We start from the raw sequence: 337,339 nt of genomic DNA, 5'->3' as shown, positions 1-337,339 counted from the left end.
GTAGCTCGCACAAACACCTCGATCAGTTCCCTCTCCCTCCGGGAGAGGGGGAAAGGGAGCAGATCTTCATGCTTTTCAAAGTCTGAGTTCGACTCGGAATTTCAGGTCGGCGTACCTCGCACAAACACCTCGATCAGTTCCCTCTCCCTCCGGGAGAGGGTTAGGGTGAGGGCAGCAATCGCCCGCCGAACACAAAACCTGATGCCACACTGAAAAACCTTTTTGACAGCATCACATTTCAACAGGTTAGAATCGCTGGCACGCAGACTGCATGGTCAGTTTGTGCCCGTCTTTACGCTTCTGGAGTACTGCCTTTGAATGCGACGACCATCAACAGCCTGTTCTTGATCGGCGCGTTGCTGGTAGGCGCAAGCATTCTCGTCAGCTCCCTCTCCTCCCGTCTCGGCATCCCGATTCTGGTCATTATTCTTGCAGTCGGCATGGCCGCCGGGGTCGATGGCGGCGGGATCATTTTCGATAACTACCCGACGGCCTATCTGGTCGGCAACCTCGCACTGGCGGTGATCCTCCTCGACGGAGGTTTGCGCACGAGGGTGTCGAGTTTCCGCGTGGCGCTATGGCCGGCGTTATCGCTGGCCACGGTCGGGGTGTTGATTACCACTGGCCTGACCGGCATGGCAGCGGCATGGCTGTTCGACCTCAATCTGATTCAAGGCCTGCTGATCGGCGCCATCGTTGGCTCAACCGACGCCGCAGCGGTGTTCTCGTTGCTTGGTGGCAAAGGCCTGAACGAACGGGTGACGGCCAGCCTGGAAATCGAATCCGGCAGCAACGACCCGATGGCGGTGTTTCTCACCGTGACCTTGATCGACATGCTCGCCAGCGGCCAGACCGGCCTGCACTGGAGCCTGTTGACCCATCTGATCCGCGAGTTCGGCATCGGCGGCGTGATCGGTCTCGGTGGCGGCTGGCTGATGCTGCAACTGGTCAACCGGATCAATCTGGCCGCCGGCCTGTATCCGATTCTGGTGATCGCTGGCGGTCTGGTGGTGTTCGCCCTGACCAACGCCCTGCACGGCAGCGGCTTCCTCGCCGTTTATCTGTGCGGTCTGGTCATCGGCAACCGCCCGGTGCGCAGCCGCCACGGCATTCTGCATATGCTCGACGGCATGGCCTGGCTGGCGCAAATCGGCATGTTCCTGGTGCTCGGCCTGCTGGTGACGCCGCACGATTTGCTGCCGATCGCCCTGCCCGCTCTCGGTCTGGCGCTGTGGATGATTCTGTTTGCGCGGCCGCTGTCGGTGATGGTCGGCCTGCTACCGTTCAAGGCCTTCCACGGTCGCGAAAAAGCCTTTATTTCCTGGGTTGGCCTGCGCGGCGCGGTACCGATCATTCTCGCGGTGTTCCCGCTGATGGCCGGGCTGCCGAATGCGCAGCTGTACTTCAACCTCGCGTTCTTTATCGTGCTGGTGTCGCTGCTGGTGCAGGGCACGAGCCTGCCGTGGGTCGCCAAGCTGCTGAAAGTCACGGTACCGCCGGAGCCTGCGCCGATTTCCCGGGCGGCGCTGGAAGTCCACGTCACCAGCGAATGGGAGCTGTTCGTTTACAAGCTCGGTGCGGAGAAATGGTGCATCGGTTCGCCCCTGCGCGAACTGAAAATGCCCGAAGGCACACGTATCGCCGCCCTGTTTCGTGGCCAGCAACTGCTCCATCCGTCGGGTAGTACGGTGTTGGAAGTCGATGATTTACTGTGTGTTATCGGCCATGAACACAACCTCGGCGCGCTCGGAAAACTGTTCAGCCAAGCGCCGCAGCGCGGTCTCGATCTGCGCTTCTTCGGTGATTTCGTGCTTGAAGGAGACGCCCAGCTTAAAGCGGTTGCCGCACTCTATGGCCTGCCGGCCGAGGGTATTGATCCGGACATGACCCTGGGCGCCTTCATCGCCCACAAAGTCGGTGGCGCACCCATCGTCGGCGACCAGGTGGAGTGGAACAACACCCACTGGACGGTTGCGGTCATGGACGGGAACAAGATCGGCAAAGTGGGCGTCAGATTCCCCGAAGGAAGTCGCCCGGGCCCCGGGCTCTTCCTCTAAACTGCGTCCACTCTCACTTGCTTGACCGGTCTCTATGCCTACCCTGCGCTCCTTTTTCGCCGCGGCCCTGCTGGGCCTGAGTCTCACTGTCGGCCCGCTGTACGCCGCCGAACCACCGTCCAGCGACGCCGTGCAGGCCAGTCTCGACAAGCTGGCCGACAGCAAACTGCCAGATGCCGATAAAAAGGCCCTGCAAACCACCTTGCAGAGCACGCTGACTCAACTGAACAATCAGCGTGATTACGCACAAAAGCTGATCGACCTCAAACAGCAGCTAGCCACGGCGCCGAAGCAGACGATCGAAAACACTCGCGAACTGACGCGCCTAAAGGCCACGGCGGTCGTGCCGGTGGCACAGCGTTTTCCCAAGGAGTCGATCCAACAGCTGGAGCAGATCCTGACGGATCGCTCGACCCAGCAAAGCGATCTGCAAAAAGCGCTGGCCGACGCCAACAGTCTGATCATCACTGCCCAGACCCGTCCCGAGCGCGCCCAGGCGGAAATTTCCGCCAGCCAGACGCGCATCCAGCAGATCAACAACATCCTCAAGTCCGGCAAGGACGCCGGCAAGACCGTCAGCAGCGAGCAACGTGATCAGTTGAACGCGGAACTCGCAGCGCTGAACGCGCTGATCCCTTTACGCCGCCAGGAGCTGGCCGGCAACAGCCAGTTGCAGGATCTGGGCAACGCCCAGCATGACCTGCTCTCGGAGAAATCCGACCGCCTCGACCGCGAGATCCAGGAACTGCAGACGCTGATCAATCAGAAACGTCTGGCGCAGTCGCAGGAAACCGTGACCCAGCAGTCGATCGAAGCGCAAAAGGCCGGCAGCAGCAGCTTGCTCGCCACTGAGAGCTCAGCCAACCTCAAGCTCTCCGACTATCTGCTCAAAAGCACCGACCGCCTCAACGAAGTCACCCAGCAGAACCTGCAGACCAAGCAGCAACTCGACTCCCTGACCCAGAGCGATGCGGCCCTCGATGAGCAGATCAACGTGCTCAAGGGCAGCCTGTTGCTGTCGAAGATTCTCTACAAACAGAAACAAGCCCTGCCACGACTCAAGGTCGATCGTGATCTGGCGGATCAGATCGCCGACATTCGCCTGTATCAGTTCGACGTCAGCCAGCAGCGTGAACTGTTGAGCAATCCGGCGTCCTATGTCGACAGCCTGCTGGCCACTCAGCCGCCGGAACAAGTCACCCCGCAGTTGCGTAAAAGCCTGCTGGATCTGGCCAACACCCGCGTCGATCTGCTGGAGCGCCTGAACCGCGAATTGAGCTCGATGCTCAACGAATCGATCACCCTGCAACTCAACCAGAAACAACTGCTGAGCACCGCGCAGAGCCTGCGTGCGACCCTCGATGAGCAAATGTTCTGGATTCCCAGCAACAAGCCGCTGGATCTGGAGTGGATGCGGGGTGTACCGGAGCGGTTGAAACGTCAGGTTGACACACTGCCGTGGGCCTCCAGCCTGAGCGAGCTGACCGACGGCCTGACCCAGCGACCACTGCTGTTTCTGCCTCTGGCATTGCTGATCGGCGCACTGCTGTGGCGCCGCAAAAGTCTCTACGGTCGCCTGAACAAGGTTCACCAGGACATCGGCCATTTCAAACGCGACAGCCAGTGGCACACACCGCAGGCCATTCTGATCAATATTCTGCTGGCGATGCCGGTGGCGCTGGGCCTCGCCTTGTGCGGACTGGCCTTGCAGATCGACGCGCGCGGCCAGAACGCCAACATGGGCGCAGCGCTCCTGCAGATGGGTCAGGCGTGGCTGGTGTTCTACACCGCCTATCGAATCCTTGCGCCCGGCGGTGTGGCCGAATTGCACTTTCGCTGGGAAAAACCCCAGGTCGAATTCCTTCAGGGCTGGGTACGCCGGCTCGGGCTGGTGGTCATGGCGCTGGTGGCCGTAGTGGCGGTCGCCGAATTGCAACCGGCGGCGCTCGCCGACGATGTACTCGGCATGCCAGTGGTGCTGACCTGCTACGCGTTGATGGCATGGCTGCTCAGTCGCTTGCTGATCAGCAGCCCGGCCCACGAAAACGCCTCGCTGTTCCGCAAAGCCGTCGGCGTGATGTTCACCCTGCTGCCGATCGCGCTTTTTGTCGCTGTATGTTTCGGCTACTACTACACCGCCCTGAAACTCAGTGACCGACTGATCAACACCCTGTACCTGCTGATGTTCTGGCTGGTGATCGAAGCCACCTTCGTCCGTGGCCTGAGCGTTGCAGCGCGGCGCCTGGCCTACCAGCGCGCCCTGGCTAAACGTCAGGCGGCGAAAGAAGCCGGCGATGGCGAAGCGGTGATCGAAGAGCCAACGCTGGATATCGAAAAGGTCAACGAACAGTCCTTGCGCCTGATCCGCCTGGCCCTGCTCGGCGGCTTCATCGCCGCGCTGTACTGGGTCTGGTCGGACCTGATCTCGGTGTTCTCGTACCTCGACAACATCACCCTCTACGAATACACCAGCGGCACCGGCGCCAACATGAGCATGGTGCCGATCAGCATCGGCGACATGCTTGGTGCGCTGATCATCATCGGCATCACCTTTGCTCTGGCGCGCAACTTGCCGGGCCTGCTCGAAGTGTTCGTGCTGTCCAAGCTCAATCTCGCGCAGGGCAGTGCTTATGCGACCACGACGCTGCTATCGTATGTGATTGCCGGCGTTGGCTTCGTCTCGACCCTGTCGACGCTGGGCGTGAGTTGGGACAAGTTGCAATGGCTGGTGGCGGCGCTGTCGGTCGGCCTCGGTTTCGGCATGCAGGAGATTTTTGCAAACTTCATCTCCGGCATCATGATCCTCTTCGAACGCCCGGTGCGGATCGGTGACACCATCACCATCGGCAACCTCTCAGGCACGGTAAGCAAGATCCGCATCCGCGCCACGACCATCACCGACTTCGACCGCAAGGACATCATTGTCCCGAACAAGACGTTCATCACCGGGCAACTGATCAACTGGTCGCTGACCGACACCATCACCCGCGTCACGCTGAAACTCGGCGTCGACTACGGCTCCGATCTCGATCTGGTCAAGGAACTGCTGCTCAAGGCTGCCCGCGAGAACCCGCGCGTGCTCAAGGAACCCGAGCCGCATGTGTACTTCCTCAACTTCGGTGAAAGCACTCTCGACCACGAGTTGCGCATGCACGTGCGCGACCTCGGTGACCGCAACCCGGTGCTCGATGAGGTCAACCGCTTTATCAACCGCGAGTTCAAGAAGCAGCACATCAACATCTCATTCCGCCAGATGGAGGTTTATCTGAAGAACCTGCACGGACAGGAATACAAGATGGTGCCGATCGAGCCGGAAACGAAAACCATCGTGCCGATTGCCGACGATCAGAAACCGTTGCAAGAGCCGCCGCCGGCCAAACTCGACTAACCGGTCTAATCCCAGCAGAATGCTCGGACATTCTGCTGGAGCCGGCCCTTGAAAGCCCTCGACGAACTGACCTTCGACAATCGCTTCGCCCGCCTGGGCGATGCGTTCTCCGCCCACGTGCTGCCCGAGCCGATCGACAATCCGCGTCTGGTCGTGGCGAGCCCGGCGGCCCTGGCATTGCTCGATCTCGATCCGACGACCGCCGAAACCAACGAATTTGCCGAACTGTTTGGCGGCCACAAGCTATGGGCCGATGCCGAGCCGCGGGCGATGATCTATTCCGGGCATCAGTTCGGCGGTTACACGCCACAACTCGGCGATGGTCGCGGGCTGCTGCTCGGGGAGGTCTACAACACTGCCGGCGAGCATTGGGATTTGCACCTGAAGGGTGCCGGGCAGACGCCGTTTTCGCGCATGGGCGATGGCCGTGCGGTGCTGCGTTCGTCGATCCGCGAGTTCCTTGCCTCCGAAGCCTTGTTCGCGTTGAACATTCCTTCGTCGCGCGCGGCTTGTGTGATCGGCTCCGACACCCCTGTCTGGCGTGAAAAGCAGGAACGCGCAGCGATGGTCCTGCGTCTGGCGCCGAGCCACATCCGCTTCGGCCACTTCGAATACTTCTATTACACCAAGCGCCCCGAGCAGCAGAAGCAGCTCGGCGAACACGTGTTGGCGATGCACTTCCCCGAATGCCGGGAACAACCTGAACCGTATCTGGCGATGTTCCGCGAAATCGTCGAACGCAACGCCGAACTGATTGCCAAATGGCAGGCCTACGGTTTCTGCCACGGCGTGATGAACACCGACAACATGTCGATCCTCGGCATCACTTTCGACTTCGGGCCGTTCGCCTTCCTCGACGATTTCGACGCCAACTTCATCTGCAACCATTCCGATGATCAGGGCCGCTACTCGTTCAGCAATCAGGTGCCGGTAGGCCAGTGGAACCTAAGTGCATTGGCTCAAGCGTTGACGCCGTTCATCAGCGTCGAAGCCCTGCGTGAAACCCTCGGCTTGTATTTGCCACTGTTTCAGGCGCACTACCTCGACCTGATGCGCCGCCGCTTCGGATTCACCACCGCCGAGGAAGACGACCAGAAGTTGCTGGAAGACCTGCTGCAACTGATGCAGAACAGCGGCGTCGACTACACGCTGTTCTTCCGCCGACTCGGTGAAGAATCCGCCGAACAGGCCGTTTCCCGCCTACGTGATGACTTCGTCGACATCAAGGGTTTCGACGCCTGGGGCGAGCGCTACGCCGCCCGGGTTGCCCGCGATGGCAATGCTGATCAGGAACAGCGCCGCGCGCGGATGCATGCAGTCAATCCGCTGTACATTCTGCGCAATTATCTGGCGCAAAAGGCTATCGATGCGGCTGAGCAAGGGGATTACTCAGAAGTACGCCGGCTGCATGGGGTGCTGAGCAAGCCGTTTGAAGAGCAGCCGGGGATGGAGGGTTATGCCGAGCGACCGCCGGAGTGGGGCAAGCATTTGGAGATCAGTTGTTCTTCCTGAACCAACATCAGGTAAACACATCGATTGGCACATTGAAGCGCTCTGCCAACCAACGAATCTGGCGCAAGTTAAGCTTGCGCTTGCCGTTCAAAATCTCCGACACAACCGACTGAGTACCAACACCCGGCAAGTCGCTCTGAGTCAGGCCGTGTTCACGCATCATGTAACCGAGAACCTCTTCGCCACTTGCCTGGGCCATGGGGTGATGGGTGTGATCCAATTCTTCGATCCAGTCACCGATGATGTCGACCAGCCTCATCAACGGGTGCGACTCATCATCGCCGGTAATTTCCAGCAGTTCGTCGACTGCCAATACCAAGGCATCGTAGTCGTCTTCGTTTTCTGGCCGATGCAGCGAGCGAGGAAAGAGACCCGAATTTTGGTCCGCGCCGGAATCAATCCAAACATTCTCAAATCCAACAGAGCCCCCGGCGAGAGAAAAAACCGTTTGGGCATTTAAGAATTTTAGATATTCAGAGCCCTTCAAAAGCTCCGAGAGTGGAAGGCGTTTAACTGTCTTGGCGGTCATAGGAATGGTATTTCGCTCAGGTCTGCACAAGATGACCGATTAGATAAAATACAGATAGTCAGCCTCCGCGCAGACGTGCGTAGGCCCTTTCCTCAACTGAGGAAGGTAATGACCTACAGATCAATTCCTTGATAATCGCGACTTTGCCTCCAGATCAGTCTCATAGACTTCCTGCCTGAGAGCCCATCATGTCCGAACCACTCCTCATCCCCTGCCCCTCCTGCAACGGCCTCAACCGCATCCCCGCCGAGCGCCTTGCGGACCAGCCCAAGTGCGGACGCTGCAAATCCGCTGTGCTGCTGAACAAACCCTTCGATCTCAAGCAAGGCGATTACGCCAGTCAGATCAAGGGTGATCTGCCGTTGCTGGTGGATGTCTGGGCGGAATGGTGTGGGCCGTGCAAGTCGTTTGCGCCGGTGTTCGAGCAGGCGGCAGCGCAGTTGGCGGGCAAGTGCCGCTTGGCCAAGCTTGATAGCGAGGCCCATCAGCAGTTGTCGGCGCAGTTGGGGATTCGCTCGATTCCGAGTTTGATTCTGTTCAAGAACGGCAAGGAAGTGGCGCGGCAGAGTGGCGCATTTCCGTTGCCGCAGTTGATGGCGTGGCTGCGTAGCCAAGGGATCTGACACACCGTCAAACAATGTAGGAGTGAGCCTGCTCGCGATAGCGTCCTGTCAGCCAACACTTGAGTGACTGAAAGGAAGCTATCGCGAGCAGGCTCACTCCTACAGGGGATCTGCGTAGCTCAAGAGATCAGTGATCTTCGAGCAGATTGTGCAGTTCGACGAATTGCTGGGTCAGCTTGTGCCGGGGATCGAGGTGGATCAGCGGCATGCTGGCCTGGTGTGATTCGCGCATGCGCACCGAACTGGTCAGATACACCGGCAGTACCGGCAAACCTTCGGCAATCAGCTCATCGAGAATCTGCTGCGGCAGGCTGGCCCGGGCCTGGAACTGGTTGACCACGATGCCTTCGACTTCCAGACCTTCGTTGTGGTCGTCCTTCAACTCTTCGATTTCCGCGATCAGGCCGTACAGGGCCTGACGGGAGAAGCTGTCGCAATCAAAAGGAATCAACACGCGATCAGCGGCAATCAGCGCCGATACCGCGTAGAAATTCAGCGCTGGCGGCGTATCGAGGTAAATCCGGTCGTAATCCTCGGACAACTCGTCGAGCAACTTACGCAGCTTGTTGATCTTGTGCTTGGCCTCAAGCTTGGGCTGCAGGTCGGCCAATTCGGCAGTCGCAGTGATGATGTGCAGGTTGTCGAACGGGGTTTCGTAGATGTCCGCCTGATTCTTCTTCGAGAACGGGCCGGAAGACAGGGTCTGTTTGAAGAAGTCGGCAATACCCATCGGGATGTCGTCGCCGGTGAGCCCGGTCAGATACTGAGTGGAGTTGGCCTGGGCATCGAGATCGACCAACAGCGTGCGATAACCCTCGCTGGCGCTGACCGCCGCCAGATTGCAGGCAATGCTCGACTTGCCTACGCCACCTTTCTGATTGAACACCACGCGCCGCATGACCAAACCTCCGTGTATCAAAGAATGACCGAGTGTAGATGTGCGCGACGTTGCTTCGCTACCTTCATGGACGCGGACTACAGAGTCAGGAGCAAAAATCCACGGACAGCTAGGATAAAAACCGCCATTGATCGCCGAGATACCCGACAGACAAGCCGCCGACAACCTGGATAATGGCCAAGTGACAGTTTTCTTGCGAACCATTCGGTACATTTCATTGCGCAAAATGTAACCAGCATTTGCTACACACTCCTCTCACCGGGATAATGCGCGCCACTCGGCGCCCTGCGCCACGTCAAGCCTGCCGCGGCTTGGGCGACTCAATGCGTCAACAAAAGCCCGCAGGGGCGGGATGAATGTCCGTGATCAACTTCAACATCGCCCAATGGCGCGCGTGGGCCCCAGGCCTCGACGGCGTGGACGCCTGGCAGGCCTGGAGCCGACAATCGGTCGTGCTCCAGCGCAGTGATGCCGCGCCCGATGTGTCGTTTTTGCCGGCCATGCAGCGCCGTCGCCTCAGCCGACTGGCACGCATGGCGTTCAGCGTTGGCTGGCCCCTCGCCGACGGACGGGAGAATCTGCCGCTGGTGTTTGTTTCGCGTCACGGCGAAACCCCGCGTACCTACGAGATCCTCAGCGATCTGGCCAACGAACAGCCGCTGTCACCGACGCAGTTCAGCCTGTCGGTGCACAACGCGATCATCGGCCTGTGGTCGATCATGCGCGGTGAAACCAGCGAAATGACCGCCCTCGCCGCTGCTGGCGACGGCCTTGAGCACGGCATGCTGGAAGCCGCTGCCCTGCTCAACGAAGGCGCTCCGGCAGTGCTGCTGGTGATCACCGAAGAACAACCGCCCGAAGCCTATTCGGCGTGGATCGATGATGTGCCGTTTCCCTACGCACTCGGTCTTTTGCTCACCCCCGGTACCGACTGGCGGCTGACCCTGAACAGCGCCACAGAAACACGGTCAAAAGCGCACTGGCCTCACGCGCTTAATCTGTTGCGCACCCTGCTCGGCCAGCAACCCCTTTGCCAACATGCCTGGAAAAATCGTGTATGGACCTGGCAACGCAACCCGTGACCGAAAAAAACCGCGATGCCTATTACTGGCGCCTGCTGGCCACCGCCGCAAGCTTTGCCCTGTTCGGGCTAGGCGGGCTGTGCCTGCGTGTGCTGGTGTTTCCGTTGTTGGGTTGCCTGCCCGGTGACGCCGTCTCGCATCGCCAACGCGCGAGGGAGACCGTCAGTCGGCTGTTCTGGTTCTTCGTGCGGTTCATGGCCCGGACCGGCGTGCTGACCTATGACATTCAGGGCGCCGAACGTCTCGGCCGACCCGGGCAGATGATCATTGCCAACCATCCTTCGCTGATCGACGTGGTGTTCCTGATCGGTCTGGTGCGCCAGGCCAATTGCGTGGTGAAGAAAAGCCTGTGGGAAAACCCTTTCACCCGTGGCCCGTTGCGCAGCACTGAATACATCAGCAACGACGGCAGCATGGACATGCTCGATGCGGCCGCCCAATCCTTGCAAAACGGCCAGACCCTGATCATTTTCCCGGAAGGCACGCGCACCCAGCCGGGGCAGGCGCCAGCCTTCCATCGGGGCGCTGCGGCAATTGCCCTGCGCGGTGCGAAAATCCTCACGCCGGTGGTCATCAAGGTCAGCCCGACCACACTGACCAAAGCCGAACCCTGGTATCGGATCCCCCGCCGCCGCGTGCACTTCAGTTTTCGCGTCGGGGCCGATATAGACCCACAGACTTTCGCCGCGCAGGGACCCGCACCGCAAGCCTCGCGCAAGCTCAACGATTATTTGCACACCTATTTCATTAAGGAGCTCGCCGAAGATGAGCGATCTGCACCGTGACATCAAACTGCTGATCATCGATGCCCTCGGCCTCGAAGACATCAGCGTCGACGACATTGGCGACGAGCAGACGCTGTTCGGCGAAGGCCTCGGCCTGGATTCCGTCGACGCGCTGGAACTGGGCCTGGCCATCCAGAAGAAATACGGCATCAAGATCGACGCCGACGCCAAAGACACCCGTAACCATTTCACCAACGTGGCCAGCCTTGCGGCGTTCGTCACGGCAAAACAGGCAGCTTGAGACCGGACCATGCAAACTCGTGACGATATTTTCAACACCCTGCGCGATGCCTTGGTCGAGCTGTTCGAACTGGATCCTGCCCGTGTGAGCCTGGAGTCCAATCTGTATCAGGATCTGGAAATCGACAGCATCGACGCGGTCGATCTGATCGATCACATCAAGCGCCAGACCGGCAAGAAAATTGCCGCCGAAGAATTCAAATCGGTACGCACGGTCGGTGACGTGGTCGAGGCGGTCTACCGTCTGGTTCAACCGGCCGCATGAGCCGACTGATCGGCCTCGGCCTGCTGCTGGCCGGTCTGCTGTATCCCTTTGCGGTGTATTTCGGCATGGAGCATTTTGCTCCGTGGCAGTTCGGCCTGCTGTTGGGCAGTCTCTGGCTGGCACGGGCGCTGACCGGCGAGCGCAAGCCCGGCAGCCTGTGGATGGCTGGCGTGGCCATTGTGTTCTGCCTGCTGCTGGCGCTGTTCGACAGCCCGCTGTTGCTGCGCTGGTATCCGGTGCTGATCAGCGGTTTCATGCTGGTGCTGTTCAGCCTGAGCCTGAAATTCGGTCCGCCGATGGTCGAGCGCCTGGCGCGCTTGCGTGAGCCAGAGTTGCCGGACATTGCGATTCGCTATACGAGAAAGGTCACGGTGGCCTGGAGCGTGTTTTTCTTCTGCAACGGTTTGTGCGCCGCCCTCCTGACCCTGTGGGCGCCGCTGAATTGGTGGATGTTGTACACCGGCCTGATCTCCTATGGATTGATCGGCCTGATGTTTGCCATTGAATGGCTGATACGACAACGGGTAAGAGGCCGCACATGAATTGGATAAAACTTGAGCAGCTGTTGCTCAAGCCTGTGCCGGCGCGGGCCATCAGCCACGCACCGGCCCTCGATCACGCGCACCTGTGCGAACAGGCGCTGAGCATTGCCGCCGGTCTGCAAGCGCAGGGCGTGAAGCGCCTGGCTGTGCATCTTGAGGACGCCGCCGAACTGGCCATCGCTTTGCTGGGCGCATGGCGTGCCGGCGTCAGTGTGCTGCTGCCCTCGGACCTGCAAGCGCAAACCCGCCAGCGTTGGTCCGCTGACGTCGATCTGTGGCTGACGGATCATGCCGATGACGCGCAACTGAGCGACTTTAATCAGCCGCCATTGCCCGGCGCCGAACTGGATCTCGACCAGTGCCGTCTGAGCCTTTGCACGTCCGGCTCCAGCGGCGAGCCCAAGCGCATCGACAAGACCCTGTGCCAACTGGCCAACGAAGTTGAGGCGTTGGAGCAACTGTGGGGCACGGACCTCGGTGAGGCCTGCATCATCGGCAGCGTCGCCACCCAACACATCTACGGTTTGCTGTTTCGCGTGCTGTGGCCGCTGTGCGCCGGGCGCGCTTTTGTGCGACAGCAACTGGCCTTCCCGGAAGATATGCAGCGCGCCAGCCGCGAATACCCGGCCTTCGCCTGGGTCGCCAGCCCGGCGCTGCTCAAACGCATGGGCGACAACCTCGACTGGCCAGCCCTCAGCGCCGTGCGTCGGGTGTTTTCCTCCGGTGGGGCGTTGCCGCTTGAGGCCGCGCAGAGTCTGCAACAGCGCTTGCAGCAGTGGCCGACGGAAATTCTCGGCAGCTCGGAAACCGGCGGCATTGCCTGGCGTCAGGGTGAACAACTGTGGCAACCGTTCGCCGGTGTCGAACTGAGCCAGGATAACGACGGCGCTCTACTGATCGCTTCACCTTACCTGCCTGCCGGACACGTCGAGCACACCGCTGATGCAGCGCGCATCGCCGCCGATGGTCGTTTCGAACTGTTGGGGCGGTTGGACCGGATCGTCAAACTCGAAGAAAAACGCATTTCTCTGCCCATGCTCGAACAAGCGCTGGTGACCCATGACTGGGTCGCAGAAGCACGTCTCGGCGTGGTGCAGGAAAATCGCGCCTCCCTCGGTGCACTGCTGGTGCTTAGCGAGGCCGGCCTGTTTGCCTTGCGGGAACACGGCCGCCGCAACCTGACCGAAACCCTGCGCCAGCATTTGCGCCAACACTGCGAAGCGCTGGCTTTGCCGCGACGCTGGCGGCTGGTGCGGCAATTGCCGTTGAACAGCCAAGGCAAGCTGCCGCAGGTCGATATCGAAGCGCTGTTGATGGCGCCGCGACCGAAAGCGCCCGAGGTGCTGGAACAAGTCGAAAGCGCTGGCGAGTGGAGCCTGCAACTGAGCGTGCCACCGGACCTTGCCTACTTCAGCGGCCACTTCCCCAAGGCGCCGGTATTGCCCGGCGTGGTGCAGGTGGAATGGGCGTTGAACCTGGGTCGCCAATTGCTCAACCTGACCGGCCCGTTTGCCGGTATGGAAGTGCTGAAATTCCAGCAATTGGTGCGGCCCGGAGATGAAATTCAGCTGCATCTGCGGTTTGATCTGGAGCGCGGCAAGTTGTATTTCGCTTATCGCAATGACACGGCGACCTGCTCCAGTGGGCGGATCCTTTTGGGTGCAGAGCATGGTTGACCTTCGTGAGTGCTGCGCACTCAATCGCGAGCAGGCTCGCTCCCACAGGAATTACCGGCATGCATAATCCTTGTGCAGTGATCCCGGTTTATAACCACGAAACCGCGATCGGCACCGTGGTCGACGCCCTGCTCGCGCAAGGCTTGCCGTGCATTCTGGTGGATGACGCCAGCACCCAGTCCTGTGCCAAGGTGCTCGACGGTTTGGCGGAACGCGACAACGTGCACCTGGTGCGCCTGACCGCCAATCAGGGCAAGGGTGGCGCGGTCATGACCGGTTTGCGCGAAGCCTCGCTATTGGGTTTCAGCCATGCGCTGCAGGTCGATGCCGACGGTCAGCACGACTTGCACGATGTTGCCCGTTTCGTCGACGAGTCCCGCGCACATCCCGAGGCGATGATCTGCGGTTATCCGCTGTTCGACGAGAGTGTGCCGAAAGGCCGTTTGTATGCGCGCTATCTGACCCACGTGATGGTCTGGATCAACACGCTGTCGCTGCAGATCCGCGATTCGATGTGCGGTTTTCGCGTCTATCCGCTGGCCCCGACGCTGGCGGTGATCGACTCGGCAAAAGTCGGTAAGCGCATGGATTTCGACTCAGACATTCTCGTGCGCCTGTCGTGGCGCAATCAGCCGATGCGCTGGCTGCAAACCAGCGTGCACTACCCGCTGGACGGTGTGTCGCACTTCCGCTTGTTCCACGACAACGCGCTGATTTCCAGCATGCACACACGGCTGTTTCTCGGCATGTTGCTGCGCTTCCCGGTGATCCTCTGGCGGCGGTGGCGAACATGACCGGCGAAGCCGACAAAAAGCACTGGGCTGACCGCGAAGAGCGCGGCAGCTTCCTGCTGATGAAATTCACCGCGTTCGCCGCCAAGGTCTTGGGACGACGCCTGCTCAGCCCGTTGCTGTACGGCATCGTCCTGTACTTTTTCCTGTTTGGCCGCACCGCGCGACACAGCGCCTGGCAATACCAGCGGCGCCTGGCCGCATGGAGTCAGCGCGACGCGTTGCGCCCTACTCATTGGCGGGTGTTCGGTCAGTTCATGGCGTTCGCCGATTCGATGCTCGACAAGCTCGACGTATGGAACGGCAAACTGCGTATCGAACAAATCGAAATCATCGACCCGGCGCTACTGCGCAATCAGTTGCGCGGCAGTCGCGGGCAACTGCTGGTCGGCGCGCACCTGGGCAATCTGGAAGTGTGCCGCGCACTGGCGGAGATCGGCGAAAAGGTCACCATGAACGTGCTGGTACACACCAAGCACGCCGAGCAATTCAACCGCCTGCTCGGTGAAGCCGGGGCGACCAATCTGCGCCTGATTCAGGTCAGCGAACTCGACCCGGTAATCATGCTGCAACTGCACGAACGGCTGGAGCGCGGCGAGTGGCTGGCGATTGCCGGCGACCGCGTACCGCTGCATGGCGGGCGCAGCGTCACCGTGGACTTTCTCGGCCATCCGGCGCCGTTCCCGCAAGGGCCGTGGCTGCTCGCCGGTCTGCTGAAATGCCCGGTCAACCTGCTGATGTGCCTCAAGCAACCGGACGGTCACTATCGCCTGACCCTCGAGCCCTTCGCCGACGCCGTGGTATGGAAGCGCAGCGAGCGCGAGCAGGTCATTCATCAGTGGGCCACCCGCTATGCGCAGCGCCTGAGTCACTATTGCCTCGAAGCGCCGCAACAATGGTTCAACTTTTACCCTTTCTGGAAGACCGATGACCACGCCAACCCATGAGCCGGTAACCTTCGGCGAACGCCCTTTGCGCATCGAAGACGTGCTGGCCTTGGCCAACCGTCAGGCACCCGTGCAGTTGCAGAGCGACGCCGACTATCGCGAACGCATCGCCAAGGGCGCGCGGTTCCTCGATTCGCTGCTGGACAAGGAAGGCGTGATCTACGGCGTCACCACCGGTTACGGCGACTCCTGCGTGGTCGCGGTGCCGTTGCATCACGTCGAAGCGTTGCCGCGTCACCTCTACACCTTCCACGGCTGCGGGTTGGGCAAGCTGCTTGATGCGCAAGCCACACGCGCGGTGCTCGCGGCACGGTTGCAGTCGCTGTGCCACGGCGTCTCCGGGGTGCGTGTGGAACTGCTGGAGCGTCTGCACGCGTTTCTCGAATACGACATCCTCCCACTGATTCCCGAAGAAGGTTCGGTCGGCGCCAGCGGCGATCTGACGCCGCTGTCCTACGTTGCCGCAACACTGTCCGGCGAGCGTGAAGTGATGTTCCGTGGCGAGCGCCGTCAGGCGGCCGATGTGCATCGCGAACTGGGCTGGACACCTTTGGTGCTGCGCCCGAAAGAAGCACTGGCACTGATGAACGGCACTGCGGTGATGACCGGTCTTGCCTGCCTCGCTTTCGCCCGCGCCGACTATCTGCTGCAACTGGCCACGCGCATCACCGCGCTCAACGTGGTCGCGCTGCAAGGCAACCCAGAACACTTCGACGAGCGCCTGTTCGCCGCCAAACCGCATCCGGGGCAAATGCAGGTCGCCGCATGGCTGCGCAAGGATCTGGCGATCGACGCACCGACCGCGCCGCTGCATCGATTGCAGGATCGCTATTCGCTGCGCTGCGCCCCGCATGTGCTCGGGGTGTTGGCCGACAGCCTGAACTGGCTGCGTTCGTTCATCGAAACAGAACTGAACAGCGCCAACGATAACCCGATCATCGACGCCGAAGCCGAGCGCGTGTTGCACGGTGGGCACTTCTACGGCGGACATATCGCGTTCGCCATGGACAGCCTGAAAAACCTCGTGGCCAACGTTGCTGACCTGCTGGACCGGCAACTCGCCTTGCTGGTCGACGAGCGCTACAACCACGGTCTGCCGAGCAACCTCTCCGGCGCCCCGGCGGATCGCGCGATGATCAACCATGGCTTCAAAGCCGTGCAGATCGGCACCAGCGCCTGGACCGCCGAAGCGCTGAAAAATACCATGCCCGCCAGCGTCTTCTCGCGCTCCACCGAGTGTCACAACCAAGACAAAGTGAGCATGGGCACCATCGCCGCCCGCGATGCGATCCGCGTGCTGGAGCTGACCGAACAGGTCGCCGCCGCCACCCTTCTCGCCGCCAATCAAGGCGTGTGGCTGCGCGCTCAGGCCGAAGACGCGCGACCGTTGCCGCCGTCGCTGGCGGCGATGCACGAGGAACTGGCCAAGGACTTCCCGCCAGTCATCGAAGACCGCGCACTGGAAGGCGAATTGCGCCTGTGCCTGCAACGCATTGCCGCGCAACACTGGAGGCTGCATGCGTAGCGCCGGAGTGCTTCACGCCGATACTGAAATCCTCGTGCCGTTTTTCGACGTCGACACCATGCAGGTGGTTTGGCATGGCCATTACGTCAAATACCTCGAAGTGGCGCGTTGCGCGCTGCTGGACAAGATCGGCCACAACTACACGCAGATGGTCGAGTCGGGTTACGCCTGGCCAATCATCGACCTGCAACTGCGCTATGTGCGCGGCGCAGTGTTTGGTCAGCGCCTGAATGTACGCGCCAGCCTGGTTGAGTGGGAAAACCGTCTGAAGATCAATTATCTGATCACTGACCTGCACAGCGGCGAACGCCTGACCCGCGCCAGCTCGGTGCAAGTCGCCGTCGAAGTCAGCAGTCGCGAGATGCAGCTGGCCTCACCGAAGGTCTTCACCGACGCCGTAGAAAGGATGCTGCGATGAATGTTTGGGTTAAAAGCCTGAGCGTATTGGCGCTGCTGACGCTGTCAGCGCTGGCCAATGCTTTCGACCTGCAACAACTGAGCGAACAACTGGCGAAGCCGGACGTGATCCACGGCCAGTTCATTCAGGAAAAACACCTGCGCGCCCTGCCGCAGCCGCTGATCAGCAAGGGCAGTTTCGTTCTGGCGAAGAATCACGGTCTGCTCTGGATGCTGAAAACCCCGCTGAAACAGGATTACCGCATCACCGGCAAAGGCATTGCCCGCCGCGACGATAATGGCTGGCAACTGCTGCCGAACAAGAGCGCCGGGGCTGAGCAAAACCGTTTGTTCCTCGCTGTGCTGCAAGGTGACAGCAGCGGCCTGCAACGCGACTTCGAACTGGCGCTGAGCGGCGATGCACAACAGTGGAAACTCACCCTGACCCCGCGCTCGCTGCTGCTCAAGCAAGTGTTCAACCAGATCAACATCGACGGCGGCGCGCTGGTGCAGACCATCGAACTGCTGGAAACCCAGGGCGACAGCACCGTGCTGCGCATGCAGGACAGCACCGCTGGCCAACCGCTGAGCGACGCGGAGCAACATGACTTTGCCGAGTGAACGCAGGCTGCCCTGGCTGTTTCTGATCCTGCTGCTGGCCGTTGTCGCGCTGGCCGGTTGGCAATGGCGCGACGGCGCGCCGCTGTCGGCCAATCTGATGGAGCTGGTGCCCGGCACCCACCCCGACGCCCTCGAACAGCGCGCCGAGCAGCGCATGCAGGAACCGCTAAACCGAGAAATGCTGGTGCTGGTCGGCCATGCCGATCGTCAACAAGCCGTGACTATGGCGCAGACGTTGGGCGAGCAATGGCAGGCCAGCGGGTTGTTCGAAAAGGTGCAGTGGAACCTGCAAGCAGACCTGCCAGCGCTGCGCACACAACTGCTGCAAGGGCGACTGGCGATGCTCTCGGCGGATGACCGGCAATTGCTGATCGAACACCCCGACGCCTTCATTCAGCAACGCGTACAAGCCCTGTTCGACCCGTTCAGCGGTTTCAGTCTGGTGCCGAGTCAGGATGACTGGCTTGGCCTGACCGGGCGCATTCAGAACAGCCAGCCGCAGCACGGTGCAGTGCAACTGGACATCGGCAGCGGCGCGCTGATCGCCGATGCCGACGGCAAGAGCTGGGTGCTGCTGCGGGCACGCACCACCGGCAACGCGTTCGACATGAACCTGCCGCTGCAAGTAGCCGCGCTGCTGCAACATAGCCGTGAACAGGCGGCGAAATCCGACGTGCAACTGCTCGCCGCCAGCGGTTTGCTGTACGCGGCCAACGGTCAGCAGCAAGCCACTCGCGAAATGACCTGGGTCGGCGGCGGTGCCACGATCGGTATTCTGTTGCTGCTGTTGCTCGCTTTCCGTCGCTGGCGCGTGCTGCTGGCGTTCGTGCCGGTGCTGGTCGGCATGTTGTTCGGGGCGGTGGCTTGTGTCGCGCTGTTCGGCCATATGCATGTGATGACATTGGTGCTCGGCTCCAGCCTGATCGGCGTGGCCGTGGATTATCCGCTGCACTATCTGTCGAAGAGCTGGAGCCTGAAGCCGTGGCGCAGTTGGCCGGCGTTGCGCCTGACGCTGTCCGGGCTGACCCTGAGCCTGATCACCAGCGCCATCGGCTATCTCGCGCTGGCGTGGACGCCGTTCCCGGCGCTGACGCAAATCGCGGTGTTCTCCGCCGCCGGCTTGCTCGGTGCCTATCTGTCGGCGGTGTGCCTGTTGCCGGCGTTGCTGAAAAACGTCGAACTGCGCCCCGCGCAATGGCCGCTGCATCTGGCCGAGCGCATGGTTGCGCTGCGCGAAAAACTCCTCGAACGCGTACGCACGCCGGTGTTGCTGGCATTGCTGCTCGCCTTCTGTGTGGGCGGTCTGGTGCAGTTGCAAAGCAAGAATGACATTCGCCAGTGGGTCGGCGCGCCGCAACGCCTGACCGACGAAGCGCAGACCATCGCGCGCATCACCGGCTATCAGCCGACCAGCCAGTTTTTCCTCGTGCGCGCCGACAATCAGCAGCAATTGCTCGAACGTCAGGCCGCGTTGAGCGAACGTCTGGAGCAACTGGTCAACCTCGACAAGCTGCAAGGCTATCTGGCCCTCGATCAACTGGTGAGCCCGCCGAACCAGCAAGAGCAAGTGCGCCAGGCGCTGAACAAACTGCCGCAATACTGGCAGCCACTGCTCGACCTCGGCGTGCCGCTCGCCGCGTTGCAAACCGAACTACAGCAATTGCAGACCGTGCCTGCCGAGGACATCGACGCGGCATTGGCCGGCCCGCTCGGCGAGCCTTATCGCACGCTCTGGCTCGGTCCGACGGAAGACGGCGTAGCGGCAATGACCAGCCTGCAAGGCTTGAATAACCCGGCGCTGCTGCGGGTACAGGCACTCGATTTGCCAGGGGTGGTGTTGGTCGATCGCCTCGGGGAATTGAACGAAGTTTTTGCCGCGACGCAAATCAGCGCTGCCGAACTGAAACTCGCCTCCTGCGCGCTGATCGTGCTGGTGCTGATGCTGCCGTTCGGTCTCGGCGGCGCGCTGCGCATCGTCGCTCTGCCGTTGCTCGCCGCTTTATGCAGTCTGGCCAGCCTTGGCTGGCTCGGTCAGCCGCTGACCCTGTTCAGCCTGTTCGGCCTGTTGCTGGTGACGGCCATCAGCGTCGACTACGCGATTCTTATGCGCGAGCAAGTCGGTGGTGCGGCGGTGAGTTTGCTCGGCACCTTGCTGGCGGCTGTGACGACGTGGCTGTCGTTTGGTTTGCTGGCGGTTTCCAGCACGCCGGCGGTGAGCAACTTCGGTCTGTCGGTGAGCCTCGGTCTGGCGTTCAGCTTCATGCTGGCACCGTGGGCCGGGCGCCACGAACACACGGCAGCCGTCGCGGAGCCAGCGGCATGATGGTCGTCGTTTTCTGGCTGCTGGCCATGGCGCTGTTCGCCGTGGCCACTCGTATTGGCCGCCATTTCGGCCTGATCCCGATTGTCAGCCAGTTGCTGCTGGCGAGCTTCGGCTTGCCGCTGCTGATGTACTTCTGGATCGAACCGGTCTGGCAGCTCAGTGGCGCCGAACTGATCGCGCCAGACTGGCTGAAAAACCTCTACAGCCTGAGTTTTGCCCTGCTGCTCGGACACATTCTCAGTGATGTGATCGATCTGAAACTGGATCGGCAGAGCGTGAAAATCGCCGTGCCGAGTTTCCTCGTGCCGTTCGCCTGTGGTCTTGCCGCTGCGTATTGGCTGCTGCCGACGCAACCGTGGCTCAACTCGCTGGCCATCGGTCTGGTGTTCGCGATTACCGCGATCCCGGTGCTGTACCTGTATCTGCGCCACATCGAATATCCGCCGGCCGCCACTCGCCGATTGGTGCAGACCGCGATCCTCATTGATCTGACCTGCTGGACATTGTTCGGGCTCGCCCAAGGCAGTCTGCACCTGAGCAGTCTGTTGTTGCCGCTGGGCCTGGCCTGTGTGCCGTTGTTGTTGCGCGTCATCGGCGTACGCCGACCACTGACCTACAGCATCGGTTTCTTCGCGTTGCTGGTGATGGCCGAGCATTACAAACTCAACGCGCTGATCTTCGGCATTGGCTATTTGCTGTGCATGGCCGCGCTGAAAGTGCCGCTGGTGCTGCCGTTGCCGGCGCGCTGGATGAACCGTTTGCAGACGTGGCTGGCGATCCCGCTGATTCTGACGTTCGGCATCGTCCAGATCGACGTGCACAGTGCCCTCGCCAGCCTTGGTCCGCTGCAATGGGCGGCGCTGCTGCTGTTGCCGATTGCCAGTAAACTGCTTGGCAACTGGCTCGGCCTCGGCTGGGCCGGCGCTTCGTTCGAAGGCGCCAGCCGTTGGCGCGAAAGCGTGCTGCTGAACATTCGCGGCCTGAGCGAAATCGTCTTTCTCAATTTGCTCTTGCAACAACAACTCATCACCCCGGCGCTGTACTTCGCGCTGATGCTGATGGGCCTGATCGCGACGCTGCTACCGGCCCTTATCGGCCTGCATCGCGCGCCGCTGGATATCAAATCCCACCTGCCCCGGAGTTCACGTGCCAATCGTTGAAATGGAATCCCGTCAGGTCGTGATCATCGGTGCCGGCCCGTCCGGCGCCATCGCCGCTGCGCTGCTCAAGCGCAAGGGCCACGATGTACTGGTGATCGAGCGCCAGCATTTTCCGCGCTTTTCGATCGGCGAAAGCCTGCTCAGCCATTGCCTGGATTTCGTCGAAGAGGCGGGCATGCTCGACGCCGTCAACGCCGCCGGATTCCAGCGCAAGACCGGCGCCGCATTCGCCTGGGGCGAGCGTTACAGCGCCTTTGATTTCGGTGACACCTTTACCGGCGGCAAACCGACCACGTTTCAGGTGCAACGCGCCGATTTCGACAAACTGCTGGCCGATCAAGCGGCGCTGCAAGGCGCGGAAATCCGCTACGGCGATGCCATCGTCAGCGTCGATTTCGACCGGACAAAACCGTTGCTCGAGGTGCGCCGCGAGGACGGCAGCGAGTATCGCGTCGAAGCGGATTTCGTCCTCGATGCCAGCGGCTACGGTCGCGTGTTATCGCGACTGCTGGACCTCGAAGCACCGTCGAATTTCCCGGTGCGTCAGGCGGTGTTCACCCACGTCGAAGATCACATCGACAACCCGTCGTTCGACCGCGAAAAGATCCTCGTCACCACCCATCCTGAGCATCGCGATATCTGGTTCTGGACGATCCCGTTCAGCAACGGACGCTGCTCGGTGGGTGTGGTCGCGGCGCAAGAGCATTTCAAGGGCCGCGACAGCGATCTGGATGCCTGCCTGCGCAGCTTCATCGCCGAAACCCCAAGCCTTGCCGGCGTACTCGACAAGGCTGTGTGGGACACCCCGGCGCGCACCCTCGGCGGTTACGCCGCCAATGTGAAAACCCTGCACGGGGCGGGCTTCGCCCTGCTCGGCAACGCGGCAGAATTTCTCGACCCGGTGTTCTCCTCCGGCGTGACCATCGCCATGCGCTCGGCGAGCATGGCCGCCGCCGTGCTGCACCGTCAGTTACAAGGTGAAACGGTCGACTGGCAAAGCGAATTCGCCGAGCCGCTCAAGCGCGGCGTCGACACCTTCCGCTGCTACGTCGAGGGCTGGTATGCCGGCACGTTTCAAGACGTGATTTTTTATGAAGACAGTCAGGCGGAAATCCGTCGGATGATTTGCTCGATCCTCGCCGGCTACGCCTGGGATGAGCGCAACCCGTTCGTCAGCGAAGCGCGCCGTCGCTTGAAGATGATTTCCGAACTTTGTGCAAAGGACGCCACATGAACTACTTGAGCGATAGCTACGTTGAGGAGACCCGCTTCGGTGTCTGGTTCCTGCGCAGCCACACCTGGCAGCACCATGTGTTGCGGGTGGCGATCAATGATTTGCGTGGTTTGTTCAGTGAAGCGCTGCCGGAACATCCGGTGTTGCTGGACGCTGGTTGCGGACAGGGCAAGTCGTTCGGTCATCTGCGCCAGACCTTCGCGCCACAGCGTTTGATCGGTGTTGACGCCGATCCGCACAGCCTGGAGTTGAGCGCTGAAGAAGCGACGCGTCTGGGCCTCGATGTAGAGCTGATCGGCAGTGACTGCGCGACGCTCAATGTGCCGGACGCCAGCGTTGATCTGCTGTTCTGCCACCAGACCTTTCATCATCTGGTCGAGCAGGAAAAGGCTTTGGCCGAGTTTTACCGGGTGCTGAAACCGGGTGGCTATCTGCTGTTCGCCGAGTCCACCGAGGCTTACATTGATACTTGGGTGATCCGCTGGTTGTTCCGCCATCCGATGCACGTGCAAAAGAGTGCGGCGCAGTACCTGCAGATGATTCGCGGGCAGGGTTTCGAGTTTGCCGAGAAGAATGTCTCGTACCCGTATCTGTGGTGGAGCCGGTCGAAGGATTTTGGTTTGCTGGAGCGGTTCGGGGTGCGCAAGCCGAAACCGTTTGGGCAGCGTGAGGAAACGCTGGTAAACGTGGTAGCGCGCAAGCCGCTGCAAGGTACTTTCTGATGCACAGCTATCGACCTGCACACCCGAAACCCTGTGGGAGCTGGCTTGCCAGCGATAGCGGTGTGTCAGTCAACAAAAATGCTCGATGTGCCGGCGCCATCGCTGGCAAGCCAGCTCCCACAAGGTTTGTGGTGTGGCTAATGTTGGTGGTATTTGTCCTCCTGAGTGCCTGCGCCAGCCAGGCGCCGTTGCCGGCGGGCAATCCGACACTCCCGCTGCCGCTGCAATTGCACATTGAACGCAATCAAGCCGAACAACGCCAGGACTGGCTGCTGGTGATCCAGCGCGAAGGCCCGGGCATCCGCTGGTCGATGATGGATCCGCTGGGTATTCCGCAAGCGCGTCAGCAACTGATCGACGGCCACTGGCAGGCCGATGGGCTGTTGCCGCCGAACCCGGAAGCCCGCGAATTGTTTGCTGCGCTGTTATTCGCCCTGACCCCGTCCGGCGAACTGCTGCGAAATTACCCCGCCGCGCAACAACAGGGACAGCAACGCGCTCTGCCGGCGCGCTGGGATATCCGTTATTCACAACCGTTGAGCTTCGAATTGAACCTGCCCCAAGGCCCGCACTACCGCGTTTCTCCGCTGGGTGAACCGACACCATGACCGCTTACCTGAATGCCCTCGGCGTGATTTGCGCACTGGGCCGCGACAAACATGCCGTCGCGCGCAACCTGTTCGCCGGCGACTGCTCAGGCATGCGCCGCGAGTCCGGCTGGGTGGCGGAGCGTGAGTTGCCGGTCGCTGCCGTCCAGGGTGAACTGGCGCCGATCCCGGCAGAACTCGCCGATCAGCGCAGCCGCAATAACCAGCTGTTGCTGGAAGCGGCATTGCAGATTCGCAATGAGATCAACCAGGCGATCCAGACTTATGGCCGCGAGCGCATCGGCGTGGTCCTCGGCACCAGCACTTCGGGCATCGACGAGGCCAGCCGTGGTCTGGCGCACTACATCCGCGAGCAGCGTTTCCCGGCGGAATACGACTACCGCCAACAGGAGCTCGGCGCCCCGGCCAATTTCCTCGCCGACTGGCTGCAACTGAGCGGCCCGGCCTATGTGATTTCCACGGCGTGCACCTCCAGCGCCCGCGCATTGATGAGCGCTCAGCGTCTGCTCGATCTGGGCCTGTGCGACGCGGTGCTGTGTGGCGGCGTCGACAGCCTGTGCAAACTGACCCTCAACGGTTTCTCGTCACTTGAAGCGATATCCGACGAGCGCTGCAATCCGTTCTCGGCCAACCGCAGCGGCATCAATATCGGCGAAGCAGCTGTGCTGTTCGTCATGAGCAAACAACAGGGCGAAGGCCCGGCCATTGCCTTGCTCGGCGCCGGTGCCAGTTCCGACGCCCATCACATTTCCGCCCCCGAGCCGACCGGGCGCGGTGCCCTGCAAGCAATGCAGAAAGCCTTGAGCCGCGCTCATCTGCAAGCAGCGCAGATCAGCTACCTGAACCTGCACGGCACCGCCACCCAACACAACGACGCGATGGAAAGTCTGGCGGTTGCGACGCTGTTCCCTGAGGGCGTCGCCTGCTCCTCGACCAAACCGATGACCGGCCATACCCTCGGCGCGGCCGGTGCGCTGGAAGCGGCGTTCTGCTGGCTGAGCCTGAGCGCCGACAACCCCGCTCACGCCTTGCCGCCGCACGTCTGGGATGCGCAGGCCGATCCCGCGCTGCCGTCGCTGCAGTGGGTGACCGCGAGCGAGCGCCTGACGTCCATTGCACCCCGCTACCTGATGAGCAACTCGTTTGCCTTCGGCGGCAATAACGTCAGCCTGATTATCGGAGACGCCCCATGACGGCCTGGCCGCTCGCCGAACTGCTGCCCCATGCGGGTGACATGATTCTGATCGACAGCATCTCAAGCTTTGACGATGAGCAGATTTTCACCCGCCTCACGGTCAAGCCCGATGGCTTGTTCAATCTGCCCGACGGCAGCCTGCCAGCCTGGGTCGGCATCGAGCTGATGGCGCAAAGCGTCGCCGCTTTTGCCGGTTGCCACGCAAAGCAGAAAGGCAATCCGGTGGAGCTGGGCTTTCTGCTCGGCACACGCAAGTTCGAGTGCAACGTCGAAGCGTTTCCCGCCGGCACCGATCTGACCATTCATGGTCTGCGCTCGCTGGAAGACGACAACGGCATGGGTGTCTTCGAATGCCATATCAATGGCGATGGCATTCATGCCAGCGCGCGCCTGAATGTGTTCCGTCCGCCTCAGGTCAATCAATATCTGCAACAGACACAGGAGTCGAACGATGACTGAATCCGTACTGGTCACCGGCTCCAGCCGTGGCATCGGCCGGGCCATTGCCTTGCGTCTGGCGCAGGCCGGGCACGATATCGTCCTGCATTGCCGCAGCGGCGTGACTGAGGCGCAAGGCGTTCAGGCGCAAATCGAAGCGCTGGGGCGCAAGGCGCGGATTCTGCAATTCGACGTTGCCGACCGGGAAACCTGCAAGGCCATCCTTGAAGCTGACGTGGAAACTCACGGCGCCTATTACGGCGTGGTGTTGAACGCCGGGCTGACCCGCGACGGCGCGTTTCCAGCGCTGAGCGACGACGATTGGGACGTGGTCCTGCGCACTAACCTCGACGGTTTCTACAACGTTCTGCACCCGGTGATGATGCCGATGATCCGCCGCCGCGCCGCCGGGCGCATTGTCTGCATCACCTCAGTGTCGGGGCTGATCGGCAACCGTGGCCAGGTCAACTACAGCGCCTCCAAGGCCGGCGTGATCGGCGCGGCAAAGGCGTTGGCGATCGAGCTGGGCAAGCGCAAAATCACCGTTAACTGCGTCGCACCGGGCCTGATCGACACGGCGATGCTCGACGAAAACGTGCCGGTGGAAGAATTGATGAAAATGATCCCCGCGCAACGCATGGGCACCCCGGAAGAGGTCGCCAGTGCAGTGAATTTCCTGATGTCGGCGGAAGCCTCGTACATCACCCGCCAGGTGCTGGCGGTCAACGGAGGCTTGTGCTGATGAAGCGCGTCGTCGTCACCGGCATGGCCGGCATCACCTCGCTGGGCAGCGACTGGGAGACCATCGCTGGCAACTTCGCGGCCAATCGCAGCGGCATTCGCCGCATGGACGAGTGGGATCGCTTCAGCGAACTCAACACGCGCCTGGCCGGCCCGATCGATGACTTCGAAGTACCTGCGCACTGGACCCGCAAGCAATTGCGCAGCATGGGCCGGGTGTCGCGACTGGCAGTCGGCGCGGCGGAAAAAGCCCTGGCTGACGCCGGTTTGCTCGGTGACGAATCGATCAAGGATGGGCGCATGGGCGTGGCTTGTGGTTCGTCCACTGGCAGCACCGACGAGATCAAAGCGTTCGGCAACATGCTGCTCAACTCGGTGGCCGAAGGCCTCAACGCCAACTCCTATGTGCGGATGATGCCGCACACCACCGCCGCCAATATCAGCATTTTCTTTGGCCTCACCGGGCGTTTGATCCCGACGTCCAGCGCCTGCACCAGCGGCAGCCAGGGCATCGGTTACGCCTACGAGGCGATCAAGTTCGGCCGCCTGCCCCTGATGCTCGCCGGCGGCGCCGAAGAGCTGTGCCCGACCGAAGCCATGGTCTTCGACGCACTCTACGCCACCAGCCTGAAAAACGATGCGCCGCAAACCAGCCCACGCCCGTACGACAAGGGCCGCGATGGCTTGGTGATCGGTGAAGGTGGCGGCATGCTGGTGCTTGAAGAGCTGGAACATGCTTTGGCGCGCGGTGCGCACATCCACGCCGAGATTGTCGGTTTCGGCAGCAACGCCGACGGCCAGCACACCACGCGCCCGGAGCAAGTGACCATGCGCCGCGCCATGGAACTGGCGCTGGAAGACGCCGGACTCGCGCCGGATGCCATCGGTTATGTAAATGGTCACGGCACCGCTACAGAACAGGGCGACATTGCCGAAACACTGGCGACCAGCAGTTTGTTCGGTGAACGCATGCCGATCAGCTCGCAGAAGAGCTTCCTCGGCCACACCCTCGGCGCCTGCGGTGCGCTGGAGTCATGGTTCAGCATCGAGATGATGAACCGCGATCTGTACGTGCACACGTTCAACCTCGACGAGGTCGATCCGCACTGCGGCAAGCTCGATTACCTGCGCGGTGAATTCCGCCAGATGCATCACGACTACGTGATGAACAACAATTTCGCTTTTGGTGGGGTCAACACCTCGTTGATTTTCCGCCGCTGGCACTGACCGCAACACCTTTTGGAGTGAAGGGAATGACTCAGTTTCACCGCATCGCCGCTCTGTTGGCACTGTTTTTTGTGCTCGGCGGTTGCACCAGCAAACCGGTTTACAACGCCAGGGAAGAGTTCTCGCCCAATCTCGGCTTCACCCAGCAACAGATGAGCCGCGCGATCGTCACCGCGCTCAATGACCGCCAGTGGGTCGTGCAGTCGGTGCGTCCGGGCATGATCAAAGCGGCAATCACTGTACGCGGTCGCCATCACGCCGAAGTCGACATCCCGTTCACCCCGACTTCGTTCGAAATCGACTACCGCAGCAGCTACGGCCTCGACGCCAAGGACGGCAAGATCCACGGCAACTACAACCGCTGGGTCAACCGCCTGCGCGACAACGTGCTCAAGGAGCTGTCGATCAACCCCGACATCGAGTTCGTCAACGATCTGGGCATCGTTAAACAGGGCGCCGACGAGCCGACCTACCTGAGCTTCCGCGAAGGCGTCAAACGCGCTACCGACGCCGGCCTGCTCGACGGCAGCGTAAAGTTCTACCTGGCCGGCGAAACGCTGCCCAAGCAAGTGCGCAAACTCGACACCGTGAGCAGCAGCCGCAAGACCAACGGCTCGAACAAATCCGACGAAGACGCCTGCTTCTGGGCTCTGCAATCGGCGCTGGCCACCCTGCAGAACGCTGCGAAAAAAGCCGACGCCAATGCGGTGATCAACATCGCCAGCGTCGACCAGCGCGATCTGTACAAAGACACCGAGAAATTCCAGTGCCGTGCCGGGCTGGTGGTGTCGAGCGTGGCATTGCGCGGGGACTTGGCGCACGTGGATTGATGGGATTGTAGAAACGACAAAGGGCGCCATTCGGCGCCCTTTCACAAACAGGTTGGCTTGTCATCGCCGATCACCTGTCCGGCTCTGCGATGGCTGGTCGCCCAGGATCCTCAGAGTCTCACAAGCCCCTTGCGGGAACGCTCGCAGTATTGCCCGAATCATCAATCAGGACAACGGCTGGCGTTTGGCCTCACTGCGCCACTTCTGTTGCCATTACAGCCCAAGCGCCCGCCTGACTGCGGCTTTAACGGCGCAGAACTCTTCTGTTTCAAGGTGTGAGATCAAATAGACGCGCCGTCCTTCACGATCTCTGCTTTTGATCCGGTCCAGTCGGGAAAGGCTGACAGTGGCCACCATATCGCACTTCGCCCAACAGATCGGGCTGGCGCCTTGAAGATGGCTGGAGAGTTCGAAATGGTGATCAAGTAAACAATCCGGTGCAGTGGTACTGAGCGGTACGACCGTCACCAACATACTGTTGGTTCTGTGTTTTCGTATCACGACAACGGGTCTGACCTTGACCATCTCAGGTACTTCATAACCTCTGAAGTCGCAGATCAGAACACTACCTTCCTTGGGCTGGTATCGAAGTGGCATCCATGGCACTCACTTAAAGAAATCGATTCTGCGCAAGAAAACAAACGCTCGCTAAAACAGTTCGTAACCGCAAATGTGGTGAACACGGCTCCACAAGCTGAACACTCGCCACACAGCATCTACACTCGCTCATGCAGGCCATCGATACGCCTGTCAGAACGGCGGGCCCGGTCGGTCGAGCACTCGCGGTTCTCTTTCACCGTCAAGGAGATGACCATGCAAGTGAAAGCCCTGATAGCCGCTGCGCTTTTCGCGCTACTGCCCAGCGCCAGCCACGCCACCAACCTGATGTACATGCCCTTCGAAACCGTGCTGTCGGACGCGATTCGCGCCGGGCGGCTGGATGGCAGTGTGAAGTTCTATCTGCTCGGCAATGGGCCGCAGGGCACGCAGCAGTTGTTGCGGCGTGGGGTGGTCAGTGATCTGAAAACCAACGGTTTCAACAAGAGTGACCACGATTCCTGCGAGTGGGTGTTGCAGTCAAATCTGATTAAGTTACAGGCTGATGCCAAGCGGGTCGGGGCGAATGCGGTGGTGAATATCGTCAGTTACTACGACCAGTATGTGCGCAAGGATTTGAATACGTACGAGTGCCGGGCGGGGATATTTGTCACGCGGGTGGCGCTGAAGGGGGATTTGGTGCGGTTGCCCTAACGGCAAGATCAAAAGATCGCAGCCTTCGGCTACTCCTACAATGGAATTCGCGTTTCCCTGTAGGAGTTGCCGAAGGCTGCGATCTTTTAAGCGGACTCGACCTTGCGCGTAAGCAGGTCGACAAACGCCTTGGCCATCGGTGACTTCTGATCCTTGCGCTGCACCAGCCACACCGCAGACACCGCTTCCGGATCGAGCAACGGTCGGTAGACCACGCCGTCGATGCGCATCCGCTGATAGGACGCCGGCAGCACCGAAACCCCCAGCCCCGCTGCGACCAGACCGATAATAGTCATCGCCTCGCCCGCCTCTTGGGCGAAGTGCGGGCTGAACCCGGCATCACGCGCCAGACTCAGCAATTGCGCATACAGCCCGCTGCCGTAGCTGCGCGGAAAGAACACGAACGGCTCCAGCGCCAGCGCCGAGAGGAACAGCCCTTCTTCACTGCCCTGCGCCAGTGGATGCTTGGAACCAAGCACCGCGACCAGCGGCTCACGCATCAACTCCACCACGCTGAGCGAATCCGGCAAACCCAGCGGGCGCATGATACCGACCTCGATCGACTCATCCATCAAACCCTCGGCGACTTGCGTGCTACTCATCTCGCGAAGGTTGAGATGCACCGCCGGAAAACGCTGACGGAAGGAAAAGATCGCCTGTGGAATCGTCGAGTTGAACGGCGCCGACGAGGTGAAACCAATCTTCAACTCGCCCAGTTCACCGAGTTGCGCACGCCGGGCGACATCCGCCGCCTTATCGACCTGCGCCAGCACCAGCCGCGCCTCCTCCAGAAACAATCGCCCGGCCTCACTCAGCTCGACCCGGCGATTGGTGCGTTCGAACAGCCGCGCGCCAACCTCTTGCTCCAGCGCCTGAATCTGCTGGCTCAGCGGCGGCTGCGAGATGCCAAGCACCTGTGCGGCGCGGCCGAAATGCAGTTCTTCGGCAACGGCGATGAAGTAGCGCAGATGACGCAATTCCATGGAAACCCCATTAGGTCGTTAAAACTATCAAACAGGTCGAACAATATATTGGATAGAAACATTAGCCAGCTATATGATTTTTTCATTGCCTGCCTGGCCGTGCCCTCCGAGGTCTGAAGTGAAAACTGCTGTCGCGCCCCTAGCCCATGAAGTCCCGCCTGCTGCGGCCGACGATGTCGACGCCGAGCTGCAAGAGATCTACATCGAAAAAGGCACGCCGATGTTCATGCGCACGGTGCTGGCGCTGTTCAGCGGCGGCTTCGCGACGTTTGCCCTGCTCTATTGCGTGCAGCCGATGATGCCGCTGCTGTCCCACGAGTACGGAATCAACGCCGCGCAGAGCAGCCTGATCCTCTCGGTGGCCACCGGCATGCTCGCCATCGGCCTGCTGATCACCGGGCCGATCTCTGATCGGATCGGGCGCAAACCGGTGATGGTGACTGCGCTGTTCGCAGCGGCGCTGTGCACCATGGCCAGCGCAATGATGCCGAGCTGGGAAGGCGTGCTGATCATGCGTGCGCTGATCGGGCTGTCGTTGAGCGGTCTGGCAGCGGTGGCGATGACCTATCTGAGTGAAGAAATTCACCCGCAACACATTGGCCTGGCGATGGGTTTGTACATCGGCGGCAACGCGATTGGCGGGATGAGCGGGCGCTTGATCACCGGCGTGTTGATCGACTTTGTCAGCTGGCACACGGCGATGCTGGTGATCGGCGGTCTGGCGATGATTGCCGCAGCGGTGTTCTGGAAGATCCTCCCCGAATCGCGCAACTTCCGCTCACGCTCACTGCACCCGCGCAGTCTGCTCGATGGTTTCACCATGCATTTTCGCGATGCCGGTCTGCCGTTGCTGTTTCTTGAAGCGTTCCTGTTGATGGGCGCGTTTGTCACGCTGTTCAACTACATCGGTTATCGCTTGCTGGCCGCGCCGTACAACCTCGATCAGGTGTTCGTTGGCTTGCTGTCGGTGGTGTACCTGTCGGGGATCTACAGCTCGGCGAAGATTGGCTCATTGGCGGACAAACTGGGGCGACGCAAGGTGCTGTGGGCGACCATTGCACTGATGTTTGCGGGTCTTGCGTTGACGATGTTTACGCCGCTGCCGCTGGTTATTGTCGGCATGTTGATTTTCACCTTTGGCTTCTTTGGCGCGCATTCGGTGGCGAGCAGTTGGATCGGTCGACGCGCGACGAAGGCCAAGGGGCAGGCCTCATCGTTGTATCTGTTCAGTTATTACGCCGGGTCGAGCATTGCCGGGACGGCGGGCGGGGTGTTCTGGCATCTCGGCGGGTGGAACGGGATTGGCCTGTTTATCGGCTCGTTGTTGCTGATCGCGCTGCTGGTAGCGTTGAAACTGGCGAAGTTGCCGCCGTTGCAGGGTGTTAAGGCCTGACACAAAACCCCTGTAGGAGTGAGCCTGCTCGCGATAGCGGTGTGTCAGCCAACACATCGGTCGACTGACTCACCGCTATCGCGAGCAGGCTCACTCCTACAAATGATCTGTGTCCGACGTTGGATCGCGGAAACAAAAACGCCCGGCATTTAGCCGGGCGTTTTTTATGGTGTGGCGATCACTCGTGATACTGCGCCGACAGTTCATGCACCGCACGCAGGAACGCACCCGCATGCTCCGGATCAACCTCAGGGGTGATGCCATGGCCGAGGTTGAACACGTGGCCGCTGCCCTTGCCATAGCTGGCCAGAATGCGCCCGACTTCAGTGCGGATCGCTTCCGGTTTGGCGTAAAGCACGGTCGGGTCCATGTTGCCTTGCAGCGCAACTTTGTCGCCAACGCGGGCGCGGGCGTTGCCGATGTCGCAGGTCCAGTCCAGACCCAAGGCGTCGGCGCCGGCGTCGGCGATGCTTTCCAGCCACAGGCCGCCGTTTTTGGTGAAGAGGATCACCGGCACTTGGCGACCGTCGTGCTCGCGGATAAGGCCGCTGACGATTTTCTTCATGTAAGCCAGCGAGAACTCCTGATACGCCGCTGCCGACAGGTTGCCGCCCCAAGTATCGAATATCTGCACCGCTTGCGCGCCGGCCATGATCTGGCCGTTGAGGTACGAAGTCACCGACTGCGCCAGTTTATCCAGCAGCAGGTGCATGGCTTGCGGGTTGTCGTAGAGCATCGCCTTGGTCTTGCGGAAGTCCTTCGACGAGCCGCCTTCAACCATGTAGGTGGCCAGTGTCCACGGGCTGCCGGAGAAACCGATCAGCGGCACGCGACCGTTCAGTTCGCGACGGATGGTGCTGACCGCGTCCATCACGTAGCCGAGGTCTTTGTGCGGATCAGGGATCGGCAACGCTTCGATATCAGCGAGGGTGCTGACGACTTTTTTGAAGCGCGGACCTTCACCGGTCTCGAAGTACAGGCCCTGGCCCATGGCATCGGGGATGGTGAGGATGTCGGAAAACAGGATCGCCGCGTCCAGTTGTGGATAGCGGTCGAGCGGTTGCATGGTGACTTCGCAGGCGAATTCCGGATTCATGCACAGGCTCATGAAATCACCGGCGTGGGCACGGCTGGCGCGGTATTCCGGCAGGTAGCGACCGGCCTGACGCATCATCCACACCGGGGTGACGTCAACGGGTTGCTTGAGCAGGGCGCGGAGGAAACGGTCGTTCTTCAGGGCAGTCATGTCGGCATCCGGAAAAAAAGTGCGGGCATTTTCTCAGAGCGCGACGCAAAAGGCACGGATGCAGGTCAGCCTTTTGTCTATCGGGTCAATTTATTGCGTTGGAATGCAGATTTTTGCAGCAACACAAAGCACTGTGGGAGCCGGCTTGCGAGCGATGCAGACACCTCGTTTTGTCAGATTGAGCGAGGTGATGCTATCGCTGGCAAGCCAGCTCCCACAGGTATTGCATTGCGGTCAGCTAGAAGGGTTTAGACGCCCAAGTAATCGAGGATCCCTTCGGCAGCATTGCGGCCTTCGAAGATCGCCGTCACCACCAGGTCGGAACCGCGCACCATGTCGCCACCGGCAAAGATTTTCGGATTGCTGGTCTGGTGCTTGTACTGACCTTGCTCAGGCGCAACAACGCGGCCCTGGCTGTCGGTCTGGATCTCGAACTGCTCGAACCACGGCGCCGGGCTCGGGCGGAAGCCGAAAGCGATAACCACGGCATCGGCCGGGATAATCTCTTCGGAACCCGGGATCGGCTCGGGGCTGCGACGGCCACGGGCGTCCGGTTCGCCGAGACGGGTCTCGACCACTTTGACGCCTTCGACCTTGTCCTCACCGACGATAGCGATCGGCTGGCGGTTGTAGAGGAATTTCACGCCTTCTTCCTTGGCGTTCTTCACCTCTTTGCGCGAGCCGGGCATGTTCGCTTCGTCACGACGATAAGCGCAGGTCACCGACTTGGCGCCCTGACGGATCGACGTGCGGTTGCAGTCCATCGCCGTGTCACCGCCGCCCAGCACCACAACCTTCTTGCCTTTCATGTCGACGAAATCTTCCGGCGACTTTTCAAAGCCCAGGTTGCGATTGACGTTGGCAATGAGGAAGTCCAGCGCGTCATACACGCCCGGCAGATCCTCACCGGCAAAACCGCCCTTCATGTAGGTGTAGGTGCCCATGCCCATGAACACCGCATCGTATTCGGCGAGCAGTTGTTCCATGGTCACGTCTTTGCCGACTTCGGTATTCAGACGGAACTCGATGCCCATGCCAGTGAAGACTTCGCGACGATTGCTCAGCACGGTCTTTTCCAGCTTGAACTCGGGGATGCCGAAGGTCAGCAGACCGCCGATTTCCGGGTTCTTGTCGAACACCACCGGGGTCACGCCGCCGCGTACCAACACGTCGGCACAACCCAGGCCCGCCGGGCCCGCACCGATGATCGCGACACGTTTGCCGGTCGGTTTGACCTTGGACATGTCCGGGCGCCAGCCCATGGCGAACGCGGTGTCGGTGATGTACTTCTCGACCGATCCGATGGTCACCGCGCCGAAGCCGTCGTTAAGGGTGCAGGCACCCTCGCACAGACGATCCTGCGGGCACACCCGGCCGCAGACTTCCGGCAGGGTGTTGGTCTGGTGCGACAGCTCGGCGGCCTGAAGGATGTTGCCCTCGGCCACCAGCTTCAACCAGTTGGGAATGAAGTTGTGTACCGGGCACTTCCATTCGCAATACGGGTTGCCGCAACCCAGGCAGCGGTGAGCCTGATCGGCCGACTGCTGGGGTTTGAACGGTTCGTAGATTTCGACGAACTCTTTCTTGCGTTGACGCAACAGTTTCTTCTTCGGATCTTTGCGCCCGACATCGATGAACTGGAAGTCGTTATTCAGACGTTCAGCCATTGTTAAAACCTCATCAAACTCTTCAGGCGCATATCACTGCGGGTTGGCACGAGTGCTGGAAAGCAACGATTTCAGGTTGGCAGCCTTGGGCTTGACCAGCCAGAAACGGCGCAGGTAGTCATCGAGGTTTTCGGCGAGTTCACGACCCCACTCGCTGTCGGTTTCCGCGACGTACTCGTTCAGCACGTTTTGCAGGTGGCTGCGATAGGCTTCCATCGCCTCGCCGCTGATCCGCTGGATTTCCACCAGTTCGTGGTTGACCCGGTCAACGAAGGTGTTGTCCTGATCGAGCACGTAGGCGAAACCACCGGTCATGCCAGAGCCGAAGTTGTAACCGGTCTTGCCCAGCACGCAGACAAAACCACCGGTCATGTACTCACAGCAGTGATCGCCAGTGCCTTCCACAACCGTGTGGGCACCGGAGTTGCGCACGGCGAAACGCTCGCCTGCGGTGCCGGCGGCGAACAGCTTGCCGCCGGTGGCGCCGTACAGGCAGGTGTTGCCGATGATGGCGCTTTCCTGAGTTTTGTAAACGCTGCCCTTCGGCGGCACGATGGTCAGCTTGCCACCGGTCATGCCTTTGCCGACGTAGTCGTTGGCATCGCCTTCGAGGTACATGTTCAGACCGCCGGCGTTCCACACGCCGAAGCTCTGACCGGCAGTGCCTTTGAAGCGGAAGGTGATCGGCGCTTTCGCCATCCCTTGGTTGCCATGCTTGCGGGCGATTTCGCCGGAGATCCGCGCGCCGATCGAACGGTCGCAGTTGCAGATATCCAGATCGAACTCGGCGCCGCTCATGTCGTTGATCGCCGACGAAGCCATCTCGACCATTTTCTCGGCCAGCAGGCCTTGGTCGAATGGTGGGTTGCGCTCAACGCCGCAGAACTGCGGTTTGTCCGCCGGGATGTGATCGCTGCCCAACAGCGGCGTCAGGTCCAGGTGGTTTTGCTTGGCGGTCTGGCCTTCGAGGATTTCCAGCAGATCGGTGCGACCGATCAGCTCTTCGAGGGAGCGCACGCCGAGCTTGGCCAGCCACTCACGGGTTTCTTCGGCGACGTAGGTGAAGAAATTCACCACCATGTCGACGGTACCGATGTAGTGATCCTTGCGCAGCTTCTCGTTCTGAGTGGCGACGCCGGTGGCGCAGTTGTTCAGGTGGCAGATACGCAGGTATTTGCAGCCCAGCGCGATCATTGGCGCGGTACCGAAGCCGAAGCTTTCGGCGCCGAGGATCGCAGCCTTGATCACGTCGAGGCCGGTTTTCAAGCCGCCGTCGGTCTGCACCCGGACTTTGCCGCGCAGGTCGTTGCCACGCAGGGTCTGGTGAGTTTCGGCGAGGCCGAGTTCCCACGGTGCGCCGGCGTATTTGATCGAAGTCAGCGGCGAAGCACCGGTGCCACCGTCGTAGCCGGAGATGGTGATCAAGTCCGCATAGGCCTTGGCCACACCGGCGGCGATAGTGCCGACGCCTGCTTCCGCAACCAATTTGACCGAAACCAGCGCCTTCGGGTTGACCTGTTTCAAGTCGAAAATCAGCTGCGACAAGTCTTCGATCGAGTAGATGTCGTGGTGCGGCGGTGGCGAAATCAGGGTTACGCCCGGCACTGCGTAACGCAGCTTGGCGATCAGCCCGTTGACCTTGCCGCCCGGCAGTTGCCCGCCCTCGCCCGGCTTGGCGCCTTGCGCGACCTTGATCTGCAGCACTTCGGCGTTGACCAGGTATTCCGGGGTTACCCCGAAACGGCCAGTCGCAACTTGCTTGATTTTCGAGCTCTTGATGGTGCCGTAACGCGCCGGATCTTCACCACCTTCGCCGGAGTTCGAACGCGCGCCGAGGCGGTTCATGGCTTCGGCCAGGGCTTCGTGAGCTTCCGGCGACAAAGCGCCCAGCGAGATACCGGCGGAGTCGAAGCGCTTGAGCACCGATTCCAGCGGTTCGATTTCACTGATGTCCAGCGGCGTGTCGAGGGTCTTGACCTTGAACAGGTCGCGGATCATCGACACCGGACGGTTGTCCACCAGCGAGGTGTATTCCTTGAACTTGGCGTAGTCGCCCTGCTGCACGGCGGCTTGCAGGGTGTTGACCACGTCCGGGTTGTAAGCGTGATATTCGCCACCATGGACGAACTTCAGCAGACCGCCCTGCTGGATCGGCTTGCGCGGACTCCAGGCTTCGGTAGCCAGTGCTTTCTGCTCGGCTTCGATGTCGACGAAACGCGCACCCTTGATGCGGCTCGGCACGCCACGGAAGCTCAGGTCGCAGACTTCTTCGGACAGGCCGATGGCTTCGAACAGCTGCGCGCCACGGTACGAAGCGATGGTCGAAATACCCATCTTCGACAGGATTTTCAGCAGACCTTTGGTGATGCCTTTGCGGTAGTTCTTGAACACCTCGTAGAGGTCGCCCAGCACTTCACCGGTACGGATCAGGTCGCCCAGCACTTCGTACGCCAGGAACGGATAGACCGCGGAGGCGCCGAAACCGATCAGCACCGCGAAGTGATGCGGGTCACGGGCGGTAGCAGTTTCAACAAGGATGTTGGAATCGCAGCGCAGGCCTTTTTCGGTCAGCCGGTGGTGCACGGCACCGGTCGCCAGCGAGGCGTGGATCGGCAGCTTGCCTGGGGCGATATGACGGTCGCTCAGAACGATCTGGGTACGACCGGCGCGCACGGCTTCTTCAGCCTGATCGGCAACGTTGCGAATGGCCGCTTCGAGGCCAACGCTTTCGTCGTAGTTGAGGTCGATGATCTGCCGTTCGAAACCCGGGCGGTCGAGGTTCATCAGCGAGCGCCACTTGGCCGGCGAGATCACTGGCGAGCTGAGGATCACGCGCGAGGCGTGTTCCGGCGACTCCTGGAAAATGTTGCGCTCGGCACCGAGGCAGATTTCCAGCGACATCACGATCGCTTCACGCAGCGGGTCGATCGGCGGGTTGGTGACCTGCGCGAACTGCTGACGGAAATAGTCGTACGGCGTGCGCACACGCTGGGACAGCACGGCCATCGGCGTGTCGTCGCCCATCGAGCCAACGGCTTCGTAGCCTTGCTCGCCAAGCGGACGCAGGACCTGATCGCGCTCTTCGAACGTGACCTGATACATCTTCATGTATTGCTTGAGCTGATCGACGTCGTAAAACGCCGAACCGTGGTCGTTGTCTTCCATGGTCGCCTGAATGCGCAGGGCATTCTTGCGCAGCCATTGCTTGTACGGATGACGGGATTTCAGACGGTTGTCGATCGCATCGGTGTCGAGGATCTGCCCGGTTTCGGTGTCCACCGCGAAGATCTGCCCAGGGCCGACACGGCCTTTGGCAATCACGTCTTCCGGCTTGTAATCCCACACGCCGATTTCCGACGCGAGGGTAATGAAACCGTTGGTGGTGGTGACCCAACGCGCCGGGCGCAGACCGTTACGGTCAAGCAGGCACACCGCGTAGCGACCGTCGGTCATGACCACGCCGGCCGGGCCGTCCCACGGTTCCATGTGCATCGAGTTGTACTCGTAGAACGCACGCAGATCCGGGTCCATGGTTTCGACGTTCTGCCACGCCGGCGGAATGATCATCCGCACGCCACGGAACAGGTCGATACCACCGGTGACCATCAGCTCGAGCATGTTGTCCATGCTCGAGGAGTCGGAACCGACACGGTTGACCAGCGGGCCGAGCTCTTCCAGATCCATCAGATCGTTGCTGAACTTGGTCCGACGGGCCTGCGCCCAGTTACGGTTACCGGTAATGGTGTTGATCTCGCCGTTGTGGGCGAGAAAGCGGAATGGCTGCGCCAGCGGCCATTTCGGCAGGGTGTTGGTGGAGAAGCGCTGGTGGAACACGCAGATCGCGGTTTGCAGGCGCTCGTCACTCAGGTCCGGATAAAACGCGGCCAGATCGGCCGGCATCATCAGGCCTTTATAGATGATGGTTTTGTGCGAAAAGCTGCAGATGTAGTGGTCGGAGTCGACGGCGTTGGATACCGACGAACGGCGACGGGCACTGAACAGCTTCACGGCCATGTCCTGATCGCTCAGGCCTTCGCCGCCGATGTACACCTGCTCGATCTGCGGCAGGCGCTCGAGAGCGAGGCGGCCGAGGACGCTGGTGTCGATTGGCACTTTACGCCAGCCGATCAGTTGCAGGCCTTCAGCGAGGATCTCGCGGTTCATGTTCTCGCGAGCGGCTTCGGCCTTGACCGGATCCTGGTTGAAGAAAACCATGCCCACCGCGTATTGCTTGGGCAACTCGACGCTGAAGGTTTCCTGGGCAATGGCTCGCAGGAACGCGTCAGGTTTTTGAATCAGCAGACCGCAACCGTCACCGGTCTTGCCGTCGGCATTAATCCCACCGCGGTGGGTCATGCAGGTCAGGGCCTCGATGGCCGTTTGCAAAAGGGTATGACTGGGCTCGCCCTGCATATGGGCTATCAGGCCGAAACCGCAGTTATCCTTGAATTCATCTGGTTGGTACAGACCTGCTTTCATAGACACTTTCTCACCAGGCTGCCTCTTTTCGAGGCAAATTTCTTTTCAATTCAACCACTTGCGTCCTGCGCCGAACGTACGCCGGCTTGGCGGGGGCAAAAGGGTGGTCATTGTACACAGCGACACAGAGGCTCACAAATTTGACGACGAAATGTCGCAAATTCATGTCGCATTTGTGAAAGGTTTAAAGCGATCTGCTGTGCTAGTCAAAACTTTTTTAATTTTGACCGCAACGACTCAAAGACTACTGTAACGCAGACACCACAAGGCACGCGGTCTGTAGAGACGGCGCGCACTTGCAGAAATTTTGAGGTGCTTGGAGAGGCGGCCTGGGTAAGGCCGCCGAATCTTCAGCGAGTTGTTGCCAGTTCCTGTTGGACGCTGGCGACAGTGCGAGGCCAAGGTTTACCAGCCTGAACCTTCGCTGGCAAGGCCTTGATGGCAGAAACGGCTGCATCACGATTGGCGAAGTTGCCGTAGGTGATCACATAGAGAGGCTTGCCGTTGAGCACTTTCTTGAAATAACGGTACTCGCCGCCCTGCTCTTTGACGAAGTTTTGCGCCGCCGCTTCAGAGCTGGTGCCGAGGATCTGCACCACGTAGTTGCCGGTCGGCTGACCGGCGTACCAGCTGCCACCGGCGGCTTTGGCAACGGTCACCGGCTTCTCGGCCGGTTTGGCAGCGGCGACTGGCTTGGCTGGCGCTGGAGCCGGTTTGGCGACTGGCGCGGCTGGAGCAGGCTTGGCGGTGGCAACTTGCGTCGGCGCCGGGGTGGGCTTGGCGGCTGGCAACGGAACCGGTGTCGGCGCGGGACCGGCCGGAACGCCCGCAGGCGGTGCGGAAGTGGTTACGGTCGGCGGGGTATTGCTGGAACCTTCCAGTGGCACACCATCGTCGCCTTCGGTAATACCGCCGGCCGCTTCGGCCAACGGGCCGCGCATGACCGGTTGCGAGTTGCCGACCAGCGGCAACGGCATCGGCTGTGTATTACCGGCGAACTCGACGTTCGGCGCGCCGCCATTGGCTGCGCCCTGGCCCAATGGCAACTGTGCCTGCTCATTGGCCGGTGCACCGGTGGTCGGCGCCTTGTTGCGACCCGGCATCAGCCAGGCGGCAGCGACCGCGACCACAACGACGGCGGAAATGGCCAATACGTGTTTCTTCGGCATGTTGAACCCCATACTTGGACGCTTGACCGCTGAGCGGCTGGCAATCATGACTTCGATCAGAGCATCGCGAGCGACCTGGTTGATGTTGCCCGGCCAACCCTCGGCACTTTCGTGAATATCAGAGATCTGATCTGCGGTGAAAAGTTCGACACCCCGGCCGGCACCTTCGAGCCGTTGGTCGAGATATTCGCGAGTCTCTTCTTCGGTGTAAGGCTGCAACTCGATGACGTGAAAGCGCTCTTCCTCAAGATGCAAAGCCTCAAGCTGAGCGATCAGCGACGACTCACCGAACAAGAACACGTGCGGGCGACCTTCCGGTGCGCCGGCACCCAGCGCCATCAGCGCTTCGAGGGCGGATTCATCGAGCTGCTCGGCGTCATCCACCAACAGATAGACTTCCTGACCGGTCAACGCGAGTTGCACCACTTGTTCCAGAATCGCGCCAACATCGGCCTGAGCGACGTTCAGTGCCTGCGCCACTTGGCGCAGCACGCCAGCGGCATCACCGGCGCCACGGGCGGAAACCACCACGCTCTGCACCGACTGCTTGTTGGTGCTGGCGACCAGCGCCTGGCGCAGCAGCGTCTTGCCGCTGCCTTGCGGGCCAGTGACCACCAGTAGCAACTGGCTGTAACGCGCCAGATGATGCAACTGCCCCAGCACCGGTTTGCGCTGGGCCGGGAAGAACTTGAAGCCCGGCACGCGTGGCGCGAACGGGTCGTGACTTAACTGGAAATGGCCGAGGAACGCCTCGTCGGCATGCAAACTAGTCATCGGAATCTTATTAACCTTTAAGCTGAGCCAGGGCGCGGTAATCCGCTCCCAGCGTGGCCTGTAGAACCTCTTTCGGATAATCGTCGGTCACTACCGCTTCGCCCATCCGGCGCAGCAGCACCAGGCGCAGACGACCGTCGATCACTTTTTTGTCGATTGCCATGTGTTGAAGAAAATCGGCCTCGGTCATTTCAGTCGGTGGCACCACCGGCAGACCGGCGCGCTGGAACAGGCGGATACCGCGATCGCGTTCCTCATCACTGATCCAGCCCAGACGCGCAGACATCTCCAGCGCCATCACCGTGCCAGCTGCGACCGCTTCCCCATGCAACCAGACACCATAGCCCATGTGGGTCTCGATGGCGTGACCAAAGGTGTGGCCAAGGTTGAGCGTGGCGCGCACACCGGTTTCCTTCTCATCGGCGCCGACCACCGCAGCCTTGGCTGCGCAGGAGCGCTCGATGGCGTAAGTCAGGGCTTTCTGGTCCAGCGCGCGCAGGGCGTCGACGTTGTCTTCGAGCCAGGTCAGGAACGGCTCGTCGCAGATCAGCCCGTATTTGATGACTTCCGCCAGGCCGGCAGACAGTTCGCGCTCTGGCAGGGTTTTCAGGGACGCCGTATCGATCAGCACCACGTTCGGCTGATAGAACGCGCCGACCATGTTCTTGCCCAGCGGATGGTTGATACCGGTCTTGCCGCCCACCGATGAATCGACCTGAGAAAGCAAAGTGGTTGGAATCTGGATGAAGTCGACGCCGCGCTGATAGCAGGATGCGGCGAAACCGGCCATGTCGCCGATCACACCGCCGCCCAAGGCGATCACGGTGGTGCGGCGATCATGACGGGCGGTCAGCAGACCGTCGAAGATCAGTTGCAGGGTTTCCCAGTTCTTGAAGGCTTCGCCGTCCGGCAGCACCACGGAGATCACCGAGAACTGCGCGAGGCTGCGGGTCAGACGTTCAAGATAGAGCGGCGCAACGGTCTCGTTGGAGATGATTGCCACTTGCCGCCCATGGATGTGCGGAGCCAGCAACTCGGGCTGATCCAACAAACCTTCGCCAATATGAATCGGGTAGCTGCGCTCGCCTAGATCGACCTTGAGTGTCTGCATGTGTCCCCACAGTGAAGATGGAAGCAGGCGTCCTGCCCTGAATTATTGGTTGTCTGCGGCCTACAGCGGGTATGACGCCGCTCGCACGCCATCCGCCACAACCTCGACGGGCTGTGACAGGACGCCGAGGATAGCGCATTTCGAACGATGCTTTAACGGGGTGGAAGCTGCGCCAGACGATCAAGAATGTCGAGCACCACCATGCGTGGCGGCCGTTCGTCGGTTTCCACCACCAGATCGGCGATTTCCCGATAGAGCGGATCGCGGATCGCCAGCAGGTCGCGCAGGGTTTTCTCCGGATTGGCGGTGCGCAGCAACGGCCGATTGCGGTCGCGCGCCGTGCGGCCGACTTGCTGTTCGACGGAGGCGTGCAGATACACCACTCGCCCACCCTCATGCAGGGCCTTGCGATTGGCATCGCGCATGACGGCGCCACCGCCGGTCGCCAAGACCACGCCGTCGAACGCGCACAGCTCGGCAATCATCGCCTGCTCACGGTCACGAAAGCCGGGCTCGCCTTCCTTGTCGAAGATCCACGGGATATTGGCGCCCGTGCGCAGTTCAATTTCCTTGTCGGAATCTTTGAACGGCAGGCGCAGCTCTTTGGCCAGCAACCGGCCGATGGTGCTTTTGCCAGCGCCCATCGGTCCTACAAGAATCAAATTTCGCACAGAATCAACGACTCACAGCAATCGCCTGGTTATTCATGATACGTGGTGTGAGAAATACCAGCAGCTCGGATTTTTTCTCCGAAACCACATCACGCCTGAAAAGGCGGCCAAGATACGGCACATCGCCAAGAAATGGCACCTTATCTACAACCTTGCTTTGAGTATTTGAGAAAACACCGCCAATCACGATGGTTTCGCCGTCGTTGACCAGCACCTTGGCGTTGACCTCGTTTTTCTTGATTGGCGGCACATCCTGCACTTTGTTCAGGTAGTCCGGTTCGTCCTTGGTGACCTTGACCTCCATGATAATGCGGTTGTCGGGGGTGATCTGCGGCGTCACTTCCAGCGATAGCGAGGCTTCCTTGAACGACACCGAAGTCGCACCACTGGAGCTGGCTTCCTGATACGGAATTTCAGTGCCTTTGAGGATTTTGGCGGTTTCCTTGTCGGAGGTGACCACTTTCGGTTGCGAGACGATTTCACCGTTGCCGGTCTTCTCCATCGCTGTCAGCTCAAGATCGAGCAGGACATTGTCAGTGATGAAGGCAATGCCAATCCCTGAAGTATTGCCCACGGTACCCATGTCGACGAACGGTGAGTTGGTGCTGGTGCTGCCGGGTGTACCAATGGTGGTCGACGAACCGTTGACTCCGGAGGCGTTCCAGTTGCCCTTGTTCTGAATCGACCCGCCCCAGCGCACACCCAGACTTTTATCGTAATCGACGTTGGCCTCGACAATTCGCGCCTCGATCATTACCTGACGCACCGGGATATCCAGCTGTGCCACGATTCGCCGCAGTTCGTCGAGGCGATCCTGGGTCTGGTAGGCGATGATGTTGTTGGTCCGTTCATCGACGGTAATCGAACCGCGTTCATCGATTTTCGCTTCGGCACTGGTCACCGACTGGAACAACTTGGCGATGTCTGCTGCCTTGGCGTAGTTCACTTGCAGCAGCTCACGGCGCAACGGCGCCAGTTCGGCGATCTGTTTCTGCGACTCCAGTTCCTGGCGCTCGCGTGCTGCGATTTCATCGGCTGGAGCGACCAGCAGCACGTTACCGATCTTGCGTTTATCCAGGCCTTTGGTTTTCAACACCAGATCCAGCGCCTGATCCCACGGCACGTTTTGCAGGCGCAAGGTGATGCCACCCTGCACCGTGTCGCTGGCGACCAGATTGAGATTGGTGAAGTCGGCGATCAGTTGCAGCACCGAGCGCACATCAATGTCCTGGAAGTTCAGCGAAAGCTTTTCGCCCACGTACGCCTGACGGTCAGCGTTGCGTTTTTGCAGGTCATCGACCGTCATTGGGCGGATGCTGACGGTCAGTTTGTTGTCGGTCTGGAAGGTGGAGTACTCGTAGGTGCCGCTGGGCTCGACGGTAATAACCGTGCGATCAGCGGTCACTGCGGCATTGACGAACTGCACCGGGGTGGCGAAATCCTTGACGTCGAGGCGCACCCGCAGCTTCTCCGGCAACTGCGTGCGGGCGAAACTGAGAATGATCTTGCCGTCATGCTCTTGGATATCCGGGGCCATGGTCGGATCGGAAAGGTCGATGACGACATTGCCTTCGCCTGCTGTTCCACGCTGGAAATCCACACCGCGAATCGCCCGGCTTTTCGGTACAAATGCCTTGGTGGGCGCAGTAGCTTTTGCAGTAGCACGAGGCGCAACGACAGCAGGACGCGGCGCAGCTGCCGGTGCGCCCTGACCGACGACCACGAACAGGTTATTGCCCTCGACCCGCGTGGTGTAAGGCGCCAGCTGCGTCAGGCTGACAATCAGCCGCGTGCGCTCCTTCGCTTCGACCACCGTGGCCGTTCGCGCATTGCCACTACCCAGATCGAGGTTCTTGCTGGCCAACTGACTGACAACACCGGGCAGATCCAACGCAATCCGCGCCGGTGATTCAGTGGTGTAGCCCTTGGGCTGCGGCGGCGGGCCGTCGAACGACAACTTCAGCTCGACGCGATCACCCGGCAACGCCGCGACATCCAGCGTCTTCAGATTGGCCGCGAGTACCATCGGCGACATCAGCGCTATCCATAGCGAAAAACCGAGGGTGGAGAAAATCCTGTTCATTGTTCGACTTCCACTATGAGTGCTCTTTCAAAGGAATGGTGCGCGGACGCTCCAGCCAGGCGCCTTCGCCGTCGGGCACGATCTCGACCACATCGACCTGGGTGGCGCTGATGGCGACGATGCGACCGTCGTTGCGCCCCAGGTAATCGCCGACTTTCAGCCGGTGCACCGCGCCCGCTCCGCGCAACAACGCGAAGGAGCCGGAAGCATTGGCAATCGTGCCGACCATCTCGAACTGCTCGATGTTGAAACCTTCGAGGTATTGCTTGACCCGGTTGGGGTCGGGTTTGACGTTGCGTGAGCCATGTTTCTGCCCGGCCAGATCGACCCGCACCTGGCGCGAGAACGGACTGCGCAGGTTGGCCGCGCTGTAAGTGAATGTGGGGTAAGACCGGAATGTCGGGGTTGGTTCAATCTTGCCTGCCGGGCGCAGGCGCACTTCGTTCAGGTAGGCATCGAGATCGCTGAAGTCATCGCTGCCACCACAACCGTTCAGCGCGAGCAGCGTCATCGACAACGCGATGTAACGAATCGGGCTCATTTCTGCAGCCCCTTGTCGTTATAGCGATAGGTCTTGGCAAGGATGCTCATGCGCAGCTTCGGCCCGCCCTCTTTATCGGCAGGAGCGAGTTCGAAATCATGCAAGGTGACAATGCGCGGCAGCCCGGCCACGCCACTGACGAAAGTGGCCAGGTCGTGATAGGCGCCGGTGACGGTGATCTGGATCGGTAGCTCGATGTAAAACTGCTGAGTGACCTCCGGCAGCAGTTTGATCTCTTCGAACTCCAGGCCACTGCCCAGGCCAGTACGGGTGATGTCTTCGAGCAGGCCCGGCACTTCGGTGTCACTGGGCAATTGCCGCAGCAGCACGCCGAAGGTATTTTCCATTTCCTTCATTTGCTGGGTGTACAGCTCGAGATTGGCTGACAGGCGCGCCTTGCTGGCGAACTGTTCCTTGAGCGCGACTTCTTCTTCGCGCTTGGCCTCCAGCTGGTTTTCCATATCGCTGATGAAAAAGTTATAGCCAAGCGCCAACACCAGCACCATCAACAGCGCTCCGGCCATGGCTTTCACGGCGGCCGGCCAGGAACCGATGTTGCTGGTGTCGAGATCGTTGAAATCAATGTCGCGCAGACTTTCCAGCCATTCGGACGGCTTCATTGCTCGTCCTCCACGGTGCGGGGTTGGGTCTGCCGTACCGTCAGTTCAAAGGTGTTGGCCTGATCCACCTGGCCTGCAGTCGTTGCCTTCACCTCATTGAGGCTCGGTGCGTCGAACCAGTCGGAGGCCTCCAGATTGCGCATCAGGTCTGAGACCCGATTGTTCGATTCGGCAGCACCACTGATCGACAGGGTTTTGCCGACCATCTTCACATCGGTGAAATACACGCCGTCCGGCAGCGTACGCGCCAGCTGATCGAAGATTCGCCCGCTGATCTGCCGGTTGCCCTGCAAATCCTGAATGATGCGCATGCGTTCGACCAATTGCTGACGGCGCGCCTTGAGTTCGCTGATCTGCTTGATTCGTTCGTCGACCACGGCGATCTGCTTGCCGATGTAGTCGTTGCGCGCCACTTGCCGCTCAATGGCCGCGCTGATCACCTGATCGGCAATCAGCACCGCTCCGACCGAGCCGACCACCACTCCGATCAAGGCCAGCAGAAAGCGTTTGCGCCGTTCTTCGCGACGCTCTTCGCGCCACGGCAGGAGGTTGATCCGCGCCATCAGTCGAAACTCCTGAGCGCGAGCCCGCAGGCGATCATCAGCGCCGGCGCATCGCTGGCCAATGCTCCAGCGTTGACCTTGCTGCTCAAGGCCATGCTGGCAAAGGGATTGGCTACTTGCGTCGGCGTATTCAGGCGCTGCTCGATCAAACGGTCCAGCCCTGGCACCGACGCCGTGCCGCCGGCCAACAGAATGTGATCGACCGCGTTGTATTGGCCGGAGGCGAAGAAGAATTGCAGCGAGCGCGACACTTGTTGCACCAGCGCCTCGCGAAACGGCTGCAAGACCTCGCTGATGTAATCATCGGGCAGACCACCCTGTTTTTTCGCCAGCCCGGCCTGCTCGAGGGTCAGGCCATAGCGGCGCTGGATTTCCTCGGTCAGTTGCCGGCCACCGAACAATTGCTCGCGGGTATAGATGATCTTGCCGTTGTGCAGGACGCTGAGGGTGGTCATGGTCGCGCCGATGTCGACCACCGCGACGGTCAGACGCTCCTGCGAGGCCGCCAGTTGCGTCGCAAGCAGGCCGAATGAACGCTCCAGCGCATAGGCCTCGACATCGACCACCCGCGCCGTCAGGCCGGCGAGGGCAAGCGCCGCTTCACGGACTTCGACGTTTTCCTTGCGACAGGCGGCGAGCAACACGTTGACCCGCTCGGGATTGCGCGGCGATACACCCTGGACTTCAAAATCGATGGCGACTTCGTCCAGCGGGTAGGGAATATATTGGTCGGCTTCGATCTTGAGCTGGTTTTCCAGCTCGTCGTCGGACAGCCCGGCGTCCATTTCGATGACTTTGGTGATCACCGCAGAACCGGCCACCGCGACCGCCACGCTCTTGAGCCCGGTGCGCGCCTTGACCAGCACACGGCTCAGGGCCTGACCGACGCCTTCAAGTTCGGCGATGTTTTTTTCGACCACGGCGTTGACCGGCAACGGCTCTACCGCATACGCCTCGACCCGGTAGCGATCACCCTGACGGCTCAGTTCCAGCAGCTTCACTGACGTGGAACTGATGTCGATCCCCAGTAACGTATTGGCCTTTTTATTGAAGAGTCCCAGCACTACCAATTCCCTATGACTTTCCGTGAGTTACGGACTCTGTAATACGCATTGCGTTCCTTCACCCCGTCTTGACAGAAGCGCAAATGACGCCCCCAGCAGAAAAGTGCTTATAATGCCCAGCGTTTTTTTCCGCTTTTTACTGCAAGCGCGGATGGTTCTGTGTGTAGCCGGAGCCCCGTCGCCAAATTCATTCTTTGCCCTGGATGTCCAAAAGCCTTGATTCGTCTGCTGAAATTTTTCGGTTGGTCCATCGTCGCCGTTTTCTGCGGACTGCTTTTAGGTCTCAGCGGCGCGTTTCTTTACCTTAGTCCGGGTTTGCCGTCTGTGGAGGCTCTGCGAAGCATTCAGTTGCAGATTCCGTTGCGGGTCTACAGCAGCGACAACAAGTTGATCGCAGAATTTGGCGAAATGCGCCGTACACCGATCCGTTTCGCCGACATTCCCCCCAATTTCATTAATGCGTTACTAAGTGCTGAAGACGACAATTTCGCCAACCACTATGGCGTCGATCCGAGCAGCCTGATGCGCGCCGCGACCCAACTGGTCAAAAGCGGACACATTCAGTCCGGCGGCAGCACCATCACCATGCAGGTGGCGAAGAACTTCTTCCTGACCAGCGAACGCAGTTTTTCGCGCAAAACCACCGAAATCCTTCTGGCCCTGCAGATCGAGCGGCAGCTGACCAAGGATGAAATCCTTGAGCTGTACGTGAACAAGATCTATCTGGGCAACCGCGCCTATGGCATCGAAGCGGCGGCGCAGGTGTATTACGGCAAGTCGATCCGTGATGTCAGCCTGGCGCAGATGGCGATGATCGCCGGCCTGCCGAAAGCGCCTTCGCGCTTCAACCCGCTGGCCAACCCGGCACGCAGCAAAGAACGCCGCGACTGGATCCTCGGGCGCATGTACAAGCTCGGCAAGATCAGCGAAGCGGACTACACCGCCGCGATCAACGAGCCGCTGAACGCCAGCTATCACGTGCCAACCCCGGAAGTGAACGCGCCGTACATCGCCGAGATGGCCCGCGCCGAAATGGTCGGCCGCTATGGCAGCGACGCTTACACCGAAGGTTTCCGCGTCACCACCACGGTGCCGAGCAACCTGCAGGAAATGGCTAACACCGCGCTGCACGAAGGCCTGATGACCTACGACCAGCGTCACGGCTACCGTGGCCCCGAGTCGCGCCTGCCGGGCAAGACCCGTGAGGCCTGGGCCAGCGAACTGACCAAACAACGCACGATCAGCAGCCTCGAACCGGCCATCGTCACCCAGGTCGACAAGAACGGCCTGCAAGTGCTGACGCGCACCGGCGAAGAGCACGTCGCCTGGGACACCATGAAATGGGCACGACCGTTCCTCAACACCAACAGCATGGGCGCCAATCCGCGTCAGCCGTCGGATGTTGCACAGGTCGGCGATCTGGTTCGCGTGCAGCGCCAGAAAGACAATTCGCTGAAATTCAGCCAGATCCCGCAGGCACAAGGTGCACTGGTGTCGCTGGACCCGCAGAACGGTGCGATTCGCTCGCTGGTCGGCGGTTTCGCCTTCGAGCAGAGCAACTACAACCGTGCCATGCAGGCCAAGCGTCAGCCGGGTTCGAGCTTCAAACCGTTCGTCTACAGCGCCGCGCTGGATAGCGGCTATACCGCTGCCACGCTGGTCAACGACGCGCCGATCGTGTTCGTCGACGAGTACCTGGACAAGGTCTGGCGTCCGAAGAACGACACCAACACCTTCCTCGGCCCGATCCGTTTGCGTGAGGCGCTGTACAAGTCGCGCAACCTCGTGTCGATCCGCCTGCTGCAGGCGATGGGCGTGGGCAAAACCATCGACTACATCACTCGTTTCGGCTTCAACAAGCAGGATCTGCCGCCAAACCTGTCGCTGGCGCTGGGCACTGCAACGCTGACGCCGATGGAGATTGCCACCGGTTGGAGTACGTTCGCCAACGGCGGCTACAAGATCACTCCGTACATCATCGACAAGATTGAAAGCCGCAACGGCGACACGCTGTTCGTCGCCAACCCGCCGACCGTGCCTCAGGGTAGTTCGGCGACGGACGGTATCGCAGCGCCGCACACCGATTCGTTTACGGTCAACGCCACACCGGTTGCGGGCGAAGTGCCGGGCAGCGCGGCCGTGCCGCAAGCACCGGCAGTGGCTGAGCGAATTGTCGATGGTCGCACTACGTACATCCTCAACAGCATGTTGCAGGACGTGATCAAGCTTGGCACCGGCCGTCGCGCACTGGCCATGGGCCGCAGCGATATCGCCGGGAAAACCGGTACCACCAACGAATCGAAAGACGCGTGGTTCTCCGGGTATAACGCCGACTACGTGACCACGGTGTGGACCGGCTTCGATCAGCCGGAAAGCCTCGGACGCCGTGAGTTCGGCGGTACTGTGGCGCTACCGATCTGGATGAACTACATGTCGGCTGCGCTCAAGGACAAGCCGCCGCACGTGCAGCCTGAGCCGGAAGGTTTGCTGAGCTTGCGTGTGGACCCGGTCAGTGGCCGTGCGGCGACGCCGAGCACACCCGGCGCGTACTTCGAGCTGTTCAAGTCTGAAGACACGCCACCGTCGGTGAATGAACTGGGCAATGGCGCCGTACCGGGCAGCCCGCTGCCAGCAGATGAGCAGGCGCCGATCGACTTGTTCTGATCTGCTGCTAATGAAAAGCCCCGCCTTCGGTTGAAGTGCGGGGCTTTTTATTGCCTGAGGATCAAGAGCCCCTCACCCTAGCCCTCTCCCGGAGGGAGAGGGGACTGATTGGGGGATGCTGGTGAGTGATGCCGACCTGAACGTGCTGTGCTGAATCCATAGGCGCTAACGCACTTTCAGATCGGTGTATCTCGCGAATCTTCCACGGTCAGTCCCCTCTCCCTCAGGGTTAGGGTGAGGGGGCTCTTGATCTTCGGGCAATAAAAAACCCCGACTCTCACGAGCCGGGGCTTCTGTTTGAAGTGCTACAACGAATTAACCGTTGAACACGTCATCCACGCTTTTCAGCGGGTAGTTCTTCGGATACGGCAGGGTCGCCACACCGGTCTCGATCGCAGCTTTGGCCACAGCGTCGGAGATCAGGGTGATCAGGCGCTTGTCCATTGGCTTCGGAATGATGTACTCACGGCCGAATTCCAGCGGAGCACCGCCGTAGGCATCGCACACGTCCTGTGGAACCGGCAGCTTGGCCAGTTCACGCAGGGCGTTGGCCGCAGCCACTTTCATTTCTTCGTTGATGCGCTTGGCGCGAACGTCCAGGGCACCACGGAAGATGAACGGGAAGCCCAGTACATTGTTGACCTGGTTCGGGTAGTCCGAACGGCCGGTGGCCATGATCACGTCGCTACGGGTGGCGTGCGCCAGCTCCGGGGAGATTTCCGGATCCGGGTTCGAGCAGGCGAACACGATCGGGTTGGCCGCCATCGACAGCAGGCCTTCAGCGCTCAGCAGGTTCGGGCCGGACAGACCGACGAACACGTCAGCGCCTGCCAGTGCGTCAGCCAGGGTGCGCTTGTCGGTGGCGTGAGCGAACACGGCTTTGTACTGGTTCAGGTCGTCACGGCCGGAGTGGATCACGCCGGTACGGTCAACCATGAAGATGTTTTCGATGCGTGCGCCCATGCTCACCAGCAGTTTCATGCAGGAGATGGCGGCAGCACCGGCGCCCAGGCAGACGATTTTCGCGTCCGGCAGGGTTTTGCCAGCGATTTCCAGAGCGTTGATCATGCCCGCAGCGGTCACGATCGCGGTGCCGTGCTGGTCATCGTGGAATACCGGAATGTCGCACTGCTCGATCAGAGCACGTTCGATCTCAAAGCACTCTGGCGCCTTGATGTCTTCCAGGTTGATGCCACCGAAGGTGATGGAGATACGCTTGACGGTGTCGATGAAGGCTTGCGGGCTTTCGGAGTCGACTTCGATGTCGAAAACGTCGATACCGGCGAAGCGCTTGAACAGTACGCCTTTACCTTCCATCACTGGCTTGGAAGCCAATGGGCCGAGGTTGCCCAGGCCGAGAATCGCGGTGCCATCGGAAATGACTGCAACCAGGTTGCCCTTGCCGGTGTATTTGTAGGCCAGTTCAGGATCGCGAGCGATCTCACGCACTGGTTCAGCTACGCCGGGGCTGTAGGCCAGCGACAAGTCGCGAGCGGTAGCAGTGGCCTTGGTGAGCTCGACACTCAGCTTCCCTGGACGAGGATTGGCATGATATTCGAGAGCGGCAGTTTTCAGATCAGACATTTTGGCATTCCGCTTTTTACTGTTGGACAGACTGGTCAGCGAGGATACGCGCCTCGCAAAGTCCCCACAAGACTGAGCGGTCACCCCTGTCAAGCGCCCTGCCCTACGACTTTGGGCCAAGAGCCACGGCGCACAAGGGCTGGACTGTTCACAATCGACAGAAAAAATGTCTACAATTTTTCTTCAGTGCGGCGTTTGCAACATTGATGGATCCGTCAGCGGAAGCAACCAACGTGACTGACCGGATTGCAGCCCAGCGCGCCGCGAACGATCGACGATCCAGCCACGAGCCTCGATCTGCTTGCCTTTCAGCGCTTGCAAATGGGCATTGTCGAATTGTCCGACCAGATTGGGTGCAACGCGCAACACAAGCGCGTCCTGCAACTCGATCCAAATTCCACCGCGATTGCGCTGAACCTTGCTCACACGCCCACTGATCACGGCGAAACCCGAGCGTTGAATCTGCGCCGCTTTCAGTACAGGTGACTGCCGCCAGAGGCCCAGCCCGGCCTTTCGCGCACTGCGTTCGGCGGCTTGCTGACAGGCAACAAGATCGACATTCGGCGCAACGGCGACCTGATAACCGAGGCCATCGGCGAGCATTTGCGCTTCGAGATTGGCGCCGCTGGCACTGTAAATATGCGCGAGCGTACGCCCATAGTGGTCTTTGGCTTGCGTGCCGGGGAGCAAGCCGACACGTCCGCCGCTGGCATCGACCAGCGCTTGCAGGCGCTTGCGTGCCGCCACCGCGAAAGGTTCATCGCTGCGGCCCTGCTTGCCCAGCTCAGGCGTGTTGAGGCCGATCATCCGCACGCTGCGGCCGTCGCTCAAACGCAAGGTGTCGCCATCGACCACGCGCTGCACCGTAACGCTGGTCAATCCAGTCGGCGCCGGGCAATAGGCTTGCGCGCCGGACAGCCAAATCGCGGACACAAAAAAGGCGCCCGCGAGGGACGCCTTTTTCAGCAACGAGGAAAAGCCCACCGGGCCCTTCAACCTTACTCTGCAGCAGCAGGTTTCTTGCCGAAAGCACCGAAACGGTCTGCGAACTTCTGAACGCGACCACCGGTGTCCAGAGTCTTCTGCTTACCGGTGTAGAACGGGTGGCATTCGTTGCACACGTCGATTGGCAGAGCTTTGCCGAAAGTCGAACGGGTTTCGAACTTGTTGCCACAGCTGCAGGTAACAGCGATGACTGGGTAATTCGGGTGAATATCAGCTTTCATGGTGTCTTCCTCAGCTAGCGTGCCGCCACCCAACACTATTGTTGAATACCGCACGTAATTAGGCCGCGGATTCTACCAGACCTTTTCAAACACGCAAGCTGTCACCGAGACCGACCGTCTGCTAGGCTCCCGGCCCATTGCACTACCGCTGTGGGAGCGAGCCTGCTCGCGAAGACGATCTATCTGCCAGCATCTTCGTCGCCTGACACACTGCTTTCGCGAGCAGGCTCGCTCCCACAGGTTATGTAAGCAGTCCTTTTAATCGCCTGTTGATCGAGATCCCCCCGCGTGCCCGATGCCATTCTGCGCCTCGCCCTGCCTTCGCCCTTGCGCCGCCTGTTCGATTACCGGGCGCCGGCCGGCGTGCTGCGCGAGCAATTGCAGCCGGGCATGCGCTTGCGGGTGCCGTTCGGTCGGCGCGAGATGATCGGGATTCTGGTCGAGGTCACCGACACCAGCGAAGTGCCGGTGGAGAAACTCAAACCGGCGCTGGCCCTGCTCGATGCCACCGCGCCGCTACCACCGGCGCTGTTCAAGCTGTGCCTGTGGACATCACAGTATTATCAGCACAGCCTCGGCGACACCCTGAGCTGGGCACTGCCGGTACTGCTGCGCCAGGGTGAGCTGGCCGAGGCCCGGCAGGAACGTTTCTGGTCGATCGTGCCTGGCGCCAGCCTTGATGATCCGCGCATCGCCCGCGCACCGCGCCAGCGTGAAGCACTGGCGACGCTGGCCCAGCACCCCCACGGAGTCGCCCATCAGTTGCTGAGCAAACTGATGCTGAGCAAGGACAGCCTTGATCTGCTGCTGGCGAAAAACCTGGCGCAAGTGGAAATTCGCCGCCATGCACCCGGCGTGCGCCATGAGCATTGGCTGGCGCAACCGGAATTGCCGCTGAACACCGAGCAGCGCGCCGCGTATGAAGCAATTCGCGCCGGTTTCGACAGTTATCACGCCTTTCTGCTGGCCGGGGTCACCGGCAGCGGCAAGACCGAAGTCTATTTGCAACTGATCCGTGAAACCCTCGAAGCCGGCAAACAGGCACTGGTGCTGATCCCGGAGATCAACCTCGGCCCGCAGACCCTGGCGCGCTTCGAGCAGCGTTTCAATGCGCGCATCGCCCTGCTGCACTCGGCAGTCAATGACCGCGAGCGCCTCGAAGCCTGGCTCGCAGCGCGCGATGGCGAGGCCGACATTATTATCGGCACGCGTTCGGCGCTGTTCACGCCGATGAAAAACCCCGGGCTGATCATCATCGACGAAGAGCACGACGGCTCTTATAAACAGCAGGAAGGTTTGCGTTACCACGCCCGCGATCTGGCGCTGGTGCGTGCGCGGCAGGAAAACATCCCGATCGTGCTCGGTTCTGCGACGCCATCGCTGGAAAGTCTGCACAACGCCTACACCGGCCGTTACGGCCTCCTACGCCTGAATGAACGTGCAGGCGGTGCCAAGCAGCCGCGGTTCCTGCGTCTGGATGTAAAAAGCCGCCCACTGGACAGCGGTATTTCCGGGCCGATGCAGCAAGCCATCGGTCAGACGCTGGCGAATGGGCAACAGGTGCTGGTGTTCCTCAACCGTCGCGGCTTTGCGCCGACGCTGTTGTGCCACGACTGCGGCTGGATGTCCGAGTGTTCGCGCTGCGATGCGCGGATGACCGTGCACCAACGCTACGGCGAACTGCGCTGCCACCACTGTGGCTACGTCGAACGCACCCCGCGCCAGTGCCCGAAGTGCAACAAGGTCGATCTGCGCCCGGTCGGCGCCGGCACCGAGCGTGCCGAGGAACGTCTGGCGATTCTGTTTCCCGATTACCCGGTACTGCGCGTCGACCGTGACAGCACGTCGCGCAAGGACGCGATGAATCAACTGTTCGCGACGATTCAGAAAGGTCAGCCGTGCATCCTGGTCGGTACGCAGATGTTGGCCAAGGGGCACCATTTTCCACGGGTGACGCTGGTGTCGATTCTGGATGCTGACGGCGGCCTGTTCTCCGGCGACTTCCGCGCCAGCGAACGGATGGCGCAGTTGATCGTGCAAGTCGCCGGCCGTGCCGGGCGAGCCGAAGAGCCGGGCAAGGTGATCATCCAGACCCACCTCGCCGACCATCCTTTATTAGTACAACTTACCGAACAGGGTTATTTCGCCTTCGCCGAACAGGCTCTGAGCGAGCGTCGCGCCGCCGGCCTGCCGCCGTTTGCGCATCTGGCGTTGTTGCGTGCCGAAGCGCACAAGCCGGGACAGGCGGAAGGCTTTCTCGATGAGGCGTGCAGCGAGGCCGAGCGCTTGCTGGCCGAGCAGAATCTGAGCGGGATTGAACTGCTCGGGCCAGTGCCGGCGCCGATGGAACGCCGCGCCGGACGTTATCGCGCGCAGTTGTTGTTGCAGGCGACAGCGCGGGCACCGTTGCATCGGTTGCTGGCCAGTTGGCTGCTGGTGCTGGAGCAGATGCCGAGCGGGCGCGCGGTGCGCTGGTCGCTGGATGTCGACCCCGTCGATTTGTATTGAAGATCAAAAGATCGCAGCCTGCGCAGCTCCTACAGGAAAATGCCTATCGCCGTGTAGGAGCTGCCGCAGGCTGCGATCTTTTGATCTGAATGTCACCACATATCCATAAGCTGCCTGCTAAGGTTGGCAAGCCCGTCTTCGCAACGGATAATGCCCAGTTTTTCCACCCGCGCATCGATGCGCCCGCCGCGCTTGCGGTCGAAAGAGAAGACCATGAAAGACACCATTCGCCAGCTGATCCAACAAGCCCTCACCCAACTCGTCAACGAAGGTGTGTTGCCTGAAGGCCTGTCGCCGGCGATCCAGGTGGAGAACGCCCGCGACAAGACCCACGGCGACTTCGCCAGCAACATCGCGATGATGCTGGCCAAGCCTGCGGGCATGAAGCCGCGCGATCTGGCGGAAAAAATCATCGCCGCACTGCCGGCTGACGAGAACGTCACCAAGGCCGAAATCGCCGGCCCGGGCTTCATCAATTTCTTCCAGAACACTCAGGCCCTGGCCTCGCGTCTCGACGCTGCCTTGGCTGATGCCCATGTTGGCGTGCGCAAGGCTGGCCCGGCGCAGCGCACTGTAGTCGACCTGTCGGCACCGAACCTGGCCAAAGAGATGCACGTCGGCCATTTGCGTTCGACCATCATTGGCGACGGCGTGGCCCGCGTCCTCGAATTCCTCGGCGACGAAGTGATCCGTCAGAACCACGTTGGTGACTGGGGCACCCAGTTCGGCATGCTGATGGCGTATCTGCAGGAAAACCCGATCACCAGCGACGAGCTGTCTGACCTGGAAAACTTCTACCGCGCGGCCAAGCAGCGTTTCGACGAGTCCGCAGAATTCGCCGACCGCGCCCGTGGTCTGGTGGTCAAGTTGCAGGCCGGCGACGCCGAGTGCCTGGCCCTGTGGACCAAGTTCAAGGACATCTCGCTGTCGCACTGCCAGAAGATCTACGAACTGCTCAACGTCAAACTGACCATGGCCGACGTGATGGGCGAAAGTGCCTATAACGACGACCTGATCAACGTGGTCAACGACCTGAAAGCCGCTGGCATGCTGGTCGAGAGCAACGGCGCCCAGTGCGTGTTCCTCGACGAGTTCAAGAACGCCGACGGCGACCCGCTGCCGGTGATCATCGTCAAGGCTGACGGCGGCTACCTCTATGCCACCACTGACCTGGCAGCCGTGCGCTACCGCAGCGGCAAGCTGAAAGCCGATCGCGCGCTGTACTTCGTCGACCAGCGTCAGGCCCTGCACTTCCAGCAAGTGTTCGCCGTGGCGCGCAAGGCCGGTTTCGTCACCCATCCGATGGAAATGGAACACATGGGCTTCGGCACCATGAATGGCGCCGATGGCCGTCCGTTCAAGACCCGTGACGGCGGCACCGTGAAGCTGATCGACCTGCTGACCGAAGCACAGGAACGTGCCTACAGCCTGGTGAAAGAGAAGAACCCGGAGCTGGCCGAAGACGAACTGCGCAACATCGCCAAAGTCGTCGGCATCGGCGCGGTGAAGTACGCCGACCTGTCGAAGCACCGCACCAGCGACTACAGCTTCAACTTCGACCTGATGCTCAACTTCGAAGGCAACACCGCGCCGTATCTGCTCTATGCCTACACCCGCGTCGCCGGCGTGTTCCGCAAACTGGGCAAGGACTTCAGCGAAGTCGATGGCCAGATCGTGCTGGAAGCCGCACATGAGCAAGAGCTGGCGGCGAAACTGGCGCAGTTCGGCGAAGTGCTGAACAACGTGTCCGAGAAAGGCACGCCGCACATTCTCTGCACTTACCTATACGACGTTGCCGGTCTGTTCTCCAGCTTCTACGAGAACTGCCCGATCCTCGCCGCCGAAACCCCGGCCCAGATGCAGAGCCGTCTGCGCTTGGCCGCGCTGACCGGTCGCACCCTCAAGCAAGGCCTGGAGCTGCTGGGTCTGGAAACTCTGGAGCGTATGTAAGTTGGCTGCCAAGAAAAAACCTGCACCCAAGCGTGGCGCCAGCCGTTACCAAGCTCCTGCGAAGCAACCGATTCCGGGCTGGCTGTGGATGGCCATCGGCCTCACGGTCGGCGCGTTCATCGTGTTCCTGATGAAGCTCGAGCCGGGCAAGGGTAGCGACACGGTCAAGCGTGAGAAGGTCGAACAGGCGCAACAGCAGAAAGCGTCGAAGATCGCCGAGGCCAACAAGACTCCGCCGAGTCCGACTCAGCCAGTGAAGCCGAAGTACGACTTCTACACCCTGTTGCCGGAATCGGAAGTGATCGTGCCGCCGGACGCGGTGCCGGAGAAGACTCTACCGACGCCACAAGTGCCGGCCATCCCGACCACGCCAGTGACCCCGGCGGAAGCGGCGAAGATCGACACCGCGCGCGCTCAGGCAGCGTTGGCCGGGATTACCCCGCCGCCCGCGCCACCGGTGAGCAAAGCGGCGCCGGTGACCAAGTTCTTCCTGCAGGCCGGTTCGTTCCGCAAGGAAACCGATGCCGACAAGGTTCGCGCGCAGATCATTCTGCTCGGTCAGGCGGTGGCGGTTGAGTCCGGCACGGTGAAAGATGAAACCTGGTATCGCGTGTTGGTCGGCCCGTTCAGCAACCGTGAACAGCTGACCACCGCACAGAAACAACTGGCCGGCGCCGGCTTCAGCAACCTGTTGTTACAACAACGCCAAAGCCGCTGACCCTCGGCCGATCATTCCCACGCTCTGCGTGGGAATGCCTCAAGGGACGCTCCGCGTCCCAGCGGTGAAGGGACGCAGAGCGTCCCGGGCTGCTTTCCCACGCAGAGCGTGGGAACGATCAAATACAAGACACCGCTCGTCCCCTCTCCTGCGCTACGGTTGAAATCCTCTCCAGCACCCCCATATGAATGGGCATAAGGCACTTTCGCCCCGCTGTGTGGAGACTCTTCCCTTGACCACCATCGTTTCAGTCCGCCGTCACGGCAAAGTCGTCATGGGCGGCGACGGCCAGGTTTCTCTCGGCAATACCGTGATGAAAGGCAACGCGAAAAAAGTTCGTCGCCTGTACCACGGTCAGGTCATCGCCGGTTTTGCCGGTGCCACCGCTGACGCCTTTACCCTCTTCGAACGTTTCGAAGGCCAGCTTGAGAAACATCAGGGCCACCTGGTACGCGCCGCTGTCGAACTCGCCAAAGAATGGCGCACCGACCGCTCCCTGAGCCGCCTCGAAGCCATGCTCGCGGTGGCCAACAAAGACGCTTCGCTGATCATCACCGGCAACGGTGACGTGGTTGAACCCGAAGATGGCCTGATCGCCATGGGTTCCGGCGGCGCCTACGCGCAAGCCGCCGCCAGCGCGCTGCTGAAAAAGACCGACCTGTCGGCCCGTGAAATCGTCGAAACCGCCCTCGGCATCGCCGGCGACATCTGTGTATTCACCAACCACACTCAGACCATTGAGGAGCAGGATCTCGCTGAATAAGCCTGACGCGGCCCTGTGCCACGGCTTGTTTCTGCTTGAGGACCGTCAATTATTATGTCCATGACTCCCCGCGAAATCGTCCACGAACTCAACCGCCACATCATCGGCCAGGACGATGCCAAGCGCGCCGTCGCGATTGCCCTGCGCAACCGCTGGCGCCGCATGCAGCTGCCTGAAGAGCTGCGTGTTGAAGTGACCCCGAAGAACATCCTGATGATCGGCCCGACCGGCGTCGGTAAAACCGAGATCGCCCGTCGTCTGGCGAAACTGGCCAACGCGCCGTTCATCAAGGTCGAAGCGACCAAGTTCACCGAAGTCGGCTACGTTGGCCGTGACGTCGAATCGATCATCCGTGATCTGGCCGACGCCGCGATCAAGATGCTCCGCGAGCAGGAAATGACCCGCGTGCGCCATCGCGCCGAAGACGCTGCCGAGGATCGTATCCTCGACGCACTGCTGCCGCCGGCACGCATGGGCTTCAGCAATGAAGAAACCCCAAGCAGCGATTCCAACACCCGTCAGCTGTTCCGCAAGCGTCTGCGCGAAGGTCAGTTGGATGACAAGGAAATCGAAATCGAAGTCGCCGAAGTGGCCGGCATCGAGATCGCCACGCCGCCAGGCATGGAAGAGATGACCAACCAGTTGCAGTCCTTGTTTGCCAACATGGGCAAGGGCAAAAAGAAAGCGCGCAAGCTCAAGGTCAAAGAAGCGCTGAAGCTGGTGCGCGACGAAGAAGCCGGGCGTCTGGTCAATGAAGAAGAGCTGAAAGCCAAAGCGCTGGAAGCGGTTGAACAGCACGGTATCGTGTTCATCGACGAGATCGACAAAGTCGCCAAGCGTGGCAACGTTGGCGGCGCCGATGTGTCCCGTGAAGGCGTGCAGCGCGACCTGCTGCCGCTGATCGAAGGCTGCACCGTCAACACCAAACTGGGCATGGTCAAAACCGACCACATCCTGTTCATCGCCTCTGGTGCTTTCCACCTGAGCAAGCCGAGCGATCTGGTGCCTGAGCTGCAAGGTCGTCTGCCGATCCGCGTCGAACTCAAGGCCCTGAGCCCGTCGGACTTCGAACGTATCCTCAGCGAACCGCATGCCTCGCTCACCGAGCAATATTGCGCACTGCTGAAAACCGAAGGCCTGAACATTCAGTTCGAGCCCGAAGGCATCAAGCGTCTGGCGGAGATCGCCTGGCAGGTCAACGAGAAGACCGAGAACATCGGTGCCCGTCGTCTGCACACACTGCTTGAGCGTCTGCTTGAAGAGGTGTCGTTCAGCGCCGGCGATCTGGCCAGCACGCACGATGAGAAGCCGATTCTGATCGACGCCGAATACGTCAACAGCCACCTCGGCGAATTGGCGCAGAACGAAGACCTGTCCCGTTATATCCTGTAGGTCACCGTCCCTGTAGGAGCTGCCGCAGGCTGCGATCTTTTGATCTTTGATTTTTAAAAGACAAGATCAAAAGATCGCAGCCTGCGGCAGCTCCTACAGGGTGTTCCTCTAGTCGGATGACCTGCAATGACTACTATCCCCACCGACATCAAACTGCACAAAGCCTCGAAAACCCTGACGCTCACCTACGCGTCCGGCGAGGAATACACCCTGCCCGCCGAATTCCTGCGCGTGCATTCCCCCTCCGCCGAGGTCCAGGGCCACGGCAAACCGATCCTGCAATTCGGCAAGCTCAACGTCGGCCTGAGCAAACTGGAACCGGCCGGTCACTACGCACTGAAACTGACCTTCGACGACGGTCACGACAGCGGCTTGTTCACCTGGGATTATCTATACGAGCTGGGGCGACGTTATGACGCACTCTGGGCCGATTATCTGGCCGAGCTCAAAGCGGCGGGCAAGACCCGCGATCCGAACGAGTCAGTCGTCAAGCTGATGCTCTAGCTCGTGCCTTGCGCTCATTAGAGGGCATTTTCTAAATTCATCTGTTTGAATGCTCTGCTGTGTGGCCGAGGATCGGCCCGCTTGCGAAAAAAATTAAACTCGGGTAACCAATGGAGCTGGCAAGTTCCCTGCAGTGCTCTACGACTGTAAAGCAGCTATGCAGAATTAACGGTCACCCGAGCAGTAGTACCTGGCATTGGCTGTGGAACTGCACAGCAGAAAACCGGGTACTCGTCTCAGGACAATGGAGCGTCGTAGATGAGTAACAAGAATAACGATGACCTGAAGTACCAAGCCTCGGAAAACACCCTGGGGCTTAATCCCGTCGTTGGGCTACGCGGAAAGGATCTGCTGGCCTCTGCTCGTATGGTGCTGAAACAGGCCATCAGACAACCGATCCATAGCGTCAGGCACGTTACCCATTTCGGCCTCGAACTGAAGAACGTGCTGTTTGGTAAATCCGAACTGCAACCGGCTGGCGATGACCGTCGCTTCGCCGATCCTGCGTGGAGCCAGAACCCGCTCTACAAACGTTATCTGCAAACTTACCTGGCGTGGCGCAAGGAACTCCATGCCTGGATCGATGACAGCAGCCTGTCACCCAAAGACATCGCCCGCGGCCACTTCGTCATCAATCTGATGACCGAAGCCATGGCCCCGACCAACACCGCGGCCAACCCGGCCGCCGTCAAACGCTTCTTCGAAACCGGTGGCAAGAGCCTGCTCGATGGCCTCTCGCATCTGGCCAAGGATCTGGTCCACAACGGCGGCATGCCGAGCCAGGTCAACATGGGCGCGTTCGAGGTCGGCAAGAGCCTCGGCGTCACCGAAGGCGCGGTGGTGTTTCGCAACGACGTGCTGGAGCTGATCCAGTACAAGCCGATCACCGAGCAGGTCCACGAGCGTCCACTGCTGGTGGTGCCGCCACAGATCAACAAGTTCTACGTATTCGATTTGAGCCCGGACAAGAGTCTGGCGCGCTTCTGCCTGCGCAATAACGTGCAGACGTTTATCGTCAGCTGGCGCAACCCGACCAAGGCGCAGCGCGAGTGGGGCCTCTCGACGTATATCGATGCGCTGAAAGAAGCGGTCGACGTGGTCACCGCGATCACCGGCAGCAAAGACGTAAACATGCTCGGCGCCTGCTCCGGCGGCATCACCTGCACCGCCCTGCTCGGCCACTACGCGGCGATCGGCGAGAAGAAGGTCAATGCCCTCACGCTGCTGGTCAGCGTGCTCGACACGACACTGGACAGCGACGTCGCCCTGTTCGTCGACGAGCAGACCCTGGAGACCGCCAAGCGCCACTCGTACCAGGCCGGCGTGCTCGAAGGCAAAGACATGGCCAAGGTCTTCGCGTGGATGCGTCCCAACGACCTGATCTGGAACTACTGGGTCAACAACTACCTGCTCGGCAACGAGCCGCCGGTGTTCGACATCCTGTTCTGGAACAACGACACCACACGGTTGCCCGCCGCATTCCATGGCGACCTGATCGAGATGTTCAAAAACAATCCACTGATTCGCCCGAATGCACTGGAAGTGTGCGGCACGCCGATTGACCTCAAGCAGGTCACCGCTGACATCTTCTCGCTGGCCGGCACCAACGACCACATCACACCGTGGAAGTCCTGCTACAAGTCGGCGCAGTTGTTTGGTGGCAAGGTCGAATTCGTGCTGTCGAGCAGCGGGCATATCCAGAGCATTCTCAACCCGCCGGGCAACCCGAAATCGCGTTACATGACCGGCGAAGAGATGGCGGCCAATGCCGATGAGTGGCAAGAGAACTCGACCAAGCACACTGATTCCTGGTGGCTGTACTGGCAAGCGTGGCAGGCCGAGCGCTCGGGCAACCTGAAAAAGGCCCCGTTGAAACTGGGCAACAAAGCGTATCCGGCGGGTGAAGCATCGCCGGGCACTTACGTTCACGAGCGGTAACTGACACCACCACACCCCGTGTAGGAGCAGCCTTCGGCAGCTCCTACACGGGGTGTGGTGAATTTAAATCCACAGGGCCTGACGCATGCCGCAACCGTTCATATTCCGTACCGTCGATCTGGATGGCCAGACCCTCCGCACGGCGGTACGCCCCGGCAAGCCTCACTTGACGCCCTTGCTGATTTTCAACGGCATCGGCGCCAACCTGGAGCTGGTTTTTCCGTTTGTCGCGGCGCTGGACCCGGATCTGGAAGTGATCGCCTTCGACGTGCCCGGTGTCGGCGGTTCCTCGACGCCGAACCGACCGTATCGCTTTCCCGGGCTGGCCAAGCTGACGGCGCGGATGCTCGATTACCTCGACTACGGCCAGGTCAACGTCATCGGCGTGTCGTGGGGCGGTGCGCTCGCGCAGCAGTTCGCCTACGACTACCCCGAGCGTTGCAAGAAACTGGTGCTGGCGGCGACCGCGGCCGGTGCGGTGATGGTGCCGGGCAAACCGAAAGTGCTGTGGATGATGGCCAGTCCGCGGCGCTACATTCAGCCTTCCCATGTGATCCGCATCGCCCCGCTGATCTACGGCGGCTCGTTCCGTCGTGACCCGACGCTGGCGGCCAGCCACGCCGCGAAAGTGCGTTCGGCGGGCAAGCTCGGTTATTACTGGCAACTGTTCGCAGGCCTCGGCTGGACCAGCATCCACTGGCTGCACAAGATCCACCAGCCGACGCTGGTGCTGGCCGGCGATGACGATCCGCTGATCCCGCTGATCAACATGCGCATGCTCGCCTGGCGCATTCCCAACGCCCAACTGCACATCATCGACGACGGTCATCTGTTCCTGATTACCCGTGCTGAAGCGGTGGCGCCAATCATCATGAAATTCCTCCAGGAGGAACGTCAGCGCGCGGTGATGCACCCGCATCCGACACCGCTGGGCGGTTAACCCCGGCGGCAGGCTTTATGCAGGCCTTTGGCAAAGAGTGCGCGGCAGGACGCCGCGCAGGCAGCAACCCGCAACAGCGTCTATGGTGTTCTGGTTCGGTGAGTTTGTTTTTGGCCTGAAGACGAAGGAGTGTTGAGTCATGCGCGACAAACCAGCGACGGGCGGAGTGCCCAGCCCCGCCGTGTTCATCAACGCACAAAGTGCGATCACCGGCCTGCGTGGCCGGGACCTGATCTCGACCTTGCGCAGCGTCGCCGCCCATGGCCTGCGCAATCCGATTCACAGTGCGAAGCACGCGTTGAAACTCGGCGGTCAATTGGGCCGCGTGCTGCTCGGCGAAACCCTGCACCCGACCAATCCGAACGACAGCCGCTTCGCTGATCCGGCGTGGAGCCTCAACCCGTTTTACCGGCGCAGCCTGCAGGCCTATCTGGCCTGGCAAAAACAGGTCAAAAGCTGGATCGATGAAAGCAACATGAGCCCGGACGATCGCGCTCGTGCGCACTTCGCCTTCACCCTGCTCAACGACGCCGTGGCGCCGTCGAACACCTTGCTCAATCCGCTGGCGGTCAAGGAGCTTTTCAACTCCGGCGGGCACAGTCTGGTGCGCGGCCTCAGTCACCTGTTCGATGACTTGCTGCACAACGACGGCCTGCCACGTCAGGTGACCAAACAAGCCTTTGAGGTCGGCAAGACCGTCGCCACTACCACCGGCTCGGTGGTGTTTCGCAACGAAATGCTGGAGCTGATCCAGTACAAACCGATGAGCGAAAAGCAGTACGCCAAGCCGCTGCTGGTGGTGCCGCCGCAAATCAACAAGTACTACATTTTCGACCTGAGCCCACACAACAGCTTCGTCCAGTACGCACTGAAGAATGGCCTGCAAACGTTCATGATCAGTTGGCGCAATCCGGATGTACGTCATCGCGAATGGGGCCTGTCGACCTACGTCGAAGCGGTGGAAGAAGCGATGAACATCTGTCGGGCGATCACCGGCGCCCGCGAGGTCAACCTGATGGGCGCCTGCGCCGGCGGGCTGACCATCGCCGCCCTGCAAGGCCATTTGCAGGCCAAGCGGCAACTGCGACGGGTCTCCAGCGCGACCTATCTGGTCAGTTTGCTCGACAGTGAAATCGAAACCTCAGCCACGCTGTTTGCCGATGAACAAACCCTCGAAGCCGCCAAGCGCCGCTCCTACCAGAAAGGTGTACTCGACGGTCGCGACATGGCCAAGGTCTTCGCCTGGATGCGCCCCAACGATTTGATCTGGAGCTACTTCGTCAACAACTACCTGTTGGGCAAAGAACCGCCGGCCTTCGACATCCTCTACTGGAACAACGACAACACGCGCTTGCCCGCCGCGTTCCACGGTGACTTGCTGGACTTCTTCAAGCACAACCCGTTGACCCATCCGGGCGGTCTCGAGGTGTGCGGCACACCGATCGATTTGCAGAAAGTCACCGTCGACAGCTTCAGCGTAGCTGGCATGAACGACCACATCACCCCGTGGGACGCGGTGTATCGCTCGACCCTGTTGCTCGGCGGCGAGCGACGTTTCGTGCTGTCCAACAGCGGTCATGTGCAGAGCATCCTCAACCCGCCGAGCAACCCGAAAGCCGCCTATGTCGAGAACGCCAAGATGAGCAGCGACCCGCGTGCCTGGTACTACGACGGCAAGCACGTCGACGGCAGTTGGTGGCCGCAGTGGCTGGAATGGATTCAACAGCGCTCCGGGGCGCAGCACGAAACCTCGTTCACCCTTGGCAACCCGAACTATCCACCGATGGAGGCAGCGCCCGGTACTTACGTGCGTGTGCGCTGACGCTTAACCGAACTTTTCTAAGAAGACTGGATGAAAACCCGCGACCGGATTCTCGAATGTGCTTTGCAACTGTTCAACGAAAAGGGCGAGCCGAATGTCTCCACCATGGAGGTGGCCAATGAAATGGGGATCAGCCCGGGCAACCTCTACTACCACTTCCACGGCAAGGAACCGCTGATTCTCGGGTTGTTCGAACGCTTCCAGAATGAACTGGCGCCACTGCTCGATCCGCCATCGGATGTGGAACTGGCACCGGAGGATTACTGGCTGTTTTTGCATTTGATCGTCGAGCGGTTGGCGCAATATCGGTTTTTGTTTCAGGACCTGTCGAACTTGGCCGGACGCTTGCCGAAGCTGGCCAAGGGCATTCGTCATCTGCTCAATGCGTTGAAGCGCACGCTGGCGTCGTTGTTGGCGCGGTTGAAGGCTTCGGGGCAGTTGGTCAGTGATACGCAGGCGTTGGGGCAACTGGTGGAGCAGATCACCATGACGTTGCTGTTCTCGCTGGATTATCAGCGGATTCTGGATCGTGAGGGGGAAGTGAGGCTGGTGGTTTATCAGATCATGATGCTGGTGGCGCCGCATTTGCTGCCGCCGGTTAAGGTCGCCACGGAGCGGATGGCCCTGCAATACCTTGAAGATCACGACTGAAATCAAAAGCCCCTCACCCTAGCCCTCCCGAAACGTCGGACCGCCCGGAGGGAGAGGGGACTGATTGGGGGATGCTGATGAGCTACACCGACCTGAAAGGGTTTTGTTGAATCCATAATCGACTCGATCGTTCAGGTCGACGTACGACGCAAGACACCTCGGTCGGTCCCCTCTCCCTCTGGGAGAGGGCTAGGGTGAGGGGCTGTTGGAATTCAGATACAAAAACGCCCGACCTTCACAGGCCGGGCGTTTTGTTTTGCCCTGAAGAATCAGGACTGACTGGTTGGCGTCGACGGCGTCGATGCAACAGTCGGGGTAGCCACCGGAGTCGGTGCTGCGGCGGAGTTCGACGCACTTACCGGAGCTGCCGGAGTGGCCGGTTTGGCTGCAGCAGGTGCGGCCGGTTTCGGTGCGGCGGCTTTCGCTGCGGCCGGTTTTTTCACGGCAGGCTTCTTCGCCGCAGCGGGTTTGGCCGCAGGCTTGGCAGCCGGTTTGGCGGCAGCGGTTTTCGCGGCTGGCTTGGCGGCTGGTTTCGCTGCCGTTTTGGCCGCAGGTTTTGCTGCCGGTTTGGCGGCGGCTTTGGCAGCAACCGGTTTGGCTGCAGCTTTAGCAGCTGGCTTGGCCGCTGCGGTTTTTGCTGCAGGCTTGGCCGCTGCTTTAGCTGCGGGTTTAGCCGCTGCTTTTGCCAGTGGCTTGGCAGCGGATTTTGCCGCTGGTTTGGCCGCCGCAGTTTTCGCTGCCGGTTTTGCCGCAGCGGTTTTCGCCGCCACAGGTTGAGCCTTCAGACCAGTGAGTTTTTCGATCTGTTTGGTCAGTGTGTCGACCTTGCTGTTAAGTGCCTTGACCTCATTGCGGCTCGGTACACCCAGGCGCGAAATCGCGCTGTTCAGGCGCTTGTCGAAAGCCCCTTCCAGCTCGTCCCACTTGCCCAGTGCGCGATCTTTCACGCCGCTGATGCGCGACTTGGCCGAAGAAGCAGAGTCCTTGGCGGCATCGACTTTTTTGCCGACTGCGGACTTGGTGAGCTTCTCGGCTTTCTCGCCGTCTTTGACCAATGTATCGAAGAGCTTGCTGCCGTCAGTGTCGATCTTCGAGTACACGCCTAAACCAGCCAGCCAGATTTTGCGGGAGTAGTCTTCAACTTTCCCGATCCACGAGCTGCCTTCTTTATCGGTGTTCTTTTTACCAGCCATCCCGTTCTCCTTAAGATTTACGCGCGACGCGTTCGAGCAATGCCGTCAGCTCATCGAGCTTAGCAGAGAGTGTCTCAACGTCATGTTTAGACGGAATGCCGATACGATTCAAGGCGCTTGCTACGCGGGAGTCGAACGCCTTCTCGACCTTGTCGAGCTGAACTTCGACGCGACCTTTGAAAGAGCTCACTTCACTCTTGGCTTCATCGATCTCGGCGTTGGCCGCTTCGAGTTTTTCAGTGACGGCTTTTTTGCCTTTCTTTTCAACAGTTTGACCAGCCTTGATCAACTCTTGAAAGTAGTCGCTGCCCTCTTGGCCGACCTTGGCGTAGGCACCCAGGCCTGCCAGCCAGATCTTGCGGGCATAGGATTTGACGTCGCTCAGAGCAGAAGTCGAAACGTCGATTTTTTTCTTCAAAATAACTTTGGCCATGGTGCACCTCACGCGCAGAAGGTTTGAGGAACTGCCCGGGAAAGTGTCGGGCTCAGGCACAAAGTAGGCAGAAAAATTAGAAACGGCACCCTAACAACTGACATGAATCGGTGGTGCCTGAATGAAAAGATCGCAGCCTTCGGCAGCTCCTACAGGGGAATGTGTAAGTCTGTAGGAGCTGCCGAAGGCTGCGATCTTTTGATGTTCAAACCAAAGCTTTGTCGAGGGCTTTTTCGATTTCGGCTTTGATCATGCCACTCATGGCCGACATCATCAGGCCCAGCTCAACGTCGACCTTGATCGAATCGTCCGCCACATGCACCGCGCCTTTCACGCCCGAGCGCTTGAGGTTCAGGGTGTCGCCGGACCATTGCGGCTCCAGGCCGTATTGCTCGGAGAGTTTTTGCGCCAGTTTGTCGGCCTTCTCGCGGGCGGCTTCCTTACCCAGGTTGTGGGCACGCTCAACAGTGATTTTGGCCATTGATTGACTCCTGTTTTTTGAATGGGGCGAAAAAGATGTGTCGGTAAATCTTGACCGCCGCTGCGGCAAATCGTCCCGAGGGTTGCCCATCTTACCTTTAGCCATTCCAAGACAAAGCATGGCTTGGGGATTAGAATGTCGCGCATTCTCTTTTGGTGACAGCGATATGACTGATCAGCGCAAAGGCAGCGATGCCGAACCCACCACTCACTTCGGCTTCAAAAACGTTCCGGAAAGCCAGAAAGCGGAAAAAGTCGCTGAGGTTTTCCACTCGGTAGCCGCCAAGTACGACCTGATGAACGACCTTCTGTCGGGCGGCATGCACCGTCTGTGGAAGCGTTTCGCGATCGAACTGTCGGGCGTGCGCAGCGGTAACCGCGTGCTGGACATCGCCGGCGGTACCGGTGACCTGACCAAAAAGTTCTCGCACCTGGTCGGCCCGACCGGTCAAGTGGTGTTGGCCGATATCAACGAATCGATGCTCAAGGTCGGTCGTGACCGCCTGCTCGATCTGGGTGTCGCCGGCAACGTCGAATTCGTTCAGGCGGACGCGGAAAAACTGCCGTTCCCGGACAACCACTTCGACTGCGTGACCATCGCTTTCGGCCTGCGCAACGTAACGCATAAGGAAGACGCCCTGCGTTCGATGCTGCGCGTACTCAAGCCGGGCGGTCGTCTGCTGGTGCTGGAGTTCTCCAAGCCGACCAATGCGCTGATGTCGAAAGCCTACGACGCCTATTCGTTCGCCTTCATGCCACTGATGGGCAAGCTGATCACCAACGACTCGGAAAGCTATCGCTACCTGGCCGAATCGATCCGCATGCACCCGAATCAGGAAACCCTGAAGTCGATGATGGTCGACGCCGGTTTCGACCGCGTGACCTATCACAACATGACCGCAGGCATCGTCGCCCTGCACCGCGGCATCAAGCCCTGATGTTGCTCACCGGGCTGCTCGCCAGCGTTGAACTCGGCCTCAACCGGGTGCTGCGTCTCGACAGCACGGCGCTGCCGCGGCTGGCGCATTTGACCGGCAAGGTGATTGCCGTCGACTGCCGCAGCCCGGCGCTGCAACTGTTCATTCTGCCGAGCGACGAAGGTTTGATGCTGGCCTCGCACTGGGAAACCGGTGTCGACTGCACCCTGCGCGCGCCGGCCTCCAGCCTGATCAAACTGGCCGTGAGCAAAGACAAGACCGCGGTGTTGCACGCCCCGGAAGTCGAGCTCGATGGCGACAGCGGCGTGCTGCTGGAGCTGGCCGGTGTCCTGCAAGATCTTGAGCTGGACTGGGAGTACGAACTCTCGCGCTGGCTCGGCCCGGTCGCCACGCAACTGGTCGGTGGCCATCTGCGCAGCCGCGCGCGCTGGTATCAACAAGGATTTGCCAGCCTCAACCAGAACCTCGCCGAATACCTCGCCGAAGAATCGCGCACCCTAGTCGGGCAGCGCGAAGCCGAAGCGCGGTTCAGCGAACTGGACCGGATCAAACTTGATCTGGAACGTCTCGAGGCGCGTTTCGAGCGCCTTTCCCGATCCCTCGACCCAAGCGATAACGCATGAAGCTGCTCGCCGTCCGCCGTCTGTTGCGCATCCAGTCTGTCGTGATCCGCTACCGCCTCGATGACCTGCTGTTCGATCTGCCGCTGCCCTGGTTCCTCCTGGCGCTGCGCTATGTGCTGCCGTGGCGCTGGTTCCCGCGCAAGCCGCTGGACCTGAGCCGTGGCGCGCGTCTGCGTCTGGCGTTGCAGGATCTGGGGCCGATTTTCATCAAGTTCGGGCAGATTCTCTCGACCCGCCGCGACCTGCTGCCGGAAGACATCGCCGATGAGCTGATGCTGTTGCAGGACCGCGTGCCGCCGTTTGACTCGCAACTGTCGATCAAGCTGATCGAAGAACAACTGGGCAAGAAAATCAGCGACGTGTTCAGCCGTTTCGACGTCGAGCCGCTGGCCTCAGCCTCGGTTGCGCAGGTGCATGCCGCGCAGCTGAAAACCGGCGAAGAAGTCGTGGTCAAAGTGATCCGCCCGGGCCTGAAGCCGATCATCGCGCAGGATCTGGCGTGGCTGTTCATCCTCGCCCGCGCCGCCGAAAAACTCTCGGCCGACGCGCGTCTGCTGCACCCGGTCGACGTGGTCCAGGACTACGAAAAAACCATCTACGACGAACTCGACCTGCTGCGCGAGGCGGCCAACGCCAGCCAGTTGAAGCGCAACTTCGAAGGTTCGCCGCTGCTCTATGTACCGCAAGTGTATTGGGACTGGTGCCGGCCGAAAGTGCTGGTGATGGAGCGCATCTACGGCATTCAGGTCACCGATCTGGCGACCCTCGCCGATCAGCGCACCGACATGAAAATGCTCGCCGAACGCGGAGTGGAGATTTTCTTCACCCAAGTGTTCCGCGACAGTTTCTTCCACGCCGACATGCACCCGGGCAACATCTTCGTCAGCACCGTCAACCCGTGGAGCCCGCAGTACATCGCGATCGACTGCGGCATCGTCGGCAGCCTGACCCCGGAAGACCAGGACTATCTGGCGCGCAACCTGTTCGCCTTCTTCAAGCGTGACTACCGTCGTGTGGCGCAACTGCACATCGACTCGGGCTGGGTGCCGGCGGAAACCAAACTCAACGAATTCGAAGCGGCGATCCGCACCGTGTGCGAACCGATCTTCGAAAAACCGTTAAAAGATATTTCATTTGGCCAAGTGCTGATGCGCCTGTTCCAGACTGCACGGCGCTTCAATATGGAAGTGCAACCGCAACTGGTGCTGCTGCAAAAGACCCTGCTGAACATCGAAGGCCTCGGCCGTCAGTTGTATCCGGATCTGGATCTGTGGAACACCGCGCAGCCATTCCTCGAACGCTGGATGCGCGAGCGCGTCAGCCCCAAAGCCTTGCTGGGCAACGTGCAGAGCCAGTTCGAACAACTGCCGCATCTGGCCAACATGGCCCGCGACCTGCTCGAACGCATGTCGCAACCGCACGCCTACGACCCACCGCCGCCATGGCATAAACGCAAGGACGACTGGTTCCTGCGCTTGCTCGGTTGCGCGCATCTGGCAGGCGGGGTGATCCTCGCTATCGGTGGCCCGCTTAACGAGTTGGGGCATTGGCCTGCGGGAATCATGGTGGCAGTCGGCTTGTATCTGGTCGTTCGCCGATAGCCAGTTTCGTGATCGGCTGGCACACTGTTTCAATGCCTGAACCCGACTATTGAAGTGTGGGGTTCGCTGTCGGAGTCGAAGATGAAAAACTGGCTGGACGAGATCAAGTGGGACGCTGATGGCCTGGTGCCGGCGATTGCCCAGGATCACAAGACCGGACGCGTGCTGATGATGGCCTGGATGAACCGCGAAGCGCTGGAACTGACCGCCGCGGAAAACCGTGCAATCTACTGGTCACGTTCCCGTGGCAAGCTGTGGCGCAAGGGCGAGGAGTCAGGGCATGTGCAGACGCTGCATGAGATGCGTCTGGACTGTGACGCCGACGTGATCATCATGATGGTTGAACAGATCGGCGACATCGCTTGCCATACCGGCCGTCAAAGCTGCTTTTACCGTGTCTTCGAGAACGGCGACTGGAAAACCGTCGACCCGGTCCTGAAAGACCCGCACGCTATCTATTCCGCAGGACACAAACATGAGTGACACCCTGACCCGCCTGGCCGAAGTGCTCGAAGAGCGCAAAGGCGCAGCCGCCGACAGCTCCTATGTGGCCAGTCTGTATCACAAGGGTTTGAACAAGATTCTGGAGAAAGTCGGCGAAGAGTCGGTCGAAACCATTATTGCCGCCAAGGACGCCGCGATCAGTGGCGACTGCAGCGACGTGATCTACGAGACCGCCGACCTGTGGTTCCACAGCATGGTCATGCTCGCCCAACTGGGGCAGCATCCGCAGGCCGTGCTGGATGAACTGGACCGTCGCTTCGGCCTGTCCGGACACGTCGAGAAAGCCTCGCGTCCGTCCGCCTGAACAACTTTTAGAGAGGAACAGCAACATGGGCATTTTTGACTGGAAACACTGGATCGTCATTCTGGTTGTCGTGGTGCTGGTGTTCGGCACCAAGAAACTGAAAAACCTCGGCACCGACGTTGGCGAGTCGATCAAGGGCTTCCGCAAAGCCATGAACGACGATGAAAAACCGGCTGCCGATCCAACCGTGACACCTGCGCAGCCAGTGCCACCGGTGCAGCCGCAAGCCACCGCTCAGGCCAACCCGCCGCACACCATCGACGTGCAGGCGCAGAAAGTCGAAGAGCCGATCCGCAAAGACGTGTGAGCACTGACTAATGTTTGGTATCAGCTTCTCTGAACTGCTGCTCGTCGGCCTCGTCGCCCTGCTGGTGCTGGGCCCCGAGCGTCTGCCGGGCGCTGCACGCACCGCCGGCCTGTGGGTCGGTCGGCTGAAGCGCAGCTTCAACGCGATCAAACAGGAAGTTGAACGTGAAATCGGTGCCGACGAGATTCGTCGGCAACTGCACAACGAGCACATTCTGTCGCTGGAGCAGGAGGCGCGGAAGATTTTCTCGCCGGTTCAGCAGGAGCCGACGCCGGTTGAGCATGTGGGTCAGCAGACGATTCATGCGCCGACTGCACCCGTCGCGCCTGCTCCGACACCTGCACCTGCTGCCGTTGTAGCGCCGGCAGAACCAGCGCCTGCACAAACCTCGGTTGAACACGTAGCCCCAACCGCCGCGCCGATTACACCCGCGCCTCACGACCCAACATTGCCGCCGCGAGCCCCATGAGCGATCTCCCCGAAAACGACCAGCACATGCCGCTGGTTTCGCACCTCACCGAGTTGCGCACCCGCCTGCTGCGTTGTGTGGCGGCGATCTTCATCATCTTCGCCGGGCTGTTTGCGTTCACCCAGCAGATCTACACCTTCGTCTCGACGCCGCTGCGCCAATACCTGCCGGTCGGCGCGACGATGATCGCCACCGATGTGTCGTCGCCGTTCCTGACGCCGCTGAAGCTGACGATGATGGTCTCGCTGTTTCTCGCGATCCCGGTAATCCTGCATCAGATCTGGGGCTTTATCGCGCCGGGCCTGTACAAGCATGAAAAGCGCATCGCGGTGCCGCTGCTGGTTTCCAGCATCTTGCTGTTCTATACCGGCATGGCGTTCGCCTATTACTTCGTGTTCCCGCTGATCTTCAAATTCTTCGCTGCGGCCACCCCGGCCGGCGTGGAAATGATGACCGACATCGCCAGTTACCTCGATTTCGTCATGACGCTGTTCTTCGCCTTCGGCGTGGCGTTCGAGATTCCGGTGGCCGTGGTGCTGCTGGTGTGGATCGGCGTGGTCGACGTGGCCTACCTGAAGAAGATCCGCCCGTACGTGATCATCGGCTGCTTCGTGGTCGGCATGATCCTGACGCCGCCGGACATCTTCTCGCAAACCCTGCTGGCCGTGCCGATGTGGATGCTGTTTGAAATCGGCATTCTGTTCGGTGGCCTGATCAGCAAGCGCGAACGCCCGGACGAGAACCCGGCCGACGACCACAACGACCAGCCACCAGCGACCCAGGCATGAACCTGCTGTTGCTCGAAGAGGCCGATTTCATTGCAGCCGACCGCGTGGTGCTGCGTGATCGCCGTTTGACGCACATGCAGGAAGTCCACCGTTCGGAAGTCGGTGACAGCCTGCGCGTCGGGCGCATCAACGGGCTGATGGGTTCGGCTGAACTGCTGCGTCTGGAACCGGGTGAAGCGGAGCTGCGTGTCAGCCTCGATCAGCCGCCACCGGCCAAGCTACCGCTGACGCTGGTGCTGGCCCTTCCGCGCCCGAAGATGCTCCGCCGGGTGTTTCAGACCGTGGCGACCATGGGCGTGTCGAAGGTGATCCTGGTCAACAGCTACCGGGTCGAGAAGAGTTTCTGGCAGACGCCGTTTCTTGAGCCGGAAGCGATTCGCGAAAATTTGATCCTCGGCCTCGAACAGGCCCGCGACACCGTGCTGCCGGAAATCATCATCGAGAAGCGCTTCAAGCCATTCGTTGAAGACCGGCTGCCGGCGATTACCGAAGGCACCCTCGGGCTGGTCGGCCATCCCGGCAACTACCCACCGTGCCCGCGCGCGCTCAACGAACCGGTGACGCTGGCCATCGGCCCTGAAGGCGGCTGGATCCCCTACGAAATCGATCTGCTGGCCAAGTCCGGCCTGCAACCGGTGCAACTCGGCGAGCGCATCCTGCGCGTCGAAACCGCCGTCACCGCCCTGCTCGCCCGTCTCTTCTAACCAAACACAGCTCCCCTGTAGGAGCTGCCGCAGGCTGCGATCTTTTGATGTTGTTTTTAGAAGCGAGATCAAAAGATCGCAGCCTACGGCAGCTCCTACATTGATACCGTGCGGCTCCGGTGGATAAATGGCGTTACAGATTGCCATCATTCGGCCGATACCCTCTCCATAAGTCCAATTAGTGGTCCGAAGGGAGTGGTCGCATGTACCGTTGGTTAGCCGAGAGTCTTGGAAACGTCAGCGTCAAACGCAAGCTGGGCATCGGTTTCGGCCTGGTGCTGTTGCTGACACTGTTGATCACCTTCACCGGCTGGACCGGCATGAGCGGCATCATCAGCCGTGGTGACAAACTCGGCTTTATCTCCAGCCTCAATGAGCTGACCAAGGACCTGCGCCTGGCACGTCTGGACTACGAAGCACGCCGTGGCGAACAAGGTCCGGGGGCAGTCACCGATCTGCTCAACAAACTCGACAGCGGCCTGCAAACCGCACGCAGCCTGATTGAACAGCCGTCCGACGCGGCGATGGTCGATCAACAACTGGCCGCCGTCGCCGAGTACAAACGCGCCTTTGCCGACATGACCCAAGCCACGGTGCAGCGCGAAGATGCCCGTAGCAAGCTTGGCGCGAGTGCCGACAACGCCGTGGCCAAGGTCGCGGAAGTGGAAAAATCCATGCTGGCGGGTGACAGCGTCGCGCAATTCAACAGCGTGATCGAGCTGAGCAAACTGCTACAGCAAGCACGCTACCAAGTGCGCGGTTACACCTACAGCGGCAAGGCCGAAGCCGAACAACCAGCGCTGGATGCCATCGACAATGCGCTGAAGAATCTCGACAGCCTGCCGGCCAAACTGCCGGAACAGCACATCGCCAACCTGCAACAGGCCACCGATTCGATCAAAGCCTATCGCGCCGCGGTAGCTCAGTTCCGCGACTCGCAGGTCAACAACGCCAAGGCCGCCGCGCGCATGTCGACTCAGGGCGACATCCTCATCGACGTCAGCAAGAAACTCACTGAATCGCAAACCGTGGTGCGCGATACCGATGCCGCGCACGCCAAAAACATGCTGATCATCGCCACCCTGCTCGCCGTGGCCTTCGGCCTGCTGGCCGCCTGGGCGATCACCCGCCAGATCATCATCCCGCTGAACCAGACCCTGAAAGTTGCCGAGCGCGTGGCCGCTGGCGACCTGACCCACAACCTGGTGTCCCTGCGCCGTGACGAACTCGGCCAACTGCAACGCTCGATGCAGAGCATGACCCAAGGCCTGCGTGAACTGGTGGGCGGCATCAGCGATGGCGTCACTCAGATTGCCAGCGCTGCCGAAGAACTCTCAGCGGTGACCGAGCAAACCAGCGCCGGGGTCAATAATCAGAAAATCGAGACCGATCAGGTCGCCACCGCCATGAATGAAATGGCCGCCACCGTGCAGGAAGTCGCGCGTAACGCCGAGGAAGCCTCCGAAGCCGCCGTGGCTGCTGACCAGCAGGCCCGCGAAGGGGACAAGGTCGTCGGCGAAGCGATCGCGCAGATCGAGCGTCTGGCGGTTGAGGTTGGTCATTCCACCGAAGCCATGGGTGAACTCAAGCGCGAAAGCGACAAGATCGGCAGCGTCCTCGACGTGATCAAGTCGGTGGCGCAGCAAACCAACCTGCTGGCCCTCAACGCGGCCATCGAGGCGGCGCGTGCCGGTGAAGCCGGACGCGGTTTCGCTGTGGTGGCCGATGAAGTGCGCAGCCTCGCGCAGCGCACGCAGAAGTCCACCGAAGAGATCGAGGAGCTGATCGTCGGCCTGCAAAACGGCACTCAGCAAGTGGCAACGATCATGGACAACAGCCGCACCCTGACCGACAGCAGCGTCGAGCTGACCCGTCGCGCCGGTGGCTCGCTGGAAAGCATCACCCGCACCGTGTCGGCGATTCAGGCGATGAACCAGCAGATTGCCGCAGCGGCCGAGCAGCAGAGCGCGGTGGCGGAAGAGATCAACCGTAGCGTGCTGAATGTGCGGGATGTGTCGGATCAGACGTCGGCGGCGAGTGAAGAGACCGCGGCGTCCAGCGTTGAGCTGGCGCGCCTGGGTACTCACTTGCAGATGCTGGTGGGGCGCTTCAAGGTTTGAGGTGATTCATCCACCTCGGTTCGCTCTGAACCGAGGTGATGCTATCGCTGGCAAGCCAGCTCCCACAGTGAATGGGTTGAACACAAACTTTGTGATCGACTACAAACCCTGTGGGAGCTGGCTTGCCAGCGATGGCGGCCGAGAGAACGCCGCAGTTACAGAACCTGACGCAGGAAGGCCTGCGCACGCGGATCCTTCGGTGTATCAAAGAATTCGGCAGGCGCGGCATCTTCCAACAGCTTGCCGTGATCGAAGAACAACACCCGATCCGCCACTTCCCGGGCAAAGCCCATTTCGTGGGTCACGCAAACCATGGTCATGCCTTCCACGGCCAGGTTCTTCATCACGTCCAGCACCTCACCGACCATCTCCGGGTCGAGGGCTGAGGTCGGCTCATCGAACAACATCACCTTCGGCTCCATCGCCAGCGCCCGGGCGATCGCCACGCGCTGTTGCTGACCGCCGGACAGACGTGACGGAAACTCGTTGGCCTTCTGTGCAATCCCGACCTTTTTCAGCAACTCCATGGCCTTGGCTTCGCGCTCTTTCTTGCCGCGCTTGCGCACGACTTTCTGCGCCAGACAGAGGTTTTCCAGCACGGTCATGTGCGGGAACAGGTTGAAATGCTGAAAGACCATGCCGACTTCGCGGCGATAGGCGTTGACGTCGGTTTTCGGGTCGGCCAGTTGCAGGCCGTCGATGCTCACCGAACCGGAATCGAACTCTTCCAGGCCATTGAGGCAACGCAGGAAGGTCGACTTGCCGGAACCCGACGGACCGATCACCACCAGCACTTCGCCCTTGGCCACCGTGGTGCTGACGTTATCCACCGCGCGCACCACCTGGCCACGGGTGTCGAAGACTTTTACCAGATCGCGGACTTCAATCACTTTGCGCGAGCCTCCGCTCAAGCCGGCTGGCGATTTTCGACAGCGGCAGGTTGATCAACAGGTACAGACCGGCGACGCAGAACAGAATCTCGAACGGCGAGAACGAGGTGGTGATGACTTCACGGCCGCTTTTCAGCAGCTCGGTGATGGCAATCACCGACACCAGCGAGGTGTCCTTGACCAGACTGATGAACTGCCCGGCCAGCGGCGGCAGCACGCGTTTGAATGCTTGCGGCAGCACCACGTGACGCATCGATTGACCGGCACTCAGACCGAGCGAACGCGCCGCTTCGTTCTGGCCACGGGCAATCGATTGCACGCCGGAACGGATGATCTCCGCCACGTAGGCACCGGTGAACAGCGACAGCGCGGCGATCCCGGCAAATTCGCGGGACAGGTTCATCACCGTGCCGATGAAGAAATAGAAAATGAAAATCTGCACCAGCAGCGGCGTACCGCGCACCAGTTCGACGTAAATGGTCGAGAGGTCGCGCAGGGTCGGGTTGCTCGACAGACGGCACAGGCCGGTAACCAGACCAATCAACAGACCGAGTACCCCAGAGACCACTGACAGCCAAAGCGTCGTCCACAGGCCCCACAACAGCGGTCCTGCCGCCCAATGCCGGGTCACGCCCACGACGTCGCCTTCGGCCACATCGTCGCCCTGAGCGAATTGCAGGCTGTTCTCGTCGACGGTCAGGTGCTGCTCGTCACCGGCGTCATTGCGCAGGGTGACTTGCGCGCTGCTGCCCTTGCGCACCAGTTCGGTGACGGTGGAAATGTCAGTGGCACGCTGGGTTTCTTCGGCCTGATAGGCGAAGTACTGCGGCACACGGTTCCAGCGCCATTCGTAGGACATCAGCGACGTCGCGTAATACAACGCGCCGGCCAGGCCGACCAGCACCAGCACGGTGAGGACGTGCCAGGGCCATTGGGCTTTTTTCTGTTTCATTGCAGGTTCTCGGATGATCGTTCCCACGCTCTGCGTGGGAATGCCGCTCGGGACGCTCTGCGTCCCTGCCTGTTCGTGACGCGGAGCGTCACAGGATGCGTTCCCACGCGGACGGTTCGACGCCTCGACGTGGAAACGATCAGCGGATGCGCGTTATTCCATGTCCTTGAGCCACTCGGTGCTCTTGAACCACTTGTCATGGATGCGATCGTAGGTGCCGTCTTCGTGGATCTGGTGCAGGAAGTTGTTGATGAAATTGATGCTGTCGTAATCACCCTTCTTCAGTCCGAAGGCCAAAGGCTCGTAGGTGAACGGCTTGTCGAGGAACACCAGTTTGCCGGCACCAACCTTGGTCACCGCGACGACGTTGTACGGCGCGTCATAGATGAAGGCATCAGCCTTGCCGTTGACCACGTCGAGCACCGCTTCCTGCTCATTGTCGTAGCCGTGGTACTTGGCCTTGGAGATGAGCTTCTTGGCGACCATTTCGCCGGTGGTGCCGAGCTTGGAGGTGATGCGGTAGTCGGCGGTGTTCAGGTCTTTGTACGACTTGATAGTGCCTTCCAGCTCCTTGCGGATCAGCAGGGTCTGGCCGACCACGATGAACGGTTCGCTGAAATTCAGGCGCAGGTTGCGCTCCTGAGTCAAGGTCATGCCGCTGCCGATCATGTCGAACTTGTCGGTCATCAGCGCCGGGATGATGCCGTCGTAACCGGTCGAAACCAGCTCCAGTTTGACGCCCATGGCCTTGGACATGGCTTTGAGGATGTCGACTTCGAAACCGATGATTTCGCCGCGCTTGTTAGTCATTTCGAACGGCATGTAGGTCGGATCCATACCGACTTTCAACGTGCCGCGCTTGACCGCGTCATCGATTGCGCCAGCCTGCGCCGCATTGACTGCAACCAGTGCCGTGACGCCGACCAGCAGCATCGACAGATACTTCTTCATCTTCAAGTCCCCAAAACCATTGCGTGTGCGGCGCGAAAACCAACAGTGACGGGCAAAAAAGCCCGGGTGCGCCAATTCGGGGACGGATGCTAACGCACTCGTTTTTTTGCACAAGGTTTAATGGACGATTTGTTTAACAATCAAGAGCTAACCCCTCACCCCAACCCTCTCCCCCAAGGGGGCGAGGGGGAAAGGGAGCAGATCTTCATGCTGTTCAAATCCGAGCTCGACTGGATATTTCAGGTCGGTGTAACTCGAATATTCAACGCGGTCGGTCCCCTCTCCCTCTGGGAGAGGGGTAGGCGGGCGGCGTTCCGATGAGGGGCTTTTCAGCAGACCAAAAAAAACCCCGCAACATCGCGGGGTTTCTTTATCAGGCCGGTTGCGCCTGCATACTCACCGGTCGCAGCGGCAGCAACGGCGCATGGGGATCGGCTTTCACCGAAGCCCGCCATGCATCCAGCCACTCAGCGTGACCTTCGGCCCAGACCTGCTCATGCAAACGCGCCAAGGCAACAGGGTCGCTCAGCAGTTGCAAGCGATCATGATTATTCAGCCCGGCCGGGCCAACCTTGATCGCGTGACGCACACGCTCCTGACGCAGCCATTCGATCGGCTCGGCCTGACCGTGACGCGAGGTCGCCAGCGAACACGCCAAAGCGTTCTGCTGCGGATCGACCACCGCGCGGACAAAGCCGTCGTTGAGGGCGTGGTAACGGTTTTCGTGGGTGTACTGGTCGGTCGCCAGCAGCGCCTGTGGCGGATTGTATTCCTCAGGAATGAGGAACAGGCTCTCGTCACGGGACTTCAGGCCCAGACCAACGCGGCTGGAAATCACCGACACCGGGATCGACAGCATCAGCGAACCGACGATCGGCACCAGCCACCAGAGGAAGCTCGGGTTCAGCCAGATCACCAGCAGCGCCCAGCAGAAGCCCAACAGGGTCTGCGGACCGTGGCGTTTGACCGCTTCGCTCCAAGGCGTCGAGTCGTCGTCACGCTGCGGCGAGTTCCAGGTCGCGGCCCAGCCGAGGAACGCGGCGAGGACGAAACGCGTGTGGAAAATCATCCGCACCGGCGCCAGCAGCATGGAGAACAGCATCTCCAGCAGCATCGACAGGGTCACCTTGAACTTGCCGCCGAACTCTTTCGCGCCCTTGGCCCAGATCAGGATGATGCTCAACAGTTTCGGCAGGAACAGCAGCACGATGGTCGTCGAGAACAGCGCGATCGCCTTGTCCGGGTGCCATTGTGGCCACAGCGGATAGAGCTGGCGCGGCTCGAGGAAGTACTGCGGCTCCATCAGCGTGTTCACCGCCAGCAGCGCGGTCGACAGCACCAGGAAGAAGAACCACAACGGCGCCGACAGGTACGACATCACGCCGGTGAGGAACACCGCGCGGTGCACCGGGTGCATGCCTTTGACCAGGAACAAACGGAAGTTCATCAGGTTGCCGTGGCACCAGCGACGGTCACGCTTGAGTTCGTCGAGCAGGTTCGGCGGCAGTTCTTCGTAGCTGCCCGGCAAGTCGTAGGCAATCCACACGCCCCAACCGGCACGGCGCATCAACGCGGCTTCAACGAAGTCGTGGGACAGAATCGCACCCGAGAACGCGCCTTTACCCGGCAACGGCGCCAAGGCGCAGTGGTCGATAAACGGCTTCATGCGGATGATCGCGTTGTGACCCCAGTAGTGGGATTCACCCAACTGCCAGAAGTGCAGACCGGCGGTAAACAGCGGGCCGTACACGCGGGTCGCAAACTGCTGCATACGCGCATAGAGAGTGTCCATGCCCGACGCACGCGGCGCGGTCTGGATGATCCCGGCGTCCGGCGTGGCTTCCATCAAGCGCACCAGACTGGTCAGGCACTCACCGCTCATCACCGAGTCGGCGTCGAGAACGACCATATATTTATAGTCACCGCCCCAACGACGGCAGAAGTCGTCGAGGTTGCCGCTCTTGCGCTTCACACGACGGCGACGGCGACGGTAGAAGATCTTGCCGAAACCTTTGGCTTCGCGGCAGACATCCAGCCAGGCCTGTTGTTCGGCGACGCAGATGTCCGTGTCATTACTGTCGCTGAGCACGAAGAAGTCAAAGCGGTCCAGATCACCAGTGGCAGCAACCGATTCGAACGTTGCCCGCAAACCGGCAAACACACGCGGTACGTCTTCGTTGCAGATCGGCATCACCAGCGCGGTACGCGCGTCTTTGGCAATCGGCTCGTTGCCGGCGCTTTTGCCGGAGATACGATATTTATCGTGGCCGGTGAGCAACTCGAGGAAGCCCATCAGCGCCGTCCAGAAACCAGCCGACACCCAGCAGAACAGAATCCCGAACAGAATCAGAATGCTGGTTTGCAGCGCATACGGCAGCACTTGCGTGGCGGTTTGCAGCAGCGGTTGATGCAGGACTTCTTCCAGATCGACGAACGACCAGCCCTGGTACGGCATGATGCCTTTCATGTACCAGCCGGCGACGATGGTCTGACCGAGCATCAGCAGCAACAGAATGTAGCGGCGGATCGAGCCGACGGTGCGCCAGCGCGCGGCCGGCAAGACGTTTTCGTCCTTCGGCGGCTGCGGCGGGTTGGTACGACCGGTCATACGGCGCCAGCCACGCACCAGAATATTGGTGCGCCACGGCTCCGGCACGACCTTGGTCCGACGGATCGGCGGCGTCGCCTTCATGCTGACGCGACCGCTGGCGTCGAGCACCAGCATCTCCGCGTCTTCAAGTTCTTCGGCGGTGCTCAGGGTCAGGCGCTTGCCCACCGAAGCCTGGGCGGCCTCGGCAGGAGCGTCGAACGTTGAAGACGACAGGCGTTCATGCAGCTCGCTGAACGACTGGCAGCCCGCGAGTTCCGCGCGCTGCTCGTCGGTCATCGGCAGATGCGCCAGATACTCGGAAAGAGTCTCTGGCTGTACTTGAGAGTTACTCATCGGCAGGCAACTGATAGCTCCAGGTCTCGGTCAGGACTTCTTCAGTCGGTGCCGATTCCGGTGTGGCTGGGGCCGCGTCGGCAGCAACAGGCTGCTTGGCGTCTTTGTTGGCCTTGTCCTTGGCATCTGCAGCTGGCTTGGCGTCGGCCTGTTTGGCCTCGGCGGCCTTGGCTTCCTTGTCGAGTTTCTCTTGTTGCTTGGCGGCAACCTTGTCGGCCTTGGCAACGGACGAGTTGGACGCCGGCACCGATTTCGCCAGATCAGCAGTCACGACTGGCTGAACCAGGGCGGCACGCATCTCGGTCGACTTGCTCGCGTCCTTGATCTTCATGCGCAGGGTCAAGCGCCAGCCTTTGGTTTCCGGGTTGTAGCGCACGCTGTTTTCAACCAGCTCGGCGTTGTCACCAACACTGACCTGACTGCGCACGTCGGCATCCGGGGTCAGCGCGGCCAGCGATGGACCTTCGAAGTCGACCAGGTAGGCAACGCTGCCATCCGGCTGACGGATCAGGTTCGATTGCTTGACGTCACCGGTCGAACGCAGAGTCTGCGAAACCCAGGCGCTGTCCGGCGCATGAATCGCCGCTTCGTCCATGGTCCAGTGCATGCGGTAGGCGAATTCCAGCGGCTGACCCGGCTCCGGCATTTTTTCCGGGCTCCAGAACGCAACGATGTTGTCGTTGGTTTCGTCGGCGGTCGGAATTTCTACCAGATCAACGGTGCCCTTGCCCCACTCGCCCTTCGGCTCGATCCAGGCGCTTGGGCGCTTGTCGTAGCGGTCGTCGAGGTCTTCGTAGTGGCTGAAGTCGCGGCCACGTTGCAGCAGACCGAAACCACGCGGGTTCTCGATGCTGAAGTTGCTCACGGCCAGGTGTTTCGGGTTGTTCAGTGGACGCCAGATCCACTCGCCGTTACCGGCATGGATCGACAGACCGCTGGAGTCGTGCAGTTCACGACGGTAGTTGAGGACTTTCGACGGCTGGTTGGCGCCGAACAGGAACATGCTGGTCAGTGGCGCGATGCCCAGTTTGCCGACCTTGTCACGCAGGAACATCTGCGCTTTGACGTCGACAATGGTGTCGCTGCCCGGACGCAGGATCAGACGGTAGGCACCGGTGGCACGCGGCGAATCCAGCAGGGCGAAGATCACCAGATGCTTGTCGCCCGGCTTCGGCTGTTGAATCCAGAACTCGCGGAAACGCGGGAATTCCTCACCCGACGGCAGCGCGGTATCAATCGCCAGACCACGCGCCGAGAGGCCGTAGGTGTGGCCCTTGCCGACAACGCGGAAGTAACTCGCGCCGAGCATGGTCATGATTTCGTCTTGCTTGTCGGCCTTGTTGATCGGGTACAGCACACGGAAACCGGCATAACCCAGTTGTTCGGTGGCTTTCGGATCGAATTTCAGGTCGCCGAAATCGAAGCGCGTCGGATCGTATTTGATCTCTTCGACGGTGTTCGCTGTGATTTCGTTGATTTTCACCGGTGTATCGAAGTGCATACCCTGGTGATAGAAGGACAGTTTGAACGGGGTTTTCTGATCAGCCCACTCAGCCTTTTCGGTGAGGAAGCGGATTTTCTGATAGTCCGCGAACTTCATGTCGCGGAATTCGTTCGGCAGATTGCTGCGCGGGGCTTCGAACTTCTGCCCGGCCAGTTCTTTAGCCTTCGCCGATACATCGTCAAGATTGAACGCCCAAAGCTGGCCGGCGCTGAGCAGGCACAGGAGCGCCGAACCCGCTACCAGGGCACTTCGCATGCGTTTGGCAGACATTTTTGCTGCATTACAGGGACTAACAATCACGAGCAACCCTCGCCGAAAACAGATCAAAAAACCAACGGCCAGCTATCTATATGCCAGGTTGGCGAGCATTGTTCCGACTCCGCTGGGGCAAAATGATTCCCCAATCGGATCCGGACAAGTCTCTACCTAAGTGAAAATGGATCAGCGAACGCTGATCCCAGTGCGCGCGATTATCTAGTAGCCCGCATGACAACGCATCAGGGGTAACAAAGTATTTATCGCGAAAACACCCTAAAAACGGTCGAAATTTCCCAAAAAGGTGTTTCAAGCGCTTTCAGGTCTGTAACAAAAAGGTAACCGGGCCATCGTTGACCAAATGCACCTGCATATCGGCGCCGAATCTACCTGATGCCACAGTGCCATGCACCTGTTTCGCACTGCTTAATAGATAGTCGAACAATTCCTCGCCCAACGCCGGTGGCGCGGCTGTCGAAAAGCTCGGGCGCAACCCGCTTTTGGTGTCGGCCGCAAGGGTGAACTGCGAGACCAGCAGCAACCCGCCACCGACATCGGCGAGGGACAAGTTCATCTTGCCCTCCGCATCACTGAATACCCGATAGTTAAGCAGCTTATGCAGAAGTTTGTCGGCGCTGGTACGCGTGTCGTCGGGTTCGACCGCCACCAGCACCAGCAAACCGTGATCGACCGCCCCGACTACCTCACCCGCGACTTCAACCCGCGCACCGCGTACCCGCTGTAAAAGCCCCTTCATGCTTCTTCGGGCGGCAGGTCGAGCAGGCGCCGAGCCATATTGCCCGCGGCGCGCACCAGTGCATCGGTGATGCCCGGTTCGGATGCGGCGTGGCCGGCATCACGGATCACCTGCAGTTCGCTGTTCGGCCAGGCTTGATGCAGTTCCCAGGCGTTGTCGAGCGGGCAGATCACGTCATAGCGACCGTGAATGATCACGCCGGGCAGATGGGCGATCTTGCCCATGTCGCGAATCAGCTGGTTCGGCTCAAGGAAGGCGTTGTTGGTGAAGTAATGGCATTCGATCCGCGCAATCGACAGCGCGCGCTGCGGCTCGGAGAAGCGATCGACCACCAGCGGGTTCGGCCGCAGGGTCGCGGTGCGCCCTTCCCACGTCGACCAAGCCTTGGCCGCGTGCATCTGGGCGATCTGGTCGTTGCCGGTCAGGCGCTTGTGGAATGCGCTAAGCAGATCGTCGCGCTCGTCCAGCGGGATTGGCGCAATGTAATCCTGCCAATAATCGGGGAACAGACGACTGGCACCGGCCTGATAGAACCACTCGATTTCCTGCGGACGGCAGAGAAAGATCCCACGCAGGATCAGACCGTGAACACGCTCAGGGTGGGTTTGCGCATAGGCCAGCGCCAGGGTCGAGCCCCACGAGCCGCCGAACAGCACCCATTTGTCGATGCCCAGGTGTTTGCGGATGCGCTCAAGGTCGGCAACCAGATCCCAGGTGGTGTTGTTTTCCAGGCTGGCGTGCGGCGTGGAGCGCCCGCAACCGCGCTGGTCGAAGGTTACAATGCGATACAGGTTCGGATCGAAATAGCGACGGCTCTGCGCGTCGCAACCGGCGCCGGGGCCGCCATGAATGAACACAACCGGCAAACCCTCCGGTGAACCGCTTTCGTCGACGTACAGCGTATGGGTGTCATCGACAGCCAGATCGTGCCGGGCGTGAGGTTTGATCTGCGGAAACAAAGTCTGCATTGCGCGCTCCGTAAGGGGTCGAGGTCATCCCTGGGGGGACTTCTATTATTCTGCCGTTGGGCATCATAAACCCGATTTACGTCAATGAGCATGCTCCGGGGCCTGATCGTTCTCACGCTCTGCGTGGGAACGATCAAGATCGCAGCCTTCGGCAGCTCCTACAGGGGTGAGTCAGCCGCGGTAGTGTTTTTCGCCCCAGGCCAGATAGCCCTGCAGCAATTCCTTTAGTACCACCCGCGTTGGCTCGGCGAGGTCAGGGCGATAGCGGAACGGTTCGAACTCTTCCATGTAGGTGCTCTGGCACAACTCCAGTTGCACCGCGTGGATGTTCTCGGCCGGGTTGCCGTAATGACGGGTGATGTGGCCGCCCTTGAAGCGTCCGTTCAGAACATGACTGTAGTTGCTATGACCAGCGCAGATCGCTTCCAGTTGCGCGGCCAATTGTGGATCACAACTGGCGCCATTGAAGGTGCCGAGGTTGAAGTCCGGTAGTTTGCCGTCGAACAGGTGCGGGATGATTGAGCGGATCGAGTGCGCGTCGAACAGCAGCGCGTAACCGAATTCGGCCTTCAGCCGTGCCAGCTCTTCCTGAAGCGTACGGTGATACGGCGTCCAGATCTGCTCCAGATAAGTCGCGCGTTCTTCTTTCGACGGCTCGTGGCCTTCGCGGAACAACGGAATGCCGTCGAACAGCGTCGCCGGGTAGAGCCCGGTGGTAGCGCCCGCATACAACGGTTTGTCGTCGGACGGCCGGTTCAAATCGATGACGAATCGCGAGTACTCGGCAGCCAACGTACTGGCGCCGAGTTGTTCAGCAAAATCGTAAAGCTGCGGGATGTGCCAGTCAGTGTCCGGCAGGCTTTTCGCATCGGCGATCAACCCGGCTTCCACCGCTGGGGTCAGGCGCACACCGGCGTGAGGCATGCTGATCAGCAGCGGCACGCGTCCTTGTTTGAAGTTCAGAACCTTATCCACAACCGCCCTCCTACAGATTTGATTCGACGCCGTGACGCACGACGCGTTTGTCCAGATCACCGCCGAGCCAATAGGCCAGATCCGCCGGACGATCAATGTGCCAGGCAACGAAATCCGCGACCTTGCCGACTTCCAGCGAACCGTGGGTGTCGGCCATGCCCAGCGCTTGCGCGGCATGAATCGTCGCACCGGCCAGGGCTTCCTCCGGAGTCATGCGGAAGCAGGTGCAGGCCATGTTCAGCATCAGCCGCAACGACAGCGCGGGCGAAGTGCCGGGGTTGAGGTCGCTGGCGATGGCGATTTTCACCTTATGCTTGCGCAGGGCGTCCATTGGCGGCAATAGGGTTTCACGCAGGAAGTAGAACGCGCCCGGCAGCAGCACCGCGACGGTGTCGGACTCGGCCATGGCGATGGCGTCGGCTTCGTCCATGAATTCCAGGTGATCGGCGGACAACGCCTTGTAACGCGCGGCGAGGCTGGAGCCATGCAGCGACGACAATTGTTCGGCGTGCAGTTTCACCGGCAGACCGAGTTTTTGCGCGGCGATGAACACGCGCTCGACTTGCTCTGGCGAGAACGCCAGGTGTTCGCAGAACGCATCCACGGCATCGACCAGTCCTTCGGCAGCCAGAGCGGGCAGCATCTCGCTGCAGATCAGATCGATGTAGTCGTCGGCACGATCTTTGTATTCCGGTGGCAACGCGTGGGCGGCCAGGCAGGTGCTGCGTACGCTGATCGGCAGCTCTTTTTCCAGGCGACGGATGACACGAAGGATTTTGCGTTCGTTGACCAGATCGAGGCCGTAACCGGACTTCATTTCAACCGTGGTCACGCCGTCACGCATAAGGCTTTTCAGGCGCTTGGCGGCGCTGGCGAACAGCTCGTCTTCAGTGGCCTCGCGAGTCGCGCGCACGGTGCTGGCGATGCCTCCGCCGGAAGCCGCGATTTCGGCGTAGCTGACACCTTGCAGGCGCTTTTCGAATTCGCCGCTGCGGTTGCCGCCGAACACCGTGTGGGTGTGGCAGTCGATCAGGCCGGGCGTGACCCACGCGCCTTGCAGGTCATTGACCGCCGGGTATTCGCCGGATGGCAGTTGATTACGCGGGCCGATCCACTCGATGAGCGCACCGGACGTCACGATGGCCGCATCCTCGATGATCGAGTAGACGCCCTGCGCCATGGTTGCGACGTGGCAGTGTTGCCAGAGGGTTTTCACTGTTGGCCTCCGTTGTGTTTGGTTTGGTGGGTAGCCTCTGAAAAGCCCCTCACCCTAGCCCTCTCCCGGAGGGAGAGGGGACTGACCGGGTTGTTCTGTCGAGGTACACCGACCTGAAAGTCTTGAGCCGAACTCAGGTTCTGAAAACCATGAAGATCGGCTCCCTGCTCTCGCCAGGAAGAAGCAGGACTGACCGGGTTGCTCTGTCGAGGTACATCGACCTGGAAATCTTGAGCCGAACTCAGGCTTTGAAAACCACGAAGATCGGCTCCCTTCCCCCTCTCCCCCTTGGGGGAGAGGGCTGGGGTGAGGGGGATCGATGTCAGTAACAACAAAGCTCTCCCTGAAAAAACACTTACAAACTAGGCAAAAGTTTCGCTGGAATCAGCTCGGTCAGGCACCGCGAAGCCAACAATTCAGTCGCCGCATTGATATCCGGCGCAAAGAACCGATCTTTCTCATAGAACGGCACTTCCTTACGCAGAATCGCCCGGGCCTGCTCCAGCTTCGCCGAGGTCTTCAGACCGTTACGCAGGTCCAGTCCTTGCACCGCCGCGAGCCATTCCACCGCGAGAATCCCGCGGGTGTTTTCAGCCATTTCCCACAGCCGCTTGCCAGCCGCCGGGGCCATCGATACGTGGTCTTCCTGGTTAGCCGAGGTCGGCAGACTGTCCACCGAATGCGGATGCGACAAGGCCTTGTTCTCGCTGGCCAGCGCCGCTGCTGTCACCTGAGCGATCATGAAACCGGAATTCACGCCGCCATTGGCGACGAGGAACGGCGGCAGCTGCGACATGTGCTTGTCCATCATCAGCGAGATGCGGCGTTCGCTCAGCGAGCCGATCTCGGCGATGGCCAGGGCCATGTTGTCAGCAGCCATGGCCACCGGTTCGGCGTGGAAGTTGCCGCCGGAAATCACATCGCCTTCAGCGGCGAAGACCAGCGGGTTATCCGATACGGCGTTGGCTTCGACCGCCAGTACTTCAGCGGCCTGACGGAACTGGGTCAGGCAGGCGCCCATGACTTGTGGCTGGCAGCGCAGCGAGTACGGATCCTGCACCTTCTCGCAGTTCTGGTGCGAGTCGGAGACTTCGCTGCGCTCGCCGAGCAGATCACGGTACGCAGCGGCAGCATCGATCTGACCTTTCTGGCCACGAGCCGCATGGATACGCACGTCGAACGGCGAACGCGAACCCAATACCGCTTCAACCGTCAGACCACCCAGCGCCAGCGCGCCCGCGAACAAATCTTCACCTTCAAACAGACCACGCAGCGCGAACGCCGTGGAAACCTGAGTACCGTTAAGCAGCGCCAGACCTTCTTTCGCCGCCAGCGTCAGCGGCGTCAGGCCAGCCACTTTCAGCGCTTCGGTGGCTTCCATCCACTCACCCTTGTAGCGCGCCTTGCCCTCGCCCAGCAGCACTAGCGACATGTGCGCCAACGGTGCCAGATCGCCCGAAGCGCCCACCGAACCTTTCAGCGGAATATGCGGATAAACCTCGGCATTGATCAGCGCGATCAGCGCATCGATCACCACGCGGCGAATACCGGAGAAACCACGGCTGAGGCTGTTGACCTTAAGCACCATGATCAGCCGCACCAGTTCATCGCTAATCGGCTGGCCAACACCGGCGGCGTGGGACAACACCAGCGAGCGCTGGAGGTTTTCCAGGTCTTCGCTGGCAATGCGCGTCGAGGCCAGCAGGCCAAAACCGGTGTTGATGCCGTAGGCAGTGCGATTCTCGGCGAGGATCTGTTCAACGCAGGCGACGCTGGCTTCGATCTGCGCCGAGGCGCTGTTGTCGAGGCTCAGCTTGACCGGGTTCTGGTAGACATCACGCAGTTGGGCCAGGCTCAGTTGGCCGGGAATCAGGTTCAGCGCAGTCATTTTGTGCTCCTTTTGAGAGTTTGTTATTAACTCGCCAGACGCTCCGGAGATGTCCGTTGTCCGTCGCGTCTCGCCTTTTGGGGAGTCGCGCCTTGGCACGCTGGCGTGGGTATTTTTCAGTGCAAATTTGGTAAAACGTTGCCCAGCACATTCGGGGCTTTCAACACGCTCGCGGCGGCGGCGATATCCGGCGCCAGCCAGCGATCCTGATCGTAGGCCGGAACCGTTTCGCGCAGCAGTCGCCACGCGCGGTCAGTGCCCGCGCCGAAGCGCTGTTCCTTGAGAAATTCAAAGGCCTGCGCCGCCAGCAGATATTCGATGGCGAGAATCTGCGTGCAGTTTTCCAGCGCACGATGCAGCTTGAGCGCAGCGTTGGTGCCCATGCTCAAATGGTCTTCCTGCAGGCCCGAAGTGATGTAGTTGTCGAGCACCGCCGGTTGCGCCAATTGGCGGTTTTCCGCACACAGTGACGCAGCGACGTACTGGACGATCATCATCCCGGAGTTCACCCCCGGATTGGCCACCAGAAATGCCGGCAGACCGCTGACGTGCGGATTCACCAGACGATCCAGACGACGTTCGGCAATCGAGCCGATTTCGGCCATGGCAATCGCCAGCAAATCCGCCGCCATAGCTACCGATTGGCCGTGCGGGTTGGCTTGCGACATCACCCGGAAGTTGTCCGGCGTGCCTAGCAACAATGGGTTATCAGTGCAGCCGTTGAGTTCGGCCTCGACCTGCTTGATTGCATGATCGAGCTGATCGCGCGCGGCGCCGTGAACTTGCGGGATCGAACGGATGCTCAGCGCATCCTGAGTGCGAATGCCTTTGCTCGACGCGATCACTTCACTGCCATCGAGCAAGGCGCGCAGATTGACGCCAACCTGCTGCATGCCCGGATGCGGTTTCAGCGCGATGATTTCAGCGTCGAACGCATCGATCTGGCCGCGCTGGGCTTCAAAACTCATCGCGCCGATGACGTCGGCCCATTGCACCAGACGCGTCGCGTCGGCAATCGCCAGACAGCTGAGGCCGGTCATGCACGGCGTGCCGTTGACCAGGCACAAACCGTCTTTTGCGCCGAGCTGAACCGGTTGTAACCCCTCTTCGGCCAGCGCTTGTTGCGCCGAAATGATCTGCCCGCGATAGCTGACATTGCCGACGCCGAGCAACGCGATGCCGATGTGCGCCATGTGCGTCAGGTAGCCCACCGAACCTTGCGACGGCACTTGCGGGGTGATGCCGCGATTGAGCAGCGCCAGCAGCGCTTCGACGACTCGGCGATGCAGGCCGGATTTGCCGTGGCTGTAGTTGTGAATGGCGGCGCAGATGATCGCGCGAGTCTGCTCGTCGGCGAGCACCGGGCCGACGCCACAGGCGTGGCTGAGCAAGGTGTTGCGCGAGAGCTGGCTGAGTTGTTCGTCCTGCAGCGAGACGTTGGACAAACCGCCCAGACCGGTATTGACGCCATAGGCGCGCTCGCCGCTGGCGACGATGCGCTGGACGATGCCTTGGGCGTTTTCGATGCGCGCCCAGGTGTCGCTGGACAGCTCCAGAAGCGCGCCATGACGGGCAACGGCGACCAAGTCCTGCCAGCGCAGAGGGGCGCCGGTGATAACGATTTTTTCAGCCTGAGACATCTAAAACCTCAACCGTAATATTGATGCAGCTTTACCGGCCTCATCGCTGGCAAGCCAGCTCCCACAGGATCTCCAGTGTTCACACAATCTCTGTAGGAACTGGGCCTGCGAGCCCTCATTGTTCACACAACCCCTGTGGGAGCTGGCTTGCCAGCGATAGGGCCAGTCAGTGCACTGCATAATTCAGATCAAACCACCGCCGCCCGCCGCTGCACGAACCGGTCAACATACTCATCCGCCGGCGAATGCAGAATCTCGCGCGGCGTACCGACCTGAATCAGGCGACCATCCTTGAGAATCGCAATGCGGTTGCCGATACGCACCGCCTCGTCGAGGTCATGGGTGATGAAGACGATGGTCTTGTGCAGGGTCTTTTGCAGCTCCAGCAACTGGTCCTGCATCTCGGCGCGGATCAGCGGATCCAGCGCACTGAACGCTTCGTCCATGAGGATGATGTCGGTGTCCGCCGCCAAGGCGCGCGCCAGGCCGACACGCTGGCGCATGCCGCCGGAGAGCTGGTGCGGGTATTTGTTTTCGTAGCCTTTGAGGCCGACGGTGTTGATCCAGTGCAGCGCGCGTTCCGAGCACATTTGCTTGCTCTCGCCACGGACTTTCAGACCGTAGGCGACGTTGTCGAGCACAGTCTTGTGCGGCAACAGGCCGAAGCTCTGGAACACCATGCTGATCTTGTGCCGGCGAAATTCGCGCAGGGCATCCATGTCGTATTGCAGGATGTCGACGCCGTCGACGAGGATCGCGCCGCTGGTCGGGTCGATCAACCGGTTGAAGTGGCGCACCAGTGTCGATTTTCCGGAACCGGACAGGCCCATGATCACAAAGATCTCGCCAGTGCCGATGCTCAGCGACAGGTCGTTAACGCCGACCACGCAACCGGTTTCACTCAGCACCTGATCCTTGGTCTTGCCCTGACCGACCATGGCCAGCGCATCCTTGGCGCGGTTGCCGAAAATCTTGAAGACGTTTTTGACTTCGATCTTGCTCACGGTTGCGTTGCTCATTTGCTCACCTCATGCCGTGGCCGACCGTACGCCTGAGTAATGCGGTCGATGACCACTGCGAGAATCACGATCGCCAGACCGGCCTCGAGGCCACGTCCGACGTTGAGGGTCTGAATCCCCACCAGCACATCTTCACCCAGACCACGGGCACCGATCATCGAGGCGATCACCACCATCGACAGGGCCATCATGGTGGTCTGGTTGATCCCGGCCATGATGCTTGGCAGGGCCAGCGGCAGTTGCACGCCGAACAGTTGCTGCCAGCGGTTGGCGCCGAACGCATTGATCGCTTCCATCACTTCGCCGTCGACCTGGCGAATGCCCAGATCAGTCAGGCGAATCAGCGGCGGCGCGGCGTAGATCACCGTGGCGAAAATCGCCGGGACCTTGCCCAGACCGAACAGCATCAGCACCGGGATCAGGTACACGAAACTCGGCATGGTTTGCATGATGTCGAGCAGCGGCATCAGCACCGAACGCAAGCGATTGCTGCGCGCCGAGAGAATCCCCAGCGGAATGCCGATCAGCACCGAAATGATCGTCGCGACCATCATCAACGCCAGGGTCTGCATGAGCTTGTCCCACAAGCCAACGGCGCCGACGAGGAACAGCAGACCGACGATGACTGCTGTGGTCACGACTTTACGCGTGGCATGCCAGGCAACCACACCAACGATCGCCAGCATCAACCACCACGGCGCTGCGCGCAGCAAGCCTTCGAGGTTGACGATGGCCCAGAGCAGGGTGTCGGAGATGTGGCGGAACACATCACCGTAGTTGGTGACCAGCGAATCGACCCAACCGTTGACCCAGTCGGCGATGGAAAAGGTAAAGCTTTCGGGAAACATAAGCGGCTCTCAATCAGAAATCTCAATCAAGCGTTTACGGCATATCCCCCGGCCAGCCTCACGGTTGACCGGGAGGTATCGACCTACAGCGCCGCGTCGATTTTCTTGGCTGCGTCTTCACTGACCCACGCATGCCAGACTTCAGGATGTTCCTTGAGGAAGATTTTCGCCAGTTTTGGCGACTCGATACGTTCCTTGGCCATGCGGCCCAGGTTCTGGTTCAGCAGATCGATCGGCAGGTTGACCTTTTCCAGCACGGCGACCAGTTCCGGGGCCTCGTCGTGGAAGGTTTTCGACAGACCGACCTTGATGCTCACGGTCTTGTCGACGCCCGGTTTTTCTTCGAGTTTGACCAGATCCACCTGGCCCATCAGCGGGGTTGGCGACCAGTAGTAGAACAGGATCGGCTCGCCACGCTTGTAGCTCGACAGCACCGCCGCATCCAGCGCCGGGCCAGTGCCCGGACGGAAGTTGGTGTAGCTGCTTTCGAGGCCGTAGCTTTTCAGCATTTCGCTGTTGTCGAGTTCGCAGGTCCAGCCGGCCGGGCAGTTGTAGAAACGGCCCTTGGACGGCTCTTCAGCGTCCTTGAACACGGCGGCGTATTTGCCCAGGTCAGCGATGTTTTTCAGGTCTGGAGCTTTCGGCTCAAGCTTGCGCTTGGCGTCGCCTTCGATCACATAGCGCGGCACGTACCAGCCTTCCACCGCGCCCACTACCGGAGCGCCGACACCGACGACCTTGCCGGCCTTCTCGGCCTTGTTCCAGACCTCGCTGCGGCCGACCCATTCTTCGGCGAACACTTGAATATCGTTGCTGCTCAGGGCGTTTTCCATGGTGATGGAGTTGCCCGGCAGGCTGTCGGTCTTGCAGTCGTAACCTTTCTCCAGCACCACTTGCAGGACGTCGGTCAGCAGCATGCCGCTTTCCCAGTTCAGCCCGGCGAACTTCACCGGTTTGCCCGATTCGCACCAGCCCGCGGCTTGGGACGCACCGGCACTGGCCAGCAGGCCCATGGACAGCAATGTGGTCAGCAGGGTCTTGTTCGATTTCATTGTTGTGACGCTCCTAATCATGAATTGGCTTACGGCAGTCAAGAGGCATCCAGCCCTGTCCACGTCCAAATCAGGCCTGCGCCGCAGCGCGACCGGCCCCGCTTGTTTTAGGTTGTACAACGCTGTTCTGCTCGACCGGCAGAATCAGTTGATCGGGCACCGCGCTGTGCCATTTTTTTGCACACACGTAGTAGACGACGGCCGGCAGCACCAGGCCGATGATCCAGGAGATATCGACGTCACCGAGGGCGGCCACCAGCGGACCGGTATAGAACTTGGTGGAGATGAACGGCAACTGCACCAGCACACCGAACACATAGACGCTGATGCCGAGCAGGTTCCAGCGACCGTAGCGGCCATTCGGGTCGGCCAGCGCCGGCACGTCGTAGCGCTCACGGGTGATGCAGTAGTAGTCGACCAGGTTGATCGCGCTCCACGGGGTGAAGAAGGCGAGCAGGAACAGGATGAAAGACTTGAACGCACCGAGGAACGAGTGCTGACCGAGCAGCGCAATCAGAGTAGCGGCGCCGACGATCACCAGCACGAACACCAGACGCTGCATCCGGGTCACCGTCAGATGGCCTTTGAAACCACTGATGATGGTCGCGATGCACATGAAGCTGCCGTAGGAGTTCAGCGTCGAGATGGTCACCTTGCCGAACGCGATGCTGAAGTACAGCAGCGCCGCGGTGGCACCGGTGCCGCCCAGGCCGACGATGTAGGCGACTTCGTGACCGGCGAACTGACCGTTGGAGGAAGCCGCGGCGAACACGCCGAGGATCATCGCCACTTGTGCGCCAACCACAGAGCCGGCACCGGCGGCGAAGAATGTTTTGACCGCCGAGGTATTGCTCGGCAGGTAACGGGAATAGTCAGCCACGTACGGGCCGAAAGCGATCTGCCAGGAGGCCGCGAGCGACACCGCGAGGAGGAAACTGCTCCAGCTGAAATGACGGATTTGCAGAAGTGCGCCGACGTCGGTCTGGCTCATCAAACGCCAGAACAGGAACACGAAAGCGATCACGCCAATGACGCTGGCAACACGGCCGATCCAGTGGATCACCCGATAACCGAGCACCGTCACCAGCACGATGACGCTGGCAAAAATCAGGATGCCGACACTGTCGCTGACGTTAAACAACTGCCCCAGCGCCTGGCCGGAAAGCACGGTGCCCGTCGCGGTGAAACCCAGGTACATCAGGCACACCAGCACGATCGGGATCGCCGCGCCGTAAACGCCAAACTGCACGCGGCTGGAGATCATCTGCGGCAGGCCCAGCTTCGGGCCTTGCGCGGCATGCAGCGCCATCACTCCACCGCCCAGCAATTGACCGATCAACAGACCGATCAACGACCAGAACACATCACCGCCGAGCACCACGGCCAAGGCCCCGGTGACAATCGCGGTGATTTGCAGGTTGGCGCCCATCCACAGGGTGAACTGGCTAAACAGACGACCGTGTCTTTCCGCTTCCGGGATGTAGTCGATCGAACGCCTTTCGATCAACGGTTTGTTGCCTGCACGATCGGTGTTGACAGCCATGATTCAACCTCTGTGGATTGTTAGATTCTCTGTGGGAGCTGCCGCAGGCTGCGATCTTTTGATCTTGAAAAACCAACATCAAAAGATCGCAGCCTGCGGCAGCTCCTACAGGGGTTTTGCATTTATTTGCCGGTAATCATCGGCAGGTTCAGGCCCTGTTCCTTGGCGCAGTCGATGGCGATCTGGTAACCGGCATCGGCGTGGCGCATGACGCCGGTAGCCGGGTCGTTGTGCAGCACGCGCGCGATGCGCTCGGCCGCTTCGTCAGTACCGTCGCAGACAATCACCATGCCCGAGTGCTGCGAGAAGCCCATGCCAACGCCGCCGCCGTGGTGCAGGGAAACCCAGGTCGCGCCGCTCGCGGTGTTGAGCAAAGCGTTGAGCAGTGGCCAGTCGGACACAGCGTCGGAACCGTCCTGCATCGATTCGGTTTCGCGGTTCGGGCTAGCGACCGAGCCGGAGTCAAGGTGGTCGCGACCGATCACGATTGGCGCCGACAACTCGCCGCTGCGAACCATCTCGTTGAAGGCCAGACCGAGCTTGGCGCGCAGGCCCAGGCCAACCCAGCAGATACGTGCCGGCAGACCCTGGAAGCTGATGCGCTCGCGGGCCATGTCCAGCCAGTTGTGCAGGTGCGCGTCATCCGGGATCAGCTCTTTGACCTTGGCGTCGGTTTTGTAGATGTCTTGCGGATCACCCGACAGTGCCGCCCAGCGGAACGGGCCGATGCCACGGCAAAACAGCGGACGGATGTAGGCCGGTACGAAGCCCGGGAAATCGAACGCGTTTTCGACGCCTTCTTCCCGTGCCATCTGACGGATGTTGTTGCCGTAGTCGAAGGTCGGGATGCCTTGCTTCTGGAATTCCAGCATGGCTTTGACGTGCACAGCCATCGACTGCTTGGCGGCTTTGATCACAGCGGCCGGTTCGGTCTTGGCGCGGGCGCGGTACTCGTCCCAGGTCCAGCCGGCAGGCAGGTAACCGTTGAGCGGATCGTGGGCACTGGTCTGGTCGGTGACCATGTCCGGGCGCACGCCGCGCTTTACCAGTTCCGGGAGAATTTCTGCGGCGTTACCCAACAGGGCGATGGAGATCGCTTTGCCTTCCTTGGTGTATTTATCGATGCGCGCCAGAGCGTCGTCGAGGTCTTTGGCTTGCTCGTCGACGTAACGGCTTTTCAGACGGAAATCGATGCTGACCTGCTGGCATTCGATGTTCAGCGAGCACGCGCCGGCCAAAGTTGCCGCCAGAGGTTGTGCGCCGCCCATGCCACCGAGGCCAGCGGTGAGAACCCACTTGCCGGTGAGGTTGTCGTTGTAGTGCTGGCGACCGGCCTCAACGAAGGTTTCATAGGTGCCTTGGACGATGCCCTGGCTGCCGATGTAGATCCAGCTGCCGGCGGTCATCTGGCCGTACATGGCCAGGCCTTTGGCGTCGAGTTCGTTGAAGTGTTCCCAGCTCGCCCAGTGTGGGACGAGGTTGGAGTTGGCGATCAGTACACGCGGGGCATTGCTGTGAGTCTTGAACACGCCGACCGGCTTGCCGGATTGCACCAGCAGGGTCTCGTCGTCATTCAGGTTGGTCAGGCTTTCAACGATCTTGTCGTAGCACTCCCAGTTACGCGCGGCGCGACCGATACCACCGTAGACCACCAGCTCTTTCGGGTTCTCGGCAACTTCCGGGTCGAGATTGTTCATCAGCATGCGCAGCGGCGCTTCGGTCAGCCAGCTCTTGGCGGTCAGCTTGTTGCCGCGGGCGGCGCGGATCTCAACGTTGCGAAACTTTGTAGGCTTATTGTCAGTCACGAAAAAGACTCCTCAGCGATCAATTCAAACCAACCCTGGCAGTGGGCAAGCAGCCTGTGCGCTTCGATGCGCGACAAGCGAATCAGTGGACGCTGCGGAGAGTCTCGAGCGACTCATACGCATACGTCTTTACTTGTACATACAAGCATATGCAATCAAGCGGCCAACTTGTTGGAGGGGCGTTCAAGAAAAATTGCGCGCAGTGCTGGAGAGCGCCTGAATCAAGGGTTCGGGCGTGGATGAAATTTTTCGTGGGGATGATTTAGGGCGATGGGACTTTGTTACGTGAGCGTGGTTTTGCGCCACGCTGGGGCGTTCGGTAACAAGTTGGTGCGTGGTTGGAAACACCCCAAAAGCAAAAGATCGCAGCCTTCGGCAGCTCCTACACTGGGTTTGATGTACACCCTGTAGGAGCTGCCGAAGGCTGCGATCTTTTAAGATTTCTGAATCAGCGTCCAGTCAGTTCAATGACGCAGCAACCCGCATTGGTGGAGACTTCGGCCAGACCGCTGTTGCCGTCCAGTTGCAGGCAATCATGTCGCCCCAACTGCGAAACACTGTCACCGATCCGGACTTCCAGCAACTCACTGACACTGAACACCAACACCGTCCCCGCCGAGCTGAAGAAACGCTGCTCACCGTCCAGCCACTGCAACCGCGCGCTGTAACGCTGCGGCATATAGATCAGGTTGAAATCGCGAATCGCACCGCCGAGCAGCGTGCACAACACCTGGCTTTCACCGCTAAAGGCAAACGGGTCGAGCGGTAACAGCGGCCGCGTATCGTCGCCGTCAACGCACAAGGTCATGCCGTCACCCTGCAACACGGTGATCACCCGCTGATAACCGGCGAATGTTGAAAAACCACCGGATTCGGCGATGTCGGCAATCGACAGACGCCAGCCAAAACCGTCCAGCCCGGCACCCGCGTCACGGGTGATTTCTTCAGTGCTGCCGCCGCCGTTTTTCCACGGCATGCGCGGGTAGCCTTCGGCGCGTAAAACCTTCAAACCATTCATTTATGCTCTCTATTTATGGAACCGCCCTTCCAGACGATGACGGGAACCCGGGTGAATCAATCGTGCAGCGGTAACCGGCTGACGCCCCGACCACGTGCGGCGACGAATCAACAAGCACGGCTCACCCTTTTCAATCTGCAGCAACTTGCACTCTGAGGATTCGGCGAGGATCGCTTCAACCACGTGCTCGCCCTCGGTCAGCGGCGCCACCTGGTTCAGATAGGCGTACGGCGTTTGCAGAGTGAAATCCTGTTTGAGGTATTCCGGAGCGACCAGCGCGTTGACGAAACGGTCTTCGATTTGCACCGGAATGTCGTTTTCGTAATGCACGATCAGCGAGTGGAAGACCTTCTGCCCTTCGCGCATGTCCAGCGCCAGCGCACGCTCGGAACCGGCGGCCTCTTCTTCGAGGGTGATCACCTGGCAGGTGTGGCGATGGCCACGGGAGGCAATTTCGTCGGCGATGTTGTGCACTTCGAACAGCGCGGACTGGCTCTTCGGTTCGGCGACGAACGTGCCGACGCCTTGCATGCGCACCAGCAGACCGTCGGCGGTCATCTCGCGCAGGGCACGGTTGATGGTCATGCGGCTGAAACCGAGTTGATTGACCAGCTCGCTCTCGGACGGCACGCGGTAGTGCGGCGGCCAGTTTCCGCTGTCGATCTGCTGGGTGATCATCTGTTTGACGCGGGCGTACAAGGGCGCCGGACTGTCGCCCATGTTCGCGGCCAACGGGGAGACTGGAGGCGGAGTCGGCACGGTTGATCCCTGTTCATTGGATGAAAGTGGCTAGCTTGCCGGAGTTTACCGGGCAGGCAAACGTCTGTATATGTATATACAAATAACACACGATGGGGTGCTGAACCATGTCCGCCTTCTTTGCCGAACGCGCGCTGCTGCCTAACGGATGGGCCAACAATGTACGTCTTGAGGTCAGCGCCGAGGGCTTGCTGACCCGAATCCAGGCCGATTCCACCGCAGATGGCGCTGAACGGCTGAGCGGCCCGCTGCTGCCGGGCATGCCGAATTTGCACTCCCATGCCTTCCAGCGAGCGATGGCGGGTCTGGCCGAAGTGGCCGGCAACCCCAACGACAGTTTCTGGACATGGCGCGATCTGATGTATCGCCTCGTCGGAAAAATCAGCCCGGATCAGCTCGGCGTGATTGCCCGTCAGCTGTACATCGAAATGCTCAAGGCCGGTTACACTTCGGTCGCTGAATTTCACTATGTGCACCACGACAGCAATGGTCAGCCGTATGCCGATCCGGCTGAATTGGCGTTGCGCATCAGTCAGGCCGCAAGCGAAAGCGGCATTGGTCTGACCCTGTTGCCGGTGCTCTACAGCCACTCCGGTTTTGGCGGCCAGACGCCGAATGACGGCCAGCGCCGCTTCATCAACAGCACCGAAAATTACCTGAATCTGCAATCGCGTTTGCAGCCGTTACTGGCGCAGCAAAAGGCGCAGTCGCTGGGCCTGTGCTTCCACTCGTTGCGCGCGGTGACCCCGCAGCAGATCAGCGAAGTCTTGGCGGCCAGCGACAAGCAATGCCCCGTGCACATTCACATCGCCGAACAGCAGAAAGAGGTCGATGACTGCTTGAGTTGGAGCGGTCGGCGTCCGCTGCAATGGCTCTACGAAAATACCGAAGTCGATCAACGCTGGTGTCTGGTGCACGCCACCCACGCCAACCCGGAAGAAGTCACGCTGATGGCCAAAAGTCGCGCCATCGCCGGGCTGTGCCTGACCACCGAAGCGAATCTCGGCGACGGAATTTTCCCGGCGGTGGATTTCCTCGCCCAGGGTGGGCGCATGGGTATCGGTTCCGACAGCCATGTCTCGCTCAGTGTGGTCGAGGAATTGCGTTGGCTGGAATACGGCCAGCGCCTGCGTGATCAGCGGCGTAATCGCTTGTATGGCGCGGATCAGCCGATGGTTGGACGTACGTTGTATGACGCGGCGCTGGACGGTGGTGCGCAGGCGATGGGGCAGCCGGTTGGTGCGCTGGAGGTGGGCAAGCGTGCGGACTGGATTGTGCTCGATGGCAGCGATCCGTATCTGGCGACGGCCACGGGTGACGGGATTTTGAATCGCTGGTTGTTTGCCGGCGGCGATCGGCAGGTGCGCGATGTGCTGGTCAACGGCCAGTGGGTTGTACGTGATGGCCGGCATGCTGGCGAAGAAGACAGTGCTCGCGCGTTCACCCAAGTCCTGCGCGACCTTTTAGGCTGACACACATAACCCAATGTAGGAGTGAGCCTGCTCGCGATAGCGGTGTATCAGTCACATATTTATGGCTGACACACCGCTATCGCGAGCAGGCTCACTCCTACAGGGGGTTGGCGGTGTTCTTTAGTTTGAAGTCTTGGCCATCTGTCGATCAGTCGCACGCCAGATCAGTCGCGTCGTGTCATAACCCTGCTGACGCGCCTTGCTCAGCAGCTCTTCACGCACCACACCGTTGACGGTCGGCGTGCGTGACAGCAACCACATGTACTTGCGACTCGGGTCGCCGACGATGGCGGTCTTGTAGTCATCGCTGACGTACAACACCCAGTATTCGCCTTTTGCCACACCCGGAATCAGGCGTGAGAACCAGGTATCGAATTCGACCCAGAGTTTATCGGTCTTGCCCGGCACCTGTGGATAAGCCGTGCCCTTGGCCTCTTCCCACTGCCATTGCGGCGTCAGGCAGCGATTGAGCACCGCGACATTGCCGTCAGGTTTGAGGGTGTAATGGGCTTCGGACTGCGCGCAATTGCGCTGGAAGTACATCGGCAAGCGCGCCAGCTCATACCAGGTGCCCTGATAACGCTTGAGATTGACGCTGTTGACGGTTTTCGGCGCCAACGGGTCTACGCCGGAAGTGGCGCAGCCGGCCAGTACCAGGCCGGCAAAAAGGATCAGCAATAACCGCTTCATTTTTCTTCTCCGTGGGCGCGAAGCCCCGGTTTACTTCAGGCCTTGGCCGGAAAACATCAGCACTTTGTCACCGGCATACTGCACGCTGATAAAGCTGTTCTTGTCGCCCCAGGTGCAACTGGACATGCCGAGCGCGCCCGAGCAATCGGTGGGCTTGCCGAGCAGAGTCTCGACTTCGGCCTTGGCCATACCGGCCGAAAGCTTCGAATAGTTTTCCTGATTGACCTTGCTGCATGCGGCCAACAGCACGCAAAACGTCAGAAGGGCGATAGATCGCAGCGACATGGTGTAACTCCTGGAACGAGGGGGGATGGCATGGTGCCAACCAGAAGCTTAGAAGAGAAAACCCTCATCTGGTTCCGTGGGCGGACGGCTATTTATTAGCCCGCCTGTCTGGCATTTGCCGATAAATCAGACACTTTGTAGGGCTATTGAGCATTTCGTCGCCTTTCGCCAAAGACGCCTAATCTTTGGCGCGTCGCGGTCGAAATAAGAGCAGCGCAAAGCCCCCGAGTGTGGCAAATTGCCGCCCTTTCTTGACCAGCCCCTTCGCGGTAGTTCATTCGATGACCAGAAACATGAAATTCAGCCACAAGATCTTGTTGGCTGCCGCCCTCGTGGTGGCCGTTGCGTTCGCCTGTTTCATTTTCTTCAACGACTATCGACAGCGCGAAGCCTTGGGCAGCAGCACCGAAGCCTCGATGCAGGAACTGGGCAGCCTGACCACCAGCAACATCCAGACCTGGCTGGAAAGCCGCATTCAATTGCTGCAATCGCTGTCGCAGCAAGTGGCTGTCGACGGCAACGCCCCCGCCAGCCTGAAACGCATCATCGACCTGCCCGCCTACACCGGCAATTTCCAGCTCAGCTATTTTGGCGGCGCCGACGGCGTGATGTTCTCGGTGCCGGCCGGCAATCGCGCGCCGGATTACGATCCACGCGCACGCGGCTGGTACAAAGCGGCCAACAGCGCGCAACAGACCATCGTCACCGAACCGTACATCGCCGCGTCCTCGGGCAAACTGGTAATCACTGTCGCCACCCCGGTGCAGCGCCAGGGCCAGATGCTCGGCGTCGCCGGTGCCGACATCGACCTGACCAGCGTCAGCGCGATCATCAACTCGCTGAACTTCGGTGGCCACGGCCACGCGTTCATCGTCAGTGCCGATGGCAAGATCCTGATCCACCCGGACAGCAAACTGGTGCTCAAGACCCTCGCCGAGGCCTACCCGAATGGCGCGCCAAAAGTCAGCCCGGGCCTGAAAGAAGTCGAGTTCGACGGCAAGACGCAGTTGATCTCCTTCACCCGCGTCAACGGCGTGCCGTCGGCCGACTGGTACGTGGCGCTGGTGCTCGATAAAGACACCGCGTTCGCCATGCTCAGCGAATTCCGCACCTCGGCGCTGATCGCCATGGTTATTGCCGTGGTAATCATCATCGCCCTGCTCGGCATGCTCATTCGCGTGTTGATGCAACCGCTGCTGACCATGGGCCGCGCGATGCACGACATCGCCGAAGGTGAAGGCGACCTGACCAAACGTCTGGTGATTCACGGCAACGATGAGTTCGGCGCACTGGGCACCTCATTCAACCGTTTTGTTGAGCGCATTCACACTTCGATTCGTGAAGTGTCCTCGGCCACCGGCCAGGTCAACGAAGTCGCCCTGCGCGTGGTCGCAGCGTCGAACTCGTCGATGTACAACTCCGATCAGCAAGCCTCGCGCACCAACAGCGTGGCCGCGGCGATCAACCAACTCGGCGCCGCCGCGCAGGAAATCGCCCAGAACGCCGCCCTCGCCTCGCAGCACTCCAGCGATGCGCGCAGCCTCGCGGTCGACGGCCAGCAGGTTGTCGATAAAACCATCCACGCCATGCAGCAGCTGTCGGCGAAGATCAGCGATTCGTGCGGCAACATCGAAACCCTGAACAGCAACACGGTGAACATCGGCCAGATTCTCGAAGTGATCACCAGTATTTCCCAGCAGACCAACCTGCTCGCGCTCAACGCCGCGATCGAAGCGGCGCGTGCCGGTGAAGCCGGTCGTGGTTTCGCCGTGGTTGCCGACGAAGTGCGCAACCTCGCGCACCGCACCCAGGATTCGGCGCAGCAAGTGCAGAAGATGATCGAAGAGCTGCAAGTCGGCGCGCGCCAGGCGGTCAGCATCATGACCGAGAGCCAGCGCGAGAGTGAAAGCAGCGTCGGCATCGCCAACCAGGCCGGTGAGCGGTTGGGCAGCGTGACTCAGCGTATCGGTGAGATCGACGGGATGAACCAGTCGGTGGCCACCGCGACTGAAGAGCAGACCGCTGTGGTCGAGTCGATCAACGTCGATATCAACGAGATCAACACGCTGAATCAGGAAGGTGTGGAGAACTTGCAGGCAACGTTGCGGGCGTGTTCGGATCTGGAGCAGCAGGCGGCGCGGTTGAAGCAGTTGGTGGGTAGTTTCAGGATTTAAAGATCAAGGGCTTTACCCCCTCACCCCAGCCCTCCCGAAACGTCGGACCGCCCCCAGGGGGGCGAGGGGGGAAAGGGAGCAGATCTTCAAGCCTTTCAAAACCTGAGTTCGACTCAGGTCTCTCAAGTCGATGTACCTCCAACATCCACCTCGGTCAGTCCCCTCTCCCCCTGGGAGAGGGCTAGGGTGAGGGTAAGCCCTTAAAACCTTGACCCAGGCTCAGAAAGAAACACCAACTCTTCAGCCGTAGACTCCCGCCCCAACACCGCATTGCGATGCGGAAACCGGCCAAACCGCGCAATCACCTTTTGATGCCGCTCGGCATAATCCAGATTATCCGCAAACACCGCCCGCTCCGACTCCGGCTGTTCAGCCACCAGCTCGATAAATCTGGAAACCGCCTCATTCTGCACCGCGAGGTTTTCGCAGTGTTCGAACACCAGATAAATGAATACACGCTGAATCGGTTTCAACTGCCGATCGAAATCCGCCGCAATGCCTTGGGCAACGAGTTTCTGCGCGCGCAGATCACCGGAAAACGCTTTGGGAGTGTCGCGAAAGATCATTCGCGGCAATTGATCGAGCAACAGCACCAGCGCCAGCCAACCTTCGGGACGTTGCGTCCACTCGGTCAATTCGCCGGCCAGGGCCTGATCGACAAAGACCCCGAAACGCGTCTGCGCTTCGAGGTCTTGGCTGTCTCGCTTACCGAACCACAACTTGCCCTTGTCAGCCGCTATCTCGTCGGGGGATTCGGCGTGTCCGAACCACCAATCGAGCAACGGCTGCCAGGGCGCGGTCATGGTTTATTCCTTGTGGTAAGCCGTAGCGCGAGCGACTTCTTCTTTCGAGCCGAGGAAGACTGCTACGCGCTGGTGCAGGCCTTCAGGCTGGATGTCGAGAATACGCTGATGACCGTCGGTGGACGCGCCGCCCGCTTGTTCAACGAGGAACGACATCGGGTTGGCTTCGTACATCAGACGCAGTTTGCCTGGCTTGGACGGCTCACGGCTGTCGCGCGGGTACATGAACAGACCGCCACGGGTCAGGATGCGGTGTACGTCGGCAACCATCGCCGCGACCCAACGCATGTTGTAGTTCTTTTTCAGCGGACCTTCTTCACCGGCCAGCAGCTCGCCCACGTAGCGTTGTACCGGGGCTTCCCAGTGACGCTGGTTGGACATGTTGATCGCAAATTCCTGGGTCGATTCAGGAATGGTGATGTCTTCGTGGGTCAGCACGAAGCTGCCCATTTCGCGGTCCAGGGTGAAACCTTTGACGCCGTCACCGAGGGTCAGTACCAGCATGGTTTGCGGGCCGTAGATCGCGTAACCGGCGGCAACCTGCTGGGTGCCTGGCTGCAGGAACGCTTTTTCGTTCAGCGGCTCGTTCTGGCTCAGGTATTCGTTCGGGCAACGCAGTACCGAGAAGATGGTGCCGACCGGGGCGTTGATGTCGATGTTCGACGAACCGTCCAGTGGGTCGAATACCAGCAGGTAGGCGCCTTTCGGGTATTTGCCCGGGATCTGGTAGGCATTGTCCATTTCTTCGGACGCCATGCCGGCCAGGTGACCGCCCCATTCGTTGGCTTCGAGCAGGATCTCGTTGGAGATCACGTCGAGTTTCTTCTGCACTTCGCCTTGGACGTTTTCAGTGCCCATGCTGCCCAGAACACCACCCAGGGCGCCTTTGGACACGGCGTGGCTGATTTCTTTGCAAGCACGCGCCACCACTTCGATCAGGAAACGCAGATCGGCAGGAGTGTTATTGCTGCGGGTCTGCTCAATCAAATAGCGACTCAGGGTAACGCGGGACATGGACGGCTCCGGTGGAATGGGGGGCTAAAAACCCGCGCAGTTTACAGGGAGTCTGAAAACGTAGCGAGCGAAGACGCCCGGTAACGTGCGTTGGGGTGTAATTGCCTGCATGAGACGTGAATGTGGGTGGAGAGTTCAGGTAGCGGGTTTAGCGTAGACCGGTTCGGGACGGATGGTGGTTGAGTGATAGCGGCGGTTTGAGGATTTTTGTTGATTGATCGGCCGTCATCGCTGGCAAGCCAGCTCCCACAAGGACTTCGGTCGTTCATCTATTTTGTGTACACCAAATAACCTGTGGGAGCTGGCTTGCCAGCGATTGGCGCGCAGCGCCAGCCATTCTCAGGTGTTGGTTGGAGGCTTGCGCAACAAGCTAAACGCCATAGCCCCCAAAAACACCACACTCAACAACAACACTGCCCACAACCCAATCTTCTTCCAATTGGTCTCCGCCACCGCCGCTGTGGTCGCCGTCGATGTCTGCGTACCAACCGCTTCACCCTGTACCGACGCCTTGCCCAACGACGCCAGCTTCTGCGGCTTGAAATCCGGAATCAGCGTCGCCAGCGGCAAGTTCGCCGTTTTCACCGTCGGATTACCCAGCGCCAGACTGTACGGCCCCTCTCCGCGTGCAAGGAAGATCACCTGAGTCGCCCGCACCGCGTACTTCACGCTGGGCGCCTGCGCGCCCAGACCACCGCCGCGCTCATCGACCGTCAGCTTCAACTGCTGCACGGTCTGCCCGTAGAGCTGCAATTCGTTCTGCACTACATCCTGATTATTCTGGCTCAGGCGATAGAGCAAGCCGCTGCTCAGTTCCTGCCACGGCAGGCTGCTTTCACGTCGCCCCGCCAATATCACCGGCGCCAGACTGTTCGGTTGTTTGAGTTCAACCTGCACGCGTTCGACATTCAGCCCCATCGGCAACTGCCAGGTGTATTCCCCGGCCTTGGTGCTGCTGCCGGCCAATGCCTGCGACCAGACCAACGGCAGCGGCAAATCGCGCGGATCACTGCTTTTCAATTGTGCCGCCGTCAAAATCGGCGCCGAGTTCGGCGACTCCCACAATAGCCGCACATAACGCGCCGATTGCCCCGGCAACGTCACTTCGTGCTGCTCGATGCGCTCATCGGAAAAAGTCAGTCGTGCGACCTGACCTTCGCCCCACGGCTGCCAGTGCTGCAAATCATCGCTGGCCTCAATGCTGAAACGCTGAAAGCCGTCGCGCTCACTGGTCCAGTCGAGGATCAATTGCTGCAACGGCGCCTTGATCGCGCTGGCATCCAGCAGCCAGCCACGCAGCACTTCTTCACCCGCCTCCAACTGGCTGGATGGCTGCACTTCGACCAACGTGCCGTTGGTGGTCGATTGCACGCGCACATTCGGCGCGCGCTCACTGGCGTCGGCGGCGTTGTACAGCGGGAACCATTTCACCTCGTGCAACTGGCCGTCATCGCGGGTCTGCGCCGACTCGCGCGCCAAGGCGTAGGCCTGCGCTTCGCCAGCGGCGTTGAATACCCGCAAGTCACTGAGATCAGTCTGGCGCGCCTGCAATTGCACGCTCAACGGTAAGTCGAGGCGATACCACGGGCCGTTGCCGCTCACAGACAGCGGCACCTGCGTGGCGAAGTCCGCCGGTTTTTCCTGAGCACCGGCCACCATCACCACGCCCAACGCCAACCAACCCAGATTTCGCATGCGACTCAAGATGAAACTCCTTCGGTGTCCGGGGCCGGTTTGGCCGCCGCCGGGTCAGCGTCGACGCGTTTGGGCGGCAGCGGCGCGAAATAGCCAACCACCAGCAGCAACACGCCGACGCCGATAAACGAGACGATCCGGGCAAGGCCGCCACGGTTGCTCAGTTCGACAAAAATCAGTTTGGCCACCACCAGCGCAATCAGCGCCGCGCCGATCAACCACACTTCGCGACGATGACGCAGATGCCCGCCGATCATCAGCCCGAGCGCCATCAACGTCCAGACGATGGACAATCCGGCCTGCACCAGCATCGAGCCGAGCAGTTGATCGAGCTCGAACGGAATCCCGGCCCAATGGTGTGCCGCGCGGGTGACCAGCGCGGTGCAGAAAGCGAACAGCGATACCCCGGCGATCAGTTGCGTCGCGTATTCGGCGTAGTCCTGACGAATCGACAGCTGCGAAACTGCACTGCGCGACCAGACATAAACGCCGAACAAAGCAAACAACAGACCCAGCTCCAGCGGGTTCAGCAGCGGCACATACGGCAACGGTTCGGCGTTGCCATCGCTGACGCCATTCGCCAACCAAAACCACGCGAGCATCAGTACCGCCAGCGGCGCGGCGGCGTACAAGAGGTACTCGCGGGCAAACGCTGCGACCGGCCACGGCCAAGAGCGCGGGGCCGCTGCCAGCAGCAGATAAACGCTCGGCAGAATCGCCCAACCCAACCAACGCCAGGCGTTGTATTGCTCGGACAACAGCAGTAGCCCGTAACGCAATTCCAGCGCCAGCACGCCAATCAGCAACCAACAGCCCAATACATGCGCCGTACTCAAGGCGCGCGCCGGCAACATCGGCGCCAGGCGCCGCAGACTGAAGAAGTGCACGGCGAACACCGCCGCCCACGCCAGCCAGCCGAAATCCGTCGCCGGGTGATAACGCGAATGCCAAGCAGCGAGCAACACCAGACCTGCCGCCGGAATCAGCAAGGTGCAGAGCAAGCCCAGCGCCGGCCATTTCAAACGTAGCGACAACACAGTCCACACCGCCACGCTTACGGCTGCAACCAACAGCAGCAACGTGCCTTGCAAATTCGGAGCAGCAAAACGCAGCACCTCGCTAACCCACGCCAGCGCCCACCAACCCGCGCCCCACACCAGCAATACTTCGGACAAGCGCTGCAAACTCAACGCATCGAATGCCGAGGCGTGATTGCCCAGTTGCAGGCGCCACGCACCGATCATCGCCGCCAGCCCCAGTACCAGCGGCGTCCAGAATCCGCCATGGGCCAGCGGTTTCAAACCTTCGCTGGACAGTGGCCCGAGCAACTCCGGACCGGCCAGCAAAAACGCCGCGCCACCGATCACTTGCAACAACAAACCGAAAACAAAACTCACGCGCTGCTTGAGGTACAGGCTCAACCAGATAATCAGCAAACCACTGGCCGCCCACACCGCGCTCGCGGTCTGCCATGGCAGGACAAACAGCACCGCCAGATTGATCAGCACCAGACCAGCCAACAGCACCACCGACAATCCGCGCAGCAGACGTACATCACCGCGCACCATTTCATCACGGGCCGCCAACAGCATGCCGGCGATCAACGCCAGACCGATCAGCGAAGCACTGAGCAAGCCACTCCAGCCGGCGCTGAACACCGCTGCCGAATCCTCGCCCGCGCCTTGCAGACGCAACAGGAACAACGCACCGCCAAGCAACTGCACGGCAAACGCGGTGAACAGGAAGGTGCGCGATTGAATCCGCAGACCGACAAACAACGTCACCAGACCGGCCAGCGCCCAACTGATGGCCGTGGCCTGAACGAAGAAGAACAGCGGCGCCAGCAGATAGAGGAAGGTCAGGCCCAGGCACGCCAACACCGGCAAGCCTTGACGCTCCCAAAGTGATGCCTGTTGCGGCGAGGCCTTGCGCAATTGATAGAAGCTGAACAGCAAGGCAATCCCGAGCATCAAAGCGCCCAGCGGCGCACCGTCGAGCAGACTGCTTTCGCCGACCCGCAACTGACTGAGGAAGGCTAACCCGGAACCCAGTTGCAGCAGCAAGGCAAACGCGCGGGCGAACGGTCGATGCTGGCGCAAACCGAGCCAGAAAATCCCCGCGCCTTCCACCGCCCACGCCGCCGAGGTCCAACGCGCATCGAGCCCCAGCGGGATCGCCAGACTGGCAAAAATCACTCCGAGCGCCAGACAGGTTTCGCCCAGCAGCACCGCGCGCCCGTCCATCAACACCTTGGCCAGCGCCATGTAGATCATGCCCAACGCCAGCGCACTGAAAGCGGCAGCAAACTCCAGATGCTGCACCAGCGCAAACTGCAGACCGAAGCCAATGATCGGCGGGCCGAACAGCATCGTGCCGTCGACGTAATCGCCCTTGCGCGCAGACCAGTGCAGCAACGCCTCGCGGTCGTCCGCCGTCGGCGCGTCCGGCATGTCGAGCAATTTGCGCCGGGCGAACAGCAGGCCGATGGCGAGGTACATCAGGAAAAACAGAATCAGGAACGGCTCGGTGCTCCACAACAGCTCCGGCGTATACGAACGCAAACCCCAGGCGAAACCGATACCAAAGGTGCCGACGAAGCCGATCAGGTTGAGCAGACGCCAGGCCTTGAACCAGGCGATGGCGAGAATGCCGGCGTTGAGCAGCGCGAAATAACTGAACAGCGCGACGTGGTTGCCGGCGCCGGTCGAAGTCAGGATCGGCGCGGCAAAACCGCCCAGCGCCGCCGCTGCGGCAAGCCCCAAGGCGTCTTGGGTAATGGCGAGAATCGCCGAGAAAATCGTCACCGCCACCAGCAGTCCCAGCGCGGCCGACGGATCGAGCAACGGGTGCAGGCGCATCGCCGCAAACACCGTCAGGTACAGCACCGCAATCCCGGTGCCTTGCAGCATCAACGCGTAATTGCTGTTGCGCCGCCGCAGCCACCAACCCAGCGCGAGCAAGCCCAACGCGGCCGCCGCGACACCGGCGTAACGCAACTCGATCGGCACGATCATGCCTTCGGTGGCGTAGCGCAGCAGGAACGCCAGACCGAAAAACAACAACACCACGCCAACGCGCAGCACGGTGTTGCCGCCGAACAGCCAGTTACGCGCAGCATTGATGCCGCGCTCGATGAGGTTCGGGCCACGGGGTTCGGCGGGTTTTGACGGTTCGGGCGTGACGGCATCGAGGCGCCACACATCAGCAGGCAGCGGTTGACTGGTTTCGCTGGCGACGGCGGAAATCGGTTCGAGTTCGGGCGGCAGTTCCCAGACCAGTTCGGGGGCCGGGGCTTCTTCGACTGCTTTGAGCGGTTCGACGACAGGTTCGGCGGCCGGCGCCGAAGTCGGTGGCGGCGCAGCATGAAGGGGCACGCCTTCGAGCAGAAACAGGCGCTGTTCGACGCCCTGCAAAGCAACCTTCGCCTGCTCAAGTTGCTGCTGTTGCGCCGCCGCCAGCGAGCCAAGCCGAGCGATGCGGATCGTCTGCCCGATTGCCAGCCCCAACAACGCGCCCAACAGCGCGTCACTGAACGACTCGTCGAGCAGCCAGCCGAGCACCAGCCCGATCAACATGAACATCCATTGCATGGTCGATATCCCTAAGCGCAAAGGCCAATCCGGGAAGATTAGCGCAGCCTGACCCAAAAAGATCGCAGCCTTCGGCAGCTCCTACAGGGTTATGCGAACACCTGTGTAGAAGCTGCCGAAGGCTGCGATCTTTTCCGGCACGCGATTATATCGAGCCGAACGGAAAGTTACTCCAGCGCTTTCCAGATATCCGTGGCGTACTCGCGAATCGTCCGATCCGAGGAGAACCAGCCCATCCGCGCCGTGTTGAGCACCGCTGAACGCCACCAGTTGTTGGAATCGTGCCAATGCGCTTCAACGCGTTTCTGCGCTTCCCAGTAGGAGTCGAAGTCAGCGCAGACCAGAAAGCGGTCGTAATCCACCAGCGAATCGATCAGCCCGGTATAACGCGAGGTGTCATCCGGCGAGAACACCCCGCCGCGAATCGCTTGCAGCACATCGTTCAGACGATGGGACGCGGCGATGTCCGGCACTGCGCTGAACTCGTGGTTCTGTTTGCGCGCTTCGACCTGCTGGGCGCTGAGGCCGAAGATGAACATGTGCTCGGCGCCGATGCGTTCGCACATTTCCACGTTTGCACCGTCCAGCGTGCCGATGGTCAGCGCGCCGTTGAGGCCGAACTTCATGTTACTGGTGCCCGACGCCTCGAACCCGGCGGTGGATATCTGCTCGGACAAGTCCGCTGCGGGAATGATGCTTTCCGCCAGGCTGACGTTGTAGTTGGGCAGGAACACCACTTTCAGCAAGCCGCGCACGGTCGGATCGTTGTTCACCACCCGGGCGATGTCGTTGGTCAGCTTGATGATCAGTTTGGCCTGGTGATAACTCGCCGCAGCCTTGCCGGCGAAGATTTTCACCCGTGGCACCCAGTCGACTTCCGGCTCGGCGCGAATCGCCTGATACAGCGCCACGGTGTGCATCAGGTTGAGCAACTGGCGTTTGTATTCGTGGATCCGTTTGACCTGCACGTCGAACATCGCCGCCGGATTGACCGCAATACCCAGCCGTTCGTGAATCAGATAGGCCAAGGCTTTTTTGCTGTGCAGCCGTTGCTCGGCAAAAGCTTTGCGGAACGCGGTTTTTTCGGCGAACGGCTCAAGATCGAGCAGACGCTCTTCGGGGTTATCCAATAGATCCGGGCCGAGCGCATCGACCAGCATCGAAGTCAGTTCCGAGTTGGCCTGATACAGCCAGCGGCGGAAGGTAATGCCGTTGGTTTTGTTGTTGATCCGCTCCGGGTAGAGCTTGTGCAGTTCGGCGAATACGGTTTTGCGCATCAGTTGCGTGTGCAAGCCAGACACGCCATTGACGCTGTGCGAACCGAGGAAAGCGAGGTTGCCCATGCGTACCCGGCGACCGTTGTCTTCTTCGATCAGCGACACCGCGCGCAGCACGTCGAAATCGTGAATGCCTTTGGCCCGCAGCGCGTCGATGTGCTGCGCGTTGATCAGGTAAATGATCTGCATGTGCCGTGGCAGCATGCGTTCCATCAAGCCCACTGGCCAGGTTTCCAGCGCTTCCGGCAGCAGCGTGTGGTTGGTGTATGACAGCGTGTCGACGGTCACTTGCCACGCGGCATCCCACGCCACGTCGTAGACGTCGACCAGTTGGCGCATCAGTTCGGCAACGGCAATCGAAGGGTGCGTATCGTTGAGCTGGATCGCCGCATGATCGCCCAAGGTCAGCACCGAGGTGTGCATGTTGCGGTGACGGCGCAGCAAATCCTGCAAGGAAGCAGCGACAAAGAAGTATTCCTGGCGCAAGCGCAGCTCCTGCCCTGCTTCAGTGCTGTCCGCCGGGTAGAGCACGCGGGAGATACTTTCCGCGCGGGCAACCTCGGCGACGGCACCCAAGTGGTCACCGGCGTTGAAACGCTCCAGGTGCAAATCTTCCATGGCGCGCGCACGCCACAGCCGCAAAGTGTTGACGCTCGCCCCGCGCCAGCCCACCACTGGCGTGTCGTAAGCAATGGCGCGGACGGTTTCCGCCGGCGACCAGACTTGTTTGGACTTGCCGGAAATGTCGGTGACGGTTTCAACGCTGCCGCCGAAGCCGATGGAGTACACGACTTCTGGCCGTTCGAACTCCCACGGGTTACCGAAATCCAGCCAGTGCTCGGTCTGCTCCTGCTGCCAGCCATCGACAATCGCCTGGCGGAACAAGCCGTGCTCATAACGAATGCCGTAGCCGTGACCGGCGATGCCGAGGGTCGACATACTTTCCATGAAGCACGCCGCCAGACGCCCGAGGCCGCCATTGCCGAGCGCTGCATCGGGCTCCAGCAAACGGATGCGCTCCAGATCGACACCGAGTTCGGTCAATGCTTCACGGGCGACGTCGAGCAGACCAAGGTTGCTCAGGCTGTCATAGAGCAAGCGGCCGATAAGAAATTCCAGCGAGAGGTAATACACCCGTTTCTGACCTTTGCGGTAGATCTGCCGGGTGTGGTCCATCCAGTGTTCGACCATGTGATCCCGCGCCGCCAACGCAATGGCTTCGAACCAGTCATGGTCGAAGGCGTGATCGGGGTCTTTGCCCACCGCGTAGGTGAGCTTGGTCAGGACGGCGTCGCGGAATGCGGCCACCTCTGCTTCGCGAACTAGTGGTTCTTGAGTCATCAATAGGACCTCGAGCGAGCGGGAATTGTCTGAGCCTAGACGGTCTGACCGACGGTGAGGGCTCTGGTTCGGCAGTATTTCCTGAGACTGTGAGATAGCCCGGCATTACCTTGGCGAGTGAGCTAATGAATGCAGGGGCCGTGCCGAATTGTCCGGCAATGTGCCTGTATGCAGAAAAAATCTGGCGAAAGGTTGTTCAAAAATCCACCAGTCCCGGTATGATCGCGCGCCCTGATGCACACACGCCTGGTAACTCCCGATGATGAAGCCCAACCTGATTGCCGCCGCCGAGATCGACCGTCTCGATACGTGGGCGAAATACTCAGCCCCAATGTGCGGTTCCTGCGTGTCCAGCTGCTGCACGCTGCCGGTCGAGGTGAAGATCAAGGATCTGGTGCGCATCGGTGTGGTCGACGAGTTCGAACTGGGCGATCCGCCGAAGAACATCGCCAAGCGCCTGCAAAAGGAAGGCCTGGTCGAACGCTTCAACCAGAAGTCCGGCATCTTCACCTTGCAGCGCATGAGCAACAACGATTGCTACTACCTGGATCGTAAGAGCCGCCTGTGCACCATTTATGACAAGCGCCCGGATACCTGCCGCAATCACCCGAAGATCGGGCCGCGGCCGGGGTATTGCGCGTACAAGCCAAAGGAAGTGGTGCGCGAACAGAATTTCCGCGCGATTGAGAAGTTCTAAAAGCCAACCCTCACCCCAGCCCTCTCCCAGAGGGAGAGGGGGCCGACCGAGGTGTCTGGCGCCATACATCGACCTGAAACACCCAGTCGATTATGGATTCGGTTGAGCCCCACCAGGTCGACGCATTTCTAAAACATCCCCCAATCAGTCCCCTCTCCCTCCGGGAGAGGGCTAGGGTGAGGGGCTCTTGATCCTCAAGACTCAACCTGCTTTCCCCCAGACAAACAAAAACGCCCCCGGTCTCGCGACCGGGGGCGTTTTTTCAAGCGCGGGCTAAATTACGCCTTGGCTTTCTTGGCAGCGCGGGTACGCTCGCTTTCGTCCAGGATCTTCTTGCGAAGACGGATGGACTTAGGAGTAACTTCGCACAGCTCGTCTTCCTGGATGTATTCCAGAGCCTGTTCCAGGGTGAAGCGAACAGGTGGTACCAGAGCGATGGTTTCGTCTTTACCCGAAGCACGCATGTTGTCGAGCTTCTTGCCTTTGGTTGGGTTTACACCCAGGTCGTTGTCGCGGCTGTTCTGACCAACGATTTGACCGTTGTAGATCTCCTGGCCGTGTTCTACGAACAGCTTGCCACGAGCCTGCAGGGTTTCCAGCGAGTAGGTCAGTGCCTTACCGGTTTCAACCGAAACCAGAACGCCGTTCTGACGGCCGGACATGTGGCCCGACTTCACTGGAGCGTAACGGTCGAAGATCGAGGTCAGGATGCCAGCACCGTTGGTCAGGGTCAGGAACTGATTACGGAAACCGATCAGACCGCGAGCAGGGATGTTGTATTCCAGACGAACACGGCCCTTGCCATCCGGCACCATGTTGCTCAGGTCGCCCTTACGCAGACCCATCTCTTCCATGACCTTGCCCTGCGATTCTTCAGGGATGTCGATGGTTACGTTTTCGAACGGTTCCTGCTTCACGCCGTCAACTTCACGGATGATCACTTCAGGACGGCCCAGGGCCAGCTCGAAGCCTTCGCGACGCATGGTTTCGATCAGTACCGAGAGGTGCAGCTCACCACGGCCGGAAACCTTGAACTTGTCAGCCGAGTCGCCTTCTTCAACGCGCAGTGCAACGTTGTACAGCAGCTCTTTGTCCAGACGATCCTTGATGTTACGGGAGGTCACGAACTTGCCTTCTTTACCGCAGAATGGCGAGTCGTTTACCTGGAAGGTCATGGAAACGGTTGGCTCGTCAACGGTCAGCGGCTTCATCGCCTCGACGGTGTTGATATCGCACAGAGTGTCGGAGATGAACAGCTCGTCGAAGCCGCTGATGCAGACGATGTCGCCGGCTGCTGCTTCTTCAACGTCAATGCGGTGCAGACCGTGGTGACCCATCAGCTTCAGAATACGACCGTTGCGGCGCTTGCCGTCGGCGCTGATAGCGACAACCGGGGTGTTCGGCTTGACGCGACCACGAGCGATACGGCCAACACCGATAACACCCAGGAAGCTGTTGTAGTCCAGAGCGGAGATCTGCATCTGGAACGGACCGTCACGGTCAACGGCCGGAGGCGGAACGTGGTCGACTACCGCTTGGTACAGCGGGGTCATGTCTTCCGCCATGGCGGTGTGATCCAGACCGGCAATACCGTTCAGGGCCGAAGCGTAAACAACCTGGAAGTCCAGTTGTTCTTCGGTAGCACCGAGGTTGTCGAACAGATCGAAGATCTGATCCAGAACCCAGTCCGGACGCGCGCCTGGACGGTCAACCTTGTTGATTACCACGATTGGACGCAGGCCGGCTTCGAAAGCCTTCTTGGTCACGAAACGGGTTTGCGGCATAGGGCCGTCTTGAGCGTCAACCAGCAGCAGAACGGAGTCAACCATCGACATTACGCGTTCAACTTCGCCGCCGAAGTCGGCGTGGCCCGGGGTGTCCACGATGTTGATGTGGTAGCCGTTCCAGTTGATGGCGGTGTTTTTCGCCAGAATGGTAATACCGCGCTCTTTTTCCTGGTCGTTGGAGTCCATCACGCGCTCGTCGTTGAGCTCGTTGCGCTCCAGGGTGCCGGATTGACGCAGGAGTTTGTCTACCAGGGTGGTTTTACCATGGTCAACGTGGGCGATGATGGCGATGTTGCGTAGATTTTCGATCACTTGTGTATCTCGATCAGAGGATTCGGTTTGCTGACAAGTCTTGGCAGCGATTAGCAGTAGTGTCCGGCATGGCCGTTACAGCTTGACGGCGGTGTCGGGGGGCCGGTGACGCAGGCCACAGGCAAACAGCCCCGGGCACTTAGCTCGGTCGATAAACGCGCACATTGGCATGCCCCTCACTGAGCAAATGGTGGGCATGCAGGCGACTCATCACGCCTTTGTCGCAATACAGCAGGTACTGGCGAGTCGGATCCAGCTCCTTGAAACGAGCGTTCACTGCGTAGAACGGCATCGTCTGTACTTCTACGCCAGCGAGTTCCAGCGGCTCATCCTCGGCGGCATCCGGGTGACGGATGTCGATCACGATCTGGCCGGCCAGTGCTTCGCTGACTTCTTCAATCTGTACGTCCTGGCCCAATTCGTCGATCACCCGATCGATCGGCACCAGTTTGGCGTTTTCGAGCGCACGCTCGAGGACTGCCATGTCGAATTCTTTCTCTTCGTGTTCAACACGACCGCGTTTGGCGGCGGTTTTCGGATTGACCGAAATGACCCCGCAGTATTCCGGCATGTGCCGGGCGAAATCGGCAGTGCCGATCTCGTTGGCCGTGTCGATGATGTCCTGCTTGTGCGCCACGATCAGCGGACGCAGGACCAGTTTGTCGGTCACGCAGTCGATCACCGACAGGTTCGGCAGCGTCTGGCTCGACACCTGGGAGATCGCCTCGCCGGTGACCAGCGCCTCGATCTGCAGGCGGTCGGCGATATTGGAGGCCGCGCGCAACATCATACGCTTCAATACGACGCCCATATGACTGTTATCGACTTTGCCGAGAATTTCGCCCAGCACTTCTTCGAACGGAACACTGACAAATAGCACGCGTTGCGAGCTGCCGTACTTCTTCCAGATGAAATGCGCGACTTCCATCACGCCCAATTCATGGGCACGCCCGCCCAGATTGAAGAAGCAGAAGTGCGTCATCAGGCCGCGACGAATGATCTGGTAGGCCGCAACGGTCGAATCAAAGCCGCCGGACATCAATACCAGCGTCTGCTCCAACGCACCGAGCGGGTAACCGCCGATGCCGTTGTGCTGGCTGTGGATCACAAACAACCGTTTGTCGCGAACTTCGATGCGGACTTCGATTTCCGGCGCTTTCAGGTCGATCCCGGCGGCACCGCACTCACGGCGCAGCTTGCTGCCGACGTATTTTTCGACATCCATCGAGCTGAATGCGTGCTTGCCGGCACGCTTGCAACGCACCGAGAAAATCTTCCCGGCCAGTGCATCGCCGTAGTGCTGTTTGCACTTCTCGGTGATGTCGTCGAAGTCGCCCAGCGGGTACTCGTCGATCTGCAGAAAGTGCGCGATGCCCGGCATGCAGGTCAGGCGCTCGCCCATCTCTTTCAAGGCTTTGGGATCGGTAACGCGGGTTTCCAGTTCGAGATTGTCCCACACACCATTCACCACCACGGCCGGGTCCAGGTCGCGGAGCACGGTGCGGATGTTCTTGGCCAGCTGGCGGATGAATTTCGTCCGGACAGGTCGGCTTTTGATGGTGATCTCGGGGAAGACTTTTACGATTAGTTTCATGAAAACAGCGCGCGAACGGCCAGCCGAAAAAGGGGGGCGCGGATTATAGCGGAAATTGCTCAAGGTTTAACCAGTTAATGTGCAGAAGGTTTTGCATGCACCAAAACGGGTCACTTTCGATTTGTGGCGCTACATTAGGGGGCGAGATTTTCCGCATTCAGGCGCTTTGCACCTTTATAAGCGTGAATTTGGGGCAAAAAACCCATGCTGGGGCACTGGCATGCAATTTGCTCCCTTGTGAGGCAGGTTGCCTTGGCAGAGTATTCGCGCCGGCATCACCCAAATTCTAAGGGCATCCACTACTAAGCCCGAAGCCACCCGGAGGACATATGTCGAAGACGGTTCAACTCATCAAAGATCATGACGTCAAGTGGATTGATCTGCGCTTCACGGACACCAAAGGCACTCAGCACCACGTGACCATGCCGGCTCGCGATGCGCTGGATGAAGACTTCTTCGAAGTCGGCAAAATGTTCGACGGTTCCTCCATCGCTGGCTGGAAAGGCATCGAAGCCTCCGACATGATCCTGATGCCGGTTGACGAAACTGCCGTACTCGACCCGTTCACCGAAGACGCCACCCTGATCCTGGTGTGCGACATCATCGAACCTTCGAGCATGCAAGGCTACGACCGCGACCCACGTGCGATCGCCAAGCGTGCCGAAGAACACCTGAAAGCCACCGGTATCGGTGACACCGTGTTCGCCGGTCCTGAGCCTGAGTTCTTCATCTTTGACTCGGTGAAATTCAAGTCGGACATCTCCGGCTCGATGTTCAAGATCTACTCCGAGCAAGGTTCGTGGATGTCCGACCAGGACATCGAAGGCGGCAACAAGGGTCACCGTCCAGGCGTCAAAGGTGGCTACTTCCCGGTTCCGCCGTTCGACCACGACCACGAAATCCGTACCTCCATGTGCAACGCACTGGAAGAAATGGGCCTGACCGTCGAAGTTCACCACCACGAAGTGGCGACTGCCGGCCAGAACGAAATCGGCGTCAAGTTCAACACCCTGGTGAAGAAAGCCGACGAAACCCAAACCCTGAAGTATGTTGTGCACAACGTTGCTGACGCTTACGGCCGCACCGCGACCTTCATGCCGAAGCCACTGTACGGCGACAACGGTTCGGGCATGCACGTGCACATGTCGATCTGGAAAGACGGCAAGAACACCTTCGCAGGTGAAGGTTATGCCGGCCTGTCCGATACCGCTCTGTACTTCATCGGCGGCATCATCAAGCACGGTAAGGCCCTGAACGGCTTCACCAACCCGGCGACCAACTCCTACAAGCGTCTGGTACCAGGCTTCGAAGCTCCGGTGATGCTGGCCTACTCGGCTCGCAACCGTTCCGCTTCGATCCGTATTCCTTACGTGTCGAGCCCGAAAGCCCGCCGTATCGAAGCACGCTTCCCGGATCCGGCTGCCAACCCTTACCTGGCCTTCGCAGCACTGCTGATGGCCGGTCTGGACGGTATCCAGAACAAGATCCACCCAGGCGACGCTGCTGACAAAAACCTGTACGACCTGCCGCCTGAAGAGGCGAAAGAGATCCCGCAAGTTTGCGGCAGCTTGAAAGAAGCCCTGGAAGAGCTGGACAAGGGCCGCGCGTTCCTGACCAAGGGCGGCGTATTCTCCGACGACTTCATCGACGCTTACATCGCGCTGAAATCGGAAGAAGAAATCAAGGTTCGCACCTTCGTACACCCACTGGAATATGAGCTGTACTACAGCTGCTGATCCGGTAGCGCCGCGTTTTTCGGCGTGACAAAAAGAGGCCTCCTTCGGGAGGCCTTTTTTCTTGCCTGCCATTTATGACGTGATGCTGATCGTTCCCACGCTCCGCGTGGGAATGCAGCCCGTGACGCTCCGCGTCACTGGACGCGGAGCGTCCCTTGAGGCGTACCCACGCAGAGCGTGGGAACGATCAATTGTGGTGTATGAATGATCTCTGGATGTGTGCAGGGTTGGGCCAACCGCCACACCTGTCCTATGCTGCACCCCATCGCTTTCAATCCCGGTCGATTTCATGGGTCGCACCTTTCTCTACATTCTATTGCTGATGATCGCCCTGCCCGCCGCCGCGCAGATCTACAAATACACCGATGCCAACGGCCACACGGTGTACAGCGATCACTCGCCGGACGGCGTGCAGGCACAACCGGTGGAATTGCCGCCGCTCAATCGGGTCGAGCCTCAGGCGCCCAGCGCACCACCCGCGCCCGAAACCGACAACCGTGAACCTGCGCCCAACGCCTACGACATTCTTGAACTCGCCGGCCTGCCCACCGAAGAAGCATTGCGCGCCAACAACGGCACCTTCACCGTCAATGTGCTGATCAAGCCGCGCCTTCGACCGCCCCATCAATTAAGGCTGGTATTGGACGATGAGCCTTACGGTCAGCCGAGCAACGTGCCGATCCTGCAACTGGTAAACGTAGATCGCGGCGAACATCGTTTAGCGGTGCAGGTGATTGACGGGCAAACGGTCATACAGCAGAGCCCGCCAGTTCTCCTCAGCGTACAGCGGGTGCACAAGCCATGATCCGCGCATGTTTGTTCGTCGTGCTGGCGCTGCTGACCCTGCAGGCTTCAGCAGAGGTCTTCACCTACACCGACGCACAAGGCAACCGCGTCTACACCGACCAACCGCGCGGCAATGCCAAGCGTGTGCCCATCGCGACCAGCAATCGCATGTCCGCAACCCCAACGACCACCACGCCAATCACCACGGCAACAAAATCCCCGGAACAACCGCCGTTCCATTACGACATGCTACGCATCCTGGTGCCCGAGCCCGATGCAACGATTCGCAGCAGCGCCGGTGAAATCATCGTCAGCGTCACCAGCGAACCGGGCCTGCAAAAAGGTCATCGCTATCGGCTGTTGCTGGATGGGCAGGCCACTGGCGAACCCGGCCTGACGCCGGTTTTTCCTCTGAGTAACATCGACCGTGGCAGCCACAACCTTTCGGTGGAAATCCTCGACGCCGAAGGGCGAACGGTCGAACGCACCGCCAACCAGCCGTTCCACATGCTGCGCATCTCCCTCGCGCAGAAACGCCAGGTCAAACCCTGCGTCGCCGACGACTACGGCGTACGTCCGGAATGCCCGTTGAAAGACAAACCCGAAGAGCCGAAAAATCCCTTCCTGCGTTTCTTCTAACGCCGCTCAGCTTTGCGCACTATATTGGTGCAACAGATTGCACCGTACCCACAATCCAACCCATTTTGGTTCGAAACTTCCCGTTCGAGCTGGCACCCTGCCACTCAAACGAGCGTCAAACGCCTGTTTCAGGCGTTGAACGCTTCTTTTCAGAGCCTTGGTTTGGTTTTTGCATTTTCCGTTCACCGACGCTTGTTATTTGCGCACGCTCCGCCCCCAAAAGAGGCTCCGATGACTATTAGCGACGCAATCCACCGTTTGCTGCTCGACAACCTGACCACCGCCACCATCCTGCTCGACGCCGAATTGCGCCTTGAGTACATGAATCCGGCGGCGGAGATGCTGCTCGCCATCAGCGGGCAGCGTAGCCATGGGCAATTCATCAGCGAGCTGTTCACCGAATCCACCGAGGCGCTGAATTCGTTGCGCCAAGCGGTAGAGCAGGCGCACCCGTTTACCAAACGCGAAGCGATGCTCACCGCCCTCACCGGCCAGACCTTGACCGTGGATTACGCGGTGACGCCGATCCTCAGCAACGGCGCGACCATGCTCCTGCTGGAGGTTCATCCGCGTGACCGCTTGCTGCGGATCACCAAGGAAGAGGCGCAGCTGTCCAAGCAGGAAACCAGCAAGATGCTGGTGCGCGGTCTCGCCCATGAAATCAAGAATCCGCTCGGCGGTATCCGTGGCGCCGCGCAACTGCTGGCCCGCGAGCTACCGGAAGACAGCCTGCGCGATTACACCAACGTGATCATTGAAGAGGCCGACCGCCTGCGCAATCTGGTCGACCGCATGCTCGGCTCGAACAAGCTGCCGTCGCTGGCCATGTGCAACGTCCACGAAGTGCTGGAGCGCGTTTGCCAACTGGTTGAAGCCGAAAGTCAGGGCTGCATCACCTTGGTGCGCGATTACGACCCAAGCATTCCCGACGTATTGATCGACCGCGAGCAAATGATTCAGGCGGTGTTGAACATCGTGCGCAACGCGATGCAGGCGATCAGCAGCCAGAACGAACTGCGTCTGGGCCGCATCAGTCTGCGCACCCGAACCATGCGCCAGTTCACCATCGGCCACGTCCGCCATCGTCTGGTGACCAAGATCGAGATCATCGACAACGGTCCGGGGATCCCGGCGGAACTTCAGGAAACCATTTTCTTTCCCATGGTCAGCGGTCGCCCGGACGGTACCGGGCTGGGCCTGGCCATTACCCAGAACATCATCAGCCAGCACCAGGGCCTGATCGAGTGTGACAGCCATCCAGGCCACACCACCTTCTCGATCTTTCTGCCACTGGAACAAGGAGCCACATCGACATGAGCCGTAGTGAAACCGTGTGGATCGTCGATGACGACCGTTCTATCCGTTGGGTGCTGGAAAAGGCCTTGCAGCAGGAAGGCATGACCACCCAGAGCTTCGACAGCGCCGATGGCGTGATGAGTCGCTTGGCCCGTCAGCAGCCGGACGTGATCATTTCCGACATTCGCATGCCCGGTGCCAGCGGTCTGGATCTGCTGGCGCGGATTCGCGAACAGCACCCACGGTTGCCGGTCATCATCATGACCGCTCACTCCGATCTGGACAGCGCTGTCGCCTCGTATCAGGGCGGCGCGTTCGAGTATCTGCCAAAGCCGTTCGACGTTGATGAGGCCGTGTCGCTGGTCAAGCGTGCCAATCAGCATGCGCAAGAACAGCAAGGCCTGGAAGTCGTTCCGGCGCTGACGCGCACCCCGGAAATCATCGGTGAAGCGCCGGCGATGCAGGAAGTGTTTCGCGCCATCGGGCGCTTGAGCCACTCCAACATCACCGTGCTGATCAATGGCGAATCCGGCACCGGCAAAGAACTGGTCGCCCACGCCCTGCACCGCCACAGCCCGCGCGCGGCCTCGCCGTTCATTGCGCTGAACATGGCGGCGATCCCCAAGGATCTGATGGAGTCCGAACTGTTCGGCCATGAAAAAGGCGCGTTCACCGGCGCGGCGAATCTGCGTCGCGGGCGCTTCGAACAGGCTGACGGCGGCACGCTGTTCCTCGATGAAATCGGCGACATGCCGGCGGATACCCAGACCCGTCTGCTACGGGTTCTGGCGGATGGCGAGTTCTATCGCGTGGGCGGGCATGTGCCGGTCAAGGTCGACGTGCGCATCATCGCCGCGACACACCAGAATCTGGAAACCCTGGTACACGCCGGGAAATTCCGTGAGGACTTGTTCCATCGCCTCAACGTGATCCGTATCCACATCCCGCGCCTGTCGGACCGTCGTGAAGACATCCCGACCCTGGCCAAGCATTTTCTCAGCCGTGCCGCGCAGGAATTGGCGGTCGAGCCGAAGCTGCTGAAGAGCGAGACTGAGGAATACCTGAAAAACCTGCCGTGGGGCGGCAACGTGCGGCAGTTGGAAAACACCTGCCGCTGGATCACCGTGATGGCCTCCGGGCGCGAAGTACACATCAGCGACCTGCCGCCGGAGCTACTGAACCTGCCGCAGGACTCGGCGCCAGTGACCAATTGGGAGCAGGCGTTGCGTCAGTGGGCCGATCAGGCGCTGGCGCGCGGTCAGTCGAGCCTGCTCGACAGTGCGGTGCCGGCGTTTGAGCGAATCATGATCGAGACGGCCCTGAAGCACACCGCCGGGCGCCGGCGTGATGCCGCGGTTTTGCTCGGTTGGGGGCGCAATACCCTGACGCGCAAAATCAAGGAATTGGGCATGAAGGTCGATGGTGGCGATGATGATGAGGGGGATGAGGGTTAACGGTTTGTTCGCTTGAGGGCTTTTGTGAATTCAAAATCCAGCCCCTCATCGGAACGCCGTGCACCGCATCAATGCACAATGACCCGCGATCGCGCACAGCCGCATCGCCACATTCGCTTCTGAAACCACTGAAAAATCAACTACCCAAATGCACGAAAGCCCCGAATCCCGGGGCTTTCGTGTTTCTGATCAGATTTTTTTGTTTCAACACATTAAAACCTGGCACGCCCCCTGCAATAACCCTTACAGGTGATTCGATTCACCACCCGTTTCGGGGACCTTGGTACAGGCAGGCCGGGGATTCCCCTCTTTACACCGGGCTCATACCGCAACGCGACGAGCCCACCCTTTTGGGATCCTTGGTACAGGCAGGCCGGGGGTTCCCTCTTTACACCGGACCGACGCTCACAGCGAAGTCCACCCGTTTTGGGAACCCTGATACAGGCAGGTCAGGGATTCCCGCTTTTACACCAATCGCCGAGGTGTTCAGCCCGGCGTTAATTAAGCTTCGGACGTTTGGGTAAATGATGCAGGGGCTGATTTTGCCGCCCCGAGTCATATTCCCGTATTTGTGCTTCAAGCCTGTCGAGCATTTTTCCGGGGCTGGGTTCATTGAGCAGAATGTCCCTCATCCTTGCCTGTTCGCTTGGCTCAGCCTTCGTATAGGCATCCAGAAACCACCACACCCGCCGCTGCAAAAGCGGATGCTCGACGTGAAATTCAGGCGTACGACTCAGCTTCCGAATCCCATTGATCACGTCACTTGCTGCACCGCCGAAGCTGTCCCAGAGCTTCAGTTTTTCAGGTAATTCCAATGGCGGCACATTTCGCAGCCACAGGTTTGCCGACCGATCAGCACTTTCCTCTCCCAGCCAGATGTCGGCGCCTGTTTTTATACGCGCATGTATCAGACGCCGCAGGGAAGCCGGATCCGTGATGGGATTGCCGCTGAGACTGAAGCCCGCTCTGAGTTCGATGGATTCCGGGATCGCGGCAATTCGATTGTTCGCCAGATTCAACACTTTCCCGGGAATCTTATCGGTGATGCCGTCCGGAAACTTGTCCAACCTCATGTTGGAAAGATCCAGCTCCTGCAACGCAGTCATTGCTTTAAGTGAAGGTGCAACAGAAAACGCGTTGTCGCCCAGTCGCAATACCTCCAGCCTTGACGGCCCGTTGTCGGCATCAAGCCCGATAGGGATTCGGTGTATTCCGGAGCCTGTCAGGTCCAACACGCGCAACTCGGTCATCCCGGAGATGTCAGGATCCGTTAGCAAAACGACGCTCGGGTGTTGAAGAGACAACCGAGCGCGCAAGTCGTCAGGATAATGATTCAGCCTCACCGCCTGTATTTTACCTAGCCTCAACACCTGCAGCCTGGTCATGCCCCTCAGCGAAAAGTCATCCTGAAAATCACAATCCTGCAGGTTCAACTCTCGTAAACGGGGGAGCCTCGCTAATTGCTCGGCAAAGCGCGAACCCAGATCGAATCTTGAGTAAGCATGCTCATACATAGAGGCATCGGAGGTACTTCTGGTGATCATCTGGCTTGTGACCGTCAGACTTTCAATGTTGGGAAATTGCGCAAAAAACACCTCAGGGTTCAGCGGCGCATGACCTCTTAACGTGAGAGAAACAACTGAGTTGAATTTCAATGAAAGCAGCTTATCGACTGGCCATAGCGTGAGATTGATATCCAGCTTGAAACCCGATAGCCGCCCATCGCTGTAGACCCGCTGATCAGGCTTACTTTTCCACTTGTACAATTTGCGCAGCGTACTCCACATGGCAAACGCCTCATCTACGCCATGTTTCCCTAGAATGCGATTTTGGTGGTCCGGGATGCTGACGTGTTCGTAGTCCAGTTGCAGTAGCCCAAGCTGAATCCGCTTGAGTTCCACATCTGCCACATCCTTGTCACCAAACCGGGCGATAAAGTCATCCGCGTGTTGATCGGTCGCTTTCGGAAGGTAGCTTCGAACCTGCGCTCGGGTAGTTGGCTCAACGACCGTACGCGGGTACCAAAAACCGCTATCGGCGTCACGCAGCATCACCGGCCCCAAAAGCAACTCACTTGGCCGTCGGGCCCGATGCAGTCCCGTCTCGGGGTCCACGGCGACATGGACAAAATCGCCATCGGCCACTTCAGCGTAGGTGCGCTTGTTAAAAACCCTCAAGCCTTCGCCGTTGGCTTCTGGAAGTAACGCCCGGGCATTGATTACGTAATGGTCCAGCGTCGGTTGAGGCGCGAGCAAACGTGCGTCAACGGGGGTCGCGTGAGTAATAACCGCCGGAGTCGCACCAGTGGCATCTGCGTCAACAGCCCTGGACGACCCGGCCCGCGGCTGCCAATCATCGGCGGAGAGTCCTGAACCGGAACCTCTGCGGCCCGATGGGCCGGGGAGCGGAATGTCCACGTCGGCCGGTCGGGTTGGACTGGTCGAAGCATCCACTTTCACGTGGGTGCTGCCCCCGACAGGTGGTTTTATTGGCATTTTTTTCATCCTTGAAAAAATCGCCCCTGGCAGTCGTGCAAGGGGCGAAGACTTTCGGCATCCTGCCGGCTTAAAAGAGGAACGCACGATAGCGTGCGCAAGCATTCAAGGAGAGTGGAAAGGCAGACAAGCGTAGTGGGAAACGACGTCAATAAGCGTAGGAGTACGTCGAGAAGGACAGCAGTACTCCGATCAGTTCGTTTGCAAGCGTATCTCCAGCCGCCAGCGGTCATCGACCTCACTGCCGACCCAATTACCCTGCAGCGGCCGCGCTGCCAATACGGTCAACAACAACCCGCCATCGCTCATTCGCGTGCGCCAGTTCACGTCCCTGCCGTTGAGCTTGAGTTGCCCCTTCTGCGCCTGGCCATCCGCCTGAAACAATAGCGCCACCGTGCCATCGATGATTTCACCGTGCAGCTTGGGTTCGTTGTTGAACCACACCACCAACCCCTGCTCTGACACCTCGACTTGTTGCAGCACAGTCGGATCCGGCGTGGTCAGGCGGCCGATCATCAAACCGATCATCACGCCGACAATCGCCAGCGAACCGATGACTCGCGGCAATAGTTTCGAACGGTTGTCCACAGGCGGCGTAGAATGCCGCTCATCTTTACCTTCGGAGCCGTGCATGTTTCACGTCATCCTTTTTCAACCAGAAATTCCGCCGAATACCGGCAACGTTATCAGGCTGTGCGCCAATAGCGGCTGCCACCTGCATTTGATCGAACCGCTGGGCTTCGAGATGGACGACAAGCGCTTGCGCCGCGCCGGTCTCGACTATCACGAATATGCCACGCTGCAACGTCACGCAGACTTGGCCAGTTGCCTGGAAAGCCTTGGCAACCCGCGGCTTTTCGCGTTCACCACCAAAGGCTCGCGGCCGTTTCATGATGCCGCGTTTGTTCCTGGCGATGCGTTCATCTTCGGCCCGGAAAGCCGTGGCCTGCCGCCGGAAGTGCTCGACGCGCTGCCGCCGGAACAGCGCCTGCGCCTGCCGATGCGCGAAGGCTGCCGCAGCCTGAACCTGTCCAACACCGTTGCGGTCGCAGTGTACGAAGCCTGGCGCCAGAACGACTTCAAGTAACATCACAAAACAAATGTGGGAGCGAGCCTGCTCGCGAAAGCGGTGTATCAGTCGACAAAACTGTCATCTGACACGCCTCTTCGCGAGCAGGCTCGCTCCCACATGGGGTGTTGCTGAACCGTCTTACTGAACGGTTGGCGTCTCGCCGCTTTCCTGCATGCGCTGCAGCTCTTGCGCGTACAGGGCGTCGAAGTTCACCGGGGCCAGCATCAGCGCCGGGAACGAACCACGGGTCACCAGGCTGTCCAGAGTTTCGCGCGCGTACGGGAACAGAATGTTCGGGCAGAACGCACCCAGGGTGTGGCTCATCGAGGCCGCGTCCAGGTTCTTGATCAGGAAGATACCGGCCTGTTGCACTTCAGCGATGAAGGCGACTTCTTCACCGTTTTTCACGGTAACGGACAGGGTCAGCACCACTTCGTAGAAATCACCTTCCAGTGCTTTCTGGCGAGTGTTCAGATCCAGTGCGACCGCCGGATCCCACTGCTGGCGGAAGATCGCCGGGCTTTTCGGGGCTTCAAAGGACAGGTCGCGTACGTAGATGCGCTGCAAGGAGAATTGCGGTGCGGTTTCTTCTTCGCTGGCTGCAGTGTTCTGTTGGTCAGTCATCTCAGATCCTTTCTGATCTCGGGTCTTTAAGGGATTGCTGTACGTGGGTGCAGCCGTTAGGCCTTGAGCAGCGCGTCGAGCTTGCCGGCGCGCTCCAGGGCATACAAATCGTCACAACCGCCGATGTGCTTGCTGCCGATCCAGATCTGCGGCACGGACGTGCGTCCGGCTTTCTGGGCCATTTCGGCACGCACCTGCGGCTTGCCATCGACCTTGATCTCTTTGAAGGCCACGCCTTTGTTCTCGAGCAAATACTTGGCTCGGGAGCAATAAGGGCAGTAGTCGCTGGAGTAGACGATGACTTCGCTCATATCACTTCACCAGCGGCAGGTTGTCGCCTTTCCAGCTGGAGATCCCGCCGGACAGCTTGGCGGCGGTGAAGCCGGATTTCATCAGTTCGCGGGCGTGGGTGCCAGCGGTCTGGCCCAGGGCGTCGACCAGGATGATGGTCTTGGCCTTGTGTTTTTCCAGCTCGCCAATGCGCGCAGCCAGTTTGTCCTGGGGAATATTGATCGCGCCAACAATGTGGCCGGCTGCGAAATCCTTGGCCGGACGGATGTCCACAACCACGCCTGCATCTTTATTGACCAGCGCGGTCAGCTCGCCGGTGCTCAGGCTTTTACCGCCGCCCTGCATCGTGTGCGCCAGCAGCAGAGCCAGCAGTACGACGAAGATACCGACAAGAATGTAGTGGTTAGTGGCAAATTCAATCAGGTGAGCAACCATCGAAGGAGGTTCCAGGGCGTTAAAATGTCGGCCAGTATACACAGCCACTATGGTCGGCCAAACCCCGTCCGGCGGTGACGCGGTCGGAACTTAGCTTTAAACTCCAACTCCCTTTTCCATCGCCCTCTTCTTTATTAGCCACGAGTGGATTCCATGACGACTACGCCTAAACCTTTGGTCCTGATGATTCTCGACGGCTTCGGTCATAGCGACAGCCCCGAATCCAATGCCGTTTTTGCGGCGAAGAAGCCTGTTCTCGATCGCCTCTGGGCCAGCGTGCCGAACGGCTTGATCTCGGGCAGCGGCATGGACGTCGGCCTGCCGGACGGCCAGATGGGCAACTCCGAAGTCGGCCACATGAATCTTGGCGCCGGTCGCGTGGTGTATCAGGACTTCACGCGTGTGACCAAATCGATCCGCGACGGCGAGTTCTTCGAGAACCCGACCATCTGCGCCGCTGTGGATAAAGCCGTGGCCGCTGGCAAAGCCGTGCACTTCATGGGTCTGCTGTCCGATGGCGGCGTACACAGCCATCAGGATCACCTGATCGCCATGGCTGAACTGGCGTTCAAGCGCGGCGCCGAAAAAATCTACCTGCACGCCTTCCTCGATGGCCGCGACACACCGCCGAAAAGCGCGGCATCGTCGATCGAGCTGCTTGATGCGACCTTCCAGGCGCTCGGCAAGGGCCGCATCGCCAGCATCATCGGCCGTTACTTCGCCATGGACCGTGACAACCGTTGGGATCGCGTCGCTCAGGCGTACAACCTGATCGTCGATGGTAACAGCGAATTCAACGCTGCCACGGCGCAGGAAGGCCTTGAAGCCGCTTATGCCCGTGGCGAGAGCGACGAATTCGTCAAAGCCACGTCCATCGGTGAGCCAGTGAAAGTCGAAGACGGCGACGCCGTGGTGTTCATGAACTTCCGCGCCGACCGTGCCCGTGAGCTGACCCGCGTATTCGTCGAAGACGACTTCAAGGATTTCGAACGCGCACGCCAGCCGAAACTGGCCGGTTTCGTCATGCTGACCCAATACGCCGCCAGCATTCCGGCTCCGTCGGCATTCGCCGCAGGCAGCCTGGACAACGTGCTGGGCGACTATCTGGCGAAGAACGGCAAAACCCAGCTGCGCATCGCTGAAACCGAAAAATACGCCCACGTGACCTTCTTCTTCTCCGGCGGTCGTGAAGAACCGTTCCCGGGCGAAGAGCGCATCCTGATCCCGTCGCCGAAAGTCGCCACCTACGACTTGCAGCCGGAAATGAGCGCGCCGGAAGTCACCGACCGTATCGTTGAGGCCATCGAAAACCAGCGTTTCGATGTAATCGTGGTCAACTACGCCAACGGCGACATGGTCGGCCACAGCGGCGTGTTTGACGCGGCAGTGAAGGCTGTTGAATGCCTCGACACCTGCGTCGGTCGCATTGTCGATGCGCTGGAAAAGGTTGGCGGTGAAGCACTGATCACGGCTGACCACGGCAACGTCGAAAAAATGGCCGATGAAGAAACCCACCAGGCTCACACTGCGCACACCACCGAGCCGGTGCCGTTCATTTATGTCGGCAAGCGCGACCTGAAAGTACGTGAAGGCGGCGTGCTGGCGGACGTTGCACCGACCATGCTGAAGCTGCTGGGCCTGGAAAAACCAGCGGAAATGACCGGCACTTCTATCCTGGTCTGACCTCGATTGCCAAAACACCGCAAAACCCTGTGGGAGCTGGCTTGCCAGCGATAGCAATCTGACAGCCAACATCTATGTTGAATGTGCAGACGCCATCGCTGGCAAGTCGAATCGTCGCACCGCAGCTCCCACAGTGGTTTATGGAGTTTTCGAAATGGAATTCGGTGTATTGCTTGGTCCAGTTATCACACAGCCCCAATTGGGCGTTTTTTTTGCAGCCTCGGGCGGGCATACTAGGCCGTCCCTTACCCTGGTGCCGCCCGCCTCTATGCTCCGCGTCCTGATCGCCCTCGCTCTGACCTGCCTGCTCCAACCGGCCTTCGCTGACGAGCGCGCGCAAACCCAACAGCAGTTGGACGCCACGCGTCAGGACATTGCCGAGCTGAAAAAGCTGCTGAGCAAAGTCCAGGAAGAAAAGTCCGGCGTACAGAAAGAGCTCAAGGGCACTGAAACCGAGTTGGGCAAGCTGCAGAAACAGGTCGATGCGCTGCAGAAAGAACTGCAGAAAAGCGAATCCGAGCTGCAGCGGCTCGATGCAGAGAAAAAAAAACTCCAGAGCGCGCGCACTGAACAGCAGCGACTGATCGCCATTCAGGCCCGAGCGGCCTATCAGAACGGTCGGCAGGAATACCTCAAGCTGCTGCTCAACCAGCAGAATCCCGAGAAATTCGCCCGTACCCTCACCTATTACGATTACCTGAGCCAGGCCCGCCTGGAGCAGTTGAAGAACTTCAACGAAACCCTGCGCCAACTGGCCAATGTCGAAAAAGACATTGCCGCCCAGCAGGCGCAATTGCTGGTGCAGAAAAGCAGCCTCGATACCCAGCGCGACGAACTGGAAAATGTTCGCAAGGAACGTCAGCAAGTCCTCGCCAAGCTCAACGACGACGTGAAGGCCCGCGATCAGAAACTCGCCGCCCGCGAGCAAGATCAGGCAGACCTGTCTAAAGTCCTTAAAACCATTGAAGAAACCCTGGCGCGCCAGGCCCGTGAGGCAGAAGAAGCGCGGCAGAAAGCGCTGATCGCCCAGCAGGAAGCGGAAAAAAAGCGTTTGCGTGAGGCGCAGGCTGAAAACAGCGACGCCCCACGAAAACCAGTCAGATCCACTCCCGGCGCGCTGGTTTCCAGCAGCGGCGAGACCTTCGGTGGCCCTTTTGCTGCAACCCGGGGAAAACTTCCTTGGCCGGTTGATGGTCGACTGCTGGCACGCTTCGGCGAAAGCCGTGGCGACGACGCCCGGACCAAGTGGGACGGCGTGATGATCAGCGCCTCCGCCGGCAGCCAGGTGCATGCCGTGCATGGCGGTCGCGTGGTCTTCGCCGACTGGTTGCGCGGTGCCGGGCTGCTGGTGATCCTTGATCACGGCAATGGGTTTCTGAGTCTTTACGGTCACAACCAGACGCTGCTCAAGTCGGCTGGGGACGTGGTTAAAGCCGGTGAGTCGATCTCCACTGTCGGTAACAGTGGCGGTCAGGACACACCAGCGCTGTATTTCGCAATTCGTCAGCAGGGTCACCCGAGTGATCCAGCACAATGGTGCCGCGCGCAAGGATAAGCGTGCCGCCTAATTCAGGAGTTCGTTCGACATGCTGCATTTGTCCCGCCTTACCTCGCTGGCCCTGACGATCGCTCTGGTGATCGGCGCGCCTCTGGCGTTTGCCGCTCAACCAGCCCCGGCCGTCGCTCCGGCAGGCACTGCCGCGACCTCCAAGGCGCCGCTGCCGCTGGAAGAGTTGCGCACCTTTGCCGAGGTCATGGACCGGATCAAAGCCGCTTACGTCGAGCCGGTGGACGACAAGACCCTGCTGGAAAACGCGATCAAGGGCATGCTCAGCAACCTTGATCCGCATTCGGCCTATCTGGGCCCGGAAGATTTCACCGAGCTGCAGGAAAGCACCAGCGGTGAATTCGGCGGTTTGGGCATTGAAGTCGGCGCCGAAGACGGTTTCATCAAAGTCGTCTCGCCAATCGACGACACCCCGGCGTCGAAGGCCGGCATTCAGGCCGGCGACTTCATCGTCAAGATCAACGGCCAGCCAACGCGCGGCCAGACCATGACCGAAGCCGTCGACAAGATGCGCGGCAAGATCGGCCAGAAAATCACTCTGACGCTGGTACGCGATGGCGGCACGCCGTTCGACGTGACCCTCGCCCGCGCAGTGATTCAGGTGAAGAGCGTCAAGGCGCAATTGCTGGAAACCGGCTATGCGTATATCCGCATCACCCAGTTCCAGGTCAAGACCGGCGAAGAGGTCTCCAAGGCTCTGGCCAAGCTGCGCAAGGACAACGGCAAGAAGCTCAACGGCATCATTCTCGACTTGCGCAACAACCCGGGCGGCGTGTTGCAGGCGGCGGTCGAAGTGGTCGACCACTTCATCACCAAAGGCCTGATCGTCTACACCAAAGGCCGCATCGCCAACTCCGAGCTGCGCTTCTCGGCCACCGGTAAAGACGAAAGCGAAGCGGTGCCGATGGTCGTGTTGATTAACGGTGGCAGCGCCTCGGCCTCGGAAATCGTCGCCGGCGCCCTGCAGGATCAGAAACGTGCCGTGGTCATGGGCACCACCAGTTTCGGCAAAGGCTCGGTGCAAACCGTGCTGCCGCTGAACAACGACCGCGCACTGAAGATCACCACGGCGCTGTACTTCACGCCAAATGGTCGCTCGATCCAGGCGCAGGGCATCGTTCCGGACATCGAAGTGCGCAAGGCCAAGATCACCAGCGAGGCCGATGGCGACTACTTCAAGGAAGCCGACCTGCAAGGTCACTTGGGCAACGGCAACGGCGGTGCGGACAAACCGAGCGGTTCCGGCGGCAAGGCCAAAGCGATGCCGCAGGATGACGATTACCAACTGGCCCAGGCCCTGAGCCTGCTCAAAGGCCTGAGCATTACGTCCGGCCGTTGAGGATGTCACTGCGTTTCGTCTTCGTTCTGTTGTGCTGTCTGGCGGGTGCTGCTCACGCAGAGCCCGCCAGCCCAAAGCCACACAAAGCCTTCCTGACACTGATCATTGACGACCTGGGGCAAAACCTGCCCCGGGATCGCCGCGTGCTGGCCCTGCCCGGCCCGGTGACCACGGCGATCATGCCCGACACCCCACACGCCACCGAGTTTGCCCGCGAAGCCCATCGCGCTGGCAAAATCGTCATCCTGCACATGCCTATGGACCCGGCCACTGGGCCATATGCCTGGCACCCCGAACTCCCGCTCGAAGAACTCGAAAAACGCCTGAACGCCGCGTTCAAAATGGTCCCCTATACCGCTGGCATCAACAATCACATGGGCAGCCGCATGACCGCGCAGCCAGTGGCGATGGCATGGTTGATGGGCGAATTGCAGCGCCGTCACAAGTTTTTCGTCGACAGCCGCACCAGCGCACAGACCGTCGCCGCGCAGCAGGCGCAGAAGATCGATCTGGCGAGCGTGTCACGGGACGTGTTTCTCGATGACGAACGCACTGAAGCGGCGATCTACACGCAACTGCAAACTGCGATCAACCTGGCGCGCAAACAGGGTTCGGCGGTGATGATCGGCCATCCGTATCCGCAGACGCTGGCGGTGCTGGAGCGCGAATTGCCGAAGTTGAAGGCTCAGGGCATCGAATGGATCGATATCAAACAGATGATCAGCGTACGCAGCAATCGCGCCATGGCTGGCCATGGCAAGGACGGCGTGTATCGGTAGCACTTTGTGACGCTGACACATACATAGTTACCACCCGACAACCATCCCCTTTCCCGATAGTGCGACCTGCAACAGGTCGTGGCGCCCTCGCGTCGCTTTCAACTATCAGGAATCATCATGACTATCGAAGACAACACCGCAGCGCATCCCAAGCAGATGGAACCGATCATGCAGGACAATCTGCTGATCAACTTCACCACGGAGTTTCACCGGATCTGGAGCACCAACGGTTCAAAAGCAAAACCCGCCACGTTCTGGCGCCCCACCCCTGCTCCGGATGCATTGCCAGGCTACTTTCCGCTGGGCGATGTGCTCATTCCCGGCGACACCAGTATCAATGGCGAAATGGTCGCCGCCGTGGTCTGCGAGAAAGATATGAAAGGGGCCGTAAGCCCTAACGGAAAGGCACTGGCCCGCCCTGTCGATTTTGAACTGGTCTGGAAGGAAACCGGAGCGCCCAGTGTCACGCGCATGTCGATCTGGCGACCTTTGGCCCCTGTCGGTTACGTCGCATTGGGGCTGGTGTGCTCCAACGATCACTACAAACCTTCGTTGAACTCGGTACGCTGCGTCAGGCTCGACCTGGTTATCGCAGCGAACGTCGGCGAGCTGATCTGGAATGACAAGGGCAGCGGTGCCAAGCTCAGTTTCAGCGCCTTTGGCATCGAACCGTCGACTGCCGCCGCAGGCGACATCCATTTTGCACCCGGCACCTTCGTGGGCGTCCAGGGCTACAGCAAGCCTGCTGCGCCTTCAACGGCTTACGGCTTGCGCATGCAAATCCCGCTGCAAGTCAGCGCATCGCCGCAAATTCCAACCCTCACCGGCTACGCGAAGCCCGCCGCACGCGAACCCGCCACAGTCACCCAGATTGCCCGGCTGCCATGGTTTGCAGTGCGAGATCATGTTCATTCCGGCGAACAATTTCGCAATTCGCCCTACTACGAACTGAAAAGAACTGACGAATACGTGCTCATTGGTCACGAGCACAATGAATCGGACAAGTATCGGGCCGTCAAATGGACCGCGCCACGTTCGCAAAACGCGGTGACGATGCGTATGTTCCATCGTTTTACCGCCATTGAAATCGTCAAAGCCTGGCCGACCGTGCCTCTCAGTGATATCCGCATTACAAAATTCTCAGCCTGCCTGCCGAAGACTTTGACCCACACCGAAACGTCTTCCAGCGGCTGGAACGAGCTACGACCTCAAGTGGTGATTGTCATGGCGCCGGAGCAAACCGCCGTCGCGGTTTATCAGCTGCAAAGCCATTACGAGTTGGTACGGGAAGACGGCACTCAAGTGGCGGTCGACTTTGGTTACACCGATGATTCCAGCGTTCTGTTGACGCAATATCCGCCGGAATCCGTCGAGGTCGTCAGTGGGTGCCCGCCACTGACGACAGACACCCCGGCAGCACCGCACATCGATGACGCCAACGCTAGCGCGCAGCAATCACCGGACCTGGCTGTCGCTATAGATAGCGCGCCATGATTTCGTCGACCACACCTTCCTTGCGCAACTGATCCAGCGCAGCCTGAAGCCTGGCGACGACTTCGTCGGAGACATCTTTGTTCAGCGCCAGGTACAACTCGGCACTGTTGAAGCGCAGCACGGTCTTCAGGCCGGTGACCCCATCCTGCCGAGCCAGATAGCGCCCGGCAGGATCACCGGTAGCCCACAGATCAATCTGTCCATTGACCAGTTTCTTCGCGTTGTCCTGATCGCGCAGCACCACAATCGGCTTCAGGCCTTGTTTGGTCAGTGTCTCGGCAATTGCGTCGCCCTTGTAGGCACCGACCTTGTACTTGCGCGCGTCATTGAGGGTTTCCAGGGTGATCTTGCTGTCAGCCTTGGCCAGCATGATCCAGTCATCAGGACCGATGGGGCCAACCCATTTGAAGAGTTTTTCGCGGTCCGGCAAGCGCGCCATCACAAAGGCGCCATAACCGGGATTTTCCAGCGCGAGCTTATAGACACGCTCCCATGGAAAACGCAGGGTCAGGCTATAGGTGACGTCGGCACGCTTGAACATCTCGCGCACGATATCGGCGGCGATGCCATTGATGTTCTCGCCTTTGGCGAAGTTCTTGCCATCTTTCGCCATGTTGTACGGCGGGAAATTTTCGGTGAGGAGCACCAGATCGGTGTCGGGACTGGTTTCGGCGCGGGCTGTGTTGATGAACAACATCGAGGCGCTGGCGAGAACAAGAAGCAGGCGTTTGATCATGTCGGGCTACCGGAATCCATGGCGTGCCCAAGAGTGCCTTGGGTGCGCCATGGTGTCCACTGGCCTGTATCGATTTTGAGCTTAGCGCATCACGATGCCGCGTTTGGCCATGTAGGCCTTGGCTTCCTGAACGGTGTATTCGCCGAAGTGGAAAATACTCGCCGCCAAGACTGCGCTGGCGTGGCCTTCGAGGATGCCGTCGGCCAGATGCTGCAAGTTACCGACACCGCCGGAAGCGATCACCGGAATGCCCAGCGCATCGCTGATCGCGCGGGTGACACCGAGGTCGAAGCCGTTTTTCATGCCGTCCTGATCCATGCTGGTCAGCAGGATCTCGCCAGCGCCGAGGCCTTCCATTTTCTTCGCCCACTCGACCGCGTCGAGGCCGGTTGGCTTGCGCCCGCCATGGGTGAAGATTTCCCAGCGCGGGGTTTCGCCCGGGCCGGAGACCTTCTTCGCATCGATGGCGACAACGATGCATTGCGAGCCGAAATGCTGCGCGGCTTCGCCGACGAACTCAGGGTTGAACACCGCCGCGGTGTTGATCGACACCTTGTCCGCGCCGGCATTCAGCAGATTGCGAATGTCTTGCACGGTACGCACGCCACCGCCGACAGTCAGCGGGATAAACACCTGGCTGGCCATGCGCTCGACGGTATGCAGCGTGGTGTCGCGGCCATCGACGCTGGCGGTGATGTCGAGAAAAGTAATCTCGTCGGCACCCTGCTCGTCATAACGACGGGCAATTTCCACCGGGTCACCGGCGTCGCGGATGTTTTCGAACTTCACACCTTTGACGACCCGGCCGTTGTCCACGTCCAGGCAAGGGATGATGCGTTTGGCCAGCGCCATGGTCAGTCCTCAGCCTTGGTACGAATCGCAGAAAGCTTGCGCTTCGGCGACGTCGAGGGTGCCTTCGTAGATCGCCCGGCCAGTGATGGCGCCGATGATGCCTGGCGCCTTGGCGTCGAGCAGCGACTTGATGTCACCCAGATTGTGGATACCGCCGGAAGCGATCACCGGGATCTTCGTGGCAGCGGCCAGCGCAGCGGTAAACGGCACGTTGCAACCCTGCATCATGCCGTCTTTGGCGATGTCGGTATAAACGATCGAGGAGACGCCGTCGGCTTCAAACTGCTTGGCCAGATCAATGACCTGCACGGTGCTGATTTCAGCCCAGCCATCGGTGGCGACAAAACCGTCTTTGGCATCCAGACCGACGATGATCTTGCCCGGGAACGCGCGGCAGGCCTCAGCGACGAAGGCCGGATCTTTAACGGCTTTGGTACCGATGATCACGTAGCTCACGCCAGCCTTGACGTAGTGCTCGATGGTTTCCAGCGAACGGATGCCGCCGCCGATCTGGATCGGCAAAGTCGGATAGCGCTTGGCGATCGCGGTGACCACTTCGCCGTTGACTGGCTGGCCTTCGAACGCGCCATTCAGATCGACCAGATGCAGACGGCGGCAACCGCCCTCCACCCACTTGGCAGCCATGCTCACCGGGTCATCGGAGAACACTGTGGAATCTTCCATGCGGCCCTGGCGCAGACGTACGCAGGCACCGTCTTTAAGATCGATAGCGGGAATAATCAGCATCTGGCAAACCTTCAAATTTGAATGTTCAGCTTGGCTCGGAAATCAGTTTTTCTCGAGCGCCCACAGGTCGCTTTCGATGCTTTCAAACCGCTCTTTGAGGTGGGTCTGCACATCGAAAATCGCCCTGTTGTAATAGTGCGGAGCAATTTCGCGGGTAAACAGCTCAAGAATTTCCGCCGCTTCGAACGAACCCAGATCGAGTTCGAAACGGTCTTCCATGAACCGCTGAATCTTGCGATTGGCCTCGTTCTCCTGTTCGGGAGTGAGGGTCAGAATCGGCGGTTTGGACTTCTTGGCAGCCATTTACCAGCGACCGTCCCACGCGGCGAAGTTCTGCAGCAATTGCAGGCCATGGGTATGGCTTTTCTCCGGGTGGAACTGCACGGCGAAACGCGAGCCATCGGCTAGCGCCGCAGCGAAATCGACACCGTAGTGACCGCCGCCAACCACCTGCCGCGCGTTAGCGGCAGCGATGTAGTAGCTGTGCACAAAGTAGAAACGCGCCATGTCGGGAATGTCATGCCACAGCGGGTGGCTGACCTTCTGCTTAACTTCGTTCCAGCCCATGTGCGGGACTTTCAGGTGCTCGCCGTCTTCATGCAGGTCTTTGCCGAAGAACTTCACCGCGCCCGGGAACAGGCCGATGCAGTCGACGCCGTCGTTCTCTTCGCTGGTGTCGAGCAAGGCTTGCATGCCGACACAGATGCCGAGAAACGGACGATCCTGACTGACTTCGCGCACCAGCGAGTCGAAGCCGAGGCGACGGATCTCTGCCATGCAATCGCGAATTGCGCCAACACCGGGGAACACCACGCGGTCAGCTTCACGAATCACCGCCGCATCGCTGGTGATCAGCACTTTACCGGCACCGACGTGCTCGAGGGCTTTGGCCACCGAGTGCAGGTTGCCCATGCCGTAATCGATAACTGCAACCGTCTGCATTACAGAACGCCTTTGGTCGATGGCATTTGCCCGGCCATGCGCTCATCCAGCTCGACGGCCATGCGCAGTGCGCGGCCGAAAGCCTTGAACACGGTTTCGATCTGGTGGTGAGTGTTGGTGCCACGCAGGTTGTCGATGTGCAGGCTGACCAGCGCGTGGTTGACGAAGCCCTGGAAGAATTCCTGGAACAAGTCAACGTCGAAACCGCCGACGGTGGCGCGGGTGTACGGCACGTGCATCTGCAGGCCTGGACGACCGGAGAAGTCGATGACCACGCGCGACAGCGCTTCATCGAGCGGCACGTAGGCATGACCGTAGCGACGGATGCCTTTTTTATCGCCAATGGCTTTGGCAAATGCCTGGCCGAGGGTGATACCGACGTCTTCCACCGTATGGTGGTCGTCGATATGCAGATCGCCCTTGCATTCGATATCCAGGTCGATCAACCCGTGACGGGCAATCTGATCCAGCATGTGCTCAAGAAAAGGAACACCGATATCAAATCGGGCCTTTCCGGTGCCATCAAGGTTGATCGAGGCTTTGATCTGGGTTTCCAGAGTGTCGCGCTCGACAGACGCCTTACGTTCGGCCATCACCAGCTCCGCAAAATCATTGGGCGAAAAAGGCAGCCATTATAGGCACGCGGGGCCGAAACAGAAACACGAGAGGTGAGATGGCTGACGGATAGAACGCCCGGCTGTCGCGGGTAGACATGTCCATACAAGCCATTACAGGTACCCCAAAAACGACTGTAGGAGTGAGCCTGCTCGCGATGAGGGCCTGACTATCAACATTTCTGTGACTGTCAGACGGCTATCGCGAGCAGGCTCACTCCTACAGGGGTACTGCGTTTTTACTTAGTGAAACAGTACCGCCGTTTTCTGCAGGGTCACCCACACCCCCCATGCCAACGGAATACCCACCACCAACCACGCAGCGATTGCCAGAGGCTTGCTGCCCGGCGCGGCTTTCCACTCCAGAACCGTGCTGGCATCAGCACCCTTGTCATGGCCCAGCGCCTGTTCGGCCGCCAGCTCAGCGTCGGTCATGAAGTACTTGTCGGCCACCGGACGCACCATCAGGTTGCACAGGAAACCCAGCACCAGCAGGCCGGCAAGGATGTACAAGGTGATGTCGTAAGCGGCAGCGCGTTCAACGCCGATGCTCAGCTGATATTCACGCAGGTAGTTCACCAATACCGGACCCAGCACGCCAGCCGCCGCCCAGGCGGTCAACAGACGACCGTGGATCGCACCCACCATCTGCGTACCGAACAAGTCGGCCAGATACGCCGGAACGGTGGCAAAACCACCGCCGTACATCGACAGAATGATGCAGAACGCCGCCACGAACAGCGCAACGTTGCCCAGATGGCCCATGTTCGGAATCAGCGCATACAGGGCAAAACCCAGCGCAAAGAATACGAAGTAGGTGTTTTTACGACCCAGGTAGTCCGAGAACGAAGCCCAGAAGAAGCGACCACCGATGTTGAACAGGCTCAGCAGACCGGTGAAGCCGGCAGCAATCGCCGCGATCGAAGCCAACTGGCCGGCATCGAGCTGGCCAAACGGCACATCAACACCCAGCAGTTTGCCGCCGAACACTTCCTGCAACAGTGGCGAAGCCATGCCGAGGATGCCGATACCGGCCGATACGTTCAGGCACAGCACCAGCCACACCAGACGGAATTGCGGGGTTTTCCACGCCACATTCACGTGCACGTGACGGTGGGTGATCATCGAGTTCGAGGCTTTCTTCGCCGGAGCGGTCCAGCCTTCAGGCTTCCAGCCGGTTGGCGGCACGCGGTAAGCCAGAGCGCCACCAATCATGAACACGAAGTAGATCGCGGCCATGGCCACAAAGCTTTGCCAGACACCGACACCGGTCGGCGAAGCGAAGTGGCTCATCAGCGCAGTCGCCAGCGGTGCACCGACCATCGCGCCGCCACCGAAGCCCATGATTGCCATACCGGTGGCCATGCCGCGCTTGTCCGGGAACCACTTGATCAGGGTCGAGACCGGTGAGATATAGCCCAGGCCGAGACCGATACCACCGATCACGCCGGAACCGATCCACATCAGCCAGATCTGGTGTGTATAAATACCCAGCGCCGAGATCAGCAGACCGCCACACCAGCACAGTGCCGATACCACGCCAGCCTTGCGTGGCCCTGCGTGTTCCAGCCAGCCACCCCAGATCGCTGCCGAGCAGCCGAGGAAGATGAAGAACAGCGTGTAGATCCAGCCGAGCATGGAGATCGGCCAGTCGCATTGCGACGAGAACACTTGTGCGATGAAGCTCATGTCCGGTGCGCAAGCCACCGGAGCGGTAACGCCCAGCGCCTTGGACAGCGGCAACCAGAACACCGAGAAGCCGTAGGCCATGCCGATGCACAGGTGGATGGCCAGAGCGGCCGGTGGAACCAGCCAACGGTTGAAACCGGGCTTGGCGATGATGCGTTCCTTGGACAGGAACGCGGGCTGACCGGCTTTGAAGCCGTCCGCCGTGATGCTCGTGCTCATTGTGTATCCCCCAATTATTAGTATGGTTCGCCAGCCACTGTTCACCCCCGGCCTTTATGCACGCAGGCATGACCGTTTTTTTGGGTGAAGCTCCTTGAAGGCGCGACGTTAAGTCGCAGAAGGACGGACGAACGGGCGAAGGTTACCATTTGCACGTGACAGAAAAACCAAACTGATATCACCTTTTTTATGTCATCTGTTCTCGTACCACTCAGGAAAGCGCCATGCCGATCATTGTCCAAGCCCTGAAAGACGCCAGTTATCAGGATCAGCAGGATTTGCAGAAGATTTATCGCGATGCGCCAGAATGGCTGTTCGCGCCATTTTCTGCGGAGGCTGACCTGATCGAAGGTGCCCTCGCGGACGGTTCTTTTATCGCTGGCCGCTTCAACGACCGCTTGCTGGGCGCCGGCATTCTGCAAAGGCATCAAGACGTCTGGTACTTGTCCCATTTATGCGTGCGAAAAGTTACCCGTCGCCGTGGGGTCGCCGAGAGACTGGTGAACCAAGCGCAGAAAATGGCGTCGCAAGCGGGGGCCGAACTGCGCTTGCTGGCCCCTGTGGAACATCCCGAGGCGCAAGCACTCGCCGCCAGGTTGCAGATACCGCTGGACGTCCTGGCAACATGACGTCACAACGAACCGGGCAATTGCAGCGCTATACTCCCCGGCTAAATTACGAATTCGACTAACTACAAGGACTCGCCCATGAAAGCGTTCGGCAAAATCCTGGGTCTGGTACTTCTCGGGTTGTTGCTGATCATTGTGGCGGCAGGTTTTGCCCTGACCCACCTCTTCGATCCCAACGATTACAAAGACGAGATCCGCCAGATAGCCCGTGACAAGGCCCACATCGAGCTGACGCTCAATGGCGATATCGGCTGGAGCCTGTTCCCGTGGCTTGGCCTGGAATTGCACGAGGCCAGCGTCGCCACCCTGGTCAAACCTGCCGAACCGTTTGCCGATTTGCAGATGCTCGGTCTGTCAGTGCGGGTGCTGCCGCTGCTGCGCCGCGAAGTGCAGATGAGCGATGTGCGCGTCGAAGGCCTGAACCTGCGCCTCAACCGCGACAAGGACGGCCACGGCAACTGGGAAGACATCGGCAAGGTGCCGGCCCCGGCCGGAGCAACGCCGCCAGCCGCTACTGCAGGCCAACCGGCCAGCGAAACCCCTGTTGCGGTGGAAAAGCCACCGCAGCCGATCCGCCTCGACATCGATAGCCTGACCGTCAACAACGCCCGCGTTGAGTACAACGACGAGAAGACCGGCAAGCAGTTCAGTGCCGAGAGTATCCAGCTGAGCACCGGTCCGGTTCACGACTCGACCAATATTCCGGTGAAAGCCACCGCCTTCCTCGGCACCAACCAGCCGGTTCTGCGCGTGCGCACCGAACTCACCGGCGAGTTGCGCATCGAGCGCGCTCTGCAACGCTACAAGTTCGAGGATATGAAGCTCTCTGGCGAACTGGCTGGCGATCCGCTGCAAGGCAAGACCATGACCTTCGCTGCCCAAGGTCAATTGTTACTGGATAAAGCCGCGAACGTCGCCGAATGGACCGGCATCAAGATTTCCGCCAACCAGTTGCGCGCGCTGGGCGAACTGAAAGCCAACGACCTCGACAAGACTCCGCAGATCACCGGCGGTATCTCCATCGCCCAGTTCGATCTGGCGAAGTTCGTCGACAGCATCGGTCAGAAACTCCCGGCCATGGCCGAAGGCAGTCTGAGCAAGGTCGAACTGGTCAGCCGCGTGGCGGCCACGCCAAGCAGCGTCGCCTTCGACAACATCAACCTGAAACTCGACGACAGCAGCTTCAGCGGCCGCATCGCTGTCGAAGACTTCGCCAAGCAATCGCTGCGCGCCGTGCTCAAGGCTGACACGTTCAACGTCGACCGCTACCTGCCGCCGAAATCGGCGCAAGCCAACAGCGCCACACAAGTGCGTCAGGCCGAAGTCGCCAGCACCGAGGCCGATGCCATGGCCGGTGCCGGTTCCACACCGTTGCCGGACAAACCGAGCAAAACCGCCTGGAGCACTGAGCGTCTGTTGCCGGTTGAACGCCTGGCCAAACTCGACGTAGACGCCGACCTGACCTTCGGCCAGTTGACCCTCGACAAATTGCCGATTGAAAACGCCGCACTGAAAGCCACCGGCCAGGGTGGCCTGCTGACCCTGACCAACCTGAGCGGTGAACTGTACAACGGCGGCTTTGCAGCCAACGGCACCCTCGATGTACGCCCAAGCGCACCAGTACTGAATCTGCAGACCAGACTCAATCGCGTTCCTGTAGAAAAAATCCTCGAAAGCCAAGGCAAGAACCCGCCCGTCAAAGGTCTGGTGACCCTCACCAGCAACGTGACCGGCAGCGGCAATAGTCAGCAGGCATTGATCGATACGCTCAACGGCAACGCCAGTTTCGTGATCAACAACGGCGTGCTGCTCAACGCCAACCTTGAGCAGCAACTGTGCAAAGGTATCGCCACGCTCAACCGCAAAACCCTCAGCGGCGAGCCACGCGGCAAAGACACGCCATTCCAGGAACTCAAGGGCAACCTGACCTTCCGCAACGGCGTCGCCAGCAATCCGGACCTGAAAGTGCGCATCCCCGGCATGACCGTCAACGGTGATGGCGACATCGACCTGCGCGTGCTCGGCATGGACTATCGCGTCGGCATCATCGTCGAAGGCGACACCAGCGCCATGCCGGATCCAGCGTGTCAGGTCGGCGAAAAATTCGTCGGTGTCGAATGGCCGCTGCGCTGCCGTGGCCCACTGGAATTGGGCGCCAAGGCTTGCCGCGTCGACAATGATCGCCTCGGTCAGGTCGCGACCAAACTGGCCGGCGACAAGCTCAGTGAAAAGATCGACGAAAAACTGGGTGACAAAGTCAGCCCGGAACTGAAAAACGCATTGAAGGGGCTGTTCAAGCGATGAGAGCGGAGCAGTTTTCCACGGCGGTGCTGGATTGGTTCGACCGCCACGGCCGCCACGATTTGCCTTGGCAGCAAGACATCAACCCGTATCGGGTGTGGGTGTCAGAGATCATGTTGCAGCAAACCCAGGTCAGCACCGTGCTCAATTACTTCGACCGCTTCATGGCCGCGCTGCCGACGGTTGAAGCGCTGGCCGAAGCGCCGGAAGACGAAGTGCTGCACCTGTGGACCGGCCTCGGTTATTACACCCGAGCGCGCAATTTGCAGAAGACCGCGAAGATCATCGTCAGCCAGTACGGCGGCGAGTTTCCGCGTGACGTCGAAAAGCTCACCGATCTGCCAGGCATTGGCCTGTCCACCGCTGGCGCCATTGCGAGCATCAGCATGGGCCTGCGCGCGCCGATTCTCGACGGCAACGTCAAACGCGTGCTGGCGCGCTTTACTGCGCAAGAGGGTTATCCCGGCGAGCCGAAGGTCGCCAAACAGCTGTGGGCCAACGCTGAGCGCTTTACGCCGCACGATCGGGTCAACGCCTACACCCAGGCGATGATGGATCTCGGCGCCACACTCTGCACGCGCAGCAAGCCGAGTTGCCTGCTGTGCCCGCTGGAGCGTGGTTGCGAAGCGCACATGCTCGGCCTCGAGACCCGCTACCCGATTCCCAAGCCGCGCAAAACCATCCCGCAGAAGCGCACGCTGATGCCGATGCTCGCCAACGGCGAAGGTGCAATTCTGCTTTATCGTCGCCCTTCGAGCGGTTTGTGGGGCGGCCTGTGGAGCCTGCCGGAACTCGATGACCTCGACGACCTGCAACATCTTGCCGATCAGCACTCGCTGACCATGGGCGAGCAGCAGGCGCTGCCAAGCCTTGTCCACACGTTCAGCCATTTCCAGCTGGCCATCGAACCCTGGCTGGTTCAGGTGCAGGAGGCCGCCCATCACGTGGCCGAGGCCGACTGGCTCTGGTATAACCTCGCCACCCCGCCGCGCCTGGGCCTCGCCGCCCCGGTCAAAACCTTGCTCGAACGCGCGGCCGCCGTCTTGAATGCAGGAGAGTCGCCATGACCCGCACCGTAATGTGCCGCAAGTACAAAGAAGAACTGCCCGCGCTGGACCGCGCTCCTTTCCCGGGCGCCAAAGGTCAGGATATTTTCGACCACGTCTCGGCCAAGGCCTGGGCTGACTGGCAGAAACACCAGACCCTGCTGATCAACGAAAAGCGTCTGAACATGATGAACGCCGAAGACCGCAAATATCTTCAGGGCGAAATGGACAAGTACTTCTCCGGCGAGGAATACGCCAAGGCCGAAGGCTACGTTCCGCCTGCTGAGTAAACCCCGCAAAATCGGGGGTCGGATCGTAAGCGACGGAATTAATTTAAGAAATTTTAAAAAAGTCGTTGACGTAAATCCGAAAAACCCTTTTAATGCGCCCCGTTGCCCAGATAGCTCAGTCGGTAGAGCAGGGGATTGAAAATCCCCGTGTCGGCGGTTCGATTCCGTCTCTGGGCACCAAATACCGAAAACCCTGAATCGCAAGATTCAGGGTTTTTTTATGCCTGCGATTTGCTGAGCCACACCTCACCCCTCTCCCAGTGCTTTTGCTGGCCATTATTTTGATGTTAGGCTCCGTCAGCTTTTTACGGCAGGTCATTGCTGACTGTCGAAAATAATCGCCGCGTACTTCAGTCCTGATGACCGGCATTTAACGCATTACTCAAATAACGCACTCCGCGCCCCGGAACCCTCGGAACCTACTGAGGTTATTGCTGGCAGCAGGAGAGTTGCGTCTGCGAGCAGGATCGCTCGCAGAACCAAGCCCCCTCAGAAAGTTGTCATGGAGGACAAGACCTCAGCGCAGGTCATCTGCTGTTGTTTCAACTGTCAGGCAAGCGACAGCAAACACTGACCCGGCATTCAACACTTGTTTGAACTGTCGCGTCACAGCGCCCTGTGCCCTCGCGAAAAAATCAAACCTGTATCAACTCGCCCACGTCCGGATCTGTGCGTGCGCTCGGCACGCATTGCATCATCGAAACAGCCAACAGCTCCCACAAAAAAATACAAAGGGAGCCGATACGACAGGGATGTAAACAATGACCGAAGTCCTACAACACACTTATAAAACCGCTGAGTCTTTAGTTGAACAGGAAGTCAGAACTTTCAGTTTTGATACGCAACAAGCAACGCTGCTGCACACCTTCTCTGAAGAACTGGCAGCCATGGGCGGGCCACAAGCCGCAGGCGCAAAGTCCAAAGCCTCGCTGGCAGCGACTGAGTTGAAGTTTTCGTTTTCCAAGGATCAATGCGAACTGCTTGGCGCTTATTCCGACGGCCTGGTTTCCCTGCTGATTTTTGAGGGGATGCAAAAAGTCACCGACACCAGCCCTCCGGATGAACTGCCCGACCTGGCCGCTCTGGAGAATCGTCACGACGTCCTGTGTCTGGCGGCACGTAATCAGATTCTGTTGAAACTGGTGGATAACAGCTCCTTTGCCTACGACATGGACAACGAAGGCAAACTGGTCCGTCTCGTCGCCAACTTCAAGGGCGGTGGACTGACCAAAATCAATGACGAACCGGAAATCAAAGAACTCAGCTCCCATTCCGGTCTCGCCCTCGGCCCGCACACCGAAGCGCCGTACTGGTGCGCTGTGAACGCGCAAGACGGGCATTCGCCCTCGCCATCGTCGTTGATCCTGTCGGCGCTGTGGAATCCAGGCCTGGAGCCCACCTCGGTGATTCCGCTGCCGCCCCTGCTGGACGAAATCGGCGTCACCGGATGCCTCGCACTCACAACGGGCAGCTTCCAGTTCACCCGCAGCGACTCTTTCGTCAACGGCAAGGGCGAAGACGGTCGTAATGTTTCGATTCTGGAGTTCGATGACAACGTCGGATTCGCCGCGCGATTCAACTCGTACCGTTTTTCCGTCAACGACAACGCCTCGGACTTTGTCAAAGAGGCTTATTCCGCACTTTGCCAAAGCGTGGGTAGAGCAACACCGGTTCAATACACACTGACGCAAGAGTCGGCCATGGTGATCAATAACGTCCGGGCCCTGCATTGTCGCGATGTCATCAAAGACAATCGACGTGTATTGGTGCGCATCTTCGGTCTGTCGAAGTACTCGTCCCCGATTGTCATTTCAGACGATCCGCTGCTGATACAGGGCTGAAACTCGCTGTACGCAAAGCTGTTGAATGGCCAGTCATGTAAATGGCTGGCCAATAACTATAAAAGGGAAAATGTAATGGCTTGGGATGTAATTGGCATGTTGGCGCTCGTGGCTTTTTGCGCCGGTTTTTTTGATGCGATTGCCGGGGGCGGCGGTTTGATTACTTTGCCTGCCTTGTTTCTGGCCGGCGTCGACCCGATCAGTGCGATTGCCACAAACAAGTTTCAGGCCGCGTCGGCGACTATTTCGGCCACGGTCACTTTTGCCCGCAAGGGCATGATTGAATGGCGAGAGGGGCGCTTTCTGGTTATCTGCGCATTCCTGGGGGGCGCCAGCGGGGCACTGTTGGTCAGTTCAATTGATAAGCGCTATCTGGAAGTGTGCGTGCCCGTGATGCTTATTCTGGTGGCGATCTACTTTGCGCTCTCGCCGAAACTGGCCAATGAGGATCGACGCAAACGAATCGGCATTCTGCTGTTCTCGTTCACCGTGGCACCGATCCTGGGCTTCTACGACGGTATCTTCGGTCCGGGTGTAGGTTCATTCTTCATCGTTGGTTTCGTGCTGCTTTGCGGGCTAGGCATGATGCGGGCCATGAGCTTCACCAAACTGGCCAACGCGTCGTGCAACCTGGGTTCGCTGTCAGTCTTCATCACCAAAGGCGTGATCATCTGGCCGATCGCGATTGCCATGGCGCTGGCAGCCTTCCTCGGCGCACAACTGGGCGCAAGAGCGGCGGTCCGGGTCGGCCCACGCTTGATCAAACCCATGTTGATCGTGGTCTGCTGCGCCTTGGCGATCAAACTGTTGAGCGTGGAGACCAATCCATTGCGTGTTGCAGTCCTGCACACCCTGGCGGCCCTGTGATCAATCGGTTGGCGCTGACCGGCGCGTCTCGACCTCAGTCTCGATTGCAGTTCGACGAGGCGCCAACCGGCCCTGAGTTTTTCTTTGCGCAAACCTTCGCCGGCTACCAACTGGAGGGTCGCGTATTGGCCGGCTCCGCCGCAGAAGCGTCAACGCCAAAGGTGCTGGCCATTCACGGCGCCCGCTCTGACTATTCGCGACTCAACGCCATCCTGTATCCCTTGCAGGCGCAGGGAATAGCCAGCCTGAGCTTCAATCTTTCCGGCCACGGTCCCGACACCGACGTTGCCCTTGAAGACACTTCACTGACGCACAACCTTCAGGAGGCTTTGCAGTTTGCCGGTCATCTTGGCGGCGAACTCAACACCGTGATCGGTCACAGTCTGGGCGGTGCACTGGCGCTCAAGGTGGCGCAAGCGCATCGAGCTTCAGTCAGGCGCATCGTGTTGGTCTGTCCCGCCCTGTACGCGGAGGCAGCCTGGCAGCAACCGTTTGGATCACCCTTTAAAAACGCCATTTCGGTGCCTCACCGTTTTCTCGATTCGCCATCGCTGGATTTCCTGCGTACGTTCGACGGGAAGGTCTTGCTGGTGATCGGCGAATACGATGGCCTTCGATCAACCGCGTTTGGCGGGATTCCCGGTACGTCTGCCGGGACGCAGCAAATGGGCGCGCGCGTGATCAATAGCGCCATTCCCTATGAGGTCATCGAGGCCATTGAAAAGAGTCTGGATCCCCATCAGTTCAGAAAAATCGTACTGCCGGGGTGCGACCACGCTGTATCAACGTGGCTCAGGGAAAACCCGCCGCGCGCAGCGGAATTGGCGAGCGAGATAGCGCAGTTCATCAATACCGGAAACAGGTCCCAAGCGTCATGAATCAAAGGAAAACCCGCATCCCCCTGCCCCACCCGCCGCCCTATCGCCCAAGTCGTGTGACTTACTGGCTGACTGTTCTCGTTGCTCTGCTGATTACTTTCGCCATCGGGTTGTCGATCTGGATGCTGGTCGACAGTTGGATCAGCGGCTCTATCACCACCAATAACCGCGGCCCGCGCAGCACTTTCACCCTGGCCCAGCAACCGCAGCAGTTCTGGTTCGAGTTTGTCTGGCAGAGCGTTGGCACAGTGTTTCTGCTGGCAGTGGGTGTGTTCGGCGTGTGGATCTATCGCAAGGCTCAAGAGCCCGTGCACACGCCGAAGAGCAAGCGCCGCGCAAAGAAAACCTAAAGCGTATTGATGTAATCGATCGGCAGCAGAACCGTATCCACCGCGGCATCCACTGGCAGAGATACGACGGTGATGACCGGGCAGACAATCATCATGTAACAGACGATCGCCGCCGGCATGCCATCGCTACCACCGCCACGCACACCCAGCAGGTGAAGGTTGCCATCAACCCCTCGGTAATACTGGGCATCGGACAAACCGTCATTCAAACGCCCGATAAACGTTCCACAGCCGGTCAACTGCAATACCAGGCCGATGACACAAACAACACGCAAAATCCCTTTCAAACCAGCGCTTCCTTACATCACAAAACAGGAGGCGCGGGATTGTACCTGCGCCTCGACTTTGCAATCACACCCATCGCTATCCAGCGTCATTCCAGTGGAACACCAGATTGCGCGCCGTGCCGCTGCCAACGTCGGTCACATCATGCCGCGTTTCGCCTTTGCGCGTGGCTACCACCGTGTACTTGCCGGGTGGTAGTTGCACGTATACCAACGGGCCCGTCTGGTTAAGCGTCAGTATGGTTTGCCCTGGTGACTTTTGAATCATCACATCGACATCAGCGGTGTACTCGTCTTGCGCGCCCACAGCGAACGTCATGTGCAGGTTGTAACCGCCGGTTTGTTGAATGGCCTTCGCCTCATCCTCACCAATCCCGCCGGCCAGATAAGCGATGCCGTTCTGTTGTTGCTGCTGAACTTGCACCCCGGCACTGTCGATGGGTTCAAGACTGGCTGCCTGCAACATCACCGGGAACAGCAATGCGGCGACGGCGGCGATGGGCAGCATGAATGAAAGAACGCGTTTCATGATCACGACTCCCGGGTTCTTGTAGAACCCAACCATTACTCCTTTTAGATTTTGCGTATCGGGGCGGGTTTTAGATTGTTTGGAACTTGGCGCGTGTACGAAATGGACTACAGACCATGACTCTCTGACGCCTCTTTCAGCGGCAACGTCCTGCAACATCAATCCCTTCTTCCGTCCCAGTTAACCGGCTCGCCCGACATACCCACGCGGCGACTCTTGGCATGCTTTGACGCCTGTATCCAACGATGTGGAAGAGCCGATGAGCCCGCTAAAACCTGCTGACACGCAAGACCCGAAAATCGATTCGTTGCTGGGGGAGCTGGGCGAACTGATTCGCCAGGCGCGGCAAAAAGTGCTGCGTGCGGTGGACACGATTCAAGTGCAGACCTGCTGGCAGATCGGCAGGCATATTGTCGAGTTTGAACAAGAGGGAGCTCAGCGTGCGGGCTATGGAAAACAGCTGATTGGCCTACTGGCGAAGGATCTGACTGGGCAGTTCGGAAAAGGCTTTGATGAAACCAATTTGTGGAAGATGCGCCTGTTTTATCAAAAATTTCCGATTCGAGACGCACTGCGTCCCGAATTGAGCTGGACCCACTACCGCCGTCTACTGCGGGTTGAAAGCGAGAAAGCCCGCCATTGGTACATGGACGAATGCGCCAACCTGAACTGGTCAAGCCGCGCCCTCGACCGCCAGATCCTCACGCTCTACTACGAGCGGCTTCTCATGAGTCGCGACAAAGCCGATGTGATCGAAGAAGCCACCACCAACATCGAAGCGCTGAAATGCAACCCGCGTGAATTCATTCGCGACCCCGTCATGCTCGAATTTCTCGGTCTGCCCTCGGCAGGCAAGGTCAGGGAAAGCGGTCTCGAACAAGCTCTGATCGACCATCTGCAGGGCTTTCTGCTTGAGCTGGGCAAAGGCTTTTCCTTTGTCGCCCGCCAACAACGCATCAGTACCGACGGCGTCGATCTGTACATCGATCTGGTGTTCTACAACTACCTGCTCAAATGCTTTGTGATCATTGATCTCAAACGCGGCAAGCTCAGCGCCCGCGATGTCGGGCAGATGGACATGTATGTGCGCATGTACGACGAACTCATGCGCAGCGAGGGCGACAAGCCGACAGTCGGGATTATTCTGTCTGCCGAGAGCAACGACTCGGTGGCGCGCTACTCAATGCTCAAGGGCAATGAGCAACTGTTTGCCAGCAGTTACAAGACGATCCTGCCGAGTGAAGACGAGTTACGCGCGGAGCTCAATCGCGAGCAGGCGTTGATCGAAGAGCGCAGGCTCACTCAATCCACCGAGTAAAACTTGCGGATTGTTGCCGGGCGGCGCTGAGACTATCGTTGTCAGCTTACTCTTCAAGGTCGAGCGTCATGAGCTGTCAGGACACGCCCGCAAGGCAAGCCATGCAGTCAAGGTCGCCAACCTTGCCTGCTGAGCAAGGTGAGCCTTTCAAAGAAGCTGCCGCCGACGGTTTTGCACTTGGCGGTTTCACCTGGCGTCAGTTCTTGCCTGATAGCCAACGCCCGGTAGTGATCATCAGCGCCGCCACGTCGGTACGTTGCAGCCACTACTCGCGTTTCGCGGCTTATCTGTTCGCCAACGATTTCGACGTGATGACCTACGACTACCGCGGCATCGGCGAATCACGATCCGCGTCGATCAAAGGCTTGAACGCCTCGTGGACAGATTGGGGCGCACTGGATTTCGAAGCGATGCTCAAACGCGCGCAACGAGAGTTTCCCGGTCAGCCGATTGATGTGGTCGGCCACAGCTTCGGCGGTTGCGCGGCAGGTCTGGGCGAATCCGGGCGGGTTATCCGACGGCTGGTCATCGTCGGTGCGCAGTTCGCCTACTGGCGCGATTACGCGCCCGAACATCGCTGGCGCATGTTCGGCAAATGGCATGTGGTGATGCCGTTGCTGACGCTGTTCTGCGGCTTCTTCCCCGGCAAGCGACTCGGCTGGCTGGAAGATACGCCGACCGGCGTTGTACGCGACTGGAGCACGCCTGCCGCGCGTTACGAACAGCGCCCAAGTGGTCGCGCGCTGATGAAAAAGACCGGCGCCCTGCCCTTCGCCAATGTCCGCGCGCAGACTCTGGCCATCAGCATCAGCGACGATCCCTACGGCACCATTCCAGCCATCGAACGCCTGCTCGGCTACTTCAGCAACGCGACAAAAACCCACCTGCGCATCGAACCGCAGGACATCGGCGAACAACAAGTCGGACATTTCGCCTTTTTTCGCAGCGCATACCAAGCCACACTATGGCCCATCGCTCTGACCTGGCTGCAAACCGGCGCACTGGCCCCCGACACACCCGGGCGGCAAGTCCCGCGCAGCTGAGCCCTCTCAACGCACGACGGAACACATCATGGCCTCCGCCAACAAGCAGCAGAAACGCGCCACCCGGGCCAAAGCCAAGGCCAAGCAAAACCGCACCAAACGCGCTGAAACGCCGGTCGAACTGGACCCGAACGACGACCGCATCGACTTCGAATCGGTGGACCTGACCGAGCTGTTCAAGAAAATGATCGACGCCGAGAAGATCAGCCAGCAAGCGCTGTGCAGCGCATTCCTCGAAGACCCGCTGCTGGAGCTGGTCTACGAACAGGAAGGCGAAGAAGGCGCGATGGATTTCATCCTCGCCGCACTGATCGAGTATCGCCAGTGGTCGCAGGAAACCGACGAAGCCGGCGCGCTGGCGTGGATCGAATCCCCGGCCTTCCAGGCCGACTATGTAGCGGCGTCCGACGCGATCGCCGCGCAAACCCAACAGAAGAACTGAGTTCCCATGGCATCCCTGAACAAGCAACAGAAACGCGCCAAACGCGCCAAGGCCAAAGCCAAGCAAATCCGTATGGTCGGCCGCAAGCCGCTGGAGCAGGACGAAGACCTCGACCACCTCGCCGAGCCGATCCCGGAATACACCCTGGCGATGTTCAGCAAAATGCGCGACGCCGAAGCCATCAGCCGCAACGAGATGCTGCTGACCCTGCTGCGCGAACTGGCGTTCGTCATCGTTGACCATCCAGAGTTGCTGGACATGGAAAACGCCGACAACGAAGGCATGGCCGCCACTCACCTGGCCGCCGACATGCTGATCGACTACCGCATGTGGTCCGAAGGCGTAACCATCGAAGAGGCCCAGGCCTGGCTGAGCGAACCGCAGTTCATCACCGATTTCGGGGTTGCGCTGGATGCTTATGGCAAGTCGGTGGAAGCACAGGAAGACAAGAGCGAATAAACATCGCTCACAAACAAAAACGGCCGCTTGTCATCACTGACAGCGGCCGTTTTGCATTACGCGTAACGGATCAGTTCAACACCACCGCGCCACGTTTTTCCAGCTTGCGACGGCGTGCTACCAACAAACCGGCTGCCACCACCATCAGACTCAGCAAACCAGTCGCGAGGATCTCTACGCGATGCGCTTCCTGGAACAGCATGATGGTCAGGGCCGCGACGATGAAGATGATCACCGCGTAGGTCAGGCCTGGGAACAGCCACATGCTGAAAACGATTTTCTCGCCGCGCGCCATGCGTTGTTTACGCATACGCAGTTGCGAGAACGCGATCACCAGGTACACCAACAGGGCGATCGCACCGGAGCTGGCCAACAGGAATTCGAATACCGCCGCCGGGGCCACGTAGTTGGCGAAGGTGCACAGGAATGCCGCGCCGGTGGACAGCATTACGGCCCAGTAAGGCGTACCGCTTTTGTTCACCCGCGTCGCCATGGCCGGTGCATCGCCACGCTTGCCGAGGGAGAAGAGCATGCGCGACGAGGTGTACAGCGCCGAGTTCAGGCAGCTGGTCACCGCGACCAGTACCACGATGTCGACGATCATCTTGGCGTTCGGGATGCCCATGCGCTCAAGCACGGTCTGGTAGGAGCCGAGGTTGGCCAGCGTAGGATCGTTCCATGGCACCAGGGCCACAACGATGAAAATCGATACGAGGTAGAACAAACCGATCCGCCAGATCACCGAATTGGTGGCCTTGGAGATTTGTTTGCCCGGGTTCTTCGATTCCGCGGCCGCGATGGTCACGATTTCGGTACCCATAAAGGAGAACATCGTGGTCAGAATCGCGCCCAGTACCGCGCCCATGCCGTTTGGCAGGAAGCCGCCGCTGTCGAACAGGTGCGAAACGCCGCTGACCTGACTGTTCGGCAGGAAGCCGAAGATCGCCGCCAGACCGAGGATGATGAAGCCGATGATCGCCAGCACTTTGATCAGCGCGAACCAGAATTCGAACTCGCCGTAATTCTTTACGCTGAACAGGTTGGTGACAGTCAACAACAGGGTGATGACCAGCGCGAACGCCCAGATGCCGACATCAGGGAACCATGCGTGCAGGATGGTTGCGGCGGCGTTGGCTTCCAGTGGAATCACCAAGACCCAGAACCACCAGTACAACCAGCCGATGGTGAAACCGGCCCAGTGCCCGATGGCACGGTCGGCGTACGTCGAGAACGAACCGGTGTCCGGCGAGGCAACAGCCATTTCGCCGAGCATGCGCATCACCAACACCACCAGGGTACCGGCGGCGGCATAAGCCAGCAGCACGGCAGGGCCGGCGGCAGCGATGGCGTGGCCGGAGCCAACGAACAGACCGGCGCCGATTACACCGGCGATCGACAACATGGTCACATGACGCGGTTTGAGCCCCTGTTCGAGGCCATTGGAGCTTGGGGTACTGCTCATCGAAACTACCTTTGCGAGGAAAGCGATTCAGTCCGTCCTGCCTGGTGTGTTCTTTTTCGTAAAAAGAAACCAACAGGGCGTTCCGGATTCTGCACGCAATAAATGCGCCAAAATGTTTCAAAGTCTTCTGGCTCGGGGCTTTGCGCACGACCGGACGGTCATCGCAAGTCCTTGAGATTAATGGCTATTCGCCAGAGCGTTACCCTGCGACTCACTTTCAAGACGAATTGGCGCACCAGAAACACACTGAAAAAGTGTGTGATGCACAATAAAAGGGCGAATCAGGAACGTTCGGCCGGATAGCGCTTCCAACACCCCGCCAAAGCTGGCAACATCGCGCCTTTTTTTACGCGACACCCACGGGTTTGCACGATCAAACACCCGTTCGGTTGTTGATGGGGCGACAGTCTGCTGTGCCGATGCGACAACCTGCCACATGCCACCCGTTAACCGCTCGTAGCGCTGTTGGCTGCCATTGAAACGCTATGCTAGCTTGGCCGCCTCGCCAGGAAGGCCATCCAACAGCTGGAGCGCAACATATATGAGGAACGCACATGGCTGAGGCCACGCCCGCGCTTGAAATCCGCAACTTGCACAAACGCTACGGACAGCTTGAGGTGCTCAAAGGCATCTCGCTGACCGCCCGCGACGGCGATGTGATCTCGATCCTCGGTTCCTCCGGTTCCGGCAAGTCCACGTTCCTGCGTTGCATCAACCTGTTGGAGAACCCGCACCAGGGCCAGATTCTGGTGGCCGGTGAAGAACTCAAGCTCAAGGCCGCCAAGAATGGCGAACTGGTTGCCGCCGATGGCAAACAGATCAACCGCCTGCGCTCCGAGATTGGTTTTGTGTTTCAAAACTTTAATCTGTGGCCGCACATGAGCATCCTCGACAACATCATCGAGGCACCGCGTCGCGTGCTCGGCCAGAGCAAAGCCGAGGCGATCGAAGTCGCCGAAGCGCTGCTGGCCAAGGTCGGCATCGCCGACAAGCGCCACGCCTACCCGGCGCAATTGTCCGGCGGTCAGCAACAGCGCGCGGCGATTGCCCGCACGCTGGCAATGCAACCGAAGGTGATCCTGTTCGACGAACCCACCTCGGCGCTTGACCCGGAAATGGTTCAGGAAGTACTTAGTGTCATCCGCGCATTGGCCGAAGAAGGCCGCACCATGCTGCTCGTGACCCACGAAATGGGCTTCGCCCGTCAGGTCTCCAGCGAAGTGGTGTTCCTTCACCAAGGCCTTATAGAAGAGCAAGGATCGCCTCAGCAGGTGTTCGAAAACCCGCTTTCGGCGCGCTGCAAACAATTCATGTCCAGCAACCGCTAACGGAGCAACATGCATGCAGAATTTCAAGAAGGTCTTCCTGGCCGCCGCTGCCACCCTCGCGTTCAGCGCCGGTGCCATGGCTGAAACCCTGAAGATGGGCATCGAAGCGGCTTACCCGCCGTTCAACAATAAAGATGCCAGCGGTAACGTGGTCGGCTTCGACAAAGACATCGGCGACGCGCTGTGCGCGAAGATGAAAGTCGAATGCACTGTGGTCACTTCCGACTGGGACGGCATCATCCCGGCCCTGAACGCGAAGAAGTTCGACTTCCTGATCTCCTCGCTGTCGATCACCGACGAGCGCAAAGGCGCGGTCGACTTCACCAACCCGTACTACTCGAACAAGCTGCAGTTCATCGCACCGAAAAACGTCGACTTCAAAACCGACAAGGACTCGCTGAAAGGCAAGACCATCGGTACCCAGCGTGCGACCCTGGCCGGTACCTGGCTGGAAGACACCTACGCCGATGACATCAAAGTCAGCCTCTACGACACCCAGGAAAACGCCTACCTCGACCTGACTTCCGGTCGTGTCGACGCGATCCTCGCTGACAAGTACGCCAACTATGACTGGCTGAAAAGCGACGCCGGCAAGAACTACGAGTTCAAAGGCGACCCGGTCGTAGAAAGCGACAAGATCGGCATCGCTGTGCGTAAGGGCGATCCACTGCGTGAGAAGCTCAACGCCGCGCTGAAGGAAATCGTCGCCGACGGTACCTACAAAAAGATCAACGACAAGTACTTCCCGTTCAGCATCTACTGATCCTGACCTGTGGGACTGGCGCCGTGATGCAACGGCGCCGGCTCCCGACTTTGCCTGCCGCAATTTGAACAGAACTCCATGATTATCGACCTCTACGGATTCGGCCCGGCCCTCGCTGCCGGCGCGCTGATGACCGTCCAACTGGCTCTCACCGCCCTGTGCCTGGGACTGGTGCTCGGCCTGCTCGGCGCCTTGGCCAAGACTTCCCCGTACAAGCCGCTGCAATGGCTTGGCGGCACTTATTCGACCCTGGTGCGTGGCGTCCCGGAATTGCTCTGGGTGCTGTTGATCTACTTCGGTACGGTCAACCTTATGCGCGCCCTCGGTGAGTTCTTCGGCAACCCCGACCTGCAACTCAACGCTTTCGCCGCTGGCGTGATCGCCCTGGGCCTGTGCTTCGGCGCCTACGCCACGGAAGTGTTTCGCGGCGCGATCCTCGCCATTCCCAAAGGCCACCGTGAGGCCGGCCAGGCCCTGGGCCTGTCGAAATGGCGGATCTTCACCCGGTTGATCATGCCGCAGATGTGGCGCATCGCCCTGCCCGGCCTGGGCAATTTGTTCATGATCCTGATGAAAGACACCGCGCTGGTCTCGGTCATTGGCCTGGAAGAAATCATGCGCCACGCACAAATCGGCGTGACCGTGTCGAAACAACCGTTCACCTTCTATATGGTCGCCGCGATCATGTATTTGGGCCTGACCGTGCTGGCGATGACCGGCATGCACTTCCTGGAAAAACGCGCCGCTCGCGGCTTTGCGAGGAGCGCTTAATGAACTGGGAAGTGATCATCAAGTGGCTGCCGAAACTGGCGCAGGGCGCAACCTTGACCCTGGAACTGGTGGCCATCGCCGTGATTGCCGGTCTGCTGCTGGCGATTCCGCTGGGCATCGCCCGCTCTTCGAAGCTGTGGTACGTGCGTTCGCTGCCGTACGCTTACATCTTCTTTTTCCGTGGCACGCCGCTGCTGGTGCAGCTGTTCCTGGTTTATTACGGCCTGGCGCAGTTCGATGCGGTGCGTGAAAGCGCGTTGTGGCCGTACCTGCGCGATCCGTTCTGGTGTGCGACCGTGACCATGACGCTGCACACGGCGGCGTACATCGCCGAGATCCTGCGCGGGGCGATTCAGGCGATTCCACCGGGCGAGATCGAAGCCGCGCGAGCCCTGGGCATGTCGAAGCCGAAAGCGATGTTCTACATCATCCTCCCGCGTGCCGCGCGCATCGGCCTGCCGGCCTACAGCAACGAAGTGATCCTGATGCTCAAGGCCAGTGCGCTGGCCAGCACCGTGACCTTACTGGAACTGACCGGCATGGCGCGCACGATCATTGCCCGCACCTACCTGCCGGTGGAGATCTTCTTCGCGGCGGGCGTGTTCTATCTGCTGATGGCTTACGTGCTGGTCCGTGGCTTCAAGCTGCTGGAGCGCTGGCTGCGCGTCGATGCCTGCCAAGGGCGTTGATTCTTCCTACGTGCTGACGGGCGAGGACTTACTCGCCCGCTTCACGGCGCTGGATGCTTTTCTGACAACGCATCAGGCGTTATGGAAACCTCGGCCGTTCACTCACCGTTCTCTTGCCTGGGAAGCGTCCTGCCCGGAGTTAGCCTTGTGGCTACGCGGGCGCACTCTGGAAGACGCGGAAAACGCTCACAACCAACCCGCTGATCTTGTCGATGCGCCGGAGCCGTTTGCTTCATTGGCGGCGTTGTCGGCTGAGCTGAGCGCGGTCGGTGAGTTGCCGGGACATGCGCTGAAAGCTGCGGGCCATCGACTGAATGTCGATGTGCCGGGGCGCAAGTGGCAGCAGATCGAGGCGTTTGCCAGTCGATTGTCCTTTGCTTCGCAGCCGACGCACTGGCTGGATTGGTGCTCGGGCAAGGGTCATTTGGGGCGGCGCTTGTTGGGTTTGGGGCAGCAACTGACTTGCGTTGAATACGATCCGCTTTTGGTCGCCAGCGGTCAGGCATTGAGTCAGCGTCATCACCTCCATGCCTTGCACGTGGAACAGGATGTACTGGCGGCGAATGCCTCTGCCGTGTTGAGCGCGACTCATACGCCCGTCGCCCTCCACGCGTGTGGCGATCTACATGTTCGGCTGATGCAACTGGCCAGTGCTGCAGGTTGCCAGCAAATGGCGATCGCGCCCTGCTGCTACAACCGCATCAGTTGCAGCGAATATCAGCCGTTGTCCCACGCCGGACTGGCATCGCTCCTACAGCTCTCAGTCGAAGATCTGGCGCTGCCAATGAGCGAAACCGTCACCGCCGGAGCCCGCGTCCGACGTCAGCGTGACACCTCAATGGCCCGTCGCCTGGCCTTCGACCTGCTGCAACGGCAAGTGCGCGGCGTCGACGAATACCTGCCAACGCCCTCCCTGCCCAGCGCCTGGCTGGACAGACCGTTCGCTGAATACTGTCGCGATCTCGCAGCGCTAAAAGAGTTATCCACAATCGGCTCGCCAGATTGGCCCGCACTCGAAGCAGCCGGTTGGCAGCGGTTGGCCGAAGTTCGCAACCTGGAATTGCTTCGCGGATTGTTCCGACGGCCACTTGAGCTTTGGCTGAATCTGGATCGGGCACTTTTCCTCGCAGAACAGGGATACGTCGTCCGCCTCGGCACTTTCTGCGAGGCCCCCCTCACACCACGTAACCTGCTGCTGTTGGCCGAACGCGAATAATTCATCGACTTCCTGTGGATAACTCTGTTGATGAATTCTTCGTGGATCCAATATCCATGCCTGTTTCGAGCCCTTAACAGCACTGGTCATTTTTTGTTCACATTGATAAAAAACCAATAAAACAGGGATTTGCGAACAAAATGAGAACGCGTCCACAAATAACTGCCTAAGCATGGTCTCGTGCCAGCCCGTTGTGCATAAGCCGTCAATCAAAACGACATAACCGCCGAAATTCACCGGTCCGAAGCGAATAATTGCGGCGCATCGCCAGCCTTGCTATACAAGTCCACAGCGTGCCGCCAGCGCGTCTCCAAACAAGAACAATCAGACCGACAGGAAGCGCCCGTGACGTTCATTTCTTATGCGCAAAATTTTGAAGACGTCCGCTTGTGGCGCGCGCTTAAACAGTTCGAGCACGGTTTCTACATCGACGTCGGCGCCAACGACCCCAGCCACGACTCTGTCACCAGAGCCTTCTACGACCACGGCTGGCACGGCGTTAATGTCGAGCCGATGCAAAACTACTACGACGCGCTCTGCCAACAACGCCCGCGCGACGCCACCGTCCAATGCATCGCCAGCGACCAACCCGGCGAAACGACCTTCTACGGCATTCCCGGCACAGGCCTCTCCACCGCCGACCCCGCCGTCGCCCAGCAACGCAAAGACCTCGGCATGAACGTGCAGAGCCTCACGGTCAAGGCTCGCACGCTGACCTCGATCTGCGAACAATACGCCGCCGACCGCCCGATCCATTTCCTCAAAATCGACGTGGAAGGCCACGAAGAAACCGTTCTGCGTGGCATGGACTTCAGTCGCTTCCGCCCTTGGGTCATCGTCGTCGAAACCCCATGGCTGCGCGATCACACGTGGGAACACCTGATCACCGACGCAGGCTATCAATCGATCCTGTTCGACGGCCTCAACACCTGGTTCCTCGCCGACGAACACCACAACCTCAAACCCGCGTTCGACATTCCGCCGTGCAACCTCGACAACTTCCAATTATGCAAAGGCCACGCCTTCGCTCACCCGATCAGCGCCAGCGAAGTCGACACCGCCCAACAACTGGCCAACGCTCTGCAACGCGCCGAACAGGCCGAAGCGCAACTGGCGGCCCTGCAAAACAGCCGCACATTGAAGGCGCTGCAAACGCTGCGAAATGTGCTGCGCAGGGCTTGATTTGCAAAGATGCAAAAATAGTCAGAATTCAGGGGTTTACAGAAATTATCCAGTCGCTATAATCGTCGCCCACACGCCGGTATAGCTCAGTTGGTAGAGCAACTGACTTGTAATCAGTAGGTCCCGGGTTCGACTCCTGGTGCCGGCACCATACAAAACGAAGCCCCTGCAGAAATGCAGGGGCTTTGTTGTTTGTGGGAAACGTATCGGTGCAACGCATCTGTGGAAGCTAACGCAGGTGTTGGTTGAGGATGTAGGATTCGGGTATGGTTGGCGTAGGAACTTTCCCCGCCATGCTTCCCGAGACATCATATGGATATGAGTGCGCTTCCTAGCCAACACACGAAGAAACATAAAGAAATCAGCTTTACTGAGATCATGGCCCTTTATGACTATCATCCTTGGGACGGCGGAAATAACCCGAGGATAGATAAAATCACAAATACGCTGCTCAATCTAAAAAACTCTGAGCTAAATCGGCGCACTCCTGCTGTAAACTTCTTTACAAAAGTATTGACAAATCCAACCTTTGGATTATCCCGCCTCATCGATTTAAAATCGTGCTTAGCTAGCGTTGTTCCATCTCATTCGAAAAACAACGTATCGCCTGGTTTATTAGAGATAATAAAGAACATCTCGGATGATTGTAGCTTCGAAAAAACAGAAAACTTATTAAGACGGACGAAGACCGTAGCTAAAGCAGCAACTGGTGGCCCCCGAAACCAACAGATCCACCTAGATTCAATTGCTGTTACTGACACGTCCATCGTCCAAGGCGAAACCGTATTTTTATTTGACGACATCACATCGACAGGCAGCAGCTTATTGGCCTGCAAACAACTACTACTGGAAGCTGGAGCCGCGCGCGTAGTAATGATTGCCTTAGGCAAAACCTATATGGATCATTAATATGCATACCAATATATTCTCTCATCTTCTAGCATTAGCGCTAATAAAAAACGGTATCCCCGGAAGCAAGATAGCTGCAGTACTCGACAGCTTTTCGACTCAAGAGTTGTCTTCCCGCCTTGATAGCAACGACGCTAACTTTATCCTCGCTCGTTCATATTCAAACAACCTATTAAACATCTCAGCAAAAGATTGGGACGATGCTAAATGGACACACGATAAAAATCTTTCGCACAATGTGAGAATACTCTCAATAAATGAAAATGAATATCCTAAATATCTAAAGTCCATCCTTGATGCGCCTCCTTTATTATTTATAAGGGGTAACTTTGATATATTTTCACACCTACCCGGTGTAGCGATCGTAGGGGCTAGAGAAGCGTCCCCCGCAGGAAAAGAAATCGCCAAACGTATCGCTAGATTCATGGGTGAAAACGGATGGACTGTCGTAAGTGGCCTCGCCTTAGGTATTGATGCTGCTGCACATCAAGGAGCACTTGATGCCGGCGGAAAAACTATTGCGGTACTAGCCGGCGGTTTAGAAAAGGCTAATCCGGCAGCAAATTTAGATTTAGGTTTTAATATACTAGAATCTGGCGGCGCCTGGATTTCGGAGCATCCTGTAGGGACACCTCCTAAAAAACACCATTTCGTCCCTAGAAATAGAATACAAGTCGGTCTATCAGCTGGATCTATAATTGTAGAAGCAAAGATAAAAAGCGGCTCGCTTTCTCAGGCTAGATTTTGCGTAGGCCAAGATCGCCCACTCTTTGCCGTTGTACCAAACACAGTAGAAAATCCTCTTAGACTTAACTCAGAGGGAACCATTCATATGGTTGAAGATCTAGGGGCCATTCCTGTACGCACCAAGAATGATTACCCCAAGATTTTATCAAGACTAAAAGATCAGCAAATAAAAATAACATCAAACTAAAACTAGGTGCGCGACACACTTCCATGAAACTTAAAACTCGCCCCGAAAGCCTATTTACTAGGCTTTCCGGATCAGCTTTAAGCTTTCTACTCTCACCCAATAAGCTCCCAACAAACTCTCCTCGGCAGCCCAAAGAAAAATACTGCAAATAGCACCAAGTAATGAGGTACGCTTAACTGCCCTGAAATCCAGCACTTGGATTAATTAGTTCCTCAATATCGCTTTTGACAAACTATCAAAAACCTCCCCACAGTTAATGCTGTGAGGGGGGGATTGAGCGTGCGATGACTCAGGCAGCTTCAACCGAAATCGAGATTCGCCGCCCAAGCTGCTGCAGTGCTCTCTCTACATTCTCGATTTTCGAGCGGTGCAAAAAATCGACCAAGCGATCCACTTGGGGACGTTGCACACCTAGCCGACGTGCCAGTTCGGCTTTGCTCACTCCAGACTCCAAAAGCGTATTCCACAGCGCAATCTTTGCCGCAGTCAGCGCAGGCAGACGCAATACAGCGCCACTTTCCTGCTCTCCCGCCTGACCGGTCGGAATCAACCGGCGATCATCGACGTAAATTGACAGTGCCGTTTCGATTGCCTCAATAGCGGTGTCCAACGCTTCTGCAAGGCTATCTCCGGCGGCATGCATCTCTGGAATTTCTGCGCAGGACAACCAGACACTGTCCGGCTCTTCGTGAACTTCCAACGCATATTCGAACATCACGATTCCTCTCATGGGGTACAGCTGGGCCTCAATCCTTGAGGCCCAGCTGTTTGATTATCGATTTTCTCAACCCTTCGCCCATTTCCTTGGCTCCGTGGTCGGGAAACACAGTTGATTTGCCGTTCAGGGAAACCTTGAAGTGGCTACCCTTGCCGTTTTGGAACTCTACGCCTTGGGCTTTCAACCATCGCCGAAACTCGCTGTACTTCATGTGCATCACTCGCCGTTTCGGTAAAGCGAATGTGCAACATATTTGATGCACATGCAACATAAGTGTTGCACTGCAAAGAAACACCAGCAGCCACCACCTGGCCACGATTGCGCATCCGTCCTCCGCAAGCTACCGTCAAACCCGTCGCTGCCAATTCAGCGACCGGGCCTGATAACCCGGGTAAGATACAGGCGCACCAGCGCCCCAACTCACGTTTGCCGGCGCATTTTTTGTGTCTGCATTACCGTGCAATGGCGGCTGTGCGTGGGAGACCTTCGGGTCTGCCGGGTTCCTGTATCTCCGGTTTATCAGCCCGCGCATAGCTGCCACCCATTCGTCTGATAACGAATTGGCAGCTCTCATTTGATACAGGGAGTTCACAAATGAAAGCCATTGACCCGTCAGCAACCCCGGTCACTTCACGCAGCCCTTCACGAACGGAAGGTGAAGCGAAATGACCCATTCTCAAGATCTGAAAACCCTCGGCCTCACCCACTTTTCCTTCCACTCCAATCAAGCGATGTTCCGCACCAATCGTGGTGTGCCCGTAATCGCCGCCCTTTCCCACGCCTCACACTTGCTTCACATTTCACGACTGCTCACTGCGGACACTTCAGTCGCGCGCGATCCTGACCTTCACGCTTATGCCTCGCAGTATTTGCAGGAATTGAGCAAAGCGCTGATCGATGATGTGGTGAAAGTGATGGATGCGCCGCCGGACAAACCGTTGATGTAAACACCGGTGTAAGGCCCTCGCCGATGCGAGGGCTTTTGCGTTTCAGACCTGACTGATTTCAAGCACAAACGAAATCTTCTGCTGACTCGCGCTCCACACATAACGCAGATGCTTGCCCTGCTTCGGAATCGATACCGCTGGCGGCCGAAACGCGGCAACGCATTCATGGCCAGGCTGGCGAACGCTGTTGTAGAGCAGTCCCCACGACTCGGTTTCGCGCAGTTGACGGGCGAATAGCTGAGACCGCCCGTAAGCCTCCGGATCCGGATTGTGCAGCTCGGGGTGAACGTGGCGAATATCGTGTAGCGGTTTAACCACCCGATTGACGTAAGTCCGCATGGTCAACTCGAGATCCGCTTCCCGAGTCGCCGCAAGAAATCGCTCCTGGTGATAACAGGTCTCGGCGATGGCCGCAGCCTGACTGCTCGCAGCGTAGTAAACGCCGAAGGTGCCGTCACAGAAACGACTGCGTTTGCCAATATGAGTAAACGCAGCCATCACCGGAGTCGAGCCGGGGCCAGAGAGTCGGTCTTCGGGTCGCACTCGGGCAAGTACCCCGGCCTGCTCGATCAGACGATCATTGGTCAGCGCTTCAATTGCGTAGGCAACTTCCAGATCTTCGGGATCGAGCACGTCTTCGAACAACGCAATCGGCGGGAAGCTGCTGTTGACGATCCGATAGGCTCGCGTCCACGCCACATCAACCAAATCGGGCGCCTTCAACCGCGTACCCCATCGAGATAGCGACGCACATCGGCGATGTCGATCACTCTCCCCGCCAGCATGTAATCCAATGCAGTTTGCCCGTTGAACGGCGCCGCTGTGTTTGGACTGCTGACCCACGTATAGGCGCGCTCACGGTTATTGCTGAAGATGATGCTCAACGCCTTGTGAATGCCCATCAGGTAGGAGATGCGCTCAAGGGTGTCGTTAGGCAGACGTATGTTCGGCAGATGTTTGTATTTGTAGAACGTGGTGTTACCAACGCCGCCGAGTAATGTGCGTTGCTGCTCTGCGCTGCAGCCCCAACGCTCCATAAGGTTGAAGAAGAACTTCAGCGCAACGCGGCCGGCTTCGGGGGCGTCGAGTTGTTCGCGTGGAGTGAGGGCTGGGGATGAGGTAGTCATTGAGCCTCTCCAGATTTGTCTTGCTTTGATACTAGTACATATACGAATAAATCGATAAAAAAGCTCCGTAAGCGTATTACTGGTTACCACATTCCCCATTGATTGGGATTCGGATATGACCGGATTTGAGCATTTCGTCGACCGAATCGAACCGCTGCCGAATAGTTCGTGCTTCCAACATGGCTTGGGCAGTCTTGTCCGTAGGAATTCGTGCAATGGACGGTTGCTCTTGAATTTCAATAACGTGATGAAGCCTGTTGCCAACTTGGCACTCCATATCGGCCGCTTCTTTTGATGCAATCACTTCGCTTACCTCACACAGATCTGTAGCCACATAGGCATGATGCCTCCCCACTGCTACTTCATCTGCTTTGACGAGTCGCCGCTATCAGCTCGGTCGCAAGTTCGCCTAAGACGCATCCACGTATTTCGCAGGCCAAAACCACTAACGTTGTCAGCCGTTTCCCCGTGAAAAATCGCCGCTACGCACCAAAACCAAGCACTTTTTTTGACCCCCATCACCCCCACGTCACCAAAAACCCCGATCCTGTGTCAGCCTCCAGCCATCGGCGGGGGCATCAATTCGCTACTAAACCCGCGACAACTATGCTCAGGTACAGGAATATAGCCAGCATATGGCGCCTGACCGGCAGTCTCGTAAACAACAATACCCAGCCCACTTCAGAGGGCATTACCCATGGATAGCAGAACCTTACGCAACCTCATGCGCATCGTGCAGACCGGCTCTTTGTCGGCCGCAGCCGAGCATTCGTGCCTGACCGTGCAGGCGCTGGCCGCGCAGTTGAACAAGGTCGAAGAGCAGTTCGGTTTCCGCTTGTTTCGACGTTCCAACAAAGGGCTGACGCTGACGCCGCAGGGCACTGAGCTGACGCCTTATATGGACAAAGTGCTGATTGCCACACGACAGATGGAAGAAAAGGTCGAGGCGCTGAAAGTGCCGGGGCAGCGGACGTTGAAGGTTGCGTTGAACAACACCTTATCAACTGACTTCAACCGGCGAATGATCGGGCGCCTGATCGAGGTGTTTCCCGATTATCAGATGGAGTTCAGCTACGCCGAGTCGATGGAAAACCTCAGCAAGCTGAAGAATGAAGACTTCGACCTGGCGGTGCTGATCGGTCCGCAGCGGCCGGGTTTGCCGAGCATTGTCTTGCCGGATGTGCAGGTGCAGGTGGTCGGTGCGCATTGCGGTCAGGAGAATGATCCGCTGACCTTGCTGGGCAACAAGTTCCAGGTACGTCCTGCAGAAGATTGTCCGTATTCCCACAGCTTTTTGCGTTTTCTCGACGCCGGGCTGGGCAATCACGAGAACGGTCAGCGCATGGTCTATTCGTGCAGCGAGACCCTGACGCTGTCGCTGATCACGCAGATGGACGCGGTCGGCATGGTTTCGCGTGAGGCCGCGCAAAAGAACGGCCTGACGATTTTCCCCGGGTTCGAGGATTTCCTCGAAGTGCGCCTGGCAGTGAACAATCCGGAATTGTCCAATCAGGCGTTGAGCGACGTCGTCGATCTGCCGTTACATGAACGAGCCGAGCGCAATGTACGCAGCCGTCCCAACCGCCACACTGAGAAAGAGGTTTTTGCTGAAATACGCACATAGCAACGTCGGAATCGCGGCATAGAATTCCGGGCGATCGAGCTGTATGTGCTGATCCTTGATCAATAAGGGTGTCAGGCTGATCGCAGCGACGATCGCCACCGGCAGGTATTCCAGCGCCCGCGCAATAAACGGCGGCCAGTGCTCGGTGTTGACTTGCAGGGGCAAGGCGCGTGGCAGGAAAGTCACGGCCATCATCAGCGCGACCACCAGAATCAGGAACGTTTGGTCAGGCATACACCCACTCCGCAGCCCACAAACGTGGCGATAAACACATTGAACGGCGAACTGCCGACCAGGCTCAGCGCGCCCATGCACAGCACGGCAGCAGCGGCGGCGATGAGTTTGTTGCGCGTGTTGCACAGCGACACCAGCACGTAGAGCATCATTGCCGTCAGTGCGTAGTCGAGCTGATATTTGATCAGGTGCGCCGCGTACTGCGCGCAAACCGCGCCAAGCAAACCGCCGAGCACCCACGAGGTGTGGCAGAACAGATTGAAGCCGATCAGATAACGCACATTGACCGGCGCACCCGTGCCGAGTTTAACGCTGTGGAAAGCGAAGGATTCGTCCGTCAGGCCACCGGCGTAAGCCCAACGCTCCATGCGACTCAAGCCGAGTGCGCGCAGGGCCTTGGCCATGTACACCGACATCAGCATGTGCCGCGCGTTGATCAGGAACGTGGTCAGTACGATGGTGGTCAGCGACGCTCCACTTGAGATCAGCGCCAATGCGGCGAATTGCGAAGCGCCGGCATACACGAACAAACACATCGCCACCGGCAGCCACATCGGCAAGCCTGCGTTGACGGCCATCAGCCCGAACACGAATGACACCGTGAAGTAGCCGGCGACGACCGGGCTGGCTTCGGCAAACGTGCGCGATGGCTGATGGGCAGCCATCAGCGGCGCACTGCCGGACGTTTCATTCATAGATCCCTCTCAAATGTCCGTTCGCCATGAGGCTCGCAAAAACCCTGGGCAGTCCAGAATCGCTTGCCCGCGAGGTTAGCATCGTCAACGAACAGAAACATCCGCAACACACCGACACGCTTCATGTCGGAAGACGCCGCTTCAACCAGACGTTGACCGACGCCCTGGCTGCGATAGCGCGGGCTGACGGCCAGATGATTGATGGTGCCGCGACTGCCGAGCATGCCGCCGAGCACCGCGCCGACGATTTCGCCGGCGATGTCGAAGGCGAGATAGGCCGTGGTGGTTTTCTGGATCAGCACGCCGCGCAGGCACTTGGCGTCCTGCCATTCGCAGAAGGACACTTCGTCGAACTGGCGGAAGAAGCGCTCCATGCGCTGCGCATCCTTGGCCGTGGCGCGTCGCAGCACCACCGGCGTCGAGCATTCGACGCCATCGATTGGGGTGATCTGATTAGCGAACAATGTCGAAAGCGGTCCCGGGCCGCGAGAAGGAAATCGCCAGAATCTGCCGGTACGCCATCGCATGAGTGTGCGGGTTGCGGGCCGGGGTCACGTAGTGGCGCATATCGCGATCGAGGAAGTAGGTGGTGTCGAGAATTTCCTGGTAAGTGGTCGACGCCAGTTGATGCTCGTGGATGTCGTACAGACGACTCTCCGCACCCTCGACGTTATTGCGGCCCCAGAAGTGCACACCGCTGAACGGATAGCCGTCGCAGTGAATGCCTTCAGGGGTGATTTCCAGTTGTTTGCCGGGTTTGATCTCGATGCGGATCTGATGGATCTGGCACTGCCAGATTTCATCGTGCAGCTCTTCCGGCAGTACGCTTTTGTACACTTCGAAATCGGTGTCGATCAGGCTGCGCATCACCGGTGAAGTAATCACTTCGTCGGAGAAGTCCTGAAAGTGTCGCACGAGGCCGCCGACATAGGCGTTGTTCTCTTTCGACTGCACGTAGGCGCGATGTTCGAGTTGCTTGAGCTCGCGGGTTTTCGGGTTGTACTCAAAGTCGCTGTAACGACGGTAACGCATGCCGGCTTCGGCCTGACCGTAGTAACTGTCAGGCTCCATGTTTTCCCAACTTTTGGTCAGTCTGACGAAGTCGGCAAAATGACCGTAGAGATTGAAGTCACCACCCTGGACGTTGACATATTTGTCGCGCCGTAGCGATTCGCCCACTTCTCTGTTCAAAACGATCATTACCAAATTCTCCGCTGCGTTGAGCGGCCTAATCTATTAGGTGGAGAAATTGCGTCCATGAGAAAGAATTTCAGGCATTTAAAGCCCTGTTTGAAACGGCGTTTACAGCCACTTAAAAACAACTTTTACATGACAAAAACACAGGTTTTTTCCGGTTTTCATCGAAAAACCGTCGAAAAAAAACCCCGAACCAGTCGGGGTTTTTCTCATGTTTCTTACACTTGATTAGGCATCAGAAGATGTTGATCGGGTAGTCCACGAATACACGCAGTTCGTTACCGCTGACGTTGTACTCGCTGGATTTCTGCGAAACACGCAGGATCGAGCTGCGCAATTTCACGCTCAGGTCTTTGGCCGGGCCAGACTGCACGACGTATTTGAACTGGTTGAAGATCTCGCGCTCGGTGCCGCCTTCGCTGGTGGAGGTGGTGATGTTGTCGCCACGCACGTAAGCGAAGTTGTAGCTCAGACCCGGTACGCCGAATGCGCCGAAATCCAGGCCATAGCCCAGCTGCCAGCTGCGTTCGTCTTCAGCGTTGAAGTCGGACCAGTAGGAGTTGGCCAGGTAGATGGAGTTACCGCCGTCACCGACACGACCTTGATCTTTCTGGTAACCGCCGTAGGCGTAACCGAGGTTGCTGTCGCCGGTGGAACGCTGGTGCGCCACGGTGAACGAGTGCGGGCCGGTAGCGAAGGTTGCGGCCAGGCTCCAGATCTTGTTGTCGTCGCCGGTTACCCCGTTTTCGCGGACATAAGAGTTGTCCAGCTTGGTGCGGTAACCGTTGAAGTCCAGGGTCAGCGACTGATCCTTGTTGAACGGCAACACGTAGTTGGCGTTCACGTATTGTTTCTTCAATACGTCTTCGACGTCGGACGCGTAGAGCGCGCCTTTGAAGTTTTCAGTGAACTGGTAGCTACCGCCCAACACGTTGATCGACTTCAGACCACCGCTGTCACGGCCTTCGTCGCTCTTGCGCGATTCGGCGGTGAAACGACCGGCGTTCAGTTCCAGGCCTTTGATCTCTTTAGAAGTGATCAGGGTACCGGTGTAGCTTTCCGGCAGCAGGCGCACATTGTCGTAGCTCAGCACTGGCAGGGCCGGCATCTGGTCGCCGTAGGTCAACACGGTGTTGGAGAAGCGGAACTTCACCGCGGCACCGCCCTTGGCTATGTCATGGTTCGCGCGACCGTCATTTTCCTGCTTGAAGAAATCGATACCACCGGCGCCGCTACGGCCCTTGCCGCCGTCCAGACGCAGTGCGTACAGACCGAAAGCGTCGACACCGACACCCACGGTGCCTTGGGTGAAGCCGGACGAGAACGTACCGATGGCCGCTTGGCCCCACTCGGCTTTGTCTTTGTTGCCGTCTTTGTAATCACGATTGATGTAGGCATTGCGCAGCAGCACTTTGAGGCTGCTGTCTTCAACAAAACCCTTGGACTCGGCCTGGTCGTTAGCCATGGCCTGAGTGGCGCTCAACATCCCCAGTGCGATCAGACTGATTCGCTTGTTCAACATTTTGTTTTCCTTATTACGGGTTGAAACGCGCTGTGTCGAACGGCGGAAACGGCGCTTTTGCACTCTTTTATTCACCCCGAAACAAAAAGGCCCGCCCACGATAACGTGATGGCGGGCCTGCTCCTTATTTTGAGTCATGGCGGTTGGCCACAGGCGTTGGGCCGAATCGTAGCCGCGCCCTGAACAATGTGTCAATTTCAAGAATCGTCTTTAAATAGGTAAAAATCGTCTAAGAAACGTAAATTTTGCGCTGACTCCTTGCTGGGAAATGCACACAGCCAGTGAATCCAGTGCGTATCAGGCGCAACCATCAATAGAACAGAATGCAGAAGATTTACCGCTTTCATCGAGGACGATTGCCTGTTGTAACCAATCGGCAAATGCCTGCGGCTTGCCCAGCCACGGACTAATGTCGATCAATTGGAATGTGCCATCCTGCTCCAGAGCCATGGTCGGAAAACCCTGGCCGCCCAATTGCGCCAAAAACTGGCGACTGGCTTTTACGTGCCTCTCGCTATCAACGGACTCAAACGCAATGTGGAAATCGTCCTGCGCATAGCCCATCTGCATCGCCAATTCCAACAGCACGGCTGAATCGGCAATGCGTCGCCCTTCCACATAGTGCGCGCTCTGCAACCGCCCCAACATGCGCAGACCGCCTCGGTCGATGGCTTCGGCCGCCATCACCGCAGCAATCGGTGGCGTCGAATCGAACACGGCCGATTGATCTCGCAGCAAACCGTCGAAATAGGCCTCGCCGAAAGGCTGGCCTGTGTACTCGGCAATGCGTCGGTCGTGGGGCATGACGTAATTGCGCAGTTGTGGCGAAACGCGCTGGCGATTGGCGCCACTCATCATTCCCCCGGCATGCGCGATCACTGGCAGCACTGCCTGCGCCGCTTCCACCAGCGGCTTGGCGCCGTAACACCAGCCGCATAACGGGTCGTAGACGTAATGAAGGATCATGGGAAAACTCCGGCAAAAAGTGAGGGAAATCGATGGCGGCAGATTAGTGCCCGTACTCTTGCGGAAAAACGCCAGAATGGCTTTCAGTCTGTTTCATGAATCGGTCGAATTGCGGTTCAAGCAGATTGTGTCGAATGCGACACAAATTGAAACAATCAGATCAGGGAACTTATAAGGAATAATTAACGGAAGTAAATGCAAAGCATTACCATTTGCGCGATCGAATTCTTCCACCCTTTCGGATGCGCTGTTAAATGCCTGCCCCGTTCCGTCTTACGCCCGTCACCCTTGGGCTTTCTGTTTTTCTGTCCAGTGGTTTTGCCTACTCCGCGACCGAGTTACCCGCCACCGCGATCAGCGCCGAAGCGCAAGCCGATGACCCGCGCGTGAAGCTCAGCAACACCGCAACCCGCACCTCAACCCCGGTGCGCTACGTGCCGCAGGCGATCGATTCGATCAAGACCGCGAACGTCGCCAACTACGGCACCAATGATATCGGCGACGCGTTGAGCGGCATGCCCAACGTCAGCAGCAGCGCCGACACCCGTTTCGACAGCCTGCGCATTCGCGGTTTCGATGCCAGCAACGATTTCTATCTCGACGGCATTCGCGACGACAGCCAATACAAGCGCGACCTGCACAACATCGAACGCGTCGAAGTGCTCAAAGGCCCGGCCGCCGTGCTGTACGGTCGTGGCAGTCAGGGCGGGATCGTCAACCGCGTGAGCAAAATGCCCGAGTTCGGCCGTCGCTCGACCATCGAAGCCCAGGGTGGCAGCGAAGATTTGCGCAGTCTTTACGCCGACCTCAGCACCGATCCGAGCGAAAACATCAGCCTGCGCCTGAACATGGGCAACATGGATGAAAACAGCTTCCGTGATGGCGTCAGCGGCAATCGTCAGTTGTTCGCACCGTCGATGAGCTGGCAACTGACGCCGGACCTGAACTGGTTGGTGCAATACGAATACAGCCGCTACAACCGCACGCCAGATCGCGGCATTCCCGGCGTCAACGGGCGCCCGGCCGATGTCGGTCGTGACACCACCTACGGCAACGATCACGATTTCATTGACGACAAGTCGCAATCGCTGCGCTCCAAACTCAGCTACGAGATCAACGACAACTGGCAACTGCGCCAGACCCTCGGCGTGTTCAAGCTCGACAGTGATTTCGACAACACCTACCTCACCGGTTACACCCCGGCGACCAACAAGGTCACGCGTCAGCACTGGCAGCAGGATCTGACCACCCGCAACGTCTATAACAACGTTGAACTCGAGGGCGGATTCGATACCTTTGGCCTAGAACATCGTCTGCTCACTGGCGTCGAGATCGGCAGTCAGCGCCGCGATCCGACGCTGTACAACGCCGCCACTGGCAGAACCCCGGGCGCGCAGCCCGTGCCATCGCTCGACCTCTACAACCCCAACCGCAATCTGCGCCACACCGGCAGCATGCAGGTCTCCAGCAGCAGCCATACAGAAGTCGAAAGCCGTGCGGTCTACGTGCAGGATCAACTGCGCCTGAACGATCAGTGGCAACTGCTTGGCGGTTTGCGTTACGACACCTTCGATATCGAGTCGACCAACAAGCTGCGTAACATCTCCGAAGACCGCGACAGCCACAGCACCAGCCCGCGCGTCGGCCTGGTCTGGACGCCGTTGCAGAACCACTCGTTCTACGCTTCGTGGTCGAAGACGTTTTCGCCCGTGGGTGGTGGCTTGATCGGCATCACCCCGGGTGCGGCCGGCAACACCAACGACCTCAGTCCTGAGCTGACCAAGCAGAAAGAAATCGGCGTGAAGAGCGACTGGTTCGATGACCGCTTGAGCACCACGCTGGCGATCTATGACCTGGAGCTCTACAACCGCCGCACCACCGATCCAAACGACCCGACCCTGACCGTCATGTCCGGTCTGCAACGATCGCGCGGGATCGAGTTGACCGCCACCGGTAACATCGTCGGCAACTGGTACATGCGCGGTGGCGTCGGTATGCAGGATGCGAAGATCGAGAAGGACAACAACGGCCTGGAAGGCAAACGCATCAACAACGTCGCCAAGCACAACGGCAGCCTGTTCCTGACCTGGAAACCGGAGATGGGCTGGTACGGTGAAACCGGTCTGACCCTGGTTGGCCAACGCTATGCCGATAACGCCAACACCACCGTGCTGCCGGGTTATGGTCGCTGGGATGCACTGGTCGGTTACCGCTTCAAGGATTGGGATTTGCGCACGGCGCTGAACAACATCACCGATCGTGAGTACTACGCATCGGCAACCAGCCAGTATCAGATTCAACCGGGTGCGCCGCGTAGCGTCGTGATGACCGGCACCTACAGCTTCTGATTTCACACAAATCCCTGTGGGAGCGAGCCTGCTCGCGAATGCGGTGGATCAGGTTACGACGATGTCGACCGACCCGACGCTTTCGCGAGCAAGCTCGCTCCCACATTGAATGGGTGTTCCCAAAACAGTCGTGCATAAAAAAGCGCCGCCATCCCGGCAGCGCTTTGACCAATCCCTGTTGTTCTTCTTATCCTTCCATCACAGCCCACAACGCGTCCAGTTCGGCCTCGCTGAACAGGTCAGCGGGGTAACGCTCGATCATCGTCCGGCGCGGATCAGGTTCCCTGATCTGACGCGTTCCATTGGACTTCAACCAGTGCGCGACAATCTGGAGCGATTCGCCGTTAACGGCCATGGGATGCAACGTCCGCTCGCTGACTACGTTCACTTCGGCGTTCATTTCAGCGCTCTCTCCCCGTTCATGAGCGGCTAAGTTATCCAAGGTTTATGACAGAACTGTTGAAGTTCTCCCCCCTCCCTAGTGCACGGGTGATGAATACAAGAGCTATGCCAAGGTTTCGCATTTGTCGACAAGCGGATACAAAGAAGCCCGCAATCCAACCGGGCTGCGGGCTTCTTCACATGCATAGCGAGCTAATCACTGCTCGGCCGATTTGTTAATCAACTCAAGCTGTTACGACTCAACTCACTCTTTGTGTGGTGCGGGTTGCTGTTGGGTAAGGCAGTGGATATTGCCGCCACCCAGTAACAGTTCGCGGCCCGGCACCATTACCACTTCGTGCTGCGGGAATAGTTTCTGCAGGATTTCCCTGGCCGGGGCATCCATCGGATCGTCGAAGCTCGGCGCGATGATGCCGCCATTGACGATCAGAAAGTTCACGTAGGAGCCGGCCAGGCGCACGGACGGATTGCGCTCCTGCGTGCCGTCCACCGGGTCGACACCATCGCACTCTTCTTCGGTCGCGTACAGCGGCCCCGGAATCGGCATTTTGTGCACCGTGAACGGGCGACCTTTGGCATCGGTGCTGCTTTGCAGGACTTTCATCGCAGCCTGGCAGCGCGGGTAGTTCGGATCCTGTGGATCGTCGGTCCACGCCAGCAATACTTCACCCGGACGCACGTAGCAGCAGAAGTTATCCACATGGCCGTCGGTTTCGTCGTTGAACAAACCGTCCGGCAGCCAGATGATTTTATCCACAGACAGATTGGCGCTGAGCACCGCTTCGATTTCTTCGCGGCCCAGGTGCGGGTTGCGATTACGGTTGAGCAGGCATTCTTCGGTGGTGATCAGCGTGCCTTCGCCGTCGACGTGAATCGAACCGCCTTCGAGCACAAAACCTTCAGTGCGATAACGCGGGCTACGCTCGATCTCGAGGATCTTGCCGCCGACCTGCGAATCACGATTCCACGGCGAATACAGACCACCGTCGAAACCGCCCCAGGCGTTGAAGTCCCAGTTCACACCGCGCACTTCGCCGCTGTTGTTGATGACGAAAGTCGGGCCGCTGTCGCGTACCCAGGCGTCATCGCTGGACATCTCGACCACACGGATATTCGGCACGTCGAGACGCGCGCGGGCATTTTCGTATTGGCCGGCGGACACGGCCACGGTCACTGGTTCGAAACGTGCGATGGCTTTGGCCACCGCAGCGTGTGCGGCTTGCGCCGGTTTGCCGCCCAGACGCCAGTTGTCCGGGCGCTCGGGCCAGATCATCCAGGTCTGCGTTTGCGGCGCCCACTCGGCCGGCATGTGAAAGCCGTCGGCGCGCGGGGTACTTTTCAAGGTGGTCATCGGGATCAGGACTCCAGGGAACCGTCGAGGGTTTTCAACGCACCGTACAGGTTCGGACGGCGGTCACGGAATGAACCCCACGCGCTGCGAATGTGTTCGAGCTCGTCGAGGTTGAAAGTGTGCACAAGAATACCTTCTTCGGTTTTATTCAGCTCCTGCACTTTTTCGCCGAACTGGTTGGCGATGAACGAAGAGCCGTAGAACGTGATGTCGTAGCCGTCCTGTTCTTCATTGCCGATGCGGTTGCTGGCGATCAGCGGCATCAGGTTGGCGCCGGCGTGGCCCTGCTGCACCCGCTGCCAGTGATCGCGCGAGGAGATGCTCTTGTCGTGCGGCTCGCTGCCGATTGCGGTCGGGTAAAACAGGATTTCCGCACCTTGCAGCGCCATGCTGCGCGCGGCTTCCGGGAACCACTGGTCCCAGCAGATACCCACGCCGATCTTCGCGTAACGGGTGTTCCACACTTTGAAACCGGTGTCGCCCGGGTTGAAGTAATACTTCTCGTGGTAGCCCGGGCCATCCGGGATGTGGCTTTTACGATAAATCCCGAGGTTGCTGCCGTCGGCATCGATGATCGCGATGCTGTTGAAACGCGCGCGGCCGGCCAGTTCGTAGAAGCTGATCGGCAGGACTACTTGCAGCTCTTTGGCGATTTTCTGGAAATGCTTGATCGCGACGTTGTCTTCCACCGTCGTCGCCAGTTGCAGGTAGTCCGGGTTCGGCTTCTGGCAGAAATACGGCGCCTCGAACAGCTCCTGAATCAGGATGATCTGCGCGCCTTTGGCGGCGGCTTCGCGCACCAGCCGTTCAGCGATTTCGAGGTTGGCTTGCAGATCCCACGAACAGGCCATCTGTGTGGCGGCAACGGTAACGATACGGCTCATGAATCATCTCCGGGCAAGTGCTTTGACGGTCGACAATTCGACCGAAAAGAAAAATGCGCGCACCGGACATGAGATCGCCATGCCGGAGCAATGGCGACTTTATAGCCGATAAATATCGGCTTTAGAAGCTAAAGAAATGTATTTCGTCTAATTTTACGCAAAAAATACCGATACAAATCGAATTAACCTCAAAACGCTGTAGGAGCTGCCGAAGGCTGCGATCTCTTGATTTTGCTCTTGAAAAACAAGATCAAAAGATCGCAGCCTTCGGCAGCTCCTACAGGGGGTGAGTGTCAAAGGCCCTCGGTGAGCACCCGATCGAGCATGTCGACAAAGAAATCCACACTCTTACGCGACGTCACCATCGGTGGCTTGATCTTGAGAATGTTCAGATCATCCCCAGTCGGCTGCATGAAAATCCCCAACTCGCGCAGGCGATCACACAGCAACACCGTCTCCTCGGTCGCCGGCTCCAGCGTCTCGCGATTGCGGATCAACTCAAGCCCGAGATAGAACCCGGAACCGTGCACCGCGCCCACCAGCGGATGTTTATCGATCAGCGCTTCGAGTCGCGCCTTGAAGTGGCCACCGACCACCTGCGCGTTCTCCCAGAGCTTTTCTTCTTCCATCACATCCAGCACCGCCATGCCGATCTGGCAACTCACCGGACTGCCACCCGCCGAAGAGAAGAAATAACCCTCGGCCTCCAGCGCCTCGGCGATTTCCCGGCGAGTGATTACTGCACCCAGCGGTTGACCGTTGCCCATACCCTTGGCCATGCAAATGATGTCCGGCACCACGCCCTGCTCTTCAAAGCCCCAGAAGAAATGGCCCATGCGCCCGTAACCGACCTGCACTTCGTCGGCGATGCACACGCCGCCCTGCGCGCGCACTAGCCCGTAAACCTGTTTCAAATATCCCGGCGGCAGCGAGATGCCCCCGGCATTGCCATACACCGGCTCGCAGATGAACCCGGCCAATTGGCGCTTCTGCTCGGCGAGTTTTGCCAGGTGATGCTCAACGCTGCGCACGTAATCCGGCGCCGAATCGAGGCCGCGGAATTCACCGCGATAGGTGTTTGGCGCAGGCACCGGATGCACCCAGTCCGGACGGCTTTCCAAGGCTTTCGGGTTGTCGGCGACCGAGGTCGATACCGCATCGGCGCCGACCGTCCAGCCGTGATAGGCCTCAAGCACACTGATCATGTCGCGCCCGCCGCTGTAGGCCCACGCCAAACGAATCGCCAAGTCATTGGCCTCGCTGCCGCTGTTGACCAGAAACACCCGATCCATGCCTTCCGGCGCGAGTTTCAGCAAGCGCTCGGAAAACTCCGCCACCGCCGCATAGTTGAACCGCGAGTTGGTGTTGAGCAGTGACCATTGGCGCGCCGCGACCGCCGCCATGCGCGGGTGACCGTGACCGAGCACTGCCACGTTGTTGAGCATGTCCAGATAGGAGCGGCCCTGCATGTCGATCAGGTGATTGCGCCAGCCACGTTCGATGCGCGGCGGATCGACGTAGTAGTGTTTCTGGGTACGGGCGAAACTGGCATCGCGGCGTTCGAGCAGGGTTTTCGCGTCCAGCTCCGGTTCGGCATCGCAGGCCAGCCCCAACAATGCGGCCGGCGATGGGCACAGCGCCTGCCAAGCCGCTGCTTGCGCCGGGGTGCAAAACAACGGTGTATCGAGCTGCGCGCCCCGACACAACTGCACCCGCAACGGGCCGCTGACCGCACCCAGCACCTGACCTTTGACCAGCGCCGCACCGCTGTGCAGCGACGGTGTCACGCCCCACAGCCGCAGGCTGAGTTGCGGGCCATCGAGTTGCAGCACACCGTCTGCGGCCTGATGCACGACGCCTGCGAACGGCGCCTCCACGGCGCTGCCATCGGGCACGCGCAATTCCACGTGCAGCGGGAAGGTGTCCGGTTCAACGGCACTGTCGGGACGAGTGCGCGACAAACGGTACTGACCATAACGGCTCGCCGCCAAACCATGCGCCACAGCCGCTTCAGTCAGCAGGCGCTGGTCGATACCCTCCTGCTCCCAATTTCCAGCGTCGAAATGCGGACTCAGCACGCCAAGATCGATCAGCGCAAATTCGCGTCCGACCAGACCGGGCAACAATGGCGCAAAACCTTCACTCTCAATCGCCGGCAAAGCCTGTCCCACCGCCGCCAGAATCGCCGCCTCCATCAACGCCTGAGGCACCGATGTCGCCACGCGGAAAATCTCCCACTCGTGGGTAAGGTTGTCCCGGCTGTACGTATTCGCCGGGTCGATGCTGACTTGCTGCTCGCCACTGAGCACCAGCACCGCCGCGCGCGCCACAATCAAAGGCCACAGCGCTTGCAACTCTTCGTGTTGCAGTGGGTTGACCGCGTGGTAGGCCTGCACCGCCGGCAGGATGACAAACGGATCACCACCAGCGTGATGCAGCAACGCCGCACACGTCACTGACAGATCGGTGATGCGCCAGGTGCGCACCAGATCGCCAAAGTCGATCACGCCCTGCAACTGCCAGTGACGCTGGGCATCGCGCGCCCAGACGGCGTTGTCATCGGTGATGTCCATGTGAATCGCCTGCACCGGCAGCTTGTCCAGCAACGGCTGCAAACGGCGCTCGGCCTGAGCGGCGGCCTCGGCGATCAATGTGCGTTGCTGCTCGTCCTTGATCACCGGCAGCAGATGGCTGATCAGAGCACTGGCGTGGCGCGCATCCCATTGCAACGTGCGCTCAAGGCCCGGATGATCGAAACCGACCAGCGCCAGATCCATCTCACCGCAGAGCCGGCCAAACCCCGCCACTACGTCGCGCCCCAAGTGATCAAGATGCGTGAGCGGCTGGCCCTCGATGTAATCCAGCAGCCGCACATGGACGGCTTCGCCGCCGACCTCGAGTGACAGCAGATCCTCGCCATTATTGGCCGCGATCACCCGTGGCACCGTCACCGCCGAGTGCTCGGCCAGGTACTTGAGGCCGGCATGCTGGGCTTGCAGCTCCACCAGAGCGTAATCGCCACGGCAGATTTTCAGCACGAACCGACCGCGCGGACTGTCGACGCGAAAATTCAGATCCTGCTGGCTGCCGAGCGCCTGCAGCCTGCCGCTGAGCCCGTAATGCTCCGCAAGCCATTGCTGGGCCTGCTCTGCAGAAACCTGCGGGCTGGGCAAACTGGCGCGATGAATCAACGTGGCGAGCGGCATGAAACGACCCCTGAAATTTTATTAGGCGCCTATATCGCCATTGCTTGGCAGGATCCGCAACCCCCATCCACGAAAAGGCGTCAGGGCTATTTGTCTTCCTGCACTCGCGCCCTCCGGCACTTTGCGCAAGAATGTCGACCATTAACACTGGCCTATGGAAACCCCATGAATGTAATCACCACCGACCTGCCCGGTGTCCTGATCATCGAACCCAAGGTGTTTGGTGACGAGCGCGGGTTTTTCTACGAAAGTTTCAATGCCAAGGCTTTTCAGGATGCAACGGGGCTGGACACACAATTCGTTCAGGACAACCACTCGCGCTCGCAAAAAGGCGTATTGCGTGGTCTGCATTACCAACTGCAAAACACTCAGGGCAAACTGGTCCGCGTAACGGTCGGTGAAGTATTGGATGTCGCCGTGGACATTCGCCGCAGCTCACCGCACTTCGGAAAATGGGTGGCCGTGCGCCTGTCGGCAGACAACCATCGTCAGTTGTGGGTCCCGGAAGGTTTCGCCCACGGGTTCGTCGTGCTGAGCGAGTTCGCCGAATTCCTCTACAAGACCACCGACTACTACACGCCGTCGGCAGAACGCAGCATTCGCTGGGACGATCCGGATCTGGCCATCGATTGGCAACTGGACGAAGCCCCGAAGCTGTCCGCCAAGGATCAGGCTGCAGCCTTCTTCAAGGACGCTGACGTCTTCGCCTGAGGCCGGGCATAATGCGCCTGTCCCTACAGGCGCTTCCGGCTCATGAAACCAACCCTTCCCCGCAGACCTCGCTGGCGCAGCCTCGCGCTGTTGGCCCTGTGTCTGGCGCCGCTGTTGTGGCCGCTGGAACATCTCGCCGAGCGCTATTACCGCAGCGAACTGGCCGGACAGAACCGCCAGACCCTCGATCTGTACGTCGCCAACCTGCTGGGCACCCTGCACCGCTATGAAGTGTTGCCACAGATTCTCGGCGACCTGCCGGCCCTGCGCTCGGTACTCGGCGCACCGGACGACGGCGTCACCCAAGGCAATGCCAACCGCCTGCTGAAGAACATCGCCGCGCAGACCGGTGCCGAAGTCATGTACCTGATGGACACCAGCGGTCAGACGCTGGCGGCGTCGAACTGGGACAAGCACGACAGTTTCGTCGGCCGTAATTTCTCCTTCCGTCCGTACTTCAGCGAAGCCATGGCCGGGCGCCTCGGGCGCTTCTTCGGGCTCGGCACCACGTCGGCCAAGCGCGGTTATTTCTTTGCCGCCGCCGTGCGTAACGGCGAAAAAATCATCGGCGTGCTGGTGATCAAGGTTGACCTCGACCACACCGAAAGCCTCTGGGGCAAAACCCCGGAACAACTGTTGGTCACCGACCACAACGGCGTGGTCATCCTCACCTCGCGCCCGGAATGGCGTTTTCGCTCAACCCGTAATTTGAGCGACAGCGAGCGCTCGGCGATCACCGCGATCCAGCCTTACCCGACCCGCGAGCCGCGCCCACTTAACCTTAGCCCGACGGCGTGGCTGATCCAGACCCACGACATTGCCGAAACCGGCTGGAGCGTCAGCATCCTTGCCCCGCGCACGCTGATCGACCGTCCGGTGCGCACCGTGGTCGCCATCGGCGGCGCCACGCTGCTGGTGCTGATGTTGTTGCTCGGTCTGATGATGCAGCGCCGCCGGCATTATCTGGAGCGCATCGCGTTCGAGGCCAAGGCACGCCGCGAACTTGAGGGCCGCGTGGCGGAACGCACCAGCGACCTCGAAGGCCTCAACCGACGTTTGAAGGAAGAAGTGCTGGAACGTGAACAGGCCCAGCAGGAACTGGTGCGCGCCCAGGATGACTTGGTCCAGGCCGGCAAGCTGTCGGCGCTGGGGACGATGTCAGCGAGCATCAGCCACGAACTCAATCAGCCGTTGGCAGCGATCCGCAGCTACGCGGAGAACGCCGAAGTGCTGCTCGATCATCAGCGCACCGACGATGCGCGCGGCAACCTCAAACTGATCAGCGAACTGACCGGGCGCATGGCCTCGATCATCGCCCACCTGCGCGCCTTTGCCCGCCGCGATCGCCACGCGCCGGAAAGCGTTGCCCTGCAACCAGCGCTCGACGATGCCTTGGCGCTGCTGGCCAAACGGCGCCGGAGCATGGAAGTCGAGCTGATCCGCGATCTGCCGGCCGCCACGCTGTGGGTCGAGGCCGGGGAAACGCGCCTGCGTCAGGTGCTTGGCAATCTGCTCGCCAACGCCCTCGACGCGCTTACCGAAAAAGGTCCGCCGCGCAAACTCTGGCTGAGTGCCGAATCCACCGCCGAGGGCGTCAATCTGTACATTCGCGACAACGGCCCGGGCTTTTGCATGGAGGCCCTCGGCCGCGCCAGCGAGCCCTTTTACACCACCAAGACCCGTACTCAGGGTCTGGGGCTGGGGTTGGCCATTTGTGAAACGCTGATGCGCGCCTTCGGTGGTGAACTGTCGTTCGCCAACCACAAGCAAGGTGGCGCCTTGATTACCCTGCGACTGCGCGCCGGTGCGCCCGGGGTCAGCCTGCAACCGTCCGAGGATCGAAGTGCATGACCATCGACAATCGCATTCAGGTGGTGTTGATCGACGACGATCCACACCTGCGTCAGGCCCTCGGCCAGACACTGGATCTGGCCGGTCTGAAAATTTTGCCGCTGTCCGAAGCCAAGGGGCTGGCCGCACAGCTTGAACGCGACTGGCCGGGCGTGGTGGTGAGCGACATCCGCATGCCGGGTATGGACGGCCTGGAATTGCTCAGCGAATTACACGCGCAGGATCCCGAACTGCCGGTGCTGCTGATCACCGGCCACGGTGATGTACCGCTGGCGGTGCAGGCCATGCGTGCCGGCGCTTATGACTTTCTCGAAAAACCTTTCGCCAGCGATGCGCTGCTCGACAGCGTACGCCGCGCGCTGGCCCTGCGCCGCCTGGTGCTGGACAACCGCAGCCTGCGTCTGGCCCTCAGCGACCGCAATGAATTGAGCGCGCGTCTGGTCGGCCATTCGACGCCGATGCTGCGCTTGCGTGAGCAGATCGGTGCGCTGGCCGCGACCAAGGCTGACGTGCTGATCCTCGGCGAAACCGGCGCCGGCAAAGAAGTGGTCGCCCGTGCGCTGCACGATTTGTCCAGCCGTCGTAATGGCCCGTTTGTGGCGATCAACGCCGGCGCACTGGCCGAGTCCGTGGTGGAAAGCGAACTGTTCGGCCACGAACCCGGCGCGTTCACCGGTGCGCAGAAACGCCGGATCGGCAAATTCGAATTCGCCAATGGCGGCACGCTGTTTCTCGATGAAATCGAAAGCATGAGCATGGACGTGCAGGTTAAGTTGCTGCGCATGCTGCAAGAACGCGTGGTCGAACGCCTGGGCGGCAATCAATTGATCCCGCTGGACATCCGCGTGATTGCCGCAACCAAGGAAGACCTGCGTCAGGCCGCCGATCAAGGCCGCTTCCGCGCCGACTTGTATTACCGCCTCAATGTCGCGCCACTGCGCATTCCACCGCTACGCGAACGCGGCGAAGATGCGTTGGTGCTGTTCCAGCATTACGCCGATGAAGCCAGCGCCCGCCACGGCCTGCCGCCCCATGAACTGCAACCGGCACAACGCGCCTTGCTGTTGCGCCACACCTGGCCGGGTAACGTGCGCGAACTGCAGAATGCCGCCGAACGTTTCGCCCTCGGTCTGGAACTGGCACTGGATAACAGCGGCGCCGAAGGCACTGGCAACACACCGGTTGAAGTCATCAACGGCGGTCTCAGCGAGCAAGTGGAAAACTTCGAGAAGTCGTTGATTGCCGCCGAACTGGCGCGCTCTCACAGTTCAGTGCGCAGCCTCGCCGAAGCCTTGGGCGTGCCGCGCAAGACCCTGCATGACAAGTTGCGCAAGCATGGCCTCAACTTTGGCGATAGCAGCCATGGGGATGAAAACGAATGAGCACTGACAGTCGCTATCTGGAATCGGTCCTGCATCACGACATTCCCCTGACACGGGACATGGGGCTGAAGGTGCTCGACTGGCATGCACACCAATTGAGTCTGCATCTGCCACTTGAGCCGAACGTCAATCACAAGAGCACGATGTTCGGCGGCAGTCTTTACTGCGGTGCGGTGCTGGCCGGTTGGGGCTGGTTGCATCTGCGTTTGAAGGAAGAAGGCATCACCGACGGGCACATTGTGATTCAGGAGGGGCAGATCAGTTATCCGCTGCCGGTCACGGGCGACGCCACGGCAATCTGCCCGGCGCCGGACGCGAAGGTGTGGAGGAAATTTCTGGCGATGTATCAGCGTTATGGGCGGGCGCGGTTGACGTTGAGTACGCGGATCGTCAATCAGGGCAGCGAAGAAGACGCCGTGACATTTACCGGGCAGTACGTTTTGCACCGCTGAAGATCAACGGCCCCTCACCCTAACCCTCTCCCCGAGGGAGAGGGGACTGATTGGGGGATGCTTCAGACGTACACCGACCTGATGGCGCTTTGCTGAATCCATAATCGACCTCATCTTTCAGGTCGATGTATGACGCAAGACAACTCGGTCGGCTCTCTCCTGGGGGAAAGGGCTGGGGTGAGGGCGATTGCCGATCAGCCCACTTAACCGCGAGCCAACTCCAACAATCTGGAACGCCAGGCCGCCTTCGCCGGCAGCGCCAAAAAGAACTCGTTCAACAGCGATTCCCGCGCCGGATAGCAGAACGCATCCCCGCGCAGATCCAACACTTCACCGCCCGCTCCTTCCAGCACGCCTTGCGCCGCCGCCGTGTCCCACTGCGAAGTCGGCGCCAGTCGCGGATAGCAATCCGCTGCGCCTTCCGCCAGCAGACAAAATTTCAGCGAGCTACCAATGTTCGCCAATTGCAGCTCGCCCAGACTTGCACTCAGCCCTGCCAGCAGACGCTCCTGCTCGGGACTCGAATGCCGCCGGCTGGCCACAACCGTAAACGCCTCGCCCGGCCCCGGCACGTCTCGCACCTGAATCGCAACCGGCGTGCCGCCCTCGTCGCAGCGCCACGCACCAAGCCCGGCACCGCCAACGTAGAAACGACCATTGGTCGGCATCGACACCACACCAAACACCACGCGACCGTTTTCGATCAGCGCGATGTTCACGGTGAACTCTTCGCTGCCACTGATGAACTCCTTGGTGCCATCCAGCGGATCGACCAACCACCAGCGCTGCCAACCCGCGCGTACGCTCTGGGGGATGTTGGCGTCTTCTTCCGACAACACTGGAATGCTCGGATCCAGCGCCGTCAGCCCGGCGACGATCAGGTGATGCGCGGCCAGATCCGCCGCCGTCACCGGCGATTCATCGGACTTGGCCGTGACTTCAACGCCGGCGCGCCAGAACGGCAAGATCGCCTCGCCGGCCTGCAAGGCCAGTTCAATCACCGGCGCCATCAACGGATGGGGAAACTTCATCGACATTTCACTCATGCTGGAAAGAATCCGCGATCGGTCAGCAGATCGCGGGTCAAATACAGTGCAGCCAATGCACGGCCTTCGGAAAACTGCGGATTGAGCGCCAGCGACGACAATTTGCGCAGATTCACCTTGTCGACGCGCATCGGCTCGGGCTCGTCGCCTTCCAGCCGCTCTTCGTACAAATCGGTAGCCAGAACGACCTGGATCTTCTGGCTCATGTAACCGGGCGACAGCGACAGCTCGGTCAGATGCTCCAGTTGTCGCGCGCCAAATCCGGCTTCTTCCTTGAGCTCCCGCTCGGCTGCCGCCAATACGTCTTCGCCCGGTTCGATCAAACCTTTAGGCAAGGACAGTTCGTACTCATCGGTACCGCCGCAATATTCCTCGACCAACACCGCGTGTTCGGCATCCAGCATCGCCACGATCATCACCGCGCCGTAGCCCGCACCTTTGCCGACCAGACGCTCGTAAGTGCGTTCCACGCCATTGGAAAAGCGCAGTTTGAGTTCTTCGACGCAAAACAGACGGCTGGTGGCGACGATCTCGCGGGCAAGTACGGTGGGTTTCTGGCGCATGCAAAGCTCCTTGGCGTGAACGCGCTACTATAACGCGGCTTTCCCGATTGTTTATGTCGGATATCTTTCTACCGTTCGAGACGTTGCCATGCCTTCATTACCGTGGTCCGACATCGATACCGTTCTGCTGGACATGGACGGCACGCTGCTGGATCTGCACTTCGACAATCATTTCTGGCTGGAACACCTGCCCCAGCGTTACGCCGAACTGCACGGGGTCAGCCGGGCCATGGCCGAGATGGAATTGCAGCCGCTGTTCGAACGCCACGCCGGCCAGTTGCAGTGGTACTGCCTGGATTTCTGGAGTGCCGAGTTGAAGTTGTCGGTACGTGAATTGAAGCTGGAAACCGCGCATCTGATCGCCTTGCGGCCGGATGCCGATACCTTTCTGGAAGCGATCAAGCGCGCCGGTAAACGGGTGATCATGATCACCAACGCGCACCGCGATTCACTGTCGCTGAAGCTGGAACGGATTGAGCTGGCGCCGTATTTCGAACGGCTGATCAGCTCGCATGATTATGGGTTTCCCAAGGAGAACCCGCAGTTCTGGGATGCCTTGCAGGCGGACATCGGCTTTGATCCGGCGCGCAGTCTGTTTATCGACGATACCTTGCCGATTCTGCGCAGTGCGCGGGATTTTGGCGTGGCACATTTGCTGGCGGTGAAAGAGCCGGACAGCCGCAAGGGGCCGAAGGACACGGCTGAGTTTGCGGCGGTTGAGGATTACCGCAATCTGATCGCTGGCCTTTGATCTTTGTAGGAGCTGCCGAAGGCTGCGATCTTTTGATCTTGTTTGGAAAAATCAAAATCAAAAGATCGCAGCCTGCGGCAGCTCCTACAGGAGTGTTGTGTTACTCAGGAATACGCAGTGTCTGCCCCGGATAGATTTTGTTCTCATCCTTGAGCATCGGTTTGTTGGCCTCGAAAATTTTCTTATATTTGTTGGCATCCCCGTACACACGCAGAGAAATCGCGCTGAGGGTGTCACCAGACTTGACCACGACAAACTGTGCGGCAGTAACAACCGGGCCGGTCACGGTGATCTGATCATCCACGCTGCCAACTCCGGCAATATTGCCCACCGCCAGCAAAATCTTCTCTTTCTCTTCCTGACTCGCGACTTCACCGGTGACGGTCACTTTGTCGCCATCCACCGTTGCCTGCACATTCGGATTGCCCAAGCCGACCTTGCTGATGTGTTCCTTCAACTGCTCACTGGCATTGGCGTTGCCCGGGGTCAGCAGATCGATCAGCTTCTCACCGGCTTCTTTTACAAAACTTAAAAGACTCATCGTGGTTCTCTCCATGGAATAAAAGGATCAGTCGTCCAAGCCTAGACCACCGCGGACAAACCCGGTTCCAAGCCGACCAATGACCCTGCCACCGCGCAAGCGGTAGAATCCCCCACCCCTGCCAGCGCCCGGAGCGAAGATGGACATCAAGCAGCTGAAATTCCTCATCGCCCTCGACGAAACCCGCCACTTCGGCCAGGCCGCCGCGCGTTGCCATATCACCCAGCCAACGCTGTCAATGCGCCTGCGCAGTCTTGAAGAAGAACTCGACCTGCCACTGGTCAACCGTGGCCAGCGTTTCGAAGGTTTCACCGCGCCGGGCGAGCGCGTGCTGGCGTGGGCACGCTCGGTGATGGCGGCGTATGACGGTTTGCACGCGGAAGCGGCGGCGTGTCGCGGCAATCTGATCGGCACGCTGAGGCTGGGCGTGGTGCCGCTGTCGAGTTTCGATCCGCTGCCGTTGATGCAACGCCTGCACAGCGCCCACCCGAATTTGCGCTTTGAAATGTCGGCGCTGAGTTCCGAGCAGATCCTCGAGCATTTGGCGAATAACCGCATTGATCTCGGCGTGTCTTATCTGGATCGTCTGGATAACGAGCGCTTCGAATCCCTGGCCTTCAGTGAAACGCGCATGGGCCTGCTCTACGATCAGCGCTCATTCACATTTGGCGACGCCGCGTTGAGTTGGCAGTCGCTGATCGAGCTGCCGTTGGGCATGCTCACCAGCGGCATGCATTTTCGCCAGTCCATCGACCACAACTTCCACAGCCGCGGCCTGACTCCACAACCGTTGCTACAAACCGATGCCGTGCATCAATTGTTACAAGCCGTGCACGGCGGTTTTTGCTGCGCGATCATGCCGCTGGACGGCGGCCTGGAAAAACTCACCGATCACCTGCGCCTGCAACCGATCGAAGACGCCCAGACCCTCGCCCCGCTGGGCCTGATCATGCGTCGCGGCGCCCCACGTTCCGCGCTGGCGGAAGCCTGTTTCGCGCTGTATCGGGAATCACCAACAGCCTCTTGATCGACGGCATCTATCGATAGATCGACACTAGCGATTAGACGCGACAACTTGCCGCGCCTAGTCTTAACGTTGATCAAACCGTCGGTGATGCCATGAACGCCAAGCGCCCAGCCTGCGCGGCGCCTGCACTCGAAACGCCCGCGCCAGCCGCCAGCCAGACCTACAGTTACAGCGATTTACCCCGTGAGGAATCGGCCAGCACCGCGCTGGCCGAGGAAGTCGCGTTGGCGATCGCCTACAACGGCATCAGCCAGGCGGTGATGTTGGTGACGCCGACCGACCTTGAAGACTTCATCGTCGGTTTCAGCCTCGGCAGCGGCATCATCATCGACGCTACTGACATTTATGACCTGCAACTGACCGGCGCCGGCTCCGCGCAATATGCGCAAGTAACCATCGCCAATCGCGCGTTCTGGAACCTCAAGCAACAACGTCGACAAATGGCCGGCACCAGCGGTTGCGGATTGTGCGGCGTTGAAGCGGTCGAGCAAGCACTGCCCGATCTGAAGGTGTTGCCCGGTGCGCCGTTGCCGCCGATTGAATGGCTCGACGGTTTGCGTCAGCGCATCAGTGCATTTCAACCTTTGGGCCAATACTGCGGTGCGGTGCACGCGGCGGTATTCATGAACGCCAGCGGCGAATTGCTACTCGGCCGCGAAGACATCGGCCGGCATAACGCCCTCGACAAGCTGATCGGCGGGCTGATCCGCCAGAAGATATCCACAGAAGGCGGCCTAGCGATTGTGACCAGCCGTTGCAGCCTCGAATTGATCCAGAAAGTCTTGCGTGCCGGCATCCAGACGCTGGTCAGCCTGTCCGCGCCCACGGGCCTTGCCGTGCAATGGGCCCGTCGACACAACCTCAATCTCATCCACCTGCCGCAGAAAAGTGCGCCGCGGGTGTACAGCCCCGCGATGGAGAATCAAGCGTGAGCCAACATCATCAAGCCGACCAGAAACCTGTCCCGCGCTATAAGCCTTACAAAGGTGCCGCCGGCGGCTGGGGTGCCCTGATCAGTGTGGCTCAGGCCTGGTTGACCAGCGACAACGCGCTGAAGAACCTGCGCATGATGCTCAAGACCAACCAGAACGGCGGCTTCGACTGCCCGGGTTGCGCGTGGGGCGATTCGCCGGAAAGCGGCATGGTCAAGTTCTGCGAGAACGGCGCCAAAGCGGTGAACTGGGAAGCAACCAAGCGCCGCGTGGACGCCAAGTTCTTCGCCAAGCACAGCGTCACTTCGTTGCTGGAGCAGAGCGACTACTGGCTCGAGTATCAGGGGCGCCTGACCGAGCCGATGGTGTATGACGCCGAAACCGATCGCTACAAGCCGATCAGTTGGGACGACGCCTACACCCTGATCGCCAAACACCTGCAAAGCCTGCCGAGTCCGGACCTGGCCGAGTTCTACACCTCGGGTCGTGCCAGCAACGAGGCGGCTTACCTGTATCAACTGTTCGTGCGCGCCTACGGCACCAACAATTTCCCTGACTGCTCGAACATGTGCCACGAGGCCAGCGGTGTGGCGTTGGCGCAAAGTGTCGGCGTCGGCAAAGGCACCGTGACCTTCGACGATTTCGAACACGCCGATGCAATTTTCGTCTGGGGCCAGAACCCGGGCACTAACCACCCACGCATGCTCGAACCGTTGCGTGAAGCGGTGAAACGCGGCGCGCAAGTGGTGTGCATCAACCCGTTGAAAGAGCGTGGCCTGGAACGCTTCCAGCACCCGCAACACCCGATCGAAATGCTCACCAACGGTGACAAGCCGACCAACACCGCGTATTTCCGCCCGGCACTTGGCGGTGACATGGCGCTGCTGCGCGGCATGGCCAAGTTTCTCCTGCAGTGGGAGCGCGATGCGCAGAAGGCTGGCGAACCTGCCGTGTTCGATCACGATTTCCTCAACGCCCACAGCGCTAACGTGCTGGAGTATCTCGGCGTGGTCGATGACACGCCGTGGGAACAGATCGTCGAGCAATCCGGCCTGACCCTCGTCGAAATCGAGCAAGCGGCGCGCATGTACGCCAAAGGCAAGAACGTCATCATGTGCTGGGCGATGGGCATCACCCAGCATCGCCATTCAGTACCGACCATCCAGGAAATCGCCAACCTGATGCTGCTGCGCGGCAACATCGGTAAACCCGGTGCTGGTCTGTGTCCGGTGCGCGGCCACAGTAACGTGCAGGGCGACCGCACGATGGGCATCAACGAGCGTCCGCCAGTGGCGTTCCTTGATTCGCTGGAACGACGCTTCCAGTTCAAGGTGCCGCGTCATAACGGCCACAACGTGGTCGAGGCAATCCATGCGATGGCCGAGGGACGCGCCAAAGTCTTTATCGGTCTGGGCGGCAACTTCGCCCAAGCCACGCCGGACAGCCCGCGTACCTTCGCCGCACTGAGCAATTGCGACCTGACCGTGCAGATCAGCACCAAACTCAACCGCAGCCATCTGGCTCACGGTAAAGACGCGCTGATCCTGCCGTGCCTCGGCCGGACCGACATCGATATCCAGACCGAAGGCCCGCAAGCGGTCACCGTGGAAGACTCCTTCAGCATGGTTCACGCCTCCAACGGGCAGTTGCAACCGCTGTCGAACCAGATGCGCTCGGAGCCGTCGATCATTGCCGGCATCGCTGCCGCCACACTGGGTAGCAAACCGGTCGACTGGAACTGGCTGGTGGCCGATTACGGGCGCATCCGCGAACTGATCGCCGACACCATTCCCAATTTCAAAGAGTTCAACGAGAAGATCAAAAACCCAGGCGGCTTCTACCTCGGCAACAGCGCTGGCGCGCGCAAGTGGAACACACCGTCGGGCCGGGCCAACTTCCGCGCGAACATGCTGCCCAAAGATCTGGTACACGAACGCACCCGCGCCACCGGGCAGCTACCGGACCTGATCTTGCAATCGATGCGTTCCCACGATCAATACAACACCACGATTTATGGTCTCGACGACCGTTATCGCGGAGTGAAGGGCCAGCGTGATGTGCTGTTTGCCAACGAGGCCGACATCATTCGTCTGGGCTTCCGTCCGGGGCAAAAGGCCGACATCGTGTCGCTGTGGGACGATGGTCGTGAGCGTCGGGTGAAGGGCTTCACCTTGCTGGCGTTTGATATTCCGGCCGGGCAAGCGGCCGCGTATTACCCGGAAGTGAATCCGCTGGTGCCATTGGAGAGCACCGGGGATGGCAGCCATACGCCGACGTCTAAGTTCATTGCGATTCGATTGGAATCAGCGAGTGAGACTGGGTTGATCATGGCCAAATCTGCTTAATTCAAAATCAAAAGATCGCAGCCTTCGGCAGCTCCTACACCGGTTCCTGTAGGAGCTGCCGAAGGCTGCGATCTTTTCGCTTCTGCTTTTCAAACGCTCACAAAAAAGGCCGCTTTTTCACAAAAGCGGCCTGTCCGAAGTAGCTAAAGACCGGCGAAAATCGGTTAAGTTCCAGTGAAAAAACAGTAACTTGCAAAATTGTATACATGTCGTGTTATTCGTCGGATTTCGATTGCCACACCCATTCCAGAGCCTCAGGATCGGCGCCGTCATCCCTTTGAGGCTCATCTATGAAGTTCTCCTCGATTCTCTTGTTGTCCCTTGGCCTGGTCAGTGGTTTTGCGTCTGCTGGCGGCACCACCGAAGCAGGTGTGGGCGGCGCATTGGGCGGGGTTCTTGGCTCGGTCGTCGGTCAGTCGTTAGGCGGCAATACAGGTTCCACCATCGGCGCAGCCTTGGGCGGTGCGGGTGGTAGCGCGGTCGGCGCCGACAAACGCAGCCGTGGCGAAGCCGCCATCGGTGGTGCGCTGGGCGCAGCCGGCGGTAACGTAGTCGGCCGCAGCATGGGCGGCACCACCGGCAGCCTGATAGGCTCCGCAGCAGGTGGCGGCGCCGGTGGCGCGCTGGGTAACTACATGGGCAACAAAAGCGATGACGATGATCGTCGTTACGACCGTCGTCACGATGATCGTCGCTACTACCGCGACGGCCACCCAGGTCGCGGCCATGCCTACGGCCACCGCAAGCATCACAAGTACTATCGTCACCGTTAAGGCGAATGCTTGAAGAAAAATCGCAGCCCGAGGGCTGCGATTTTTTTTGCCTTTTTTAAACCACAAGGTATTCCAGTGCCTGCCGCAGCTTGGCGGGAATCGGCACTGGCTGGTTACTCGCCCGATCGACGAATACATGAACGAAGCGCCCGGCCGCGCAGGCCTCGCTATCGCCGACCTTGAACACCGCCAACTCGTATTGCACCGAACTGTTGCCCAATTTTCCGACCCGCAGACCGATCTCGATCAGATCAGGAAAGGCAATCGAGGCGAAGTAATCACACGCCGAACTGACCACAAACCCCACCACCTCGCCATCATGGATATCCAGACCACCGACCTGTATCAGGTAAGTGTTCACCGCCGTGTCGAAGAAGCTGTAGTAGGTGACGTTGTTGACGTGACCGTAGGCGTCGTTGTCGTGCCAGCGTGTGGTGATGGGCTGGAAGTGTGGGTAGTCGGTGCGCTGAGGGGTGGACATGGTTGTGCTGGTTCTCTTGTTTTTTCAGTGAGGCTGCTTGCCCTCACCCTAGCCCTCTCCCAGAGGTAGAGGGGACTGACCGAGGTGTTCTCTCGAAATACACCGACCTGAACTGTCGAGTCGAACGCGAAAGGCACAGAGATCGGCTCCCTTTCCCCCTCGCCCCCTTGGGGGAGAGGGCTGGGGTGAGGGGGTAAGATTTTGACTTCAACACTAATCCTGAGCAAACCGCCTACCCTGCGCCGCCAACTCACCAATCAACCGCGCCGGTTTCCACTGATCGCCCTGACGCGTCTCCAGCGCCAGCAAGCGCTGATGAATATCCGCCAGCCCCTGCTGATCCGCCCAGGCCATCGGCCCGCCCTTGTCCGCCGGGAAGCCGTAGCCGTTCAGGTACACCAGATCGATGTCGTGTGCAGACTCGGCAATGCCCTCCTGCAAAATCTTCGCACCCTCGTTGACCAATGCCAGAAGACTGCGCTCCAGGATCTCCTCAGGACCGATCTCGCGGCGCTGGAAGCCCAACCCTTCGCTGACCTGCAATACCAGCGCATCGACCTCAGGATCGTGCTCGGCCTGACGACTGCCCGGCTCGTAATGGTAATAACCGTTGCCAGACTTCTGGCCAAACCGGCCCATCTCGCACAAGCGGTTGTCCACCTGAACCTCTGGCGCATCCTGGCCCTTGCCGGCCAATTCGCGCGCACGCCACTCCAGATCGATGCCGACCACGTCGTACATGCGAAACGGCCCCATGGCAAAACCGAAACCTTGCAGTGCCGCGTCGACCTGCTGTGGATAAGCGCCTTCGAGCAGCATCTTGCGCGCCTCCAGGACATACGGATGCAACATGCGATTGCCGATAAAGCCGTGGCAGTTGCCCGACACCACACTGACCTTGCCCATGCGTTTGCCCAGCGCCAGCGCCGCTTCCAGCACCGCCGCGGAAGTCTGCGCACCGCGAACGATTTCCAGCAATTTCATGATGTGCGCCGGGCTGAAGAAATGCAGACCCAGCACCTGCTCCGGACGCCTTGTCGCCGCAGCAATCGCATCGATATCCAGCGCCGATGTATTGCTCGCCAACAGTGCTTCAGGCTTGAGCAAGCCATCCAGCTCACGAAAGATCTTCTGCTTCAGCTCAAGATTTTCGTACACCGCCTCGATCACCAGATCGACATTGCGAATCGCCGGGTAATCCGCCGCCGCACTGACCCGAGCGATACGTGCATCCGCTTCGGCCTGATCAATCCGGCCCTGGCGCACGTTGTGTGCATAAGTCTCGGCCACTGTGGCGAGCGCCTGTTCAAGCATCTGTGGATTGTTATCCACCCACTGCACGTTCACGCCGGCATTGGCCAGACACATGACAATGCCCCGGCCCATCGTGCCCGCACCGATCACTGCGGCCTGCTGAATATCGAAGGATGTCTGGCTCATGTTGTTCTCTTGTTGGCGATCCAAAGACAGACCTCAACCATAGTCAGCCAACGACAGTTTTTGAAGTTTATTACCGTGATGATCGACATTCAGCGGATGGATAGAGCCCCCGCCTTGATGACACTTAATGTAGGAGCTGCCGAAGGCTGCGATCTTTTGATCTTGAACAAATCAACATCAAAAGATCGCAGCCTTCGGCAGCTCCTACAACGATCAGAGGTGCTCTTGCGCCCAGCTGCGGACTTCGGCGTAGGGATATTCTTCCAATACCGCAAACCCGGGAATCGCACGCGCCTTGAGCTTGGTGAACAGCGGCACGCTGATCCCGCACAGAAACCTCGTCAGCCGCTCAGCCGTTGGAATCACCCCAGTGTGCTGCTCGTGCCTGTGGATAAAATCGCCACATAACGCCGCAAAGTTTTTATCCACAAGCGCTGGCAACTCCGGTGGCGCCGGCAACCGCGCAACCTGGCCGTGACACACTGAACAATGCCCACACTGCTCGGGCGCATTGTGATCACCGAAATACTCGGCCAAGCGATAGCCCAGGCAGCGCTCGCTGGCGAAGACTTCAAGCATCGTGTGGATGCGCGCCACTTCGGCCTGCTCATGCCGGGTGAAATAGTCATGCAACTCAGCGCTCAGGGCATCGCTGTCAAAGTCACTATTCAGCAGGCTATAGACCTCGGTCATCTGCTTGCTTTCCAGCTCGACCCAGCCCTTCTCCTGAAAATAATCCAGCGCCTTCACCACTCGATTGCGCTCGGCGGAATACTGCGAGTACATCGCCTCGAAATTCACCGTGGCCCAGGTGCGTGCGCGCGCCGAGGTCTGAATGATCGCAGCGACGAAATCCCTGCGTTCACCTTCGAAGCGCTCAAGCAGCGCTTCGGGTTCCAGCAGGTATTTGAAACGGTATTCGGCGTAGTAGGCGTAGCGCGGCGCGATCAAGCCGCGCAGTTCCAGTTGCACCAGCAATGTCTTCAGCGGAAGTGAGCGAATATTGCTCTGATCCGCCAATGGCCCAAGCAGAAACTCCCACTGCCCGTCCGGCACCGAGGCCTTCAGTTCGTCGAGCACATAACGAATGCCGTCACGCTCCGGCGTATCACCGTAGACGAAATTTTCCAGCACATTGAGGCTGTCGCGATTGGCTAATACCAGACAGTCCGACGGCTGCCCGTCACGCCCGGCGCGGCCGATTTCCTGGCTGTAGTTTTCGATGGATTTCGGCAGGTCGAAGTGCACGACATTGCGGATGTCACTTTTGTCGATGCCCATGCCGAACGCGATGGTCGCGACGATGCAATTGGATTGCCCGGCCATGAAGCGTTTCTGGATAGCTTCGCGTTTGTCGTGGGCTAAACCGGCGTGATACGCCTCGGCCTGAATGTCGTTGCGCTCAAGGTGTTCGGCGATGTGCTCAGCAGTCTTCTGCAAGGTCACATAGACGATACTTGGCTGCCCCGGCCGCTCGGCCATCCACTCCACCAGACGCCGGCGCTTGTCCTGGCCACGTACCGGTTCCACCAGTAGATTGAGGTTGGGCCGATAGAAACCGGTGGTCACCACATCGTCAGCGGCGATAGCGAATTTGGCCTGCATGTCGGCGATGACTTTAGGCGTTGCGGTGGCTGTCAGCAGCAAAGTTTGCGGGATGTTGAACTGGCGCTGATAGTCCGGCAGCTTCAGGTAGTCGGGGCGGAAGTTGTGGCCCCACTCCGAGATGCAATGCGCCTCGTCCACCACCAGTAACGAGATCGGCACCTGCTGCAGAAAGTTGCGGAAGCGCTCGTTTTTCAAGCGCTCCACCGAGATCATCAGAATCTTCAATTCACCCGAACGGGCGCGAGCCATCACGTCATTGGCATCATCGCGACTCTGCGCCGAATCGATGCTGCCCGCCGAGATACCGTGACGTTGTAAAAAGGCCAGTTGATCCTGCATCAACGCCAGCAACGGCGAGACCACCAACGTCAGATGCGGCAGCATCAGCGCCGGCAATTGATAGCAAATCGACTTGCCGGAACCGGTGGGGAAAATCGCCGCCGCCGAGCGCCCGGCCAGCACCGCACTGATCGCGGTTTCTTGACCGGGTCGAAACTGTGGAAAACCAAAAACCTGTTCCAGGGTGTTGTGCATTCGCTGTCACTCCATTGACTGCTGCCATGCCAACAGCCTAGCGGGCGATCGCAGCGAGTCGAGAAAAGGTCGGGGCCAAATCGATTCGGAATGATACAGCGGATGTCACGAACACCGTGGCACTCTGTGGGAGCGAGCCTGCTCGCGAAGAGGCCAGTCGCCACATCACAAAGCTTAAAAAATCAGGGACGCAACACCGCCACCCGCAACTGCTCATTCAGCATCTGCTCATGCACGCCCTGACTTTTGCTCGCCCACAACGCATGGGCCGGGCTGATGTCGCCGGTAAACGCTGCCGCCAACTGACGCAAGTCAGCGACGCTGCGCACACGCGGGCAAAACGGTTGCTCATCACAGTTCTGGCTGGCGTTGCGATAGGTGCTCAGCAATCCCTCCCAGAGGCCGTCGCGCACGTGGCGAATCGACTTCAGTTGCACGTGGGGCACACCGAGTCGCTGCTCAAGCCCTTCCTCATCCAGCGCCTCGCTGGCCAGCAGGGCTTTAGCGAACATCAACACCTCACCGCGTGAAGCCGTGTCCATGTTCGCCTGGCTGATAAGGGCCTCCGGCCAGTCGGTACGATCGAGACGATCCAGCACCCATGCATTGCCAACTTCAGAGGCCATGGCCAAACGGCAAGTGCCCAGCCCGAGCAATAAAATTGCGGCCATTCGTAGCCAGTGCATACCTAATTCCCTTTAAGCGCGTGTCAGACGTTTGGAAACGCCCTACATATTCTGGCGCGCACGATACAGCGGTTTACTGCGAATCGCCTGACAATCACGTAGGAATTATTACGCCTAAGGGTTTTGGCCTGAAAAAGCTGCGAAAACACGTAGGGCATTTCCTCAAAACACGGAAAAACCCCTACGAATACTGTCCATTGCAGCTGTCTTGTCCCACAGAGAAACGCCCTTCTATAGTGGCCGGCGCGGCTGCAAACCCGCTGCCGGCCCGCCCCAGCGCCTTCGAACAGGACACGCCTCACCATGATCAACCGCTATCGCCCCCTCAAGACCTGCTACAGCGAAAACCCGGTACTGCTTATCGACAGCCACTCAAGCCAGACGGATCTGATCAATGCCGCCGATCAGCGTTTACGGGCGGCCGGGGATTTGCTGGAAACGCTCTACTGCTTATGTTTCAAGCAGGCTGACGTGAAAGATATTCCCAACATCGTCAATGCACTTTATCTGTTGGTGCAGGATGGCTGCGACTTACTTGAAGTTGCCAAACAAAAACCACCGCAAACAACATACAACTGAACCACACTACAAATACGGAAACACCACCACGCTTTATTTATACATGCAACTGACACTAACTTGTTCGCTCTTACAACTAAACGAGAGCAACACCATGACAGTTTTAACCATATTTTTTTGCGGCACCGGATCCAACAAGTTTGACACTACCCATGAAAACTTCTGGGACGGCGAACTGGTTTCCACACTGGCATCCAACCATACCGGCCGGGAATTCGCCGAGTGGATCGTGGTCGACGGACCTGGCAGTGGCAACCTGCAAGCCGACGACCTGTTCACCAAGACCGAGGAGTACGGTCTTACCGGCACGCTGTTTGGCAAAGGCTGGGAGGAAAACGTGCGGCATGCCATCAATATCATCAAGGGCAAATGCGACTGGCAGCGCGAACAACTCACCGAGGCCGAATACAACCGCCTTAAAGCGGCTGGCATTCCTATTGAGGATGTAAAAATCGAAGGTTCGTGGCTCTGGCGTAAATATAATTATGGCGATCGCTGCGTGACCCAACAGAAGTTACAGGAGCAGATCATCAAGACGTTTCGCAAGGATGGCGTTATTCCCACTCAGGTCAATCTGGTGGGCTGGAGTCGCGGCGGCATAAGTTGCCACATGCTGGCCAATGCGATGTTAAATGATCGAGAGCTGAACAATATTCCGGTGAATATATTTGCTCTTGATCCAGTACCGGGAATCGGCAACTTCCAGGATCAGCGCGTAAAACTTGGCGCCAACGTCAAAGAATATGTTGCGTTCTATGCCCGTGATGAACGTTCTAAAGGTTTCAGCTGTGTGATCCCGCAGACCGCCACCGGCACCAAAACCAGCGTCTACCCCATGGCCGGCCGCCACGCGACCATGGCCGGCAACGCCACAGCTGACGGTGGCGTGCCCACCAGCAGCGGCGACCTGAAAACGCTGGTCGAGCCTGGCCGCATCGTTCGCCACCTCGCCGAAACCTGCCTCAAGCGCTGGGGCGTGCAACTGAACAAAACCCTGAACCTGAGCGAAACAGATCTGCTGCGCCTGACTGGCGCCATCGTCGCCGACGAATCGCGCTACAAGCAGATGCACAGCGTTTCCTACACCTACTTCACCGAACTGGATCAAGGTGAGCGCTATGTTTCGCTGGGTAGCAAAGGCGTGCCGTTTTCGGCGGTGAAGGGTTCGATCTACGCGCCGGCAACGGGGCTGACGACGAGTTTGTTGGATGTTTCTGCGTATAAACACCTGCGTTGAAAAAAGATGAAGCGTTGGTAGGAACGTCTGATGAAATCTTCGTCCCGTTCCTACGCAACCAGACGCTTTGTCGCCTATCGCCACTTGAGGGCGCGAACCTATAGTCGTGGCTGTCGCTAAGCAATCAGCGGCTCAGGTTTGGTCACCTGAAAACAGAGATAACTGATGCATGCCCTTGTATGCTGCCAGCACATTCTGTCGGCACGCTTTTTATGGCGGCTGTGTTTGGGACGCTTCGGCGTACCGGGTTATCTCTGCCGGTTTGACCAACTTGAACACAGCCCGCCTCCACCGCTTGGTCACGGTAGCAGCGGTTTTTCGATACCTTCAGAGATATCTAAAATGAAAACATGGAATCAGTTTCTTACCGAACGCTACCGCCCACTAGAATCCAATCTCACAGACACCAAGCCTCTGCTCATCGACACCGAGGCTAATCCCCAAGACATCCTCGAATGCGCCGTCCAGCGCCTGCGCGCTTCAAGCGACCTGCTACGCACCCTCTATTGCCTCAATTTCAAACAAGCCGACGTCGAAGACATCCCCCACATCACCCACGCCCTCTATCTGCTGACGCAGGACGGCTGCGACCTGCTGCAGGTTGCGCAGCAGCGGATGCTCAACTGGAAGGCTCCAGCCTGAAATCGAGTGATCGTATCGCTCTTATGCACTCTGTGAGAGCGATCAAAAAACGGTAATCAACCATGGGAGCAACCATAAGCAAACTCTTTGATGAGCTGATGGAAAGCGTGCGAGAAATGGACGAAATTCTGCGTGGTGAATGTGCACCATCGCGTATATCCAAGGCTGGCAAAATGATTCAAAAAAACCAACAGACTCTCGATGAACAGCCTCGCTTTAAGGATCGAAAATCCCGACCTATCACTCCACACGATTGCGCTACACTGGAGTCCTGCACCAAGAGGCCTATGAAATGAGCGAATTGACGTTCCAGCAGAAGCAGGCTTATTACGACAAAGTACGCCGGTCAAACTATCTGGCGAGCTTACGTCTGGAAGGTTTCGATACCAGCCGTGCCGATGCCGAGAAACCGCTTCCATCAAGGGAATCGGTCATTGAAAAATATCGTCAGACTGCACGTTAATGACGGACAAATATGGGGTCGGACAAGACCCCTATTGCTACCCTCATAGTGATGTTCTGCGTAACTTGCTCGACATCCATTCTGAAGAAGAACTGCAAAAAGCAGAGCGAGAGCTCTCGGAAATCGCGATCAGTCGATTTCGTCTTCTCCCCCCTCCTTATGATTTAAGTGTCCTGCAGCACGCCCATAAAACTCTTTTTTGCGATGTTTACGATTGGGCCGGGCAGTTGCGTACCGTTAACATCAAAAAGGGACAAACATTTTTCTGCACTGCAGAGCGAATTCTTCCAGAAGCGCAAAAAATCTTTAGCGTGATGGAGCGCTCGGCGTGGTTCGCGGGAATGGGCAAACCAGAACTTGTGGTGAACATCGCTGAGGCTTATGGCGATTTGAATGTCATCCATCCTTTTCGCGAAGGTAATGGCCGAGCGCAACGCCTATTATTTGAACAAATCATTATTAACGCAGGCTTCCCAGTCGATTGGTGGCTGGTTAAAGATGACGCTTGGGTCCCAGCAAACATTGATGCTGTGTCATGTGATTATCGGGGGCTAGTGGCGATCTTTGACCGCTGCATTGGCGAAAAGCTGGCTCTTTAAGTGGCAGTATTCTGGTAGTTAAGGCCATTTTCTGCGGGAATATTGCCAGTTAGTCTTGTTTTCGCCCACAAAAAAGCCGCCCCTAAAGGCGGCTTTTTCATTCACAACAAACCAATCTTACAACTTAGGCCCTGCAGCCTTGATCGCGTCGCTTACTTCGAACTTCTTGAAGTTCTCGATGAACAGACCGGCCAGTGCTTTCGCAGCCTCGTCGTACGCAGCCTTGTCAGCCCAGGTGTTGCGCGGGTTGAGCAGGTTGGTTTCAACGCCCGGTACGGCCAGTGGCACGTCGAGGTTGATAGTGTCGAGGTGTTCAGTGGCTGCACCGATCAGCGCGCCGCTCTGGATCGCTGCGATCACTGCGCGGGTGGTCGGGATGTTGAAGCGTTTGCCGACGCCGTAGCCGCCGCCGGTCCAGCCGGTGTTGACCAGGTAGACCTTGGAGCCGAAGCCGCGGATGCGCTTGATCAGCAGTTCGGCGTATTCGCCAGCCGGACGCGGGAAGAACGGTGCGCCGAAGCAGGTGGAGAAGGTCGACTTGATGCCGCTGCCCGAACCCATTTCAGTCGAGCCCACCAGCGCGGTGTAGCCGGACAGGAAGTGGTAGGCCGCTTGTTCTTCGTTGAGGATCGACACTGGCGGCAGTACGCCGGTCAGGTCGCAGGTCAGGAAGATTACAGCGTTTGGCTCGCCACCAAGGTTGTGCTCGGAACGCTTGGCTACGTGCTCCAGCGGGTACGCGGCGCGGCTGTTCTGGGTCAGGCTGACATCGGCGTAGTCGGCGTGCTTGGCGTCGTCGATCACGACGTTTTCCAGCACCGCGCCGTGCTTGATGGCTTTCCAGATAACCGGCTCGTTCTTCTCGGAGAGGTCAATGCACTTGGCATAGCAACCGCCTTCGATGTTGAACACCACGCCTTCACCCCAGCCGTGTTCGTCGTCACCGATCAGGTAACGGCTTTCGTCGGCCGACAGGGTGGTTTTACCGGTGCCCGACAGACCGAAGAACAGGGTCACGTCGCCTTCTTCGCCGATGTTGGCAGCGCAGTGCATTGGCAGCACGTCAGCGGCCGGCAGCAGGAAGTTCTGCACGGAGAACATGGCTTTCTTCATCTCACCGGCGTAACGCATACCGGCGATCAACACTTTCTTCTGTGCGAAGTTGAGGATCACGCAACCGTCGGAGTTGGTGCCGTCACGCTCAGGCACGCACTCGAAGTTGGCCACGTTGAGCACTTGCCACTCTTCACGACCGGCCGGGTTGTACTGGGCCGGGTTAATGAACAGGCAACGACCGAACAGATTCTGCCAGGCAGTCTGGGTGGTCATTTTCACGGCCAGGTAGTGATCTTCCGCCGCGCCTACATGCACGTGGGACACAAAGTGCTCTTGCGCGTTGTTGAATGCTTCTACACGAGCCCACAGCGCGTCGAACTTGTCGGCCGGGAACTTGCGGTTGATCGGGCCCCAGGCAATAGCGGCCTGGGTGGAAGGCTCTTCAACGATGAAACGGTCAACAGGCGAACGACCGGTGCGGTGACCAGTGCGAACAACCAGAGCGCCGGTATCGGCAAGCTCGCCCTCACCGCGGTTCAGGGCTTCTTTTACCAGATCATCAACACTCAGATCGGTGTACACGGCGTTATTGGCTTGCGTCATGAGGTTCCCCGTCGGCCAGTGGCCGAGTGTGCTCCAAACGTTTTGTAGTAGAAAGTCGTGCACTACTACCGCGAAAAAAGTGGGCCGGATTATGCCAGAAAAGCCCAAAAAGAGTAGGGTCCTCCCGTCGTAACGGCGAAATTCCGTCGTTACGCAGTGAATTTACCTGCGCTGAACCGTTTTAGTGCCGGGTATCTGACGGCGTGTCGACGCCTGCGCCAGCGAACAATTGAGCAACATCCGTGGCATCGAACAGGTAACGCTCGTTACAGAACTGGCAATCAACCTCGATGTTGCCACCGTGCTCGACCACCAATTGCTGCGCATCTTCCAGACCCAGACTGACCAACGCATTGCCGGAGCGTTCCCGCGAGCAGCTGCAACGGAAGCGCAGTTTCTGCACATCGAACAGACGAACCTGCTCTTCGTGGTAGAGGCGATGCAGTACGGTTTCGTTGTCCAGGCTGAGCAATTCATCGGCGGTCAGGGTGGTGGCCAGTGCGGTGATGTGCTGCCAGCTGGCGGCGCGATCTTCTTCGTCTTTCAGACGATCAGCCGGCAGTTGCTGCAGCAGCAGGCCGCGAGCGCGACGACCGTCGGCAAACAGCTTGAAGCGGGTGCCGACCTGTTGCGACATGACGAAATAGTTGGTGAAGCAATCGGACAGGGTTTCGCCGTCGAGATCGACAATGCCCTGATAGCGCTGGCCGACAGTCGGGTCGACGGTCAACGCCAGAACGCCATTGGGCATCAGATCGGCGAGGGTAGCGTCCGCAGCAATCTGGTCAGCGTGATAACGCGCCAGACCACGGATGTCGCGCTCGCTGGAGCACTCGATCATCAGCATCGGGATCGGGCCTTCGGAACGCGCCTGCAGAATCAGCAAGCCGTCGAACTTCAAGGTGCCCACCAGCAACGAGGCCGCCGCCATCAATTCGCCGAGCAGTTGTGCAACCGGCTCCGGGTACGGGTGCTTGGCGAGGACTTCGGCGTAGCTGCGTTCAAGTGCGACCAGTTCGCCGCGTGTGTCGCTGTCATCAAAGATGAAACGTTGGGTGAAATCGGTATCCGGTAGGTCGGTCATAATTTTGGGTATCTGAATGTGGTGACAAAATGGTTACAAGACGTGAAAATTTGCACTTCTTGGCACTCTTTTTGGTGCCGACTGCTCTGCCATGGGAGGCATTTTATGAACAATCCGGGTTTGTTCCAATCAAGGTGGAACCTCGGCCGGCTGGTTCTGTGCAACATAGTGCCATTAGCGCTACTGGCTTTCTGGTTATGGCCTACGGGCAACTCGCTGTGTGTGATTTTCGACGAGTGGCTGTTTCGCTCACTCAATGCACCGCTGGCCAGCAACCCCATATGGCTCCACATCTGGGCAATTGCAAGTATGCGTCCGTTCGACATCGTCGTGGGCTTGATCCTGCTGACGCTGCTGATCAAGGGCGACTGGGTGTTCAAGGCGATTGACGTGCGCCGGGCTTTTTTCGGTTTTCTTTCGATCCTGCTATTGATGGTGGTGATTCGCGCACTGTTTTCCAAGTTCGCCGACCATATGGATTGGCAGCACAGCAGCCCGTCGATGATGCTTGAGGGAGCTGTGCACATCAGCGATTACTTCCCGAATCTGGAAAAAACCTGGGAAGTGAAGGATCGCTCGAGCCAGAGCTTTCCCGGTGACCACGCTTCGGTGTTGTTGATCTGGGCGCTGTTCATGGGCGTGTTCAGCCGTACGGCCGGCCAGTTCGTGACGATCTGGGGCCTGGCGCTGTTGTTCATGCTGCCGCGCCTGGTGGCCGGTGCGCATTGGGGTCAGGACGATTACATCGGCGGTGTGCTACTCGCGGTGTGGGCGTTGGGCTGGGGTTACTACACGCCGTTTGCATATCACGCCTCGAACTTCTGGCTGAAGGTGACGGCGCCGATCTTTGTGTTGCTGGGCAAGTTGCCGCTGGTTGCGCGGATGAGTGTGGTGCGTAGCGCCTGATACCGAGCGGTCTTCGGCGAGGGCTGCGCCCTCGATTCGCGAGCAGGCTTGCTCCCACATTATCCTGTGGAAGTGAGCCTGCTCGCGAAGAGGCCAGCAGCAACAACGCGATTATTCGTCGTTACTACTGCCGCGAAACTTGAACAAATCCCGCCGCTGCTTCTTGCTCGGTTTGCCGTCGGTGCTCACGCCCAACGCCCCCGCCTTGCGCATTGCCGCAGCCGCTTCACGTTTGGCAATACTCGCCTCGGTCTCCGCATACAACGTCTGCGCTTCGGGTGCGCCGCGTCGAACAATCGACAACGCCTCGACCTTCACCGTACGCACTTCAAAGCCGGTACGAATCTCGAACTCATCGCCGATGCGTGGCTCTTTGCCAGGCTTGCAGCGCTCGCCGCGACAATGCACCTTGCCACTCTCGATCGCTGCTTTGGCCAAGGCACGGGTTTTGTAAAAACGCGCGGCCCACAGCCACTTGTCGAGACGGACCTTGTCGTCCTCTTCGCTTTTTTGTGCCATGGCATTTCCTCATTCTGAAATATTGATGAACTGTACTACCGTTTCACTCATGTCATGAATGACCGCGTCCCGGATTACAATGCGCGCGTTTCGGCGCCTGCTTCCGGGGCCGGAAATCCGGGCTGTAGAAATCTGTCGCCTTTTAACCCTTATTCTGCGTGAATACCGCGAATCCGGCCTCGTGCGGGCTGAAGCGGTTGTCACGGTTGAGCATTTTTTTGAAGACATTTGACCATTTGACCGTTGTCGGTCTGCGCGAGTGGGTGGCGCTCCCGGATTTGGGAGTTGCGGGCCTGCGAGCAAAAATCGACACCGGCGCCAGCACCTCCAGCCTGCATGCCACCGACATCGAGCCGTTCGAACGCGACGGCGAGAAGTGGGTGCGATTCACTGCGCACCTGGGCACGGTGGTGCAGTTGCGCCACCGCCGCTGCGAAGCCCCTCTGGTAACACGCAAAACCATCAAAAGCTCCAACGGCCATGCGCAGGTGCGCTACGTCATCAGCACTACCCTGGCCCTCGGTGATCGGGTCTGGCCGGTCGAGTTCACGCTCGCCTGCCGCAAGTCCATGCGCTATCGCCTGTTGCTCGGTTCCAAAGCCCTGATCGATGGCCAGTTGGTGGTCAATCCGGGCATCAAATATGTACAAGACAAGCCGGTGTTCCCGGTATCTACCTCTTCCACAGGTGTTGCATGAAGATCGCTGTGCTGTCGCGGAACCCGCGTCTGTATTCCACCCGCCGTCTGGTCGAAGCCGGAACCGAGCGCGGGCATGAAATGGTAGTGATCGACACCCTGCGCGCCTACATGAACATCGCCAGCCACAAGCCGCAGATCCACTATCGCGGCAAACCGCTGGAAGGCTTCGATGCGGTGATCCCGCGGATCGGTGCGTCGGTGACGTTTTATGGTTGCGCGGTGTTGCGCCAGTTCGAAATGATGGGGGTATTTCCGCTCAACGAGTCGGTGGCCATCGCCCGTTCGCGGGACAAGCTGCGTTCGCTGCAACTGCTGTCGCGGCGCGGCATCGGTCTGCCGGTGACGGGTTTTGCTCACTCGCCGGATGACATTCCCGATCTGATCGACATGGTCAACGGCGCACCGCTGGTGATCAAGGTGCTGGAAGGCACGCAGGGCATCGGCGTGGTGCTGTGCGAAACCGCCACGGCCGCAGAATCGGTGATCGAGGCGTTCATGGGCCTGAAGCAGAACATCATGGTTCAGGAGTACATCAAGGAAGCGGGCGGTGCGGATATTCGTTGCTTCGTGGTCGGTGACAAAGTGATCGCGGCGATGAAGCGTCAGGCCAAACCGGGTGAGTTCCGCTCCAATCTGCATCGCGGCGGCAGCGCCAGCCTGATCAAAATCACCCCGGAAGAACGCATGACCGCGTTGCGCGCGGCCAAGGTCATGGGCCTGGCAGTGGCGGGTGTGGATATCCTGCGTTCCAATCACGGGCCGTTGGTGATGGAAGTGAATTCGTCGCCGGGGCTGGAAGGGATCGAGACCACCACCGGCAAGAATGTGGCGGGGATCATCATTGAGCATCTTGAGAAGAATGGCGGGCCGAATATGACTCGCACCAAAGGCAAGGGCTAAAAGCGAGCCCCTCACCCTAGCCCTCTCCCGAAGGGAGAGGGGACTGATTGGGGGATGCTTAAAAGATACGCCGACCTGATCCTGCTGTGCCGAATCCACAATCGCCCCAGTCTTTCAGGTCGATGTATGACGCCAGACACCTCGGTCGGCTCCCTCTCCCTCTGGGAGAGGGGCCGATTGGGGGATGATTAAGAGATACGCCGACTTGATCTTGCTGTACCGGATCCATAATCGACTCAGTCTTTCAGGTCGATGTATGACGCAAAACACCTCGGTCAGCTCCCTCTCCCTCTGGGAGAGGGCTGGGGTGAGGGGCTTTTGACCTACACAGCATCTCGCGGCAGCAACAATCCCAAAGGCAACCTCACCCGCGCTTCCAGTCCACCACCGGACCGGTTACGCAATTCAACATTACCGCCATGCATCGAAGCAATCCGCTTCACGATCGCCAAGCCCAAGCCAGTGCCCTTCCCGCCCCGCGCACGATCACCACGGGTAAACGGATTGAAGATCGCCTCCAGCTCCGAAGGGTCAATCCCCGCACCTCGGTCCATCACGCTCAGCACCACATACGGCGCACTGACGTCCCCGGACACATAAGCGGCGACCTCAACGTGACCACCGGCATGGTTCAAGGCGTTGCCGATCAGGTTGTTCAGCAAGCGTTTCATCGATACCCGACGCAGCGGAAACGGCTGGATCGGCTCCAGACGCAAACGCACTTTCTCTTCATTCTGGTTGTACGGTGCTGCAACCTCGCGCACCAGATCAGTCAGATCCACTTCTTCCACCGACTCGTCACGACCGTCGCGGATGAACGCGAGGAACTGGTCGAGAATCGCGTCCATGTCTTCAATGTCGCGCACCATGTCGTCGGTCAGGTCATTGCGATCGCCCATCAACTCCAGCGAAAGCCGCAACCGGGTCAGCGGAGTGCGCAAATCATGGGACACACCGGCGAGCATCAACTCACGCTCGCGCCCGGCCTGCTCGACGTCTTCGGCCATCTGGTTGAAGGCGCGATACACCTCGGTCATCTCGCTCGGCGTATCGCTGATCGGCAGACGTACGCTGCGACCCTGACCGAGTTGCCGGGCAGCATAGACCAGGCGTTTCAATGGCTGGTTGAGCTGGCTGACGAAAATCCACGCCGATGCCGTCGACAGCAAGCCGATGGCAAGGAACCAGCCAAGCACGTTCCAGATTTTCTGGCCGCGCAACGGGTGCGGATACAACGGCACCTTGAGCCAACCGTCACCGAGGCTCGGTGCGCGCACCCACAACGCTGGCGGTGAATGCATGCGCAAGCGCACTTCGGTGTCGGCACCCAGTTCCGCCTGCATCTGCCGCTGGTAGATTTCGCTGTACGGCCAGTGCTGTTCGCCTTCCGGCACACCGGCGCCCACGACCCGAATCAGGGTGGCGGCATCAGCGATCTTCGCGCGGTTTTCTTCATCGGCAGCCCAATAGGCTCGCAGCGTCAGGGCGACGCCGTGGCTGTATTGGCGATCCACCAGCACGTCCTCGTTCATCAACAGATAAACCAGGGTCAGCGCCTTGGAAAACAGCACGACGATAAGCACCAGCCAGAGGGTGCGAGAGAAAAAACTTTGGGGGAACCAGACAGGGGTTTTCATCTATAACCGCTACACACTTGCAGGAGCGAGCAATGCTCGCATATTGCGGATTGCGAGTCTGCGGGCCTGGCCGTTCGACCAAAACCTGCAGACTCGCTCCTACAAATCGCCGATCACTTGGTGGCGGCGCCATCCGGTACAAACACGTAGCCCACGCCCCAGACGGTCTGGATGTAGCGCGGCTTCGATGGATCCGGCTCGATCATGCGGCGCAGACGGGAAATCTGCACGTCGATGGAACGCTCGAGGGCATCCCACTCGCGGCCACGGGCCAGGTTCATCAACTTGTCGCGAGTCAGCGGCTGACGCGCGTTCATCACCAGAGCCTTGAGTACCGCAAACTCACCGGTGGTGAGCATGTGCACTTCGTCGCCGCGTTTCAGTTCGCGGGTGGCCAGCGACAAGACGTAATCACCGAACGTGACGTTTTCGTCTTCACTGCCCGGTGCGCCTGGTACCGGTGTGGCCTGACGACGCAACACGGCTTTGACGCGGGCCATCAGCTCATCCGGGTTGAACGGCTTGGCCAGATAATCGTCGGCGCCCAGTTCCAGGCCCTTGATGCGGCTCAACTCATCGCCCTTGGCGGTGAGCATGATGATCGGAATCTGGTTGTTCGCGCCACGCAGACGGCGGCAAGCGGTCAGACCGTCTTCGCCGGGCAGCATCAGGTCGAGGACGACCAGATTGAAAACTTCACGCGACAGCAAACGATCCATCTGTTCGGTGTTCGGTACGGTGCGGGCACGGTAGCCCTTGCTGACGAAAAAACGTTCCAGCAGGCTGCTCAGGCCCGGATCGTCGTCAACGATGAGAATTTTTTCGCCTTCAGCAGTTTGTGCAGTGCTGCTCATTGGATGCTCCTTTTAGCTCGGCGCGCATTATGGCGTAGCTGCCGTTATACGCACCGTGTGCATTGTTAGCAGATTTTTCCTTCACTGCCAGAAAACCGGGGTTTATGCCTACAGACTGCAACGCCCCCGAACGACAGAACGCTGGTTATAATGCGCGGCGTTTTGTGCCAGGCAACGTCTGAATCGTTACCGCAGGTGGCAGGCTTTTTTCCTGCCGAGCGCAGTAATTGTTCGATTTCACGGGTCAATGGGCTGCCTTTTGACCCAGGCAGCGGCAATTTTCTAGCCGCTCAACCAGACTCCGGGCCTTTATTTCCGTGCCTGCGAGCCTGCTTTCACAATATGTCAGGTGGTTTTATGGACAGCATCAACAGCCGCATTGCCGAGGAACTCGGTGTACGCCCACAACAGGTCGAAGCGGCCGTCGCGCTACTCGATGAAGGCTCTACCGTTCCCTTCATCGCCCGTTACCGGAAAGAAGTCACCGGCAGCCTCGATGACACCCAGTTGCGTCATCTGGAAGAACGTCTGCGCTACCTGCGAGAACTCGACGAACGGCGCATCAGCATCCTCGCCAGCATCGAAGAGCAAGGCAAACTCACCCCTGCCCTCGAGCGCGACATCAAACTCGCCGACACCAAGACCCGCCTCGAAGACTTGTACCTGCCGTACAAGCAGAAGCGCCGCACCAAGGGCCAGATTGCCCTGGAAGCCGGCCTCGGCGACTTGGCGGACGGCCTGTTCAACGACCCGAACCTGAACCCGGAAACCGAAGCCGCACGCTTCGTCGACGCCGAAAAAGGCGTGGCCGATGTGAAGGCAGCGCTGGAAGGCGCCAAGTACATCCTGATGGAACGCTTTGCCGAAGACGCCAGCCTGCTGGAAAAACTGCGTAACTATCTCAAGCAGGAAGCGACCCTCAGTGCCCGCGTCATCGCTGGCAAGGAAGAAGAAGGCGCCAAGTTCCGCGACTACTTCGAACACGACGAACCGCTGAAAAGCATGCCGTCGCACCGCGCGCTCGCCATTTTCCGTGGCCGCAACGAAGGCATCCTCAGCTCCGCGCTGAAAGTCGGCGATGAACTGCCGGGGACCATGCACCCGTGCGAAGGCATGATCGGCCAGCAATTCAACATCCAGAACCAGAACCGCCCGGCCGACAAATGGCTCGGCGAAGTGGTGCGCTGGACCTGGAAGGTCAAGCTCTACACGCATCTGGAAACCGACCTGCTCGGCGAACTGCGTGACGGCGCCGAAACCGAAGCGATCAACGTGTTCGCCCACAACCTGCACGACTTGCTGCTGGCCGCCCCAGCCGGCCCGCGCGCGACTCTGGGTCTCGACCCGGGCCTGCGTACCGGTTGCAAAGTGGCCGTGGTCGACTCGACTGGCAAGCTGCTGGATCACGCCACGGTTTACCCACACGTGCCGCACAACAAGTGGGATCAGACCATCGCCATTCTGGCCGCCCTGTGCGCCAAGCACTCGGTTGACCTGATCGCCATCGGCAACGGCACCGCCAGCCGCGAAACCGACAAACTGGCCATCGAGCTGATCAAAAAGTATCCAGCGATGAAGATGACCAAGGTCATGGTTTCCGAAGCGGGTGCATCGGTGTACTCGGCGTCGGAACTGGCGGCCAAGGAATTCCCGGATCTGGACGTGTCGATCCGTGGCGCCGTATCCATCGCCCGGCGTCTGCAGGATCCACTGGCAGAACTGGTGAAAATCGATCCGAAATCCATCGGTGTCGGCCAATACCAGCACGACGTGTCGCAGTTGAAACTGGCGCGTGGTCTGGACGCAGTGGTCGAGGATTGCGTGAACGCCGTCGGCGTTGATGTGAACACTGCTTCGGTAGCACTGCTTGCGCGGATCTCCGGCCTCAACGCGACGCTGGCGCAGAACATCGTGACTCACCGCGATGAGCACGGCGCCTTCAAAACCCGCGCGGCGCTGAAAAAAGTCGCACGTCTGGGCGAAAAAACCTTCGAACAGGCCGCCGGTTTCTTGCGCGTGATGAACGGCGACAACCCGCTGGATTCGTCGGCGGTTCACCCGGAAGCCTATCCGCTGGTGCAGCGCATTGCCGCTGAAACCGACCGCGACATCCGCTCGCTGATCGGTGATGCAAGCTTCCTCAAGCGTCTGGATCCGAAGAAATTCACCGACGAAACCTTCGGTCTGCCGACCGTGACCGACATCCTCCAGGAACTGGAAAAACCCGGCCGCGACCCGCGTCCGGAGTTCAAGACTGCCGAGTTCCAGGAAGGCGTCGAAGACCTGAAAGACCTGCAACTGGGGATGATCCTCGAAGGCGTCGTCACCAACGTGACCGCGTTCGGCGCATTCGTCGATATCGGCGTGCATCAGGACGGTCTGGTGCACATCTCGGCGCTGTCGGAGAAATTCATCAAGGATCCGCGTGAAGCGGTGAAGGCCGGTGACGTGGTGAAAGTGAAGGTCATGGAAGTCGACATCCCGCGCAAACGCGTTGGCCTGTCGATGCGCATGGGCGACACCCCCGGCGAGAAAATCGACGGTGCCCGTGGTTCGCGTCCGGGCTCGGCGCAGCGCCAGCCTTCGAACAATGCGCCACGCAAGGAAACCTCGACCGCCGCACCAGTGAACAACGCGATGGCCTCGCTGTTCGCCAACGCCAAGCAGTTGAAGAAACGCTGATGGAAATTCCGGCCGGGCTCGTCGAGAGCGCGTTTTTCAAGCTGTTGGGCTGCCGCCTGCACAGCCTGGAAACCGGGGTGGCGCAAGTCGCCCTGGTGCTGGAACCGGAACTGCGCAATCGCGGCGGCAAATTGCACGGTGGCGCGCTGTTCAGTCTGGTCGACATCGCCATGGGGCTGGCCTGTTCCAGCACCCACGGCTTTGATCAGCAGAGCGCGACCATCGAGTGCAAGATCAACTATATCCGCGCCGTTTCCGACGGTGAGGTGCTGTGCACGGCGCGGGTGATTCACCCGGGCCGCCGCACGTTGGTGGTCGAAGCCGACGTGATGCATGGCGACAAACTGGTCGCAAAAGCGCAAGGCACGTTCGCTGTCCTGTAGCTAGACGCCATCAATTTGAGTTAATTTCGGCGCAACGAATCCTGTGGGAGCTGCCGCAGGCTGCGATCTTTTGATTTTGTTTTTCAATAGCAAGATCAAAAGATCGCAGCCTGCGGCAGCTCCTACAGGTATGTGTGCGGCTGACCGGCTAGAAAAACCAGGCGATAACGCCAGTTTCAACTTCACCCTTGTAGACCGTCCTGCCCACCCCCATATTGGGGCGACTGACGCGTGAAGGAATCCAAATTGAGCGAACTTCTCAACCGCCGCCTGGCTCTGCTCGGCGAGCGCGCTAACCTCTCTCTGCTCGAGCAGTGCCTGCACGGTATCGAACGTGAATGCCTGCGCGTGACCAGCGAAGGTCGCCTGGCGCAAACGCCGCACCCCGAAGCCTTGGGTTCCGCGCTGACCAACGAACAGATCACCACCGACTACTCCGAGTCGCTGCTGGAATTCATCACGCCCGCCCTGCCGGATCCGGCTGATACCTTGGCGAGCCTGGACAAGATTCACCGTTTTGCCTACAGCAAACTCGGCAACGAGTACCTGTGGAGTCCATCGATGCCGTGCCCGTTGCCGGCCGAGGAAGACATCCCGATCGCCTATTACGGCACCTCCAACATCGGTCAGCTCAAATACGTCTACCGCAAGGGCCTGGCCCTGCGTTACGGCAAGACCATGCAGTGCATCGCCGGGATTCACTACAACTTCTCCCTGCCGGAAAAGCTCTGGCCGCTGCTGCGCGAGACCGAAGGGTTTGTCGGCACTGATCGCGATTTTCAGTCGTTTTCCTACATCGCGCTGATCCGTAATTTCCGTCGTTACAGCTGGCTGCTGATGTACCTGTTCGGTGCATCGCCTGCGCTGGACGCCGGTTTCCTGCGCGGTCGTTCGCATCAGCTGGAACAGCTCGATCCGGACACCTTGTATCTGCCGTACGCCACCAGCCTGCGCATGAGCGACCTCGGTTACCAGAGCAACGCCCAGGCCGGTCTGACCCCGTGCTACAACGATCTGGCGAGCTACACCGACAGCCTGCGCAAAGCCGTGGCCACGCCGTACGCGCCGTACGTTGAAGTCGGCACGCACCAGGATGGCGAGTGGGTGCAACTCAACACCAACATCCTGCAGATCGAAAACGAGTACTACTCCAACATCCGCCCGAAACGCGTGACCTACACCGGCGAGCGGCCGATTCAGGCGCTGGTGGCCCGTGGCATTCAGTACGTCGAAGTGCGTTGCCTGGACATCAACCCGTTCCTGCCAATGGGCATCGACCTCACCGAGTCGCGCTTCCTCGACGCGTTCCTGCTGTATTGCGCGCTGAACGATAGTCCGCTGCTGACCAACACGTCGTGCGGCAACGCCACATCGAACTTCCTCAGCGTGGTCAAGGAAGGTCGTCGTCCGGGTCTGCAATTGCAGCGTGACGGTGAGTCGGTGGAGATGAAGACCTGGGCAGCCGAACTGCTGGAACAAATTGCCCCTCTGGCGGCGTTGCTGGATCAAAGCCATGGCGGCGATGCCCACAGCAAGGCGCTGGATGCACAACTGGCCAAGGTCAACGACCCGTCCCTGACGCCATCCGCGCAAGTGCTGGCGGCGATGGCTGAGCACAAGGAAAGCTTTGCGCAGTTCTCGTTGCGTCAGAGCCAGGCGCATGCGGAGTTTTTCCGTAGTGAGCCTTTGGCGGCGGATGAGCAGGCGAAGTTCGAGGAGCTGGCGCGTACGTCGCTGGCAGCGCAGGCTGAGCTGGAGCAGAACGAGGTGGGGGATTTTGACGTGTTTGTTGGGTCGTATCAGGCGAGTATTTTGGCGATCAGCAACTGAAGAGCCCCTCACCCTAACCCTCTCCCAGAGGGAGAGGGGACTGACCGTGTTGTCAGTTCGAGCTACACCGACCTGAACGACCAGGTCGAACTCAGGATTTGAAAAGCCCCCGATCTGCTCCCTTTCCCCCTCTCCCATTGGGAGAGGGCTGGGGTGAGGGGCTGGATCTCAATGACACAACTTTTCTCGAACACATCTCCCGCTTAGATTTTTCCGCTCATAAGCTCATTCTAAAAAGTTATTTATTTACCGATTCTTAGATCATTTAGTCTCCTTTCACGCCGACGCTCGGTCGCCTGATATGGAGCTGTTCAATGAAACTGAATTTCCCGCTTCGCCTGCTCGCCGTAGCCTCCTTGGCTACCGCAAGTTTCCTGGCTCAGGCCGCCGACCTCACCGTCGCTTACCAAACCACTGTTGACCCGGCGAAAGTCGCTCAGGCCGACGGCGCTTACGAAAAAGCCACCAAAGCCGACATCGCCTGGCGCAAGTTCGATAACGGCGCCGACATCATCGCCGCCATCGCCTCCGGTGACGTGCAGATCGGCTACCTCGGCTCGAGCCCGCTGACTGCCGCGATCACCCGCAAAGTCCCGGTCGAAACCTTCCTCATCGCCACGCAGATCGGCGCCGCTGAAGCACTGGTCGCTCGCGACGGTTCCGGCATCAAGACCCCGCAAGATCTGATCGGCAAGAAAATCGCCGTGCCGTTCGTGTCCACCGGTCACTACAGCCTGCTCGCCGCGCTGAAACACTGGAACATCGATCCAGCGAAAGTCACCGTGCTCAACCTCGCGCCGCCAGCGATCATCGCGGCGTGGAAACGCGGTGACATCGACGCCACTTACGTGTGGGATCCGGCGCTGGGCGTGGCCAAGGAAAACGGCAAAGTACTGATCACTTCCGGCGAGCTGGCCAAGTTCGGCGCGCCGACTTTCGACGCGTGGATCGTGCGCAAGGACTTCGCCGAGAAGCATCCGGAAATCGTCACCGCCTTCGCCAAGGTCACCCTCGACGCCTACGCCGACTACCGCAAAGACCCGAAAGCCTGGCTCGCCAATCAGTCCAACGTCGACAAACTGGTGAAACTCTCCGGCGCCAAGGCCAGCGACATTCCGTTGCTGCTGCAAGGCAACGTCTACCCGCTGGCGGCGGATCAGGTCGTCAGCCTCGGCGCGCCGACCACCAAAGCCATCACCGACACCGCCGCGTTCCTCAAGGAGCAAGGCAAGGTCGAAGCCGTTCTGCCGGACTACGCGCCGTACGTCAGCGCCAAATACATCACCAACTGATCGGGAGTTAACTGCGATGGCCTTGCTACAGCTGGAGCGCATCAGCGCACAGTACCCGGGCAGCCCGACACCGGTGCTGGCGGATATTTCTCTGACCCTGGGGCCTCAGCAATTGCTGGTCGCCCTCGGCCCGTCCGGCAGTGGCAAGACTTCGCTGTTGAACCTGATTGCCGGTTTCGTCGAACCGAGTGCCGGGCGCATCACCCTCGACGGCGTACCGGTCAAAGGCCCGAGCGCCGAACGTGGCGTGGTGTTCCAGGACGATGCTTTGCTGCCCTGGCAGGATGTGTTGGCCAATGTCGCGTTCGGTCTGGAACTGGCTGGTGTCGCCAAAGACAAGCGCGAAAAGATCGCCCGCGAAATGCTCGCACTGGTTGACCTCTCCGGTTTCGAAAGCCGTCGTATCTGGCAGCTTTCCGGTGGCCAGAAACAACGCGTCGGCCTCGCCCGCGCCCTCGCCGCTGATCCGCGCGTATTGCTGATGGACGAACCCTTCGGCGCCCTCGACGCGTTCACCCGCGAACAGATGCAGGAGTTATTACTGCAAGTCTGGCAGCGCACGGCCAAGCCGGTTTTCCTGATTACCCATGACATTGAAGAAGCGGTATTCCTCGCCACTGACCTGATTCTGCTCGCGCCGAATCCGGGGCAGATCGTGGAGCGTCTGCACTTGGACTTCGGTCAGCGTTACGCCGCCGGTGAGTCCGCCCGCGCGATCAAATCCGATCCGCGTTTTATCGAAACCCGCGAACACGTGCTGAGCAAAGTGTTCTCGCAACGCAGCGCCGGGCAACGGCAGGAGCGCGCATGAGCAGTTACGACGTTTCCTCGGCGGCGGTAAAACCCGCCACCGCGTCGGTGGCGATTCCGCTGCGCCGCAGCCTCAGTACACGCTGGATAAGCCTGCTGACGTTGTTCGCTTTGTTGGCCATCTGGTGGGCGGTGACTGCTACTGGATTGATCGAACCGCTGTTCCTGCCACCCCCCTCCGCCGTGCTGCAAAAGGGCTGGTTGCTGGCGACCACGGGCTATATGGATTCGACGTTGTGGCAGCACCTCGGCGCGAGCCTGAGCCGCATCGGTCTGGGCCTCGGTTTTGCGATTCTGACTGCCGTACCGGTGGGCATCGCGATCGGCGCCAACCGTATCGCCCGTGGCGTGCTCGATCCGCTGATCGAGTTCTACCGCCCTATTCCGCCGCTGGCTTATCTGCCGCTGATCGTGATCTGGTGCGGCATCGGCGAGTTGTCGAAAGTGCTGCTGATCTATCTGGCGATTTTCGCGCCCATTGCCATCGCTACTGCCACCGGCGTGCGCACGGTTGATCCAGCGAAATTGCGTGCGGCGCAGTCGTTAGGTGCGACGCGTTTGCAGCTGATTCGTCATGTGATTTTGCCGAGCGCGTTGCCGGACATTTTGACGGGCGTGCGCATTGGTCTGGGGGTTGGTTGGTCGACGCTGGTCGCGGCTGAACTGATCGCCGCCACCAGCGGTTTGGGCTTCATGGTGCAGTCGGCCGCGCAATTCCTGGTCACCGATGTGGTGGTGCTGGGGATTCTGGTCATCGCCCTGATCGCCTTCACCATGGAAATGGGCCTGCGCGCCCTGCAGCGCAAACTGGTGCCGTGGCACGGCCAGGCCCACTAAAGCATTTTTTGAATCACCCCCTGTAGGAGCTGCCGCAGGCAGCTCCTACAGGGGGTGATTATCCGGAATTTAAGAGAAAGACCATGAGCAGCCTCAACATCACCCCGTTAAGCTCGGCCCTAGGCGCGCAAATCAGCGGCGTCGACATCAGCCAGCCGTTGACCCTGGAACACCGCGACGCCATCGAACAGGCGCTGCTCAAGTATCAAGTGTTGTTCTTCCGCAACCAGCCAATCGAGCCTTCGCAACAGGCACGTTTCGCCGCCTATTTCGGCGACCTGCACATTCACCCGATCTACCCAAACGTACCGGAACAACCGGAAGTGCTGATCCTCGACACCGCCGTCACCGACGTGCGCGACAACGCGATCTGGCACACCGACGTGACCTTCCTGCCGACACCTGCGATGGGCGCCGTGCTCAGTGCAAAGCTGTTGCCGGAATTCGGTGGCGATACCTTGTGGGCCAGCGGGATTGCAGCTTATGAAGCGCTGTCAGCGCCGCTGAAAGGCTTGCTCGAAGGGCTGACCGCGACTCACGATTTCACTCGCTCGTTTCCGCTGGAGCGCTACGGCAATACGCCTGAAGCGCTGGCGCAGTGGGAAGAAGCTCGACGCAAGAATCCACCGCTGTCGCACCCGGTGATTCGTACGCATCCGGTCAGCGGGCGGCGCTCGTTGTTCGTCAATGAAGGCTTCACCTCGAAGATCAATGAGCTGTCGGAAACCGAGAGCGAGGCGATTCTGAAGTTTCTGTTTGCCCACGCGACGCGGCCGGAATTCACCATTCGCTGGCGCTGGCAAAAGGACGACATTGCGTTCTGGGATAACCGCGTGACGCAGCATTACGCGGTGGATGATTATCGGCCGGAGCGGCGGGTGATGCAGCGGGCGACGGTGTTGGGGGATGTGCCGTTTTTTCGTTGAGACGTTTTAAAGCCAAAAGCCCCTCACCCTAACCCTCCCGAAACGTCGGACCGCCCCGAGGGAGAGGGGACTGACCGAGGTGTTTGTACGAGCTACATCGACCTGAAATGTCGGGTTGAATTCAAGTTTTGAAAGGCATGAAGATCTGCTCCCTTTCCCCCTCGCCCGCCTGGGGGAGAGGGCTGGGGTGAGGGGGTTGGATCTTGCTGACCCAACCCAATCTTCATCACTCCGCCGTCGAAGGCTTCTCCCAAAGATTGATCCCGCCCTCTTGGGCAAACCGGTCAATCTCTGCCAACTCTTCAGCACTGAAACTCAAATTCTTCAACGCCCCGACGTTCTCGATAATCTGCTCCGGCCGGCTCGCACCAATCAGCGCCGACGTCACCCGAGGATCGCGCAGCGTCCACGCCAACGCCAATTGCGCCAGGCTCTGGCCACGACGCTTGGCGATTTCATTCAACGCCCGCACATGAGCAATGTTGGCCTCGGACAGGTGCGAAGCCTGCAACGAACCACCACCCGGACGATTGACCCGCGCATCCGCCGGCACGCCATTGAGGTATTTGTCGGTGAGCAGACCTTGCGCCAACGGGGTAAACGCGATCACGCCGGTGCCGAGTTCATCGGTGGTATCCAGCAGGTCTTTTTCCACCCAGCGATTGAGCAGGTTGTACGCCGGTTGGTGGATCAACAGCGGCACTTTCCACTCTTTCAACAGCGCCGCGATCTCACGGGTTTTCACCCCCGAGTACGACGAGATACCGATGTACAACGCCTTGCCCTGCTGCACGGCTGTAGCCAGGGCGCTGGCGGTTTCTTCCAGCGGGGTGTCCGGGTCGAAGCGGTGGGAATAGAAGATATCCACATAGTCCAGACCGAGGCGTTGCAGGCTCTGGTCGAGGCTGGCCAGCACGTATTTACGCGAGCCACCGCCCTGGCCGTAAGGGCCGGGCCACATGTCCCAACCGGCCTTGCTGGAGATGATCAGTTCGTCGCGGTACTGCTTGAAGTCTTCGCGCAGCAGACGACCGAAATTGATCTCGGCGCTGCCATACGGCGGGCCGTAATTGTTGGCCAGGTCGAAGTGGTTGATACCCAGATCAAACGCTGTGCGCAGCAAGGCGCGCTGGGTGTCGATCGGCGTGCTGTCGCCAAAGTTGTGCCACAGACCCAGCGACAGCGCCGGCAGTACCAGACCACTGCGCCCGACGCGGCGGTAAGGGATGGAGTCGTAGCGGTTTTCGGCAGCGGTGTAAGTCATCGAATCCTCTCTTGTCTGTCTTGAAATGGGTGTCGACTTCATCGCTAGCAGGCTAGCTCCCACATTGGAATGCAGTCTCCTGTGGGAGCTAGCCTGCTAGCGATTGGGTGCTACAAAAATCTATTGCCGGGTCGAGCCAGGCCAAGGTTCTCGCGCAACGTCCGGCCTTCGTATTCAGTTCTGAACAACCCACGCCGTTGCAGTTCCGGGAGCACGCCATTGGCGAAGTCTTCGAGACCGCCCGGCAAGTGGGGTACCAGCACGTTGAAGCCGTCCGCCGCGCCCTGTTCGAACCACTCCTGCAAGCGATCAGCGATCTGCTCCGGTGTACCGACCAGGCTGTAATGCCCGCGCCCGCCGGCAATCTTGCGACCGAGTTCGGCGAGGGTCAGGTTCTCCCGGCCCGCCAGTTCAGTGAGCAATATCTGCCGGCTCTGCTGACCGCTTTCGGTCAGCGGCAACTCCGGCAACGGCCCGTCCAGCGGGTACTTCGACAAATCGAAGTTACCCAGCATACGCCCAAGCAAGGCAACGCCAACCTCGGGTTCGACTAATTGCTGAAACGTTTCACATTTTTCCTGTGCTTCGGCTTCGCTGCCGCCGACCACGACAAAAACCCCGGGCATGATTTTCAGCGAATCGGCGCTGCGCCCGTACTTGGGCAGACGTCCCTTGAGGTCGGCGTAAAACGCTTGGGCACTGGCCAGCGAAGTCTGTGCGGTGAACACCACTTCAGCGGTTTGCGCCGCCAATTCGCGCCCGGTTTCCGAAGAGCCAGCCTGAACAATCACCGGTTGCCCCTGCGGCGAACGCGCAACGTTCAGCGGGCCTTTGACCTGGAAGTGCTCGCCGACGTGATCCAGCACATGCAGTTTCGACGGGTCGTAATACGCCCCACTGGCCTTGTCGCGCGCAAACGCATCATCCTCCCAACTGTCCCAAAGCCCGGTCACTACCTGATGAAATTCGCGCGCACGGCTGTAGCGTTCGGCATGGCCGATATGCTCATCACGACCAAAATTCAGCGCCTCGGCAGCATTGTCCGAGGTCACCAGATTCCACCCCGCTCGGCCGCCTGATAAGTGATCTAGCGAGGCGAATTTGCGCGCCACGTGATACGGCTCGTTGTAGCTGGTGGTTGCCGTCGCAATCAGGCCGATGTGTTCGGTCACGGCACTCAGCGCCGAGAGCAACGTCAGCGGTTCAAAATGATCCGACCGCGCCATACGACTGGCGATGTCCTGAGTCGGCGCGGCGACGCTGTCAGCGACAAACAACGCATCGAACTTCGCCGCCTCGGCAATCTGCGCCAGTTGTTTGTAGTGGGTGAAATCCAGGCCGGCGTTGGCCGGCACCTCCGGATGACGCCACGCCGCCACGTGGTGCCCGGTGGCCATGAGAAACGCGCCGAGTTTCAACTGTCTGCTCATCTCAAAAATCCTTGCGCAGTTGCACGCCGAAGTAGCGCTCGTCATCCCGTGGCACGGCGCGATAAATGTAATTGCCGCCGCTGGCGAGCAATGGCGAATAGGACTTGTCGGTGAGGTTCTTGCCCAGCAGCGCGACGCGCCAGCCGTTGCTGTAATCGGCCAGAGCGACGCTGGCGTTCCACAGGCCGTAGGCGCCCTGCTTGGTGTCGGGATTCTGGCTGATGTCGTACTGCACTTCGCTCTGCCAGCTGTAGTCGGTGCCGAGTTCGATATCCAGACCGTTATCCAGCGGGATGCTGTAGTCGGCGCGCACGTAGCTTTTCCAGTCCGGGCTGAACGGCAGCGGTTTGCCGTTAACGTTGCACGACGCCGCCGCGCCCGCCGGGCAGGCGAATTCGTCGATGCGCGCGCGGGTGTAAGCCAGCGCTCCGGACAGCTTCAATTGCTGAGTGGCCTGCAAGGCGTAATCGAGTTCGACGCCTTCGGTACTGACACTGCCGGCGTTGATCAGACGCGTCACAACCTGGCCGGCGACGGTGTCGAAGAAGTTCGCCTGATAGTTGTCGTACTCGCTGTGGAACACCGCGAGGTTGGTGGTCAGGCGATTGTTCCAGCTCGTCGCTTTGATCCCCGCTTCCCAGGTGTTGGAGGTTTCCGGTTTCAGTGCTTCGGTATCACGCGGCTGCATATTGAAGAACACGTTGTAGGCCGGGCCTTTGTAACCGCGCGAATAGGTCAGATACGTAGTGACGGCGTCGCTCAAGTCGTATTGCACACCGAGGCGGCCGGACCAGCCGTCTTCGTCGACAGAACCTGAGCTGCTGGTCGCCGGTTGGATACCGCTGACCGTGGTCGCGGAGGTCGAAACGCGGCGGTGATCGTATTCGAGATCATCGTGGGTGTAGCGCAGGCCGGCGATGCCGCGAAAGTCCGACGTGAAGTTCAGCGTGCTCTCCCCGAACACCGCATAGCTGTCGCTGCTGGTGCTGTAATCAGCGACGCCGCGATCGGTGCGCGTGGTCGTTGTCAGCGTGCGCTGATAGGTCTCGTCGTCCTTGCCGTGCATGTAGAACAGACCGCCGACGTATTCGAGGAACTCGCCCTTCGGCGAGGCCAGACGCAACTCTTGCGAGTATTGATCGAAGGCCAGATCGCCCTTGTCCGCGGTGCCGGGGAACGCGGCTGTCACGGTACCGAGACGGTCACCATCCTGATACTGGGTGTTGTCCCAGCCGCGCCATGCGGTGATCGACGTCAGTGTGTAATCGCCCAGTTGCCAGTCGAGTTGGCCGGACAGGCCTTTGTTGATGTCCTCAACGTGTGAGCGGGTGTCGGTGTTGATGTCACGGTTGTGGCTGCTCGCATTGACCGGGCTCAGCGCATTGGCGAAGGCCGGGGTCAGCGACTTGCTGACAACGCCATTGGGACCGTCGTCGTGGGACTGCATGTAATCGGCGATCAAGGTGAAGGTGACGTCGTCATTCGGGGTGAATTCGAGTTTTCCGCGCACGCCACGATGGTTGTAGCCGTTGACCTCTTGACCGTTGTGTTGGTTGTCGACGTTGCCGTCGTAGGTGCCGAACAGCGTGCTGATCGAGCCTTTCAGCGTGTCCGGTATCAGGCTGCCGCCAATGCCGAAACGGGTGCGGCTTTCGTTGCCGCTGTAATACGACTGATCGATGTAACCGTGGGTCTCGGCGGTGGGTGCCTTGCTGGTGATGTTGAGTACACCGGCCGAAGCGTTTTTGCCAAACAGCGTGCCTTGCGGGCCGCGCAATACTTCGACGCGTTCCAGATCCAGCAGATCGAGCGTGGACTGACCCGGCCGCGCATACACCACGCCATCGATCACCGTCGCCACGGTCGGCTCGACGCCCGGCGAGGTGGAAATCGTACCGACGCCGCGCACGAATAACGAGGTGTCCTTGTTCGATGCGCCGGTGCGGAAATTCAGCGACGGCACTTGCTGGACGATACTGGCCACGCCGTTGCGGTTGTCGCGCTCAAGCTGTTCGCCGTCGATCACCGAGACCGCCACGGGCACTTTTTGCAGCGACTCTTCGCGGCGCGTGGCGGTGACGGTCACCGATTTGAGAGTCGGCTCCTGATCACTGCTCTCGGCAGCGAATGCGTTAGGCAGCGGCAGTGCCGCCAACCCCGTGAATAACCAGCCAGCCGCACGGATCGACTGCGCCAGTGTGTGTGTCGCCCCAGGAATGTTGTGCATGTTTGCCCGCTCGAAATTAGCCCTTAACCGCTGCCGTTCTGCGACGACAGCGCCTGAATCGGTGTCTTGGGCATTCGCTCGAGCGAGTAGCAGACAGCGCGCTTTGTTAGCGCTACCATCGACAGTATTGGCAAGCCGCACATAGAGCGTCCAATACTGAAAAATTACTTTTATATGCGATTTGGTTTTTAAGAAGGATCGAGCCTTGAGCGAAGAAAAACCCCGCAAACGCCGTGGCGCCGGACGCGTGACCTTGAATGCTGTGGCACGTGAGGCTGGGGTTTCGGCGATTACCGTGTCGCGCTATTTCAATCAGCCCGAACAAGTTTCGCCCGAGCGCCGCGAGCGGATTGCGACGGTGGTGGCGGAGTTGGGTTACGTACCGAATCTGGTGGCCGGCGGATTGGCTTCGGCGCGGGGCAAAATCGTCGGCATGGTCATCCCGAACATCTCCGGGCCGATCTTCGCCAATACCATTCAGGGTTTCAGCGATACGCTTAGTCGCCATGGCTATCAGCTGTTGCTGGCGTCGAGTTACTTCAGTACCGAGCAGGAAGAAAACGCCGTGCGCGCGTTTCTCGGCTGGTCGCCGGCGGCGCTGGTGCTGACCAGTCACTTTCACAGTGCCGGCACGGAAAAGATGATCGCCGAAGCGGATATTCCGGTGATTGAAACCTGGGATTACCAGCCGGATCGTGAGCCGATGCAGATCGGCTTTTCGCATTTTGAAGTGGGCGTGACGGCCGCCAGATATCTACTCGGAAAAGGCTACCAACGTATCGCCTTCGTGCAGAACAGCGCTGCGGGCGACTTCAGCGCACTGGAGCGCCGCGACGGTTACGCGGCGACCTTGCGCGAATCCGGCCTAGATCCTTGGGTCTTCGCCCCTGACGCTGATCGCGCACCATTCGAGGCCGGCAAACAGGCGATGGACGCCCTGATGAGCGCCTCAGCGCGCCCCGACGCGATCATCTTCGCCAACGACAACCTCGCCGCCGGCGGCCTGCTCGCCGGGCAACGCGCGGGTTTGAAAATCCCAGAAGACTGTGCCGTTCTCGGCTTCGGCGATTACCCGTTCGCCGAGATGCTGCTACCAAGTCTGAGCACAATCAAACCACCGGCACTGGAGATCGGCGTACTGGCTGCAACCCGCGTACTGGAAAGCCTTGGCGTGTTGCCGAGCGACGAGGTGCAGCGGCTGAACCTGCTGCAGTGCCAAGTCATCGAACGGGAAAGCATCTGAGGAATATGGCAGAGGCTGGATTGGCTATGCTCTAAAGAACACCGAGGTGGCCCTTTCGCGAGCAGGCTCGCTCCCACAGGGATTTCCTGTGTACATGAAATTTATGTCCAGTCGAGTTTCATTGTGGGAGCGAGCCTCCTCGCGAAGGGGCTCTTCCCGGCACTGCACCTCCATCAGGCAGAACGCCCCATGCACACCGCCATTATCATTTTCTTCGGCCTGGTCCTGCTCGCGCTGATGCTCTACATCGGCGAGCGCATCGGTTTCAGCCGCCAGACCATGGCCTACGGCTTCGCCGCCCTGTGGCTGGCATTGACGGTGATTAATGGCGCGGTGGGAGTGGTGCATGCCGGCCAGTCCGTGGGTTCGGAAATAGCGATTGGCAGTGCGGTATTCGGCGTGCCGATGGCGGCAATGGTGTTGTTCATGGTGCTGAGCGCCGAGTCCTGAACGGACCCGACGCTCAGGCGCCGATCAACGTACCAAGTGCAGGAACTGCATGTGGCGTTCGTACTGGTCGAGGATGTCGTTGATGATCTGCTCTTTGGTGTAACCGACCAGATCGTAGTCCTGACTGCCCTCGCTCAAATGCACTTCGGCGCGGTAGTAGCGACGATTGTTGAGCTGCTTCGAGCCCATCCCGCCACGCGCGAACGACGGCGTGAAGTAGCCGCGCATCTGCACCTGATAGATGAACGGATGCGCATCACCATGGCCGATTTCCAGGCTGACGCTGTCATTCGCCGGATCCGGCTGGGTGACCACGTTGAGGCCTTTCTCGACGAACACCGCCGTCACTTCTTCAATCGCCGGACGCACCGTGGTGTCCATGAAGCGGTACACCTCGTCCCGCGACGGGAAGTGCACAGCCTGACTCAAGCGCTGGCGCCAGCCGCCCGTGCCGCGCCGCGAACCGGAGACCGGTGCCAGCGAATGCAACTGCGCGATCTGCTTCTGCGACTCCAGATAGAACGCCTTGTGCAGGCCCCACATCATCAGCAACAGAATCAGCGAGAACGGCAACGACGTCAGCACCACCGCCGATTTCAACGCATCGATGCTGCCGGAGAACAGCAGCGCACTGGTGATCAGCGCGGTCATCGCGCCCCAGAACACCCGCAGCCATTTCGGCCCGTCTTCGTCCGGGGTGCCGCCCTTGGCCGACAGCGTCGAAAGCACCACGGTGCCGGAATCGGCAGACGTGACGAAGAACACGAAGCTGATAAACACCGTCACAGCGATGACGGTTTTGCTCCATGGGTAGGTTTCCAGCAGCAGGTAAATACTCATCGACGGATTGTCGATGGCCGACATGCCCAGCGCGCTCATGCCGTGATTGAGCACCTGATCGATTGCGCTGTTGCCGAAAATCGACATCCACGCGAGGGTGAAACCGAGCGGAATCAACAACACACCGAAAACGAATTCGCGGATGGTGCGGCCACGGGAAATTCGTGCGATGAACAGGCCCACAAATGGCGACCATGCAATCCACCAGGCCCAGTAGAACACTGTCCAGCCACCGAGCCAGTCGCTCGGTTTGTCGTAGGCGTAGAGGTCGAAACTCTTCATCGGCAAGGCGCCGAGGTAGTCGCCCAAGTTCTGGATCAGGGTGTTGAGCAGGTGCTGGGTGGGACCGGCGAACAACACGAACAGCAGCAGCGCACAGGCCAGCAGCATGTTGATGTCGGACATCACCCGCACGCCTTTATCGACGCCGGAGACGGCCACGATGATCGCCGCGCCCATCATCAGCGTGATCAGGCCGACCTGAATCCACTGGGTGTGCGCGATGCCGAACAGGTAGTCGAGACCGGAGTTGAGGTGCAGCACCCCAAAGCCCATGTCCGCGCCCAGACCGAACACCGTGGCAATGATGCCGAAGCCATCCACTGCGTAACCGATCGGGCCGTTGATGCGTTTGCCGATCAGCGGATACAGCGCCGACCGCAGGGCCAGCGGCAGGTTGTGGCGGTAAGCGAAATACGCCAGCGCCATGCCGACGAAGGCAAACACGCCCCAGCCATGCAGGCCCCAGTGCAGAAACAGAATCTGCATGGCCTGACGCGCCGCATCCGCCGTACCCGCCTCACCTTGCGGTGGCTGCAGCATGTGGGTCAGCGGTTCAGAGACGCAGAAGAAGAACAGCGTGATGCTGATCCCGGCGGCGAACAGCATGCCGGCCCAGGACAGGTAACTGAATTCGGGCTCGTCGTGGTCGGCACCGAGTTTTATCTTGCCGTAGCCGGATAAGGCGGTGACCACCACGAAGACCAGATACAGGGTCATCGCGAGCATGTAATACCAGCCGACCGTATTGGCCGCCCAGTTTTGCGCTTCCAGCAGCCAGGCGCCGGCCTGCTCAGGCATGGCGATAACAACGAGACCAAACAGCAGAATGACCGTCGCGGCGAAGTAGAACACCGGCGGATTCATGCGCACCAGACCGCTGGCGGGGGTAGACGATGCACTCATGAAACGTGCACCTCGAGGGGTTGAAACGTGGCTGAAATGATCGGACTCAGCAAAGGCAAGCCTCCTGTTGTGAGCGGGCAGCGAACCACCGGTTTAACTTGAATGAACGTTCAAGTTAAACATGGATGGGGTGGTAAGGACTAATCGTACGGCTAGGCGGTAGTTTTCCTACGCTAGCTCAAGGATGGGTATGACGTGGGTTTGAGGGTATTCGTTCAATAGCCCCTCACCCTAGCCCTCTCCCGGAGGGAGAGGGGACTGATTGGGGGATATTGGGGAGATACGCCGACATGATCCTGCTGTACCGAATCCATCATCGACTCGGTGTTTCAGGTCGATGTATGACGCAAGACACCTCGGTCGGCTCCCTCTCCCTCCGGGAGAGGGCTGGGCGGGCGGCGTTCCGATGAGGGTTTGCTTTGCCCCCTACTTCTGCGTCCCGTCATCATGCTGCAAATTCGCCTGGGTCAAATTGCACCCCGCCGGCACACTGCGCGTCAGCCAGACATTGCCGCCAATGGTCGACCCCTTGCCAATGGTGATCCGCCCGAGAATCGTCGCCCCGGCATAAATCACCACATCATCTTCAACGATCGGATGACGCGGATGACCTTTCTGCAACTGCCCGTCTTCATCCGCCGGGAAGCGTTTGGCGCCCAACGTCACGGCCTGATAAATCCGCACGCGCTCACCAATGATCGCGGTCTCGCCGATCACCACACCCGTGCCGTGATCGATAAAGAAACTACGGCCGATCTGCGCGCCCGGATGGATATCGATACCGGTCGCCGAATGGGCGATTTCCGCGCTGATCCGCGCCAGCAGCGGCAGCCCGGCACGATACAAATGATGAGCGAGGCGATGGTGAATCACCGCCAGAATCCCCGGATAGCACAGCAGCACTTCATCAACACTGCGCGCTGCCGGATCACCGTGATAGGCCGCCAACACATCGCTGTCGAGCAGCGCGCGCAGGCCCGGTAAAGCCAAGGCAAAATCCTGCACGATCTGAATGGCGCGGGCCTCGACTTCAGTATCGGCCTGCGCGCTGTGGCGGGCAACGTAACGCAGCTCCAGACGGGTCTGCGCCAGCAGCGCATTCAACGCCACATCAAGGGTGTGGCCGACGTAAAAGTCTTCGCTTTCTTCACGCAGATCCACTGGCCCCAGACGCATCGGGAACAACGCCCCACACAGTGCTTCGAGAATCTCCGCCATCGCCGCCCGCGACGGCAACTCGCGACCACCCTGCTCGCCGGACGCCCGGCCGTTCTGTGCCCGCCACTGATCCCGCGCGCTGCGCAGTTGACTGACGATGGTCTGCAATTGCCAATGGCTGGAACGCTCGCTCACGGTAAAGACTCCTCACGGGCGGCCGGACTGTCTGGCCGCGTCAACGGCGACTACTTTACGGCATGGTCGCGAGAGCGAATTAAGAACCGATAGTGCTGGCCTCAGTTCATTTGGCTATAAGCGATTCACGGTTGCCCCTGCAAAAGCCCGTGCCTATAGTCCTTTCATCTTTCTCCTCCAGTACGGACTCATGATCAAACAACAGCTGGACCGCTTTAACCGTCTCGACCTGCTCGGCCACCCGACGCCGCTGGAAAAACTCGAACGCCTGTCCGCCTGGCTCGGCCGCGAGGTGTACATCAAGCGTGATGACCTGACGCCGCTGGCCATGGGCGGCAACAAGCTGCGCAAGCTCGAATACCTCGCTGCCGACGCTCTCGCGCAAGGCGCCGACACGCTGATCACCGCCGGCGCGCTGCAATCGAACCACGTTCGCCAGACCGCCGCACTCGCCGCCAAATTGGGCCTAGGTTGCGTGGCGCTGCTGGAAAATCCGCTGGGCACTGACGACAGCAACTACACCGGCAACGGCAACCGCCTGCTGCTGGATCTGTTCGACACCAAGGTCGAACTGGTCGACAACCTCGACAACGCCGACGACCAACTGGCCGCCCTCGCCGCACGTCTGCGCAGCAACGGCAAGAAGCCATATCTGGTGCCAATCGGCGGCTCCAATGCCCTCGGCGCGCTCGGTTACGTGCGTGCCGGTCTGGAACTGGCCGAGCAGATCAAGGACACCGGTCTGGATTTCGCTGCGGTGGTACTCGCCTCGGGCAGTGCCGGAACGCACAGCGGTCTGGCCTTGGCGTTGAGCGAAGTATTGCCCCGATTGCCGGTGATTGGTGTGACCGTTTCGCGCAGTGAAGAAGACCAGCGGCCGAAGGTTCAGGGCCTTGCCGAACGTACGGCGGACCTGCTCGGCGTCGAGCTGCCGGCCAGTTTCAAGGTTGAGCTGTGGGACGAATATTTCGGCCCGCGTTATGGCGAGCCGAATGCCGGGACGTTGGCGGCGGTGAAGTTGCTGGCGAGTCAGGAAGCGCTGTTGCTCGATCCGGTGTACACCGGCAAGGCAATGGCGGGCTTGCTCGATGGCATCGGACGTCAGCGTTTTGATGAAGGCCCGATCATTTTCTTGCACACCGGCGGCGCGCCGGCGTTATTCGCCTACAAGGATTTCCTCTGAGAGATCGCTGATCGTTCCCACGCTCTGCGTGGGAATGCAGCCCGGGACGCTCCGCGTCCCTTTGAGCGCTGGAACGCGGAGCGTCCCTAGAGGCATTACCACGCAGAGCGTGGGAAAGATCTTAATATTCAAATTAGATCTAACAGATTAAATATTAAGTATTTTCAAGTCTAAAGCAGACATCTTATAGTCTCGCCGCAGGCGAATTTCGCGCAAGACGCATAAGCTGCTTTAGGGCACGATAACGCAGGCGCACGAATCACAAATTCGCCAACTTTCCTTAAGCGTCTTCCATAAGAAAACACAGGGGCTTGTCATGAATTTTTCCGCACTACGTCGCAATCTGCTGGTGGGTTCGCTAGGCCTGGCGCTGAGCGCCGGTCTGATCGGCCAGGCAGTGGCCGGTGAGCAGCTGCAACAGATCAAGGACAAAGGCGTTATCAACGTCGGCCTGGAAGGCACTTACCCTCCGTTCAGTTTCGTCGATGCCGACGGCAAGCTGTCCGGTTTCGAAGTCGAGTTGTCCGAAGCGCTGGCGCAAAAACTCGGCGTCAAAGCCAAGATTCAGCCGACCAAGTGGGACGGCATCCTCGCGGCGCTGGAATCCAAGCGTCTGGACGTCGTGGTCAACCAGGTGACCATCTCCGACGAGCGCAAAAAGAAGTATGACTTCTCCGAGCCGTACACCGTTTCCGGTATTCAGGCGCTGGTGCTGAAGAGCAAAGAGTCCGCTCTGAACATCAAGACTGCCAATGACCTGTCCGGTAAAAAAGTCGGTGTAGGCCTGGGCACCAACTACGAACAGTGGGTCCGCGCCAACGTGCCGGGCGCTGACGTACGCACCTACGACGATGATCCGACCAAGTTCGCCGACCTCAACAACGGTCGCACCGACGCCATCCTGATCGACCGTCTGGCCGCACTTGAGTACGCCAAGAAAGCGCCGAAAACCGTCGCTGCCGGCGAAGCCTTCTCCCGCCAGGAAGCCGGTGTTGCCCTGCGTAAAGGCGAGCCTGAACTACTGGCCGCCGTGAACAAGGCCCTCGACGAACTGCGTGCCGACGGCACCCTTGCGAAGCTGTCCACGAAGTACTTCAACGCTGACGTCACTAAATAATGGAAGAAGCTTTCCAACTCGCACTGGACTCCGCGCCCTTTCTGCTCAAGGGCGCGTATTACACGGTAGTCCTCAGCCTCGGCGGGATGTTCTTCGGCTTGCTGCTGGGCTTCGGCCTGGCATTGATGCGCCTGTCGCGCTTCAAATCGGTCAGTTGGCTGGCGCGCATCTACGTGTCGTTCTTTCGCGGCACGCCGTTGCTGGTGCAGCTGTTCGTGATCTATTACGGCTTGCCGCAATTGGGTCTCGAACTGGATCCGCTGCCAGCGGCGCTGATCGGCTTCTCGCTGAACATGGCCGCTTACGCCTGTGAAATTCTGCGCGCCGCGATCGGCTCGATCGAACGTGGCCAGTGGGAAGCCGCCGCGAGCATCGGCATGACCCGCGCGCAAACCCTGCGCCGGGCCATCCTCCCGCAAGCGATGCGCACAGCGTTGCCGCCGCTGGGCAACAGCTTCATTTCGCTGGTCAAGGACACGGCACTGGCCGCCACCATTCAGGTGCCGGAGCTGTTCCGTCAGGCGCAATTGATTACCGCCCGGACTTTTGAAGTCTTCACCATGTATCTTGCCGCCGCGCTGATCTACTGGATTCTGGCCACAGTGCTTTCGCACTTTCAGAACAAGTTGGAAGAGCGGGTCAATCGGCACGACCAGGAGTCCTGACGATGATTGTCGTGGAAAAACTGACCAAGCAATTCAAGGGTCAGGTCGTGCTCAACGGCATCGACCTCGAGGTCAAGGAAGGCGAAGTCGTCGCGATCATCGGCCCCAGCGGTTCGGGGAAAACGACGTTTCTGCGTTGCCTGAATTTTCTTGAACAACCCACCAGCGGCCGGATCAAGGTCGGCGATATCGAGATCGATACCAGCCGCCCGCTGAACCAGCAGCAAAGCCTGGTGCGCAACCTGCGCCAGCACGTGGGCTTCGTGTTCCAGAACTTCAACCTGTTCCCCCATCGCACCGCTTTGGAAAACGTCATCGAAGGCCCGATCGTGGTCAAGAAGATGCCACGCGATGCCGCCATTGTCCTGGGCAAAAAGCTCATGGCCAAGGTGGGTCTCGCCGGCAAGGAAGATGCTTATCCTCGTCGTCTCTCCGGCGGTCAGCAACAGCGCGTGGCGATTGCCCGGGCGCTAGCGATGGAGCCGGAAGTGATCCTGTTCGACGAACCGACTTCAGCGCTCGACCCGGAGTTGGTCGGCGAAGTGCTGGCGACCATCCGTGGCCTTGCGGAAGAGAAACGCACCATGGTGATCGTCACCCACGAAATGGGTTTTGCTCGCGATGTGGCCAACCGTGTGGTGTTTTTCGACAAAGGCGTGATCGTTGAACAAGGCGAAGCCAAAGCATTGTTCGCCAACCCGAAAGAAGAACGCACTAAACAGTTTCTCAGCAAGTTTCTGAATCACGCCTGAGTACTTTTTATCGCTGCATCGGAAACTTCCACGGATGGAAGTTACCTTCAACAAACACCAGCTTTATCCCTTCAGACAAAACATATTCGATGCGCTACATATATATGTTCTGCAACAGATAATGCCCGCCTGCTACCCGCTCCACCCGGCATGACAGCGCTCGAATAAATCCAAGCAAAAAACGCAAAAAAACCGTTAGTTCCGTGGCTCATTTCGTCTTGGCGCTTAGGCATCAGGCCTCAACAGCGTAGGAAGATTCTGATTAATTCGTAATTCACGAATTAACTAACATCGTCTATTGACACCCCATCCCGCAGACTCTTATCTAGTCGCCAACCGGCACCACTTAGTTCAACCAACCCGTATTCAACTTGAATAAAAGTTCAAAGCTTTATTGCCAGTTTATTCACGCCTTTTGTTCTTCCAGAAACGGACTTCGCTGCAAGGCTTCAAGGAGAGAAATCGATGACCCGAACTTCGCATACCCCCGAACTGGCAGCGCCGACCGTAGCGCCAGCGCAAAAAACCGGCATCAATCTGGCCGCCGCCGCCCATCTGGTGGTCGAGGTGTCACCCTATCCCGACATGGATAGCGGAGACCTGATCGAGCTGTTCTGGAACAAATGCTATGTCGCCTCCAGGGTGCTGACAGCGGATGACGTCGGCACGGCAATCAGCCTTCGGGTGCCGGAAAGCTTCATCGCCAACGGCACGACGCGCATTCACTACCGGGTGATGCAGGTCGGTCAGGGGCCGGCGTTATCGGCGGCGACGCGCGTGCAGGTCAAACTGGACTGCCCCGGCGGGCAACCTTCAGCGCTGAGCGGAGACGAAAACCAGCAACTGGCCCCCGTGACCATCCCCGACACCATTCGCCGTCAGGGGGTGAATCCAAACCAGATCAAACGCGGCGTACCGCTGACCATCGAGCCCTACCTGAACATGGCCGAAGATGACGCCATTACCTTACGCTGGGGCGATGTACGCATGGACCTGGCACCGATCACCGCCGCGGATATCGGGCTGCCCATTCAAGTCTGGGTGCCTCCCTCGGTGATTGTCGAAGCGGGCGAAGATCTGCGGCTGGACGTGACGTACTGCATTCTCGATCGGGTCGGCAACAACTCGCGCTGGGCGCCGCCAAGAACGTTGAAGATCGGTTGTGCAAACCCTTATCTGAAAGTGCCCCTCAGGCCAAAACTCATGGCTGCCGAATCGCGTAAAGATTGATCCTCTTCAGCGGATAAGGGGCCCCGGCCCCCTTACCCGAAAATTCTTAACCAACCTGACCATCACCCCTTCTATACATATTCCTAAAAGTTAGTTTATTTAATTTTTATACACGCTTAGGGTATATGAACCGGACCACCGGACATTCTTTCGTTCGCCGCACTTTTGCGGCGTTTTTCATGAGATGTGAGGTAGGTAGTATGGTCCGGAACACAATCACCCCAGTGCAGATCGCCAGGGCATTGCGTGCAGCCAAGGAGCGGCACTGATGTCCAGTCTGGCAGATGCAAACGTCCAGTCGGATCTGGACATCGCCCCACTGTTGTTGCCCGCGCAGGTCTTGCGCAACGACGCCCAAGCCATCAAGGCTGCCCATGAACTGGCGCAAGTCGCCCGCGTGCAGGCCGCCAAACGCGACCGCCAGCGCAAGTTGCCGTGGTCGGAAATCGAACAGTTCACCCGCAGCGGATTAGGCAGCATCGCCATCCCGCGCGAATACGGTGGCCCGCAGGTTTCCTTTGTCACTTTGGCCGAAGTGTTCGCGATCATCTCCGCCGCCGACCCGGCGTTGGGGCAGATTCCGCAGAACCAGTTCGGCATTATCAATCTGGTACTCGGCAGCGCGACCGAGGAGCAGAAGAAACAGCTGTTCCAGAGCGTTCTGGAAGGCTGGCGCATCGGCAATGCCGGCCCGGAACGCGGCACCAAAAACACCCTGGAGCTGAAAGCGCGAATCACCGCCGACGGTGATGATTACGTGATCAACGGCCAGAAGTTTTATTCCACCGGTGCGCTGTTTGCGCATTGGGTGGCGGTCAAGGCGCTCAACGATGACGGCAAGCAAGTGCTGGCCTTTGTCCGTCGCGGCACGCCGGGTTTGCGCATCGTTGATGACTGGTCGGGTTTCGGTCAGCGCACCACCGCCAGCGGCACGATTCTGCTGAACAACGTGCGTGTCGAATCGAGCCTGGTGGTCGACAACTGGAAGATCAACGAAACCCCTAACACCCAAGGCGCGGTGTCGCAGTTGATTCAAGCGGCCATCGACGCCGGCATCGCCCGTGGCGCCATCGACGACGCCATCGAGTTCGTCAAAACCCGCGCACGGCCGTGGATCGACGCCAAGGTTGATCGCGCCAGCGATGACCTCTATGTGATCGCTGACATCGGCAAACTGAAAATCGAACTGCACGCCGCCGAAGCGCTGCTGCGCAAGGCCGGCAAAGTGCTTGATCAAGTGCACGCCGCGCCGCTCACTGCCGAGTCTGCCGCCCGCGCTTCGATCGCCGTGGCCGAAGCAAAAGTGCTGACCACCGAGATTTCCTTGCTCGCCAGCGAAAAGCTGTTCGAACTGGCCGGCAGCCGCGCGACCCTCGCCGAATTCAACCTCGACCGTCACTGGCGCAACGCCCGCGTGCACACGCTGCATGACCCGGTGCGCTGGAAATATCACGCGGTCGGCGCCTATCGCCTCAACGGCACTTTACCGGCTCGCCATTCCTGGATCTGAGACGACCAGACATCTGGAGAAAAACATGACGCTATCCCATCACGTCGCGGTCATCACCAGCGATGAGCAAGCGCTGATCGTCGCCAGCGATCTGGCCGAAGATTTCAAACGCGACAGCGCCCTGCGCGACCGTGAACGTCGCTTGCCACTGCCGGAACTCGATGTATTTTCCCGCTCCGGTCTATGGGGCATCAGCGTGCCCAGGGAATACGGCGGCGCTGGCGTGTCCAACGTAACTTTGGCCAAAGTCATTGCCCTGATCGCCCAGGCCGACGGCTCGCTCGGGCAGATTCCGCAGAACCATTTCTACGCACTGGAAGTGCTGCGCGTAAACGGCAGCCACGCACAAAAACAACGGCTGTACGCCGAGGTTCTCGCCGGCCAACGCTTCGGCAATGCCTTGGCAGAACTGGGCACCAAAACCGCCCACGAACGCGTCACCAGCCTCAAGCGCGCCGGTGACGGCTATCGCATCAACGGTCGCAAGTTCTATGCGACAGGCGCGATTTACGCACAGCGTATTCCTACTTCTGTGGTGGATGAAAACGGCGTGCAGCAACTGGCCTTCGTCCCGCGTGACAGCAAGGGCCTGACGGTGATCGACGACTGGAGCGGCTTTGGCCAGCGCACCACTGGCAGCGGTTCTGTGGTGTTCGAAGATGTATTCGTTGCCGCCGAAGACGTGCTGCCGTTTCAAAGTGCCTTCGAACGCCCGACCACTGTCGGCCCGTTAGCGCAGATCCTTCACGCCGCCATCGACACCGGCATCGCGCGCGCCGCTTATGAAGACGCGCTGCATTTTGTGCGCAGCAAAACCCGGCCATGGATCGATTCCAGCAACGACAAAGCCACCGAAGATCCACTGACACTGAAGAGCTTCGGCCATTTGAGCATTCGCTTGCACGCCACCGAAGCCTTGCTCGAACGTGCCGGCGAATTCCTCGACGCCGCGCAAGCCGAGACCAACGCAGAAACCGTCGCCGCCGCTTCGATTGCCGTCGCCGAAGCACGGGCGATCAGCACTGAAATCTCTTTGGCCGCCGGCAGCACGCTGTTCGAACTGGCCGGCAGCCAGGCGACCCTGATCGAACATGGCCTCGACCGCCATTGGCGCAACGCCCGCGTGCACACCTTGCACGACCCGGTGCGCTGGAAATATCACGCGGTGGGCAACTACTACCTCAATGACGAAAACCCTCCGTTGCGAGGGACGATTTGATGAGCGCGGCGAAAAAGAAGATCCTGCTGAATGCGTTCAACATGAACTGCATCGGCCACATCAACCATGGCCTGTGGACGCATCCGCGCGACACCTCGACGCGCTACAACACCCTCGAATACTGGACGGAACTGGCGCAATTGCTGGAGCGCGGACTGTTCGACGGTTTGTTCATCGCTGACATCGTCGGCGTGTATGACGTCTATCAGAACTCGGTCGACGTCACGCTGAAAGAGTCGATCCAGCTGCCGGTCAACGATCCGTTGCTGCTGGTTTCAGCGATGGCTGCCGTGACCAGAAATCTTGGTTTCGGTCTGACCGCGAATCTCACTTATGAGCCGCCGTATCTGTTCGCCCGACGCATGTCGACGCTCGATCATTTGAGCCGTGGTCGTGTTGGCTGGAACATCGTCACCGGTTATCTCGACAGCGCCGCCAAAGCCATGGGCCTCAGCGAACAGGTGGAACACGACCGTCGCTACGATCAGGCCGACGAGTATCTGGAGGTGCTCTACAAACTCTGGGAAGGCAGCTGGGAAAACGGCGCAGTGCTCAACGACCGCGAGCAGCGGATCTACGCCAACCCGGAAAAAGTGCACAAGGTCGAGCACAAAGGCGAGTTCTATCAGGTCGAGGGTTATCACCTCTGCGAGCCTTCGCCACAGCGTACGCCAGTGCTGTTTCAAGCAGGCAGTTCCGAACGCGGTTTGCTCTTCGCCGGACGCCATGCCGAGTGCGTGTTCATCAGCGGTCAGAACAAACCGTCGACCAAAGTTCAGGTCGACAAGGTCCGCGCCAGCGCCGTTGAAGCGGGCCGCAATCCCGAGGACATCAAGGTGTTCATGGGCCTCAACGTGATTGTCGGCGCAACGGAAGAAGCCGCGTGGGCCAAGCACGCCGAGTACCTGAGTTACGCCAGCGCCGAAGCTGGCGTGGCGCATTTTTCCGCGTCGACCGGCATCGATTTTTCGCAGTACGAGATCGACGAACCGATCCAGTACGTGAAGAGCAACGCCATTCAGTCCGCCACCAAAAACCTGCAGAACAACGACTGGACCCGGCGCAAATTGCTCGACCAGCACGCCCTCGGTGGTCGCTACATCACCGTCGTCGGCTCGCCGGAGCAAGTGGCGGATGAGCTGGAATCGTGGATCGCCGAGACCGGCCTCGATGGCTTCAACCTGACCCGGATTGTTACGCCGGAGAGCTATGTGGATTTCATTGAATTGGTGATTCCGGAGTTGCAGCGGCGCGGGTCGTACAAGACCGCGTACGACAACGGCAGCTTGCGCGAGAAGCTGTTTCACGGCGGGGCGCAGTTGCCGGAGCAACACACCGGCTCCGCGTTTCGCCGCTAAAAGCATCGCGAGCAGGCTCACTCCTACATTTGGAATGCGTTCCCCTGTAGGAGTGAGCCTGCTCGCGATGAGGCCATAACAAACACCACAAATTTCATGCACTGACTGGAAAAACCATCATGACCCAGAAAATCCTGTCACACCCAGTCAAAGCACTGGCCCTGGCCCTCGGCCTGTTCAGCTCGGCAGTCTTCGCCGCCGACGCACCGTTGAAAATCGGCACCACCGCCGCCTTCGCCATTCCGCTGGAAGCCGCCGTCGAAGAGGCCTCCAAACAAGGCCTCAAAGTTGAGTTAGTGGAGTTCACCGACTGGATCGCGCCGAACGTCAGCCTCGCCGCCGGCGACATCGACGTGAACTACTTCCAGCACATCCCGTTCCTCGAAAACGCCAAAGCCGCGTCGGGTTTTGATCTGGTGCCGTTCGCGCCGGGGATCATCAACAACGTCGGCCTCTACTCGAAAAAATACAAAAGCTTCGACGAGTTGCCCGAAGGCGCCAGCGTCGCCATCGCCAACGATCCGATCAATAGCGGCCGTGGTCTGCAACTGCTGGCCAAGGCCGGTTTGATCACGCTGAAACCGGGCGTCGGCTACAAGGCCACCGAAGACGACATCGTCGCCAACCCGAAGAAAATCAAAATCCTCCAGGTTGAAGCCGTGCAATTGGTACGCGCCTACGACGACGCCGATCTGGTTCAGGGTTACCCCGCCTACATCCGTTTGGCGAAGACCTTCGATGCAGGTTCGGCACTGCTGTTCGACGGCCTCGACCACAAGGAGTACGTGATCCAGTTCGTCATCCAGCCGAAGAGCAAAACCGATCCGCGCCTGATCAAATTCGTCGACATTTACCAGCACTCGCCGGTTGTTCGCGCCGCACTGGATAAGGCTCACGGCAAGCTGTATCAAGCCGGTTGGGAAAGCTGAGCATGACGGCCGCGATCCAACGGCGACTGGAGTTTCCAGAGCCCCACAATGCTGAAAAAACCGAACTGCACCCCGAGTTGAATCGCGCCCACGTACGCTTCATCGGCCTGGGTAAAACCTACAACGGCCGGCAAGGCCCGGTCGCGGCTTTGCAGGGCATCGATCTGGCAATTCAGCGCGGCGAAGTGTTCGGCATTATCGGCCGCAGCGGCGCCGGCAAGTCGTCGCTGATCCGCACGATCAATCGTCTGGAACAACCGACTTCAGGGCGGGTTTTGATCGATCAGGTCGATATTGGCGGGTTCGATGAAGACCGTCTGGTTGCTCTGCGCCGGCGCATCGGCATGATCTTTCAGCACTTCAATCTGATGTCAGCCAAGACCGTTTGGCAGAACGTTGAATTGCCGCTGAAAGTCGCGGGTGTGCCGAAAGAACAACGCGAGAAAAAGGTCCGCGAACTGCTCGAACTGGTTGGCCTGCAGGAAAAGCACAAAGCCTATCCGGCGCAGCTTTCCGGCGGACAGAAGCAGCGTGTCGGCATCGCTCGCGCGTTGGTGCATGACCCGGATATTTTGCTCTGCGACGAGGCCACATCGGCACTCGACCCGGAGACCACTCAGTCGATCCTTGGCCTGCTGCGCGAGATCAATCAACGCCTGGGCCTGACCATCGTTCTGATCACTCACGAGATGGCGGTAATTCGCGAAATCTGCGACCGCGTCGTGGTGCTGGAGCATGGCCGGGTGGTCGAACAAGGCCCGGTCTGGGAAGTGTTCGGTAATCCGCAGCACGAGGTCAGCCAGACCTTGCTTGCGCCGCTGCAACACGCGTTACCGGAAGAATTGCAAAGTCGCTTGCACACGCTGCCGCCCTCCTCCGACGCCGCTGTGGTGCTGCGCCTGCAATTCACCGGCAGTGCCAGCGACGAGCCGGATCTGGGCGCACTGTTCGCCGCGCTCGGCGGGCGGGTGAAATTGCTTCAGGGCGGCGTCGAACGGATTCAGGGGCACGCGCTGGGGCAACTGTTGTTGGCTGTCAGCGACTCAGCGTTCAGCGCCGAACAATTGCGCGAGCGCGCCGCACCGTGGGCGCAGCGAGTGGAGGTAGTGGGTTATGTGGTTTGATCGCTTGCTGCAGGGCTTTATCGATACGTTTCTGATGGTCGGCGTATCTTCGCTGATCGCGCTGCTGGTGGGGATTCCCATGGCGGTGATTCTGGTCACCAGCGACAAGGGCGGGATCTACGAAGCGCCGGTGTTGAACCGTGCCTTGGGCGCGTTCGTGAATCTGTTCCGCTCGATCCCGTTTCTGATTCTGATGGTCGCGCTGATTCCATTTACCCGGTTGATTGTCGGTACCACCTACGGTGTCTGGGCTGCCGTCGTGCCGCTGACGATTGCCGCCACGCCGTTCTTTGCACGGATTGCTGAAGTGAGTTTGCGCGAGGTTGATCATGGTTTGATCGAGGCTGCGCAGGCGATGGGCTGCCGGCGTTGGCATATCGTCTGGCATGTGCTGTTGCCGGAGGCGCTGCCAGGGATTGTCGGCGGTTTCACCATTACGCTGGTGACGATGATCAACTCGTCGGCCATGGCCGGGGCGATTGGCGCGGGTGGGTTGGGGGATATCGCCTATCGCTATGGGTATCAGCGCTTTGACAGCCAGATCATGCTGACGGTGATTGTGTTGCTGGTGGCTCTGGTGGCGGTGATCCAGTTGGGTGGGGACCGGTTGGCGCGGGGGTTGAACAAGCGCTGAGCTCATCCGGAATCATGCCGCGCCTCTGAAACCGCTTTCGCGAGCAGGCTCGCTCCCACATTTGGAATGCGTTCCCCTGTGGGAGCGAGCCTGCTCGCGAATGGCTGCGCAGCAGCCCCGAACTCGATGGCGTATATTCGGCAAATCCCAATTGCCCGCGTATCCCCACCATGAAGCAGACCCCCAACGATCTCGAACAGATCACCACCACCACCCTCGGCCACTACAACTCGGTGGCTGAAGACTTCCGTGAAGGCACCCGCGACCACGATGTCAGCCAGAACATCGATGCGCTGCTGCGGCATATTCAAGGTGTGGCGCCGTTCACGGTTCTGGATTTCGGCTGCGGGCCGGGGCGGGATTTGCAGACGTTTACGCGTATGGGGCACATCGCCGTGGGTCTCGACGGTTCCCAAGAGTTTGCGCGAATGGCCCGTGAGGACAGTGGTTGCGAGGTGCTGCAACAGGACTTTCTGAAACTCGATCTGCCGGCTGAACGCTTCGACGGAATCTTCGCCAATGCGGTGCTGTTTCATGTGCCATTGCAGGAATTGCCACGGGTTTTGCAACAGCTGCGCGATACCTTGAAACCGGGCGGTGTGCTGTTCAGCTCTAACCCGCGCGGGGATAACCGCGAGGGCTGGAACGGGCCGCGCTATGGCTCGTATCACGATCTGGAGGCATGGCGCGGGCTGCTTGCCCGCGCCGGATTCGTCGAACTTGAACACTACTTCCGTCCCGCAGGCCTGCCGCGCGAACAGCAGCCGTGGTTGGCCAGCGTCTGGCGCAAAGTCTGAGTCAGGGAGTTGCCCGCACCCGATAGTGGCTGACGGTACCTTCCGGCAGCAGCAGCGTGACACTCTCGCCGGGCAGGGTCCGGCCGTCCACTTCACGCGGGGCTGGATCGAAGTTGGCCAGCAGCCGAGTGCCGTCTTCAAATGAAGTCTGCTGCACCTGCCGATCCCCGCTCAGCCATTGGAAACCGGTCAACGCCTGCGTCGCCAGGCGCTCATGCAGCGGACGGAAAAATGCATCCTGACGAGCCATCAGCGGCAGTCGCTGCGCCAGCGTTGCTGCACTCAGGTGGTACAGCGGCGGCACGTTGTACAGCAATTGCGTCAGTTCGTTTTCCACCCTTGCGTTGCCTGGTTTAAGGCTGTCGAACAACCAGTGATGGGTGGTGATGAGCGAACCGTGGAACACCGCTTGATAAAGCGGCAAACGGCTGGCCGGGTCAAAGTGTATGCGCCGCAACGGTTCCTTTATTGGCACGGATTTGAAGAACAGGGCCGGTTGCTCCGGCGGAAACCACTTGCCGACAAAATATTCGGAATCCGGGTTTTTACTCATGTCGGCATCGCCCCAACCGATCACCGGTGTCTGCATGCCATGAGCGAACAGTACGCCTTGGGCCGTCGTTGCATTGCCGTCTTCTGAGCCGCTGGGCAATTGCAGCACTTCATTGATCCATCGCGACGCCGCGACATTGCCTTCGGCGTTCTGTGCCTGTGTCATTGGGGCGTCCGCACGGTAGCTGTCGAACACCATGCCTGTGGCGTAGGCGTCGAGAAACCAGCTGTTGAAACCAGCGGCGACGCTGACCGCTTTGACCCGTTGCTCCAACAAAGGGCGCACGCAACGCGGGTCGGTGTAATGACCCGACTGCTGAAAGCCGCTTTTCATCGTGCGATCTTCCAGCAAGATGGCGCACTCACGGTAAGCCGTGTCACCCAGATGTGCGGTGGTCCAGTCTGGATTCTCATCCCGCCTCAGCGCGGTCTCGTAAGAGTCATACGGTGCAAGCAGATACCCCGCCTGCACGCCCGCGCGAACCGCCTCGGGATGCCAGAGGCCGCCCTCCCAGCCCTCGCCAAGCCCCAACCACAGGCGCGGCAGCCCAGCGTTCTGCAATCGCTCAATCGTATCCAGCGACAAAGTGCTGCCCCATTGCTCGGAATTGGCTGTCACGGCACCCGCGAACTCGCGGGCCAGTTGCCCGCGCAAGGCAACATAACCGTTGGCCAGTGCCTGCATGTCCGGCACCGCGCGGGCTTGCCAGGTTTTGCGCGCCTGGGTGTTCAGCGCGTGATTGAGGCTGCGCAGCAGCACGTCTTGCTGATAACGATCGAGCACCGTTTCGGTGGCCAGCAACTGCAAGCCTTCGCGATCCATGCCTTCGCGCAATGCGCCGGCAAGGCGGCTCGGGCCGCGCAACTTGCCAAGCAACACCGGCCAGTTACGCACATCCTTTTGCCCCAGCAGATCGTTACCCCACACGTAGACATGACTGGCGCCCAACAGCTTTCGCGACGCCGGTGTTTTCTCAAGCTTGCTGCTCAGGCTTTCGTAACGGCCGGTGTCGATCAGCCATTGCCGGTAGCGTTTGGCGCCGGCCAGCGGGTCGGCGTCACCCAAAAACAGGCTGAACGTCAGCGGTGTCGACGGCTTGAGTGAGGTGAATTGGTGGCGCACCGACAAAGCCAGCGAATCGCCTTCAGCGTTGAACTGCAGTTGTTTGTTAAAGGGATTGGTCAGCAACCAGCTGAGGCTGAATCCCTCATGCTCGACACCCCAGATCGGCAGACTCATGTCCTGAGTGGCATTGAGCACCCCTTGACGCACCAGAAACGCCTGCCACACCGGATCGCCGCGCGGCACATAATGCCCCTCGGCCAACGGCCAGATCAGGCCCTTGCCCATGGCGTTACCGGGCTGGCGCAAGAACTCAAGTTCAGCCGGGGCGCGTGCGGTGATCGAGAACGTCAGGTCGCGTTGATCGAGATCAACGCTGAGTGACCAGGCGCCATCGTTCCATTGCCAGTCGACGCGATTGTCGCGTTGCACCAGGTTGCTGACCCTGTGCGCGGCGACACCCGTCGATGCCTGTACAGTCGCGCCGTTGGCCGGGGTGACTCGCACGGCGAGGGTTGCGGGGTCGAGTTGTACGCGCCACAGCGGGTTCACCAAAAGGATGTCGGCCAGCGATGAGGGCGACAGGCACAGGCCGGCCAATAACAGCAGTTGGCGCAGCCAGCAAGTGACAGTCGACATCAGGCGTCCCTCCTCCAAATGGAGGAAGGACGGTAACGCAAGGCATCACAGTTGTAAGTCAGACCTTTCCCAAAGGTGTAACAAACGCACTCAGCGGGTCGATGACGAAGCGTCCTTCTTCGGCTCGCGAATCTTGTACCAGGCCACATACAGCGCCGGCAGGAACAGCAGCGTCAGCAACGTCGCCACCACAATCCCGCCGATCATCGCGTACGCCATCGGTCCCCAGAACACTTCCCGGGCAATCGGGATCATGCCCATGCTCGCCGCTGCCGCGGTCAACAGGATCGGCCGACGCCGATGCTCAGTCGCCTCCACCACCGCATCCCACGGTGCATAGCCCTTCTTCTCGAACTCATCGATCTGCGTCACCAGAATCACCGAGTTACGGATGATGATGCCGATCAGAGCGAGAATCCCCAGAATCGCCACAAAGCCCATCGGCGTACCGGTCGGCACCAGCGCCAGCACCACGCCGATCAGCCCCAGCGGCGCGACACTCGCCACCAGGAACATCTTCTGCACGCTGTGCAACTGGATCATCAGAAAGGTCGCCATCAAAAACAGCATCAACGGCAAGACCTTGGCAATCGGCCCCTGCGCCTTGCCGCTTTCCTCGACCGTACCGCCGGTGGCGACCTTGTAGCCGACCGGCAATTTGTCAGCGAAGGCATCAATCGACGGCTTGAGGATTTTCACCAGATCGGTCGGCTGGATCTCGTCGCGCACCGAAGCCTTGATGGTGATGGTCGGCAAACGGTCGCGACGCCACACCAGCGGCTGTTCCAGCTCATAGCGCACAGTGGCGAACGCCAGTAACGGAATCGATGTGCCGTTGGGCGTAACGATCTGCAGATTCTGCAGGGTTTCCGGCGTACCGCGCTCCGAATTCACCGCCCGGCCGACCACATTGATCAGATAGATGTCGTCGTTGACCTGGGTCAAAGGCGCGCCGCTGACGATGCTGTTCATCAGGTTCGCCACGTCTTCGGAGGACAGCCCGAGCTGGCGCGCCTTGTCTTGGGCGATGTCGATGCGCAGGACTTTGCCCGGCTCGTTCCAGTCGTAAATGATCTCGCCGATGTGCGGGTTCTTGTCCAGCTCGGTGGCGAGGTCGATGGCGTGTTTGCGCACTTGATCGATGTCCTTGCCGCTGACCCGGTACTGGATCGGACGCCCCACCGGCGGGCCCATTTCCAGCGCCTGGACGTAACTGCCGATGCCGACGAAGTCTTTGTGCAAGCGCTCGCGCAGACGCTGACTGAGTGCCTCACGGGCCTCGAAGTCTTTGCTGACGATCACCAGTTGCGCGTAGTACGGGTTTTGCAATTGCTGGTCGAGCGGCAGATAGAAACGGATCGCGCCCTGACCGATGTAAGTACTCCAGCGCACGATGTCCGGATCCCCCTTGAGCGTCGCTTCGAGCTTGTCGACAGCCTTGCGGGTTTCGTCGATCGAGGCGTTTTGCGGCAGGTTGAGGTCGACGAGAATTTCCGGGCGGTCCGACGCCGGGAAAAACTGGTTCTGCACAAAGCGCATGCAAAAAATCGACAGAACAAACAGCAGTACGGTGATCCCGATCGCCCACCAGCGATTGCGCATCGCCCACAACAGGCCGCCATTGAACGCACGCCCGACGCGGCCAGGCTCGGCTTCATGGGGTTTCACGTTGGCGCTGAGAATGTGCACGCCGATCACCGGAGCGAAGAACACCGCGACAATCCACGACACAATCATGGCCACGGCAATCACCGCAAACAGCGTGTAGGTGTACTCACCGGCGGAACTGGCGTTGAGGCCGATGGGCACGAAACCGGCGACGGTCACCAGTGTACCGGTGAGCATCGGGAACGCCGTCGAGGTGTAGGCGAACGTCGCGGCTTGCTCCTTGGTCTCGCCCATTTCCAGGCGCGTGACCATCATCTCCACGGTGATCATCGCGTCGTCGACGAGCAGGCCGAGAGCGATGATCAGTGCGCCGAGAGAAATCCGCTGCATGGTGATGCCACTGTATTCCATGAACACAAACACCATCGCCAGCACCAGCGGAATCGAGCACGCCACCACCAGGCCGGCGCGCACGCCGAGGCTGATGAAGCTGACCACCAGCACGATGATCACAGCCTCGAACAGGGCACTGGTAAAGCCACCGACCGCTTCTTCCACCACCACCGCCTGATCGGACACGGTGTGCACACCCACGCCAACCGGCAAGTCTGCAGTCAGTTCATCGATGCGCTGGTGCAACGCCTTGCCAAACTCCTGAACGTTGCCGCCCTTCTGCATGGCAATCGCCAGACCGATGGCCGGTTTGCCGTCGAAGCGGAATTCCGGGGTAGCCGGATCGGTGTAACCGCGAGTGATGTCGGCGATGTCAGCCAGGCGATAGAAACGGTCGTTGAGTTTGAGATTGACCTCGGCCAGATCCTTTTCCGAGGCGAACTGCCCCGAAGTGCGCACGGAAATCCGCTCAGGGCCGGCCTCGATCACACCGGCCGGGGTCACGGCGTTCTGCGATTGCAGGCTCTGCACGACCTGACGCTGATCGATACCCAACGCCGCGAGTTTGCGGGTAGAGAAGTTCAGATAAATCACTTCGTCCTGCTGGCCGATCATTTCGATCTTGCCCAGCCCCGGTACATTGCGGATCTCGGCCCGCGCCTGTTCCACGTAATCGCGTAACTGGCGCATGGTCAGGCCATCGGCGGTGAAGGCGTAGACCGAGCCGAACACATCACCGAACTCGTCGTTGAACCCGGGCCCTTGAATACCTTTGGGGAACTGCCCGCGAATGTCGTCGATCTTCTTGCGCACCTGGTACCAGATTTCCGGGATGTCCTTGGCGCTGGTGGTGTCGCGCAGGTACACGTACACCGTCGATTCGCCGGGGCGCGTGTAACTTTTCACGTAGTCGAGGGAGTCGAGTTCTTCGAGTTTTTTCTCGATGCGATCGGTGACCTGCGCAAGGGTTTCCTCCTGGGTCGCGCCCGGCCATTTGGTCTGGATCACCATGGTCTTGATGGTGAACGACGGGTCTTCTTCGCGGCCCAGATTGAAGTACGAGAACACGCCCATCAGCAATGCGACGAACATCAGGTACCAGACGAATGACTGATGCTTGAGGGCCCATTCGGAGAGGTTGAAAGAGCCTTTCATTGACTGTCCTCGTCAAGTTTTACCGATTGTCCGGGTTTGAGGCTGTTGACGCCCGCGCTGACCACGCGCTCGCCATTCTTCACGCCGCCCGCGAGCACTACGCTGCTGTCGGTGCGACTGATCACGCTGACGTCGCGAGGGCTGACGGTTTTGCTCTGGGTGTCGATGACCCAGATCCGTGATTTGCCGTCGACCTCCTGCAAAGCGGTAGCCGGCAATTCGATGCGCGGTTTGATCGCCGAACTGAGGGTCACGCTGATCGCCGTGCCGAGGCGGAAACCGTCCGGTGTCTCGGCCAGCGTCAGGCGTGCGCGACGAGTACGCGTGGCGCTTTGCGCCTGCGGTTCGATCTCGCGAAGGGTTGCCGTGGTGTTGATGCTCGGGTCGAGTTGCCCGGCCACCAGAAACACCACGTCGGAGGGAATCTGATCGACCAGGGTGTCCGGCAGATCGATCACCGCTTCCTTGATGTCCGGTTGCGCCAGGGTTACGACCTGCTGGCCCGCCGTCACCACTTGCCCGGCTTCAGCGTTCCACGCGGTGACCACGGCTTTATGGTCGGAACGCAGTTCGGTGTAGCCGAGCTGGTCCTTGCTTTGATTGACCGCCGCCCGTGCCTGGTCCAGCGAGGCCTGGGTGGTTTTCAAGTCCGTGGTGGCAATGTCCAGTTGTGCCTGCGCCCCGACGCCACGATCGAACAGCGCCTGCTGACGGCGGGCATTGGCCTGGGCATTGATCAGTTGCGCCTGAACCTTGGCCAGGTCGCCCTGGGCCGAACGCAATTGGTTCTGCTGATCAGACGGATCGAGGGTGGCGAGCAGCGTGCCCTTTTGCACTTCGGTTCCGACATCGACGTTGCGGCTGGCGATGCGGCCACCGACGCGGAAACCGGTGTTGCTTTCATAACGCGCCTGGATGCTGCCGGCGAAACGCCCGAGGCTTTCCTCGCTCAGCGCTTGAACCTTGACCGATAACACCGGACGTACCGGCTCCGGAGGTGGCTCGCTTTTCGAGCAGGCCGCCAGCAACACACCCACGGATAACAGCCCCAGACGCTTCATGGCTGTGCTCCCGGTTGCAGATCCTTGTAGGTGTTTTCAGCGATTTCGACTTTCATGCCGGGATGCAACAACTGCCCACCGGCGACGATGACTTTTTCCCCGCCCTTGAGGCCTTCGCTGATGATGACCTTGCCGATCAGGTAGCGGCCGACGGTCACGTTGTGCAACTGCGCTTCACCTTTATCGTCGACCATCCACACCGCCGGATCACTGATGTTTTTGGTCAGCGCCGACCATGGCAATTCGACTGCCGACTTGCCGCTGCCCTTGGCCGTGGCGCTGACCACCGAGCCCAGCTGCATCCCTTGTGGCAAGCTGTCGAGGCTGACTTTGACTTGCACCGTGCCGGACTGCGCCGACACCGCCGGGGTGATTTCACGCACCGTACCGGTGGTTTTGATGGCAGGGTTATCGAGCAGGCTGACGACGATCGAGGGATCCGCAGGACGCTCGGCCAGCAGCGATTCGTAGACGTTGAACACCGCGTCACGGTCGCCGTCGCGGGCCAGCGAAAAAATCGGCGCAGTGGCCTGCACGACCTGGCCGACTTCGGCCTGACGCTCGGTGATCACCCCCGGTGCATCAGCGATCAGTGCGGTGTAGCTCAACTGGTCCTTCGCATTAGCCAATTGCGCCTGCGCCGCACTCAAGGCGCTCTGGCTGCTGCGCAGCGCCGCTTGGGCGGAATCGTATTCGCTCTGGCTGGTGTAGCCCTTGGGCAGGAGTTTTTGCTGGCGTACGAACGCCGCGGCACTCTGTTTCACCCGGGCTTGTTCGGCGACTACCTGAGCCTGGGCGGAGTCGACGTTGGTCTGCAAATCCTTGGGATCGAGTTTGGCCAGCACCTGTTTGGCGGTGACCCGGTCGCCGACGTCGACCATGCGCTGGATGATCTTGCCGCCGACGCGGAACGACAATTCAGTCTGCACGCGCGCCTGCACGTCACCGGTCAATGTCACCGAAGCCGCGTAATCCGTGGGTTTGACCTCTTGTACAAAGACCCGTGGCAGGTATTCCTCAGGGGCTTTTTTCTCGCCGCATGCGGTCACCAAGGTGAACAGACTCAGCATGACCGCTGTTTTCAAACCGGGACTCGCCATGCAGACTCCTTCCTGTGTACGAACGTGCAAGTGACGATACGACTGTGAGCTTAGAACAGGGTTCAACGTTCGCCCGTTCGTCCCCCATATTTCCTCTAGGAGCTGCCGGAGGCTGCGATCTTTTGATCTTTTAAAAACAACATCAAAAGATCGCAGCCTCCGGCAGCTCCTACAATAGGCGCCTGAAGAGAAGGAATTCCATGCTCAATACTCTCGCGGTGGCCAATTACCGTTCGATCAACAAACTGGTGATCCCGCTCGGCCGCCTGAACCTGATCACCGGCCCCAACGGCAGCGGCAAGTCCAACCTCTACCGGGCCTTGCGCTTGCTGGCGGAAACCGCTCAGGGCGGGGTGGTCAATGCGCTGGCCCGTGAGGGTGGACTGGAGTCGACTTTCTGGGCCGGGCCGGAAACCATCAGCCGGCGTATGCGCAACGGCGAAGTGCCCATTCAGTCGACGGTGCGTCAGGGTGTGAAGCGGCTGCGCCTGGGGTTTGCCGGAGAAGACTTCAGTTATTCGATCAGCCTCGGCCTGCCCGACTCTAACGGGCACTTCATGTTGCCCGAACATTCGCGGCCGATCCCCTCGCGCTTCAGCCTTGACCCGCAGATCAAGCGCGAATGCATCTGGGCCGGCGCCCTTTACCGTCCGGCTAGCCTGTTGGTGGATCGTGACGGGCCGATGATCCGCGCACGCGCCGAGCGCCAATGGGATGTACTGGCGCAACACACGCCGAACTTCGACAGTTTGTTCGATCAGGTCGGCAGCCTGCGCAGCTCACCGGAAGTGTTCCAGATGCGCGAGTTCATTCGCCGCTGGCGCTTTTACGATCACTTTCGCAGCGATGCCGATGCACCGGTGCGCCAGCCGCAATTGGGCACACGCACGCCGGTGCTGCATCACGACGGCCGGGATCTGGCGGCGGCGTTGCAGACCATCATCGAGATTGGTGATGGCGACGCCGTGCGTGCGGCGATTACCGATGCGTTTCCTGGCGCACGGGTGCATATCGAAGCGCAGGCCGGCGGACGGTTTGCCATCGAGTTTTATCAGGAAGGCTTGTTGCGGCCGTTATCGGCGGCGGAACTGTCGGACGGGACGTTGCGCTATCTGCTGCTGGTCGCCGCGCTGCTGACGCCGAGACCGCCGACGCTGATGGTATTGAACGAACCGGAAACCAGTTTGCACCCAGATCTGTTGCCAGCGCTGGCGCGGCTGATCATTCGCGCGTCGGAGCAGTGTCAGGTGTGGGTGGTGTCGCATGCGCGGCGGTTGATTTCGGCGTTGCAGGAAGACCCGGAGTGCAATTGCATCGTGCTGGAGAAAACCCTGGGGCAGACCGGGATTGTCGGGCAGCGGGTGCTGGATGAGCCGGCGTGGCATTGGCCGGATTGAGTGATTCAGGCAAAAGCCCCTCACCCTAACCCTCTCCCGGGGGGAGAGGGGACTGATCGGGGGATGCTCAAGAGTGACGCCGACCTGAAAATGACTCTGTGAATCCAAAGTCGAAGTGACGCCGACGCGAAATGCATCTGTGAATCCATAATCGACTCTGTTTTTCAGGTCGATGTCTGATGCAAGACACCTCGGTCGGCCCCCTCTCCCTCCGGGAGAGGGCTGGGGTGAGGGATTGCCCTTGAGCCTCACCACCGACTCAACAGGCAATCACCCCTGCCACTTGCCACCCTCGACAATCACGCTCTCAGGCTTGGTGTCATCGCTCAGTTCCTTACGCACATATTGGTCGTACAGCTTGAGCAGATACTTCTCCTCACCCAGCTTGGCCAGCTCGCTATTCACCCAGTCACGCAGCTCGATATTGCCCTTCTTCACCGCCGGCGCAATCGGCGCTTCGGTACCGAGTTTTTCATCCAGCACGCGATAGCCCGGGTTCTGCTTGGCCCAGCTGAACAGCACCAGGTTGTCCTGCGCATAGGCATCGCCACGGCCATTGGCCAAGGCTTGCAGCGATTCGGAGTTCTTCTCGAACTTGAGCAGTTTCCAGTCCGGGTGATTCTTGGTCAGCCAGATATCAGCGGTGGTGCCCGTGGTGACGATGGTAGTGCGGGTTGCCAGATCATCGAGGGTTTTCACCGCGCTGCTTTGCGGCACCAGCGCCTGCACCGCAACCTTGAGGTTCGGATTGGTGAACTCCACCGCTTCCTTGCGCTCCGGGGTCACGGTCATGTTGGCGAGGATCAGGTCGACCTTGTCGCTTTGCAGGAACGGAATGCGGCTCGCGGGTTCAACGGCAACGAACTCGACCTTGTTTTCATCGCCGAGCAGATCCTTGGCGAAACGCCGGCCGATGTCGGTATCGAAGCCAACGTAACGCCCAGCCTCATCGACAAATCCGAATGGTGGCTTATCGGTAAAGACGCCAACGATCAATTTGTCGCGGGCCTTGATCTTGTCCAGATAACCGGCCGGCGCGGTGCTTTCGCTGGCGACTTTCGGCTTCGGCGGTTCTTCGGTTTTGCTGCAACCGGCAAGCAAGGCAAGGCTGAGCAGCGGCAGTAAAAAAGCGGCAGTTTTCATAACAGTTCCAGTTCCTTTGTCGGGTTCGTTTTGGGCAGTGTTGCCACGAAGGAGAACTTCTCCAGAAACTGCTGCGCGCGTGCGGTTTGCGGGTTCGTAAAGAAAATCTCGGGCGGGTTCTGTTCAAGGATGCGCCCGGCATCCATGAACACGATGCGGTCGGCCACCGCGCGGGCGAAGGCCATTTCATGGGTGACGATCAACAGGGTCATGCCTTCGCGGGCCAGGCCCTGAATGACCTGCAAAACTTCCTTGACCATTTCCGGGTCGAGGGCAGCGGTGACTTCGTCGAAGAGCATTACGCGCGGGTTCATGCACAGCGAACGGACAATGGCGATGCGTTGCTGCTGGCCGCCGGAGAGCTGACGCGGGAAAGCATCGCGCTTGTCCGCCAGGCCCACGCGTTCGAGCAGCGCTTCGGCTTGCTGCTGCGCCTCGCGGCGCTGGCGCTTCTGCACCTTGAGCGGGCCGAGCAGCAGATTGTCGAGCACGCTCATGTGCGGGAACAGGTGATAACTCTGGAACACCATGCCGATCTGCTGACGGATCTCGCGCCAGTCAGTGGACTTGCCCAGCAGCTCGCGGCCGACAAACTTCAGGCTGCCGCTGTGAGCCTCTTCCAGACCGTTGAGGCAACGCAGCAAGGTGCTTTTGCCGCAGCCGCTGGGGCCGAGAATGACGATCACTTCGCCGCTCTGCACCTGCAGATCAATGCCGTTAAGCACCTGCTGCTCGCCATAGAATTTGTTGAAGCCGTGAAACTCGATCAATGCGCTCATGCTTGCGTCCAGCGCCGCTCCAGCACGCGCGAGGCGGCTGACAGCGGGTAGCAGATGAAAAAGAAAAACAGGAACAACGCGCCGTAGATCAGCACCGATTCGTAAGTGCGCTCGATGATCTGCTGGCCGACCTTGATCACGTCAACCACACCGATCAACACCGCCAGCGAGCTGGTCTTGATGATCCGCGTGTAGACGTTGATGGTCGGCGGCGTCATGCGCTTCAGTGCTTGCGGCAGCAGCACATAGCCATAAAGTTGTGCAGCGTTCAGACCGATCGACAGCCCCGCTTCGCGTTGCCCGCGTGGCAACGAATGCAGCGCTCCGCGCGCCACTTCACCCACCTCGCTGGCGCCCCACAGCGACAGCACCAGCACCGCGCACCAAAAGCTGGGAATGCTCAGGCCGAAGAAAATCGGCAGACCGAAGAACAACAGATACAGCCAGACCAGCACCGGGATCGCCCGGAACAGCTCCAGATACACCCGCAGGATCGCGTTCAGCCACGTCACGTTGAGCGTGCGCAGCACACCGTAGAGCACGCCGCCAACGGTGCTGATGGCGATGCTCAGAAACGAGATCGACAGGGTTTGCCCGGCGCCTTTGGCCAATTGCGGCAACGACACCCAGAGCAACTCAAGACCCGAACTGGCCATGCTGGAGCCTCCTTTCCAGACGGCTGAGCAATAGCGACAGCGGCAAGAACAGCAGCACGCAGATCAGCGTCAGAACGGCGAGCATTTCGTATGTTTTGTAATAGAGCGCGATGTAGCTCTTGGTGGTGTAGAGGATTTCCGGCACCGCCACCGCCGAGACCACGGTGGTTTCCTTGAGCAGAAAAATGAAATTGGCGAACAGCGACGGCAGGCTGAGAATCCCCGCTTGCGGCAGGATCACGTAGCGCAGCAACTGACCGTGGGACAGGCCGATCGAGCGCCCTGATTCCAGTTGCGCCTGCGGCACCGCATCGACGCCGGCACGCAGCACTTCGGTGAGGTAAGCGCCGCCGAGGAAGGTCATGGTGATAATCGCGGCGGTGAAGCCGGAGACTTTGATCCCCAGCGCCGGCAAGGCGAAGTAAACGAAGAACAACTGGATCAACAGCGGTGTGTTGCGCGCCAGCTCCACATACAGGCCGACCAGTTTTTGCAGGTATGGCGTGCGGAACACCAGAATCGTCGCGTTGAGCAGCGCCACCAACAGCGAGGTGCCGATGGCGATGAATCCGACCTGCAGCGTCACGCCCACGGCTTTGAGAAACGCCGGCAGGGTGCTGAGGATAAATGCGTAATCAAAAGTCATGAAACGTCCTGGACGCCGCTCGGTAAGCGACGGTGGTGCACTCCATGGACAGCGGGTGGCTGTCCGGCAGACACCGACTTTATAGATATAAAAACAAGAATTTAAATACCGTTAAAGCATATTGATATCACCCAAAAAACTATCTTGTGGGTTTGCCGGGAAGGAATAAGAAGGCTATTTTTCTTTGCGCTGTAGGACGGATCTTTTTTTCACGAAAGCCCTCCAAGGACGAACAGCTTTTGGCCAGACTCACCCGGCCAAACTCATAACAAGGAAGAGAACATGGACGTAAAAGTGCCGCAGCGACTGGATCCGCAGGAGATTGTGAAATTGTTGGTGGCGTTGAGGCGGGCGTTGAAGGCTCAGGTTGCCTGAGAATCAAGAGCACCCTCACCCCAGCCCTCTCCCCGAGGGAGAGGGGGCTGACCGAGGTGTCTGGCGTCATACATCGACCTGAAAGACAGAGTCGATTATGGATTCGGCAGAGATCTTTCACGTCGGCGTATTGCGTCAATATCCCCCATTCAGTCCCCTCTACCTCTGGGCGGTCCGACGTTTCGGGAGGGTTAGGGTGAGGGCCGCTTTCCGCACGCACACAAAAACGCCGATGACCATCGCTGGCCATCGGCGTTTTCACACCTTGAAGGGGGTGGTTCCAGCGTCAGATCAGAACGCCGGCAGTACCGCGCCGTTGTACTTCTTCTCGATGAACGCTTTGACTTCCGGGCTGGTCAGGGCTTTGGCCAGTTTCTGGATCGCGTCGCTGTTCTTGTTGTCCTCACGGGCCACCAGGAAGTTCACGTATGGCGAGTCAGCGCCTTCAATCACCAGCGCATCTTTCTGCGGGTTCAGCTTGGCTTCGAGGGCGTAGTTGGTGTTGATCATGTCCAGATCAACTTCCTTCAGAACGCGTGGCAGCAGGGCCGATTCCAGTTCCTTGAACTTGAAATTGTGCGGGTTCTTGGCGATGTCTTTCGGCGTTGCCAGCGCGTTTTTCGGGTCTTTCAATTCGATCAGGCCAGCCTTCTGCAGCAGGATCAGCGCACGACCGCTGTTGCTGCCTTCGTTCGGGATGGCGATGGTCGCGCCGTCCGGCAGTTCAGCCAGGGTCTTGTACTTGCTCGAGTAACCACCGAACGGTTCAACGTGCACGCCCTGCACAGTCACCAGGTACTTGGACTTGTCGTCCTTGTATTTACCCTGGTTGAAGCTGTTCAGATACGGCAGGGTCTGGAAGTAGTTGGCGTCCAGACGCTTCTCGCCAACCTGTACGTTCGGCTGAACGTAGTCGGTGAACACTTTGATTTCCAGATCCACGCCTTCTTTGGCCAGGGTCGGTTTGATCAGTTCAAGGATTTCAGCGTGCGGCACCGGGGTCGCAGCAACCACCAGTTTCTCGCCGGCATTGGCCAGGGAAGCAGTCAGAGCAGCCGCCAATGCGGTAAACAACAGAACCTTTTTCATGCAGTGTCCTTATCGAAAATCACGGTCGTCATCGACGACGGCATTAATACGTGTGCCAGTGAAGTGATATCGCTGGCGTGGGTCGGACAATACCGGGATTTTTTATTCCCGGACAATAACGTTTATTCAGCTTCATATTCCATTTTGTTCATGTTGAACGAAACGGTTACAAACCCTCACTCAAACGAATCAGCAAATCTTTCAAGGCCTTACGCTCATCGACGCTACCGCCGATGTTGATTTGTGCAACCAGCCGTTCGATCTGAAGCTGCGGCCCAGACACCTCGGGCAGATTCAGGTGCTCCGGGAGAATCTCGTCGCCGGTGCTCACCAGCAAGGCAAAGTGAATGACGTTTTCCAGCTCGCGGGTGTTGCCCGGCCAACTGTGTTGTTCGAGCACATGCTGCGCCGCTTCGCTGATCAATGGCACCGGCAAGTCCAGACGCTGGCTATAGATGCCAAGGAAATACTCGGCCAGCGAAAGAATGTCGCCGATGCGCGCGCGCAAGGCGGGCAACTCCAGTTGCCCTTCGCTCAAATAGTGATAAAGGCGCTCATGAAATTTTCCGGCGTCCACCGCTTGCGCCAGATCGATGCTGGTCGCCGCGACCAGGCGCACATCCACCGGGCTCGGCTGATGCGCTCCGACACGGGTGACTTCGTGGTTTTCCAGCGCTGCCAGTAGTTTGATCTGGATCGGCAGCGGCAAGTCGCCGATTTCATCCAGGTACAAGGTGCCACCATTGGCCGAACCGAACCAGCCCGCGCGACTGCTCGCCGAACCGCTGTAGGTGCCGGCGGCATAGCCAAACAGTTCTGCATCGGCGTAGGTCGGGCTGATGGCGCCGCAATTGACAGAGACGAACAGACCACTACGATCGCTGGCGCGATGGATGTGCCGGGCGAGTAGCTCCTTGCCGGTACCGGTCTCGCCACGTATCAACACCGAGACCGATCGTGGCGCCAATTGCTCAAGCTCTTCACGCAACTGACGCGAGCGCGGATCGACAAACACCAGCGCCTTGGCGCGAATGCTCAGGGGGCTTTTTTCTGCATCGGGAAAGGTCAGCAACGGCTGACCGAACGTTTCGAAACTCATGGCAGACTCCCGCCCAAAACCGCCGGGAGACGGGGGCGTTGAAAGATAAAAAATCAGGCGCGACGGCGAGCGTGGTGTTCCATGCGGTTTTGCAGGCGATAGAGATAAGCAAAACCCTGCTCCCAGCGCTGATGCCCGGACTTGACGTTGATGTGTCCGGCACCGGCGAGAATCCCCGCCTCGGCGCCCCAGTTGCGCGCCAGCTCCAGAGCGCGTGGTGCGCTGACGGCGGCATCGTTGTCGGAGCTGACGACCTGGCTCGGGAACGGCAGCAGATCAGTCGGAATCGGTGCAAAGTTGCGCAGGGCTGGCGCGCAGGCCGGGCGCTCGACATCCGCTGGCGCGACCAGCAAGGCGCCGCGTACCTGACGCAGGTATTGCAGCGGCGCCGTGGCTGCCCAATGGGCAACGGTGATGCAGCCGAGGCTGTGGGCGATAAGAATGACCGGCGTGCTGTCGGCTGCAATCGCCTCGGCCAGTGCCGCCACCCAGTCTTCACGACGCGGCGTCAGCCAATCGGCCTGCTCGACCCGCGCGCTGTTCGGCAGGCTGTTTTGCCAGTGGCTTTGCCAATGATCTTCTGGCGATCCTTGCCAGCCCGGCACAATCAGGTAGCGGATTGATTCGTTGCGCATGGGGAGCTCTCCTGCGTCGTGTCTGTTCCTGGACGAGTATAGGGAGGGGATTTATATTCGTTAAGGAATAAGAAGCTATTTATTAAGATCTGAATTGAATATGCGATTTGTGCATGGCTTGAAATCTTTTCCCCCTCACCCCAGCCCTCTCCCCCATGGGGGCGAGGGGGAAAGGGAGCCGATCTATGCGGTTTTCAGATTTGGAGTTCGACTGGATATTTCAGGTCGGTGTAACTCGTAAGAACAACGCGATCAGTCCCTCTCCCTCTGGGAGAGGGCTAGGGTGAGGGCTTTGCTTCTAATGCCAGAAATAAAAAAAGGGCCGCACCCTGCCAAGGAGACGGCCCCGGAAAAACGTAAAATCTGTTACCGCGCAGTAATCACCGACAACTTGGTAATCCCCGCTCGTTCAATCGAAGCCATCGCCCGCGCCACTTCGCCGTAGTTCACCCCGTCATCGGCCTGCAATTGCACGCGCACTTCCGGGTCCTTGGCCTTGGCCGACTTGAGGTTGAATTCCAGCAAGTCCGGCTGAATCTCGTCCTTGTTGATAAACAGCTTGCCGGCGCCATCGATGCTCACCACCAGCGGGTCCTTCTGCTCGACCGGCGCCACCGCTTCGGTCTTCGGCAGGTTGATCGGGATCGCGTTGGTCAGCAGCGGCGCGGTGACGATAAACACCACCAGCAGCACCAGCATCACGTCCACCAGCGGCGTCACGTTGATCTCGCTGAGTACCTCATCACTGTCTTGCGTGGAGAAGGCCATATCAGGACGCCTCCTTCACTTTTGCTGCGTTGCCGCTTGCTGCGACCTTGTGCGCAGTCGGGTGGATCAATACGCGGAACGCACTCTTCTGCGCCAGGCTGTAGAAGTCGTGGGCGAAGTCATCCAGATCCGCCGCCGTCAGTTTCAACCGACGCAAAAAGTAGTTGTAAACCAGCACCGCTGGCACCGCGACGGCGATCCCCACACCCGTGGCGACCAGTGCCGCACCGATCGGCCCGGCCACCGTTTCCAGGCTCGCCGAACCGGCCGCGCTGATGCCTTTCAACGCTTCCATGATTCCCCACACCGTGCCGAACAAACCAATGAACGGCGACGTACTGCCAATGCTCGCGACCACTGCCAAGCCTGTTTCCAGAGAACGGCGTTCGCGGACAATTTGCTGGCGCAGGGCGCGCTCCAGTCGATCCTGATGGTTGATCGCCTGGCTCAAATCATTGGCCTGTGGCGCCTCGCCCACCTGAATCGCCGCGTAACCGGCCTGCGCCACCCGCGCCGCAGCGCCGGGTTGGGTTTCGCTTAATTCAGCGGCGGAGTCGAGACTCGACGCCGCCCAGAAACGTTTATGAAAACGCCGGTCCTGCGCCTTCAGACGCCCGAACTGCCAAGCCTTGAGCAATGCCAGGCCCCAAGTGGCGACGGAAAAAACCACCAGCAGCCAGATCACCGCGCTTTCGATGGATTCCAGTGGAGATGCCAGTAACGTCATGATGTATTCCCTCGTGTAAACGTTTCGCGCGAATTTGGTTTCGGTTTAATGAATCTTGAAATCGATGGGCACGCTGACCCAGCCGTCCTGGGCGACATCACCCTGCTTGGCCGGGACGAAACTCCAACGCTTCACGGCGTTCAGCGCCGCGTCGTCGAGCTGCTGCCGGCCGCTGCTTTTGGCTATCTGGATCTCACCCGGCTTGCCGCTGGCCAGCACATGCACACGCAGCAACACCGTGCCTTCCCAGCCGCGACGCTGAGCCAGCGACGGGTATTCCGGCGCCGGGTTTTTCAGGTAAGCGGCGTTGGCTGAGGCCGGGGTTACCGGTGCCGGCGCGGGGGGAGCAGGTGGCGCTGGCGCGGCAACCGGGGCAGCCGGTTGTGGCGGCGCCGGTGGTTGCTCCACGGCTTTCGGTGCTGGTTTGGGTGCCTGTTTAACCACCGGTTTGGGTTTCGGAACCGGTTTGGGCGGCGGCGGTTTTACCGCCAGTTCGTCTTCCACTGGCGGTGGTGGCTCAACCACAGGCGCGGGCGGCGGTGGCTCGACAACCGGTGGCGCTGGCGGCGCCGGGCGCGAAAATTCGATGGTCATCGGCGGAATTTCCGGCGGCACAATCGGCAGCACCGGCGTCGGCTTCTGACTGATCCAGTAGATCACCGCGCCATGCACCACCAACGCGAGCACGCCAAGCAGAAAAGTTTCGCGCCGACTCAGAATGCCCTTGGGCGCACGTTGCAAACGCAACTGCCCCAGCGGCACACGATGCGGCCGGCCGAGATCGACCAACTCGCCACCCGGCGTCTGACGCCACAGCAATTCCTCTGCGCTGGCGGCGGTCTGGACATTGCCCATTGATTCACTCCCTGCGGTCTTTTTGCGTTCTCTACAAAAACTGCCGATCGACCGTTTGTTGAATCCCCCACGGTGGATCGATGGGTGAATCATTGGGCTTGTCGCTTATCTCCGAAAGTAATCTTTAACGTTATGCATAGGTCCTTATGGAATATAAGAATTGATCAATTCCGCCAAAGCCACGTGCCACGCGGGCTGCAGCGATGGGTGAAAAAACGCATGCTTTTCAGGCATTGAAAGTATTCATTCAACGCATCAAATTCGCCTGAGCCGGTTTTGCAGGACAACTAATACCAAGTAGATAGTTGATTATTATTTTTTCCCGGAACAACAAAAAAGGCCGGCACACTTTCGTGCGGCGGCCTTTATCGATTACGCGTGGATTATTGTTTGACGAATTCCCCTGCAAGGGTCACTACTTCACCGTCAAAGTTAGTACGGGAACCGGCCGCGCGCACTTTTGCGTAATTGTGATCAGGAGAAAACAATGACCACGCTTGAAATCCGCTATTACCATTCAGACCGACAAACGTGATGGTGGTAGGTTGTCCGGTGCTGTTCTGGAAATGGTAATGCCCGTAGCTGACGTCATAGTTAACGCCGCCCTGGCTGAACGTGCCGCTGAATGTACCGTTGGCGTCGTTGCCATCGGTAATCGTCAGTTTGGCGCCAGCGTTGGCGTTTACATAAGTGCCATTAATGCTCGACATGATTCGATTTCCTTTATCGTTGGGATAAGTGTCTTCCGATGAGAGCAAGTTTCCTCCTGGAAACTCACGACAGTCAGGATGGTTGGACATTCAACTATTGTCCACGCGAGTGACTAACGAAATTGCAATAAGCACCCTTCAACTCGCTCATAACTTATCGCCGTTCGTTCGAGCACTAATTCCAATTCAACTAACGACTGGCATTGGCTTGCTGCACGTTGACAACCGGTACATTAACCGCCGTCTCCGAGCGTGGCGTACCCGCTGGCACCCAGTCATAACTCACAGGTAACGCCCGATAGACCCAGTTGCTGATCGCATCGCTGCCCGGCGCTTTGCCCAGATACGGGCTGACGTATTCCCAGACGTTCTCACCGTTGGCCGTCACCTGGAAAAACCGCCCGTTCATGCCCTCGTCGATCAACGTGTTGCCATTGGGCAAGCGCCGAGCACTGCTGATAAACGAACTGTAGAACGCCCACCCCGGTTGCTTCGAATTGGCTGCGCTGTATTGCCAGACGATCTGGTTTTTCACCGGGTCGATTTCCAACACCCGCGAACCGGAAATCAGCCCAAGAGTGACATTGGGATAACCCGCCGAACCCTGGTTGTCGAACACCAGCAAGTTACCGGCACCAGGCAATCCCGCCGGGATTATGTGTGCATCATGCTGACCGACAAACTGATCCACAGGACGCGGCAGTTTCTGCGCGGTTTTCGGGTTGATCAGCGGCAAATTCGGTCCGAGACGCCAGACCACTTTGCCGCTGCTTTTATCAATGATCGCGATGAAGTTGGCATTGCGTGAGTCGATCAACAGGTTATCCGGATTGAAGCGCTTGTCACCGGCATCGAACCACTTGTTCGGCCCCACCAGACTGAGGTTGTTGATGTGCAGGTAATCCGGATTTTCGCTGGCACGCACCAGGTTCAACTGCTCGGCGGTGAAGCCGAATTCATTGAGATGCTCCGAGGCCAGCCACTGCCATTTCACCGCGCCTTCGGGGCTGACTTCATAGATCGCATCGTCGATCACCTCGGGCACTTTGAAGCCTTTGACTTTGTGCACCTTGTTCGCCAGCACCACGGTGTTGCCGTTGCTCAAACGGCGCTGATCATGGTGCTGTTGCGCGGCGCCACCGGGCGCCTTGTCGCCCCACTGCCAAACGACTTTGCCATTCCAGTCCAGCTCGCCGACGCTCTGATTGCCCAGACCATTGCCGGCCGAACCGAGTTTTCCGGGATCCTTTTCACTCAGTTGCAGCAGCACGTGACCGCGCTCGCCGCCGACCAGTTTCGGATCAATGATCGCCGACGGGAAACCCGCCTGCGGCCAGGTTTTTACCTCGTTGCCGTTCATGTCGATCAGGTGCGTCTGTTTGTCGGCGCCGCTGAAAATCACGTACTGATTGAAGGCCTTGTTCGGGTCATAACGGGTCACGCCGGTCGGGTAAACACTCGGTGCGGCGAAGGCGCCAGCACTGAGCACTGCGCCGGACAGCAACACCGGCAAAGCGGTTTTGATACGCAACATGATGCAGCTCCTTGAGTGACGAATCAGAAGTCGTAGCGACCGGTGACGCCGAGGGTGCGCGGTGTGCCGAGCAGGCCTTCATAGCCGCCGTTGCCGCCCGTCCACAGGGTTGTGTAATAGGTTTTGTCGAAAGCGTTTTTCAGCCACAGCGACACGTCCCACTGGCCTTGGTTGAAGTCGCCGCGCAGGCCGGTGGAAAAGTTGACCACGGCGTAACTCGGGATCTGCCCGTAGTCGGAATCCTCGACCGTACCGACGGCTTTCGAGCGGAATGCATAGCTCGCGGTGACGTAAGGTTCGAAGCCGTTATCCAGATTCCATTTGTATTCGCCGTTGGCGTTGCCGATCCACTTCGAAGCGCCGACCACTTGATGACCGCTGAGGTCGCATGACGCTGGAGCACCCGGCGCCTGACTGACTTCCGGCGGGCATGGGGCATCTTTGTACGAGAGGTAGCTGACGTCGTTGTAGGAGCCGTTGATGTTCAAGGTCAGGCCGCGCAGCGGGATCACCGTGCTTTCGAACTCGACACCGCGCGAACGCACGGAACCGGCGTTGGTCAGGTATTGCACGCGGTTTTCGGCGTCGTAGGCGTTCGTCTGGTAAGCGTTGACCTGCGTCCAGAAAACGTTGGCGTTGAGTTGCAGACGGTGATCCCACAGCGTGCTTTTGAAACCGAGTTCGGCGTTGTTCGCGCGTTCGGTGCCGATCAGCAGTGAATCGGCGCCGGCCACCGGAGCGGAACCGACCGCGAGGTTAACCCCGCCGGATTTCTCGCCGTGGGACAGCGTGGCGTAGCCGAGCACATCGTCGGTGATCCGGTAGCTGAGATTGAGCAGCCCGGAGGGACTGGAGCTGTACTGATTCAAGTCGCCGGAATCGTAAGCGCCGGCACGACCGCGTCGCGCCGTGGCCGCAGCGCCCGTTACGGTCGCGCCACCCAGCGGCGCATCGCGCGTGACCCAGGCAGATTTCTCTTCATACGTGCCACGCACCCCGGCGGTGAAATCCAGCCGCTCGCTGAGGTGCCAGGTGCCTTGGGCGAACAACGCAAAACTGTCGGTCTTGATATGGCCGTTGCCGACACTGGTGACGTTGGCCAGCGCACCGGGCGCCGTGCCATTCCAGATATCCGCTTGCGGTCCGTAATAGGCGAAGGATTTATTGTCCAGATCCGAGCCGAAGTAGTAAGCGCCGACGACGTAATCAAAGAACTCGCCCTTGGGCGAGGCCAGGCGAAATTCCTGCGAATACTGTTTGTCCTCCACCGACACCCCGGCGTTGTAACTCGCCGGCACGTTGAGGCCGTCGTCGTTGCGCGGGGTGAAATTCCAGAAGCGATAGGAGCTGATTGAGGTCAGCGTGAAGTCGCTCGGCAGCGTCCAGTTGGCTTCCACCGACGTGCCACCCTGATGCACGGTAACGTGCTGGTCGTTGTCCAGATTGACCTTGCGGTGCGAACCGTTGACCAATGTTGCGCCGGCCGCGTTGGCGCGCGACTGGTACAGGTTGACGCCGTTGATGGTCGGCCCGGTGTTGTAGAGCACGCGGGTGCCGGCGCTGGAATCCTCCTCGTTGTAGTCACCGATCCAGCGCAGGTTGAAATCTTCATTGGGCTTGAATAGCAGTTGCGCGCGGAAGCCATCGCGCGAGCCGCCATTCAAATCATGGCCGTCGTATTCGTTTTTGATGTCACCGTCGCTGCGTGTGCGGTAGGCCGAAAAACGCCCGGCCAGTTGATCGTTGAGCGGGCCGGAAATGGTGCCCTTGGTCTGGAAATACCCGTCCTCGCCGACCGAGGTTTCGATGCTGCGTTCGGGCGTGAAGGTTGGCGCGCGGGTGCTGATATTGATCACCCCGGCGGTGGTGTTTTTGCCGAACAGCGTGCCCTGCGGCCCACGCAAGACTTCGAGCTGTTCGATGTCCATCAAGTCAAACACCGCCATCCCCGGGCGGCCCAGATAGACGTTGTCGATGTACAGGCCGACGCTGCCTTCCAGGCCATCGCTGGCCGGGTTATTACCCAGGCCGCGGATCGATACGCTGGACTGGCGTGCGTGCATGTAGGCGACGTTGACGCTGGGCACCAGTTGCTGCAAATCCTGAATCCGGTAGACCCGTTGCGTCTCCAGATTCTGCCCGCTGACCACGCTCATGGGCGTCGGTACGTCCTGCGAACTTTCCTCGCGGCGGCGGGTGGTGACGGTCACGGTTTCCAGTTGCGAATTGTTTGCGGCAGGCTTGCCGGCCGGCACTGGTGCCGGGGTTTCAGCATCGGCGGCGTAGCCGTGCGTCCAGCTCGCGCTCCCTGCCAGCAACAGGGCCAGAGGCAGGCGTTTGAGCCGTCGTGGCGTTAAGGGTGACGCAAGGTTCAACGGACTCATGGCGCGGCTCCTGGTCAAAAAACACACAGACATCTTCAATGCTGTATATTCTTTTAGGTTATTTATTTATGTTTTTACAAAGATTTACTGCATAAGAGATTGCCTTTATAAGGAGTCGACGTAATGCATATCCAATGCATTTCCCGGATATTTTTTATGTGAAAAATGCATATCGACTTGCGCCAACTTCGTCACTTCATCGCCTTGGCTGAACAACGCAGCTTCGTCGCCGGCGCGCAGGCGGTGAACCTGTCGCAGTCGGCGTTCAGCCGCAGCATTCAGGCGCTTGAGCACAGCGTCGGCTGTCAGTTGGTTGATCGCGGGCGCAAGGAATTGCCACCGACCAAACAAGGTCAGGTCTTGCTCGAACATGCGCGGCGGCTGGTCAGCGGCGCGCAGCAGATGGCCAACGAGATCAGCCAGTTCAATGGGCTGGAGGCCGGGGAATTGCGCTTCGGATGTGGGCCTGCGCCGGCGGCAGGTTTGATTCCACGGGCGATTGGCAGCTTCATCGGGCGCTATCCGAAAGCGCGGGTGCAGTTTCAGGTCGATGACTGGCAGAGCCTGAGCAAGCGATTACTCAGCGAAGAGTTTGAATTCTTTGTCGCTGACACTCGGCACTTCGAGGCCGATCCGGATTACCTGACCTACCGGCTGCGACCGCGCAAGTGGCATTTCTGTTGCCGCGCGGGGCATCCATTGGCCGGGTTTGATCGGGTCACCGCCGAGCAATTGATGAGCTATCCGCTGGCGGTAAGTATTCGTCCGCCGAACCTGCGCAAGGTCATTGTCGACCTCAGTGGGCGGCCGGATTTCACGCCGAATGTCGAATGTGAAAACAGCTCCAGTTTGCTCAGTGTGGTGCTGCGTTCGGATGCGATCGGGATTGTCGGGGCATATTCCGATGCGCTGCATCAAGCCAAGGGAGAGTTGATGTGTTTGCGCATCGAAGGGTTGGCCGATGATCTTGAGGAGTTGTACACCCGTTACGGGATCGTCAGCCGGGCGGGGTATCGGTTGTCGCCGTTGGCCGAGGCGATGATTGAGCAGATCAAGGCGATTGATGCGGTAGATGAGGAGGTCTGTTCACTGGACGGACTCGCTGTCTGATCTACCGCTATCGCGAGCAGGCTCACTCCAACATTTGAAATGCGCTCACCTGTAGGAGTGAGCCTGCTCGCGATGGCGTCAGTTCAGGCACCGATGCACTGCCTGCATAAAACCCATTCCCCAAATGCACTTGCCGAACACCCCCGGCGAAAGCGAAAACCCTCGCCTGTCCCATTGACCGGTGAACCCCATGCCCACCCCGCCAAACCCCGTGCGCAACGTGCTGTACATCATGTGCGACCAACTGCGCCGCGATTACCTGTCCTGCTACGGCCATCCGCATTTGCACACGCCAAACATCGATCGCCTCGCCGCTGCCGGCGTGCGTTTCAGCCGCGCCTACACCCAAGGCACGATCTGCGGCCCGTCGCGGATGTCGGCTTATACCGGGCGCTACGTCAGCAGCCATCAGGTGGCGTGGAACGCCGTGCCGTTGCCTTTGGAAGAACTGACCATCGGCGACTATCTGCGCCCTCACGGCATTCGTACCGCCCTGGTCGGCAAGACCCACGCGACGGCGAATGTCGATGCCTTGCAGCGTCTGGCGATCAACCCCGAGAGCGAGCAAGCCGAAATCCTCAACGAAGTCGGTTTCGAACCCTACATGCGCCACGACGGCATCTATCCCGACGATCCGTTGTTCGACGACAAACGCGAATCCGCGCCCTACACCCATTACCTGCGTGAACACGGCTTCGACGGCAAAAACCCCTGGCACGACTGGGCCAATGCCGCCGAAGGCGAAAACGGCGAAATCCTGAGCGGCTGGAAAATGCGTCATGCGAATTTGCCAGCACGAATACCCGAGCAACACTCAGAGACTGTCTACACTACAAATCGAGCCATCGACTTCATCACCGAGCAAGGCGAGAAATCGTGGTGTTTACACCTTTCCTATATCAAACCGCACTGGCCCTACATCGTACCAGCGCCGTACCACGCCTTGTACAGTACGGAATCGATTCTCGAAGCGATACGCGCGACGCCCTCCGAAGCCAGCAAACACCCCGTATACACTGCCTTTCGCCAGCATGAGGAAAGCCTCAACTTCTCCTGTGAATCAGTACGATTGACTGTAATCCCTACGTACATGGGTCTGATCAAGCAGGTGGATGATCAACTCGGACGGCTGTTCGATTTTCTGCAGAGCAACGGTCGCTGGGAAGACACGTTGATCGTGTTCACCAGCGATCACGGCGACTTTCTGGGCGATCACTGGTTGGGCGAGAAGGAGTTTTTGCTGGAGCAGGCGGTGGGGGTGCCGTTGATCGTGCGCGATCCTCGGGCGGCGGCAGATGTCACGCGCGGAACGGTGGATGATCGACTGGCGGAAACCATTGATGCGTTGCCGACATTCCTTGAGGCACTAGGATTGCCGGGGGCGGAGCATCGGCTTGAAGGGCGTTCGTTGATCCCGCTTCTACACGGCGAAAACCCGGACTGGCGCCACTATGCGATCAGTGAATACGACTACGCCTTCCAGGCGCCGGCGCGGGAGCGTTTGGGTCAGCCGATCGATCGTTGCCGGATGACCATGGTGCGTAGCGAGCGCTGGAAATACCTGGCGTACGACGGCTTTCGGCCACAGTTATTTGATCTGCTCAATGATCCGCAGGAGTTGCGTGACCTGGGGGCTGACCCGGCGTATGCGGCGGTGCGCGAGGAGCATGCGGGGTATTTGTTTGAGTGGGTGCGGGGGTTGAAGCGGCGCACGACCATCAGCCATCAGGAGATTGATTGGCGGGGGCAGCGGTTTCGTTATGGTGAGCCGGAGAGCGAGAAGGTTGTTCAGATTGGTGTTTGGTAGTGGGAAGAGCCCCTCACCCTAACCCTCTCCCAGAGGGAGAGGGGACTGAATGGGGGATATTTCAGAGGTATACCGACCTGATCGTGCTTCACCGAATCCATAATCGATAAGGTCTTTCAGGTCGGTTCTAACGCGAGACAACTCGGTCGACTCCCTCTCCCTCTGGGAGAGGGCTGGGCGGGCGGCGTTCCGATGAGGGGCTGTTGATCTTCAGTCACGACCTTTGATGGTTTGACTGCGTTGCCCATTCGCGCCCACCGGCACTTCACCCTTGAGCGTCACCCGACGCACCACCCGATCCTGAGTGCCGTAATCATCAATCGCGTAATGCTGCGTCGAACGGTTATCCCAGATCGCCACATCACCGGCCTTCCAGCGCCAGCGCACGGTGTTTTCCTGGCGGATCACATGGCTCTGCAAAAGCCCGAACAAATGCGCCGAATCAGCCTGCGAGTAACCCTTGATACGTTTGACGAAATGCCCCAGCAACAAGCTCTTCTCGCCGCTGATCGGGTGCACGCGCACCACCGGGTGTTCGGTCTCGTAAACGGTGGAAGTGAAGACTTTGCGATAACGCTCAAGCTTCTCCGCCGAGACGTCCGGCTTGGCGCTGGCGTAGTCGTATTCGTTGCTGTGCACGGCGACCAGTTTGTCGGCCAGCTCACGCAGCTCGGTCGGCAAGCCGTTGTACGCCGTCGCGGTGTTGGCCCACAGGGTGTCGCCACCGAATGCCGGTGCCACCACGGAGCGCAGGATCGAGGCTTTCGGGTAGGCGTCGACGAAGGTCACGTCGGTGTGCCAGGAGTTGGCGCGCTGACCTTCAGCGCCGTCCAGTTCGAGCAAATAACGCGTGCCTTCACGCGACGGCACAGTCGGGTGCGCTACGGGTTCGCCGAGCAGATGGGCGAAAGCTTCCTGACGCTGATCGTCGAGCTGGGTCTGTTCGCGGAAGAACACGACTTTGTACTGAACCAGCGCCTGCTGAATGGCTTCGACGGTGGCGGCGTCCAGTTCACCGGACAAATGCACGCCACGGATCTCGGCGCCGATACGACCGGCTACCGGGTGGATTTCCAGCGCGTGGACAGCGGGTTTAACTGCGAGTGCGGCATTGCTCATGGGTAGACCCTCATCGACTGCTTACGGTTTGGCGGCAGCGAAACAACGCTCTATCTATATTCCATTTACATCTAATAGATATTCACATGCTTCGTTGACGGAATAAGAGCTTGCATTTAAAACCTCTAGTAACCCTCGTCGCAAATGCCTTCGAGCTATTTTTAGGATGCCGGAAAAGCATATGGATCTTCGCCAGTTGCGTTACTTCATCGCCCTCAACGAACACCGCAGTTTTGTCCGTGCGGCGGACGCAATGGGCATCACTCAACCGGCGTTCAGTCGCAGTATTCAGGGGTTGGAGCAGGAGTTCGGCTGCGTGCTGGTGGATCGCGGCAACAAGGATTTGCGCCCCACGCCTGAAGGTCAGGTGGTGCTGCAGCACGCCCTGAGCCTGGTGCAGGGCGCGGCGCTGCTCAGTGCCGAAGTGACGCAGATGACCAAGCTCGATGCCGGCGAGGTGCACTTCGGTTGCGGTCCGGCGCCGGCGGTGAAATTGGTGCCGGACGCGGTGGCGCAATTCATCAACGCGCACCCGAAAGTGCGCACCTGTTTTCAGGTGGATAACTGGGAAAAACTCAGTCGCGCGTTGAGCCGTGAAGAGATCGAGTTCTTTATCGCCGACATTCGTCATTTCGAGTCGGATCCGAACTTCCAGACCCAGGCACTGACGCCCAAGCGTGGGGTGTTTTTCTGCCGGCCGGGGCATCCGTTATTGGCCAAGGAAAGCCTGTCGACCAACGACATGTTCGACTACCCGCTGGCGACCACGCTGATCCCGCCGGGAATTCGCAAATTGCTGGCGAACCTCAGCGGCCGCATCGATTTTTCCCCGACCATCGAGACCGAGCACTTTCCGGCGCTGGTGAAAGTGGTGCTGCAATCCAATGCGATTGGCGTGGGCACGGAGGAAGCGTTTGTCGAGGACATTGCCAAGGGTTCGCTGGTGTTGCTGCACTGGCGCAATCTGCCGCAGAACCTGGAGAGCATGAATGCGCGCTGCGGGATTGTCAGTCGTACCGGGTTTCGGCTGTCGCCGGCGGCACGGGCGATGATCGAGACGTTGGTGGCGGTGGATCGGCAGGAAGTCAGCGTCGCCGTTTAAAGGGTTCGTTCCCACGCAGAGCGTGGGAACGATCGGTGTACGTTAGAGCTTGGCTGCTGCCAACTCAGGCGCCACCCAATCGGTGACCTTGAACGACTTGCGAATCAGCTTCTGCTGCGCCGCCAGATCCACCTTGTCCTGCAAGCTGCCGAGGAACACCGGATCCAGTGTCGACGGGAACACTTCGCTCAATTTCTGATCCTGCAGATCCTGCGTCAGGATCACCGGTGGATAACTGGCCAAACCCGAGACCAGTTGCACGTAAGCCGCCTTGTTGCTGTCCTCGGTCAGCCACTCAACCGCCTGCTGCTGCGCCTTGAGCAATTTCGCCACCGCTTCCGGGTGCGCGTCGACAAACTTGCCCGTGCCGACCAGTACCGACTGCACGCTGCCTGCGCCACCGAGATCCTTGGTGTTCAGCGGCAACTCGGCCAGCCCCTTGGCCTGCAATGCGGTCAACCCGGAGCTGCCCCATGACGCATCGATCTGCTTGGCTGCCAACGCCGCGACCGCAGCATTGAAATCCAGATTGATCACTTTCAGATCCTTCTCGCTCAGACCCTGACTGGCCAGCGCCGCATCAAACGACAACTGGGTTGCCGTGCCTCGGAAGATCGCCACGCGTTTGCCTTTCAGATCCTGCAGAGTCTTGATCCCTGACCCCGGCACCACGCCCAGATACTGTTTTACCCCACGCGCACTGGCGCTGAGCAAACGCGTATCCAGGCCATTGGACTTGCCGATGATTGCCGCCAGATCACCCAGATACGCCAGATCGACCTGACCATTGGCAAACGCCTCGTTGATCACCGGCCCGGCACCTTTGAAGAAACTCCACTGAATCTTGATGCCCTGATCGGCGAAGGCTTTTTCAAAAATCTGTTGATCGCGCAGCACATCGACCACCCCGCCGCCGCTGTGCTGGGTGCCGGCGCTCAGGTCGGGCACGGCGATTCTGATTTCCTTGAGTTCGTCGGCATGCGCGGTGAACGCCAGCAGGCCCGCCAGAGCAGGCACGGCAAACAGACTGAAAACACGTTTGAAGGGGAGGTTCATGGGTGCAGCTCCTTGATCACGACGGGCGTTGAGGAGCCGAAAGTAGGCCGAATGCACACCTTCTCTTAAATACTATAAACGCACATTTTTATAGCTTTTAACGCTAAGCGAGCAGTAGCGCGGCTTGCAGCGGCGTATGCATTAACAGCATCGAAAATATTCTTCGAATGCATTGGATGCGTGTGGGTTGGAAGCCTTAAATGGCGCTGCTTATCTCTAAAACTAACTTATTGACGATTATTTATAACTATTAGCTCTTAGTTAATACCGCGAGAGTTCGCAGCCTTCGGCAGCTCCTACAGGGGTCAATTCAAGGACGCATTCCCCCGTAGCAGCTGCCGAAGGCTGCGATCTTTTGATCTTGAGCCAACCCGACAACGGAGGTCACCCATGGCCCGCCAATCCTTGCTCAGTCTCCCCCTGCCCGCGCCGCCGCTGAAAAGCCGCCGTAGCTGGCCAAGCGTGAACCAGCGCCTGTTGCCATGGCTGCTGCCGCTTGGCTTGTTCGCCCTATGGTGGCTGGCCGCGCGCAACGAATGGATGAGCGAGCAGATACTGCCCGCGCCTTCGCTGGTGTGGAACAGCGCTGTCGAGTTGTCGCAAGGCGAGTTATGGAGCCACTTGTGGATCAGTTTGCAGCGTTTGTTCTGGGGTCTGCTCGCGGGGGTTTCTGCGGGTGCATTGCTCGGTGCAGCGCTGGGATTCAGTCGTCGTCTTGAACGTTTGATCTTCCCCACCTTCGCTGGACTTTCGCAAATACCGACGCTGGCGTGGATCCCGCTGTTCATGGTGTTTTTCGGCATCGGCGAAGTGCTGAAACTGGTGGTGCTGATCAAAGCGATCGTGGTGCCGGTGACCCTGCACACACTGGTCGGCGTAAGAGATGCACAGCCAAAATTGCGTGAAGCCGCCGCCGTTTTGCGCCTGCCGCCACGCCTGCTGATTCGTCGCCTGGTATTGCCCGCCGCCCTCCCCGCGTTCATGGCTGGCGTGCGTCTGGCACTGGCCGCAGGGTGGACCTCATTACTGGCCGTCGAACTGCTGGCCTCCAGTGAAGGCATTGGCTACCTGATGGTCTGGGCGCGACAACTGTTCATGCTCGACATCGTGTTCGTCTGCATCGTCGTCATCGGTTTGATCGGCGTGGCGATGGATCGCGGTATCGGTCTGCTGGACAAAAAACTGGTGCACTGGCCGCACCCGGCCACCGCCGAAATTCGTCGCGGCCCGCGTTATGAAGGCTGGCAGCGGCTGCAACCATGGCTGCTACCGCTGAGCTTGTTGGCTCTGTGGCAATTGGCAAACGAACTGCAGTGGGTCGATGCCAACATTCTGGTCAGCCCGCTGGCCGTTTTGAGCACGGCATGGGACGGTCTGCTCGATGGCACGTTGATCAGCGGCATGGCGCTCAGCCTCGGTCGCACCCTCGGCGGTTTGCTGTTGGGTGGTGGACTCGGTTTCGCCTTCGGCTTGCTGCTGGGCTTGTCGCGCACCAGCGAACGCCTGCTCGGCCCGACCCTCGCGGCCATCCGCCAGATCGCCATTTTCGCCTGGGTGCCCCTGCTTACCGCGTGGTTCGGTCTCGGCGAACTGGCCAAGTGGGTGTTCGTCGCCCTCGCCGCGTTCTTTCCGCTGTTTATCGCCACGCAACGCAGCGTCGCCAACCTCTCACCACAACTCAACGAAGCCGCACAAGTGTTGCGCCTGAGCCTCGGCCAACGCCTGCGCCGACTCGTGCTGCCGGGCGCCGCGCCGGGGATTTTTGCAGGCCTCAGACTGAGCCTGATCTACGCCTGGCTCGGCACCATCGGCGCTGAATATTTCATGCCGTCCAACGGCGGCATCGGCAGCCAGATGATCGGCGCACAACAACTGCTGCGTATGGACCTGATCATGGCCGGCATGCTTTTCGTCGGTCTCACCGGCGCCCTGCTCAACCTCATTGGCCAACGCCTGGAAATTCGCGCGACCCGCTGGAGACACGCATGAACGCACCGATTGTCAGCTTCAACCACGTAGGCAAATCCTTTGACGTCGACGGTTTCGAACTGGAGGCGATTCGCGAATTCAACCTCGACATTGCCGAGGGCGAATTCGTCGCCATTGTCGGCTCCAGCGGCTGTGGCAAATCGACGTTGCTGCGTTTGTTGGTGGGTCTTGATACGCAATTTCGCGGGCAGATCACCGTCGATGGCAAAGCCGTCAGCGGCATCGGCGGCGAGCGCGGCATTGTCTTCCAGGAACACCGTTTATTCCCGTGGCTGACCGTCGCCGACAACATCGGCCTCGGCCTGGTCAACGAGCCGCTGAGCGCTGCACAAAAGCAAAAACGCATCGACGATTTCATCGATCTGGTCGGCCTGCGCGACTTCACCCGCGCCTATCCGCACCAACTCTCCGGCGGCATGGCGCAGCGCGTGGCGATTGCTCGTGGCCTCGTCGCCAGCCCACGAATTCTGCTGCTCGACGAACCGTTCGGCGCGCTTGATGCGCTGACCCGCCAGCAAATGCAGGACGAGCTGTTGGCGATCCGCGCCCGCGCAAAAATCACCACGATTCTCGTTACCCACGACGTCGAGGAAGCGATCTTCCTCGCCGACCGCGTGGTGGTCATGGAGCCGCGTCCGGGGCGGATCAAACAAGTTGTCGACATCGCCCTGCCGCACCCGCGCCAGCGCAGCAGTTTCGACTTCCATCAGTTGCGTGAAGAACTACTGCACGAACTGACCAGTGATGACCATTACCAACCGAGCGTGCCGGTGCAGATCCGCGATCTGCCGCTGACGTTCATTGCCTGCTGAACAGGAGTTTTGCGATGCCGCAACGTCCCAACTTTCTGGTGATTCTGGCCGACGATCTAGGCTTCTCCGACATCGGTGCGTTCGGCGGCGAAATCGCCACGCCGCATCTCGACGCTTTGGCCAACAACGGCCTGCGCCTGACCGATTTTCATACTGCACCGACCTGCTCGCCGACCCGCTCGATGCTGCTGACCGGCACCGACCACCACATCGCAGGGATCGGCACCATGGCCGAAACGCTGACGCCGGAACTGATCGGTAAACCGGGTTATGAGGGCTATCTCAACGATCGCGTGGTGGCGCTGCCGGAGTTGCTGCGCGAGGCCGGTTATCAAACCTTGATGAGTGGCAAATGGCACTTGGGTTTGAAGGCTGAATTGGCGCCCCATGCGCGAGGTTTCGAGCGTTCGTTTTCGCTGCTGCCGGGCGCGGCCAACCATTACGGTTTCGAGCCAACCTACGATGAGCAAACACCCGGCCTGCTGAAATCCACTCCGGCGCTGTACATCGAGGACGATACGTTTCTCGACGAATTGCCGAAGGATTTCTATTCCTCCGATGCCTTCGGCGACAAGTTGCTGCAGTACCTCAAGGAACGTGACCAGACCCGGCCTTTCTTCGCTTACCTACCGTTCTCCGCGCCGCACTGGCCGTTGCAGGCACCCGCCGAGATCGTCGAGAAATACCGTGGCCGCTACGATGCGGGCCCTGAAGTGTTGCGCCTGGAACGCCTGGAAAAACTCAAAGCCCTCGGTCTGATCGAGGCGGACGTCGAACCGCATCCACTGATTCAGTTGACCCAGCAGTGGGACGCATTGAGCGACGAGCAAAAGCAGATTTCCGCGCGGGCCATGGAGGTCTACGCGGCGATGGTCGAACGCATGGACTGGAACATCGGTCGGGTCGTCGATTACCTGCGCCAGCAAGGGCAGCTCGATAACACGTTCATCCTGTTCATGTCTGACAACGGTGCCGAAGGTGCGCTGCTGGAAGCGTTTCCGAAGTTCGGTCCGGAATTGGTGACATACCTCAGCCAGCATTACGACAACAGCCTCGACAACATTGGTCGGGCCAATTCATATGTCTGGTACGGGCCGAACTGGGCGCAGGTGGCGACCGCGCCATCGCGGTTGTTCAAGGCGTTTACCACGGAAGGCGGGATTCGCGTGCCGGCGCTGTTGCACTATCCGCAATTGGCGATCAAAGGGCAGATCAGCCATGGTTTCGGCACGGTGATGGACATCACGCCGACGATTCTCGATCTGGCCGGCGTGCGTCATCCGGGCAAGCTGTGGCACGGCAAATCGGTGGCGCCGTTGCGTGGTAAATCGTGGTTGGGATTCTTGTCCGGCGAGACTGCGCAGGTGCATGACGAGCACACGGTGACGGGGTGGGAATTGTTCGGGCGTCGGGCGATTCGCCAGGGGTCGTGGAAAGCGGTGTGGATTCCCGGGCCTATCGGGCCGGCGACCTGGCAGCTGTATGATTTGAGTAATGATCCGGGGGAAATTCATGATCTGGCGGTTAGTCAGCCGGAGAAGCTCAGCACGTTGATCGGGCATTGGCAGCAGTATGTCGAGGAGACTGGGGTGATCTTGAGTGAGTCGCCGTTTCAGCCGGATTGAGGGCAAGGTCAAAAGCCCCTCACCCTAACCCTCTCCCGGAGGGAGAGGGGACTGACCGAGGTGTCTTTCGTCAAACATCGACCTGAAAAATCGGGTCGATTATGGATTCGACAAAGCTCTTTCACTTCGGTGTAACTCCTCAATATCCCCGGGTCGGTCCCCTCTCCCTATGGGCGGTCCGACGTTTCGGGAGGGCTAGGGTGAGGGCAACTCGTCAGGCCTCCACCGCCTCACCAGACACCGCAACTTCATCCCGACGAACAAACCGGTTCGCCCGCCCAAACGTGCCAAAATCATTAAACCGCACGCCCATCTCACGCATCACCTTATGCGCCACCGGCACAGTCATCTGACGGATGTAAAACGGCTCCTTCACGACAAAATGATGAATCCCGTGGCTGCTGCCAAAATTGAAGCAGAACGCCTGCAACGGCCACAACCACCAAGGGTTCAGCACCTGACACTGCTGCAGCACATTACCCAACTCGACATCGCCGTAGTAATGCATGTTCGAGCTGATGAAGTGCAGGCAAAACGTGCGCAACACATTCGGACCGATGATCACCACAGCAGCGATATCGATCACCTGCATCACCGACAATGTGGTCGCTGACCATTCGATCGGCGAGCCCAGCAGATAAGCGATGCCATTGGCCGCATGAAAACCGAGAAACACATACCACGCGCCCCAATGCAGCAGCGCCAGCGGCGCGTAGACCTTCAACGTGCGCTTGATGATGCTGAACTTATGCGCCCAGGTCTTGGCCCGCAGCATGCGGATGAATGCCGACATCACGTTGTCGCCGACCATCAGCAAGCGCGCAAAACCCCACGGCTCGCCGTTGGTGATCGCGCGTTCTTCCATGTCGGTTTCAGTGCCGGAGACCTTGTGGTGATTGAGGTGCAGATGCCGACGAATCCACGGATTGATCGTACTCGGCCGCGCCAGCCAAACCAGGCCCATCATCAGGTTGTGCGGCACGCGCTGTTTGCGGAAATACATGCTGTGGATCAGGTCGTGCTCCAGCTCATGGGTCAGCGACGCGAAAAACGCATTGAGCAGCAGGCAAACCCACCACGCCATGTGGCCGCTGATGTACAGCGCCGCCGAACCCATCATCCCGATCAGGGCAAACGCCAGAATCCCCGCACCCAGCGCATCCTGATGCTTGAGAATCGGGTAGCGCTCGCGCAGTTCGACGCCTTTGGCCAGCACCACTTGGCGAATATGCGCTGATCGCTGGGCCGCTTTGTGTCGTTGGGGACTTGCAGAAGTACCGTCCATGCTTCCATCCTCGGGTCTATGATGTTCGCATCGTGCCTCGCCAAGGCTTCAATTGCGGTAGCCAAGAACGCCAACCTGTTGACCGGAAGCGCCAATCAGCATGAAGGAACCGACCTCCCTCGCCAGCTGGACCCGTGCCTTGCGCAAGCAACTCGACGCGCTGGGACTGGACAGCATTGCCCTGTGCCAGCAGGCCGGGCTCGATCCGAATTTGATGGACGACCCCAACGCACGCTATCCGCTGTCCGGCACTACGCGCCTGTGGGAAATTGCCGTGCAGGTCAGCGGCGACCCGGCGATTGGTTTGCGCGTGTCGCGGTTCGTCAGCCCGACCACGTTCCATGCCCTCGGTTATGCGCTGGTGGCCAGCGGCAGTTTGCGCGAGGTGTTCGAGCGCATCGTGCGTTATCACCCGGTGGTCAGCGATGCGCTGGAACTGGAACTGAGCCGCAGCGACGACCGCTATCAATTCCGTCTGAAGATTCCGTCAGGCAATCCGGCGCCAGCCTTCGAAGCCATCGACGCGTTCACCGCGATCTACGTGCGCACTTGCCGCAATCGCCTCGGCCGCGATTACGCGCCACTCGCCGTGTATCTGCGCCGTCCGGAACCAACCGATGTGCACCAATGGCACAAAGTCTTCCGCGCCCCGGTGCATTTCGGCTGTGCCGAGGATCGTCTGGAGTTCGCCCTCGCCGATTTCGACAGCCACCTCGACGACGCCAACCCGGAACTCGCTGAACACAATGAAGCCGTGCTCAAACGCACCATGGCTCAGCTCCAGCCGTTGACCTGGGAGCGCAAGGTGCGCGATGCCATTGAAGAACAACTGCCGGAAGGTGAACCCAGTGCAGAACGGATTGCCCAGGCGTTGCACCTGAGTTTGCGCAGCCTGCAAAGGCATCTGGCGGATGAGGGTTGTCGCTTCGACACATTGCTCAATGAGAGCCGCGAAAATCTGGCGCTGCTGCACCTGCGCGATCCGCAGTGTTCGTTGAGTGAGGTGAGTTATCTGCTCGGGTTTGCCGACACCAGTAGTTTCAGCCGTGCTTTCAAGCGCTGGACGGGGATGACGCCGGGGCAGTTTCGCGATGGCTTGCGCTGATCGTCAGCCTTTAGCCAGACTGCGTTCCATACCAGATGACCATTGTTCGATCATCGCAGCACCCATCGCGGCGAACGCCGGATGACTGGCGCCGTACTCCGCCATTTCGCCCATTGCCACCTGCATACCGTTAGCGACTTGCTGCAGTAATTCATTGCAACGCGCCTCCGTCAGATTGCAGGCCGTACGACCGAACCGCATCAGCATTTTGTGCTTGGGCCAAGCCTTCGAGCCACCCAAGAGCAACGCCATACTGTCGTTCTTTATGTAGACCGATGTGGTGATGATGTCGTATGCGGGCGCGAGTCTGATTGTCGATTCCTCGCCGCAGCTTTCGTAAAGCACGCCGAAGTTTTTGAGATGAGCGTCGCCGTTTTTCACGCCTGCGGACAAAGCCACAATCTTGAAAAATGCTTCCAGCGCCAGATTGAGCAATGCAGGCGAAACAAACGCTTTGATCTGCCGGGCCGCGCCTTCGTAAGAGCCGTCGTATTTGGCTTTCGACGGCCAACCGTTGAGTACGCAGAAGTCCTCAAAACCCAGGTAGCCCGTAGCGCTCAAATCAAAGCGCTCGATAACCAGAAACCTGCCATGTTCGCTGAGCTCGAAGTTCGGCACGTCTAGCCCGCAGTGTTGCGCGGCACGCATGCAGAAGTATTCGTTGGTCGCCAAATGCGGATATTCATCAGCCCGAAAAGCTTTGACCAAATGGGTCGATCCCCGATGCGTCAGACGATCAATCGCAGCCGCACTGTCACGTACCAGCACTTTAGGCTGCACCCCAGACACTCCGGAATACTGGCCATAGGTTTGCAACAGATCCTCGAACAAGCCTTGCGCACCATCGTGCACCAGCAGATCGGCCAGCGACGTTTCAGGCGGGCGATCCGTCATCGATGGGCTGGCAATGGATAACCGACCGAGCTGATAGGGGCCGACAATGGCCAGCAATGCAAAGTCATCGAAGCCGCGAACCGCTTTGCTGAAACGCCGAACCAACTCATCACGAAGGGCGCCTTCGGGCAGATTCATCTCGAAAACCGGATGAATGCCATGCTCCCAAAGATAACTCTCCAGCCGGGACGGCATTGTCAGTGACACGGCATTTCCAGCACTGGTTTCTTCGCGGTAACTGAAGACGCTGTCGACTCGATCTTGCCCGCGCGCCAACGTTCCCACCGCTTGCCCGCCGACACAGACATTTAATCGATCTGACGACTCAGTCATGGAAGTTGACCTTTTGCAGCGTATCGAGTGTCGGTCGACGGGACTGACGCGGAACCGCAGTCAGCTCATAGCCAAACCCGTTGAGGATCGCTTCGACTTTGCGCAGGCCGATTTCCGAAATGGTGTTGTTTTCGATCCCCGAAATCGTCGCGCGGCTCATTCCGTATTGCTGAGCCAGTGCCTGCTGGGTCATTTTGTTCGCCTTGCGCAGGGCTTTGATCAACTCGCCAAGCTGTTCCATAGGGCTTCCTGCATCAAATATGGTGCAAATTTAGATATATGTTTTATTTGCATCGCATTTGATGCACTCAATGAACAAGATTAGCCTAGTTCCCAGTGATCACGAAGCAATCACTTGCTCACCACAAACGCCAGCTCAAAAACAGTGCCGTCAGCATCACTACTCACCCGCACCTGTCCCCCATGCAACTGCATGATCGACTGCACGATCGCCAGCCCCAAGCCACCCGAATCCCCCGGCTCTGCCCGTGAAGGATCGACGCGGTAGAAGCGGTCGAACAGTCTGCTCAGATGTTCATGCGCAATCGCCGGGCCATGGTTGTGCACTTGCAACCAGCACTCACCCGACTCGTCGCGGCGACGCAGACTGATCACCGATCCTTGATCGGCATGACGCACGGCATTGGCCAACAGATTGCCGAGCGCCCGTTGCAACAGTTGCTGATCGGCAAGCAGTTCACCGTGCAGTTGATTGTCCAGCCACACGTCACGGTCATCCGCCAAGGCTTCAAAGTAATCACACAGCTCACCGCCAACGCTGTGCAAATCCAGGATTTGCAAATTCAGCGCCCGCTCGGCCTGCTCGGCACGAGCAAGGAACATCAGGTTTTCCGCCATGCGCTTGAGCCGTTCGAACTCTTCCATGTTCGAGGCCAGGACTTCCTGATACTCCGCCGTGCTGCGCGGATGATTCAGCGCCTGACCGTTACTCGCCAACAAGGTGTGTAGCGGCGTGCGAATCTCGTGGGCGAGGTCGGCGGAGAACTGCGACAGGCGCTGCACGCTATCGTCCAGCCGCGCCAGCATGCCGTTGAGCGCCTGCACCGGTTCAAGCAGTTCAGTCGGCGTACCGGCGGCGGGCAAGCGCTGATCGAGGCTGCGCAGATCGATGCCGCGCACCGCTTCGCTCAACTGCCGCAACGGTTGCAGGCCCCGGCGCAGCAAGAGCAAGCCCAAGGCAAAAGCGAGCAACGCGCCGAGTCCAACCGACAGGTACAAGCGCATGCGATAGCTGCCGAGCATCTGCTCGCGCTCGCTCAACACTTTGCCGGCGATGACCGTCAACGGCTCGCCGTTCGGCCCTTGCGCTTCGCCGGATAACAGCGCCAGTTCAGCACCGTCCGGCGCTTGCCACGTGAGTACATCGGGACGCTTTGGCGTTTGCTCGCGGGGGATGGCGTTCAGCGCGGGCAAATCGCGTTGACGGGGATTGATTGCGATCACGCTGGAACCATCGGCGCGGCGCACCAGCAACAGACTGTCGAGATTGCCGAGCATGTTCTGATACAGCCGTGGCCGTGCCTGCAAAGCGTCGAGGCTGTCGCTGTCGGCGAGCAACGCGCGCACTTGCTCCAGTCGTCCAAGCAATGCGAGGTCGTCGCGGTAGGCGATTTCCGAGGCCAGCGAGCGGTAGAGAAACACGCCAATCGTGCTCAGTACCAAGGCGCAAACAATGGCGAACGCCAGCGCCAGTCGCCAGGCGATCGACTTAGAGCGCATCGTCCGGCGCTTCCAGTTGATAACCGACACCGCGCACGGTGTGGATAAGTTTCGGCATGTACGGATCATCGACTTTCGAACGCAAACGCCGCACGGCGACTTCGACCATGTTGGTGTCGCTGTCAAAATTCAGGTTCCATACCTGTGAGGCGATCAGCGTGCGCGACAGCACTTCGCCCTGACGGCTGGCGAGCAATTGCAACAAGGCGAACTCCTTGTTGGTCAGGGCAATGCGCTGGCCGCCGCGACTGACACGGCGGCGCAACACATCGATTTCCAGATCGGCGATGGTGTACGACTCGGCTTCGCGCATCGGCCCGCGCCGTAGCAACGTGCGTACCCGTGCGAGCAGTTCGGCGAAGGCGAAGGGCTTGAGCAAGTAATCGTCAGCGCCCAGTTCGAGGCCGCGCACGCGGTCTTCAATGGCGTCCTTGGCGGTCAGGAACAATACCGGCGTGGCGCCGCGCTGGCGGATCAGCTGCAGCAATTGCCAGCCGTTGAGCCCGGGGAGCATCACGTCGAGGATGATCAGGTCATATTCCTGTTGCTCGATAAAGTAACGGCCATCGAGGCCATTGAGCGCCACGTCCACGGCAAAACCCGACTCGCCCAAGCCTTTGGCGAGGAAATTCGCGGTTTTGGCTTCATCTTCTACGACCAGCAAACGCATGGCACACCTCGATTGATCAGGCGTACAGGCTAGGCGCCTTCGCCGGCGTTGCCCATTACAAACTTGTAATCAGACTGACGAGGTTCTGACGAAGGACGGCGATTAAGGTGACGACCTTCGCTTTTGGAGCCTGTCCATGACCGTCAAATACCTTGTAGCCAGCCTGGCCCTCGGCCTCAGTGCCAGCGTGCTCGCAAGCCCGGAACTGCCGCGTCACGCCGATCTCGACCTGAAAACCGCACGGCTGCTCGCCGACACGGCAATGGCCAACTGCACCGGCACGGTGTCGGTGCTCGATCGGGGCGGCAATCTGTTGGTGACCCTGCGCGGCGACGGTGTCGGCCCGCACAACACCGCCGCCAGCCAACGCAAGGCCTACACCGCGCTGTCGACCAAAACCGCCACGCGGCTATTCGCCGAACGCGCTCGCAGCAATCCGCAAACCGCCAACCTCAACACTCTCGACGAATTGTTGTTGCTCGGCGGCGGTATTCCGCTGTTCGCGGCTGATGATCTGGTCGGTGCGATGGGGGTGGCCGGTTCCGGCGGCGGTGAGCAAGACGAAAACTGTGCAATCAAGGCGGCCGAGAAAACCGGCCTGGCCACCACCCGTTCCCAATAAGGAGATGCATCCATGAGCACTTTGCGCATGACCTTCGCCGCGCTCGGCCTGAGCGCTTTTTCCAGCCTGGCCCTGGCCGCCGGCAACCCGTTGAGCGTGCACGTGCTCAACCTGGAAAACGGCCTGCCGTCGCCGGGCATTAACGTGACCCTGGAAAAACACGTCGGCGAGAACTGGCAGCCTCTTGCTCAAGGCACGACCAATGAACAAGGGCGAATTGCCGAACTGTTCCCGGCCAAACAGCCTTTTGAAGCGGGTGAATACCGGGTGGTGTTCAAGACCGGCGAGTACTTCAAGAAGGTCAAGCACGACACCTTCTTCCCGGAGATTCCGGTGATTTTTGAAGTGAAGCAAACCGATCAGCATTACCACATCCCGCTGCTGCTCAGCCCGTATGGTTTCTCGACCTATCGCGGTTCGTAAAATCAACACAGATCCCCTGTAGGAGTGAGCCTGCTCGCGATAGCGGTATGTCAGTCACCCATTGGCTAACTGATAGATGGCTATCGCGAGCAGGCTCACTCCTACAGGTCTGTGCTTTGCTCCAGATATCACGAACACCAAAAAAACCTGTGGGAGCCTGGCTTGCCAGCGATGGCGTCCGTACAGCAGACATCGATGTCGGCTGATGCACCGCTATCGCTGGCAAGCCAGCTCCCACAGGGGCTGGGGTGCATTGTCAGATCGTGGCCAGGGCGCGCAATCGCGCGGGGTCGAGGATTTCGATCTCGCCATACCCAAGCCCGATAATCCCCTGCCCCTGCAAATCCTTGAGGATCTGGTTGGTGGTCTGCCGCGACAGCGACAGCATCGATGCCAACTGCTCCTGCGGCAGTTGCAGTACACGACGCGGCGCGTCGAGTTCGCCGTAGCCCTCGGCGATCATCAGCAAGCGATGGGCCAGACGCGCCGGCGCTGGCAGCAGGCTCAGTTGTTCGAGATTGATGAAGGCCAGGCGCAGTTTGTGGCTCATCAGCAGCGCCAGATGCCGCCAATACACCGGATGTTCGTCGAGCAGTTTCAGCAACGTCGCCTGCGGAATATTCAGCAGCGTGCACGGCCCGACTGCGTAGGCGTCATGGGTACGCGGCTGACCATCGAACAGGCAGATCTCGCCGAACCAGTGCGGCGCTTCCACCAGACTCAACAACGCCTCCTTGCCCTGCTCGCTTACCGCGCCGATGCGCACGGCGCCATCGAGCACTGCGTACAAACCGCACGGCGCATCGCCGCGCTGGAACAAGCGCTGCCCCGCCGTCAGCCGCCGCTCTCGCGCTGCCGCCAGCAAGCTATCCTGAAAAGACACCGGCAGATGACTGAACCACTGGCCACTCATCAGCCGCGAACGTATTTGCATAAACACTCCTGGATTGTCGCCTGCCTGACAGAGCGAACCCTGATCCCGAGGGATGATGCGATCAACCCTACCGGAGGAACAACAATGAAAAGCCTCGTCGACCACCTCAGTCAATACGCCGCCTACCACCGTGATCCGCGCAACATCGCCAGCCACTTTATCGGCATTCCGCTGATTGTGGTGGCGGTGGCGGTTTTGTTGTCGCGTCCGCAATGGTCGCTGGGTGGCTTGTGGATATCTCCAGCCGTTGTCGTGGCGCTGGCCTCGGCGTGGTTTTACCTACGCCTGGAAGTGAAGCTCGGGGTGTTGATGACCGTGCTGATGGGTTTATCCGTCTGGGCCGGGCATGTGTTGGCGCAGCAGAGCACCATGGTCTGGCTGAGCAGCGGCCTGGCGATGTTTGTGGTGGGCTGGGTGATACAGTTTGTCGGGCATCACTATGAAGGGCGCAAACCGGCGTTTGTCGATGACGTCAGCGGGCTGATTGTCGGGCCGTTGTTTGTGGTGGCCGAGTTGGCGTTCATGCTCGGGATGCGGCATGAATTGAAAGAGCAGATCGAAGCGCGGGCGGGGGTGGTGCAGGTCAATCCGAACAAAAAAGCGGCGGCTTAGGCCGCTTGAAAGATCGCAGCCTACGGCAGCTCCTACAGTGGGTTTGGTCGATCACAAAATGTGTGACCAACCGAAACCCCTGTAGGAGCTGCCGCAGGCTGCGATCTTTTGGTCTTAGAGGCTTGCGACTTTCTGCCAGACCTTCGGCTTGAAGAACAGCGTTTCACCCTTGGCCAAGCCGATCAGGCTGTCGTGGTCTTTCACCACTTCGGCCTCGATCAAATCCGTCTGGCCCTCAACCTTGAGCGTCACCCGCGTGGTCGCGCCCAACGGGCGGATGTCACGGACTTCAGCCGCATGGTGATCCTCCAGCTCATGCCTGGACAACGACACTTCATGCGGGCGGAACAGCACGTGGTTGTCGTCGCTCAACAGCAAGCGGTTCGAATCGCCGAGGAAGTGATAAACGAAATCGCTGGCCGGGTTTTCGTAGACGTCGCCCGGTGAGCCGATCTGCTCGATCACACCTTTGTTCATCACTACGATCCGGTCAGCAACCTCCATCGCCTCTTCCTGGTCGTGGGTCACGAACACCGAGGTCAGGTTGATGTCTTCGTGCAACCGCGCCAGCCAGCGGCGCAGCTCCTTACGCACCTTGGCGTCGAGGGCGCCGAACGGTTCGTCCAGCAGCAGCACTTTAGGCTCCACCGCCAAAGCACGGGCCAAAGCGATACGCTGACGCTGACCACCGGACAACTGCTCCGGATAACGATCCGACAGCCAATCCAGCTGCACCATGTTCAGCAGTTCATGCACCTTGACCGCGATCTGGCTTTCGTTCGGACGCTGGTTTTTCGGCTTCATGCGCAGACCGAACGCGACGTTATCGAACACGGTCATGTGGCGGAACAAGGCGTAGTGCTGGAACACGAAACCGACGTTGCGATCGCGCACATCGTGGCCGGAGACGTCTTCGCCGTGGAAGACGATGTTGCCGTTATCCGGGGTTTCCAGGCCGGCGATAATCCGCAGCAGCGTGGTCTTGCCGCAGCCCGACGGGCCGAGCAGCGCGACCAGCTCACCGCTGTGGATATCCAGACTGATGTTGTCCAGCGCCTTGAACGCGTTGAAATTCTTGCTGACGTTACGCACTTCGATCGACATGAATTATTCCTCCGCGGCGCTGGCGCGCAGGCGGTTGATACGGTTTTCGCTCCACTGCTTGAGCAGCAGGATGAAGAGCGCCAGGATCAGCAACAGGCTCGCCACGGCGAACGCGGCCACGTGGTTGTATTCGTTGTAGAGGATCTCGACGTGCAGCGGCAAGGTGTTGGTCACCCCGCGAATGTGCCCGGAGACCACCGACACCGCACCGAACTCACCCATGGCCCGCGCGGTACACAGCACCACGCCATAGATCAGGCCCCACTTGATGTTCGGCACGGTGACATGCCAGAACATCTGCCAGCCATTGGCGCCGAGCAGGCGCGCGGCTTCCTCTTCCTGCGTGCCTTGTTCCTGCATCAACGGAATCAGTTCACGGGCCACGAACGGCACGGTGACGAAAATCGTTGCCAGCACGATGCCCGGCAGGGCGAAGACGATCTGGATGTCGTGATCCTGCAGCCACGGACCGAACAAGCCTTGTGCGCCGAACATCAGCACGTAGACCAGACCGGCGATCACCGGCGATACCGAGAACGGCAGGTCGATCAGCGTCACCAGCATGCTCTTGCCACGGAACGAGTATTTGCTCACGCACCACGCCGCACTGACGCCGAATACCAGGTTCAGCGGCACCGAAATCAGCACGGCGAACACGGTGAGTTTCAGTGCCGAAAGCGCGTCCGGCTCAAAGATCGCGGTGAAGAAAGCGCCGAGGCCATTCTTCAAACCCTGCGATACGACGATGAACAACGGCAGCAGCAGAAACAGGAAAAAGATCAGCCAGCCCAGGCCGATCAGGATTCTGCGCGAAGTGGCGCTGCCACGGCGTGCAGCGTTGGCCGAAGAGGCGGCCGCAATAGACGATTGGGACATGTTCGCGCCTCCTTATGGGGTTTCGATGCGCCGCTGCAGCAAGTTGATCAGCAGCAACAGGACGAAGGAAACCACCAGCATCAACACGCCGATGGCGGTGGCGCCGGTGTAATCGTATTGGTCGAGTTTGACCATGATCAGCAGCGGCAGGATCTCGGTTTTCATCGGCATGTTGCCGGCGATGAAAATCACCGAGCCGTACTCGCCGACGCCACGCGCGAACGCCAGGGCAAAACCGGTCAGCCAGGCGGGCAGGAGTGCCGGAACCAGAATGTGGCGAAACACCTGCCATGGCTTCGCACCGAGGCACGCCGCCGCTTCTTCGACTTCTCGAGGAATATCGGCCAGCACCGGCTGCACCGTGCGCACCACGAACGGCAGGGTTACGAAGGTCAGCGCCAGGGTGATACCCAGCGGAGTGTAGGCGATCTTGAAACCGAGATCGGCAGCGAACTGGCCGACCAGCCCAGCCGGCGCGTACAACGCAGTCAGCGCAATACCGGCCACCGCTGTCGGCAGGGCGAACGGCAGATCGATCATCGCGTCGATCACCTTGCGCCCCGGGAAGGTGTAGCGCACCAGCACCCAGGCCAGCAGCGTGCCGATGATGCCGTTGATGATCGCCGCACACAGCGCGGTGCCGAAGCTCAGCTTCAACGCGGCCAGCACCCGTGGTGCGGAAATGATCGTCCAGAACTGATCCCAGGTAAGTTGCGCGGCGTGGACGAACATCGCCGCCAGCGGGATAAGCACAATCAGGCTGAGGTACACCAAGGTGTAGCCCAGCGTCAGCCCGAAGCCGGGTATGACGGGGGAGATACGACGCGACATAAAAGTCCTTGGTTAAAAAACGCGCGAAGCCCCGAAGGTAAATCCGGGGCTTGTTTATGGCTATGAAAACTTACTGCGCCTGATAAATCTGGTCGAACACGCCACCGTCGTTGAAGAATTTCGGCTGTGCGGTTTTCCAGCCGCCGAAGTCCTTGTCGATGGTCACCAGGTCCAGTTTCGGGAACTGCTGGGCGTACTTGGCAGCTACGTCCTTGTCACGTGGACGGTAGAAGTTCTTCGCGGCAATTTCCTGACCGGCCGGGCTGTACAGGTGCTTCAGATAGGCTTCGGCGATCTGCTCGTTGCCTTTCTTCTCGGCGTTCTTGTCGACCACGGCCACTGGCGGCTCGGCGAGGATCGACAGCGAAGGCACGACGATGTCGAACTTGTCGGCGCCGCCATCTTCTTTCAGCGCCAGGAATGCTTCGTTTTCCCAGGCCAGCAACACGTCACCCTGACCGTTGTTGACGAAGGTGATGGTCGAACCGCGCGCACCGGTGTCGAGGATCGGCACGTGCTTGAACAGGGTCTGCACATATTCTTTGGCTTTGGCCTCGTCACCGCCGTTGGCTTTCAGGCCGTAGGCCCATGCGGCGAGGAAGTTCCAGCGTGCGCCGCCAGAGGTTTTTGGATTAGGGGTGATTACCGAGACGTCGTTCTTGACCAGATCGCCCCAGTCCTTGATGCCTTTCGGGTTGCCCTTGCGCACCAGGAAGACGATGGTCGAGGTGTACGGCGTGCTCGCTTCCGGCAGACGCTTCTGCCAGTCGGCAGGCAGGGTCTTGCCGAGTTTGGCGATTTCATCAATGTCGCCGGCCAGGGCCAGGGTCACGACGTCAGCGCGCAGACCGTCGATCACCGCACGGCCCTGTTTGCCCGAACCGCCGTGGGATTGCTGGATTTTCACCGTGTCGCCAGCGTGGTCTTTCTGCCAGAACTTGATGAATTCAGCGTTGTAGTCCTGATACAGCTCGCGCGTCGGGTCATACGACACATTGAGCAGTTCGTAATCCTTGGCAACCGCGGAACCGGCAAACACAGCACTGGCCAGGGCGGCCAAAGCGTAACGGCGAATCGACGACATGGTGAAAGCTCCTGGAATTCTGGGTGGTGGCTTTTTCTTATGAATATCTGGAATCGGGTGTGCCGGCTAAAGATCGCAGCCTTCGGCAGCTCCTACACACAGCCCCCTGTAGGAGCTGCCGCAGGCTGCGATCTTTTGATCTTCAACTCAGCCCGGTTGTTTACCCGGTTGCTGCAAACGGAATTTCTCTTTGCGTTCGATCTGTACGACTTGCGCGTTGTGCACAGTGATCTCCACCGCGCCGAAACGCAGATCGCGCAGGGCGCTCTGGATTTCACGCAAAATGGTGCTTTCGTCCTGACCGTCAACGCTGCGAAGGGATGCGCTCATGGTGCTGCTCCTTTGAATGGGATTTGCCTGGCAGTGGGCGGCACTGCGTTCGGCGTGGAAGCAATATAAGAGAGGCGCGGATATTCTTAAAAAGACTATTTAAGAATGTTTATATAACCAGAAAACATTATGTGGCACGGCAAGGGTTTGCGCGTTGGGGGAGCAAAAGATCGCAGCCTTCGGCAGCTCCTACAGGGATCGGTGCAGGAGCTGCCGAAGGCTCGGGCCGCGATCGGACGATCTTTTGATCTTTTAACCAATCACCGATGTTCTTGCCCAATCAATCTCCTGCGCTTGAACCGGCCGCCCAAACCAATACCCCTGCCCCAGATCACATTCCTGCTCCAGCAAAAACGCCGCCTGCTCAACCTGCTCGATACCCTCGGCATGCACCTGCATGCCCATGCTCCGGGCCAGCGCGATGATCACCCGCACGATCGCTGCGTCATCCTCGTCCCAAGGCAAGCCGGCAACAAAACCCTGATCGATTTTCAGCTTCTGCACCGGCAAGCGCTTGAGCCGCAAAAGCGATGAATACCCGGTACCAAAATCATCGATGGCCAGACGAATACCCAATTCACGCAAACGATGCATCTGCTCCAGCGCCACCTCCGGATCGTCCATTACCGCGCTTTCAGTGACTTCAAGCTCCAGATACGCCGGATCCAGCCCGGTGTCATGCAGGACCTGCGCGACCTGTTGATAAAGCTCACGCCGGGCGAACAAACGCGACGACACATTCACCGCGACAAATGACAGTACGATTCCAGCCTGTTGCCACTGGCACATCTGCCGACACGCCTGCTGCATCACCCACGCGTCGATTTCGGCAATCAGCCCGGTGCGCTCGGCAATCGGGATGAATTCCGCCGGCGACACCAGACCGCGCTGCGGATGCTGCCAACGCACCAAGGCTTCAACACCGATCAAGCGACTGGTCTTCAAGTCATGTACAGGCTGGTAGAACACCCGCAATTCCCGTTGCTCCAGCGCCCGGCGCAGTTCGAAAGCGATTTCCACCCGTTGCTGGGCGTGGGCGGTGAGTTCTTCGGTGTACAAGGCGTACCCGTTGCGCCCGCTGCTCTTGGCCTTGAACAACGCCGCGTCGGCATTGCGCAACAGTTGTTCGGCGCTCAACGCGTCACTGGGGAACAGGCTGATGCCGAGGCTGCCGTTGATGAACAACTGATTGCCATCAATGCTGAACGGCTCCTTCAGTGCATCGAGAATCCGTTGCGCCAGCGCTGCTGCCTGCACCGGCTGTGGACAACTTTCCGCCAGTACGGCGAACTCATCACCACCGAGACGCGCCAGCGTAATGCCGGGGCCGAACAGCGCCTGCAAGCGCGCTGCCACGGCCTTGAGCAAGCGATCGCCGATGTTATGGCCGAGGCTGTCGTTGATCATTTTGAAGTGATCGAGATCAAGCATCAGCAGTGCACAACCGCGCTTGTGGTTTTGCGCCGAGGCCAGTGCCTGTTCAGCGCGATCGCTGAACAGCAGCCGATTGGGCAGATCAGTCAGCGGATCGTGGTGCGCGAGGTGTTTGAGCTCATGCTCGGAATCCTTGATCGCACTAATGTCTGAAAACACCGCGACGTAATGGCTGCGCCGGCCCTGATCATCGTGAATGACCCGAATGGTCTGCCACTGTGGATAAATCTCGCCGCTTTTTCGGCGGTTCCAGATTTCGCCGCTCCATTCGCCCTGCGATTCCAGAGTGGCAAACATCGCCTGATAAAATCCCGGCGGATGATGGCCCGACTTGAACAGGCTCGGCTGCTGCCCGAGGACTTCTTCACGCTGATAACCGGTGATCTCGATGAACGCACGATTGACGTGCACGATCAGCCCCTGATGGTTGGTCACCAGCACCCCTTCGCGGGTGCAATCGAAGACCGCCGCCGCTTGACGCAGGCGTTCGCGGTCGGCGTGGCGTTCGCGCAAACGCGCACCTATTCCGAGAAACTCGCACAATCGCGCCCGCGCCAGGAAAATCAGCCCGGCGCTGAACGCCGCGAAGACGTAACCGTTGATCAGTTGCCATCGGGCAAGATCGACGGAGTTATCGAAGAAATTGTTTAATAAATGATCAGTGCCCTGCAGCCAGACAGCAGCAAGCACGAGATAAAGCAGCGCTGCACGCAAAGCATCGCGGTAAGTGGCAGGCATTCGACTGTCCATGTCCCTACAAAAAGGTTGGAATTATAGGTCAAGAAACATCCAGCGACTCTTATCTGAAAGGGCGACTGGTTTTATCTGTGTGCTTGGTGATAATGCAACGGCTGTTTTTATCTTTATCGAGGGCCCTATAGCCTATGTGGTACGAAGGTTTTCTTGGCTTGTCGGCCTGGTCTCTGGTCGCAGTCACCCTGCTGATGACCCACGTGACAATTGTCGCCGTCACGGTCTATCTGCACCGCTACTCGGCCCATCGCTCGCTGGAGCTGAATGCTGGCCTGAAGCACTTTTTCCGTTTCTGGTTGTGGCTGACCACGGCGCAGAACACCCGCGAGTGGACCGCCATCCACCGTAAACATCACGCCAAGTGTGAAACCGAAGACGACCCGCACAGCCCGGTCATCAAAGGCCTTTCCACCGTGCTGCGCACCGGCGCCGAGCTGTATCGCGCCGAAGCGCAAAACCCGGAAACCCTGCGCATCTACGGCAAGAACTGCCCCGAAGACTGGATCGAGCGCAACGTCTACAGCCGCTACCCGCTGTTGGGCGTGGCGATCATGGGCGTCATCGACCTGCTGCTGTTCGGCACCATCGGCATCACCATCTGGGCGATCCAGATGATGTGGATCCCGGTGTGGGCCGCCGGCGTGATCAACGGTCTGGGCCATGCGGTCGGCTATCGCAACTTCGAATGCCGCGACGCAGCCACCAATCTGGTGCCGTGGGGCATCCTGATCGGCGGCGAAGAACTGCATAACAACCATCACACCTACCCTAACTCGGCCAAGCTGTCGGTGAAGAAGTGGGAGTTCGACCTCGGTTGGGCGTGGATCAAAGTCTTCAGCTTCCTGCGTCTGGCCAAGGTTCAGCGCGTGGCGCCGATCGCCCACCGCGTCGAAGGCAAGGGCAATCTGGACATGGACACCGCCATGGCCATCCTCAACAACCGCTTCCAGATCATGGCCCAGTACCGCAAATTGGTGATCGGCCCGCTGGTCAAGCAAGAGCTGGCCAAGGTCGATCATTCGGTGCGCCACCAGTTCCACCGCGCCAAGCGTCTGCTGTCGCGGGAAACCAGCCTGCTGGAAGATCGTCATCACTTGCGCATCCAGACCATGCTCGAGCACAGCCAGGCGCTGAAGGTAATTTACGAGAAACGCTTGGCCCTGCAGCAGATCTGGGTCAAGACCAGCGCAAATGGCCACGACATGCTCGCCGCCATCAAAGAGTGGATTCACGAGGCCGAGGCCAGCGGTATCCAGTCCCTGCGTGAATTCGCCGACCAGTTGAAAACCTACTCGCTGCGCCCTGCAGCCGCCTGAGACCGTTGATCGGTGCACCCGGCTCCCGGGTGCACCCTTCGGAACTTCGCTAAAAATCGCCTATCTCAAAGACACTTCGCCATCCCGGCGGGCTGTACTGTGGCCGTTGTCGAATTGCGGCACGCCTTTGAGATCTGTGCCGATGGTCAATAACAATCAAAAAGACTCATCCTTACCGAAGTGGCCCGAGGCCGCACAAACGCTAATGGCGTTGATGCATGCCCAAGGCGAAGTCGCCCGTTTGAGCGAACGCGAACAGCTGTTCAGCTCCTTATTGGTCAGCGTCAACGCTGTGCTCTGGGCCTTCAACTGGGAAACCCGGCAGGTGCTGTATGTCAGCCCCGCCTATGAACGGATTTTCGGCCGCTCCGCCGGCCTCCTCCTCGCCGACTACAACCAATGGCGCGACAGCATCTACCCCGACGATCTGGAATACGCCGAACGCAGCCTCGCCGAAGTCCTGCACAGAGGCGCGGTGGAAGATCGCGAATACCGGATCATCGCCGCCGACGGCCAGGTGCGCTGGCTCAGCGATAAGTGCTTCATCAACCGTCAGGACGAGCCGGGGCAACCGGTGATCATCGTCGGCATCGCCGAAGACATCACCGACAAGAAGCAGATGGAAACCGAGTTGCACCGTCTGGCGACCACCGACGTGCTGACCCAAAGCAGCAATCGCCGGCACTTCTTCGAGTGCGCCAATCGCGAGTTCGAAGTAGCGAAGGTGCAGGGCGCACAAATGGCCTTTCTGCTGCTGGATATCGATGATTTCAAAATGATCAATGACACCTACGGCCACCCGGAGGGCGATAATGTTCTGCAGCGGATTGCCGAGTGCGGACGCGGCTCGTTGCGCCGGGGCGATCTGTTCGGGCGGATTGGCGGCGAAGAGTTTGCCGCAGTGTTTCCCGGTTGTGCGCCGGACATGGCCATGCAGGTGGCCGAGCGGCTGCAGCAGGAGATTCAGCGTTTGAGCTTCAGCCATGACGGCCAGACGTTCGGCATCACCGTGAGCCAGGGGCTGACCAGCCTTACCGGGGAAGACGAAAACCTCGACAGCCTGTTCGCCCGCGCGGATGCGGCGATGTATGAGGCCAAGCGACAGGGCAAGAACCGCATCATTTCTGCCTGACCCGTATCTCAGCTACACAGAGATCCATTGCGGGGTTTGCGTAAGTCAGGTTATTTGCGCATCCGCATCAACTCCGGCAGCCCGATCTTGAGCAACCGCGCCGTGCGGCTCTTCGCCAACTCCTCAACGCCCTCATGCTCGGTCAAGCGGGCCATCTGCGCCGCCATGTTCATCACCAGCGCCTCACGGGAATACACCCCGCCGCCGAGCTGGTACACCGACGCAATCAGCTCACGCAGCTCCAGCGGCAATCGCCAGCGGGTGCGCAACGCCGAACCATAAGCCGCGCCAAACTCCGCCAGCGCCTCGCCGACCTCCTCCCACTCATCCAGCGCACCGCCGGCCTGCTGCCACTCCTGCAGACAACGCAGCAACGCCAGATCACCCAGGCGATGGAGCATACCCGCGCAGTAACAGCGCTCCTGATCGAGATCGAGTAAGCGTGCCAGGGTGCGCGCGTATTCAGCGGTGTGCAGCGACAAGCCCCAGTAACGCTCGGCGTAGTCCGCCAGACAAGGATCGCTGAGCTTGGCGCTGCGCTTGAGTGCCAGCCCCAGAATCAGGTTCATGCTCTGCCCGGTGCCCAGGCGATGCAGGGCTTGAGCGAGCGTTTGAACCGGGGCACCGTGGTGCTGCGCCGCGCTGTTGGCCGCAGCGATCAGCACTGCAGTGATTTGTGGGTCGGTTTTGATCTCATCTTCCAACAGTTTCAGATCGAGGCCATTGGGATTGAGGCTGCGCTTTACCGCCACCTGCACATCGGTCATCAACGGCGCGCCGTCGGCCTGCTCGCGGCGGCGTTCAAGGAATATCGACAAGGTCATGCCCGGTGCCAATGCCGGCACCTCACAGAACACTTCTTCACCGGCATTCAGCAGTAAACCCTGCAAACGCTCGGTCAGGCTTTCCATGTTCAGTGGTTTGGTCAGGTAGGCCGTGGGCGCCAACGGAATCGCTTCACGCACACTGGCGCTGTCGTTGCGGCTGCTCATCAGGATGAACGGCAACGGTGGGTTGCGTTTGCGCTGACGCACGCTGCGCAGCACGCTCAAACCGTCGATGCCGGGCAACTCCCAATCGACGATCGCCAGGTCATACGGCACTTCACTGAGCAATGACAGGGCTTGCTGCCCGTCGGCGCACAAGTCTATCCGCGCATCGCAACGCACGTTCAGAAGCACTTGTTTGAGCAGGTCCCGGGACCACGGATCGGCCTCGGCAATCAGCACTCGGGGTACGGCGGGTAAATCAACGGCAGTCATGCGCGCTCTCCCTTGCAATGCCTGAACCTTAGCCAATGCTGGCCTTTCGATACAGCGCAAAAGCAATTGATATGTTCACGGGGCGAAAAAAAACCCGCCGAAGCGGGTTTTTTTGTCTATCCGATCACAGAGTGCGAGGCTTACAGCTCCGAGAAGCACTCTTCGATGATCGCCAGACCTTTGTCCAGTTGCTCGTCCGGCGAAGTCAGCGGTACGAGGACGCGCAGAACGTTGCCGTAGGTGCCGCAGGACAGCAGGATCAGGCCCTTGTCGCGCGCCTTGGCCACCACCGACGCTACAGCAGCAGCGTTCGGCTTGTGGCTGTCGCCGTTTTCGAACAACTCGACCGCGATCATCGCGCCCAGCGCACGAACTTCGCCGATGACCGGGTACTTGGCCTGGATAGCTTTCAGGCCAGTGACCAGACGCTCGCCGACAGCCTTGCAGCGGTCCAGCAGTTGCTCTTCTTCGAACACTTCCATTACGGCCAGGGCCGCGGCGCAAGCGATCGGGCTACCAGCGTAGGTGCCGCCCAGGCCGCCTGGCGCGATGGCGTCCATGTATTCGGCCTTGCCGCAAACACCGGCCAGCGGGAAGCCGCCAGCGATGGATTTGGCGAACGTGGTCAGGTCGGCAGCAACACCCATCTGTTCCATGGCGAAGAACGTACCGGTACGGCCAGCGCCGGTTTGTACTTCGTCAGCGATCAGCAGAATGCCGTGCTGGTCGCACAGGGCGCGCAGGCGCTTCATGAATTCTTTCGGCGCGACGTAGAAACCACCTTCACCCTGAACAGGTTCGATAATGATCGCGGCGATGTCTTTCGGCTCAGCGTCGTTCTTGAAGATGCGCTCGATGGAAGCGATCGAGTCGTCGATGCTCACGCCGTGCAGTTCGTTCGGGTACAGCGCGCGGAAGATGCCGCCAGGCATCAGGCCCATGCCGGCCGAGTACGGCACGACTTTACCGGTCAGGCCCAGGGTCATCATGGTGCGACCGTGGTAAGCGCCGGTGAAAGCGATCACGCCAGCGCGACCAGTGGCGGCACGGGCGATTTTTACGGCGTTTTCCACGGCTTCGGAACCGGTGGTGACCAGCAGGGTTTTCTTGGCGAAATCACCTGGCACCTTGGCGTTGATTTTTTCGCACAGCTCAACGTACGGCTCGTAAGCCAGTACCTGGAAGCAAGTGTGAGTCAGCTTGTTCAGCTGTTCGGTCACGGCGGCGATGATTTTCGGGTGTACGTGGCCGGTGTTCAGTACCGCGATGCCGCCAGCGAAGTCGATGAACTCACGACCTTCAACGTCAGTCACGGTAGCGTTCTTCGCGGACTCAGCGAAGATCGGGTGAATCTGGCCAACACCACGTGGAACAGCTGCGGTACGACGGGCCATCAGTTCAGCGTTAGTCTTGCTCATTACAGTCCTCATTCGCCGCTCATCGGGCGGCGTGGTTCAAGGATTAAGCGGGAGAAATCGACGGTGGCAGCATGCGATGATCGACTGCCACGGCGTTCCTGGCCGCAGAGAAAATTCCGGTTTGAAACCACGCAAAGGGACAGCGCTCTCGTGCCCTTTGCGTTTGCAGCGATCCTTGTCCGAGCTTAGATGCCCAGGCAGAGGTATTTGATTTCCAGGTAATCTTCGATGCCGTACTTGGAGCCTTCACGGCCCAGGCCCGAGGCCTTGATGCCGCCGAACGGCGCGACTTCGTTGGAGATCAGCCCGGTGTTGACGCCGACCATGCCGTATTCCAGCGCTTCAGCGACGCGGAACACACGGCCCAGATCGCGAGCATAGAAGTACGAGGCCAGACCGAACTCGGTGTCGTTGGACATCGCGATCACTTCGGCTTCATCTTTGAAGCGGAACAGCGGCGCCAGCGGGCCGAAGGTTTCTTCCTTGGCCACAGCGGCGTTTTTCGGCACGTTGGTGAGGATGGTCGGCTCGAAGAAGTTGCCTTCCATCGCCTTGCCGCCAGCCAGCACGGTGGCACCTTTGGCCACGGCGTCAGCGATGTGCTCTTGCACCTTGGCCACGGCTTTTTCGTCGATCAGTGGGCCAGTGGTGGTGCCGTCTTCCAGACCGTTGCCGATCTTCAGTTTCGCCACAGCCACTTTCAGCTTCTCGGCGAACGCGTCGTAGACCGAATCCTGAATGTACAGACGGTTGGCGCAGACGCAGGTCTGGCCGTTGTTGCGGTACTTGGAAATGATCGCGCCTTCGACGGCCTTATCCAGATCCGCGTCGTCGAACACGATGAACGGCGCGTTGCCGCCCAGTTCCAGCGAGACTTTCTTGATGTCCTTGGCACATTCCGACATCAGTTGACGACCGATTTCGGTCGAACCGGTGAAGGACAGCTTGCGCACGATCGGGTTGCTGGTCAGCTCGCTGCCGATATCGCCAGCGCTGCCGGACACTACGCTGAACACGCCCGCAGGAATGCCCGCGCGCTGAGCCAGTTCGGCCAGGGCGAATGCGGAGAATGGAGTTTGCGAAGCAGGCTTGAGCACCATGGTGCAACCGGCAGCCAGCGCTGGACCGGCCTTGCGGGTGATCATCGCCGCCGGGAAGTTCCACGGAGTGATCGCGGCGGTCACGCCGATTGGCTGCTTGATCACGATCAGGCGCTTGTCTGGCTGGTGGCCCGGAATCACGTCACCGTAGATGCGCTTGGCTTCCTCGGCGAACCACTCGATGAACGAAGCGGCGTAAACGATTTCGCCCTTGGCTTCGGCCAGCGGCTTGCCCTGTTCGAGGGTCATCAGGCGCGCGAGGTCGTCCTGGTTCTCGATCATCAGCTCGAACCAGCGACGCAGCTTGCCGGCACGCTCTTTGGCGGTCAGGGCACGCCAGGCCGGCAGCGCCTTGTCAGCGGCTTCAATGGCACGGCGGGTTTCGGCAGCGCCCATTTTCGGCACGGTACCGAGGATTTCGCCGGTGGCCGGGTTATTAACCTTGATCGTCTGACCGTTGTCCGCATCGACCCAAGCGCCATCAATGAAGGCTTGCTGGCGGAACAACAGGGTGTCTTTAAGCTGCATGTCGGCTTTCCTTAACAGCACCGCGGCCTGCGCGGAGCAAATTATGATTGTAGAAAGGCGCCTCGCAAGGCTGCCGTCAGGGAAATCAGTGACCGGGTGTGGCGCATCGACAGTGCACGATTCGAAACACCGGCGCTTCAACGCCCGGTCAACGAGCGTTTGAAATCTCAAACGGATCGTAGGATCAAAGGGGTTAAAGGACAATAGGTCGTTCGAAAAAAAGAACAAAAACGCCGCGTTTGTGGAATTTTTCAGATCAACGAGCCAAAAGCCCTCGCGGCAACAGAACCATAGATCAGTCCCGTGAAAGCGCCAAGCGAGGGTTTTGCAGGACGTTACCGCTTTATGGAATGCAGCGATTTGCGCCGACACGCGCACTGACAATCCGTGCCAAAACCCAGCATGGACGCCCCGAGCCGACCTAGGTATGATGTCGCCCGCTGCACCAGTAGCTCAGCTGGATAGAGTACTGCCCTCCGAAGGCAGGGGTCGTGGGTTCGAATCCCGCCTGGTGCGCCATTGATTTAAACGAGAAAGCCCCGGACTGTGATGGTCCGGGGCTTTTTTGTGAGCGATGCAAAAGGGCTGGAACGACGTCACTCCGTCGTCCAATCAAACTCATCGTAATCCTCATCGTCGTCGTCTTCCTCCTCAACCTCCTCAAAAACGTCGTCTTCATCAACGACATCTTCTTGCGACTGGTTAAGCAGAAATTCCTTACGTGCCTCAGTAATCGCGCGCCGCATCTCTTCACCCTTGTCCGGGCAGTTGAGGAGTTGGGCGATGCGGTCAATTTTTGCTGCCACGTTGTCCTCCAGCGCATTGGCAATAGCCCGATAGTGCGCGTTTTTGCAGGGTAATGCCAAATGGCTGGGGGATCAGGCGGTCATTTTTTCTGCAACTGTTCGAGTCGGGCGTCGAGATCGGCGTTCGGGTAGCGTTTGTGCAGGTTGTTGAAGAGGCTGTCGGCGGCTTGTGACTGGCCGGCTTCGCGCAGGCGCAGGACTTCGCGCAGTTGTGCGTCGAGGCCATTGGCCGGGGCGGTGGCGCGTTTGCTGAGTTTGGTTTCATCGGCGCTGATCGCTTGATCTTGCATCGGCGCGGCCATTTCCATCATCGGCACAGGTGCAGGCATGGCGCCGGCCGGGGCGGACAGTCGGTGCAGTTGCGCTGAGTCCGTTTCAGTCATGGGTACAGCAAGCCTAGGGGCGGGGGCGAAGTCGAATTGCGCTTGCGGCTCGGGGGCGCGCTGGACCAGTGACAACATCAGGGCGACGCCAACAAGACTGGCGAATGCGACTTGCCAACGTGGTTTGCGGCAGACATCCAGCCAGCGTTGCCACACGGTTGGTTTCGGCGCCGGGGTTTGACGCTGCGCAGCGTTGAGGATCAACGCATCAATGTGCGCTGGCGGTTCGGCATTGTGCTGTTCGCGTACATGCTTGATCAGCGGATCTTCGGGTGTCTGGCGGGCGTCAGTCATGTCAGTACCTCCTCGGCCAGCAGCCGACGCAGTTTTTGCTGGGCGTAGCGCAAACGGCTTTTAACGGTTTCCAGCGGTGCTTCGGTGAGGCTGGCGATTTGTGCCAGGTCGAGGTCGCCGTGGGCGCGCAGCAGGAACACTTCGCGCTGGTCGGCGGGCAGGGTTTGCAGGGCGCTGTCCAGGCGTTGGCTGTCGCGGCTGAGAGTGAACAGTTGTTCGGGATCATTCGCCTCATCGCTGACCGCGTGATTTTGCTCGTCATAGCTGTCGTGCAGCGGTTGTCGGGCGCCGTGTTTACGCCAGTGATCGATCAAGCGATTGCGGGCAATCTGGAACAGCCATGTACGAAATGTCGCCCGGCCTTGTGGCTGACTATTGCTGCGGATCAGGCTCAACCAGGTTTCCTGAAATACCTCGTCGGCCAGCTCCGGTTTGCTGCTCAATCCAAGCAGAAACCGGTACAAGCCTTGGCGATGGCGCGCGTACAAGATCTCGAACGCCGCGCCGTCGCCCTCGCGATAACGCGCCAGCAGCGATTCATCGCTGCTGGCGGTTGAGCTGTCTGCCGAGGCAAACAGCTGGCTGATGAAGCCTTTCAGACGACTCACTTATTCAATCCGTCGTTCAGTGGCCAGCGCGTTCGAAGCGCTCGATGTGCGCAGACTTTGCGCCAATTCGACCAGTTGCACGAACTCGTTGCGCAGACCGAAGCGATCATCGCCGCGAGCGCCACGGGCCAATGCCTCGGTGTCCTTCAGGCTGAAGTCGCCGGTATAACGGCCGTCCTTGAGTTGCTGGGAGAACGCGGCCACGGCGGCGGCAAAACGCAGATCCTCGCTGGCAGTTGCAACCTGATTGGCGATGGGCCGTTCGATCAGCAGACTTTTCCCACCTTCGGCACGCTGATAACGCACACGCAGCATTGCTAATTCTCCGCTCTTTGCCGAAACAACAGCGTCGGATTTGCCGTAACGCAGCGGCTCCAGCCAGCCCTGCTCGCCCGCCGGAACAATTTCGTACAGCGCGGTCACCGTGTGTCCTGCGCCGATTTCGCCGGCATCGACTTTGTCATTGCTGAAATCCTCACGCTTCAACGCACGGTTTTCGTAGCCGAGCAGTCGATATTCACTGACCTGTGCCGGGTTGAATTCCACCTGCAGTTTGACGTTTTGCGCCACCACGGCGAGGGTCGAACTCAACTGATCCACCAGCACTTTGCGCGCCTCGCGCAGATTATCAATGTAGGCGTAGTTACCGTCTCCGGCGTCGGCCAGTTGTTCCATCAAGTGCTCATTGTAGTTATCCACACCAAAACCCAGGGTCGTCAGCGAAATTCCGCTTTGGCGTTTATCCACAGCCATTTGCTTGAGGCTGTCGAAGTCGCTGACGCCGACATTGAAGTCGCCATCGGTGGCCAAGAGGATGCGGTTGATGCCTTTGGGGATGAAAGCTTGCTGTGCCATTTGGTAGGCCAATTCGATACCGGAAGCACCAGCGGTCGAACCGCCGGCAGTCAATTGTTCAATGGCTGTACGAATTTTCGCTTTCTCCCGTCCGGAAGTAGGCTCCAGCACCACTCTCGATTCGCCGGCATACACCACCAAAGACACGCGATCTTGATCGCGCAGCTGATCGACCAACAATTTCAGCGTGCTTTTGACCATCGGCAGGCCTTCGCGGCGATCCATCGAGCCGGACACGTCGACCAGAAATACCAGATTGGCCGGGGCCAGTTCCGCCACGGCTCGGTCGGAGGCCTTGATGCCGATGCGCAGCAAGCGGGTGTGCGGGTTCCACGGTGAAGCGGCCAGTTCGGTGGTCACGCCGAAGGGCGAGCCATCACTGGGCAGCGCGTAGTCGTAGGGGAAGTAATTGACCAGTTCCTCCAGCCTCACCGCGCCTTCCGGCGGCAGTCGGCCCTGATTGAGCAAGCGGCGGACGTTGGCATAAGCGCCCGTATCGACGTCGGCACTGAAAGTCGAAACCGGCGTCTCGGCGACGCTGTGGATCGGGTTATCAGCCAACGTCTGATACTGCTCGCGCTGCTCGTCGCGATAGCTCTGTGGATAACTTTCACTCAACGGCATCGGCGCGCTGCCCGCATTGGGCATCCTGTACAGCGCGCGTTTGGCCATTGAGCTGTCAGCCATCACGGCTTCCTGTTGAACCAGAACTTCAGGCTGCGCCGGCGCTGGCACAGCAGCGTTATCGGGCGTGGACGAAGCACCGCAACCGGCGAGTACCAGCAGCACAGCAACCGCAACAGGACGCAAAAAAGGAAGAGACATGGGGGCTGACCTCGGGATGAAATTGAGCATTCATCCACTGAGACGGGCAGCCCTTTCAGTTCGGGTTAAACGCCGCTAAAAATATTTTCAGCGGTGATAACGCCGCACCGCACTGCTGTTACGCAGCACATGGCCTTTGATTTTTTCCATCAGTTCGGCGCGAGTCAAACCGGCCGGCAAGGCGTCCGGGGCCAGATCCAGCGCGTATATCTGGATAATGTAATGGTGCGCGCTGTCGCCCACTGGCGGGCACGGCCCCATGTAATGGGTGTTGCCCTTGCTGTTGGTGCCGCCGACACCTTCGAACGCGGATTTGGCGCCGACACCCGCTGCAATCTGGTGCGTGGTGGCTTTGATGCCGTAATGAATCCAGTGATCGACGCCCAGGCCTTTCTGGCCGTCCGGATCGTGCATGACGATCGCGTAACTCTGGGTGCCGGCAGGTCCTGCGTTCCAGCTCAGCGCCGGCGACTGGTTCTTGCCGCCGCAACCGGGCGCATCGCTGGCCGCTGCCGAGGTGAACAGGCGGTTATCGGAAACACCCGGGATGTTCAGGGTGAAACGCTCCTGGGCCTGCGCCGGAAACTGCACGCAAAGGGTGACAGCAAGGGCCGCCAGCCAGGGGTTGAGAGAGGTCAATCGGGTCATTCCGGGAGCACCTTGTGCAGTGGGGCCGTCGTCGGCTTGCAAACTATAGCTGTACCGTTCGTGCCGTGGCAGTGGCAAATGGCTGAACCTCGCACTACGACGCAAACTCACAAGAGAAATGCCTGCGAGGAAGTCGAACATGTCCCTGCACCGCGTCGCCCGTTTCGCCGATGTCCCTGAAGACCGTGGCCTGCAAGTTGAAATCGGCGACTGCAAGATTGTGCTGTTGCGCGCGAACGGCCAGTTACGTGCGTTTCAGGGCGAATGCCCACATGCCAGCGCGCCGCTGGCTGACGGAGCGTTGTGTCACGGACGCCTTATCTGCCCGTGGCACAAGGCTGCGTTTCGGGCGGAGGATGGCGCGTTATGCGAGCCACCGGCCCTCGACAGCCTCAAGCGATATCCACTGGAGCTGCGTGGCGAAGAGGTTTGGGTCGACGATCAACCGTTGCCCGACCCGCATACGCCTCCGGCGGATGATTCGCGTACGTTTGTGATTGTCGGCGCCGGCGCAGCAGGTACGGCATGCGCGGCGGCGTTGCGGGAGAAGGGTTTCGGTGGCCGTATCGTGATGATCGATCGCGAGCCGGAGGCGGGTTACGACCGTACGGTGCTGAGCAAATTTGTCCTCGCCGGGGACATGCCCCCGCGAGAAATACCGCCGTTGCGTGAAGATGACTTCTATAAAGAGCAGCGCATTGAACGCCAACGAGGTGAAATCAGCTCAATCAATGCCTCGGCCAAATCCCTTCACCTCGAAGACGGCCAGTCGCTGCGTTACGACGCGGCGGTGCTCGCCACTGGCGGCGAGCCCAATCCGCTGGATTTACCCGGCGCAGATCTTCCACAGGTATTCGTGCTGCGCTCAAAAGCTCAGGCAGAACGGATCATGAACACTGCCAGACCGGAACAACGTGCAGTGATCATCGGCGACAGCTTCATCGCCCTCGAATGCGCCTCGGCCCTGCGCCAATACGGTCTCGACGTCACGGTGCTGGCTCGGCACGCAATTCCTTTCGCTGCCCAGTTCGGTGAGGCTGTGGGCAAGGCGATCCGCACGCTGCACGAACAGAACGGCGTGAAATTCATTACCGAGCACGCAGCCACCGAAATCATCGGCGATGGCAAAGTCGAGACAGTATTGCTGGACAATGGCCTGCGTCTTTCGGCGGATCTGGTGCTGGCCGGGGTCGGCGTGCACCCGGCGACCAAAGCCTTTGGGTCATTGCCGAAAGAAAAAGATCAGTCATTGCGCGTCGATGACGGCATGCGTGTCACCGAAGGCCTGTGGGCGATCGGCGACATCGCCACCTTCCCGCTCCACGGCCAGCCGCAACGCATCGAGCACTGGCGCCTGGCTCAGCAACACGCACGAATCGCCGCTGCCAACATGCTCGGTGGCGACGAACATTACCTCAACGTGCCGTTCTTCTGGACTTGGCACTTCGGCAAGAACTACGACTACCTCGGCCACGCCGAACATTGGGATGAAGTGCAGTTTCTTGGCGAGCCCGAACAACCGCCGTTCATTGGCCTGTTCGGTAGAAACGGTGTTCTGGTCGCCGCTGTGGCTTGCGAGAAGGAACGGGCGATGGCGCTGCTGGCCGAGCGCATGAAGCAACCTCTGCCAATGGAAGAGGCTTGGGAACTGATCCGCGATTAGCGGCCGATTGATCGTTCCCACGCTCCTGCGTGGGAATGCAGCCCGTGACGCTCCGCGTCACTGGACGCGGAGCGTCCCAAGAGGCATTCCCACGCAGAGCGTGGGAACGATCAAAGCCGGGTAAGGGGTTCGCGATTATCGTCATCCTCGGCATGCAGAAAGATCACCCGTGGATGCTCCAGCGGTGCCAGCGGCGGTGGCAATTCTTCCTGCTGCACCGGCCAGAAATGCGTCACCACATGGCTGATGTCGCCTTCCTGATCGTTGTGAATGGTCATCACCCCGGGCGTGCGCAGTTTCTGCAAGCGGTCATCGCAAAGCTTGAAACTCTTGCTCAAGCCTTCATCGTCGATCACCGGCGACGGCAAGCGGCGCTGGGCAAAACTGCGACTTTTGCGCTGCTGATAACGCGCCCAGGAAATCAGAATCACCGCGTTGACCAAGGCAATCCACAGATAAATCTGCAGGGTGCCCAGCGCGTCGAACGCCGAGTGATCGATGCGAGGCCCACCCGCATAGGTTTCAATCAATGGCCATAACCCACGGATCAGCAAGAACAACAGCCCCACCCACGCCACTACGGTAAGCACCACATCGACCACGACCAGAAAAGGCCGTTGGCGGGTCCGGATGATTTTCATTTGATGACCTCCTCTTCGTCGTCGCCGATCGGTTTGATGCCCCGATCAGGACTGACCCAACGCGCGCGTTTCTGATGTTGGCCGAACAGCACTTTCGGGAAGCTGACCAGCGTCGTCAGCAAACTGACAAACCAGAACGCGATCGGGTACCAGACCACCCAGAACATGGTCTTGCCCAAACCTGGCTCGTAGCGACGGTCGATGATGATGCTGACGGCGAACTGCACCAGACAGACGAACGCCAGCAACAGCCCGGTGAACGCCGGTGGCATCAAGTGATCCACCGCGATGGCCTCCGGCATGACCACGAACTTGCCGACGCCCCAGAAAATTACCGACAGCAAAAAGGTGAATGCCCAACCGGTCGACAGGCAGTATTCAAACAGCAGCGGCCACAGATAACGATGGCGGTACTGCCAAATGCCACGGATGTTTTTGAACAGCACTTCGGCGCCGCCCTGCGCCCAGCGCAAACGCTGCTTCCACAAACCACCGAGGGTTTCCGGCATCAGGATCCAGCACAGCGCGCGCGGCTCGTAGAAGATGCTCCAGTGATCGAGTTGCAGCTTCCAGCTGATGTCGATGTCTTCAGTGATCATGTCCGGGCTCCAGTAACCGACGCGGTTCAGCGCGCTACGGCGGAACGCGACGATTACGCCGGAGACGGTAAAGATCCGCCCGAACACCCGTTGCGTGCGTTTAATGAGCCCGATGATCGAGGAGAACTCGCCGACCTGCACCCGCCCGACCAGCGTCGAACGCGTACGAATCCGTGGGTTGCCGGTCACTGCGCCGAGGCGTGCGTTATCCAGCATCGGTGCAACCAGATACGCCGCGGTGTTCGGCGCCAGCAGTGCGTCACCGTCGATGCACACCAGATATTCACTGCGCGCCGCGATGGCACCCATGCGCAATGCGACGGCTTTGCCCTGGTTTTCCGCCAGATGCAGCACGCGCAAACGTGGATCTTCCTTGGCCAGCGCATCCAGCACTTCGGCGGTGTTGTCCTTGGAGCCGTCGTTGATCGCGATGACTTCGATGTTCGGGTAGTGCTGGGCCAGCGCCGCGTGGATGGTGTCGGCGGCGTTGTCACCTTCGTTGTAGCAAGGGATCAGAATCGAGATCAGCGGCTCGCCTTCCAGTGGCGGCGGTAGCGTGTCGTCCTGCCACGGCCAGTGGCGCTCCCAGTGCAGCCAGAAATACAGGCCGCCGGCAATCCACAACCCGGACATGAACAGCGGGTAGAAGAACACGAAGTCCATCAGGAACTGCCCGGTCACCAGGAAGATCAGGCCCAGCGGCACGCCGAGGACGAGCGCCAGAACAAGCAGGGCTAACAGTCTATCCAGCATGTTATGGATTCCATTTGTTGGAGAGCGCAGGCCTTACGGTTTTCAGGTCCGGCAGGTTGTCGAGGAAGTTGTCCGGGTAGTAGCCGAAACTGGTCGCGCCTTGGCGCTTGAGGCGGCTCATCCAGTCCGCCAGATGCGCGCCGTCGATATCGGCCTGATCCTTTTTCGTCCAGTCGCGGGCCTGCAATTCGAACACCGTGCGGTTCAGGGCTCCGGGGCGCTTGCTGACGGTTTGCACCAAGGTTTCCAGCCACGGGCCGGACTCGGCCTGGGTCTGTTTTTCCATGAGCGGCATGGCCATCGGTGCGGTCCAGTCGTAGGTTTGCAGGAAGTCGTCGAGGTTCTGTGCGTACCAGGCTTCGCTCTCGGGATTGAGCATCGGCTCGGCGAAAATATTGCGCGCGGTCATAACCTGCGGGCCACGGATGGCGCGGACTTTGGCGGTCAACTCGTTGGTGAAATCGATGAGGTATCTGCTCTTGAACCGCGTCCAGCGCTGCATCGCTGCCGGGTCATCGCGCAACGCAGCAATCGAGCCGGGCAAACCTTGGGCAGCGTATGCTTTCAAGGCTTCAGGGCTGGCGTCTTCGAAATCCGAAAGCAGCGCATCGTCGTGATAGAGGATGCCGTCGACCGAGGTCAGGCGCGCCACGTCCTCGTATATTTCACCGATAATCCGCCGCACCTCGGGATCGAACGGCGAAAGGCGTGTGTACTGATCCGGATCGACAGCGGTTGTACCGGTTTTCGGGTCCCAGCGGGTGACACGTGGCAGTTTCGAATCGAGGCCGAAACTCAGCACCGGCATCCACGCAAACACCTTCACATTGGCGCGAGTGCGCAGCTGCCAGGCAACGCGGTCGAAAATGTCGGCACGTACCGGCAAGTGACGGTTGGGGAAGTACAGCGAGTGCACCAGACCATCGCCCTGCGGATCGGCAAAGGCTTGCAGGAACACCGTGTTGGCGCCCATGTCGGCCATGCGCTGCACCAGTTTGCCGAGGTTGATGTCCTGTTGCGCCGGGTCGGGGTCGTAGACGTTGTCCAGATCAACGTGCACCACACGCATGACGAAATCCGACTGCACGTCGACGATGCTATTGGAGAAAACCTCGCCATCGGGATCGGAGGAAACCAGGAAGCGCGGGCTGCTCATCAGGTTGTCGAGGGCATCGAGACCGTCGTCGAGGGTCAGGGCCATTTCGTAGCCCTCCTCGCCGACCACCGTCAGCGATGTGCCGTCCGCCGCGCCATACGGCCAGACCCAGACGCGTGGTTTCTTGCCGGTGACCTTGCGGATTTTTTCCGAGATATTGTTTACGTCGACACGAATCCGAGCCTGAAAATCGGCCTCGGATTCATAGCGTTTGGTCACTGGATCGTAGCGCCGGGTCGCCGCGGCAGGCTGCATGTTGCCTTGCGGATTGGCCAGAATCCCTTTGTGGTTGGCGTCGGTGTGCGCGGCGATTTCCACCAGACCCGATTGCGAGATTTCACGCACCTGATCCCAGGTCAGGAAGTCGGAACGCGCACGCGGGGCGCCAGCAAAATCCACCGGTTGATTGAGCGGCGTGTCGATCCAGACGCCGACCGGGGCCAGCAAGGCGTGCCAGTTGTAGGCGCGCAGCACCGGCAGCACGCGGGTATAGAAGCTCGAATAACCGTCGTCGAAGCTGAGCAGAATCGCTTTCGCCGGCAGCTCCGGGCCGCCCTTGCGCGCAGCCATGATCTGGTCGACGGTGACCGGTTTGTAGCCGTTCTCACGCAGCCAGGCGAGCTGTTCGATCATGCGCTCGGTGCGCACCGCGACCACCGCCTGATCGGGATCACGGTCTTCAACATCGTGATAGGCGATGCCGAGCACGTGGTTTTTCGGCCACGGTTTTTCGCTGGCCGCCAGCGGACGCTCGGACGGCGGCGCGAAGGCCGGAGCTTGCTGGGCGCAGGCGCTGATCAGCAGCGCTCCCAGCAGAAGGATGAAACGCGAAATCAAAGGCATCTTCAAACTCTTCTAGAAGCGGAAAGTGAGGTCGACGAGCAGACGCAGATCGGTCTCCCGATCCCCGTCGTAGGGCCGGTTGATCACACTGAGCAAACCGCCCACCTCGAATACATCGTTCCAGGCATAGCGCTGGCCGTAACCGAGCAAAGCCATGCCGCCGGTGCCGTGCTCACGCTGGCTGTACGTCCCCGCGCCGGCCTGGAATTGTTGGCTCCAGGCCGTTTCGTAGCGGTGGTAGAGCACGTGATTGACGTTGACCAGCGGCATCACGCTGAAATCGGATTTGGGGTTGAAGTACGGCACGTCATCGGACTTGGAGTTGTGGCTGGTGCCGACTTCCAGTCCTGCATCGACCTGCACGTTCGGCGCGCTGTAGACGCCCTCACGGCCGGTAAGCAAGGCTTCGACGCGGTTGTTGCCGTCACTGAAGTGCGATGGACTGACCGACAGACGCCACTCGCGACTTTCATTGGCGCGCCAGCGGATGAAACCGCTGCCGCCATTGGCCTTGATGTCGCTGTTGAGCGCGCGCAATGGCGTCTCGGCCGACAGGTATTCGAGGCTGCCGCCGTACTGCCAGTGGTCATTGATGTCGCGGGCGATCGCCAGACGCACGCCCTGTTTGTCGCCGAACCCGTAAGAGTGGTTGGAGACTTCCGCTTCAAGGGTCATGTCGCGGGTGCGCCGCTCCAGGCCAACGCGCTGGAAGCGGTGGTGCCCGGTGCCTTCGGCGAAGTCGCCGGTGGCATAACCGGCCCCGGCGAACACTCGCCAGTCTTCATTGATCGGCGGGCTGTACAGGGTAGTCTGGATGCCGAAATCGCGGCTACCGCTGACGGCTCCGGCATCGCCGCTGCCGCCACCATTGGCCTTGCCGCCGTAGGCTTCGACGCGCAGTTCGGACATGTCATGCACTTCGCGCTCGCGCGCTGCTCGCTGGACCTGACGGTTATCAGGAAAACGCGCGACCACGTCATCGGTCAGCGCATCCATCTGCCGCCATTCCTGCAGCGTCATCGCCGTGCGCGCCTGCGCGACTTCCAGGCCCATGCCGCGCGGCACCATGCTCTCGGTTTCCTTGAGCTGGAGTTCTGCACGGCGCGGCCATTGCCGCGCCAGATACAGGTCGGCCTGGGCCAGACGCAAGCCGACATTGCCGGGGGCCTGATCGACCAGCGTCTGCAAGCGTTTTTCGCTGTGGGGCAAATCGGAACCATAGGTCCCGGCCTGCGCAGCCAACTGCTGGGCGTCCATCCATTCATGGTTGGGGTTGCCGATGGGCAAACCTTTGAGTTCGACACGCGGACGCTGAGACTTGGCGGCGTCCTCGGCGACTTTGCGCGCTTCATCGGCGCGGTCGCTTTCCAACAACGCGTAGTACAGCGCGGTGCTGTCTTCGAGGCGATCACCGACATCGGCGTCCGGCGCCGAAAGCACTTGGCGATACAAGCCCGTGGCGATTTCCGGTTCACGCTGATCCAGATACGACGCCGCCACCCAGCGCAGGGCGTAAGTCGGAATCTTCACGCCTTCGGCTTGCAGCTTCTGGTACTCAGTGATGACGTCTGCCGTGCGTACCCGGGCCTTGAGCGCACCCATGCGGTCGATGCGCCAGCGGGTCACGTCATCCTGAGCGCTGGCGTCCGGCGTCCAGGTAGCGATCAGCTTGTCGTAGTCGGCCAGCGCGCGATCGGCGATGACGTAGCGTTCTTTTTCGCTGCGCGTAGCAAGTTCGGCGAGGCGCACGCGCTCGGCGGCCAGATCGCCTTCGAGGCGACGCAACGTGAGCGGATCAATCAGACCCGGACGTTGATTGGCCAGACGCAGCGCTGGCTCCGGCAGACGCGCCTTTTGCAGGGCAACCACGTATTCACGAGCGACGTCCGGTTTGTTGCCGGCGCGTTTGAAGGCTTGATCGTATTCGAACAGGGCGTCGTACTGTTTGCCGGCGCGGGTCAACGCGTAGCCCAGCGCCAGACGGCGGGAAGGATCATCAGGTTTGGCCGCTACCAGCGCTTTGGCGCGGGTCACCGCTTCGTCGGGCTTACCGGCATCAGCCTGAGTCAGGGCCAGGCCCAGTTGCAGATCGGCGTTATCCGGTTCCAGCGCCAGAGCCTTGTTGTAGACCTGAGTGGCTTGATCCCAGCGCTTGAGGTTGCGGTAGGCACGCGCAGTGGCGGTCAGCGCCTGAACCGGCAGCACGCGGTCGCGGCCCTGGGTTTCATAGACCTGCACCACTTCGGCGTCGAGTCCGGCCCAACTGGCGATTTGCAGGTGATCGCTGATCTGCCCGGTGGTCGACTGGCCGGGCGGCACCTGACGCAAAACCGTCAGCGCCGGCGTGGTTTGCCCGGCACGGGCGTCGCGCACCATCTGATCGTAGGGTGTGTCGGCAAACGCCAGCGCCGGCCAGAGCAACTGGCTGCACAGCGCGACTCGAAACAAAGGGCGTAAACCACGATGTAATACAGGAACATCAATACGCGGCATTCGTCAGCATCCTTACATGGCCAGCCGGGTCGCAATGCCCTCCTTGCCCTTTCGTAACGGTGGCCGCCCATGCACATGCAACGGCCAAGCTTAGTCAGGCAGTCTTGCACGCAAGTGCGGACCAGTATCCGGAACACAATAATTGTTCAGAATCGTGCTCCGGAAACGCCAAAAACCCGAACGCCAGACAGCAAAACGCCCGGCGTCTGTGCGATACAGAGGCCGGGCGTTGCTATTAAGAACGCAGAATTACTGCACTTGCGTGACGCCTGCGAACTTGCTCATCAGGAAGCCGACGAACTGCTCGACGGTCATCTTCTGGCCGTTGAATTCGACCTGATTGGCGGCGTAATGCAGCTTGGTCACGACGTTGGTGCCGTCGACGACGGCCAACTGCGAACCGACGGCCATGCCGGCGAACATGTCGGCCGCTTCCTTGGATTGATCGACGATGGCTTTGGCATCGGTCTGACCGTCGAGTTGCGCCTGCACGCTGAGCAGATCGACCAGCATTGGCTTGGACACCTGGATATTCAGGTCGAGCAACGCGATCAGTTGTTTGCCCAACTGATCCGGCGGCAGATCCATCGATTGCGGCTTGGTCAGGTCGATCACCAGATTGGCCTTGCTCTCACCGTTGGCGGTATTGAACGAGAGGTTTTCCAGCGCAAACTGTGGGCCGGCAGCCAGCAGTTTTTGCAGATCGGCTTTGACTTGCGCGCTTTCAGCTTCGGTCAGGTTCAGCTCAGGTGCCGGCAGGCCAGCGGCGGCGGCTTCAGCGGCGGCTTTTTCGTAAGGCTGCAATTTGGTCTGGTAAATCTGCATCAGCGACATGGTCGACGGGATGTCGAGGTTTTTCAGGCTCATGGCCATATTGGCCGAGCCGATTTTCTTGTCATTGAGGCTGACTTCGCCAACCTTATAGTCCGCACGGCCGGACGCATTGCTGCCGTTTTCTTCGGTGAGGTTCTTCATTTCGAAGTTCTTCACGCCGAGCACCGATTGCTTGGTGCCGAAGGTGGTTTTGCTGTTGGTCAGCACCAGGGTGTTTTCCCCGGTGTAGTAGCCGTAGCTGCTCTTGGCGAGGTTGCTGGCCAGGGTCAGACCGTTGAGTTCGACCTGCACCGGCGCCTGATCTTCAGCCACCGTAACCAGTTTCAGGTTGTCCATGTAGCCGTCCGCCTTGACCTTCTGCGCTTTGGCGTTGGCGGAGATGTTCATGGTCAGGCCGGAGAACTTCAGGCTCGACTGCTCATCCAGTGCGGTTTCGAACGGCAGCAGGTCGAGGGTGCTGGTAGTGGATTCGTCGTAGCCGAGGCTGGTCACGCCTTTGAGCGGCGCGGCGCCTTTGGTGGCGGCGAACCACTTCTCGGTGGCCGGACTTTTTTCCAGCTCGTAGTTGCTGGTGGCCATCACCGGCAGCCATTTCAGCGAAACCAGACGCGAGAATGGCAGCGGGCCATGTTCGATGTGGTCGACGAACAGCAGTTCGACCGGCGCATCACCGAACATCTCGCCTTCACCTTTGAGGCGGTAGTGCGCGGTGCTGGTGAAGGTGTGGCGCTCCAGCGACACCAGTTCCAGCGACGCGGTGCCGTTGGAGCCGGCCATCGCGGTTTGCAGCTCTTGGTTGGCGTTGGTGACGGCGTTGTTCAGCACGCCTTCGATCTTGGTCCCGGTGTACCAGGCCCCGCCTGCACTGATCGCGCCGATGGCAACAACAATTCCGAGAAGCACGCCTGCTGATTTATTCATGAATGACCTGATCGATTTCCGTGGCTGTGAGTGTGGTCGTCTTCCCTGAACCCGTGACCGGGTCGCGGCTCGACTGCGCTGAATTCAGCGGTGGAGATTAGCACCGGGCGCGTGAGCTGGCCCAATGTTTAAAGGTTAAAGAGTGTCTATGGACACTCGGGAAAGCAAAAAGATCGCAGCCTGCGGCAGCTCCTACAGAGAAACGCGTTCCAATGTAGGAGCTGCCGCAGGCTGCGATCTTTCGCTGTTCAGGAATACTGAACCTCAATCTCATCCAGTTGATGATCAAAGCTTTTCAGCCGGGCGGTCCAGGTGTACACCAGCACTTCAAAATCCCGATCGATCACCGCCCCGCCCGGCCCGTCCGCGCGCGGATCGCAGAAATCCAGTTGATAACGCTCGCGGGCCATGGCTGTAGCGACATCGGACAATTCCCGGGCATTGTTGAGCCAGTGCCAGCCCTCGCCATCAATCTGCTTGTCGAGTTCCAGACACTGCTTTTTCAACGCTTCGAGACTTTTTTCCAGCGGCGTGCCGGTGAGTTCGCCCATGACTTCGGCGAAGGTGCGCCCCGGTTGCCAGTAACTGCCCCAGAAATACCGGTCGAACACGGTTTCGACCCGGCGCAGGGCGACTTTGGTATCCCAGATCAGCACCAGGGTCTTGCCCTGTTCGAGCTGGCGTTTCTTGACCCGCTGCACCTGAACCGAGGCCCAAGCCACGACCACAATTGCCATGACCGCAATCAGCGCGACGGCGCTGTCGAGGAAAACCATGGCCTTGTCGATCTGGTGGGCCAGCATGATGCCGTAGAAATAAGTGGCCGAGAGCAGCACCAACGCTACCAGGGCGCACCAGAAGCCGAGAGCGTAAGGGTTTTTCATTATTGGTTTCCCCTAGACCAGCGCTAGCAATGTGCGCTGAAGGGGCGCTTTGCACGGGGCGCCCCTTCAACACTTCAAAGCATAGCAACGGCCTCAGGGTTTGCTGGGGCTTGCAGCGTGCGTTCGTCCGCTTTCCCAGCCGCCGCCCAAGGCGAGGAACAAATCGATCTGGCTCATCGCAACCTGGGTGTTGGCGGCGGCCAGTTGCGCGGTGACATCGGTGTAGGTGCGCGTTGCTTGTAGATCAGCGAGGAACGACTCGCGACCGGCCTGGAAGAAGCGGTGGGTCTGGTCCGCTGCGAGTTTCGCCGATTGCTCGGCATCGGCCAGCGCATCGCGGCGCTGCAACAGGGCGCTGTATTGGGCCAGACCGGTCTGGGTTTCGCGAATGGCGTTGAGCACCACGCCGTCGAAGTGCGCCAAGGCGCCTTGGGTCGCCGCTTCTGCCTCGCGGATTCGCGCACGAGCGCCGTTGGTCGGCACTTTCCAGCTCAGCGACGGGCCAAAGCCCCAGCGGTTGGTCGACGGATCACCCAAGTCATCGATGAGACCAACAGTGCCGATGGTCGCGCCGATACTGATGTCCGGATACAACTCGCCAGTGGCGACGCCGATCCCGGCGGTCGAAGCGGCCAGACGACGTTCGGCCTGACGAATGTCCGGGCGACGCTTGAGCAGCGCAGCGCCATCGCCGACTGGCACCAATTGGGCGATTTTCGGCAACTCGGCGCAGGTCGCGGTACCGGCCGGCAATTGATCGACCGGTTTTGCCAGCAGCATCGACAGACGGAACAACCCGGCCTGACGCGCCGCTTCATAGCGCGGCAGGTCGGCGCGCAGGGATTTGAATTGAGTTTGCGAGCGGGTGACCTGGGTTTCGTCGCCACGTCCGGCGTCACGCAGTCGCTGGATCAGCGTGGTGCTTTGCGATTGCAGGTCGAGAGAATGCTGAGCGATTTCGCGCTCTTCATTGGCCGCGCAGACTTGGGTGTAAGCACGAACCACGTCCGCCACCAAGGTGATCCGCGCCGTGTCTGCCGCGGCTTGGGTCGCGTCGGCATTAGCCTTCGCGCCTTCGATGCCTCGCTGCAAAGTGCCCCACAAATCGAACTGATAAGAAGCACTGATGCCGATGTCGCCGACGTTATCGACCGGGACTTTTTCCGGCAGCAAGAATGCCTGACCAGACTCTTGCAAACGCTGCGCGCCCATCTTCACACCTGCGCTCCAGCCGCCCGCTGCTTCGGCCTCATCGACCTGAGCTCGAGCCCGTTGCAGGTTCGCCGCCGCGACGCGCAAATCGGTGTTGGAGGCCATGGCCTGCTGCACCAGTTGATCCAGCCGCGCATCCTTATAAAGACGCCACCAATCCGCCGGCACCGGCGCCGAGACCACCGGTTTTCCGGCAACCGCCAGTTCGCCCTGAAAATCCTTGCGCTGAACCGCCGCATCCTCCGGCACCTGATAGTCCGGCCCGACCATCTGACAGGCCGAGAGCATCACGCCCAACCCGGCGATCATCAGCGCCCGGTTCATTGCACGGGCTCCTGCTTGCGGTCGTCGCGTGGCTGATCGTCGATGATCGAAACGGTGGCGGTACGCCCGGCGATCATGCGGAAATCTTCCGGTACATCGTCAAAGGCAATCCGCACCGGAATCCGCTGCGCCAGCCGCACCCAGCTGAATGCCGGGTTAACGTTCGGCAGCAAGTTGCTGCCGCTGCTGCGGTCGCGGTCTTCGATACCGGCGACGATGCTTTCAACATGCCCGCGCAGTTTGGCGCGGTCGCCGATTACGCGAATATCCACCGACTGGCCGACATGAATGCCGTCGAGTTTGGTCTCTTCGAAATAGCCGTCGATGTGGAACGAATTGCTATCGACCACCGACAACACCGGACGCCCGGCGGTGACGAATTCCTGCGGACGCGGCGCGCGGTCGTTGACGTAGCCGTCCACCGGGCTGCGGATTACCGAGCGGTCGAGGTTGAGCTGCGCACTGTCCACAGTGACCATGGCTTCGGCCAGTGCCGATTGCGCGCGGGCGACCTTCGACTGGCTTTCTTCCAGTTGCTCGGCCGGCACCAGGTTACCGAGGCCACGGTTACGCTTGGCTTCGCGCTGGGCTTGAGCGAGGGTTTCTTCGCGATCAGCGACGGCCGCCTTGGCCTGACGCAGGGCCAGTTTGAAACGGTCTTGGTCGATGCTGAACAGCACCTGGCCGCGCTTGATCAACTGGTTGTCTTTCACTTCAACCTGTTGGATCAACCCGGAGACGTCCGGGGCGATCTGGATGATGTCGGCGCGAATGTGGCCGTCACGGGTCCATGGCGCAAACATGTAATACATCACCATGCGCCAGACGAGGACAACGGCAAAAGTCACGATCAGCAGGGTCAGTACCACGCGACCGATGGTCAAAAACGGTTTTTTCATGTCATCAGGTATCGACTGAGTGAGTCCACGCCGTACAGAAGCACGGCATAGAGGGCCACGTTGAACAATGCCCGGTGCCAGACCAGACGGTAAAAGTGCACGCGCGTAAGCACGGCATGCACCAGCAAAAACAGCACATAAGTGATGCCCATCAACACCAGCAGGGTCGGCAGGAAAATGCCGCTGATATCCAGATCACCGATCATAGGGGCGCTCCATCAGGCAGCGGTTCTTCGGAGTCGGCACTGGAGACGAATTCGACGCCGGGCAACAACGCCAGACGCAAACCGCTCAAGGCGTGCAACAGGTTCAGGCGGGTTTCATCGTCGCCGTGGCCATTGAGCGCGCGGCGGGTACGATCCAAGGTCATCAGCAACGGGGCCGGCGCCGGCAAGCGTTCGCCGGCCTTGAGGCAGGCGCGGAAATACTCGCCGACTTCACTGACCACTTGCTGCAACAGCGCGTTCGGCGCGCCGGTCACCCGTGGGGTGTAGGCGAGCAAATCGAGCAGGTTCAGGCCGACACGCACTTCGCGCATGGCGATGCCGGTGTCTTGGCCGGTGAGGGCCAGACGCGGCAGGTGCTGCATCAGTCGATCAAGCAACTGCACGCCCAATTTGCGGTGTTCGGCAAGGTTGGCCGGCTCGGTCATGCGGACGATGTCTTTCCAGCTGAAGCGGGTCAGGCGTTTGGCCGCCAGTTCGGCGCCGAACGGACGCGCCACCAGCGTCCAGATAAACGCGAACAACAGCCCTAACGGACCCGCCAGGTTGGAGTTCACGAAGGCAAAAAAGTCCGCGTCGTAAGCGCCCTGAATACTGATGAACGAGGAGGTGTTGACCAGCGTCAGCAGCATGCCGAGGAAAAACCGCGGCTGTACAGTCAATGTGCCGACGCAGATGAACGGGATGGAAAACGCCAGCACCAGCATCGGGAAATCATGCAGGTTGGGCAGAATCAAAAACAGATAAAGGCTGGCGAACAACACCGACATGCCGGTCCAGAAAAAGAACCGGTAAATCTGCGGTGCCGGGTCGTCCATCGAGGCGAAGAAGCTACAGGCCACCGCGGCGAGAATCACCGCGCTGCCGCCGTCCGGCCAGCCGAGCAGAATCCACAGCACCGAGGCGGTGATGATCGCCAGAACGGTCGAGGCCGCCGAGTAGAGCATCAGCCCACGATCAATGAACGGCGTCAGACGACCGAGGCGCCAGTGACGGTAGACCGCGCGCCAGCTGTCCTGGCGCTCGCAGAGAATCGCGTCCTGCAGACTGCGGCAGTCCTGCCATAAATCGATGAATTCGCCGAGGCGATAAATCGAGTTGGAGAACAGCAGTTGTTTGCGGTCTTGCAGTGCTTCGACGCTCGGTTGCAGGGCTTCGAGCTGATCTTTCAGCGCTTGCCAGCGGTCGAGATCGGCGTCTTGATGAGCGAGCCATTCGCGGGTTGCGGCCAGCAGCGGTGCGAACTTTTCCACCAGTTCCGGCGTGCGCCGCTCTAGGGCGTAGAGCGAATCTTCCAGCGCATCGATCACTGGCAACAGATGAATCATCCGCCCGCGCAGTTCTTTGGTGTTGCGCACGGTTTGCGGTAGTGCGCCTTCGTGGGGCAACTGGCCGATCATCAATTCGAGACTGTTGAAGTTGGCAACCATGGCCATGCGCAGCGCAGTGACTTCTTCGGGCTGCACGTCGCGGCTGAGGAATTTCAGGCTATAGGTCGTTGCGTCGGCGAACCACTTGCTCACGGCATCGTTGAACACCGGCGCCAGTCGACGCGGCCAGAACATCGCGCCGACCACGGCGGCAACGGCGATGCCGAGGAAAATCTCTTCGGTGCGCGCCTCTGCTACGTCCCACACCGCCAGCGGGTTATCCACCACCGGCAAGGCGATCAGCGGCAGGGTGTAACCGGCGAGCATCAATGCGTAGTTGTTGGCCGTGCGCAGTTGCAGGGACAGGAACAGCAAAATGCCCGTCCACAGCGCGATGACCACCACCAGTACATACGGGCTCTGCACGAACATCGGCACGAAAAAAACCGCCGCCGCGGCACCGAGAAAAGTCCCGATGGCGCGGTACAAGGCCTTGGAACTGGTCGGCCCGAGAAACGGGCTGGAGACGATATACACCGTGGCCATCGCCCAATACGGACGCGGCATTTGCATGAGCAAGGCGATGTACAGCGCGATCATCGACGCTGCGAAAGTCCGCACCCCGTAGAACCAGTCGCGGGCCGGCGGAATGCCAGAGAAAAAACCGTTCAAGAATTGATCACCACAGGCGGATGGGCCGACTCAAAAGCTCTGAGTACCCGAAGCGTAGCTTCCAGATCGCTTTGCTCGATGCCTTCGAGCACCTCATGACGCAAGCGCACCAGTTCGATCTCGACCGCTTGCACCAGTTCACGACCGGTGTCGGTCAGGCTCAGGCACTTGGCGCGGCGATCCTGGGCATCTTCGGTCCGGCAGACGTAGCCGGAATGGCACAACTGATCGAGCAGACGCACCAGCGACGGACTCTCCATCCCGGCCGCCTGCGCCACTTGCACTTGGCGCACGCCCTCGCCCAAACGGCCGATCATCAACAGCGGCACGGCGCAGGCTTCGGAGATTCCGTAGTTGACCAGCGTGGTCTGGCAGATCTTCCGCCAATGCCTGGCGGCCACCACCATGGCACTGCTGATGTTCATCTGGAGAGCGTCGAGTTCGTTCGGCACGAGGAAATGCACACTGTTAGTTTGCTAACTATCAATATCGCATTGGAGGGGAATTTCAGTCAAGTTTTGAAACAAATTGCTCCACTGGTCGCTCGCACAAACTGAAGCTTTCTAATTCATGTGATGACGATGTATATACCTCGTCAGTACCGAGAACCTTGAAGGAATCTGCAGATGTCAAAACAAGCCGTTTTTACAATGAAGCTTGAACCAGAGCTGCGTGAGCAGTTCATGGCGGAGGCAGAGGCCTCCCATCGCCCTGCTTCGCAGATCATGCGAGAAATGATGCGTCAGTTTGTTCGCATACAACAGGAAGCCCGAGAGTACGAAGCCTTCCTGCAACGAAAAGTCGACCTTGCAAGAGAATCGATGGCAGCCGGTGAAGGTGTGTCCAACGAGGAAGTTGAAGCACAATTCGCCGCCAGGCGCAGGCAGGTAGAAAATCAAGGATGAAGATTATCTGGAGTAAAAATGCCGTACAGGATCGCGAAAAAATCTGGGACTACCTTCACGCAAAAAATCCAGGCGCAGCGCTCGACATGGATCGCCGCTTCACCGAAGCGGCTTCGCGCCTATCCCAGAACCCCAAGATTGGCCCGGTCGGCATCATTGCTGGCACTCGCGAATTAATTCCCCATCCCAGCTACCGTCTTGTCTACCAGTCAGATCAGGATGTGATCTGGATTATGGCGCTGGTTCATACAGCACGGGCCTGGCCTTTTCCAACGTAGCGATTACCCCGCTCTCCCCTTGCGCAACATCACATTCAACTGATCCACCACCTCCGCCCAATCGGCGTCATCCAGAATCTCGTCACGCAAAAACTCCGCTTGGCTCTTCGTCCAGAAAAACGCATCAGCCAAATGCAAGTCGGGTTTGAGCGGGGAATGGGTGGCGATGAATTTGTCGATGTCGACCGGTTCGTCGGGGAGGCCGAGTTGTTTGAATAGCGATGGGAGGTTGTGTGTTGGGCTTTCCATTGATCAACTCCTTCAAAAAATGGGCTGTTTGGAAGATTACTCGCGAGCAGGCTCGCTCCCACAGGGGAATGCGATCAACCTGTGGGAGCGAGCCTGCTCGCGAAGGCGTCAGTGCCGGCACCACAAAACTTAATCACTCAACTCCCGCACCTCGGCATGCGGCACCATTTTCAGAAACTCCGGCATGCTCATGTGCAGCAGGTAATTGTGGTTGCCCGCCTCCAGATAAATATCCTTTTGCCGCGTCAGCAACGGGTCGATGACCATGTCCAGGCCATAAGAGCCACCCAGCGGCGGTACCGCGCCGCGTTCGCAGTCGTCGAAGATGTGCGCCAGATTGCTTTCGCGGGTCAGTTGCCATTCGCCGCTGGTGCGTACCTTGCTCAGGTCCAGATGACGACTGGCCGGCAGCACGGCCATCAGGTAGTGCCCGTGGTGGTCGTCGAGGATGATCGATTTGGCCACGCGCTCGGCGGGCACCCCGGCGACTCGTGCGGTTTCCAGGCTGCTGGACGAGTGTCGGTGGGCGACGATGTCGTATTCGCAGTGCGCCCGGTTCAGGCTGCTCTGTACTTTTCTTGCCATGCGCATGATGCACCTCGGTGTTGCGCTGAACGGTGGTTGCCGTGTCTTTGAGTCTAGTTCGGCGAGGGGTTGGCGCAGAGAATTCCGCCCACTGGACACATCCGCACATTGATCAAAATTCAACCAGCGCAACCCTCAACTAGACTGTAAGAACCAGCCATGACGCTCGCGGAGGGTCACGTGAACAGCCGATGTTGTGCGCTTGCCTTGCTCCTGCTGATCAGCGGCTCAGCCCTCGCCGCTGACACCCCGTTGCCGCCGATGAGTCCGGCCGGTTTGTGGCTGATTACCTTGGGCATCGTCTTTCTGATCGCCGAAGCGGCGCTGCCCAATTACGGAGTGATCGGGCTGGGCGGCATCATCATGTTCGTGATCGGCGCGCTGATTCTGAGCAACGCCGAGTTGCCGGTGCCGATGATGATCGGCCTTGGTCTGATCAGCGCTCTCTTGTTGATTGCGCTGCTGATTCGCGCCCTGAAAACCCGCCCCCGCCACGCGGTCAGTGGCGATGCCGGCCTGCTCGGCAGTGTCACCGCGATCACTACGGTGCAACCGGGCGATGCCCGTAATGGCTGGGTGCAACTGCAAGGTGAGCGCTGGCAAGTGCTCAGCGCGACACCGCTGCACACCGGGCAATCAGTGCGCGTGGTGGCGCGCAAGGGATTGTTGCTGCAAGTGGCCGCGACTGACGCGGCGCCACTCGGAGAGTGATCATGGGTCTGCAAATCGGTTTTGTTGCGCTGCTGTTACTGGTCATTGCCCTCGCCGGCTCGACGTTTCGCATCCTGCGCGAATACGAACGCGGCGTGGTGTTCCAACTCGGCCGCTTTTGGCAGGTCAAAGGCCCAGGCCTGATCCTGCTGATCCCGGTGGTCCAGCAAATGGTCCGGGTCGACCTGCGCACCGTGGTGCTCGATGTGCCGCCGCAGGACGTGATCACCCGCGACAACGTCTCGGTCAAGGTCAACGCCGTGCTGTATTTCCGCGTGCTCGATCCGCAGAAGGCGATTATTCAGGTTGAGGATTATCTTTCTGCCACCAGCCAACTGGCGCAAACCACCCTGCGCGCCGTGCTTGGCAAGCATGAACTGGATGAACTGTTGGCCGAACGCGAGCAGTTGAACATCGACATCCAGCAGGTACTCGACGCGCAGACCGATGCCTGGGGCATCAAGGTCGCCAACGTCGAGATCAAACATGTCGACCTCAACGAATCGATGGTCCGCGCCATCGCCAAACAGGCGGAAGCCGAGCGCGAACGGCGGGCCAAGGTGATTCACGCCGAAGGCGAACTGCAAGCCTCGGAAAAACTCATGCAGGCAGCGGAAATGCTCGGTCGCCAGCCTGGCGCAATGCAGTTGCGCTATATGCAGACCTTGAGTTCGATTGCCGGGGACAAGAGTTCGACGATTGTCTTTCCGTTGCCGATCGAATTGCTCAAGGGCATGGCGGATTTGTCGGGGAAATCCTGACCCGCCTATTCACCCGAAGGTTTGGGCACGAACAAGCGTGCTTGCATCCCGCCCGCGTGGACTTCAGCGCTGGTCTGCCAGGTCGCAGGTAGCGGTGAGAACTCTTGTGGCTCATCGACGGTTCCGACCAGCCAGACCCGGCCTCCGGCTGGCAGCTCGGTCAGGCTGTTCAGATAGACATCACTCGTTACCAGCGTGCCGAACCCGTACTCATTTGGCCGCGTCGATTGGCCATCGGCGTTCGGTGGAGTGAAGAGGCGCACCTGCGCCCCGGTGCGATCGTAGTAGACGTAGCTCAGATACCAGAGCATGTCGCTGGTGACGATGCGGTCACCGGGAAGGAAATGCTGGTTGACGTACTTCACGACCGTGTCGAGTTGATCATGCGTGTCGACCGTGGCGTTGTTGTTTACGCCGACCAGTTCCACGGCGATCAGCGACACCAGCACTGCCAATGCCAACATCCGCACGCGGCTGTACAAACGGTCGATGGCCAACGCCGTCAGCATCGGCAAGCCAAGGGCATACGCCGTCAGATAACGCTCAATGAATACCGGCGTAATGAACGACACCAGATACACCAGCAATAGCGGCAGCCCGGTGTACAGCGCCAGCAGAACACTGCAGCGCGACACACTGCGATCGCGCATCACCGCGATGACTGCCAGCCCCAGCATCGCCAGCGGCAACGCCGCGAAAATCAGCCACGGCAAACTTTCACCGTCATCCTGAATCAACCATGACCAGATCATCGACGGCAGCGAACTCAACGTAACGGCAGGCTCCCAACCGACATCGCCACCGGCCTCAAGCTGCTGCATGTGCTGCGTCAAATCAAGCAGGTTGGGCAGCCAAGGCAGATACAAAGTAACGATGGTCAGGTTCGCCAGCCACCAGTTCCAGCGCTGGATGTGCCGGAACCGGTAACCACGCTGTACGCGGATCGCGATCAGATAAAGCCAGTGACACAGCGCCGCGAGCACGGCGAAATAGTGGGTGTAGAGCGCCGCGCTCATCAGCAGCAGGTAATACACCAGATAGCGCTGGCGTTGCGGGCGGCGGATCCAGTAGACCAGCGCCAGGCTCGCGGCGAGCAGCAGCGCCCCGAGCAGCGCGTACATGCGCACTTCCTGGCTGTAGCGCACCGCGGTCGGCAACAGCGCCAGCAACACACCGGCGATGAACGCTGCGCGACGGGTGGCCAGGCGATCCACCAGCCACACGCCCAGCCCCACCGCCGCAATGCCGGCCAGCGCACTGAGAGAGCGGACCGCCAGAATGCCGTCCCCGAACAATTCGACCCAGCCATGCAGCAGCATGAAGTACAGCGGCGGATGCACATCGAATGCCGCGTGCTGCCAAATTTCACTCAGCGAATAGCGCCCCAGCAGCAGACTGGAACCTTCATCGCCCCAGATCGCTGCCGCGGTCAGATCATAAAAACGCACGAATGCGGCCAGCGCCAGGATCGGCCATAGCCAGTGATTTTTTATCCAGCGCACCCAGCGCAAGCTGCCGAACCAGGAGTCGGGCGCGGCAAACGGATCTTGCGTGTCGCCCATTGGCGTGACTCTGTTCGCCGCCATTGCTGCCTCTTGCCGCGCCGCAGCGCCACGAGAGTATGACGCGCCAACCTGCCCATCACTTTAGGTCAGCCACGGCAGAACCGTCGATGTCGGTTTGTGCTTTCACGACGCCCGGCGTCATAGCCGCCATTTGCCCTTCCGGGTAAACCGACTGCCATCCCCCGCCCAACGCCTTGTACAACCCGACCATCGCCAGCGAAACGCCGGTGGAACTCTCCACCCACTGTTCCTGCGTTGCCAGCAGCGCGCTTTGCACGGTGAGGACGTTGACGAAATCGACCACACCTTCGACGTATTGCTGTTGCGCGGTGCGCAGGGCGATCTGGTTCTGGCGGACGGCTTCGGCGAGGCTGTCGCGGCGGCGCTGGCTGGCGTTGTAGACGGTCAGTTGATCGTCGATTTCATGCCAGGCACGCAGCACGGTTTGCTGGTAGCCGATCGCCGCTTCCTGTTGTTGCGCTTCGCGCAGTTGCAGCATGCCGCGCAGGCGTCCGCCATCGAACAGCGGCAGACTGAATTGCGGGCCGATGCCGAAGGCGCGTGAACCCCACGAGCCAAAGTCGCTGAGTTGCATGGCTTGCGAGCCGAGGTTGCCCGACAGGGTGATGCGCGGATAGAAGTCGCCTTTGGCTACACCGATATTGGCGGTAGCAGCATGCAGGCGCGCTTCGGCCTGACGGATGTCCGGGCGGCGTTCGGCAAGTTGTGACGGCAGACCGATGGCGACTTGCAGCGGCGACTGCGGCACGGCGGCGTCTGTGGATAACTCCTTAGCCAATGCCTGTGGCGGTTCGCCCATCAGCAGGCTGATCGCGTTGATCAACTGCGATTGACGTTGCTCCAGCGCCGGCAATCGCGATTCGATCGCGGCGACTTGCGCGGCGGCTTCGGCGACGTCGAGGTCAGTCGCCACACCGTCGGCCAGACGCAGTTGCGAGAGCTTCAGGCTATGGCGGGCGACGTCGAGGTTCTGCTCGGTGACGGCGCGGGTGTTTTGTACACCGCGCAGCTGAATGTAGTTTTGCGCCGTGTCAGCGAGCACGGCCAATAACACCCCGCGACGGTCGTTTTCGGCGACTTCGAGGTTTGCATCGGCGGCTTCGGTTTCGCGACGTACGCGGCCCCAGAAATCCAGTTCCCATGAGGCGGAGAAACCGGCGTCCCACAGGTTGAAGGCGGAATCGCCGTTGTGTCCGGACGGGTCGTTCAGGCCCTCGCTGCTGTTGCGTTTGCGCGCGTAACTGCCCGTGGCGGCGGTGCTCGGATAACGGTCAGCGGTGATCACCTGGCGGGCGGCGCGGCTTTGCTGCAGACGGCTGCTGGCCAGTTGCAGGTCGAGGTTGCTCTGCACCGCACGCTGAGTGAGTGCGGAGAGTTGCGCGTCGTGGAAGACCTCCCACCATCGTTCGTTGAGGGGTTCGCTGACAGCTTGGCTGGGGGCTGACTTGGCCGGCTTAGTCCAGTCGGCGATTTGTGTGGCTTCGGGTTTCTGGAAGTCTGGGCCGACGGTGCAGGCGGTGAGGCTTGCTGTCACCAAGGCGCTGAAAATGAGTGGCTGCCACTGACCCCATCGCTGGCAAGCCAGCTCCCACAGGGATTGTGCAGGTTGTCCAAATTGTTCAGCCCCACCGACGGAACCTGTGGGAGCTGGCTTGCCAGCGATGAGGCCAGTTGAATTACCACCCATCATCGCTGGGTCACCTCACGCACGGATTTCTCTGAACTGCGCGTATCAATACTCGCCTCCACCGACATCCCCACGCGCAACCGCTCGGCGAGCGGCTGACCCGGTTCCAGCATGATCTTCACCGGAATCCGCTGCACCACCTTGGTGAAATTACCCGTGGCGTTATCCGGTTTCACCGCCGCAAAGGTCACGCCTGTGGCTGGCGCAATACTTTCCACGCGACCGCTCAAGGCTTCACCACCAAGGCTGTCGACGCGCACCTGCACCTCTTGCCCCGGCTGCACATCCGTCAGTTGCGTCTCCTGAAAATTCGCCACGACATAAGCCCGCTGCAACGGCACAACCGCGAGCAGCTTGCTGCCCGGCGTCACATAGGCGCCGACGCGCACGGCGCGCTCGCCGATCATGCCATCCTGCGGCGCGGTGATGCGCGTGTAGGAAAGTTCGAAACTGGCGATTTCCAGTGCCGCTTGCGCGTGTTTCAGACTGCCTTCGGCGGCGTCACGTTGAGCGGTGAGGATGTCGACTTGCTTGCGCTCTGCCGCCAGCTTCGCCGTGGCGGTGTCGAGATGAGCCGTGGCCTGATCGATGCGCGTGCGCGCCTGTTGCGCGTTTTGCACAGTACCGGCGCCGACGCCGGCGAGATGGTTGTAGCGATTCAATTCCTGTTGAGCGAAAGCCATTTCAGCCTTGGCTGAGACCACCGCAGCTTGCGCCTGAGCAATTACCGAAGTCTGGCGCTCCAGCGTCGCTTTGGCATTCTGCAACTGTGCCCGCGCGACCAGGGTTTGCGCATCCGCCGCCTCGGCTGAAGCGCGCAAATCGCGATCATCGATCAGCGCCAGCAACTGACCGGCCTTCACTTGCTGGTTGTCTTCCACCAGCACTTCCTTGATGAAACCGGCGACACGCGGCACCACCAGGGTGTAGTCGGCGGAGACAAAGGCGTCGTTGGTGTTTTGCTGAGTACGTTTGCCAAACACGCCGGGCAGCGCCAGGTAAACCAGCACGCCGACCGCCAGTGCGGCGGCGATGGCCACCGCGAGTTTTTGCTTTGCTTGAGTCGTCATAAAAACCTTCTGTTTCAGTACAGCGATCAGGTCGGCGCGCGCGGCGGAAAGATCCGCGTCGGCAGCCAGAAAATCAGCAGGATCAACGCCACCGCGACGCCGGCCATGCACACATAGAGATCGGAAGAAGTCAGCACCACGGCCTGTTCGTGCAGGCGATGGGCGAGGCCCGGATCGCTGCGGTCGGCCAGCGGCGAATTGCCGAGGCTGTCGACCAGCATGGTCGAATGGAAATGCAGGCGCGCGGTGGTCAGCGCTTCGATCACCCCGGTAGCGACCACGGCCGCCAAGCCTTTCACCGTGTTGAACCACGCGGAGGCGAACGGCCCGTCCTGCGGCTGGATACTGCCGGTGGACAACATCAACAGCGGCAACACCGACATCGGCTGACCGAAGATCTGCAGCCATTGCAGGACGTAGAAATTGTCGCGAATCCATTCTGAAGTCAGCAGCGATCCGCCCAGGCAGGACAGCGTCAACATGCTCAAACCCATGCCAAGCACCCAGCGGCAATCGACCCAGCGCAGGTTGCACAACGCTGCCACCAACGGCAGCGCAATCAGTTGCGGCAAAGCGGCGATCAGCATGATCGGTGCGGTCTGCGCCGGGCGATAACCCTGCACCTGCGCCAGATAACTCGACGGAATCAACACCACCGCCTGCAGAACTATCAGCACACCGGCCAAGGTCATCAAGGCGAACGACAGGTTGCGGATACCGAGCATCTGCAATTTGAAAAACGGAATCGGCTGCGACCACTCGTTGATCAGAAACGCCACCAGCAGCAGCGAACCGGCGCCGAGCAATCCGCAGATCAGGCTCGACTCGAACCAGTCCAGCCGATTACCTTGCAGCAAACCGATCACCAGCATGCAGATCGCTGGAAAACCCAGCAGCAGGCCTTTCCAGTTGAACGACTTGAGGCGCTCCAAACGCAGCGGGTCCTGCGGGATGCCCCATGCGACCATCGTCATGGCGATCAGACTAGGCACGATGATTTGCCAGAACGTCCACTGCCAGCCGACGTATTCAGTCCACAACCCGGCCAGCGGCGTGCCGAGGCCGGGGCCGAATGTCGCCGTCAGTGCGTAGCCGGCCAGACCGTAGAGTTTGATATTCGCCGGCAAAAAGCGCAGGGCGACGGTCATCAGCATCGGTGGCAGCGCACCGCCGGCCAGCCCCTGCAAAGTGCGCATCAGCAGCAGACTTTCGTAGTTCGGTGCAAACGGGCACAGCACGCCAAGCAAGGTGAACAGACCGATCGCGCAAAGGGTGAAGCGGCGCAGCGAGAAGGTCACCGAACACCACGGCGCGAAGGCCATGGCCGCGACCGAGGTGGCGGTGTAGCTGGCGACCAGCCAGGTGCCTTCGTCGTAACCGATGTGCAACCCGCCACGGATGTCGGCCAGGGCCACCTTGGTGACCATCTCGTTGAGGCCCGACACCAGCACCGCCAGCAGCACGCCGACCAGGCCAATGATGATCCGCGCCCCGAACACCGGTGGCGCGGCCGCCGTCGCCGGGCTGGCCGCAGCGATGGGCACCGCAGCCGACAGGGATGTCATGAATACACACTCCGGAGGGAAAAATACCGGAGCATCTTAGTCGGGCTTGGCAATGACGAAAATTGACTTATTGGCAGGTTATAAGTGCGCCAGACACAATCATTAAAAGCAAAAGATCGCAGCCTTCGGCAGCTCCTACAGGGATATGCATTCCAATGTAGGAGCTGCCGAAGGCTGCGATCTCTTGATCTTTAGGGTTGTGCAGCCAGCCAGGTTTCGTCGCAACAGGCCTTGAGGGTTTCGCGCAGCCAGCGGTGCGCGGGGTCCTTGTCGAATCGAGGGTGCCAGGCTTGAGTCAGCATCAACGTCGGCAACGGGATTGGCAGGTCGAATGAGCGCAGTTTCAAACCGAGCCGGCGCACACTCAGCAGAGCTTCTTTGGGAACCGGCAGGATCAGGTCGGAATCAGGCAACGCAAACATCGCCGCATGGAAACTCGGCGCGATCACCGCGACGCGCCGCTCCAGACCCAGCGCATTCAGCGCGGTATCAATCGGGCCGCGAGCGATGCCGCGGCGCGACATGCTGATGTGGGAAAACCCGGCATAGCGCTCGGCGGTGATTTCACCGTCGAGCAATGGATGATCTTCTCGCACCAGTCCCACGAAGTGCGTCGAAAACAGATTCTGCACTTTGACTTCAGGAGTGACAGGGCGGGTATTACTGACGCTCAAATCGATGCGCCCTTCACGCAGGGCTTCATCGTCGCCATCGCCTTCCGGGACGAAGCGCAACTCACAGTGCGGCGCCAGTTGATCGAGGGTGTCGAACAGCTTGCCGCCGTAGACGCCGATGAAGAAGTCATTGGCGCGGATGCTGAAGCGCCGGCGCAGCGTGCCCAGTTCCACCGAGTCGGCCGAGCGGAACAGCAGCGCGGCCTGCTCGACCACATCGCGCACCTGCTCGCGCAACTCCAGCGCTTTGGGGGTTGGCACCAAGCCACGTCCAGCACGCACGAGGATCGGATCACCGATCGCTTCGCGGATCCGCGTCAGGGTTCGGCTCATGGCGGCCGGGCTGAGGTTCATCCGCCGCGCGGCGCCGACCACACTGCCCTCATCGAGCAAGGCGTCGAGGGCGACCAGAAGGTTCATGTCCGGGAGTTGCATGCTGAGCACTCTTGGCTGATCTGGATTGATCTGGGCGCAATGCTAGCAAACATCCTTTAGGTATGGAGGCGCCGGACAGGACGCCATCGCTGGCAAGCCAGCTCCCACAGTGGTTGAGGCGTTCACAACATCTGAAAACACCAAAAAACCTGTGGGAGCTGGCTTGCCAGCGAAGGGGCCAGCCGTCACGCCAGAAATTACCGCTGCATCCCCCAACGCTTAACAGTCACCCGCTCCAGCGTATCGAACACCAGATTCTCCACCAGCAAGCCGATCAGAATCACCACCGCCAACCCCGCAAACACCTTGTCGGTATACAGCTCATTACGATTCTGAAAGATGTACCAACCCAGCCCGCCCTTGCCACTGGTCGCACCAAAAACCAATTCAGCGGCAATCAACGTGCGCCAGGCAAACGCCCAGCCAATCTTCAGCCCCGCCAGAATCGACGGCAGCGCCGCCGGGATCAGGATGAACAGCACCAGTCGCAAACCCTTCAGACCATAGTTGCGACCCGCCATGCGCAGGGTTTCGGAAACCCCGAGGAACCCGGCATAGGTGTTCAGCGCCAACGCCCACAACACCGAATGCACCAGCACGAAAATCAGACTGTTCTGCCCCAGGCCAAACCACAGCAGCGCCAACGGCAACAGGGCAATCGCCGGCAGCGGATTGAACATCGAGGTCATCGTGCTCAGCAGATCACGGCCCAATTGCGTCGACACCGCAAGGGTGGTCAGGGCAAATGCCAAAACGATGCCGATCAGATAACCCTTGATCAGCACCACCAGCGATATCCACACCTTGGCCAATAACTCACCACTGAGCAGCCCGTCGAACAACGCATGGCTGGTCTGCAAGAAACTCGGCAGCATCAGGTCGTTGTTCTGAATCCGCGCGACCACTTCCCACACGACTGCGAGCACAATCAGGATCAGGCCTTTACGCAGCCAGCCCTGTTGCCACAGCCGCGTGCCGAGCGACAACTCCCGCTCGACCGGCACTTCAGTCAGCGGCTCCAGAACAATTTCAAACTCTTCACGCACAGATGATGAATGGCTCATCGGGTAATCCTCCTGGCCGCTCAATAGGCAATGCGAATGTCATTGAAGTCGTGGTCACGCTCGGTTTCCGGCGACTGGCCTTCATCGAACAACAAACGATGAATGCGCCGCGCCGATTCCTGAAACGCCACGCCACCGAGGCTGTGCAGATCGTATTGATGGCTGTGCACTTCGGCGCGCACTCGGCCGGGATGCGGCGACAGCAGCAGGATGCGATTACCGACCACCAGCGCCTCTTCAATCGAGTGGGTGACGAACAGCAGAGTGAAGCGCACCTCTTCCCAGAGCAGCAGCAACTCTTCCTGCATCTTGCGGCGGGTCAGCGCATCGAGTGCGGCGAACGGTTCGTCCATCAAGAGGATTTTCGGCTGCATCGCCAGCGCCCGGGCAATCGCCACGCGCGCCTTCATGCCGCCGGACAAAGTGTGCGGATAAGCATCGGCGAACGCCGCGAGGCCGACCTTTTCCAGATAGTGCAGCGCACGCTCTTCGGCTTCTTTTTTCTTCAGGGTGCGTGATGCAAGCAGCGGAAACATCACGTTCTGTTTGACGGTTTTCCACGGCGGCAGTTGATCGAATTCCTGAAACACTACGATGCGGTCCGGCCCCGGCGCGTCGACGCGCTGGCCTTGCAGACGGATCTCGCCTTCGCACGGTTGAATGAACCCGGCGACCGCCTTCAGCAACGTGGATTTGCCGCAACCGGACGGGCCGAGCAGCACGTAGCGATCGGCCGGATCAATTTCAAAACTGACTTGGTGGGTGGCACGCACCACGCGTTGCGGCGTGCGGTATTCGAGGCTGACATGATCGACCGCCAGCAACGCGTCGCTGCGGGCGATCGGGTTGCTGGCCGCGTGGCCTGGCAAGGGAGCGTTCATTTTTTGATCAATCTCCGGCGAATCAGAAAGGCGCGTCGCCCTGAATGGTCGTGCGATACAGCTTGCGGCGCAGGTGCGCGGGGCAGCCGGCGGCGAGATGGATCAGCGAACGGTTATCCCAGAACACCAGGTCGTGGGGCTGCCACTGATGGCGGTAGATGTTTTGCGGCAGCACGCTGTGGGCATAGAGCTCGCTCAGCAGTTGCTGGCTCTCGTCTTCCGGCAGGCCGACGATGCGCGTGGTGAAACCTTCGCTGACGAACAGCGCCTTGCGTCCGTTCTCCGGGTGCGTACGCACCACCGGATGCACCACTTCGGCGACCTGAGCCAGTTGCTCCGGGGTCAAGGTCGGGCGCCAGTTGCCTTCGAATTTGGTTTCGCTGTAGCGGGCGGTGTAGGAATGCGCGGCCGAACGACCTTCAACAGCTTTGCGCAAGGCCTCGGGCAAGCTGTCCCAGGCTTTGTGCATATCGGCGAACAGGGTGTCGCCACCCTCGGACGGCAACTCCTGCGCGTGGAGCATCGAACCGAGGCTCGGCAGCTCTTTATAAGAGAGGTCGGAGTGCCAGAACTTGCCGGCATCGCCGAGGCCGATGTTCTGGCCGTTTTCGACGATGTTGGAAACGATGAGGATTTCCGGGTGGTTGGCCAGCAGGAACTGCTTGAGCACATGGATCTGCAACACGCCGAAGCGGCGGCTGAAGTCGATCTGTTGCTGCGGGGTGATTTGCTGGTCGCGGAACACCACGACGTGGTGATCCAGGTGCGCGCGATGAATGCGCGCAAAGTCCTGATCATTGATCGGCCGGCTGAGGTCAAGGCCAATGATCTCGGCGCCGACGGCACCGCTGAACGGGCGGATTTCAAAGGATTGCGGCGCGGCGGTCGCGGCGCTTGGGGAAGCAGTAGCTGCGGACATCTTTCCATCTCCCACGCACGGCGCGCTCACGGGCGCGCTCGTCGATCAGACACTCACGCTGGATTGCGTGTTGGTTCAGGTCGTGCGGCGCGCCGATTGGTCGGCAGGTACGCAGGGGGATGACTTTATAGCTATAAGAATCGGAAATTAAATACCGTTAATGAATAACGATATGGCGATTGGTGCGGAATGGACTGAGTGGTGAGTGACGGTTTTTGTCACTTCCTGACAGAGATGTGGTGTTTGGGCTGCCGCTATCGCGAGCAGGCTCACTCCTACAGGGATCGCATTCCTCTGGAGAAATGCGGTTACTGTAGGAGTGAGCCTGCTCGCGAAGAGGCCGTCAGCAGCGCTGAAGATCTAGCGCTCGTGCAACGCCTCTGCCCGCGCACGGATGATCGGTTTGAGCAGATAACTCAACACCGACTTCTTGCCGGTAATGATGTCCACCGACGCGACCATCCCCGGGATGATCAGCAACGGCTTTTCATCGGTACCCAAGTGGCTGCGCTCAGTACGCACCTTGATGATGTAGTACGTGGTTTTCTTGTCTTCGTCGGTAATGGTGTCGGCACCGATCTGCTCAAGCTTGGCCTTCAACCCACCGTAAATGGTGTAGTCGTAGGCGGTAAACTTGACGATCGCTTCCTGCCCCGGATGCAGGAAGGCAATGTCTTGCGGGCGGATCTTGGCTTCGACCAGTAGTGTGTCGTCTAGCGGTACGATTTCGACCATGTCGCTGCCCGGCTGGATCACGCCGCCGATGGTGTTGACCAGCAACTTGTTGACGATGCCGCGCACCGGCGATGTCACCAGCGTGCGGCTGACGCGGTCCTCCAGTGCCTTGCCGGTCGCGCTGGCCTTGTTCAGGTCGGTGCGTGCTTCGTTGAGTTGGGTCAGCGCTTCGCTGCGGAACTTGCCGCGCGTCTCGTCGATCTTGCGCTGAACTTCCTTGATCGCCGATTCGGCACGGGGAATGGCCAGCGTCGTTGCATCCAGCTGACCACGGGTTTCCACCTCGGCACGCTTCAGACGCAAGACCTCCACCGGGGACACCGCGCCCTGCGCCACCAGCGGCTCGGACATGTTGATTTCCTGGCGCTGCAAACCGAGCTGCTGACGATACTGCGCTTGCTTGGAGGCGAATTCGCGCAGCTCTTGCTGACGCTGAATCAACTGCTCCTGCAAACCACCGATCTCGTCGTGCAACTGCTGACGGCGGCTGATGTACAGCGACTCTTCACTCTTGGCCTGACCGGGCACGGCTTTGAGCACGTCCTCGGGGAAATTCAGCGGACGGTCATCGACCTCGGCGCTGAGGCGTTCTACGCGCAGCAGCATCGACAAGCGATCGGCTTCGGTTTCACCGACGTTCGACGCAAATCGCGTGTCGTCGAGACGAATCAGCGGTGCACCGGCTTCGACAATCTGGCCTTCCTTGACGAACAGTTCGGAGATGATCCCGCCCTCAAGGTTCTGGATTTTCTGGATCTTCGACGACGGAATCGCTTTGCCGTCGCCCTTGGTCACTTCGTCGATCACGGCGAAGTTGGCCCACAGCAGCAGAAAGATAAAGAAGCCGATGATCGCCCAGATGGTCAGGCGCACGACGCGCGGGGCGTCCTCGATCAGCGCTTTGTTGACCTCCGGCAGTGGCTGGCCCTGCAGTGATGCCGAGCCTTTGAAGTAGCGACGGATCGAATCCTTGAAACCCGACTTAAGCAACACTGATCTGCCCCTTCTTCAACGCTTCCATCACGGCGGCTTTCGGGCCATCGGCGAGAATTTGTCCACGGTCGATCACCAGCAGACGATCGACCAGCGACAACAGTGAAGCCCGGTGCGTCACCAGCACCACAGTCTTGTTTTCAATCACCGCGGCGAGGCGTTGCTTGAGGCGTTCTTCACCGGTGTTGTCCATCGCACTGGTCGGCTCGTCCATCAGCAGGATCGGCGGATTGAGCAACAGCGCCCTGGCCAGTGCGACGTTCTGCCGTTGACCACCGGAGAGGTTCTGCCCGCGCTCGCCGACTTGCAGCTCGTAACCTTGTGGATGCAGACGGGCGAATTCGTGGACGCCGGCCAGTTCGGCGGCTTGCAGGACGAGCTCGTCTTCTACATAACGGGCGCCGGAGACGAGGTTGTCACGCAGGGTGCCGGCCAGCAGTTGGATGTCTTGCGGCACGTAGCCAATGTTGTAGCGCAGTTCGCTGACGTCGATCTGACGGATATCCACACCGTCGACCAGCAGCGCGCCGTCGTCCGGCTGATACAGGCCGACCAGCAATTTCGCCAGCGAACTCTTGCCCGAGCCGCTGCGGCCGATGATGCCGATCTTCTCGCCGGGACGAATCACCAGATTGATGTTCTTCAGCGCCGGGTTCTGTTGTTCCGGGTAAGTGAAGCTGAGCTGGCGGCACTCGATCGCGCCTTGCAAAACCTTGCGGCTCAGCGGGCGCTCTTCAAAATTGCGCTCTTGCGGCAACTCCATCATCTGGTCGACCGAGGTCATGGTCACGCGGGCTTGCTGATAACGGGTCAACAGACCCGACAGCGAGGCCAACGGGCTCAGTGCGCGACCGCTGAGCATGTAGCAGGCAATCAGACCGCCCATGCTCAGGTTGCCGGCGATGATCTGGTACACGCCGAAGACGATCATGATCACCCCGGCCAGTTGCTGGATCAGCAGGGTGATGTTCATCGCCAGGCCGGAGAGCATTTTCACCCGCAGCTCGAGGCGGCTGAGGGTGCCGATGGTCTGTTCCCACTGGTACTGGCGTTCGCTCTCCGCGTTATTGACCTTCACCGCGTCGAGACCGGCGAGGGTTTCGATCAGGCTCGACTGGCGCTCGGCGCCAAGGGCCATGGTGCGCTCCATGGTCGCCACCAGCGGCTTCTGCAAGGCGTAGCCGATCAGCAGGGCAATCGGGAACGCCAGCACCGGAATCCACACCAGATGCCCGCCGAGAATGGCGATGACGATGAAGATCAGGATGGTGAACGGCAGGTCGATCAGGCTGGTCAGGGTCAGCGAGGCGAGGAAGTCGCGCAGGCTCTGAAATTCGTGGATGTTCTGCGCGAAGCTGCCGACTCGCGCCGGACGGTATTTCATCGCCATGCCGACGATGCGCTCGAACAGCGTCGCGGAGATGATCAGGTCGGTTTTCTTCCCGGCCAGATCCAGGCACAGGGCGCGCAGACTCTTGAGGATCAGGTCAAAGATGTAGGCGCCGGTGATGCCCAACGCCAGAACCCACAGGGTCGCTTCGGCCTGGTTCGGCACCACGCGATCGTAGACGTTCATCACGAACAGCGGCGCGGCCATGGCGATGATGTTGATCAGGAAACTCGCGGCAATCGCATCGGCGTACAGCCAGCGCGAACGCTTGAGGGTGTCGCGGAACCACGAGCGCGCACGCGGAATCAGCGTGCCGTGGTTGACGTCGAATTTGTGTTGCGGCTGGGCGAAGAAGACTTTGCCGGTGTAATCGTCGGTCAGCAATTCACGGCTGACAATCGACTCGCCGCCGTCGGTTTCGCTGAGCAGCACCCGGGCTTCATTGTCACCCTGCCAGCCGAGCAGGACAGCGCTGCGGCCATCCTTGAGCAGCAGCAAGGCCGGCATGGCGATCGCCGGAATTTCTTCCAGTTTGCGCTGCAATACCCGACCTTGCAGGCCGGCGCGAGCTGCCGCGCGGGGCAGCAACTCGACACTCAGGCGTTGTTTGGGCAGCGGCAGTCCGGTGGTCAGCATCGCCGCGCTGGCGGGCTTCTGGTGCAGCATGCAAAGGGCGAGCAGACCGTCCAGTAACGGATCGTCGTGCAGCGCGCGTGGATCATGACTGAGTTGAACTCGACTGACTTCTGATTCCACGCTCGACACTCTTTGACAGTTGAAAAGGGATAACTCAATTCATCCCAGGCAGCTGGACCTTGGGCTTGACGTCGTTTTGCACAACGGATGCCAACGGTGCGACCACTCCCTGGCTTCTGAGCAACTCGCCCATGGTCGCCTTGATTCGGTACTGAGTAAATAACTGAATGTTTTTGATTTCAGCCAGACGCCGCGAAGCGGTGAACAACTCGTTTTCGCTGTCGAGCAAATCAAGCAGAGTTCGTTCACCGAGGCTGAACTGACGCTGGTAGGCGGTGCGCACCGAGGTGCTGTGATCGACGTATTGCTGCGCGATCGGCACCTGCGCGTTAGCGTTGTTCAAGGCGTTCCAGGCCAGGCCCAGCTCTTCGTTCAACTGACGCAGGGCGTTGTTGCGAATATCCAAAGCCTGGTTCGACAGGTACGACTTGGATTCCAGATCGGCCTTGTTGCTGCCACCGGAATAGAGGTTGAAGCGCATGCGCAGCATGGCTTGCCATTCGTTGTTGTGACCGTTCTGGCCGTCGAGATCGTTGTCGGCGGTGCGACCCAGTTCGGCGTCGAAACGTGGGTAGAAGGTCGACTTGGCGGTTTCGTATTGCTTCTCGGCGGCGGCGATGTCGGACTCGGCCGAACGCAGGATCGGGCTGTTTTCCAGCATCTGCTGGCGGGCTTCATTGAGGTTGGCCGGCATCATCGCCATGAACGGCGCCGGACGCTCGAGCTGATCGGGCATCTGGCCGACGGCGCTGAGGAAGTTGGTTTCCGAGTCGGCGAGGTTGGTCTGCTCGGTGATCAGGTTGTTGCGGGCCTGGGCCATTCGCGCTTCGGCCTGATCGAGGTCGGCACCGCTGCCGACGCCACGCTGGGTGCGCAACTGGATCTGGTCGTAGATGCGCTGGTGGCTCTTGAGGTTGTCCTCGGCCAGACGCACGAATTCGCGCCGGGTCAGCACATCCAGGTAGACCTGGGCGACGGTCAGCGCGGTGCGCTCGGAAGTACCGAGCAACGAGTAAGCGCGGGAGTTGACGGTGGCTTGTTGACGCCCGACCTCGCTGGACGTCGCAAAACCGTCAAAGACCATTTGCGAGAGACGTAAACTTGACTCGCTACGATTCAGGGTTTCGTAGTGGTTACCGGAATTGGCGCGGGTGGTGACGCTGTCGGTACCCTCACGGCCATAACCGCCGAGCAGATCGACCTTCGGCAGGTATCCACCTTTTGCCGCTCTTAACTGATAATCCGCAGCCAAACGACTGTTGACCCCTGCCTGGATTTCCGGATGGACATCCAGTGCCTGCTGCATGGCTTCTGGTAAGGATTGTGCTTGTACAAAAGAGGCGGCGAGGGCGAAGGGTACGGCGAAAAGCAGGGGCGAACGCATGATAGGAATTTCCCAGAACTTCTTGTCTTGAATCACAGCAAAACGTGGCGCTGCGTCGGATGATGGCAACCAGATTGACCGTATGTCGGAAAGTTCAAAACAGGAACTGGATCACACGCTGAAGGACAGGTCGCCGCGGAAATATCAATGTGACATTAGTGGGGCGATTGTTTAGGATGGCACCCAGAAGGTCAATAGTTTGGCATAAAGTTAATAGCGAAAGAATCTAGCCAAATTATTGACGAAAAGACGCGTCAAACTTGTTTCGCAAATTTTTAAAGTACGTCCAGACTGAATCGGCGCCCATGCCGTCAGGTCCATGGAAGTCAACTGAACGTGACACCCGGAGAGTCTTCAATGAGCAGTGTTGTTGCCATCGTCAAAAGCATTGTCGGTCAGGTATTCGTGGTGTCCCCAGAGGGCGTGCGTCGCGTACTCGTTGAAGGCGATCGTCTGTTTGTCGGCGACCAGATCGACACCGGCCTCTCCGGCGCCGTGTCGCTTGAATTGGCCGATGGCCGCACCCTTGATCTGGGCCGTGAAACTCAGTGGAGCGCCAACGCGCCCGACTCCAGCACTGATTTGGCCGAAGCCACCGCGCAGGCAGCGCCGTCGGTAGCCGAACTGCAGCAAGCCATCGCCGCCGGTGTCGACCCGACCACCGCGCTGGACGCTACTGCTGCCGGCCCAAGCGCCGCAGGCACGGGCGGTGCTGCCGGTGGCGGTCACAGCTTCGTGATGCTCGATGCCACCGCTGGCCGCGTTGACCCGACCATTGGCTTCCCGACCGCAGGCATCAACGCTGCCGGTCAAGCTGCGCAAAACATTACCGGCGGCCAGACCACCGATACCACCACCAACGCCCTGCGTGATTCGACCCTGAGCCTCAGCGCCACGCCGTCCATCACCGAAGCCGGCGGTGTGCTGGTGTACACCGCGACCCTGACCCAGGCGCCGCTGACCGACTTGACCATCACCCTGTCCAACGGCGCGGTGATCGTGATTCCGGCCGGTGCAACCACCGGCACCGTCAACGTGCCACTGGCGCCGAACGACACCGTTTATAACGACCCGACCCAGATCGACGTGACCGTCACCGGCACCACCGGCGGCAATGGCATCACCGTGACCCCGCCGACCACTCCGGCCACGACCCAGGTCACCGACACCATCGACACCACCACCGTCACCCTGACGGCCGGGCCGAGTGTCACCGAAGGCGGGCAGATCACGTACACCGCGACCCTGACCAACCCGGCGCAAACCCCGGTGACCGTCACCCTGTCGAACGGCTCGACCATCACCATCGGCGCCGGCCAGACCACCGGCACCGTCAACGTGCCGACCCCGGCCAACGACGTCTATAACAACGGCAGCACCGTCACCACCACCATCACCGGTGCGACTGGCGGCAACTTCGAAAACCTGGTGCCGAACCCGACGCCAGCGGTGACCACCATCACCGACTCGATCGACACCACCAACCTGACCCTGACTGCCACCGGCACAGTGGTCGAAGGCGGCCAGATCACCTACACCGCGACCCTGACCAACCCGGCGCAAACCCCGGTGACCGTCACCCTGTCGAACGGTTCGACCATCACCATTGAGGCTGGCCAGACCACCGGCACCGTCAACGTGCCGACGGCGGCCAATGACGTCTACAACAATGGCGGCACTGTCAGCACCACCATTACTGGCGCCAGCGGCGGCAACTTTGAAAACCTGGTGCCAAACACCACGCCAGCCACCACCACGGTTACCGACTCGGTCGACACCACCAGCGTGAGCCTCACCGCTACCGGCACCGTCGTCGAAGGCGGCCAGATCACCTACACCGCGACGCTGACCAACGCAGCGCAAACTCCGGTGACGATCACCCTGTCGAACGGTTCGACCATCACCATTGACGCCGGCAAAACCACCGGCAGCGTCAACGTGCCGACCGCGGCCAACGACGTTTACAACAATGGCAGCACCGTCAGCACCACTATCACCGGCGCTACCGGCGGCAATTTCGAAAACCTGGTGCCGAACACGACGCCAGCGACCACCACCATTACCGACTCGATCGACAACACCAACCTGTCGCTGACGGCCACCGGCACCGTGGCGGAAGGTGGTTCGATTGTTTACACCGCCACGCTGACCAATCCGGCCGGCACGCCGGTAACCGTGACCCTGAGCAACGGCTCGGTGATCACCATCGACGCGGGCAAAACCACTGGCACCGTGACCGTTCCGGCGCCGGCCGATGATGTCTATAAAGACGCAGGCAAAGTCGAAGTCACCATCAAGGATGCGACTGGCGGCAACTTCGAGAATCTGCTGCCGAGCACTGTCCCGGCCGTGACCGAAGTGACCGACACTATCGATACCTCGACCGTGAAACTGACGGCTGATACCTCGGTTGCTGAAGGTGGCACCGTCACCTACACCGCCACCGTTGGCGCCCCGGTGACCGGTTCGCCTGTCGTGGTAACCCTGGCCAACGGTCAGAGCATCACCATTGAAGTCGGTAAAACCACCGGCAGCGTGACCACCACCGCGCCAAATGACGCGTTGACCGGCAACGCACCGCTGACGAATTCGATCACTGGCGTTTCGGGTGGTAATTACGAAGATCTGGTCGCCGACAAGACCCCGGTATCGACCAGCGTTACCGATGTTGCCGACACCACCAACCTGTCGCTGAGCGCAACCGGTTCCGTGGCTGAGGGTGGTTCGATTGTTTACACCGCCACGCTGACCAATCCGGCCGGCACGCCAGTCACCGTGACCCTGAGCAACGGCTCGGTGATCACCATT

300 protein-coding genes, 3 tRNA genes and 2 pseudogenes are annotated in these 337,339 nt (G+C 59.7%); 147 read left to right on the top strand and 158 right to left on the bottom strand.

The window, feature by feature from the left end; translation table 11 throughout:
• Positions 1-314: 314 nt before the first annotated feature.
• Genes ACM6JQ_RS27900 through selO form a run of 3 tightly spaced genes read left to right on the top strand, consistent with a single transcriptional unit; the run spans position 315 to position 6,957 of the window.
• Entirely contained in the window at positions 315-2,057 is a 1,743-nt protein-coding gene (locus ACM6JQ_RS27900; RefSeq protein WP_007909521.1) for a potassium/proton antiporter, read from the top strand.
• A gap of 34 nt (positions 2,058-2,091) precedes the next feature.
• Complete coding sequence (gene mscK / locus ACM6JQ_RS27895) at positions 2,092-5,445, top strand: mechanosensitive channel MscK (protein WP_095113455.1); 3,354 nt, start codon at positions 2,092-2,094, stop codon at positions 5,443-5,445.
• Positions 5,446-5,493: 48 nt separating this feature from the next.
• On the top strand, positions 5,494-6,957 hold the full coding sequence (gene selO / locus ACM6JQ_RS27890) for a protein adenylyltransferase SelO (RefSeq protein ID WP_414895039.1): 1,464 nt from the start codon (positions 5,494-5,496) through the stop codon (positions 6,955-6,957).
• A 7-nt stretch (positions 6,958-6,964) separates the two neighbouring features.
• On the opposite strand, the gene ACM6JQ_RS27885 is transcribed toward selO, so the two are convergent.
• Positions 6,965-7,357, bottom strand: coding sequence for a helix-turn-helix domain-containing protein (locus ACM6JQ_RS27885; protein ID WP_414895042.1), 393 nt, complete (start codon positions 7,355-7,357; stop codon positions 6,965-6,967).
• A 317-nt stretch (positions 7,358-7,674) separates the two neighbouring features.
• Here ACM6JQ_RS27885 and trxC point away from each other — a divergent pair, with 317 nt between their 5' ends.
• Positions 7,675-8,109: a thioredoxin TrxC gene (gene trxC, locus ACM6JQ_RS27880; protein WP_095113452.1), complete on the top strand. Its 435-nt coding sequence runs from the start codon at positions 7,675-7,677 to the stop codon at positions 8,107-8,109.
• Positions 8,110-8,236: 127 nt separating this feature from the next.
• Here trxC and ACM6JQ_RS27875 read toward each other — a convergent pair whose 3' ends face one another.
• Positions 8,237-9,007, bottom strand: coding sequence for a ParA family protein (locus ACM6JQ_RS27875; protein WP_034152927.1), 771 nt, complete (start codon positions 9,005-9,007; stop codon positions 8,237-8,239).
• A gap of 356 nt (positions 9,008-9,363) precedes the next feature.
• Here ACM6JQ_RS27875 and ACM6JQ_RS27870 point away from each other — a divergent pair, with 356 nt between their 5' ends.
• From ACM6JQ_RS27870 to ACM6JQ_RS27770, 21 genes are all read left to right on the top strand, one after another.
• On the top strand, positions 9,364-10,089 hold the full coding sequence (locus tag ACM6JQ_RS27870; RefSeq protein WP_414895038.1) for a beta-ketoacyl synthase chain length factor: 726 nt from the start codon (positions 9,364-9,366) through the stop codon (positions 10,087-10,089).
• Positions 10,065-10,874 (top strand): lysophospholipid acyltransferase family protein, encoded by an 810-nt coding sequence (locus tag ACM6JQ_RS27865; RefSeq protein WP_007909508.1) that lies wholly within the window; start codon positions 10,065-10,067, stop codon positions 10,872-10,874. The genes ACM6JQ_RS27870 and ACM6JQ_RS27865 overlap by 25 nt, the downstream gene beginning before the upstream one ends.
• A complete protein-coding gene (locus ACM6JQ_RS27860) occupies positions 10,855-11,115 on the top strand; it encodes a phosphopantetheine-binding protein (protein ID WP_007909506.1) in 261 nt (86 codons plus the stop codon). The genes ACM6JQ_RS27865 and ACM6JQ_RS27860 overlap by 20 nt, the downstream gene beginning before the upstream one ends.
• A 9-nt stretch (positions 11,116-11,124) precedes the next feature.
• Complete coding sequence (locus tag ACM6JQ_RS27855; RefSeq protein WP_007909503.1) at positions 11,125-11,379, top strand: acyl carrier protein; 255 nt, start codon at positions 11,125-11,127, stop codon at positions 11,377-11,379.
• The gene (locus ACM6JQ_RS27850; protein WP_007909501.1) at positions 11,376-11,921 is read left to right on the top strand and encodes a hypothetical protein; all 546 of its coding nucleotides are present in this window, start codon (positions 11,376-11,378) and stop codon (positions 11,919-11,921) included. The genes ACM6JQ_RS27855 and ACM6JQ_RS27850 overlap by 4 nt, the downstream gene beginning before the upstream one ends.
• The gene (locus ACM6JQ_RS27845) at positions 11,918-13,597 is read left to right on the top strand and encodes an acyl-CoA synthetase family protein (RefSeq protein ID WP_095113450.1); all 1,680 of its coding nucleotides are present in this window, start codon (positions 11,918-11,920) and stop codon (positions 13,595-13,597) included. Before ACM6JQ_RS27850 ends, ACM6JQ_RS27845 begins: the two co-directional genes overlap by 4 nt.
• A 59-nt stretch (positions 13,598-13,656) precedes the next feature.
• Complete coding sequence (locus tag ACM6JQ_RS27840; protein WP_007909487.1) at positions 13,657-14,391, top strand: glycosyltransferase family 2 protein; 735 nt, start codon at positions 13,657-13,659, stop codon at positions 14,389-14,391.
• Positions 14,388-15,335: a glycosyl transferase gene (locus tag ACM6JQ_RS27835; RefSeq protein ID WP_095113449.1), complete on the top strand. Its 948-nt coding sequence runs from the start codon at positions 14,388-14,390 to the stop codon at positions 15,333-15,335. The genes ACM6JQ_RS27840 and ACM6JQ_RS27835 overlap by 4 nt, the downstream gene beginning before the upstream one ends.
• Positions 15,316-16,860, top strand: a complete 1,545-nt coding sequence (locus ACM6JQ_RS27830) for an HAL/PAL/TAL family ammonia-lyase (protein WP_077570462.1) — start codon at positions 15,316-15,318, stop codon at positions 16,858-16,860. The genes ACM6JQ_RS27835 and ACM6JQ_RS27830 overlap by 20 nt, the downstream gene beginning before the upstream one ends.
• Positions 16,853-17,278, top strand: a complete 426-nt coding sequence (locus ACM6JQ_RS27825; RefSeq protein WP_414895037.1) for an acyl-CoA thioesterase — start codon at positions 16,853-16,855, stop codon at positions 17,276-17,278. The genes ACM6JQ_RS27830 and ACM6JQ_RS27825 overlap by 8 nt, the downstream gene beginning before the upstream one ends.
• Positions 17,275-17,877, top strand: coding sequence for an outer membrane lipoprotein carrier protein LolA (locus ACM6JQ_RS27820; protein ID WP_414895036.1), 603 nt, complete (start codon positions 17,275-17,277; stop codon positions 17,875-17,877). The genes ACM6JQ_RS27825 and ACM6JQ_RS27820 overlap by 4 nt, the downstream gene beginning before the upstream one ends.
• Entirely contained in the window at positions 17,861-20,200 is a 2,340-nt protein-coding gene (locus tag ACM6JQ_RS27815; RefSeq protein WP_007909478.1) for an MMPL family transporter, read from the top strand. Before ACM6JQ_RS27820 ends, ACM6JQ_RS27815 begins: the two co-directional genes overlap by 17 nt.
• Positions 20,197-21,360, top strand: coding sequence for a sodium:proton antiporter (locus tag ACM6JQ_RS27810; RefSeq protein WP_414895035.1), 1,164 nt, complete (start codon positions 20,197-20,199; stop codon positions 21,358-21,360). Before ACM6JQ_RS27815 ends, ACM6JQ_RS27810 begins: the two co-directional genes overlap by 4 nt.
• On the top strand, positions 21,347-22,594 hold the full coding sequence (locus tag ACM6JQ_RS27805) for an NAD(P)/FAD-dependent oxidoreductase (RefSeq protein WP_414895034.1): 1,248 nt from the start codon (positions 21,347-21,349) through the stop codon (positions 22,592-22,594). The genes ACM6JQ_RS27810 and ACM6JQ_RS27805 overlap by 14 nt, the downstream gene beginning before the upstream one ends.
• Positions 22,591-23,316, top strand: a complete 726-nt coding sequence (locus ACM6JQ_RS27800; RefSeq protein ID WP_414895033.1) for a class I SAM-dependent methyltransferase — start codon at positions 22,591-22,593, stop codon at positions 23,314-23,316. The genes ACM6JQ_RS27805 and ACM6JQ_RS27800 overlap by 4 nt, the downstream gene beginning before the upstream one ends.
• A gap of 140 nt (positions 23,317-23,456) precedes the next feature.
• Positions 23,457-23,924, top strand: a complete 468-nt coding sequence (locus ACM6JQ_RS27795; protein WP_095113444.1) for a hypothetical protein — start codon at positions 23,457-23,459, stop codon at positions 23,922-23,924.
• Complete coding sequence (locus ACM6JQ_RS27790) at positions 23,921-25,117, top strand: beta-ketoacyl-[acyl-carrier-protein] synthase family protein (RefSeq protein ID WP_414895032.1); 1,197 nt, start codon at positions 23,921-23,923, stop codon at positions 25,115-25,117. The genes ACM6JQ_RS27795 and ACM6JQ_RS27790 overlap by 4 nt, the downstream gene beginning before the upstream one ends.
• Positions 25,114-25,578 (top strand): hotdog family protein, encoded by a 465-nt coding sequence (locus tag ACM6JQ_RS27785; RefSeq protein WP_007909451.1) that lies wholly within the window; start codon positions 25,114-25,116, stop codon positions 25,576-25,578. The genes ACM6JQ_RS27790 and ACM6JQ_RS27785 overlap by 4 nt, the downstream gene beginning before the upstream one ends.
• On the top strand, positions 25,571-26,299 hold the full coding sequence (gene fabG / locus ACM6JQ_RS27780) for a 3-oxoacyl-ACP reductase FabG (protein ID WP_007909450.1): 729 nt from the start codon (positions 25,571-25,573) through the stop codon (positions 26,297-26,299). Before ACM6JQ_RS27785 ends, fabG begins: the two co-directional genes overlap by 8 nt.
• Positions 26,299-27,525, top strand: coding sequence for a beta-ketoacyl-ACP synthase (locus ACM6JQ_RS27775; RefSeq protein WP_414895031.1), 1,227 nt, complete (start codon positions 26,299-26,301; stop codon positions 27,523-27,525). The genes fabG and ACM6JQ_RS27775 overlap by 1 nt, the downstream gene beginning before the upstream one ends.
• 26 nt (positions 27,526-27,551) lie before the next feature.
• The gene (locus ACM6JQ_RS27770; RefSeq protein ID WP_007909448.1) at positions 27,552-28,355 is read left to right on the top strand and encodes a hypothetical protein; all 804 of its coding nucleotides are present in this window, start codon (positions 27,552-27,554) and stop codon (positions 28,353-28,355) included.
• A gap of 213 nt (positions 28,356-28,568) precedes the next feature.
• Here the strand turns inward: ACM6JQ_RS27770 and ACM6JQ_RS27765 are convergent, their stop codons facing one another.
• On the bottom strand, positions 28,569-28,952 hold the full coding sequence (locus ACM6JQ_RS27765) for a type II toxin-antitoxin system PemK/MazF family toxin (RefSeq protein ID WP_042704943.1): 384 nt from the start codon (positions 28,950-28,952) through the stop codon (positions 28,569-28,571).
• Between the two features lie 216 nt (positions 28,953-29,168).
• Between ACM6JQ_RS27765 and ACM6JQ_RS27760 the strand changes: the two genes are divergently transcribed.
• Positions 29,169-29,606, top strand: a complete 438-nt coding sequence (locus ACM6JQ_RS27760; RefSeq protein WP_414895030.1) for an excinuclease — start codon at positions 29,169-29,171, stop codon at positions 29,604-29,606.
• A gap of 86 nt (positions 29,607-29,692) precedes the next feature.
• Here the strand turns inward: ACM6JQ_RS27760 and ACM6JQ_RS27755 are convergent, their stop codons facing one another.
• The gene (locus ACM6JQ_RS27755; RefSeq protein WP_414895029.1) at positions 29,693-30,589 is read right to left on the bottom strand and encodes a LysR substrate-binding domain-containing protein; all 897 of its coding nucleotides are present in this window, start codon (positions 30,587-30,589) and stop codon (positions 29,693-29,695) included.
• A gap of 118 nt (positions 30,590-30,707) precedes the next feature.
• On the opposite strand from ACM6JQ_RS27755, the gene ACM6JQ_RS27750 reads away from it, so the two are divergent.
• Positions 30,708-31,982: an MFS transporter gene (locus tag ACM6JQ_RS27750; RefSeq protein ID WP_414895028.1), complete on the top strand. Its 1,275-nt coding sequence runs from the start codon at positions 30,708-30,710 to the stop codon at positions 31,980-31,982.
• A 178-nt stretch (positions 31,983-32,160) separates the two neighbouring features.
• On the opposite strand, the gene hemE is transcribed toward ACM6JQ_RS27750, so the two are convergent.
• The 11 genes from hemE to ACM6JQ_RS27695 all read right to left on the bottom strand — a co-directional run bounded on the left by hemE (position 32,161) and on the right by ACM6JQ_RS27695 (position 47,970).
• Entirely contained in the window at positions 32,161-33,228 is a 1,068-nt protein-coding gene (gene hemE, locus ACM6JQ_RS27745) for a uroporphyrinogen decarboxylase (protein ID WP_414895027.1), read from the bottom strand.
• A 248-nt stretch (positions 33,229-33,476) separates the two neighbouring features.
• Positions 33,477-34,895 (bottom strand): FAD-dependent oxidoreductase, encoded by a 1,419-nt coding sequence (locus ACM6JQ_RS27740; protein ID WP_007909438.1) that lies wholly within the window; start codon positions 34,893-34,895, stop codon positions 33,477-33,479.
• Between the two features lie 33 nt (positions 34,896-34,928).
• On the bottom strand, positions 34,929-39,374 hold the full coding sequence (gene gltB / locus ACM6JQ_RS27735; protein ID WP_414895026.1) for a glutamate synthase large subunit: 4,446 nt from the start codon (positions 39,372-39,374) through the stop codon (positions 34,929-34,931).
• A gap of 350 nt (positions 39,375-39,724) precedes the next feature.
• Positions 39,725-41,317, bottom strand: a complete 1,593-nt coding sequence (locus ACM6JQ_RS27730) for an AAA family ATPase (RefSeq protein ID WP_123375582.1) — start codon at positions 41,315-41,317, stop codon at positions 39,725-39,727.
• Positions 41,318-41,327: 10 nt separating this feature from the next.
• A complete protein-coding gene (gene aroB, locus ACM6JQ_RS27725; protein ID WP_007909430.1) occupies positions 41,328-42,428 on the bottom strand; it encodes a 3-dehydroquinate synthase in 1,101 nt (366 codons plus the stop codon).
• A 152-nt stretch (positions 42,429-42,580) separates the two neighbouring features.
• Complete coding sequence (aroK, locus tag ACM6JQ_RS27720; protein WP_025110261.1) at positions 42,581-43,099, bottom strand: shikimate kinase AroK; 519 nt, start codon at positions 43,097-43,099, stop codon at positions 42,581-42,583.
• A gap of 4 nt (positions 43,100-43,103) precedes the next feature.
• The gene (gene pilQ, locus ACM6JQ_RS27715; RefSeq protein WP_414895025.1) at positions 43,104-45,182 is read right to left on the bottom strand and encodes a type IV pilus secretin PilQ; all 2,079 of its coding nucleotides are present in this window, start codon (positions 45,180-45,182) and stop codon (positions 43,104-43,106) included.
• A 13-nt stretch (positions 45,183-45,195) separates the two neighbouring features.
• Positions 45,196-45,723, bottom strand: a complete 528-nt coding sequence (locus ACM6JQ_RS27710; protein ID WP_095113435.1) for a pilus assembly protein PilP — start codon at positions 45,721-45,723, stop codon at positions 45,196-45,198.
• Positions 45,720-46,343, bottom strand: a complete 624-nt coding sequence (gene pilO / locus ACM6JQ_RS27705) for a type 4a pilus biogenesis protein PilO (RefSeq protein WP_414895024.1) — start codon at positions 46,341-46,343, stop codon at positions 45,720-45,722. Before pilO ends, ACM6JQ_RS27710 begins: the two co-directional genes overlap by 4 nt.
• A complete protein-coding gene (locus ACM6JQ_RS27700) occupies positions 46,340-46,906 on the bottom strand; it encodes a PilN domain-containing protein (RefSeq protein ID WP_095113434.1) in 567 nt (188 codons plus the stop codon). The genes pilO and ACM6JQ_RS27700 overlap by 4 nt, the downstream gene beginning before the upstream one ends.
• A complete protein-coding gene (locus ACM6JQ_RS27695) occupies positions 46,906-47,970 on the bottom strand; it encodes a pilus assembly protein PilM (protein WP_095113433.1) in 1,065 nt (354 codons plus the stop codon). The genes ACM6JQ_RS27700 and ACM6JQ_RS27695 overlap by 1 nt, the downstream gene beginning before the upstream one ends.
• A 219-nt stretch (positions 47,971-48,189) precedes the next feature.
• Here ACM6JQ_RS27695 and ACM6JQ_RS27690 point away from each other — a divergent pair, with 219 nt between their 5' ends.
• Positions 48,190-50,634 (top strand): penicillin-binding protein 1A, encoded by a 2,445-nt coding sequence (locus tag ACM6JQ_RS27690; protein WP_414895041.1) that lies wholly within the window; start codon positions 48,190-48,192, stop codon positions 50,632-50,634.
• A gap of 315 nt (positions 50,635-50,949) precedes the next feature.
• Here the strand turns inward: ACM6JQ_RS27690 and ACM6JQ_RS27685 are convergent, their stop codons facing one another.
• The 3 genes from ACM6JQ_RS27685 to rpmE form a co-directional block, all read right to left on the bottom strand.
• Positions 50,950-52,218: a malic enzyme-like NAD(P)-binding protein gene (locus tag ACM6JQ_RS27685; RefSeq protein ID WP_007909407.1), complete on the bottom strand. Its 1,269-nt coding sequence runs from the start codon at positions 52,216-52,218 to the stop codon at positions 50,950-50,952.
• Between the two features lie 183 nt (positions 52,219-52,401).
• On the bottom strand, positions 52,402-53,202 hold the full coding sequence (locus tag ACM6JQ_RS27680; RefSeq protein WP_414895023.1) for a thermonuclease family protein: 801 nt from the start codon (positions 53,200-53,202) through the stop codon (positions 52,402-52,404).
• Positions 53,203-53,216: 14 nt separating this feature from the next.
• On the bottom strand, positions 53,217-53,444 hold the full coding sequence (rpmE, locus tag ACM6JQ_RS27675) for a 50S ribosomal protein L31 (RefSeq protein WP_007909403.1): 228 nt from the start codon (positions 53,442-53,444) through the stop codon (positions 53,217-53,219).
• A gap of 288 nt (positions 53,445-53,732) precedes the next feature.
• On the opposite strand from rpmE, the gene ACM6JQ_RS27670 reads away from it, so the two are divergent.
• Positions 53,733-55,952, top strand: coding sequence for a primosomal protein N' (locus tag ACM6JQ_RS27670; RefSeq protein ID WP_414895022.1), 2,220 nt, complete (start codon positions 53,733-53,735; stop codon positions 55,950-55,952).
• Between the two features lie 92 nt (positions 55,953-56,044).
• Here the strand turns inward: ACM6JQ_RS27670 and ACM6JQ_RS27665 are convergent, their stop codons facing one another.
• A complete protein-coding gene (locus ACM6JQ_RS27665; RefSeq protein ID WP_256579857.1) occupies positions 56,045-56,167 on the bottom strand; it encodes a hypothetical protein in 123 nt (40 codons plus the stop codon).
• Here ACM6JQ_RS27665 and argS point away from each other — a divergent pair.
• The 9 genes from argS to ACM6JQ_RS27620 all read left to right on the top strand — a co-directional run bounded on the left by argS (position 56,166) and on the right by ACM6JQ_RS27620 (position 66,630).
• Positions 56,166-57,902, top strand: coding sequence for an arginine--tRNA ligase (gene argS, locus ACM6JQ_RS27660; RefSeq protein WP_095113430.1), 1,737 nt, complete (start codon positions 56,166-56,168; stop codon positions 57,900-57,902). The genes ACM6JQ_RS27665 and argS overlap by 2 nt on opposite strands.
• A 1-nt stretch (position 57,903) precedes the next feature.
• Positions 57,904-58,620: an SPOR domain-containing protein gene (locus ACM6JQ_RS27655; RefSeq protein WP_007909385.1), complete on the top strand. Its 717-nt coding sequence runs from the start codon at positions 57,904-57,906 to the stop codon at positions 58,618-58,620.
• 232 nt (positions 58,621-58,852) lie between these two features.
• Entirely contained in the window at positions 58,853-59,383 is a 531-nt protein-coding gene (hslV, locus tag ACM6JQ_RS27650; protein WP_003186641.1) for an ATP-dependent protease subunit HslV, read from the top strand.
• Positions 59,384-59,437: 54 nt separating this feature from the next.
• The gene (hslU, locus tag ACM6JQ_RS27645; RefSeq protein WP_007909384.1) at positions 59,438-60,775 is read left to right on the top strand and encodes an ATP-dependent protease ATPase subunit HslU; all 1,338 of its coding nucleotides are present in this window, start codon (positions 59,438-59,440) and stop codon (positions 60,773-60,775) included.
• A 126-nt stretch (positions 60,776-60,901) separates the two neighbouring features.
• On the top strand, positions 60,902-61,279 hold the full coding sequence (locus ACM6JQ_RS27640) for a gamma-butyrobetaine hydroxylase-like domain-containing protein (RefSeq protein WP_007909382.1): 378 nt from the start codon (positions 60,902-60,904) through the stop codon (positions 61,277-61,279).
• Between the two features lie 258 nt (positions 61,280-61,537).
• Entirely contained in the window at positions 61,538-63,217 is a 1,680-nt protein-coding gene (phaC, locus tag ACM6JQ_RS27635; protein ID WP_007909380.1) for a class II poly(R)-hydroxyalkanoic acid synthase, read from the top strand.
• Between the two features lie 85 nt (positions 63,218-63,302).
• Complete coding sequence (gene phaZ / locus ACM6JQ_RS27630; RefSeq protein ID WP_007909378.1) at positions 63,303-64,157, top strand: poly(3-hydroxyalkanoate) depolymerase; 855 nt, start codon at positions 63,303-63,305, stop codon at positions 64,155-64,157.
• A gap of 139 nt (positions 64,158-64,296) precedes the next feature.
• Positions 64,297-65,979: a class II poly(R)-hydroxyalkanoic acid synthase gene (gene phaC, locus ACM6JQ_RS27625; protein WP_123375585.1), complete on the top strand. Its 1,683-nt coding sequence runs from the start codon at positions 64,297-64,299 to the stop codon at positions 65,977-65,979.
• 30 nt (positions 65,980-66,009) lie between these two features.
• Complete coding sequence (locus ACM6JQ_RS27620; RefSeq protein ID WP_095187463.1) at positions 66,010-66,630, top strand: TetR/AcrR family transcriptional regulator; 621 nt, start codon at positions 66,010-66,012, stop codon at positions 66,628-66,630.
• A 269-nt stretch (positions 66,631-66,899) separates the two neighbouring features.
• Here the strand turns inward: ACM6JQ_RS27620 and ACM6JQ_RS27615 are convergent, their stop codons facing one another.
• From ACM6JQ_RS27615 to ACM6JQ_RS27605, 3 genes are all read right to left on the bottom strand, one after another.
• The gene (locus tag ACM6JQ_RS27615; RefSeq protein WP_414895021.1) at positions 66,900-67,823 is read right to left on the bottom strand and encodes a phasin family protein; all 924 of its coding nucleotides are present in this window, start codon (positions 67,821-67,823) and stop codon (positions 66,900-66,902) included.
• A gap of 10 nt (positions 67,824-67,833) precedes the next feature.
• Positions 67,834-68,256, bottom strand: coding sequence for a phasin family protein (locus ACM6JQ_RS27610; protein ID WP_095113427.1), 423 nt, complete (start codon positions 68,254-68,256; stop codon positions 67,834-67,836).
• Between the two features lie 205 nt (positions 68,257-68,461).
• The gene (locus ACM6JQ_RS27605; protein WP_007909364.1) at positions 68,462-68,737 is read right to left on the bottom strand and encodes a polyhydroxyalkanoic acid system family protein; all 276 of its coding nucleotides are present in this window, start codon (positions 68,735-68,737) and stop codon (positions 68,462-68,464) included.
• A 166-nt stretch (positions 68,738-68,903) separates the two neighbouring features.
• Here ACM6JQ_RS27605 and ubiE point away from each other — a divergent pair, with 166 nt between their 5' ends.
• The 11 genes and pseudogenes from ubiE (at position 68,904) to ACM6JQ_RS27550 (ending at position 77,094) form a co-directional block, all read left to right on the top strand.
• Entirely contained in the window at positions 68,904-69,674 is a 771-nt protein-coding gene (gene ubiE / locus ACM6JQ_RS27600) for a bifunctional demethylmenaquinone methyltransferase/2-methoxy-6-polyprenyl-1,4-benzoquinol methylase UbiE (protein ID WP_008080626.1), read from the top strand.
• Positions 69,674-70,297, top strand: a complete 624-nt coding sequence (locus ACM6JQ_RS27595) for an SCP2 domain-containing protein (protein ID WP_007909360.1) — start codon at positions 69,674-69,676, stop codon at positions 70,295-70,297. Before ubiE ends, ACM6JQ_RS27595 begins: the two co-directional genes overlap by 1 nt.
• A complete protein-coding gene (ubiB, locus tag ACM6JQ_RS27590) occupies positions 70,294-71,898 on the top strand; it encodes a ubiquinone biosynthesis regulatory protein kinase UbiB (RefSeq protein WP_007909358.1) in 1,605 nt (534 codons plus the stop codon). The genes ACM6JQ_RS27595 and ubiB overlap by 4 nt, the downstream gene beginning before the upstream one ends.
• 81 nt (positions 71,899-71,979) lie before the next feature.
• Positions 71,980-72,381 carry a phosphoribosyl-AMP cyclohydrolase gene (hisI, locus tag ACM6JQ_RS27585; RefSeq protein WP_414895020.1) on the top strand — a complete coding sequence of 134 codons (402 nt, stop codon included), beginning with the start codon at positions 71,980-71,982 and terminating at the stop codon, positions 72,379-72,381.
• On the top strand, positions 72,374-72,706 hold the full coding sequence (locus ACM6JQ_RS27580; protein ID WP_007909355.1) for a phosphoribosyl-ATP diphosphatase: 333 nt from the start codon (positions 72,374-72,376) through the stop codon (positions 72,704-72,706). The genes hisI and ACM6JQ_RS27580 overlap by 8 nt, the downstream gene beginning before the upstream one ends.
• Positions 72,707-72,731: 25 nt before the next feature.
• Positions 72,732-73,013 carry a twin-arginine translocase TatA/TatE family subunit gene (locus ACM6JQ_RS27575; protein ID WP_003220847.1) on the top strand — a complete coding sequence of 94 codons (282 nt, stop codon included), beginning with the start codon at positions 72,732-72,734 and terminating at the stop codon, positions 73,011-73,013.
• Between the two features lie 10 nt (positions 73,014-73,023).
• On the top strand, positions 73,024-73,482 hold the full coding sequence (gene tatB, locus ACM6JQ_RS27570) for a Sec-independent protein translocase protein TatB (RefSeq protein WP_414895019.1): 459 nt from the start codon (positions 73,024-73,026) through the stop codon (positions 73,480-73,482).
• Positions 73,479-74,270, top strand: coding sequence for a twin-arginine translocase subunit TatC (tatC, locus tag ACM6JQ_RS27565; RefSeq protein WP_007909342.1), 792 nt, complete (start codon positions 73,479-73,481; stop codon positions 74,268-74,270). Before tatB ends, tatC begins: the two co-directional genes overlap by 4 nt.
• Positions 74,267-74,974: a 16S rRNA (uracil(1498)-N(3))-methyltransferase gene (locus ACM6JQ_RS27560; RefSeq protein ID WP_414895018.1), complete on the top strand. Its 708-nt coding sequence runs from the start codon at positions 74,267-74,269 to the stop codon at positions 74,972-74,974. Before tatC ends, ACM6JQ_RS27560 begins: the two co-directional genes overlap by 4 nt.
• A gap of 203 nt (positions 74,975-75,177) precedes the next feature.
• Positions 75,178-76,239, top strand: a pseudogene (locus tag ACM6JQ_RS27555) (methyl-accepting chemotaxis protein); the annotation flags it as partial.
• Positions 76,222-77,094 (top strand): methyl-accepting chemotaxis protein, encoded by an 873-nt coding sequence (locus ACM6JQ_RS27550; protein ID WP_371857741.1) that lies wholly within the window; start codon positions 76,222-76,224, stop codon positions 77,092-77,094. The pseudogene ACM6JQ_RS27555 and the gene ACM6JQ_RS27550, both read left to right, overlap by 18 nt.
• Before the next feature lie 155 nt (positions 77,095-77,249).
• Here the strand turns inward: ACM6JQ_RS27550 and ACM6JQ_RS27545 are convergent, their stop codons facing one another.
• The 18 genes from ACM6JQ_RS27545 to hutC all read right to left on the bottom strand — a co-directional run bounded on the left by ACM6JQ_RS27545 (position 77,250) and on the right by hutC (position 100,039).
• Positions 77,250-77,984, bottom strand: coding sequence for an amino acid ABC transporter ATP-binding protein (locus ACM6JQ_RS27545; protein WP_007909337.1), 735 nt, complete (start codon positions 77,982-77,984; stop codon positions 77,250-77,252).
• Positions 77,977-78,936: an amino acid ABC transporter permease gene (locus tag ACM6JQ_RS27540; RefSeq protein ID WP_134178401.1), complete on the bottom strand. Its 960-nt coding sequence runs from the start codon at positions 78,934-78,936 to the stop codon at positions 77,977-77,979. The genes ACM6JQ_RS27545 and ACM6JQ_RS27540 overlap by 8 nt, the downstream gene beginning before the upstream one ends.
• 153 nt (positions 78,937-79,089) lie before the next feature.
• On the bottom strand, positions 79,090-79,887 hold the full coding sequence (locus tag ACM6JQ_RS27535; RefSeq protein WP_007909335.1) for a transporter substrate-binding domain-containing protein: 798 nt from the start codon (positions 79,885-79,887) through the stop codon (positions 79,090-79,092).
• A 373-nt stretch (positions 79,888-80,260) separates the two neighbouring features.
• Entirely contained in the window at positions 80,261-82,831 is a 2,571-nt protein-coding gene (gene mdoH / locus ACM6JQ_RS27530) for a glucans biosynthesis glucosyltransferase MdoH (protein ID WP_095113983.1), read from the bottom strand.
• Positions 82,824-84,635 carry a glucan biosynthesis protein G gene (locus ACM6JQ_RS27525; protein WP_095113982.1) on the bottom strand — a complete coding sequence of 604 codons (1,812 nt, stop codon included), beginning with the start codon at positions 84,633-84,635 and terminating at the stop codon, positions 82,824-82,826. Before ACM6JQ_RS27525 ends, mdoH begins: the two co-directional genes overlap by 8 nt.
• Before the next feature lie 274 nt (positions 84,636-84,909).
• The gene (gene dtd / locus ACM6JQ_RS27520) at positions 84,910-85,347 is read right to left on the bottom strand and encodes a D-aminoacyl-tRNA deacylase (RefSeq protein ID WP_007909321.1); all 438 of its coding nucleotides are present in this window, start codon (positions 85,345-85,347) and stop codon (positions 84,910-84,912) included.
• Positions 85,344-86,315, bottom strand: coding sequence for a prolyl aminopeptidase (gene pip, locus ACM6JQ_RS27515; RefSeq protein WP_008080611.1), 972 nt, complete (start codon positions 86,313-86,315; stop codon positions 85,344-85,346). The genes dtd and pip overlap by 4 nt, the downstream gene beginning before the upstream one ends.
• Positions 86,316-86,486: 171 nt before the next feature.
• Entirely contained in the window at positions 86,487-87,290 is an 804-nt protein-coding gene (hutG, locus tag ACM6JQ_RS27510; RefSeq protein ID WP_007909312.1) for an N-formylglutamate deformylase, read from the bottom strand.
• Between the two features lie 10 nt (positions 87,291-87,300).
• Positions 87,301-88,506 (bottom strand): imidazolonepropionase, encoded by a 1,206-nt coding sequence (hutI, locus tag ACM6JQ_RS27505; protein ID WP_414895017.1) that lies wholly within the window; start codon positions 88,504-88,506, stop codon positions 87,301-87,303.
• Between the two features lie 355 nt (positions 88,507-88,861).
• Complete coding sequence (hutH, locus tag ACM6JQ_RS27500) at positions 88,862-90,394, bottom strand: histidine ammonia-lyase (RefSeq protein ID WP_414895016.1); 1,533 nt, start codon at positions 90,392-90,394, stop codon at positions 88,862-88,864.
• A 116-nt stretch (positions 90,395-90,510) separates the two neighbouring features.
• Positions 90,511-92,034, bottom strand: coding sequence for a histidine ammonia-lyase (gene hutH, locus ACM6JQ_RS27495; protein WP_414895015.1), 1,524 nt, complete (start codon positions 92,032-92,034; stop codon positions 90,511-90,513).
• 188 nt (positions 92,035-92,222) lie between these two features.
• Positions 92,223-93,053 carry a quaternary amine ABC transporter ATP-binding protein gene (locus ACM6JQ_RS27490; protein WP_007909304.1) on the bottom strand — a complete coding sequence of 277 codons (831 nt, stop codon included), beginning with the start codon at positions 93,051-93,053 and terminating at the stop codon, positions 92,223-92,225.
• Positions 93,050-93,901, bottom strand: coding sequence for an ABC transporter permease (locus tag ACM6JQ_RS27485; RefSeq protein WP_007949591.1), 852 nt, complete (start codon positions 93,899-93,901; stop codon positions 93,050-93,052). The genes ACM6JQ_RS27490 and ACM6JQ_RS27485 overlap by 4 nt, the downstream gene beginning before the upstream one ends.
• Before the next feature lie 83 nt (positions 93,902-93,984).
• Entirely contained in the window at positions 93,985-94,953 is a 969-nt protein-coding gene (locus ACM6JQ_RS27480; protein WP_414895014.1) for an ABC transporter substrate-binding protein, read from the bottom strand.
• Between the two features lie 70 nt (positions 94,954-95,023).
• Positions 95,024-96,496 carry a purine-cytosine permease family protein gene (locus tag ACM6JQ_RS27475; RefSeq protein ID WP_095113976.1) on the bottom strand — a complete coding sequence of 491 codons (1,473 nt, stop codon included), beginning with the start codon at positions 96,494-96,496 and terminating at the stop codon, positions 95,024-95,026.
• 122 nt (positions 96,497-96,618) lie between these two features.
• Positions 96,619-98,301, bottom strand: coding sequence for a urocanate hydratase (hutU, locus tag ACM6JQ_RS27470; protein WP_414895013.1), 1,683 nt, complete (start codon positions 98,299-98,301; stop codon positions 96,619-96,621).
• 448 nt (positions 98,302-98,749) lie between these two features.
• Positions 98,750-99,319, bottom strand: a complete 570-nt coding sequence (locus ACM6JQ_RS27465; protein WP_123375597.1) for a HutD family protein — start codon at positions 99,317-99,319, stop codon at positions 98,750-98,752.
• 9 nt (positions 99,320-99,328) lie between these two features.
• Positions 99,329-100,039 carry a histidine utilization repressor gene (hutC, locus tag ACM6JQ_RS27460; RefSeq protein ID WP_162130175.1) on the bottom strand — a complete coding sequence of 237 codons (711 nt, stop codon included), beginning with the start codon at positions 100,037-100,039 and terminating at the stop codon, positions 99,329-99,331.
• Between the two features lie 146 nt (positions 100,040-100,185).
• Here hutC and ACM6JQ_RS27455 point away from each other — a divergent pair, with 146 nt between their 5' ends.
• Positions 100,186-101,550 (top strand): formimidoylglutamate deiminase, encoded by a 1,365-nt coding sequence (locus ACM6JQ_RS27455; protein WP_095113973.1) that lies wholly within the window; start codon positions 100,186-100,188, stop codon positions 101,548-101,550.
• 120 nt (positions 101,551-101,670) lie between these two features.
• Here ACM6JQ_RS27455 and ACM6JQ_RS27450 read toward each other — a convergent pair whose 3' ends face one another.
• Positions 101,671-102,240: a lipocalin family protein gene (locus ACM6JQ_RS27450; protein ID WP_095113972.1), complete on the bottom strand. Its 570-nt coding sequence runs from the start codon at positions 102,238-102,240 to the stop codon at positions 101,671-101,673.
• A gap of 30 nt (positions 102,241-102,270) precedes the next feature.
• Positions 102,271-102,525, bottom strand: a complete 255-nt coding sequence (locus tag ACM6JQ_RS27445) for a hypothetical protein (RefSeq protein WP_003220802.1) — start codon at positions 102,523-102,525, stop codon at positions 102,271-102,273.
• Positions 102,526-102,806: 281 nt separating this feature from the next.
• Between ACM6JQ_RS27445 and ACM6JQ_RS27440 the strand changes: the two are divergent.
• A pseudogene (locus ACM6JQ_RS27440) lies at positions 102,807-103,841 on the top strand (cache domain-containing protein); the annotation flags it as partial.
• Between the two features lie 93 nt (positions 103,842-103,934).
• Entirely contained in the window at positions 103,935-104,699 is a 765-nt protein-coding gene (locus ACM6JQ_RS27435) for a methyl-accepting chemotaxis protein (protein WP_371260421.1), read from the top strand.
• A 200-nt stretch (positions 104,700-104,899) separates the two neighbouring features.
• On the opposite strand, the gene ACM6JQ_RS27430 is transcribed toward ACM6JQ_RS27435, so the two are convergent.
• The 5 genes from ACM6JQ_RS27430 to ACM6JQ_RS27410 form a co-directional block, all read right to left on the bottom strand.
• Positions 104,900-105,502 carry a DUF924 family protein gene (locus tag ACM6JQ_RS27430; RefSeq protein WP_095113971.1) on the bottom strand — a complete coding sequence of 201 codons (603 nt, stop codon included), beginning with the start codon at positions 105,500-105,502 and terminating at the stop codon, positions 104,900-104,902.
• A 3-nt stretch (positions 105,503-105,505) separates the two neighbouring features.
• Positions 105,506-106,516 (bottom strand): class 1 fructose-bisphosphatase, encoded by a 1,011-nt coding sequence (locus tag ACM6JQ_RS27425; protein WP_007909265.1) that lies wholly within the window; start codon positions 106,514-106,516, stop codon positions 105,506-105,508.
• 339 nt (positions 106,517-106,855) lie between these two features.
• The gene (locus ACM6JQ_RS27420) at positions 106,856-108,220 is read right to left on the bottom strand and encodes a DUF3999 domain-containing protein (RefSeq protein ID WP_007909264.1); all 1,365 of its coding nucleotides are present in this window, start codon (positions 108,218-108,220) and stop codon (positions 106,856-106,858) included.
• Complete coding sequence (locus ACM6JQ_RS27415; protein WP_414895012.1) at positions 108,217-111,801, bottom strand: DUF2339 domain-containing protein; 3,585 nt, start codon at positions 111,799-111,801, stop codon at positions 108,217-108,219. The genes ACM6JQ_RS27420 and ACM6JQ_RS27415 overlap by 4 nt, the downstream gene beginning before the upstream one ends.
• Positions 111,802-111,968: 167 nt before the next feature.
• Entirely contained in the window at positions 111,969-114,419 is a 2,451-nt protein-coding gene (locus ACM6JQ_RS27410; RefSeq protein WP_095113969.1) for a glycogen/starch/alpha-glucan phosphorylase, read from the bottom strand.
• A 259-nt stretch (positions 114,420-114,678) separates the two neighbouring features.
• Between ACM6JQ_RS27410 and ACM6JQ_RS27405 the strand changes: the two genes are divergently transcribed.
• Complete coding sequence (locus ACM6JQ_RS27405) at positions 114,679-115,116, top strand: YkgJ family cysteine cluster protein (protein WP_038359983.1); 438 nt, start codon at positions 114,679-114,681, stop codon at positions 115,114-115,116.
• 278 nt (positions 115,117-115,394) lie between these two features.
• Here the strand turns inward: ACM6JQ_RS27405 and typA are convergent, their stop codons facing one another.
• Together typA and thiI are read right to left on the bottom strand one after the other, a co-directional pair.
• Positions 115,395-117,215, bottom strand: a complete 1,821-nt coding sequence (typA, locus tag ACM6JQ_RS27400; protein WP_003220792.1) for a translational GTPase TypA — start codon at positions 117,213-117,215, stop codon at positions 115,395-115,397.
• A gap of 139 nt (positions 117,216-117,354) precedes the next feature.
• The gene (gene thiI, locus ACM6JQ_RS27395; RefSeq protein ID WP_007909256.1) at positions 117,355-118,809 is read right to left on the bottom strand and encodes a tRNA uracil 4-sulfurtransferase ThiI; all 1,455 of its coding nucleotides are present in this window, start codon (positions 118,807-118,809) and stop codon (positions 117,355-117,357) included.
• A gap of 329 nt (positions 118,810-119,138) precedes the next feature.
• Between thiI and glnA the strand changes: the two genes are divergently transcribed.
• The 5 genes from glnA to ntrC all read left to right on the top strand — a co-directional run bounded on the left by glnA (position 119,139) and on the right by ntrC (position 124,720).
• Entirely contained in the window at positions 119,139-120,545 is a 1,407-nt protein-coding gene (glnA, locus tag ACM6JQ_RS27390; RefSeq protein ID WP_007909254.1) for a type I glutamate--ammonia ligase, read from the top strand.
• Positions 120,546-120,834: 289 nt separating this feature from the next.
• Positions 120,835-121,350: a DUF4124 domain-containing protein gene (locus tag ACM6JQ_RS27385; protein ID WP_414895011.1), complete on the top strand. Its 516-nt coding sequence runs from the start codon at positions 120,835-120,837 to the stop codon at positions 121,348-121,350.
• The gene (locus ACM6JQ_RS27380) at positions 121,347-121,970 is read left to right on the top strand and encodes a DUF4124 domain-containing protein (RefSeq protein ID WP_414895010.1); all 624 of its coding nucleotides are present in this window, start codon (positions 121,347-121,349) and stop codon (positions 121,968-121,970) included. The genes ACM6JQ_RS27385 and ACM6JQ_RS27380 overlap by 4 nt, the downstream gene beginning before the upstream one ends.
• Before the next feature lie 231 nt (positions 121,971-122,201).
• Complete coding sequence (gene glnL / locus ACM6JQ_RS27375; RefSeq protein WP_007909240.1) at positions 122,202-123,287, top strand: nitrogen regulation protein NR(II); 1,086 nt, start codon at positions 122,202-122,204, stop codon at positions 123,285-123,287.
• Entirely contained in the window at positions 123,284-124,720 is a 1,437-nt protein-coding gene (gene ntrC / locus ACM6JQ_RS27370; RefSeq protein ID WP_007909238.1) for a nitrogen regulation protein NR(I), read from the top strand. The genes glnL and ntrC overlap by 4 nt, the downstream gene beginning before the upstream one ends.
• Before the next feature lie 497 nt (positions 124,721-125,217).
• Here ntrC and ACM6JQ_RS27365 read toward each other — a convergent pair whose 3' ends face one another.
• Together ACM6JQ_RS27365 and ACM6JQ_RS27360 are read right to left on the bottom strand one after the other, a co-directional pair.
• A complete protein-coding gene (locus ACM6JQ_RS27365; RefSeq protein WP_414895009.1) occupies positions 125,218-127,215 on the bottom strand; it encodes a leucine-rich repeat domain-containing protein in 1,998 nt (665 codons plus the stop codon).
• A gap of 192 nt (positions 127,216-127,407) precedes the next feature.
• Entirely contained in the window at positions 127,408-127,848 is a 441-nt protein-coding gene (locus tag ACM6JQ_RS27360) for a hypothetical protein (RefSeq protein WP_095113967.1), read from the bottom strand.
• Here ACM6JQ_RS27360 and ACM6JQ_RS27355 point away from each other — a divergent pair.
• Entirely contained in the window at positions 127,847-128,302 is a 456-nt protein-coding gene (locus tag ACM6JQ_RS27355; protein WP_007909235.1) for a tRNA (cytidine(34)-2'-O)-methyltransferase, read from the top strand. The genes ACM6JQ_RS27360 and ACM6JQ_RS27355 overlap by 2 nt on opposite strands.
• 123 nt (positions 128,303-128,425) lie before the next feature.
• Here ACM6JQ_RS27355 and secB read toward each other — a convergent pair whose 3' ends face one another.
• The 3 genes from secB to ACM6JQ_RS27340 are packed head-to-tail and all read right to left on the bottom strand — an operon-like array spanning position 128,426 to position 129,637.
• Positions 128,426-128,911: a protein-export chaperone SecB gene (gene secB, locus ACM6JQ_RS27350; RefSeq protein ID WP_007909233.1), complete on the bottom strand. Its 486-nt coding sequence runs from the start codon at positions 128,909-128,911 to the stop codon at positions 128,426-128,428.
• A 56-nt stretch (positions 128,912-128,967) separates the two neighbouring features.
• Complete coding sequence (gene grxC / locus ACM6JQ_RS27345; protein ID WP_008080561.1) at positions 128,968-129,222, bottom strand: glutaredoxin 3; 255 nt, start codon at positions 129,220-129,222, stop codon at positions 128,968-128,970.
• A gap of 1 nt (position 129,223) precedes the next feature.
• A complete protein-coding gene (locus ACM6JQ_RS27340) occupies positions 129,224-129,637 on the bottom strand; it encodes a rhodanese-like domain-containing protein (protein ID WP_007909228.1) in 414 nt (137 codons plus the stop codon).
• 153 nt (positions 129,638-129,790) lie between these two features.
• Between ACM6JQ_RS27340 and gpmI the strand changes: the two genes are divergently transcribed.
• The 5 genes from gpmI to ACM6JQ_RS27315 all read left to right on the top strand — a co-directional run bounded on the left by gpmI (position 129,791) and on the right by ACM6JQ_RS27315 (position 136,499).
• Entirely contained in the window at positions 129,791-131,320 is a 1,530-nt protein-coding gene (gpmI, locus tag ACM6JQ_RS27335; RefSeq protein ID WP_414895008.1) for a 2,3-bisphosphoglycerate-independent phosphoglycerate mutase, read from the top strand.
• Positions 131,321-131,588: 268 nt separating this feature from the next.
• The gene (locus tag ACM6JQ_RS27330; RefSeq protein WP_042705011.1) at positions 131,589-132,875 is read left to right on the top strand and encodes a murein hydrolase activator EnvC family protein; all 1,287 of its coding nucleotides are present in this window, start codon (positions 131,589-131,591) and stop codon (positions 132,873-132,875) included.
• 31 nt (positions 132,876-132,906) lie between these two features.
• Entirely contained in the window at positions 132,907-134,226 is a 1,320-nt protein-coding gene (locus ACM6JQ_RS27325; protein ID WP_007909222.1) for a S41 family peptidase, read from the top strand.
• A gap of 2 nt (positions 134,227-134,228) precedes the next feature.
• The gene (locus tag ACM6JQ_RS27320) at positions 134,229-135,005 is read left to right on the top strand and encodes a divergent polysaccharide deacetylase family protein (RefSeq protein ID WP_007909220.1); all 777 of its coding nucleotides are present in this window, start codon (positions 134,229-134,231) and stop codon (positions 135,003-135,005) included.
• A 117-nt stretch (positions 135,006-135,122) separates the two neighbouring features.
• Positions 135,123-136,499, top strand: a complete 1,377-nt coding sequence (locus ACM6JQ_RS27315) for a Vps62-related protein (protein ID WP_414895007.1) — start codon at positions 135,123-135,125, stop codon at positions 136,497-136,499.
• On the opposite strand, the gene ACM6JQ_RS27310 is transcribed toward ACM6JQ_RS27315, so the two are convergent.
• The 7 genes from ACM6JQ_RS27310 to ACM6JQ_RS27280 all read right to left on the bottom strand — a co-directional run bounded on the left by ACM6JQ_RS27310 (position 136,480) and on the right by ACM6JQ_RS27280 (position 142,298).
• Positions 136,480-137,235, bottom strand: coding sequence for a substrate-binding periplasmic protein (locus ACM6JQ_RS27310; RefSeq protein ID WP_007909212.1), 756 nt, complete (start codon positions 137,233-137,235; stop codon positions 136,480-136,482). The two genes, ACM6JQ_RS27315 and ACM6JQ_RS27310, sit on opposite strands and share 20 nt — an antisense overlap.
• A gap of 81 nt (positions 137,236-137,316) precedes the next feature.
• Positions 137,317-138,087 carry an imidazole glycerol phosphate synthase subunit HisF gene (hisF, locus tag ACM6JQ_RS27305; protein WP_007909211.1) on the bottom strand — a complete coding sequence of 257 codons (771 nt, stop codon included), beginning with the start codon at positions 138,085-138,087 and terminating at the stop codon, positions 137,317-137,319.
• 9 nt (positions 138,088-138,096) lie between these two features.
• On the bottom strand, positions 138,097-138,834 hold the full coding sequence (gene hisA / locus ACM6JQ_RS27300; protein WP_003220753.1) for a 1-(5-phosphoribosyl)-5-[(5-phosphoribosylamino)methylideneamino]imidazole-4-carboxamide isomerase: 738 nt from the start codon (positions 138,832-138,834) through the stop codon (positions 138,097-138,099).
• Between the two features lie 42 nt (positions 138,835-138,876).
• Entirely contained in the window at positions 138,877-139,137 is a 261-nt protein-coding gene (locus ACM6JQ_RS27295; protein ID WP_003220751.1) for a DUF2164 domain-containing protein, read from the bottom strand.
• Complete coding sequence (gene hisH / locus ACM6JQ_RS27290) at positions 139,138-139,776, bottom strand: imidazole glycerol phosphate synthase subunit HisH (RefSeq protein WP_007909206.1); 639 nt, start codon at positions 139,774-139,776, stop codon at positions 139,138-139,140. It lies immediately after the preceding gene.
• Positions 139,776-140,369 carry an imidazoleglycerol-phosphate dehydratase HisB gene (hisB, locus tag ACM6JQ_RS27285; RefSeq protein WP_007909204.1) on the bottom strand — a complete coding sequence of 198 codons (594 nt, stop codon included), beginning with the start codon at positions 140,367-140,369 and terminating at the stop codon, positions 139,776-139,778. The genes hisH and hisB overlap by 1 nt, the downstream gene beginning before the upstream one ends.
• 264 nt (positions 140,370-140,633) lie before the next feature.
• A complete protein-coding gene (locus ACM6JQ_RS27280) occupies positions 140,634-142,298 on the bottom strand; it encodes an OFA family MFS transporter (protein ID WP_414895006.1) in 1,665 nt (554 codons plus the stop codon).
• A 224-nt stretch (positions 142,299-142,522) separates the two neighbouring features.
• Between ACM6JQ_RS27280 and ACM6JQ_RS27275 the strand changes: the two genes are divergently transcribed.
• From ACM6JQ_RS27275 to ACM6JQ_RS27235, 9 genes are all read left to right on the top strand, one after another.
• A complete protein-coding gene (locus tag ACM6JQ_RS27275; RefSeq protein ID WP_095113963.1) occupies positions 142,523-142,927 on the top strand; it encodes an acetyl-CoA sensor PanZ family protein in 405 nt (134 codons plus the stop codon).
• A gap of 78 nt (positions 142,928-143,005) precedes the next feature.
• The gene (locus ACM6JQ_RS27270; protein WP_095113962.1) at positions 143,006-145,231 is read left to right on the top strand and encodes an AsmA family protein; all 2,226 of its coding nucleotides are present in this window, start codon (positions 143,006-143,008) and stop codon (positions 145,229-145,231) included.
• Complete coding sequence (gene mutY / locus ACM6JQ_RS27265) at positions 145,228-146,295, top strand: A/G-specific adenine glycosylase (protein ID WP_414895005.1); 1,068 nt, start codon at positions 145,228-145,230, stop codon at positions 146,293-146,295. Before ACM6JQ_RS27270 ends, mutY begins: the two co-directional genes overlap by 4 nt.
• Positions 146,292-146,564, top strand: a complete 273-nt coding sequence (locus tag ACM6JQ_RS27260; protein WP_016986336.1) for an oxidative damage protection protein — start codon at positions 146,292-146,294, stop codon at positions 146,562-146,564. The genes mutY and ACM6JQ_RS27260 overlap by 4 nt, the downstream gene beginning before the upstream one ends.
• 104 nt (positions 146,565-146,668) lie before the next feature.
• Positions 146,669-146,744, top strand: a tRNA-Phe gene (locus tag ACM6JQ_RS27255).
• A gap of 581 nt (positions 146,745-147,325) precedes the next feature.
• Positions 147,326-148,405 carry a hypothetical protein gene (locus tag ACM6JQ_RS27250; protein WP_414895004.1) on the top strand — a complete coding sequence of 360 codons (1,080 nt, stop codon included), beginning with the start codon at positions 147,326-147,328 and terminating at the stop codon, positions 148,403-148,405.
• Positions 148,406-148,480: 75 nt separating this feature from the next.
• Positions 148,481-149,272, top strand: a complete 792-nt coding sequence (locus ACM6JQ_RS27245) for a TSUP family transporter (protein ID WP_007909181.1) — start codon at positions 148,481-148,483, stop codon at positions 149,270-149,272.
• The gene (locus ACM6JQ_RS27240) at positions 149,269-150,150 is read left to right on the top strand and encodes an alpha/beta hydrolase (RefSeq protein WP_414895003.1); all 882 of its coding nucleotides are present in this window, start codon (positions 149,269-149,271) and stop codon (positions 150,148-150,150) included. The genes ACM6JQ_RS27245 and ACM6JQ_RS27240 overlap by 4 nt, the downstream gene beginning before the upstream one ends.
• A complete protein-coding gene (locus tag ACM6JQ_RS27235) occupies positions 150,147-150,500 on the top strand; it encodes a hypothetical protein (RefSeq protein WP_414895002.1) in 354 nt (117 codons plus the stop codon). The genes ACM6JQ_RS27240 and ACM6JQ_RS27235 overlap by 4 nt, the downstream gene beginning before the upstream one ends.
• Here ACM6JQ_RS27235 and ACM6JQ_RS27230 read toward each other — a convergent pair.
• Together ACM6JQ_RS27230 and ACM6JQ_RS27225 are read right to left on the bottom strand one after the other, a co-directional pair.
• Entirely contained in the window at positions 150,497-150,787 is a 291-nt protein-coding gene (locus ACM6JQ_RS27230; protein WP_414895001.1) for a YceK/YidQ family lipoprotein, read from the bottom strand. The two genes, ACM6JQ_RS27235 and ACM6JQ_RS27230, sit on opposite strands and share 4 nt — an antisense overlap.
• Before the next feature lie 76 nt (positions 150,788-150,863).
• The gene (locus tag ACM6JQ_RS27225) at positions 150,864-151,313 is read right to left on the bottom strand and encodes a hypothetical protein (RefSeq protein WP_007909173.1); all 450 of its coding nucleotides are present in this window, start codon (positions 151,311-151,313) and stop codon (positions 150,864-150,866) included.
• 259 nt (positions 151,314-151,572) lie between these two features.
• Here ACM6JQ_RS27225 and ACM6JQ_RS27220 point away from each other — a divergent pair, with 259 nt between their 5' ends.
• The 4 genes from ACM6JQ_RS27220 (at position 151,573) to ACM6JQ_RS27205 (ending at position 154,575) form a co-directional block, all read left to right on the top strand.
• Complete coding sequence (locus tag ACM6JQ_RS27220) at positions 151,573-152,631, top strand: PDDEXK nuclease domain-containing protein (protein ID WP_095120776.1); 1,059 nt, start codon at positions 151,573-151,575, stop codon at positions 152,629-152,631.
• Between the two features lie 68 nt (positions 152,632-152,699).
• Complete coding sequence (locus ACM6JQ_RS27215) at positions 152,700-153,674, top strand: alpha/beta fold hydrolase (protein WP_414895000.1); 975 nt, start codon at positions 152,700-152,702, stop codon at positions 153,672-153,674.
• Positions 153,675-153,702: 28 nt separating this feature from the next.
• Positions 153,703-154,116 carry a hypothetical protein gene (locus tag ACM6JQ_RS27210; protein ID WP_007909170.1) on the top strand — a complete coding sequence of 138 codons (414 nt, stop codon included), beginning with the start codon at positions 153,703-153,705 and terminating at the stop codon, positions 154,114-154,116.
• 6 nt (positions 154,117-154,122) lie between these two features.
• A complete protein-coding gene (locus ACM6JQ_RS27205; RefSeq protein ID WP_007909169.1) occupies positions 154,123-154,575 on the top strand; it encodes a hypothetical protein in 453 nt (150 codons plus the stop codon).
• Between the two features lie 70 nt (positions 154,576-154,645).
• Here ACM6JQ_RS27205 and gabP read toward each other — a convergent pair whose 3' ends face one another.
• Positions 154,646-156,037 carry a GABA permease gene (gabP, locus tag ACM6JQ_RS27200; RefSeq protein WP_007909168.1) on the bottom strand — a complete coding sequence of 464 codons (1,392 nt, stop codon included), beginning with the start codon at positions 156,035-156,037 and terminating at the stop codon, positions 154,646-154,648.
• Between the two features lie 554 nt (positions 156,038-156,591).
• Here gabP and ACM6JQ_RS27195 point away from each other — a divergent pair.
• The 9 genes from ACM6JQ_RS27195 to ACM6JQ_RS27155 all read left to right on the top strand — a co-directional run bounded on the left by ACM6JQ_RS27195 (position 156,592) and on the right by ACM6JQ_RS27155 (position 163,829).
• A complete protein-coding gene (locus tag ACM6JQ_RS27195; RefSeq protein WP_007909167.1) occupies positions 156,592-157,365 on the top strand; it encodes an ABC transporter ATP-binding protein in 774 nt (257 codons plus the stop codon).
• A 13-nt stretch (positions 157,366-157,378) separates the two neighbouring features.
• A complete protein-coding gene (locus ACM6JQ_RS27190) occupies positions 157,379-158,128 on the top strand; it encodes an ABC transporter substrate-binding protein (RefSeq protein ID WP_414894999.1) in 750 nt (249 codons plus the stop codon).
• Between the two features lie 78 nt (positions 158,129-158,206).
• Positions 158,207-158,899 (top strand): ABC transporter permease, encoded by a 693-nt coding sequence (locus ACM6JQ_RS27185; protein WP_007909165.1) that lies wholly within the window; start codon positions 158,207-158,209, stop codon positions 158,897-158,899.
• Complete coding sequence (locus ACM6JQ_RS27180) at positions 158,899-159,588, top strand: ABC transporter permease (protein ID WP_007909164.1); 690 nt, start codon at positions 158,899-158,901, stop codon at positions 159,586-159,588. The genes ACM6JQ_RS27185 and ACM6JQ_RS27180 overlap by 1 nt, the downstream gene beginning before the upstream one ends.
• Positions 159,569-160,804 carry a methyltransferase gene (locus ACM6JQ_RS27175; protein WP_414894998.1) on the top strand — a complete coding sequence of 412 codons (1,236 nt, stop codon included), beginning with the start codon at positions 159,569-159,571 and terminating at the stop codon, positions 160,802-160,804. The genes ACM6JQ_RS27180 and ACM6JQ_RS27175 overlap by 20 nt, the downstream gene beginning before the upstream one ends.
• 345 nt (positions 160,805-161,149) lie before the next feature.
• Positions 161,150-161,986, top strand: coding sequence for an FkbM family methyltransferase (locus ACM6JQ_RS27170; protein WP_095113954.1), 837 nt, complete (start codon positions 161,150-161,152; stop codon positions 161,984-161,986).
• 75 nt (positions 161,987-162,061) lie between these two features.
• A tRNA-Thr gene (locus ACM6JQ_RS27165) sits at positions 162,062-162,137 on the top strand.
• 161 nt (positions 162,138-162,298) lie between these two features.
• The gene (locus ACM6JQ_RS27160; protein WP_414894997.1) at positions 162,299-162,895 is read left to right on the top strand and encodes a phosphoribosyltransferase family protein; all 597 of its coding nucleotides are present in this window, start codon (positions 162,299-162,301) and stop codon (positions 162,893-162,895) included.
• A 1-nt stretch (position 162,896) separates the two neighbouring features.
• Entirely contained in the window at positions 162,897-163,829 is a 933-nt protein-coding gene (locus ACM6JQ_RS27155) for a DNA-processing protein DprA (RefSeq protein WP_414894996.1), read from the top strand.
• 289 nt (positions 163,830-164,118) lie between these two features.
• Here the strand turns inward: ACM6JQ_RS27155 and ACM6JQ_RS27150 are convergent, their stop codons facing one another.
• Together ACM6JQ_RS27150 and ACM6JQ_RS27145 are read right to left on the bottom strand one after the other, a co-directional pair.
• A complete protein-coding gene (locus ACM6JQ_RS27150; protein ID WP_414894995.1) occupies positions 164,119-164,544 on the bottom strand; it encodes a type II toxin-antitoxin system HicB family antitoxin in 426 nt (141 codons plus the stop codon).
• A gap of 31 nt (positions 164,545-164,575) precedes the next feature.
• The gene (locus ACM6JQ_RS27145; RefSeq protein WP_095190108.1) at positions 164,576-164,758 is read right to left on the bottom strand and encodes a type II toxin-antitoxin system HicA family toxin; all 183 of its coding nucleotides are present in this window, start codon (positions 164,756-164,758) and stop codon (positions 164,576-164,578) included.
• A 454-nt stretch (positions 164,759-165,212) separates the two neighbouring features.
• On the opposite strand from ACM6JQ_RS27145, the gene ACM6JQ_RS27140 reads away from it, so the two are divergent.
• Positions 165,213-165,494: a DUF3077 domain-containing protein gene (locus ACM6JQ_RS27140; RefSeq protein ID WP_134176231.1), complete on the top strand. Its 282-nt coding sequence runs from the start codon at positions 165,213-165,215 to the stop codon at positions 165,492-165,494.
• Positions 165,495-165,536: 42 nt separating this feature from the next.
• Here the strand turns inward: ACM6JQ_RS27140 and ACM6JQ_RS27135 are convergent, their stop codons facing one another.
• Complete coding sequence (locus ACM6JQ_RS27135; RefSeq protein WP_095113986.1) at positions 165,537-166,202, bottom strand: RES family NAD+ phosphorylase; 666 nt, start codon at positions 166,200-166,202, stop codon at positions 165,537-165,539.
• Positions 166,203-166,213: 11 nt separating this feature from the next.
• Positions 166,214-166,621: an MbcA/ParS/Xre antitoxin family protein gene (locus ACM6JQ_RS27130; RefSeq protein ID WP_095113951.1), complete on the bottom strand. Its 408-nt coding sequence runs from the start codon at positions 166,619-166,621 to the stop codon at positions 166,214-166,216.
• A 697-nt stretch (positions 166,622-167,318) separates the two neighbouring features.
• Between ACM6JQ_RS27130 and ACM6JQ_RS27125 the strand changes: the two genes are divergently transcribed.
• The gene (locus ACM6JQ_RS27125) at positions 167,319-168,245 is read left to right on the top strand and encodes a LysR family transcriptional regulator (RefSeq protein ID WP_007909129.1); all 927 of its coding nucleotides are present in this window, start codon (positions 167,319-167,321) and stop codon (positions 168,243-168,245) included.
• Here ACM6JQ_RS27125 and ACM6JQ_RS27120 read toward each other — a convergent pair.
• The 6 genes from ACM6JQ_RS27120 to ACM6JQ_RS27095 form a co-directional block, all read right to left on the bottom strand.
• Complete coding sequence (locus ACM6JQ_RS27120; protein ID WP_007909127.1) at positions 168,162-168,479, bottom strand: AzlD domain-containing protein; 318 nt, start codon at positions 168,477-168,479, stop codon at positions 168,162-168,164. The two genes, ACM6JQ_RS27125 and ACM6JQ_RS27120, sit on opposite strands and share 84 nt — an antisense overlap.
• Entirely contained in the window at positions 168,458-169,174 is a 717-nt protein-coding gene (locus ACM6JQ_RS27115; RefSeq protein WP_007909125.1) for an AzlC family ABC transporter permease, read from the bottom strand. The genes ACM6JQ_RS27120 and ACM6JQ_RS27115 overlap by 22 nt, the downstream gene beginning before the upstream one ends.
• Positions 169,171-169,548, bottom strand: coding sequence for a GNAT family N-acetyltransferase (locus ACM6JQ_RS27110; RefSeq protein ID WP_007909123.1), 378 nt, complete (start codon positions 169,546-169,548; stop codon positions 169,171-169,173). Before ACM6JQ_RS27110 ends, ACM6JQ_RS27115 begins: the two co-directional genes overlap by 4 nt.
• 79 nt (positions 169,549-169,627) lie before the next feature.
• Positions 169,628-170,374 carry a 2OG-Fe dioxygenase family protein gene (locus tag ACM6JQ_RS27105; RefSeq protein WP_007909122.1) on the bottom strand — a complete coding sequence of 249 codons (747 nt, stop codon included), beginning with the start codon at positions 170,372-170,374 and terminating at the stop codon, positions 169,628-169,630.
• 232 nt (positions 170,375-170,606) lie between these two features.
• Positions 170,607-171,893 (bottom strand): OprD family porin, encoded by a 1,287-nt coding sequence (locus ACM6JQ_RS27100; protein WP_007909120.1) that lies wholly within the window; start codon positions 171,891-171,893, stop codon positions 170,607-170,609.
• 297 nt (positions 171,894-172,190) lie between these two features.
• A complete protein-coding gene (locus tag ACM6JQ_RS27095; protein WP_095113950.1) occupies positions 172,191-172,859 on the bottom strand; it encodes a DsbA family protein in 669 nt (222 codons plus the stop codon).
• A gap of 254 nt (positions 172,860-173,113) precedes the next feature.
• On the opposite strand from ACM6JQ_RS27095, the gene ACM6JQ_RS27090 reads away from it, so the two are divergent.
• On the top strand, positions 173,114-175,207 hold the full coding sequence (locus ACM6JQ_RS27090; RefSeq protein ID WP_095113949.1) for a TonB-dependent receptor: 2,094 nt from the start codon (positions 173,114-173,116) through the stop codon (positions 175,205-175,207).
• 187 nt (positions 175,208-175,394) lie between these two features.
• Here the strand turns inward: ACM6JQ_RS27090 and ACM6JQ_RS27085 are convergent, their stop codons facing one another.
• The 4 genes from ACM6JQ_RS27085 to ACM6JQ_RS27070 form a co-directional block, all read right to left on the bottom strand.
• The gene (locus ACM6JQ_RS27085; protein WP_414894994.1) at positions 175,395-175,607 is read right to left on the bottom strand and encodes a hypothetical protein; all 213 of its coding nucleotides are present in this window, start codon (positions 175,605-175,607) and stop codon (positions 175,395-175,397) included.
• A 246-nt stretch (positions 175,608-175,853) separates the two neighbouring features.
• Positions 175,854-176,960 carry an agmatine deiminase gene (gene aguA / locus ACM6JQ_RS27080; RefSeq protein WP_414894993.1) on the bottom strand — a complete coding sequence of 369 codons (1,107 nt, stop codon included), beginning with the start codon at positions 176,958-176,960 and terminating at the stop codon, positions 175,854-175,856.
• Positions 176,961-176,965: 5 nt separating this feature from the next.
• Complete coding sequence (gene aguB / locus ACM6JQ_RS27075) at positions 176,966-177,844, bottom strand: N-carbamoylputrescine amidase (protein ID WP_095113946.1); 879 nt, start codon at positions 177,842-177,844, stop codon at positions 176,966-176,968.
• Positions 177,845-178,137: 293 nt separating this feature from the next.
• Positions 178,138-181,050, bottom strand: coding sequence for an aminotransferase (locus ACM6JQ_RS27070; RefSeq protein ID WP_414894992.1), 2,913 nt, complete (start codon positions 181,048-181,050; stop codon positions 178,138-178,140).
• Between the two features lie 165 nt (positions 181,051-181,215).
• Between ACM6JQ_RS27070 and rfbC the strand changes: the two genes are divergently transcribed.
• Genes rfbC through ACM6JQ_RS27050 form a run of 4 tightly spaced genes read left to right on the top strand, consistent with a single transcriptional unit; the run spans position 181,216 to position 185,446 of the window.
• Positions 181,216-181,761, top strand: a complete 546-nt coding sequence (gene rfbC / locus ACM6JQ_RS27065) for a dTDP-4-dehydrorhamnose 3,5-epimerase (protein ID WP_095113944.1) — start codon at positions 181,216-181,218, stop codon at positions 181,759-181,761.
• 42 nt (positions 181,762-181,803) lie between these two features.
• Complete coding sequence (locus ACM6JQ_RS27060; protein WP_095113943.1) at positions 181,804-183,612, top strand: sensor histidine kinase; 1,809 nt, start codon at positions 181,804-181,806, stop codon at positions 183,610-183,612.
• The gene (locus ACM6JQ_RS27055; protein WP_007909097.1) at positions 183,609-184,994 is read left to right on the top strand and encodes a sigma-54-dependent transcriptional regulator; all 1,386 of its coding nucleotides are present in this window, start codon (positions 183,609-183,611) and stop codon (positions 184,992-184,994) included. Before ACM6JQ_RS27060 ends, ACM6JQ_RS27055 begins: the two co-directional genes overlap by 4 nt.
• A complete protein-coding gene (locus ACM6JQ_RS27050; protein ID WP_007909095.1) occupies positions 184,991-185,446 on the top strand; it encodes a YiiD C-terminal domain-containing protein in 456 nt (151 codons plus the stop codon). Before ACM6JQ_RS27055 ends, ACM6JQ_RS27050 begins: the two co-directional genes overlap by 4 nt.
• A 203-nt stretch (positions 185,447-185,649) precedes the next feature.
• Here the strand turns inward: ACM6JQ_RS27050 and cysQ are convergent, their stop codons facing one another.
• Together cysQ and nudE are read right to left on the bottom strand one after the other, a co-directional pair.
• Complete coding sequence (gene cysQ / locus ACM6JQ_RS27045) at positions 185,650-186,483, bottom strand: 3'(2'),5'-bisphosphate nucleotidase CysQ (RefSeq protein ID WP_414895040.1); 834 nt, start codon at positions 186,481-186,483, stop codon at positions 185,650-185,652.
• A gap of 5 nt (positions 186,484-186,488) precedes the next feature.
• On the bottom strand, positions 186,489-187,055 hold the full coding sequence (gene nudE, locus ACM6JQ_RS27040; protein WP_007909093.1) for an ADP compounds hydrolase NudE: 567 nt from the start codon (positions 187,053-187,055) through the stop codon (positions 186,489-186,491).
• An 88-nt stretch (positions 187,056-187,143) separates the two neighbouring features.
• On the opposite strand from nudE, the gene yrfG reads away from it, so the two are divergent.
• Positions 187,144-187,806, top strand: coding sequence for a GMP/IMP nucleotidase (yrfG, locus tag ACM6JQ_RS27035; RefSeq protein ID WP_007909091.1), 663 nt, complete (start codon positions 187,144-187,146; stop codon positions 187,804-187,806).
• A 100-nt stretch (positions 187,807-187,906) separates the two neighbouring features.
• Here the strand turns inward: yrfG and lysM are convergent, their stop codons facing one another.
• On the bottom strand, positions 187,907-188,347 hold the full coding sequence (gene lysM / locus ACM6JQ_RS27030; RefSeq protein WP_414894991.1) for a peptidoglycan-binding protein LysM: 441 nt from the start codon (positions 188,345-188,347) through the stop codon (positions 187,907-187,909).
• Between the two features lie 139 nt (positions 188,348-188,486).
• On the opposite strand from lysM, the gene ACM6JQ_RS27025 reads away from it, so the two are divergent.
• The 4 genes from ACM6JQ_RS27025 to ACM6JQ_RS27010 all read left to right on the top strand — a co-directional run bounded on the left by ACM6JQ_RS27025 (position 188,487) and on the right by ACM6JQ_RS27010 (position 193,424).
• Positions 188,487-189,374, top strand: coding sequence for a LysR family transcriptional regulator (locus tag ACM6JQ_RS27025; protein WP_007909077.1), 888 nt, complete (start codon positions 188,487-188,489; stop codon positions 189,372-189,374).
• Positions 189,375-189,466: 92 nt separating this feature from the next.
• Positions 189,467-190,306 (top strand): formate dehydrogenase accessory sulfurtransferase FdhD, encoded by an 840-nt coding sequence (gene fdhD / locus ACM6JQ_RS27020; RefSeq protein ID WP_007909076.1) that lies wholly within the window; start codon positions 189,467-189,469, stop codon positions 190,304-190,306.
• The gene (locus ACM6JQ_RS27015) at positions 190,303-192,651 is read left to right on the top strand and encodes an FdhF/YdeP family oxidoreductase (RefSeq protein WP_007909075.1); all 2,349 of its coding nucleotides are present in this window, start codon (positions 190,303-190,305) and stop codon (positions 192,649-192,651) included. The genes fdhD and ACM6JQ_RS27015 overlap by 4 nt, the downstream gene beginning before the upstream one ends.
• 290 nt (positions 192,652-192,941) lie before the next feature.
• On the top strand, positions 192,942-193,424 hold the full coding sequence (locus tag ACM6JQ_RS27010; RefSeq protein ID WP_007909074.1) for a glycine zipper domain-containing protein: 483 nt from the start codon (positions 192,942-192,944) through the stop codon (positions 193,422-193,424).
• A 55-nt stretch (positions 193,425-193,479) separates the two neighbouring features.
• On the opposite strand, the gene ACM6JQ_RS27005 is transcribed toward ACM6JQ_RS27010, so the two are convergent.
• From ACM6JQ_RS27005 to ACM6JQ_RS26990, 4 genes are all read right to left on the bottom strand, one after another.
• Entirely contained in the window at positions 193,480-193,905 is a 426-nt protein-coding gene (locus ACM6JQ_RS27005; protein WP_095113942.1) for an acyl-CoA thioesterase, read from the bottom strand.
• 213 nt (positions 193,906-194,118) lie between these two features.
• Complete coding sequence (locus ACM6JQ_RS27000) at positions 194,119-195,345, bottom strand: 3-hydroxyacyl-CoA dehydrogenase (protein WP_042705072.1); 1,227 nt, start codon at positions 195,343-195,345, stop codon at positions 194,119-194,121.
• 213 nt (positions 195,346-195,558) lie between these two features.
• Positions 195,559-197,487 carry an ATP-dependent DNA helicase RecQ gene (locus ACM6JQ_RS26995; protein WP_095113941.1) on the bottom strand — a complete coding sequence of 643 codons (1,929 nt, stop codon included), beginning with the start codon at positions 197,485-197,487 and terminating at the stop codon, positions 195,559-195,561.
• Between the two features lie 182 nt (positions 197,488-197,669).
• The gene (locus ACM6JQ_RS26990) at positions 197,670-198,173 is read right to left on the bottom strand and encodes a hypothetical protein (protein WP_007917950.1); all 504 of its coding nucleotides are present in this window, start codon (positions 198,171-198,173) and stop codon (positions 197,670-197,672) included.
• A gap of 303 nt (positions 198,174-198,476) precedes the next feature.
• On the opposite strand from ACM6JQ_RS26990, the gene ACM6JQ_RS26985 reads away from it, so the two are divergent.
• The 5 genes from ACM6JQ_RS26985 (at position 198,477) to ACM6JQ_RS26965 (ending at position 201,693) form a co-directional block, all read left to right on the top strand.
• Positions 198,477-198,752, top strand: coding sequence for a hypothetical protein (locus ACM6JQ_RS26985; RefSeq protein WP_007917948.1), 276 nt, complete (start codon positions 198,477-198,479; stop codon positions 198,750-198,752).
• 94 nt (positions 198,753-198,846) lie between these two features.
• The gene (locus ACM6JQ_RS26980) at positions 198,847-199,989 is read left to right on the top strand and encodes a hypothetical protein (protein ID WP_095113940.1); all 1,143 of its coding nucleotides are present in this window, start codon (positions 198,847-198,849) and stop codon (positions 199,987-199,989) included.
• A gap of 342 nt (positions 199,990-200,331) precedes the next feature.
• Entirely contained in the window at positions 200,332-200,631 is a 300-nt protein-coding gene (locus ACM6JQ_RS26975; RefSeq protein ID WP_095113939.1) for a hypothetical protein, read from the top strand.
• 292 nt (positions 200,632-200,923) lie between these two features.
• Positions 200,924-201,094: a YhfG family protein gene (locus ACM6JQ_RS26970; RefSeq protein ID WP_007917944.1), complete on the top strand. Its 171-nt coding sequence runs from the start codon at positions 200,924-200,926 to the stop codon at positions 201,092-201,094.
• Entirely contained in the window at positions 201,094-201,693 is a 600-nt protein-coding gene (locus ACM6JQ_RS26965) for a Fic/DOC family protein (RefSeq protein WP_126359108.1), read from the top strand. The genes ACM6JQ_RS26970 and ACM6JQ_RS26965 overlap by 1 nt, the downstream gene beginning before the upstream one ends.
• Before the next feature lie 117 nt (positions 201,694-201,810).
• On the opposite strand, the gene ACM6JQ_RS26960 is transcribed toward ACM6JQ_RS26965, so the two are convergent.
• Both ACM6JQ_RS26960 and hslO read right to left on the bottom strand, forming a co-directional pair.
• Complete coding sequence (locus ACM6JQ_RS26960; protein WP_007917942.1) at positions 201,811-203,352, bottom strand: phosphoenolpyruvate carboxykinase; 1,542 nt, start codon at positions 203,350-203,352, stop codon at positions 201,811-201,813.
• A gap of 181 nt (positions 203,353-203,533) precedes the next feature.
• Positions 203,534-204,436: an Hsp33 family molecular chaperone HslO gene (gene hslO / locus ACM6JQ_RS26955; RefSeq protein ID WP_007917941.1), complete on the bottom strand. Its 903-nt coding sequence runs from the start codon at positions 204,434-204,436 to the stop codon at positions 203,534-203,536.
• Positions 204,437-204,541: 105 nt separating this feature from the next.
• Between hslO and ACM6JQ_RS26950 the strand changes: the two genes are divergently transcribed.
• Positions 204,542-205,342: a phosphatase PAP2 family protein gene (locus ACM6JQ_RS26950; protein WP_007917940.1), complete on the top strand. Its 801-nt coding sequence runs from the start codon at positions 204,542-204,544 to the stop codon at positions 205,340-205,342.
• A gap of 111 nt (positions 205,343-205,453) precedes the next feature.
• Here the strand turns inward: ACM6JQ_RS26950 and ACM6JQ_RS26945 are convergent, their stop codons facing one another.
• A complete protein-coding gene (locus ACM6JQ_RS26945) occupies positions 205,454-205,861 on the bottom strand; it encodes an RNA-binding S4 domain-containing protein (protein ID WP_007917939.1) in 408 nt (135 codons plus the stop codon).
• Between the two features lie 236 nt (positions 205,862-206,097).
• On the opposite strand from ACM6JQ_RS26945, the gene ACM6JQ_RS26940 reads away from it, so the two are divergent.
• Both ACM6JQ_RS26940 and rimK read left to right on the top strand, forming a co-directional pair.
• Positions 206,098-206,559: an ATP-dependent zinc protease gene (locus ACM6JQ_RS26940; protein WP_171057267.1), complete on the top strand. Its 462-nt coding sequence runs from the start codon at positions 206,098-206,100 to the stop codon at positions 206,557-206,559.
• A complete protein-coding gene (gene rimK / locus ACM6JQ_RS26935) occupies positions 206,556-207,461 on the top strand; it encodes a 30S ribosomal protein S6--L-glutamate ligase (protein WP_007949201.1) in 906 nt (301 codons plus the stop codon). Before ACM6JQ_RS26940 ends, rimK begins: the two co-directional genes overlap by 4 nt.
• A 323-nt stretch (positions 207,462-207,784) precedes the next feature.
• On the opposite strand, the gene ACM6JQ_RS26930 is transcribed toward rimK, so the two are convergent.
• The gene (locus tag ACM6JQ_RS26930; protein WP_095113937.1) at positions 207,785-209,098 is read right to left on the bottom strand and encodes an ATP-binding protein; all 1,314 of its coding nucleotides are present in this window, start codon (positions 209,096-209,098) and stop codon (positions 207,785-207,787) included.
• Between the two features lie 113 nt (positions 209,099-209,211).
• Entirely contained in the window at positions 209,212-209,952 is a 741-nt protein-coding gene (gene ompR, locus ACM6JQ_RS26925) for a two-component system response regulator OmpR (RefSeq protein ID WP_007917928.1), read from the bottom strand.
• Positions 209,953-210,309: 357 nt separating this feature from the next.
• Here ompR and ACM6JQ_RS26920 point away from each other — a divergent pair, with 357 nt between their 5' ends.
• The 7 genes from ACM6JQ_RS26920 to tauD all read left to right on the top strand — a co-directional run bounded on the left by ACM6JQ_RS26920 (position 210,310) and on the right by tauD (position 218,712).
• A complete protein-coding gene (locus tag ACM6JQ_RS26920; RefSeq protein WP_414894990.1) occupies positions 210,310-212,634 on the top strand; it encodes a Tex family protein in 2,325 nt (774 codons plus the stop codon).
• Positions 212,634-213,017: a PaaI family thioesterase gene (locus ACM6JQ_RS26915; RefSeq protein ID WP_414894989.1), complete on the top strand. Its 384-nt coding sequence runs from the start codon at positions 212,634-212,636 to the stop codon at positions 213,015-213,017. The genes ACM6JQ_RS26920 and ACM6JQ_RS26915 overlap by 1 nt, the downstream gene beginning before the upstream one ends.
• A 246-nt stretch (positions 213,018-213,263) precedes the next feature.
• Positions 213,264-214,847 carry a glutamate--cysteine ligase gene (gshA, locus tag ACM6JQ_RS26910; RefSeq protein WP_095113935.1) on the top strand — a complete coding sequence of 528 codons (1,584 nt, stop codon included), beginning with the start codon at positions 213,264-213,266 and terminating at the stop codon, positions 214,845-214,847.
• 314 nt (positions 214,848-215,161) lie between these two features.
• Positions 215,162-216,139, top strand: coding sequence for a taurine ABC transporter substrate-binding protein (gene tauA / locus ACM6JQ_RS26905; RefSeq protein ID WP_414894988.1), 978 nt, complete (start codon positions 215,162-215,164; stop codon positions 216,137-216,139).
• 16 nt (positions 216,140-216,155) lie between these two features.
• Complete coding sequence (gene tauB / locus ACM6JQ_RS26900; protein ID WP_007917917.1) at positions 216,156-216,950, top strand: taurine ABC transporter ATP-binding subunit; 795 nt, start codon at positions 216,156-216,158, stop codon at positions 216,948-216,950.
• The gene (gene tauC, locus ACM6JQ_RS26895) at positions 216,947-217,786 is read left to right on the top strand and encodes a taurine ABC transporter permease TauC (RefSeq protein WP_414894987.1); all 840 of its coding nucleotides are present in this window, start codon (positions 216,947-216,949) and stop codon (positions 217,784-217,786) included. Before tauB ends, tauC begins: the two co-directional genes overlap by 4 nt.
• 83 nt (positions 217,787-217,869) lie before the next feature.
• Positions 217,870-218,712: a taurine dioxygenase gene (gene tauD / locus ACM6JQ_RS26890; protein ID WP_414894986.1), complete on the top strand. Its 843-nt coding sequence runs from the start codon at positions 217,870-217,872 to the stop codon at positions 218,710-218,712.
• Between the two features lie 226 nt (positions 218,713-218,938).
• On the opposite strand, the gene mgrA is transcribed toward tauD, so the two are convergent.
• The 3 genes from mgrA to ACM6JQ_RS26875 form a co-directional block, all read right to left on the bottom strand.
• Positions 218,939-219,976, bottom strand: a complete 1,038-nt coding sequence (gene mgrA / locus ACM6JQ_RS26885) for an L-glyceraldehyde 3-phosphate reductase (RefSeq protein ID WP_007917913.1) — start codon at positions 219,974-219,976, stop codon at positions 218,939-218,941.
• Positions 219,977-220,086: 110 nt separating this feature from the next.
• Positions 220,087-221,406 (bottom strand): LLM class flavin-dependent oxidoreductase, encoded by a 1,320-nt coding sequence (locus ACM6JQ_RS26880; protein WP_414894985.1) that lies wholly within the window; start codon positions 221,404-221,406, stop codon positions 220,087-220,089.
• A 1-nt stretch (position 221,407) separates the two neighbouring features.
• The gene (locus tag ACM6JQ_RS26875) at positions 221,408-223,633 is read right to left on the bottom strand and encodes a TonB-dependent receptor (RefSeq protein WP_414894984.1); all 2,226 of its coding nucleotides are present in this window, start codon (positions 223,631-223,633) and stop codon (positions 221,408-221,410) included.
• Between the two features lie 205 nt (positions 223,634-223,838).
• On the opposite strand from ACM6JQ_RS26875, the gene ACM6JQ_RS26870 reads away from it, so the two are divergent.
• Both ACM6JQ_RS26870 and ACM6JQ_RS26865 read left to right on the top strand, forming a co-directional pair.
• Complete coding sequence (locus ACM6JQ_RS26870; protein WP_095113929.1) at positions 223,839-224,876, top strand: LacI family DNA-binding transcriptional regulator; 1,038 nt, start codon at positions 223,839-223,841, stop codon at positions 224,874-224,876.
• A 189-nt stretch (positions 224,877-225,065) separates the two neighbouring features.
• Positions 225,066-225,326, top strand: coding sequence for a hypothetical protein (locus tag ACM6JQ_RS26865; RefSeq protein WP_007949845.1), 261 nt, complete (start codon positions 225,066-225,068; stop codon positions 225,324-225,326).
• Between the two features lie 24 nt (positions 225,327-225,350).
• Here the strand turns inward: ACM6JQ_RS26865 and betT are convergent, their stop codons facing one another.
• Both betT and epsC read right to left on the bottom strand, forming a co-directional pair.
• Entirely contained in the window at positions 225,351-227,312 is a 1,962-nt protein-coding gene (gene betT / locus ACM6JQ_RS26860; protein WP_162835968.1) for a choline transporter BetT, read from the bottom strand.
• 465 nt (positions 227,313-227,777) lie between these two features.
• Positions 227,778-228,704 (bottom strand): serine O-acetyltransferase EpsC, encoded by a 927-nt coding sequence (gene epsC, locus ACM6JQ_RS26855; RefSeq protein WP_007918747.1) that lies wholly within the window; start codon positions 228,702-228,704, stop codon positions 227,778-227,780.
• A 190-nt stretch (positions 228,705-228,894) separates the two neighbouring features.
• Here epsC and ACM6JQ_RS26850 point away from each other — a divergent pair, with 190 nt between their 5' ends.
• The 12 genes from ACM6JQ_RS26850 (at position 228,895) to ACM6JQ_RS26795 (ending at position 241,222) form a co-directional block, all read left to right on the top strand.
• A complete protein-coding gene (locus ACM6JQ_RS26850; RefSeq protein ID WP_095113928.1) occupies positions 228,895-229,887 on the top strand; it encodes a D-cysteine desulfhydrase in 993 nt (330 codons plus the stop codon).
• A 316-nt stretch (positions 229,888-230,203) separates the two neighbouring features.
• Positions 230,204-231,004, top strand: a complete 801-nt coding sequence (gene tcyJ / locus ACM6JQ_RS26845; RefSeq protein ID WP_414894983.1) for a cystine ABC transporter substrate-binding protein — start codon at positions 230,204-230,206, stop codon at positions 231,002-231,004.
• Positions 231,004-231,669: a cystine ABC transporter permease gene (gene tcyL / locus ACM6JQ_RS26840; protein WP_007918741.1), complete on the top strand. Its 666-nt coding sequence runs from the start codon at positions 231,004-231,006 to the stop codon at positions 231,667-231,669. The genes tcyJ and tcyL overlap by 1 nt, the downstream gene beginning before the upstream one ends.
• Positions 231,670-231,671: 2 nt before the next feature.
• Positions 231,672-232,421, top strand: coding sequence for an L-cystine ABC transporter ATP-binding protein TcyN (gene tcyN, locus ACM6JQ_RS26835; RefSeq protein ID WP_007918739.1), 750 nt, complete (start codon positions 231,672-231,674; stop codon positions 232,419-232,421).
• 465 nt (positions 232,422-232,886) lie between these two features.
• Positions 232,887-233,651, top strand: coding sequence for a hypothetical protein (locus ACM6JQ_RS26830; protein ID WP_007918737.1), 765 nt, complete (start codon positions 232,887-232,889; stop codon positions 233,649-233,651).
• A 268-nt stretch (positions 233,652-233,919) separates the two neighbouring features.
• Positions 233,920-235,161 (top strand): SfnB family sulfur acquisition oxidoreductase, encoded by a 1,242-nt coding sequence (locus ACM6JQ_RS26825; RefSeq protein WP_007918734.1) that lies wholly within the window; start codon positions 233,920-233,922, stop codon positions 235,159-235,161.
• A gap of 25 nt (positions 235,162-235,186) precedes the next feature.
• A complete protein-coding gene (locus ACM6JQ_RS26820) occupies positions 235,187-236,380 on the top strand; it encodes an SfnB family sulfur acquisition oxidoreductase (RefSeq protein WP_414894982.1) in 1,194 nt (397 codons plus the stop codon).
• On the top strand, positions 236,380-237,738 hold the full coding sequence (locus tag ACM6JQ_RS26815; RefSeq protein WP_095113924.1) for an LLM class flavin-dependent oxidoreductase: 1,359 nt from the start codon (positions 236,380-236,382) through the stop codon (positions 237,736-237,738). The genes ACM6JQ_RS26820 and ACM6JQ_RS26815 overlap by 1 nt, the downstream gene beginning before the upstream one ends.
• A 119-nt stretch (positions 237,739-237,857) precedes the next feature.
• Complete coding sequence (locus tag ACM6JQ_RS26810; protein ID WP_095113923.1) at positions 237,858-238,667, top strand: MetQ/NlpA family ABC transporter substrate-binding protein; 810 nt, start codon at positions 237,858-237,860, stop codon at positions 238,665-238,667.
• 2 nt (positions 238,668-238,669) lie between these two features.
• Positions 238,670-239,791 (top strand): methionine ABC transporter ATP-binding protein, encoded by a 1,122-nt coding sequence (locus ACM6JQ_RS26805; RefSeq protein ID WP_414894981.1) that lies wholly within the window; start codon positions 238,670-238,672, stop codon positions 239,789-239,791.
• Positions 239,781-240,425 carry a methionine ABC transporter permease gene (locus ACM6JQ_RS26800; RefSeq protein ID WP_034151854.1) on the top strand — a complete coding sequence of 215 codons (645 nt, stop codon included), beginning with the start codon at positions 239,781-239,783 and terminating at the stop codon, positions 240,423-240,425. Before ACM6JQ_RS26805 ends, ACM6JQ_RS26800 begins: the two co-directional genes overlap by 11 nt.
• A 170-nt stretch (positions 240,426-240,595) precedes the next feature.
• Positions 240,596-241,222 (top strand): class I SAM-dependent methyltransferase, encoded by a 627-nt coding sequence (locus ACM6JQ_RS26795; protein WP_095113921.1) that lies wholly within the window; start codon positions 240,596-240,598, stop codon positions 241,220-241,222.
• A gap of 1 nt (position 241,223) precedes the next feature.
• Here ACM6JQ_RS26795 and ACM6JQ_RS26790 read toward each other — a convergent pair whose 3' ends face one another.
• From ACM6JQ_RS26790 to ACM6JQ_RS26775, 4 genes are all read right to left on the bottom strand, one after another.
• Positions 241,224-243,476: a glycoside hydrolase gene (locus ACM6JQ_RS26790; protein ID WP_414894980.1), complete on the bottom strand. Its 2,253-nt coding sequence runs from the start codon at positions 243,474-243,476 to the stop codon at positions 241,224-241,226.
• A 90-nt stretch (positions 243,477-243,566) separates the two neighbouring features.
• Positions 243,567-246,632 carry an efflux RND transporter permease subunit gene (locus ACM6JQ_RS26785; protein ID WP_007918721.1) on the bottom strand — a complete coding sequence of 1,022 codons (3,066 nt, stop codon included), beginning with the start codon at positions 246,630-246,632 and terminating at the stop codon, positions 243,567-243,569.
• Positions 246,629-247,693 (bottom strand): efflux RND transporter periplasmic adaptor subunit, encoded by a 1,065-nt coding sequence (locus ACM6JQ_RS26780; RefSeq protein WP_414894979.1) that lies wholly within the window; start codon positions 247,691-247,693, stop codon positions 246,629-246,631. The genes ACM6JQ_RS26785 and ACM6JQ_RS26780 overlap by 4 nt, the downstream gene beginning before the upstream one ends.
• Complete coding sequence (locus tag ACM6JQ_RS26775; RefSeq protein WP_007918719.1) at positions 247,690-248,793, bottom strand: efflux RND transporter periplasmic adaptor subunit; 1,104 nt, start codon at positions 248,791-248,793, stop codon at positions 247,690-247,692. Before ACM6JQ_RS26775 ends, ACM6JQ_RS26780 begins: the two co-directional genes overlap by 4 nt.
• A gap of 200 nt (positions 248,794-248,993) precedes the next feature.
• Between ACM6JQ_RS26775 and ACM6JQ_RS26770 the strand changes: the two genes are divergently transcribed.
• A complete protein-coding gene (locus ACM6JQ_RS26770; protein ID WP_414894978.1) occupies positions 248,994-250,190 on the top strand; it encodes an AAA family ATPase in 1,197 nt (398 codons plus the stop codon).
• 270 nt (positions 250,191-250,460) lie between these two features.
• Here the strand turns inward: ACM6JQ_RS26770 and ACM6JQ_RS26765 are convergent, their stop codons facing one another.
• The 13 genes from ACM6JQ_RS26765 to ACM6JQ_RS26705 all read right to left on the bottom strand — a co-directional run bounded on the left by ACM6JQ_RS26765 (position 250,461) and on the right by ACM6JQ_RS26705 (position 263,590).
• On the bottom strand, positions 250,461-251,333 hold the full coding sequence (locus tag ACM6JQ_RS26765; RefSeq protein WP_414894977.1) for a transporter substrate-binding domain-containing protein: 873 nt from the start codon (positions 251,331-251,333) through the stop codon (positions 250,461-250,463).
• Positions 251,330-252,112 (bottom strand): amino acid ABC transporter ATP-binding protein, encoded by a 783-nt coding sequence (locus ACM6JQ_RS26760; protein WP_095113916.1) that lies wholly within the window; start codon positions 252,110-252,112, stop codon positions 251,330-251,332. The genes ACM6JQ_RS26765 and ACM6JQ_RS26760 overlap by 4 nt, the downstream gene beginning before the upstream one ends.
• Positions 252,109-252,768 (bottom strand): amino acid ABC transporter permease, encoded by a 660-nt coding sequence (locus ACM6JQ_RS26755; RefSeq protein ID WP_007918714.1) that lies wholly within the window; start codon positions 252,766-252,768, stop codon positions 252,109-252,111. The genes ACM6JQ_RS26760 and ACM6JQ_RS26755 overlap by 4 nt, the downstream gene beginning before the upstream one ends.
• Positions 252,749-253,414, bottom strand: a complete 666-nt coding sequence (locus tag ACM6JQ_RS26750) for an amino acid ABC transporter permease (RefSeq protein WP_123375646.1) — start codon at positions 253,412-253,414, stop codon at positions 252,749-252,751. Before ACM6JQ_RS26750 ends, ACM6JQ_RS26755 begins: the two co-directional genes overlap by 20 nt.
• Before the next feature lie 666 nt (positions 253,415-254,080).
• Positions 254,081-254,878, bottom strand: a complete 798-nt coding sequence (locus tag ACM6JQ_RS26745) for a MetQ/NlpA family ABC transporter substrate-binding protein (protein ID WP_007918708.1) — start codon at positions 254,876-254,878, stop codon at positions 254,081-254,083.
• A 166-nt stretch (positions 254,879-255,044) separates the two neighbouring features.
• On the bottom strand, positions 255,045-255,977 hold the full coding sequence (locus ACM6JQ_RS26740) for a sigma 54-interacting transcriptional regulator (RefSeq protein ID WP_007950263.1): 933 nt from the start codon (positions 255,975-255,977) through the stop codon (positions 255,045-255,047).
• Between the two features lie 53 nt (positions 255,978-256,030).
• Entirely contained in the window at positions 256,031-256,612 is a 582-nt protein-coding gene (locus tag ACM6JQ_RS26735; protein WP_095047070.1) for an alpha/beta hydrolase, read from the bottom strand.
• 366 nt (positions 256,613-256,978) lie between these two features.
• Positions 256,979-257,380, bottom strand: coding sequence for an ExbD/TolR family protein (locus ACM6JQ_RS26730; RefSeq protein WP_003220570.1), 402 nt, complete (start codon positions 257,378-257,380; stop codon positions 256,979-256,981).
• Between the two features lies 1 nt (position 257,381).
• Complete coding sequence (locus ACM6JQ_RS26725) at positions 257,382-258,107, bottom strand: MotA/TolQ/ExbB proton channel family protein (protein WP_095113913.1); 726 nt, start codon at positions 258,105-258,107, stop codon at positions 257,382-257,384.
• Between the two features lie 45 nt (positions 258,108-258,152).
• Positions 258,153-258,962, bottom strand: coding sequence for an energy transducer TonB (locus ACM6JQ_RS26720; protein WP_414894976.1), 810 nt, complete (start codon positions 258,960-258,962; stop codon positions 258,153-258,155).
• A 383-nt stretch (positions 258,963-259,345) separates the two neighbouring features.
• On the bottom strand, positions 259,346-259,672 hold the full coding sequence (locus tag ACM6JQ_RS26715) for a hypothetical protein (protein ID WP_007919145.1): 327 nt from the start codon (positions 259,670-259,672) through the stop codon (positions 259,346-259,348).
• A gap of 190 nt (positions 259,673-259,862) precedes the next feature.
• Positions 259,863-261,206, bottom strand: a complete 1,344-nt coding sequence (locus ACM6JQ_RS26710; protein ID WP_414894975.1) for an aryl-sulfate sulfotransferase — start codon at positions 261,204-261,206, stop codon at positions 259,863-259,865.
• Between the two features lie 23 nt (positions 261,207-261,229).
• Positions 261,230-263,590, bottom strand: coding sequence for a TonB-dependent receptor (locus ACM6JQ_RS26705; RefSeq protein WP_095113911.1), 2,361 nt, complete (start codon positions 263,588-263,590; stop codon positions 261,230-261,232).
• Positions 263,591-263,755: 165 nt separating this feature from the next.
• On the opposite strand from ACM6JQ_RS26705, the gene ACM6JQ_RS26700 reads away from it, so the two are divergent.
• Both ACM6JQ_RS26700 and ACM6JQ_RS26695 read left to right on the top strand, forming a co-directional pair.
• A complete protein-coding gene (locus tag ACM6JQ_RS26700; protein ID WP_007919139.1) occupies positions 263,756-264,700 on the top strand; it encodes a LysR family transcriptional regulator in 945 nt (314 codons plus the stop codon).
• A gap of 190 nt (positions 264,701-264,890) precedes the next feature.
• Entirely contained in the window at positions 264,891-266,507 is a 1,617-nt protein-coding gene (locus ACM6JQ_RS26695; RefSeq protein ID WP_414894974.1) for an alkaline phosphatase family protein, read from the top strand.
• Positions 266,508-266,717: 210 nt separating this feature from the next.
• Here the strand turns inward: ACM6JQ_RS26695 and ACM6JQ_RS26690 are convergent, their stop codons facing one another.
• Positions 266,718-267,626, bottom strand: a complete 909-nt coding sequence (locus ACM6JQ_RS26690; protein WP_095113908.1) for a TauD/TfdA dioxygenase family protein — start codon at positions 267,624-267,626, stop codon at positions 266,718-266,720.
• A 181-nt stretch (positions 267,627-267,807) separates the two neighbouring features.
• Here ACM6JQ_RS26690 and ACM6JQ_RS26685 point away from each other — a divergent pair, with 181 nt between their 5' ends.
• A complete protein-coding gene (locus tag ACM6JQ_RS26685; RefSeq protein ID WP_007917649.1) occupies positions 267,808-268,728 on the top strand; it encodes a LysR family transcriptional regulator in 921 nt (306 codons plus the stop codon).
• A gap of 42 nt (positions 268,729-268,770) precedes the next feature.
• Here the strand turns inward: ACM6JQ_RS26685 and ACM6JQ_RS26680 are convergent, their stop codons facing one another.
• A complete protein-coding gene (locus tag ACM6JQ_RS26680) occupies positions 268,771-269,784 on the bottom strand; it encodes an ABC transporter substrate-binding protein (RefSeq protein WP_095113907.1) in 1,014 nt (337 codons plus the stop codon).
• Between the two features lie 390 nt (positions 269,785-270,174).
• Here ACM6JQ_RS26680 and ACM6JQ_RS26675 point away from each other — a divergent pair, with 390 nt between their 5' ends.
• From ACM6JQ_RS26675 to ACM6JQ_RS26665, 3 genes are read left to right on the top strand one after another with little or no spacing between them, the layout of a single operon-like run.
• Entirely contained in the window at positions 270,175-271,773 is a 1,599-nt protein-coding gene (locus ACM6JQ_RS26675; protein WP_414894973.1) for an ABC transporter permease, read from the top strand.
• The gene (locus ACM6JQ_RS26670) at positions 271,770-272,585 is read left to right on the top strand and encodes an ABC transporter ATP-binding protein (protein ID WP_007917657.1); all 816 of its coding nucleotides are present in this window, start codon (positions 271,770-271,772) and stop codon (positions 272,583-272,585) included. The genes ACM6JQ_RS26675 and ACM6JQ_RS26670 overlap by 4 nt, the downstream gene beginning before the upstream one ends.
• A 14-nt stretch (positions 272,586-272,599) precedes the next feature.
• The gene (locus tag ACM6JQ_RS26665) at positions 272,600-274,210 is read left to right on the top strand and encodes an arylsulfatase (RefSeq protein ID WP_414894972.1); all 1,611 of its coding nucleotides are present in this window, start codon (positions 272,600-272,602) and stop codon (positions 274,208-274,210) included.
• A 214-nt stretch (positions 274,211-274,424) separates the two neighbouring features.
• Here ACM6JQ_RS26665 and ACM6JQ_RS26660 read toward each other — a convergent pair whose 3' ends face one another.
• The gene (locus tag ACM6JQ_RS26660) at positions 274,425-275,495 is read right to left on the bottom strand and encodes a fatty acid desaturase (protein ID WP_414894971.1); all 1,071 of its coding nucleotides are present in this window, start codon (positions 275,493-275,495) and stop codon (positions 274,425-274,427) included.
• Between the two features lie 100 nt (positions 275,496-275,595).
• Here ACM6JQ_RS26660 and ACM6JQ_RS26655 point away from each other — a divergent pair, with 100 nt between their 5' ends.
• Positions 275,596-276,600, top strand: coding sequence for an AraC family transcriptional regulator (locus ACM6JQ_RS26655; protein ID WP_007917662.1), 1,005 nt, complete (start codon positions 275,596-275,598; stop codon positions 276,598-276,600).
• A gap of 3 nt (positions 276,601-276,603) precedes the next feature.
• On the opposite strand, the gene ACM6JQ_RS26650 is transcribed toward ACM6JQ_RS26655, so the two are convergent.
• From ACM6JQ_RS26650 to ACM6JQ_RS26635, 4 genes are all read right to left on the bottom strand, one after another.
• Positions 276,604-277,827 carry a type II toxin-antitoxin system HipA family toxin gene (locus tag ACM6JQ_RS26650; protein WP_007917665.1) on the bottom strand — a complete coding sequence of 408 codons (1,224 nt, stop codon included), beginning with the start codon at positions 277,825-277,827 and terminating at the stop codon, positions 276,604-276,606.
• The gene (locus ACM6JQ_RS26645) at positions 277,820-278,068 is read right to left on the bottom strand and encodes a helix-turn-helix domain-containing protein (RefSeq protein WP_007917667.1); all 249 of its coding nucleotides are present in this window, start codon (positions 278,066-278,068) and stop codon (positions 277,820-277,822) included. Before ACM6JQ_RS26645 ends, ACM6JQ_RS26650 begins: the two co-directional genes overlap by 8 nt.
• A 110-nt stretch (positions 278,069-278,178) precedes the next feature.
• A complete protein-coding gene (locus ACM6JQ_RS26640) occupies positions 278,179-279,567 on the bottom strand; it encodes a heavy metal sensor histidine kinase (RefSeq protein WP_414894970.1) in 1,389 nt (462 codons plus the stop codon).
• The gene (locus ACM6JQ_RS26635; RefSeq protein ID WP_038367211.1) at positions 279,557-280,237 is read right to left on the bottom strand and encodes a heavy metal response regulator transcription factor; all 681 of its coding nucleotides are present in this window, start codon (positions 280,235-280,237) and stop codon (positions 279,557-279,559) included. Before ACM6JQ_RS26635 ends, ACM6JQ_RS26640 begins: the two co-directional genes overlap by 11 nt.
• A gap of 136 nt (positions 280,238-280,373) precedes the next feature.
• Between ACM6JQ_RS26635 and ACM6JQ_RS26630 the strand changes: the two genes are divergently transcribed.
• Together ACM6JQ_RS26630 and uraH are read left to right on the top strand one after the other, a co-directional pair.
• On the top strand, positions 280,374-280,859 hold the full coding sequence (locus tag ACM6JQ_RS26630; protein ID WP_414894969.1) for a GlcG/HbpS family heme-binding protein: 486 nt from the start codon (positions 280,374-280,376) through the stop codon (positions 280,857-280,859).
• A gap of 12 nt (positions 280,860-280,871) precedes the next feature.
• A complete protein-coding gene (gene uraH, locus ACM6JQ_RS26625) occupies positions 280,872-281,282 on the top strand; it encodes a hydroxyisourate hydrolase (RefSeq protein ID WP_038367220.1) in 411 nt (136 codons plus the stop codon).
• A 256-nt stretch (positions 281,283-281,538) separates the two neighbouring features.
• Here the strand turns inward: uraH and ACM6JQ_RS26620 are convergent, their stop codons facing one another.
• Positions 281,539-282,216: a Crp/Fnr family transcriptional regulator gene (locus ACM6JQ_RS26620; RefSeq protein ID WP_095113899.1), complete on the bottom strand. Its 678-nt coding sequence runs from the start codon at positions 282,214-282,216 to the stop codon at positions 281,539-281,541.
• An 84-nt stretch (positions 282,217-282,300) separates the two neighbouring features.
• Between ACM6JQ_RS26620 and ACM6JQ_RS26615 the strand changes: the two genes are divergently transcribed.
• Positions 282,301-282,828, top strand: coding sequence for a DUF962 domain-containing protein (locus tag ACM6JQ_RS26615; RefSeq protein WP_007917677.1), 528 nt, complete (start codon positions 282,301-282,303; stop codon positions 282,826-282,828).
• 114 nt (positions 282,829-282,942) lie between these two features.
• Here the strand turns inward: ACM6JQ_RS26615 and ACM6JQ_RS26610 are convergent, their stop codons facing one another.
• From ACM6JQ_RS26610 to dibA, 6 genes are all read right to left on the bottom strand, one after another.
• Positions 282,943-283,932 carry a sulfate/molybdate ABC transporter ATP-binding protein gene (locus tag ACM6JQ_RS26610; RefSeq protein ID WP_007917678.1) on the bottom strand — a complete coding sequence of 330 codons (990 nt, stop codon included), beginning with the start codon at positions 283,930-283,932 and terminating at the stop codon, positions 282,943-282,945.
• A 3-nt stretch (positions 283,933-283,935) separates the two neighbouring features.
• A complete protein-coding gene (gene cysW, locus ACM6JQ_RS26605) occupies positions 283,936-284,808 on the bottom strand; it encodes a sulfate ABC transporter permease subunit CysW (protein ID WP_007917679.1) in 873 nt (290 codons plus the stop codon).
• A gap of 12 nt (positions 284,809-284,820) precedes the next feature.
• Positions 284,821-285,639, bottom strand: a complete 819-nt coding sequence (gene cysT, locus ACM6JQ_RS26600) for a sulfate ABC transporter permease subunit CysT (RefSeq protein ID WP_007917680.1) — start codon at positions 285,637-285,639, stop codon at positions 284,821-284,823.
• Between the two features lie 70 nt (positions 285,640-285,709).
• Positions 285,710-286,723, bottom strand: a complete 1,014-nt coding sequence (locus ACM6JQ_RS26595; protein ID WP_038367242.1) for a sulfate ABC transporter substrate-binding protein — start codon at positions 286,721-286,723, stop codon at positions 285,710-285,712.
• Positions 286,724-286,870: 147 nt separating this feature from the next.
• A complete protein-coding gene (oscA, locus tag ACM6JQ_RS26590) occupies positions 286,871-287,053 on the bottom strand; it encodes a sulfur starvation response protein OscA (RefSeq protein ID WP_007917682.1) in 183 nt (60 codons plus the stop codon).
• A gap of 252 nt (positions 287,054-287,305) precedes the next feature.
• Complete coding sequence (dibA, locus tag ACM6JQ_RS26585) at positions 287,306-289,225, bottom strand: phosphodiesterase DibA (RefSeq protein ID WP_414894968.1); 1,920 nt, start codon at positions 289,223-289,225, stop codon at positions 287,306-287,308.
• A gap of 146 nt (positions 289,226-289,371) precedes the next feature.
• Between dibA and desA the strand changes: the two genes are divergently transcribed.
• On the top strand, positions 289,372-290,556 hold the full coding sequence (desA, locus tag ACM6JQ_RS26580) for a delta-9 fatty acid desaturase DesA (protein WP_007917684.1): 1,185 nt from the start codon (positions 289,372-289,374) through the stop codon (positions 290,554-290,556).
• A 142-nt stretch (positions 290,557-290,698) separates the two neighbouring features.
• A complete protein-coding gene (locus tag ACM6JQ_RS26575) occupies positions 290,699-291,688 on the top strand; it encodes a GGDEF domain-containing protein (protein ID WP_007917685.1) in 990 nt (329 codons plus the stop codon).
• Between the two features lie 50 nt (positions 291,689-291,738).
• Here ACM6JQ_RS26575 and ACM6JQ_RS26570 read toward each other — a convergent pair whose 3' ends face one another.
• The 3 genes from ACM6JQ_RS26570 to gabD form a co-directional block, all read right to left on the bottom strand.
• Complete coding sequence (locus tag ACM6JQ_RS26570; protein WP_007917686.1) at positions 291,739-292,950, bottom strand: response regulator; 1,212 nt, start codon at positions 292,948-292,950, stop codon at positions 291,739-291,741.
• A 140-nt stretch (positions 292,951-293,090) separates the two neighbouring features.
• Entirely contained in the window at positions 293,091-294,368 is a 1,278-nt protein-coding gene (gabT, locus tag ACM6JQ_RS26565; protein WP_007917687.1) for a 4-aminobutyrate--2-oxoglutarate transaminase, read from the bottom strand.
• 185 nt (positions 294,369-294,553) lie between these two features.
• Complete coding sequence (gene gabD, locus ACM6JQ_RS26560) at positions 294,554-295,996, bottom strand: NADP-dependent succinate-semialdehyde dehydrogenase (protein ID WP_007917688.1); 1,443 nt, start codon at positions 295,994-295,996, stop codon at positions 294,554-294,556.
• A gap of 442 nt (positions 295,997-296,438) precedes the next feature.
• Between gabD and ACM6JQ_RS26555 the strand changes: the two genes are divergently transcribed.
• Positions 296,439-296,515 (top strand) — tRNA-Arg (locus tag ACM6JQ_RS26555).
• Between the two features lie 77 nt (positions 296,516-296,592).
• Here the strand turns inward: ACM6JQ_RS26555 and ACM6JQ_RS26550 are convergent.
• From ACM6JQ_RS26550 to ACM6JQ_RS26530, 5 genes are all read right to left on the bottom strand, one after another.
• Positions 296,593-296,862, bottom strand: a complete 270-nt coding sequence (locus ACM6JQ_RS26550) for a hypothetical protein (protein ID WP_414894967.1) — start codon at positions 296,860-296,862, stop codon at positions 296,593-296,595.
• Between the two features lie 20 nt (positions 296,863-296,882).
• Positions 296,883-297,479 (bottom strand): hypothetical protein, encoded by a 597-nt coding sequence (locus tag ACM6JQ_RS26545; protein WP_414894966.1) that lies wholly within the window; start codon positions 297,477-297,479, stop codon positions 296,883-296,885.
• Positions 297,476-298,057 carry an RNA polymerase sigma factor gene (locus ACM6JQ_RS26540; RefSeq protein WP_176472362.1) on the bottom strand — a complete coding sequence of 194 codons (582 nt, stop codon included), beginning with the start codon at positions 298,055-298,057 and terminating at the stop codon, positions 297,476-297,478. The genes ACM6JQ_RS26545 and ACM6JQ_RS26540 overlap by 4 nt, the downstream gene beginning before the upstream one ends.
• A gap of 30 nt (positions 298,058-298,087) precedes the next feature.
• Positions 298,088-299,767 (bottom strand): vWA domain-containing protein, encoded by a 1,680-nt coding sequence (locus ACM6JQ_RS26535; RefSeq protein WP_414894965.1) that lies wholly within the window; start codon positions 299,765-299,767, stop codon positions 298,088-298,090.
• Positions 299,768-299,854: 87 nt separating this feature from the next.
• Entirely contained in the window at positions 299,855-300,415 is a 561-nt protein-coding gene (locus ACM6JQ_RS26530) for a YbhB/YbcL family Raf kinase inhibitor-like protein (protein ID WP_007917693.1), read from the bottom strand.
• A 139-nt stretch (positions 300,416-300,554) separates the two neighbouring features.
• Between ACM6JQ_RS26530 and ACM6JQ_RS26525 the strand changes: the two genes are divergently transcribed.
• Positions 300,555-302,078 carry an FAD-dependent oxidoreductase gene (locus ACM6JQ_RS26525; protein WP_414894964.1) on the top strand — a complete coding sequence of 508 codons (1,524 nt, stop codon included), beginning with the start codon at positions 300,555-300,557 and terminating at the stop codon, positions 302,076-302,078.
• Between the two features lie 110 nt (positions 302,079-302,188).
• Here the strand turns inward: ACM6JQ_RS26525 and pgaD are convergent, their stop codons facing one another.
• From pgaD to ACM6JQ_RS26470, 11 genes are all read right to left on the bottom strand, one after another.
• Complete coding sequence (gene pgaD / locus ACM6JQ_RS26520; RefSeq protein ID WP_007917695.1) at positions 302,189-302,719, bottom strand: poly-beta-1,6-N-acetyl-D-glucosamine biosynthesis protein PgaD; 531 nt, start codon at positions 302,717-302,719, stop codon at positions 302,189-302,191.
• Complete coding sequence (gene pgaC, locus ACM6JQ_RS26515; RefSeq protein WP_007917696.1) at positions 302,716-304,071, bottom strand: poly-beta-1,6-N-acetyl-D-glucosamine synthase; 1,356 nt, start codon at positions 304,069-304,071, stop codon at positions 302,716-302,718. Before pgaC ends, pgaD begins: the two co-directional genes overlap by 4 nt.
• A gap of 1 nt (position 304,072) precedes the next feature.
• Entirely contained in the window at positions 304,073-306,070 is a 1,998-nt protein-coding gene (pgaB, locus tag ACM6JQ_RS26510; RefSeq protein ID WP_414894963.1) for a poly-beta-1,6-N-acetyl-D-glucosamine N-deacetylase PgaB, read from the bottom strand.
• Between the two features lie 12 nt (positions 306,071-306,082).
• Positions 306,083-308,563 (bottom strand): poly-beta-1,6 N-acetyl-D-glucosamine export porin PgaA, encoded by a 2,481-nt coding sequence (gene pgaA, locus ACM6JQ_RS26505; RefSeq protein WP_414894962.1) that lies wholly within the window; start codon positions 308,561-308,563, stop codon positions 306,083-306,085.
• Positions 308,564-308,812: 249 nt separating this feature from the next.
• Entirely contained in the window at positions 308,813-310,318 is a 1,506-nt protein-coding gene (locus tag ACM6JQ_RS26500) for a YdgA family protein (RefSeq protein WP_007917699.1), read from the bottom strand.
• 248 nt (positions 310,319-310,566) lie between these two features.
• Positions 310,567-311,202 carry an NADH:ubiquinone oxidoreductase subunit N gene (locus ACM6JQ_RS26495; protein ID WP_095113887.1) on the bottom strand — a complete coding sequence of 212 codons (636 nt, stop codon included), beginning with the start codon at positions 311,200-311,202 and terminating at the stop codon, positions 310,567-310,569.
• A gap of 93 nt (positions 311,203-311,295) precedes the next feature.
• Positions 311,296-312,738, bottom strand: coding sequence for an efflux transporter outer membrane subunit (locus tag ACM6JQ_RS26490; RefSeq protein ID WP_414894961.1), 1,443 nt, complete (start codon positions 312,736-312,738; stop codon positions 311,296-311,298).
• Positions 312,735-313,637: an efflux RND transporter periplasmic adaptor subunit gene (locus ACM6JQ_RS26485; protein WP_414894960.1), complete on the bottom strand. Its 903-nt coding sequence runs from the start codon at positions 313,635-313,637 to the stop codon at positions 312,735-312,737. The genes ACM6JQ_RS26490 and ACM6JQ_RS26485 overlap by 4 nt, the downstream gene beginning before the upstream one ends.
• Positions 313,634-313,843: a DUF1656 domain-containing protein gene (locus ACM6JQ_RS26480; protein WP_007917703.1), complete on the bottom strand. Its 210-nt coding sequence runs from the start codon at positions 313,841-313,843 to the stop codon at positions 313,634-313,636. The genes ACM6JQ_RS26485 and ACM6JQ_RS26480 overlap by 4 nt, the downstream gene beginning before the upstream one ends.
• Positions 313,840-315,903, bottom strand: coding sequence for an FUSC family protein (locus ACM6JQ_RS26475; protein WP_007917704.1), 2,064 nt, complete (start codon positions 315,901-315,903; stop codon positions 313,840-313,842). Before ACM6JQ_RS26475 ends, ACM6JQ_RS26480 begins: the two co-directional genes overlap by 4 nt.
• Positions 315,900-316,328 carry a MarR family winged helix-turn-helix transcriptional regulator gene (locus ACM6JQ_RS26470; RefSeq protein ID WP_095113886.1) on the bottom strand — a complete coding sequence of 143 codons (429 nt, stop codon included), beginning with the start codon at positions 316,326-316,328 and terminating at the stop codon, positions 315,900-315,902. The genes ACM6JQ_RS26475 and ACM6JQ_RS26470 overlap by 4 nt, the downstream gene beginning before the upstream one ends.
• A 201-nt stretch (positions 316,329-316,529) precedes the next feature.
• Between ACM6JQ_RS26470 and ACM6JQ_RS26465 the strand changes: the two genes are divergently transcribed.
• Positions 316,530-316,808 (top strand): CopG family ribbon-helix-helix protein, encoded by a 279-nt coding sequence (locus ACM6JQ_RS26465; RefSeq protein WP_414894959.1) that lies wholly within the window; start codon positions 316,530-316,532, stop codon positions 316,806-316,808.
• Positions 316,805-317,086 carry a type II toxin-antitoxin system RelE/ParE family toxin gene (locus tag ACM6JQ_RS26460; RefSeq protein WP_007917707.1) on the top strand — a complete coding sequence of 94 codons (282 nt, stop codon included), beginning with the start codon at positions 316,805-316,807 and terminating at the stop codon, positions 317,084-317,086. The genes ACM6JQ_RS26465 and ACM6JQ_RS26460 overlap by 4 nt, the downstream gene beginning before the upstream one ends.
• Before the next feature lie 3 nt (positions 317,087-317,089).
• Here ACM6JQ_RS26460 and ACM6JQ_RS26455 read toward each other — a convergent pair whose 3' ends face one another.
• Both ACM6JQ_RS26455 and ACM6JQ_RS26450 read right to left on the bottom strand, forming a co-directional pair.
• The gene (locus tag ACM6JQ_RS26455) at positions 317,090-317,335 is read right to left on the bottom strand and encodes a DUF2789 domain-containing protein (RefSeq protein WP_007917708.1); all 246 of its coding nucleotides are present in this window, start codon (positions 317,333-317,335) and stop codon (positions 317,090-317,092) included.
• Positions 317,336-317,464: 129 nt separating this feature from the next.
• A complete protein-coding gene (locus tag ACM6JQ_RS26450) occupies positions 317,465-317,926 on the bottom strand; it encodes an aminoacyl-tRNA deacylase (RefSeq protein ID WP_007917709.1) in 462 nt (153 codons plus the stop codon).
• A gap of 174 nt (positions 317,927-318,100) precedes the next feature.
• Here ACM6JQ_RS26450 and ACM6JQ_RS26445 point away from each other — a divergent pair, with 174 nt between their 5' ends.
• Positions 318,101-318,631: an NfeD family protein gene (locus ACM6JQ_RS26445; protein ID WP_238539513.1), complete on the top strand. Its 531-nt coding sequence runs from the start codon at positions 318,101-318,103 to the stop codon at positions 318,629-318,631.
• A gap of 2 nt (positions 318,632-318,633) precedes the next feature.
• On the top strand, positions 318,634-319,392 hold the full coding sequence (locus ACM6JQ_RS26440; RefSeq protein WP_007917711.1) for a slipin family protein: 759 nt from the start codon (positions 318,634-318,636) through the stop codon (positions 319,390-319,392).
• A 5-nt stretch (positions 319,393-319,397) separates the two neighbouring features.
• Here ACM6JQ_RS26440 and ACM6JQ_RS26435 read toward each other — a convergent pair whose 3' ends face one another.
• The 11 genes from ACM6JQ_RS26435 to ACM6JQ_RS26385 all read right to left on the bottom strand — a co-directional run bounded on the left by ACM6JQ_RS26435 (position 319,398) and on the right by ACM6JQ_RS26385 (position 334,531).
• Positions 319,398-320,978: a glycosyltransferase family 39 protein gene (locus ACM6JQ_RS26435; protein ID WP_414894958.1), complete on the bottom strand. Its 1,581-nt coding sequence runs from the start codon at positions 320,976-320,978 to the stop codon at positions 319,398-319,400.
• A gap of 55 nt (positions 320,979-321,033) precedes the next feature.
• Entirely contained in the window at positions 321,034-322,668 is a 1,635-nt protein-coding gene (locus ACM6JQ_RS26430) for an efflux transporter outer membrane subunit (RefSeq protein WP_259740583.1), read from the bottom strand.
• Positions 322,665-323,735 carry an HlyD family secretion protein gene (locus ACM6JQ_RS26425; RefSeq protein ID WP_414894957.1) on the bottom strand — a complete coding sequence of 357 codons (1,071 nt, stop codon included), beginning with the start codon at positions 323,733-323,735 and terminating at the stop codon, positions 322,665-322,667. The genes ACM6JQ_RS26430 and ACM6JQ_RS26425 overlap by 4 nt, the downstream gene beginning before the upstream one ends.
• A gap of 26 nt (positions 323,736-323,761) precedes the next feature.
• Positions 323,762-325,300: an MFS transporter gene (locus ACM6JQ_RS26420; RefSeq protein ID WP_414894956.1), complete on the bottom strand. Its 1,539-nt coding sequence runs from the start codon at positions 325,298-325,300 to the stop codon at positions 323,762-323,764.
• A 191-nt stretch (positions 325,301-325,491) separates the two neighbouring features.
• On the bottom strand, positions 325,492-326,409 hold the full coding sequence (locus ACM6JQ_RS26415; protein ID WP_016985559.1) for a LysR family transcriptional regulator: 918 nt from the start codon (positions 326,407-326,409) through the stop codon (positions 325,492-325,494).
• Between the two features lie 197 nt (positions 326,410-326,606).
• Positions 326,607-327,473, bottom strand: coding sequence for an ABC transporter permease (locus ACM6JQ_RS26410; RefSeq protein WP_007918317.1), 867 nt, complete (start codon positions 327,471-327,473; stop codon positions 326,607-326,609).
• Between the two features lie 20 nt (positions 327,474-327,493).
• Positions 327,494-328,354, bottom strand: coding sequence for an ABC transporter ATP-binding protein (locus tag ACM6JQ_RS26405; RefSeq protein ID WP_007918315.1), 861 nt, complete (start codon positions 328,352-328,354; stop codon positions 327,494-327,496).
• A gap of 22 nt (positions 328,355-328,376) precedes the next feature.
• Positions 328,377-329,273 (bottom strand): TauD/TfdA dioxygenase family protein, encoded by an 897-nt coding sequence (locus ACM6JQ_RS26400; protein ID WP_095113880.1) that lies wholly within the window; start codon positions 329,271-329,273, stop codon positions 328,377-328,379.
• Positions 329,274-329,633: 360 nt separating this feature from the next.
• Complete coding sequence (locus ACM6JQ_RS26395; RefSeq protein WP_007918311.1) at positions 329,634-331,001, bottom strand: HlyD family type I secretion periplasmic adaptor subunit; 1,368 nt, start codon at positions 330,999-331,001, stop codon at positions 329,634-329,636.
• Positions 330,991-333,147: a type I secretion system permease/ATPase gene (locus ACM6JQ_RS26390; RefSeq protein ID WP_095113879.1), complete on the bottom strand. Its 2,157-nt coding sequence runs from the start codon at positions 333,145-333,147 to the stop codon at positions 330,991-330,993. The genes ACM6JQ_RS26395 and ACM6JQ_RS26390 overlap by 11 nt, the downstream gene beginning before the upstream one ends.
• A gap of 34 nt (positions 333,148-333,181) precedes the next feature.
• Positions 333,182-334,531, bottom strand: coding sequence for a TolC family outer membrane protein (locus ACM6JQ_RS26385; protein WP_016985554.1), 1,350 nt, complete (start codon positions 334,529-334,531; stop codon positions 333,182-333,184).
• Positions 334,532-334,888: 357 nt separating this feature from the next.
• Between ACM6JQ_RS26385 and ACM6JQ_RS26380 the strand changes: the two genes are divergently transcribed.
• Positions 334,889-337,339, top strand: a 2,451-nt coding sequence (locus ACM6JQ_RS26380) for a retention module-containing protein (RefSeq protein ID WP_414894955.1), incomplete at its 3' end; no start/stop codon positions are given.

The organism is Pseudomonas sp. IT-232MI5 (genome assembly GCF_949767845.1).
Lineage (GTDB): Bacteria > Pseudomonadota > Gammaproteobacteria > Pseudomonadales > Pseudomonadaceae > Aquipseudomonas.
Note: the sequence above shows the minus strand (reverse complement) of the source record. Positions and strands in the feature narration are given on the sequence as shown.

Bases quoted from the DNA above. Each gene is read 5' to 3' on its own strand.
- mscK (WP_095113455.1), top strand. From the start codon at position 2,092: ATGCCTACCCTGCGCTCCTTTTTCGCCGCGGCCCTGCTGGGCCTGAGT.
- trxC (WP_095113452.1), top strand. From the start codon at position 7,675: ATGTCCGAACCACTCCTCATCCCCTGCCCCTCCTGCAACGGCCTCAAC.
- ACM6JQ_RS27875 (WP_034152927.1), bottom strand. From the start codon at position 9,007: ATGCGGCGCGTGGTGTTCAATCAGAAAGGTGGCGTAGGCAAGTCGAGC.
- ACM6JQ_RS27870 (WP_414895038.1), top strand. From the start codon at position 9,364: ATGTCCGTGATCAACTTCAACATCGCCCAATGGCGCGCGTGGGCCCCA.
- ACM6JQ_RS27865 (WP_007909508.1), top strand. From the start codon at position 10,065: ATGGACCTGGCAACGCAACCCGTGACCGAAAAAAACCGCGATGCCTAT.
- ACM6JQ_RS27860 (WP_007909506.1), top strand. From the start codon at position 10,855: ATGAGCGATCTGCACCGTGACATCAAACTGCTGATCATCGATGCCCTC.
- ACM6JQ_RS27855 (WP_007909503.1), top strand. From the start codon at position 11,125: ATGCAAACTCGTGACGATATTTTCAACACCCTGCGCGATGCCTTGGTC.
- ACM6JQ_RS27850 (WP_007909501.1), top strand. From the start codon at position 11,376: ATGAGCCGACTGATCGGCCTCGGCCTGCTGCTGGCCGGTCTGCTGTAT.
- ACM6JQ_RS27845 (WP_095113450.1), top strand. From the start codon at position 11,918: ATGAATTGGATAAAACTTGAGCAGCTGTTGCTCAAGCCTGTGCCGGCG.
- ACM6JQ_RS27840 (WP_007909487.1), top strand. From the start codon at position 13,657: ATGCATAATCCTTGTGCAGTGATCCCGGTTTATAACCACGAAACCGCG.
- ACM6JQ_RS27835 (WP_095113449.1), top strand. From the start codon at position 14,388: ATGACCGGCGAAGCCGACAAAAAGCACTGGGCTGACCGCGAAGAGCGC.
- ACM6JQ_RS27830 (WP_077570462.1), top strand. From the start codon at position 15,316: ATGACCACGCCAACCCATGAGCCGGTAACCTTCGGCGAACGCCCTTTG.
- ACM6JQ_RS27825 (WP_414895037.1), top strand. From the start codon at position 16,853: ATGCGTAGCGCCGGAGTGCTTCACGCCGATACTGAAATCCTCGTGCCG.
- ACM6JQ_RS27820 (WP_414895036.1), top strand. From the start codon at position 17,275: ATGAATGTTTGGGTTAAAAGCCTGAGCGTATTGGCGCTGCTGACGCTG.
- ACM6JQ_RS27815 (WP_007909478.1), top strand. From the start codon at position 17,861: ATGACTTTGCCGAGTGAACGCAGGCTGCCCTGGCTGTTTCTGATCCTG.
- ACM6JQ_RS27810 (WP_414895035.1), top strand. From the start codon at position 20,197: ATGATGGTCGTCGTTTTCTGGCTGCTGGCCATGGCGCTGTTCGCCGTG.
- ACM6JQ_RS27800 (WP_414895033.1), top strand. From the start codon at position 22,591: ATGAACTACTTGAGCGATAGCTACGTTGAGGAGACCCGCTTCGGTGTC.
- ACM6JQ_RS27795 (WP_095113444.1), top strand. From the start codon at position 23,457: ATGTTGGTGGTATTTGTCCTCCTGAGTGCCTGCGCCAGCCAGGCGCCG.
- ACM6JQ_RS27790 (WP_414895032.1), top strand. From the start codon at position 23,921: ATGACCGCTTACCTGAATGCCCTCGGCGTGATTTGCGCACTGGGCCGC.
- ACM6JQ_RS27785 (WP_007909451.1), top strand. From the start codon at position 25,114: ATGACGGCCTGGCCGCTCGCCGAACTGCTGCCCCATGCGGGTGACATG.
- fabG (WP_007909450.1), top strand. From the start codon at position 25,571: ATGACTGAATCCGTACTGGTCACCGGCTCCAGCCGTGGCATCGGCCGG.
- ACM6JQ_RS27775 (WP_414895031.1), top strand. From the start codon at position 26,299: ATGAAGCGCGTCGTCGTCACCGGCATGGCCGGCATCACCTCGCTGGGC.
- ACM6JQ_RS27770 (WP_007909448.1), top strand. From the start codon at position 27,552: ATGACTCAGTTTCACCGCATCGCCGCTCTGTTGGCACTGTTTTTTGTG.
- ACM6JQ_RS27765 (WP_042704943.1), bottom strand. From the start codon at position 28,952: ATGCCACTTCGATACCAGCCCAAGGAAGGTAGTGTTCTGATCTGCGAC.
- ACM6JQ_RS27760 (WP_414895030.1), top strand. From the start codon at position 29,169: ATGCAAGTGAAAGCCCTGATAGCCGCTGCGCTTTTCGCGCTACTGCCC.
- ACM6JQ_RS27755 (WP_414895029.1), bottom strand. From the start codon at position 30,589: ATGGAATTGCGTCATCTGCGCTACTTCATCGCCGTTGCCGAAGAACTG.
- hemE (WP_414895027.1), bottom strand. From the start codon at position 33,228: ATGACTGCCCTGAAGAACGACCGTTTCCTCCGCGCCCTGCTCAAGCAA.
- ACM6JQ_RS27740 (WP_007909438.1), bottom strand. From the start codon at position 34,895: ATGGCTGAACGTCTGAATAACGACTTCCAGTTCATCGATGTCGGGCGC.
- gltB (WP_414895026.1), bottom strand. From the start codon at position 39,374: ATGAAAGCAGGTCTGTACCAACCAGATGAATTCAAGGATAACTGCGGT.
- ACM6JQ_RS27730 (WP_123375582.1), bottom strand. From the start codon at position 41,317: ATGACTAGTTTGCATGCCGACGAGGCGTTCCTCGGCCATTTCCAGTTA.
- aroB (WP_007909430.1), bottom strand. From the start codon at position 42,428: ATGCAGACACTCAAGGTCGATCTAGGCGAGCGCAGCTACCCGATTCAT.
- pilQ (WP_414895025.1), bottom strand. From the start codon at position 45,182: ATGAACAGGATTTTCTCCACCCTCGGTTTTTCGCTATGGATAGCGCTG.
- ACM6JQ_RS27710 (WP_095113435.1), bottom strand. From the start codon at position 45,723: ATGAGCCCGATTCGTTACATCGCGTTGTCGATGACGCTGCTCGCGCTG.
- pilO (WP_414895024.1), bottom strand. From the start codon at position 46,343: ATGAAGCCGTCCGAATGGCTGGAAAGTCTGCGCGACATTGATTTCAAC.
- ACM6JQ_RS27700 (WP_095113434.1), bottom strand. From the start codon at position 46,906: ATGGCGCGGATCAACCTCCTGCCGTGGCGCGAAGAGCGTCGCGAAGAA.
- ACM6JQ_RS27685 (WP_007909407.1), bottom strand. From the start codon at position 52,218: ATGTCTGATCTGAAAACTGCCGCTCTCGAATATCATGCCAATCCTCGT.
- rpmE (WP_007909403.1), bottom strand. From the start codon at position 53,444: ATGAAAGCTGATATTCACCCGAATTACCCAGTCATCGCTGTTACCTGC.
- argS (WP_095113430.1), top strand. From the start codon at position 56,166: ATGAAAGACACCATTCGCCAGCTGATCCAACAAGCCCTCACCCAACTC.
- ACM6JQ_RS27665 (WP_256579857.1), bottom strand. From the start codon at position 56,167: ATGGTCTTCTCTTTCGACCGCAAGCGCGGCGGGCGCATCGATGCGCGG.
- hslU (WP_007909384.1), top strand. From the start codon at position 59,438: ATGTCCATGACTCCCCGCGAAATCGTCCACGAACTCAACCGCCACATC.
- ACM6JQ_RS27640 (WP_007909382.1), top strand. From the start codon at position 60,902: ATGACTACTATCCCCACCGACATCAAACTGCACAAAGCCTCGAAAACC.
- phaC (WP_007909380.1), top strand. From the start codon at position 61,538: ATGAGTAACAAGAATAACGATGACCTGAAGTACCAAGCCTCGGAAAAC.
- phaZ (WP_007909378.1), top strand. From the start codon at position 63,303: ATGCCGCAACCGTTCATATTCCGTACCGTCGATCTGGATGGCCAGACC.
- phaC (WP_123375585.1), top strand. From the start codon at position 64,297: ATGCGCGACAAACCAGCGACGGGCGGAGTGCCCAGCCCCGCCGTGTTC.
- ACM6JQ_RS27620 (WP_095187463.1), top strand. From the start codon at position 66,010: ATGAAAACCCGCGACCGGATTCTCGAATGTGCTTTGCAACTGTTCAAC.
- ACM6JQ_RS27615 (WP_414895021.1), bottom strand. From the start codon at position 67,823: ATGGCTGGTAAAAAGAACACCGATAAAGAAGGCAGCTCGTGGATCGGG.
- ACM6JQ_RS27610 (WP_095113427.1), bottom strand. From the start codon at position 68,256: ATGGCCAAAGTTATTTTGAAGAAAAAAATCGACGTTTCGACTTCTGCT.
- ACM6JQ_RS27605 (WP_007909364.1), bottom strand. From the start codon at position 68,737: ATGGCCAAAATCACTGTTGAGCGTGCCCACAACCTGGGTAAGGAAGCC.
- ubiE (WP_008080626.1), top strand. From the start codon at position 68,904: ATGACTGATCAGCGCAAAGGCAGCGATGCCGAACCCACCACTCACTTC.
- ACM6JQ_RS27595 (WP_007909360.1), top strand. From the start codon at position 69,674: ATGTTGCTCACCGGGCTGCTCGCCAGCGTTGAACTCGGCCTCAACCGG.
- ubiB (WP_007909358.1), top strand. From the start codon at position 70,294: ATGAAGCTGCTCGCCGTCCGCCGTCTGTTGCGCATCCAGTCTGTCGTG.
- hisI (WP_414895020.1), top strand. From the start codon at position 71,980: ATGAAAAACTGGCTGGACGAGATCAAGTGGGACGCTGATGGCCTGGTG.
- ACM6JQ_RS27580 (WP_007909355.1), top strand. From the start codon at position 72,374: ATGAGTGACACCCTGACCCGCCTGGCCGAAGTGCTCGAAGAGCGCAAA.
- ACM6JQ_RS27575 (WP_003220847.1), top strand. From the start codon at position 72,732: ATGGGCATTTTTGACTGGAAACACTGGATCGTCATTCTGGTTGTCGTG.
- tatB (WP_414895019.1), top strand. From the start codon at position 73,024: ATGTTTGGTATCAGCTTCTCTGAACTGCTGCTCGTCGGCCTCGTCGCC.
- tatC (WP_007909342.1), top strand. From the start codon at position 73,479: ATGAGCGATCTCCCCGAAAACGACCAGCACATGCCGCTGGTTTCGCAC.
- ACM6JQ_RS27560 (WP_414895018.1), top strand. From the start codon at position 74,267: ATGAACCTGCTGTTGCTCGAAGAGGCCGATTTCATTGCAGCCGACCGC.
- ACM6JQ_RS27550 (WP_371857741.1), top strand. From the start codon at position 76,222: ATGCAGAGCATGACCCAAGGCCTGCGTGAACTGGTGGGCGGCATCAGC.
- ACM6JQ_RS27540 (WP_134178401.1), bottom strand. From the start codon at position 78,936: ATGAAACAGAAAAAAGCCCAATGGCCCTGGCACGTCCTCACCGTGCTG.
- ACM6JQ_RS27535 (WP_007909335.1), bottom strand. From the start codon at position 79,887: ATGAAGAAGTATCTGTCGATGCTGCTGGTCGGCGTCACGGCACTGGTT.
- mdoH (WP_095113983.1), bottom strand. From the start codon at position 82,831: ATGAGTAACTCTCAAGTACAGCCAGAGACTCTTTCCGAGTATCTGGCG.
- dtd (WP_007909321.1), bottom strand. From the start codon at position 85,347: ATGAAGGGGCTTTTACAGCGGGTACGCGGTGCGCGGGTTGAAGTCGCG.
- pip (WP_008080611.1), bottom strand. From the start codon at position 86,315: ATGCAGACTTTGTTTCCGCAGATCAAACCTCACGCCCGGCACGATCTG.
- hutH (WP_414895016.1), bottom strand. From the start codon at position 90,394: ATGACTGCGCTGAACCTGATTCCCGGCCAACTGAGCCTGGCCCAACTG.
- hutH (WP_414895015.1), bottom strand. From the start codon at position 92,034: ATGTCTCAGGCTGAAAAAATCGTTATCACCGGCGCCCCTCTGCGCTGG.
- ACM6JQ_RS27490 (WP_007909304.1), bottom strand. From the start codon at position 93,053: ATGAGCAACGCAACCGTGAGCAAGATCGAAGTCAAAAACGTCTTCAAG.
- ACM6JQ_RS27485 (WP_007949591.1), bottom strand. From the start codon at position 93,901: ATGTTTCCCGAAAGCTTTACCTTTTCCATCGCCGACTGGGTCAACGGT.
- ACM6JQ_RS27480 (WP_414895014.1), bottom strand. From the start codon at position 94,953: ATGAAATCGAACAAGACCCTGCTGACCACATTGCTGTCCATGGGCCTG.
- ACM6JQ_RS27475 (WP_095113976.1), bottom strand. From the start codon at position 96,496: ATGGCTGTCAACACCGATCGTGCAGGCAACAAACCGTTGATCGAAAGG.
- ACM6JQ_RS27465 (WP_123375597.1), bottom strand. From the start codon at position 99,319: ATGAATGGTTTGAAGGTTTTACGCGCCGAAGGCTACCCGCGCATGCCG.
- hutC (WP_162130175.1), bottom strand. From the start codon at position 100,039: ATGGGCGACAGTCCGGCGCCCTTGTACGCCCGCGTCAAACAGATGATC.
- ACM6JQ_RS27455 (WP_095113973.1), top strand. From the start codon at position 100,186: ATGTCCGCCTTCTTTGCCGAACGCGCGCTGCTGCCTAACGGATGGGCC.
- ACM6JQ_RS27450 (WP_095113972.1), bottom strand. From the start codon at position 102,240: ATGAAGCGGTTATTGCTGATCCTTTTTGCCGGCCTGGTACTGGCCGGC.
- ACM6JQ_RS27445 (WP_003220802.1), bottom strand. From the start codon at position 102,525: ATGTCGCTGCGATCTATCGCCCTTCTGACGTTTTGCGTGCTGTTGGCC.
- ACM6JQ_RS27435 (WP_371260421.1), top strand. From the start codon at position 103,935: ATGTACAACTCCGATCAGCAAGCCTCGCGCACCAACAGCGTGGCCGCG.
- ACM6JQ_RS27430 (WP_095113971.1), bottom strand. From the start codon at position 105,502: ATGACCGCGCCCTGGCAGCCGTTGCTCGATTGGTGGTTCGGACACGCC.
- ACM6JQ_RS27425 (WP_007909265.1), bottom strand. From the start codon at position 106,516: ATGTCCCGCGTTACCCTGAGTCGCTATTTGATTGAGCAGACCCGCAGC.
- ACM6JQ_RS27415 (WP_414895012.1), bottom strand. From the start codon at position 111,801: ATGCAATGGATGTTCATGTTGATCGGGCTGGTGCTCGGCTGGCTGCTC.
- ACM6JQ_RS27410 (WP_095113969.1), bottom strand. From the start codon at position 114,419: ATGACTCAAGAACCACTAGTTCGCGAAGCAGAGGTGGCCGCATTCCGC.
- ACM6JQ_RS27405 (WP_038359983.1), top strand. From the start codon at position 114,679: ATGATGAAGCCCAACCTGATTGCCGCCGCCGAGATCGACCGTCTCGAT.
- thiI (WP_007909256.1), bottom strand. From the start codon at position 118,809: ATGAAACTAATCGTAAAAGTCTTCCCCGAGATCACCATCAAAAGCCGA.
- glnA (WP_007909254.1), top strand. From the start codon at position 119,139: ATGTCGAAGACGGTTCAACTCATCAAAGATCATGACGTCAAGTGGATT.
- ACM6JQ_RS27385 (WP_414895011.1), top strand. From the start codon at position 120,835: ATGGGTCGCACCTTTCTCTACATTCTATTGCTGATGATCGCCCTGCCC.
- ACM6JQ_RS27380 (WP_414895010.1), top strand. From the start codon at position 121,347: ATGATCCGCGCATGTTTGTTCGTCGTGCTGGCGCTGCTGACCCTGCAG.
- glnL (WP_007909240.1), top strand. From the start codon at position 122,202: ATGACTATTAGCGACGCAATCCACCGTTTGCTGCTCGACAACCTGACC.
- ntrC (WP_007909238.1), top strand. From the start codon at position 123,284: ATGAGCCGTAGTGAAACCGTGTGGATCGTCGATGACGACCGTTCTATC.
- ACM6JQ_RS27365 (WP_414895009.1), bottom strand. From the start codon at position 127,215: ATGCCAATAAAACCACCTGTCGGGGGCAGCACCCACGTGAAAGTGGAT.
- ACM6JQ_RS27355 (WP_007909235.1), top strand. From the start codon at position 127,847: ATGTTTCACGTCATCCTTTTTCAACCAGAAATTCCGCCGAATACCGGC.
- ACM6JQ_RS27360 (WP_095113967.1), bottom strand. From the start codon at position 127,848: ATGCACGGCTCCGAAGGTAAAGATGAGCGGCATTCTACGCCGCCTGTG.
- secB (WP_007909233.1), bottom strand. From the start codon at position 128,911: ATGACTGACCAACAGAACACTGCAGCCAGCGAAGAAGAAACCGCACCG.
- grxC (WP_008080561.1), bottom strand. From the start codon at position 129,222: ATGAGCGAAGTCATCGTCTACTCCAGCGACTACTGCCCTTATTGCTCC.
- ACM6JQ_RS27340 (WP_007909228.1), bottom strand. From the start codon at position 129,637: ATGGTTGCTCACCTGATTGAATTTGCCACTAACCACTACATTCTTGTC.
- gpmI (WP_414895008.1), top strand. From the start codon at position 129,791: ATGACGACTACGCCTAAACCTTTGGTCCTGATGATTCTCGACGGCTTC.
- ACM6JQ_RS27330 (WP_042705011.1), top strand. From the start codon at position 131,589: ATGCTCCGCGTCCTGATCGCCCTCGCTCTGACCTGCCTGCTCCAACCG.
- ACM6JQ_RS27325 (WP_007909222.1), top strand. From the start codon at position 132,907: ATGCTGCATTTGTCCCGCCTTACCTCGCTGGCCCTGACGATCGCTCTG.
- ACM6JQ_RS27320 (WP_007909220.1), top strand. From the start codon at position 134,229: ATGTCACTGCGTTTCGTCTTCGTTCTGTTGTGCTGTCTGGCGGGTGCT.
- ACM6JQ_RS27315 (WP_414895007.1), top strand. From the start codon at position 135,123: ATGACTATCGAAGACAACACCGCAGCGCATCCCAAGCAGATGGAACCG.
- ACM6JQ_RS27310 (WP_007909212.1), bottom strand. From the start codon at position 137,235: ATGATCAAACGCCTGCTTCTTGTTCTCGCCAGCGCCTCGATGTTGTTC.
- hisF (WP_007909211.1), bottom strand. From the start codon at position 138,087: ATGGCGCTGGCCAAACGCATCATCCCTTGCCTGGACGTGGACAACGGC.
- hisA (WP_003220753.1), bottom strand. From the start codon at position 138,834: ATGCTGATTATTCCCGCTATCGATCTTAAAGACGGTGCCTGCGTACGT.
- ACM6JQ_RS27295 (WP_003220751.1), bottom strand. From the start codon at position 139,137: ATGGCTGCCAAGAAGTCCAAACCGCCGATTCTGACCCTCACTCCCGAA.
- hisH (WP_007909206.1), bottom strand. From the start codon at position 139,776: ATGCAGACGGTTGCAGTTATCGATTACGGCATGGGCAACCTGCACTCG.
- hisB (WP_007909204.1), bottom strand. From the start codon at position 140,369: ATGGCCGAACGTAAGGCGTCTGTCGAGCGCGACACTCTGGAAACCCAG.
- ACM6JQ_RS27280 (WP_414895006.1), bottom strand. From the start codon at position 142,298: ATGAGCACGAGCATCACGGCGGACGGCTTCAAAGCCGGTCAGCCCGCG.
- ACM6JQ_RS27275 (WP_095113963.1), top strand. From the start codon at position 142,523: ATGCCGATCATTGTCCAAGCCCTGAAAGACGCCAGTTATCAGGATCAG.
- ACM6JQ_RS27270 (WP_095113962.1), top strand. From the start codon at position 143,006: ATGAAAGCGTTCGGCAAAATCCTGGGTCTGGTACTTCTCGGGTTGTTG.
- mutY (WP_414895005.1), top strand. From the start codon at position 145,228: ATGAGAGCGGAGCAGTTTTCCACGGCGGTGCTGGATTGGTTCGACCGC.
- ACM6JQ_RS27260 (WP_016986336.1), top strand. From the start codon at position 146,292: ATGACCCGCACCGTAATGTGCCGCAAGTACAAAGAAGAACTGCCCGCG.
- ACM6JQ_RS27250 (WP_414895004.1), top strand. From the start codon at position 147,326: ATGACCGAAGTCCTACAACACACTTATAAAACCGCTGAGTCTTTAGTT.
- ACM6JQ_RS27245 (WP_007909181.1), top strand. From the start codon at position 148,481: ATGGCTTGGGATGTAATTGGCATGTTGGCGCTCGTGGCTTTTTGCGCC.
- ACM6JQ_RS27235 (WP_414895002.1), top strand. From the start codon at position 150,147: ATGAATCAAAGGAAAACCCGCATCCCCCTGCCCCACCCGCCGCCCTAT.
- ACM6JQ_RS27225 (WP_007909173.1), bottom strand. From the start codon at position 151,313: ATGAAACGCGTTCTTTCATTCATGCTGCCCATCGCCGCCGTCGCCGCA.
- ACM6JQ_RS27220 (WP_095120776.1), top strand. From the start codon at position 151,573: ATGAGCCCGCTAAAACCTGCTGACACGCAAGACCCGAAAATCGATTCG.
- ACM6JQ_RS27215 (WP_414895000.1), top strand. From the start codon at position 152,700: ATGAGCTGTCAGGACACGCCCGCAAGGCAAGCCATGCAGTCAAGGTCG.
- ACM6JQ_RS27210 (WP_007909170.1), top strand. From the start codon at position 153,703: ATGGCCTCCGCCAACAAGCAGCAGAAACGCGCCACCCGGGCCAAAGCC.
- ACM6JQ_RS27205 (WP_007909169.1), top strand. From the start codon at position 154,123: ATGGCATCCCTGAACAAGCAACAGAAACGCGCCAAACGCGCCAAGGCC.
- gabP (WP_007909168.1), bottom strand. From the start codon at position 156,037: ATGAGCAGTACCCCAAGCTCCAATGGCCTCGAACAGGGGCTCAAACCG.
- ACM6JQ_RS27195 (WP_007909167.1), top strand. From the start codon at position 156,592: ATGGCTGAGGCCACGCCCGCGCTTGAAATCCGCAACTTGCACAAACGC.
- ACM6JQ_RS27190 (WP_414894999.1), top strand. From the start codon at position 157,379: ATGCAGAATTTCAAGAAGGTCTTCCTGGCCGCCGCTGCCACCCTCGCG.
- ACM6JQ_RS27185 (WP_007909165.1), top strand. From the start codon at position 158,207: ATGATTATCGACCTCTACGGATTCGGCCCGGCCCTCGCTGCCGGCGCG.
- ACM6JQ_RS27180 (WP_007909164.1), top strand. From the start codon at position 158,899: ATGAACTGGGAAGTGATCATCAAGTGGCTGCCGAAACTGGCGCAGGGC.
- ACM6JQ_RS27175 (WP_414894998.1), top strand. From the start codon at position 159,569: ATGCCTGCCAAGGGCGTTGATTCTTCCTACGTGCTGACGGGCGAGGAC.
- ACM6JQ_RS27160 (WP_414894997.1), top strand. From the start codon at position 162,299: ATGGATATGAGTGCGCTTCCTAGCCAACACACGAAGAAACATAAAGAA.
- ACM6JQ_RS27155 (WP_414894996.1), top strand. From the start codon at position 162,897: ATGCATACCAATATATTCTCTCATCTTCTAGCATTAGCGCTAATAAAA.
- ACM6JQ_RS27150 (WP_414894995.1), bottom strand. From the start codon at position 164,544: ATGTTCGAATATGCGTTGGAAGTTCACGAAGAGCCGGACAGTGTCTGG.
- ACM6JQ_RS27145 (WP_095190108.1), bottom strand. From the start codon at position 164,758: ATGAAGTACAGCGAGTTTCGGCGATGGTTGAAAGCCCAAGGCGTAGAG.
- ACM6JQ_RS27140 (WP_134176231.1), top strand. From the start codon at position 165,213: ATGACCCATTCTCAAGATCTGAAAACCCTCGGCCTCACCCACTTTTCC.
- ACM6JQ_RS27130 (WP_095113951.1), bottom strand. From the start codon at position 166,621: ATGACTACCTCATCCCCAGCCCTCACTCCACGCGAACAACTCGACGCC.
- ACM6JQ_RS27125 (WP_007909129.1), top strand. From the start codon at position 167,319: ATGGATAGCAGAACCTTACGCAACCTCATGCGCATCGTGCAGACCGGC.
- ACM6JQ_RS27120 (WP_007909127.1), bottom strand. From the start codon at position 168,479: ATGCCTGACCAAACGTTCCTGATTCTGGTGGTCGCGCTGATGATGGCC.
- ACM6JQ_RS27115 (WP_007909125.1), bottom strand. From the start codon at position 169,174: ATGAATGAAACGTCCGGCAGTGCGCCGCTGATGGCTGCCCATCAGCCA.
- ACM6JQ_RS27110 (WP_007909123.1), bottom strand. From the start codon at position 169,548: ATGGAGCGCTTCTTCCGCCAGTTCGACGAAGTGTCCTTCTGCGAATGG.
- ACM6JQ_RS27105 (WP_007909122.1), bottom strand. From the start codon at position 170,374: ATGATCGTTTTGAACAGAGAAGTGGGCGAATCGCTACGGCGCGACAAA.
- ACM6JQ_RS27100 (WP_007909120.1), bottom strand. From the start codon at position 171,893: ATGTTGAACAAGCGAATCAGTCTGATCGCACTGGGGATGTTGAGCGCC.
- ACM6JQ_RS27095 (WP_095113950.1), bottom strand. From the start codon at position 172,859: ATGATCCTTCATTACGTCTACGACCCGTTATGCGGCTGGTGTTACGGC.
- ACM6JQ_RS27090 (WP_095113949.1), top strand. From the start codon at position 173,114: ATGCCTGCCCCGTTCCGTCTTACGCCCGTCACCCTTGGGCTTTCTGTT.
- ACM6JQ_RS27085 (WP_414894994.1), bottom strand. From the start codon at position 175,607: ATGAACGCCGAAGTGAACGTAGTCAGCGAGCGGACGTTGCATCCCATG.
- aguA (WP_414894993.1), bottom strand. From the start codon at position 176,960: ATGACCACCTTGAAAAGTACCCCGCGCGCCGACGGCTTTCACATGCCG.
- aguB (WP_095113946.1), bottom strand. From the start codon at position 177,844: ATGAGCCGTATCGTTACCGTTGCCGCCACACAGATGGCCTGTTCGTGG.
- ACM6JQ_RS27070 (WP_414894992.1), bottom strand. From the start codon at position 181,050: ATGCCGCTCGCCACGTTGATTCATCGCGCCAGTTTGCCCAGCCCGCAG.
- rfbC (WP_095113944.1), top strand. From the start codon at position 181,216: ATGAATGTAATCACCACCGACCTGCCCGGTGTCCTGATCATCGAACCC.
- ACM6JQ_RS27060 (WP_095113943.1), top strand. From the start codon at position 181,804: ATGAAACCAACCCTTCCCCGCAGACCTCGCTGGCGCAGCCTCGCGCTG.
- ACM6JQ_RS27055 (WP_007909097.1), top strand. From the start codon at position 183,609: ATGACCATCGACAATCGCATTCAGGTGGTGTTGATCGACGACGATCCA.
- ACM6JQ_RS27050 (WP_007909095.1), top strand. From the start codon at position 184,991: ATGAGCACTGACAGTCGCTATCTGGAATCGGTCCTGCATCACGACATT.
- cysQ (WP_414895040.1), bottom strand. From the start codon at position 186,483: ATGTCGATGAAGTTTCCCCATCCGTTGATGGCGCCGGTGATTGAACTG.
- nudE (WP_007909093.1), bottom strand. From the start codon at position 187,055: ATGCGCCAGAAACCCACCGTACTTGCCCGCGAGATCGTCGCCACCAGC.
- yrfG (WP_007909091.1), top strand. From the start codon at position 187,144: ATGCCTTCATTACCGTGGTCCGACATCGATACCGTTCTGCTGGACATG.
- lysM (WP_414894991.1), bottom strand. From the start codon at position 188,347: ATGAGTCTTTTAAGTTTTGTAAAAGAAGCCGGTGAGAAGCTGATCGAT.
- ACM6JQ_RS27025 (WP_007909077.1), top strand. From the start codon at position 188,487: ATGGACATCAAGCAGCTGAAATTCCTCATCGCCCTCGACGAAACCCGC.
- fdhD (WP_007909076.1), top strand. From the start codon at position 189,467: ATGAACGCCAAGCGCCCAGCCTGCGCGGCGCCTGCACTCGAAACGCCC.
- ACM6JQ_RS27010 (WP_007909074.1), top strand. From the start codon at position 192,942: ATGAAGTTCTCCTCGATTCTCTTGTTGTCCCTTGGCCTGGTCAGTGGT.
- ACM6JQ_RS27005 (WP_095113942.1), bottom strand. From the start codon at position 193,905: ATGTCCACCCCTCAGCGCACCGACTACCCACACTTCCAGCCCATCACC.
- ACM6JQ_RS27000 (WP_042705072.1), bottom strand. From the start codon at position 195,345: ATGAGCCAGACATCCTTCGATATTCAGCAGGCCGCAGTGATCGGTGCG.
- ACM6JQ_RS26995 (WP_095113941.1), bottom strand. From the start codon at position 197,487: ATGCACAACACCCTGGAACAGGTTTTTGGTTTTCCACAGTTTCGACCC.
- ACM6JQ_RS26990 (WP_007917950.1), bottom strand. From the start codon at position 198,173: ATGCACTGGCTACGAATGGCCGCAATTTTATTGCTCGGGCTGGGCACT.
- ACM6JQ_RS26985 (WP_007917948.1), top strand. From the start codon at position 198,477: ATGATCAACCGCTATCGCCCCCTCAAGACCTGCTACAGCGAAAACCCG.
- ACM6JQ_RS26980 (WP_095113940.1), top strand. From the start codon at position 198,847: ATGACAGTTTTAACCATATTTTTTTGCGGCACCGGATCCAACAAGTTT.
- ACM6JQ_RS26975 (WP_095113939.1), top strand. From the start codon at position 200,332: ATGAAAACATGGAATCAGTTTCTTACCGAACGCTACCGCCCACTAGAA.
- ACM6JQ_RS26970 (WP_007917944.1), top strand. From the start codon at position 200,924: ATGAGCGAATTGACGTTCCAGCAGAAGCAGGCTTATTACGACAAAGTA.
- ACM6JQ_RS26965 (WP_126359108.1), top strand. From the start codon at position 201,094: ATGACGGACAAATATGGGGTCGGACAAGACCCCTATTGCTACCCTCAT.
- ACM6JQ_RS26960 (WP_007917942.1), bottom strand. From the start codon at position 203,352: ATGACGCAAGCCAATAACGCCGTGTACACCGATCTGAGTGTTGATGAT.
- hslO (WP_007917941.1), bottom strand. From the start codon at position 204,436: ATGACCGACCTACCGGATACCGATTTCACCCAACGTTTCATCTTTGAT.
- ACM6JQ_RS26950 (WP_007917940.1), top strand. From the start codon at position 204,542: ATGAACAATCCGGGTTTGTTCCAATCAAGGTGGAACCTCGGCCGGCTG.
- ACM6JQ_RS26945 (WP_007917939.1), bottom strand. From the start codon at position 205,861: ATGGCACAAAAAAGCGAAGAGGACGACAAGGTCCGTCTCGACAAGTGG.
- rimK (WP_007949201.1), top strand. From the start codon at position 206,556: ATGAAGATCGCTGTGCTGTCGCGGAACCCGCGTCTGTATTCCACCCGC.
- ACM6JQ_RS26930 (WP_095113937.1), bottom strand. From the start codon at position 209,098: ATGAAAACCCCTGTCTGGTTCCCCCAAAGTTTTTTCTCTCGCACCCTC.
- ompR (WP_007917928.1), bottom strand. From the start codon at position 209,952: ATGAGCAGCACTGCACAAACTGCTGAAGGCGAAAAAATTCTCATCGTT.
- ACM6JQ_RS26920 (WP_414894990.1), top strand. From the start codon at position 210,310: ATGGACAGCATCAACAGCCGCATTGCCGAGGAACTCGGTGTACGCCCA.
- ACM6JQ_RS26915 (WP_414894989.1), top strand. From the start codon at position 212,634: ATGGAAATTCCGGCCGGGCTCGTCGAGAGCGCGTTTTTCAAGCTGTTG.
- tauA (WP_414894988.1), top strand. From the start codon at position 215,162: ATGAAACTGAATTTCCCGCTTCGCCTGCTCGCCGTAGCCTCCTTGGCT.
- tauB (WP_007917917.1), top strand. From the start codon at position 216,156: ATGGCCTTGCTACAGCTGGAGCGCATCAGCGCACAGTACCCGGGCAGC.
- tauC (WP_414894987.1), top strand. From the start codon at position 216,947: ATGAGCAGTTACGACGTTTCCTCGGCGGCGGTAAAACCCGCCACCGCG.
- tauD (WP_414894986.1), top strand. From the start codon at position 217,870: ATGAGCAGCCTCAACATCACCCCGTTAAGCTCGGCCCTAGGCGCGCAA.
- mgrA (WP_007917913.1), bottom strand. From the start codon at position 219,976: ATGACTTACACCGCTGCCGAAAACCGCTACGACTCCATCCCTTACCGC.
- ACM6JQ_RS26880 (WP_414894985.1), bottom strand. From the start codon at position 221,406: ATGAGCAGACAGTTGAAACTCGGCGCGTTTCTCATGGCCACCGGGCAC.
- ACM6JQ_RS26875 (WP_414894984.1), bottom strand. From the start codon at position 223,633: ATGCACAACATTCCTGGGGCGACACACACACTGGCGCAGTCGATCCGT.
- ACM6JQ_RS26865 (WP_007949845.1), top strand. From the start codon at position 225,066: ATGCACACCGCCATTATCATTTTCTTCGGCCTGGTCCTGCTCGCGCTG.
- betT (WP_162835968.1), bottom strand. From the start codon at position 227,312: ATGAATCCGCCGGTGTTCTACTTCGCCGCGACGGTCATTCTGCTGTTT.
- ACM6JQ_RS26850 (WP_095113928.1), top strand. From the start codon at position 228,895: ATGATCAAACAACAGCTGGACCGCTTTAACCGTCTCGACCTGCTCGGC.
- tcyJ (WP_414894983.1), top strand. From the start codon at position 230,204: ATGAATTTTTCCGCACTACGTCGCAATCTGCTGGTGGGTTCGCTAGGC.
- tcyL (WP_007918741.1), top strand. From the start codon at position 231,004: ATGGAAGAAGCTTTCCAACTCGCACTGGACTCCGCGCCCTTTCTGCTC.
- tcyN (WP_007918739.1), top strand. From the start codon at position 231,672: ATGATTGTCGTGGAAAAACTGACCAAGCAATTCAAGGGTCAGGTCGTG.
- ACM6JQ_RS26830 (WP_007918737.1), top strand. From the start codon at position 232,887: ATGACCCGAACTTCGCATACCCCCGAACTGGCAGCGCCGACCGTAGCG.
- ACM6JQ_RS26825 (WP_007918734.1), top strand. From the start codon at position 233,920: ATGTCCAGTCTGGCAGATGCAAACGTCCAGTCGGATCTGGACATCGCC.
- ACM6JQ_RS26820 (WP_414894982.1), top strand. From the start codon at position 235,187: ATGACGCTATCCCATCACGTCGCGGTCATCACCAGCGATGAGCAAGCG.
- ACM6JQ_RS26815 (WP_095113924.1), top strand. From the start codon at position 236,380: ATGAGCGCGGCGAAAAAGAAGATCCTGCTGAATGCGTTCAACATGAAC.
- ACM6JQ_RS26810 (WP_095113923.1), top strand. From the start codon at position 237,858: ATGACCCAGAAAATCCTGTCACACCCAGTCAAAGCACTGGCCCTGGCC.
- ACM6JQ_RS26805 (WP_414894981.1), top strand. From the start codon at position 238,670: ATGACGGCCGCGATCCAACGGCGACTGGAGTTTCCAGAGCCCCACAAT.
- ACM6JQ_RS26800 (WP_034151854.1), top strand. From the start codon at position 239,781: ATGTGGTTTGATCGCTTGCTGCAGGGCTTTATCGATACGTTTCTGATG.
- ACM6JQ_RS26795 (WP_095113921.1), top strand. From the start codon at position 240,596: ATGAAGCAGACCCCCAACGATCTCGAACAGATCACCACCACCACCCTC.
- ACM6JQ_RS26790 (WP_414894980.1), bottom strand. From the start codon at position 243,476: ATGTCGACTGTCACTTGCTGGCTGCGCCAACTGCTGTTATTGGCCGGC.
- ACM6JQ_RS26785 (WP_007918721.1), bottom strand. From the start codon at position 246,632: ATGAAAGGCTCTTTCAACCTCTCCGAATGGGCCCTCAAGCATCAGTCA.
- ACM6JQ_RS26780 (WP_414894979.1), bottom strand. From the start codon at position 247,693: ATGAAGCGTCTGGGGCTGTTATCCGTGGGTGTGTTGCTGGCGGCCTGC.
- ACM6JQ_RS26775 (WP_007918719.1), bottom strand. From the start codon at position 248,793: ATGGCGAGTCCCGGTTTGAAAACAGCGGTCATGCTGAGTCTGTTCACC.
- ACM6JQ_RS26770 (WP_414894978.1), top strand. From the start codon at position 248,994: ATGCTCAATACTCTCGCGGTGGCCAATTACCGTTCGATCAACAAACTG.
- ACM6JQ_RS26765 (WP_414894977.1), bottom strand. From the start codon at position 251,333: ATGAAAACTGCCGCTTTTTTACTGCCGCTGCTCAGCCTTGCCTTGCTT.
- ACM6JQ_RS26760 (WP_095113916.1), bottom strand. From the start codon at position 252,112: ATGAGCGCATTGATCGAGTTTCACGGCTTCAACAAATTCTATGGCGAG.
- ACM6JQ_RS26755 (WP_007918714.1), bottom strand. From the start codon at position 252,768: ATGGCCAGTTCGGGTCTTGAGTTGCTCTGGGTGTCGTTGCCGCAATTG.
- ACM6JQ_RS26750 (WP_123375646.1), bottom strand. From the start codon at position 253,414: ATGACTTTTGATTACGCATTTATCCTCAGCACCCTGCCGGCGTTTCTC.
- ACM6JQ_RS26745 (WP_007918708.1), bottom strand. From the start codon at position 254,878: ATGAAAAAGGTTCTGTTGTTTACCGCATTGGCGGCTGCTCTGACTGCT.
- ACM6JQ_RS26740 (WP_007950263.1), bottom strand. From the start codon at position 255,977: ATGAGTTTCGAAACGTTCGGTCAGCCGTTGCTGACCTTTCCCGATGCA.
- ACM6JQ_RS26735 (WP_095047070.1), bottom strand. From the start codon at position 256,612: ATGCGCAACGAATCAATCCGCTACCTGATTGTGCCGGGCTGGCAAGGA.
- ACM6JQ_RS26730 (WP_003220570.1), bottom strand. From the start codon at position 257,380: ATGGCCTTCTCCACGCAAGACAGTGATGAGGTACTCAGCGAGATCAAC.
- ACM6JQ_RS26725 (WP_095113913.1), bottom strand. From the start codon at position 258,107: ATGACGTTACTGGCATCTCCACTGGAATCCATCGAAAGCGCGGTGATC.
- ACM6JQ_RS26720 (WP_414894976.1), bottom strand. From the start codon at position 258,962: ATGGGCAATGTCCAGACCGCCGCCAGCGCAGAGGAATTGCTGTGGCGT.
- ACM6JQ_RS26715 (WP_007919145.1), bottom strand. From the start codon at position 259,672: ATGTCGAGCATTAATGGCACTTATGTAAACGCCAACGCTGGCGCCAAA.
- ACM6JQ_RS26710 (WP_414894975.1), bottom strand. From the start codon at position 261,206: ATGTTGCGTATCAAAACCGCTTTGCCGGTGTTGCTGTCCGGCGCAGTG.
- ACM6JQ_RS26705 (WP_095113911.1), bottom strand. From the start codon at position 263,590: ATGAGTCCGTTGAACCTTGCGTCACCCTTAACGCCACGACGGCTCAAA.
- ACM6JQ_RS26700 (WP_007919139.1), top strand. From the start codon at position 263,756: ATGCATATCGACTTGCGCCAACTTCGTCACTTCATCGCCTTGGCTGAA.
- ACM6JQ_RS26695 (WP_414894974.1), top strand. From the start codon at position 264,891: ATGCCCACCCCGCCAAACCCCGTGCGCAACGTGCTGTACATCATGTGC.
- ACM6JQ_RS26690 (WP_095113908.1), bottom strand. From the start codon at position 267,626: ATGAGCAATGCCGCACTCGCAGTTAAACCCGCTGTCCACGCGCTGGAA.
- ACM6JQ_RS26685 (WP_007917649.1), top strand. From the start codon at position 267,808: ATGGATCTTCGCCAGTTGCGTTACTTCATCGCCCTCAACGAACACCGC.
- ACM6JQ_RS26680 (WP_095113907.1), bottom strand. From the start codon at position 269,784: ATGAACCTCCCCTTCAAACGTGTTTTCAGTCTGTTTGCCGTGCCTGCT.
- ACM6JQ_RS26675 (WP_414894973.1), top strand. From the start codon at position 270,175: ATGGCCCGCCAATCCTTGCTCAGTCTCCCCCTGCCCGCGCCGCCGCTG.
- ACM6JQ_RS26670 (WP_007917657.1), top strand. From the start codon at position 271,770: ATGAACGCACCGATTGTCAGCTTCAACCACGTAGGCAAATCCTTTGAC.
- ACM6JQ_RS26665 (WP_414894972.1), top strand. From the start codon at position 272,600: ATGCCGCAACGTCCCAACTTTCTGGTGATTCTGGCCGACGATCTAGGC.
- ACM6JQ_RS26660 (WP_414894971.1), bottom strand. From the start codon at position 275,495: ATGGACGGTACTTCTGCAAGTCCCCAACGACACAAAGCGGCCCAGCGA.
- ACM6JQ_RS26655 (WP_007917662.1), top strand. From the start codon at position 275,596: ATGAAGGAACCGACCTCCCTCGCCAGCTGGACCCGTGCCTTGCGCAAG.
- ACM6JQ_RS26650 (WP_007917665.1), bottom strand. From the start codon at position 277,827: ATGACTGAGTCGTCAGATCGATTAAATGTCTGTGTCGGCGGGCAAGCG.
- ACM6JQ_RS26645 (WP_007917667.1), bottom strand. From the start codon at position 278,068: ATGGAACAGCTTGGCGAGTTGATCAAAGCCCTGCGCAAGGCGAACAAA.
- ACM6JQ_RS26640 (WP_414894970.1), bottom strand. From the start codon at position 279,567: ATGCGCTCTAAGTCGATCGCCTGGCGACTGGCGCTGGCGTTCGCCATT.
- ACM6JQ_RS26635 (WP_038367211.1), bottom strand. From the start codon at position 280,237: ATGCGTTTGCTGGTCGTAGAAGATGAAGCCAAAACCGCGAATTTCCTC.
- ACM6JQ_RS26630 (WP_414894969.1), top strand. From the start codon at position 280,374: ATGACCGTCAAATACCTTGTAGCCAGCCTGGCCCTCGGCCTCAGTGCC.
- uraH (WP_038367220.1), top strand. From the start codon at position 280,872: ATGAGCACTTTGCGCATGACCTTCGCCGCGCTCGGCCTGAGCGCTTTT.
- ACM6JQ_RS26620 (WP_095113899.1), bottom strand. From the start codon at position 282,216: ATGCAAATACGTTCGCGGCTGATGAGTGGCCAGTGGTTCAGTCATCTG.
- ACM6JQ_RS26615 (WP_007917677.1), top strand. From the start codon at position 282,301: ATGAAAAGCCTCGTCGACCACCTCAGTCAATACGCCGCCTACCACCGT.
- ACM6JQ_RS26610 (WP_007917678.1), bottom strand. From the start codon at position 283,932: ATGTCGATCGAAGTGCGTAACGTCAGCAAGAATTTCAACGCGTTCAAG.
- cysW (WP_007917679.1), bottom strand. From the start codon at position 284,808: ATGTCCCAATCGTCTATTGCGGCCGCCTCTTCGGCCAACGCTGCACGC.
- cysT (WP_007917680.1), bottom strand. From the start codon at position 285,639: ATGTCGCGTCGTATCTCCCCCGTCATACCCGGCTTCGGGCTGACGCTG.
- ACM6JQ_RS26595 (WP_038367242.1), bottom strand. From the start codon at position 286,723: ATGTCGTCGATTCGCCGTTACGCTTTGGCCGCCCTGGCCAGTGCTGTG.
- oscA (WP_007917682.1), bottom strand. From the start codon at position 287,053: ATGAGCGCATCCCTTCGCAGCGTTGACGGTCAGGACGAAAGCACCATT.
- dibA (WP_414894968.1), bottom strand. From the start codon at position 289,225: ATGCCTGCCACTTACCGCGATGCTTTGCGTGCAGCGCTGCTTTATCTC.
- desA (WP_007917684.1), top strand. From the start codon at position 289,372: ATGTGGTACGAAGGTTTTCTTGGCTTGTCGGCCTGGTCTCTGGTCGCA.
- ACM6JQ_RS26575 (WP_007917685.1), top strand. From the start codon at position 290,699: ATGGTCAATAACAATCAAAAAGACTCATCCTTACCGAAGTGGCCCGAG.
- ACM6JQ_RS26570 (WP_007917686.1), bottom strand. From the start codon at position 292,950: ATGACTGCCGTTGATTTACCCGCCGTACCCCGAGTGCTGATTGCCGAG.
- gabT (WP_007917687.1), bottom strand. From the start codon at position 294,368: ATGAGCAAGACTAACGCTGAACTGATGGCCCGTCGTACCGCAGCTGTT.
- gabD (WP_007917688.1), bottom strand. From the start codon at position 295,996: ATGCAGCTTAAAGACACCCTGTTGTTCCGCCAGCAAGCCTTCATTGAT.
- ACM6JQ_RS26545 (WP_414894966.1), bottom strand. From the start codon at position 297,479: ATGACTGACGCCCGCCAGACACCCGAAGATCCGCTGATCAAGCATGTA.
- ACM6JQ_RS26535 (WP_414894965.1), bottom strand. From the start codon at position 299,767: ATGTCTCTTCCTTTTTTGCGTCCTGTTGCGGTTGCTGTGCTGCTGGTA.
- ACM6JQ_RS26530 (WP_007917693.1), bottom strand. From the start codon at position 300,415: ATGACCCGATTGACCTCTCTCAACCCCTGGCTGGCGGCCCTTGCTGTC.
- ACM6JQ_RS26525 (WP_414894964.1), top strand. From the start codon at position 300,555: ATGTCCCTGCACCGCGTCGCCCGTTTCGCCGATGTCCCTGAAGACCGT.
- pgaD (WP_007917695.1), bottom strand. From the start codon at position 302,719: ATGAAAATCATCCGGACCCGCCAACGGCCTTTTCTGGTCGTGGTCGAT.
- pgaC (WP_007917696.1), bottom strand. From the start codon at position 304,071: ATGCTGGATAGACTGTTAGCCCTGCTTGTTCTGGCGCTCGTCCTCGGC.
- pgaB (WP_414894963.1), bottom strand. From the start codon at position 306,070: ATGCCTTTGATTTCGCGTTTCATCCTTCTGCTGGGAGCGCTGCTGATC.
- pgaA (WP_414894962.1), bottom strand. From the start codon at position 308,563: ATGCCGCGTATTGATGTTCCTGTATTACATCGTGGTTTACGCCCTTTG.
- ACM6JQ_RS26500 (WP_007917699.1), bottom strand. From the start codon at position 310,318: ATGAATAAATCAGCAGGCGTGCTTCTCGGAATTGTTGTTGCCATCGGC.
- ACM6JQ_RS26495 (WP_095113887.1), bottom strand. From the start codon at position 311,202: ATGAAAAACCCTTACGCTCTCGGCTTCTGGTGCGCCCTGGTAGCGTTG.
- ACM6JQ_RS26490 (WP_414894961.1), bottom strand. From the start codon at position 312,738: ATGAACCGGGCGCTGATGATCGCCGGGTTGGGCGTGATGCTCTCGGCC.
- ACM6JQ_RS26485 (WP_414894960.1), bottom strand. From the start codon at position 313,637: ATGAAAAAACCGTTTTTGACCATCGGTCGCGTGGTACTGACCCTGCTG.
- ACM6JQ_RS26480 (WP_007917703.1), bottom strand. From the start codon at position 313,843: ATGATCGGTGATCTGGATATCAGCGGCATTTTCCTGCCGACCCTGCTG.
- ACM6JQ_RS26470 (WP_095113886.1), bottom strand. From the start codon at position 316,328: ATGAACATCAGCAGTGCCATGGTGGTGGCCGCCAGGCATTGGCGGAAG.
- ACM6JQ_RS26465 (WP_414894959.1), top strand. From the start codon at position 316,530: ATGTCAAAACAAGCCGTTTTTACAATGAAGCTTGAACCAGAGCTGCGT.
- ACM6JQ_RS26460 (WP_007917707.1), top strand. From the start codon at position 316,805: ATGAAGATTATCTGGAGTAAAAATGCCGTACAGGATCGCGAAAAAATC.
- ACM6JQ_RS26455 (WP_007917708.1), bottom strand. From the start codon at position 317,335: ATGGAAAGCCCAACACACAACCTCCCATCGCTATTCAAACAACTCGGC.
- ACM6JQ_RS26450 (WP_007917709.1), bottom strand. From the start codon at position 317,926: ATGCGCATGGCAAGAAAAGTACAGAGCAGCCTGAACCGGGCGCACTGC.
- ACM6JQ_RS26440 (WP_007917711.1), top strand. From the start codon at position 318,634: ATGGGTCTGCAAATCGGTTTTGTTGCGCTGCTGTTACTGGTCATTGCC.
- ACM6JQ_RS26435 (WP_414894958.1), bottom strand. From the start codon at position 320,978: ATGGCGGCGAACAGAGTCACGCCAATGGGCGACACGCAAGATCCGTTT.
- ACM6JQ_RS26430 (WP_259740583.1), bottom strand. From the start codon at position 322,668: ATGATGGGTGGTAATTCAACTGGCCTCATCGCTGGCAAGCCAGCTCCC.
- ACM6JQ_RS26425 (WP_414894957.1), bottom strand. From the start codon at position 323,735: ATGACGACTCAAGCAAAGCAAAAACTCGCGGTGGCCATCGCCGCCGCA.
- ACM6JQ_RS26420 (WP_414894956.1), bottom strand. From the start codon at position 325,300: ATGACATCCCTGTCGGCTGCGGTGCCCATCGCTGCGGCCAGCCCGGCG.
- ACM6JQ_RS26415 (WP_016985559.1), bottom strand. From the start codon at position 326,409: ATGCAACTCCCGGACATGAACCTTCTGGTCGCCCTCGACGCCTTGCTC.
- ACM6JQ_RS26410 (WP_007918317.1), bottom strand. From the start codon at position 327,473: ATGAGCCATTCATCATCTGTGCGTGAAGAGTTTGAAATTGTTCTGGAG.
- ACM6JQ_RS26405 (WP_007918315.1), bottom strand. From the start codon at position 328,354: ATGAACGCTCCCTTGCCAGGCCACGCGGCCAGCAACCCGATCGCCCGC.
- ACM6JQ_RS26400 (WP_095113880.1), bottom strand. From the start codon at position 329,273: ATGTCCGCAGCTACTGCTTCCCCAAGCGCCGCGACCGCCGCGCCGCAA.
- ACM6JQ_RS26385 (WP_016985554.1), bottom strand. From the start codon at position 334,531: ATGCGTTCGCCCCTGCTTTTCGCCGTACCCTTCGCCCTCGCCGCCTCT.